Genomic DNA, 398439 nt, shown 5'->3' with positions numbered 1-398439 from the left:
TTCCGGGTGGACTAGGTGGCTCCCGTGCTCAGGAAACCAAGTGAAGTAACCCCATTGGCTCATAGCGGCCTAACACCAAAATTAAGCCGACCCGCGAAGCGGGTTCGGCTTGAATGAATTGTTAGACCGCATTTGCGACCTTGGGAAGGTAGAAGTACGCCACCAACAATGTGGTCGTGAAGAACAGGGAAAGGAAGTAGTTGAGTGAGCCAATGAGTAGCCCGACCTGAAGCTTGCGGGGAGTAGCTTGACGGCCACGCCAAACTAGTACGCCAGCCACGGCGCTGGCGACGGAAGCGGCGCAAGTAACCATCTGCACGGCCGGAAGCCAGGCCGCATGTGTTTGGGAGATTGCTGGCACCACGGAGCCGAAAGAGGTGAGGTGTACAGTGGGATAAAGCTCAAGGATTGCAGAGACAAGGGCGCCGGTTACCAGCAGCGCGACGATGCTGCTCAAGAAGACCAAGATTGCGATGGCTTTGAACGTGCGGTCTAACACCGGAATTAAGCCGACCCGCGAAGCGGGTTCGGCTTGAATGAATTGTTAGGTGATGACACGAATGCCGTGCGAGATAGAAGAACAAGAAATAATCCAAGCACTATCATGAAGGCTCCTGAGGCGAACAAAACCCAGAATGTATTGCCTAGAACGTCGATTAAGGCGAGTCCAGCGCTATGGGAATCCTTGGCGATATAAGCCTTGTCTCCGGTGAGCGTACTCACAACCTGCGCCGAGTGGCGACGGATAGGCGACCCCATGTGTTGTGCAGTATCCCAAGCGTAGAAGATCCAGACCCAGCTGAACAATCCAGCCGCGATCGAAGCTATACCGAGGACCAGACTTGCGGAACTAGCGAGGGCTGATTTCATCACCTAACACCTGAATTATGCCGACCCGTCATGGGGTGGCACCGAAGCCGATAGTACCCAGAACGACCCGAAGTTAGCGAACCTGATGCGGGTTCGGCTTGAATGAATTGTTAGACGCGCTTACAGGACGACTCAACAACCGCCTCTTTGTACATTGAGTTGACCGGAATAGAACGGGAGGTTTGCCCATCAAAGTGGATGATCCGTGATTGATACACAGACTTCTTTTTTAGCTGGGCATCCTGAATATCCTGGCCAAACTTATTACTGATGGTTGCATCTGTGGAGGAGAGGAACTCGACCCTCGTGACAGTTGAAGTGATTACGTCGCCGTCTAGCTGCCACGTACCGTGAGCTAAGTCTTTGTTTGTCACCGCCAGCCCTCCCTGAGGGGTGACAACGGACGTGGTGAGACTTGAGTAAGTGCGGTCAGCGTTGTTCGTCGTGCGAGTCGTAACCAATAGATCAAAGTTGGGTCCATGCATAGTGGTAGGCCCACACTCCCACGTGCCGATGAGCGATGCATCCGAGATGGCTGGCCGTCCGCTGGCGCATCCAGTGAGTAGCAATGCAGCAAGTAATGCAGGTCGCATGAAGGCTCCGAGCGCGTCTAACGCCAGAATTAAGCCGACCCGCGAAGCGGGTTCGGCTTGAATGAATTGTTAGGCCTCATGGTTAGTAGCCTCCGAGAGCCTCGCCTGAAAATTGGTTGCCAGCATCCGATCTACTGCGCTAAGAGCCTCGGCGGCCTGTCGCGGATCAAACGTGCCACCGTGCAGAACAGCGTCAGCGTGATTGTGAAGCGCGTATGCAAGATGAGCTGCAGCGCGAACGGCCGGATCAGGAGTGTCATCGCTACCTAAGTGGTGTGCGAGCAACAGCCGAATCTCGTAGACGGCGAACGCCAGCACTTGGTCTTGTGTGACGGTCATTCGGATGTTGCTCCTTGAGGCCTAACACCGGAATTAAGCCGACCCGCGAAGCGGGTTCGGCTTGAATGAATTGTTAGGCCCCAGCACTTGCAACCGGAGCCTCTTTGCCGTGATAAGCAGAGTATGCCAATAGTACGTCTGCGGGATCGAGTGGGGCACCGCTAGCCAAACGGCTGAGAATTGGCTCAAGCCATGTCTTAACCAAGCCATAGTGTTCGGGCCAATCGCCTAGAAGCTCAGCAGCAGAGATGCGCGCAGCGTGTGTGTGGTAACCAACACCGGACCACACCCAGAATGGCCGTGTCGGTTCGTCAGGAGCAAAGTCCACTCCGATGAACTCGGAACCCGATGCGTTGCGCTCTTTTGCAATCTCGCGGCTGAGTTTGGTCATGGGGCCTAACACCAGAATTAAGCTGCGCCGCGAAGCGGCGTCGGCTTGAATGAATTGTTAGGCGCTACGGAAGTACTCATCGTGAGAAGTTGAGAGCGCCGAGCAGGACAGTGGCAACTGGGCCCGTGGAGGATACAAGAGTCCAATTGCGAAGTGAGCGAATAGTAGCCACATTTCTCTTGGTCCAAAACATGATGTTGCCAAGAGCCACCGAGGCAGGATACGCAAGAATGGCAGCCACGAATGCCAGAAGGAACGGGTCTCTCTCTGAGCCGGGGGCGTCGAAGAGAAAAATGGCAAAAAACAAAGCCAGAGGCCAAGCGAGAAGGCTCACTGCCAAGAGGACATTGATCGCCGCAAGAAGTCGATGCATGGATAGCGCCTAACACCTTGAGTTAAGCCGACCCGCGAAGCGGGTTCGGCTTGAACGAATAGTTATGCGCGCCAAGGTAAACCCGAAGCTGACGGCCCGCAACGGCTGCGCTGCACCAGGGAGCACGGACAAAGCATCCGCAGGCCCGGAACAGGTCGAGGCCAGCAAAGACCGAAGCTGATAGTGCCGCAAGTCCGAAGGCCATGAAGCCATCCCTTGCCGAGCGGCACGAACGCGATGTGTCCGAAGCCGAGTGAAGCGAAGTGCGGAAATTCCAGTGGTCCGGATGAGTCAGCGAACGACCAGCGCCGAAGCTGGAAACGCAGCCGGAGTCAGCGCATCACCGAAGCCGGCAACATCAATACGCCAACCCACGCATAACACCGGAATTAAGCCGACCCGCGAAGCGGGTTCGGCTTGAATGAATTGTTAGGCCTCAAGCTACACCCGAGACTTGCGGGCGACAAGCCAAATACCCAAAGCCGACAGAGCCAGGCCGACGGCAATGTGTACCAGGAGTTGGGCGGTCGACGGCGGGACACCGAACGGATCGAAGTCATTGGCAAGTTGCGCGCCTTGTGGGTCAGCGACCACCATCAAGCCGAAGATCACGATGCCTATACCGAGCACTGAAATCAGGTAGCCGATAGCTTTACCGACAAGTCTCATAGTGCGTGCTCTTGAGGCCTAACACCGGAATTAAGCCGACCCGCGAAGCGGGTTCGGCTTGAATGAATTGTTAGAGACCGCCCGTGGTACAAGCTCACGCATGATCGCTTGCGCCTCCTCCTGAGATGCCTCAGTGATCAGCTTGGAGGACAGGGCGACCCGCAGATGTTTCTTGGCACTCTGGACGGAGCGGCGGACACCTTTACCGGAAAGGCACAGTTTGGCGAGCTCCAGCGACGAGTCTCCGTCCCCAAGAGCAGCAGAGCGAGCGTACCAGCCAAAGGCCAGCCGACTCTTGCCCTGCTCCTTGTAGAGGACGGCAATGTTGGAGGCGGCAGCTGCGTCGCCCGTGCGGTAGGCGCGCTTGTACCAGTGCATAGCCATGACCTTATCGGACCGCGTGCCAATACCGACGTCGTAAAAATAGCCAAGGTTAAGCATGCATCCAACGAGGCCGGCATCCGCGCATCTTTGGAACAACTGCAGTGCCTGCCTGAGACGGCCGTTGTCCCAGGCGGAATGGGCTTCTAGCTCTATGTCTGCGAGAGATTCCATCTGCGGGCTCTAACGCCTGAATTAAGCCGACCCGCGAAGCGGGTTCGGCTTGAATGAATTGTTAGAGGGCGTACCGGTGATGCTGGGCGGGCGCTCAGATAGGACCGATACACAGTCGTTTGCACCGACGATCAGGTACTCGTGTAGCTGATACAAGCGACCTGACGTGAAGTGAGGGCGACCTAGCTCCAAGTCCAACCATCCCCCGGCCTGAACCTTGAACAGCCAGCCGTCCTTGAGCGTCACCTTGGACCAGAACTCTGTGAGGTCCAACTCGGTCAGGACACGGAAGCCCCAAAAGGAGTCGAAGACAGCCTGAGCACGCCATAGCTCGGATTTGATCGTGATGCAGAGACCGTCAGCGTTGGATTGAATGGACTCCACCCAGACAGTCAGATCCGGGGCGTGCCCGGTATCGATCCGAATCGCCCTTGGCTCGACTAGCGAAAACTCCGTCATCAGCCCTCTAACACCTGAATTAAGCCGACCCGCGAAGCGGGTTCGGCTTGAATGAATTGTTAGGCCATACTCCAGACGGTTGGTAACGGCATGGGAAAAGGAAGTCTCGCGGATGGGGCGGCGAGTAAGTTACGCCGCTACGCTGATTGTTCTGCATGAAAGTACCTAAGGATCTCAAGCGTAAGCATTTCATAGATATCATTGTTCGGAAGATCCCGCGGAATGTAGAAAATCTTCGCGATGAAGTAGGTAGAACCTAGCTCATCATTTGCACGAGCCAGACCGACAGCAACCTGCCGCATGATCTCTTCCGCGCGGGTGCGGACCCTCTCTTCATTGACTAACGTGGACGACGGCACTATCAACTCGGGATCGCACGGAGCGCAAGCAATGGAAAGGCCGAGGAAGTTGTCTTGGCTTCCAGTTATGCGGACAGCCTTGTAGATACCGTCGCTCTTAGAAACTTGCATTTCGCGTCCGTCGCAGAGGTTGAACTTGGGGCCTAACGCCTGAATTAAGCCGAGCCGCGAAGCGGCTTCGGCTTGAATGAATTGTTAGGGCTCAATCCGAGAGAACTCTGGAGCGGACGAAGACAGGACGCTGACACAATCTGTCTGACCAACCACCAAGAACTCCCTGATACCCCGCGTGTTGCCACTGATAAAGCCTGGTCTCTGAGCCTCAGATGCCATCCAGCCGCCAGACCGAACCTCCCAGAGCCAGCCGTTAGGGCGCGCAGTGCTCCAGTACTCCAATAAGTCGCCCTCGCGGAGAACCCTGAAGCCAGAAAGGTCTTTGAAGGTCAGATAAGCTGGTGGCGACTCTTCAAAGTGAAGCGTGATCCGTAAGGTCCAGATGTCGTAATCAAGCCCGCCGACCTCCGGCACTGTGGGTGCGTAAGGGAATCCAGGAACTAAGCTTGCGGTGAACTCTGACATTGAGCCCTAACACCTTGAGTTAAGCCGACCCGCGAAGCGGGTTCGGCTTGAACGAATAGTTATACGCCAAGGTAAGCCCGAAGCCTGCGGCCTGCAACGGGGCCGGAACATCCGGGAGCAGGAAATCACTCGCCGCCAGCCCGTAGCAGGGCGGGGCCCGTAAAGGCCGAAGCCGACAGCGACGCCGGTCCGCAAGTCGGGAAGTCATCCGGAGGCCGCGCGGCGCGAGAGCGATGTGTCCGAAGCCGAGTGAAGCGAAGTCAGAAGGACGCGATTGGTTGGCTTGCATCAACAATCGATCAGCACCGAAGCCGCGGGCGCCGCATGATCAACCCGCAATCGAAGCCGACACGACCAAAGCCCCACCCACGTATAACGCCAGAATTAAGCCGACCCGCGAAGCGGGTTCGGCTTGAATGAATTGTTAGGGCCCTCTACGTGATAGCTGGCATGAGACTCGATCCACACGCCGCGAGTTGAGGGATCTTGTAATGACGCGGGAGGCGAGGTGAACAGCTCAAGGTGCACGGTCTCTCGGTCGGCCCAGCGAGCGCCAACGTAACGGAGGCGTAGAACCAAGTGCGATCCTGTGACTCCGTTAGAGGTGACCGGCTCATCTAGCCGGATGAGCGCAGCAGATTGACCGTTCTCGCCTTGGATGAAACCGACGCACTCCCCGAAGTGGGCGATCCGGCCATTGAGCCATTTCGGCTCCATGTCGTAGCCGCCATCTAACCGAACTCGGTTACCGGCACGAAGCCGGTGGCCTAACAGGTTGGCTAAGAAGGAAAGTGCCATGAGGGCCCTAACACCGGAATTAAGCCGACCCGCGAAGCGGGTTCGGCTTGAATGAATTGTTAGGCCCCAGGCAGCGCGCCTTGGACAGCCTCGCATAGCTCAGCAAACTTTACATAGTACGAATCGCACTCGGTACCGGAAGAAGACAAGCCAGCCATGTAGGACGCCAGATCCAATTGGCCGATGGTGCGCAGGAACTCGGCCAAGTCGATGGCTGCCGTTGGCCGAAGATCCTCCAACGCCTCCAAGTCGCCAGCGTTGCGAACTGCATAATCCACTGCCCATAGATCATAGACAGCTTTCTCTACTGGGCTAAGGCTTGATACCCCCATCTCATGCTCTTTGTGGATGATGTCGTCTCCGAACTCGATGATCCACGTTTCGTAGTCGCCAGTATCTTTCATATGGGGCCTAACGCCTGAATTAAGCCGAGCCGCGAAGCGGCTTCGGCTTGAATGAATTGTTAGGCGCCACACGGGTTGGCGCCGAAGAAAAGCGCTTGCACAGTGTCGCCGACTGCAAGGTAAGCAAGCAGTGACAGCGAAATCACTGCCAACAGAGCCGCAGATGCCCCCTGAAGAAATGCCCATAAACCACGCTGCACCTTGGCGCGAAAGAACACAGGCGTGCCCGGGGGTGGAAACTGACGGTAGAGGTAAATCCTCCATGCGGCTCGCCCGAAGAGGACCGCCGGGACAAGCAGCCCAAGTCCGACTAATGCCAAAGCCAGTCGTGCCCACGGAACCTGATCGCAAATAGGCAATGGCGCGACGTGCTCAGAGTAGGCATTGGTGCCGATGCTAATTGCAGCAATGACAGCAACGATGCTGGTCAACTTAACCGCAACGCGGAAGCGCGAGCCTTTTGTTGGATAGATGTACTCAGTGTCCATGGCGCCTAACACCTGAGTTAAGCCGACCCGCGAAGCGGGTTCGGCTTGAATGAATTGTTAGCCCCCACCACGAGACCAACTGCCATCTGCGAGCCTCTCATACGAGAAGCCTTGGGTCTTTGATTCTTGAATGATGAATCCGGTAGGGCGGCTGTGGGCCACGATAGCAGCCTCAGTCATCCCGGCCTTCTCAACGTCATTCTTGAAGAAAACCCATATTTCATCGGCTTCCTTCCCCAAGGCTGATTTGTCCGACATGGGCAAGTCAGTTTGATAGTTAAGAACTAGCCACTTGTTTTTGCCGTTGGTAGAGAACATCTTGGTGATTCCGATGAGTTTGATCACCTGTCCGTTGGGTAGCGTATGGGCTTGGTGCTGCGATCCAGCAGAGCAGGCTGTCAGAAGCGCAACTACCAAGCCAAGAAGAATCCTGCGCATAGAGCCTCCCAAGGGGCTAACGCCTGAATTAAGCCGACCCGCGAAGCGGGTTCGGCTTGAATGAATTGTTAGGCCCCGTACTTGAAGAACGATAGGCCGACGATGACAACGATGCAGCCCAATACCAGCCGGTTGATCCACTTGATCTCAGTGGCGCCAGGCTTTGAAACCAGAGCTGAAAGTGCGGCTATGGCTAGAAGTATGAATGACGCGATGGTGTGAAATCGGCTGTACTGAAAGATGGCGGCGCTGACCTCGGTTAGCTTGCCATGCCACGAGAGGTAGTAGTGCTCATCAGCTACATGGCCATTCAATGCATCGCCGCCCAAGAAGACCATGCCAAGTACGAGTGCTGTGAAATTGAGAACAGCCAGATAGCGAACGGCGACTGCAAGACGCGTCATAGAAGTCTCTTTAGGGGCCTAACGCCTGAATTAAGCCGACCCGCGAAGCGGGTTCGGCTTGAATGAATTGTTAGGGCCCATCACGGACGCCCCCACTCTAGCTCGCGTACGCGCGGCACCCCCAATGCATCAGCAGCCACAACCGTAACCGCCTCAACAAAGCCGTCGCCTGCAATTGAAACATAGGCCCAGCCAATGTCGCCTGGCTCTCGCCTGGGCCACGTATCCATCGTCACCGTAAGCTCGGCTCGACTCGCTGGGCCGTTTCCGTAGTCCGTCATGGTTAAGAACTCGCTCTCTAATGATGAAGCGGGCCACTCTTCTTGAAGGCAGGGAGAGAGAAGTGCATGCGCGTCGTTGTACCGCCCAAGGATGAGGTGCTCTGCAAACGAAACAGCAAGCTTTCCGTGAATTGAGTCGTGATCAGCGTCCATCGACATAGCTGCTTGGAATGGGCCCTAACGCCTGAATTAAGCCGACCCGCGAAGCGGGTTCGGCTTGAATGAATTGTTAGGCCGTGAAGTGCGAACCACGGCCGTCCCAGTCTTTGCGACCCCAGCCAGGTGTTGGAACAAAGCACTCATAGCCGAGGCGCGAAAGCACTATGGCTGATTGAACAGCGTACGTTTCGGCGGACGCCAAGTTTGCCGAGATAGGTAACCAGAATCTGTACTCGGAAAGAAGCGCGTCATCTGCGTAGCAGATCTCCAGCTCAGGATCCTGGCCAAACGAGCAGAAGTACCGTCCGTCAACATAATTGCTGCTCTCGCGCTCCTCGTACTTAAGAACCCCCAGCACATGAAACGCTCTTGCGGAGAACTCACTCAAGTCGGTGGTATTAGATGCCTTGATGAAGATATCGCTATGTGTGGTCACGGCCTAACACCAGAATTAAGCCGACCCGCGAAGCGGGTTCGGCTTGAATGAATTGTTAGGCGCGCTACGGCTGACCGAAATGCGCGGCATAGAAGTCACCAGCGTCCTCCCAAGTATCCTCGAATGCATCCAATACATGCCCAAGTCGCTGGATGAGACTCCAGTTGTTCGAGGCTACAGCCTCTCGGGACATTGCCTCAAGGTCGGCTTTCAGGTCTGGCCAGCGCAGGGCATGGACGCAGAACTGGATGAAGCATGCGTCCCAATCGTCAGGCGAGGCGATGCCGTTGATAAAGGCCCTAGCAAAGGCTTGCCGCTCATCAGGATGTGCGTATATCAGGCGAAGTGCTGACTGGCCGTAAGGAATCACGTCGGGAGCATTGAAGGTAACCGCAAGATGCGCAGCCGCTGCCCTAGATATTTCTTTGAGTTGCTCAACGTGCGAAGACATTGGGTGCGCGCCTAACACCGGAATTAAGCCGACCCGCGAAGCGGGTTCGGCTTGAATGAATTGTTAGGTGCCAACCGATGCATCAAGGCTGACACCGCAGAGCGGACATTTTGCCATTGGCCTAATAAATAGGAATGGCTTAGATCCGAAGTGGCTGTGGGCCCACCCAATGTTGCCACGGCACCGCGGGCAGCGGACAAGCAGCCGATAGCCAAGTACGCCTAAGGCGCTAATACCGAGAAGTGCCAAGCCAACATAGGACAGCCAGGCCCTGCCACTCAGCACCCAGACTTGCAACGAAATGACACCAAGAATGAGCGAAACAATTGCCGAGACGAAATACCATCGCTTCTTCTTGATCAGGAGTTCGCGAATCGTCATTGGCACCTAACGCCTGAATTAAGCCGACCCGCGAAGCGGGTTCGGCTTGAATGAATTGTTAGGCCCCGGCCTGCGACTGCCAGAACCCGAGCCACTCCTGCGGCTCAGGATACTTTGCCCGAACAGACAAGCGAATCGGGCGCGGCTGGCGGGACCACCATCTATCGAAGCTCTCCCTGTATGTCTCGCCCATGCCCATGCGCCAACCAGAAGACCTACGAGGAAGATTGGGGAATTTGATCCACGGTGGACACATGACGCCATCAGCGTCGAAGTCCGGGACTGGCGGATCTGGCCAAGGGCCTACTTTGATGCTCTCGTCATGGCTCATACGGGGCCTAACACCGGAATTAAGCCGACCCGCGAAGCGGGTTCGGCTTGAATGAATTGTTAGGCCCCGGCCCACCAACCTTGACCTGCCCCTCCAGCACAAGCCCGCGAAGTGTTGCGGTTTGGTGCGGGCGGGAGAACAGAATGCGAGCGTCTCGATACTCTCCGTCATCGAGGAGCTTGGCGGTGCCTAGCGCGACAGCATCCTTCTGCCCAGGGTTACGGTAGATCAGCTCACGATGAGTGTACTGAACCGGAAAGATTACACCGCCGCCGGAAGGGACGTGCTCAAGCAGAAGAAGCGGAATTTCTTGGCCAGCGCGGAGCTCAGCAACGATGTCTGAAGTGAGCGGCGGTAGTTGATGAAAGTACTCGCTGTCTGAAGTCGCCATGAGCCTCTCCCGGGGCCTAACACCTGAACTAAGCCGACCCGCGAAGCGGGTTCGGCTTGAATGAATTGTTAGGCCTCTGCCCGCGAGACGTACTTACTACGGGTGAGGCCGTCTACGTACTCTCTCAGATCTGCATCAGTCGCGAAATGGAGGAGATCTTGAGAAAGGAGGTAGCGCTCCTTTGCACTAGACCAAACCTCATCGTCATCTAGCCATAGCAGTGCCTCAAACCGTCTAAAAACATTGTTATCGACAACGTGTACCGGTTCAGCCGGATCACCGACAAGAACCCATTCCCCGCCATACGACGCCAATGCGAGCGCAACCTCTGCGTCGGATATGGCGGCTGCAAGTTTGACGATCTGCTTGCGACTCATGATTGCTGAGGCCTAACGCCTGAATTAAGCCGACCCGCGAGGCGGGTTCGGCTTGAATGAATTGTTAGGTGGCTCACGCATGGAATGCAAGCGCGAGGACAGGAGCCTGGCCGGCCTCAATGCGCCGCCAGTTGACGAAGGCAGCGCACTCGACGAGGGCGGAGAACAGGTTAGGGCAACGGGCTTTGAAGTCTTGAGCATGCTCAATGACGACCGACAGTGTCTGGCCATAATCAACGTGCACAGTGGTCATGCCTGAACCGGGATCATCCAGGTAGGAAAGACAGTCGATCCAAGCGTCCATGTTGCGGCCGTAGAAAGGCGGGAACCCAAAGGCCGCAGCAAATACAGAGTGGAAGGACTCACAGTCTACGATGCTGTTTGCGTCAATTCGCATCATTGTCTCTGAGCCACCTAACACCTGAATTAAGCCGACCCGCGAAGCGGGTTCGGCTTGAATGAATTGTTAGGCCGCGTCACGGGAACTGCTCCACAAACCTGCCCGCTGAGTCGATCAGATCTTTCTCGTTTGGGGGCGATTGCAGGATTGACTCGAGGGCGGCCGCCATAAGGTCGAACTCTTGGAATGCCTCCATCTCTGTGGAGAAGAAGCGCGTGTGGGCCATACAGCCGTAGATCCCGCAGGTTATCGAGTACGGCGCAATGCTACCGGCCCGTTCCAAGGTAATCCTGGCGCCAAGGGGGTGCTCAGAATCTCGAATGATGACGCCGGACTCGCTGCCCATTTGGCCGATGGACGCGCCGTCATCAAAGCTAATCCATTGCATTTTGCTCCTCTAGCGGCCTAACACCTAGTAGACCCCATTCCAGGGTAATAACGCGGAGTATTCAGGCTTGCCTTGTGGGCGTCAATCGGGGTTTTCCTATGCTGGATCAATCGCTTGGCTGATGGCCTTGGCGCAGCTCGGATGCGACGTTGCCTGCGTTAGTCGCATGGAATGCAGGGGCTATGGAATATCAGTCGGGAGACGGGGCGGTATCGGGTTCGGGGGCGGTGGGGCGTGTGGGGTTGATGGAGGAAGTCACGCGCAGGTTGCGCGTGGGTCATTACAGCTTGCGCACCGAGCGGGCTTATCTGGGATGGATCCGCCGGTTCATTCTGGCCAATGGCAAACGTCATCCGCGCGAGCTCGGGGCGGTGCAGGTCGAGGCATTCCTGACGAACCTCGCAGTCGAGGGCAAGGTGGCGGCGAGTACGCAGAACCAGGCGCTGTCCGCGGTGCTGTTCCTGTATCGCGAGGTCCTGGGCCTGAAGCTCGCATGGATGGACGATGTGGTGCGCGCCAAACGACCGCTTCGGGTTCCCACGGTGCTGTCGCATTCGGAGGTAAGGGCCTTGCTGGCCCACATGGACGGACGCATGGCGCTGCTCGCCCGGCTGCTGTATGGCAGCGGCATGCGATTGATGGAAGGCGTGCGTGTGCGTGTGAAGGACGTCGATTTCGCCCGCAACGAGATTACTGTGCGGGAGGGTAAGGGTGGAAAGGATCGCCGGACGGTGTTGCCGGCGTCCCTGGTGCCGGCGTTGCAGGCGGAGGTGGAGCGCGTGCACGTCCTGCACCAGCAGGACCTGGCGCAGGGTGCGGGAGAGGTCTGGCTGCCGCATGCGCTTTCGCGCAAGTATCCGAGCGCCGGGCGCGAACTGGGGTGGCAGTACGTGTTCCCTGCGCGGAACCTCAGTCTGGATCCACGCGATGACCGGTGGCGACGCCACCATTTGGACGAGGCGATGCTGGCGCGAGCGCTCAAGCGGGCGCGGGTATCGGCGGGCATCACCAAGCCGGTGACCGCGCACACGCTGCGCCACTCCTTCGCCACCCATCTGATCGAAAGCGGCTACGACATCCGCACCGTGCAGGAACTGCTCGGCCACAAGGACGTCGCGACTACCCAGATATACACACACGTCCTCAATCGGGGCGCTGGTGCGGTGCTCAGTCCCCTGGACCGCTGACATGGAACCGACGGGCATGCGGAAGCTGCCGTTGCCGCCGTTCGGGATGGCGTGCACGGCTGCCTTGCTGCTCGGCATGGTCGTCATGCTCTGGCGTCCTGCGCTGCCCGCGATGGCGATCCTGTGGTGCGCGCTCGCGCTCGGGCTCGTCGGGTGGTTGTCTCCCTCCCGGTGGCGTTGGCTGGGCGCCGCGTTGGCGGGTATCGGTTGGGCAGGACTGCATGCGACGTGGAGCCTGGGTTCACAGCTGCCTGTGGCATGGGAAGGGCGTGACGCGGTGGTCAGCGGGCAGGTGGTCGGCCTGCCTGACCCACAGGCGCGGCGAACCCGCTTCCTGCTGCACGTTGATGACGGGGAACGTCAACCCGCGCCATTGCGCGGCAAGCAGATCCGGTTGGCGTGGTACGACGACTTCGGTGCGACGAAGCCTGGACCACGCATGCAACTGGGTGCGGGCGAGCGTTGGCAGTTCGAGGTTCGCGTGCGAGCGCCGCGCGGGCTGGCCAATCCCGGCGGCGTGGATGCGGAACGCCATGCGGCGGCCCAGCGCATCAGCGCCATGGGCTATGTGCGTGATGCCACGCGTGCGCGTCGGCTGTCGCCCGGAGGGGGTATTGACGCGTGGCGCAGCGACATGGCCGACAGGATCGGATGTGCGACGCCCGGTCCGTCGACGCGCTTCGTGCAGGCGCTGGCACTGGGAGACACGCGGGCGCTGGAGGATGCCGACTGGCAGGTGCTGCGTGCCACGGGCCTGACCCACCTGATCGCCATCTCCGGATTCCACGTGGGGCTGGTGGCGGGATTCTGTGCCTTGGGTGGGGCGGGGGTGTGGAGCTTGTTTCCCGCGCTGTCGAGGAGGATTCCACGTCCGCAGGTGGCAGGCGCATTGGCGTTGTCCGGCGCGCTGGCATACGCCGCCGTCGCCGGCTTCGCGCTGCCGACGGTACGCACCGTGCTGATGATCGCGGTGGTGGTGATCGCGCGGCTGGCACGGCGCCATGTGCGGCTGGTCGACGCATTGGCGCTGGCGATGCTGGCCGTACTGGTGTTCGACCCCTTGTCGCTGCTGGCGGCAGGTTTCTGGCTGAGCTTCGGCGGTGTGGCGTGGCTGGCATGGTGCCTGCCGGCCTCACAGCATTGGGCGAAGGCGTTCCTGCCGGCCCAGGGTGTGGCCACGGTGGGCCTGCTGCCCTTCACCGCTGTGTTGTTCGGCCAGGCTTCGCTCGCAGGCCCGGTGGTCAACCTGGTTGCTATTCCATGGTGGAGTCTGGTGGTGGTGCCGCTGTCATTGCTCGGGACAGGGCTGGAAACGGTGCACGTGGGTGCGGGCGCATGGGCATGGCGTGCCGCTGCGGCGTGCTTCGAGTGGAGCTGGGTGCTCTTCGACGGCATGGCGAAACAGCCCTATGCGTTATGGTGGCTGCCCGAAAGTCGTGCCTGGGCGCTTTGGTTGGCCCTGGGGGGCGGGTTCTGGCTGCTGCTGCCGCGTGGCGTACCGGGGAAAACGCTTGCGTTGCTCTTGTGGCTGCCACTGCTGTGGCCGGATCGCGAGTTGCCGCGCGAGGGTGAAGTCGAACTGGTGGTGATCGATGTGGGGCAGGGGCTGGCGGTGCTGGTACGCACGGCACACCACGCCTTGCTGTTCGACGCGGGGCCTGCCGTCGAGGAAGGTTTCGATGCGGGCGAGCGGGCCGTGGTACCGGCTCTGCGTGCGCTGGGGGTGTCGCGCCTGCACGCGATGGTGATCAGCCATGCCGACAACGATCATGCCGGCGGCGTCGATGCCGTCCGCGATGCCTTTCCGGTGCAGGCGGTGTTGGCGCCGCCAGGCAGCCCGCTGGATGCGCGGGCGCCTTGCGTGGCGGGCGCGTCGTGGATGTGGGATGGCGTGCGCTTCAGCTTCCTGCATCCGGGCCTCCACTTTCCGTACCTGGGCAACGAGGCGAGCTGCGTACTGAAGATGGACACGCAGCATGGGGGCGTCCTGCTGCCGGGCGACATCGGCACCATCGTCGAGCGCGGACTGGTCCATCGCGATGCGGGCTCGCTGAGGTCGGAGGTCGTCGTGCTGCCGCATCACGGCAGCGCCGGCTCCTCCGATCCGGCATTCGTGGCCGCCACATCGCCCCGGTTTGCCGTGAATTCCAGCGGGGCAGGCAACCGCTTCGGGCATCCGCGAGCCCTGGTGGTGGCTCGCTGGCAGTCGCGGGGCGGTGAATTGCTTGACACGCAGTCCGGTGGCGCGTTGCGCGTATGGCTGGGTGGCGATGGACTGCGCGTACGTGAACGGCGTCACGACCGGCCACGCTGGTGGGATGCCGTGCGGCGCCAGCGGGCCGGTGGGCTATCCTATCGGCTGGAAGAAGGACGGCCCGATGTGCCGGAGGACTGAACGTGCTGGAACTGGTGAAGGCCGGCGGTTGGCCGATGATCCCGCTGCTGCTGCTCGGCATACTGGCCCTGGCCATCGTGGTGGAACGCTTCTGGTCGCTGCGCCGCAAGGAAATCCTGCCGCCCGGCCTGGGTGAGGAAGTGCGCGCGTGGGCCGGCCGCGGGCAACTGGAGGCGGCGCACATCGATTCGCTGCGCCGCAACTCGCCCCTGGGTGAAGTGCTGGCGGCGGCGCTGGATGTGCGCAACAAGCCGCGCGAGCAGATCCGCGAGCGCATCGAGGACACCGGCCGGCATGTCGTCCACCGGATGGAGAAATTCCTCAACGCCCTCGGCAGCATCGCCTCCGCCGGTCCGCTGCTGGGCCTGCTGGGCACCGTGGTGGGCATGATCCAGATGTTCCTGGGCATCCAGGACAGCGGCGTGGGCGATGTCAACGCGCTGGCGGGGGGCATCGGCAAGGCACTCGTGTGCGCCGCCGCGGGCATGATCGTGGCCATCCCCGCGCTGCTGTTCCATCGCTATTTCCGCGGCAAGGTCACCGGTTACGTGATGGAGATGGAGAAGGAAGCCACGGCGCTGGTCGACGCGCTGGAAGCCCGCCATCCCCGCCCGGTGGCGCGCCCGTCCGGCGTGGTCGCGCCGGCACCCGCCAGCGCCTGAGGCCAACCGCATGCGCATCCGCGACGACCGCGCGCAGGAAGAACCCGAGATCAACCTCGTGCCGTTGATCGACGTGATCCTGGTGCTGATCATCTTCTTCGTCATCACCACCACGTTCGACGCTCGCTCGATGCTGCAGCTCCAACTGCCCAGCGCCCATGGCGAGCCGGTGGCGGCGCAGGTCAAGGCGCTGAGCGTGCTGGTCAATGCGGACGGGCGCTACTTCGTGGACGAGCATGAAGTCCTCCGCCCCGACATCGACGCCCTGAAGCAGACGCTGCAGCAGGTGGCGGGCAGTGACCGCAGCCGCCCCGTGCTGTTGCGCGCCGATGCGCGCACGCCGCACCAGGCGGTGGTGACGGCGCTGGATGCGCTGGGCCAGCTGGGTTTCCGGAAAATCAACATCGCCACCGCGCCGGAGGCGAAGAAGTGAGCCGCGACGGCTCTGCGTGGCAGGTCTACAAGCGGCTGATGGGCTTTGCCAGGCCGTACCGCGGGCTGCTGGCGCTGGCCGCTGTCGGCATGCTGATCGAGGCAGCGGCAGGCGGCGCGTTCAGCAAGCTGATGGAACCGGTGGTCAACGAGACCTTCATCGATCGCGACAAGGCCAAGAGCCTGTTGCTGCCGTTGGCCATCGTGGGTCTGTTCGTCATCCGCGGCATCGCCGGCTACATCACCGACATGGGCATGGGCAAGGCAGCGCGCAGCATCGCCCGCGACGTGCGCGTGAACGTGCTGGGCAAGTACCTGCGGTTGCCGGGCCTGCGTTTCGATACCGAACCCGTGCCTGCCATGCTGGTGCGCCTGGGGTCCGATGCCGACCAGATGGCGCAGGCCGCCGTCGATGCGATGAAGGTCATGCTGCAGCAGGTGCTGCAGATCATCGCGGCTCTGGTGGTGATGTTCATCACCAGCTGGCAGGTCACGCTGGCCATCCTGGTCATGGCGCCGCCGCTGGCCTGGATCATGGACAAGGTGGCCAAGCGCTACCGGCGCATCAGCCATCGCATCCAGGAAAGCGGCGCCGAGATGATGCAGGCCGCCGACCAGACCCTGTCCAACCAGCAGGAGGTCAAGGTCTACGGCGCGCAGCAGAGCGAGTTGACGCGATATGCCGGCCTGGCCAACGCGAACCTGAGGCTGGCGATGAAGGTGGAAGCCACCCGCAGCATATCGTCGGCGATGGTGCAGTTGATGGGCTCGGTCGGACTGGCCCTGCTGCTGTTCTTCGCCGGGCGCGAGGCGATGGCCGGGCGCTTGACCGCAGGTGGGTTCGTCACGCTGATGATTTCCATGATGGCCATCATCCCGGCCCTCAAGCAGCTGACCAACGTGCAGAACATGCTGCAGCGGGGCGTCGCCTCGGCACAGCGCCTGTTCTCCGTGCTCGATGCCGAGGACGAGCGGGATGTGGGCAGCCGCGCGCTCGAGCGCTCGAAGGGACTGCTCGAATTCCGCGACATCACCACGCGCTATCCCGGCCAGAGCCGGCCGGCGCTGGAGGGCATCAGTTTCACCGCGCGCCCGGGTACCGTCACCGCCATCGTCGGGCGTTCCGGCAGCGGCAAGTCGACGCTGATCAAGCTGATCCCGCGCTTCTACGAGGCCGAATCCGGCCAGATCCTGCTCGACGGCCATCCGCTGCAGGACTACCGCCTCGCGGACCTGCGCCGGCAGATCGCGCTGGTGGGGCAGCAGGTGATGCTGTTCGACGGTACCGTCGCCGCGAACGTGGCGTATGGCGAACTGCAGGGAGCCGAGGCCACGGCCATGGAAGAGGCCGTGCGTGGCGCCAACGCGATGGAATTCGTGCAGGAGATGCCCGAGCGCATGCAGGCGCCGATCGGCAACAAGGGGGGTCGCCTGTCCGGTGGCCAGCGCCAACGCCTGGCGATCGCCCGCGCGATGTTGAAGGATGCGCCGATCCTGATCCTCGACGAGGCCACGGCCGCGCTCGACAACGAATCCGAGCGGCTGGTGCAGAACGCCCTGCAGAAGTTGATGCCGGACCGCACGACGCTCGTCATCGCACATCGCCTGTCGACCATCGAGCACGCCGACAAGGTGCTCGTGCTGGACCAGGGCCGCCTGGTCGAGCAGGGCACGCACGCGGAACTGCTGGCACGAGGCGGGCTCTACGCACATCTGCACCAGATGCAGTTCCGCGAGGGTGAGGCGGGGTGAGCCAGCGCGCGATGCCGCAACCGCCGGATTACTGGTTTGGCAACGGGCGGGTGCCCCTGTGGGCCCGTGCGCTCGCGGGCGTATACGGGATGCTGGTTGCCCTGCGCAGCTGGCTGTACCGGGTCGGTCTACTGCGTCAGCAACGGGTGGGCGCGCCGGTCATCGTGGTGGGCAACATCACGGCCGGTGGCACCGGCAAGACGCCGCTGACCATCGCGCTGATGGAGCGATTGCGCGCGGCGGGTTTCAGGCCGGGCGTGGCGAGCCGCGGTTACGGCCGTCGCGACGAGGCGCAGGCGCGCTGGGTGGATGCGGCGACCCCGCCGGAAGAGGGAGGGGACGAGCCCGTCCTCATTGCGCGGCATACCGGCACGCGGGTGCGCGTGGACCGTGATCGTGTCGCAGCCGCCAAGGCCCTGGTGGCCGCCGGTTGCGACGTGGTGATCTGCGACGACGGACTGCAGCACTACCGCCTGCAGCGCGACGTGGAGATCGAAGTGATCGATGGCGCGCGCCGCTACGGCAATGGACGGCTCATGCCCGCCGGCCCGCTGCGCGAGCCTGTGGCGCGCGCGGCGACGTGCGGGTTCCGGGTGGTGAACCTGCCGTCGTCCGAAGACACGGCCGCCTTCGGTGAATGGCCGATGCAGTTGCAGGCCGATGACGCGCTGCCGTTGCGTGGCGGCCGGCCGAAGCCGCTGGCGGGTTTCGCCGGCCAGCGCGTGCATGCGGTGGCGGGCATCGGCAATCCGGCCCGCTTCTTCGCCATGTTGCGGAGGCAGGGCCTGGGCGTGGTGCCGCATGCGTTCGCGGACCATCATGCGTACCGCGCGGAAGATTTCGCGTTCGGCAGCGAACTGCCGGTCCTCATGACCGAGAAGGATGCGGTGAAGTGCGCCGCATTCGCCAACAACTGGTTCTACAGCGTGCCGGTGACGGCGAAGCTGCCGGAGGCGTTCTGGGTCGCATTGCTGGACCGGTTGGGTCGCGCGCGTCCGCCAGCAGCCGATCCGAAGTAGATCGTTCCCTTCATCCCTGACCCGAGCCGGATCCCGATGACCGATTTCATCGTCGCCATTCCCGCCCGCTATGCCGCGTCGCGGCTGCCCGGCAAACCGCTGCGCCTCCTTGGCGGCACGCCGCTGGTCGTCCATGTGGCGCGCCGTGCGCTGGCCGCCGGTGCGCGCGAAGTCTGGGTCGCCACGGATGACGCCCGCATCCGTGACGCATTGGTGGCCACCGAGGTGCGTGTGGCGATGACATCCGAACGACATGCCTCAGGCAGCGACCGCCTGGCCGAGTGTGCCGACATCGCCGGATGGGCCGACGACGCGCTGGTGGTGAATCTCCAGGGCGACGAACCGTTCGCACCGCCGGCCGGCATCCGGGCGGTTGCCGACACGCTGGCGTCCAGTGGCGCGGAGATGGCGACGCTGGCGGTACCCGTGGACGACGCGGCCACCTTGTTCGACCCGAACGCGGTCAAGCTGGTGCGTGCCGCCAATGGCGATGCGCTGTACTTCAGTCGCGCGCCGATTCCCTGGCACCGCGATGCCTTCGCGCAGTCGCGCGATGCCCTCCCGCCCGGCCAGTGGTTGCGCCACATCGGCATCTACGCCTATCGCGCCGGCTTCCTGCGCCGGTTCTCGCAGATGCCGCCCGGCCGGCTGGAGCAGGTCGAGTCGCTGGAGCAGTTGCGGGCACTCGAAGCCGGCCACCGCATCGCCGTGGCGCTGACGCCCGAGCCGTTTCCGCCGGGCGTGGACACCCCCGAAGACCTTGCCCGCGCGGAGTCCATCCTGCGGGGCGCGGACCAGTGAAGCTGCTGGTCGTCTGCCTGGGCAACATCTGCCGCTCTCCGATGGCCGAAGGCGCGTTGCGCGCCCGGCTGGAGGCATCGTCCCTGGCCGGTCAGGTGGAGGTGGATTCGGCCGGCACCGGTGGCTGGCATGCTGGTGAATCGCCGGATCGCCGCGCCATCGCCTGCGCCCGCAGCCATGGTGTCGATATCGGCATGCAGCGCGCACGCCAGCTGTCCGCACGTGATTTCGATGCCTTCGACTGGCTGCTCTGCGCCGACCGCGCGAACCTGCGGGACGTGTTGCGGATCGCGCCTGCAACCCGACGCGACCGGGTTGCGCTGCTGCTGGAATGGGCCGGCGTGCAGGCCGGAGGCGAAGTGCCGGACCCCTATACGGGCGGGCCGGAGGACTTCCAGCGGGTCTGGCGACTGGTCGATTCCGCCGCACAGGCGGTCGTGGCCCGGCTCTCCCCGGAATGAGACTTGGGCATAATCAGGGAAGATGACGGACATGATCTTGGCCCCCGAACTGCCGCGTGCCCTGCAGTGGCTGAATGCACCAGCGACCACGCTGCACGAGCAGCGGGGTCGCATCGTGGCGTTGGCCTTCGTCAACAGTGCCTCGGCCTGGTGCGCGCAGCGGCTCAATGACCTGGCCGTACTGCAGGCCCGCCACCTGGGCCGGCTGCAGGCATTGGCCATCCACGTGCCGCGCTTCGACAGCGAGCGCGACCCGCAAAGCGCCCTCAAACGCCTGCGCCGGCACGGCAACGTGCTGCCGCTCGCGCACGACGCGGACTGGGTGGCGTGGCAGCGCTTCGGGGTGGAATCGTGGCCGACGGTCCTGCTCATCGATGGCGAAGGCCAGGTCCAGCACCGGATCGTGGGTGCGGATGGACTGGCCGAACTGGAGCGGCACATCGCGCGCCTGTGCGACGGATTGCATGTGCCACCGGACGACGACCTGCGGGCGTTCCGCGAGGCTCACCCGGAACCCCGGATGCCGCTGTGCTTCCCTGCCGGACTGGTGGCCACGCCTGATCGCCTGTTCGTCGCCGACAGCGGCCACCACCGCGTGCTGGAGTGCAATCACCTGGGGCGGGTGATCCGGCAGTTCGGCATGGGGACACCCGACCTGGCCGATGGCGAGCTCAACCACGCCGCGTTCCGCCGGCCGCAGGGTCTGGCCCTGGTGCGCGAGTCGCTGTACGTGGCGGACACCGGAAACCATGCCCTGCGGCGCATCAATCTGCCCACCAGCACCGTGGATACGCTCTGCGGCAACGGCCGTGCAGGCGAACCGACCGAGGGCGTGGTCGCCGCGCCCCGCAACGTGGCGCTCAACCAGCCGCAGGCGCTGGTGGTGAACAACAACCAGATATTCCTCGCGATGGCGGGCGACAACCGCGTGTGGAGCTACGACCTGGGCACGCGCGAGATCCGCCCGCGGGCCGGCTCCGGGCAACTCGATGTCCGCGATGGCAGCGGGCCGATGGCGGCCTTCGCGCAGCCGGCCGGGCTGGCTGCGGTGCTGCAGACGCTCTACGTCTGCGATGCGGTCGGTTCGGCGGTGCGTTCGATGCAATTGCGTGGCGATACCGTGCAGACGCTGATCGGGCAGGGCGCGTGGACGTTCGGTGCCGAGGATGGCCCACGTGACCGCGCGCGCCTCCAGCATCCGCAGGCCATCGCACTGAGTCCCGATGCACCGGTCATGTGGATTGCCGACAGCGGCAACGGCAGCCTGCGCACCCTGCGCCTGGGTGGCGGCGAACTGACCACGGTGGCGCTGCCCCGGGCCCTGCATGGTCCGGCGGGTCTTTCCGTCGCCGCAGGCGCGGTATGGATCGCGGAGACGGATGCACACGCAGTGCTGCGCTACGATATCGCCACCGGCGAATTGAGCCACGTTCCGATCGACGAATGAGCGGCAGTCCCCAGGCGGAATTCGACGGCAAGGCGTTCGCTGCCGGCTTGAGCACGGCGCCCGGCGTGTACCGCATGTACGCCGCGGACGACGCCCTGCTGTACGTCGGCAAGGCCGGTGCGCTGCGCAAGCGCGTCGCCAGCTACTTCAACAGTTCGCCCAAGTCGCCGCGCATCCTGTCGATGCTGTCGCAGGTCGTGCGCATGGACGTGACCGTCACCCGCACGGAAGCCGAAGCGCTGCTGCTGGAGAACCAGCTGATCAAGTCGCTGACGCCGCGCTACAACGTGCTGCTGCGCGACGACAAGAGTTATCCCTACGTGCTGCTCACGCGCGAGGAATGGCCCCGTATCGCATTCCATCGTGGCGCCCGTGCGGTGCCGGGGCGCTATTTCGGCCCGTACCCCAGCGTGATCGCGGTTCGCGAAACGCTGAACCTGATGCAGAAGCTGTTCCGCATCCGCAACTGCGAGGACAGCGTGTTCCGCAACCGCTCGCGCCCGTGCCTGCAGTACCAGATCGGGCGCTGCAGCGGGCCGTGCGTGGGGCTGGTGGAAGAGGCGGACTACGCGGAATCGGTACGCCGCGCGGCATTGTTCCTGGACGGGCGCAGCGACGAACTCACGCGCGAGCTCGGCACGGCGATGGAGCAGGCGAGCGCGGAACTCGAATTCGAGAAGGCGGCCCGCCTGCGCGACCTGGTGGCGTCGATCCGCACATTGCAGGCGCGCCAGTACGTGGACGGGCATGCCGCCGACCTGGACGTGCTCGCCTGCGCCATGCAGGGCAGCCACGCCTGTGTGCTGCTGCTGGCCTTCCGCGACGGCCGCAACCTGGGCACGCGCACGTTCTTCCCGAAAACCAATGGCGAGGACAGCGCGGAGGAGGTGCTGGGCGCGTTCGTGTCGCAGTACTACGCCGAGCAGCCCGCGCCGCAGGAGATCGTCCTCGATCGCGAGATTCCGGAAGCGGAACTGATCGAGCATGCGCTGGCCTCGGCGGCGGGTCGCAAGGTCCAGTTGAAGTGGAACGTCCGCAGCGAACGCGCCGGTTATCTGGATCTCGCGAAGCGCAACGCCGAAATCGCCCTGGTGACCGAGCTGGGCAGCCGCAACGCCCAGACCGCGCGCAGCGAAGCGCTGAAGGAGCTGCTCGCGTTGCCCGACGTCGCCAAGCGCATCGAGTGCTTCGACATCAGCCACACGATGGGCGAAGCCACGGTCGCTTCATGTGTGGTCTTCGATGCCAACGGTGCGGTGCGTTCCCAGTACCGGCGCTACAACATCACCGGCATCACGCCGGGGGATGATTTCGCGGCCATGCACCAGGCCATCGAGCGCCGTTTCCGGCGTGCGGTGGAGGAGGGCGGGGTACTGCCCGATGTCCTGCTCATTGACGGCGGAGCGGGCCAGCTGGCCCAGGCCCAGGCCGCGCTCGCCGACCTGGGCGTGGACGGGGTGGTGCTGGTCGGTGTCGCCAAGGGCGTCGAGCGTCGGGCCGGCCACGAGACACTCGTGCTGCCTGACGGCCGGGAAATACGGCCAGGCGCCGCGTCGCCGGCGTTGCAGCTGATCCAGCAAGTGCGCGACGAGGCGCACCGTTTCGCGATCACCGGTCATCGCGGCAAGCGACAGAAGGCGCGCATGACCAGCAAGCTGGAAGACATTCCCGGCATCGGTCCTCGACGGCGCGCCAGCCTGCTCAAGCATTTCGGAGGATTGGCGGGCCTCAAGGCTGCCGGTGCCGACGAGATCGCGCGCGTGGAGGGCGTGAATGCCGCACTGGCCGAGCGAATCTACGCTAACCTGCACGGGCTGCCGATGCCCGAGGCCGGAACCGAGTAAGCCTGCGATGAAGTTGACCGTCCCCACCTGGCTCACGTTGCTGCGGATCGTGCTGATCCCGGTGCTGGTGCTGGTGTTCTACCTGCCGTATTCGTGGACCAACTTCGCGGCTGCGTTCATCTTCGTCCTGGCGGCGGTCACCGACTGGCTGGATGGCTGGATCGCGCGCCGCTACCACCTGTACTCGGCCTTCGGCGCGTTCCTCGATCCGGTGGCCGACAAGCTGATGGTGGCGGTGTCGCTGTTCCTGATCGTGCAGGACAATCCGACCATGTGGATGGCCATCTGGGCTGCCGTCATCGTCGGTCGCGAGATCGCGGTGTCCGCGTTGCGTGAATGGATGGCCGAACTCGGCCAGCGCGCCACGGTGAAGGTGGCTGCCCTCGGCAAGATCAAGACCATCGTGCAGATGGTGGCGCTGTCCTGCCTGCTGTATGCGTCCACCCCCGGCAAGCAGGTGCTGGGCGACATCTGGATGGGCCGCTGGGTGTTCCTGCTGGGCGACTGGTTGCTCGCCATCGCGGCCCTGCTGACACTGTGGTCGGGCATCCAGTACCTGCTCGCGGCGTGGCCCATCCTGCGCGACGGCGAGGAAAAGAGTGTTGACATGCCGAAACAAGACGCTACAATTTCGACCTTCTCGACGCGGGAATAGCTCAGTTGGTAGAGCACGACCTTGCCAAGGTCGGGGTCGAGGGTTCGAGTCCCTTTTCCCGCTCCAGATTTCGTCCTGAGAAGGATGGTTCCCAAAGCCCCGTTCGCGGGGCTTTGTGTTGCAGGACGCTTGAAAAGGCGTCGTGATTGCGCCAGTCTGGCGCGGTCGCCACCGGCCTGGTGGCAGAGTGGTTATGCAGCGGACTGCAAATCCGCGTACGCCGGTTCAATTCCGACCCAGGCCTCCAAATCCGGAGATCGCCACGATCTCCCAACGCGGGAATAGCTCAGTTGGTAGAGCACGACCTTGCCAAGGTCGGGGTCGAGGGTTCGAGTCCCTTTTCCCGCTCCATATACGCTCCCTGGTGAGCACGGAAGAAGCCCCGCATGCGGGGCTTCTTCTTTTCCGGTCTGTCCATCGGCACATTCAGGCGCTTTCCAATGCGGCGTGACTGAGGCAGGCTATCCGCATGCCCGGATGGCGAAACTGGTAGACGCATCGGACTTAAAATCCGCCGGCCGCGAGGCCATGCCGGTTCGATTCCGGCTCCGGGCACCATCGCGCCGCTGTAGCCTCAGCGCTGCCGCTTCTTCTCTTCCTCGCGCACCTTGCGGCGCACGAACAGCGCCACGAAGACGCTGATGCCCACCATGATGATGCTGCCGCCGATGGCCAGCCAGCCCACCGGCTCCATCAGGATCTCGCGCAGGATCGGATGCATGTCGTGTTCTCCCCGGTTGTGGTGGCGCCAACGTCGCACCGTGCGTTTCGGCCGGCATTGATCCGGATCAACCCTGCGCGGTGGCTGCGGCATGCGGTCGCAGGGCATGGCATAGAATCGTGGCTGGCCCACGGGAGACTGCCGGATGCAGCGTTACCTCGCCTTTGCTGTCTGCGTGTTGCTGGCTGCCGCTTCACTGGCGTTCGCGTCGATGTGGCCGGGAGCGTGGTGGGGTGTCGCGGTGTTCGGTGCGCTGGCACTGCTGGGCACGTGGGACGTCCTGCAGACGCGCAGCACGCTGCGGCGCAACTATCCGGTGCTGGCGCACTTCCGTTACGGGCTGGAATCGGTCGGTCCCGAGATCCGCCAGTACTTCATCGAGGGCGACACGGCGGAAGTGCCGTTCTCGCGCCAGCAGCGCGCACTGGTCTACCAGCGCGCGAAAGGTGTCAGTGACGTGGTGCCGTTCGGCAGCCAGCAGGACGTCTACGGCGTCGACTATGAATGGATCAATCATTCGATGGCGCCGGCGCACGTGGATTCCCACGACTTCCGCGTGGTGATCGGCGCCGGCACCGCGCAGCCGTATTCGGCCAGCGTGTTCAATATTTCGGCGATGAGTTTCGGTTCGTTGTCGGCCAATGCCGTGCGCGCGCTGAACGAAGGCGCGCGACGCGGCAATTTCTACCACGACACTGGCGAAGGTTCGATCTCGCCCTACCACCGCGAGAAGGGCGGGGACCTGGTGTGGGAAATCGGCTCGGGCTACTTCGGTTGCCGCGACGAGCAGGGGCGCTTCAGCGAGGCGCGCTTCATCGAGAACGCGCATTCGCCGCAGGTGAAGATGATCGAGCTGAAGCTGTCCCAGGGCGCCAAGCCGGGTCACGGTGGCGTATTGCCGGCGGCCAAGGTCAGCGCGGAGATCTCTGCGACACGCGGGGTGCCGATGGGGCGCGACTGCGTCTCGCCGGCGAAGCACTCCGCGTTCTCCACACCGGTCGAGCTGCTGCAGTTCGTCGCCCGCCTGCGCGAACTGTCGGGCGGCAAGCCGACGGGTTTCAAGCTGGCGATCGGCCACCCGTGGGAATGGTTCGGCATCGCCAAGGCCATGCACGAGACCGGGCTGCTCCCGGATTTCATCGTCGTGGACGGTGCGGAAGGCGGTACCGGCGCGGCCCCTGCGGAGTTCATCGACCACGTTGGCGTGCCGATGCACGAGGCGCTGCTGCTGGTGCACAACACGCTGGTCGGGCTGAACCTGCGTGACCGCATCCGGATCGGCGCGGCAGGCAAGATCATCAGTGCCTTCGACATCGCCCGCACCATGGCGATGGGCGCGGACTGGTGCAACGCCGCGCGCGGCTTCATGTTCGCGCTGGGCTGCATCCAGTCGCAGAGCTGCCACAACGATCGCTGTCCGACCGGCGTGGCCACCCAGGATCCCGCGCGCTGGAAGCACCTGGACGTGGGCGACAAGTCGGTGCGCGTGCAGCAGTTCCACGACAATACCTTGAAGGCGTTGCGCGACATGCTGTGCGCGGCGGGGCTGGAGCATCCCCAGCAGCTGGGGCCGGAGCACATCCTGCGGCGGGTGTCGCCGATCGAAGTGCGGTCGCTGGCGGCGCTGTACCGCTTCCTGGAGCCGGGCGAACTGCTGGACCGCGTGCCGTCCCACGCGGTGTTCCGCGATTTCTGGCCGGAGGCGCGCAGCGACGCCTTCGCGCCGCCCAGGCGGGTCAGTGCGCTGTGCGATACCAAGGATCGCTGAAGGCGGGCGCGTTGACCGGGCGCCCGGTCCGCGCTTATCATTCGCGCCCCGATGATTTCGGGCGGTTAGCTCAGCGGTAGAGCACTGCTTTCACACGGCAGGGGTCACAAGTTCGAAACTTGTACCGCCCACCAGTTCCATCGGAAAAGCCCGGCCTTGGCCGGGCTTTTCCGTTTCCGGTCCGCCACGGTCCGGGCAGTCGTCGCCCCGGTGCTCCCGCGCGCCGGCAGGTGCAGCCATAAGTGCTTGTTTCTCTGGGTGAAACGGTCCGCTGGATGGGGTGTCTGTGATACACTCCGCAGGCTGCAGAACCTGCCGGAATCCCCGCCCGATCCTGCCCCGCCGGACTTGTCCCGGCCGGGAAGGTGTGGGCCCGGATTCGGGCCCGAGACAACCAAAGAAACACGGAACCCGAATGGCCGATACCGCCAAGGAAATCATCCCCGTCAACCTCGAAGACGAGATGCGACGCAGCTATCTCGATTACGCGATGAGCGTGATCGTGGGGCGCGCGCTTCCGGATGTCCGCGACGGTCTCAAGCCTGTCCACCGGCGCGTCCTGTTCGCGATGAACGAACTGGGCAACCACGCCAACAAGCCGCACGTGAAGTCCGCCCGTATCGTCGGCGACGTGATCGGCAAGTACCACCCGCACGGCGACCAGTCGGTCTACGACACGCTGGTGCGCATGGCGCAACCGTTCTCGCTGCGCTACATGCTGGTCGATGGCCAGGGCAACTTCGGTTCGGTCGACGGCGACTCCGCGGCCGCCATGCGTTACACCGAAGCCCGCATGGCCAAGCTCACCCATGAGCTGCTGGCCGACATCGACAAGGAAACCGTCGATTTCCAGCCCAACTACGACGAGAAGGAACAGGAGCCGACGGTCCTGCCGACGCGCTTCCCGAACCTGCTGGTCAATGGCTCGGCCGGTATCGCGGTGGGCATGGCGACCAACATCCCGCCGCACAACCTGTCGGAAGTGGTCAACGGCCTGATCGCGCTGATCGACAATCCGGAATTGGATGTCGACGGCCTGATGCAGTACATCCCCGGCCCGGATTTCCCCACCGGCGGCATCATCAATGGCACCGCCGGCATCATCGCCGGCTACCGCACCGGCCGTGGCCGCGTGCGCATGCGCGCCAAGGCCGATATCGAGGTCAACGACGACAACGGCCGCGAGTCGATCATCGTCACCGAGATCCCGTACCAGGTGAACAAGGCACGGCTGATCGAGAAGATCGCCGAGCTGGTGAAGGAAAAGAAGCTCGAAGGCATCAGCGAGCTGCGCGACGAGTCCGACAAGGACGGCATGCGCATCTACATCGAGGTCAAGCGCGGCGAATCCGCCGAGGTCGTCCTCAACAACCTGTACCTGCAGACGCCGATGGAATCGGTGTTCGGCATCAACATGGTCGCGCTGGTCGATGGCCGCCCGCAGCTGCTCAATCTGAAGCAGATGCTGGAAGCGTTCGTGCGCCACCGTCGCGAAGTGGTGACCCGTCGGACCATCTTCGAACTGCGCAAGGCGCGCAACCGCGCCCACATCCTGGAAGGCCTGACGGTCGCGCTCGCCAACATCGACGAGATGATCGAGCTGATCAAGACGTCGGCCAATCCACAGGAAGCGCGCGAGCGCATGCTGGCCAAGACCTGGGAGCCGGGCCTGGTCGGTGCGCTGCTGGCGGCCACCGGCGCCGAAGCCTCGCGTCCGGAAGACCTGCCGGCCGCGATCGGTTTCGTCGACGGCCGCTACCAGCTCAGCGAGGCGCAGGCCACGCAGATCCTGGAAATGCGCCTGCACCGCCTGACCGGCCTGGAGCAGGAAAAGCTGACCGAGGAATACCGCCAGTTGCTGGAGGTCATCGCCGGCCTGATCCGCATCCTGGAAAACCCGGACGTGCTGCTGCAGGTGATCCGCGACGAACTGCTGAACGTCAAGGCCGAGTTCGGCGACGAGCGCCGCAGCGAGATCCGCCACAGCGAAGAAGACCTGGACATCCTCGACCTGATCGCGCCGGAAGACATGGTGGTCACGCTGTCGCATGCGGGTTACGCCAAGCGCCAGCCGGCCAGTGCCTATCGCGCGCAGAAGCGTGGCGGCCGTGGCCGCAGCGCGGCGGCGACCAAGGAAGAGGATTTCATCGACCAGCTGTGGCTGGTCAATACGCACGACACGTTGCTGACCTTCACCAGCAGCGGCAAGGTGTTCTGGCTGCCGGTGTACCAGTTGCCGGAAGCCGGCTCCAACGCGCGTGGCCGTCCGATCATCAACTGGATCCCGCTGGAAGCAGGCGAGAAGGTGCAGGCGGTGGTGCCGGTGCGTGCCTACGAAGAAGGCCGCTACGTCTTCTTCGCCACCAGGAACGGCACGGTCAAGAAGACCCCGTTGACGGAATTCGCCTTCAAGCTGGCGCGCGGCAAGATCGCGATCAACCTCGACGAAGGGGACGCGCTGGTCGGCGTGGCCCTGACCGATGGCGAGCGCGACGTGATGCTGTTCGCGTCCAACGGCCGTGCCGTGCGCTTCTCCGAGTCGCTGGTCCGCGCGATGGGCCGCACTGCGACCGGCGTGCGTGGCATGCGCCTTGCTGCGGGCGTCGATGCCGAAATCGAGGGTGAGCAGGACGAGGGAGAGGCGGGCGATGCCGATGGCGTGCCTGCGTTGCCCGAGGCCGGCTCCGAGGTCGTCAGCCTGGTCGTGGTCGATGGCGAAGGCGATATCCTGACCGCCAGCGAGCGCGGCTATGGCAAGCGCACCCCGGTGGCCGACTATCCGCGCAAGGGGCGTGGTACCCGCGGCGTGATTGCGCTGAAGACCACCGAGCGCAACGGCCGCCTGGTCGGTGCCATCCAGCTGTCCGACCACCACGAAGTCCTGCTGATCTCCGATGGCGGCACGCTGGTGCGTACCCGTGCGGCGGAAATCTCGCAGGTCGGACGCAATACCCAGGGCGTTACCCTGATCCGCCTGTCCGATGGCGAGACGTTGCAGGCGGTGGAACGCCTGGATGCCTCGCTCGACGAGGATGAGGTCATCGAAGGCGTCGGCATCACACCTGCCGCGCCGGACGCCACCGAGGCGCCGCCGGAAGCATGATCCGGCGGTGAGTCATGGAGACGCGCGGCATTGACCCCGCCGTCTCCATTCCCGCGTTCTATACTGCCTGTACGACCAAGGCAGGGAATGGCACATGGGATCGCTCTATCGGAACTGGACGAACGCGCGCGGCCACTGGGTGCGCGCGTTTTTTGTTGTCTTGCTGGCGGCAGCGGCGTTGGCCGGCTGCAAGCGCAACGAGACCGGGCAACTTCCCGACATCAGTGGCGAACCCATCAAGGCGAAGGCCGAGAAGGTGGAAGGCTTCGCGCTGGTGGGCGCGTATCCCGACCAGCATGACGGTGACCTGGCCATCGCGCTGGAGTTCAGCCGGCCGCTGGTGAGCTCGCAGGATTTCGACACGCTGCTGGTGGTGAAGGACGCCAACGGCGCGGCCGTCAAGGGCAGCTGGGTGCTGGACGACAAGGGCCTCGTCCTGCGCTTCCCCTCGGTGGAAGCCGCGAAGGACTACGAGGTCACGCTGAAAGCGGGTCTTTCCGCCGCGGACGGTACGCGCCTTGGCAAGGACGACACGCGCAAGGTGCATACCGGTGAACTCGACCCGGCGGTGGGCTTCGCCTCGCAGGGCAGCGTGTTGCCGGCGCGCGAGAGTCGCGGCTTGCCGGTGGTGTCGATCAACGTCCCGGAAGTGGACGTGGAGTTCCTCCGGGTCAGCGAGAAGCAGCTTCCCAAGTTCTTCGCCGAGTACCAGCGCGGCGGTCGCCGTGGCAGCTGGGACCTGGACAGCGACTACGGCGACAGCACGCCGCTGGGCCAGCTGGCCGAGCCGGTCTATCTCAACCGCTTCGTGCTGGGCGGCAAGCCCAACGAGCGCGTGCTGACCTACCTGCCGATCCAGGACATCCGCGAACTGCAGGATCCGGGCCTCTACTTCGCGGTGATGAAGCGTACCGGCAAGTTCGCGGGCGAGTTCGAGACCGCCTTCTTCACCGTCAGCGACATCGGCCTGCATACGCGCGCCTACAAGGACAAGCTGTTCGTCCACACCGCGTCGCTGCAGGACGGCACCGCCACCGGCAGCGTCGAATTGAAGGTGCTGGATGCGCGCGGCGAAAGCATCCTGGCCGGCGAGACCGACGGCAATGGCAATGCGCTGCTGAACTACACGCTGGACGCTGGGCATGTGCTGGTCGCCACGCGCGGCAAGGACGTGTCGATGCTGCCGTTCAACCAGCCGGCGCTCGACCTGTCGGAGTTCGCCGTCGCCGGTCGCGAACAGGCGTGGTTCGACGTGTTCGCGTGGTCCGGGCGCGACCTGTACCGCCCCGGTGAAACGGTGCGGATCTCCGCACTGCTGCGCGACAACGACGGCAAGCCCGTGCCTGTACCGAAGCAGGGCGGCGGACAATCCGTGTTCCTGCGCCTGAAGCAGCCGGACGGCAAGGTGTTCCGCGAGACGCGCCTGCAGCCAGGCGCGCAGGGCTACTTCAACTTCGAACAGGTGATCCCGGTGGAAGCGCCGACCGGGCGCTGGCAGGTGGAGTTCCGTACCGACCCGGCCAGCAAGGAAGCCGTGCAGGGCATGACGCTGCGCATCGAGGAGTTCCTGCCCGAGCGCATGAAGCTGGACCTGGACACCGCGCAGTCCGTGCTGAAGCCGGGAGAGCCGTTCAAGCTGAAGGCGACGGCCGCCTACCTGTACGGGGCGCCAGCCAGCGGCAACCGTTTCACCGCCAAGCTGGCGGTGGCGGTGGAACAGCACCCGCTGGAGCAATTGCCCGGTTACTTCTTTGGCGACCCGACGCTGGAACTGCCGAAGGAGGCCAAGGACGTCATCGATACCACGCTGCCCGAGAGCGGCGTGGTGCAGGAAGACATCGCATTGCCGGCCGAGGCCAAGCCGCGCAGCACCATCGCCGCCATCGTATCGGGCAGCGTGTACGAGACCGGTGGTCGCACGGTGAACCGCACGCTCAAGCGCGTGCTGTGGCCGGCCAACGCACTGGTCGGCATCCGCCCACTGTTCGACGACAAGGACGGTGCCGATGCCAACGCCAACGCCGGATTCGAACTGGTGCGCGTGGATGCCGCCGGCAAACCGCAGCCCGGCAAGGGCCTGAAGGCGACGTTGGTTCGCGAGCTGCGCGACTACCACTGGAACTACGACGAGGATGGCGGCTGGGACTACGACTTCACCCGTCGGTTCGAGAACAAGGACACGCGCACGCTGGACGTGGGCGCGGGCGCGTCGAAGATCGATTTCCCGGTGGAATGGGGCGAGTACCGGCTGGATGTGTTCGATCCGGCCACCGGCCTGACCACGCGCTATCCGTTCCGTGCCGGCTGGAGCTGGGACGACCAGAACCGCGGCCTGGATGCGCGCCCCGACAAGGTCAAGCTGGCGCTGGACAAGACCGGTTACAAAGTCGGCGATACGCTGCAGGTCACCATCACCCCGCCGCACGCGGGCAAGGGCCTGCTGATGGTGGAGAGCGACCGCATGCTGTACGTGCAGGCGATCGACGCCAAGCCGGGCAGCACGTTCTCCATCCCGGTGACCAAGGACTGGGAGCGGCATGACGTCTACATCACCGCGCTTGTCTTCCGCGGAGGGTCGGCACCCAGCAAGATCACCCCGGCGCGCGCCGTGGGCGTAGCCCACGTGCCGATGGACCGCCGCGAGCGTCGCGTCGCCGTCGGGTTGTCGGTGCCGAAACAGATGCGCCCCGAGCAGAACCTGCCGGTAACGGTCAGTGTTCCCGAGCTCGCGGGACAGGCCGCGCACGTCACCGTGTCGGCGGTGGATGTCGGCATCCTCAACATCACCCGCTTCCCCGTGCCCGACGCGAACGCGCAGTTCTTCGCCCAGCGCCGCTTCGGCGTGGACGCCTATGACATCTACGGCCGCGTGATCGAGAGCTTCGAAGGCGGCAGTGCGAAGATGCGCTTCGGTGGCGACATGGCGCTGGCGGCCTTGCCGCAGGCCAAGCGGCCGACCTCGCGCGTGCAGACCGTGGACCTGTTCTCCGGTCCGGTGAAGCTGGACGGCAAGGGCAATGCACGCATCGCGCTGAAGGTGCCGGACTTCAACGGCACGCTGCGCGTGTCGGCGCTGGTCTACTCGGACACGCGCTACGGCAACCGCGATCGCGAGACCGTGGTGCGCGCGCCCATCGTGGCCGAAGCCAGCCTGCCGCGCGTGCTGGCGCCGGGCGACAGGAGTACCGTGACCCTCGACGTGCAGAACTTCACCGGCAAGACGGGCGCCTTCAAGGTGCTGGTGAGCGGTGAAGGGCCGCTCGCCATCGGCGAGGGCAGCAGGACGGCCGATCTTCCGGTTGATGCCAAGCGCACCCTGACGTTCCCGATCACCGCGGGTGAGGGCTACACCACGGCGCAGGTGCGCGTGCGCGTGGAAGGCAATGGCTTCAAGGTCGACCGCCGTTACGACGTGCCGGTGCGCGCAGGCTGGCCCGCGGTGCTGCGCTCGCGCACGCAGGTGCTGGACAGCCTGGTGCCGGTGGAGATGGGTGCGGGCTTCGCGGATGGACTGATGCCCGGCTCGGTGACGGCGCGCATGACGGTCAGTGCGCTGCCACCGATCCCGTTCGCCAGCGCGTTGAAGGGCGCGCTGGAGTATCCCTACGGCTGTGCCGAGCAGACCACCAGCAAGGGCTACGCCGCGCTGGAACTGGATGATGCGACGGCCAGGCTGTTGGGCATCGATGGGCTGGAGGCGAAGAAGCGACGCGAGCGCATGGAGGGCGCCTTCGGGCGGTTGGCGTCGATGCAGGTGGCGAACGGCCACTTCTCGATGTGGGGCGACGACGACTACGTCAACCCGGGCCTGACGCCCTACATCGCCGAGTTCCTGCTGGATGCGCGCGAAGGCGGCTTCGCGGTCCCGGATGCGGTGCTGCAGAAGGCGCTGGCGCGCCTCAACGAAGACCTGCTGGCCGGCGGCGCGCAGTTCTACGGGTACGACCGGCGCGATCACCTCAAGTTCGCCAACCAGGCCTATGCAGGTTACGTACTGGCACGCGTGAACCGGGCGCCGCTGGGTACGCTGCGTGCGTTGTACGACAACGAGCGCGGCAAGAGCCTGACCGGCCTGCCGCTGGTGCACCTGGGTATCGCGTTGTCGCTGCAGGGCGACAAGAACCGTGGCGCCAAGGCGATCACCGAAGGGTTCGCCAAGACGGGCGACCGCCCGGAATACCTGGGCGACTACGGGACGAAACTGCGCGACGACGCCTTGATGATCGCGTTGGTACACGAGCGCAAGCTGGCCAAGCCGGAGTTCGACCGTCGCGCCATCTCGCTGGGACGCGAACTGGACGCGCGCCGCAACAGTGGCTGGCTGTGGTTGAGTACCCAGGAGCAGGTGGCGCTGGCAAGGCTGGGCAAGGCGCTGATGGTCGACCAGAAGAAACTGGTCTCGGGCCAATGGAGCATCGGCGGCGATGCGCAGGCGGTGGCGCCCGTGCGCCTGTTCGGGCGCAGCGTGGACCATGCCGCGCTGGCGCGCGGCGTGCGTTTCGTACCCGAGGGTTCGCCGCCGCTGTACGCATCGCTCGACGTGGCCGGCATCCCGCGCAGTGCGCCAGCGCCGGACAACCGCCAGATCGGCATCGAGCGTCGCTACTACACGACCGATGGAAAGGAATGGAAGGGCGGCACGCTGAAGGAGGGCGAAGCCTTGATCGTGCGCGTCGGCATCACCGCCAATGTCGCCATGCCGGATGCATTGTTCACCGACCTGTTGCCGGCGGGGCTGGAGATCGAGAACTTCAACCTCGGCGATGCCAAGCAATGGGCCGAAGTGGTGGTGGATGGCATCTCGATCAGCGACCGTGGTGGCGCGGCCGACGTGAAGCACGAGGAGTTCCGCGACGACCGCTACGTGGCCGCACTGAAACTGGATCGCGGCGATACCGCCAAGGTGTTCTACCTGGTGCGCGCGGTGACGCCGGGCACGTACACCGTGCCGCCCTCGCTGGTGGAGGACATGTACCGTCCGGACATCCGCGGTGTCGGCAAGGCGTCGCCGGCGACGATCACGGTGGTGCAGCCGTAGCAAGGTCGGTCTTCTTTCGTCATCCCGGCGCGAGCCGGGATTCCTCATGGTCTTCAGCCGTTTCCGGTCAATGACGCTGCGGACCGGTACCAAAAAGGATTCCAGCATGCGCTGGAATGACGGTGTGGATCGAGCGGGAGTTCGTCCGGCCGGTCATCCCGGCGAACGCCGGGATCCATCTTGATCTTCAGCCATCTACGGCCAATGACACAGCGGATCAGAGGCAGAATGGATTCCAGCGTGTGCTGGAATGACGGGGTTGGAGTTGGCGAAAAGTTTCCCGGACGTCATCCCGGCGAACGCCGGGATCCATCTTGATCTTCCAGCCATCTACGGCCAATGACACAGCGGATCAGAAGCGAAATGGATTCCAGCATGCGCTGGAATGACGAAGGTCGGAAACGACGCTGGTTGTCCTGCCTGCGATGGTCGACGGTGGTCCTGCTCGTCGCGCTGCTGCTGGCGGATCTTGCATTCCCACCGCCGCTGCCCAAGACCCGTGACAGCAGCACGCTGGTCGTCGCACGCGACGGCACGCCGCTGCGCGCCTTCGCGGACCGCGACGGCGTCTGGCGCTATCCCGCATCACCCGACACGGTATCGCCGCTCTACCTGCAGGCGCTGCTGAACTACGAAGACCGTTGGTTCTGGAGGCATCCCGGCATCAATCCGTGGGCCTTGGTGCGCGCGGCAGGCCAGTTCGTGAGGCATGGACGCGTGGTCTCCGGCGGCTCCACGCTGACCATGCAGGTCGCGCGCATGCTGGATCGGCATTCGCGCACGCCATGGGGCAAAGCCAAGCAGATGCTGCGCGCGCTGCAACTGGAAGCGCACCTGTCCAAGCGCGAGATCCTGACGCTCTACCTCGAGCGCGCGCCGTTCGGCGGCACCATCGAAGGCGTGGATGCGGCGAGCTGGGCCTACCTCGGCAAGCCTGCAGCACGGCTTTCGCATGCGGAGGCGGCGCTGCTCGCGGTGCTGCCGCAGTCGCCCAGCCGGCTGCGCCCGGATCGCCATCCTGAGGCGGCACGGGTGGCACGCGACAAGGTGCTGCAGCGCATGGCCGATCTCGGCGTCTGGTCGAAGGGCGAGGTCGATGATGCGCGTGTCGAGCCCGTCGTCGCCCGTAGCCTGCAGGCGCCGTTGAGCGCCGCACTGCTGGCCGAACGTCTGCGCCGCCAGCAACCGCGAGCATCGCGTATCACGTCCACCTTGGATGCCGGCCTGCAGCGCACACTGGAAGAGCGCGTAGAGAGCTACTTCTCCACGCTGCCTGCACGGACATCCGCAGCGCTGCTGGTGATCGACAACGCCACGATGGAAGCGCGCGCCTATGTGGGCTCGGTGGCGTTCGGTGACCGCGAACGGCTGGGACATGTCGACATGGTGCAGGCATGGCGTTCGCCAGGTTCGACACTCAAGCCGTTCTTGTACGGCCTGGCGTTGGACGACGGACTGATCCATTCCGAGAGCCTGCTGATCGATGCGCCGCAGTCCTTCGGTGGCTACCGGCCCGGCAACTTCGACGCGGCCTTCAATGGACCCGTCAGTGCCGCTGATGCGCTGCGCCTGTCGCTCAACGTGCCCGCAGTGGACCTGCTGGACCGCGTCGGACCGGCGCGTTTCTCAGCGCGTCTGGCGAACAATGGCCTCGTGCTGCGTTATCCGCGTGGTGCGCAGCCCAATCTGTCGCTGATCCTCGGCGGCACGGGTGCGCGCCTGGAGGATCTGGTGGGCGCATACGCAGGATTGAACCGTGGCGGACTGTCGGGCCGCGTGCGTTACACCGCAGAGGACCCAGCCTCCGATCGTCGCCTGCTGTCGCCCGGCGCGGCATGGATCATTCGCGAAGTACTGGAGGCGCATCCGCGTCCCGGTTACGGCAGTGGCGTGCTCGACACCGCGAACCGCCCGCGGGTGGCGTGGAAAACCGGCACCAGCTATGGCTTCCGCGACGCCTGGGCGCTCGGCGGCACCCGTCGCCATACCGTCGGGGTGTGGGTGGGCAGGCCCGACGGCACGCCGCTGCCTGGCCAGTACGGCGCGGTCACCGCGCTCCCGTTGATGTTCGAAGTGATCGACAGCCTGCCGCGTGCGCAGGGCGATGCGGGTCCGATGCCGCCACCTGCCGACGTGGCGGAACAGGCGGTCTGCTGGCCGCTGGGTACGCAGGCGGAAGCGGAGTCACCGCAACTGTGCCAGCGCAAGCGCGATGCATGGACGCTCGGCGGAAACGTGCCGCCGACATTCGCCGAACGCGATGCTCGCCTGTGGAATGCAGGCCGCGAACGTTTCGAGGTGGACGCGCGCACCGGTCTCCGGCTGTCAAGTGAATGTGCCCGTGCACATGAAGCACGAAGCACGGAGATCGCACGCTGGCCCGCGTTGGCTTCGCCCTGGCTGCCTGCACGCGAGCGGATCGCTTCACGGCTGCCGCCGCTGTCGCCCGATTGCCAGCCCGACGGCCGTGATGCCGCCGAGGAACTACGCATCGACGGCCTCAATGACCTCGCCACGCTGGCCCGCGCTCCCGGCAGTCAACATGGCGTCCGGTTGCAGTTGCGCGCACTGGGCACGGATACCCGCGTGCAGTGGCTGCTCGACGGTCGCTGGATCGCGGAAACGCACGGTACACAGGCGTTCCAGCAGGATTTCACCGAGACGGGGGAGCACCAGCTCACCGCACTGGCCGACAGCGGTGCCTGGGCGAGGGTTCGGTTCAACGTACTGAGGTGACTGCGATGCCTGCAGGAGGGGCTGAAGCCCCTCCTGCACTGGTGTCAGGGCATCCGTCAGCCGATGTGTTCCAGCACATGCTCCGCGCCGGAGACCTTGTATTCGCCGGGCGCTTCCACGAACACGTTCTTCACCACGCCGTCTTCCACATACAGTGCGAAGCGCTTGGCGCGGATGCCCATGCCGTAGGCGCTGGCGTCCATCTCCAGGCCCAGTGCCTTGGCCAGGTCGGCATTGCCGTCGGCGAGCATCTGCAGGCCATCCGGCACGTGCTGGGTCTTGCCCCAGGCCTGCATGACGAAGGGATCGTTGACGGACACGCAGAAGACCTCGATGCCGCGGCTGCGGAAGTCGTCGAAGTGCTGCACGTAGCTGGGCAGGTGCTTCTCCGAGCAGGTCGGGGTGAAGGCGCCGGGGACAGCGAACAGCACGGCCTTGCGGCCATCGAACAGGGTGACGGTGTCGACCGTCTCCACGCCCTCGCGGATCCGCTTGAGGGTCACTTCGGGAACGCGCTCGCCAACCTGGATGCTCATGGAAATGCCTTGTGTGGAGGGAAACTGAATGCAGTTTAGCGTGTCGGTGTGGTGTGGCCGTGACGGTCTTGAAATGACCTGGCAAGCGCCTATTTCCGGGGCATCGGCGCCCGGCAGGACCGGCGCCACTTCCAGAGGAGCTACCGACATGAGCATCGTGCAGTACAACCCTTGGGGCAATGCCCGCGGCCTGCAGGACGAGATCAAGCAGGTCTTCGACCGTTTCCTGGGCGAGGCCGACGCCGACCAGTCCAACGTGGTGACCAGCCAGTGGGCGCCGCGCGTGGACATCCGCGAGGACAACGACCGTTTCGTGATCCTGGCCGACATTCCGGGCGTGGACCCCAAGGACATCGAGATCCACATGGACAAGGGCATCCTGACCCTGCGGGGCGAACGGGTGTCGGAGAAGGAAGAGGGGGCGCGCTATTCCCGCATGGAACGCGTCCACGGCACCTTCTACCGCCGCTTCTCGCTGCCGGACAGCGCCAACGCCGACGGCATCACCGCCACCGGCAGGCATGGCGTCCTGCAGATCGACATCCCCAAGAAGCCTGAAACCACGCCACGCCGCATCCAGGTGCAGTAAGCCGTGCCGGGGCCCCGCCGGTCGACACGGCGGGGCAGCGGGCGGAGCGATAGAATCGGCCCGTGGCGCCCGCGTCGCGGGCCTTTTCTTTTTTCCGGATGCCTCTCCGCCATGGTGGATGGCATTCCGCGTGATCGTGCGGAGATTCCATGCAGTTCAAGGACTATTACGCGGTACTGGGCGTCGAGCCCACGGCCGGCGACGCCGAGATCAAGACGGCGTACCGTCGTCTGGCCCGCAAGTACCACCCGGACGTCAGCAAGGAGTCCGGCGCCGAGGATCAGTTCAAGGCCGTCAACGAGGCTTACGAGGCGCTGCGCGACCCGCAGAAGCGGGCAGCCTACGACCAGCTGCGCGCGCGCGGCTATCGGCCCGGAGAGGAGTTTCGCCCCCCGCCTGATTTCGGGCGCGGCGGGCCGGGATCGCAGGACTTCGATTACGAGGAGATCTTCGGTGGTGCGGGCGGTGGCACTGGCGGGTTCAGTGATTTCTTCGAGGGGTTGTTCGGCAGGCGCGCCCGCGCGGAGCAGGCGCAGTCGCGCGGACCGCAGCCGATGCGGGATTCGCGCGCGAAGCTGTCGGTGCCGTTGCAGGCGGTGCATGACGGCGGCAGCGTGCGGGTGAACGTCAACGGACGGCAGCTCGATGTCCGCGTGCCGACGGGGGTGAAGCCGGGGCAGGTGATCCGGCTGGCCGGGCAGGGTACGCAAGGTGGAAACCTGCTGCTGGAAGTGGAGTACGCGCCGCATCCTCAGTTCGAGGTGGACGGCCGCAACATCATCCATGTGCTGTCGTTGACGCCCTGGCAAGCGGCGCTCGGCGCAACCGTCAGCGTCCCCACGCTGGGTGGCGCAGTGGACCTGAAGATCCCGGCGGACTCGGATTCCGGCCGCAAGCTGCGCCTGCGCGGGCGCGGCCTGCCCGGCACGCCACCCGGTGATCAGATCGTGGAACTGGAGATCACGGCGCCGCGTGCGGAGACCGATGAGCAGCGTCAGGCCTACGCGGCACTGGGCAAGGCCTTCGACGCCTGATCCCATCCGCGAAACGTAGGGTGCGCCCTGGCGTGCCACGCTCTCGATCAACCTCAAGGCATCGAGGGCGCCGTGATGGTGCGCCAGGGCACATCCGATGTTCGGCAGTGCGGAGTGGCGAAATTTTCGCCACCCGTCTTGACATGTCCGCCGCACAAGGCGGCTAGAGGGTTATCCACAGTTTCGTGCGGGTTCCATCCACACGAATTGTGGAAAACCCTGCGCGTCACCCGTGGATTCCAGCCCCCTGAAAGCACCACGCCACCCGAAGGTGGCGTGGGAAACATCATGCAACCTGGCAGGTCCGCTTACTTGACCTGCTTGGCCGCCGGCGCAGCGCTGGCGGGTGCCGTCAGGCCGCGCTTTTCCAGCAAGGGCTCGATCCTGGGATCGTGGCCGGCGAAGTCGCGGAACAGCTTCATCGCATCCTGGCTGCCGCCCTGCGACAGCAACGTCTTGCGGAAGTGGTCGCCGTTCTCGCGCTTCAGACCACCATTGTTCTTGAACCATTCCACGCTGTTGGCGTCCAGCACTTCCGACCAGATGTAGGCGTAGTAGCCGGCGGAGTAGCCGCCCATGATGTGGCTGAAGTACGGGGTCTTGTAGCGCGGCGGCACCGGCTTGTAGTTGATTCCGTCGGCGGTCAGCGCGGCGGCTTCGAACTTCATCACGCCCGCGGCATCCGGCACCTGGTCGGCGGTGATCTGGTGCCAGCGCTGGTCCAGCATGGCGGCGCCCAGGTACTCGGTCGTGGCGAAGCCCTGGTTGAACTTGGACGCAGCAATCACCTTGTCCAGCAGTGCCTGCGGCATCGCCTCGCCGGTCTTGTGGTGCTTGGCGTAGTTGGCCAGGATCGACGGCCAGTCGGCCCACATCTCGTTGACCTGCGACGGGTATTCCACGAAATCGCGCGGCACGCTGGTACCGCTGAAGTACGGATACTTCACGTCGGAGAACATGCCGTGCAGCGCATGCCCGAACTCGTGGAACGTGGTGGTGACTTCATCCCACGTCATCAGCGTTGGCTCGCCAGCCGGCGGCTTCGGTACGTTCAGGTGGTTGGCGACCACCGGCTTGTCGCCGGTCAGGCCGGACTGCGACACGTACGAGTTCATCCACGCGCCGCCGCGCTTGGAGTCGCGCGCATACGGGTCGAAGATGAAGATCGCCAGCTGCGAACCGTCGGCGTTGAACACGTCGTAGGTCCAGGTGTCGGCGTGGTACTTCGGCAGGTCGGTGCGTTCCTTGAACGTCAGGCCGTACAGCTGCGTCGCGGCGTAGAACACGCCGTTTTCCAGCACGTTCTTCATCTCGAAGTACGGCTTGAGCTGCGACTCGTCGAAGTTGTACTTCGCCGCGCGTACCTTCTCGGTGTAGAACGCCCAGTCCCACGGCTCAAGCGCGAAGGTCGGCTCGCCCTTGGCCTTCTGCTCCTGGTCGATCATCGCCTGCAGGTCGGCGGCCTCGCGCTTGGCGTTGGCCACGGCGGCCGGCGCCAGCTTGCCGAGCATCGCGTTGACGGCTTCCGGCGTGCGCGCGGTCTGGTCTTCCAGGCCGTACGCGGCGTGGTTGGGGTAGCCCAGCAGTTTCGCGCGGTCGGCGCGCAGCTTCATGATGCGCGAGACCAGCGCGGTGGTATCGAACTCGCCACCACGGCTGCCGCGCACGACCGACGCCTCGTGCAGGCGCTGGCGCAGGGCGCGGTTGGTCAGCTGCGACTCCGGCGGCTGGCCCGTGGTGTTGAGCAGGGTCAGGACGTACTTGCCCTCAAGGCCACGCTTCTTGGCGGCTTCGGCAGCGGTGGCGATCTGGCCATCGGTCAGGCCGTCGAGTTGCTTCACGTCGTCAACAATGACGGCCGAGGCGTTGACTTCCTTCAGCACGTTGTCGCTGAAGGTGGTGCCCAGCGACGCCAGTTCACCGTTCATTTTCTTCAGCGTCGCCTTGTCGGCTTCGTTGAGGTTGGCGCCGGAGCGCACGAAGCTGGTGTGGTAGCGCTCGATCAGGCGCACGCCCTGCGCGTCCAGGCCCAGGTCGTTGCGCTTGTCGAACAGCGCCTTGATGCGGGCGAACAGCTTCGGATTCAGGCTGATGGCGTCGCCATGCGCGGCGAACTTCGCCGAGTAATCGGCGCGCAGCTTGTTGCGCGCATCGTTGGTGTCGGTGCCTACCAGGTTGAAGAACACGGTGGTGGCGCGGTCCAGCACCTGGCCGGATTTCTCCATCGCGATGATGGTGTTCTCGAAGGTGGGCGCGGCAGGGTCGTTGGCGATGGCGTCCATCTCCTTCAGCTGCTCGGTCATGCCGGCGTCGAAGGCGGGGGCGAAGTCGCTGTCCTTGATCTTGTCGAACTGCGGGTAATGCAGCGGCAGCGTGCTTTCGGCGAAGAAGGGATTGGCGACCTGGGCGGTCTGGGTGGCCGGGGTGGCGGCCTGGCTGTAGGCGGGCATGGCGAGTCCGAGGGTCGCGGCGAGCGCGATGGCGAGGCGGGTGGTCATGTAGCGCAACGTCCTGACAGAGTGGATTCCCAAGGGTAACCCAGGGGGGCGGACCGGACCCATGACGAAAGGCATGGGCGACGGACCCGGCGGGGCCTCAATCTGCGGGAGAATCGCATCGTGCGTCCCTTGCCGGAGAGTCCCGTGAAGCCTGTCCTTGCGTTCTGCTGTGCGCTGCTGCTGGCCCCGTCGGCGCTGGCCGCCGAGACCCTGAAGTACATCGCGCTGGTCGATGGCGGCAAGAAGGCCGGGGAACAGACCGTGACGGTCGGGAATGACGGCGTCACCCGGGTGGACTTCATCTTCAAGGACAACGGGCGCGGGCCGGAGCTGAAGGAAGAGTACCGGCTCGCGGCCGACGGTACATTCGAGCGTTACCAGGTGAAAGGCGTATCCACGTTCGGTGCGCCGGTGGACGAGACGTTCACCCGTGACGGCGACCGTGGCCAATGGAAGAGCACCTCCGACGCAGGCACGCATACCTTCACCGGCACGGCGCTGTACACGCCGCTCGGTGGCACGCCGGCCACGACATCGGTGGCGCTGGCGGCGCTGGCCAGGCAGGCGGATGGCAAGCTGCCGCTGGTTCCCAGCGGCACGCTGACGCAACGCAAGCTCGCGTCGATGGACATCCGCACTGGCACGCAGTCGCGCACGGTCGACCTGCTGGCGCTGACCGGCATAGGCTTCACGCCGAGCTTCGTATGGGTAACGCGTGATGCCGAGCCGCGCTTGTTCGCTTACATCTACCCGGGCTTCCTGCAGCTCATCGAAGACGGCTGGCAGGGCACGGCCGACACGCTGGAAGCCCGCCAGAAGATCGCCGAGCGCGAGGCACTGGTGGCACTGCAGCAGCGCCTGGCGCATCCGTTGCCGGGTACCACACTCATCCGGAATGCGCGCGTCTTCGACAGCGAAAAGGCCGTGCTCGGGGCTTCCTCCGACGTGGTCGTGCGCGATGGCAGGATCGTGTCGGTGTCGCCGGCCGGACAGGTGACGGTGGAGGCACAACAGGTCGTCGACGCCGGCAACCGCGTGCTGCTGCCGGGGCTTTACGACATGCATGTGCACGCCGGCAGCTGGGAAGGCGGCCTGCACCTGGCGGCGGGCGTCACCAGCGCACGCGACATGGGCAACGACAACGCGACGCTGCAACAGCTGATGGCCGAGGAGAAGGCCGGCACGCTGATGCATCCGCGCGTGATTCCCGCCGGCTACATCGAAGGCCAGAGCCCGCATTCCTCGCAGGGCGGCTTCGTGGTGAAGGACCTGCCCGGCGCGAAGCAGGCGATCGACTGGTACGCCGACCATGGTTACCCGCAGATCAAGATCTACAATTCCTTCCCGAAAGAGATCCTGCGCGACACCGCCGCCTACGCCCACCAGCGCGGCATCCGCGTCAGCGGCCACGTGCCTGCCTTCATGCGGGCGCAGGACGTGGTGGAACAGGGCTATGACGAGATCCAGCACATCAACCAGGTGATGCTGAACTTCTTCGTCACCCCGGAAACCGATACGCGCACGCTGGCGCGTTTCTACCTGGTCGCCGACAAGACCGACGGGCTGGATTTCGACAGCAAGCCGGTACAGGACTTCATCGCCGAACTGGCGGAGAAGCAGGTCGTCGTCGATCCGACGCTGGCGACGTTCGAGTTCCTGCATCAGCGCGAGGGCCAGTTGTCGCCGATCGTCGCCGATGTGGCCGATCACCTCCCGCCGGACGTGCAACGCGGTCGCCGCGCTGCGGAACTGAACATTCCTGACGACGTCACCGGCGCCCGCTACAAGCGCAGCTTCGACAAGCTGGTCGACTTCACCGGGCGCATGTATCGCGCAGGTGTCCCGCTGGTCGCGGGCACGGACGAACTGCCCGGCTTCACCCTGCAGCGCGAGCTGGAACTGTACGTGCAGGCGGGGCTGACGCCCTCGCAGGTGCTGCAGGTGGCGACCTGGAACGGTGCGAAGTACAGCCGCACGCTGGACGACGCCGGCTCCATCGCGCCCGGCAAGCGCGCCGACCTCGTGCTGGTGGATGGCGACCCGACGGAGAACATCAGCGACATCCGCAAGCTCGCGCTGGTGATCAAGGACGGGCGCGCGTACTACCCGGCCGAGATCCACGAGGCACTGGGGATCAGGCCGTTTGCGCCTGCACTGAACGTGCAATCTGTTCGCTGACCCAGCTGTTGTAGGAGCGACGTCAGTCGCGACCGCAGACTGGGAATCCTCAAGGTATACGGTCGCGACTGACGTCGCTCCTACAGAAGGACTGGGCTACGTCAGGATCTCGTAGCGCCGCCAGATCCACGACAACTCGTACAGCAGTGCCATCACCGCGAACGTGCCGTGGAAGCGCGGGTTGCGCGTGGCGATGGCCACCAGGCTGCCGGCGACATACACCGTGTTGCGCACCCAGTACTCCGGTCCCAACTGCTGGGCATAGGCCGCGCCCTTGATCAGGGTGTCGCCGATATCGACGACGAACATCAACGCCAGCAGACCGAAGAACCAGTGCCGTCGCCCGTAGTAGTACTCGCGGTAGCCACCGCCGTCCGGCAGCGATTCCGGGAAGACCAGCGCGCACAGCAGGTACAGCAGCAGCGCGTACAGCGTGACGTACAGGTAGAGGTTGAAGTTCCAGTGTGCCTGGTGGGAAAGGCTGAATTCCCACCACCAGAAGTGCAGGAGGTAGACGAACATGAAGGCGGCCCAGACAAGGTGGACGCCATGGATGCGGTGTGCGTTCGGTCGCTCCACCAGACGCGCGACGTGGCGCAGCAGGTGGGTCAGGCCCAGGCCGACGATCATGCCCAGCAGGATGCGGACATGGATATAGAGGCTGGCGTGGCTGGCGGGATCGGCAGCTTCTTGCATGGGCAGCATCCTGGACCGGGTGCGCGGCCACGTTAGCCGATCATCGGAGGCTTGGACAGCCGCCGGGCGCATGCCTTGCCCTGCGCGCGCGCGCGGTGTCTGATAGCGTCTTTCCCGGAGCGCGCGCATGACCACCGCCTACGACTTTTCCGCCCAGGACCTCGATGGCCAGGAGCGTTCCCTGTCCGAGTACCAGGGCAAGGCCCTGCTGATCGTCAATGTGGCCTCCAAGTGCGGCTTCACGCCGCAATACACCGGCCTGGAGGCGCTGTGGCGCGAGTTCGGACCGCAGGGGCTGGTGATACTGGGATTCCCGTGCGACCAGTTCGGCCACCAGGAACCGGGCGATGAAGCCGAGATCCGCAGCTTCTGTTCGTTGAACTACGACGTGACGTTCCCCATGTTCGCCAAGATCGACGTCAACGGCGAGGGTGCGCATCCGCTGTGGAAGTGGCTGAAGCAGGAGAAGAGCGGGCTGCTCGGCATCAGCGCGATCAAGTGGAATTTCAGCAAGTTCCTCGTGGGCCGCGACGGCAAGGTGATCAAGCGTTATGCGCCGACCGATGCGCCGGCGTCGCTGGCGGGCGACGTCCGCGCTGCATTGGCCTGAAACAGTGGGCGAGGGCGTGGACAGCCGGCTGTTCCATATCGAGTTCGCCACCACCGACTACGGATTGCGCGCGTGGGTGACCGGCGTCAATGGCACGCTCGAGACCACGCTGGCCTACTGGCAGGTCATCGCGGGAGAGATCCGCCGGTTGACGCCACGTGCACTGCTGGTGGTGGATGACATGGAAGGCGAGCCACCGCCGCCGGGGCAACTGCTGGAGTTCGTGCAGGCGATGCAGGGACAGGGCATGGAGGCCGTGCGTATCGCCTACGTTGAACGGCATGCGGACCAGCTGCCGCAGGTGGAATTCGCGGGCCTGCTGGCCAACGAACACGGGTTCAACGCGCAGGTGTTCGCGGATGAGGCGGCGGCCGTGATCTGGCTGCGCTACGGGGGAGGCTGAGAGGGGACGCGCCGTTGCAGCGCCTCTTCGGGCAGCAGCGCGAGCAACTCCCGGGAGAAGGATTCCAGCACGGCCTCCGAGTAACCTCGATGGGTGCGCACGATGAGGCCATCCTGGCCGATGACGAACATGTTCGGCAGCGCAGTCACGCCGTAACGGTCCGTCACCACGCCGCGGACGTCGTGGACGAAGGTCAGGTCCAGATCCTTGTTGGCACGAAGGACGCCGAGGTAGTCGCTGCGCGGTTCCTTCATGTTGATGGCGATGACTTCCAGGTGCTCCCGGCCGACGATCTTCTGCATGTGGCCGAGCATCGGCAGCTCGCGCCGGCAGGGGCCGCACCACGATGCCCAGAACGTCACCACGACCACTTTGCCCTTGAGGGCATCCAGATCGACGGGATTGCCCTCGCGATCCTTCAGTGTGATGGGGGGCGGCACGTCGCCCACGCCAGGCTGCCGGACGGCATCGGCGGCGTGCACATGCGGGACAGCGGCCAACAGCATGGCCAGCAGCAGATTCCGGATCACGGCTCGTCCTCCCCAGGACCTCGTGTCGGCAGCGTAGCAGCTGACGGCGCGATCGTCCCGCGTGGCCTGTTCCCGATGCGCGCCGGGCGTGGCCCCGGCGCGCGCCTCGCGCCTATTTCTCGACGAAGGCGCGCTCGAACACATACTGCCCGGCGGTGCCGATGCGTGGTGCGGCGGTGAAGCCGCGACTGTCCAGCAGGGTGCGGAAATCGGCCAGCATCTGCGGGCTGCCGCAGATCATCGCGCGGTCGTGCTCCGCATCCAGTGCGTCGATGCCGAGGCGCTCCATCATCCTGCCGCTGGCCATCAGGTCGGTCAGGCGGCCCTGGTGGGGGAAGTCCTCGCGGGTGACGGCAGGGTAGTACAGCAGCTTCTCGCGGATGGTCTCGCCGAGGAATTCGTGCTGCGGCAATTCCTTCTCGAAATAGTCGCGATAGGCCAGGTCTTCCGCATGGCGCACGCCATGGGTCAGGATGACCTTGTCGAAGCGCTCGTAGGTCGCCGGGTCCTTGATGATCGACAGCCACGGCGCCAGTCCGGTCCCCGTGCCCAGCAGATAGAGATTGCGGCCGGGGTGCAGGTCGCTGATCAGCAGTGTGCCGGTGGGCTTGCGCCCGATCAGCACGCTGTCGCCCGGCTTGATGTGCTGCAGTCGCGAGGTCAGCGGACCGTTCTGCACCTTGATGCTGAAGAACTCGAGCTGTTCTTCCCAGTTCGCACTGGCGATCGAGTAGGCGCGCAACAGCGGCTTGCCTTCGACTTCCAGCCCGATCATGACGAACTGGCCGTTCTCGAAGCGGAAACCGTCGTCGCGGGTGGTGGTGAAGCTGAAGTAGGCGTCCGTCCAGTGACGGACGTCGAGCACCGTCTCGGTGCCGAACGCAGAGGACATGGGGGAGTCTGGGCTATCGAATCAACGGCGCATTGTAGCCGACCGCCGCGATGCGGCCTTGATCGTGCTCAATCCGCGCGCTCCGGGTCGGGCATCGGACCGCCACGCCGATGGAAGCAGAGTTGCTCCACCATGCGACGCATGGGGCGCGCGGTCAGCAGCAGGTTCACCGGGGCATCGAACTGCGCGTGGTCGAAGGCCCATCGCAGCATGCGCTTGAAGGCGAAGGCGGGTACGGCAGGCGTGGCGGGGGACATGGGCATGGCATCGTCCTGCAGTCGATGGGCGAGCATGCGCCCGATCGTCGCACCGTGCCGCAGGCCCGCGTGTATGCCACCGGCCGAAAGCGGGGACACCATGCCGGCCGCGTCGCCCGCCAGCAGCACGCCATCGCGCTGCCAGGGCTGCACGGGGCCGCCGCAGGGGATCAATCCAGCGCGAATGCTGTCCGGTCGACGTCCGCCCGGCAGTCCCGTCATCGGAGCGACATGCCGCAGGAAGCCTTCGATGTCGGGCGGTGAGCGCGTGCCGGCATGGTGCCGCACGGCGAGTCCGGCCTGTACGCCGGTGGGCGTCTGCGCCACCCAACCCAGGTAGCCAGGCGCGAACCGTTTGCTGAGGAAGCAGTGCAGGGCATCGGGTTCACGCAGGGCGACACCATCGAATTCGTGCTCGACGCCGTAAAGGAACTGGCGTGCGCGACCCAGCCCCATGCGTTCTGCGACCCGTGAACGCGCGCCATCCGCGCCGACAAGAAAGCGCGCGTGTCCGATACCCGGCACGTGCCACCCGTTGGCGGTCCGCACGGCATCGCGGAAGGCCCATCCCAGCCGCAGGTCGATGCCGGCAGCCCGCGCTTGTTCGCCCATCCAGCGCATCAGGGCGGGCGTGTCGGTGGTGTAGAACCGGTAGTCTTTCGCGCCAAGCCGCACGCTGCGCAAGTTCGGTGCGTACAGCCGGATGTGCGGTACGGCGCGCACCAGCGCCGCTGGCAGGCCGTCGAGCAGGGGGGATTCGCAGGCCTCCTTCACCAGGATGCCTGTCGTATGCAGGCGTTCGCCGAGATCGTGCTTGCGATCGATCACGCACACACGGAAGCCGCCGGAGGCCAGCTCGCGCGCGCACGCAAGGCCGGCGAATCCCGCACCCACCACGATCACGTCATAGCGGTTGTCCTGCATGGTGGGGCAAGCGCTCCTTCATCGGTCTGGAGGCGCAGCGTGCAGACCGAGCAGGGAGTGACGATGAAGTCGCGATGAAGTCGTCTGGTCGCGAACCGGCAACCGGAAAAGAAGAAGGCGCCGAGGGCGCCTTCTCCGTATTGCTTCAACCGTGGCCGCCGCCGCGAGGGCCGCGCTGCCCGCCGCCGCCGCCGGGTCGGCCACCGGGCCCACGCCCGCCGGCCGGGCGACCACCGGGGCGCGGACCCGCTTGCTGCGGACGGTTGCCACCGCCACCGGGACGTCCCTGCGGACGCGGACCGCGCGGCTGCTGGCCGTAGGGACTGAACCCTGGATTGGCGTGATCGGAGGGGAAGCTAGGTGCGCTGGCGGGGTGGCCGTACGGGCGCGCTGCGCGCTGCGGCTTGCCCGCACCTTGCGCACCGCGCGGACCACGTTCGGCACCCGGGCCGGCGCGGTCACTGCCGAAGCGGTCGCCACCGAAGCCACCGGGACCACCGCCCGGGCCGCGCTTGCCCATGCCGCCACCCGGCTTGCCACCGGCACCCGGACGACCGCCCGGCTTGCCGCCGTAAGGCTTCTTCGGGCCACCGGGGCCGGCGTTGCGGTGTCCGGCCGGGCCGGTATCCACACCGTCCGGCACGTACCAGCTGCGGAACGCCGCCGGATTGCCGTCCGGCAACGGCTTGGGGCCCTTCTGCGTACGCTGCTTGAACGGCCGTTGCGACTGCTTCGCGGCTTGCTCGCCACTGACGGTCAGCCCGCCATGCGGCTTCTTGCCGCGACCACCGCGGCCACGGTCTTCACGGACATGATCGAAGCGGCGCAGTTCGCGGCCTTCGTCGGCGCTGTTGTGGCCGTTGACGTAGGCGCTGCCGCTGCGTCCCCCGCCCACGTGCACGGTGGACTTGGATGCCTTGCGCTGGCCGATGACCGGCTGCAGCGTCAGCGCGGCGGGCGTGCCGTCTTCAAGGCCCAGTTCCTTGCGCAACGCCAGCACCTGGGCGTCGGGCAGCTCCTGCGACTGGCCGCGCAGCAACGGCTGCGGCAGGCTGACCTTGCCGTAGCGCACGCGCTTCAGGCGACTGACCTGGCAGCCCTGCGATTCCCACAGGCGGCGCACTTCGCGGTTGCGGCCTTCCTTGACCACCACGCTGAACCAGTCGTGCGAGTCGGTGCCACCGATCCGCTCGATGCTGTCGAACTTGGCCGGGCCGTCTTCCAGCGCCACGCCGCGGCGCAGGCGGTCGACGACGTTGTCCGGCACGCTCTCCTGGCCTTCCGGCGCACGCACGCGTACCACGTATTCGCGTTCGACTTCGTAGGACGGATGCATCATCGCGTTGGCGAGTTCGCCATCGGTGGTCAGCAGCAGCAGGCCGGTGGTGTTGATGTCCAGGCGACCGATGGCGATCCAGCGCGCGCCCTTCAGGGCCGGCAGCGCTTCGAAGATCGTCGGGCGGCCTTCGGGGTCTTCGCGGGTGGTCACTTCGCCTTCCGGCTTGTTGTAGATCAGCACGCGGGAAGGCTCGGTCAGCGCGCTGGCAACGAAAGTCTTGCCGTCGAGCTCGATGCGGTCGCCGCCCTTGACCGACATGCCGGTCTGCGCGACTTCGCCGTTGACCTTGACCAGGCCGTCGGCGATGCGCTGTTCCAGCGCACGGCGCGAACCCAGGCCGGCCTGCGCCAGTACCTTGTGCAGTCGCTCTTCAAGGCGTTGGGTATCGGGGGTTTCGGCGCCTTCGCCGCGCTTCAGCGACAGCTTGCCGAGGGAGGGTTTTTTCGGGGTGTTGCTCATTGTTTCTGCTCCGACGGTGCCTGGTGTTCCTCGTCGGAAACTGCGGCGTCGTCATCTTGGGGTTGAGGTTCATCGTTGGAAGCGTGTGCGGCGTCATGGCCGGCTTCCGTCGGGGTGTCGTCATTGGCGGCATCGTCCTGCGACGCGTCCGCGTGGTCCTGCGTATCGGTATCCGTTCCGTCGTCCCTGTCGCCTGCATCGTCGTCCGACGGCGTGGCCTGCTGGTGTTCGTCCTGTGCCTCATCCACGGCATCGCCGCTTGCGATGCTGACCGGCAGCGGCGCGCCGTCCAGCGGCAGTTGCGGCTCCAGTTCGCCGATGTCCTTGAGTTCGGACAGGGGCGGCAGTTCGTCCAGGCGCTTCAGGCCGAAATAATCGAGGAAGCCCTTGGTGGTGCCGAACAGCGCCGGTTTGCCCGGCACGTCGCGGTGGCCCACCACGCGGATCCATTCGCGCTCTTCCAGGGCCTGGATGATGTTGCTGCTCACCGCGACACCACGGACCTGCTCGATCTCGCCACGCGTGATCGGCTGGCGGTAGGCGATCAACGCCAGGGTTTCCAGCGTGGCGCGGGTGTACTTGGTCTTGCGTTCCGTCCACAGCCGGGCGACCCAGGCATGCACGTCGGCCTTGACCTGGTAGCGGTAGCCGGAGGCGACTTCGACCAGTTCCACGCCGCGGTCGGCGCAGGCGTCGGCAAGCTGTTGCAGTGCCTGCTCGACACTGCCTTCCGGTGCCGGCTCGTCCTCGGGGAACAGGCCGTGCAGCTGCGCGAGTGTCAGCGGCTGGGTCGCCGCCAGCAGGGCGGCTTCCACGATGCGGTTGATGAGCGATTGATCCATGCGGTCCTGTCGTTCGGGCATGCGGCGCGGGCGGGTCGGCCCGGCTGCGTCAGGGGGTGTCGTTGGCAGCGTCGCTGTCGTCGAACTCGCTGTTGAACTGCAGCGGTTCGTTGGTGTTGTTCAGCGCCAGCGACTTGATGTAGATCGGTGCCAGCGGGGCTTCCTGCACGATGTCCAGCAACTGTTCCTTGGCCAGTTCCAGCATGGCCAGGAACGTCACCAGCACGCCCAGCTTGCCTTCCTCCGGCGTGAACATGCTTTCGAAGCGGTGGAACTTGCCGTCCTCCAGCCGCGTCAGCACATCGCCCATGCGCTGGCGCACGCTGAGCGCCTCGCGCTTGATCGCGTGGCCGCTGAACAGCTCGGCGCGCTTGAGCACATCGTGCAGCGCCAGCAGCATTTCCTTCAGTTCCACCGGCGGCGGCAGCCTGACCGCCGCCCGGTCCGGAACGTCCGCGCTGACCGGCGTGGTGTCGCGGTCCTGGCGTGGCAGGGCGTCCAGGTCCTCGGCCGCCTGCTTGAAGCGTTCGTACTCCTGCAGGCGACGCACCAGCTCGGCGCGCGGATCGCCTTCCTCGCCATCCTCGCTCACCGGCCGGGGCAACAGCATGCGGGACTTGATCTCGGCCAGGATGGCCGCCATCAGCAGGTACTCGGCGGCCAGTTCGAACCGCAGCTCCTGCATCACATTGATGTAGTCCACGTACTGCCGGGTGATCTCGGCGACGGGGATGTCCAGGATGTCCAGGTTCTGCCGGCGGATCAGGTACAGCAGCAGGTCCAGCGGCCCCTCGAACGCGTCCAGGATGACTTCCAGCGCATCCGGCGGGATGTACAGGTCCTGCGGGATCTGCAGTACCGGCTGGCCATGCACCATCGCCAGCGGCATTTCCTGCTGCTGCGGATGCGTGGACGGGGATTGTGGGTTCGCGTCGGACGCGAGTTCTGGGCTCATCAAGAAACAGTCATCGTGCTAACCACCGATCCATCCTGCACGCGGCAGGGCCGGCTTGGTGCCGTCATTCCGCAAACCAACATCATGCGTCGCAGGGCGAACGCTTCCCTTGAAGCAACCAGCAAAGCACACCGCAGGACGCGGCGGTGGACAGCGAGAGGTCGTCGGGCGCGGGCGGGTATGGGCAGCGAATCGAACGTCCCGGTGGTCCCCGTGCCGGGGATCGGGGAGGGCGGCGTGGCCGGGTCTTCCCCTGGACGGGCCGCTGCTTCCGGCCGTGCAATGAATGACAGGGTAAGGCTTGGCCGGGAGCGTGTCCAGCACCCGCCCAGAGGAGGGCACGTACAATTCAGGCTCAGCCCCAGGAGTGAACAGCATGTGGTATGCCATTGAAGGGCATGACGCCCCCGACGCCCTTCCCAAGCGCCTGGCTTCGCGGCCTGCGCACCTGGCCCGCCTGACCGCGCTGCGCGACGAGGGTCGCCTGCTGCTGGCGGGCCCGTGTCCGGCCATTGATGCGGAGGATCCGGGTCCGGCCGGCTTCAGCGGCAGTATCGTGATCGCCGAGTTCGACTCGCTGGAAGACGCCCGCGCCTGGGCCGATGCCGATCCCTACGCAACCGCCGGCGTGTATGCGCGCACGGACGTCCGGCCCTTCCGCAAGGTCCTGCCGTGAACCGGATCGAGCGCATCCGGGCAGCCCTCGAGTCCGCCCTGCAGCCGGTGTCGCTGGATGTTCTGGACGACAGCCACAAGCACGCGGGCCATGAGGGGGCCCGTGATGGGCGAGGGCACTTCACGGTTCGCATCACCAGCGCCGCCTTCGCCGGCAAGCCCCCGCTGGCCCGCCATCGTGCCGTCTACGCCGCCCTGGGCGAGATGATGCAGACCGATATCCACGCCCTGGCCATCGACGCGCGGACACCCGACGAGGCCCGCTGAGCACCGCCGGCCTTTCCGGCGCTGCCGCATGCAGTCGCCGCTGAAAACGTTTACATTCGCGCCCTTCGCTATGCCGGGAGGGCGCCATGAAGCATCACAATCCCCGAATCCCCCACGCACTGCTGGCCGGACTGGTGGCTACCCTGCTGGCCGGGACCGCCGCCGCCAGGCCGCCGGTCTACGCGACGCCGGCCGAAAAAACGTTCGTTGACGCCCTGCTGGCGAAGATGACGGTGGAGGAGAAGCTCGGCCAGCTGAACCAGCCGCCCGGCGTGGGCAACAACACGGGGCCGGCCGCGATGGCGGGCAGCGAGGACCAGATCCGTCGTGGCGAGATCGGCTCCTACCTCGGCACCCAGGGCGCGGTGCTGACCTGCCGCCTGCAGCGCATCGCCGTGGAGCAGTCGCGGCTCGGCATTCCCCTGCTGTTCGGGTACGACGTCATCCACGGACATCGCACGGTATTCCCGGTGCCGCTGGGCGAATCGGCGAGTTTCGACCCGGCCGAAGTGCAGCACGCTGCCCGCGTCGCGGCGATCGAGGCGTCGGCGCACGGCATCCACTGGACCTACGCTCCGATGGTCGACATTTCGCGCGATCCACGCTGGGGCCGCGTCGTGGAAGGCGCAGGCGAAGACCCGTACCTGGGCTCCGTGCTGGCTGCGGCACGGGTGCGGGGCTTTCAGGGCGAAGACCTGCGCGCACCGGATGCGGTGCTTGCCACCGCCAAGCATTTCGTCGCCTACGGTGCAGCGGAGGCGGGACGCGACTACAACGTCGCCGACATCTCCGAACGCACATTGCACGAACTCTACCTGCCGCCGTTCAAGGCTGCCGTCGATGCGGGCGCGCAATCGATCATGGCCGCATTCAACGAGATCGCCGGCGTGCCGATGCACGCGCACCAGCCGCTGATCGAGGATCTGCTGCGCAAGCAGTGGGGCTGGGACGGCCTGCTGGTCAGCGATTACACCGGCGTGATGGAACTCATGCCGCACGGCGTGGCCGCCGACCGCGAACAGGCCGGCATCCTCGGCCTGCGCGCGGGCGTGGATGTCGACATGGTCAGCCAGATCTACGTGAAGGATCTTCCGGCGGCGGTGAAAGCGGGGCGCATCCCGATGGCGCAGCTGGATGCATCGGTGCGTCGCGTGCTCAACGCGAAGTATCGCCTGGGCCTGTTCGATGATCCCTATCGCTCCTGCACCGACGACGGCGCCCGTGAGCGCGCGCTGACCCTGACGCCGCAGCACCGTGCCGACGCACGCCGGATGGCGCAGAAGTCGCTGGTGCTGCTGGAGAACGACAACCAGGTGCTGCCGCTCTCCAAGTCGGTGCGAACGCTGGCGGTGATCGGGCCGCTGGCCGACCATCGCCGCGCCATGCTGGGCAACTGGGCGGTGGCGGGGCGCGAGGAAGATGCGGTCACCCCGCTCGAAGGCTTGAAGGCCGCGCTTGGCGACAGGATGCGCCTTGTCGTGGCGAAGGGTACCGACATCGACAGCCAGGACACCCGCGGTATCGCCGATGCGGTCGTCGCCGCGAAACAGGCCGACGCGGTGGTGATGTTCCTCGGCGAACACCCGGACATGAGCGCGGAGGCGAACAACCGCACGTCGCTGGACCTGCCGGGCGTGCAGGAGCAGCTCGCGCTTGCGGTCGCGGCCACCGGCAAGCCCGTGGTCGTCGTGCTGTTGAATGGCCGGCCGCTGTCGATCGGCGGGCTGAAAGGCAAGGTGCCGGCGATCCTCGAGGCGTGGTTCCCGGGCATCGAGGGCGGGCACGCGATCGCCGACGTGCTGTTCGGCGATGTGAATCCCTCCGCGAAGTTACCGATCACCTTCCCGCACAACGTGGGCCAGGTGCCGATCTACTACGCACACAAGAACACCGGCCGCCCGCCGCGCACGGAAGAGAAGTACACCAGCAAGTACCTCGACGTCCCGTGGACGCCTTTGTACGCCTTCGGCCACGGCCTGAGCTACACCACGTTCCGGTATGACGTACCGGTCGTGTCATCGGCGACGCTGAAGCCGGACGCCCTGGAGCAGCAGGTCAGCGTGCGCGTCACCAATGCCGGCAAGCGCGCAGGCGACGAAGTGGTGCAGCTCTACGTGCGCGACGACGTGGCCAGCATCACCCGGCCGGTGAAGCAGTTGCGCGGATTCCAGCGCGTGTCGCTGCAGCCGGGTGAATCGAAGACCGTGACGTTCACGCTCGGCTTCGATGACCTGGCCATGTACGACGCGCGCATGCAACAGGTCGTGGAGCCGGGCACGTTCACGGTCTTCGTGGGCGGCAGTTCGGACCGTACGCAGCAGGCCGCGTTCACGGTCGGGGCGCGCTGAGGCGAGCCGGCCGTACCCCGTCGTCGATGCTGCGCCGCAATATGTTTCGCAGGCAGCGCGAGGCGTGCAAGTCGTTGAAAGAGAAATATTTTTGCCACCAACTAACGCGCGCTTTACACGTTTCCGTGAAAACGGTTACAGTCCGCGCCACTTGCAGCAGTCATCACCGCGGAGGGGCGGGGAATGGCGCGAACCTCGGTCACCATCAAGGACGTCGCACGTGAGGCCCGGGTATCCGTGGCCACCGTGTCGCGTGCCTTGAACGGGCACGAGAACGTGGCCGAATCCGTGCGCCAGCAGGTCCTAGCCACGGCAGACCGCTTGCGCTACCAACCGCACGCCGCCGCGCGCAGCCTCAGCAGCCGCCGCACCCAGACCATCGGCGTGGTGCTGCCCGACCTGTATGGCGAGTTCTTCTCCGAACTGATCCGCGGCGTCGACCAGATCGCCCGCGCGCGCCGCCAGCACCTGCTGGTGTCCAGCTATCACGGCCACCCGGAAGAGCAGGGCGAAGCCCTGCGTGCGATGCGCGGCCGCGTGGACGGACTGCTGGTGCTGTCTCCCTACACCGACCAGCCGGGTTTCCTGGTGGACAACCTGCCGTCGTCGTTGCCTGTCGTGCTCATCAACAGCGACGTGCAGGACGCGACATATCCCACGCTGACCATCGACAACTACAGCGCCGCCGTGGCGATGGTGGAACATCTGGCACAGGCTGGTCACGCCAGGATCGCGTTCATCGGCGGCCCGGAAGGCAACTTCGATGCGCGCGAACGCCTGCGGGGGTATCGCGATGCATTGGCGCGTTTCGTGCCGGATGCGTCGCCCTTGGAGTTCCGCGGTGATTTCAGTGAATCCACCGGCTATGAGGCCGGCAAGCGCATCGCGCAGATGGCCGAGAAGCCGCAAGCCGTGTTCGCGGCCAACGACATGATGGCGCTGGGTTGCCTGTATGCCTTCAACGAAGCCGGCGTGCGTGTACCGCAGGACGTCGCGCTGGCGGGCTTCGACGACATCCCGCTGGCACGATTCGTTCACCCGACCTTGACCACGATGCGCGTCAGTATTGCCGAGTTGGGTGGTCAGGCCATGAGCCGCCTGCTGGATGCCATCGACTCGGATGGCGCGCGCGTGGCGCCATCGGCGATGTTGACCCCCGAATTGATCGTCAGGGCTTCGAGTGTGGGAGAGGGCCGCCACGCGAAAAGATAGGCAATGTTCGACCGCTTTTTTTTGAGCGGAGATGTAATCGATTACAAGCGGCACCAATGCCGATATGCAGTACATCAATCTTTGGAGGGAGAGCCAATGAAACATCGCAACCGCACCACGTTCCAACCCAATCGCAAGTTGTTGTCCTGCGCCCTGGCCAGCTGCCTGGCCATGGCGGCACCGCACGTGATGGCGCAGTCTACGTCGGCCACGCTGCGTGGTGCTGTGACGGCGGACTCGACCATCACCGTCACCAACGTGGATACCGGCCTGACCCGTACTGCGAAGGCGGCGAACGGCAGCTACAACATCGGCGGCCTGCCGCCGGGCACGTACCGGATCGAGGTCAACGCCGGTGGACAGACCAGCAGCCGTGCGGTGACCCTGGCCGTTGGCCAGACCGCCACGCTGAACCTGCAGGACGCACCGCCGGTCTCCGCACCGACGGGTGACGCGACCACGCTGGATACCGTGCGCGTGACCGCGCCGATGCTGGTGGAAACCAAGACGTCGGAAGTGGCGACGTACGTGTCGAACAAGCAGATCGAACTGCTGCCGCAGAACTCGCGCAACTTCCTGGCGTTCGCCGATATCGTGCCGGGCATGGCGCTGCAGACGCCGGTCAATGGTCAGGAGACCCAGATCCGCAGCGGTGCGCAGGGCGCGAATGCCATCAACGTGTACATCGACGGCGTTGGCCAAAAGAACTATGTCACGCCCGGCGGCGTTACGAGCCAGGACGACAGCGAAGGCAATCCGTTCCCGCAGTCCGCGATCGGCGAATACAAGGTCATCACCTCGAACTACAAGGCAGAGTACGACCAGATCAGCAGTGCAGCCATCACGGCCGTCACCAAGTCCGGTACCAATGAATTCGAGGGCAGCTTCTTCGTCGATCGCACGTCGGAGGCCTGGACACAGTCCACGCCGCAGGAGCTGCGGGATGGCGAGAACGAGGAGAAAGTGGAGCAGTACGGCATCACGTTTGGCGGCCCGATCCTGCGCGACAAGCTGCACTTCTTCGTGTCGTACGAAGCGAAGGACATCGTACGCCCGGCTCCGATCCTGCCGCCGACGGAGGTACTGAACAACAACGTGGTCCTGCCGTCCGAGATCACCCAGTACTACGGACCTGCGAGCCGGCCGTTCAACCAGGACGTCTATTTCGGCAAGCTGAGCCTGCAGGCCAGTGATGCGCACCTGATCGAGCTGATCGGACGGGTCCGCAAGGAAACCGGTGTGTTGGGCATTGGCGGCGTCAACGTTCCGAGTGCCGGCACGGCGCTCAACAACGATGAAACCCGCGTTGACCTGCGTTGGCAGTACTCCTCGCAGGATTGGCTGGCCGACAGCCACCTGACGTTCGAGGAGGCGGCCTACAATCCGAGTCCGGTCAACCCGATCAACTCGGCCCGCTACACCATCGTCAATCCGCAGAACCCGAACCAGCGCGATTTGCAGGTCCTGAATCTCGGCGGCGGCCCGAACTTCCAGGACAAGGGTCAGAAGGGCGTCGGTATCCAGAGCGATGTGACGTTCTATGGTTGGGAAAATCACACCATCAAGATGGGCGTGAAGTACAAGCAGGTGGATCTGAAGGCCTTCCAGCAATTCCCGCCATTCCCGCGCTACTGGTATGACGTCAACGAGAGCCTGACCCAGCCGTGGCGCATCGAATTCACCGCGCCGCGCACCGGCCGCGACCCCTTCGTAAGCTCGGAGAACAAGCAGTTCGGCATCTACATCCAGGACGACTGGCAGGTCAACGAGAAGCTGACGCTGAACCTCGGCATCCGCTGGGATTACGAACAGAATCCGGCCTACACCGACAATCGCCTCGACCCGGCTATCGAGGCCGCGCTGCGTGGTTGGACGAACATCCAGAACACCGACTACAACATCGACAACTACATCCCCGGTCCGGGCAAGCGCGACAACTTCAAGGACGCCATCCAGCCGCGCCTTGGCTTCTCGTACGACCTCACCGGTGACCAGCGTCATGTGATTTTCGGCGGTGCCGGGCGCGCCTATGACCGCACGCTGTTCGACTACCTGGCGCGTGAGTACTACGCGGGTGCCTTCACCACCTACACGATCAACTTCCCCACCGCGTTCCATCCCTGCTCGGGCACCAACTGCATACCGTTCAATCCGGCGCTGATGACCGACGCTGGACTCGATGCCTATCGTGCGGCGAACCCTGTGGCGGGCGGCGAGATCCAACTGGTCAACAACGACTTCAAGACGCCGTACTCCGACCAGTTCAGCCTGGGCATGCGCAACGCGGTGACGCTGTGGGGGCACGACTGGAACACGGCGGTGACCCTGCAGCACATCCGCGCGCGTGATGGTTTCTATGGCCGCCTCGGAAGCCGTCGCCCGGATGGCAGCTTCCATCAGTTCCAGTCGCAGGGACAGACGTTTGGCGGTTCGCCGTTCATCGCAGTGCCTGGCTACGGCAACCTGATCCTGTTGGACAATGGGTTCTCTTTCAACCAGAACTCGCTGCTGCTGTCGGCGGACAAGCCGTTCACGCAGGCATCGCCGTGGGGCGTCAACATCGCCTACACGTACATGGATGCGGAGGAGAATCGTCCGGAAGCCTCGCTCGGCGAGACGTTCCTGTTCGATTATCCGTACGTCACGGATGATTACTACGTGTCCGTCGGCGTGCCGAAGCATCGCCTGGTCCTTTCCGGCATTTATTCGCCGGGCTGGGATCTGACCTTCAGTGGCAAGTTGATTTTGGAGACGCCGAAGCCGAAATCCGCCGTGAATCGACTCAATTCACCGGCTGACGGCACGTGCCAGCCCATCACCGGAGCTGCGAACTGCGGTGACCTGCGTGCGTTCTATGCGCCCGTCACGCCGGAGGGCACGATTGGGTACAAGCGCTTCGATCTGGCGGTGCAGAAGCGCTGGAATCCCAGCGAAGACCTGTCAGTCTGGGTGCGTGGCGACATGATCAATGTCTTCAACTGGGAGAACTGGAACCAGTTCAACACCAACTGGGGCTCGCCGGGTGGTCCGCAGAACCCGAACCTCGGCACGCGTAGCGGCATCGAAGTGTACGAACCCATGCGAACCTTCAAGCTGTCCATGGGCTTCGACTGGTAATACTCACCCGCCCTCAGGCGGCGCCTCGTGCGCCGTCTGACCGGCGGGTTTGTTTCATGTGGTCCTGTAAACGATTACAACGGAACGACGTTTTGAAAAAGATCACCCAAGCCTCGCGTTCGTCCTGGTTCACCGGCGTAGCGCTGACTCTGTTGATCGCGGGCTGCCAGAAGGCACCCGAGCAGGTCGCGGCGCCTGTCGCCAAGCCTGCCGCGCCTGCGGTCGCCGCCAAGCCCGAGCCACCCGCGAAGCCGGAACTGCCCCCGCTGTTCCGCGACATCGAACGCCGCACGTTCCAGTTCTTCTGGGACACCACCAACGAAGTGAACGGTCTCACGCCGGACCGCTATCCATCGCGTCCGTTCGCCAGCATCGCGTCGATGGGTTACGCGCTGACCGCGTATCCGATCGGCATCGAGAATGGCTGGGTGAGCCGTACCCAGGCAGTGGACCGCACGCTGACCACCCTGAAGTTCCTGCGCGACGTGCCGCAAGGTCCGCAGAAGGAAGGCAAGGGTGGCCACAAGGGCTTCTACTACCACTTCCTCGACATGCAGAATGGCCACCGCTTCGACAGCTGGGTCGAGCTGTCCAGCGTGGATACGTCGCTGCTGTTGATGGGCGTGCTGTTCGCGCAGTCGTACTACGACCGGGACGACGCGCGCGAGAAGGAGATCCGCGACATCGCCGACACGCTGTACCGGCGCGTGGACTGGACGTTCCTGCAGAAGAACAAGCCGCTCATCTCGATGGGCTGGTTCCCCGAAAGCGGCATCATCCCGCATGACTGGAAGGGCTACAACGAAGCCATGCTGGTGTACGTACTGGCGATGGCGTCGCCCACGCACCCGGTGGGACCCGAGGCGTGGGAAGTGTGGACGCGCAGCTATGGGGAGCTGTGGGGCGTGTTCCAGGGCCAGGAGTACCTGACGTTCGCACCGCATTTCGGCCACCAGTACAGCCACGTCTGGATCGACTTCCGCGGTATCCAGGATGCCTACATGCGCGAGCGCGGCATGGATTACTTCGAGAACAGCCGCCGCGCCACGTACGCACAGCGCGCGTATGCGATCGAAAACCCCATGAAGTGGAAGGACTACGGCGAGAACGTGTGGGGCCTGACCGCGTCCGACGGTCCGCAGCAGACCACGCAGGAGTATCGCGGCGAACAGCGCCAGTTCCGCCACTACTCCGCACGCGGGGCCGGCTTCCGTGAAAACTTCGACGACGGCACCATCGCACCGACCGCTGCCGTGGCCTCGCTGCCGTTCGCACCGGAGATCGTCATTCCGGCCACCGAGGAAATGCACCGTCGCTACGGCGACTACCTGTATTCGAGCTACGGCTTCCTGGATTCGTTCAATCCGAGCTTCGACTACGACATCCCGCTGAAGACCGGACGCATCGTGCCGGGCAAGGGCTGGGTCTCCAGCGACTACATCGGCATCGACCAGGGTCCGATCCTAGCGATGATCGCGAACTACCGCAGCGACTTCGTCTGGAGCGTGATGAAGAAGAACCCCTACATCCGCGAGGGCTTGCGGAAGGCGGGGTTCCAGGGCGGCTGGCTGGAGGCGAAGACCGACAAGGCGATTGCCGCCGCCACCACAGAACCGGCAGCGCCGGCGGATCCCGACGCTGCGGCCGCACGTGCGCTGGGCTCGGCGGAGTCGCGTGCCAACCAGGCCGCACAGCCTGAGGCGGCGCGTCCGCAGCAGCCAGAGTAAGCTGCGCACATGGATGAGCGTGCGCCAGCATGGGTCTCTCCAGCACGCATCAGGGTCTTCTCCGGTGGAAGGAGGGCCCTGGTGCGCTGCTGTTCTCTGGCGTTCCTGCTGTTCGCGATGACCGTTGCCGGCTGCGCGGACACGCGGGACGAGCGCACGGTGGTGCGCTTCTGGGTGATGGGGTACGAGGGCGAGGTGGTGGCGAAGCTGCTGCCGGAGTTCGAACGCCAGCACCCCGATGTCCATGTCGACCTGCAGATCGTGCCCTGGCTGTCCGCTCATGAAAAGCTGCTGACGGCTTTCGCGGGCGAATCGCTGCCGGATGTCAGCCCGATCGGCAATACCTGGATACCCGAATTCGCCGCACTCGGTGCACTGGAGCCGCTGGACGACGAGATCGCCGCGACACCGGGTTTCGATCAGGGCGATTTCTTCCCCGGTGTCTGGGATACCGGCGTGATCGAAGGCCGCGCGTACGCAGTGCCGTGGTATGTGGAGACGCGCCTGCCGTTCTATCGGCGCGACATGCTGGCCAAGGCCGGGGTGGAGACCTTGCCAGCGAGCTGGGATGAGTGGCGCGTGGCGCTGCGGCAGGTGAAGCAGGTCGCAGGGCAGGGCAACTACTCGATCCTGCTGCCGCTCAACGAATTCGAGCCGCTGCTCAGCCTCGCCATCCAGCAGCCCGAACCGCTGCTGCGCGATGGCGGCCGTTACGGCAACTTCCGCAGCGAGGGCTTCCGCCAGGCGCTCGGTTTCTACAAAGAGATGTTCGAACAGGGATGGGCGCCGATCGTCACCAACAACCAGATCTCCAATGTCTGGGACGAGTTCGGCAAGGGGTTCTATTCGTTCTACATCTCGGGCCCCTGGAACATCGCCAAGTTCAAGGAGCGCCTGCCTGCCGCGCAGCAGGACGACTGGATGACGATGCCGCTGCCGGGTCCCGAAGGTCCCGGTGCCTCGCTGGCCAATGGCACCAGCTTCGTCGTGTTCAAGGATTCGCCGAACAAGGCGGCGGCGTGGAAGCTGATCGCATGGTTGTCGTCGCCGTCGGTGCAGGCGGAATTCCATGCGCTGACCGGAGATCTGCCGCCGCGTCGCTCGCCGTGGCAGACACCGGCGCTTGCGGGTGATCCGTATGCCCGTGCATTCCGCGAGCAGCTGGAACGTGCCGTCTCCACTCCCAAGGTGCCGGAGTGGGAGCGCATCGCCACCGAGATGCGGCTGGTCGGCGAGCAGGTGGCGAACGGCCGCATGACCGTGGACCAGGCGGCCGAGGAACTGGACCGCCGCGCCGACCGCATCCTCGAGAAGCGCCGCTGGATGCTGGATCAGGCCGCGAAGTCCGGAGCGGCGCCATGAGGTCGTCGCATTCGCTTGCGGGCTGGTTGTTCGCCGCTCCCGCCATCATCGTGATCGTGGTGTTCTTCGGTCTGCCGGTGCTGGCCGCGCTCGCGCTCAGCCTGACCGATTTCGACATCTATGCATTGGCCGATCTCGACAACCTGCGCTTCGTCGGCGTGGACAACTATGTCGGCCTGCTGCAGAACCCGCTGTTCTGGAAGTCGCTCGGCAATACGGTGTACTTCGTCGCCGCAGGCGTGCCGTTGTCGGTGGCGCTGTCGCTCGGTGCCGCGCTGCTGCTGCATTCGAAGCTTGGCCGCTTCAAGGGCTTCTTCCGTACCGCCTTCTTTGCGCCGGTGGTCACGACCGTGGTCGCCGTTGCGGTGATCTGGCGCTACCTGTTCCACACCCGATACGGGCTGGTGAACTGGGCCCTGTCCTGGGTGGGCATCGATCCGGTCGACTGGCTGGGCGATCCCGCCTGGGCCATGCCGACGATCATCCTGTTCGCGGTCTGGAAGAACTTCGGCTACAACATGATCATCTTCCTCGCCGGCCTGCAGAGCATCCCGGAAGACCTGTACGAAGCCGCACGCATCGACGGCGCTTCGCGCTGGGCGCAGTTCCGCCACATCACCCTGCCGCAGCTGGGCCCGGTGCTGCTGCTGGTCGGCATCCTGACCATGGCCGGCTACTTCCAGCTGTTCGCCGAACCCTACGTGATGACGCAGGGTGGCCCGCTGGAGAGCACCAAGAGCGTGCTGTACCTGATGTATGACGAAGGCTTCAAGTGGTGGAACCTGGGCAACGCGTCCGCCGTGGCATTCCTGCTGTTCGTGCTGATGACTGCGGTCACCAGCGGGCTGCTGTGGTTCGCACGCAGGCGGGGTGTCGAATGAACACGCGCGTTGACACCGTGGCCGTCAATGCGCTGCTGGTCGCGCTGGCCATCGTCAGCCTCGGCCCGCTGCTGTGGATGCTGTCGGTGTCGTTCATGCAGACCGGCGAAGCGGGGCATTTCCCGCCGCCGTTGCTGCCGGCGGCCCCCACGCTCGACAACTATCGCGAATTGTTCGTGCGCGCGGGCATGGGGCGTTACCTGGTCAACAGCTTCATCGTCTCCACCTGCGTGATGCTGCTGTCGCTGCTGTTCAACACCATGGCCGGCTACGCCTTCGCCAAGTTGCGCTTCAAGGGGCGCGACCGCACGTTCCGCGCGCTGCTCGCGGCGCTGGTCATCCCGGCGCAGGTGGCGATGATGCCGCTGTTCCTGCTGTTGAAGCAGATGGGGCTGGTGAACACCTATGCCGGCGCCATCGTGCCGGGCATGGCGGCGATCTTCGGCATTTTCCTGGTGCGGCAGTACGCGCGCTCAATCCCGGACGAACTGCTCGAGGCCGCACGCATCGATGGCGCCGGCGAGGCGCGCATCTTCTTCCAGATCGTGCTGCCGGGCCTCAAGCCGATCCTCGTGACGCTGGCCATCTTCAGTTTCCTGGGCGCCTGGAACGATTTCATGTGGCCGCTGATCGTGCTGAGCGATGACGCACTGCAGACCCTGCCGGTGGCACTGGCAGGACTTTCGCGCGAGCACGTGATGGATTACGAACTGATGATGGCGGGCTCGGTCGTCACCATCCTGCCCGTGCTGCTGCTGTTCCTCGCATTGCAGCGCTACTACATCCAGGGCTTGTTGCTGGGCAGCGTGAAAGGCTGAGCCTGTCGCCCTGCAGCCCCTTGTCGGAGACGAAAACATGGTGTCGACCCATTTCCGCGCTGCGGCCGGTTTCCTGCTGCTTCCCTTGGTCGCGTTCAGTGCCGCAGCCGCCGAACCGGTGCGCGTGCTGGACGGGTTCGACGACGTCGCGACCTGGCGGGTGGTCACATCGAACCAGGTGAGTGCCGCCGTTCGGCTCGTCGATGGCGTGGAAGGCAAGGCGCTATGCCTGGACTACGATTTCAATGGCGTGTCCGGGCATGCGGGCATCCAGCGCGACCTGCCGCTGGAATACCCGGCGAACTACCGGTTCGGCTTCCAGTTGCGCGGCGATTCCCCACGCAACGACCTGCAGTTCAAGGTCATCGACGCGAGTGGCGACAACGTCTGGTGGGTCAACCGGCCGAAGTACGACTACCCGACGACCTGGACACCGGTGCGCTACAAGCAGCGCCACATCGACAAGGCCTGGGGACCGGACCCCGACCGCGTGCTGCGTCGGAGCGCGAAGCTTGAGTTCACGGTCTACAACAATGCAGGCGGCAAGGGCGCGATCTGCTTCGACCAGCTGACATTCCAACCCTTGCCGGTGGATGACGGAGCCCCGCTGACAGGCAAGGCAAGCGCCACCGTGGCGTTTCCTGCAGGGACGCCGACGATGGCCGTGGACGGCAGGCGGGAGACGGCGTGGTCGGCCGATCTGCATGGCGACACGGATCCCCAGCTGACGCTGGACCTGGGCAAGGTACGCGAGTTCGGGGGCCTGGTACTGCGCTGGAAATCCGGGCAGCACGCATCGGACTATCTGGTGCAACTGTCCGACGATGGCATGCGCTGGCGTGACGTCCGCACGGTGGTGGGCGGCAATGGTGGCAACGACTATCTGGCGCTGCCGGAATCGGAGGCGCGCTATGTGCGCGTCAATATCGGCGATGGTCCCGGACGTTCGTTCTCGCTGGCCGAGCTGGAGGTGAAGTCGCTGGCGTTCGCCGCGCACCCCAACGACCTGATCAAGGCGATGGCGGCCGAATCGCCGAAGGGCTGGTTCCCGCGCGGTTTCAGCGGCGAGCAGCCGTACTGGACCATCGTGGGCCTGGATGGCGGGCGCGAGCAGGGATTGATCGGTGAGGACGGGGCGATCGAGATCGCGAAGGGCGGCATCAGCATCGAGCCGTTCGTGCAGGTCGATGGACGCTGGATCGGCTGGGCGGATGTGCAGGCGACCCAGTCGCTGCAGGATGGCTATCTGCCGATTCCGACCGTCGCCTGGAAGCATGCCGCCTTCGCGCTTTCCACCACGGCTTTTGCCGCAGGCAAACCCGGCGACTCGCGCGTCGTCGCCCGCCATCGCCTGACCAATACGGGTGTCGCCCCGCGCGACTACGTGCTGGCATTGGCCGTACAGCCCTGGCAGGTGAATCCCCCCAGCCAGTTCCTCAATACGACGGGCGGCTTCAGCCCCGTCAACGCGCTGGTGCTGCGTGACGGCGTGGCCACCGTCAACGGGCGCGACAGCGTGCGGTTCGCGCAGCCGGACGCGGTGCTGGCATCCCGGTTCGATGAAGGGCTGGTCCGCGAGCGGCTTGACGTCGTCGATGCCGGGGGCGAACAGGGCAGCGCGCACGTGATGGGCGATGCGACCGGCCTCGCGTCGGGCGCGATGCTGTACCGGTTCACCCTGGCGCCGGGCGAGAGCCGCGACATCGACTGGGTCGCACCGCTGGAAGGCGATCTGCCGACGCGTATCGATGCCACGCGCGACCGCGATGCGACGGCCGCCATGTGGCGCGGCAAGCTCGGTGAAATGAAGCTGCAGGTGCCTGCGGAAGGACAGCCCGTCGCTGACACCCTGCGCACCGCACTGGCCCACATGCTGATCTCGCGCATCGGGCCGCGCCTCCAGCCGGGCACACGCTCCTACTCGCGCAGCTGGATCCGCGACGGCGCGATGATCTCGGAAGGGCTGTTGCGCCTCGGTCGTCCGGAAGTGGTGAAGGAGTACGTCGAGTACTACGCGCCGTACCAGTTCGAGAACGGCAAGGTGCCGTGTTGCGTCGACGACCGGGGCAGCGACCCCGTGCCGGAGAACGACAGCCATGGCGAGCTGATCTTCAACATCGCCGAGTACTACCGCTATACCGGTGACAAGGCTTTTCTGAGGAAGATGTGGCCGCACGTGCAGGGCGCTTTCGCCTACATGGAGGAACTGCGCCTGAGCGAGCGCACCGAGGCCAACCGCGCGGTCAATGCGGCCTTCTACGGCATGATGCCTGCCTCGATCAGCCACGAAGGCTACTCGGCCAAGCCGATGCATTCGTACTGGGACAACTTCTGGGCATTGCGGGGTTACAAGGATGCCGTCGAGGTCGCCGACGCGCTGGGCGAAACCGCAGCGTCCAAGCGCATGGCGGCGTCGCGCGACCAGTTCCGCGATGACCTGTACGCGTCCCTGCGCGCGGCGACGCGCCTGCACGGCATCACGTACCTGCCGGGTGCGGCGGAAATCGGCGATTTCGACCCCACCTCGACCACCATCGCGCTGGCGCCGGGCGGGGAACAGGGCAAGCTGCCGGCCGACCTGCTGCACGGGACGTTCGAGCGCTACTGGACCGAGTTCGTGCAGCGCCGCGATGGCAAGCGCGAGTGGAAGGATTACACGCCCTACGAATGGCGCAACGTGGCGGCCTTCGTCAGACTGGGCTGGCGCGACCGTGCCTGGGACGTGCTGGACTACTTCTTCAAGGATCGCGCACCGCAATCCTGGAGCCAGTGGGCGGAAGTGGTGTCGCGCACACCGCGCAAACCGTTCTTCGTCGGTGACCTGCCGCATGCATGGGTGGCGTCGGATTTCGTGCGCTCGGCGCTGGACATGTTCGCCTACACGCGCGAACTGGATGACAGCATCGTGCTGGCGTCAGGCGTTCCCTCCCGTTGGCTGGATGGCGAGGGCATCGCCATCGACGGCCTGCGGACACCGAATGGCGTGCTGGGCTACTCGCTGCGTCGCGCTGGGAACGAGGTCGTGCTGGAAGCGAAGGCCGGGCTGAGATTGCCGGCGGGCGGACTGGTGCTGCCGTGGCCCTACGGAACGACGCCGGGCGAGACCCGCATCAACGGCAAGCCGGCGCAGTGGAAGGATAGTGAACTGCGCATCACCTCGCTGCCCGCCCGCGTGGTGGTGAAGATGCCCTGACCGGAGCAGCGCAGCTTGCTCCGCTGCTCTGCCGTGGAGCGGAGATCCGCACGGCGGCCTGCACGGGCCGGGCAAACTCCGGTGCTCTGCGCCGCATCGTGGGTCGGAGTACATTGCCCATGTGACGTATCGTCCCGTCGCCGCCATGCCCGCCGACACCACCCGCATCCCGCTCTGGCCGCTCCCGTTGCTGATCACGTTGCTGTTCGTGGTCGCCGCACACGCCGCTTACCTGTTGTCGATCCAGGGCGGCCATGTGCCTGCCTGCATGCCCTACACGGAAGGTTGCGTCTCGATCAGTCGTGCGGCTCGGCACGGACTGGGCAATCACCTGTTCCGCCTGATGGTGATCCCCTGCGCGGTGCTGCATGCGCTGGTGTGGTGGCTGTCGGTGTGCTGGTTGCACGGCGGGCGTGCGATGCTGCTGCTGGGTGTCCTGTCCGCGTTCGCACTGGCGGTCTACGCCACCTTCCTTGGCACCGAAGGCGAGACCTACCGTTTCCTGAGGCGCTACGGCGTGGTCGTCTACTTCGGATTCGGCTATCTGGCGCAGTTGGCGCTGATGCGGCGTGCCGTGCTCTCGCATGCACTGCCGGCAAGCACGATCGCAGGAATGTCGTGGATCGCGCTGGCGATGCTGTTGCTTGGCGTCGCGAATGTCGCCGCCGGTTTGCTCGTCGCCGATCCGGCAGTGAAGGACCGGTGGGAGAACGTCTTCGAGTGGTGGCTCGGACTGCTGATGGTCGGCTGGTACGCCGTGCTCGCCTGGGGATGGAGACGGCAGGGCGTGTCAGTGGACCTCAAGCCTCATGCTCCCATGTAGGAGCGACGTAAGTCGCGACCGCACGGCACAGCCACCTGTAGCACCTCGGCAAGCACGACACCTTCCTGGCCCTGGCGAGCGGGCTGCGTTCCGATATCAGGACGCCTTATTCTTACGGTCGCGACTTACGTCGCTCCTACACACGCCGGAGATGTCAGCCGCGCACGCGCTGCACGATGCCGGCGGCCTTGGCCGAACTCTCGGTGACCTTGTCCCACTCGCCGTTGTCCAGCCAGCCTTTCGGGACCATCCACGAGCCGCCGATGCAGACCACGTTGGGCTGCGACAGATAGTCGGCGGCGGTGTCTTCGGTGATGCCGCCGGTGGGACAGATCTTCAGTTCCGACATGGGGCCGGCGAGCCCTTTCAGCATCGCCAGACCGCCCACGGCGGTGGCGGGGAACAGCTTGCACACGCGGAAGCCGCGCGCCATCAGCGACAGCAGTTCGGTTGGCGTGGCGGCGCCGGGCACCACCGGGATGTCCGCGGCGGCCAGCGCTTCCGCCATGTGCGGCGGCGTGCCGGGCGTCACCAGGAAATCCGCGCCCGCCGCGATGGACTGCTCCATCTGTTCGACGGTCAGCACCGTGCCCGCGCCGATCACGATGTCCGGCAGCTCCTGCTTCAGCATCGCCAGCGCTTCCATCGCCACCGGCGTGCGCAGTGTCAGCTCGATCGCGGGCAGGCCGCCTTTCAGCAATGCTTCGGACACCTTGCGCGCTTCATCCAGCGTGTGGACGGTGACGACCGGCAGGATGCCGGCGGCGCGGAGGAGGGATTCGGCTTTCTGCTGGCGGGCTTCGATGGTCATTTATGTCGGCTTGTTGGATTGAGTCCCTCTCCCATCGGGAGAGGGGTTGGGGAGAGGGCGACGCAGGTCAGGGTAGTTCACCATCACCATGACACCCACCCTCATCCGCCCTTCGGGCACCTTCTCCCGAGGGGAGAAGGGGAAAGCTCATGCATCCTTGGCTTCATGCGGCGCTTCGGCGGCATGCGCGGCGTCGCCCAGTTCGTACTCGGCATCGTATTCCCAGGTGCCGTCGTGGTACGGCAGGCCGCAGGAAATCGACATCGCGCCGCGATCCGCAGGGGTGACCACGTCGCGACTGACCGCGAACAGGTTGCGGCCCATGTCCAGCGCGGCGGGCGAGGTGTTCGGCGCGATCTCGCGCGCCGCCCACTCCGCCGCATCGACCAGGGCTTCCAGCGTGCCGGCTTCCGCATCGAGACGCACGATGTCGCCTTCGCGCAGCTTGGCCAGCGGACCACCGCGGGCGGCTTCCGGGGTCAGGTGGATGGCGGCGGGAATCTTGCCCGAGGCGCCGGACAGGCGGCCGTCGGTCACCAGTGCCACGCGCCGGCCCTGGTTCTGCAGCAGGCCCAGCAGCGGTGCCAGCGAATGCAGTTCCGGCATGCCATTGGCGCGAGGGCCCTGGTAGCGGACCACGGCCACGAAGTCCTGCGGCAACACGCCGGCAGCGTGCAGCTTGTTCAATGCGCGCGGATCATCGACGACCACCGCAGGCGCTTCGATGTAGCGGTACTCCGCCTTCACCGCCGATGTCTTGATCAGCGAACGGCCCAGGTTGCCGCGCAGCAGGCGAAGCCCACCCTGCGGCTCGAACGCACGCGAGACGGGACGCGCGACCTCCTCGTCGGCACTCTCGGCTACGCCGGGTGCGTAGGCCAGCTTGCCGTCCTGCAGGCGCGGTTCATCGCAGAACGCGCGCAGCCCGCCCGGCACGATGGTGGTGATGTCGTGCATCAGGCCGGCATCCAGCAGTTCGCGGAACACGAACTGCGTGCCACCTGCTGCCGCGAAGCGGTTCACATCGGCTTCGCCATTGGGATAGACACGGGCCAGCAACGGTACGGTCTGCGCGATCAGGTCCATGTCGTCCCAGGTCAGCACGATCCCGGCCGAACGCGCCACCGCGATCCAGTGGATCGTGTGGTTGGTGGAGCCGCCGGTCGCCATCAAGGCCGCCATCGCGTTGACGATGGCGCGCTCGTCGATCAGGCGGCCGATCGGACGGTAGTCGTCGCCCAGCGCGGTGATGGCCAGCGCGCGTTCGGCGGCGGCGCGCGTCAGCACGTCGCGCAGGGGCTGGTCGGGATTGACGAACGAGGTGCCCGGCAACTGCAGACCCATCGCTTCCAGCAATACCTGGTTGGAGTTGGCGGTGCCGTAGAACGTGCAGGTGCCCGCGGCGTGATAGCTGGCGGCCTCGGCTTCCAGCAGTTCCTCGCGCGAGGCTTCGCCGGCGGCGTAGCGCTCGCGTACCGCCGCTTTTTCCTTGTTGGGGATGCCCGGCGACATCGGGCCAGCCGGCACGAACACCGCCGGCAGATGGCCGAACGCCAGTGCGCCCATCAGCAGGCCGGGCACGATCTTGTCGCACACGCCCAGGTAGAGCGCGGCGTCGAACATGTCGTGGCTGAGCGAAATCGCCGTGGCCTGCGCGATCACGTCGCGCGAGAACAGCGACAGTTCCATGCCGGGGCGACCCTGGGTCACGCCATCGCACATGGCGGGCACGCCGCCGGCGACCTGCGCGGTGGCACCGAGATCGCGCGCCACCTTGCGGATGATCTCCGGGTAATGCTCGAACGGCTGGTGCGCCGACAGCATGTCGTTGTAGGCGTTGATGATGCCGAGGTTCGGCGTCACGTCGGCGCGCAGCCGGCCCTTGTCGGTGGGCCCGCAGGCGGCAAAGGCATGCGCCAGGTTGCCGCAGCTCAGGCGCGAGCGTTGCGGCCCGTCGCGGTGCGCGGCATCGATGCCGTCGAGATAGGCACGGCGCAGGGGGGCGCTGCGCTGGCGGATGCGTTCGGTGACTTCCTGGATGCGGGGGTGCAGGCTCATGGGCGTAGGGCTAGGCTGCAGAGGGATGCATTCTGCATGGCGTGGCGAGATGAGGCCGTGAGGCGCAGCCTTCCGGCATCTCCAGCGCGTGGAGGGGAAGGGCGGGGAACGACGGCGACGGCATGATGCTTTCTACCGCCTTTGACGCAGGTGCGAAAGCGACCAAAGGCAGACCAGTCCCTGCATCGAAGCATTGCGCGTGTTGCATTGCAGCGCGCATCTGCGCAAAACCTCAGGTGCGCGCGGGTGTCTTGGGGCCGAACAGTTCGACCGCGTACGCCGCCGCACCCAGCAGGCCCGGACGCGGATGCACGTTCGCGAGCGTCGGCACGCGTCCCATCGCGGGCGAGAAGCGTCCCTTGTGCTCGAAGCGCTGGCGGAAGCCGGAATGCTGCAGCGACGCCAGGAGTTTCGGCACCAGTCCGCCGGTGAGGAACACGCCATCCCACGCGCCCGTGGTCAGCACGAGATCGCCGGCGATGGCGCCGAACACCGCACAGAACACATCCAGCGTACGCACGCAGCGCGGATCGCCTGCCGCGGCGCGCGCAGTGACATCCTTCGGTTCCAGCGGGCCGCCCGGATCCTCGCCCGCGATCTCGCTGAGCGCGCGATACAGGTTCACCAAGCCGGGGCCGCAGATCAGGCGCTCGTTCGATACCCGGCCGAACTGCGCGGACAGGATCTCCAGGATGCGGATTTCTTCCGGCGTGCCGGGCGGGAAGCTGACGTGCCCGCCTTCTGTTTCCAGCGGATACGCACGGCCGTCGCGGATCACCAGCGCCGCCACGCCCAGGCCCGTGCCGGGCCCGATGACGGCGTAGGTGCGCGGCACCGACAACGGCGCAGGCTGCCACTGCGCGGCGCCGATGGCGACCACGTCGCGTGGCGTCAGCAGTGACACCGCCATCGCCTGCGCGGCGAAGTCGTTGACCAGTTTCAGGCCCTGGAATCCCAGTGCCTGGCGCGTGCGGTTCACCGAGATCACCCACGGATGATTGGTGATGCGGGCTTCATCGCCATCGACGCGCCCGGCAACGGCGAAGACACCGTTCTGCGCCGTGGCGCCGGTTTCATCGAGGTAATGCTGCGCGGCCTCGGCGAGCGAGGGGAAGTCGGCGACCACGAACTCGCGCACGCTGTCGTCCAGCAGCGGAACGGCAGCGGCCGCATCGGCAAGCGCGAAGCGCGCATTGGTGCCGCCGATATCGGCGAGAAGGACGCGCTCGGCGTTGCTCATGCGGCAAACATCCTGTTCGATGCGGGGTGGCTTCCAAAACGGGTCCGCTGCATTCGCCTGGTCGATCCTGTGCTGCCGGAGAAGGGCCACATCGCGTGGGCGGCGCATGATAGCGCGCACCTGCACCGACGGGATGCCGGCATGCGCGTCCATGCGGCATCCGTATACGTATGCGCCATTCCGGAATAGGAGGACGTGCGGTCGGAGGCGCAGGGAGGCGTGACGGACATGGCGTGCGTGGGCAGTGCGACCCGCCCGCGCACACCAGCATGCAGGGGACGGCTTGCGTTGTGAAAACGGTTACATGGCAGAATAGCCGAACTTCCCCGCCTGCGGAAAGGGAAGCCGAACGCATCGCCCGCGAGGGCATGCCTGCCATCGGGAGGGCCCGGTTGCAGCGAATACAACCCATGGGCGTCGCCCGACCGGAGCAATGATGGCCAGTGTCCAACTCGACCGCGTGCGCAAGGTGTACGACAACGGCCAGGTGGCCGTGCACGGGGCCAGTTTCGAGATCGCCGATGGCGAGCTCATGGTGCTGGTCGGCCCGTCCGGCTGCGGCAAGTCCACGCTGCTGCGGATGATCGCCGGCCTGGAGGAGATCTCCGACGGCAACCTGCTGATCGGCGAACGGCGCGTCAACGACGTGGCGCCGAAAGACCGCGATATCGCGATGGTGTTCCAGAGCTACGCGCTGTACCCGCACATGACGGTGGCCGAGAACCTGGCCTTCGGCTTGAAGCTGCGCGGGGCGCCGCGTGCCGAGATCGACCGGCGCGTCAACGCCGCTGCCGAGACCCTGGGCATGACGCACATGCTGGGCAAGCTGCCGCGCGAAATGTCCGGCGGCCAGCGCCAGCGCGTGGCGCTCGGGCGTGCGCTGGTGCGCGAGCCTTCGGTGTTCCTGCTCGATGAGCCGCTGTCGAACCTGGACGCCAAGCTGCGCCACTCGGTGCGTACCGAGATCGGCCGCCTGCATCGCCAGCTGGGCGCGACCATGATCTACGTGACGCACGACCAGGTGGAGGCGATGACCCTGGGCCAGCGCATCGTGGTGCTCAAGGATGGCGAGATCCAGCAGATCGACACACCGATGGCCTTGTACGAACGGCCAGCCAATCTGTTCGTCGCCGGTTTCCTGGGCAGCCCGGCGATGAACGTGCTGCATGGCACGCTCGACCAGGCCGACGGCCTGCATCTGTCACTCGACGACGGGACACGGCTGCCGCTCGGCAACGCACCGGTCGCCGATGCATGGAAAGGACGCCGCGTGGCGATGGGCGTGCGGCCGGAACACCTGCAGCCGGCAAGCATCGGCAAACCGGCCATCGAGGCGCAGGTGGAATTGATCGAGCCGGTGGGCAACGAGGTTTTCGTCAACCTTGCGTACGCGGGCCAGGCGCTGGTCGCGCGCGTGCCGCCGCAGCGCCTGCCGGAACCGGGCCAGGCGTTGCGCGTGACCGTCGAAGGGGCTGCGCTGCATTTCTTCGACCCCGACAGCGGGCTGCGCCTGTAAACACTGCGCCCGGGGGCGCTCATGCAAAGATGCTTTGAGAAAGGGAGGCCGCAGCCTCCCTTTTTCTGCATGCGGCTGGAAGCGCGGACTCAGCCGCGGCTGACCGTGCGGACCGCCTCCGCCACGTAGCCGAGGTTCTGCTGGTTCAGCGCGGCCACGCAGATGCGGCCGGTGCCCACGGCATAGATGCCGAACTCGTCGCGCAACCGGTCCACCTGCGCCTTGCTCAGGCCCGAGTACGAGAACATGCCGGCCTGCTGCTGGATGAAGGCGAACTCGGGCGCGCCGAGGGCGGCCAGCTTGTCCACCAGTCCGGCGCGCAGGGCATGGATGCGCTCGCGCATGCCGCCCAGCTCGCTTTCCCAGACCGCACGCAGTTCGCTGCTCGCCAGCACGCCGGCCACCAGCGCGGCACCGTGCGTGGATGGACTGGAGTAGATCGTGCGGATGATGCGCTTGACCTGCGACTGCACCGCCTTGGTGGCGTTGGCGTCCGGCCCGACCACCGACAGCGCGCCGACGCGCTCGCCGTACAGTGAGAACGACTTGGAGTACGAATTGGCGACGATGAAGCTGTCGATGCCGGCCTCGGCGACGATGCGTACCGCGGCGCCATCTTCAATGATGCCCTTGTCGAAGCCCTGGTAGGCCATGTCGATGAAGGGGAACAGGCCACGATCCTTCATCAATGCAGCGACCTGCTTCCACTGCTCGACCGTCAGATCGGCGCCGGTGGGGTTGTGGCAGCAGGCGTGCAGCAGGACGACGGTGCCCGGCTTCAGCTGGCCCAGGTCGGCCAGCAGGCCGGTGAAGTCCAGGCCGTGCGTGGCGGCATCGAAGTAGGTGTAGTCGACGATGTCGAAGCCCGCCGCGCCGAACACCGCGCGGTGGTTTTCCCAGCTCGGGTTGCTGATCGCGATGGTGGCGTGCGGCAGCAGCTTCTTCAGCAGGTCCGCGCCCACGCGCAACGCGCCGCTGCCGCCGACGGTCTGGGTGGTGGCGACGCGGCCGGCGGCTACCAGAGCCGAATCCTTGCCGAACACCAGCTCGCGGGTGGCCGCGTCATAGGCGGCCAGGCCGTCGATCGGCAGATAACCGCGCGGTTTGGCGGCGTCGGCCAGCGCCTGTTCCACCTGGCGGACGCAGTCGAGCAGGGGGATGCGGCCCTGTTCGTCGTAATAGATGCCGACGCCCAGGTTGACCTTCTGGGTGCGGGGATCGGCGTTGTAAGCCTCGGTCAGCCCCAGGATGGGGTCGCCGGGCACCAGTTCGACGGATGCAAAAAGAGACACGGAGTGGGGACCGTTGATGAGTGAGGGAGGAGGGGTGAAGCGGCCTGCGATGCTAACAGGCGCCGGCCTCTCCGTACGCCCGCAGTGGCCGGGAGTACGGCGCCGGAAGGCCCGGGCATCCCATGGCAGGGGCGGCTATACTCATTCGTTGGCACGCCTTCGGGCGGGTCGGATTGTCATACGAATCAACAGGTTGGCAGTCCTAGCTGATCCCACTTCACACTTGCGGCAGCGCGCCGGCCCGGTCCGGTCGCGGTGCCCGGAAGACACCGCCGCATGCGCCTTTCCACCATCAAGCTGTCCGGTTTCAAGTCCTTCGTCGACCCCACGGTGCTGCACCTGCCGACCAACATGACCGGCGTGGTCGGTCCGAACGGCTGCGGCAAGTCGAACATCATCGATGCGGTGCGCTGGGTCATGGGCGAGAGTTCGGCCAGCCGCCTGCGCGGCGATTCGCTGACCGACGTGATCTTCTCCGGCTCGGCGGCGCGCAAGCCCGTCTCGCAGGCCTCGGTCGAACTGATCTTCGACAACAGCGACCACACCATCAGCGGCGAGTTCGCCGCCTTCAACGAAATCTCGGTCCGGCGCCTGGTCAGCCGCGACGGCCAGAGCAACTACTACCTCAACGGCACCAAGTGCCGCCGTCGCGACATCACCGACCTGTTCCTCGGCACCGGCCTGGGCCCGCGCAGCTACTCGATCATCGAGCAGGGCATGATCAGCCAGATCATCGAGGCGCGGCCGGAAGACCTGCGCGTGTACCTGGAAGAGGCGGCCGGCATCTCCAAGTACAAGGAGCGCCGCAAGGAAACCGAGACCCGCATCCGCCATACCCGCGAGAACCTCGACCGACTCAACGACCTGCGCGAGGAAATCGGCAAGCAGCTCGAGCACCTCAAGCGCCAGGCCAAGCAGGCCGAGCAGTACAAGGCGCTGCAGGAAGAGCGCCGGGTGAAGGACGCCGAGTGGAAGGCGCTGGAGTACCGCGGCCTGGACGGCAAGCTGCAGGGCTTGCGCGAGGCGCTGTCGCAGGAAGAAACCAGGCTGCAGCAGCTGATCGCCGAACAGCGCGAAGCCGAGCGCCTGCTCGAGACCGACCGCGTGCGCCGCGAGGAAGCCGCCGATGCCCTCAACAAGGCGCAGGGCGAGGTCTACCAGGTCGGCAGCACGCTGGCCCGCATCGAACAGCAGATCCAGCACCAGCGCGAGCTCGGCGACCGCCTGAAGAAGGCCCGCGACGAAGCCCACAACGCGCTGCAGGAACTCGGCCAGCACATCAGCGGCGACGAGACCCGCCTGAACGTGCTGCGCGAGTCGGTCGCCGATGCCGAACCGCAACTGGAGCAGTTGCGCGAGGAGGATGTGTTCCGCCAGGACGCGCTGCGCGAAGCCGAGACACGGTTGTCCGACTGGCAGCAGCGCTGGGAAACCCACAGCCGCGAATCGGCGGAAGCCTCGCGTGCCGGCGATGTCGAGCGCACGCGCGTGGACTACCTCGACCGCCAGTCGCTGGAAGCCGAACGCCGTCGCGAGGCGTTGGCCAACGAACGCCTAGGGCTGGATCTGGACGCACTCGCGTCCGCCTTCGAACAACTGCAGCTGCAGCACGACACCCAGAAGGAATCGCTGGACACGCTGGCCGAGCAGGTCGAGGCGCGCAAGCAGGGCGCCGCCGACATGCAGGAACAGCAGCGTGGCACCCAGACCGAACTGTCCGACGTGCGCAAGCGCACGCAGGAAGCGCGTGGCCGCCTGTCCTCACTGGAAACCCTGCAGCACGCCGCGCTGGGCCAGGAACAGGGTGCCGCGATGAGCTGGTTGAAGGCGCGCGGTCTGGACAGCGCTTCGCGCGTCGGCGAGAAGCTGACCGTCGAGCCGGGCTGGGAGAACGCCGTCGAAGGCGCGCTCGGCCAGCTGATCGAAGGCGTGCTGGTCGATGCGCCCGAAGCCCTGGTCGATGCGCTCGGCGAACTGGGCGACGGCCGCATCGCCCTGGTGTCGGACGACCGCAGCGATGTCGCGTTCGCACCGACCTCGCTGGCCGCCAAGGTGCAGGGCCCGGCGGCGATCCGTCGCCTGCTGGCCCGTCTGCACGTGGCCGAGGACCTGGGCGAAGCCCGCCGCCTGCAATCGCAGCTGGGCGAGGGCGATTCCGTCATCACCCGCAATGGCGAACGCCTCGGCGCAGGCTGGGTGCGCGTGCTGCGCTCCGGCGCGGCCAAGCAGGGCGCGTTGCTGCGCGAGCGCGAGATCCAGTCGCTGCGCGGCGAGATCGAAACCCTGCAGGCGCGCGAAGCCGAACTCGAAGAGCGCCTGGCCCACCTGCGCGACCAGCTGCTCGCCGCCGAGCAGCAGCGCGAGGATGCGCAGCGCACGCTCTACATGGCGCATCGCGGTGTCTCCGAACTGGCCGGCCAGCTGCAGAGCCAGCAGGGCAAGGTGGAGGCCACCCGCACCCGCCTGGAACGCATCGACGGCGAGATCGCGCAACTGGTCGAAACGCTGGATGCCAGCCGCGAACAGGCGCGCGAAGCCCGTTCCAAGCTCGAGGATGCGGTTACCCGCATGGGCGACCTGGAGTCCGCACGGCAGGCCCTGGAAGGCGAACGCCGCCAGCTGGTCGAGGCCCGCGACCAGGCCCGCGAAGCGGCCCGCAGTTCGCGCGACACCGTGCACGCGCTGGCACTGACCCTGGAATCGCAGCGCGCCCAGATCGTGTCGCTCAGCCAGGCGCTGGACCGCATGGGTGGGCAGCGCGGGCAGCTCGATTCGCGACTGGAGGAGCTCACCCTGCAGTTGAACGAAGGCGATTCGCCGGTCCAGGAGCTGGAAACCCAGCGCCAGGTCGCGCTGGAACACCGCGTCACCGCCGACCGCCAACTGGCGGAAGCGCGTTCGCTGCTGGAAGGCATCGACAACGAGCTGCGCCAGTACGAGCAGACGCGCCAGCAGCGCGACGAACAGGCACTGGCCCAGCGCGAGCGCATCTCGCAGCGCAAGCTCGACCAGCAGGCACTCGCACTGAAGGCCGAGCAGCTGTCCGAGGCCGTGGTCGCGGGTGGTTTCGTGCTGGACGACGTCATCAACACGCTGCCCGAGGTCGCCGACCTGCGCGAGTGGGAGCAGACCGTCACCCAGATCGACGGTCGCATGCGCCGGCTGGAGCCGGTCAACCTTGCCGCCATCCACGAGTACGGCGAAGCCAGCCAGCGTTCGGAGTATCTGGATGCGCAGAACGTCGACCTGACCACCGCGCTGGAAACGCTGGAAGAAGCCATCCGCAAGATCGATCGCGAGACCCGTGGCCGCTTCAAGGACACCTTCGACCGCGTCAATGCCGGCGTGCAGCAGCTGTACCCGCGCCTGTTCGGCGGCGGCCACGCCTATCTGGAACTCACCGGCGAAGACCTGCTCGATACCGGCGTGGCCATCATGGCGCGTCCACCCGGCAAGCGCGTGTCCAACATCTCGCTGCTGTCCGGCGGCGAGAAGGCGATGACCGCGGTGGCGCTGGTGTTCGCCATCTTCCAGCTCAATCCCGCGCCGTTCTGCCTGCTGGACGAAGTCGATGCGCCGCTCGACGAGGCCAACGTGGGCCGCTTCACCAACATGGTGAAGGAGATGAGCGAGAAGGTGCAGTTCCTGTTCGTGTCGCACAACAAGGCCACGATGGAAGCCGCACACCAGCTCAGTGGCGTTACCATGCGGGAACCCGGTGTCAGCCGGCTGGTGTCGGTGGACCTCGAAGAGGCCGCCCGCCTGGCCGGCGCCGCCTGACCCTGATCGATCCCACCCTGCCGGAGAAACCCCTGTGTCCGACATGGCCATGCTTCGTATCGGAATCGTTGTTGCCGGCGTCCTGCTGGTGGCGGCGATCTTCCTGTTCGGTCGTCCCAAGAAACCCAGCCAGGGTCGCCGGCTGGAACCCGCCGAGCGCGACACCGCGCGCGTCGAGCCCAGTATTGCCGGCGACGACACCAGCGAGCAGGTGCAGGACTACAGCGACGATCGCGTCAGCCAGCCCGAGTTGGGCCTGCCCGGCGGTACCCCGGTGGCGGGCGTCGAAAGCGACCTGGGCAAGCGGCCCAGCCAGGATTTCGACAAGATCGTCTCGTTGTATGTCGCGGCGAAGGCCGGCCACGTGCTGCGCGGCGAGGACATCGTGGTCGCGGCCGAGAAGACCGGCCTGACCTTCGGCCACATGAACGTGTTCCACCGTCTCGTGGAAGGGCACCCCGAGCGCGGCCCGGTCTTCAGCATGGCCAACATCATGCAGCCGGGCAGTTTCGACATGGCCAACATCCGCACGCTGGAAACCCCGGCCATCGCGTTCTTCCTGACCCTGCCGGCACCGATGACCGCACTGGAAGCGTGGGAGAAGCTGCTGCCCAATGTGGAACGCATGGCCGAACTGCTCGGCGGCGTGGTCCTCGACGACAGCCGCAACACCCTCGGCCGCCAGCGCATCCAGCACATCCGCGAGGAACTGCGCGCGTATGACCGCCAGCATGAAGCGCCGCCGCTGACGAAGGCGCCGCGGTGGTAGTTTTTGAACTAAGTTAAGCAACAAGGACGCTCGATGGCGCACGGAAAGTCGATAAGAATCTATCTTCCCGAATCGAGTGTCACCGGCATTCGTTATGCCGAAATAGTGAATCGCACCGGTCAAGCGATAGCCTGTCCTAGGACGAGAGTTGGTGGGCTTGATGACTGGCCGGAAACCCGGAAGCCTGGCGTCTACTTTCTGTTTGAAGCGCGTCTAGGTGACGCTAAACCTGCTGTCTATATAGGGGAATCGGAGAACGTTTCCGATCGGGTGCTTACCCATGACAGGAATAAAGACTTCTGGAGCGAAGTCGTCATCTTTACAAGCAAGGACGAAAACCTTACCAAGTCGCACGTTAAGTACTTGGAGTCCAACCTCGAGCGATTGGCGCGCTTTGCTGATCGTTACGAGCTCGAGAATGGCAATACGCCGACTCAATCCAGCTTGCCGCGTTCTGAGCGTGATGCAATGGACGAGATGACCGACGACATCCGTTTGGTTCTCGGTACACTGGGTTATCCAGTCCTTGAGCCGTTGGTGCAACGATCTGGCGCGGTTCGAGATGGCGGAGCAAGCGCGGATACTGGACTAAGTCGAAACTCGTCCATCGTCGACTTGGTGTTCAAGGTTCATAGCCTCGTGGCGTATGGTGTTCCGACCGATGAAGGCTTCGTCCTGAAAAAAGGCTCGATGGTTGCCAAAGTCGACAGTGATAGCGCTGCTCGAAAGATTGTGAAGCTGAAAGAGCAATTGGTTAATGATCAGCGGCTGGTCGATAAGGGTGATCACTACATGCTTACTGAAGACCTCCTCATGAGCTCTCCGAGCTATGCCGCAGTGCTTGTTGCAGGAACAGCCAGGAGCGGTCCGCAAAGCTGGTTTGACGCGGCGGGGAAGTCGCTTAAGGCGATTGAAGACGAGGCGGCGGGCCGTGCTTGCTCGGTGAGCTGAGCGCATAGGCTGGGGTGAGCGAAGCGGCCCCAACCCACGGTGTCCATGCCGGCGCCAACGCCGTTGAGGGGAGTCCATGCCGCATCGCATTTTCTCCACTTCCTTCGCCAGTGTGTATCCGCTCAACGTGCAGAAGGCCGAGCGCAAGGGGCGCACGCAGCACGTAGGATGGGTTGAGCGAAGCGATACCCATCGCTTGCCGCTGAAAGATCGTGATGGGTATCGCCTCCGGCTCAACCCATCCTACGATTGCTTCAGATGACGTTGTCCCGGTCTACTGGAGTGCTCACGATGTTCGCTCACCGCATTTCACCACCTCCTTCGCCAGCGCTTACCCGCTGTACGTGCAGAAAGCCGAGCGCAAAGGACGGACGCAGGCGGAAGTCGACGAGATCATCCGCTGGCTGACCGGCTACGACGCGGCCGGGCTGCAGCGGCAGATCCGCGACAAGGTCGATTTCGACACGTTCTTCGCTCAGGCGCCGGCGCTCCATCCCAACGCCTCGTTGATCACCGGTGTGGTCTGCAGCGTGCGCGTGGAAGACGTCGAAGACCCGCTGATGCAGAAGATCCGCTACCTCGACAAGCTGGTCGACGAACTGGCGAAAGGGAAAGCCATGGAGAAGATCCTGCGGTGAGCGGATCCGGAGTCCATGCGTAGGCTTCGCGCGCGCCGGACACGGCGATGATCCGGGGGGCAGGCCATGATCCTTGCCTTACCATCTCCTCCCATGGACAGAGACCTCCACACGCCCGCTGCCGCAGGCATCATCCGCCGAGGTGACATTTTCTGGGTGGCGGCCGACGAATCCCGTGGCTCGGTCCCCGGCGTGCCGCATCCGCATGTCGTCGTGCAGGACGACGTGTTCAACCAATCCCGGATCGGCACGGTCGTGGTCTGCGCGCTCAGCTCCAACCTCAATCGCATTTCGGAACCCGGCGTGGTGCTGCTGGATGCCGGCGAAGGCGGGCTCGCCAAGCAGAGCGTGGTGATCGCGTCGCAGATATCCTCCCTCTACAGGCACCGCCTGCAGGACCACATCGGCCGGCTGAGCGACGCGCGTGTCGACCAGGTAATCGCCGCGCTCCGGTTCCTGCAGGCGTCCTATCACCGCTGACCACCATGCCTCGCCACGTCCTCTTCATCTGCACCCAGAACCGCCTGCGCAGCCCCACGGCGGAGCAGGTGTTCGCCGACTGGCCGGGAATCGAGACGGCCTCGGCGGGACTGGGTCATGAAGCCGAGGTGCCGGTGTCGCCCGAGCTGCTGGCATGGGCGGACCTGGTCTTCGTGATGGAGAAGGTGCACCGTGCGCGCCTGACGGCGAAGTTCGCCCGCCACCTCGGCGGCAAGCGCGTGGTCTGCCTGGACATTCCAGACAACTACGACTTCATGGATCCGGCACTCATCCAACGGTTGAAGGAGAAGGTGGTGCGGTTCCTGCCCACCGGAGCGGCGCACCCGGGTTGAGCTTCCCCGTGTTGCGCCTGTGCAGTACCTTGCGCTGGGTCGCCCCTTGCAGGATCCACCATGCCATTGCCCGTCAAGATCGGCTTGTTCCTCGCCTTGTGTGGCGCATTGTGGCTTTTCATCCGGTGGCGTTCGCCGCGTCCCGAGTTTCCGCCGTTGCAGACGGACCCGGACGATCCCCTGCTGCTGGCTGCGATGGAGCGCGCCACCGCCACCCTGGAGGCATTCCGCTCGCACCTGGCCGGGCCGCGCGAGAGCGCCCTGGTCAAGCTGCGCTTCGTCAGCAGTTCCGGGCAGGTGGAGCACCTGTGGGCCGAGGTCGTCGAAGTGCTCGGGCCAGGCGAACTGGGCGTGCGCCTGGTCACGCCGCCCGTGACCCACACCGGCACACTGGATCGCCTGCATCGCTGCGCCTTCGAGGACATCGAGGACTGGCAGGTGCGGGACAGCGCCGGAAAGATCCATGGCGGCTTCACCCAGCGTGCGATGTTCGCGATTGCGCGACGCGACGGCATCGCATTGCCCGAGCAGCTCAGGGCGCACGAAGCCGAGTACGCCGACACCTGATCACGCGGCCCGGCGTACACGCAGCACAAACGAATCCTCTGCTTGAGACACCAGGATATGCCCACGCTCGACCTCTGCGTCACCGATGTCCGCCCCTTCATCGGTGCGAAGGACTTCGACATCTCCCGTGCCTTCTACGAAGCCCTCGGCTGGACGACGGACTACCTCGACGACCAGCTTGCCCTGATGACGAACGGCGCGCACCGCTTCTACCTGCAGCGCTACTACCAGAAGGACTGGCTGGAGAACACGATGCTGCACCTCACCGTGGCCGATGCCGCGGCCTGCCACGCGCAGATCGCCGCGGTGCTGGCGAGTGGGGCGTACGGCGATGCCCGCGTGGCGCCCCCGAAGCATGAGGACTACGGCGCCCGGGTGACCTATGTCTGGGACCCGGCGGGCGTGCTGCTGCATCTTGCGGAATGGAGGGGTTGACGATGAGCCGCTACGCACTCGCACTCGGGGTCGCGCTGTTGGCATGGTCTGGCATTGCGGCGGGGCAGCAGGTGTCGGGATCGGTCGACACGGAGGCCTACGTTCGTGCACGGTTGATCCTGGTCGAGCGACAGCCGCCTTGCGGCTTCATCTATGCAGGCTCACGCGCGCTTTATATGGTCCAGGAAGGGCCGGATGAGCTACAGGGTGAACCGTTGGAGGTCATTGTCGGCTGCATCGAGATGCCAATGACCGAGTGGGACGGCATGGGAGATTTGGAAACGTTCGTTCCCGGTGATACCCATTACCTGCGCATCAGCCGTGACAACCTCCGCGGGGTAGGGTTGTTTGACGACAAGGGCGGACGCGCATGGCATATGCTTGCCGCATCGCTCACGCCTCTGGTGGCCATGGAGGTCTCTCCAAAGCCCTGAGCGGATTTGGTCGTCTAGCTTGAGCCCCGTCAGGACAGCACACTCCATGTCGTCACGCCCCCTGCAGACCCACACCGGCCGCTGCCACTGCGGCGCCGTGCGCTTCGAGATCGACACCGACTTCCCCGAACTGACGCAGTGCGATTGTTCGATCTGCCGCAAGAAGAACGCGCTGATGGTGAAGGTGCACGAGAGCGCCTTTCGCCTGCTGGCCGGGACGGAGGCGCTGGCCGAATACCAGTTCCACACCCACACCGCGCGCCACCACTTCTGCAAGGTGTGCGGCATCTATCCGTTCCACCGCAAGCGCGTCACCCCGGATTGCTACGGCGTCAACGTGTTCTGCCTGGAAGGCTTCGATCCGGCGGGCATCCCGGTGCGGATGACGGTCGGGGCGGGCATGCCGTGACCAACGGAGTGGTGCTCAGCTGTCACATTTGAGGCCGGGGATCGGGCTCGGAGCCCCATCGATGGCCCTCCGAGCGTTGCGTGCAAGGCTCGGATTCCCAACGGTGGGGCACGGAAGGCCATCGATGGCTTTCGGAGAGCCATCGATCGCACTCAAAGACCCATCGATCGCTTTCTGAAACCCATCGACGGAGCACCCGAGCCCCAGCGATCACATTCCGGGAGTCATCGATGGCTTTCCGGATCCCATCGATGGCTCCCGGACACCCATCGATGGCTTTCAACGGGCGATCGATGGGGCTCTGAATGCCATCGATGGGGCAGGTGAGCCTTGCGCTTGGGATTCGGAGCCTTGCGGATGGGGCGTCGAGGGCGATGGGCTGCTGGCGGCCGCCACGACGCGACGAGATGGAGGGCAGGGGGCGGCCCTCAAGGCGCCGCCACTGCACCTCCCGTCACGGCGCCCGGCCTTAGAATTCACGTATGACGACCCCTGCCGCCCGCATCGCCGACCTCCGCCGCCAGCTGGAGGACGCCAACCACCGCTACCACGTCCTCGACGAGCCCAACATCCCGGACGCCGAGTACGACCGCCTGCTGCGCGAACTGGATGAACTGGAAACGGCCCACCCCGAGCTGGTCACCGCCGATTCGCCCACCCAGCGCGTGGGCAACGCCCCGGCCGGCAAGTTCGCGGAAGTGCGCCATGCCATCCCCATGCTGTCGCTGGGCAATGCCTTCAGCGACGAAGAGGTGGAGGACTTCGTCCGCCGCATCGCCGACAAGCTGAAGCGGCCCACGCTGCTGTTCTCCGCCGAGCCCAAGCTGGACGGGCTGGCCATCAGCCTGCGCTACGAAGGCGGTGCGTTCGTGCAGGGCGCCACGCGGGGCGATGGCGCCACCGGCGAGGACGTCACCCTCAACCTGCGCACGGTCAAGGCCATTCCCCTCAAGCTGCGGGGGAAGGGTTGGCCGGACGTGCTGGAAGTGCGCGGCGAGGTGTACATGCCGCGCGCGGATTTCGAGAAGTACAACGAATACGCCCGCCTGCACGGCGGCAAGGTGCTGGCCAATCCCCGCAACGGCGCCGCCGGTTCGCTGCGCCAGCTGGACCCGCGCATCACCGCGCAGCGGCCGCTGGCGTTCTTCGCCTACGGCACCGGCCTGGTGGAAGGCGGCGAACTGCCGGATTCGCATTCGGCCACGCTGAAGCAGCTGCGCGCGTGGGGCTTCCCGGTCAGCAGCCTCAGCGAGACCGTGGAAGGCGTGGACGGGCTGCTGGACTACTACCGCCGCATCGGTGAACGCCGCGACGCCTTGCCGTTCGACATCGACGGCGTGGTCTACAAGCTGGACGACGGCGAAGGGCAGCGCACGATGGGGTTCGTCTCGCGTGCGCCGCGCTGGGCGATCGCGCACAAGTTCCCGGCGCAGGAGCAGATGACCGTGCTGGATTCCATCGAGGTCAACGTGGGCCGCACCGGCGCGGTGACGCCATGGGCGCTGATGCAGCCGGTGCACGTGGGCGGCGTGACGGTGACGCGCGCCACGCTGCACAACGCCGACCAGGTGGCGCGCCTGGACGTGCGCAACGGCGACACCGTGATCATCCGCCGCGCCGGCGATGTCATCCCCGAAGTGGTGGGCGTGGTGCTGGAACGCCGTCCCGCCGGCACGCAACCGTGGCAGATGCCGACGGCGTGCCCGGTCTGCGGCTCGGAGATCGTGCGCGAGGAGGGTGCGGCGGTGTGGCGCTGCAGCGGCGAGCTGACCTGCCCGGCGCAGCGCAAGGAGACGATCATCCACTTCGCCTCGCGCCGCGCGATGGACATCGAAGGCCTGGGCGAGCGGTTCGTCGAAGACCTGAGCGATCTCGGCATCGTGCAGCGCATCGCCGACCTGTACACGCTGACCGTGGACGACCTGCTGGAGATGAAGCGGCGCGTGGACGAGCGCGATGGCACCACGCCTGAGACCGTCAAGTCCGGCAAGGTGGCGACGAAGTGGGCCGAAAACCTGATCGAGGCCATCGACCGCAGCCGGCACACCACGCTGGAACGCTTCCTGTTCGGACTGGGCATCCAGCACGTGGGCGAGAGCACGGCCAAGGCGTTGGCGCAGTGGTTCGGCGACCTGCAGCTGATCCGCCGCCTGCCATGGCCGCTGTTCAAGCAGGTGCCGGACATCGGCGGTGAGGTGGCGCGTTCGCTGGGCCATTTCCTCGACCAGCCGGGCAACCAGCAGGCCATCGACGACCTGCTGGCGCGCGGCGTGGTCATCGGCGACACCCATCCGCCCTCGGGCAAGCTGCGCGCCGGCCTGGACCTGGCCACGCTGCTGGTGGACCTGGAGATTCCCAAGGTCACCCGCGTGCGCGCCGAGCAGCTGGCCTCGGCGTTCCCGTCGGCGCAGGCGCTGCTGGATGCGCCGGTGCACAACTTCGTCACCGCCGGCCTGCCCAGCGATTCGGCCAATGCCTTCGCCGCGTGGCTGGAAGACGAGGCCAACGCACAGCTGCTGACGCGCAGTGGTGCGGCGCTGGAGGAACTGCTGCGGGTCACGCCGGAAGACGTCGCCCTCTCTGCCGGTCCGCTGGATGGCAAGACCGTGGTGCTCACCGGCGGACTGGCGGCGATGAGCCGCGATGAAGCCGGCGAAAAACTCGAAGCCCTCGGCGCCAAGATCGCCGGCAGCGTGTCGAAGAAGACGCATCTGGTGGTGGCCGGCGAAGCCGCCGGTTCCAAGCTGGCCAAGGCGCAGGAACTGGGCATCGAGATCTGGGACGAAGCCCAGCTGCTGGCGTTCCTGGAGCAGCACGCATGAGGAGCCGCCCGCTTCCCTGTAGGAGCGACGTAAGTCGCGACCGCACGCCGACAGTGCCATGGACCTTCAACAGAAGCGCGGTGAGGACGCTGCACGGGAGGCGAGGTCTTCCGGTCGCGACTTACGTCGCTCCTACAAGGTGCATGCGATGAGCTGGCAGCCTTCCGCGCTGATGGACGCGCTGCGCCTGCGTGCGTCGCTCAATCGCCTCATCCGCGAGTTCTTCCATGCGCGCCATGTGCTGGAGGTCGAGACGCCGATGATGTCGCGGGCGGGCAACACCGACCCGAACATCGCTTCGTTCGCGCTGGAATTCTCCGGGCGGATCGAGGGTGGGTCGCGTACGCGCTGGCTGCGGACCTCGCCCGAGTTTCCATTGAAGCGGTTGCTGGCGGCCGGCGTGGGCGATTGCTACGAACTGGGCCGGGTGTTCCGGGACGGCGAAGCGGGCGGGCGGCACAACCCGGAATTCACCATGCTGGAGTGGTATCGCGTGGGCTGGACGCTGGCGCCGTTGATCGACGAAACCATGGCACTCGTGCAGTCGGCGCTGGCGCTGGTCGGCCGCACGGCCACGGCGTCGCACATCAGTTTCCGCGACCTGTACCTGCAACGGCTGGGATTCGACCCGATGACCGCTGACCTGGACACGGTGCGTAATGCGGCCAGCGGCATCGCCATCGACGGCGAGGGCCTGACCCGCGACGACTGGCTGGACCTGCTGATGACGCACCGGATCCAGCCGGACTTCCCGCGCGACCAGTTGCTGGCGGTGTACGACTACCCGGCCTCGCAGTGCGCGCTGGCGCGCATCCGCCACGACGCGGTGCCCGTGGCCGAGCGTTTCGAGCTTTACCTGGGCCCGCTTGAACTGGCCAACGGCTACCACGAGCTGGCCGACGGCGCCGAACAGGCACAGCGCTTCCAGCGCGACGTGGCCGCGCGTTCCGCGCGCGGCGTGCCGTCGCCGGCGATCGACGCGCACCTGTTGGCGGCGTTGTCGCATGGCTTTCCCGATTGCTCGGGCGTGGCGCTGGGCGTGGACCGGTTGTTGATGGCCCTGCAGGACACCCCACGCATCGCCGATGTGCTGGCGTTCGATTTCGCGCGCGCCTGAAAGCCAGCCAAACACGTCATGAGCGGATCGATTCCTGCAAACGGTTTCGTGGGTTCACGTTCATGATGGCTGCGTAGATTTCAATGCAACACACACGAGGATGCATGCCATGGAACGTCGACTTCTTGCTTCGCTGACGCTGGGCGCCGCCGCGCTGCTCGGCACCGCCGCTGCCCACGCCGCGCCGCAGTACGGCAGTGATGGCTACGGCCGCGACGGTCAGGTGATCCGCTGCGAATCCAACGATGGCCGTTACCGGGAATGCCGCATGGACACGCGTGGTCGCGTGCAGGTGGTGAGGCAGTTGTCGAAGACGCGCTGCGATGAAGGCAGCACCTGGGGCCAGACCCGCGATGGCGTGTGGGTGAATCGCGGTTGCCGTGCGGAGTTCGCCAGCGGTCGTGGCGGATGGAATGGCGGCAACAGCGCACAGCGCATCCGCTGTGAATCCGACAGTGGCCGCACGCGTACCTGCGCGGTTTCCACGCGTGGCGATGTGCGCCTGGTGCGCCAGCTTTCCAGCGCGCGCTGCGTTGAAGGACAGAGCTGGGGCCAGGACCGCAACGGGATCTGGGTGTCGCAGGGCTGCCGTGCGGAGTTCGAGGTCCAGGGTCGCGGCAATGGGTGGGGCGGTGGCGGCTGGAACAACGGAGGGGGCTATGGCCAGGTGTTCCGTTGCGAGTCCGACCGCGACCGCACCCGTGTATGCGACGTGGACGGCCGGGGCGGTGTGCAGCTGGTACGCCAGCTGTCCAGCGCACCTTGCATCGAAGGCCGCACCTGGGGCCGCGATGGCCGTGGCGTGTGGGTCACGGCGGGCTGCCGGGCGGAGTTCCGCAGCCGCTGATATCGCGGCCGGGAGGGGCTTTCACGGCGGGCCGTTACAATGGCGGCATGACCAACGCCATCGACTACGCCCGTTACGACCACGTCCGCCCGATCCGCTGGACCGGCAGCGCCCTGGAGCTGCTGGACCAGCGCAAGTTGCCTTTCGTGGTGGAGTACCTGAGCTGCACCACCAGCGACGAAGTGGCCACTGCCATCCACGCACTGGCGGTGCGGGGTGCACCGGCCATCGGCATTGCCGCGGCGTGGGGCGTGGTGCTGGCGTCGCGTGACGTCATGGCGGCTACGCCCGCCGACGCACTCGGGAAGCTCGAGCCCGCGTTGCAGCGCCTGAACGATGCGCGTCCCACCGCCGTCAACCTCGCGTGGGCACTGGCCCGCATGCGCGCGGCGCTGAAGACGGCGGGCACCGACTGGCGCGGCGTACTGGAACTGGAAGCCCTGGCCATCGCCGAGGAAGACCTGGCTGCCAACCGGCACATGGGCGAACTGGGGGCTGCACTGATTCCCGCGGGCAGTGGCGTGTTGACCCATTGCAACACCGGCTCGCTGGCCACGGCCGGCTTCGGCACCGCGTTGGGTGTGATCCGTGCCGGCGTGGCGCAGGGCCGCATCGGCAAGGTGTATGCCGGCGAGACGCGGCCCTGGCAGCAGGGCGCGCGGCTGACCGCATGGGAACTGCTGCAGGACGGCATCCCGGCCACGCTGATCGCCGACTCCGCCGCCGCCCACCTGATGAAAACCGGTGCCGTGCAATGGGTGGTCGTGGGAGCGGATCGCATCTGCGCCAATGGCGACACCGCCAACAAGATCGGCACCTACCAGCTGGCCATCGCGGCACGCCACCACGGCGTGGGCTTCATGGTGGTAGCACCCTCGTCCACCGTGGACATGGCCACGCCGAACGGTGATGCCATCCACATCGAGGAACGCGACCCGGCCGAACTGCTGGGGATCGGCGGTACGCGGACGGTGGCCGAGGGCGTGCCGGCGTGGAACCCCGTCTTCGACGTGACCCCGGCGACGCTGATCGATGCCATCGTCACCGAGAAAGGCGTGATCGAACAGCCGGATGAAGCACGCATGCGGGCCGCGTTCGGCGGATGAAGCGGGTCACGCGCATGTGCTGGCCGGCGGAAAGCGCCCCCGTGCGTCAGTCCGGCAGGCCTGCGGGCAGGGGCGGGGCACGCGCTGCGTGAGACGTTGCAGGCGGCGGCCCCGCGCTGAACAGGCGGTGGCACGGGAGTTGCATCGTGATGGTCATTCCGTCCAGGAACCGAGCATGCGCGCCCGACTCCTCAACGCTCCGATCGCCGCCCCGGGCTTGCTGCACAGCCTGCGCGGACTGCTGTCGCGCCATTCCACCCGCGCGCTCAGCACCGAGGAACGGGAAGACCTGACGCTGGCGCAACTGCGGGCCACCCGGCCCATCGTCAGTGGCGTGCTGCTGTGCGGTGCCGTGCTGTTGGCGATTACCGCGCTGTTCGACATGGCGGGCGTCACGCCGTCGATCGGGTATCCGGTGTGGTCGCAGTTGCTGGCATCCACCGTTGTCGCGGGCTGCGCGGCAGGCGTATCGCGGATGGTGAGCTGGCAGCACCGTCTGCTACTGATGCTGCTGTCCACGCTGATCACCGGCATCTTCATGAGCATGCCACTACCCGGATCGACCGGCCAGTTGGCGCTGCGTACGGGTCTTTTCCAGCTGTTGCCGCTGGCCTTGATGGCGCTGATGGTGCGCCCGGTATCGCTGTTCGCGCTTGCCCTGCTGATCGTGGTGATGGCGCTGCTGCGCATCGTGCTGTACGGGGCCCCGGGCACCGGCAGCGCACTGTACTGGCTGTACACGCTGACCACGATCGGCTTCGGCCTGGTGCTGGCGGGTTATCGCACGGACTTCGCGGTGTCCGCGTGGCAGATGCGTCGCCGGCTGGTGCGGCAGGCGCATACCGATGAGTTGACCGGCCTGCTCAATCGCAACGGATGGAACGAGCACGCCGTGTCGGCGCACGCGCGTGCGGTCGCGGCGGGCGTCCCGGTGGCGGTTGCGGTTCTGGACATCGATTACTTCAAACGCATCAACGACCGCCACGGCCACGACGGCGGCGATGCCGTGCTGCAGCGGCTGGGCGACATCATGCGTGCGCGCGTCGGTGCCAACGGATGCGCGGCGCGCATTGGTGGCGAAGAGTTCGCGGTACTGCTGGAGGGCGAGGATGCGCTGTCGGCGCGCGCATTCGCCGAGCGCGTGCGCGGCGAATTCGGCAAGGAGCAGGGGGGTGTTGTCGCCACGCTGTCCGCCGGCATCGCCGAGCACCGGCCCGGCGAAACCCTGCGCGACCAGATGCGTCGTGCCGACGGAGCGCTGTACGACGCCAAGCGTGAAGGGCGTGATCGCGTGAACGTTGCGGACGTTTCCTGAACGCCTGAATTTCATTCCAAATGTGACATGGCTGCGATAGCATCTTCGGATGCCGACGTGGCAGGGCGCGCGATGCGCGGCTCCGCCCGTCACCCATGGATGCCAGGGGATCATGAACGACGACGACAGTGCCCGTACTAGCTGGGGTGGATGGCGACTGCCGCTGTTGGGTTTGGCCATCCTGCTGATCGTGGTCGGGCCCGTGGTGCTGCTGCAGCGCCTGTCGCGGGCCAACCTGGAAGCCGCCGATGCCGTGGCGCATACGCACCAGGTGGAAGCGGCCGTGATGGCGATGGCCGTCGAGGTCCGCGAGATCGAATCCTCCGGCATGATGATCGCGCTGGGCGCGGACCATCCCCTGGCCCGCGAGCGACTGGTCTCCGGGCGGAAGGCGCTGCCAGGCCGGTTCGAGACGCTGGCCGAATTCACGGCCGACAACCCGGAGCAGCTCGTGCTGATCGGCCGCCTGCGTGAACTGGTCGAGGCGCGCATGGAGGTCATCGATCAACTCATGCAGGCCCCCGAAGCGTACCGGGGTTCCGTGGTGGCGCCTTTGGCGACGCGCTTCCCCATCCGTGGCCTGTTGACGCAGATACTGGACAACGAACGGCAGCTGCTAGCCCAGCGCAACTACGATGCGCAGCGCCAGCGCCAGCGCGCGGAATGGTTGGCCCTCGTGGCCATGGGCGCGCAGTTGCTGCTGCTCGCCCTGGTATTGCTGTCGCTGGGTCGCCAGGTCGCGCGCCGGCTGAATGCGGAGAAGCGGATCGCACAGGCCAGCGAGCGTGCACTGGTGATGCTGGACACCGTGCGTGAGCCCATCGTGCTGCTGGACGGCGACCAGCACATCAAGATGCACAACATCGCCTTCGGCGAGCTCTACGGCATGGGCAAGGGCGCAAAGGCGGGCAGCCTGGACGAACTGGGCAGCGCCTGGCAGGACAAGGTGATGCGGCAGCGCCTGGACGATGTGCTCGCGCGCGGGCGCGAACTCTGGGACTACGAACTGCAGCAGGACACCGTCGATGGCGTGCGACGTACCGTGCTGCTCAATGCGCGCCGCATGCCGCTGCCGGGTGAGGACGAGCATGCCGTGCTGATGACGGTCAGCGACATCTCGCTGCAGAAAACTGCGCAGCAGGAAATCGCGGCGCTGAACCGCCAGCTGGAAGGCAAGGTGGAGCAGGTGTCGGAAGTGAATCGCGAGCTGGAAGCCTTCAGCTACTCGGTATCGCACGATCTGCGTGCGCCGCTGCGGCACGTGGCCGGCTTCTCGGACAAGCTGGGCCGCCATCTTGGCGAAGACATCGACGACAAGAGCCGTCATTACCTCGACGTGATCGGCAATTCCGCGCGCCGCATGTCGCAGTTGATCGACGACCTGCTGGTGTACTCGCGCCTGGGCCGGAACGCGCTGCGCCTTCAGGCTGTGGACATGCAGTCGCTGGTAGCCGAAGCGCGCGCCATGCTGGATGCCAACGAGGCGAACGAAGGCCGCGCCGACCGGGTGGAATGGCGCATCGCGCCGCAGCCCATCGTGCTGGCCGACGAGAACATGATGCGGCAGGTATGGAGCAATCTGCTGGGCAACGCGCTGAAGTACAGCAGCCAGCGCGAGCGCTCCATCGTCGAGGTGGGCCATCAGCTGCAGAGCGACGGCAGCCACCTGTTCAGCGTACGTGACAACGGCGCAGGATTCGATATGGCGTACGCCGGCAAGCTGTTCGGCGTGTTCCAGCGCCTGCACAAGGCCAGCGATTTTCCCGGCACGGGCATTGGCCTGGCCAGTGTCCGGCGTGTGCTCGGCCGGCATGGTGGCCGCATCTGGGCCGAGTCGGTGCCCGACCAGGGCGCCACGTTCTATTTCACCCTTCCCGCGGCGCTCGACGCTCCGCTTTCCAGAGAGAGAGACGCATGAGCGCCATCCGCACCATCCTGTTGGCCGAAGACAGCCTGGCCGATGCCGAAATGGCGATCGACGCGCTGCGCGAGGCCAACCTGGCCAATCCCATCGTGCACGTCGAGGACGGCGTGGAAGCACTGGACTACCTGCTGCGCCGCGGCGCGCACGCCCAGCGTGAAGACGGCCTTCCGTCGGTGCTGCTGCTGGACATCAAGATGCCGCGCATGGACGGGCTCGAGGTGCTGAAGACCATCCGCGGCGACGAGAAGCTCAAGCACCTGCCGGTGGTGATCCTGTCGTCCTCGCGCGAGGAAAGCGACCTGGCGCGCAGCTGGGACCTGGGCGCGAACGCCTACGTGGTCAAGCCGGTGGACATCGACCAGTTCTTCCAGGCGGTCAAGACGCTGGGCACGTTCTGGGCGGTCATCAACGAAACCCTGCCGCGAGACTGATCCGTGCCGCAATCGGGAACACCGCTGGGACCTGTCCGCATCCTGCTGGTCGAGGATTCCGAACTCGATGCCGAACTGCTGATGGAGCAGTTGCACGAGGCCGGACTGGATGCCGAATTCGTGCGCGTGGATGCAGCCGAGGACCTGCGCACGGCGCTGGCGGGTGCGCCATTCGACCTGGTCCTCTCGGACATGGAGCTGCCCGGCTTCTCCGGTTACCAGGCCCTGGAAATCCTGCGCGCGCATGATCCGCGGCTGCCGTTCGTGTTCTTCTCCGGCACCATCGGCGAGGAAGCTGCGGTCAAGGCGTTGCAGGAAGGCGCCAGCGACTACGTGCTGAAGCACACGCCCGCACGGCTGCCGTCGGCGGTGGCGCGCGCCATCCGCGAGGCGCGCAGCGAGCGCGAACGCGAACATGCCGAGCGCGAACTGATGCGCTCGCAGCGGCTGGACTGCCTGGCCATGCTGGCGGCGGGCCTGAGCCACGATCTTCGCAACATCCTGCAGCCGCTGCTGATCGTGCCCGACCTGCTGTCGACCTACAGCGACGATCCGAAGATCCTGCGCCTGGGCGCGGTGATCTCCGAAAGCGGCAAGCGCGGGCACGAGATGGCCGATTCGATGCTGTCGTTCGTGCGCGGTTCGCGCAAGGCCAGTGAGACCATCAGCGTGGCGGCGCTGTTCAGCGCGGTGCAACTGCTGCTGCAGGGCAGCCTGTCGCGGCAGGTCCGGCTGACGGTGGAACTGCCGCCGGAAGACCTGTTGATCGAAGGCAACTACACCGAATTCCAGCAATGCCTGATCAACCTCTGCTTGAACGGCATCCAGGCCATGGCCGAACGCGGCGGGCAATTGACCCTGTCGGCGACGCAGACGGTGGGCGCCGACGGGCAGGACTACGTGGTGCTGCGTGTCTCCGATGAAGGCAGTGGCATGGACGAGGCCACCCGCCAGCAGCTGTTCACGCCGTTCTTCACCACCAAGGCCAGCGGCACGGGCCTGGGCCTGATGTCGTGCAAGCGCATCGTCGAATCGGTGCGCGGGCGCATCGAGGTGAACAGCACGCATGGGCAGGGCACCGCGTTCGAGCTGCACCTGCCGGCTCCGGCTGTCGACGACTGGTCGGGAACGGAAGACGCGGCGTTCCGGGATGGCGAGGGTCGCCGCATCCTGTTGGTCGACGGCGATGCCACGCGCCTCTCACTGCTGGGCAACGCACTGGCCAGCCAGGGCTACGATCCGATCATGGCGCCTGACGGTGCGAATGCATTGCAGCAGATTGCGCGTGACGGGTTGCCGCAGCTGGCGATCATCGACGACGACATCCTGCTGCTGTCCGCCGCGGACGTGCTGGCGGTATTGCAGGAAGCCGGCTTCGACGGTCCGGTGATCCGCCTGCGCGAGCCGGGCACGCCGGACGGCGGCCACGACTGCGCGGCGACACTGACAAAGCCGGTGCAGATCCAGGCCTTGTTCAACGCGATCGAGCACGCGCTGGGCCTGGGCAGCTAGGCGCCCCTGCCCATGGGCAGGGGCGTGTCGAGGATCAGGCGTGGCCCATCGCGACGGCAGGCTTCAGCCGTTGCCATACCGCGCGCATGATCGGCTGCGCACGGTACCAGCCGATCGGCGTATCCGGGCAGTAGCGCTGCAGGCGGTCGCGCAGCGAGGGCGCGATGTCGTCGAAGTCCTGGCGATGGTGCAGCAGATAGGCGTCATAGCCGACCTTCAGGCACTGCTCCAGGTCACCCACCGTGGCTCCGACCACCTGGAATGTATCTTCGTTGAGACGCGTCTTCCAGTAGGCGAGTTCGGCGTCGATGTCGACGATCTGAGCGGTGGCGTGGGCGTTGCGATGATGCAGGCTGGCCATTGGTGATCCCCGGTCGGCGTGGTGGTGGCGACGAGGATTTTTTGTTCCGCGCGGTGATGCTTAAGTGAAATAAAGAGCGTTTTAACCCGTGTTTAACCGCACAACGTCTTTTACGTTCACCTTTGCATTCGCTGCGTGATGGTACGGGTGCCCGCTTTGTTCATCGCCTCTGCCAACAAGGCGCGCTCGTCCACGACGGTTGTCGGTGGCGGGGCGAACAACGGCGCATCTTCTTCCAGCGGCGCATTGAGCCGCTCCCATACGCGTGCGATGACCGCATGCGCCAACGGCCAGTCCAGCCGGACGCCACGCACGATGCCCGCCTCATAGCGGGAGGGCAGCGAAGGCAGCAGTTCTTCAAGCGATCGTCTGTGCGACAGCAGGTAGATGTCGTAGGCGAATTTCAGCGTGGGCACGTAATGGCGGAACGGGGTCCCCGGGCGGTGGAAGCTCTGGCGCGCGTAGGTTTCTTCCCAGAAGCGCAGTTCCGAGTGGATGTCGATGACGGCACAGGGCATCGCATCCTCTATCCACGCGGGCGCGGACGGATCAGGCAGGCAAGACATGAGGTCCCCTCCATGGCGCAAGACCATGGCCGAGCGTGGACCTTGTGGATGAAACGCGGCTTACCTGTACATGACAGCCGTCTGCGCGACCCCGTCGCGACAGTCCCTGACTGCGCACGGCCCCTGTGGCAACGTGTCACCCCATTCCCCGAAGGAGATGCGTGGTCCACGACCCTGCCGGATCTTGTCGTTATTGTGCCCCTGCGTTGTTGAAGACGGCGGGTCGTGCCATGGCCGGCCTACCGTTCGTCGTCTCCTGCAGTGCGGGGGATGATTCAATGCATGCGGGTCGCACCCGCGCCGTGTTCATCGAGCCAGCGCCACGTCTCGCGCAACAGCGTACGCGCGACCGGCCAGTCGGGACCGGCATCGCCACGCAGGCGTTCCCAGTGGTCCTCGAGTTCGAGTTCCGTGTCCAGGTCGAGCTGCCCGGCATGGTCCGCATGCGAGGCCGCCGCGAACGCGTAGGCACGGCAGGCATCTTCCCACGCGACATCCGGATGCAGGCGGCGGCGACGGCCGTAGTCGTAGGCCGTGAATGCGGTGAATGCATCGTCGGCCATGGTGCTGGCACGACGGGGGGCCTGCCGAAGCGTGTCGAGCTGTTCGCGATAGAGGTGGCGGTTCATGGGCGTCTCCGGTTCACGGTGACGTGGTATCGCGGGAGACGTTACCCACGGGTGAGAAATGCCTTCAAACTCCGATCACAAAGCTGAGGCAGGGGCCACCTGTCAGCAGGCAGTCAGTCTCAGGGATTGAGACGCGGCGCGGTTCTGATGGCGCACACGCCGCCGAGAGACCGCCATGCCCGCCCAGACATCCCTGATCCGCCAGCACGCCACCGATGCAGCGCTGCTGCCGGTGAACGCAGCCGATGGCCGTGCCCTGGCAGAGCGGCTCGCGGGCAAGTACCACGATCGCGTGACCGGGCAGTTCGTCATTCCGGGGCGTGAAGGGCGTTACGAGCCGCTGCCGCCGGATCTGCCCGTGGAACTGGCCGAGGCGCTGCGCGCGCGCGGCATCGGGCGTCTGTATTCGCACCAGGCCGAGGCATGGCGGCATGTGCAGGCGGGTGAACATCTGGCGGTCGTGACGCCGACGGCATCGGGAAAATCGCTGTGCTACACGCTGCCGGTGGTGGCCTCGGCGCTGGAGCGCAGGGGCAAGGCGCTGTACCTGTTCCCGACCAAGGCGCTGGCGCAGGACCAGGTGGCGGAACTGCTGGACCTGAGCAGGGCCGGCGACCTTGGCCTGAAAGCCTTTACCTTCGACGGCGACACGCCGGGCGATGCGCGCCAAGCGATCCGCCTGCATGGCGACATCGTGGTCAGCAATCCGGACATGCTGCACCAGGCCATCCTGCCGCACCACACCAAGTGGGCGCAGTTCTTCGAGAACCTGCGCTACGTCGTGATCGACGAAGTGCACACGTACCGCGGTGTGTTCGGCAGCCACGTGGCCAACGTGCTTCGGCGCTTGAAGCGGGTATGCGCGTTCTACGGCGCCACGCCGCAGTTCATCGTCTGCTCGGCCACCATCGGCAATCCGCAGGCGCACGCGGAAGCGTTACTGGAGCTGCCGGTGCATGCGATCACCGAATCCGGCGCGCCGACCGGCGAGAAGCACGTACTGTTGTGGAATCCGCCCGTGGTGAATCCAGATCTCGGCCTGCGGGCATCCGCGCGCTCGCAGAGCAACCGCATCGCGCGGCTGGCGATCAAGGCGGGCCTGAAGACGCTGGTGTTCGCGCAATCGCGCACGATGGTGGAAGTGCTGACCAAGTACCTGAAGGACGTGTTCGACCACGACCCGCGCAAACCGGCGCGTATCCGCGCGTATCGCGGCGGCTACCTGCCCACCGAGCGCCGCGACGCCGAGCGCGCGATGCGTGATGGCCGCGTGGATGGCATCGTCTCCACCTCCGCGCTGGAACTGGGCGTGGACATCGGCAGCCTGGATGCGGTGGTGCTGAACGGCTATCCCGGCTCCATCGCCGCGACGTGGCAGCGCTTCGGCCGGGCCGGGCGCCGTCAGCAGGCAGCGCTGGGCATCCTGGTGGCCAGCTCGCAGCCGCTGGACCAGTACGTGGTGCGGCATCCGGAGTTCTTCGCCGACAGCCCGCCGGAACACGCCCGCATCGCGCCCGACCAGCCGATGATCCTGCTGGACCACGTGCGGTGCGCCGCGTTCGAGTTGCCGTTCCTGGCCGGCGAGCCATTCGGGCCGGTCGATCCGTCGCCGTTCCTGCAACTGCTGGACGAGGACAGCGTGGTGCATCGCGAAGGCGACCGCTACGAGTGGATCGCCGACAGCTATCCGGCCAACGCAGTCAGCCTGCGCTCGGTGGCGGACGGCAACTTCGTCGTCGTCGACCGCACCGACGGCCGTCAGGTGATCATCGCCGAAGTCGATTTCAGCGCCGCCCCGCTGACGCTGTACGAGGGCGCGATCCACATGATCCAGTCCACGCCGTACCAGGTGGAGCGGCTGGACTGGGAAGGGCGCAAGGCCTACGTCACCCGCACCCATGTGGACTACTACACCGACGCGATCGACTACACCAAGCTGAAGGTGCTGGAGCGCTTCGACGGCGGCATCGCCGGGCAGGGCACGTGCCACCACGGCGAGGTGCACGTGGTGCGGCGCGTGGCCGGCTACAAGAAGATCCGCTACTACACGCACGAGAACATCGGCTACGGCCCGGTGAACCTGCCGGACCAGGAGATGCACACCACCAGCCTGTGGTGGCAGCTGCCGCCGGCACTGCTGGAGTCGGCGTTCGAATCGAGGCAGGAAGCGCTGGATGGCTTCCTCGGCGCCGCCTACGCCCTGCACATCGCCGCCACCGTCGCCGTGATGGCCGAAGGCCGCGACCTGCAGAAGGCGGTAGGCGACGGCGACGGTGCCTGGTTCGCCCTGCCGGACACGAAGGGCCGCGGACAGCTGCGCGGAACGGAAAGCCAGGTGCTGTCGCCGGTATCGGGCGAACGTTTCGTTCCTACCGTGTACCTGTACGACAACTATCCCGGCGGCATCGGCCTGAGCGAACCGCTGTGGCGGCGACAGCGCGAGCTGGTACACCGTGCCTCGCAGCTGGTGGCGGCGTGCGACTGCAAGGCGGGGTGTCCCGCGTGCGTGGGGCCGGTGCTGGCGGTGGACGAGGACGCCGCCACCACACCGCGCGCATTGGCCGCGCGCGTGCTGCAGCTGCTGGATGCCGCATGAGCATCAGCCTGGAAAAGCTGCAGCGGCTGCGCCACCAGGCGGGGCAGGGTGCCACGCCGCACCGGGTCGGCATCGACGCGGCACGGGATCCGGTCGCCACGGCGGATGCGCCACCGCCGCATGATCCGCTGCCGGCACTGCGCCGCATGCTGGGCCTGCGCGAAAAAGCGGTGCCTCGCGCGCCAATGCGCGCCGCTGACCGGGCGCTGCCTGGCCAGGAGATCGCGCCGGGCGTGCTGCTGCTGGAACAGGTGCTGCCCTTCGATGACGTGCCGGTGCACGTGGACGGCGCGTTCGCGCGCTGCGACCCGATGCCCACGGCCGGCATGCTGCTGTTCGACACGGAGACCACGGGCCTCTCCGGTGGCACCGGCACGCGCGCCTTCATGATCGGTGCGTCGGATTTCGTGCCGGGCGGATTGCGTGTCCGCCAGCTGCTGATCACCCATCTTTCCGCCGAGCCGGCGATGCTGCGCGCGTTCGCCGGCTGGCTGGGCGAAGAGACACGCCTTGTCAGCTACAACGGCCGCTGCTACGACGCCCCGCTGCTGGCCACGCGTTATCGGCTGGCGCGGATGGGCACGCCGCTCGCCGGCATCGATCACCTCGACCTGCTGTTCCCCACGCGTCGTCGTTATCGCGGCGTGTGGGAGAACTGCCGGCTGGCCACCATCGAGCGCCATGCACTGGGCATCGTGCGGGAGGACGACCTGCCGGGCTCGGAAGCACCGGGCGCCTGGCTGCAGTATCTGCGCGGTGGCGACGCCGGCCTGCTCAGGCGCGTGCTGCTGCACAACTTCCAGGACGTGGTGACACTGGCACACCTGCTGCTGCATCTCGCGCAGCCGGATGCCGGGACACCGGCCGTGGGGCCGCCGTTCGCCTGCGATCCTCCGTGATCGCCCCCTCGCCGGACGGATGCTGGCAGGGTCGGCGTGTCGGCGATGAGGCCATGCCTGTCCGCTTTGCCGCAGGAGCCGCCCCATGCGCCACCCCCTTTTTTCCTCTGCTTGCTGGTCTGCGCAGGATCGGCTTTCTGCGGTGGATCGCTTTTCCAGGGACGAATGGCCGCATGCTGCGCGTCGAGTACGCGCGGTCGCTGTCGGGACACGGGCGACGCGCTGGCGTACACAGGGAAGGACAGTGGCAACGTCACCGGCGGCGCGCTGGAAGCGCAGGTGGAAGTGGAGTACTTCCCCTGGGGGTATTTCGACTTCTTGTAGCGCTACAACGACAACGACGTGGACTCGATTTCGAGCGCACGCGTTTCGATGGCAACCTCAATCTCGACAATCGCGGGCCGCAGCGCTGGGCACGTTCCGCTTCCGAGTCGCAGCGCTGTCGGGAATCCACCGACAGCGGAATGTGAAGGACTGCGCATTCTCCGCATCGCGATTCAAGAACTCCCGGCCGCGGCCGACATCCTTGCTAGATTTCATCCGGTCCGCGCCTCCGCAAGCAGGGGGTGCGCGTTGAAGCTTGCAAGAACGATCCAAGGGGAAGTGCTTTGCGCATTCTGTATGTTGGCGACACCGCCTGCCTGCCTGACGACCTGGCCGATTACATCGGCGACATGGGGGACGAATGGACCGTGGAGGTCGTCGCCGACGCCAAGTCGGCGATGTATACCGTCGCCAATGGCCCGGTGGACGTGGTGATGGCGGGCCCGGCGCTCGCCGACCTGCCACCGGCCACGCTGCTCGGCCAGATCCGCACGCTGCGTCCGGAGACCATCCGCATCGCGCTGCTGGAAGGCGCTGCGGAGAGCCTGGCGGCGCCGATCAAGCTGATCGGCGTGGCACACCGCTTCCTGCCGCTGCCGCTGTCGTCGGAAACCGTGCTTGAGGCGATCCACAGCCTGGAAGAACTGCGCGACCTGCTGGACAGCCCGCGCCTGCGCCGCGCCATCGGCCGCGTCGAACATCTGCCATCGCCGCCGCACCTGTATTTCGCGCTGACGCGTGCGCTGGAAGAGGACGAAGGGACCGCCAACGACATCGCCACGCTGGTGGCCGGCGATCCCGCCATCGCGGCCAAGGTGCTGCAGTTGTGCAACTCGGCCTATTTTTCCAACGGCCGTTCCATCACCGACCTGCGCGCTGCGGTCACCCGGCTGGGCCTGGGCACACTGCGTGACCTGGTGCTGGCCAGCGAGGTGTTCTCGATGAAGACCGCCTCCAACGTCGATCGCAGTGTCCTTCAGCAACGCGCTTTGCTGGCTTCGCGGCTGGCGGCGAAGATCCTGCCGCGCACCAGTTCCGAGCTCGGCGCAACGGCGGCCTTGCTCGCCGACATCGGCCTGTTGCTGCCGGGCGTGCGCGACGAACGCGATACGCCGGCCGCCGAAGACGACGACCGCCCCGGCCACACCGAGGCCGGTGCCTACCTGTTGGGCCTGTGGGGCCTGCCGATGCCGATCGTGGAAGCGGTGGCCTTCCATCGCCAGCCGCAGCGCTCCAGCCTGCGCAGCTTCTGGGTGCCGGGCGCCGTGCATGTGGCCGGTGCCCTGGCCAGCAACGAGCCGGTGGACGAGGGTTACCTGAAGTCGCTGGGCGTGCTCGACCAGCTGCCCAGTTGGCGGCAGATGGCCGAGACCATGGTCGAGCGTGCCGAAGAACAGGCTGCCTGACGTTTCATCCGATGCCACGTGCGCTCCTGCGCACGACATGACCGCCTGCGACTCCATGCGTCCGTCACGTGGAACGCGGCCGTTTGGAGGTCTTGGCCGTCCTTTCAGCGCAAGCTGGAATCCATTGCCCCTCAGTGATGTCCGTCCTTCCCGCATGTCAGGGAAGGCAACGGCAAGATGGGTCCCAGCTTTCGCTGGGACGACGGCGAGTGTGCGTCGCCGTCAGGGGCTGTAGGCGGGAGAGGGCTCCTGCACTTTGCCTGGGGATCTGGCGATGATCCGCGGACGCAGCCACGCGGCGAATTCGTCCTCGCCGAGGCTGCCTTCGGACAAGCCGAGGTACTGCGGATACAGCTCGTGGTCTTCGGCCGATAGGGTGGCGCCATTGAGCACGATGAAGACTTCGCAGGCCACGGCCGCCATGCGTTTGTTGCCATCCAGGAAGGGATGGCTGCGCGCCAGGCCGAAGGCAGTGGCGGCCCCCAGATCGGCCAGGTCCGGCACAGGCTGCCCGTAGGCGTGCAACTGCTTGGGGCGTGCGAGCGCCGATTCCAGCAATCCCTCGTCGCGTATGCCGGTGGCGCCGCCATGCTCGGCCAACTGGCGGTCATGGATGGCCAGGGCCAAGGCCCGGCTGATCCAGACGATCATGAGCGCCGCGTCACTGGGCCAGCTTGTTGAGCAGGGTGCGGCGACGGCGCATCACCTGCTCGGCCACGTCCATCTGCTCGGCCAGGGTGGGGTCGTAGACGGTCAGGCGGATGCCGTCAGGCGTCTCGAGCGCGTGGAGTTCATCGCCTTTGTCCAAGCGGAGGCGCGACAGGAGCTCCTTGGGCAGGATGACACCGGCAGAGTTGCCGACCGTGGTGATCTTGAGCTTCATGGCTGCCTCCTTGACGTTATAACTGGAGTTATATTGAGGCGTATGAGGCTTGCAGGCAAGCCGCACCTCTTTCTCGCCATGTGAGACCTTAAGGTGTACAAATGTACACCCATGAATGCCGTCGACCTGCCTCCCCAACGTGCCGCCGTGCTGGCTTTCCTGCGCCGGGAGCTGGCGGCCGGACGCGCGCCCAGCCTGGCGGACATCGCCGACGCGTTCGGCTTCGCCTCGCGCAATGCCGCGCAGAAGCACGTGCAGGCGCTGGTGGCCTATGGCCTGCTGGAACAGGCCCCGGGCCAGAAACGCGGCCTGCGCCTGCCGGGCGGCACGGCCGATCTGCTGCCGCTGCCCGTGCTGGGTCGGGTGGCCGCTGGCCAACCGATCGGGGCCGACATCGGCCTGGATGAGCAGCTCTGGCTGGACCGCCGGCTGTTCTCCCTGCAACCGGATTACCTCCTGAAGGTGCAGGGCGATTCGATGATCGACGACGGCATCGTCGATGGTGATCTTGTCGGCGTGCACCGCACGCCTGAGGCACGCGATGGGCAGACCGTCGTGGCCCGCATCGATGGCGAACTGACCATCAAGCGCCTGCAGCGCGAGCGCCGGCGCATCCGCCTGCTGCCGCGCAATCCCGCGCACGCACCCATCGACGTGCAGCCGGGGCAGGACTTCGCCATCGAAGGCGTGTACTGCGGTCTGGTAAGGCGCGGCTGACATGGGCGCGGTCGTCGCCCTCGACACGCTGCTGGCCGCGCGCACGCTGTGGCACGCCGGCCGCAACGCGGCCATCGCCGCCGATGGCGAACCCACCGGCCACGCAGCGCTCGATGCCTTGCTGCCGCAGGGCGGCTGGCCACGCCGCGCGTTGACCGAACTGCTGCTGCCCGCCGACGGGGTGGGCGAACTGGCATTGCTGCTGCCCACACTGGCGCGAATGACGCAGGCGGGCAGCACCGTGGCGGTGATCGCGCCGCCGTATATCCCGTATGCGCCCGCATGGCAGGCCGCGGGCGTGGATCTGGCCTTGCTGGAGATCGTCGAGGCAGCGCCGCGCGATGCGCTGTGGGCGTTCGAACAATGCCTGCGCAGCGGCGCCTGCGCGGCCGTGCTGGGCTGGCCGGTGCAGGCGGATGGACCGGCGTTGCGCCGCCTGCAGGTGGCCGCCGACAGCGGCGAATGCCTGGGCTTCGCGCTGCGAGACCGCCGCCATGCGGCCAATCCGTCGGCGGCCGCGTTGCGCGTGGAGGCCATCCGCGACGCGCAGGGCGGCACGCACTGGCAGGTGCGCAAATGCCGCGGCGGCCCGGCGCCCGCGCAGTCGTTCGCGCTGGTCGCGCATTGAGGCGCGCGCATGCTCTGGGCCTGTGTACTGCTGCCGCAGCTGGCGCTGGACGCCGTCCTCCGGCGTCTGCCTGATCCCGGTGCGCCGCTGGCGCTGGTCGGTGGCGCCGCGCAACTGCGCACCCTGCATGCCGTGAATGCGTCGGCCGCGCAGGCGGGCCTGCGGGCCGGCATGCGCCTGACCGCCGCGCACGCGCTGCTGCCGGACTTCGCGATGGTCGAACACGACCCGCCGGCCGAAGCGCGCTGGCAGCGTTTCCTCGCCGCCTGGGCATACCGCCACAGTTCGCTGGTCAGTGCGCAGTGGCCGGGTTGCCTGGTGCTGGAGGTGCGCGCCAGCTTTCGCCTGCTGGGGCCGTGGCCACGCATCGAGGCGCGGTTGCGCGAGGAACTGGGCCTGCTGGGCTTCCAGCATCGCCTCGCGTTGGCACCCACGCCGCGCGCGGCGCATGTGCTCGCCGGCCTGCGTGATGGCCTGGCGGTGATGCAGCCCGCGGCGATGGCCGAGATGCTGGACCGCGTGCCGGTGCGGCGCGCGCGCCTGCCGGACGAGGCCGGCGAGCGCCTGCACCGCATGGGCATCCGCGACCTGCGCACGCTGCGCGGCTTGCCGCGCGACAGCCTGCGCCGCCGCTTCGGCCTGCCGGTGCTGGAACACCTGGACCGCCTGTATGGCCAGACCGACGATCCGCTGGCGTACTACGCACCGCCGGACCACTTCGATGCGCGCATCGAACTCGGCTACGAGGTCGAGAGCCACATGGCGCTGCTGTTCCCGCTGCGCCGGCTGATCGGGGACCTGTGCACCTATCTGTCCATCCGCGATGGTGGCGTGCAGCGTTTCGTCCTGCGGCTGGAGCATGAGGAAGGCCACACCGATGTCGAGGTGGGCCTGCTGGCCGCCGAACGCGAACCGGCGATGCTGTTCGAGCTGACCCGCAATCGGCTGGAGCGCGTGCAGATCGCGCACCCGGTGGTGGGCGTGCGCCTGCTCGCGCGCGAGCTGCCGCCGTTCGTGCCGGCGGCGCGCGATCTGTTCGATACGCGACCGCAGCAGCAGTTGCCATGGCCGCAACTGCGCGAACGCCTGCGCGCGCGCCTGGGCGACGAGGCGGTGCATCGCGTGGCGCCTGCCGGCGACCCGCGCCCGGAGCGTGCATGGCGACGCATGCAGGGCGATGCCGGCCGCATCGAACAGGCGCCGGTACGTCCGCCACGGCCGACGTGGTTGCTGCCGCAGCCGGTGCCGCTGCGCGACCCGCATCCGCGCATCGTGTCCGGTCCGGAGCGGCTGGAAAGCGGCTGGTGGGACGGCGAGGACGCGCGCCGCGACTACTACGTGCTGGAAACCTCGCAGGGCCAGCGTGCCTGGGCCTTCGCACCACCGGGCGAGCAGGGCGGGTGGATGCTGCACGGGTGGTTCGCGTGAGCCGCGACGAAGAGCGCGGCGATTACCCGGGCGCGCATGTGCCGCGCGCCTGGGAGACCGCGCATCGGCTGCGGGCGCATGCGGCCGCCAATGACGACGCGCGGGTCGACGACGGCCTGCCGGCTTACGCCGAACTGCACTGCCTGTCGGATTTCTCCTTCCTGCGCGGCGCATCCAGCGCGGAAGACCTGTTCGTCCGCGCGAAGCACTGTGGCTACGAGGCCCTGGCGATCACCGACGAGTGCTCGCTGGCCGGCATCGTGCGCGGACTGGAGGCATCGCGCGCCACCGGGCTGAAGCTGATCGTCGGCAGCGAATTCACCCTGGCGTGTGGACTGAAGTGCGCGCTGCTGGTGGAAACCCTGCACGGATACACGCGCCTGTGCGAACTGATCACCACCGCACGCCGTGCCGCACCCAAGGGCACGTACCGGCTGACGCGTCAGGATGTGGAACGGGTATTGGGGAACGAGGAACCGGAGGTCGGCGGCCTGTTCGCGCTGTGGTTGCCGTGCCGCACGCCGGACGATGCGCAAGGGCGCTGGCTGCAGCAGGTGCTGGGTACGCGCGTGCACCTGGCGGTGGAACTGCACCGTGAGCAGGACGACGCGGCGCGCCTGCAGCAGTTGCTGGATCTGGCCGGACGGATGTCGATGACGACCATCGCCAGCGGCGACGTGCACATGGATGTGCGTCGACAACGGGTGCTGCAGGACACGATGACGGCGATCCGCCATACCTTGCCGCTGGCGGAGTGCGGAGAACATCTGTTCCGCAACGGCGAGCGCCATCTGCGCACGCGACGGGCACTGGGCAACATCTATCCCGCGGCATTGCTGGAAAACGCCGTCGCCCTGGCGCAGCGCTGCACGTTCTCGATGGAGGAGGTGAAGTACCGCTATCCGGCCGAACTGGTGCCGGCCGGTCATACGCCGGCCAGCTGGCTGCGCGCGCTGACCGAGCAGGGCATGCGGGAGCGCTGGAAGGACGGCGTCCCGCCGGCCATCGTTGTGCAGATCGACGAGGAACTCGCCCTCATCGCCAAGCTCAACTACGAGGCATTCTTCCTGACGGTCGAAGACATCGTCCGCTTCGCCAAGTCGCGGGACATCCTCTGCCAGGGGCGAGGCTCCTCGGCCAACTCGGCCGTCTGCTTCGCGCTGGGTATCACCGTGGTGGATCCCGCCGAAAGCCGGCTGCTGATGGCGCGCTTCCTGTCCGAGGAGCGCGGTGAGCCGCCGGACATCGACGTCGACTTCGAGCACGCGCGGCGCGAGGAAGTGCTGCAGTACGTCTACGGCAAATACGGCCGCCGCCGCGCGGCGTTGGCCGCGACCGTCATCCGCTACCGCGGCAAGAGCGCCGTGCGCGATGTCGCCAAGGCGTTCGGCCTGCCACCGGACCAGATCGCATTGCTGGCCGAGTGCTTCGGCTGGGGCAATGGCGAGACGCCGATGGAACAGCGCCTGCGCGAAGCCGGCTTCGATCCGGAGAATCCGCTGATCCACCGCGTGCTGGCGGTGACGGCGCAATTGCGCGGCCATCCGCGCCACCTCTCTCAGCATGTCGGTGGCTTCGTCATCAACGATGGGCCGCTGTCCGAGGTGGTGCCGGTGGAAAACGCCGCGATGGATGACCGCACCATCATCCAGTGGGACAAGGATGACCTGGAGACGATGAAGCTGCTGAAGGTCGACTGCCTGGCACTGGGCATGCTGACCTGCATCAAGAAGGCCGTGGACCTGGTGACGAAGCACCGCGGCTACACGATCGACCTGGCCGGACTGCCGCCGGGAGACAAGCGGACCTACGCGATGATCCAGGCCGCCGACACCATCGGCGTGTTCCAGATCGAATCGCGCGCACAGATGAGCATGCTGCCGCGGCTGAAACCGAAGAATTTCTATGACCTGGTGATCGAAGTGGCCATCGTCCGTCCCGGCCCCATCCAGGGCGGCATGGTGCATCCATACCTACGGCGCCGGCAGAAGAAAGAAGCGGTGACCTATCCGTCCGAGGGTATCGAAGCCATCCTGGGCAATACGCTGGGTATCCCGTTGTTCCAGGAACAAGTGATGGAACTGGTGATCCATGCCGGCTATACGCCTTCGGAAGCCGATGGCCTGCGCCGTTCGATGGCGGCGTGGGGCAGGGGCGGCGACATGACGCCACATCGCGACAAGATCCGCCGCCTGATGGAGAAGAAGGACTATTCGGCTGAGTTCATCGACCAGATCTTCGAGCAGATCAAGGGTTTCGGTTCCTACGGTTTCCCGCAGAGCCACGCCGCCTCATTCGCCAAGCTGGTGTACATCAGCTGCTGGCTGAAGCGGCATGAGCCGGCGGCATTCGTGTGCGCGCTGCTCAATGCGCAGCCGATGGGTTTCTATTCGCCCAGCCAGATCGTGCAGGACGCGCGGCGGGGCCATTCGGCGGGGCGGCCGCGTATTGAAGTCCGTGCCGTGGATGTGGCCTGCAGTGACTGGGACAACACATTGGAAGGCGGCCGGATGCGAAGCGATGCCGTGCGGGGAGGGCAAGCCGCGGTGCGTCTCGGTTTTCGCCAGGTCAGCGGGTTATCGGAAACGGTGGGCAAGGCGATCATGTCCGCTCGCGCACAGCGACCTTTTACCGACGTACGCGACCTGTGCCTGCGCGCCAGTCTCGACGAGAAGGCACGCAGTGCGCTGGCAGAAGCGGGCGCACTGCAGTCGCTTGCCGGCCATCGCCACGCTGCACGTTGGGCGGCGGCCGGCATCGAGCGCCAGCGCCCGCTGTTGCCGGGAAGTCCCGACGAGGACGACATCGTGCTCCCCGCGCCGAGCCAGGTGGAAGACGTGCTGTCGGATTACCGCGTCACCGGACTGACGCTGGGCGTGCATCCGCTGGCGTTGCTGCGGGAGCGCCTGCGCCAGCAGCGCGTGGTCGATTCGCGCCAGCTGCAGGACCTGCCGCACGGGCGTGGTGTGCATGTGGCCGGCATCGTCACCCAGCGCCAGCGGCCCGGTACGGCCAGCGGCGTCATCTTCGTCACCCTGGAAGACGAGCATGGCGTGGTCAATGTCGTGGTCTGGGCACGCATCGCCGAACGCCGGCGCAAGGCCCTGCTGGGTGCGCGCCTGCTGGGTGTGCGTGGTCGCTGGGAACATGTCGATGGCGTGCGCCATCTGATCGCCCACGACCTTCATGACTTCAGTCATCTGCTGGGCGAATTGCAGACCTCTTCGCGCGATTTCCACTGAGGCCGCCATGCACGCTCTGTCCACGTTGACCAACGATCTGTTCGCACCCAGCGTAGTGCCGCTGGTGGACGACGCCGAGGGCGGCATCCGCTACTGGCCCGGGGTGATCGATCCCGTCACGGCAGGACGCTGGTTCGACATCCTCCTCGCCCAGGCTGCGTGGACGCACCTCCAGCGCCCGATGTACGACCGCATCGTCGACGTGCCGCGGCTGCTGGCGAACTATCCCGTGGACGCGCTGCCGGACGACCTGCCACTGGCGGCGCTGCTGGCCTGCGTACAGGCGAAGGCGCCGGCACCGTACTCGCGCATCGGCATGAACCTCTACCGCAACGGCGACGACAGCGTCGCCATGCATGGCGACAAACTGCACACCGTGGCGGCCGGTCATCCGATCACCCTGGTCTCGCTGGGCGCGCCGCGACGCATGCTGATCCGTGCCCGTGCGGGCAGGCGCGAGACGCTGGCGGTCGACCTCGCGCCTGGCAGCGTGCTGTCGATGAGCCATGCCTCGCAGAGCACGCACGAACACGGCATTCCAAAGACGCGACGTGCGCAGGGGCCGCGGATCAGCGTGGTGTTCCGGGTGCGACCGACGAGTTCCCCTCTCCCTGCGCAGCGGGGAGAGGGTGCCGAAGGCGGGTGAGGGGCAAACGGAAAAGTGAAGGTGGAGCGCCCGATGGCTTACAGCGCTCGACCCCTCATCCGCCCTCCGGGCACCTTCTCCCCGCAGGCGGGGAGAAGGGGATATACAAAAAAATCGCCGCGAGGGCGTCGCGGCGGGAGGCCGACGAGTTCCCCTCTCCCTGCGCAGCGGGGAGAGGGTGCCGAAGGCGGGTGAGGGGCGAACGGAGAAGTGAAGGTGGAGCGCCCGATGGCTTACAGCGCTCGACCCCTCATCCTCCCTCCGGGCACCTTCTCCCCGCAGGCGGGGAGAAGGGGATATACAAAAAAATCGCCGCGAGGGATCGCGGCGGGAGGGTCAAGGACTGCTTGAAAAGGGTTCGTGCGCCGCCGTCAGCCCATCAGCTTGAACAACGACAGCGATTGCATCTGCATGAAGACCGTCTGCGCGGCCTGCAGGGCGGTGTTTTCCATCTGGTAGCGGCCGATGGCTTCGGCCCAGTCCAGGTCGCGCAGGGTGGACAGCGTGCCCTGCAAGGTGACGTTGTTCGCCTCGCGCAGCGCAGCGGCGTCGTCGATGGCCGACAGCTGCGCACCGCCGCTGGCGCGCGCGTCGATCATCCTGCTCTGCGCAGTGGCGATATCGCGCATGGCTGCCTGCAGGCTGTTCTGCATGACGGCACGCTGGGTGTCGGTGGTGGGGCTGGTCTCCAGCGTGTCGATCAGGCCCTGCACGGTGGCGAAGATGTCGCGCGAGCCGGCCGGCCCCAGCGTGAAACTGTCGCCATTGGCGGGCTGGCCGTCGATCTTCATCTGCACACCGGCAAAGGCGATGCTCTCGCCCTTGGCGTACGCACCCGTGGCGACCACGGCGCCGCCGCCATCGACCACCTGGTAGGTATTGCCCGCGCCGAAGCTGAGCGTGTAGGTGTCACCGTCCCAGGCCGTGGAATCGGTCACGCTGAAGCCCATCAGCAAGCCGGTGCCGGTGTTGCCGGCGGCCGGCTGACCGTCGATGCGGCCGTCGCCGGTGCGCAGGCGCAGGAACACCTCGCTGCCGGGCAGGGTGTCGGCGACGAACATGTCCGGCGCCACTTCCACCTGCCGCTGGGTCTGGTCGCCGCTGTAGATCACGTTGCCGCCGGCGATGGCGAACGGCGCGCTGCCGTCGCTGGTGCCGCCGAACAGGTAGCGGCCGGCGCCGTCGGTGCTGTTGGCCAGATCCAGCAGACCGGCGTAGATCGATTTCAGCTCAGTGCTGATCGCCTGGCGACTGTCGTCGCCCATGGCCGCATTGTTGGCCTGGATGACGAGCTCGTTGACGCGCGCCATCGCATCGCCAACCTGGGTCAGCGCGTTCTCCTGCAGGCCCAGGCGGTTCTGCACGGCGCTGGCGTTCATGCCGAAGCGTTCGAGTTCGGCCACCGCACGGTCCAGCCCCACGGCGGTGCCGGCGGCGACCGGATCGTCCTTGGCGGTGACCAGGCGCTGTCCGCTGGAGAGCTGTTGCTGTGTATGCGCCAGCTTCGCCTGCTTGGCCAGCATCGTGTTGATCGACTGCTGGTACATCATCCCGGTGGAGATACGGTAGTTCATCGGCGTGTGGCTCCCAGCAGCGCCTGGAACAGGGTGTCGGCGGTGGCGATGATCTGCGACGCGGCCTGGTACGCCTGCTGCAGGCGCATCAGGTCGGCGGCTTCTTCGTCCAGGTTGACGCCGGAAACCGCATCGCGTGCGGCCTGCGCCTGGTCATGGATGACCTGCTGCGCCTGCGCGGAATAGTCCGCCTGGCGCGCCGCCGAGCCGACCTGCGTGGTCAGCCCGCCAATGGCGCCATTGAGCGTCAGCGTGCCGCCGTTGAGCGCGCGTGCATCGTCCAGGTTCGACAGCAGCTTGGCGTTGCCGTTGTCGCTGGAGTTGGCGCCGGTGGGGCCGACACTGAAGGTGTCACCTGCCGCAGGCGCGCCATCCAGCACCAGGCTCCAGCCGTTCGATGCGATCGTCTGCCCCGGCGTGTAGGGGAACGGGCCAGTGCCATTGATGGTGTATTGCGTGGCGTCGATGAACTCGATGTCCACCGGCGCCAGCAGGCCTGCGTTGGCCGCGTCGGTCACCTTCAGTCCGCTCAGCTTGCCGCTGCCGGTGTTGGCCATGTCGGTCGTGGCCTTGACCGGCGTGGCGGCGGCGATGCGGCCGGGATCGGTGATCGCGACCCCCAGGTTGCCGGCGGCGCCGGCCGTGGGCTGCAGCAGGAAACGGTCGTTGGTGGCCGGCGCGCCGGAGGCCAGCACCACTTCGATGCCGTTCACCACCAGCGGATCGGCGGCGGTGCCGGTGCCGGTGGTGGCGATGGCCGCGCCGGTTTCCGGATGCGTCGCCACCCACGCGCCGCCATCGAAGCGCAACAACACGTTCTGCGCATTCAGCGCCGATACGCTGCCGACCGATGTCTGCAGCACCGCGTTGCCGGCATTGCCCGCATGCGACGAAATGCGGGGTGCGGGCAGGCTGAAGAAATCGCCTCCGATCTGCCCGTACTGGTCCATGCCCGCGCGATGTCCTTCATTGAAGGTCTGCGCCAACGAGGTGGCCACGCGCCCCAGTTCGGCCACGGCCGGGTCAAGCACGGTGGTACGGAATTCGATCAGGCCGCCGATCTGGCCACCGAGGGCGCGCTTGTCCAGGGTGATGCGCTGGCCGTTGGTTTCCAGCGCCACCTGCAGGCGCTCGGGACGATACGCATCGGGCACGGTGACCAGCGTGCTGGCGCTCGCACCGACCACCAGCGGTTGACCACCGGCGCTGAACACGTTGACCAGTCCACCGTCCTGCGTCACCGCATTGCCGCCGGTGAAGGCGACCAGTTCGCTGATGAGCTGGTCGCGACGGTCGAGCAGGTCGCCGGAGGGATTCGTATTGCCGCCGATCTGGCCGTTGAGCTGGGCGATCTCCTTCGCCAGGCGGTTCACTTCGCCCGTGGCGGCGGTCAGGCCCGCATTGACTTCGGTATCCAGGCCGTCGAGATGCTGGTCGATCTGGCGGAAGCGGGTGACCAGCGCATTCGCCTGCGCCAGCACGCTTTCGCGGTCGGCGGAGCCGGCGGCGTTGGAGGACAGCGCGCTGACAGAATCGAAGAAGCTGGACCACGGCGCACTGATGCCGGTCGCTTTCTCGGAGAATAGCTGGTCGAGCCGGGTGGAGAGGACCGACAACTGCTGCAGGCGCGAGAGTTCGCCGCCACTGTCGAGCAGGCGCGAGGTGGCCAGCGAGTCGGCCATGCGGCGCACGTCGACGATCTGCACGCCGTTGCCCTGGTAGCCCTGGCCGAAGAAGGTGCCGTCGCGCGCTTCGAATTCGGCACGCTGGCGCGAGTAGCCCGGCGTGTTGATGTTGGCGACGTTGTGGCTGACCGTGGACAGGGCGCGCTGGAAAGCGAGGAGGGCGCTGCTGCCGGTGGCGAGAAGGTTGGACATGCGTGCTCCCTGGATCAGCGCCGCAGCGCGTTGCCGATGGCGTTGCCGACGAACCCGCCGACCTTGCCGCCGACGGTGTCGCCGATGCTCGACAACACCTTGCCGAGCGTCGGGCCGTTGGCGATCGAGGCAATCTTGTTGGCGTAAGTCGGATCGGTCGCGTAGCCGGCGCGCTGCAGGCCGCGGGCGAAGCCGGCGATGTCCTTGCCGGCGGCGAGTGCCTGCTGGTAGCGCGGGTTGTTCTTCAGCAGGCGAACGTAGTCGGCGAAGCTTTCGGCAGGTGAGGCGTAGGCGCGGAAGTCGGCGGTCTCGCTGTGCTTCACGCCGTTGCTGTACTCATGTGTGGCGGTTCGCGCGCGCTCGCCCTTCCAGCCGGTGGCCTTGATGCCGAACAGGTTGTGCGCGCTGTCGCCGTCGCCCGTGCGGATCTGGCGCTTGCCCCAACCCGTTTCCAGCGCGGCCTGTGCCACGAGTGCGCGCGGGTCGACGCCCAGTTCCTTCGCCGCCTGCTTGGCGTGGTCCCAGATCTCGGCGACAAAGCGCTCCGGTGTATTGCGCGCGTACTTCGATGGATCCGCCGACGCGACCTGTTCCACCTCGTCGCAGGCGGCGTCCGGACGTACGGTGATGGTGTCCAGCGTGATCGTGGCCGGCATGCCGGCATCGTGGCGCGCGGCGGTGCTGCCGATGCCGCGGCCGGCGATGGCGTCGAGCATGGAATCGGCTTCGTTGCCAGGCAGCAGGCGCTTGTACGCGGACAGCGCCGTGGTGGCGGGAACGGCCGGCGTGCTGCTGTCGGTTGCCCCCAACTGGCGCGCAATCATCGGCGCCAGGCCCAGGCCTCGACCTTCGCTCATCGCCTTGGCGATCTGCTGGTCGTACATGTCGCGGAAGACCTGGTTCTCGCCGGGGAACAGCGAATCGCCGAAACCCGCTTCGCGCATGCACTTGATCATCATCTGTGCGAACTGGCCCTCCAGCTTGCGCGCGACCTCGTGGATGCGGGCGTTGTCAGGCTTGCCGCCGGCATCGGCCAACGACAGTGAGGGGTTCAGCGTTCCGATGGGCATGCTGGCCATATCAGATCACCTCGAGCTCCGCGCGCAATGCGCCTGCCTGCTTCAGGGCTTCCAGGATCGCGATCAGGTCGCCGGGTGCGGCGCCCACTTCGTTGACCGCGCGGACGATCTCGTCCAGCGAGGTGCCGCCCTCGAACTTGAACATGCGGTTGCCTTCCTGGCTGACCGAGACGCTGGACTGCGGCGTCACCACGGTCTGGCCGCCACGCGAGAATTCGTTCGGCTGGCTGACGTTCGCCGATTCGGTGATCGTCACCGTCAGCGAGCCATGGGTGACCGCCGCCGGCATCACCTGCACCTGCGCGCCGATCACGACGGTGCCGGTGCGCGCGTTGACGATGACCTTCGCCGGCGCACTGCCTGGCGTGAGTTCCAGGTTCTCCACCTGGGCCAGGAAGTTCACCCGGCGCGAGATGTCGGCCGGTGCGCGTACGGCGACGGTGACCGCATCCAGCGCGTACGCGTTGCCGGCGCCGAAGTTCTGCTCCAGCGCCGCGACCATGCGCGAGACGGTGGTGAAGTCGGCGCGATGCAGGTTCAGCGTGATGGTGCCGTCGCCGCTGTCCAGCGCATTGGGAATCGCACGTTCGACGGTGGCGCCGTTCGGAATGCGGCCCACGCTGGGGACGTTGACCGACACGCGCGACCCGTCCTTGCCCTGCGCGCCGAAGCCGCCCACCACCAGGTTGCCCTGGGCGATGGCGTAGACCTCGCCGTCGGCGCCGCGCAGCGGGGCCATCAACAGGCTGCCGCCGCGCAGCGAGGTGGCGTTGCCGATTGACGACACGGTGATGTCGATCGGTTGGCCGGGCTTGGCGAAAGCGGGCAGGTCGGCATGGATCGCCACTGCAGCCACGTTCTTCAACTGCGGATTGACGTTGGCCGGGATGTTGACGCCCAGCTCGCCCAACATGTTCTTCAAGCTCTGCACGGTGAAGGGCGCCTGGCTGGTGCGGTCGCCGCTGCCGTCCAGGCCGACCACCAGGCCATAGCCGACCAACGGGTTGCTGCGCACGCCACCGACCTGCGCCAGGTCCTTGATGCGCTCGGCACGCGCGGCCGGCGCCAGGCAGATCAGCACCAGGCCGATCCAGGCCAGCAGGCCCAGCAGCGTGTAGGTGTCGATGCGGCGCGGTTTCTTCGTGCTCGTCGGTGCAGCGTGCTTGGTTTCGTTGGCGTCCATCACGGTGCTCAGTTCGGGAAGATCGGGGAGTTGAAGAACCGGCCCAGCCAGCCCATCGAATTCGACTGCGCGATGGCGCCGCGGCCGCCGAAGGCGATGCGGGCATCGGCGACCTTGCTGGAGGCGATGGTGTTGTCGGTGCCGATGTCGGCCGGGCGCACGATGCCCTGGATCTGCACCAGTTCGTCGCCCTGGTTCAGGCGCATGTTCTTCTGGCCCTGCACGACCAGGTTGCCGTTGGGCAGGCGCTGGATCACGGTGACGGTCACGCTGCCCTGCAGGCGGTTGCTCTGCGCGCTGTTGCCGGCGCCGCTGAAACCGCGCTCGCCGTTGACCGAGGCGCTGAGGATGTCGCGTCCGTTCCAGGTGACCGGGGCACCGGCGATGTTGGGCGCGGCCATGCTGATCTCGCTGCTCTTGTCGACCGAGGTGGTGGCCGAGGTCTGCGCGGCGGTGTTCTCCACCAGGTTGATCGTCAGCAGGTCGCCCACGTCGCGTGCGCGGCGGTCGGCGTAGAGGTTCAGGCCGGGGCCGGCGCGATAGATGGAGCCCGCGGTGGCCGGTGCCTGCGCGGCGACGACGGGCTGGATGGGCTGCATCGGCGCGTACGGGCGCACGTCGCCGTAGTAGCGTGCACAGCCTGGCAGCAGCATCAACGCGCAGGCGAGGGTGGTGGCGGACGTGGAGCGCTTCATGGCGATTCCCGGTATGCGTGGATCAGACGTTGTTGTTGAGGTAGCCCAACATCGAGTCGGTGGTGGAGATGGCCTTGGCGTTCATTTCGTAGGCGCGCTGGGTTTCGATCATGCTGACCAGCTCTTCCACCACGTTGACGTTGGAGCCTTCCAGTGAGCCCTGCACCAGGCTGCCCAGGCCGTTGAGGCCGGGGGTGCCGTTCTGCGCAGGACCGGACGCGGTGGTCTCGACGTAAAGGTTCTCGCCCTTGGCCTGCAGGCCGGACGGATTGACGAAATCGGTGAGCGTCAGCGAGCCGATTTCCAGTGCCTGCGCCTGGCCAGCCATGGTCACGCTGACCGTGCCGTCATTGCCGATGGTCATCGACTGCGCACCCTCGGGCACCTGGATGCCGGGTTGCACGGGATAGCCGCTGTTGGTGACCAGTTCGCCCTGTGCGTTGATCTGGAACGAGCCGTCGCGCGTGTAGGCCGGCGAGCCGTCGGGCAGCAGGACTTCGAAGAAGCCGCGGCCGTTGACCATCACGTCCAGCGAGCGGCCGGTCTGCTGCGGGTTGCCCTGTTGGAAGTCCTTGGAGGTCGACACGACGCGCACGCCGGTGCCCAGTTGCAGGCCGGACGGCAGCTGAGTCTGCGAAGAGGTGGAGCCGCCAGGCTGGCGCACCTGCTGGTACAGCAGGTCTTCGAAGCTGGCGCGGTCGCGCTTGAAGCCGGTGGTGTTGGTGTTGGCCAGGTTGTTGGAGACCACGGACATGCGCGTCTGTTGCGCATCCAGTCCGGTCTTGGCGACCCAGAGGGCCTGGTTCATGGCGTGGTTCCTCGCTGGTGGAAGGGGTGGAGCCGCGTGGTGCGGTTCCTCGCCTCCTCTCAAGCAAGTCCTGTGCCGGAATGGGTGTCGTGGTTCTGGCGCTTGGATTCGGGTCGAACTGGGACCGGGGTCATGGCCTTGGACCAGGCACCGGCATTTTTCTGGCGGCAGGGCTTGTTCAAGCCCCTCTCCCTGCGGGAGAGGGGTTGGGGAGAGGGCTAACGAAGTCCATCGCCTGTGTGGGCCTTGGGCGTGTCCAAAGGGCGCGCCTTTGTTTCAGGTTTCTGGGCCTGGCGGGATGGTTTTTTGGCGTGCAGGCATGGTGCTGCTCGCCGCAGAGGCCTTCATTCTTTGCTTGTGCAAAGAAAGAAGCAAAGAAACACACCCCAGGCGGCACGCCCTCCGCGCTGCGCGCTCCGGGTTCGCGAGTGGGCCGGGAATTTTCGTAAGGCACATCCCTGTGCCATACGAAAACGCCGCCCTCCATGGCGGCGCCCTGCGGGTTTTACCCGACCCACTCGCCGTGCCTCATGGGGGCCCGAAGGCAACAGCCACAGCAAAGCACTTTCTACGGATATGTCCGGCCCAGCTTCGGGGCCCCTTAGGTCCGGCAGTCACGGCGAGTCAAACCCCGTAGGGGCGGCGCACAGGGATGTGCGTCGTTTCCGGATGACACAGGATGTGTCTTCCGGAAATTCCCGCCGGGACTGCGAACCCGCCGCGAAGCGGCGGGCGGGCCGCCGGGGTGTGCTTTCTTTGCCTACTTTCTTTGCACAAGCAAAGAAAGTAGGGCCCCCGCGGCGAGCGGCACCATGCGTGACCTCAAGCAGACTCGCACCGAAAGATGCATGCAAAAGATTCGTCGCGCGTGAGTGCTTTCGGTGAATCGTAGATGTTGTCGGGCCGCCGGTTTATCGGGGCTGGGTGACTTCGTTGGCCCTCACCCCAGCCCCTCTCTCCCACAGGGACTTCCTTCGGTCGCCGTGGGGAGAGGGGGCTTCCAGCGCAGAGAGAGGGACGGAACGAAGCGTCAACCACCCAATCGCAGCAGCTGGTTCGACGACTGCGCCATCTCGTCGCCGCTGCGGATCACCTTCACCTGCATCTCGAACTGCCGCTGCAACTGGATCATCTGCACCAGCGCACCGGCTGCATCCACGTTGCTGCCCTCCAGTACGCCCGTGGTGAGACTGTTGCCATTGGCGACCGGCAATGCCGGTGCCTGCGGATCGGCGGGCCGCATCAGGCCATCGCCACCCCGCGCCAACTGCTGCGGCGTCGCCTGGACCACGCGCATGCGCCCGACAACAGCCATCGTCTGCGGGCCTTCGCCCTGCGGAACGATGGATACCGTGCCATCGGCGCCGATGTCGATGGATTGCGCGGGTGGTACCGCAATCGGATTGCCGTTGTCGTCCAGCACCGCCCGACCGCCGGCCGTGACCAACTGGCCGTTCGGGGTGACGCTGAGCTCGCCATTGCGCGTATAGGCCGTGCCGCCGTCCGCCGCTTGCACGGCGAGCCAGCGGTTCGGCTGCAGCGACACGTCGAGGGAGCGACCGGTGACCATCTGCGAACCGGTCCGCGAATCGAAGCCGGGATCGATCAGCATCGCGTCCACGCGTGAAGGAAAGCCCTGTCCCTGGATCTTGAACGCCTCGGTGCCGGCCAGCGCCGCCTTGAAGCCCTTGGTGTCCACGTTGGCCAGGTTGTGCGACACCGTGCCCTGCGCCTGCAGCGAAGCGCGGGCACCGGTCATTGCGACATAGAGTGCCTTGTCCATGCGTCAGCCTCCGTCGGCCGTGCCGTCATCAACGGATGTTGATGACCGTCTGGGTGATCTGGTCCTGCGTGGACAGCATCTGCGAGTTCGCCTGGAAGTTGCGCTGCGCCACGATCATGTTCACCAGCTGCTCCGTCAGGTCCACGGTCGAGGCTTCCAGCGCGCCGGAGGCCACCTGGCCGAAGTCCGACGTGCCCGGCGCACCGATGCGCGGCTCACCGGAGGCGAAGCTGTGCGTCCAGGTGTTGTTGCCCTGCGATACCAGCCCCTGCGGGTTGGTGAAGTTGGCCAGCCCCACCTGCCCGATGGCGCGGTCCACGCCGTTGGAGTAGCGCGCATACACCACGCCCTCCGGCGAGACGCTGAACTCGTTGAGCTTGCCGGTGGCATAACCGTCCTGGTTCTGGATGCGCTTGGCGAACTGTTCGCCGTACTGGGTGGTGCCGTTGATGTTCAGCGTCATGTTCAGCACGCCCGCGCCGGTGCTGGGCGTGAACGGCGACAGCGTCACCAGGCCATTGGCCGGCGCGGTCAGCGTGCCGTTGTTGTCGAACTGCACGTTGGTCGGCGCACCCATCGAGGTGCCGTCCACGTACACGTGCATCTGCCACTGGTTCGGGGTCGGCGTCTTCACGTAGTAGACGGCCTGCTGGTGCGCCACGCCGAGCGAGTCGTAGACGGTGACCGAGGTGGTCTCGTTGTAGCTGGCGCTGTCGGTGGGCGAGAACGGGGCGATCGTCGGCTGCGCGGCATTGCCGGGCAGGGTGACGCCGAGGTCGACGTTGGTGGTGGGCGCGGGTGCGCTGTCGGTGGTCAGCAACTGCAGGTCGACCAGGTTGCCGGTGTCGAAGCCGACGCCATCGGCGCGCGGCGGGAACACCTGCAGGCGGTAGCCGTCCGGCGTGGTGACGTAGCCGTTCGGATCGCGCTGGAAGTTGCCGGCGCGGGTATACACGTTCGTCCCGTTGTTGCTGACGGTGAAGAAGCCTTCGCGGTCCACGGCCAGGTCTAGGTAGCGTCCGGTCTGGTTGATGTCGCCCTGCGAGAACTGCTGGGCGACGTTGGTCACGCGCACGCCCGCGCCGATGCCGTTCTGCAGCAGGCCGTAGCCGGTGGTGGAGAACACTTCGGCGAACTCCGCGCGGGACTCCTTGAAGCCGGTGGTGTTGACGTTGGCGATGTTGTGCGAGGTGACGTTGAGGTCGGCGTTGGCCGCCCTCATGCCGGACAGCGAGCTGTTGAAAGCCATGGATGACTCCTTGCTGGATGCGGTGGGAGTGAGGGGGTCAGGACGCCGACTTGCCGATGCGCAGCACGTAGTCGAGCGGGGCGGTGCCCAGGCCGGGCAGGTTGAGGTACAGGCCGTCGGAGCCGATGGTCACGCTGTCCACGGTGGCGTCGACGTAGGTGTTGAGTGCCGTGCCGGTGCCATCGGTGGCGGTGTGCGTGGCCTTGATGGAGTACGCACCGGCGGCGGCGCGCTCGCCGTTGGCCTTGATGCCGTCCCAGGTGAAGGCGGTTTCGCCCTTGCCGGTGGACTCGACGTCGAGGGTGTCGACCACGACGCCACTGGCGTCGGTGATTTCGAACGTGACCTTGCCTGCGCCGGGCGACATCACCAGGCCGCTGGCATTGCCGGTGGCCGGCAACGCGACCGAGTCGGAGGGCACCACGACGGCGTGCCCCACCAATGCGGCGCCCTTCAGCACCTGGTCGCCGGTCAGCGCCGAGGTGAAGCCGCCGACGGTGGTGTTCAGTTCGCTGATGCCCTGCACGGTGGAGAACTGCGCCAGCTGGGCGACGAACTCGCTGTTGGACAGCGGCTTGAGCGGATCCTGGTGGCTCAACTGCTCGGTCATCAGGCGCATGAAGTCGGCCTGGCCCAGCGTGTCGGCCTTCTTGGTCGTGGCAGCGCCCGACGTGGCGTTGTTGATGGCGGCGAACGGATCGCCATTGATGGTGGTCATGTGCGTGGTCGCTCGGTGGCAGGGCGTCAGCGGCCCATGGTCAGGGTGGCCAGGGCGAGTTCCTTGGCGGTGTTCAGTACTTCCACGCCGGCCTGGTAGCCGCGTGATGCCGAGATCAGGTTGACCATCTGCGCGACCGGATCGACATCGGGCGCATAGACGTAACCATCGCCATCGGCCATCGGGTGGCCGGGCTCGTAGCGCTTGATCGGCGGTGCTTCGCTCCGGGTGATCTCCTTCACCTGCACCGATGTCAGCGAGCCGTCCGCATTCAGCGGGCGCGCCTGGAAGATCGGCTCGATGGGCTTGTAGACCGCCTCGGGCGAGGATGCGATGGAATCCGCGTTGGAGAGATTGCTGGCGATGGTGTTCAGGCGCACCGATTGCGCCTGCAGCGCGGAACCGGCGACGTCGAAGATGGGCAGGTTGCTCATGGCGCGTCCCCTTACTGGCCGGTGATCGCGGTGAGCATGGTGCGCACCTTGGATTCGATGAAGCTGAGCGAGGCGCGGTATTCCAGCGCCGCGCGGCCGTAGGCGGCGCGTTCGGTATCGGCGTCGACGGTGTTGCCGTCCAGGCTGGGCTGCACGCCGGCGCGTTCGAAGATGCGCGGGGTGGCATCGAGCAGGGTCAGGTGCTGCTCGCTGGTGGTCAGCAAAGGGGAGGCCTTGGCCGCCGCGCTCTCCAGCGCAGCCTGGAAGTTCAGGTCCTTCGCCTTGTAGTTCGGCGTGTCCGCGTTGGACAGGTTGCTGGCGATCAACTGCATGCGCTGCTCGCGCAGGGGCAGGGCCGCTCCGTGGACACCCAGGTAGTTGGAGATGGGATTGGACATGGCACCGCTCCGGCAGACCGTTGCCGGGGATGCTGCAAGGCGTGTGCCAGAACGGGGCAGGTCGGCATCCGGGCAGGCAGTGATTCCCGGTGCCGTCATCCCAGCGAACGCCGGGATCCATCTTGATCCCGCCCTTTGCCTCTTACCTCTTCCGTGGGAAAAGCAAATGGGTCCCAGCGTTCGCTGGGACGACGATCAGGCCGCCATCTGCGCCGCAACCACCTGGTTCAGGCGGAACAGCACGTGCTCGGCCAGTTCGTGCGGGCTGTACTTCGCCACGAAGGCATTCGCGCCCACGCGTTCCACCATGGCGTTGTTGAACACGCCCGACAGCGAGGTGTGCAGCAGCACGTACAGACCGGCCAGGCCCGGGTGGCGACGGATTTCCGTCGTCAGGGTGTAGCCGTCCATGGCCGGCATCTCGATGTCCGAGATGACCATGGCGTAGCGCTCGGCCGGATTCTCGCCGGCGGCGTGCACCTGCAAGAGGTGGTCCAGCGCCTGGCGGCCGTCGGACAGCAGGGTGGTGGTCACGCCCAGTTGCTCCAGCACGCTGCGGATCTGCGAGCGCGCCACGCGCGAGTCGTCCACCACCAGCACCTGCAGCGGCGGTGCGTCCGCGGGCAGGGCCATCTCGGGCGCCAGCGTGGCGTCCATGCGCGACTGGCAGATGTCGGCCAGCACGCTTTCCACGTCGATCACCTGGATGAGTTCGCCCTGGAAGCGCGTCACGGCGGTCAGGTAGCTGTTCTCGGCGCCGAGTTCCGGAGGCGGGTGGATGTCTTCCACCGCGATGTTGACGATGCGTTCGACGCCGCTGACCAGGAATCCCTGCACGGAGCGGTTGAATTCGGTGACCACCAGGTAATTGGGGGTGTTCTCCGGATTCGGGTCGCGTTCGGGGTGGCGGATGCTCAGGCCCAGGTCCAGCACCGGCACCGAGCGGCCGCGCACGTCGGCCACGCCGACGAATTCGTTGGGCAATCCGGGCAACTGGAACAGATCGGGCCGGCGCAGGACTTCCTGCACCTTGAAGACGTTGACGCCAAAAAGCTGACGCCCGCCCAGGCGGAACAGCAGCAGGGCGAGGCGGTTGTGGCCGGCCAGGCGGGTGCGCTGGTCGATGCGGTTGAGCAGATCCTGGGTCATGCACAGCATATCGGCCTCTTTGAGGGGCGCTTGAGCGTCGTTGCTTGTTCCTTCTTCCCGCTTGCGCAGGGAGAGGGGAGTGTCGCCAGAGAGTCCGGCTCTGGCACGCCCCTTGCAGCCTCCCGGCCGATGAACCTCCGGATCCCGCCCATGCTGCGCCTGACCCTCGCCCTGATCGGCGGCCTGACCGCATGCACCGTGCTGGCGGCCGACTTCCACAGCGTGGACAGCATCAAGGCCGCCGCCCTGGGCGCCCTGCCTGCCGGCAGCGAGGCCGAGGCCACACTGGACTCCGCCTTGCGCCTGCCACGCTGCGACGCATCGCTGGTGGCACGCGTCCAGGGTAGCCACAGCGTGGAAGTCAGCTGCCCGGATGGCTGGCGCCTGTTCGTGCCGGTGCGGGTACGACGCAGCCAGACCGTGCTGGTGCTGAGCCGCGGCATCGCACCGGGCGAAACGATCACCGCCGACGCGTTCATTCCCGAAACCCGCGACGCGTCGCGCATCGTCGGCGCCGCCGTCGCTGATCCATCCCAGGCCCTGGGCCGCGTGGCACGGCGCATGCTGTCGGCAGGCACGGTACTGTCGGCCACCGATCTGGTCGCCCAGCGCCTGGTCCGCCGCGGCGACAACGTGGCGCTGGTGTCCCGTCGCGGCGGGGTGGAAGTGCGCGTGGCCGGCAAGGCGCTGGCGGATGCCGGCGAGAATGAGCGGGTCACCGTGGAGAACCTGTCCTCGCGCCGGGTGGTGCAGGGCGTCGTGGGCCCGGGCGGCGACGTCTGGGTCAACCGATGAAGAAATGTGGAACATGGCCCTCAAGTTGTTCCGGGGGCGGCCGATACCGAACGCGGGTGGAAGGAAACCGGGCAGCATCGGGTCCTTCCTCGGAAATGCGGCATCCGTCACTAAAGTCGGATCAGTCGCGGCCGATAACTCCCTTGAACCCTGTTACAGGTGAACCGACATGAGCCAGAAAATCGAAGGCACTCCCCCCGCCGCCGTACGCACCACCGGTCCCGTCAGCGGGCGTGTTGCCAACGCGGGTGCCGACCGTTCCAGGCCGGTGGAAGCCAGCGCCGGTGGTGACAGCCTGCGCCTGACCGGCGAGGCCGCCAGCCTCCAGGCCATGCAGCGCGAGCTGTCCACTGCGCCTGCCATCGACAATGCCCGTGTGCAGGCCGTGCGCGAAGCGCTGCAGGCCGGCACGTACAAGGTCAATCCCGAGGCCATTGCCGACGGGATGCTGCGACTGGACGACCAGCTGGGCGGTTGATCGCGATGACACCGGCCCCCCTCCAGCGACTGTCCGCGGCCCTGGGAGAGGAGCGTCGCGCCATCCTCGAGCATGATGTCGAGGCACTGGTGCGCGCCACGCAGGAGAAGCTGGAGGCATTGCGCGCGCTGGAGGCGGCCGCTGCCGGCTTCGGCTTTCCCGATGAACTGCAGGGGCGGCTCGCCGAACTTGCCGAGATGAACCACGCGAACGGCATCCTGCTGGCCCGGCGCCGCCGCGAAGTGAACTGGGCACTGCGCCACCTGGGCCGCACCGAGAGCAGCGGCGCGTACGACGCGCAGGGCCAGACCGCGACCCTTTCCGCCACCCGTCCGCTTGCGGTTGCCTGAGCCCGGTGCCGGATCCGCAAACTGCGACGCCGCAACTTGCCGCTCCGGCGGCCGCGCCGGATACTGGCGCCCCATCGCCGCCGCCCGATGCGTCCTTGGCCACCGCCCCTCCCTCGAACCCACCGTCCAGAGCCTGCACTGCGGATGACGTCCCGACCTTCGCCGATCTGAAGGCGCTGGCCGAACTGATGGACGACGGTTACCTGTTGTGCCGTGGCGACGCCCGTCCGTTGCACGCCAACGCAGCGGCGCGCGCACTGGTGCAGGATGCCCCCGATGTGCTCGGCGCCCTGTCGCGGCTGCTGCCGCCCGACGCCATTCCCACCGCGCGCCAGTCCGGCCGCTGGAACGGCGACCTGGCCCTCGACGACGGCCTGGTGCTGCAGGTACGCGCGTACTTCCATGACAACCCGGGCGGCGGCCATTGCCTGATCGTCTTCCACGACGTCAGCGAAGCGCACGCGCGCCAGCAGGAACTCCAGCGCCGGCACGCGCAGCTGCGGCAGACGCTGGTGCGCCTGGCCGGCACGCAGGAACAGCTGGTGCAGTCGGAGAAGATGGCCTCCATCGGCCAGCTTGCCGCCGGCGTTGCGCACGAGATCAACAACCCGATCGGCTACGTGCACTCCAACCTCGGCTCGCTGCAGGAGTACCTGCACAGCCTGTTCTCGCTGATCGAAGTCTACGAGCGCGCGCTGCGCCTGCCGGACCCGAAGGCGATGCTGCCCGAGATCGAGGACCTGCGCGCGCGCTACGACATCGACTTCATCACCGGCGACCTGCCGCAGCTGATGTCCGAGTCGCGCGAGGGCATCGAACGGGTCACCGCGATCGTGCGCAACCTGAAGGATTTCTCCTACTCGGGCCGCGACGACAGCTGGAAGTCCGCCGACCTGCATGCCGGCCTCGATTCCACCATCAACATCATCTGGAACGAGCTGAAGTACAAGGTCACCCTGGAAAAGCACTACGGCAAGCTGCCCCTGGTGCAGTGCCGGCCGTCGGAATTGAACCAGGTGTTCATGAACATCCTGCTCAACGCCAGCCACGCCATCGACGAACGCGGCACGATCACCGTCGCCACGGGCGTGGAGGGCGACGAAGTCTGGATCGAGATCCAGGACAGCGGCCATGGGATTCCCGACGACATCCTGCAGCGCATCTTCGACCCGTTCTTCACCACCAAGCCGGTGGGCAGCGGCACGGGCCTGGGCTTGTCGATCTCCTACGGCATCGTGAAGAAGCACAACGGCCGCATCGAAGTGCGCAACGAGCCCGGCTCCGGCGCCTGCTTCCGCATCATGCTGCCGATCCGGCAGCCGGCCGTCGACGCGGCGTGATGTCACTCCCTTCTCCCCGCCAGGCGGGGAGAAGGTGCCCGGAGGGCGGATGAGGGGCGAGCGCAGGAGTACGCCTCGCGGCATACACTGCGATTGTTGCGATGGCGCCAAGTGTCCCGGCTCTGGGTCTTCGTTCGCCCCTCACCCGCCTTCGGCACCCTCTCCCCGCTTCGCAGGGAGAGGGGAGTCGTTTCAGGACTCGAAGAACGCCAGCTTCTTCGCGCGCGGCATCCGCTTGAGCTGTGCTTCCGCGCGCGACGCTGCGCTGCGATCCGGATAGTCGCGGCTCGCCAGCACGCGCACCGGCGGATTCGCGCGCGTGTACTTGGCGCCCGTACCCGCCACATGCGCGGCGTAGCGGGCGTCCAGCCGGTTGGTGATGCCGGCGTAGTACGCGCCGTTGCGGCACTCCAGCAGGTACACGCACCAGCCGTCCTGCGTTCCGGTAGGGGTCTCAGGCATGCGCGCGATGGTGCGGCTGGTGCTCGTAGGTGGTGAACGCCTGGCGGATGTGTTCGCGCAGGTCGTCGTCGTTCCACGGTTTGGTCAGGAAGCGGTAGATCTCGCCGCGGTTGATCGCTTCGGTCACCGTGGCCAGGTCGGTGTACCCCGACAGCACCAGGCGTATCGTGTCCGGATACAGCATGCGCACGCGGCCCAGGAACTCGGTGCCGCTCATGTCCGACATGCGCTGGTCGGACAGGATCACCTGCACGTCGTTGGTCGCCAGCAGTTCGAATGCGTCGGTGACGTTGCTGGCAGCCAGGATGCGGTAGCCGTCGCGGCGGAACAGGCGCACCAATGAACGCAGGATGTTCTCTTCGTCGTCCAGCAGCAGCAGGGTGCGATCGGGCTTGGTGGCGGCGAAGGCATCGGCGCGCAGGTAGCGGCGGCGCAACACCGCGCCGGCATCTTCGGCCGACATCGGCTCGCCGAACAGGTGCCCCTGGAACATGTCGCACTGGTTCCTGCGCAGGAATCCCAGCTGCACGTCGGTCTCCACGCCGTGCGCGATCACCTTCATGCCCAGCTGGTGGCCCATCGCGATGATGGCGCAGGTGATGGCCACCTCGCGGTTGCCGGACGGCACGCCCTTCACGAAGTTGCGGTCGATCTTGATCTTGTCCACCGAGAAGCGGACCAGCGAGTCCAGGTTGGAATCGCCCATGCCGAAATCGTCCAGCGTCAGCCGCACGCCTTCGTGGTGCAGTTGCGCCAGCGTGCGGTGGACCAGGTTCATGTCCTTGGCCAGCGCGTTCTGGCGGACTTCCAGCACCACCATCTGCGGCGGGATGCCGGCCTCCTGCATGGCCTCCAGCACTTCGGACACGAAGCTGGGGCGCAGCAGCTGCAGCGTCGACACGTTCACCGCGATCTCGAAATCGTCGAAGCCCCAGTCGCGCCAGACGCGCGCCTGCTTGAAGGCATTGCGCAACACCCAGTCGCCGATCTGCACGATGACGCCCAGCTTCTCGGCCACGTGCATGAAACGTTCCGGCACCAGCAGGCCAAGCGCGGGCGAGTACCAGCGCAGCAGCGTTTCCATGCCCACCACGCGGCCGTCGTGGGCGTTGATCTGCGGCTGGTAGAACAGGCGCAGCTCGTTGTGCTGGATGGCGTTGACGATCTGGCGGGCGATGATGCTGTCGCTGCGCGCGGTGATCGCGGCGCCGCGCCGGTACAGGCGCACCAGGTTCATGCCCTCGTGCTTGGCCTGTTCCATCGCGCTTTCGGCGCACTGCAGCAGGCCGGACGCAGTGTCCGCATGCTCCGGGCACAGCGCGATGCCCAGCGTGCCGGTCAGGAACAGCGTGTACGGCAGCACCGTCATCGGCAGTTCGATCTGCTCGCGCAAGGCATCGCCGAAGCGTTCCGGCGGCAGCGTGCCCGGCAGGCGCGGCACCGCCACGATGAATTCGTCGCTGCCATGGCGCCAGGCGCGTGCTTCCGGGCCGAGTGACCGCTGCAGCCGGTCGCTGAGGATCGCCAGCGCTTCATCGCCGACTTCCACGCCCATGTTCTCGTTGATCGAGCGGAAGTGGTCGATGTCCAGGTACAGCAGCATCAACGGCGTGCCGTCCGCATTCGCGGTGTCGACCATCCGCTGCAGGTCGGGTTCGCCGGCGCCGAGGCGGGGCAGGCGGGGCAGGTGGGCGTGCTCGGTGTTCAAGCGGTGTCGGTGGGCGTCACGGGTGCAGGCGCATAGGGTAGGCGAAGTTGCCATCGGCTGCCGCGCCCGCCGCTGCTGGATTCCAGCCCGCCGCCAAGCGTCGCGGCCAGGGCCTGCAGCAGCGGCAGTTCGGTGCATGCCGCGTCGACATCGGCATCCAGGGTGACGGCGAGTCCGCCCTCGGCATCGGCGTCGCCGGTCAGCTTCAGCGCCAGCCGGCCTCCCGCACCCGCCACCGCACGCATGGCGACCTGCGCGATCCGGAACGCCACCAGCGCCGTGTCGGCCGCAGGCATGTTCGGCAACGGAGCGAATGTCACCGCGGTGCCGGGAAACACGCGTTCGTGCTCGGCGCGCAATGCGGCGTCCAGCCCGATCGCTTCCAGCTGGGGCGGGTGCAGCGTGGCATGCAGGTCGCGCAGGATCGCGACGGTCTCGTCGCAGGTGCGGATGATGTCCTGCAGGTCTTCCTGCTGCTGTGCCGGATCATCCTCGGACTGCACCAGGTGCGCGCCCATCTTGATCGCCGACAGTGCCTGCCCGATCTGGTTGTGCAGGGCGCGCCCCACCTGGAGGCGTTCGGCTTCCTGCAGCCGGAACAACTGCAGCAAGAACGGGGAGGGAAGCGGCGGGTTCGACATCGTCAGCAGCGGTGCGATCAGCCTGCAGTATGCCAGTGGCGATCCGCAGCCGGGCGGGCCGCCGTCCGGAACGCGACGGGGCGACCAGATCCTGGTCGCCCCGTCGGGATTCAGTGGTGTGCGGACGCTGTCGCGGTCAGAACAGTTCCACCGTGCCGGCGCCCATGTTCTGCTGTGCGACCGGCTTGTGCGGCGGGCGTTCCCACTCGGTGCGCTGGTCGCGCAGGCGGTTGCCGATCAGACGCAGTGCGCTGAGCAGTTCGTTGTCGGTCGCGCCGCCGGAGCGATGCAGAAGTTCCTGCAGGGCGAGGGCTTCCTTGTTGATCGCGGTCAGGCGGTCAAGGTGGGTGTTCGCACTGCCCAGCGACTGGGTGGCGATGTCCTCGAACTGCAGCGAGCGGACGGCATCGGCCACGCTGGCGTCGATGGCATGGCCGCACATCGAGACTTCGCGCATGCCATCGCCCAGCGAGGCGTTGATCGCGGCCACCTGGTTCAGCATGCCGGCGGCTTCCGAACGTGCCTCACGGGAGCGGTCCAGGTCGCGCGAGGCCATGTTGGAGACCGTGTCGCGCACCTTGGCGATGGATTCCTTGGAGCTGTGCGCCAGCTTGCGGATCTGTTCGTTGAACGCGGTGGAGCGCTCGGACAGGTTGCGCACTTCGTCGGCCACCACCGCGAAACCGCGACCGGCTTCACCGGCACGGGCGGCTTCGATGGCGGCGTTCAGTGCCAGCAGGTTGGTCTGGTCGGCGATGGACTTCACGTCTTCCAGCAGCGAGAAGATGCCGTCCAGGTGCTGCGCCATGTCGTCGATGTGGTGCACGGTGGTGCCGCTCTGGCCGGCGACCTGCTCCAGCGCCTCCACCAGCTGTTCCATGCGCTGGCTGGCGTTCTGAGCGAAGCGCGCCACGTCCACGCCGGCACGGTCTCCCTCGCCATTGCGGTCGATGATGCGGGAGATCGCGGCACTCTGTTCGCGCGACTTGCGGTTCATCGCATCGAAGCTGCCGCCGAGGTTGCTGACGGCCTCGCGGATCAGTTCGCGGGCGCGGTCGATCTCGCTGCGCGAGCCTTCGATCTCGTTGTTGACGAAGCGGCGCAGCTCGGTGAGCAGCGCATCCTGTTCGCGGATGACGGTGGCGTGCTCGGGCGACACCACGTGGCTGTTGACGGCCGTCAGCCAGGCGAAGATCAGCCAGGCCAGCGTCAGCGAAGTCAGCAGGGCCCACTGCAGCGCGTTCGGCCAGTCGAAGGCGACCGACAGCGGGAACAGCAGGGTGAGGATGAGGGGTGCCGCAAGACGAACCAGGATGCGCGAGTACATGGGTGCTCTCTGATGAAGCTCACTGTTGAGTATCGGCCGTAGGCATCGGCTCTTTAGGCGGGAAATCGGGTGGTTTTTCGATCCCCCGCGATCTGTGACGGGCGTTGCGACCTTCTGCAGGAGCGACGTGAGTCGCGACCGCTGCAGGGAGGGGCCATTGGCATTGACGGAGTGGGATGCTCGCCCGCCACAGCCCCTTGCCTGTATCGCGAGCCAGGGCAGCGTCGGCCGTGCGGTTGCGACTTACGTCGCTTCTACAACGGCGCCAGCGCCTCAGGCGATCGCTGCCGCCAGGTCCAGCAGGCGCTGCGCGATGCGTTCCAGCGGCAGGGCTTCCTTGGCGGCGCCCAGGCGCATGGCGGCGCCGGGCATGCCCCAGACCACGCTGGTGGCTTCGTCCTGCACCAGGGTCGGCGCGCCGGCCTGGCTCATTTCCAGTAGGCCGCGGGCACCGTCGTCGCCCATGCCGGTGAGGATGGCGCCCACCGCGTTGCCGCCCGCGCTCTGCGCGACCGAGCGGAACAGCACGTCGACCGCCGGCTTGTGCCGGTTCACCGGCGGGCCGTCGTCGATCCGGCAGCGCCAGCGCGCACCGTCGCGGATGACCCGCATGTGCTGGCCGCCAGGCGGCAGGTAGGCGTGACCGGGCAGGATGGCTTCGCCATCGCTGGCTTCGCGTACGGCCATGGCCGAATGACGGTCCAGTCGTTCCGCGAAGGCGCGGCTGAAACCGGCCGGGATGTGCTGGGTCAGCACGATGGCCGGCGCGTCGGCGGGCATCTGTTCCAGCACCACGCGCAGGGCTTCGGTGCCACCGGCGGAGGCGCCGATGGCGATCAGGCGGTCGGTGGTGCGGAAGCGCAGGGCCGGAGGGGATGGCAGCGCGGTGTCCAGGCCCACGCGGGGCGCGCCGGTGCGAGCCAGCGGGCGGACACGCGCCTTCGCGGCGGCCTTCACCTTGGCGATGATCTCGTCGGCATACGCCTGCAATCCACTGGCGACATCGAGTTTGGGCTTGGACACGAAATCCACCGCACCCAGCGCCAGCGCCTGCAGCGTGGTGTCGGCGCCACGCTCGGTCAGCGAGGAGATCATCACCACCGGCATCGGCCGCAGGCGCATGACGTTTTCCAGGAACGCCAACCCGTCCATGCGCGGCATTTCCACGTCCAGCGTCATCACGTCGGGATTCAGGCGCTTGATCTTGTCGCGGGCCAGCAGCGGATCGGCGGCGGAACCGACGACTTCGATGCCCGGATCGCGCGAGAGGATCTCGGTCAGCATCTGCCGCACGACCGCCGAGTCATCGACGATCAGCACCTTGCAGGAGGAAGGACTACTCATCAGAACAGCTCCACGCCTCCGGTGACCGGCGCCCTCGACAGGCGGGCGCGGGCGGCGGATTCGGCGGCCAGGACCTCGGCATCATGGGCATGCGGCAGGCGCTGCACGACCACGCGGCCGGTGTTGGGGAAATACCAGACCTTGCGCGGATGGATGCCGCGCAGGTCTTCGGCGACCACGGGAATGCGTTCGGCATCCAGGTACTTGCGGACGAACTCGGCATTGCGCGTGCCGACCGGGTTGCTGGTGAAGCCTTTCAGCACGTTGGCACCGCCGAAGACCTTGGCCTCCAGCCGGTTACGCGCGGCACCCCGCTTGAGCAGGTCGTTGATCAGCAGTTCCATCGCGAAGCTGCCGTAGCGCGCGGGCGCACCGTCGCCCACGTTGCCGTCCGGCAGCAGGAAGTGGTTCATGCCGCCCAGCTTCAGCAGCGGGTCGCGGATGCAGGCGGCCACGCACGAGCCCAGCACGGTGACCAGCGCGGTGTCGTTGTCCACCACCAGGTACTGCGTGGGCAGCAGCTTGGCCGCTTCGGTCTTGAAGCGGGCGTCGTGGTAGCGCATCACGCTGCCGTCGGCGAACGAGGCGGCGGCTGAACTCATGCGCCGGTCCCGGCGCGGCGGTACAGCGTGCGACCGCAGGGCTGGATGATGTCGGCAGCGTGCAGGTAGTTTTCCGAGTGCCCGGTGTACAGCATGCCGTCTTCGGCCAGGTGCGGCACCAGGCGCGCCAGGATGCCGCGCTGGGTGGGCTTGTCGAAATAGATCATCACGTTGCGGCAGAACACCGCGGTGAACGGGCCGGCCACGTCGTAGCGCGCGGTCAGCAGGTTGAGCGGGCGGAACGCGATCAGCTGGCGCAGGGCCGGATGCACGCGGCACTTGCCTTCGTTGGGGCCGCTGCCGCGCTGGAAATAGCGCCGCTTCAGGGTGTCGTCCAGGCCGGCGATGCGCTCGACCGGATAGACGCCGCGTTCGCCGGTGGCCAGCACCTGCGTGTCCACGTCCGTGGCCAGGATGCTTACCGGCGGGGTCAGCGTGCCGTAGGCCTCGCAGGCGGTGATGGCGATGGAGTAGGGCTCTTCGCCGGTGGACGCGGCACATGACCAGATCTTCAGCGGGCCGTCGTTCCGGCGCTTCGCCAGTTCTTCCTGCAGCCGCTCGAAGTGGTGCGGCTCGCGGAAGAACGAGGTGAGGTTCGTGGTCAGTGCGTTGGTGAACGCCTGCCACTCATCGCCACCGTCCCGTTCCAGCTGGTCGAGGTAATCCTTGAAGCTGCGCAGGCCCAGCGCGCGCAGTCTGCGCGACAGGCGGCCATAGACCATGTCGCGCTTGCCGTCGGCCAGGGCGATGCCGGCGCGCTGGCGGATCAGGTCGACCACGCGACGGAAGTCGCGGTCGTCGAACTCGAAATCGCGTGCTGCCGATCCTGCCGCGCCGTCGTCGGCGGGAAGCGGCGCAGGGGTCCGTCGTGTCGTGGCAGCCGGGGCAGGGGAGCGGGTACTGACGGACATCGGATTCTCGACGGGACGGATGAGGCTAGGGGCGTGGCGGGACCCTTTCCCTGCCGCAGGGACAGGGAAAGGGAGCTGTTGCCGGGATGCGATGCAAACCGCGTGCCTCAGAATTCCTGCCAGTCGTCGCCATCGGCCAGGGCGGGCTCCAGCATCGACGGCGTGGCGGCGCGCGGCGCAGGCCTGGACGGAACCGGGGCTGCTGCCTTGGCCGGCTTGGCGACCGCGGCGGTCGGGGCGGCGTGGGCATGCAGCTTGAACACCGACACCGACTCGCTCAGCGCCTGTGCCTGCTCTTCCATCGAACGGGCGGCGGCAGAGGCTTCTTCCACCAGCGCGGCGTTCTGCTGGGTGGTTTCGTCCATCTGGGTGATGGTCTGGTTGACCTGTTCGATGCCGGCGCTCTGTTCCTGCGAGGCGGCGGAGATCTCGGCCATGATGTCGGTCACGCGCTGCACGCTGGCGACGATCTCGCCCATCGTCGCGCCCGCCTGGTTCACCAGCTTGGAGCCATCGGCCACCTTGTCCACCGAGGTCTCGATCAGGCCCTTGATCTCCTTGGCGGCATTGGCGCTGCGCTGGGCCAGCGTCCGGACTTCCGAAGCGACCACCGCGAAGCCACGACCCTGCTCACCGGCACGGGCGGCTTCCACGGCCGCGTTCAAGGCCAGGATGTTGGTCTGGAAGGCGATGCCATCGATGACCGAGATGATGTCGGCGATCTTCTTCGACGACTGTTCGATGTCGCGCATCGTGGTGACGACCTTGCCGACCACTTCACCGCCCTGCGAGGCGACACCTGCGGCGCCGATGGCCAACTGGTTGGCCTGGCGGGCGGACTCGGCATTCTGGCGCACGGTGGAGGTCAGTTCCTCCATCGAGGCGGCGGTCTCTTCCAGGTTGGCGGCCTGCTGCTCGGTACGGCGCGAGAGGTCGCTGTTGCCGGACGCGATTTCGCCGGCAGCGGTGTTGATGCTGGTGGACGCGCCCTGGATGCGGCCGACGATGTCGGTCAACTGGGCGACGGTGGCGTCCGCGTCATCGCGCATGGTGGCGAAGACGCCGTGGAAGTCGCCTTCCATCCGTGCGGTCAGGTCGCCGCGTGCGATGGCCTGCAGCAGTTCGGAGACCTCGGCCAGGTTGCCGTCGGTGGTTTCCATCAGCTGGTTCAGGCCGTCGATCATGTCGCGGAAGTCGTACTGGTACTTGTCCACGTCGCCGCGCTGGCTGAAATCGCCGGAGGAAGCGGACATCGCCAGGCGCTTGATCTCGCCGTTGATCGCCGACAGGTTGGCCTTGGTGGCGTCCATCGTCTCGGTGAGGTTGGCCTTCTCGCCCGGCAGCTTGGGCATGTCCAGGCTCAGGTCGCCGATCGAGTAGCGCTGCATGATCTTCAGTGCGTCGCCGATGGCCTGCAGGTGCGAGGCGACCAGAGCGTTGGTGTCGCGCACCATGCGGCCGTACTCGCCCGGGAACGCACTGTCGTCCATGCGATAGCTGATCTGGCCCTCGTCGTGGCGCGCGGCCATTTCGCTCTGGGCGGAAATCACCGACTGCACCTGCGTCTGCATGCGCTGCATGGCGGACAGCAGCTGGCCCACTTCGTCCTGGCGGCTGGTATCGATCTTGCCGTCCAGCTTGCCGGCGGACACGTCATTGGCCACGCGGACGGCTTCGCCGACGGCGCCGGCGATGGCGCGGGCGAAGAACCAGGCCAGGGCCAGGCCGCCCACGATGCCCACCAGCAACATGATGACCATCAGCGTGCTGGAGGCAGTGAAGGTGCTGTCGGCGCTGACGCTGGCCGTCTTGGCCTGCTGGTCGACCACGTTGACCAACGTGTTCAGTGCCGCGACCGCCTTCCGGTGCTGGTCGCGCGTGGTGCCGATGAAAGTATCCACGGCATCGTCCGGCAGGCCGAGGTCCAGCATCTCCTGCACTTCGGCATACGACTGCTTGGCTGCCTTCCACTCCTTGACGAAGGTGTCGTAGGCCTTCTTTTCGTCCGGGCTGATGATCAGCTTGGCGTAGTCCTTGATGGACTGCTCGATCTTCTTGTCGGTCTGGGCGGCCAGCGTCTTGGCTTCCGCCTTGACGGCGTCGCTGGCGCGCACATGCTGCCGGTAGGAGGTCGTGCGGTATTCGCCGATCAGGTTCTGCAGGTCGCCCGCGGCCTTCACGCTGGGCAGGACGTTGCCGGTCACCTCGGTGGTGGCGCCGTTCAACGAGTTCAGGCCGACGAAAGCGGCGATGCCCTGTACCAGCATCAGCGCCAGCACGGCGCCGAAGGCGAGCATCATCTTCGTCGTCAGTTTGAGGTTCTTGATCCGCTGCATGGGATTCTTTTTCCTTTACCGGTGGCGTGCCGCGCCGCTCTCAGGTGCGACCAGGGCGGGCAGGGCGTGGCGCCCTGCCGTTGGAACGGATCAGCGGATCGTCGCGAGCTTCAGGTTGGCCGGCGAACTGACCACGATTTCGGCGCGCGAGTTGTCGCGCTCGATGGCGCCGATCACGCAGACGTCCTTGCCTTCCAGTTCTTCCGGGGCGGGTTTGAACTTGGCGCGGGCATCGCCCGGGATGCGTGCGGTGAAGGTATGGCGCGGGAAGTTGCCGCCCATGTACAGGAAGGTCGGCGTGCCTTCGGAATTCTCGGCGAAGCGGGCCTTGCCCACCTTGCCGCACACCGTGCCGTTCTTGCCCGCGAAGCGTGCGGCCATGTCGGCGGGGATCGCGTTGTCGACCTGCGACTGGCTGCTGGCCGGCGTCGCGGGCATCAGCAGGGCGGCGCCGACGACGGCGATGGACAGGGTCAGGGCGGATGCGATTTTCATTCCAGTAACTCCGGATGGACAGAGGAGGGGTAACGACTCACTGCCTGAGATCGGCCCGCCTTGGCCAAACTTGAGGCGAAGGCGTGGTGCGGGATCGTCCGTGCGCGCGACTGGGCGCTGGGTCACACTTTCCGGGTGATTGGGGCGAACACCGGTCGCGCGGCACTGCACTTAGCCGGGTGCGCCGGCTTCGGTTTCGACTTCGCGGGCTGCGGTGTAACCCTGTGTTTCCAGCCACTGTTCCAGCGGGCCGGGCGGCAGCGGTGGCGAGAACAGATACCCCTGCAGCACGGGAAAGCGCTGCTCGGTCAGGAAGCGGTGCTGCGATTCGGTCTCCACGCCCTCGGCGACCACCTTCATGCCCAGGCTTTCGCCGATGCGCAGCACCGAGGAGGTCAGCGTGCGCGCAATCGCGCTGGTGTCGATGTCGCGCACGAAGCTCTGGTCCAGCTTGAGTTCGCTGATGGGCAGGCGGTGCAGGTGGCTGAGGCTGGAGTAGCCGGTGCCGAAGTCGTCCAGCGACAGCCGCACGCCCAGCACGTAGATGGCCTCGATGTTCTCGAGCACGTCCGGGTCCGGGTCCAGCATGACGCTCTCGGTTATTTCCAGCGTCAGGTCGCCCGGCTCCAGGCCATGCTCGTCCAGCAGGTCCGAGATCTGCAGGGACAGCTCCGGATCGCGGAAATTGATCGCGGAGACGTTCACCGACACGCGCGGGATGTCGATGCCGCGCTGCCGCCAGTCGGCCATCTGCGCACACGCCTGGCGCAGCACCCACAGGCTGAGATCGGCGATCAGTCCGCATTCTTCGGCCACCGGCACGAAGCGCGCGGGCGGAATCACGCCGAGCTCCGCGTGGTGCCAGCGCAACAGCGCTTCCACGCCATACAGCTGCCTGCCGTCGCAGCCGCCGACCTGGGGCTGGTACTGCAGCTTCAGCTGGTCCAGCCGCAGCGCCTCGCGCAGCGCGGTCTCCAGCGAAACACGCTCCTGCGCCAGCCGGTTCATGTCGACGCTGAAGAAGCGGAAGCTGCCGCCGCCATCGGTTTTCGCGCGGTACATCGCCATGTCGGCATGACGCACCAGCAGGTCGATGTCGCGGCCGTCGTCCGGGAACATCGCCACGCCGATGCTGGCACTGGGGTGCAGGGTCATCAGGCCGGCGGCGGTCGGCGCCGCGATGGCCCCCAGCAGGCGCTCGGCCACGCTGCCGGCATGCTCGGTGCTGCACATCGGCAGCACCGCGACGAATTCGTCGCCGGCCTGGCGTCCGACGATGTTGATGCCGCCGAGTTCCTCGCTCAGGCGCGCGGCGACATCGCGCAGCAGGCCGTCGCCGGCCGCGTGCCCCTGCGCGTCGTTCACGCGCTTGAAGCGGTCCAGGTCGATGAAGAGCACCGCGGCGGTGCCGTTCACCTGGGCGACGTTGGCCAGCGCCTGTTCGGCCTTGGCGCTGAACATGATGCGGTTGGGCAGGCCGGTCAGGGTGTCGTAGAACGCCAGCTGGTGCACGCGTTCGTTGGTCTGCTCGCGCTCCAGGGTCAGCGAGCACAGGTGCAGGCAGGTATCGGCCAGGCGTTCGTGCAGCTCGTCGGGGCCCCGGTTCTCGCGGTAGTAGAACGACAGCGTGCCCAGCACGCGGCCGCTGCTCGACTTGATCGGATGGGTCCAGCAGGCGCGCAGCCCGAGCGGCGAGGTGAGGTGGCGGGTGTTGGCGCACAGCGGATCGCTGGCGATGTCCTTCACCAGCACCGCGCGGCCCCGCCAGGCGGCGGCACCGCATACGCCGGCACGCGGGCCGATCGCCATGCCGTCGATCTTGCGTGCCCAGGCTTCGGGCAGGCTGGGCGAGGCGAGGGCGTGCATCAGCCCCTCGTTGTCCACGGTGATGATGGAGACCGTCAGTTCCGGCGCGATGTGCTCCACCTCGCGACAGATCAGCGTCATCACGTCGGCCACGCTCCATTCGTGCACCAGCGCATCCAGCACCTTGTTGTGCAGCACCTGGTGCATCTTGGTCTGGGTGATGTCGCTCAGCACGCTGACCAGGCCCAGCAGTGTCCCGTCCTCGTCGTGCACGGGGTTGATCGCGGCCGACAGCCACAGCGGGCGGCCCGACTTGGTGTACAGCAGTACTTCCGTCTGCAGGCCTTCGCCGGCCTTCATCGCCTGGCTGATGCGATCGTCCAGGGTGGCGTCGGTATGCGCGCCGGACAGCAGCTGCGAGGGCTTGATCCCGCGCAGCTCTTCAAGCCGATAACCCAGCATGCGGGTGAAGCCGCTGTTGACGTAGACCACTTCGCGGTCCGGCGCGCTCACGAAGATCGCGTTGTCGCTCTTGTCCACCACGATCGACAACTGGCGCAGGCGCTCGAGCTGGCGCTTCTGGTCGCTGGTGTCGCGCACGAAGGCGGTGTGGAAGACCTGCGTGCCCAGTTGCACCTTCGACATGGAGACCGAACAGGCGACCTCGCTGCCGTCGGGCCGATGCAGCACGGCATCCCGATGGCTGCCGAGCAGTTGCGCCAGCGCGGCGTCGGCGGTGTTGTCCGCCTGGGGGCTGGACAGCAACCGGGTGAACGGCATGCCATGCACATCTTCGCGCAGGCAGCCCCAGAGGGCTTCCGCCGCCGGATTGAACAGCACCACCCGGTGGCGCCCGTCGATGACGAACGCGGCGTCGACGGACTGTTCCAGCACGTGCCAGAGGCTCTCCGTCGGGAGATCCGTGGACGCCTGTGTGTCGCGCACCGATGTCAGCGAAGTCAGCGTGCGGCGAAGCATGCGGTGTCCTCGCGGCGCACTTGCGTGCAGCGGCTGGCGTCGTCGGTGGCGGAGGGTGCGACGGTCATCGGGTGCCAGGGAAGAGGGCCTTCTGGTGACATATCGGCCGGAGTCCGGGTTACTTGAAGGCGGTCACGGAACAGGGCGCGCGCCGGGCGTGCCCGGCGGCTCAGAACTCCTGCCAGTCCCCGTCGGCGAGTGCCGGCTCGGGCTTGCGGGCGACCGGCTTGCGGGCCACGGCCTTGGGCGTCGCCACCGGCCGCGATGCCGCGGCAGCCATAGGGGCCTGGCGCGCCGGGGCACGGGAGGCGGCCTGCAGCTTGAACACCGACACGCTCCGGGTCAGCGCACCGGCCTGTTCTTCCATGGAGCGCGCAGCGGCTGTGGCTTCCTCCACCAGTGCGGCGTTCTGCTGGGTGGTTTCGTCCATCTGGGTGATGGTCTGGTTGACCTGTTCGATGCCGGCCGACTGTTCCTGCGAGGCGGCCGAGATCTCGGCCATGATGTCGGTCACGCGCTGCACGCTGGCGACGATCTCGCCCATGGTCGCGCCGGCCTGGTGCACCAGCGCCGAACCATCGGCGACCTTGTCCACCGACGTTTCGATGAGGCCCTTGATCTCCTTGGCGGCATTGGCGCTGCGCTGGGCCAGCGTCCGGACTTCCGAAGCGACCACCGCGAAGCCGCGACCCTGCTCACCGGCACGGGCGGCTTCCACCGCCGCGTTCAAGGCCAGGATGTTGGTCTGGAAGGCGATGCCGTCGATGACGGAGATGATCTCGGCGATCCTCTTCGACGACTGTTCGATGTCGGTCATGGTGCTGACGACCTTGCTGACCACCTCACCGCCCTGGGAGGCGACACCGGCCGCACCGATCGCCAACTGGTTGGCCTGGCGGGCGGACTCGGCGTTCTGGCGCACGGTGGAGGTCAGTTCCTCCATCGAGGCGGCGGTCTCTTCCAGGTTGGCGGCCTGCTGCTCGGTACGGCGCGACAGGTCGCTGTTGCCGGACGCGATTTCGCCGGCAGCGGTGTTGATGCTGGTGGAAGCGTCCTGGATGCGGCCGACGATGTCGGTCAGCTGGGCGACGGTGGCATTGGCATCGTCGCGCATGGTGGCGAAGACACCGTGGAAGTCGCCTTCCATCCGTGCGGTCAGGTCGCCATCGGCGATCGCACGCAGCAGCGCGGACAACTGGGCCAGGTTGCGGTCGCTGATCGCCATCATCGCGTTCAGACCCTGCACCATCTGGCGGAAGTCGTGCTGGAAGCGCGCCTCGTCGCCGCGGGCGCTGAAATCGCCCGCCGCAGCGGCCTGCGCCAGGCGCTTGATCTCGGCATTGATGGCCAGCAGGCTCTGCTTGGCGGCGTCCATCGCTTCATGCAGGAACGCACGCGTGCCTGGCAGGCGGCGCGCATCCTGGCTCAGGTCGCCGTTGGCGTAGCGCTCGAGGATGCCGATGGCATCGCGGAAGGCGTCCAGGTGCTCGAACATCATGGTGTTGATGCCACCTGCCAGCTCGCCGTACACGCCGGGGAAATCCTCGGGCATGCGATGGCTGATGTCGTCGGCTTCGTGCAGGCGGATCATCACGTGCGTTTCCTGCGAGAAGCGTTCCAGCATGTGCACCATTTCGTCGGTGGCCTTGAGCATCTGGCCGACTTCGTCGCGGCCGTGGTGGCCGGTGCGCACACTCAGGTCGCCGCGCGAGACGCCGCGGATCGCGGACAGGGCGCGCGCCACCGGTTCCAGCACCGACTGCCCGATCACCCAGCCGATCGCCATGCTCAGCAGCACCAGCAGGCCGCCGGCGATGGTCATGATGAAGGTGAACTGCAGCGCCTGCGCCTGGGTATCGTCGATGTAGACGCCGGTGCCGATCACCCAGCCCCACGGCTGGTACAGCGCGGCGTAGGAGGTCTTCGGCACGGGGTCTTCCTCGCCCGCCTTGGCCCAGCTGTAGTCGACATGGCCACCGCCTGCGCGCGCCACGCGGACGAACTCGGGGAAGATGCGCTTGCCATCCGGGCTCAGCACGTCGTCCAGCGGCTTGCCGATCAGATCGGGACGGGTGGGGTGCATCAGCATGATGGGCGCTTCGTCGGTGACGAAGAAGTAGTCCACGCCCTTGTTCGCCTGCATCGAGGCGAGCGTGGCCAGCGCGCTTTCCTTCGCCTGGGCTTCATCCAGGGTGCCGGCCTGCACCTGCTTCGCATATCCCTCGATCACGCCCAGCGCCATCTCGGTCTGCGCCTTCAGGCCGGCCTGCCGCGTTCCGGTGAGATCCAGGTACTGCATGCGCGCCGCCACCACGGCCAGTGCGATGGTGCCGATGGCGACCAGCGCGGTCTGGATGAGGAACTTGCGCTTCAGCGGCAGGTTGGAGAGCAGGGCGGCGATCTTGGCATTGAACGTCATGGCGGGGTCTCTGGCGACAGGCCGGGTGGCCTGGGCATGCGGATTGCGGGGGCGGATTGCCCTCACCGTTGATAGCGGCCCGGGTCGGCGGAATTTCAGTGGTTTTTCGCGCCCCTACGACGAAAGGCGGGGATTCCGGATGCCGGCGGCCGCGCAAACGCAAGGGACCGCACGCCTTGCGGCCTGCGGTCCCCGGGGATGCACGCGTTGCGTACCGCGAGTGCGATGCGTCAGGCGGCGGCCTGTTCCGGCAGCGGCTGGCCCAGGTCGGCGCTGTCGATGAGCGTCTCGATGTCCAGCAGGATCAACATGCGTTCATCGACGGTGCCGATGCCGGAGATGAAGCGGGTATCGACGCTGGCGCCGAATTCAGGCGTGGGGCGGATCTGCTCGGCGCTGAGCGCGATCACGTCCGACACGCTGTCCACCACGATGCCGACCACGCGGTCCTCCACGTTCAGCACGATCATCACGGTGAAGGCGTCGTAGCGTGCATCCTTCAGGCGCAGCTTCAGGCGCAGGTCGATCACCGGCACGATGGTGCCGCGCAGGTTGATGACGCCCTTGATGTAGTCCGGGGCATCGGGCAGGCGGGTCACGGAATCGTAGCCGCGGATTTCCTGGACCTTCAGGATGTCCACGCCGTAGTGCTCGTCCCCCAGGGTGAAGCTGAGGAACTCGTCCGCGCTCGCCGCGGCCTGGGTCTTCTTGTCGCTCATTCGTCGGGCTCCTGTTGCAGCCGGTGAAGGTGTCGGGGGTCCCGGGACGGAACCGGTCATGGCCTAGATCGGCCCCGGGACGGGTTTCTTTAGGGGTTCAGTACGGATGCGGTTCGGCAACGCCCCGCGGCGCGGTGCCGGCCGCGATGCGGGTCACGCGTTCGTGCACCAGCCGCGCGACACGGCCATGGCCGTCCAGGCGGAAGGTGGACACGGCCTCGGCCAGTGCCTGCGCCTGTTCTTCCATGCTGCGGGCAGCGGCGGTGGCTTCCTCCACCAGTGCGGCGTTCTGCTGGGTGGTTTCGTCCATCTGGGTGATGGTCTGGTTGACCTGTTCGATGCCTGCCGACTGTTCCTGCGAGGCGGCCGAGATCTCGGCCATGATGTCGGTCACGCGCTGCACCGAGGCCACGATCTCGCCCATCGTCGCGCCTGCCTGGTGCACCAGCGCCGAACCCTCGGCGACCTTGTCCACCGACGTTTCGATCAGACCCTTGATCTCCTTGGCCGCATTGGCGCTGCGCTGGGCAAGGGTGCGCACTTCGGAAGCGACCACCGCGAAGCCACGACCCTGCTCACCGGCACGAGCGGCTTCCACCGCCGCGTTCAAGGCCAGGATGTTGGTCTGGAAGGCGATGCCGTCGATGACGGAGATGATCTCGGCGATCTTCTTCGACGACTGTTCGATGTCGGTCATCGTGGTGACCACGCGACCGACCACCTCACCGCCCTGCGAGGCGACCCCGGCGGCACCGATGGCCAACTGGTTGGCCTGGCGGGCCGACTCGGCATTCTGGCGCACGGTGGAGGTCAGTTCCTCCATCGAGGCGGCGGTCTCTTCCAGGTTGGCGGCCTGCTGCTCGGTACGGCGCGAGAGGTCGCTGTTGCCGGACGCGATTTCGCCGGCAGCGGTGTTGATGCTGGTGGACGCGTCCTGGATGCGGCCGACGATGTCGGTCAGCTGGGCGACGGTGGCATTGGCATCGTCGCGCATGCTGGCGAACACGCCGTGGAAGTCGCCTTCCATCCGCGCGGTCAGGTCGCCCTTGGACAGCGACTGCAGCACGCCGGAGACCGAGTCCACGCTGCCCGCGATGGCGACCAGCAGGCCGTTCAACTGTTGCGACAGCGCCAGCAGGAAGCCCTGCTTGCCCGACTCGGAGATGCGCCCGCTCAGGTCGCCCTGTGCCGCCGCCTGCACGATGCGCGTCACTTCCTGTTCCACCATCACTTCGGCAGTACGGTCGGCCCACTCGACCACGTAGCCGATGCGCTGGCCTTCGCCGTCGGTCACGGGGTTGATGATCAGCTGCATGATGCGGCCGCCCACGCTGATCTGCGCGCGATGCGTGCCCTGCAGCTGGGCCAGCATGCGCGACTGGTGCTCGGGCTTCTTGTGGAAGATGTCGATGCTGCTGCCGATGACCGTACGCACATCGAAGGCGGGCAGGTCGCGGCGAAGATCCTGTTCCACGTCGCCCAGCATCTTCATCAATGGCCGGTTGGCATAGACGATGGTGCGGTCGGCGTCGGCGATCATGACGTTGGTGGTCACATCCTCCAGTGCGGTACGGATGCGCAGGCTCTCCTTCGCCACCACGGCGTCGCGCTCGATGCGCTCGCGCAGGTTGCCCTGCATGCTGCGCATGGCCTTCATCAGGGTGCCGATCTCGTCGTCGCGACCGACATCGATCTGGCTGTCCAGCTTGCCGCTTGCGATATCGTCGGCCACGCGCACGGCGCCGGCCAGCGGCACACCGACCTGGCGACGCAGCAGCCAGAACACGGCGCCGCACAGCAATACAGCACCCAGCGCGCCCACTGCGACCACCGTCCACAGCACGGCACGCGCTTCGCGCATCAGCACCGCACGCGGCACCACCACGCCCAGTGCGAAGCGCTCTTGCGCGGCGCCGATCTGCAGCGGCACGTAGGCTTCCATCACCGTTTCACCCGCGGCATCGGTCGCCTCGCGGAACACCGGCTTGCCGGCGGCCACCTGCTTGATGACGTCGGCAGCGTGGGCACCTGCATATGGCTTGCCGACCGAGGCGGCATCCTTGTCCGCGATGACCACGCCGGCCGGCGTGAGCAGGCGCACGAAGCCGGCATCCATCGGCGTGAGCTTCGCGATGCGCTCCTGCAGCGATTGCAGCGCGAAGTCCACGGTCATCACGCCGAGGTAGTCGCCATCCTGGAGGATCGGCGTGGACAGCGTGGTCATCAGCACGTCCTTGCCGGCGATCTTGTAGACGTACGGCTCGGCGACCACCGGACGCTTGAGTTCGCGCGGACGACGGTACCAGTCGCCGGCACCGGGGACTTCGTAGTCGCGCAGGGCTTCCAGCAGCGGGGCGCCGTTGCTCCATGCCCAGTAGCTCATGAAGCGGCCGGTGTCGTCGTGGCCTTCGGCGCCGATGTGGTCCGCATCCTTACCGTCGAAGGCATCGGGTTCCCACAGCGTGCCGACGCCGACCCATTCCGGGTGCGCTTCCAGCTGGCGCTTGAAGATGGCGCTGGCGGCACTGCGGCTGATGCCGTCGTCCCCGCGCTGGGCAAGCAATGCATGCGCGAGCGCATCGTTGCCGTCGAAGGCGCGGGTGAGTTCGCCCGAGATGCGCTGTGCCTCCTGGTTCGCCAGCCCTTCCATCGTGGTCCGCGCACTGGCCAGCAGGGACTGGCTGCTGCGCAAGTAGCTGGCCGCGGCGGCAACGCCGAAGGCGAGCAGGGCCACCAAGGCGGTGCCGTACATCACGCGTGTGGCGATGCTGCGGGAGGAGGATCGGGAAGGAGTGGATGACATGCTGGCCTCTTGCGGACTGGACGGTACGGCTTGGCGATGCCTGCGAGTGCAAGCACGACCTTGGATGGCCGTGACGCCGGTATGCAGGACCGTTACAGGGAGGTATCGGCGCGTGCGCGGGGAGGTTGAGCGGGTGTCGGCCAGAACCGACGAAAGGCGTCCGGAAGGCGGACGCAGATCACGCAGCGCCGCGTTCGCGGGCGCTGCGCTGGCGTTCGAGGCGGAAGATGTAGCGCTGGATCAGCGCATCGCCCCCGCGCGGCAGATCGGTGAACTGGCAGCCGGCACGCCAGCTTTCGGAGCCGTTCTGGTTGAGCTGGCGATGCAGGCTCTTGACCATCAGGCGGATGCACAGCGGGCCGCTGTCGGGCAGGTGCAGGAGGCTGCCGGGGAATTCCTTGTAGGGGCGGAGCGTCGGCTCTTCGGCCTGCACGGCCAGCGCGATGCCGCCGCCGCTGATGTCCAGCACGCGATAGTTGCGGTAGGTGGTCTCGCCGTCCGGGTGACGCTCGGCGACGGCGCACTCCATGGGCTGCGTCACCGGCACCTGCAGGCGGTAGAACTCGCGACGCTGCAGGCGCAGGATGCTGTCCGGCAGCGGCGCGAGGAAGGCGACCTGGCCCTCCTTCTGCACGCGCTGCAGGTCATGGAGCTTGAACTGCACGTGGATACGGTCGAGCCGGGAGACGCAGGTGACGTGGCTTGCTTCCTCGATGCTGCGATTGATGGTCTCCGATGCGCTGCCATCGATCAGGACGCCGTCTTCGTCCTCCAGTACTTCGATGATGGAGGTGGGAAAGGTGTGGTTGCGCGGCATTGCGCAGCCACTGACGAGCGCGCGCCTGGCGATCAGCGACTGCAGGATCTGCCGGATCTCGTATTCGCCATGCACCAGGTACTTTTCTTCTTCGTCGTACCTGACGGGATCGGCCAGAGGGGCGTCGCTGGGCTCGGTCATGCGGGCGTCGGAAAGCATCTGGGCAGGGAGGGCGTCACAGGCTGTATCGGCGGGCGTTGCAGCATCTTTAGGGTGCCGCAGGCTGTGTGGAGAGTGCCGGACCGGGACCTCGGGTGGGTGAGGCTATGGATCAAGACGGATGCTGATTGTGAGAGGGCCGGCGGGACGTAAATGTACTTACCCGACTTGCCGTCTTCCCGGTTATGCGGGGACCGTGTAGCGTTCTGGCTTGTTCACGAGGCGGCCATCCGCCGCACCTTTTGCAAGGCAGCTGAAGAGGGGATAGGGATGTTCAGAGGGTTTTCGATCATCGCGGCGATCGCGATGCTGGCCGTAGTGGCTGACGTTCGTGCACAGGCGGTTGTGATTGACGACCCCACGGGAGGGATTGCGCCGGAGGCAGTCTACTGCCCGAGTGCTGGCGGCGCATGCAGGGCATCCTGGGCGGAAGCCGAAGCAGCGCTCCGTGCGGCCACGCCCGATGTTGGACATCTGCTCACTCTCTCAAATGAGGATCAGGTCTCTTCGACAAATATGTACAAGTTCTTTCGAGTCCCGGATCAGCCTGTGGAGTCCATTGGCGTTCCTCTTTTCGGGACTGTCGAATCCGTAGTAGGGGAGAACGGTCATTGTCCAGGTTCGATAGCCACGGACAATCGAAAAAATGCTTGGGGAGGCTACTACTGTTACTCCGAGCAGGAGATGATCGCTGGATTCATTGCGGAATGGACCGCAAGAACAAGCTGCGGCTGGAACCGTTGCACATATCATTCATTTGAAGTGGTGGGCGACTATGCAGTCCCTTACGATTCGGTTGGTGGTGGGGCATCCCGAACAGGCTGGATGTATTGGAATACTGTCGGTAACAAGCAGATAAATTTCAAGCAGACCAACTTGAGCTATCCCGGTACGACGGATAGAAGTACTAGCATTTACAGGCTGCAACCCTTTACTTGTCCTCCAGGAACTAACTCGTTTAGTACGGAAGATCGATCCGTTTACCCGCGACTCTGCAGAAGCACGATAAGACCTCACATAGAGATCAGAAAGGTTAGGCAATTTCAGTCGTGTCCAGTAAATGGAAACCCTTGTCATCCATCATCGGGAGACAAGTCGCGGGCCGAAGTCGACTTCATCTTTGCAGGGCGCCCTTTCACGCGTCACTATCATTCGCTACGCGAATTCCGGCCTGACTCCTCGCGACTCGGCATAGGGTGGTCGCATTCTTTCTCCATGAAGCTGGTTGCCCCTGGGGCGAACAGCACAGGGCTCTATTTGGGTAGCGGCTACCGGGCGCCACTGCAATATGTCACCAGTACTCGGTTCATTGCGCCAACGCTGGGCGACGCGCTCTTGGAGAAGCTCGCGGACAATTCATGGCGGATGACCGAAGCCAATGGCGATGAAAGCAGTTTCACGGCTGCGGGCGTCCGGACCCGTATCCGCAATAGCCGAGATCCATCGCGCGACCTGACATTTGTAGCCAACACCAGCAATCGGGTCGAACGCCTCATCGACAGTTCCGGTCGAGAGCTAATTCTTAACCACAACCAGTCTGGCTTTCTGACCAGCGTCACGCTGCCGGACGGCAAGGTCATTGCTTACGGTTATGACGACAAACAGAACTTGACTTCTGTCGATTACGGTGACGGTCAGATCAAGCGGTATCACTACGGCGAGACGAGTCTGGCCACCAATGGCGATCAGGGCTTGTTGACGGGAATTACCAGTGAAGATGGCAGGCGTTACGGAAGCTTTGGCTACGACATATATGGCCGCGTGGTGCTCAGCACCCTGTTCTCGGCAGACGGTCAGCCAGTCGAGACAACGCGCATCCACTACACCGCAGCGAATCAGGCGCAAGTGACCACGGATGGCGGTGAGGTTCGAACGTACACCTACACCGCCGGCAACCATCGCAGCCCATTGTCGATAGCTGACACCAGCGGAACGCAATCAGGAACCTACGACAGTTATGGCCGCGCGCTCACACAGATAGACCGGCGCGGGACGCAGTCTCGCTACGCCTACACCAATGGCCGGCTGACCTCGACGATCTCCGCCTTTGGGGCGCCGGAAAAGCAGACGAGAGAAGTCGGCTGGCACGCGACGCTCAATGTTCCAACGCAGCAGCGAACGCTGAATGCCGCTGGTCAGGTGGTGGCCCAGAGGGACCTGACTTATAGCGCCAGCGGACAACTGCTAACCACGACCTCCGCCGACCCGTCTACGCTGGCCGCGCGCACCACCACGCGTGCCTACTGCGAGCAGGCTGACGTGGATGTTGGGGTGTGCCCGTGTGTCGGCCTGCTGAAGTCGATCGATGGTCCACGCACGGACGTGTCCGACACGAACGCATACGCCTACTACGGCACCGCAGGTGGGGCCTGTGGCGGCACGCTGTCCGGTTGCGGCTATCGCCCGGGTGATCTATGGAAGGTCACCGATGCCCTCGGCCGAGTCACCGAAGTGCTGGCATACGACGCAGCCGGGCGTCCGCTAGCGGTCAAGGACACGAACGGCGTGGTGACCGAGACGCTCTACTACCCGCGCGGCTGGGTGGCCACGATGACGGTCAAGGGCGCGACGAGTGCGGATGACCGCATCACCTCGTACGAGTACTGGCCCACCGGGCTGGTGAAGAAGATCACCGATCCTGATGGCGTCTACACGACGTACGAATACGACGATGCCAAGCGCCTGACGGCGGTCGCCGACAGTGCAGGTAATCGCATCGAGTACACGCTGGATGGCGCGGGCAATCGAATCGGTGAGAGCACCAAGGGCGCGGGCGGTGTGCTCAAGCGAACACTGTCGCGGGTCTACAACACGCTGGGGCAGCTGGCCACGCAGGCCGACGCGCAGTCGAGCCCGACTGACTTCACCTACGATGCAGGCGGAAACGCCAAGACCGTGACCGACGCGCTGGGGCATGTGACCAGCAACGACTACGATCCCCTGAACCGGCTCAAGCGCACGTTGCAGGATGTGGGCGGGATCGAAGCCGAAACCAAGTTCGAGTACGACGCCAACGACAACCTGACCAAAGTCACCGACCCAAAGGGGTTGGACACCACCTACAGCTACAACGGCTTTGGCGATCTGGTGCAGTTGAGCAGCCCGGACACGGGCATCACCACCTACACCTACGACAGTGCCGGAAACCGCGCCAGCCAGACCGAAGCCCGCGGCATCACGACGACCTACCAGTACGACGCGCTGAACCGGCTGACGCAGGTCGGCTATCCCACCGCCAGCCTCAATGTCGCCTACACCTACGATGTCACCCAGCCGGCCTGCCAGGCAGGCGAGACGTTCTCGGTGGGGCGGCTGACGCTGATGGTGGACGGCAGTGGCTCAACCCAGTATTGCCACGACCGCTTCGGCCAACTGGTCCGCAAGGTGCAGACCACGGATGGCGTGGCGCTGACGCTGCAGTACGCCTACACCAAGAGTGGACAACTGCAGGCGATGACCTATCCGGACGGCACGGTGGCGGACTATGTCCGCAACGCGCAAGGCCAGATCACCAGTGTAGGCGTCACCCGGCCGGGACTGGCGCGGGAAATCCTGCTGCACCAGGCTACGTACCACCCCTTCGGCCCCATCGCAGGCTGGGTGTACGGCAACGGTCGTGTCATGCAGCGCGACGTTGACCTAGACTACCGTCCAACATCGATCCAGGGAGGAACGGGCGGTCTGGATCTGACCTATGGCTATGACGTGGTCGGCAATCTGGTCGACATCGATAGCGGCAGCTCACCACCGATGGAGTACCGCTATGACGCGTTGGGTCGCCTGACGGAGGCGCTCGATGGCCCGGCCCAGGCAGTCCTGGACAAGTACGAGTACGACAAGACGGGTAACCGGATCAGCTACACGGACGCGTTCGGTACGAAGGCCTATGCGTATCCGGCCAACAGTCATCGGTTGGATTCGGTGGCAGGCGAGAATCGCGCCTACGACGCCGTCGGCAACACGCTGTCCATCGGTGCGGCACGCGAGTTCGAGTACAACGATGCGGGCCGGATGAGTCGGGTGCGCAACGGTGGCGTGGTGGCCATGGAGTATGCGTACAACGGGCGAGGGGAGCAGGTCCGAAAGCACCTTGGAGCAGTAAGCGCCTACACGCTCTACGATGACTCAGGGCGGTGGCTTGGTGACTATGGAACTTCTGGCGCGGTGTCGCAGCAGACTGTCTGGATGGACGACATGCCGGTAGGCGTCCTGGATGATGGGCAGCTGTACTACATCCAGCCCGATCATCTGGGGACGCCGCGCACGGTCGTTGATCCGGCGCGTAACGTCGCTGTCTGGACGTGGGACTCGAAGAGCGAAGTCTTTGGCAATACACCGCCGGAACAGGACGGCGATGGAGATGGGGTTCCGTTGGTGTTGAACATGCGGTTTCCGGGGCAGCGGTTCGATGCGGCCTCAGGTCTCAACTACAATTATCGCCGCGACTATGACGCTAGTATGGGGCGTTACTCGCAAAGTGATCCGATAGGGCTCAGTGGCGGTGTATCAACTTTCAACTATGTCTACGGGGCTCCACTATCCTTCTATGATCCCTATGGGCTGGCTGCTTGTCGCATTGTTTCGAAGCAAGAATGGTTGGGTTCAGCGTACGAGCGTAGTCGAATGGTGGGTGACTCCAAGAGGATATTCCCTATATGCACGACGACGCCGGGCTATCCATGGAGCCCCGGACCAATAGATTACGTTCCAGATCCAATTGAAATGTCTAGGCGCAAGTTTCCTTTTGGTCTTCCAATGCCAACTAACATTTACTGCGGCTGGATATGGCGTGATCGTATGCGTCTTGAGCGTGTTCAGCGTTGGCGGCAACATCGTTTCGAAGTGTGCATTGATGACTGTGGAGTGAAAACATCGCGCCATCTCTCAGGAAGCTCGGTGGACGGTGAGGATGTTGAACTTATTAAGTATTTCAACAGCTATTGGCGGGATGATCAGATGTCTAAGGTGGGATCTTACTGATGGAAAAGTGTGCAGAGAAATTTGTTTTGTTGGTTGTTTCCGCCCTTATGCTCGGTTGCAGTCCTGAGTCAAATAGAAGTCTGGATCCTGTTGTCATCGCGGATGAGTTTGCCAAGTCTCCCACAAGCGCTTCGGTCGACTATCGTAAGAAGTGGGACGGCAATCAATTGACGGAGCTGGATCGGACAACGTTGGCTGGCGAACTACTTAGGGCAGATTCTCCGCGGGGCGCAGAGTATCTAGCTCAGATTCGAGCTTCGGCCCGTTCGGATGATCCGGAAATTGCTGCCGCAGCGGCGAACTCGCTGCGGAACGCTAACGACGATGAGAGTCTTGACATGCTAGAGGAGTTGTCAGCATCGCATAAGCCGCAAGTAGCACGAGCGGCGGCGCACTCATTTGGCTATAAGCGTCAGGAGATCGTGGGTGGCGAATTAACTGGCCCTGACGCTACACGCGTTGAGCTTCGCCTCGGCCGCATTTGCTCCCGATCGCCATTGGTGGGTTATGTAAGGGAGCTGGTGTGCGATTAGCGCGTAGGATGGGTTGAGCGAAGCGATACCCATCATCGTGATGAAGGCGCCACATGCTCGATGGGTATCGCCTACGGCTCAACCCATCCTACAGAGTGAATCTTCACGGGTTTCCTTGCTTCGCATGAAAGTACAGGGCCCGGAATTTCTTGGCTATGTGCTTGTTGCGGGCGGTTTCATACGAGCCACTCAGAACTCCTGCCAACCCTCGCCATCTCCCTCGACAAGCACGGGTTCCGGTTTGCGTGCGGGCTGCCTGCGGACTGCGACCTTCGGTGTCGCCACCGGCCGCGATGCCGCGGCGGCCACAGGGGCCTGGCGCACCGGGGCACGGGAGGTGGCCTGCAGCTTGAACACCGACACGCTCTGGGTCAGCGCACCGGCCTGTTCTTCCATCGAACGCGCGGCAGCGGTGGCTTCCTCCACTAGTGCGGCGTTCTGCTGGGTGGTCTCGTCCATCTGGGTGATGGTCTGGTTGACCTGCTCGATGCCTGCCGACTGTTCCTGCGAGGCCGCGGAGATCTCGGCCATGATGTCGGTCACGCGCTGCACCGAGGCCACGATCTCACCCATCGTCGTGCCGGCCTGGTGCACCAGCGCCGAGCCCTCGGCGACCTTGTCCACCGACGTTTCGATCAAGCCCTTGATCTCCTTGGCCGCATTGGCGCTGCGCTGGGCCAAGGTCCGCACTTCCGAAGCGACCACCGCGAAGCCGCGGCCCTGCTCACCGGCACGGGCGGCTTCCACGGCCGCGTTCAAGGCCAGGATGTTGGTCTGGAAGGCGATGCCGTCGATGACCGAGATGATCTCGGCGATCTTCTTCGACGACTGTTCGATGTCGGTCATCGTGGTGACCACGCGACCGACCACCTCGCCACCCTGCGAAGCGACAGACGCCGCACCAATCGCCAACTGGTTGGCCTGGCGGGCCGATTCGGCGTTCTGGCGCACGGTGGAGGTCAGTTCCTCCATGGAGGCGGCGGTTTCTTCCAGGTTGGCGGCCTGCTGTTCGGTGCGGCGCGACAGGTCGTTGTTGCCGGAGGCGATCTCACCGGCCGCGGTGTCGATGCTGGTGGCCGCCATCTGGATGCCGCCGACGATCTCGGTCAGCTGGCCAACGGTGGCGTTGGCATCGTCGCGCATGGTGGCGAACACGCCATGGAAGTCGCCTTCCATCCGTGCGGTCAGGTCGCCGCGTGCGATGGCCTGCAGCAGTTCGGAGACCTCGGCGAGGTTGCCGTCGGTGGTCTCCATCAACTGGTTGAGTCCCCCGATCATCTCGCGGAAATCGTGCTGGTACTTGCCCACATCGCCGCGCTGGCTGAAGTCGCCCGAGGCGGCGGCCAGCGCCAGTCGCTTGATCTCGCCATTGATGGCCGACAGGCTGGCCTTGGTGGCATCCATCGTCTGCGTCAGCACCGCCTTTTCACCGGGCAAACGGTCCATGTCCATCGACAGGTCACCGATGGCGTAGCGCTGCATCACCTCGACGAGCCGCATCTTCACCGCGATGTGCGAGGCCACCAGCGCATTGGTGTCGCGCACCATGCGGCCGTACTCACCCGGGAACGCGCTGTCGTCGATGCGGTGGCTGATCTGGCCGTCGTCGTGGCGGCGCGTCATCTCGGTCTGTGCCTCGATCACCGACACGACCTGGGTCTGCACATGGCGCATGGCCGACAGCAGTTGGCCGACCTCGTCGTGGCGTGAGGTGTCGATGCGAGTGTCCAGCTTGCCCGCGGCCACCTCCTCGGCGATGGCGACGGCGCCACGCAGCGGACGCGAGACCACGCGGCGCACGCCGAGCCAGGTCAGCGTCGCGATGACCGCCAGCGCCAGCAGCGACAGCAGCAGGATGATGACCGTCAATGCATGGCTGGAGGCCAGCACGGTGGAGCGGGGCTCCACGGCCACCAGCGCCCACTTCCAGGGGGTGAACTGTTTCACCGCGACCAGCGCGGGTACGGCCTTTTCGCCTGTCTTGGGTGCGATGCCGAGCACGGTGTGACCATGGTCCTGCGCCAGCAGCGCCTTCATCTCCGGCACGGAGTCGGCGTCCACCACCGAGGAATACAGCGCGTCCTGGCTGGCGGGATGCGCGGCCAGCGTGCCGTGGTGCTCGCCTTCGGCGATATCCACCACGAAGAAATAGCCCGCTTCGCCCAGTGCCGTGTTGCGCAGCTTGTCCTTCAGCGCCGCGAGGCCATCGCCGTAGTTCTGGCCGACGAACAGGATGCCGATGGTGTTGCCTTCCGCATCCTGCAGCGGCTCGTAATGGGTCATGTAGTCGCGGCCGAAGAGGCGCGCGCGGCCGGTGTAGGGCTTGTCCTGGAGGATCAGCGCGTATGCCGGGTGCTTGTGGTCCAGCGCGGTGCCGATGACGCGCTCGTCCTCGGTGTTGCGCAGCGACGTGGTGGCACGGATGAAATCGTCGCCCTGGCGCACGAAGAGGGTCGCGACCACGTCGGTGGCTTCGGTGAAGCGGTCGACGGTGGTGAAGTCCAGGTTGATCGCCTGCGTACCGAAACGCAGCTCGGGAACCTCGAAGTCGCCGATCAGCGTGGTGCGCCCGGCATCGATCGACACATCACCGGAAGGCAGAGCTGCGCGGAAACTCCTGGCCATCCGCTGCGTGGCGTCGGTCAGGGTGCTGTCGTAGAGGGCGATGGACTCCAGCATCACCTGCGCGGCGACGTCGAGATCGGCCAGGGCACGCGCCTCGATGGCGCGGCTGGATTGCCGCTGCACGACGGCGGCGAGGAGGGTGAGGACGACGGCCACGGCGACGGTGACCTGGAGGGCGAGCTTGCTGCCGAGAGAAAGGCGCTTCAGTCGATTCATGGGGGCAGGGCGGGTTGTGGTGGTAGCTGATCCGATATCGGCGTCACAGTTCGGTCATTGAGCCCCTGTGGGGATTTCCCCGACGAACGGTAAATGCGGATACCTGTGCGAACGGGGCAGCCCAGACAGGCACGGCCCGGAAAGTCCGGGCCGTGCGGGGTGCTTCAGTCGCGTGTTCCGATCCGCGATCAGAACTCCTGCCAGTCCCCGTCGGCGAGTGCCGGCTCGGGCTTGCGGGCGACCGGCTTGCGGGCCACGGCCTTCGGTGGCGCTGCCGGCCGCGGTGCTGCGGCCGCCGCGATGGCCTGGCGGACCGGGGCACTGACGGTGGCATGCAGCTTGAACACCGACACGCTCTGGGTCAGCGCACCGGCCTGTTCTTCCATGGAACGCGCGGCAGCGGTGGCTTCTTCGACCAGTGCAGCGTTCTGCTGGGTGGTCTCGTCCATCTGGGTGATGGTCTGGTTGACCTGCTCGATGCCGGCCGACTGTTCCTGCGAGGCCGCGGAGATCTCGGCCATGATGTCGGTCACGCGCTGCACGCTGGCGACGATCTCGCCCATCGTCGTGCCGGCCTGGTTCACCAGCGCCGAGCCGTCGGCCACGCGATCCACCGAGTTCTCGATCAGACCCTTGATCTCCTTGGCGGCATTGGCCGAACGTTGGGCGAGGGTGCGCACTTCGGAAGCGACCACCGCGAAGCCGCGACCCTGTTCGCCCGCGCGTGCCGCTTCAACGGCGGCATTGAGCGCAAGGATGTTGGTCTGGAAGGCGATGCCGTCGATGACCGAAATGATCTCGGCGATCTTCTTGGAGGACTGCTCGATGTCGCGCATCGTGGTGACCACCTGGCCGACGACATCGCCACCGAGTGAAGCCACGCCGGCTGCACCGATGGCCAACTGGTTGGCCTGGCGGGCGGACTCGGCGTTCTGGCGCACGGTGGAGGTCAGTTCCTCCATCGAAGCGGCGGTCTCTTCCAGGTTGGCGGCCTGCTGTTCGGTGCGGCGCGACAGGTCATTGTTGCCGGAGGCGATCTCACCGGCAGCGGTGTTGATGCTGGTGGCCGCCATCTGGATGCCGCCGACGATCTCGGTCAGCTGGGCGACGGTGGCGTTGGCATCATCGCGCATGGTGGCGAAGACGCCGTGGAAGTCGCCTTCCATGCGGGCGGTCAGGTCGCCGCGTGCGATGGCCTGCAACAGCTCGGATACGTCCGCCAGATTGCCGTCCGTGGTCTCCATCAGGCGGTTCAGGCCTTCCACCATGTCGCGGAAGTCGTACTGGTACTTCTCGGCGTCGCCGCGGTGGGTGAAATCGCCGGCCGCGGCGGCACTGGCCAGACGCTTGATCTCGCCGTTGATCGCGGACAGATTGGCCTTGCACATGTCCATCGCTTCGGTGATGACCACCTTCTCGCCCGGCAGGCGGTCCATGTCCACCGACAGGTCGCCCACGGCGTAGCGGCGCATCACGTCCACGGCGCGCATCTTCACGCCGATATGCTGTGCCACCAGCGCATTGGTGTCGCGCACCATGCGGCCGTATTCGCCGGGGAAATCGCCGTCGTCGATGCGGTAGCTGATCTGGCCTTCGTCGTGGCGGCGCGCCATCTCGCCCTGCGCGCCGATCACAGATACCACCTGCATCTGCATGCGCTGCATGGCGGACAGCAACTGGCCGACCTCATCCTTGCGCGACGTGTCGATGCGGCCGTCGAGCTTGCCGGCGGACACGTCGTTGGCGACGCGCACGGCTTCGTCGACCGGTTTGACGATGGCACGCGCGATGACCCAGCCCAGGCCGATCGCCAGCAGCGTCAGGCCGATCATGCCGGCGACGATGGCGCGCGCACTGGCGCGGTAGCCGGCGTCGGCATTGGCGATCTCTTCGTTCAGTACGTCGACGCTGTGCTCGTTGAGCGTCTTCAGCGCAGCGAACAGGTCGCGGCGGCGCGGACGCGACTTTTCGTCCGAGACGGACTGCGCAAGCACGTAGTCACCTGCTTCAAGCGCGGCATCGATTTCCTTGCGCGCGTCGAAATAGGCGGTCAGCTTCGTGGTGACGTCCGTGTACAGCTGCTTCTCTTTGTCATCGGTCGGCAGCGCCTCGAACAGCGCCTGCTGCTCTTCGACGATCTTCTTGCTGGCGGCCATGCGCTTGTTGTAGTCGATGATCGCGTCGGGTTCGTCCAGGCGGGTCAGCTGGGCGATCTCGAAGGTCCGGAATTCGCCCAGCTGCGAACGTACTTCGCCCATGTACTGGACGGACGGCATGTCGACGCCGCTGACGGCCTGCAGCTTGTCGTTCAACGCGCCGAGGCGCAGCAGCGAGAACACGCCCAGGATGACGGTCATCAGGGCGGTGAGGGCGAAAGCGACGGCCAGCTTCCGGCCGATGGACAGGTTCTGGAACCATTTCATGTGATGCATCTCCGGTTGAGCATGGAAGGCGTGCAGCCAGCCAGCGCCCACGGGTATGTGGACGTCGCGGTATCGATGAGGGGTTCCCCGTCCCGATCCGGCCTTGCCGGCGTTGCATCGTCTGCAGAGGAGGTAACGGCGGCCCTGGTGGCTTCTTTATGACCGTTCGGCGGGAAAGTAATCGTGTTTACCTGATTGCCGGCCTGCGTCGCGCGCGAACTGTGACGCGCGCGACGCGTCCGGCGTAGTGCGCGATCAGAAATGCATCTGTGCGCGCAGTTCGAACACGTCGGGGCTGGCGGAGAACGCGCCGCGCTCGGCATCCACCTTCACGTAGTTGGCCTGGAACTTGAAGTTCTGCGCGAGGTACCACGTGGCACCGAGCGTCCAGTTGTCTTCGCGGCCGCCGGCAATGCCGTCGCTGTCCAGGTCGATGCGGCTGTAGCGTGCAAGCAGTTCAAGCGCACCGTACTTGCCCTTCGGCTTCGGATTGCCGACGTTGCCGGCGCTGTAGGCGCGCGACTCGCCGGTCACCATCCAGCTGCCGAACACGTAGGCGCCATCCGCCGAATACGAAGGCAGGCCGAGCTCGCGCGTGGTCTTCTGGCGCAGGTATTCGCCCTGCAGCGACCACGCGCCATGGATCCACAGGGCTTCCAGGCCGTTGCGGTCGATGCGGTCCACGCGCGTCAGCGTGCCCGAGTCCACCAGTCGTACCGCCGTCAGTGCGGCTTCCGGCTTGGCGCGCCAGCGCGCGCTCGGGTAGACGGTCACGCCCAGTCCGTTGACTTCGCTGTCCGGCCGCTCCTGCGCGGCCGAGACGCCCAGGTGCAGCACTTTGCCGGCCTGCTTAAGGGGGGTCCATGCCACGCGCGCGGCGGCGGTGTCGCCCTTGTTGTTGCCCTGCAGGTCGGATTCGAAGAAGTAGCCGGCGTTGACGATGTAGGCCTCACGTTCGAACGCCCAGTCGATGCCGGTGCGGCGCCCCTGGTAGAACGCCTGCGTGGGCAGCGAGGCTTCCACGAAGGCTGCGCTGCGCGTGGCGGTATTGCCTTCGAATCCCAGCGGCAGCTTCATCTGGCCGACGCGCAGCTTGCCTGCATCGTGCCCGAACAGCGCCTTGGTTTCGACGCGCAGGGCGACGTCGTTCCAGGTCTTGGCTTCGAAATCGAAGGTCGCGCCGAAGTCGTACACGCCCTTGCGCTTGAGCGTCACGCCGATCTCCTGCCGGCGCCAGGCGTCGTCATCTTCCAGCGCCGCGCCGTTGTAGCCGGTGCCCGAGAAGTGGTTGGCGTCGTACTGCAGGTTGCCGCCCAGGCTCAGCTCGGTGCCGTTGGCGAAGGTGATCTTCGGCGGCCAGGCGGTGGCGTGGGTGCCGGCGTCTTCGGCACGGGCGCTGGCATGGATGGCCATCAGGGCCAGGGCGAGGGTCGACACGTACTTCATGGATTTACCTGCTGGGTGTGGGCAAGCGCCCGCCTGCCGCGACCAGTCTACGGTCGCGTCCGGTGACGGCGCATTCGTGAAAAGGTGGAGCGGCGGCGTCAGGCCGCCTGCAGCGTCTTGCGTGCGCGTACCAGTCCGCCGACATCGACGATCAGGGCCACGCGGCCGTCACCGAGGATGGTGGCGCCGGAAATGCCGTCGATGCGGCGGTAGTTGTTTTCGATGTTCTTGACCACGACCTGCTGCTGGCCGATCAGCTCGTCCACTTCCAGCGCCAGCTTCTGGCCGTCGGCTTCCACCACGACCACCAGCGGATCTTCCGCCTCGCTCTGGCCGTAGCGGTAGTAGTCGTTCAACGACACGATGGGCAGGTATTCGCCGCGCACGCGCAGCACGCGGCCGTCGCCGGCCACCGTACGCACGTCCTCGGCCTGCGGCTGCAGGGCCTCGAGCACGTAGCCGAGCGGCAGGATCAGGGTTTCCTCGCCGACCGACACGCCCATGCCGTCCAGGATGGCCAGGGTCAGCGGCAGCCGGATGACCACGCGCGTGCCGCTGCCGGACGCGCTTTCCAGTTGCACTTCGCCACCCAGTGCCTGGATGTTGCGGCGGACCACGTCCATGCCCACGCCACGACCGGAGAGATCGGTCACGGCTTCGGCGGTGGAGAAGCCCGGCTGGAAGATCAGGTCCCAGACCTGCGAATCGCTGGGATTCTCCGGCACGGCCAGGCCGCGCTCGGCGGCCTTGGCCAGGATGCGCTCGCGATTCAGGCCGCGGCCGTCGTCGCTGACTTCGATGACGATATGGCCGCCCTGGTGCGACGCCGCCAGCGTGATCGTGCCGGTTTCGTCCTTGCCCGCCTCGCGGCGCGCATCGGGCAGTTCGAGGCCATGGTCGATGGAATTGCGGACCAGGTGCACCAGCGGGTCGGCGATGCGTTCGATCAGGCCCTTGTCCAGCTCGGTGCCTTCGCCGATGGTGCGCAGGCGCACCTGCTTGCCGAGGCGTGCGGACAGGTCGCGAACCAGGCGCGGGAAGCGGCGGAACACGGCATCCACCGGCAGCATGCGCACGCCGATGACGGCTTCCTGCAGGTCGCGCGTATTGCGCTCCAGCAGGTCCAGACCGGCGAACAGGCGCTCGCACTGGGCCTGGTCGAGCAGGCCGGAGACCTGCTTCAGCATGGCCTGGGTGATGACGAGTTCGCCGACGAGATTGATCAGACCGTCGATCTTGTCGACGCTGACGCGGATGGAGGTTTCTGCGGTGTCGTTGGCGGCGGGCGCGGCGCCTGCCGGTGCCTGCGCACCGCTGGCGGTAACCGGGGCGACCGGCTGCGCTGCCACGGCCACGGCATCCACCGGCACCGCATCGCGCTGCATCGGCTGGATGTCGAGTTCGCAGTCATCCACGACCCAGGCGAACACGTCGTCGACGGCGCTGCGCGGCACCTTGCCGATCAGGCCCAGGTCCCACGCGAGATAGGCTTCCAGCGGATCGATCTGCTCGAAGCCCGGCAGGCGTTCCATCCGGCACGCGATCTCGAGCGGACCGAGGTGTTCCAGTTCGCGCAGGATGCGCAGCGGATCATTGCCGCTCATGAACAGCGACGGCGCGGGGGTGAAGCCGATCTTCCAGCCTTCCGGCGTTTCGTCGGCCTTGGCGGCGGCGGCGGGCGTGGCGGCAGGCGCATCCTGGCCGGACAGGACGGCGTTGAGCCGGTCCTTCATGGCCTGCACGGCGGCGGGGTCGGCCGGAGTGCCGTGTTCGGCCTCGGCCAGCAGGGCACGCAGCACGTCCACCGAGGCCAGCATCGCGTCGACCGCCGGGGGGCTGACGGCGCGCTGGCCGGCGCGCAGTTCGTCCAGCAGGGTTTCCAGTACATGGGTCATGCCGGCGATGGCGTCGAAGCCGAACGTCGCCGAACCGCCCTTGATGGAATGCGCCGCACGGAAGATGGAATTGATCAGGTCGCCGTCGCGGCTGCCCTGTTCCAGCGATAGCAGGCCGGCTTCCATGGCTTCCAGCCCTTCGCGGCTTTCCTCGAAGAACGTGGCGTGGAAGCGCTGCATGTCCATGTTCATTGCGGTGGAGCCCTGTGGCGGTATGCGAAGTGGGGAGGAAGTGCGGGGCTCAGCCCAGGACTTTCTGGACGGTGGCGACCAGCTGTTCCGGATTGAACGGCTTGACCAGCCAGCCGGTGGCACCGGCGGCCTTGCCTTCGGCCTTCTTGTCGGCGGCCGATTCGGTGGTCAGCATCAGCATGGGCGTGAACTTGTAGTCGGGGATGCCGCGCAGGGCGCGGATCAGCGAGATGCCGTCCATGTTGGGCATGTTGACGTCGGTGACCACCGCGTTGAACTTCTGCCCCTGCGCACGTCCCAGCGCGACCTGGCCATCTTCGGCTTCATCCACCGAATAACCCGCCGAAGTCAGGGCGAAAGCGACCATCTGTCGCATCGAGGCCGAATCGTCCACTACCAGAATGCGTGCGCTCATGCGGCGTTCTCCACTTGTTGCATGTTGTTTTCGTTGTTGGTGGTCGCCAGGCCAAGCTGCGGCGCGAGGCCGAGCAGGCGTGCCGCGTCGCGGAAGTTCTGGCTGACCGCGCTGAAGTCGGTGGCCAGCCCGGCCTGCTCGCGCTGGCGCACGAAGCTGCACAGCACCTGCAGGCTGGCGGTGTGCACGCGCTGCACCGTGCCGGCGTCCAGCACCAGCGGGCCAGGCTGTGCGACATGCATGGCCAGGTGTTGCTTGAGGTCGGTGGCGGCCTCGATGCCGAGGTCATCACCCAGGGGCACTGCGCTCATCGTGTCTCCGGAAGGGCGGCTCTAGTGGGGTATCGGCGCACGCGGGCCACTCTTGAGCGTCCGGTGTGAATATGTGATGCGCGTCGACCTGCCATCGCCATGGCCTAGGTGAGCAGCTGCGAGGCGTCCAGCAGGATCACCGCACGTTCGTTGAGGCGCGCCACGCCGCGGAACAGCGGGTTGGCGATGCGGCCGACGCGGGCGTTGTCCGGGGATTCGATCTGGTTGTCGGTCAGGTTGGCGACGTCCTCCACCGCGCTGACGCGCAGGCCGAGGGTCTCGCCATGTTCCTCGAGCACCACGATGCGCGTGGCGGCATCGGTGTCGATCGCATTGCGGCCCAGGTACAGGCCCATGTCGATGACCGGCACCACCTGCCCGCGCAGGTTCATCACGCCCAGCATGTGCGGCGCGGCACCACGCAGGGGCAGCAGGGTGGCGGGGCGCACGACCTCCTGCACCTTCAGCAGTTCCAGCGCGTAATGCTGCTGGTCGCAGCGCAGCCGCAGCCAGCGGGTCTTGCGTTCGGTCGCGCGGCGGCGCTCGCCGGTATCGGGCAATGCCTCCTGCAGGTAGGGCTTGCTCGGCAGCGGCGGCAGCGCGCGCGGCGCCTGCACGGGGCGTGCAGCGGGTTCAGCGACCGGCGCGGCGACCGGCGCGGGTTCGGAAACCCGCGCGGTGGGCGCCGCGCTTCCGTGCAGGTCGTCCAGCAGGGCCTCGAACTCGTCGTCGCTGATCATGTCGCTGGCGCTGCCTGCGCGCGCAGGTGCGACGGCGAGCGCAGGCGCGGGCGGGGCGGTGACGACGGGTTCGCTGGGGGGACTGGTTACGGCGGTGGGCGCGCCGCTGCCGTGCAACTGGTCCAGCAGCGCTTCGAATTCGTCGTCGCCGATAATGTCGGCGTCGCTGCCTGCACGTACCGGTGCGATCGCCAGCGCAGGGGGAGCTTTGAGGTTCGCGGCGGGCGGTGCCGGTGTGTCGGCCGCATCGGGCGATGTCCCGGTGGCGGCTGTTTCCGCGGCGACCGCGGTCAGGGACGGGGCGGCAGCGGTCGCCGTGCCCACGTCGCCCAGCAGGTCGTGCAGGTAGTCGTCGAGGACGGCGGGCGTGGTCATGCGGCTTGCTCGGTGGCGCGTGCTTCCGTCAGCAACAGCCAGTCCAGGGCGCGGCGGTACGCCGACAGGCCGCGGCCGGGATACTGCGCGGCGGGGCTGGAACGGGTCAGTGCATCGACGCTGCAGATGCGCGTGTCATTGGGGATGGCGTCGTTCCAGACGCGTCCGCCGTACTCGTCCTGCATCGCCTTCAACGTCTCGGCACCGGTGCGGGTGCGCTTGTCGTAAAGCGTGGGCAGGATCGAGACCGGCAGTTCGCGATGGCGCGAGCGCTGGATCATGTCGGCGGTGCGGCACATGCCTTTCAGGCCGTGCAGCGCCAGCGGTTCGGTCTGGGTCGGAATGATGACGTGGTCGGCGGCAGCCAGCGCATTGACCATCAGCAGGCCCAGCGTGGGCGGGCAGTCGAACAGCACGTGGTCCCAGGCCTGGCCGCCGCGCGCGAGCGCATTGGACAGGGCCAGGCCCAGGCCGGGCTGGGTGGCGCTGCGGCGCTCCAGCGTGGCCAGCGGTGTCTGTGCCGGAACGAAGGCGAGGTTCTCGATCTCGGTGGCGCGCGCCACGCTGGCGAGCAGCGGCGGCTGCTCGTCGAACAGGTCCAGCACGCCGGCAGGCTGCGGCTCGGCGGGCACGCCGAACGCGCGCGTCAGCGACGCATGCGGATCCAGGTCGACCAGCAGCACGCGACGGCCACGCATGGCCAGGGCGCGCCCGAGGGCGAGGGTGGTGGTGGTCTTGCCGACGCCGCCTTTCTGGTTGGCGATTGCCCACACGCGCATCACTGGACTCCTTCATGGACCTTGGGCGCCGGCGGCGCTCCGGGCATGGGCGACGCGGCGTGGGTCGGCAGCGACGGCAGTGCGATCACTGACGGCGCTTCGACGGCCTGTTCCTGGGCATGCAAGTTCGGTGCCGGGCCGGCCGGGCTGGCCAGGATGATCAGCAGCACGCGGCGGTTGGCGTTGCGGCCTTCGAGGGTGGCGTTGTCGCCGATCGGCCGGAACTCGCCGTAGCCGATCATCGCCAGCCGCTCCGGCGGAATTCCGTCGCGGACGAACAGGTGCACCACGCTCGCCGCACGGGCCGAAGACAGTTCCCAGTTGGACGGGAACTGCGCGGTGCGGATCGGGCGGTCGTCGGTATAGCCTTCCACGCGCACCGAGTTGGGTACGTTGCCCAGCACTTCCGCCAGCTTGCCGACGGTCTGCTGCGCCTGCGGATCCAGCGCCGCCGAGCCGGTGGCGAACAGGATGTCGCTATTGATCTGCACTTCCAGCCACAACTCGGAGCGCTTGATGACCACCAGCTTCTCGTCGATCAGCGGCGCCAGCGCGCGCTCCAGGTCATCGGCGATGCGCTTGAGCTCGCCCTGTGCGCTCTGCAGGCCCTTGGCGTCCAGCGAGAGGTTCATCTGCGAGGCCATCGCCGCCAGCAGGGTGACGTTGGGCGAAGGCGAGGGCGCGGAGGGGCCCTGTTTGGCACCGGACTTGATCGGCGAGGGCCGGTCGAAGTCGGCACCCTGCAACTGATGGTTGCCCACCTGCACCGGGTTGATGGTGCGCGGGGCACCGCCGAAGGCCGCCGTGAGCGCATCGGCCATCACGCGGTACTTGCCCTCGTTGATGGTGGAGATGGCGTACATCACCACGAAGAAAGCGAGCAGCAGCGTCATCAGGTCGGCGTAGGGGATCGCCCAGGCCTCGTGGTTCGCGTGCTCCTCGTGTTTCTTCCTGCGCGCCATCGCCGTCGTTCCGCAGGGGTCAGTGCAGGAAGCCGGCCAACTTGGCCTCGATGTTGCGCGGGTTCTCGCCCTGCGCGATCGCGATCAGTCCTTCGATGATCATTTCCTGTTCGCGGCTGCGCCCGCCGATCACGCTCTTGAGCTTGCTGGCGATGGGCAGGAAGAACAGGTTGGCCGAGGCGATGCCGTAGATCGTCGCGGTGAACGCGGCGGCGATGCCATGGCCCAGCTTGCTGGGGTCGGCAAGGTTCTTCATCACCGCGATCAGGCCGAACACGGCGCCGATGATGCCCAGGGTGGGGGCGTAGATGCCCATGGCCTCGAAGACCTTGGCGGCCGCGAGATCCTGGTGTTCCTGGCCGTTGAGGTCGATCTCCATCATGTGGCGGATCGATTCGGGCTCCACGCCGTCCACCAGCATCTGCAGGCCCTTCTTCAGGAACGGGTCGTCCTGCTGGTTGACCAGCGGCTCCAGCCCCAGCAGGCCCTGCTTGCGGGCGATGTTGCTCCAGTCGACGATCTCGGCGATCAGCGCATCGCCATCGGTGCCCGGTGGCCGGATCACCCAGCGCACGATGGACAGCGCGCGCTTGAATACCGGCGGCGGCGTATGCACCAGGATCGCGGCGATGGTGCCCAGGATCACGATGACGAAGGCCGCCGACGACCACAGCGAGGACAGGCCCGCGCCCTTGAGGATGCTGCCGCCTACCAGGGCGACCAGCGCCAGGATGAGTCCGATGAGGCTGAAGATGTCCATGTGCAGATCTATCGGCCCGGTTCAGGTGGACTTGAGTCGTGAGTCCTGTAGGAGCGACGTAAGTCGCGACCGTGATCACACAGACACCGGGTTGTCATGCCGCGCGTGATCTGGAATCGCGAGCTGTCGCCTTGCGGTTGCAGCAGCGACGTTATTTGCGACCGGGTCACACCGCCATCCAGGCGTCATGTTGTGCAGGGCGTGCGGTCGCGACTTGCGTCGCTCCTACAGGGAGCACGATGCGTCACGCCGTCGCGCGCAGGCCGTCCACGTCGAGGATCAGGGCCATGCGGCCGTCGCCGATCAGGGTGGCGCCTGCGTAGCCGGGCAGGCCGCGCACGGCGCGTGGCAGGGGCTTGATGACGACTTCTTCGCGGCCGCGCACCTGGTCGACGATCAGGCCGAAGCGTTGTTCGCCCATCTGCAGCACCACGATGGTGAGCAGGGGCGTCATCACCGGGTCCACCTGCAGCCAGTGGCGCAGGTCGACCAGGGGCAGGGTATGGCTCTGGCGGTCCAGCACGGCCTGGCCATCGAACCAGCGCAGGCTTTCGGACGGTGCGTGCAGCACTTCCATCACGCGCGCGAGCGGCAGCGCATAGACGGGGTCGCCGGCCTGCACCAGCAGGGTGGGCAGGATCGCCAGGGTCAGCGGTACGCGGATGACGAAACGGCTGCCGCGCCCGATGTCGGAATGGATGGTGATCTGCCCGCTGAGTTCGCGGATGCGCGATTGCACCACGTCCATGCCCACGCCGCGGCCTGAGATGTCGGTGACCTCGGCCTTGGTGGAGAAGCCGGGCAGGAAGACCAGCTGCAGGCATTCGTCGTGGGTCAGGCGCGCGGCGGCTTCGGGATCGATCAAGCCTTTTTCCAGCGCCTTGGCGCGCAGGCGTTCGGGATCGATGCCGGCGCCGTCGTCGCGGATTTCGATGGTGACGAAGTCGCCTTCCTGCTGCGCCGACAGGCGTACGTGGCCGGCACGCGGCTTGCTGCAGGCTTCGCGCAGGCTGGGCACTTCGACACCGTGGTCGATGGCGTTGCGGACCAGGTGCACCAGCGGATCGGCCAGCGCTTCCACCAGGTTGCGGTCCAGCTCCGTCTCGGCGCCGACCAGTTCCAGGTCCACTTCCTTCTGCAACTGGCGGGCAACGTCGCGCGCGACCTTGGGAAAGCGCGAGAACACCTTGCCCACCGGCTGCATGCGCGTACGCATCACCGCCGTCTGCAGGCGCGCGGTGGCGATGTCGAGGCTGCTGACGGCGCGGTCCAGTTCTTCGTCGCGGATGCGCGCGCGCAATGTCTTCAGGCGGTTGCGCGACAGCACCAGTTCGCCCACCAGGTTGACGATGGCGTCCAGCCGCTTGGTGTCCACGCGGATGGTCTGTTCGGTTTCGCCACCGGTTTTCGCGGCCGGCTTCGGCGCGGCCGGTTTCGCGGGCGAAGGTGCCGGTCGCGCGACGGGTGCGGGCGCAGCGGCGCGGGTGGGTGCGCCATCACCGTGCAACTGGTCCAGCAAGGCCTCGAACTCGTCGTCGCTGATCAGGTCCGCGCCGGCCGCAGCGGGCGCGGCGCTTGTCGCGGCGGTGGGTTTCGGCGCGGCGGGTGCGGCATCCCCCCGGGTATCGAACTGGTCGATCAGCATCTGCGGGGCGTGTGGCGGGTCTTCGCCGGCACCGATCGCGTCCAGCATCTGTTGCAGCCAGTCCAGCGATTGCTGGGCGGCATCGAAGTGTTGCGGTTCCAGCGTCGCCTGGCCGGCGCGCACCAGGCCCAGCGTCTCTTCGGCCGCATGGCACAGGTTGACCATCGGCTGGATGCCGAGGAAGCCGGCGCCGCCCTTCAGGGTGTGGAAGCCGCGGAATACCGCGTTCAGCTGCTCGCTGTCGGAGGGGTCCTGTTCCAGCGTGACCAGTTGCTCGCCCAGCCGGTCGAGGATTTCCTGCGCTTCGATCAGGAAGTCGGCGGCGATTTCAGGGGTGACGGCGGACATGGGCGGGGCAGGTACCGGGACGGGTGATCAGCGGGAGGAGTCGAGCAGGTGCAGGGCGTGCGCATGGCGACGCCGCAGGAAGCGGCCGACCAGGACATCGCAGACCAGCAGCGATCCCACGAACAGCAGGACGAGGGGATGGCAGGAACGGCGGGCGGAAGCGTCGGGCATGGCAGGTCTCCGGTTCCGCTGCGCGTTCGCGGGTGCCTACAGCCCCAGTCCGGAGAGCAGGTCGTCTGCGTCGTTCTGTGAAAACGCGTTGCGGTCCAGACCAGCAACGGCCGGACCGGCCAGATCTGAAGGGTTCTTCTTCTCCGGCGGCGGCAGGCCCAGCGCGCCGAAGCCCTCGTGCACGCGACGGACGATGCCCGCGACGCGACGGATGATCTGGCCGGTGAGGTCCTGGTAGCTCTGCGCCAGGGCCATCTCCGACAGCCCCTTGCCGATGCTGTCCACCAGCGCCGCCTGCTCGGGCGACAGCGCGGTGCCCTTCAGTTGGGTGGCGTAGCCACGGCACTGTTCGGCCAGGTCCAGCGTGGTGTGGCTGGCCTGTTCGGTCATTTCCACCACATGGTCCAGGCGCGCGCAGGCGTCGTCCAGCTCGCCCGGTCCGGTGGGTGGCAGTTCGCCCAGCGTCTGCGCCAGCTCGCGCGCCAGGCGGCCCAGGCCCTGCATCATCGGCTGCGTGCGCCAGGCGGCGATGGCATCCAGTTCGCGACGCCAGCCGGCTTCGTCGCCCTGTTCCAGGGCATCCAGCGCGTGCTGCAGTTTTTCCACCAGCGCGGCGCGTGCGCCGGCGATATCGGCCACGGCGCTCATCAGGCGGCGGCTCCCAGGCGTTCGAAGATCTTGCCCAGCTTCTCTTCCAGCGTCTGCGCGGTGAACGGCTTGATGATGTAGCCGTTCACGCCGTTCTGCGCCGCCTCGATGATCTGCTCGCGCTTGGCCTCGGCGGTAACCATCAGCACCGGCAGGGTCTTGTAGCGGTCGTCGGCGCGGATGGCCTTCAGCAGCTCGATGCCGGTCATGCCGGGCATGTTCCAGTCGGTGACCACGAACTCGAAGCTGCCCTGGGACAGTGCGGTCAACGCGCTGTTGCCGTCTTCGGCCTCGGCGGTATTGGTATAGCCCAGGTCATTGAGCAGATTCTTGATGATGCGGCGCATTGTGGAAAAGTCGTCCACGATGAGGATGCGCATGTTCTTGTTGGCGGTCACATCGAACTCCAGTAAAGCGTGCCCGGTCAGGGGCAACGGCAAGGCAGGGGCTGCACGCGGCGGCCTACCGGAGCCTTATCGGCAGGCCGTGGGGATTCTTCAGTCGTTGTCTTCCAGGCCGGCGTCGGCCTTCTCGAACACCTGCAGGCGTCCGCGCAGCCGCACCATGGCCTGGCCGTGGATCTGGCAGACGCGCGACTCGCTGACGCCGAGGACGGCGCCGATCTCCTTCAGGTTGAGCTCCTGCTCGTAGTACATGGACAGCACCAGCTGCTCCCGTTCGGGCAGGTGGCCGATGGCCTTGACCAGTTGCTGGCGGAACTCGCTGCGCTCCAGGTGCTGCTGCGGCGAGGGGCCGCCGGTACGCGCGGTGTTGGGTTCGCCATGGTCGTCGATGTGCGATTCCAGGCTCAGCACCTGGCCACGCGCGGCATCTTCCATCAGGCGCAGGTACTCGGGCAGCGGCATTTCCATCGCACTCGCCACTTCGGTGGCGATGGCGGCACGGCCGGTGCGCTGTTCGATCTCGCGCACGGTGGCGGCCGCCTGGCGGGCGCGACGGTGGACCGAGCGCGGTACCCAGTCGCCGCGGCGGATCTCGTCGATCATCGATCCGCGGATGCGGATGGAGGCGTAGGTCTCGAACGAGGCGCCCTGCTCGGCATCGTAGCTGCGCGAGGCTTCCAGCAGGCCGATCATGCCGGCCTGCACCAGGTCGTCGATCTCCACGCTGGCCGGCAGGCGCGCGGCCAGGTGATGGGCGATGCGACGGACCAGGTCGGCATGCTGGGTGACGAAATCGTTCGCACTGCTGCGCTGTACGGCGCGGTATTGGGCGGCGGCGGTGTTCATGCGGCGACTCCCCGCTGGATCAGGCGTTCGACGAAGAACTCGACGTTGCCGCGCGCTCCCAGCGGCGGCTGCCAGCGTGCCGTCATGCGCGCGATCTCGGCGATGGCGCGGGCCGACGGGCTGCCCGGATAGGCTTTCACGACGGGCTGCTGGCGCTGCACCGCACGGCGCAGCCAGTCGTCCTGCGGCACCGCGCCGAGGTAGTGCAGGGCGACATCGCCGAGGAAACGCTCGCAGACGCGGGCGAGTTTTTCATACAGCTTCCGGCCCTCGTTGGGGTCGCGGACCATGTTGGCGATGACGTGCACGCGGTCCAGGCCGCGCTCGCGCGCGAGCACCTTGATCAGCGCGTAGGCGTCGGTGATCGAGGCCGGCTCGTCGCAGACCACCACCACGGTGTCCTGCGCGGCCTGGCAGAAGGTCAGCACGCTGTCGGTGATGCCGGCGGCGGTGTCGACCACCATGAAATCCAGCGCCCGCTGCAGTTCGGAGAACACGTTGACCAGGCCCACGTGCTCGGCCGGCGCCAGTTCGGCCATGTGGCGGAAACCCGACGAGGCGGGAACCACCAGCACGCCCTCGGGGCCTTCCAGCAGTACGTCTTCCAGTCCGCAACGTCCTGCGACCAGGTCGGCGAGGGTGAACTTCGGCGACAACCCGAGCAGCACGTCCACGTTGGCCAGGCCCAGGTCGGCGTCCATCAGCAGCGTGCGCTTGCCCATTTCGGCCAGCGACACGGCCAGGTTGACCGACACGTTGGTCTTGCCCACGCCGCCCTTGCCACCGGTGATGGCGATGACGCGCACGGGATGGAATGCGCCGGCGGCCGGCGGCGTGCTGCGGGGATTGGTCTGCAGCAGGTGGTCAGGCGACATGGGTGGCCTCGGTCGAGCAGGGTTCGTCGGCTTCGCGGCGCAGCTGGTCCAGCCGCAGCACGAGGTGGGCGCTGTTGGCGCGGTGGAGATCGTGGGGAACGCGCTGGCCGTCGGTTACCCAGGTCATCGGCAGCTGGTGGTCCACGACCACCGACAGGGCGCTGCCCAGGCGACCTGTCTCGTCCAGCTTGGTCAGCACCACGCCTTGCGGCTGCACGCTGCTGAAGCGGCGGACGACCTCGTCCAGGTCGGAGAAGTGCGAGTTGGCCGGCAGGCACAGCAGGGTCTTCACCTGGCCCGATGCGCGCAGCCAGTTGAGCTGGCCCACCAGGTTGCGGTCGCGCTGGCCCAGGCCGGCGGTATCGATCAGTACCAGCTTGTAGTCGCGCAGGCGCTCCAGCAGCAGCGCGAGGGCCTGCGCGCTGTCGGCCTCGTGCACGGCGATGCCGAGCTGGCGGCCGTAGCCGTGCAGTTGCTCGCGACCGCCGACCCGCACGGTGTCGGTGGTGATCAACGCCACGTCGCGTGCGTTGTAGCGCTGCGCGAAGCAGGCGGCGAGCTTGGCGATGGTGGTGGTCTTGCCCGCGCCGGTGGGGCCCACCAGCGCGATGACGCCGCCGGTTTCCAGCAGGTCGGTGTCGACCACCGGCAGCTTCTTCGACAGCAGGCCCAGCATCAGGCCACGGCCGCGGTGCAATTCGGTGTCGGCGGGAATCTGCAGGGCGATGTCGCGGGTGATGCCGGCGTCGAAGCCGTAGTCTTCCATCAGTTCCATCGCCTGCATCCGCACCGGCGAACCGCGCAGGCGTTCGTCGGTGAGGCGGTGCATCTCGCGCTCGATCATCTCGCGCATGGCGGACAGTTCGCCGCGCATCTGCACCAGCTGCTCGTCGCTCTCGCGGGCGTGCGTGGCGTTGTCGGTGACGACGGTCAGCGTCGGTACGGTGACGGCAGCGGGCGCCGGTACCGGTGCGATCACCGGTGCACGCGTGGCGTGCAGCGCGACGACCGGCGCAGGCTCGGGTTCCGGCAGCGACACCGGCGGCGCGATCGAGGGCAGCAGCGCATCCAGGTCGAGCGTGTCATCGGCGTCGGCGCGCGGCGCGGGCTGACGGCGCGGCGGTGCAGCGGGTTCGCTCGCGGCGACCGGCTCGTTGGCGGGAGCGGCCGGCAGGCAGGCGGCCAGCTTGGCGGCGAAGGATTCGGGTTCGATCAGCAGCGGCGCGATGTCGCGGACGACCGGCGCCGGCATCTCGCCGGTGATCGGCGCGGGCGTGGCGGCCACCGGCGCGCGTGGCGCTGCGACGGGTGCTGCCGGCGGTGCGATCGACGCAGGTGCGGCGACGGCCGGCTTGGCGGTCCCGGCACGCGGTGCAGCGGGGACGGCCGGCTGGCGGCGGGCGAAGTAGCTGGCGGCGGCTTCGGCCGGTGACAGGGCCGGAGCGTTCGCGGTCGGTGCCTGCGGCGCCGGGTCGAGCAGCGGATGCAGCGGCGCAGGGGGCGTGGCCGGGCGCATCGCTTCCAGCGTGCGCTGCACCAGCGCTTCGTCGTAGTTGCTGGCAGCAACGATCTCGATGCCATCCTCGGTCACCCGGTTGGACAGGATCACCGCGTCCGGGCCGTGTTCCTGCCGGACCATCGCGAAGGCGGTGCGCATGTCGGGGGCGACGAAGCGTTTGATTTTCATGGCGTGCTATCCGGTTCGATGTCGCGTCGGGTTCTGCTGCTTCCGGTCTCAGCTGATCGTGCCGACCAGCTTCAACCGCTTGTCCTCGGGAACCTCGCTGTAGGCCAGCACCGACAGCGAAGGGACGCTGTGGCGGACCAGGCGGGCGAGGGCGGCGCGGACCGAACCCGGTACCAGCACCACCGCAGGCTCGCTGCGGGCTTCCTGCTTGTTCACCACGTCGGCGAGGCTCTGGTGCAGGCGTTCCGCCAGTCCCGGTTCCAGCGCCGCGCCGGTTCCCTGGGTACTGTCCTGCAAGACGCGTTCCAGATTCGGCGCCAAGGTATAGACGGGCAGTTCCGGCGCCATGCCGGAGATTTCCTGCACGATGAACCGGCCCAGCGAGGTGCGTACCGCAGCGGTCAGTGCGGCCGGATCGGCGTTCTGCGGGGCGAACTCGACCAGCGCCTCGACGATGCGGCGCAGTTGGCGGATCGGCACGCGCTCGATCAGCAGGTTCTGCAGCACGCGCACCACCGTGGCCAGCGGCAGCGCCTTCGGGGTGAGGTCCTCGACCAGCTTCGGCGCGCTGCGGCCCAGCTGGGACAGCAGCTGCTGCACTTCCTCGTGGCCCAGCAGCTCCGGCGCGTGTTCGCGTACCAGATGCGAGAGGTGGGTGGCCATCACGGTGGCCGGATCGACCACCGTATAGCCCAGCGATTCGGCGGTGGCTTTCTGGTGCGACTGGATCCACACCGCGTCCAGCCCGAACGCCGGGTCCTTGCCGGGGATGCCGTCGATGGCGCCGAACGCGCCGCCCGGATCGAGGGCCAGCTCGCGGTCGGGATGAATCTCGGCCGACGCCACCGGCACGCCATGCACCAGCAGGCGGTAGCCGTTGGACGGCAGTTCGAGGTTATCGCGGATGTGTACCGGCGGCACCAGGAAGCCGAGGTCCTGCGTCAGCTTGCGGCGCACGGCCTTGATCCGCGACATCAGTTCGCCGCCCTGGTTCTTGTCCACCAGCGGGATCAGCCGGTAGCCGACTTCCAGGCCAAGTGGGTCGACCGGGCGCAGCTCGTCCCAGGTCAGTTCGGCGTTGCGGTCGGGGGCACCGGGTGCGGGCAGGGCCGCCAGGTCGCCGGCAGCGGCCTCGGGGCTTTCCTGGGTCCGCTTCCACATTTTCCAGGCCAGGTAGCCCAGGCCGGCCGCGAGCGTCAAAAAGGCGACGTTGGGCATGCCGGGCACCAGCCCGACCAGGCCCAGTACGCCCGCCGACACCGCCAGCGCCTTGTGCTGGCCGAAGGCCTGGCCCATCACCGCCTGGCCCATGTCCTGCGAGCGCGAGGCGCGCGTCACCAGCATGGCGACCGAAGACGACACCAGCAACGCAGGCAGCTGCGCGACCAGGCCGTCGCCGATCGACAGCAGGGTGTAGGTGGAGGCCGCGTCCGCCGCCGCCATGCCGTGCTGGAACATGCCCACAGCAAAGCCGCCGACCAGGTTGATGAACAGGATCAGGATGCCGGCGATGGCGTCGCCGCGGATGAACTTGTTGGCACCGTCCATCGCGCCGTAGAAATCGGCTTCCTCGCGCACTTCCTCGCGGCGCGCCTTGGCTTCCTCGCGGGTCAGGATGCCGGCATTGAGGTCGGCGTCGATGGCCATCTGCTTGCCGGGCATCGCGTCCAGGATGAAGCGCGCCGACACTTCCGAGATGCGCCCCGCGCCCTTGGTGATCACCACGAAGTTGATGATGGTCAGGATGGCGAACACCACGATGCCGACCGCGTAGTTGCCGCCCACCACGAATTCGCCGAACGCGGCGATGACCTTGCCGGCGGCGTCATGGCCGTTCTGGCCATTGAGCAGGATCACGCGGGTGGACGCCACGTTGAGCGCCAGCCGCAGCATCGTGGTCATCAGCAGGATGATTGGGAAGATGGTGAAGTCGAGTGGCCGCTTCACGTACACCACGGCCAGCAGCACCACCAGCGAGATGGCGATGTTGAAGCTGAAGAGCGCATCCAGCACCGGTGGTGCCAGCGGCACCACGATCATGGCCAGCAGCGCCAGCACGACCAGGGGTGCGCCGAGGCCGTTCTTCAGCATCTCCATCCAGCGCATGCCGCCGACGGGTTGCGCACTCATGCCTTGCCCCCGTGCTCATCCACGTCCACCGCGGGCAGGTCGGGCAGCGGGGCCTCGCCCACGCGCCAGGCACGCAGCTGGTACACGTAGGACAGGATCTGGGCGACGGCGGCGTAGAGTCTCACGGGGATTTCCCGGCCAAGTTGACCTTCGCGATACAAGGCGCGTGCCAAAGGGGGCGCCGAGACGATGGCGATGCGGTGGGCATCGGCCACTTCGCGGATCCGCATGGCCAGTTCGTCCACGCCCTTGGCGACCACCGTGGGTGCGCCCATCTGACCGGCCTGGTATTTCAGCGCCACCGCGTAATGGGTCGGATTGACCACGATCACGTCGGCGGTGGGCACGTCTTCCATCATCCGGCGCTGCGACAGCTGGTGCTGCATCTGGCGGATGCGGCCCTTGACCTCGGGGCTGCCCTCGCTTTCCTTCATCTCTTCGCGGAGTTGCTGGCGCGTCATCTTCAGTTTCCGCAGCCAGTTCCATTTCTGGTACGGCGCGTCGATGGCGGCCAGCAGGATCAGGCCGCCGGTGGTCGCCAGCAGCAGGGTACTGGTGAAACTCAGGCCGCTGCGCACGGCCTGTTCCAGCGGCATGGTCAGCAGTTCCCGCAGCGGGTTCAGGCCCAGCTTCACGCAGATCGCCGCCGCGCCGCCGATCAGGGCCACGCGCAGCAGCGACTTCAGCAGCTCGGCCACGCTCTCGGCGCCATACAGCCGCTTGAGGCCGGCGGCGGGGCTGAGCCGCTTGAAATCCGGCATCAGCGCCTTCTGCGAGAACTGGAAGCCGCTCATCGCGATCGGTGCGGCCAGGCCGGCCAGCACGCAGATGCCGGCCACCGGCGCGACCACCGCCAGCAGCTTCAGCAGCAGCAGGCCGACATGCCCGAACAGCTGGTCCGGCTGGCGCATCAGCGCGGGGTCGGGCGTCAGCGCGATCTTCATCCAGCCGAGCGTGTCGCGTGCCAGGCCCGGGCCCATCGCGATGATCGCCAGCACGCCGGCCCCGAAGACGGCCGCCGTCGCCAGCTCGCGCGAACGCGGGATGTTGCCCTGTTCACGGGCTTCGCGGCGTCGTTTTTCGGTAGGGAGTTCTGTGCGTTCGCCGCTTTCGTCCTGCTCAGACATGGCGCGTTTCCGACGGGGTCGGAGGGGGCACTGCAAGACCTGTTCCAGTTCGCGACCGCGGTGCGACGTGGAATTGTCTAACGTCGATGGCAGCCGCTACGATGCGGGCCGATGCTCCGTCTTCTCCGCCGCCATTGCTTCCGGCTGCTGCGCCTGCCCGCGCTGGCGGTGCTGTTGCTGGCCGTGCTGGCGAACCCGGTACTGGCCTCGCTGGGCGACCTGCACGAGTTGGGCAGCGGCGGCGACCACCTGCATGCGGTCAGCGAACATGCGGGTGAATCCGCAGGCAACGACCATGGTCACGCGGATGGGGAGGCGGGCGAGGGGGATCTTCTGCACGCCCTGATGCACGCCAGCCACTGCTGCGGCCACCTGACCGCCATCGTGCCCGCGGCGATGCGCGTGCCAGCCATGAAGCTGCTTTCCGCCGCGCCCGTCGCGGCCACGATGGCGGTGCCACGCGCGCCGGCCACCTCCCTGCTGCGTCCTCCGATCAGCGCGTGATGTCCATGCCGGGCTGACGTCCTGTCGCCCGCGCTCCATCACCGACTTTCCGGAGAATTCCCATGTGGTTGCGACTGGCGGCATTGGCCGCCTTCGCGATCGCGCCGTGCGTGCATGCACAGGCGCCATCGCCCGCTGTTGAATCCCTGACGCTGGACGACGCCATCGCGCGCGTTGCCCGTGTCCATCCCGACCTGCGCCTGTTCGGCGCCCGCACCGACGCACTGCTCGCCGAGCGCGATGCCGCGATCCTGCGCCCGCCGTTGAGCGCCGGCATGCAGGTGGAGAACATGCTGGGCACGGGCGACGCCCGTGGTTTTTCCGGGGCCGAACTCACGCTGACATTGGCCGGCGTGCTGGAACGGGGCGGCAAGCTGGATGCCCGCCGCACGCTGGCACAGGCACGCATCGATGCCCTGGCCGTGCAGCGCGAGGCGCAACGCCTTGACCTGCTGGCGGATGTGGCGCGCCGCTATCTAGCCGTCACCGCCGCGCACGCGCAACACGAGATCGCCGAACAGGACATGGCGCAGCGCCGCCGCACCGTGGCGGCCGCGCGACAGCGGCTGCAGGCGGGCGCGTCTCCGGAGTCGGTGCTCCTCACCGCGCAGGCCGCACTGGCGCGTGCAGAGATGGCGGCGGCACGCGCGAAGCAGCAGCAGGACGCCGCGCGCCAGCACCTGGCCGCGTTGTGGGGCGAGCGCGATCCCGGGTTCGCAGTGGCGCCAGGCGATCCTCTGGCGCTGCCCGCCATCGAAGACACGCAGGCCCTGGCCGCGCTGCTGCAAGGCACGCCGGAACTTGCCCAGTTCGCCGACGAGCGCCGCCTGCGCGAGGCACGCCTGCGCCTGGCGCGCAGCAGCGGGACGGCAGACCTCGATTGGCAGGTCGGCGTGCGCCGGCTGCAGGAAAGCGGCGACACGGCACTGGTCGGCAGCGTGTCGCTGCCCTTGGGAAGCGCGCGCCGTGCCGGCCCCGAGGCGAGGGCTGCGGAAGCCGACCTGGCGGCGCTGGACATCGAGCGCGAATCGCGTGACATCGCGCTGTACTCGACGCTCACCGACGCCTATGGCCGCTATCGCGTTTCGCAGCTCGAAGTGCAGCGCATGCGCGACGACGTGCTACCGCGTCTGGTGCGCGCCGAACAGGCGGCCGAGCGTGCCTACCGGGCCGGCGCCATCAGCTACCTGGAGTGGGCGCAGTTGCAGTCCGACACCACGTCGACCCGCCGCCAGCAACTCGAGGCAGCGCTCGAAGCACACCGCGCGCTGATCGAACTCCAACGCCTCACCGGCCAGGCCCTCGTGGCCGGGACCGCAACTGCCGAACAAGGAAGCACGCCATGACCCTGCACCCCCTCCTGCGCGCGCTCGCGCTCTCCCTGATGCTGGCAGGCTGCGGCGGCGCGGCCGACAGCGCGTCCAAGGATGACCACGGCCACGAAGAAGGCGGCGAACACGCCGCCGCCGATGCCGCACGGGGGGGGCACGGTGGCCGACTGCTGAGCCAGGACGGTTTCACCGTCGAGCTGGCGATCGCTGAAACCGGCACGCCACCCAGGTACCAGGCCTGGCTCTACCGTGACGGCACGCCCTTGCCCGCAAGCGCGGGCAGCGTGGAAGTCCGCCTCGTCCGCCTGGGCGGCGTGCGCGAAACGCATGCGCTGACACCGCAACGGGACGGCAGCCTGCTGGCAAAGACCGTGGTGGGCGAACCGCATTCCTTCGACGTCGAGGTGGTTGCGAAGATCGAAGGACGCACGTTGCGCTGGACCTACGACAGCTACGAAGGCCGCACCACCATCGCCGCGAAGATCGCCGATGAATCCGGCATCCGCGTGGCACCGGCACAGGCGGGCACCATCGCCGACGAGCATGAAGTGCAAGGACTGCTGACGCCGGTCGAAGGACGCGTGGCCAACATCGCCGCACGCTTCCCCGGCCCCATCCGCCGACTGGCCGCCAACGTGGGCGACCGCGTGCAGGCCGGCCAGACGATGGCCAGCGTGGAAAGCAATCTCAGCCTGACCACGTATGCCGTCACCTCACCGATCACGGGCGTCGTGCTGGCGCGGCATGCGACCGTGGGCAGCGTGGCGGGCGAGGGCGCCACGTTGTTCGAAGTGGCGGACCTGTCCACCTTGTGGGTGGACCTGCACATCTTCGGCGCGGATGCGCAGCACATCGTGCCCGGCGTACCGGTGACGGTGACCCGGCTGAGCGACGGCGCCACCGTACACACCACGCTCGAACGCGTGCTGCCCGGAACCGCCACGGCCAGCCAGAGTACGGTTGCCCGGGCCACGCTTGAGAATGCGGATGGACTGTGGCGTCCCGGCTCTGCGGTCAAGGCACGCATCACGGTGGAGCAGCAGCCTGCCGCGCTGGTGGTGCCGGTAGCCGCGCTGCAGACATTCCGCGACTGGGAGGTGGTGTTCGTGCGCGTGGGCGACACGTATGAAGTGCGGCCCGTCGAACTCGGCAAGCGCGATGCACGACAGGTGGAAGTGCTGTCCGGCCTGAACGCCGGCGACCAGGTGGTAGTGGAGCAGAGTTACCTGGTGAAGGCCGACATCGAGAAGTCGGGGGCATCGCATGACCACTGACCGATCCCTTCCGGCATCGCACGGCTTGCTGGAACGCATCCTGCGCTTCGCCATCGCGCACCGCTGGCTGATGATGGCGCTGACGTTGGCGCTGGTCGTGGTCGGCGCCTGGAGTTTCAGCAGGCTGCCGATCGATGTCACGCCCGACATCACCAACGTGCAGGTGCAGATCAACACGCAGGTGGACGGCTACTCGCCGCTGGAAGCGGAACAGCGCGTGACCTATCCCATCGAGACCGCGCTCGCCGGCCTGCCGGGGCTGGACCATACGCGCTCGATTTCCCGCTATGGCCTGTCGCAGGTGACCGTGGTCTTCAAGGACGGCACCGACCTCTACTTCGCCCGCCAGCAGGTGGGCGAGCGCATCCAGCAGGCCAAGTCGCAGCTCCCCGCCGGGCTGGAACCCGGCATGGGACCCATCGCCACCGGCATGGGCGAGATCTTCATGTACACGGTGGAAGCAAAACCCGATGCGCTGAAGGCCGACGGCACGCCGTACACCGCCACCGACCTGCGCACGCTGCAGGACTGGGTGGTGCGGCCGCAACTGCGCAACGTGCCGGGCGTGACCGAAGTGAACACGATCGGCGGCTTCGCGCGGCAGATCCACATCACGCCGGATCCGGCACGACTGGTCGCGCTGGGGTTCACCCTGCACGACGTGGTGGAGGCCGTCGCGAGCAACAACCAGAACGTCGGCGCGGGCTACATCGAGCGCAACGGCCAGCAGTTCCTGGTGCGTGCGCCGGGCCAGGTGGCCGACCTGGACGGCATCCGCGACATCGTGCTGGACCGCCGTGAAGGCGTGCCCATCCGTGTGCGCGACGTGGCGCAGGTGGGCGAGGGACCGGAGCTGCGCACCGGCGCGGCCACGATGGACGGCAAGGAAGTCGTGCTGGGAACGACCTTCATGCTGATCGGCGCCAACAGCCGCGACGTGGCGCGCGCCGTGGCCGCACGACTGGCCGAGGCCAACCGCAGCCTGCCCGCGGGCGTGCACGCCGAACCCATGTACGACCGCACCTCGCTGGTGGACCGCACCATCCGCACCGTGGCGAAGAACCTGGTGGAAGGCGCGGTGCTGGTGATCGTGGTGCTGTTCCTGCTGCTGGGCAACGTGCGCGCGGCGCTGATCACCGCCGCGGTGATTCCGCTGGCCATGCTGTTCACGCTGACGGGCATGGTGCGCGGCGGCGTGTCGGGCAACCTGATGAGCCTGGGCGCGCTGGACTTCGGCCTGATCGTGGATGGCGCCGTGATCATCATCGAGAACTGCCTGCGCCGCTTCGGCGACCTGCAGCACGCGCTGGGTCGCCTGCTGACGGAGGAGGAGCGCCTCGATGCCACCGCTTCGGCAACGGCGGAGGTCATCCGCCCCAGCCTGTTCGGCCTGGGCATCATCACCGCCGTGTATCTGCCGATCTTCGCCCTCACCGGCGTGGAGGGAAAGATGTTCCATCCCATGGCGATCACGGTGGTGCTGGCGCTGACCGGTGCGATGGTGCTGTCGCTGACCTTCGTGCCCGCGGCCGTCGCGTTGTTCATGCGCGGTCGCGTGCAGGAGAAGGAGACCCGCCTGATGCGATGGGCGCGGCGTGCGTATGCGCCGGCGCTCGCATGGACGCTGCGCCGACGCATGCTGGTCGGCGCGGGTGCGGCGTCTCTGGTCGTGGTGTGCGGCGTACTCGCCACGCGCCTGGGCACCGAGTTCGTGCCCAGCCTGGACGAAGGCGACATCGCCATGCACGCCATGCGTATTCCCGGCACCAGCCTGGACCAGGCGGTGCGCATGCAGGCGACGCTGGAGGCACGCATCAAGCAGTTTCCGGAAGTGCACCGCGTGTTCGGCAAGCTCGGCACGGCGGAAGTGGCGACCGATCCGATGCCGCCCTCGGTCGCCGATACGTTCATCATGCTCAGGCCGCGTGCCGAATGGCCCGACCCGCGCAAGCCCAAGGCCACGCTGGTGGCGGAGATCGAACGCGCCGTCCAGCAGATTCCCGGCAACAACTACGAGTTCACCCAGCCCATCCAGATGCGCATGAACGAGCTGATCTCGGGCGTGCGCGCGGACGTCGCCATCAAGGTCTATGGCGATGACCTGGATGCACTAGTGGAGTTGGGTGAGCAGATCGAACGCGTGGCGAAAACCGTCGACGGTGCGGCCGACGTGCGGCTGGAACAGGCGACGGGACTGCCACTGCTGACGATCACGCCGGACCGCCAGGCGCTGATCCGCTACGGGCTGAACCCCGGCGACGTGCAGCACACGGTGGCCACCGCGGTAGGCGGTGAAGTGGCAGGGCAGTTGTTCGAAGGCGATCGCCGCTTCGATATCGTCGTGCGCCTGCCGGAGGCGCTGCGCCAGGATCCGTCCGCGCTGCACGACCTGCCCATCCCGCTGGGGCGCAGCGACAACGAGGACGAATCCACGCGCTCCGCTGCGTGGGATTCCGGCACGCCGCGTACCGTGCCACTGCGCGAGGTCGCGAAGATCGAGACCACGCTGGGACCGAACCAGATCAACCGCGAGAACGGCAAGCGCCGCGTGGTGGTGACCGCGAACGTGCGCGGCCGTGACCTGGGCGGCTTCGTGGCGGAGCTGCGGGAGAAGATCGGCGCCGGGGTGGAAGTGCCGGCCGGCTACTGGGTGGAGTACGGCGGCACGTTCGAGCAATTGATCTCGGCCAGCCAGCGGCTGGGCCTCGTGGTGCCGATGACGCTGGTGGTCATCTTCGCGCTGCTGTTCTGGGCGTTCGGCTCGGCCAAGGACGCCGCCATCGTGTTCACCGGTGTGCCGCTGGCGCTGACCGGGGGCGTCGTGGCGCTGGCGTTGCGCGGCTTGCCGCTCTCCATTTCGGCCGGCGTCGGCTTCATCGCGCTGTCGGGCGTGGCGGTGTTGAACGGGCTGGTGATGATCGCCTTCATCCGCAAGCTGCGCGAGCAGGGCGCCCCGCTTGATACCGCCGTCGTCGAAGGGGCGCTGGGTCGCCTGCGTCCGGTGCTGATGACCGCACTGGTGGCATCGCTGGGCTTCCTGCCGATGGCGCTCAATGTCGGGGCGGGATCGGAGGTGCAGCGTCCGCTGGCCACGGTGGTGATCGGCGGCATCGTCTCGTCCACGCTGTTGACGTTGCTGGTGCTGCCGCTGCTTTACCGGTGGTGGTGGAGCAGGCAATGAGTGGATCGATCTCGGCGGGCTGATCCCGATCCCGTCATTCCTGCGAAGGCTGGAATCCATTGCCTGTGAGTGGCGGGGCTTTCGGGGCAAGAGCAGATGGGTCCCAGCTTTCGCTGGGACGACGGCAAAAGAACCGGGGCGGTGATGAGTGCGATGCAGCCCATTGGCCACGCGACTCACGCGTGCCTAGAACAGGTCGTCGGCGATCACGTAGCTGTCGCGTCCGGCCGACTTCGCGCGGTAGAGCGCGGCGTCGGCGCGCGAAAACCAGTCGTGCCAGGTCTTTTCCTGCTCGCGCAGCAGCGCTGCGCCGAGCGAGATGGTGATGCGCCCGCCGGGGCCGCGCAGGGCGCTGCGCACGGCCTTGCGCAGGCGCTCCGTGGCGGCTTCCAGGTCCTGGCTGTTGTCGAGGTCCAGCAGGGCGACGAACTCTTCGCCGCCGAAGCGGAACACGTGGTCGTTGCGGCGCATCTCGAAGCGCAGGATCGAGGCGAGGTCGGCGATGGCGGCATCCCCGGCGGCATGTCCGTACTGGTCGTTGACGTCCTTGAAACGGTCCAGGTCGAGCACGACCAGCCCGTAGTTGTGTCCGGTCCGCTGGAACGTGTCCACCGCATCCGCAAGCGCGCGCTCCATGCTGCGCCGGTTGGGGACGCCGGTCAGGGCATCGATCGCGGCCAGCTTCTCCAGCCGCGCCCGGTCTCCCTGCGTGCGCTTGGCGAAGATGTACGAGAAACCGGTGATCAGCAGCACGCTGACCGCCACGGACGTGGCGTGGAACCCGTCGTGGAAGAAGTCGGGCAGCAATTGCACGCCGACCAGGATGACGAGGTTGGCGGAGGCCGCCAGCCAGCGGTTCGCGATGAAGAAGTTGGTCAGCAGCACCAGGTAGATCCATGTCAGTGCGGTGTGTCCCGCCAGCAGGCACGCCGCCAGGGTGCCTGCCGAGTTCAACACGCACAGCGCTGCGCCGGCCCGGGTGCTGTCGCCGGTTCGCCACGCATACAGCACGGGCAGCATGACGCAGGCGACAATCGCGAAGTCGAGCCAGGCGAGGGCATGCTGTCCGCTGAGCCAGCGATAGATGCCGAAGACGGTGATGGTGACGCCCGTGATCGAACCCAGCAGGACGATGATGTCGAGGCGGAAGTCGCGGCGGGTCGGCTTCATGGCAAGGGCCGGATGCGCCCGGGGGCGGGATGCTTCTTCGTCGTTCAAACGTTCACGCGATCGCAGGCAAGTCGGCGGAGATGGACCACCGCGCAGTGTATGCGGTTGCCCGTGGGCGGGCGTGATGAGAGTCACGCTTGGGCGTTGGCATCGGCGTGCGCGAGCGCTCGGCAGCGTGTGCCGGATTCCGCATGGCACGGTGTTCGGTACGTCATTGCGCATTCAGTGCGGAGCATCAACACTCCGGCCTCCCGAAACAGGAGAAGTGGCATGAGAGCATTCGCACGCTGGGCCGTGATCTTTGCGGTATGCGCTTCCGCCTGGGCGGGCGCCGAACCTGTCCATGCGCAGACCGTGGGCTACAACATCCGCACCGGCGATGTATGGGTCGACACCCGCCTGGGAGAGATCAACGACTACGGGCGCCGGTACCGGGACCCGTTCGTTTCCGAGATGACCGGGCACTACGGCGCGCCGCGCTCGCTGGTCCTGGATCTGCTCGACCGTCGCGGGTGGGCCCCCGCCGATGTGTACTTCGCCTGCGCCATCGCGCGTGCGCTCGGCATTCCCTGCCTGGATGTCGTGCAACGTTACGAACGCAATCCGGGCCAGGGTTGGGGCAACCTCGCCAAGCAGATGGGCATCAAGCCCGGTTCGCCGGCCTTCCATGCCTTGAAGAACGGGGCGGTGGGCACCTATGACCGCTGGGGTTATCCCATCCGCATCGACCAGCGCACCAGCGTGGACTGGTCCAAGCATGGTCCCGGCCAGGGCAAGGGTGCAGGCGGCCGGAAGCCGGCGCAGGCGAGCCAGGGCGGCAAGCCCGCTCACGCCGACCATCCAGGCAAGGGCAACAGCGGGAAGGCTCAAGGCAACAAGGGCAACGGCCGCGACAAGTAATCGCACCGGCGTTGCCCCATCCCACCCACGACAACGGCCGCCGACGCGGCCGTTGTCGCGTCTGTCCCTGCGCGTGCGGGCATCACCCGGCTTTCCAGCGCACCACCCACACCACGCCCAGCGCCAGATTCAGCAGCATGCCGGCGATGGTCAACGCGTAGGCCACCGTGGGGCTGCCCGCGATGGGCAGCAGGGTCAACAGTGACCATGGCAAGGCCAGCAACCAGGCGAATGCGTGTGCGAGGGGATCGGGCTGCAGCCCCAGCAGTTGATGCTCGGAGACATGGATCAGTCCCAGCGCGCCAACGCAGCACAGCAGGTAGAAAGCGAGCAGGGCGCAGGAGGTGGCGCGCATGGCGGTTCCTTGCGCAGGAGCGGGCGCGAGCAGCATGACACCTGGAACCACCCCGGGATGGCCCGTGGCCGGACATGTCGGGCGGGCTTCCGATATACGGCGCCTAGGCGCGCCGCGGCTCAGGCCGTCAGCGCTTCCAGCGTCTTGAATACCTGTGGCACGGCCATGGCCGGGGTGCCGCCATTGACCGAGACGGCACGCAGGCCGTGCTGGTAGCTCTGCCAGATCATCTCGTCCGCGTGCTGGATGTCCACGCCGCGGAATTCGCCTGCGGCCATGCCGCGGCTGAGTTCCTGGCGCACCGGCTCGCGCATGCGGCGCAGTGCGGTGTTCATTTCCGCCTCGACGCTCGGCGACCAGCGCGCCGACACGCTCCAAAGCGCGGGGAACGCGATGAAGTTGGCGGCGTCCTCGCGCGCCGTCCAGAAATAGAAATCGAGGATGCGCTGGGCATGCGTCGAACCCTGCGGGCGTTCCACCATCGGCGCCTTGCGCGCGGTGTAGTCGCGGATCAGCAGGGTGGCGATGATGTCCGCCTTCGTCTCGAAGTGCAGGATCACGCCGCGGGCACTGAGTCCGGTTTCTTCACCCAGGTCCATCAGGGTGGTCTGGTCGAACCCCTTGGTGAAAAACAGCCTGCGCGCAGCGATGAGCACGGCTTCCCGGGTCTCCTGGCTGGTACGGCGCTTGTGGGTAGGGCTTGGACTCACAGGCATTCTCCGGTTCGCGGGGGAAGCTCTCCTGCGTCGGCCTGGACCTGGGTCCATTCCGTGCGCTGGCGTATGTGGCGCCTCCCTCTGGCCCATTCTGCACAAATTCATGCAGTTAGTGGAACAGGAGGCGCATACATCATGTGAAACCCGCACGCAGGGGCCTGAATGGCAGGCGCCGCGTGGCCCGTCAGAGGATAACCGCAGTTTCGTTAAGCGCTGATTTGCCGCGCTGCATCAAATGTGAGATCGAAGATGCGCTGTACCGGCGGCCCCAGCTCGCCTGCCAGCAGCGCCAGCAGGAACAATCCCAGCAACAGCGCCGTCGGCAGGCCCAACTGGATGGGATTGAGGGCCGGCGCGGCGCGGCCCAGCACGCCGAACGCCAGGTTCACCGCAAGCATCGCCACCATCACCGGCAGCGCCAGCCCGACCGCCGCACGCAGGATGTGGCTGAACAGCATCGGCGCGACTTCGAGCATCTGCTGCACATCCGGCAACGCGGTGCCGATCGGCAGCGAGCGATAACTGTCCACGAGCAGCGACACCAGCGCCAGATGGCCGTTGGCGGTGAAGAACAGCAGGCCGAACGCCAGATAGAACCATTGCCCGACGACACCGGAGTTCACCCCGCGCAACGGATCGGACATCTGGGCGAAGGCCAGGCCCGTGCCCTGCGAAATCAGTTCGCCCGCCATCGCCCCGGCCTCGAACGCCAGTCGCAGCATGAAGCCCATGCTCGCGCCGACGGCCAACTCGCGCGCCACGTTCAGCACGGTGCTGGCGTCGAAGGCGATCCGGTCCGGCGTGCCCGGAAGCAGTGGTGCCAGCGCCATCGCCAGTGCGCCGGCGATGATGACCCGCACCCGCACCGACACGGCGCGCGTGCCGATCAACGGTGCCGCCATCAGCAGTGCGCCAGTGCGCAGCATCGTCCACAGGATGGCGTTGACCATGCCGAAGGCCTGCTGGCCGTCGATGACCATCTGGGTCGCGGGATCCATCGCGTCGCGTCCGCGTCGTCAGCCGATCAGGTGGGGCAACCGCTGGAACAGGTTGGTCGTGTATTCGACCAGCACGCCGAGCAGATAGCTGCCGGTGGCGAACAGCGCCGCAGTCAGCGCGATCGCCTTGGCGACGAAGGCGATGGTGGGCTCATTGAGTTGTGTCGCCGCCTGGATCACGCCGACCACCACGCCGACGATCAGCACCACGAGCAACAGCGGGCCACCGACCCACAGGGCGATCTCCAGGCCGTCACGCAGTTCGGTAAGGGCAAGTTCGGGACTCATCGCGTGTTCCTCAGACGCCGTTGAAGCTGGCGGCCAGCGAGCCGACGATCAGTACCCAGCCGTCCACCAGCACGAACAGCAGGATCTTGAACGGCGCGGACACCAGCATCGGCGACAGCATCATCATGCCCATCGACATCAGCACGCTGGCGACCACCAGGTCGATGATCACGAAGGGAATGAAGATCAGGAAGCCGATCTCGAACGCGGTCTTCAGTTCGCTGGTGATGAACGAGGCCACCACGATCGGGAACGGCACGTCCGCCGGGCTGGCATAGCTGCCGTGGCCCGCAAGACCGGCGAACGTCATCAGGTCGGTTTCGCGCACCTGCGCCAGCATGAAGTCGCGCAGCGGACCGGTGGTCAGCGTCCACGCGCTGGAGAAATCGATCTGGCCGTTGAGGTACGGCGCCATGCCCTGTGCCCAGGCCTTTTCGCCTACCGGCATCATCACCAGCATGGTCAGGAACAGTGCCAGGCCCACCAGCACCTGGTTGGACGGCGTCTGTCCGGTCCCCAGTGCCTGCCGCAGCAGGCCGAGCACGATGATGATGCGGGTGAACGCGGTCATCGCCAGCAGCGCGGACGGAATCAGCGTGATCGCCGTCATCAGCAGCAGCGTCTGCAACGGCAGGCTGACGGTGTTGTCGCCGATCTGGCCCACGTTGACCTTGGGCAGGGCAGGCAGGGTCGGTGCGGTCGGCGCGGCGGGCGTCGCCGCAGGTGCGGGGTTCTGCGCCGGAGCGGCGGCGGCGGCCGCCTGCGCCAGCGCCAGGAGAGGCGCGCACAGCCACAGCAGGCAGATCAGGGAAAGAACGAAACGGCGCATCTCAGCTCTCTCTGCGCAGGCGCTTGGCCAGCAGCTCGGCGAAATTCGGCATCGTCGGCGCGGGCGCGACGACCAGGGGTTCGGGCAGCGTGTGCAATGCCGTGATGCCGCCGGCGGTCACGCCGATCAGCAGCTGCTGCTTGCCCACCTCGATCACCATCACGCGCTCCTTGGTACCCACGGACAGCATCGAGACCACGCGGAGCTGGTCGCCGGGCCGGATGCCCAGACCGGCGCCCGGCATGCGCTTGAGCAGCCAGGCCATGCCCAGGATCAGGCCAAGCACCAGGATCAGGCCGACCAGCGCGCCGCCGATGCCGGGCGTGGACGGCGCGTGCTGGCCGATCTTCTGTGCGGGTGCCGCGGCGGTGGCGAGCAGGGCGAAGGCGTGCATGGACATCGACTCAGCGCAGGCGGCGGATGCGTTCGCTGGGGCTGACCACGTCGGTCAGGCGCACGCCGAAACGGTCGTTCACCACCACGACTTCGCCGTGCGCGATCAGCGTGCCGTTGACGAATACGTCCAGCGGTTCACCGGCGCCGCGTTCCAGTTCCACCACCGAGCCCTGATTGAGCTGCAGCAGGTTGCGGATCGGCATGCGCGTGCGGCCCACTTCCAGCGACAGCGTGACCGGCACGTCCAGGATCACGTCCAGGCTCATGTCGCTGTCGTTGTCGTTGTCCTGCACGGAGGCATCCGGGCGGGTGTCGCCGAAGGCGGCGAGGGTGTCTTCGTTCTCGGGAATCATGGAGTGGCGTCCTGGAAGGCGACGGGTGTCAGGGCATGGCGGGGCGGCGCCGTGTGCTTGTGGTGGCTGCCGGGAGGATGCTTGGCGGTGATCTTCACCGCGTTGTTGCCGTTGGAGATGCCGAACTCGCCGGTGAACACCGGCACCTGTTCGACGCACACCGGCACCGACTTGGGCAGGTCGATGGGCAGGATGTCGCCCACCTTCAGCCGGGTCAGCTGGCGCAGGTTGATGCGTTTCTCCGCCAGTACGCTGGAGACGGTGACTTCGGCGCCACGCAACTGTTCGTGCAGGGTGACGCGGAAGCTGTCGTCGTCGTGCACGCGGTCGGACTGGATGCCCGCATCGAGCAGCTCGCGGATCGGTTCCAGCATCGAATACGGCAGCGTCACGTGCAGGTCGCCGCCGCCGCCGTCGAGCTCCACGTGGAAGCGGCTGACCACCACGTATTCGCGCGGGCTGACGATGTTGGCGAAGTGCGGATTGACCTCGCTGGTGATGTACTCGAAGTCCACCGGCATCACCGGCGCCCAGGCGTCGATCAGGTCGGTGAAGGTCTGCTTCAGCAGCAGCTGGATCACCCGCATCTCGGTGGCGGTGAACTCGCGCCCCTCGATCTTGGCCGGGTAGCGGCCGTCGCCGCCGAAGAAGTTGTCCACCATGGTGAACACCAGCTTGGGTTCGAACACGATCAGGCCCACACCGCGCAGCGGTTTGAACTTGACCAGGTTGAGGTTGGTGGGCACGTACAGCGAGTGCAGGTAATCGCCGAACTTGATCGTCTCGATGCCACGCACCGACAGTTCGGCCGAGCGCCGCAGCAGGTTGAACAGGCCGATGCGCCAGGTGCGCACGAAGCGCTCGTTGATCATCTCCAGCGTCGGCAGCCGGCCGCGCACGATGCGGTCCTGGCTGGCGAAGTCGTAGGTGCGCGCGATGGTGGGATCGACCGGCGGTTCCTCGGTCTCGATCGCGCCGGTATCCACGCCATTGAGCAGGGCGTCGATCTCGTCTTGCGACAGCAGGTCACTGGTCATCATGGCGTCGCAGTTCCGTCACTGCATCACGAAGCTGGTGAACAACAGGGCGTCGGCGGAGGGCTTGCCGGTTTCGGCGACCAGCAGCGCTTTCACTTCATTGAGTGCGGTGTTCTGCAGGCGTTCCTTGCCTTCGCGGCTCATCAGGCTGGCGGCGTCCTGCTGCGCGAACAGCATCAGCAGGCGCGCGCGGATGGCGGGGGCATGCAGTTCGATGGCCTTGAGCGCTTCGGGATCGCGTGTCATCAGCTGCACTTCGACCTGCAGGTAGCGTGCGCCGCCCGTTTCGCCGACGAGATTGACGACGAACGGCGGCTCCAGCGCGAAGTACTGGGCCGGCGCGGGCACTTCGCCCGGGCTCTTGGCCTTGGGTGCGTCGGCCTTCACTTCCTTGCCGGCATGGCGGGCGAAGTACCACGCGCCACCGCCGGCGGCACCGGCCGCGACCAGCGCCACCAGCCCGATCGTCAGCAGCGACTTGCCGCCCTTGGGCTTGTCGGCCTTGTCGGCCTTGGATTTGCTTGCGGTCTTGTCGGCAGCTGCCACGGCGGTGGATCTCCTGAGGGGTCTGCCCAGGTGATGCAAGCGGCGTGCCGTGGTGGGCAGGAGAGCCCGACGGGGTTTTGACGGGGGTACCTTGTGTAGGCGCGACGTGAGTCGCGACCGCACGTCACGGCGGTCCGGAAACGATGTGCGCGCAAGGATGGCCGCGTGGGCCGGCGCCCATGGCGCCGGACTTCCGCGGTCGCGACTCACGTCGCTCTACAGGAACAGCGATCCGTCAGGCGTACGCGTCCACCAGTCCCCGCGCCGTCATGCGGACGGTACGCGGTGTCTCGGCTGCGGCGTCGCTGGTGTCTGCGGCGCTTTCACCGTGCTGCGCCGTGCCGCCGTGCGACGGCGGGGCATGCTGCTGGCCGACATCGGCGTGGGCGAGCTGGAAGCCATGCTGGCCCAGCATGTCGCGCAGCTTGGGCAGGCTGTTTTCCAGCGCCTGCCTGACGTCCGCCTGGGCGCTGGTGAAGTCGGCATGCACGCGGTCGCCGTCCAGTCGCAGGCGGATCTCCACGGTGCCGAGGTCGTTCGGGGTCACCTTGATGTGCGCGTGGCCGATCTTCTGGTCGGCCATCCAGCGCACTGCATCGGCGACATCCTCGTCGAAGTGGCCGCCATGCAGGTCGGCGCTCGGTGCTTCCATCGCATTGACGGTCTCCGTGCGCGAGAGGCCGAGCGGGGCGTTCGACGCGCCGACGCCGGCGAGGAGCGTGCCGGTGGGCGACGTGGGGGTCTCCGCGTCGTCGCTGCGCAGGGCATCGATGATGTCGCGGCCGAGGTTGATCACGTCCGGTATCGCGGCGGCGGCCTGGCCGGTGGCCAGGTGGGCGGTGAAGGAGAGCAGGTTCTGCAGCGGCGCCCGGGCTACATTGCCCGTCGCGGCGGTGGCCGTCGGCGACGCCGTCGCGGGTGCGTCGGTTGCGTTGGGGGAGGCAGCGTTCTGGAGGTCGGGCGGAACCGCGTTGCCGGTGCCTGCGGCGACCGGGGCAGCCAAGGCGCCCGCCGGAGAAGCCGGCGTCGTGGCGCGACCGCCGGCCAACACGGCGTCGGGGGAGGGGACGGCTTCTGCAGGCATCACGTCGCCGAGCAGTGGATTGCCCAACAGCGGATTGCCCAGGGGATCGGTCGGCACGGTGATGCCGGGATCAGCCAGCGGAAGGGCAGCCGCCGGTAGCGGAACCTCCGGCAGCACCAGCGTCGCAACGCCAGCCTCCTTGATGTCCTGATCGTCCGTCGTGCGCGCCGCGTCGTCGGGGTGGCGGTTGGTGGCGTGCGGTTGTTGCAGGGCGGTGGTCTCCTGCCCCTCGTCGCGCCGGGGCGCGGACTTTCGGGCCGGGGCTTCGTCACGCGTCGCCGGGTGACGCACCATCTCGTCGAAGCTGGGCTTCGACGGGTCCGGTGTGCTTTCCCGTGCCTGTGCGACACCGCCTGCAGTGGCGGGGAACACGGTCTTGCCCGCGGGAGGCAGCGACGCCATCGGGGATGGCATCAGGCTTCCTCGCTTTCCTGTGCGGTGGCGGCCAGTCGCGCACGGCGCGCGCCGAGGTCATCCATCTCGCGCTGGTCGCGCCGTTCCACCACCTGTCGCTCCTGGGCGCGGTAACTGGCAGCGAGCTGTTCGAGCACCTGCTTGTCGCGGCTGGCCAGCAGCAGGCGGTCGCGCTCGATGTCCACGCTGCTGCGGCTGCGGTCGACGTTCTGCAGCTGCTGCACCAGCGCCTGGTCGATGCGTTCCAGGAAGGCACGGCGATTGGCCAGCTGCGCCGGACTGGTGGCGGCCATCTGGCTGTTGGCGTAGTCCTCGGCGTACTGCCGCAGTTCCTCCAGGCGCGACTCGTGCTGCGCCAGCGTGTTCTGGCGTTCGGCCAGGTCGCGGGCAACGGAATCCTCGTGTTCCTGCGCGCGGCGCAGCAGGGGATCGATTCGGCGGGACTGCATCATGGCGGGGATTCCTTGGCGTTACTGCGGGCTGCGGGGTGCGGGGGCACCGGCAGCGAAGTTGCGTTGGACCAGCGATTCGAGGGCGGCACGGCTGCTGGGCAGGTCGGCGGCGTGCGCCACGTCCTGGCCCAGGAATTCGACGATCTCGGGCCAGCGTTCCAGCGCTTCATCCACGGTGGGATCGTTGCCGCGCTGGTAGGCGCCGATGGCGATCAAATCGCGGTTGCTGGTGTAGGCCGACAGCAGGCGCTTGAGCTTGCGGATGCGGTCGCGCCAGGTTTCGTCGGCGATCTCGGTGACCACGCGGCTGACCGAGGATTCCACATCGATGGCCGGATACAGGCCGCTGTCGGCCACGCGGCGCGAGAGCAGGATGTGGCCGTCGAGGATGGCGCGCGCGGCATCGGCGATCGGATCCTGCGGATCATCGCCTTCGGTCAGCACGGTATAGAACGCGGTGATGGAACCACGTCCCTTCGCACCATTGCCGGCACGTTCCACCAGTGCCGGCAGCCGTGCGAACACCGACGGCGGATAACCGCGCGTGGTGGGGGGCTCGCCGACCGACAGGCCGATCTCGCGCTGGGCCTGCGCGAAGCGGGTCAGCGAGTCCATCAGCAGCAATACGTTGAGGCCCTGGTCGCGGAACCATTCGGCGATGGCGGTGGCGCGATACGCACCCTGCAGGCGGGCCAGCGGCGGCCGGTCGGCGGGACTGGCCACCACCACCGCACGTGCCAGGCCCACCGGGCCGAGCGTGCTTTCGACGAAGTCGCGCACTTCGCGGCCACGTTCGCCGATCAGGCCGACGACGATCACGTCGGCGGCGGTATAGCGGGTCATCATCCCCAACAGTGTGGATTTGCCCACGCCGGAACCGGCGAACAGGCCCACGCGCTGGCCACGGCCGATGGGCAGCAGCGCGTTGATCGCGCGCACGCCGACATCGAGGGGTTGGGTGATCGGTTCGCGCGACAGCGGGTTGATCGCCATGCCTGCGAGGCTGACGCTGCCTTCGGCACGGATCGGGCCACGGCCGTCCAGCGGAACGCCATCGCTGTCGATCACGCGCCCCAGCAGCCCTTCGCCCACCTCGACGCCGCCGCGCCGCCGCGAGGGCACCACGCGTGCGTTCGGCAGCAGGCCGTGCAGTTCGGCGCTGGGCATCAGGTAGGTGCGTTCGCCCGAGAAGCCGACGACTTCGGCATCCACCCAGCCGCCGTCGACCACTTCGACCTTGCAGGTGGCGCCCATCGGCGCTTCGCAGCCGATGGCTTCCAGGGTGAGGCCGACGGCACGGCGCAGGATGCCTTCGCGGATCAGGCCGCGGCCACCGAGCTCGGGATTGATCTGCGACAGGCGCGCGGACAGGCGCAGGTCGCGGGCGGTCAGCCATTCCAGCGGTTGGGCGCTCATGCGCGCGTGCTCCGGTTGAGCACGGTTTCCAGCGCGCCGCGCAGGCGGGCCTCCAGCGTCCCGTCGATGCGTACGCTTTCGGCATGCACGCGCAGGTCGCCGCGGCTGAGCGAGGTGTCCGCCGTCAGTCGCGTACCCGGGGCCATCGCCAGCACCGGGGTCAGGGCCGCGATGTCGTCGGGATGCAGCCGCAGTTCCACTTCGCGCTGCGCGCCGCCGACGGCATCCAGTGCGCTGGTGGCCAACTCCTGCAGCAGGACCGGGTCGGTCTGGTAGGCGCGGCCCACCAGGGCGCCGGCAATGCGGACGGAGAGTTCGGACAACGCAGCGACGACTTCGTTCTCGAGCCGGTCCAGCGGGCGCGAGAAGTTGTCGAGGATGCCTTCCATCTGTGCGGCCAGCCGGCGGACTTCGGTCTGGCCGGTCGCGAAGCCTTCGGCATGGCCTTCTGCCAGCCCGCGTTCGAGCCCTTCGCGGTACGCGGCATCCTGGATGGCCTGGATCTCTTCGATCGTCGGCGGTACCAGCGGCGGGGCTTCCTGCTCGGGGGCGGGTGCCGCGACGACGACATCGAGCGGCGCGGGCATCCAGCGCAGCGGCGACGGCGTGCTCATACCATTTCCTCGGCACCGGCCATCAGCGAGATCACGCCCTGGTCAGCCAGGCGGCGCACGATGGCGAGGATTTCCTTCTGCGCGCCTTCCACATCGGACAGGCGCACCGGGCCGCGGGCTTCCATGTCTTCGACCAGGATCTGCGCGGCGCGCTGGGACATGTTGCGGGTGATCTTTTCCTTCACCTTGGCGTCGGCGCCGCGCAGCGCCAGGCCCAGGCGGTCGTTCGGGACTTCGCGCAGCAGCGCCTGCAGTTCGCGATCGCCCAGCTCGGCCAGGTTGTCGAACACGAACATCAGGTCCTGGATGCGCGCGCCCAGATCGGCGTCGACCTGGGTGATGTTGCCGAGGATGGCCTGGTCCTGGCCGGAGTCCATGAAGTTGAGGATGTTCGCCGCGACCTTCACGCCACCGATGCTGGAGGCCTTGAGGTTCTGGTTGCCAGCGAACTGGCGCTCCATGATCTCGTTGAGCTCGTTCAGTGCGTTCGGCGGGATGCCGTCCAGCGTGGCGATGCGCAGCAGCACGTCGGTGCGGGTACGCTCGGGCAGCAGCTTGAGGGTGTCGGCGGCCTGGTCGCTGTCCAGGTGGGCCAGCACGATGGCGATGATCTGCGGGTGTTCGTTGCGCACCAGGTCGGAGATCGCGCGCGGGTCCATCCACTTCAGCGTGTCCAGGCCGGTGGTGTTGCGGCCCAGCAGGATGCGGTCGATCAGGCTGCCGGCCTTGTCTTCGCCGAGTGCCTGCACCAGCACCTTGCGCACGTAGTCGTCGGCGCCCATGCCCAGCGAGGTCTGCTTGTCCAGCGATTCGCCGAACGTGGCCATGACCTGCATCACCTGCTCGCGGCTGACGCCGGAGATGGTGGCCATGGCGATGCCGAGCTTCTGCACCTCCTTGGCGTTCATGTGCTTGAGCACTTCGGCGGCATCTTCCTCGCCGAGGGAGAGCAGCAGCACGGCCGCGCGCTGCACGCCGTTGAGTGCCGGTTCCTGTACGTTATTCATCGCTGGCCACCCAGTCCTTCACTACCTGCGCCACCTGCTTGGAATCGGTCTTCACCGCCTCGCGCGCCTGGCGCAGGCGGTCTTCGTAGGCGTCGGAGGGCAGGGCGCGCATCGGGGGCAGCGCGTCGTGCGACAGCGTGGCCACGGCGCCGGCCTGCATGTCGTCATCGTCCATCACGGTTACGTCGATGCCGTCGTCCTCGTCCTCCACCTTCCGCCGGGCGGCGGGGTGGATGATCTGGCGCATGGCCGGACGCAGCACGCCGAACAGCAGCGCGATCACCACCAGCGCGCCCAGGCCGTAGCGGGCGATGTCGCGCAGCATGGGGTTGTGCAGCCACGGGCTTTCCCAGAACGGCACGTCCTGCGGTGCCTCGGTTTCGCGCACGAACGGTGCGTTCATCACCGACACCGAATCGCCGCGCGCCGCGTCGAAGCCCACGGCTTCCTTCACCAGCGCTTCGATGCGGGCCAGCGTGGCGGCGTCCAGTGCGGTCATCACCACCTTGCCGTTCTCGCCGGTACGCGGCACGTGGTCGACCAGCACGGCGGCGGTGACGCGGCGCACCCGGCCGGCCGGCTGGCGCGTGTGCTGCAGCGTGCGGTCCATTTCGAAGTTGCGGGTGGCGCTGCTGCTGGTCTCGACCGGCGCGGCAGGATTGGGTGCGGCGGCCGCGTTGGGGCCGGGCGGTGTGTTGCTGGTGGCGCCGGGCACGCCCTCCGGGCCGGTGCCGGCGACGGAGTTCTGGCTGACCTGCTCGCTGCGGATCTTGGCCGGATCATTGGCGAAGGTCTCGCGCGCCTCCTCGGTGACCGAGAAGTCCATGTCCACCGCGACTTCGGCGTTGACGCGGCCGGCGCCGGTGAGTGGCTCCAGCAGTTCGCGGATGCGGTCGTTGAACGAGGTCTCCAGCTTGCGCACGCGTTCGAACTGGGCGGCGTTGAGCGCGGCCTCGCTGTTCGGGTCGCTGATGGTGAGCATGCGGCCGCTCTGGTCGACCACGGTGACGCGTTCGGGGGCGAGGTCGGGGATGGACGACGACACCAGGTGCACGATGGCATCCACCTGGTTGCGTTCCAGCAGGGCGCCCGAGCGCAGGTCCAGCACCACCGACGCGCTGGCCACTTCGCGCTGGCGGGTGAAGGCGCTGGGCTTGGGGATGGCGAGATGCACGCGAGCGTCGCGGACCGGGCGCAGGGTGGTGATGGTGCGGACGAGTTCGGTTTCCAGCGCGTGCTGGTAGCGTGCGTTCTCGACGAACTGGCTGACGCCGAAGCCCGGATCGCGCTCCATCATCTCGAAGCCGAGGCGACCGCTTTCGGCCAGGCCGGCGCCGGCCAGCTTCAGGCGGGCGTCGTGCAGGTTTTCTTCCGGCACGGAGATGGCACCGGTGCCCTGATCCAGCTGGAACGGGATCTGCGCCGCGCGCAGCATGTCGGTGGCTTCGGCCGTGGCCTTCGCGTCCAGGCCGGTATACAGCGGTGTGTAGGCGGGTTTCTGCGACCAGAAGAACACCATCATGCCCACGGCGACCGCACCGGCGATCAGCAGCAGCGTACCCATCTGCTTGAACACGCGCGCGTCCTGGATCCTGGTCAGCGCCGCGCCTGCCTTGTCGGCGGTCAGCGATTCCTTCAGGGCTTCCTTGGAAAGGGTCAGGGCCATGGTGGTGCGGTTCCTGCGCGGTCGGCTCGGTGGAGTGGGGCGGTCAGCGGTCGGGCATTGCGGCGGCGGGCTTTACAACGTCGGGACCTACAAAGGCATGTTCATGACGTCCTGGTACGCCTGCACCAGGCGGTTGCGGACTTCCACCGTGGCGCGGAAGGCCACCTGCGACTGCTGCGCGGCCACCATCACCCGTGCCAGGTCCGCGCGCGGGTCGCCCAGTTCGAAGGCCTGCGCGAGTGCGCCGGACGTCTTCTGCGCTTCGTTCACGCCTTGCAGCGCGTTCTGCAGCGTGTCGCCGAAACTCGGCGCCTTGACGCCCGGCTGCTCGAGCCCCACCCGGTTCGGGGTGAACGCACCCGGGTTCGGCATCGGCTCGAGGGCACGCGTACCGACCTGGTGCTGGTAACTGCGGATCTGCGAGAGGATGGAGGAGACGTCGGACATGGGCGGGTGCTTCGGTCGTCGGGGTGTCTTGTCAGATCAGTTGCAAGACCCGTGCCGAAAACGCCGTCCGTCGCCAGTCAGTTTTCCGTCGCCAGGGCGACCTCTTCGCGCTCGATGCCGTACTTGCGCAGCTTCTCCACCAGCGTGGTGCGGCGCAGGCCCAGCAGTTGCGCGGCGTGCGCGACCACGCCACCGGCGCGGTCCAGTGCATCGCGGATCAGGTTCAGCTCGATCTGCGCGATGTGTTCGCGCAGGTCGATGCCGGATTCGGGCAGGCGGTCGGCCGGCGACACGGCAGCGGCCACGACGGCGGTCGGCAGCGGGGCCGGTGCAGCGGCCACCGGTGCAGGTGCCGGCGCCTGGGCGGCCAGCGCCTCCACGCCTTCCGGCTGGTAGCGCTTGGGCAGGTCGGCCACGCGCACCAGTCCGCCCGGATGCAGCACCGCCAGCCGTTCGACCAGGTTGGTCAGCTCGCGTACGTTGCCCGGCCACGCATACAGGCGCAGCGCCTGCAGCGTCTCGTTGGCGAAGCGCACTTCCCCGCGGCCGGTGCGTGCCAGCTGCGCGGCGATGGTGGTGACCAGGTCGGGCAGGTCGTCGGCGCGCTCGCGCAGCGCCGGCATCTCGATGGGGAACACATTGAGGCGGTAGAACAGGTCTTCGCGGAAGTGGCCGTCGGCGATGCGCGCTTCCAGGTTGCGATGGGTCGCGGCGATCACGCGCACATTGCAGCGGATGGTCTGGTTGCCGCCCACGCGTTCGAAGCTGCGCTCCTGCAGCACGCGCAGCAGCTTGACCTGCATCGGCAGGCTCATGTCGCCGATCTCGTCCAGCAGCAGCGTGCCGCCCTCGGCCATCTCGAAACGGCCCTTGCGGGCGCTGAGCGCGCCGGTGAAGGCGCCCTTCTCGTGGCCGAACAGTTCGCTTTCCAGCAGGTCCGGCGGAATGGCGCCGCAGTTGATGGCGACGAACGGCCCGTCGCGGCGCGGCGACTGGTCGTGGATGGCACGGGCCACCACTTCCTTGCCGGTGCCGGATTCGCCCAGCACCAGCACGGTGGTGTCGAAGCTGGCGACCTGTTCGATCATGCGGCGCAGGCGCGTGACGGCCGGGCTGTTGCCGGTCGGCCCGCTGGTGCTGACCTGCTGCGCCTGATGTTCGGTATCCAGCCGCTTCAGGCTGGCGCGGCGCAGGCAGGCTTCCAGCTGCGCGTGGCGGATGGGGCTTTCCAGCGTCCATACACCGGCGTGGTGCAGGCCGTGCGCGGCGGCGAAGGCGGCGGTGTCGCCTTCCATCAGCAGCACCGGCGGCGGCAGTTGCGCCTTGCCCAGCCAGGCGAAGAACGCGTCGGCGGCCTTGCCATCGTCGAGGGCGCCGACGACGATCGCCAGCCAGTCGTGCGGGCGTTGGCGGCGCACATCCACGTCACCGGCGCTGGCGACCCAGCGGGGTGTCAGGTCCATGAATTCGAGCAGGCCGGCCAGGCGTTCGGCACGCGTGGCGTCGGCGTCGATGACGAGGATGCGGGATTCACTCATGGCGGCTGTCTTTGAACCTTTCGAGGATGGGCAAGACTTCCTGGATGTAGGAAAGCTTGCTGACGAATTCGTCGGCACCGGCGCGCATCGCATGTTCGCGGTGCTCGGCGTCGTCGAAATGGCTGGCGATCACGATGAAGGGCGGTGCGTCCTGCGTCTTGATGAGGCGGGTAGCCTGCAGGCCCCCCATCTCCGGCATGGCCAGGTCCATCAGCACCACGTCCGGACGCAGGGTCTCCGAGCGTTCGATGGCTTCCAGGCCGTTGCTGGCGCGGCCCACGATGTCCAGCCACTCCACCTTGCGCAGGTGGCGCAGGGCGGCGTTGATGAAACCTTCGTGATCGTCCACCAGCAATACGGTGATCTTGCTCATTGCGGTCGTGCTCCGTTCTTATCCGGCCTTGGCCAAGACCGGTACGGTAGCGCGTCGGCGTTCCCGGGCGGGAGCGATATCGAGCTGTTCCCGGTACTTCGCCACAGTTCTGCGGGCAATGTGGATGCCCTGGCGGGCCAGCAGGCCGGCGATGGCTTCGTCGGCCAGCGGCTTGCCGGCCGGTTCGGAATCGATCAGGCGGCGCACCATGGCGCGCACGGCCGGGCCGGACACGTTGGCGCCTTCCAGGCGCACCGCGAAGAAGTGCTTGAGCTCGAACGTGCCGCGCGGCGTCTGCATGTACTTGCCGGTGGTGATGCGCGAGACGGTGGATTCGTGCATGCCGATGGCGTCGGCGATTTCCTTCAGCGTCAGCGGGGCCATCGCTTCATCGCCCTGGGCCAGGAAACCGGCCTGGCGCTCGACGATGGCGCGTGCCGTCCGCAGCAGGGTGTCGTAACGGATCGACAGGCCACGGGTCAGCCAACGCGCTTCCTGCAGCAGCTCGCGCAGCTTGCCGGCGCCCTCGGAGGCTTCGGCCTGGTCCAATGCACGCTCCTGCATCGGATTGACCCGCACGCGCGGCGTGGTCGCCGGGTTCAGGGCCACGCGCCAGGCGCAGTCGGCGTGCCAGGCGACCACGTCCGGGACGATGTAGCCGGTCGGTGCCGGCGCCAGCGACGCGCCGGGGCGGGCATCCAGCGACAGCACCAGGCGTACGCCTTCCATCACCTGATCGAGTTCTAGGTCCAGCAGGCGGGCGAGGGCGTCGTATTCGTGTGCGGCCAGCAGCGCCAGGCCTTCGGCGACGATGCGGCGGGCGACGTGGCGGCCGGGCACGCGGCCCTGCAGGCAGTCCAGCTGCACCTGCAGGCATTCGCGCACGTCGGCGGCGGCCAGGCCGGGAAATTCCCCGCGCAGCAGGCGCTCGCGCAGCAGCAGCGCGGCGTCGGTGGTCAGGTCGAAGCGGGCCGAGGCCAGCAGCGCCAGGGTGTCGGGCGCCTGCTCCAGGTAGCCGGCGTCGTTGGTGTGCTCAAGCCAGAAGGCGACCACGTCCAGTGCGCGGCCATCCAGTTCCAACGCCAGGCGGTCGAGCACGCGCACGTGCGGGTCGCTGGATTCGCCGGCTTCGACACGCTGCATGCGGTCGTCGTCGCCGTCCTGCCAGTTGGCGCCGGCCACGTCCCACAGGCTGGATTCGGGCAGTTCGTCGAACGCGGCGGCATCGAGGGCGGCGGCGTCCTGCGCCGGCAGCACGTCGATCTCGGCGACCGTCTCGGCATCCCGGGCTTCTTCGACTTCCAGCAGCGGATTGAGGTCCAGTGCGCGGCGCACTTCCATCTCCAGCTGCAGGCCGTCCAGTTGCAGCAGCCGGATCGACTGCAGCAGTTGCGGCGTCAGGTGGAGTTGCTGGCCGAGCTGGGTGGAAAGTCCCGTCTTCATTCCCGTTGTCCCCGATTCGATGGCGTGCCGAGGTCGGCTTCACATCGTGTGAACACTTTGGGCGCCCGGTGACGGAAAAAAAATCAGGGCGTTTCTGGTTGTGCTGCGGGCACGCCCCACTGGCCGTCAGGGTTTCCCCTACAGCGTCGGGTTATCGTCGATGGGAAGTGCCCGTCAGGGCGGTGCGGCAACGGGAATCCGTCGCCGGCGGGGGGCATCCACGCCGTACCTGCAAGGCTCAGGCCAGTTCGTTCTGGTGGCGTGCGGCCAGCAACAGCAGATCGTTGGCGCGACGGCAGCCCAGCGATTCCATCATCCGCGCACGGTGGGTTTCCACCGTCTTCACGCTGATGCCGAGTTGGGCCGCGATTTCCTTGCTGCTCATGCCGCTGCCCAACTGGCGCAGGATCTCGCGCTGCCGTGGCGACAGCGCGGCGATGCCGGTGGGACGCTGCGGGTTGAGCATCGGCGCCAGCATCTTCGAGGACACCTGCGGACTCAGGAACACCTGGCCGCTGGCGGCGGCGCGCAGGGCGAGTTCCAGTTCCATCGGCGCGGCTTCCTTCACCACGAAACCGGCGCAGCCGCGGTCCAGCGCCACGCGCACCTGGGTGGGATCGTTGTGCATGGACATGATCACCACGCGGGTCTGCGGCAGCGATTCGCGCAGCAGCGGAAGCAGGTCGAGCCCGCTGCGGTCGGGCAGGGAGAGGTCGAGCAGGATCAGGTCCGGGCGGTGGATCGCCGCCATGTCCAGCGCCTGTTGCGCGTTGCAGGCTTCGGCCACGACATCCACGTCGGGCAATGACTGCAGCAGCCGGCCGATGCCGGCGCGGACCAGGGTGTGGTCGTCGACGATGAGTACACGCACAGGGAAGAACCAGTCGATATCGCGTTGCTTAGTGATGTCACGATAGCCGCGCTGTCCCCGTGCGCCAATTCAGAATCGCGATGGGAAAGTGAAACCACGACATCAGTCACACTTGCGATGACCGTGTTCGCGTGAAAAGGGCGAATACCGCAATCGCGGCGTGTGATGCGTGCACATCGCGGATGCCGCAGTGGGCGTGGATGCGCGAAAAGCGGGCTACGGACGAGCCGCGTGCTGGGACTGGCGGGCTTCGGCGATCTGGCGGCGATGCAGGCGGAACAGGTGGCGGTCCATGGCCTCGGCAAGGCCGGCGCCCAGGGTGTCGAACTGCAGCCAGAGATGCTGCATGCCTTGCGAGCCTTCGGCCTGGGCCAGCAGCGTGGCGGGCAGTTCGATGTGGTCGCTCAACCAGGTGGCGGGCTGCACGGTCACCACGCCGGCGACGCCGACGGCCAGTTCCTTCGGCGACACGACATCCAGGCGCAGGCCACGGTGCGACCAGCGCAACGGGGTGGCGGGCAGGGTTTCGTGCTGGCTGCGCGCCAGCCGGCCGAGCAGCGACAGCACCAGGTCCAGCTTGGCTTCGATGCGCTGCTGCGTGGGGGTGGCTTCCTTGCGGTCGTCCGGGTCTTCGCCGCGCACGTCCTCGGCGACCGCCAATCCTTTCAGCAAGGCCTCCGACGGGGCCTGCATCAGGACCCGTGCACCCGCGTCAAAGCGCGCAGGCAGCACCACGTCGCAGGTGAGCGCGCCATCGAACAGCGCGTGCTCGGCAGGGTGCTCCACGAGGATGATCGAAGCGGTCATGGCTCACCCCTCGACAACGGAAAGATAGGCGCGCGCGGCGCGGTCGGCGCTCTGGTTGACATGCATGCGGATACGCACCTGTTCGCGCGCATCCTGCATCGACTTCTGGAGTTCCAGTTGCGCACGCAGCAACACGGCCAGCGCGTCGTAACCGGCCGAGCGGCCACCGTCGGCATGCAGGAAGGCCCGCACGTCGTGGTCGTGACGGTTGAGCAGGCGCTCGACGTCCTCCAGTTCGCCCGCGTGCAAGGCATGGCGCATGCCGTCGAGCTGGGCGAAGAGGTCGTCGAGGGCCGGTGTGGCGTTCATCGCGCGGCGGCCATGGCCGGGGGCTGGCGCTGCTCGGAGGGAATGGCGTTCCAGGCGGACTCGATCTCGCCCAGCAGGTCGAGCGATTCGCGCAGTGCGGCGGCATCGTTGTGCAGGTTGGCATCGATCAGGCGCGTCTGCACGTAGTCGTACAGCGCGGAGAGACTGCCTGCGATTTCGCCGCCCGCCTCATGGTCCAGCGAGCCATTGAGGTGCCCGATGATCGCGCACGCTTCGCCGATCGCCTTGCCCTTGCGTGCCAGGTCGCCACGTTCCATGCATGCGTCCGCCAGTCGCAGGCGTTCGCAGGCGCCCGAGAGCAGCAGGGCCACCAGGCGGTGCGGATCGGCGTCCATGACGGCGCTGCTGAGGCCGGTGTTGCGGTACTGGGCGGCGTACGAATGCGATGACATTCCATTTTCTCCTGCGATCCCCGCGCGTCACCCGACGGCGGTTCGGATCGGCGGTTATCCGGTCTGGTTGGCGAGCGAGGCGAGTTGCTGGGCCAAATAGCTGCTGGTGCTGCTCATCTGGGCGACCATCGAATCCATCGCCACGAACTGGGCCTTGTAGCGGTTGCCGACGGCTTCCATGCGCGCATCCAGGGCCAGGCGCTGCGTGGCGACGTCCTTGATCTGGGCATTCAGGCCGCTGGTGCGCTGGGTGAAAGCCCCATTGGTGCCGATATAGCTGCCCACGGCCGCCTGCAGCTTGCCCGCGAAGCCGCTGTCGCCGGTGAAGGCGCTGCGGATCTTCTCCGGGTTGCTGACCAGGACGGCGGTGAACTTGCTGCTGTCGAACACCAGGGTGCCATCGGAAGACGGATAGCCCCGGGTCTGCAGGCCCAGCGTCTTGGCGTCCAGGCCCTGCGAGGCGAGGTCGCCCAGCACGCCGCTCAGCACGTTCCTCAATTGGCCCGAGGCACTGCGCATCTGCGCATCGCCGGTCAGGGCCGAAGGTTCGTCGCTTTCGGCGTTGTACTTGGTGGACGTGTTGATGGCGCCGATGGCCGCGTTGTACGCGGTCACGAAATCCTGGATCAGCTTGCTGGCGGCAGCGGTGTCGGTGGACACGGTGACGGTGCTGGTGCCCTTCGTCTTCACGTCCAGGGTCAGGCCGGGCACGGCGTCGGTGATCTTGTTGCCGCTGGCGGTGACGGTCAGGCCGTCGATCTTCACTTCGGCATCGGCGGCGGGGACGCGTTCCTGCAGGCTGGCGGCCAGGGCCTGCAAGTCGCTGCCGCCGGAGGTGAACGCGAGCGAGATGCCGTTGGCCGCGCCGGTCTTGTCGGACGACACGGACAGGTAGAGCCCGTCGTTGGACGTCAACACGCTGGCCTGCACGCCCTTGCTGCGGGCAGCGTCGTTGATCGCGCTGCGGACATCCTGCAGCGTGCTGTCCGCGGCGATGTCGATGGCCAGCGCCTCGCCGCCCACCGTCAGCGTCAATTGGCCGGCGCCGAAGGTCGTGCCGGCGGTCACCGGCTGGTTGGTGATCCATTTGTTGGCGGTGGCCAGTTCGACCACTTCGACCGCATACGTGCCGTTGGGCGTGCCGCTGCCCACCGTGGCGCCCACCACCGTGTCGGTGGCGGACTTGACGGTGCGGGTGTCGAAGGCGGTGGCGGCCTTCAGCGCGGTCAGGGCCTTGTCCAGGTTGCTGAAGGCGGAACTGACCGTGCCCAGCGCAGACAGTTTGAACTTGGCCTGGCTTTCGATGCGGGTCAGGCGGTTCTCCGCGGGCGCGCGATCGGCCGCCACCAGCTGGGACACCATGCCGTTGATGTCCATCCCGGTGCCGATGCCGCCATAACCCAGCGAATAGTCTGCCATTGCCGTCTCCTGTCAGTGCCCTTCCGAAAAAGGGTGGCCGGGCGGGCCTGGCATCCGGTACCGGATGGGGCCCGCCCGTGCAGTTTCAGTAGCGGCCTGCCGCGGCCGTTCTTTAGCCCGCATCTCTCCGTCTCCCACCGCCGCCGTGGGTCCGGCGACTGGTGAGAAATGCGGGCTCAGGAGCTGATGCAGGGTTTGTGCCACAAAGCGGTGATGCGTGATGGGTGATGGGTGATGCGGCAGCTCAGAAGCCGGCGTTCTCCATCACCCATCACCCCAAAAAAATACCCCCTCCGTCGCCGGAGGGGGTTGGGGTACTGCCAAACGGAGGGAGACGAATCCGTCCGTGACGACAGGTAACTAGGAGGAACTGCGGATAAAGCGTGCTGCGTATCAGCGCAGCAGGGACAGCACGTTCTGCGGCACCTGGTTGGCCTGGGCCAGCATGGCCGTACCGGCCTGCTGCAGGATCTGGGTGCGGGTCAGTTCGGCGGTTTCCTTGGCAAAGTCGGTGTCGCGGATGCGGCTGCGCGAAGCGGCCAGGTTTTCCGAGCTGGTCTGCAGATTGGCGACCACCGAGGTGAAGCGGTTCTGGATCGCGCCGAGATCGGCGCGCGAGCCGTTCACGGCCGTCAGTGCCTTGTCGACGATTTCCAGGGCCTGCTGGGCGCCGGCGAAATCCGAGATGTCCAGGTCGGACACGAACTTCGGCACTTCGCTGGTGGCGACGGCCGTCGCGGTGTACGTACCGCCCGTGATGGCGACGCCGAAGGCCGCGAAGTCGCCGTTGGCGTCCACGCTGGTCTTGACCGAGGTCAGCTCCAGGCCGGTGCCGGCAGCATCGACGTTGGCGTAGATGCCGGTTTCGCCGAGCTTGCCGTTGATATGGGCGGCCAGTGCCTTGGCGGCGGCTTCGTTGGTGGCGGCGACCGAACCGGCGCTCTTGACGGTCAGGTCGTCGAAGGCGACGGCATTGCCGGCGCTGTCGGTGAGGGTCAGGCCGGTGATGGTGATGTCCGCAGTGGCGGAAGCCGCGGCCGTGATGGCCAGCGTGCCGCTGTCGAACTGCGAACCGCCCAGGGTCAGGGCGCGGGCATCGACCACCTTGTCGATGGCGATCGCCTGGCCGGCGTTGGCGCCGACCTGGAACAGCTGGCTGGTGAACGAGCCGTCCAGCAGCTTGGTGCCGTTGAAGTCGGCCTGCTTGGCGACGCGGTCGATTTCGGAGGTCAGCTGCTTCACTTCGGCATTCAGTGCCGCGCGGTCGGAGCTGGAGTTGCTGGCGTTGGCCGACTGCACGGCCAGTTCGCGGATGCGTTGCAGGTTGTTGCCGATTTCGGTCAGCGAACCCTCGGCGACCTGGGCCAGCGAGATGCCGTCGTTGGCATTGCGCACGGCGACGTCGAGGCCGCGGATCTGGGTGCTGAAGCGTTCGGAGATGGCCAGACCGGCGGCGTCGTCCTTCGCACTGTTGATGCGCAGGCCCGACGACAGGCGCTGGATGGTGGTGGCCAGAGAAGCGCCGCTGGTGCTCAGGTTGCGCTGAGCGTTGAGCGACATCGTGTTCGTGTTGATTACCTGTGCCATGTTCGTCTCCTCTTATTTGGATTCACGGCGTTGAAGGGAAAAGACGCTGCCGGTTTGTTTTGTGGTGGCTAGTCGTCTTCGTGTTGCGAAATGAATAACGGCGCTGCCGAAAAAACCTTTAGGGCAGGCGCGAAAAAATGTGTTAGGCCACGTAATCGCGCGGGAAAACCGGCGGTTTCCGGGGGGCGCGAAGTGGCCTAAAGAACGGGTGCGCGATGCCGCTAAGCGGCGGCACGGCAGGGGGCGGTGTGATCGGGGTGCGCCGCTGCGCGGCGCGGCGGCGCCGGCCTCAGGGCTGCGGCGTGCGCCAGGCGTCGGCGGGATCGGCCAGCAGCAATACGCCGGGCATGCGGTATTCGCAGCCGATCAATGTGCGTTGCCTGAGGCCAGGGTGTTCGCCGGGATAGATCACCAGGGCATGGAAATCATCGAGGGCGCCGGACAGGGGCGCATCGCGGCTGTCTTCCAGCGCGCGTTCCAGCTGCGCCGCCGCCTGCTCGATGGAGTCATCCACCAGCAGCAGGACGCGGTTGTCGGTGATGACGACGGCATCGCTGTGATGCCCCCACGCCTGCACGGGTTCGGCCAGGCGGTAAAGATCCATCATCGGCGCGCTGAATTGACGCTCGGTCTGGGTGAATTCCGTCGGACGCTCGCGACGGAGCCGTTGCAACAGGGTGGCGAGATCGCCATTGGCCGTGCGGCAGGTGAGGGCATCGAGCAAGGTATCGGACGGTGCGCCGGCCGCAACGGGCGCGGGTGGCACATCGGTAACCGACTGTGCTGACACGACAGGCACGCCAGCCAGCCACAGCGCGGCCAGCACGAAGAAAACCGTCTTACTCGATCTGCGCATTCGCGTGGGCAGCATCCAGCGCTTCCATGGCGTCGCGCGGCTTGAGCTTGCCGGCTTTCTCGAACGAGGCCGCCGCGGCGTCTTCCTTCTTGTCGCCGTGAAGCAGCAGCAACACGTTCGCGTATTCCACGTGCGCGATGGGCGAATCCGGTGTCAGCTTGAGCGCGGTCCTGATATGCGACTCGGCTTCACTCGCCTTGGCACCGTAGGTCAGGCCGCCGATCATCGCGCCGATCTTGTCGATGATCTCGGCGTGGTACAGCGCCAGCGCGGTATGCGCTTCGGCATGCTTGGGATCCAGTTCCAGCGTGGCGTCCAGTGCGGTGCGGACCTTGCCCGCGATGCCCTGCTTGAGCGCCTTGGCGATGCTCAGGCCCTGGCTGTAGCGGCCGAGCGCGAAGGCGTGCCGGTAATGACTGTTGGCTTCCCCGGGCAGTGCCTTGATGGCGGCTTCGGCCAGTTTCGCGGCCTGTTCGAAGCGCTTGAGCTGCTCGGATTCGTCTTCCACCAGATAGGTGGCATGGATGCCCAGCGCCTTGACCGCGACCGAAGCGCCCAGCGGACCCAGGGCTTCGCCGGCCTCATACGCGGCCTGGAAGTCACCGCGATGGAACGCGCGCCACGCATCCTGCAGGCGCTGCGCGAGGTCGGCGGGTTCGATGCCTTTGGCTGCCTTGCCTGCGGCGGCGATCAACGCCTTGGCGCGCTTTTCGTCGGGGTAGGGCTCCTGGTCGCCGGCATGCAGCGCCGGCCACGCCTTCTTCAATGCATCGCCCGTATAGGCGTAGCCCTTGGCGTCATGCGGAAACGCAGCCCACTTCGAAGACTTTCCTGCCATTGGTCGTCCCTCCCAGGATGCGGGAGCATCGCCGCGAACGCGGTCGTCAGGCAACCCCTACGCATTCCGTCGCGCGAGCGGCCAATAGTGTGATTGCTCGACGCCGGCAGGACAGCATCGCGTCATGGAAGCCGGCCATCGTGGTCGGCATGTGGACTGCCCCCATGGCCGCCAGGAAGACCACCCGCAAGACCCCCGAACCCACCCTCCGCCACGTCTGGCTTGCCGGACTGGGCCTGATCGCCGTCGCGCGCCGTGAAGCCGTCGCGGCCGCCACCGATGCCGCTGGCCGGTTGCAGGCGGCGCGCGAACACGCCGGGAGCTTCGCCGGCCAGGCGCAGCGCGACGTACTTGACCGCCTGGCCGAAGTGCGTGAACAAGGCGAAGCCCGCGTGGGCCGGTTCAGTGCCGAGGTGGAAACTCGCCTGGAACCGGTGCTGACCAAGCTGGGCCTGAAGCAGCCCGCCCGGAAGGCCGCGCCCCGCGCCCGCAAGAAGCCGGCTGCCAAGCGCGCCCGCGCCACACCCGTCCGCAAGCCGGTGGCCAAGCGGCCGGTGCGTCGCAGCCGGGCCTGACGGCCCACGGACGTAACGCGTCCCGAACGCCCCGGTTCCCGTGGCGTCCTGTCATGCGGTCCCGATCAGAGATGCGCGGTGACGGCGGGTTCGGAGAACCAGTCGTTGTCGCGGCCGTTGGCGTAGCGGATCGGGACCTGCGCCAGCGCGGCCGGCTCCACGTCGTCCAGGCAGGCCAGGTTCACCGAGTAGTAGCGGCCGCCGAGGACTTCCAGCTCGCCCCGGCCGAACGACTTCACGCCGCAGTGCCGACAGAACAGGTGCTCGGCCGCGCCGCTGCCGAAGGGGTAGCGGGTCAGCGCCTCTTCGCCCTGCCGCAGGCGGAAAGCATCCGGTCGGACCACCGTGCCCCAGTAGCGCGTCTTGGTACAGATCGAGCAGTTGCAACGGCCACTGCCGGCGGCCAGGTCGAGGTCGACTTCGTAACGCACGGCGCCGCAATGGCAGCTGCCCTGATAGGTCTGCGCGGTCATGGGGTTTCCTTCCGGCGGGAGAGAGCTTCCAGTCTGGCGGACATCGAGGACAGAATCAGTCCCCAATGGGCGGCATACTCCTTCCATGCTCAGCACATCCAACCGCTTGCTCCGCCTGCTGTCGTTGCTTCAGTCGCGCCGTCACTGGACGGGCGCGGAACTGAGCCAGCGGCTGGAAATCGACCGCCGCACGCTGCGCCGCGATGTGGAGCGCCTGCGTGAGCTCGGGTATCCCATCGATGCGTCGCCAGGCCTGGGCGGCGGCTACCGGCTGGGTTCCGGCGCGACCATGCCGCCCGTGCTGCTGGAGGATGACGAGGCCGTAGCCGTGGCGGTGGCACTGCGCACGGCGGCGGCCAGCGTGGGCCGGATGGAGGACACCGCGCTGCGGCTGCTGTCCAAGCTGGACCAGTGGTTGCCGGCGCGGTTGCGCAAGCGCGCCAGTGCCCTGTATTCGGTCACGCTGTCGCTCGCCGGCGGTGCGCCCACGTCCGATGTGGACGCGCTGCTGCGCATCGCCGGTGCCTGCCGCGACGGCTTCCGCCTGCGGATGCAGTACCGCGATCGCACGCAGCGAGCCAGCGAGCGCCTGATCGAACCGCTGCGTCTGGTGCATACCGGCAGCCGCTGGTACCTGGTGGCTTGGGACCTGAAACGCGAGGACTGGCGGACGTTCCGCGTGGACCGCGTGCAGGCGCTGCACGATACCGGCACCCAGTTCCCGCCGCGCGAGTTTCCCGGCGACGTGGCGGACTACGTCGCGAAGTCGATCACCCAGCCGTTCACCCGCTTCCAGGTAAGGCTGCGGCTGCCGGGGTCGGTGGAAGAACAGGCGACACGGGTGCCCACGTGGTGCGGGATCCTGGAAGCCGGCGATGCACATCACTGCGTGCTGGAGCTGGGCGCCGAATCCGTCGAGGCGCTGCTCGCGCTGCTGGCGCTGGTGGGGCCGGAGTTCGAGATGCTGGATGATCGCGGCCTGCTGCCGGAACTGCGTGCGGCGTCGGCGCGGCTGGGCGATGCGCTGGCGGCGGCCTGATTCCCGGCTTCGCCGACGCAATGGTAGGAGGGGCTTCAGCCCCGACGCCTTTCCTACGGTCCTCGTTAATCTGACTGCACAGCGTCGGGGCTGAAGCCCCTCCTGCAGGCAAGCACGCTAGTTGGTATAGGCCTGCGTCAGCGTGTTCAGGTGCACACGTTCCGCGTCGCGCAGGAACGGTGCCACCAGCATCATCACCTGCACGATGCCCTGGCGGATGGCGGCCTGTTCGTCCTTCTCGCCACGCGTCGACGCGTAGTTCAGCCAGAAAGTGGAGATGACCAGCACGTTGGTGGCGGTGGCGGCCAGTTCCGCCGCCGACGCCCGCATCACGCCGGCCTGGCCCATGCCGCGCATCACCGCGTGCGCGCTGTCGTCGGCGCGCTTGAGGATGCGGGCGAAGCGCATGCGCAGCCGCCGGTTGCGGCTCAGGATCTCCACCAGGTCCCGATACAGGAAGCGGTAGTCCCAGATGCACTCGAACACGAGGTGCAACTGCAGCCAGATGTCCTCCAGCCCCGGCAGCCGGTCGGTGGGAGGCGTCAGCGCAGCGTCCATCCGCTCTTCGTACCGCGCGAAGAGCTGCTCGATGATGTCGTCCTTGTTGCGGAAGTGGTAGTACAGATTGCCCGGGCTGATCTCCAGCTCGTCGGCGATGTGGTTGGTGGTGACATGCGGCTCGCCCTGCGTGTTGAACATCGCGAGGGCGGCGTCGAGGATGCGCTGGCGGGTATCGCGCGCCACGTCGGGCTTCAGGCCAGCAGCTTCTTCACCAGGTCCACGTACTTCTTCTGTGCGTCTTCCTGCGCCGTGCCCTTGAGCTTGGCCCAGGCCTCGTACTTGGCGGTACCGACGAAGTCGAAGAAACCCGGCTTGTCACCCTTCACATCACCTTCCGCGCCTTGTTTGTAAAGGCCGTAAAGCCGCAGCAACGTGTCGTTGTCCGGGCGCTCGGACAGCGTCTGGATGTCCTTGGATGCCTGGTCGAACGCGCTCTTGAGGTCTGCCATGGATGATCCCTCCCAGTGATCCAGGCCATCACACCACGGGTGGTGGAAGCGGTCAATGCGTGACGGGATTGTCGAATCTGGGCGGCTCTGGCAAGTTAGGCCGCAGGGCAGTCGGAGGGGCTCGCCCATACAACTTGAGGATAGGGGTCGTCATGAGCTATTTCGTCACGGGCGCCACAGGATTCATTGGCCGTTACCTGGTCGGCAATCTCCTCAAGCGCAGCGGGACGGTCCACGTGCTGGTCCGCAAGGACTCGCAGAAGAAGTTCGACGCCATCGCGAAGAAGGCCGGCTGGGACATGAAGCGCGTGTCCGTGGTGCACGGCGACATGACCAAGCCCAAGTGTGGCCTGACGCCCGCGCAGTTGCGTGCACTGACCGGCAAGGTGAAGCATTTCTTCCACCTGGCGGCGATCTATGACCTGACCGCGACCCGCGAAGCGCAACAGGCCGCCAACATCGACGGCACCCAGCATGCGCTCGACCTGGCCGCCGCCTTGAAGGCCGGCTGCTTCCACCACACCAGTTCCATCGCAGCCGCCGGGCTTTATCCGGGCATCTTCCGCGAGGACATGTTCGAGGAAGCCGAAGGACTGGATGATCCCTACCTGCGCACCAAGCACGAATCCGAGGGGCTGGTGCGCAACGAGAAGCGCATCAAGTGGCGCATCTACCGTCCGGGCATGGTGGTGGGCCATTCGAAGACCGGCGAGATCGACAAGATCGACGGCCCGTACTACTTCTTCACCCTGATCAAGAAGCTGCGCGAGCTGCTCCCGCAGTGGGTGCCGGTGCTGGGCATCGAAGGCGGGCGCATCAACATCGTGCCGGTGGACTTCGTGGCCGACGCGATGGACCACATCGCGCACAAGCCCAAGCTGGATGGCCATACCTTCCACCTGACCGATCCCGAGCCGATGCGCGTGGGCGAAGTGCTCAACACGTTCTGCCGGGCCGGCCACGCGCCGGAAATGACCATGCGGATCGACGCGCGCATGTTCGCCTTCGTGCCGGGCAGCATCCGCATGGCGGTGGGCAACCTGCCGCCGGTGCGGCGCTTCATCGGCATGCTGCTGCGCGACTTCAAGATCCCGAAGGAAGTGTTGAAGTTCATCACCTATCCGACGCGCTTCGACAGCCGCGAGACCGAGCGGGCACTGAAGGGCAGCGGCATCGCCGTGCCGCGCCTGGACGACTACGCGTGGCGCCTGTGGGATTACTGGGAGCGCCACCTCGATCCGGACCTGTTCATCGACCGCTCGCTGAAGGGCAAGGTGCGCAACAAGGTGGTGGTCATCACCGGCGGTTCGTCCGGCATCGGCCTGTCCACCGCGCAGCGCGTGGCGGAAGCCGGCGCGACCACGATCATCGTGGCGCGCGGCGAGGAGGAACTGTTCAAGGCCCGCGACGACATGAAGAAGGCGGGCGGCAAGGTGTTCGCCTATACCGCCGACCTGGCCGACATGGCCGACTGCGACCGGCTGGTGAAGACCGTGCTGGACGAGCACGGGCATGTCGACATCCTGATCAACAATGCCGGCCGCTCGATCCGCCGCTCCATCGAGGCCAGCTACGACCGCTTCCACGATTTCGAGCGCACGATGCAGCTGAACTACTTTGGCAGCATCCGCCTGATCATGGGCTTCCTGCCGAAGATGACCGAGCGCCGCAAGGGCCACATCATCAACATCAGCTCGATCGGCGTGCTGGCCAATTCACCGCGTTTTTCGGCCTACGTCGCATCGAAGGCGGCGCTGGACGCATTCAGCCGCTGCGCGCAGGGCGAGTTGTCGGGCAAGGGCATCAGCTTCACCACCATCAACATGCCGCTGGTGAAGACGCCGATGATCGCGCCGACCAAGATGTACGACAGCGTGCCCACGCTGTCGCCGGAGGAGGCGGCCGACCTGCTGGTGAAGGCCATCATCGAGAAGCCCAGCCGCATCGCCACGCGCCTGGGCATCTTCGCTGCGCTAGTCAATGCCGTGGCGCCGAAGGCCTACGAGGTGGTGATGAACACCGCGTTCGAGCTGTTCCCGGATTCGGCCGCAGCCAAGGGTGACCGCAAGGCATTGAAGGAATCGGCGCCCAGCCAGGAGCAGATCGCGTTTGCGTCGTTGATGCGTGGCGTGCACTGGTAGCGCTTTGCGTAGAGCCGAGCTCGCTCGGCTCTACGCCGCCACGTCACTGACGCAAGAGCTGCGGAACAAGCCCCGCTCTACGCGTCCTGGGAGTCCGCCCAACGCAACGGCACCGCCTGCATGTTCCGCATGTGCAGCGCCAGCGGTTCGATCCGGGACCACAGGAAGTCGCGCAGTTCGGCGTCTTCGACCGTCTCGACCATCGCGCCATGGAAACAGGCCAGCCAGCCGCTGGCTTCCTCCATGCCGATCCGGAAGGGCAGGTGGCGGGCGCGCAGCATCGGGGCGCCGTGCTTCTGCGTGAACAGCGGTGGGCCACCCAGCCAGCCGCTGAGGAATTCGAACAGCTTCTGCTCGCTGCCGTCGAGCGTGGCCGGATGCTGCGCGCGGACGGCGGCGGCTTCCGGCAACGTGTCCATCAACGCGTACATGCGTTGGGTCACCCGGCGCAGGCCGGCTTCACCGCCGATGCGGTCATAAGGCGTGGGAGCGGCAGGATCGTTCATCGAAACGGGAAGCGGGTCGACGGCAGCGCGATCATCCTGCAGCGCTGCCCGGGCGCACAGCGACGAAGTGTCGCGGCGGAATCACATCGTCTTGCACTGGCGCCAGCGCACCGGCTCGCTGCTGCCCGGTGGCGGGTTGAGTTGCACGCGGGTGGCGCGCAGGGCCGGGTAACGCTCCAGTTCCAGGCAGATCCACGGCCATATTTCCTTCTCGCTGCCCATGCGATCGATGCTCAGCGTCAGCTTGGTCTGCCAGACGCCGCGGGTGATGCCGGGGGTTTTCGACAGTGCCTGGAGCACGCTGCGCATCTGTGCTTCCAGTTCTTCCTGCGTCGGTTCGCGGAAGGCTTCCTGCGGCGCAGGCGTGGCGGGTGCAGGTGCGCTGACCGTGCGTGCCGGCACGGTTGCTGCCGGCCGTGCATCGACGCTCGTGTCGGCCGCCTGCCTGCCGGCCCATCCCGCCATGGCGAGGGCACCGAGCGTCACCGCCCCGAGCCAGCTGATGCCGACATGCCGTTTGGCGCGCGCCGATGCGTACGTCACGATCTGTTCGCGCAGGCTCGGCTCGATGAGGTGTCGGACTTCCGGCCACAGCCGCGGCCCGTCGAGCAACTCGATGTTGTTGCCCTGGGCCGCCTCCCGACCTTCCTTTTCCACTTTGCCCTCGGTGGCGAGGATGCCGCCACTGGCCGCACCCAGGCGGATGCTGGCGGCAAGTTCCTGTACCGGGGCAGCGGCGATCCGGTAGGCCGAACCGTGCTTGCACGAGAGCAGCCACTTTTCCTGGCCGCGCGCGAGCAGGAAGGTCGTCTGGGGTTCGCGGGACTCCTGGGGATCGGGGCCGGTTTCGACCAGGCCACGGCCTGCCATCGCGGCAAGGACGAGTTTCGAGAATTCTCTCCAGCGCAATCCGGACAAGGCATGCAGCCCGTAGGACATTTCGTCGCTGGGGCGTCGCACAAGCCAGAGATAGGCGGTGGCTGCCGCACCGGTCACAAGGGTGACCGCCAAACCGAGGAGCCAAATGGACATGCGTCGCGGGTGCGTTGTTGTTATTAGGCCCGCGATTCTACCGGGCCGCACCCACGGCTGTCTGTGCTGGCGGGTGCCCGCGCCGGGCGGCGGGCAAAGAAAAGCCCGCCAGTCCGAAGCCGTAAGGGGAGGGGAGCAAACGAACTTCGATGGACTGGCGGGCTGGAATGATTGTTACGCCATTCGATGTTGCCGCGCAACAAAATTTTATTCAGAAATACGCATGAAAATGCGCATGCAGCCTTATGGTGCAGCCTTCTTGCGCGCTGCACGTTTCGCGGGCGTTTTCTTCGCGGCAGGTGCCGGTTTTTTGACGGCCGGCTTGGTGCTGCGCTTGGCACGGGACGGCTTGGTGGCCGGCGCACCGCCCATCGTGCGCAGTTGGGCATTCAGTGCGTCAACACGATCGATGAGCGCGGACAGATCCTCGCGGCTGGGCACCTCGAGACGGCGCAGCGCGCGATGCACGCGCTCTTCGAACACCTTCTCCAGACGGTCCCAGGTATCCGACGCGCGTTCGCGCGCCTGGCCGACGGTGGTCTCCATCGCATCGCGCATGGCCTGGGCCTTGCCGCCCGCCACCTTGCGCGTGGTCTGCTCCAGCGACAGGCCTTCCTTCACCAGCGTTTCGAACAGCTTGGTGCCTTCGGCCTGCGCGCGCCCGAAAGCGCCCACGCCTGCCAGCCATACCTGCTGTGCGGATTCGCCCAGGCGCTTGGACATCTGCTCGGCCTGGGCCTGCAGGTTGTCGTTCTTGGAAGCGGATGCAGAAGCGGTCTTCTTGCGTGCGGATTTCTTCAGCGTGGCCATGGCGTTCCGTCAGTGGGTGGTGTCGGGGATTGCGCGCCAGAATCGGCGTGCTGTCTAGAGTTTTCACACCAGCCGGTGACGCGGCCGTGAGCGCATCAGCCGCGACGGGCCGCGCGGTGCCGCGACACGAGCTGGTCCACGTCGTCCAGGGCACGCCGCAGGCGCGCCGTGGTTTCCGTCATCCGCGGCATCACGTCCAGCCCGTCGAGGATGGAACGGTGGCGGTCGTTGACGATGTCCTCGTTGTAGCGGATGCCGTGCGCGGCCAGCATGGGCTTGAGCACCGACGCGCGCTTGCGCAGGTCGGCCAGCGTGTTGCGGTAGGCCAGCTGGCAGACGCGGTGGCGCGAAGAGAAGCTGAAGAGGTTGGTGAAGAACAGTTCGCTGTCGTCCGAATTGGGCTCGAACACCAGCTGGTCGATATCCGGGTAGCGATGCGGATATTTCTCCATGCCGATCTGCATGCGCGACTGCAGCAGTGTGCGCAGGGTCTGCGACAGCACGGCCGGGAGGCCGCCGCTTGCCAGGCCCACCTGTTCCGCTTCGTCGGCCTGCGGCGTGGCCTGGTTCGCATCGAACGGCACCAGCGGGTTGATGCCGATCATCAGGTCGATGCCGCGGTCCAGGACCGTGCTCGCATGCATGGTCCGGCGCAGGGCGCCGTCGAGGAAATGGCGCCCACCGATTTCCACCGGCGGATACAGGCCGGGCAGGGCGGAACTGGCCTGCACGGCGCGCGAGATCGGGATGTCGTCCCAGCCTTCCTCGCCGAAGCGCACGGCCTCGCCGCTGTCGAGATCGACCGCGACGACGAACAGGTCCGCGTCGAGCGTGCGGAAGTCATTGCTGCGGCCACGGCGGCTGAAGATGTCGCGCAGGAAACGCTCCACTTCCTCGTTGGCGAAGATGCCGGTGGGTACCAGGCCGCCAAAACGCAGGAACATGTCGGACCAGCGCGTCGCGCGGCGCGGATTGCGCACCAGCCGGTTCAGCCAGTCGGCGTACAGGCCGGGGAGACTGGCCGCGCGGCGCAGGTACTCGCCGACATTCGGGCGCAGGAAGGTTTCGGGCCGGAATTCCGCATCGTCGCTGGTGCCGGTGATGAAGATGCGGCACATCTCGGCCGTGCCCATCCGGTTGGCCAGCCCGGCGGCGAGGAATGCACCGGAACTGACGCCGACATAGCAGTCCATCCGGGTCAGGTCCAGGCCGTCGAGGGCTTCGTCCAGGGCACGCAGCGCGCCCAGCTCGTACATGCCCCCGATGGGGCCGCCGCCGGCGATGGCCAGCCCGATCTTGCCGTTGTGGCCCCGCCGCCGCGCACTGTGGATCGAAAGCATGTACTACCCGTGGTGACCTTGCCGCCCGAGTGTAGCCGACCCGCCGCCGGGTTGCGGCGCCCGCAGCGGGCCCGGATCATGCCCGGCATGGCCTCAGGAAACCCCTTGATCGAACGCGTTGGCAGGCGCCTGGCCTGGCACCAGGCCCTGCATGATCCGGTGCAGGAGCCCCGCAACCGGCTGCGCTGGCTGCCAGAGCTGCGGCGCTGGCAGGCGGCACGGCTGGAGACCAGCTTCGAGCATTTCCTGAACGACCCGACGCGGCGCGCGGCGGCGATGTTCTTCCTGACCGACGTCTATGGCGACCACGATTTCAGCAAGCGCGACGCCAATGTCGCCAAGGTGATGCCGATGATGCAGCGCCTGCTGCCCGGCGCGGTGCTGGAGACCGTGGCGCACGGGATCGAACTGGGCGTGCTGACGCACGCGCTGGACATGCGGATGGCCGAGGCGCTGCATCGGCTGGCGCCGAATCGCCGCAAGCTGGACGCGGACCTGTACGGGCGTGCCTATCGTGAGGTGGGCCTGCCGCGCCTGCGCGGGCACCAGATCGACCTGATCGCCGAGGTGGGAGTGGGCCTGGCGCGGGCGGTGAAGACGCCCGGCGTCGCTACCCTGCTCAAGCTGTCGCGCGGCCCGGCAAAGGCGACCGGGCTGGGTGAGCTCCAGGGATTCCTGGAACGGGGATTCGCGGCCTTCGCCGCACTCGGCGACGGCAAGGCTTTCGTGCGCGACATCGAGCGGGCAGAGCGCGCCGTGTCGCAGCGATTGTTCGAGGACGAGCCCGACCCGTTCCGCGACTGACGTTCAGTCGAACTTGTCGCTCAGGACCCGACGGATCTCGGCCTCGATGGGACCTTTCATCGCCGACAGCAGGAAGCCCAGGTTGGCGGTGACGCGCAGCGTGTCGGCGAGCAGGGCGATCTTTCCGTCCACACCCGAACGGCTGAAGTTCAGCGTGTCGCCGTCCCAGCCGTACTCCATGTCGAAGCGCTCGGACAGTTTCTTTGCCACGTCTTCGACCGCCTTGCGCGCCTGCTTCGGCGACTTGGAATGCGGGTGCAGGATATCGATGCTGGCCATGCGGGGCTCCCTTTGTCCGGCGCTATTCTGCGCAGCGCGATGGGCATATGCCAAGCCGGGGCTGCCGGATGCGCCTCAACCTGATAGGCTCCCGGGGCGTGCAGAACCTCAGACTTCACTTCGCAAATCGCCCTTCGCCCGACCGGCCGCTCACCACCGGCGTGCACCGCATCGTGCGTGAAGCGGCGGGCACGGTCGGTGTCGGCGATGCGCTGCAGGGTGCGCTGCTCGCGCAGATCTGCGTGGACCGGCGCGGCCTGTGGTTGCAGGTGGCCAACGGCATGCGGGGCGTGCACATCAACGGCCGTCCGGTGAAACGGATGGCGGTGCTGCGTCCGGGCGATGCGGTCTACGTGGAAGGCGTGGAACTGCTGCTGCAGTCGGGCTACCAGTCGGCCGCCGACCTCCGTGAAAGCGACGCCGGCCAGGGCGATGTCCGTGTGGTGCTGCGGGGCCTGGGCGGCAAGTACCACGGCAAGAGTGTGTCCCTCGAGCAGCCGCGCGTGGTCGGACGTGCGCGCGATGCCCATATCCGCGTGGACGACCCGGCGTTCGCCGAGCGCCATGCCCGGCTCGAACTGCGCGGTGAACGCGTCCTGCTGCGCGATCTGGGATCCGCCGATGGCACGCGGGTAAACGGTGTGGCGGTGCGCGATGCGCTGCTCGTGGCCGGCGACCAGATCGTCTTCGATGCCCAGCATCGTTTCGTGCTGGAGGTGCCGTGGGCGCCCAGCGCCAAGTCGGACGAGCCTGCGCAGCAGGACGAAACGGGGCCGACACCCGGCGCCGGCGACACCGCTCCGGCGTCATCGTCGTCGGTGTTGCGTTGGCCCTGGCTGCTGCTGGCTGCCTTGTTGATGGCCGGCGCGCTCAGCGCGCTGTTGCTGTTCGGCGCAGGCTGATCTTCTTCCAGACGCGCCACCCCAGCAGCGCCGTCAGGATGCCCGCATACAGCAGCGGCTCGCGGATGTCCGACTTCACCAGCCACCAGAAGTGCAGCACGGCGAGCACTCCGATCGCATAAACGAGCTTGTGCAGCTGGCCCCAGCGCCGGCCGAGCCGACGCATCCAGCCCTGGGTGGATGTGACCGCCAGCGGCACCAGCAGCAGCCACGCGGTGAAGCCGACGGTGATGTAGGGACGCTTGACGATCTCTTCGAAGATCTGCGTCCAGTAGCCGCGCAGGTCCAGCGCCAGGTAGGCCGACAGGTGCAGCGTGGCGTAGAAGAACGCGTACAGGCCCAGCATGCGCCGGAAGCGCAGCAGCACGGCCTTGCCCGTCAACTGGCGCAGCGGCGTGATGGCCAGGGCCACCATCAGCAGCCGCAGCGCCCACAGGCCGGTACGGTGCTCGATCTCCGCCACGGGGTCCGCGCCCAGCGCGTCGCTTTCTGTCTGCCATACGTCGAAGAACTGCCAGGCCAGGATCGCCAGTGGAGTGAGTGCCAGGGCATGGACCAGGGTCTTGGCGGCAATGATGCGCGGGGTTGTCTTGGCCATGCGTGGGTCAGGTCGATGTCAGGAGGAGGGCGAGGCGGTGATCGGGTGCGGGAGGGCAGGAATCGGAACGCGGGATGCCATGGGTTGCGAGCCTGCCGGACTGCCCTTTATCGCAGTGCCCCTCAAGGACCTGCGTGCGGGCACGATCGGGCCATCAATACCACTTCTTCAGGTCCAGGCCTGCATAAAGTGATGCCACCTGGTCGGCATAGCCATTGAACATGCGTGTCGGGATGCGCTCGGCGAACAGCTTGCTCTGCTTGCCGGCGATGCGGCGCTCGGTCTTCTGGCTCCAGCGTGGATGGTCGACACTGGGATTCACGTTGGAGAAGAACCCGTACTCCGATGGCTGCAGGTCATGCCACGCGGTTTCGGGCATCTTTTCGACGAACTTGATCTCGACGATCGACTTGATGCTCTTGAAGCCATACTTCCACGGCACCACCAGGCGCAGCGGCGCGCCGTTCTGCTGTGGCAGCGGCTTGCCGTACAGGCCGGTGGCCAGCAGGGTGAGGGGATGCATCGCCTCATCGATGCGCAGGCCCTCGCGGTAGGGCCAGTTGATCGAGCGGTAGCGCACACCGGGCATCTGCACCGGATCGGCCAGCGTGGTGAAGGCGACGTACTTGGCCTTGGCGGTCGGCTGGAACTTCTTCAGCACCTCGCCCAGTGGCACGCCCAGCCACGGGATCACCATCGACCAGCCTTCGACGCAGCGCAGGCGGTAGATGCGCTCCTGGGGTGTCAGCCCCTTCAGGAGGTCTTCGAGCGCGATCCGGCCCGGCTTCGCGCATTCGCCGCCCACCACCACCGACCATGGCGAAGTCTTCAATGTCTTGCGTGCGGTGGACGGGTCGGCCTTGCCGGTGCCGAACTCGTAGAAGTTGTTGTAGCTCGCCACGTCTTCGTAACGGGTCAGTTCCTCCGTCGTGCGGAATCCGGACCGGGCCTGCTCGGGCGTCACCGTCAACCTCGGGGGCGGGGGCGGCTCGGCCTCCGCGCAACCGGACAGGGCCAGCGCCGGCGCCATCGCGAAGGCACGCAGCAGGGCGCGCCGCTCCCGGTAGACGGACTCGTCGGTGATCTCGGAGGAGGGGATTCGCAAGGCGTCGCGCAGGGACATGGGGAAACTCCGGAACGTTGCAGGTGTTCTTGGACGCCTGTGCGGCGGGAAAATTCCCGGCCTATGGACGATCTGCTGCAAGCCTGTACGTCCATGGCCCGGTGCGGGATGCAGTCCGCCCGCATTTCATGCCCCAACTTGCGCATGGTTGCCCATGCAACGGATGCCCTGCGGCATACTAGCCGTTCATTCTTCCAGGTGCCCCATGACGCGCGCGTTCAACTTCAGTGCCGGTCCCGCCACGTTGCCCGAGTCGGTGTTGCGGCAGGCCCAGGCCGAGATGCTCGACTGGAACGGCATCGGCGCGTCCATCGTGGAAATCAGCCACCGCAGCCAGGATTTCATCGCCGTGGCCGCACAGGCCGAGGCCGACCTGCGCGCCCTGGTCGGCATCCCGGACGACTACGCCGTGCTGTTCCTGTCCGGTGGTGCCACCACCCACCAGGCCCTGCTGGCACTGAACTTCGCCGCCCCCGGCCAGGTGGTCGACTACGTGGTGACCGGCCACTGGGGCAAGACCGCGATCAAGCAGGCCAGGCCGTACTGCACCGTCAACATCGCCGCCGATGGCGAAGCCGGCGGCTTCCGCGACATCCCGGCCCGTAGTACCTGGCAGCTCACACCGGATGCGGCCTATGTGCACATCACCGCCAACGAGACCATCCACGGCGTCGAGTTCCGCGACACCCCGGACGTCGGCGCGGTGCCGCTGTTCGCCGACTTCAGTTCGTCGATCGCCTCCGAGCCCATCGACATATCGAAGTACGGCGTGATCTATGCCGGTGCGCAGAAGAACCTCGGCCCGGTCGGCGTGGCGGTGGTCATCATCCGCAAGGACCTGTTCGAGCGCAGCGGGCAGCCGCGCGCCGACATCTTCGACTACCGCTCGCATGCCGAACGCGACTCCATGCTCAACACGCCGCCCACCTGGAACTGGTACCTGGCCGGGCTGGTGTTCAAGTGGATGCTTGCCGAAGGCGGCGTGGCCGAGTTCGCGCGCCGCAACGCGATGAAGTCATCGCTGGTCTACGGTGCCATCGATGCGTCGGGCGGCTTCTACCGCAATGAAGTGGCCCCGGCCGTGCGATCGCGGATGAATATCCCGTTCTTCCTGCCCGACGAGACGCTGACCTCGCGCTTCGTGGCCGAATCCAAGGCCGCCGGCCTGCTGGCGCTGAAGGGGCACAAGGCGGTCGGTGGCATCCGTGCTTCGCTGTACAACGCGCTGCCGGTGGAAGGCGCGCAGGCGCTGGTCGATTTCATGCGCGATTTCCAGCAACGCAACGGATGAGTAGCGCTGTTGTAGGAGCGACGTAAGTCGCGACCGGACAGTTGACGGTCGCGACTTGCGTCGCTCCTACAGAGAACATTTTCAGAGAACACGAAACATGGCCTCCAAACCCAGCAAGCCCAAGAAAACCGCGCCGGCGAAAGGCAAGACAGCCGACGTCACGACCGCACCCGCTCCCGCCCTCTCCGACGTGCGCGCCAAGATCGACGGCATCGATCGCCAGATCCAGTCGCTGATCGCCGAGCGCGCGCGCTTCGCCCACCAGGTCGGCAAGGCCAAGGGCAAGCTCGCCGCTGCCGTCGATTACTACCGTCCCGAGCGCGAGGCCCAGGTGTTGCGCATGGTGGTGGACCGCAACGAAGGCCCGCTCAGCGACGAAGTGCTGGTGCATGTGTTCCGCGAGATCATGTCCGCCTGCCTGGCGCAGCAGGAGCCGCTGAAGATCGGCTACCTCGGCCCGGAAGGCACCTTCAGCCAGCAGGCCGTGCTCAAGCACTTCGGCCGCTCGGCGCACGGGCTGCCGCTGGCGAGCATCGAAGAGGTGTTCCAGGAAGTGGCCAGCGGCAACGCCGATTTCGGCGTGGTGCCGGTGGAGAACTCGGGGCAGGGCACGATCCAGATCACCCTGGACATGTTCCTGACCTCGGACCTGAAGATCTGCGGCGAAGTCGAACTGCGCGTACACCAGTTCCTGATGTCGCGCACGGGCCGCATCGACGACATCGAGCGCATCTACGCGCACCCGCAGTCCTTCGCGCAGACGGCGGGCTGGCTGCGCGCCAACCTGCCGAAGGTGGAGAAGGTGCCGGTGTCGAGCAATGCCGAAGGCGCGCGCCGCGCGCGCGGCAACGACGACGCAGCCGCCATCGGCGGCGAAAGCGCCGCCCACGTGTACGGCCTGAAGAAGGTCGTCATGAGCCCGATCCAGGACGACAAGGACAACACCACGCGCTTCCTGGTGATCGGCCGCAGCATCTTCCCGCCGTCGGGCCACGACCGCACCTCCGTGCTGGTCTTCATCCACGACAAGCCTGGCGCGCTGTTCGACGTGCTCAGCCCGTTCGCGCGCCACGGCATCAGCATGAACCGCATCGAGTCGCGGCCCTCGCACCATGCCAAGTGGGAGTACGGCTTCTTCATCGACCTGGCCGGCCACATCGACGATGAGGCGATGAAGCAGGCGCTGGCCGAACTGAAACAGCATTCGGCGCAGATCAAGGTGCTGGGGTCGTACCCGGTCGCGGTGCCTTGAGCCGGTCATGAGCCTCATCCAGCGCCGGTCTCACCTCGCTCGTCATCCCGGCGAATGCCGGGATCCACTTTGACGTTGCCTTCCGTCCAGGCTGCAAGAGCAAGATGGATCCCGGCTTTATCAATCGCTCGACTGTTGAGGGCCGGCGGGATTACGGCAAGACCTCAGTCATTCCGGTTCCCCCGTTTCCCTGACCTCCAGACCCGCAACGAATTCCGATCAAAATGGCAAGCCACCGCCGTCATTCCGGCGAACGCCGGAATCCATCTTGCTCTTGCTGTGGTCGCGGAAGGCAAAGGCAGAATGGATCCCGGCTTTCGCCGGGATGACGGGAAGTCCTCAGTCATTCTGAATCCCGTACTCCCTTCCCTCACTTCCCAAGCCCGCAACGAACTCCGATGAAACAAGACTGGATCGCCTCCACCGGCAAACCCCTGAGCGGCACCCTCGACATTCCCGGTGACAAGTCGGTGTCCCATCGCGCGGTGATGTTCGCCGCGCTGGCGGACGGTATGTCGACGATCGACGGTTTCCTGGAAGGCGAGGACACCCGCGCCACCGCCGCGATCTTCTCGCGGCTCGGCGTACGCGTGGAGACCCCGTCGCCATCGCGGCGCATCGTGCACGGCGTGGGCGTGGATGGCCTGAAGCCTGCGGAGGGCGCGCTGGACTGCGGCAACGCCGGCACCGGCATGCGCCTGCTTGCGGGCCTGCTGGCCGCGCAGCCGTTCGACAGCGTGCTGGTCGGCGACGAATCCTTGTCCAAGCGCCCCATGCGCCGCGTCACCGGGCCGCTGTCCTCGATGGGCGCGCGCATCGACACCGAAGCTGGCGGCCTGCCACCGCTGCGCATCCAGGGCGGCCAGCCGTTGGCGGGCATCGACTACACGCTGGAAGTCGCCAGTGCCCAGGTGAAGTCCGCCGTACTGCTGGCGGGCCTGTATGCCGATGGCGAAACCGTTGTGCGCGAGCCGCATCCCACCCGCGACTACACCGAGCGCATGCTGAAGGCGTTCGGCGTGGACATCGACTTCTCGCCCGGCTTCGCGCGCCTGCGCGGCGGGCAGCGCCTGAAGGCGACCGACATCGCCGTGCCCGCGGATTTTTCGTCGGCCGCGTTCTTCCTGGTCGCCGCCAGCATCATTCCCGGGTCCGAGCTGCGCCTGCGCGCCGTCGGCCTGAATCCGCGCCGCACCGGCCTGCTGCAGGCGCTGCGCCTGATGGGCGCGGACATCAGCGAAGAGAATGCGAGCGAGCACGGCGGCGAGCCGGTGGCCGATCTGGTGGTGCGTCACGCGCCGCTGCACGGCATCGAAGTGCCGGAAGCGCTGGTGCCGGACATGATCGACGAGTTCCCGGCGCTGTTCGTCGCGGCCGCAGCGGCGGACGGCCCCACGGTTGTGCGCGGCGCTGCGGAACTGCGGGTGAAGGAATCCGACCGCCTGGCCAGCATGGCCAACGGCCTGCGTGCGCTCGGCCTGCGCGTGGACGAGACGCCCGACGGCGCGACGATCTTTCCGGGCCCGCTGCACGGCGGCACCGTGGATTCCCACGGCGACCACCGCATCGCGATGGCGTTCTCCATCGCCGGGCAGGTCGCAACCGGCGAGGTACGCATCGGCGATGTCGCCAACGTGGCGACCTCGTTCCCGAACTACGACGACCTGGCGACCGGCGCGGGGTTTGCGTTGCGGAAGGCGTGAGGCTTTCGCTTTCTGTAGGAGCGACGTAAGTCGCGACCGCAGACCCCGGATTCCTGTGTGGCTCTCCCGTTCCGCACCTGTCCCGCGGTCGCTTGCCGTGATCTATTGCACAAGGATCACGGTCGCGACTTACGTCGCTCCTGCGAGAGGCCAAGCATGAGAAAGGGGACGCGCGCGCGCGTCCCCCTTTTTCTTTCCTCGTCAGCTCCCTGTGCGGAGCGGTGCAGCGCTTAGATGGGCTTGAAGTCCACCGGCACCTTCACGCTGGTGGCGATCGCCTTGCCATTGCGCATGGCCGGCTCGAAGCGCCACTGCCGCACGGCGGTCAGCGCGGCACGATCCAGGTCGCGTTCGCCACTGCGCTCGACCACGCGCACGTCGATCGGGTGGCCCTGCGCATCGACCTCGGCCAACACCACGACGGTACCGCCGACACCGGCGCGCAGCATCGAGGCCGGATACTTCGGCTCGGTGTTGCTGGCCAGCGGACGGGCATCGCGGCTGATCGACGCCGGACGGGTGGCTGCCGTGCGCTCGGCGCGCTTGCGGTCGGCCGTGGCGGCCGTACGCTCATTGGCTGGCGCATTGGCGGCATCATCCGCCACCGGGGACGGCAGCGCGGCCACCGGCGTTTCGGTGCCGGCATGGCGCGACTGCGTCCACCACACCAGACCTGCAGCCGTGACCGCGAGGGCCAGCAGCATCAGCAGCACCGGCGACGTCGTGCGGCGCGGTTCCACCGTGGTGTCTTCCACGGTATCCGGGGCGCGGTATTCGTTATTTGTGGGCATCGACATGTGAACCTCCGTTTCGCGTTGTGGGTTCCGCGTTGGAACGGGGCCGAGTCTTTGCGTGGGGATGTTTGCGAGACGTGAGTGGGCGGTGAAACGAGCAGGTTGAAGTTCAGCTAGCGAAACGCTGGTTCAGGCTTGTGCGCCCGATGTCTAGTCCCACAGCACCTCGGTTATCAACGCGATGAAATACAGAAAGGCCAACACGCGCAGAACCGTCCTCGCATTCAAGAGGTACCAGTTGAACCAACGTGTGGTTTCTTCAGGTGCGAGTTGCCCGCGATAGGCGCGCAGTTGAGCGGTTGGCCAGTTGCGGAAGATCGGGTCCCACTCGTGTTCATCCGTGACGACAACACCATCGTCTACCAGTCGCGTGCAGACCACTACGCCATACAGCAGCCAGAAGCCGCCGAGAGCAACCCCGCATATCGCGAACCCCACCATCAACACGGTCATGTCGCTGACAGACCTCCGTGATGCATGCTGTGTCTACGGGCGCTGGATGCTCAGCGCATCTTGAAATCGATCGGCACCGTCACCGCGCCGCTTACCGCCTGGCCATCGCGCTGGGCGGGCTGGAAGCGCCAGCGGCGCACGGCGTCCACCGCAGCGCGATCCAGATCACGGGAGCCACTGCGCTGGGCCACATCGACAGCGGTCGGCACGCCGTCCGCGCCCACTTCCACCCGCACCATCACCGTGCCTTCCGCGCTATTGCGCATGGCAGACGGCGGGTACTCGGGCGCGGGTGTCTGGCCGGGGATCGGTACGGGCACATCGCCGGGGGCGAGCGGAACACCCGCCGCCGACGGCGTGGCATCGGCCGGTGCCACAGGCATCGGTGTTTCCGACACGGGTGCGGGCATCGGCTTTTCTTCCACCAGCTGCGGGCGCTCCTCGGCGGCCGGTCGTGGTGCGGGTTCTTCCATGCCGCTGGCGCCATCGCCGGTGGAAAGGGGTTCGGGAAGTGCCTCGACTGGCAGCGATTTGCCCGGCACCGTGGCTTCCGGCGTGTAGAAACCGTCGTCGCGGCCCGCCCACCAGACGATCACGAACAGCAGCAGGCCGATGCCGAAGGCGATGGCGGCGTTGCGCAGGGCGGTGCGGGGCAGGCGGAAGGTGAAGTGCGGTTCGTGCGGTTGCTGGGCCGACATGGGGATCACCGGTGAAGTCGCGCCGATTCTTGCACAGCCGCCGTTAACCGCGCGGGCAACCGGTCGCAGATGGGCGATAATGCCGGCCTCCCACGCCAGACTGCTGTTTCCATGCTCGATCCCGTCCTGCTCCGCACCCAACCCGCCGAACTCGCCCAGCGCCTCAAGGAGGCCCGCGGTTTCGATCTGGACGTGTCCCGCATCGCCGACCTGGAAGCCGCCCGCAAGCAGATCCAGAAGCGCACCGAGGAACTGCAGAACCTGCGCAACACCCGCTCCAAGGCCATCGGCCAGGCCAAGGCCAAGGGCGAGGACGTGTCCGCGCTGATGGCGGAAGTGGCCGGCTTCGGCGACGAGCTCAAGGCCTCGGAAGTGAAGCTGGACGAGATCCGCGCCGAGATCGAAGGCATCGCCCTGGGCATCCCCAACCTGCCGCACGCCAGCGTGCCGTTGGGCAGCGACGAGGCCGGCAACGTCGAACAGCACCGCTGGGGCACGCCGCGCGCGTTCGACTTCCCGGTGAAGGACCACGTGGAACTCGGCGCCCGCCACGGCTGGCTGGACGCTGACACTGCCGCCAAGCTGTCCGGCGCACGCTTCACCGTGCTGCGCGGCCAGCTGGCCCGCCTGCATCGCGCACTCGCGCAGTTCATGCTCGACCTGCACACCAACGAACACGGTTATGAAGAAACCAGCGTGCCGGTGATCGTCAACGCCGATTCGATGCGCGGCACCGGCCAGCTGCCGAAGTTCGAGGAAGACCTGTTCGCCACCCACCTGGGCGAACACAAGCGCTACCTGATCCCGACCTCGGAAGTGCCGCTGACGAATATCGTGCGCGACGAGATCCTCGACGACGCCCGCCTGCCGCTGCGCATGACCGCGCATTCGATGTGCTTCCGTTCCGAAGCCGGCAGCGGTGGTCGCGACGTGCGCGGCATGATCCGCCAGCACCAGTTCGAGAAGGTGGAACTGGTCTCCATCGCGCGCCCGTCGGAGAGTTACGACGAGCAGGAGCGCATGACCCGCGCCGCCGAGACCGTGCTGGAGAAGCTGGGCCTGCCGTACCGCCGCATGCTGCTGTGCACCGGCGACATGGGCTTCGGCGCCACCAGGACCTTCGACCTGGAAGTCTGGCTGCCGTCGCAGGACATGTACCGCGAGATCTCCTCCTGCTCGAACTGCGAAGACTTCCAGGCCCGCCGCATGCAGGCGCGCTGGCGCAACCCGGCCACCGGCAAGCCCGAGCCGGTGCACACGCTCAACGGCTCCGGCACCGCCGTCGGCCGTGCGCTGATCGCGGTGATGGAGAACTACCAGAACGCCGACGGCTCGATCACCGTGCCTGAGGTGCTGCGGCCGTACATGGGTGGGGCCGAGCAGATCGCTTGAGTTCCGATGCCTTCTCCCCGTTGACGGGGAGAAGGTGCCCGAAGGGCGGATGAGGGGCGCTGTTGGCGCAGGACTTTACGTCCTGTTGGCTGTTGCTGATCGAATGCTGGAGCCGAGTGAAAGCGTCCGGCTTCCCGTCTCCGCTCGCCCCTCACCCGCCTTCGGCACCCTCTCCCCGCGCGCGGGGAGAGGGGAGCATCAAGCCTTCTTCGCGCGTCCCTTCGTCGCCTTCGCCACCTTGGCGCGCACCGCCGCGCGGCCCAGGTCGCGCAACGCATCCTTGCCGACCCAGCGTCGCGCCGGATCGTCGGTCGCCGCCAGCGCGGTGGCCCGGTCGATCGCTTCGGCATGCAGCGCCGCATTGCGGTGGCCGATGGCACGCAGTGCCCAGCTCACGCCCTTGCTGACGAAGTTGCGCGCATCGCCCGCCGCCGCGTCCACGTGGGCAAGCCCGGCGAGGAACGGCGCATCCGGCGTGTGGCGGTCGTGCACCGCCAGCCCGGCCAGCAGCGCGAACGCCGCGCGTTTTTCGAACTCGCCACGCTTGCGCGCCCATGCATCGATCCGTCCCCACGCATGCGGACTGCGGTCGAACAGGTGCAGGCACAGCGTGTCGCAGACCGCCCAGTTGTCGAACTGGCGGCACCAGCGGTCCATCTGCGTGGGGGTGAGGTGCGTGGGATCGGCGATGAAGGCCACCAGCAGGCGGGCTTCGTAGATGCCGCTGTCCCAGAGAGGTTGGGCCATGGCGTGACGACGGCCGATGCGCTTGCCCAGCGCCTGGATCTCGCGCATCGGCACGCCCAGCGCATGCGTGTCGGGAATGCCGTAGCGCGCCAGCCCGGCGCGGTGGTCCGGGCGGGCGGCGGCTTTCAGCAGGGCCAGCGCCTCTGGGGCATCGATCGCGTCGGGCGTGGTGTTCCGGGCGGGCATCGGCGGGTGGCGGAAACGGGTGCCGGCAGCATACCGGCCCCGTCCCGCGACCCGAAGGCTCAGGCCGCCTTGCGCAGCGGTGCGGGGATGCTCGCCAGCGCGGTTTCGATGGCTTCGGCCTTGTGCTGCGGTGAATACGCCACGCGCTCGGCGCGGATGAACTCCACATCGGTGATGCCGAGGAAGCCGAACACCTGCTTCAGGTACGGCGCCACGAAGTCGATCGCCGTACCGGCGTATTCGCCACCGCTGGCCTCGGCCACGATCACCTGCTTGCCGCCGGCCAGGCCGACGGGGCCGTTCTCGGTGTACTTGAAGGTACGGCCGGCCACCGCCACGCGGTCGATCCAGGCTTTCAGCGTGGACGGTACGCCGAAGTTGTAGCGCGGCACGCCGACCACGATGACATCGGCGGCCAGGAACTCCTGCATCGCCTGCTCGGCGGCTTGTGCGGCGGCGGCATCGCCCCCACCCAGTACGGCGTTGGTCAGGTGCGGCAGCGGGTTGGCGTCGAGGTCGCGGTAGGTGACCTCCAGCCCGGGCACGCTGTCCTGCCAACGGGCTACGATGGCGGCGGTGAGCTGTCGGCTGACCGAGTTGTCGGCCAGGGCGCTGCTGTCGATATGCAATAGTTTCATGGTGGTTCTCCGGTCGGGATGCGGCCTCAACCGCGTTGGAGAACACTGTAGGTCGTTGCATTGGTGGGATAAACGTGGTTAAACGTCACTGATCGTTCTAAAGGCGAGACTAATTCATGCAGCACGACCTCAACGACCTCTATTACTTCGCGATGGTGGTGGACCACGGCGGCTTCGCCGCGGCGGAACGGGCGCTGGGCATCCCCAAGTCCCGCCTGAGCCGGCGCATCAGCCAGTTGGAGACCGACCTGGGCGTACGCCTGCTGCAGCGCTCCACCCGCCGCTTCGCGGTGACGGACGTGGGCATGAGCGTGCACCGCCATGCGCAGACGATGCTGGCCGAAGCCCAGGCCGCGCGCGAGGTGGTCGATCGCCTGAGCGCCGAGCCGCGCGGCGTGGTGCGCGTCAGCGTGCCGGTGGCGGTGGCGCAGATGCAGTTGCCGAAGATCCTGCCGGCCTTCCTCGACAAGTACCCGAAGGTGCGGTTGCAGCTGCACGTCAACAACCGTCGCGTGGACATCATCAACGAGGGCTACGACGTGGCCCTGCGCGTGCGCGCCAAGCTGGACGACGACGGCAGCCTGGTGATGCGCAGCTTCGGCCAGATCCAGGAGTTGCTGGTGGCCAGCCCGAAGTACCTCAACCGCGCCGGCCGCCCGAAGGTGCCGGAAGACCTGGCCGAGCACGTCACCTTGAGCATCAGCGAGGACGAGGCGCGCCAGCGCTGGGAGCTGCATGGGCCCAATGGCGAGGTGCGCCGCATCGAGTTGAATCCGCGCCTGGCGGGTTTCGATTTCCCGCTGCTGCAGTCGATGGCGAAGGACGGCTACGGCATCACGCTGCTGCCCGAGACGGTGTGCGCGGACGCGGTGCGCAAGGGCGAGCTGGAGGTGGTGCTGCCGGAATGGAGCCTGCCGCAGGGCATCTGCCATGCGGTGTTCGCCTCGCGCCGGGGCATGTTGCCGGCGGTGCGGGTGTTCATCGATTTCCTGGCCGAGCACCTGCCGCAGCAGATCGAATCCTCGCGGCTGGATTGCGGCGGCAAGTGTTCGGAGGAGAAGGAGAAGGCCATCGCGATGGCCATCGACAACACCAAGGCCGGCAAGGTGAAGAAGGCGTCGTAAGCCACGGGCAGGGTGTTCGTGCGAAAATGCCGTCCGGCCTGCAAGGGGCCGGGCGCGCCGCCGGGGCAGGGTGGCGATGCACCGCGACGGGGTCGCGGGCAGTTCCAGACAACGGAGAGATGGCCGAGCGGTTTAAGGCAGCAGTCTTGAAAACTGCCGTAGGTGCAAGCCTACCGTGGGTTCGAATCCCACTCTCTCCGCCACTTCAGCCACCATGAAATGTAGGATGGGTTGAGCGTAGCGATACCCATCGCTTCGGTGTGTCTGATCGTCCTCGACGATGGGTATCGCTACGCTCAACCCATCCTACGTGTTGGAGGAACCGGTCATGCGTCGTCTCCTTGTGCTGGCATTGCTCCTTCTGCACGGTGCCGCATGGGCGGCCGGGCCGCCGGCCCGCGTCATCGTCGTCGGTACCTACCACTTCAGCAATCCGGGTCAGGATCAGGCCAACGTGGAGTCGGTGGACGTCACGGTGCCCCGGCGCCAAGCAGAACTGCAGGCGGTGACCGATGCCCTGGCCGGGTTCCAGCCGACATTCGTCGGCGTCGAGTGGCCTGTTGAAGCGGCGCGCGACAACTACGCGCGCTATCTCGACGGCACGCTGCCGGCCTCCCGCAATGAGGTCGTGCAGTTGGGATTCCGCTTGGCCAAGCAGGTGGGGCTCGAACGCGTTCACGGGCTGGATGTCCCGGGTGACTTCCCATTCGAACCGTTGAGCGCGTGGGCGCAGGCCAATGGCAAGTCAGGCGATCTGCAAGCACTGATGGCGCAGGCCGAGGGCATCACGGCGCGCATTACCGCACTGCAGACCACCCACAGCATCGGCGGCGTGCTGCGCGAAATGAACACGCCGCAGGCCCTCGATGAAGCCGCGAGCTTCTACGCGGAGTTCCTGCGCTACGGAAGCGGCGAGCAACAGCCCGGTGTCGAACTCAATGCCGCCTGGGCGAAGCGCAATTTCGCGATCTGTGCGCGACTGCTGCAAGCACTCAAGCCCGGCGACCGCGCGGTGGTGTTCTACGGGCAGGGACACGTACCTCAGCTAGCAGCCTGTTTGCGGTCTGCGCCGGGCGTCGAGCTCGTCGAGGCGGGGGCGTTTCTTCCGGCCTCTTGACCGCAAGAAAGGTAGGATGGGTTGAGCGCAGCGATACCCATCGGTTCGTTGTGTCGGATGGTCCGCGATGATGGGTATCGCTGCGCTCAACCCATCCTACGTGCTTCTTCGTTTCACCCATGTTTTTACCCATGACCTAGGCTTGGCTCTGGAATGGGCTTTCAACCCGTTTCATGATCGCTATTCCTGTCAGGCCTTCGATGCCGCCTGGGGGCTCGGGCAACCTCATCAGATCAATGAGTAGGCGGGCGCACGCCTTGTACATGTACTGAAAAATCTCGTGCATCTTTTCGAAGGTAATTAGGATTGGTGCATCTGCTTCGAACATCCCCTGAAGCACTCTTAGCTTCCGATACTTATCAGATCGGAGCACCGCCTTTGTGTGCAAAATGCTATGCCTGATCTGCATCAGGTCTCCGAATATGTCGCTTTTGATGTTATTCAGCGGAACGCCTTGCGCAGCAGCTAGCCGTACCCGCGTCTCATGCTCCCAATACGCCAACACAAACGCGATGAGTGCATAAGCCTGATGCTGAGCATTGAAGCCAAGTTCGGAGTTGTCCGAGACGTAGTCTGAGGTCCTTACGATTCGGCTGTGGATCACGTTGGGTCTAGAGGGATCTTCATAACTCGCCATCATCACGACGGAATTACCATCCGCGTCAGGTTTCCGGCCCGCAGGGCGCACCACTCTCGCAACTTGCTGTTCAATACGAACTTCGTGTCCGGCAAAGCCTGCCATAGAGTCGATGTAAACGCCGCGTTGGCGATCCATGAACGCGAGAAAATCCTGGAGGATGTCGTCTGCAGATTCCGTCATCATGATTTCTCGTAAGGCGCCGTGACGACAGGGTAAAACAAGAATGCCCGAAATCAATCGAGCTCTGTGATCAGGCGTCAAAATTTCTTGCGACTGGAAGTTCGTGCCCCACTTAGCGCCAAGCGGCCATTCCTGCTAATTCTCCAGTCAAGCGCGTAGCGCGTAGGATGGGTTGAGCGTAGCGATACCCATCACCGAGGCTCTCCGAAGTCCGCGTCATCTACTGCGCAGCCCCAATCCTCCGCCAGCACCCCATCGCGCACGAACCGATGGAAGGTCGAGTAGGGCCAATCCTCAACTCGTGCTACGTGCCCATGCTTCACCGGATTCCAGTGGATGTAATCCACATGCCGGGCGAAGTCGATCTCGTCGCGTATCAGATGCTCCCAATACCGTCGTTGCCAGATGCCGCGTTCGCCCTTGTCGACGCGGCTGGCGCGTCGATGTTCGCCAAGCGGCAGATTGCGAGAGAACCAGGTCTTGATGAGGCGCCAGCGCAAAGGGAAGTCGGCATCGTCCCATGGTAGGGTCCAGATGGCGTGCAGGTGATCGGGCAGTACGACCATCGCATCGATGAGAAAGGGATGCCGTTGGCGTGTGTACCGGATCGCGTCGCGCAACAGGTCGATGTGATCTATCAGAAGCGTCTTGCGACGGTTGGCGAGATTGACCGTGAAGAAGTAGGCGGCGCCGGGGACGAAAGCGCGTCGGTAGTCGGTCATTCCTTGACCTCGGGGATGGCGTTGATGGGTATCGCTTCGCTCAACCCATCCTACGACTATCCGCTAGCTTCTCGCAGAGTTGCACGTTGCGCCCAGCCGTTAGACTTGGCCATGGGCTCTATCGGACACCACCCCGCATGAAACTCACCCCAACCCCCATCACCGCCGCCATCGCCGGCCTGTTCGCCGGCATCCTGATGCCGTTGATCTGGCCGCGATTGGGGGACGAGACGTTGAACTGGGTATTCGCTTTCCTGCTGGTGGTCGCGTTGCCGGTGCACGTGCTGGTCGTGGGTTTCACTCCGTCGCGCGAGTCGCGGGCGGCCGGGGCGCTGGATGCCGCGTTGCTCAAGCGCGTGACGATCTGGCTGGTGGCAGCGGTGGCGACGGTTGCGTTGATGAACATCCTGCTGGCCTAGCAAGGGGACCGGCGCATCGGGTGCGGCGTCCCATGACGCCCGACCATCCGGCACCGTCATGCATGCGGCATCGCTGACCAGAATCGTCGAGGCTTTTTCCGTGGCGCGCCAGGCCATGTGTGAGCAGAGCCAGGCTTTTTGCCTCTCGCGTCAGGCTTGGTGTGAGAAGAGCCAGGCTTTTTGCTCCTCGCGTCAGGCTTGGTGTGAGAAGAGCCAGGCTTTTTACTTCTCGCGTCAGGCTTGGTGTGAGAAGAGCCAGGCTTTTTCCCTCTCGCGCCAGGCTATGTGTGAGTAGAGCCTGGCTTTTTTCCTCTCGTGCCAGGCTATGTGTGAGTAGAGCCAGGCTTTTCGCCTCTCGCGCCAGGGTTTGTGTGAGTAGAGGAAGGTGGTCCGCCCTGTACGCCTGTCCGGTCGGCAAGCGCACAAGGCGGGCACGCTGGCGCCGCTGTCAGTCCAACCGTTCCAGCAACACCTTCGCCACATCTTGGGCCGAGGCCGGGTTCTGGCCGGTGATCAGTTCCCGATCGACCACCACGTTCGACTGCCACGGCTGGGCATTGCTGCGGTACTGCACGCCGGCCTGCTGCAGCGCGGTCTGCGGGTAGAACTTCATGCGGCCGCCGTTGAGCGCGGCCTTGGCCTGTTCTTCCTCATCGTTGCTGATCACCGTGACCTGGTAGCCGGCGTAGATCCAGGCGGCCGGCGCCGGGGCGCGGTTGTCGCGTTCCATCCGCTGCACGAAGGCAGCGTTGCCCGGCAGCGTGGACAGCAGGGCGATGGGGCCGTGGCAGACCAGGGCGGTGGGCTTGCCCTGCTGGTGGAAGTCGGTCAGCAGGCGGCCCAGCGCCGGGCTGGCCAGCAGGTCCTGCATGGGCGCATGGCCGCCGGGGATGTAGACGGCGTCGAATTCGCCGTAGCCGATCTGTTCCACCCGGGCCAGGCTGAGCACCGGCGACTGGGTGGCGGACGTCAGCTTCAACTGCGTCAGCAGGTCGGCGTGCGATTGCAGGCTGGCGGCGTCGTTGCCGAAGTAGGCCTTGTCCACCGAAGTGCGGTCCACCGTCGGTGCGCGGCCTTCCGGTGTGGCGAAGGTGACCTGGTGGCCGGCGTCGCGCAGCGCCTTGACCGGCTGCATCAGTTCGTTGAGGTAGAAGCCGGTGGGGTAGACCTGGCCGTCGCGCAGGTCGAGGTGGTCGGCATCGGACAGCACCACCAGTACGTGGGCGGCCTGGGCGTTGGCCGAGGCGATGGCGAGCAGGACAGCGGCGGCGAGGGGGGCGAGCAGCTTCATGGGGGTCTCCGGTGCGGGCGGGAAGCCCGGGATGGCGCGCACTGTATTCCCGGCGCGTGAGGCGATAAATTGGCCTGAGAGGGATTCATCTGTTCTCCGGAGGCAAGAATGGCGCGACGGTTCGATCACCTGGCCGATGTCGAGGCGCTGGTGGCGGTGGTGGATCACGGCTCGCTGACGGCCGCGGCGGTGGCGCTGTCCACCACGCCGTCGGTGATCAGCCGCGCGGTCGCCCGGCTGGAGACGCGGCTGGGCAACCAGTTGCTGCGGCGGACCACGCGCCGGACCAGCCTGACCGAGGCCGGCCGCCTGTACGTGGAGCAGGCGCGTGCCGCGTTCCACCTGATCGACGACGCCGAGCGCGCGGTGCAGGGCGAGGCCGGCACCCTCAGCGGGCAGGTGCGGCTCAGCGTGCCGACCACCTACGGCCACTACCGGCTGCCGTGGCTGCTGCGGGACTTCGTGCGGCAGCACCCGCAGGTGCGGCTGGAGGTGAACATCGCCAACCGCAACGTGGATCTGGTGGCCGAGGGCTACGACCTGGCCATCCGGCTCGGCGCGCTGCCCGACAGCGGGCTGGTGGGCAGGACGCTGGAGGACGCGACGCTCAGCGTGGTGGCCTCGCCGGACTACCTGGCTGCGCACGGCACGCCGCAGACGCTGGACGATCTGGCGGCGCATGCCTGCCTGCCGTTCGTGCTGCCCAGCAGCGGACGCGTGGCGCCGTGGCTGTTCCGCGTGGACGGCGGTGACGTGGACTGGGTGCCGTGCTCGCGCATCGAGGTGTCCGATGACGTGCTGGGCGTGGTGTCGCTGGCGCAGGCCGGCGTGGGCATCTGCCAGACGTACGACTTCATCATCGATGCCTGCACGCGTCGCGGTGCGGACCTGGTGCGTGTGTTGCCGGAGCTGTCGGGACGCACGCGTCCGTTCTCGCTGATCTACGCGCCGCATCGTCGCCTCTCCGCGGCATCGCGCGCGCTGATCGATGCGCTGGTGTCGGCGACAGCGATGCGTGCGTGAGCGTGGTTCGCATGTGATGCATAGGCAGTGATGTTGGAAAAAGTGCGGATTTCCCGGCAAAATTCAACGTTCTTAACATCGCGTTGACCTTTGCGTGAGCGATGCGGACTACAATGCTGCATCGCATCAGTCGATGTTCGCGTCCACATCCGGGGAAGGACGCGCATCTGCAGCGCGCTTGCGCGCAGCGTGTTCCGCACGCGGCAACCCTCTTCCTGCGCCTGCCTTGCAGCGCCTTTCCGATGCGATCGATCCCCGCCTGCGTCCGTTGACGCGTCGCGTCGTGCCTCCGTGCGCGGCACACCACCCACTGGGAGTGCACCTGCATGAGCCTGTTGAAGAAAACCCCCGATCCATTGCTGCTGGCCACCGACCTGGACGGCACGTTCCTGGCCGGCGATCCGGTCGCGCGCAAGCAGCTGTACCACCTGGTCGACGCGCATCCCGGCGTGAAGCTGGCGTGGGTCACCGGGCGCGGGCGCGAGGCGATCCTGCCGCTGCTGGCCGATCCCGGCCTGCCTACGCCGGACTACCTGATCTGCGACGTGGGCGCCACCGTGCTGCGCACCGCAGACATGCAGCCGATCCAGCCGCTGCAGTCGGCGATCGAGGCGCGTTGGCCGGGTGAGCACGTGGTCGCCGATGCGATGCGCCGCTTCCCGATGCTGGTGCGGCAGGAAGTGCCGCAGGAACGCCGCTGCTCGTACTACTGCCATCCGGAGCAGCTGTCGACCATCCAGGCCGAGGTGGACGCCGTGGCGGCATCGCTGGGGTGCGAGGTGCTGTATTCGGCCGACCGTTACCTGGACATCCTGCCGCGCGACACCCGCAAGGGCAGCACGCTGACAGCGCTGGTGGACGAACTCGATCTGGAACACGGCCGCGTGCTGGTGGCCGGCGACACGCTCAACGACCTGTCGATGTACGGCGAAGGTTTCCCCGGCGTGTGCGTGGGCGATTCCGAGCCCGCGCTGCTCGCCGCCACCGCCGGCATGGACCAGGTGCTGCATGCGGAGGCGCCGGGCTGCGGCGGCATCCTGCAGGCGATGGCGCACTTCAAGCTGCTGCAGGCGGACGAGTACGCGCGCCCGTCGCATGCCACCGGCAAGGCCGAACTGGTGATGGTCTATCACCGCCTGCCGTACGAGGAACACATCGTCGATGGCAAGCGCGTGCGTCGCCCGCACAGTTCGCCCAACGGCATCATTCCCAGCCTGCTGAGCTTTTTCGGCGAGGGCCAGCCCGGCTCGTGGGTGGCCTGGACGGTGGACGATCCGAAGGGACCGCCGGTGGAGGTGCACACGCCCGTGGATGCGGCGTGCTACCCCGGCCTCACTGCGACCCACGTGCCGTTGAGCAAGCACGAGGTGGACGTGTTCTACAAACGCTTCTCGAAAGAAGCGTTCTGGCCGGTCATCAACAGTTTCTGGGAGCGCGCGCGCTTCAACGAGGACGACTGGGCGCTGTTCAAGCGCGTCAACCGCCGCTTCGCCGAAGCCGCCGCCGCCGAAGCCGCCCCGGGCGCGACGGTGTGGCTGCACGACTACAACCTGTGGATGGTGCCGTCGGTGCTGCGCGAGCTGCGTCCGGACGTGAAGATCGCCTTCTTCCACCACACCCAGTTCCCGTCGGCCGACATCTTCGCGATCCTGCCGTGGCGGCGCGAGATCCTCGGCAGCCTGATGGCGTGCGACTACGTGGGCTTCCACATCCCGCGCCATGCGGAGAACTTCACCGACGCGGTGCGCAGCACGTTCCCGGTGGAAGTCACCGCGCGAGCCCAGTGCGCGCCGCGCTTCCTGACCTTCGGCTGCGCGGTGGGCGTGGAGGACATGGCGACCGAACTGCGCATCGACGGCCGCACCGTGCGCATCGGCGCGCATCCCATCGGCACCGACGTGGGCCGCATCCGGGCGTGCCTGGAAACGGAGCAGGTGGCCGAGGACATCGTGCGCATCCGCGACGAGATCGGCCGGCGCAAGCTGGTGCTGTCGATCGAGCGGCTGGACTACACCAAGGGCATCCTGCAGAAGCTGCATGCGTTCGAGCGCCTGCTGGACGAGTCTCCGGAACTGCAGGGCGAAGTGACACTGGTACTGGTGTGCGTGCCGGCCGCGAAGGAGATGACGGTATACCGCCCGCTGCAGCAACAGATCGAACAGGCGGTGGGCCGGATCAACGGGCGGCTGTCGCAGCTGGACTGGACGCCGGTGCGCTTCTTCGCACGCGTGCTGCCGTTCGCCGACGTGGTGGCGCACTACGCCGCCGCCGATGTCATGTGGATCACGCCGCTGCGCGATGGCCTGAACCTGGTGGCGAAGGAGTTCGTCGCCGTGCAGGGCCTGGAGGGTGGCGATGGCGTGCTGGTGCTGTCGGAATTCGCCGGCGCGGCGGCGGAACTGAAGGGCGCGGTGCTGACCAATCCGCACGATCCTGCGGATCTCGCGCGCGCATTGCGGCACGCGCTGGCGATGACACCGGGTGAGCGCGAAGACCGCCAGCGCAGGCTGTACGACATCGTCCGCCACCACGATCTGTCGCGCTGGGGCAGGGAGTTCCTCGCCGCGGCGCGGGGCGTGGAGGGTGAGGTAAATGCGGAAACGCGGACGGCCATCGCGGCTTAATGCATTTACCTTTGACTCGTCGCGCGCCTGCATCGATAGTCGTATCACACACGGGACAGGGAAACCCTTACATGCGCAACCTGCTGGTGCGGAGCATGGCCTGGATGCTGATCGCCGCGACGGCGCTGGTGCTGTTCGGCCTGCTGCAGATGCCCGAGCTCTGGCTGGGCGGCGGCAACGGCTGATCCTGCTGCCGCCAAAAGAAAACCCGACCAAAGAGGGTCGGGTCTGAAGGGGGAGTCCCCGGCTCCGGCAGTGCTGCTTGCTCAAGGCAGCGCCCGTTTCCATTGCAGAGCGGCCTTTCGTGGCCTGCGCAGGGCGTGCTGCCGGGGACGCGAGCATCGTCGTCGAAAGCCGTCACATTCGCCGTCGGTCGTCGCCCCGACGTGCTGTAGGAAAAATCCTACCCGCTCTCGCGTGTGCGTTGTCAGGCGAACAGTCCGTTGATCGCGCCATAGCCCATGGCCCGGGGATCGGGCAGGGCGGTGCGGTCATCGCGCAGGAATTCCTCGACCTGCGCCCCCAGGCGTCCGTACATCGACTCGGCCAGCGCCGAGCCGGTGCTGACGCGGCGCACACCGAGACGTTCCAGCGTGGCGAGATCCTGCAGCTGCGGGCGCAGCATCACGTTGAGCGGCATGCCGCAGCGTGCGGCCAGAGTGGCGATGGCATCGGTGTCGACCAGTCCCGGCACGAACAGGCCGTCGGCCCCGGCTTCGCGGTAGGCCCCGGCGCGTGCGAGGGTTTCGTCGATGCGCGCGGTTTCCGCGACCAGTCCGCGCAGGTAGACATCGGTGCGCGCATTGATGAAGACGTCCAGCCCCTGCGCGGCGCAGGCGGTCCGGATCGCGCGGATCTTGGCGGCGAGGAGTGCGGGCTCGCCTGCGCCGTCTTCCAGGTTGATGCCGGCGGCGCCGGCCTGCACCACGCGCATCACCGTATCGGCAGCGGTGGCGGGATCGTCGGAGTAGCCGCCTTCCACATCGACGGTCAACGGCACATGGAGGACCCGCACGATGCCGCGCACGGCGTGCAGCAGTGCATCGGGCTGGAGGCGGTCGCCATCCGGATACCCCAGCGCCCATGCCAGGCCGGCGCTGGTGGTCGCCACGGCGGGAGCACCAAGGTGTTCGATCAGGCGCGCGGTGCCGGCATCCCACGCGTTGGCGAGGCGCAGCAGGCCCTGCTGATGGAGCTGGCGGAAACGGGTGACGGCGTCGGAGGGGGCGGTCATGGGCGGCGGCCGGCATTGGAATGGGCGTACAGGGTGCCATGCCGCCGCGCCGGCTACTCGCCGGATGCGGACGTCAATGCCGTCATCGGGCCCGCGACGTCAGGCGCAGAGCCGCCAGCCATTGAACAGGCGCCAGCGGCCGTCGCCACCCTCGATGTTGATGGCGTAATCGAGCCCTTGCTGGTGGCGCTGGTTGGCCAGCTTGATGGCGTAGCCCAGTGCCGCGCCGCGGCTGGCGAAGTGCAGGGGTGCGGACTCGTTGATGGAAAGCTCGTAACTGCCGTCATCGGCGGCGTCGTGGAACAGGTCGAAAGTCATCATGGCGGCTGTGGGGAAGTGCGCGTGCCTGACACGAAACTACGCAGCGATCCGTGAGGTGGATGCGAATCCGTGCCCGGGGCCGTTCGCCCGGGTTCATCGATGTCGAGCCGGCGTCATGAAACCGTGCGCTGCAGCTGAATGCCCTACACGCCGTCTTCGCAAATGCCAACGTAAAACGGCGGCAGTGGTCGGGCAGGCGGAACCACCCCCTCCGTCCCCCGCGCAACCCTGCTTCCGAGCCGCAAGGCTGGCACCCAGGGCGCCACGAGAGAACCGAACGCAGCGCACCGGACACCCCCTGTTCCTTGCTGCGCCTGGCGGTGGACCGCGAGTCCGACACCGTCGCCGCCCGAAGAGCCAGGCGTGTTCTCGTCCATATGCAAACGGGCCCCGCAGGGCCCGTTTGCATGTGTGTTGAGGCAGTCGCGTTCAGGGCGCCGGAGCGGCATCCCAGGCGCGCAGCCCCGCTTCCACCACGCGCAAGGCATCGTCGACGCGGGCACGGTCCAGCTCGGCCGTGGTATCGCGAGGGCTGTGGATCACCTGCATCACCTTGGGCATCCGGTCCGGCTTGGCGCCGCCGAAGACCGCGAGGATCGGGTCGATCTCGTCGCCGCCGACCAGCGAGAACGACACCGCCGGCCAGCCCGCCTTGAGGAAGGCCAGGTGGTCGGTGGGCGGGTATTTGTCGCCGGGCTGGAAACCGAGCTTCTCGTGCTGGCTGGCAGCACGCAGGGCGGCCACCAGCGGCGTGCCGGCGTCCGGCGCCATCATCCACAAGGTGTCGCCCCAGCCGAACACATCGAAGTTGACGTACAGCGCGGGCTTTTCGCGGCCGGGCGTGGCGACCCATGCGCGCGAGCCCAGCAGGCCCTTCTCTTCGAGATCCCAGAACGCGACCTGCACGCGATGGCCGGCGAGGGGTTTGGCCTTCAGGGCCTGCGCCAGTTCCAGCACGGCCGCCACGCCCGAGGCGTTGTCGGTCGCGCCGTGGCCCACGTCAACCTGGTCGTAATGCGCGCCGATCAGCAGCAGCGGCGCGCCGTCGGGGCCACCGAGGTCGGCGACCAGGTTGTGGCCGGACTGGCCGTCCTGCTCGAACGCTTCGCGCTTCCACGCGATGCCCAATGCGTCGAGCCGTCGGCTGATCGCATCGCCTCGTGCCGTGGTGTCGGCGTGCGCGCTGACATCGCCGACCTGCGTGTGCCAGCGATTGGAGACACCGTCATCGGCCCAGGCGGGCATGATGGCGGCAAGGGAGAGCAGCAGGGCGGCGCGGAGATGCGGACGGATGCCGGGCATGTCGGATTCCTTTGGGAAAGCCGGAGTATGCCGCAGCGGATGCGTGTGCCGGATGTGGCTTCCTGCATGCAGGGACCCGACAACCGATAGAATGTTAATTGCGCGGCGATGGACGGCCACCTACGCTCGATCCGTACTTCAAGGCAACCGTTTCCCATGACGATCCGCGTTTTCCTCATCGACGACCATGCGCTCGTACGCACCGGCATGCGCCTCATCCTCGGTACGGAAACCGACATCGAGGTGGTGGGCGAAGCGGACACCGGCGAGGCCGCGTTGCCGATGGTGCGCCAGCTGAAACCGGACGTGGTGCTGTGCGACCTGCATCTGCCGGGCTACAGCGGGCTTGAAGTGACCGAACGCATCGTGCGCGCCGACATCGGCGTGCGTGTGATCATCGTGTCGGTGCTGGAGGATGGCCCGCTGCCCAAGCGGTTGCTGGAAGCCGGTGCGTCGGGTTACCTCGGCAAGGCGGGCGATGCGGCCGAACTGATCCGTGCCGTGCGCGACGTGTCGCGCGGCAAGCGCTACCTGGGCAGCAACGTGGCGCAGAACCTCGCCCTGCATACGGTGGGCGGCGATGCGTCGCCGTTCGACGCGCTGTCGCCGCGCGAACTCGAGGTCGCCATGCTGCTGACGCAGGGCCTGCGCCAGGAAGAGATCGCCAAGCGCCTGAGCCTGAGTGCCAAGACGGTGAACACGCACAAGACGCGGCTGTTCGAGAAGACCGGCGTGCAGGACAACATCGCCCTGGCGCGCCTGGCGGCGCAGTGGGGACTGATGGATCCGTCGCGCGCGCTCTGACCGACCCGCCGGGAACGCCCAACCCGACGAACCGGACCGCAGACGGAACTCCTCGCTGTCTCTCCCCGTCATTCCAGCGAACGCTGGAATCCATTGCCCGTGCGCGCCGAGGTATCCACAGCAACGTCAAGATGGGTCCCAGCGTTCGCCGGGACGACGACCGATAGGCTTGGCGCGCCCAGCGCGGCAAGCCAGCCGGACCGTAGATGGAGCGTAGACAAACCTGCGCAGTCTCCACCCCCGTCATTCCAGCGAACGCTGGAATCCACTGCCCTTGCGCGCCGCGGCATCCACAGCAACGTCAGGATGGGTCCCAGCGTGCGCTGGGACGACGACCGATAGGCTTGGCACGCCCAGCACGGCAAGCCAGCCGGAGCGTAGATGGAGCGTAGACAGACCTGCGCAGTCCCCACCTCCGTCATTCCAGCGAACGCTGGAATCCATTGCCCGTGCACGCCGCGGCATCCACAGCAACGTCAGGATGGGTCCCAGCGTGCGCCGGGACGACGGTGGGTGGTCGCCGAAGACGGCATCAGGTGGGTCGGTCCGCGCCGGATCGGGTGGTTTATTCGAGGCCAGGCTGCGATGACGCGACGTAGCGGAGCCTGAAACGACACTGGCCGCTTGCGCGGCCAGTGTGCTTTCACCTCATCGGGAGCGTGCAGCGCGTCAGACGCTGCGTTCTTCCGAGGTTTCGTCGTCCTGCTTGTCGTCGCGGGCGATGTCATCCGCTGCAGGCTTGACCGGTGTCACCACCGGCTCGAACAGGCTGCGCGTCACCGACGGCGGTGTGTCGGCGTCGGCGACGAAGAACAGCGAACCCGTTGCCGGCACGCTGGCCGGTTTCGGTGCCTGCTGCGGCGCGGGGGCGGCCACGGCCACCTCTGCCGGCGCGGCAGGTTCGCTGGCGGCTTCGTTCACGGCGTCGACCAGATCGATCTGCACGGGCTCGCTGCGCACATCGGTCACCGAGACCTCGGCTGCGGCGGGGGGCGCTGCGACGGCTTCCGCCACCACGACCGGCGCTTCGAGCGCCGGCACGGGTTCGGCGGCGATCTCGGACTTCACCGTCTCGACGATGGCGACGGCTGCCGGGGCTTCTTCCTGCACCGTGGCCGTCACCTCGGGCTGGACAAGCACGGCCTGGGCCTTCACGTCCTCGATGACATCGGCCGCCTGTGCGGCCTCGACCACGACGGGGGCGGGCACGTGGACGGGCGTCGCCGCCTGGGGCGCCTCGGCCGCCGGGACGTCTGCCATGACAGCCACGGCCGCGACCGGCGCGATGGCAGCCGGCGCGGTGCGCTCACGTACCGGTGCATCGATGGCCTGGGGCTTCGGCTGACGGGGAGCGGCGACGGCCGGCTCTTCGTCATCGAAATCGAACTCGGGCTGCGAACGGTCGGCCACCGGGGCTTCGTCATCGCTGCCGAGGTCATCGACCGACAGGCCTTCTTCGCCGGCGGCGGCGCCTTCGCCATTGCCACGACGGCGGCGGCGACCGCCACGACGGCCGCGACGGCGGCGGCTGCCACCTTCGCCACCATCACCGGCATCCGCAGCGGCGTCCGGGTTGGCCGGGGTTGCCAGGCTATCCGTCACGTCGGTGTCCAGGGCCGGTGCGTCGATCGGCGAGACCAGGGCGGGCTCGACGACAGCTGCCACGCGGGCGGTTTCAACCACGGCTGCCACGGCCGCCGTTGCGATCACGGCATCGTCAGCAACCGGGGCAGCCGATTTGGCCGTCTCCTGCTGGGGCGTGCGTGGCGCGTTGGGCTGGCGCGGTCCTTCCTGCTTGCCGGGCTGCGCCTGCCTGGGTGCCTTCTGCTGCGGAGCATTGCCCTGCGCGTTCTGCTGGCTGCCCTGAGCTTTCTGCTGCTTCGGGGCCTGCTGTTCGTTGCGCGGCTTCTGCTGGGCATTGCCGTTCTGCGCGTTCTGGCTCTTGTTGCCGCGCTCGTCGCGGCGGCCACCGTCCTGCTTGCCGCCGCGGCCCTGGTTCTGCTGGCCGCGGGTGTCGCGGTTTTCACGGCGACCGTTGTTGCGATCAGTGCGCTGGCGGCTGTCCTGCTGCGGTCGCGCCTGCGGTGCGGGCGTGGTGGCTTCACTGCCGCCGAGCAGTCGCTTGAACCAGCCGATCACACCGCTGCTGGCGGGTGCGGCCACCGCGACGGGCGTGGCGACCGGAGCCGGTGCGGGGGCCGCCACGGGGGCTTCGCGCTCTTCGCGTACCGGCGCCGGTTGCGCGTGCTTCACGTGCGTGACGGCGGGCGCGGCGGGGATGTTGAGCTGGGCCTTGGTCAGCGCATGCACCGGCAGCTTGCGCTGGGTGCCGCGGTGGTAGCTGGGCTTGCTGCTTTCTTCGCCGAGCTCGTTCTCGCGGATGCGGGTGACTTCGTAATGCGGCGTGTGCAGCGCTTCGTCGGCCACGATGATGACGGGCGCGTCGTGGCGCTGTTCGATCTCGCGCAGCGCGCTGCGCTTCTCGTTGAGCAGGAAGTTCGCGATCTCCAGCGGGGCCTGGATCAGCACCTGCCCGGTGTTGTCCTTCATCGCGTGCTCCTCGGCCACGCGGATGATCGACAGCGACAGCGACTCGACGCTGCGCATGCGGCCATGGCCTTCGCAGCGCGGGCAGACGATCTGGCTGGATTCGCCCAGCGACGGGCGCAGGCGCTGGCGGCTCATCTCGAGCAGGCCGAAGCGCGAGATGCGGCCGATCTGCACGCGGGCGCGGTCGTACTTCAGCGCGTTCTGCAGCTTGTTCTCGACTTCGCGCTGGTGCTTGTTGCTCGACATGTCGATGAAGTCGATCACCACCAGGCCGCCCAGATCGCGCAGGCGCAGCTGGCGGGCCACTTCCTCGGCCGCTTCCATGTTGGTGTGGAACGCGGTCTCTTCGATGTCGCCGCCCTTGGTGGCGCGCGCCGAGTTGACGTCGATGGCGGTCAGCGCCTCGGTCTGGTCGACCACGATGGAGCCGCCGGAGGGCAGGCGCACGTTGCGCTCATACGCGCCTTCGATCTGCGATTCGATCTGGAAGCGGTTGAACAGCGGGATGTCGTCCTTGTACGCCTTCAGCTTGCGCAGGTTGTGCGGCATGACCTGCTGCATGAACTCGCGGGCGGTTTCGTACAGTTCGTCGGTGTCGACCAGGATCTCGCCCACGTCGCTGCGCAGGTAGTCGCGCAGAGCGCGCACGATCAGGCGGCTTTCCTGGTAGATCAGGAACGGGGCCGGCTTGGTCAGCGCCGCTTCGGCGATGGCCTTCCACACGCTCAACAGGTAATCCAGGTCCCACTGCAGCTCTTCGGCATCACGGCCGACGCCGGCGGTGCGGATGATCACGCCCATGTCGTCGGGAATGGCCAGCGCATCCATCGCCTTCTTCAGCTCGGCCCGGTCGTCGCCTTCGATGCGGCGCGACACGCCACCGGCGGTGGGCGAGTTGGGCATCAGCACCATGTAGCGGCCGGCCAGCGAGATGAACGTGGTCAGGGCGGCGCCCTTGTTGCCACGCTCGTCCTTGTCCACCTGGACGACGACTTCCTGGCCTTCCTTCAGTAGCTCGCGGATGCCGGCCTTGTTGTGGTCGACGCCGGCCTGGAAGTAATCGCGGGAGATTTCCTTCAGCGGCAGGAAGCCATGGCGATCGGCGCCGTAATCGACGAAGGCGGCTTCCAGGGAGGGCTCGAGCCGGGTGATGCGGCCCTTGTAGATGTTGGACTTCTTCTGTTCCTTCGACGGCTGTTCGATATCGATGTCGTACAGGGTCTGACCGTCGACGATGGCCACGCGCAGTTCTTCAGCCTGCGTGGCGTTGATCAACATGCGTTTCATTGTGCGTTCCTCGCGCGCTGCTACCGCGCGGAACGCCATGGAGTTTCGCCTCTGGAACATTGCACCGCCCCTTGCGCAGGCGCAGCGGGGCAGATCGGGTTTCCAGCGCTACGACACCACGGCAGGCCGCGGGAGCGCTTCTTCTAATAGGTGTTGCGGGACCGGCGGCAGCTTCCCTGGTGAGGTGGCGCCGCGCGGGACATGTTCAGCTACAGGTACCGTCACGTACCCGGCGGTATCCGGGCCTGCCGATCAGCCGCTAACATGGCCGCCCCTGGGGCGGTGGCCGCGCACTTGCCGGAATCGCGGGGAGACGGGCTTCTGGCCCAACTGCAACTCCCTGCGAAATCAAACCCTTATCTCGCCCGCCGAGTGTAACAGAATGAATGCTTCCAACCCCACCCCCCCATCCGACAAGCCGGCAGCGGGTGCCAAGAGCGCCGTGCGGACGGTCACGGTGCCGGAGGACCGGGGCGGGCAGCGGCTGGACAACTTCCTGCTCGGCCAGCTGAAGGGCGCTCCACGCAGCCTGGTCTACAAGCTGGTGCGGAGCGGCCAGGTGCGGGTGAACGGAGGCCGGGCGAAGGCCGAGCGGAAGCTGGAGGGTGGAGACGAGGTACGGATCCCGCCGGTCAGTCTCGTGGATGCAGGAGACAAATCCGCGCCCCCCGTGGGCTTCCTGAAGCGGATGGAGGCGGCCATCGTGTTCGAGGATGAGCGGCTGCTGGTCATCAACAAGCCCACCGGCGTGGCCAGCCACGGAGGTAGCGGCATCAGCCACGGCGCCATCGAAACCATGCGCGCGCTGCGGCCTCACCAGTCCCTGGAGCTGGTGCACCGGCTGGACCGGGATACCTCCGGCCTGCTGGTGATCGCGAAGAAGCGCTCGGCCCTGTCGGAATTGCAGGCGCTGCTGCGCGAGGACAGCGAGGACGGCACCCGTGCCATCGAGAAGCGCTACCTGACGTTGCTGGTCGGCCGCATGCCAGACGGTGTGATGAGCGTGGACGCGCCGCTGCACATCGGCCTGCGCCAGGGCGGTGAGCGGCACGTGCAGGTGCATCGCGACGGCAAGGCGTCGTTGAGCCACTTCCGCGTGCTGGAAAGGCGGGGTGGGCATTCGTTCTGCGAGGTACGCATCGAGACCGGCCGCACCCACCAGATCCGCGTGCACGCGCAGCACATCGGTCATCCGGTGGCGGGCGACGACAAGTACGGCGACCCGGCCGTCAACAAGCGCCTGCGCGAGCAGGCAGGCCTGAAGCGCCTGTTCCTGCATGCCGCGTCGTTGCAGTTCGCGCTGGACGGCGGCAGGACGCCGTACGTGCTCAGCGCCCCGTTGTCCGACGATCTGGCCGAAGCACTGGAACGGCTTGGCTGACCGACCGCGTCAGTGCCAGAGGCCGAGGACGAGGCCGAACAGGGTGAACTGCAGCGTGTGGTAGCCGGCGTCGATCAACCAGAGCCGCGCACCACGCTGCGCGAACAGATAGTTGATGCCGAAACTGGCCGCCACGAAGCAGAAACCGACCAGCGCGCCGCGGCAGAGTGCGGTTGTCAGCGCTGGCTGCGGTCCGATCCAGGATGCAAACACGCCGGCTGCGAGCAGGGAGAACAGGAACGCGCCGCCAAAGATCTTCGCCGGATGCCCCTGCTTCTGCGGGTCCATGCCCGCGGCCTTGTTCCACGCCTTGCCGAACAGCGGTCCGTACCAGATGCCGCCCAACAGGAAACTGCAGGCCGCTGCCACCAGCACCGCCCAGGCATTGATCCCTTCCATCGTCATGACCCCGGCCTGCGTCAGCCCGGGCTGCCCTGGGCGAAGCAACGGGTCGGCTTTTCCAGCACGGGCGGGAACGTCACCGGCACGGTGATGGTGTGGCTCACTGGCTTTCCGTTGCGCGTGGCGGCGCGGAACTTCCAGGTCTGCACGGCTTCGAGCGCCGCCTTGTCGAGGGCGGCGTTGCCGCTGCCCTGTGCCTGCGAAACGCGCGATGGCACGCCATCCTTCTCGATGGTCACGCGCAGCACGGTGGTGCCGCCCTCGCTGCTGCATTCGGCTTCGGGCGGATACACGGGGGGCGGGGTGTCGGTCGCCGCCAGTTCGGTGGGCGGGATAACAGGTACAGGCGCTTCTTCCTGTTTCGTGCATGCCGTCAGCACGAGCGCGGTGAGCGGAACCAGGAAGCAGAGGCGGGCGTTGCGCAGGTTCATCAGGATTCTCCCAACAGGGCGCTGGCCTTGGCCGCGCAGATGAAGTCGTTCTCGCTCAGGCCGCCGACGTCATGCGTGGAGTAGCGCACGACGGCGCGGTTGTAATGCACGCCCAGGTCGGGATGATGGTCCTCGGCATGAGCGATGAAGGCGAGCGCATTCACGAACGCCATGGTTTCGTAGTAGTTGTCGAACGGAAACGTCCGCAGCAGTGCGTGGCCTTCTTCCACCAGTTCCCAGCCCGGCACCTGGGGCAGCAGTTCGGCGACGCGGGCAGGCGGCAGGCGGTGCTCGCTGCCACGCAACGGCACGCAGTGCGCGCGGGCGAGAGGGACAAGGTCGGACATGGGGACTCTCCTGCGTTGCGGCCAGTCTGAACAAAGACCGACGACGGGCCGGTGAACGTGAATGCCTGTCGGGCAGGGGGCTAGAATACCCGCATGATCCAGATTTCCGACAGCGCGCAGGCGCACTTCCGCAAGCTGATCGAACGCGAGGCGCTGCCCGGCCTTGGCGTGCGCCTGAGTGCGGTCCATCCCGGCACGGCACAGGCCGACGCACGGCTGGAGTTCTCCGAGCCGCGCGACCTGGCCGGCGACGAATGGGCCATCGACTGCGATGGCTTCACGCTCTATGTCGATGCGGGCAGCGTGCACTGGCTGGACGGCGCCGAGATCGACTACGTGATGAAGGGCGCAAGCACGCAGCTGACCATCAAGGCGCCGCGCATCAAGGGCGAGGCGCCCGGCGATTCCGCTTCGATGGTCGAGCGCGTGCGCTGGGTGGTGGACAACGAGATCAACCCGCAGCTGGCGTCCCACAAGGGGCGTGTGGCGGTGGAGGAAGTAGGCGGCGATGGCGTGGTCTGGCTGCGCTTCGGCGGTGGCTGCCACGGTTGCGGCATGGCCGATGTCACCCTCAAGCAGGGCATCGAGAAGACGCTGATGGCCCGTGTGCCTGGCGTGACCGCGGTGCGCGACGCGACCGATCACGGGACCGGCGAAGCGCCGTATATCCCCCGCGGCAACGCCGCCTGACGGAGCCGAGCGCCGGTGACGAACGCCACCGACGTCATCGCGCAGCTGCTGTCGCGCAAGGCAGCCCCCATCGTTGAACGCCACACCGGCCTGCCGTTCGGCTGGGGCCTGTGGTTGCGGGCGCTTCCCGAGAAGCTGGGCCGCATCACGCGCGAGAAGGCCGACGCGGTCGTCACGCTGCTGCTGGCCCGCACACCGCGTCCTCCCGATGCCGTGCCCGCCGCATTGGGCCGGTGGCGTGCGTTCCGCTCACTGTTCTACCAGGGCTGGGGACCTCCGCCACGCGAAGAGCGCTGGATGCGCTGGTTCGCAGGCTTCACCAGCAGTGCCGTGCATCTGCTGTTCTTCCTGTTCCTGATGTGGGTGGCGCTGGTCCAGATTCCGCCGCCGCCACAGGAAGCCGGCGACACCAGTCGCGTGCGGCTGGAGATCATCGGCGACGGCAGTCCGGAGGAAGCGGGAGGCGAGGCGCAGGCGGCCGAACCGGGTTCGCAGCAGGCGGCGCAGGCCGACCCCGCGGCGCAGGCGACGGCCACGGCGGCCCAGGCACAGCCCGCGCCGTCCGAGGCTTCGCCGCCACCGTCCGAAGCGGCGCTGCCCGACGTTGCGGTGGAGATGCCGCGGATCCAGTCTCGCGATGTTCCACAGCCCGAACTTGCGCACCAGCCCTTGCAGGTCACCGAGGTGCCGGAACCCACCCGCGCGTTCGTGCTGCCACCACCGACACCGCGGCAGCCCGATGTCACCCTGCCGGCCCTGCGCGAGGCGGGCGTACCGGTGCGCGAGATCCCCACACCGGTCGCGGCGCCGGTCGTGCGCCGGGACACGCCTGTGCGCAGCGTGGACGTGCCTGTCGTGGCAGCGCGTGACGTGCAGGTACGCGAGCGCGAGGTGATGGCACCCGCACCCCAGGTCCGCAGCGTGCCGGTGCCTGCACGCGACGTGGCGCCTGTCCCCATCGCCACGCGGGAACGCAGCGTGCGGCAAGCCGAGATCCGCGAGCCGGCACCGAGACCTGCCCCTGCCACCGCCGCACCGGTTCCTGTCACGACGGGCTCCGCGACGACCGCATCGACAACGGCGAGGACAACGGCGCCGAACCCGTCTGCTTCGCCTGCTACGTCTCGCGGCACGCCCTCCCGCGCATCCACAACGCCCGGCCCGGCGGCCGCGACGAAATCCGGCGGATGGAACACGCCTGCACGCACCGACGACTGGGGAAACTCGACCCGCAATGCAGCAGGCGACAGTGCGGCGGACGGTCGCGATGCGCCAGGCCTCTACAACGCCGATGGCAGCCTGCGGGTGCCGGGCGGCGCGGGCGATGCCACCGCTCAGCGCGGTGCCCCCGGTGGCGAGAACGATCAGTGGACACGCGAGCAGCTGGCGGAGGCGGGCACATGGCTGCAGCGTCCCCCTTACGACTACGAACCGACCACCTTCGACAAGTACTGGGTGCCGAACGAATCCCTTCTGGCCGAATGGGTGCGCCGCAACGTGCGCGAAATGGAAATCTCGATCCCAGGCACGAACATGAAGCTCAAGTGCACGGTGTCGGTGCTGCAGTTGGGCGGTGGTTGCGGCCTGGGCAGCCTGTTCCCCGAACCACCGAAGGCGCGACCGCCGCCGGAGATTCCGGTCAAGCGCACGCCGATCCCCACCGACAGTTGAGAGTGCGGATGAGTCGGGGGGTGTCGGAGCGACGCAAGTCGCGAAGAGGCGTTGCGACCTGCCACCGCGACTTGCGTCGCTCCCGCACCTGATCTTTTTCTTATGTCGCAAAAGAAAACGGAGCCTTGCGGCTCCGTTTCTGCATTCCCGACGAGGGAGCGAAGACTTACTCGTGCACGCCGTGCAGGTCACGCAGCTGCGAGGGGCGCGAACCGAAGTAGGCGGCGAGGTCGGAGATGTCCTGGTCGCTCAGGCCGGCAGCCTGTGGGGTCATCAGCGCATGCTGGCGGTCGCCGCTGCGGTACGCCTGCAGCGCGTGCGCCAGGTAATCCGCGTACTGGCCACCCAGCTTGGGATAGGTGTCGTCGATCGGCGCGTTGCCTTCGGCGCCGTGGCAGTCCACGCAGCTCTGGCCGGTGGCCTGGCCCTTGGCCTTGGACAGTTCTTCGCCCTTGGCGATGTGGCCCTTGGGCAGGCCGGCAGAGGAGCTGGAGCCATGCTCGCCACTGGCGTGGCCGGGATTCTCGGCGGCGGTTTCCGTCGTTTCCACCTTCGAACATGCCACCAGGGCGAGGGCAGCGAACAGGGCGATGGCTAGACGCTGGGCGTGCTTGGCGTTGGGCATGTGGGCTTACTTGACGGTGGAAAGGAAAGCGGCGATGTCGGCGATGTCCTGGTCGGAAAAACTCTGCGACTGGGCCTGCATCGTGGGGTGCTTGCGGTTGCCGTTGCGGTATTCGGTCAGCGCATTGGCAAGATAGTCGGCCGACTGGCCGCCGATGCGGGGCACATGGAAGTTCGGGTAGGCGTTCTTGTAACCCACGATGCCGTGGCAACCCTGGCAGGTGTAGGTAAGCGTGCGGCCGGTGTCGGCATTGCCGACCAGCGGTGCGGGCGCGGCAGCGGGAGCGGCGGCAGGCGCCGCGGCTTCGACCGGGGCCGGCGTGGCCGGAGTGTCCTGTTGGGCGGTCAGGGCGGCCAGCGGGAGGGCGGCCAAGGCAAGGCAAGCGGCGAGCGGCAGCAGTCGCATCATTCTCGGGAAACTCTCAGGTTGCGCGCGCCACGTACCACCGCAGCGCTTGGCTGAATGCAAGTATAGCCTGCGACCGAATGTCGCGCACAGGCACGGTGCTTCCGCGCGGGTGGCGTGAAGTCGCGTGCCGCCGAATGGTTGCCGCCGATGCCTACGTTCCCGCGTTCGCCAGAGAGGGCGCGCGCGGCCAGCAACCTCGACGGAGGGGGATGCGCACTTCCGCACGCCGCTTCGTCCAGAGGCAAGTGTCATTTCCCGTGCACAGGCCCGGACGCAAGTCACCATGACCTTCGGCGCATGGAAGTCGTTCAGGGGTGATATACCTTGATACAACACCACCACAACACCACCACCACGGTACCGCCCCATGTCCCGACCCCGCCCCAATTCCGGTCATTCCTACCTGCGCCTGGCGCTGGTACCTGTCCTCTGCAGCCTGCTGGTCCTGTCCGCCTGCAAGGGGGGCGGCCCCACGCCCGAGGCGCAGGCCAAGAACGGCGAGGCACCGAAGGAGCCCGATGCCGTCCCCGTGGAGATCGCCAAGGTCAGCCACCGGCCGGTGGCCGCCAGCTACAGCGGCACGGCGGCGCTGGAAGCGCTGGGCGAGTCGCAGGTGGTCGCCAAGACTTCCGGTGTCGCGCTGGCGGTGATGGTGGAGGAGGGCCAGGTGGTCCGCGCCGGCCAGGCGCTGGTCCGGCTGGACCCGGACCGCCTGCGCCTGCAGGTGGCCCAGGCCGAAGCGCAGATGCGCAAGCTGGAGAACAACTACCGTCGTGCGCAGCAGCTGGTGGGCCAGCAGATGATCAGCGCCAACGACGTCGACCAGATCAAGTACGACCTGGACAACGCCCGCGCCATGTACCGCATGGCCGCGCTGGAGCTGTCCTACACCACGGTGACCGCGCCGATTTCCGGCGTGGTGGCCTCGCGCTCCATCAAGACCGGCAACTTCGTGCAGATCAACACGCCGATCATCCGCATCGTCGACGAATCGCGTCTGGAAGCCACCTTGAACGTCTCCGAACGCGAGCTCTCCAAATTGAAGGCAGGCCTGCCGGTGGCGCTGGCCGTCGATGCGATGCCGGGCAAGGTGTTCCAGGGCACGGTGGACCGCATTTCGCCGGTCGTCGACTCCGGTAGCGGTACGTTCCGCGTGGTCTGCTCGTTCGGCAGTGACGGCGTGCTGCAGCCCGGCATGTTCGGCCGTATCAAGATCGACTACGACCAGCGTGCCGATGCGCTGGTGGTGCCGCGCGTCGCCCTGCTCGACGACGGCGACCCGGCCGTGTTCGCAGTGCGCGATGGCAAGGCGGTACGCGTGCCGGTCAAGGTCGGCTACGTGGACGGTGAGTGGATCGAGGTGCGCGAAGGCTTGAAGCCCGGCGACCAGGTGGTGACCGCCGGCAAGGTGGCGTTGCGTGAAGGCAGCGCGGTGCAGGTGATCGGCGCCGAGTCCGCCAAGGTGGCGGCCAAGACCGAGGACGCCAAGACTGCCGGAACCAAGCAATGAGCGCGCCCGGCCACGTTCCTGGGGAGCACGAACCCCACGCGGCGGGCGGCGATGGCAGCATGGGTGGCGGACTGGTCGAGTTCTCCACCCGCCGCCGCGTCACCGTGGCGATGTTCTGGATCACGATGTTCCTGTTCGGCGTGATCGCGTTGTTCTCGCTGAAGGTCAACCTGCTGCCCGACCTGAGCTATCCCACCCTGACCGTGCGCACCGAGTACACCGGTGCCGCACCTTCCGAAATCGAAACCCTCATCAGCGAGCCGGTGGAAGAAGCCGTCGGCGTGGTGAAGAACCTGCGCAAGCTGAAGTCGGTCTCGCGTACCGGCCAGAGCGACGTGGTGCTGGAGTTCGCCTGGGGCACGGACATGGACCAGGCCAGCCTGGAAGTCCGCGACAAGATGGAAGTGCTGCAGCTGCCGCTGGAAGCGAAGGCACCGGTGCTGCTGCGCTTCAATCCGTCGACCGAGCCGATACTGCGCCTGGCCCTGGCCAACAAGCAGGATCCGAAGAACGACGCGGACGCCGTGCGCCTGCTCACCGAGCTGCGCCGCTACGCGGACGACGACCTGAAGAAGAAGCTCGAGCCCGTCGACGGCGTGGCGGCGGTCAAGGTCGGCGGCGGTCTCGAGGACGAGATCCAGGTCGACATCGACCAGCAGAAACTCGCCCAGCTGAACCTGCCGATCGATACCGTCATCCAGCGCCTGCAGCAGGAGAACATCAACATCTCCGGCGGCCGGCTGGAAGAAGGTTCGCAGCGCTACCTGGTGCGCACCGTCAACCAGTTCGCCACGGTCAACGAAATCCGCGAAATGCTGGTCACCACCCAGAGTGGTGGCGACAACGCCGCGGCGTCGGCGGCGGCACAGATGGCCGCCATCGCGGCCTCGACCGGCTCGGCCGAAGCGATGGCCGCGGCCGCCTCCGTGCAGAGTGCATCGTCAGGCGGCAGTTCGACGGTGGCCGGCGGCATGCCGGTCCGCCTGAAGGACGTCGCCGACGTGCGCCAGGGCTTCAAGGAGCGCGAAGCGATCATCCGTCTGGGCGGCCGCGAAGCCGTCGAGCTGGCGATCTACAAGGAAGGCGACGCCAATACCGTGGCGACGGCGCAGGCGCTGAAAGCCAAGCTGGAGCAGATCAAGAACCAGACCCCGCCGGATGTCGAGCTGACCGTCATCGACGACCAGTCGCTGTTCATCGAACACGCGATCTGGGACGTGCAGAAGGACGCCATGATCGGCGGCGTGCTGGCGATCCTGATCATCTTCCTGTTCCTGCGCGATGGCTGGAGCACGTTCGTGATCAGCCTGTCGCTGCCGGTCTCCATCATCACCACGTTCTTCTTCATGGGCGAGCTGGACCTCAGCCTCAACGTGATGTCGCTCGGCGGCCTGGCGTTGGCGACAGGCCTGGTGGTCGACGACTCGATCGTGGTGCTGGAGAGCATCGCCAAGGCGCGCGAGCGTGGCCTGGGCATCCTCGAGGCCGCGATGGTCGGCACCCGCGAAGTCAGCATGGCGGTGGTGGCGTCCACGCTGACCACGATCGCCGTGTTCCTGCCGCTGGTGTTCGTGCAGGGCATCGCCGGCCAGCTGTTCCGCGACCAGGCGTTGACGGTGGCGATCGCCATCGGCATTTCGCTGGTGGTGTCGATGACACTGATCCCGATGCTGAGTTCGTTGAAGGGTCGCCCCCCGCTGGCGTTCCCCGACGAAGCGGCGCATCCGCAGTGGCGCCCCGATTCGCGCTGGCAGAAGCCGCTGGCAGCCACCGGCCGTGGCGTGGGCGCTGCGATCCGCGGCGGCTTCTTCGGCATTGCCTGGCTGGTCGTCCGCGCCTGGCGTGGCCTGGCCGCTGTGGTCGGCCCGGTCATGCGCAAGTTCAGCGACCTGGCGATGGCGCCCTACAACCGTGCCGAAGCCGGCTACATGCGCCTGTTGCCCGCGTCGCTGCATCGTCCCTGGCTGGTGCTGGGCTTCGCCGCCGCCGCGTTCGTCGGCGCGATGCTGCTGGTGCCGCTGCTGGGTGCGGACCTGATCCCGCAGCTGGCGCAGGACCGCTTCGAGATGACGGTCAAGCTGCCGCCGGGCACGCCGCTGGCGCGCACCGATGCACTGGTCCGCGAACTTCAGCTCAAGCACGGCAAGGACGAAGGCATCCATGCCCTGTACGGCGTGAGTGGCAGCGGTACCCGTCTTGATGCCAATCCCACCGAGAGCGGCGAGAACATCGGCAAGCTGACCGTGGTCATGGCCGGTGGCGGCAGCGAGGACGTCGAAAGCCGGGAAACCGAGGCCCTGCGTGCGTCCATGAAGGACCATCCCGGTGCCCAGGTCGATTTCAGCCGTCCGGAGCTGCTCAGCTTCTCGGCGCCGCTGGAAGTCGAACTGCGCGGCCAGGACCTGGCCGGCATCGAACAGGCAGGCCAGAAGCTCGCCGCGTTGCTGCGTGCGAATCCGCACTACGCCGACGTCAAGTCGACGGTGGAGCAGGGCTTCCCGGAAATCCAGATCCGCTTCGACCAGGAACGCGCGGGTGCGCTGGGCCTGACCACGCGCCAGATCGCCGACGTGGTGGTCAAGAAGGTGCGCGGCGAAGTGGCCACGCGCTACAGCTTCCGTGACCGCAAGATCGACGTGCTGGTGCGCGCCCGCGAGACCGATCGCGCTTCGCTGGAAAGCATCCGCCAACTGATCGTCAATCCGGGCAGCGCACGGCCGGTGACGCTGTCGGCCGTGGCCGATGTCGTCGCCACCACGGGTCCCAGCGAGATCCACCGCGCCGACCAGGTGCGCGTGGCGATCGTGTCGGCCAACCTGCGCGACATCGACCTGGGCGGCGCGGTGCAGGAAGTGCAGAAGATGGTGTCCGAGAATCCGCTGGGCGCTGGCGTCGGCATGCACATCGGCGGCCAGGGCGAAGAACTGGCCGAATCGGTCAACTCGCTGATGTTCGCCTTCGGCCTGGCGATCTTCCTGGTCTACCTGGTGATGGCGTCGCAGTTCGAATCACTGCTGCATCCTTTCGTCATCCTGTTCACCATTCCGCTGGCGCTGGTCGGTGCCGTGGGCGCCCTGTTCCTGACCGGCTCGGCGGTCTCGGTGGTGGTGTTCATCGGCCTGATCCTGCTGGTGGGCCTGGTGACCAAGAACGCCATCATCCTGATCGACAAGGTCAACCAGTTGCGCGAGGCCGGCGTGGCCAAGCGCGAGGCGCTGGTCGAGGGTGCCCGTTCGCGACTGCGGCCGATCATCATGACGACCTTGTGCACGCTGTTCGGCTTCCTGCCGCTGGCGATCGCGATGGGCGAGGGTGCCGAAGTGCGCTCGCCGATGGCGATCACCGTGATCGGCGGCCTGCTGATCTCGACCCTGCTGACCCTGCTGGTGATCCCGGTCGTCTACGACCTGCTGGACCGCCGCGCCGATGACTACTACCTCGAGCGCGGACGCCGCGCTCGCAAGGGCGCGGCACTGCCACCGGTCGGGGAGGGCGAACCCGCATGAGCGTCGCGGAGTTCAGCATCAAGCGGCCCGTGACGGCGGTGATGTTCTTCATCTCGCTGTTCGTGATCGGCCTGATCGCGGCCATCCGGCTGCCGCTGGAAGCCTTTCCCGAGGTCTCGCCGCCCTTCATCTTCGTGTCGCTGCCGTACACCGGCTCGACACCGGAGGAAGTGGAGCGCACGGTGCTGCGACCGGCCGAGGAAGCGCTGTCGACGATGGCCGGCATCAAGCGGATGGAGTCCAACGCGAAGGCCGACGGCGCACAGATCTTCATCCAGTTCTCGGACTGGGACCGCGACGTCGCCATCGCCGCGTCCGAAGCGCGCGAGCGCCTGGACGCGATCCGCGACGACCTGCCGGACGATCTGCAGCGCTACTTCGTCTTCAAGTTCTCGACCACCGATCAGCCGGTGCTGCGGGTGCGCCTGGCCAGCAAGACCGACCTGACCGGCGCGTACGACATGATCGAGCGCGAGTTCAAGCGTCGCATCGAGCGCATCCCTGGCGTAGCCCGTGTGGAAGTGTCGGGCGCGCCGCCGAACGAGGTGGAGATCGCGATCAACCAGGATCGCCTGACCGCGCACAACCTGAGCCTCAATGATCTGACGACACGGCTGCAGGCGGTCAATTTCTCCATCTCTGCGGGTGTCATCAGCGACGGCCCGCAGCGCTTGCGCGTGCAGCCCGTCGGCGAGCTGACCGACCTGCAGCAGCTGCGCGACCTGATCGTCGGTGCGGGCAACGTGCGCCTGGGCGACATCGCCGATGTGCGCCTGAAGCCGGCCCGGATGGACTACGGTCGCCGGCTGGACGGCCAGCCCGCCGTCGGCCTGGACATCTTCAAGGAACGCAACGCCAACCTGGTCGAGGTGTCCAGCAACGCGCTGGCCGAGGTCGAATCGATCCGTGCCCAGCCGGAGATGAGCGACATCCAGGTCAAGATCATCGAGAACCAGGGCGACAACGTCACCTCCTCGTTGCTGGAACTGGCGGAAGCCGGCGCGATCGGCCTGGTCCTCTCGATCGTGGTGCTGTGGTTCTTCCTGCGCCACTGGCCTTCGGTGTCGATGGTGACGCTGGCGATTCCGATCTGCTTCGTGATGACGCTGGGCTTCATGTACTTCGCCGGCGTGACGCTGAACATCCTGTCGATGATGGGCCTGCTGCTCGCCATCGGCATGCTGGTGGACAACGCCGTCGTCGTGGTCGAGAGCATCTACCAGGAACGCGAGAAATACCCCGACAACCCCACCTGGGCGTCGATTATCGGCACCCGCCACGTGGCGATCGCGCTGTCGGCGGGCACGCTGTGCCACTGCATCGTGTTCGTGCCCAACCTGTTCGGCGAGCGCAACTTCCTGAGCATCTACCTGGGCCAGATCGCGATCACCATCTCGGTGTCGCTGCTGGCTTCGTGGCTGGTCGCGGTCAGCCTGATCCCGATGATCTCGGCCCGGTTGAAGACGCCCCCCCAGGTGCGCAGCGAGACCGGCATCATCCCGCGCATGCAGAAGCGCTACGCAGGGTTCCTGCGCTGGACGCTGGAACACCGTGGCTGGAGCGTGCTGGGCATCCTGCTCATCATCGTGGTCAGTTTCGTGCCCATGAAGATGACCAAGTTCGACATGTTCGGCAACGACGGCGGCGGCGAGGCGGAGCTCTACTACCAGTGGAAGGGTGCCTACACCAAGGAGCAGATGTCGGCCGAGATCCTCAAGGTCGAACAGTTCCTTGACGCCAACCGCAAGAAGTACCGCATCAGCCAGATCTATTCGTACTTCAGCGAGCAGGGTTGGGGTGGAACCCAGGTCAAGTTCGACACCGAAAAGGCCAGCGAGACCAAGCCGATCGTCGAGCAGTTGCGCAAGGACCTGCCGAAGTCGGCCCGCGCCAACATCGGCATCGGTGGCGACGGTGGCAATCAGGGCGGCGGCGGCCAACCCGGCCAGAGCGTGTCGTTCCAGCTGGTCGGCGATTCGACCCAGACCCTGGCGGAGATCGCGGACGACCTGATTCCGATCCTGGCCAAGCGCAAGGAACTGCGCGACGTACGCGTCGATGTCGGCGACCAGAACAGCGAGTTGAACGTGCGCGTCGATCGCGAGCGGGCCGCAGCCTTCGGCTTCACGTCCCAGCAAGTGGCGAGTTTCGTGGGCCTGGCCCTGCGTGGCGCGCCGTTGCGCGAGTTCCGCCGCGGCGAGACCGAAGTGCCGGTGTGGGTGCGCTTTGCAGGTGCCGAAGACTACGGCACCGAAGACCTGGCCGGTTTCATGGTGCGTTCGCCGGATGGCCGCACGGTGCCGCTGCTGAGCCTGGTCGACGTGGGCATCACGCCTTCCGCCACGCAGATCCAGCGCACCAACCGCCAGACCACGCTGACCGTGCAGGCCAACCTGGCCGAGAAGGTCACCGTGCCGGATGCGCGCAAGGCCATGGAAGAGGCGCTGGAGGGCATGTCGTTCCCCGCGGGCTACAGCTATTCGTTCGATGGCAGTGCCTTCCAGGAGGACGATGAAGCGATGGGGCAGATGATGTTCAACCTGCTGATCGCGCTGGTGATGATCTACATCGTCATGGCGGCGGTGTTCGAATCGCTGCTGTTCCCGGCGGCCATCATGAGCGGCGTGCTGTTCTCCGTGTTCGGCGTGTTCTGGCTGTTCGCGCTGACGGGCACCACGTTCGGCATCATGTCCTTCATCGGCATCCTGGTGCTGATGGGCGTGGTGGTGAACAACGGCATCGTGATGGTCGAGCACATCAACAACCTGCGACGACGCGGCATGTCGCGCACGGATGCGCTGGTGGAAGGCAGTCGCGAGCGGTTGCGACCCATCCTGATGACGATGGGCACGGCGATCCTGGCGATGGTCCCCATCGCGATGGCGAACACCCAGATGGCGGGCGACGGCCCGGCTTACGCCCCGATGGCAAGGGCCATCGCCGGTGGCCTGGCGTTCTCGACGGTGGTCAGCCTGCTGTTCCTGCCCACGATCTACGCGATCCTGGACGACATGCGCAGTGGCACCTCGCGTGCGATCGGCCGGGCCAAGCAGCGTCGTGGCGATGCGCCTGCGGCGGCAAGCGTGGCAGCCCTGCACGTGGAGTGACGAGAGCGGAAAGCGAAGAGCCGGGCATTGCCCGGCTCTTTTTTCGTCTCAAGTCCAGCTCAGCCGACCAGTTTGCCGAGCATCCTCAATCCCCCGGTCCACACGCCGATGGCAGTGCCCAGGCTGGTGAGGAAGAAGTTCAGCAGGACGCGCGCCACGCGGTTCTTCCACCAGCCACGCATCGTCTGGACATCGTCGCGCAACGCCATGAAGTCGGCATAGGTGGGCTTGCGCAAGGTTGCTTCCACGAAGGCGCTGACGGTACCCGATGCAAGCGCGGGATGCAGCGGCGTGAGCGGCGATGATATGAAGGCCGCGAGAATGCTGAGCGGATGCCCGCCTGCAATCGCACAGCCGATGGCGCCGAGCACGCCGGTGGCCAGCACCCACTGCAGCAGCAGATCCGAACCGACGTCCACGCCCCCCTGCCAGAAACCCCAGGCGAAGCCCCCCACGAGGAACACGCCGATCACCAGTTCCATCCACGGCACGCGCGACTTGGGTTTGACGACTTCGAGCGAACGGCGCAGCTCGGCCGGGTCGGCGGTGTCGTCCTTCAGGTGGCGGGCCAGGCCGGGCAGGTGGCCGGCACCGACCACGGCAAGGACGCGGTAGGGCACCGCCGCGCCGGCGGGCTTGCCTGCGGCCACCTGGCGCAATGCGGAGGCCATGTACTGGTCGCGCTCCGCGATGATGGCCTGGTACAGCTGAGGGCTTTCGGCGGCGAACTCGCCGAAGCTCGACTCCAGCATGTCGCCCTGCTTGAGCTTCTCGATTTCGTCGTCCCCGACTTCTTCGTCACCGAACATGCTGGCGAGGATGCCGGCGCCCACCTTGGTGCGCTGCCACCAGCCCAGCGATTGCAGCGCGCGCTTGAAGGTCAGGCCCACTTCGCGATCGATCAGGTGGACGGGCAGCCCGCGCGCCTGTGCGTCGAGTGCGCCGGCCTTCAGCTCTTCGCCCGGCTCGACACCCAGCTGTTCGGCCAGGCGCCGCTGGTAGGCGGCCAGTGCGAGATTCGCGGCGAACAGGTGCGTCTTGCCCTCGCGGACCACCTTCACCAGGTCCAGCCGCGCCAGTGTGTCGGGATCGGTCAACGACTGCAGGCGGCCGGCGTCCAGTTCCACCGCCACGCTGTCGTAGTCACCGCTGGCCACCGCTGCGCGCACCGCATCGACGCTGGCGCGCGAGACGTGCGCTGTGCCGAGCAGGGTGAAGCGCACGCCGTCGCGTTCGATGATGTCGTGGGGTTGCCCGTGCAGCGGGTCGGCGAGGGCGGTCGTGGTGTCGGTCATGGTGTCATTCGTCTTGCGGGGGCGCGGTGGTACCGGCGCCGAGGGTGCGCTGCATCTGCACGGTATCCAGCCAGCGGTCCTGCTTCCAGGCGATGCCGCGGAAGACGCCGATCAGGGTGAAACCGAATTTCTCGTGCAGGCGGATGGAGGCGGTGTTGGTGGGTTCGCCGATCACGGCGATCATCTGCCGGTAGCCGCGTGTCTCGCAGGCGTCGATCAGTGCCTGCATCAACGCAGCGCCGATACCCTGGCCTTGCCGGCCGGGCAGGACGTAGACGGAGTTCTCGACGGTCTTGCGATAGCCCGCGCGCGCGCGGTAGCTGCTGGCGTAGGCATAGCCGACGAATTCGCCGTCGAGTTCCGCCACCAGGTAGGGATAGCCGGCGTCGAGCACGCCCTGCATGCGGCGCGCCATCTCGGCGTCGTCGGGTGCGTCGTATTCGTAGGTGTTGACGTGGTCGCGGACTTCCGCGGCGTACAGGGCGGTGATCGCCGGCACGTCGGCCGGCGTGGCGTCACGGACGGTCAGCGGCACGCGTGGGCCTCAGTCGATGTAGCGCTTGAGCAGGTCGCCGTATGCGTCGATGCGGCGGTCGCGCAGGAACGGCCAGATGCGGCGCACGTGTTCGCTGCGCGCCATGTCGACCTCGGCCATCAGGATGGTCGCTTCGGTGCCGGCTTCGGCGATGAACTCGCCTTGCGGACCCAACACGTGGCTGTTGCCCCAGAACTCGATGCCGGAGGCGCCCAGCGGTGACGCTTCATGGCCGACGCGATTGCAGCTCAGTACGGGCAGGCCGTTGGCGACGGCATGACCGCGATGACTCCACACCCACGCATCGCGCTGGCGGTTCTTCTCGGCCTGCCCGTCATCCGGATCCCACCCGATCGCGGTCGGGTACAGCAGCACGTCCGCGCCAGCCAGCGCCATCAGGCGCGCGGCTTCGGGGTACCACTGGTCCCAGCAGACCAGTACGCCGAGGCGACCGACTGAGGTGTCGATAGGGGTGAAGCCGATGTCGCCGGGCGTGAAGTAGAATTTCTCGTAGAACCCCGGATCGTCCGGGATGTGCATCTTGCGGTACTTGCCCGCGATGCTGCCGTCCTTTTCGTAGACGACGGCGGTGTTGTGGTACAGCCCGGCGGCGCGGCGCTCGAAGAGTGAAGACACCAGCACCACGCCGTGCTGCTTCGCCAGCGCACCCAGGCGCTCCGTACTCGGGCCGGGGATCGGCTCGGCCAGGTCGAATTCGTGCACCGACTCGTGCTGGCAGAAATAGGCGCCGTTGTGCAGTTCCTGCAGCAGCACCAGTCTCGCACCACGCTTGGCGGCCTCGGCCACGCGCGCCTCGATCACCGACAGGTTGGCGTCGGCGTCGCCGTGGTTCTTTTCCTGGATCAGGGCAACGGGCAGGGTGGTGCGGATCATCGTGCGTCGAGGAGCATGGACGGAGAGGGGCGCATGGTACCGCGTCCACCGTGACGGCAGGCAGCCCGCCGGTGAACGCGAGGCTCAGGTGGCGTCGCGCGACGCTTCCAGCTCCGTTTGCCGCCGTCCGAGCGCCGCGCCGGTCACCGCCCATGCAACAGCCACGCCCGCACCGATGAACATCGCTGCGGCCGGGTGTTCGGCCAGGACATCCAGCGCACGCTTGACCCAGCCGCTGAGTGCATCGCCGCCGCGGTAGACCACGGTGTCGATGAAGTTCTTCGCCTTGTACTTCTGTTCCGCGGGCACCACGGTATAGAGCATCTCGCGACCCGGACGCACGAAGGCGTACTCGCCGGCGCGCCGCACCACCATCACCACCACGAAAACCGCGAACACCGGCGCCAAGGCCAGCCAGAGGAAGCCTGCGGCGACGATCATCGGCACCGCCACCAGCAACACGCCCACGCCCAGCCGCTGTGCGATCCGGCCGGTGATGAACAACTGGCTGAGGATCGCCAGTGTCTGCACGACCGTATCGATCAGGCCGAACACCCGCGTCTGCTCTTCCTTGTCCGCGAAGCGCTCGGCCACCAGCTTGGCCTGCTCGAAATAGAGGAACGTGGTCACTGTCGCCAGCAGCAGCACGAAGAACGCGATGCCCAGCAGGTAGGGCGAGCGGAACACCGCCGTCGCGCCGGCGAAAGGATTTCCTCCCAGTGGTCGCCGTCGCTGGTCCGAAGACATGGCGCCGGCTGGCAGCGGATGGCGATCACGCCAGCGGTGCAGCCAGGTGGCGGTGGCGGCGCTGGCGCCGATCAGTACGGCCGACAGCACCATCAGGCCGCCATGCCCCAGTGGCTTGACCAGCAGTGTGGTCAGCAGGGGGCCCACCAGGCCGCCCAGGCTGGCGCCACCGGCGATCAGCGCGAACAGGCGCTTGGCTTCGTGGCTGTCCATCACGTCGGCCAGCACGCTCCATGCCAGCGAGATCATCAGCAGGTTGATGACCGATACCCAGATGTAGAACGTGCGCGCCAGCCACACATCGTCGGGCCGCGCGAGCATGGCGCCCCCGTAGCCGAGCAGGCTGGCCACGACCACGCCGAACACCCAGGGCACGATGCGCCGCCGTGACACTTTCGAGGCGATCCAGCCATAGGCCGGGAGCACCGCCAGCGTGGCGACGAACGTACCGGTGAACAGCCATTGCAGGTTGTCCACGCCTCCTGCGACGCCCATCGTTTCGCGGATCGGCCGCAGCATGAAGTAGCCTGCGAACAACAGGAAGAACATCACCAGTCCGGCCATCACGACCGGCGTTTCGTGCGGGCGCACGTTGAACAGGGCGGCGAACCGTGACGCGGCGCCCGGCGCAGGCGGGGAGGATGGCGTCATCGATTCAGGCCAGTGCGGCGATCAGGACGTCACGCTGCGCAGGCGTCAGGTCCGGACCTGTACCGGCCTTGAGATTGTCGCTCTGGCGGTCGGGCTTGCCGGTGGCGGGGATCACCGCCGTGACCGCCGGATGACTCAATGCGAACTTGAGGAACGCCTGCGCCCACGAGGTCACACCGACGTCTGCCAGCGCCTCGGGCACGGGCTTGTCCTTCACCTGCGCGAACAGCTTGCCGTCTTCGAACGCGCGGTTGATCAGCACCGCCACGCCGAGATCCTGCGCGAGCGGCAATACGCGCTTCTCCGCACCCCGGCTGGCGACCGAATAGTTGATCTGCAGGAAGTCGGGCTTCTCGGCCTGCACGACATCCGCAAGTTCCTCCTGCGCACGCTCCACGTAGTGCGTGACGCCGACGTACTTCACCTTGCCCTGCGCCTTCAGTTCGCGTGCCACGGCCATCTGGGTCTTCAGGTCGCCCAGGTTGTGGACCTGCAGCAGCGCCACCTTGTTGGTCTTCAGCCGGCGCAGTGTGTCTTCGAACTGGGCCATGCCGGCTTCGCGTCCGGTCACGCCGGACAGTTTGGTGGCCAGCCAGGCCTTGCTGGTGAGTCCCTGTTCGGCCAGCAGCGCACCCATGACGTCTTCGGCGACGCTGTAGGTGGGGGCGGTGTCGATGAGCGTGGCGCCTGCGGCAAAGAACCGCTTCAGCACTTCACGCAGTGGATCGAGTTCGGCAGCGCTCTGGCCGACTTCGAAACTGCCGGACGTGCCCATGCCGATGACGGGAACCCGCTCGCCGGTCGACGGGACGAGGCGGGTGTTCAACGCGCCGGAAACGGCTTCGGACGAGGGAGCAGCGGGCGCCGCGCCGACCCCGCCCGCCTGCGCCGCGTCCCGGCAGGCGGCCAGGCCAAGGCCGGCCGTGGCCAGCGCAGTGGTCGTCAGGAACTTGCGTCGTGAATACACGGCCGTCTCCTCGATCAATGGGAAACGGTGGTTATCCGGCATCGTGTTGGGCGAGATGTAAACGAAGCGTTCAATCTGCGCCCAACTGACGTCACGGTGCCATGAACCGTGACGCCATGGCGGGACTCAGCCGAGCAGCCCTGCCGGCAGTTGCATGGTGATGCAATGCAGACTGCCGTTCTGCCAGATCAGCGCCCGGCAGGGCACCTGCACGATCTCGCGGTCCGGGTAGGCCTGTGCCAGCACGGCGGCGGCCTGGTTGTCGGCGGCATCGCCATAGGCCGGCATCAACACGGCGCCGTTGATGATCAGGTAGTTCGCGTAAGACGCTGCCAAGCGACGGCCGTTGTCCATCACAGGCTGCGCCCAGGGCAGCGGAAAGGGGCGGTAAGGCTGGCCAGCGGCGGTGCGCAGGGCGGCGATATCGGCGGCCATCGCCTGCAGTTCGGCATGGTGGCTGTCCGTTGCATCGTCGCAGGCCTGGTAAACGATGGCGTTGCCGGGCGCGAAGCGGGCAAGGGTGTCGATGTGGGCGTCGGTGTCGTCGCCCTCCAGGTAGCCGTGGTCCAGCCACAGCACGCGGTCCTGCTTCAGCCAGCGCGCGAGCTTTTCGGTCAGTTCCGCGCGCGAGGCGTCGGGGTGACGCTCATGCAGGCATTGCCATGTGGTGAGCAACGTGCCCGCGCCATCAGTTTCAATGGCGCCACCTTCCAAAGCAAAATCAATGCTTTGGACGAAATAGTTGTGAAACAGCTGCATGCCGGAGAGCTCGCCGACCAGACGGTCGTCGCGCGTGGCTTCGTACTTGCCGCCCCACCCTGTGAAGCGGAAGTCCAGCAATTTGAACCGGTGGCCATCACGCAGGGTGATAGGCCCGGAGTCGCGCAGCCAGGTGTCGTCGTACTCGGCGGGAACGAAGCGTACGCGCTCCATGTCCACCCGCGCCGAGCGCAGTCGCGCTTCGGCATAGGTCTGCAGGTCGTCGTCGGCGACGCAGATGACCACCGGCTGGAAGCGGGTGATGGCGGCCACCAGGGCGACGTAGGTTTCCTCGACATCGGCAAGGCGGTCGGCCCAGTCCGTCTCGGCGTGCGGCCAAGCGATCAGGATCGCGGACTGGGGCTCCCACTCCGCGGGAAAGCGATAGGCATCGGTCATGGGATTGCGGGGCGCGAAAGTCGCCGGTCAGCGGATGGGGGGCTTGGGGCCGATTTCTTCGGCGGTAGCCTTGTTCAGCACCACGTCGATGACGCGGCTCTTCTCGAAGTAGACCGTGAAACCGGGATAGACCCAACGATGGATCACCGGCCATTGCCGCTTCTGGCCACCGCGTGGCTCGAGCTTCTGTTGCGGAGCGCCGAAGCGGGCTTCGACGTCGGCTGCCGTCTGTCCACGCACCGGGGCCGCCGCCGCGGGCGTTTCCTGGGCGCGCTCTATCAGCAGGGTATCTGCGAAGGCCGGGCCGGCAAGGCCGAGCAGGGCGATCAACGGAAGTGCGAGGGCGCGACGGCTCATGGTGGGATTCCCCTGGGTGATCTGCCTTTTATAACAAAAGCAGGACAACAAAAAACCGCCCGGAGGCGGCTTTTGACGCATTGCCGGCCGTGGCCGGCAGTGCCGTTCCTCAGCGCTGGCGCGCCTTGAAACGCGGGTTGGATTTGCAGATCACGAAGACCTTGCCGCGGCGGCGGACCACCTTGCAGTCGCGGTGACGGGCCTTCGCCGACTTCAGGGAGGACAGGACCTTCATGAGATGAACCTCGGCGTAAAAGAGTATGGGGTGGGACGAAGCCGGCTATTCTAACGGCAATTCCGTTGGCATATCAAGCGGTTGCACTGAGCCTTCCGTCAACACGGCGCCGAAGGTGTCCCGCGCGCGATGGTCGACATCATAATGCCGCCCAAAACCCCTCAGGAGACCCCATGTCCGATACCTCACCTGTCCTGACCATCGATGGCCCCTCCGGGGCGGGCAAGGGTACGGTGAGCCGGCTGGTGGCTGGCCGACTCGGCTGGCATTACCTCGACTCCGGGGCGCTGTACCGTGCGGTTGGCGTGGCGGCAAGCTGGGCCGATCTGGATATCTCCGATCCTGCCGCCTTGGTCCGGTGTGCCTTCGATACCAGCGTCAGCTTCCGCGAAACGGAGCAGGGCCTCCGGGTCATCGTGGATGACCTAGACGCCACGGACGAACTGCGCCTGGAAACCACGGGTGCCCTCGCGTCCGCCATTGCGGCCATTCCCGAGGTGCGGTCCGCTCTGAAGGAGCGCCAGCGGGCTTTTCGCCGCCCGCCCGGCCTGGTGGCCGATGGGCGGGACATGGGGACCGTCATCTTCCCGGATGCTCCTTACAAGGTGTTCCTGACCGCCAGTGCCGACGAACGGGCGGAAAGGCGCTATAAGCAGTTGAAAGACAAAGGGGTTTCCGTCACAATCGACGGTCTGCTGCGCGAGATCCTCGCCCGTGACGCCCGTGACGCCCAGCGTGCGGTGGCGCCCCTGCGGCCGGCCGAAGACGCCGTCCTCATCGACACCACCGGCCTAGGCATCGATGCCGTCGTCGAACGCGTGCTGGCTTTGGTGCCGGCGCGCGCGGACTAGGCTCCCGCCCAGCAGAAGGTCCGCCCGGAATCCTCCGTGCGGTTCAACAACCACAACACTCACGGCCACACGCAATCCCGCGCCGGCCGACAACGGGTGGATCGCGGTGCATCTTCAGGTGCGCCCGGTCTGTGTCATCAACCGAGTATTTTTCAATGACCGAATCATTTGCCGAACTGTTTGAACAGAGCCAGACCCATCTGGCCAAGCTGAAGCCGGGCGCGATCGTCACCGGCGTCGTCGTGGAAGTCCGCAACGACGTGGTGGTGATCAACGCGGGCCTGAAGTCCGAAGGCATCGTGCCGATCGAACAGTTCCGGAACGACGCCGGTGAAATCGACGTGGGCGTGGGCGACGAAGTCAAGGTCGCACTCGACTCCCTCGAGAACGGCTTCGGTGAAACCGTCCTCTCGCGCGAGAAAGCCAAGCGCGCCATGGTGTGGGACGAGCTGGAAGAAGCCCTGGAGAAGAACGAAACCATCACCGGTCGCATCAGCGGCAAGGTCAAGGGTGGTTTCACCGTCGACATCAAGGACGTCCGCGCATTCCTGCCGGGTTCGCTGGTCGATGTGCGCCCCGTGCGCGATCCCGGCTACCTGGAAGGCAAGGAGCTGGAGTTCAAGCTCATCAAGCTGGACCGCAAGCGCAACAATGTCGTCGTCTCCCGCCGCGCGGTGGTCGAGAGCGAGCACTCGGAAGAGCGCGAGCAGCTGATGGACAAGCTGCAGGAAGGCGTGGTGCTGAAGGGTGTGGTCAAGAACCTCACCGACTACGGCGCGTTCGTCGACCTGGGCGGCATCGACGGCCTGCTGCACATCACCGACATGGCCTGGAAGCGCGTGCGCCATCCGTCCGAAGTCGTGGAAGTCGGCCAGGAGCTGGATGTCCGCGTGCTGAAGTACGACCGTGAGCGCAACCGCGTCTCGCTGGGCCTGAAGCAGCTGGGCGAAGATCCGTGGGACAACATCGCCCGCCGTTACCCGGCCAACAGCCGCGTGTTCGGCAAGGTCTCCAACGTCACCGATTACGGCGCGTTCGTCGAGATCGAGCCGGGCGTCGAAGGCCTGGTGCACGTCTCCGAAATGGACTGGACCAACAAGAACGTCAATCCGTCCAAGGTCGTGCAGGTCGGTGACGAAGTCGAAGTGATGGTGCTGGACGTGGATGAAGAGCGTCGCCGCATCTCGCTGGGCATGAAGCAGGTTGCCGCCAATCCGTGGGAAACCTTCGCGGCCACCCACAAGAAGAACGACAAGGTGTCCGGCCAGATCAAGTCGATCACCGACTTCGGCATCTTCATCGGCCTGGACGGCGGCATCGACGGCCTGATCCACCTGTCCGACATCAGCTGGAACACCACCGGCGAAGACATCGTGCGCAACTTCAAGAAGGGCGACACGCTGGAAGCCGTGGTGCTGGCGGTCGATCCGGAGCGCGAGCGCATCAGCCTGGGCGTGAAGCAGCTGGAGCAGGATCCGTTCGGCCAGTACATGGCGACCCATCCGAAGGGCTCGAAGGTCGAAGGTACGGTGAAGGAAGTGGACGCCAAGGGCGCCACGATAGAACTGGCCGATGGCATCGAAGGCTACGTGATGGCGCGGGACATCAGCTACGACCGCGTGGACGACGCCAGCCAGCACCTGAAGGTCGGCGACAAGGTCGAAGCCAAGTTCATCGGCATGGACCGCAAGGGCCGCACGCTGCAGCTGTCGATCAAGGCCAAGGACGAAGCCGAAACCGCCGAGGCGCTGGCCGAGTACAACAAGTCCGCTGCCGAAGCTTCCACCGGTACCACCAGCCTGGGCGCGCTGCTGCGTGCACAGCTGGATGGTGGCAAGTCCGAGTAAGCGGCTCGCGCCGTTGCAGTACCACTAGCAGTACCGTTCCCCGCCGGCCCGGAGTACCCGGGCCGGCGCGGGTTCATCCGTCCGAATTCCGCATGCGATGACCAAATCCGAACTCATCGAGATCCTCAGCCGCCGCCAGCCGCACCTCAAGGCCGAGGACGTGGACCTGGCCGTCAAGGCGTTGCTGGAGATGATGGGCGGGGCCCTCGCCCAGGGCGACCGTATCGAGATCCGCGGGTTCGGCAGTTTCTCGCTGCATTACCGTCCGCCCAGGATGGGACGCAATCCGAAGACCGGCGAGTCGGTCGCGTTGCCGGCCAAGCATGTCCCTCATTTCAAGCCGGGCAAGGAACTGCGCGAACGCGTCAGTGACGTCACCCCCATCGAGGAAAGCGGGGAATAGCCCGCCATCGACGCGTGTGTGTCGTTCCGCGTCTACTCCGTTAAGCTAGGCGCATCCCGCAAGGAGTCGCCTGATGAACATGTTCCGCCTGGTCGTCGCACTGTTGTTCCTGGCCTACGGACTCATCATCGGTGTGCTCAACACGCAGCCGATCACGCTGAAACTCCTTTTCACCGAATTCCAGACGTCTTCCGGCGTCGGCATCATGCTGTCCCTGCTGCTGGGGGTGGTGATCGGCGGCCTGATCGTGCTGGCCACCCTGGTATGGCCTTTGTACGCCAAGCTCAGGAAGGCGACCCGGGCCGCCCAGCCCGCGGCCCACGGGGCGGGGACCTCATCGGCCATCGATGGCGGTGCCTGAACCCATGGCTTTCCTGACCGAATGGTTCTGGTTCTTCCTGTTCCTTCCGCTTGCTGCGCTCAGCGGGTGGATCATCGGCCGTCGCGGCGGACAACGTCACGGCGACACACAGGTCAGTCGACTGTCGAGTACCTATTTCCGGGGCCTGAACTATCTGCTCAACGAGCAGCCGGACAAGGCGATCGAGCTGTTCCTGCATATCGCGGAGCTGGACAAGGAAACCTTCGAGACGCAGGTTGCCCTGGGTCACCTGTTCCGTCGTCGTGGCGAAGTGGATCGCGCCATCCGCCTGCACCAGGGCCTCGTGCAACGGGCTGACCTGAGTGATGCGCAGCGCGTACAAGCCTTGCTCGCATTGGGCGAGGACTACATGCGTTCCGGCCTTCTGGATCGCGCGGAAACCGTGTTCACCGATCTGGCGCGCATCGACCAGCGTGCTCCGCAGGCGCTCAAGCACCTCATCGGCATCTACCAGGCCGAGCGCGACTGGGAGAAGGCGATCGACAACGCGCGACGCTACGAAGAGGTCACGACCGAACCGATGGGCAAGCTGATCGCCCAGTTCGAATGCGAGCTGGCCGAGCGGCAACGGACAGCGAACAGCGTCGAAGCCGCCCGGGCAGCGGTGGCACGCGCCTACCAGGCCGATGCAGGCAGCGTACGTGCCGGCATCCTCGAAGGTCGCATTGAAACCGATGCGGGCAATTCGGAAGCGGCGATTCGCGCGTTCGAACGCGCTGCGCGACATGACCCGGACTACCTTCCCGAGGTGTTGCCGAGCCTGCTGGCCGGCTACGAGCAAGTGGGTGATCTGTCCGGAGCGCGGGCATTCCTGTCGGAGATGTGCGAGCACTACCGGGGAATCGCCCCGGTGTTGGCGTTGACGCGCCTGGTCGAACGGCAGGACGGCGTTGCCGCCGCACGGGCCTACCTTGCACGTCAGCTCAAGGACCGGCCGTCCGTGCGCGGCGAAGCGGCACTGATCGACCTCACGCTGGCGGAAGGTGCGGACGCGTCGGCCACGCTGCATGATCTCAAGCACATCACCGATCAACTGCTGGTGCGGAATCCGAGCTACCGGTGCACCCAGTGCGGCTTCGGCGCCAGGACGCATCATTGGCAATGCCCGAGTTGCAAGGAGTGGGGCACGATCAAGCCACTGTTGAACTACGCGGTCGTCTGATGCCGAGCCTGCTCGTCTGGCTTCTGCTGCTGGCGGCAGCTGCCGCCGTGGGAACCTGGCTGGCGCGCCGATACGCCCTGCGCGGCAACCTCATGGACCAGCCGGGTGAGCGCCGGAGTCACAGCGTCGCAACGCCCCGCGGCGGCGGCATCGCGATTGTGGCCGTACTCGTGGCTGCCGGCCTGTACCTTGCGCTGATTCCAGAGGCTATGGATGTGCTGTGGCTGGGCTTCCTGCCCGGCCTGTTGATTGTCGCCGGGATAGGGTGGTGGGACGACCATCGGCCCTTGTCGCCCTGGCTGCGACTGGCGGTCCAGGCGGTGGCGGCGCTCAGCCTGGCAGCGGCGGCGGGATGGCAAAGCGGGCAGTGGTTGCCGGCTGTGGCGGCTTTTGGCATGGCCATGGTGCTGGTCAATGTCTGGAACTTCATGGACGGCATCAATGGCCTGGCAGCCAGCCAGGCTGCATTGGCGGCACTGGCCTATGCCGGCTTGCTGGTGGGGGGATGGCACTGGCTTGCCTTGGCGCTGCTCGGGGCCTGCGTCGGCTTCCTGCCCTTCAACTTCCCCAGGGCGTGGATCTTCCTGGGGGACGTGGGCAGTGGGGCACTGGGTTATGCGTTGGCCGGGCTTGCCACCGCCGCGTTCCTTGCGCTGCCATCGGCCAGCGCCCCCCTGTTGCTGCTGCCCCTGTGTGCTTTTCTCGTCGACGCAGGCTTCACGTTACTGGGGCGCATGCTCCGGGGCGAACAATGGTGGACACCTCATGTGGGCCATCTCTACCAGTTCGGCGCGCGTCGATTCGGGCACGCTGCCGTAACCGTGATTTACATGGTGTTCGGCGGCGTTACCTTATTGTTAATCTATGGCATGCCCCGGACAACGGTGGCAGCTACCCTGGGCGCGGTGATCGCCGTCTACGGGTTCGGTGGGGCGCTATGGGTTTTATTGCGCCGAGGATGGCGTAGCTGATAGCACACGGAGACGGAGCTGATGGAGTCCTGGCGGGATCGATTGAGTGGCTTCATGCCGCGCCTTCTGGTAGCGGCCCATGATCTGACGATGGTGTGGCTGTGCTGGCAGGTATTGCATCGTCTTCGGTACGCAATGCTCGCCCAAGCACCGGCGTTTCCCCTTTGGTCGAACGAGATTGCCATCGTTCTGCTGGCGCAGGGCGCCGTGTTCTGGTGGATGGGGCTGTATCGCGGTCTCTGGCGCTTTGCCAGTCTTCCAGACCTCTGGAATATCGTGAAGGCGTGTGCGCTGGGCTTCCTGGGCGTTGTCCTTGGGCTGTTCTTCTACAACCGGTTCGGTTCCACGCCGCGTGCAGTGCTGGGCTTCTACCCGTTTGCCCTGGTGGGCTTCCTTGGCCTGCCCAGGCTCGCTTACCGCGCATGGAAGGACAGTCAGGTCAACCGCAGCAACGAAAGTGCGTCCCGAGTGCTGATCTTGGGCGCCGGCCGGGCAGGCGAAGCTCTTGTACGCGAGCTCCGGCGCACGGGAATCTATCAACCGGTCGCCTTCCTTGACGACGCGTCACGGCTGCACGGATCAAAACTGCAGGGCATTCCCGTGCTGGGAGGGTTGGAGAACGCGGCGGCGGTTGCGCGCGAAACCGCTGCCCGCATGCTGGTCATCGCCATGCCGTCCCTCGATGCGCCGGCGATGCAACGCGTGGTGGCGATCTGCGAAAGCACCGGGTTGCCTTTCCGCATGGTGCCCCGACTGGTCAACGTGCTGGAAGGACAGTCCATGCCGGGCGACCTCAAGGAGGTCGCGATCGAGGACTTGCTTGGCCGAAAATCCGTCACGCCCGACTGGAAGCTCATCCGGGGCTGGCTGGGCGGACGGACCGTGATGGTGACCGGTGCGGGCGGGTCCATCGGCTCGGAGCTCTGCCGGCAATGTGCTCGCCATGGTGCCCAGCGGATCGCACTGGTTGAAATCGACGAACTGGCGCTCATCACGATCCAGGGCGATCTTCGTCGAGCTTTCCCGGATCTTGAGGTTCTTCCGATACTCGGCAACTGCGGAGATGCGGCCGTCATTGAGCACGCGCTGAAGATGGCAGAGCCTGATGCCGTATTCCATGCCGCAGCTTACAAACAGGTGCCGTTACTTGAGGGGCATCTGCGAGAAGCGGTTGGCAACAATGTTCTGGCAACCGAAACGGTGGCACGTGCGTGTCGTGAAGCGGGTGTCGCGACCTTCGTGCTGATTTCCACGGACAAGGCCGTGGATCCCGTGAACGTGCTTGGTGCGACCAAACGCCTTGCGGAGATGGCATGCCAGGCGCTCGATGATGCGCGCTCGGGAACGCGATACGTCACGGTGCGTTTCGGCAACGTCCTGGATTCCGCGGGTAGCGTAGTCCCCTTGTTCCGGGAACAGATCCGCAAGGGCGGGCCGGTTACCGTCACCGATCCGGACGTGACGCGCTATTTCATGACCATTCCCGAGGCGTGCCAGCTGATCCTGCAGGCCGCTTCAGGCGCAGCGCATGCATCCATCTACACGTTGGACATGGGCGATCCGGTGCCGATCCGCCTGCTGGCGGAACAGATGATCCGATTGGCAGGCAGGCAACCCGGGCGCGATATCGCCATCGTCTACACCGGTCTTCGCCCCGGGGAGAAGCTGCACGAAACGCTTTTCCACGCAGATGAGCGCTACCAGCCCACCTCTCACTCGAAGATCATGAAGGCGCTTGCGCGCGAAGTGGCGCCCGAGTTCATCGAACTGGCTCTGCAGCGCATGCGGGCAGCACACGCTCGGTACGATACGAACGAGTTGGGAGAGGTGCTGCGGATCGCGGTTCCCGAGTTCGCACCGTTGTCAAACGACCAGGATGATTCTTCGGCTAACATCGTGGTATTCCCAGGTCGCGATGCCCGCAGGACCCGATGACCACTGCCAGAATCCGCAAAGCCGTTTTTCCCGTCGCCGGTCTCGGCACCCGCTTTCTGCCCGCGACCAAGACCGTGCCGAAGGAGATGCTGCCGATCATCGATCGGCCGTTGATCCAGTACGCCGTCGACGAGGCGGTGGAGGCCGGCTGCGACACCTTGATCTTCGTCACCAACCGCTACAAGCATGCGGTTGCCGACTACTTCGACAAGGCCTATGAGCTCGAGCAGAAGCTGGAGCGGGCCGGAAAGCTGGAGCAGCTCGAACTGGTGCGGAATGTGCTGCCCAGCCACGTACGCGCTGTTTTCGTGACGCAGGCCGAGGCGCTGGGTCTGGGGCATGCCGTGCTGTGCGCCAAGCCGATCGTGGGCGATGAACCCTTCGCGGTCCTGCTGCCCGACGATTTGATATGGAACCGTGGGCCCGGTGCGTTGAAGCAGATGGCCGACGCCGCCGAAACGACGGGCGCCAGCGTCATCGCGGTGCAGGATGTGCCGCATGACCAGACAGGTAGTTACGGCATCGTGGCCACCGACGCCTTCACCGGAAGGGAGGGGCGCATCCGTGGCATCGTGGAGAAGCCGAAGCCGGAGGTCGCGCCCAGCAATCTGGCGGTCGTCGGCCGTTATGTGCTCGATTCGCGCATCTTCGCCCTGCTGGAAGGTACGGTGCCGGGCGCCGGTGGCGAGATCCAGCTGACGGATGCCATCGCGGCGCTGCTGCTGGAAAAACCGGTACATGCCTATCGCTTCAAGGGCACCCGCTTCGACTGCGGTACGCATATCGGCCTCATCGAAGCGACCATCCGCTACGCACTCGACCACGAGAAACTCAGTGATGCGGCACGCGTCATGATGCAGGATGCCCTGGCCGAACTGGGCGTGCGGGAACTCGAGTAGGGTTCCGCGTTGCCGAACGTCTGATCGAAACCCTTCGCCTCGAGTCACTCGATGGATGCCATGTCTGCGGTCGACACCTCCGGGGCCGGCTACTATCTCGATACGGCTGGCGCGGTCCCGGTATCGCCAGTTCTGCACGGGAGCGTGGATGCATCGGTCTGCATCGTCGGCGGCGGGTTTGCCGGGCTCAATACCGCGCTGGGCCTGTCGGAGAGGGGCGTCCGTGATGTCGTGCTGCTCGAGGCCGAAGCGGCCGGGTATGGTGCCTCGGGTCGCAACGGGGGCTTCGTGTTCGGCGGATTCTCGCGGGGTGAGGACGCGCTCCTGCACGACCTGGGTGCCCAGCGCGCAAGGGCTCTTTATGACGGCACAACGGATGCTGTCGACCTGATCCGGCAACGCATCACGCGCCATGCCATTGCCTGCGACGACACGCACGCCGGGATCATCTGGGCCAACTGGTTCAAGGATCCGGAGGTGTTGCGGAGCCGGCAGCGCCTGCTGGCGGATCAATATGGTCAGGACTGGCGATGGATGCCGCAGGAAACGCTGCGAAGCCACATCCGGACGCACCGTTATCACGACGGCCTGTTCGAGCCCGACGCATTCCATTTTCATCCGCTGAAGTACGCGCGCGGCATTGCACGCGTGGCAAAGGAACAAGGGGTTGCTCTGTTCGCGCGCTCGCCTGCGACCGCGCTGGTGCGGGATGGCGTGGGATGGCGCGTGGCCACGCCGCAGGGGCAGGTCAGGGCACGTCATGTGGTGCTGGCCTGCGGGGGCTATCTTGCCGGCCTGCATCGTCGCGTGGATGCGGGCGTATTGCCCATCGCCACCTATGTGATGGTGACCGAACCGCTGCATGCACGGATGCGGGACGCGCTCACGACGCAGGCCGCGGTCTACGACACCCGGTTCGCATTCGACTACTACCGACCGCTACCGGACACGCGGCTGTTGTGGGGAGGACGCATCTCCGTGCTGGACCGGTCGGCCGCGGAGGTACGGAGATTGCTGTATCGCGACATGCTGAAGGTGTTCCCCCAGCTTGAAGGCGTCCGCATCGACTACGCATGGTCGGGCCTGATGAGCTATGCCCGCCACCAGATGCCTCAGGTGGGGCGCGTGGAGGACGGCTTGTGGGTTGCGCAGGCGTTCGGCGGGCATGGCGTGGCACCCACCACGTTCGCCGGGGAGATCATCGCCAGCGCCATCGTCCAGGAAGATCCGCGCTGGCGTGAGTTTTCGGACTATGGGCTGGTATCCGCATTGAAACCGGCGGGCTTCATGGGCGCGCAGCTCGGCTACTGGTGGGCGGAATTCAAGGATGCGTGGAAAGACAGGATGGAGCACAGGTGACCGACATGACGGAAACGAACGATCTCATCGAATGGGCAGATTTCGAACGTGTCGCGTTGTGCGTAGGTACCGTGCTGAAAGTCGAGGCATTCCCGCAGGCGCGCAAACCGGCGTGGAAGCTCTGGGTGGACTTCGGGCCACATGGGGTCAGAAAGACCAGCGCGCAGATCGTCGCGCTCTATGCCGCGGAGGACCTGGTCGGGCGGCAGATCGTGGGTGTCATCAACTTCCCTCCGAAGCAGATCGGCGGCTTCCTGTCCGAGTTCCTGCTGACCGGCTTCCACACCGATGCCGGCGTGGTGATCACCACGGTGGAGCGGCCGGTGCCCAACGGTGCGCGGATGGCGTGAGCGAAGGCGCCGCACCGGTGAAAAAGGCGCCTTTCGGCGCCTTTTTCGTTCAACACAGAAGTGCGGGTAACGTCAGAGCGATTCGAAGATGCCCGCCGCGCCCATGCCGGTGCCGATGCACATGGTGACCATGCCGTACTTCTGCTGGCGCCGACGCATGCCGTGGACGATGGTGGCAGTGCGGATCGCACCAGTCGCACCCAGCGGATGGCCGAGGGCGATGGCGCCACCCAGCGGATTGATCTTCGAAGGGTCAAGTTCGCTGTCGCGAATCACCGCCAGCGCCTGCGCGGCGAAAGCTTCGTTGAGCTCGATCCAGTCCAGCTGGTCCTTGGTCAGACCCGCCTGCTTAAGGGCCTTCGGGATGGCGGCAATCGGGCCGATGCCCATCACTTCCGGGCGCACGCCGGCGACAGAGAAGCTGACGAAACGGGCCAGCGGGGTCAGGCCGTAATCCTTGATCGCCTGCTCCGAGGCCAGCAGCACGCCGGCGGCGCCATCGCTCATCTGCGACGAGGTGCCTGCAGTGACGGTGCCGCCGAACTGCGGATTGCGGAACACGGTCCGCAGCTTGGCCAGGCCTTCCAGCGACGTGTCCGCACGCGGGCCTTCATCCTGTTCGACCAGCAGTTTCTTCAGGCGAACGGTGTTACCGGCCAGGTCGGGCTGGCGCGAGATCACTTCGTAGGGACTGATCTCGTCCCTGAACTCGCCCGCGGCCTGCGCGGCAAGGGCCTTCTGGTGCGAAGCAACGGCGAACGCGTCCTGGTCCTCGCGCGAGATCTTCCATTCCTCGGCCACCTTCTCGGCGGTGATGCCCATGCCGTAGGCAATGGCCACGTGGTCGTTGTCGAACACGCTGGGCGCCATCGCGATCTTGTTGCCCATCATCGGCACCATGCTCATGCTCTCGGTGCCGCCGGCCAGCATCAGGTCGGCATTGCCCAGGCGGATCTGGTCGGCCGCCATCGCTACGGCCTGCAGGCCGGACGAGCAGAAGCGGTTGATGGTCTGCGCGGCGATCGTGTTCGGCAGGCCCGCCAGCAGCAGGCCGATGCGCGCCACGTTCATGCCTTGCTCGCCCTCGGGCATGGCGCAACCGATGATGGCGTCATCGATGCGGCTCAGGTCGATGCCCGGCGCCTGCGCGACCACGGACTTCAGCACGTGCGCCAGCATGTCGTCCGGACGGGTGTTGCGGAATACGCCCTTCGGCGCCTTGCCGACCGGCGTGCGGGTGGCGGCGACGATATAGGCTTCTTGGATCTGCTTGCTCATTTCGATGTGTCCTTGTCCGTCGCTTAGTTACGCAGGGGCTTGCCGGTCTTCAGCATGTGGCCGATGCGCGCCTGGGTCTTTTCCTGCTGCGCCAGTTCAACGAAGTGCTTGCGCTCCAGCTTCAACAGCCACTCTTCGTCCACCAGTGCGCCGCGGTCGACTTCGCCGCCGCACAGCACGGTGGCGATGCGCACGGCAATCTCGTAGTCGTGCGGGCTGATGAAGCGGCCTTCCAGCATGTTGACCAGCATCATCTTGAAGGTGGCGATGCCGACGTCACCGGCCACCTGGATGCGGCGGGCGGGCAGGGGCGGGCGGTAGCCGGTCTCGGCCAGCGCCAGGGCTTCCTGCTTGGCGATGTACAGCAGTTCGTAGGCATTGAAGGCGATCTTGTCGCCCGCGCGCATCAGGCCCAGCTCCTTGGCCTCGACGGCGGAAGCGGACACCTTGGCCATCGCCACGGTCTCGAAGGTCTTCTTCAGCTCGGCGAACACGTCGCCACCTGGGCCGGCGGCCTGCGACGCACGCACGGCGATTTCCTTCAGGCCGCCACCGGCGGGCAGCAGGCCCACGCCGGCCTCTACCAGGCCGACGTAGCTTTCCAGCGACGCAACCGTGCGTGCGCTGTGCATCTGGAACTCGCAGCCGCCGCCCAGCGCGAGGCCGCGCACGGCGGCAACCACGGGTACCAGCGAGTACTTGATCCGCTGGCTGGTGGCCTGGAAATTGGCCACCATCGCTTCGAAATCGGCGATCTTGCCCGCCTGCAGCGCACCGAGGGCGCCTGCGAGGTCGGCACCGGCCGAGAAGGGTTCCTTCGGCTGCCAGATCACCAGGCCCTTGAACTTCTGCTCGGCGATGGCGATGGCTTCCTGCAGACCGTCCAGCACGGCGTCGGAGACGGTGTGCATCTTGGTCTTGAAGCTGACCACGCCGATACCGTCGCCGTCGGTCCACAGGCGCACACCGTCGTTCTCGTAGACGGTCTCGCCCTGGGCAAAGGCTTCGCCCAGCAGAGGATCCGGGAAGCGCTGGCGCTGGTAGACCGGCAGGGCCGAGCGAGGCAGCTTGGCGTTGCGGCCCGGGCTGTAGCTGCCTTCGGCACCATGCACGCCCTCGCGGCCGTCGAACACCCAGTTCGGCAGCGGTGCGCTGCTCATGGCCTTGCCGGCCACGATGTCATCGGCGATCCACTGCGCCACCTGCTTCCAGCCGGCGGCTTGCCAGGTCTCGAACGGACCGAGCGACCAGCCGTAACCCCAGCGGATAGCCAGGTCGACATCGCGCGCGGTTTCGGCGATGTCGGCGAGGTGATAGGCGCTGTAATGGAACAGGTCGCGGAACACGGCCCACAGGAACTGCGCCTGCGGGTGCTGGCTCTCGCGCAGCTTGGCGAACTTCTCCGCGGGATTCCTGATCTTCAGGATCTCGGCCACCTCGGACGCGGCCGTGCGGTCGGCGGCGCGGTAGTCCTGCTTCTCCAGGTCCAGGACCACGATGTCCTTGCCGACCTTGCGGAAGATGCCGGCACCGGTCTTCTGGCCAAGCGCGCCCTTGGCGATCAGCGCGTCCAGCCACTTCGGCGACTTGAAGTAGGCGTGCCACGGGTCATCGGGCAGGGTATCGGCCATGGTCTTGATGACATGGGCCATCGTGTCCAGACCGACCACGTCCGAGGTGCGGTAGGTCGCCGACTTCGGGCGGCCGATCAGCGGGCCAGTGACGGCGTCCACTTCGTCGAACCCCAGCTTGAATTCGCCGGTGTGGTGGGCGGTGGCCAGGATCGAGAACACGCCGATCCGGTTGCCGATGAAGTTGGGGGTGTCCTTCGCATAGACCACGCCCTTGCCCAGGGTGGTGGTCAGGAAGGTCTCCAGACCTTCGAGGACGGTGGCATCGGTGGATTTGGCCGGAATCAGTTCGGCCAGGTGCATGTAGCGTGGTGGGTTGAAGAAGTGCACGCCACAGAAGCGATGGCGAAGTTGTTCTGGAAGAACTTCCGCCAACTTGTTGATTCCCAAGCCTGATGTATTGCTTGCCAGTACCGCATGATCGGCCACGAACGGGGCGATCTTCTTGTAGAGGTCCTGCTTCCAGTCCATCCGCTCGGCGATGGCCTCGATGATCAGGTCGCAGCCCTTCAGGTGCTCGAGTCCTGTCTCGTAGTTGGCGGGCGTGATGGCTTCGGCAAGCGACTTGCTGGCAAGAGGGGCAGGGCTCAACTTGGCCAGGTTGGCGATGGCCTTCTGCACGATGCCGTCGGGATGGCCCTCCTTGGCAGGCAGGTCGAACAGCACGGTGTCGACGCCGGCATTGGTCAGGTGCGCGGCGATCTGCGCGCCCATGACACCAGCGCCCAGAACGGCCGCCTTGCGTACAAGCAATGGATTGGACATGGAATTTCCTTGGATTGCAGGGGTTTCAGACATGGTCGGCGCGCAGGCCGGCCTCGGCGAAGCGGATGAGTTCGCGGGCGGCGCGCTCACGGTGCGCCGCTTCCGTGACGCCCGTGGGGCGCTTGATCAGGCCGAAGTCGGCCATGGCGTAGGTCAGGGCGCCGGAAAAGAAGTCCAGCCGCCAGTAGAGCTCTTCCTTGCTGAGGCCCGGCACGCAGGCGGCGATCGCCTTGCCGAACTCGCGCAGCACATGGCCGTAGTGGTCGGAGAGGAACTTGCGCAGGCCATCGTTCTTTTCGGCGTAGGCGCGGGCGATGACCCGGACAAAGGCGCCGCCCCCGTGGCGATCCTGGGCCAGCGCCAGCGCCGGCTCGACGAAGGCGGCGAGGATGGGTTCCAGCTCGCCCGGGCGCCCGGCCAGTGCCTTTTCAAGCAGGGTGAGGCGGGCGGCGGTCATGTCGTCCATGCGGCGACGGAACACCTCGTTGACCAGGTTTTCCTTGCTGCCGAAGTGGTAGTTGACGGCCGCGATGTTGACGTCTGCGCGACTCGTCACCTGCCGCAGGGAGGTGCCTGCAAAGCCGTACTGGGCGAAGAGCTCTTCCGCGGCCCCCAGTATCCGTTCCTTGGTGGAGAAGTGCGTGGTATTGCCCATGGAGCCTCCGGCTTAATCAAACGCTTGTTTGATTGATTCTCCGCTGACCGTGGGGCCGTGTCATGTTGCAAGGCAGCAATCGGCCTGTGACGCAGGCTGCATCCTGCGCTGGGATACGTTAGAATCTCGCTACGCTTTCTGGTCTAAGCCCGCGTTTCGACGCGGGTTTTTCATGTTAACCTTGGGCCTTCAGTGGCCCGCCCAACGGAGAAAATCCCCATGGCGCTGGAGCGCACCCTGTCGATCGTCAAGCCCGATGCCGTCGCCAAGAACGTCATCGGCGAAATCTATGCCCGTTTCGAAAAGAACGGCCTGAAGATCGTCGCCTCGAAGATGAAGCACCTGTCGCGCCGTGAGGCCGAAGGTTTCTACGCCGTGCATCGCGAACGTCCGTTCTTCAATGCACTGGTCGAGTTCATGATCTCCGGTCCGGTCGCCATCCAGGTGCTGGAAGGCGAGAACGCCGTGCTGAAGCATCGCGACATCCTCGGTGCCACCAATCCGAAGGACGCCGCGCCGGGCACGATCCGCGCCGACTTCGCCGATTCCATCGATGCCAACGCCGCACACGGCTCGGATTCGGTCGAGAACGCGAACATCGAGATCGCGTACTTCTTCGCCGCCACCGAAGTGTTCTCGCGCTGAGCGAAGAGTGATGAGCAGCCACGAACTGCCACCGATCGAACTGAAAATGGCCACGGACGCACCGTCCGTGGCCATCGGTGCGTCCGTGCCGGCGAAACAGAACCTGCTGGACCTAGATCGCGAGGGCCTTGAGCAGTTCTTCATCGGAAAGCTCGGTGAGCAGAAGTTCCGCGCCCACCAGGTGATGAAGTGGATCCACCACCGCTACGTCACCGACTTCGACCAGATGACGGACCTAGGCAAGAACCTGCGCGCCAAGCTGCAGGAGCATGCCGAGGTTGTCGTGCCGCAGGTGGTGTTCGACAAGCCCTCCACCGACGGCACCCACAAGTGGCTGCTCGGCATGGGGGTTGATGGCAAGAATGCCGTCGAAACCGTGTACATCCCCGACAAGAGCCGCGGCACGCTGTGCGTGTCGTCGCAGGTGGGCTGCGGGCTGAACTGCACGTTCTGCTCCACGGCTACCCAAGGCTTCAATCGCAACCTAACCACCGCCGAGATCATCGGTCAGGTGTGGGTGACAGCGCGCCACCTGGGCAACGTGCCTGCGCAGAACCGTCGCCTCACCAACGTGGTGATGATGGGCATGGGCGAGCCGCTGCTCAACTTCGACAATGTCGTGCGTGCGATGAACATCATGCGCGACGACCTGGGCTACGGCCTGGCCAGCAAGCGCGTCACGCTGTCGACCTCCGGCCTGGTGCCGATGATCGACCGGCTGTCCACCGAGACCGACGTGTCGCTGGCGGTCTCGCTGCACGCGCCCAACGACGCACTGCGCGAGCAGCTCGTGCCGCTCAACAAGAAGTACCCGATCGCCGAGCTGATGGCGTCTTGCGTGCGCTACCTGCGTGCGAACAAGAAGCGCGATTCGGTGACGTTCGAGTACACCTTGATGAAGGGCGTCAACGACCAGCCCGAACACGCACGCCAGCTGGCCCAGCTGATGCGCAAGTTCAGCAACGCCGCGCAGTTGAAGGATGCCGGCAAGGTCAACCTGATTCCGTTCAATCCGTTCCCGGGCACGCGCTACGAGCGCTCTCCGGAAGATGAAATCCGCGCGTTCCAGAAACTGCTGCTCGACGCTCAGGTGCTGACGATGGTCCGCCGCACGCGCGGTGACGACATCGATGCCGCCTGCGGCCAGTTGAAGGGCCAGGTGATGGACCGTACGCGCCGCCAGGCCGAGTTCCGCCGGCAATTGCAGGAACAGGGCATCGACGATGCGGCATAAGGCGATCTGCCTGCTGCTGATCCCTCTCCTGCTGGCCACCGCCTGCAGTCGCCTCACCTTCGTTCGCCCCAAGGGCAAGATGGAGTCCCTCTCCGGACAGCAGGTCGCGCCCGAGTACTCGGTCAAGGACAGTCCGGAGGTCAAGCGCCGCCAGTCGGTGCAGACGATGCTCGCGCGCGCCACCCAGCGCCTGCATGCCGGCGAGCTCGATCCCGCGGAGAAGGATGTGCGCTCCGCACTCAAGCTGGATCCCGGCTCGGTGGATGCCACCACCCTCCTGGCGGTGATTGAAGACCGGCGCGGGCGGGCCCAGGAGGCCGGCCAGCTGTACCGCCGTGCGGCGGAGCTGGCGCCCGGGCAGGGCGCGGCCCAGAACAACTACGGGGCCTGGTTGTGCGCCAATGGTGCGGCGGCCGAATCATTGGTCTGGTTCGACCGCGCGGTCCAGGCGCCCGGCTATGCGACGCCCGTGCTAGCGATGGCGAATGCCGGCAGTTGCGCCCTGACCAGCGGACAGACCGAAAGGGCCGAGCGCGACCTGCGTCTGGCCCTGTCGCGCGACCCGTCCAACACGACCGCTCTTGGCGCGATGGCGGAGCTGGAATTCGACCGGCAGCACTATCTGCCGGCACGTGCCTTCATCGAGCGCAGGCTGGCTTCGGGGCCAGCGACTGCCGCGGTGTTGAAACTCGCATCACAAATCGAGGATAGACTCGGCGACAAGGCCGCTGCCAGTCGATATGTTCAGCGGATTCGGGCGGAGTTCCCCGACGCGCAGGACGTCAACTCTGGGGGAAATGCAGGGCCATGATGGACACGGTAGGTGGGGGAGTGGCGCCGCCGCAGGGGTGCGGTGAGGCGCTGAGATTGGCGCGTGAGCAGGCCGGCCTGTCGTTGCAGGAGGTCAGCCAGCGCCTGAAGATGCCATTGAAGGTGCTGCACGCCCTCGAAGGCGGGCAGTGGGACCAGTCAGGTGGGGCGGTGTTCGTGCGCGGGCAGCTGCGCAGTTACGGTCGCCTCCTCAAGGTGGATGTCGAACCCTTCCTGCAGCAGGCGGAAGCGGTGGTATCGAAGCCGGTAGAACTGGTCAGCCACAGCCATACGCCGCACTTCCAGTATTTCTTCGAGAGCTTCAAGCGGCGTGCGGTGTACGTCGTGTTGACGCTCGTGATCGCAACGCCGGTGTGGATGGCCTTGCGTCCGACCTCCGGACCGGCACCGGATGCGGCGACCGCGTCGCTGGACGTCGTGCCGAGCGCGTCGGGTTCGCCAGGCGAGAGGGAAGGGAACACCCCGGTCGCCAGGCCTCAGGCGACGCCATATGTGGCGTCACTGGCGCCACTGCCGCGCGCGGCGGCCTCGTGGCTGACGCTGACGTTCAAGGGTGACAGCTGGGTCGAAGTCAATGATCCCGCTGGCCGCAAGGTCGAGCATGCGCTGATCCGGGCGGGCGAAGAACGCACGTACGCGAGGGGTGAAGTCGGCCGCATCAAGTTGGGCGATGCCACGGCGGTCGAGGTTCAGCATGCCGGTAGTACGGTGAATCTGGCACCGTACCAGCGAGCGAATGTTGCGCGCTTTACGGTATCCTCTGAGGGTTCCCTAGCGCCGGTCGGTGACTGACCCGCGCGCGGGTTTGTCCAACTAAAGACCAAGACCCCGCCTCGACGGGGCAAGAGAGCGCATGGCGATTGATGATCTGCTCGACGAGCACGAACAAAGCGAACGCGTCCGTAGCTGGCTCCGTAACAATGGTGCCGGCCTGCTGGGGGGCGTGATCCTGGGGTTGGGTGTCATCTTCGGCTGGCAGTGGTGGCAGAAGAGCCAGGCGGGCAAGAAGGAACAGGCCTACCAGGCATACCAGGCGGCTGTCGAGGATCTGTCGAAGGGCGACCTGAAGCAGGCCAAGGGCGCCGTCGATTCGCTCATGAAGGAAGACGAGCTGTACGCCGATGTGGCCGGTCTCCAGCTGGCCAAGGCACAGATCCAGGCGGGCGAGCGTGATGCCGCCATCGCCACGTTGCGCGGCCTGACGCCGGTCGATTCGCTGCGGCCGCTTGTGAACCTGCGCCTGGCGCGCCTGCTGATCGATACCGGCAAGCACGACGATGCATTGAAGCTGCTGGAGAAGGCCGATGATGCATCGAGCCTGGAAGTCCGTGGCGACGCGCTGCTGGCTGCAGGCAAGTTGAAGGAAGCGCAGGATGCGTACACGCGTGCGTTGACGACGCTCGATGTGGTATCCCCCCAGCGTCGGCTCGTGGAGCTGAAACTCATCCACGCCGGCGGCACGCCGCCCAAGAGCGGAGACGCTGCATGAAGCTTACCCATGGTTTTCCCGTCCGTCTCCTGACGGCAGCACTCCTGATCGGCGCCCTGGGGGGCTGCAGTACGGTAAAGGGCTGGTTCGACGGCGACGACAAGCCCGACGAGAAGCCGACCGATCCAGCGGAACTGGTCGACATCACGCAATCGGTGTCGGTGTCCAAGCTCTGGAGCGCGAATGCCGGCAAAGGCGAGGATCGACTGGGCATCCAGCAGGCGCCTGTGGTGGACGGTGGTCGGGTATATGCCGCTGCGGTCGAAGGCGGCGTACGTGCCTTCGATCTCCAGACGGGCAAGCAGGTATGGCAGTACAAATCCGACTTGCGACTGTCGGGTGGTCCAGGTGCAGGCCAAGGCCTGGTGGTCGTGGGAACACTGGACGGCCAGGTCATCGCGCTGGACGCCGCCACTGGTGCCGAGAAATGGCAGGTGAAGGTGCCGAACGAAGTCATTGCGGCGCCAGCGATCGGGACGGACCTGGTTTACGTGCGCAGCAATGATGGCCGCGTCACGGCATTGAATGCGGCAAACGGCGAGCGCCGCTGGTTCTGGACCAACGAGCTTCCCAGCCTGACCGTTCGAGGCAACGCGCCGGTCGTGGTCGGTCCGGGCGTCGTGTTCGCAGGCAGCGACGACGGCACGGTCACCGCACTGTCGGCGGGCGATGGTCGTCCCATGTGGACGCAGGCGGTAGGTACGCCGGAAGGCCGCAGCGAACTCGAGCGCATGGCCGATGTGGATGGCGCCCCGGTGCTTGAAGGCACCACGTTGTATGCCACCAGCTACAAGATGGAGACGGTTGCGCTGGAAGGTCCTTCGGGTCGCCCCTTGTGGACGCGCGATAATGGCGGCGCGGGTGGCCTGGCGGTCACCAGCAGCGCGGTCATGGTGGCCGATCCGACGGGTACCGTCTGGGCGCTGGACAAGTACAGCGGCAGCGCCTTGTGGTCCAACACCACCCTCGCGCGACGCTCGCTGACGGCACCCACCATCCATGGCGATTACGCCGTGGTCGGTGACTACGACGGCTATCTGCATTGGCTGAAGACGGACAATGGCGAGGTCGCGGCGCGCGCCCGCGTGGGGGGCAAAGCCCTGCGTGGCAAGCCTGTCGTCGCCGACGGCATCCTGCTGGTACAGGATGTGGAAGGCGGCCTGACTGCCTTCGGGTTCAAGTAACCCCGTCCGAAGGAGTGGGCCGGCCCACTCCTGTCTTGCCGGAAAGGGCCGCATTGCGGCCCTTTTTCGCGGAAGGGGGCGTATTCCGATACCATGGCGGCCCGTTGCCAGACCGGAGCGGCCGTGCCCTGCGCGCGGCGACACGCCTCCGGCAACATTTTCCTTTCCGGTTGCCTCTGCATGTTGCCCCTCGTCGCCCTGGTGGGTCGTCCCAACGTCGGCAAATCCACCCTGTTCAACGCGCTGACCCGCAGTCGTGACGCCCTGGTGCATGACCAGCCCGGCGTGACGCGCGATCGCAACTACGGCGTCTGCCGACTCGACGAGGACGACCCTTTCCTGGTCGTCGATACCGGCGGCATCGCCGGTGAGGAAGAGGGCCTGGCCGGTGCCACGGCACGCCAGGCACGTGCGGCGGCCGAAGAGGCCGACCTGGTGTTGTTCATCGTCGATGGCCGTGAAGGCGCATCCGCGCTCGACGACGAGATCCTGGCCTGGCTGCGCAAGGCCGCGCGCCCCACGCTGCTGGTCATCAACAAGATCGATGGCATCAACGAGACCACAGCGCTGGCGGATTTCGCCCGCTACGGCTTCTCCGACGTCATCACGATCTCGGCTTCGCACCGGCAGGGCATCGACGACCTGCTGGAGGAAGTCCACCAGCGGTTGCCCGAAGAAGGTGCCACTGCCGGACTGGACGACGATCCCGACCGCATGCGGGTCGCCTTCGTGGGCCGCCCCAACGTGGGCAAGTCCACGCTGGTGAATCGCCTGCTGGGCGAAGAACGCATGATCGCCTCCGAGGTGCCGGGCACCACGCGCGACTCGATTGCCGTGGACATGGAGCGCGACGGTCGCCAGTACCGCCTGATCGACACCGCCGGCCTGCGACGCAAGGGCAAGGTGGAGGAGGCCGTCGAGAAGTTCAGCGTGGTCAAGACGCTGCAGGCCATCGAGCAGTGCCAGGTGGCCGTGCTGCTGCTGGATGCGACCGAAGGCGTCACCGACCAGGATGCCAGCGTGCTGGGCGCCGTGCTCGATGCGGGCCGCGCGCTGGTCGTGGGGATCAACAAATGGGACGGGCTGACGACCTACCAGCGCGAACAGGCGGAAGCGCTGTTGGCACGCAAGCTGGGGTTCGTCGAGTGGGCCGAAGTGGTCCGCATTTCCGCGCTGCACGGCTCCGGCCTGCGTGAACTGTTCAAGGCCATCCACCGCGCGCATGCGTCGGCGACCAAGGAGTTCGGCACCAGCGAAGTCAACAAGGCGCTGGAAGTCGCGTACGAGACCAACCCGCCGCCGAGCATCCGTGGCCACGTTTCCAAGCTGCGCTACGTGCATCCGGGCGGCGCCAATCCGCCGACCTTCATCGTCCATGGCACGCGCCTGAAGGTGTTGCCGGAGTCGTACAAGCGGTACCTGGAGAACTTCTTCCGCAAGCGCTTCAAGCTGGTCGGTACGCCGGTGCGCTTCATCTTCCGCGAGGGCGCCAACCCCTACGAAGGCAAGAAGAACGTGCTGACGGAAAAACAGATCGCGAAGAAGCGCCGCCTGATCCGGCACGTCAAGCGCGGCAAGTGACCGGATACCCGTCTCGCATCGGCTTCGCCGAAGCCGGACAGATCATCCGGCAGGTCGCTGGCAACCGGATGCTGGGCCCGGAGCGCATCGCCGTCACCCGCGCCAGCGGCCGGGTGCTGGTCGAGGACATTACCGCCCCCCTCCCGTTGCCGCCGTTCGATAACAGCCGTATGGATGGCTTCGCCTTCGCCCACGCCAGCCTGCTGCCGGGGGAAGACACCCTGTTGCGATTGGCCGGTGAACAGTTCGCCGGCCGACTGCAGGCCATGCAGGTCGGCGCCGGGGAATGCGTCCGCATCACCACGGGCGCGCCGCTGCCTGCGGGTACGGACACCGTCGCCATCAAGGAAGACTGCACCCTGCACGACGGCATGGTGCGTGTGCCGGCCGGCCTGCGGCCCGGCGCGGATGTGCGGCGCGCGGGCGAAGACGTGCAGGCGGGCACACGCGTGCTCGCCGGTGGTCAGGTATTGACGCCGGCCCGGGTGTCGTTGGCCGCCGGGCTGGGGATAGCCTCGCTGGCAGTCGCACAACGCCCGACCGTGGCCGTGTTCACGACCGGCGACGAACTGGTGGAACCCGGGCTGCCGCTGGCGCCCGGCCAGATCTACAACAGCAATCGCGAACTGCTGATGGGCCTGCTGCGCGCGGAAGGGCTGGAGCCGACCGCCTGGCCGACGCTTCCCGACGAACCGGAGCGCATGAGTACCGCGCTGGCCGACGCCGCTGCCGCGTTCGATGTCGTCATCACCTGCGGCGGCGTGTCCGCCGGCGAGAAGGATCATCTGCCCGCACTGTTGGCAGCGCGGGGTCGCATCCATTTCTGGAGGGTACGCATGAAGCCCGGGATGCCGGTGCTGTTCGGCGAGATGGACCGGGCTCTGTTCCTGTGCCTGCCGGGCAATCCGGTGTCCTCGCTGGCCACGTTCCTGACGCTCGGGCGGGCCCTGCTGGATGGCCTGCAGCGTCGTCGTGAGCCTCGTCCGCAATGGAAGGCGGTGTTGCGGGCGCCCTGGCGCAAGACGCACGAGCGCCTGGAATTCCTGCGAGGATGGATGGAAAGCGGGGACGATGGACGATTGCAGGTCATGCCCAACGCCGCGGATGCTTCCCACCAGTTGCGCGCGGTCGCCGACAGCAATGCACTGATCGTCCTGCCCGAAGGCGCGCGCGACTATTCGGCGGGCGACGTCGTGGACGTGATCGGTTGCTGAAGCGGCCCGCGTGGCGAGTTGCGCAATAATCACGCCATGGCCATCCGCGAAATCCTTCCCGAACACGTCGCCCCGCTGCTTGCGCAAGGCAGCGTCTTCATCGATGTACGCGAAGACCACGAGCGTGCCAGCGGCCAGGCCGAGGGTGCGCGTGGCATTCCCAAGGCGCAGCTGGAAGCCGATCCTTTCGCCCACCTGCCGGATCGTGACGCCAGCATCGTGCTGGTCTGCCAGAAGGGCGGGCGATCGATGGAGGCTGCGCGCGTGCTGGAAGCCGCCGGCTATACGGCAGTGTTCTCCGTCGCAGGCGGAACGTCGCGCTGGATCGAAGAAGGGCGCCCGGTCGTCATGCCCGTCCTGTCCGATGACGCCCGCGACTTCAACGAGCGCTATTCCCGACACCTGCTGTTGCCCGAAGTGGGCGCGGCGGGCCAGCTGCGCCTGCAGCAGTCGCGCGTGCTGATGATCGGGGCGGGCGGCCTCGGATCCCCTGCGGCGTTCTATCTTGCCGCCGCCGGGGTAGGGCAGCTGCGCATCGCGGACGATGACGTGGTCGACCGCAGCAACCTGCAGCGCCAGATCCTGCATACCGAAGCGCGGGTGGGCCAGACCAAGGTCGCCTCCGCGCAGGCAACGCTCACTGCACTCAATCCGCGCACCCGGGTCGAAGCCGTGGCCGAGCGCGTCACGGTGGACAATGTCGAACGCCTGCTGGAGGGCGTGGACGTGGTGCTGGATGGGGCCGACAACTTCCCGGTGCGCTACCTGCTCAACGATGCCTGCGTGAAGCTGGGCAAGCCGCTGGTGTATGGCGCGGTGCAACGCTTCGAGGGGCAAGTGAGTGTGTTCGATGCCGGCCGCCATCGTGGCCATGCGCCCTGTTACCGCTGCCTGTTCCCGGAACCGCCGCCACCGGAGTTCGCCCCCAACTGCGCCGAAGCCGGCGTGCTGGGCGTGCTGCCCGGCGTGATCGGACTGCTGCAGGCCACCGAAGTCATCAAATTGCTGCTGGGTATCGGCGACCCGCTGACGGGCCGGTTGCTTCACTTCGACGCGCTGTCCATGCGCTTCCGCGAAACCCGGTTACGGCACGACCCGGACTGCGCGGTGTGCGCGCTCGATCTGCCGTTCCCCGGCTACATCGACTACCCCGCGTTCTGCCGCGCGCCGGCCTGATCACTCCATCGCGCGCATGCGCAGCCCGTCGCGGAACTGACGCGGGGTGATGCCCGTATCGCGCTTGAATGCCGCGCTGAGGTGGCTGTGGCTGGCGAAACCGCAGTCGATGGCGATGTTCGCGATGTCGGCGTTGCTGTTGAGCAGATGCCAACGGGCCCGGCGAAGACGCTGAGCCAAGATGTACTGCGCGGGCGTGGTGCCGAAGTCGCGCCGGAATGCGATCAGCAACTGGTGCACGCTCATGTCCACCAGCATCGCCAGTTCGGCCAGCGTGATGCGCTGGTCCAGGCAGGCCTCGATGTGATCGCACAGCTGGCGCGCGGCGCGCGGCGCGAGCCGGGCCGATGCGGGCGCGCGCATCACGGGCAAGCGGTAGCCGTCGTACAGGTGTTGCCGCAGGACCAGTTGCAGGCGTTCGGCCATCATCACCGACAGGTCGTCGTCCTGCTGGCTCAGGCGCCCGAGTCGGGCCACGCTGTAGTGGAGAAATTCGTCGCGATGGCCCAGGCGCGGCATCAGGTCTTCAATGAGGGCGCGCTGTCCGTTGCCCACGTCCACCTCGGCGAGCGGGGACAGCCGCAACTCGGCGTAGGTGATGACCTGTCCCTTCGCCTGACTGGCATAGCGTCTTTTCGCGGGGATCAGCCAGATGTCGCCCGGCGACGGAGGCGCATGGGTGGCGCCGGCGCCATCGATCTCGGTATCCAGCTCGCGCATGGTGCCGCCCAGGTGGACGATGACCGTGTGGCGCGGTTGGTCGATCGCCCACAGCGTGCGCTGGCGGATGTCCTCGCGGCAGACCAGCAGTTCCACGCCGGGCCAACGCGCCTGCGCAAGCACCCGGTATTGCGGCGTCCCTTCAGACGCGTGGTTGGCCGCGTCATACGACGATTGCCAGCCATCGTGCGGGCCATCGGGCACCGGAGAATTTGACAGTGGACGGGACATCGTGAAAGCCAGGCGAGCCGCTTCGCACGCATCTTAGTGGCGTCGAGCGGGACTGCCTACCGCTGGCGCTCCCTGCAGTCGACCGCCCCTATCGCCCCCTGAAGGAAATTCCCATGACCGACCATTCCATCCGCGGCAAAGTCGTCCTGATCGCCGGCGGTGCCAAGAATCTGGGCGGCCTGATCGCCCGCGACCTCGCCGCGCAGGGTGCCCGTGCCATTGCCATTCACTACAACAGCGCGGCCAGCACGGCCCAGGCAGAGGCCACTGTCGCTGCCATCGAGCGGACTGGCGCAAAGGCCGTCGCGCTGCAGGGTGATCTGACCACCGCCGGGGCCATGGAGCGGCTGTTCACCGATGCGGTCGCGGCAGTCGGGCGCCCCGACATCGCCATCAACACGATCGGCAAGGTGCTGAAGAAACCGATGGCCGACATTTCCGAAGCCGAGTACGACGACATGGCGGCGGTCAATGCCAAGACCGCGTTCTTCTTCCTGAAGGAGGCCGGCAGGCACCTCAATGACAACGGCAAGGTGTGCACCCTGGTCACATCGCTTCTTGGCGCGTTCACCCCGTTCTATGCGGCATACGCAGGCACCAAGGCGCCGGTGGAACACTTCACCCGCGCTGCGGCCAAGGAATTCGGCGCACGCGGCATCTCGGTGACGGCCGTCGGCCCCGGCCCCATGGATACACCGTTCTTCTATCCAGCCGAAGGCGCCGACGCCGTCGCCTACCACAAGAGTGCGGCCGCGCTTTCGCCCAGCAGCAAGACCGGCCTGACGGACATCGAAGACGTGGTGCCCTTCATCCGCCACCTGGTGAGCGACGGCTGGTGGATCACCGGGCAGACCATCCTCATCAACGGCGGCTACACCACCAAGTGAGCGTGTCTGGGGTCGGGTTGCGTGGCCCGTTCCCGGACCGGAAGCGTGGTACTGGAGTGCGGTAATGTGGGCGCGCGGGCTGCCCCGCGCGAGCCAGTTCCCGGGGAGGACCACACCGTGCGGACCTTGATCTTCATCGTTATCGGCCTGCTGGTTGTGGGCTTTGCGATGTGGCTGGCCAAGCCAGCCAGACGTCGCGCTGCAGCGGTATTTTTCAGCCTGGGCTGGTTGCTCGCCGTGCTCTGGAACCTGCGTACGGGCATGTCGCACGGTTACTCGCTGCAGGAAGAGTTGCCCATCCAGTTGCTGATCTTCGCGGTACCGGTGGCAGCGGGCGCATGGCTGGCCATGAAGGCACCGGGCCGGTAGAGCGGGCGCATCCATCCGGTAGACTGCCCGCATGAGTGCAGAATCCGGTGCCAGCCAACTGGTAAGTGTCGTCGCCCTGCTGGGTGCCGCCGTCGTGACCGTGCCGATCTTCCGGCGCCTGGGCCTGGGATCGGTGCTGGGATATCTCGCCGCCGGCCTCGTGATAGGTCCGTTCGGTCTGAAGTGGTTCTCCGATCCGCAGTCCATCCTGCACGTTGCCGAACTCGGCGTGGTGATGTTCCTGTTCGTGATCGGCCTGGAAATGCGGCCCAGCCATCTGTGGAGCCTGCGCAAGCAGATCTTCGGGCTGGGAACGCTGCAGATCGTGGTCTGTACGGTATTGCTGACCGGCGTGGGCCTGGTGTTCGGCTACCCGCTGGCGGTGTCGTTCATCGGTGGCATGGGCTTCGTGCTGACCTCCACGGCGGTGGTCATGCAACTGCTGGCGGAACGGGGCGACGTCGCGTTGCCGCATGGCCAGAAGGTGGTATCGATCCTGCTGTTCGAAGACTTGCTGATCGTACCGTTGCTGGTGCTGGTCGCCTTCATGTCGCCCCAGGTGGTGGAGCCGCAGGAGGGCTCGCGCTGGATCGCGATCGGCATCGGTGTCGCGTCGCTGGCCGGGCTGATCGCCGCCGGCATCTGGCTGCTGAACCCTTTCTTCCGCATCCTCGCTGCGGCCAAGGCGCGCGAAGTGATGACCGCCGCCGCGTTGCTGGTGGTGCTGGGTGCCGCGTTGCTGATGCAGTTGGGTGGCCTGTCGATGGCGATGGGCGCTTTCCTGGCCGGCGTGCTGTTGTCCGAGTCGACCTTCCGTCACCAGATCGAAGCCGACATCGAACCCTTCCGCGGCATCCTGCTGGGACTGTTCTTCCTGGGCGTGGGCATGGCGCTGGACCTGGGCGTGGTGGCGGCCAACTGGCCGCTCATCGTCAGCGCGGTGCTTGCGATGATGGCCGTCAAGGCCGCCTGCATCTACATGGTCGCGCGCGTCACCCGCAGTTCGCATGCCGAAGCGCTCGACCGCGCGGTGCTGATGGCGCAAGGCGGCGAGTTCGCCTTCGTGCTGTTCGCCGCCGCCGCTGCGGCCGGCATCATCGACGCAACCGTCAACGCCAACCTCACCGCCATCGTGGTGCTGTCGATGGCGCTGACGCCGCTGTTCGTGCTGCTGTTGCGCCGGTTCACCCATCCGGAGCAGCCCTCGATGGAAGGCATCGAGGAGGCGAAAGGCCTCAGCGGCAGCGTGCTGATCATCGGCTTCGGCCGCTTCGGCCAGGTGATGAGCCAGTCGCTGCTGGCGCGCGACGTGGACGTCACCATCATCGATACCGACATCGAGATGATCCGCAGCGCCGAGGAATTCGGCTTCAAGATCTACTACGGCGATGGCACGCGACTGGACGTGCTGCGTGCATGCGGCGCGCAGACGGCCCAATCCATCGCCATCTGCATCGACGACAAGGAAGCGGCCAACCGCATCGTGGAACTGGTCAAGCACGAGTTCCCGCAGGCGCAGGTGCTGGTGCGCTCGTTCGACCGTGAGCACTCGCTGGCGCTGATCGCCGCAGGCGTGGATTTCCAGATCCGGGAGACGTTCGAATCCGCGGTGGAGTTCGGCAAGGCGGCGCTGGCGAGCGTGGGCATATCGCCCGAGGACGCCGAGACGATCGCACTGGAAATCCGTCGGCGGGATGCGGAACGCCTGGAACTGGAGATTGCGGGCGGTGACCTCAGGTCCGGCATCCCGGCGCTCTACGGCAACGCCAGGCCCGCCAAGCCCACGCCGACGCCCTTCACCAAGCCCAAGCGCGAGGCGAGGGCGCTCAACGAGGAAGCCGCCGAGATCATCGGCGAGGAAGAAGAGGAGTAGCCGGCGCGCTCAGTCCGCGCCGGTTTCGAGGAAGTCGCTGAAGGCAGGCCAGTAGTGGGGGTCCAGTGACAGATCGTCATGGCCCGCGTGCGGGAAGTCCACGATCAGCGCACGGCCCTTGAAGGCTTTGAGCAGCCGGTCGGTGTTTGCGGGCGGCACCACCACATCCCGTCCCGCCCGCAGCACCAGCAGCTCACCCCGATGGCGCGGCAGGCGCTGCGACGAGTCGTAGTGGTCGCGTAGCAGCCATCGTGCCGGAAAGACGGGGTAGTGCGATTGCGCCACGGCGGCCAGGCTGTCGAAGGGCGTGACCAGCACCAGCCGTGGCACCGTCCGTTCCGCGGCGACATGCGTGGCGACTCCGCTGCCGAGGCTGCGCCCGACCACGGAGACCTGCCCACCCGGGTGCCGTCGAGCCACGTCGTCGAACTGCGCGAGCGCGTCCGCCAGCAATGCCGCCTCGCTGGGCAAGCCGTCACTGGCGCCGTAGCCGCGGTACGCGAAAAGATACGCCGTATGGCCGGGAAGCCAACGGGCAAGGTCGTCCCGGTTGGCCTGCACCGATTCGGCGTTTCCTCCGAAGTACAGGACGGCATCCCGGCGCCCCGGATTGACCACCCAGCCACGCAACGTGGCGCCGGGGCGGGCGAGGGCGATATCGGTTTGCGCGGGTTCCACCCGGGTGAGCTGCGGGTAGTAGATCAACCGGCGTTGCTGCGAATAGAGCAACGCGCAGGCGGCGAGATAGCAGGCTGCGGCGATCGCCGTCGACCAGAGCAGCATGCGACGGCCGCGCTTACCCATGCCGCTCCTGCGCCGCTTTGAAGGCGGCCAGCTGTTCGGGCGTGGCGTCGCGCTGGTGCTGCGCCTTCCATTCGGCGAACGGCATGCCGTAGATCACGTCGCGCGCCTGCTCCTTGTCCATCGCGATGCCCGCCTCCACGGCGGCCTCGCGGTACCAGTCGGCCAGGCAGTTGCGGCAGAAGCCGGCCAGGATCATCAGGTCGATGTTCTGCACGTCGGTGCGGTCGGTATTGAGGTGCTTGAGCAGGCGGCGGAACGCGGCCGCCTCGAGGGCTGTGGTATCGGTCATGGTCTTGATCCGTGGGAGCGTCCCATGGGCACGATGCCTCGAGACGAAGGGGAACAGCATCGCGCCCACGAGGCGCTCCTACAACATGGGGAAGGAATCGGGGACAATATGCATCGACTCTACACCCCACGCTCCCATGACTGCCCGAATCCTGGACGGCCGCCGCATTGCCGAAAACCTGCTGGACCAACTGAAGGTCCGGGTGGACGCGCGGGTGGCTGCGGGCCAGGCGCGGCCGGGCCTGGCGGTGGTGCTGGTCGGCGGTGACCCGGCTTCCACGGTCTATGTTCGCAACAAGCGGCGTGCGGCCGAAAAGGTGGGCATCGCCGCCTACGATTACGACATGCCGGAAGGCACCACCGAGGCACAACTGCTGGACCTGATCGATCAGCTGAATGCCGATCCGAAGATCCACGGCATCCTGGTCCAGCTGCCGCTGCCCGGCATTCCGGATGCGACCCGCCTGATCGAGCGCATCGATCCGCGCAAGGACGTGGACGGGTTCCATCCCGCCAACGTCGGCCATCTGGCGCTGCGGCAGTTCGGCCTGCGTCCCTGCACGCCGCGCGGCATCACCACGCTGCTCGCGTATACGGACCGCCCGGTAAGGGGCCAGAACGCCACGATCGTCGGCGTCAGCAACCACGTCGGCCGGCCGATGGCGCTGGAACTGCTGATCGCCGGTTGCACCGTCACCAGCTGCCACAAGTTCACCCCGCGCGACGTGCTGCAGGCCCGGGTCGGCGACGCCGACATCCTCGTGGTGGCGGCGGGCAAGCCCGGCCTGGTCCCCGGCGAATGGGTCAAGCCGGGCGCCGTGGTGATCGATGTGGGTATCAACCGGCTCGAGGATGGCCGGCTGGTGGGCGACGTGGGCTTCGATGCGGCCGCGGAGCGGGCCAGTTGGATCACCCCCGTCCCGGGCGGCGTGGGGCCGATGACCGTCGCCACGCTGATGCAGAACACGCTGGAAGCCGCCGAAGCGGGCCCCTGAGCGGCGTTCTGTCTGGATGTGGGAGCGACGCAAGTCGCGATGAAGCCATCCGATTCCCTCATCGCGACTTACGTCGCTCCCACAGACACAGGGCGGCACCGGGAAAGCATCGTTCCAGTTGCGGCAGCAGGCGGAAGCCCCTTCGATCAGGGTATAATGCCGCGCTTCCCCAACTATCCGGGCCCGCCGATGCTGCGCATCCAGGCTGAAGCACTGACGTACGACGACGTCTCCCTCGTCCCCGCCCATTCCACCGTCCTGCCCAAGGACGTCAACCTGGAAACGCGGCTGACGCGCGACCTGCGGTTGAAGCTGCCGATCGTCTCGGCGGCGATGGATACCGTCACCGAGGCGCGGTTGGCCATCGCCATGGCCCAGCTGGGCGGCATCGGCATCCTGCACAAGAACCTGACCGTCGAACAGCAGGCCGCCGAAGTGGCCAAGGTCAAGAAGTTCGAAGCCGGCGTGATCAAGGAGCCTTTCACCGTCGGGCCCGAAACCACGATCGCCGAAGTGCTCAAGCTCACCCGCGCGCGCAACATCTCCGGCGTGCCGGTGGTCGATGGCGGCCAGCTGGTCGGCATCGTCACCAGCCGCGACATGCGCTTCGAAACGAAGCTGGACGATCCGGTCCGCCACATCATGACCAAGAAGGATCGCCTCATCACGGTGAAGGAAGGCGCCAGCGATGGCGAAGTGCTGCAACTGCTGCACAAGCACCGCATCGAGAAGGTCCTGGTGGTCAATGATGCCTTCGACCTGCGCGGCCTGATCACCGTCAAGGACATCCAGAAGAAGACCGACAACCCCAATGCCGCCAAGGACAGTTCCAGCCGCCTGATGGTGGGTGCTGCCGTCGGCGTGGGCGGCGACACCGACCAGCGCGTCGAAGCGCTGGTGGCTGCGGGCGTGGACGTGATCATCGTGGATACCGCGCACGGCCATTCGCAGGGCGTCCTGGACCGCGTGAGCTGGGTCAAGAAGCGCTTCCCGTCGCTGCAGGTCATCGGCGGCAACATCGTTACCGGCGATGCCGCGCTCGCGCTGATGGATGCCGGTGCCGACGCGGTGAAAGTCGGCGTGGGCCCGGGCTCCATCTGCACCACCCGCATGGTGGCCGGCGTGGGCGTGCCGCAGATCACCGCCATCGACATGGTGGCCGAAGCCCTGCAGGACCGCATCCCGCTGATCGCCGACGGCGGCATCCGCTACTCGGGCGATATCGGCAAGGCGATCGCCGCGGGCGCATCCACGGTGATGATCGGCGGCCTGTTCGCCGGCACCGAGGAAGCGCCGGGCGAAGTCGAACTCTTCCAGGGCCGCAGCTACAAGAGCTACCGCGGCATGGGCAGCCTGGGTGCGATGGAAAAGGGGTCCAAGGACCGCTATTTCCAGGACGCCAGCGACGCCGACAAGCTGGTGCCGGAAGGCATCGAGGGACGCGTGCCCTATCGTGGTTCGGTCGGCGGCATCATCCACCAACTGGTCGGAGGCCTCCGTGCCACGATGGGTTACGTGGGCTGCGCGACCATCGAGGAGATGCGCAGCAAGCCGAAGTTCGTGGTCATCACCGGCGCCGGCCAGCGCGAGAGCCACGTGCACGACGTGCAGATCACCAAAGAGCCACCGAACTACCGGATGGGCTGATCGTTGCCGGAGAAGGGAGACGCCAGCGTTTCCCTTCTTCGTTTTTGTAGCCGCAGGACACCATGACCAACATCCATACCGACAAGATCCTCATCCTCGACTTCGGCGCCCAGTACACGCAGCTGATCGCCCGCCGCATCCGCGAGATCGGCGTCTACTGCGAGATCTGGGCATGGGACCACGATCCCGAGGAGATCGCGAAGTTCGGCGCCAAGGGCATCATCCTGTCCGGTGGCCCGGAATCGACCACGCAGAACGGCGCGCCCGCAGCACCGCAGCAGGTGTTCGATAGCGGGCTGCCGATCCTGGGCATCTGCTATGGCATGCAGACGCTGGCCGCGCAGCTGGGCGGCGCAACGGAAGCCGCCGATGCACGCGAATTCGGTCATGCCGAGGTGCAGCTGGTCGCGCATGACGCACTGCTGGGCGGCCTGAGCGATCACCAGGGCGCGCCGCGTATCGACGTGTGGATGAGCCACGGCGACCACGTCGCGAAAGCGCCGCCGGGCTGGACGATCACCGCCACCACCGACCGCATCCCGGTTGCGGCGATGGCGCTGGAAGAGAAACACTGGTACGGCGTACAGTTCCATCCGGAAGTGACGCACACCAAGCAGGGCCAGACGCTGCTGCGCCGGTTCGTCGCGGAGATCTGCGGCTGCAAGACGTTGTGGACGGCCGCCAACATCATCGACGACCAGATCGCCCGCGTGCGCGATCAGGTCGGTTCCGATGAAGTGATCCTGGGCCTGTCGGGCGGCGTGGATTCGTCGGTTGTCGCGGCGCTGCTGCACAAGGCCATCGGTGAACAGCTGACCTGCGTGTTCGTCGACACCGGCCTGCTGCGCTGGCAGGAAGGCGACCAGGTGATGGCGATGTTTGCCGAGCACATGGGCGTGAAGGTCGTGCGCGTCAATGCCGCCGACCGTTACTTCACCGCGCTGAAGGGTGTTGACGATCCCGAAGCCAAGCGCAAGATCATCGGCAACCTGTTCGTCGAGATATTCGAGGAAGAATCGAACAAGCTGAAGAACGCCAAGTGGCTGGCGCAGGGCACGATCTACCCGGACGTGATCGAGTCGGCCGGCAGCAAGACCGGCAAGGCGCACGTCATCAAGAGCCACCACAACGTCGGTGGCCTGCCCGAGCACATGAAGCTGGGCCTGGTGGAGCCGTTACGCGAACTGTTCAAGGATGAAGTGCGCCGCCTGGGTGTGGAACTCGGCCTGCCGCGCACGATGGTCTACCGCCATCCGTTCCCCGGCCCCGGCCTGGGTGTACGCATCCTGGGCGAGGTGAAGCCGGAGTACGCCGAACTGCTGGCCAAGGCGGATGCGATCTTCATCGACGAACTGCGCAAGGCCGACCTGTACGACAAGACCTCGCAGGCGTTCGCGGTATTCCTGCCGGTCAAGTCGGTGGGTGTGGTGGGCGACGCACGTGCCTACGAGTGGGTCATCGCGCTGCGCGCAGTCGAAACCATCGACTTCATGACCGCGCACTGGGCGCACCTGCCGTACGACTTCCTGGGTACGGTCTCCAATCGCATCATCAACGAACTGCGTGGCGTCTCGCGCGTGGTCTACGACATCTCGGGCAAGCCGCCAGCGACGATCGAGTGGGAATGATGGATGGCGGCGGCACATGGCCGCCGCCGCGAGGAAATCCGCCGGAATCCCTTCCGGCGGTCTGACGCGTCACTGGATGGTGGTGTTGTCTGCGTGCACCAGGCAGGACTCGAAGCCCGACACGGTGATGCCTACCGAGGTGTTTCCCTTGCAAAGTGCGGGTTGGCCCGAGAGTCCCGACACCCCGGGCTCGCGCATCATCAATGCGTTGTTGATCAACTGGCCGCCCGTGGTGGACGCGCCCTGCGCCCAGCCGGTGAACCAGATTCCGATGGCATTCGTGTCCGTGCGGCGACGCAGATCAAGGACATGATTGTTGACCAGGCGCGGATTGGTCGAGCCGGAAATCATCAGGCCCACTAGCATGTAATCGGCCGTCAGGCCCGCGATGGTGTTGTTGATAGCTTCCTGGCCGGTGGCTGAAACCTCAGGCGAAAAGGGAAACAGGCTGATCCCGACAACCTGGTAGGCGGTGTCGGGGAGGATATTGGACACGCGGTTGTTTACCACGCGGGCGTCGTGACCCCAGACCGCAATGCCGTTGGACAGCACGTTCTCGACGCGATTGTTGAGGACTTGGGTATTGCGACCCTCGTAACCCGCTGTGATCCCCCGGTCGAAGTTCCTTACCACGCAATTCTGCACGGTCACGTTCTCCAATCCGGGCATGCCAGCGATACCGTCCGAGCCGGCTGACAACGTCTCTGCCTGGATGCTACGGCCCCGGCAGTTGAGTACCACGTCACTGGAGGCGATGTGGACGCCGTAGTGGCTCTGGATGACAGCATCATTGCGCAGACAGTAGTAGCCGGGCGTGGTGATCGTGTATGGCAGGGATGTGATGATGGTGGAGCATGTGGTCGTACCCGCCTCCTGCGCGAGAGCGGGGGCGCCGAGGGTGGCCAGGGCGAGCACTGCAATGAACTTGTTGAACATTTGCGCATCCTTGTGATCGATTGATGGAATGGGGCACGCGCAAATTCTCCACTTGCACAGGCGAGTCGGTGGTATCGGCGGAGTCCCCACGACGATTCTATTCAATGTCGTCTCACTGGCTGTGACGAGCGACCTGTTCCCGCGCACTTTACCGTTGTGCATCGAGGGAGCTGCAGGCGACAATCCCTGAACTGGCATGGGGCGGGCGATAAGGACGCGACGACGTGGATGACGAATACTGGATGCGCCACGCCTTCGCGCTGGCCGACCGCGCCGAGCGCGAATTCGACGAGATCCCTGTGGGTGCCGTGCTGGTCGATGCCGACGGCCATGTGCTTGGCGAAGGCTGGAACCGCAACATCCTCGACCATGACCCCAGTGCACATGCCGAGATCGTGGCGATGCGCGAGGCGGGCAGGGTATCGGGCAATCACCGCCTGGTCGGCACCACGCTGTATGTCACACTGGAGCCGTGCGCCATGTGCGCGATGGCGCTGGTGCATGCACGCGTGGCGCGGCTGGTCTACGGTGCCGGTGATCCCAAGACGGGTGCCTGCGGCAGCGTGTTCGACGTGATCGCGGACCCACGCCACAACCATCGCGTGGAGGTGCTGGGTGGGGTACTGGGTGACGAAGCGGGGCGCCGGTTGACCAACTACTTCCGCGCCAAGCGCGGCCGTCCCCTGGTCTAGCCGGCGGATGGGGGCGCCTTGCGCTTCACCTTGCGGTGGTCCATCTCTTCATTGATCGCCGTGACAGCCAGTGTCGATTCACGGGCAAGCAGCAGGCTGGCCGCGAGCATGGCCACAACCCCCAGGGCCGCAAGCCAAGTGGGCAGGGAGCCCAGCCTGTGTCCGGTGAACGTATCCACCGCCACCGCCAGGCTGGTGCCGACGAAGCAACTGATGGCACCGTAGAGAAGCTGGCCAGCGCGCAGGATGATCAGGCTGCGCTGGCGCTGCAGCGCGATGCGCTTTTCCAGCAGGGCGCGCTCCGCGTCATCTTCCATGTCGGCCAGCTCGCGCAGCAGCGTGCGCGCCCGGTCGATGATGCGTGCAAGACGGTTGTTGGCCGACAGCAACAACGATGCGGTCGCGGTCAGGAAGAACGCCGGCGCCAGCATCGCGGTGAGCACGGCGTGGTCGGTGGTCGGATTCATGGGCCGGTCACGGGAATGGTCTGCGTTATGATGACATGATGCGGCACGCCCGCATCCCCGGTGTGGATACCCGGGCCTTCTTTCCGTCACGGACTGCTGCATGGCATCGCAAAACACGCACAACGACCGCCTGATCTGGATCGACCTGGAGATGACCGGCCTGGACACCGACCGCGATTCGATCCTGGAGATCGCCACGGTAGTCACCGATTCCCGCCTGAATGTGCTTGCCGAAGGTCCGGAGTTCGCGATCGCGCACCCGGTCGCGGTGCTGGAGGCGATGGACGACTGGAACCGCAACCAGCATGGCAAATCGGGCTTGTGGAAGCGGGTGGTGGAGAGCCAGGTGACCCTGGGCCAGGCCGAAGCGCAGACTGTTGCGTTCCTCAACGAGTGGCTGCCCGCTGGCGCCTCCCCGATGTGCGGCAACTCGATCTGCCAGGACCGTCGCTTCCTGCATCGCCTGATGCCGCGGCTGGAGAAGTACTTCCACTATCGCAACCTGGATGTCAGTACGCTCAAGGAACTGGCGCGCCGCTGGGCGCCGCAGGTGCTGGAAGGAGTTCGCAAGCAATCCAGCCACACCGCACTGAGTGACGTGCGCGACTCCATCGAGGAGTTGCGCCACTACCGCAGGCACATGGCGGCGCTCGCTGGCGAGGCCCTGTAGGAGGGGCTTCAGCCCCGATGCTTCTCCCTCGGGCCGTGGTCGGGGCTGAAGCCGCTCCTACACGGTTGGCTTGGCCACGTCTCCATCGTCGGCAACACCCTTGGTGATGATGTCGGTCAGGGGCGTGCCGTCGCTGTTGTGGTGGTACACATGCAGGTCGCGCTGCGGGTACGGGATATTGAGCCCGTTGCCGATGATCTCGGTACGCACGGCTTCGGTCAGGTCGCTCTTCGTCTCGCCGAAATCCTTGGTCTTCGCCCACGCCAGCAGGATCAGGTCGACGCTGCTTTCGCTCAGTTTGGACACGATGACGCTCGGTGCCGGGTCCGGCAGCACGAGAGGATGGTCCTGCGCGATCTTCAGCAGGATCTGCTTCGCCTGCTTGAGGTCGTCGTCGTAGCCGACGCCGACCGGGATGTCGATGCGCCGGTGCGGCTTGGCGGTGAAATTGATGATCGGCGCCGTGGTGATCAGGCTGTTCGGAAGCACGATCAGGCGATTGTCGAGCGTACGCATCCGGGTCTGGAAGATGCGGACTTCTTCGACGATGCCTTCCAGCCCGCCGGCCTGCACGAAGTCGCCGTCGCGGAACGGACGCAGCACGATCAGCATGACGCCGGACGCGATGTTGGACAGCGAATCCTTCAGCGCCAGGCCGACGGCGAGACCGGCGGCACCCAGTACGGCGAGCATGGACGTGGGATTCACCCCCAGCGAGGTGAGCGCGGTGATGATGACCAGCACCATCATGGCGGCGTAGCTCGCGCGGCGCAGGAAGCCGCCCAGCGTGGCGTCCGCGTGCGTGCGGCCGAGGACGCGTTCCAACCCCGCGCTCAGCCGCTTGGCCAGCCACATCCCCACCAGGAAGATGACGGCCGCAGCGAGCAGCTTGAGGCCCCAGGTTTCCAGCAGTTGAAGCCAGTCGATACCGCGCAGCTCGTTGAGCAGTACCGTCGGTTCGGTGGGGATGTCGGGGAGGGCAGGGGGCGTGGTGGGGGACGCGGACATGCAGGACTCCTGAAATGCAGCACGCCCCATCAGGGGCGTGCCGGGTTTACAGGAGGATGGTAACCGCGTTTGCGTGAAGATGATCGCAGCGGATCAACCCGCCTTCGTCTTCGCCAGCCGCAACCAGGTATCGACCACGGTATCCGGATTCAGCGACACCGATTCGATGCCCTCGGCCATCAGCCATTCGGCCAGGTCGGGGTGATCGCTGGGGCCCTGGCCACAGATGCCGACATACTTGCCCTTGGCACGCGCTGCCTTGATCGCCATCGAAAGGAGCTTCTTGACGGCGGGATTCCGTTCGTCGAACAGGTTGGCGACGATGCTGGAATCGCGGTCCAGGCCCAGCGTCAGCTGGGTGAGGTCGTTGGAGCCGATCGAGAAGCCGTCGAAGATGTCGAGGAATTCTTCGGCAAGCAGCGCGTTCGACGGCACTTCGCACATCATGATGATCTTCAGATCGTTCTCGCCCTGGCGAAGGCCATGCTTGGCCAGCACCTCGATGACCTTGCGGCCTTCTTCCAGCGTCCGGACGAACGGGATCATCACCCACAGGTTGTCCAGGCCCATCTCGTCGCGAACGCGGCGCACGGCCTGGCATTCGAGCGCGAACGCCGGCTCGAACGACGGATCGACATAGCGGCTGGCGCCGCGGAAGCCGATCATCGGGTTCTCTTCATGCGGTTCGTAACGTGTGCCGCCGATCAGGTTGGCGTACTCGTTCGACTTGAAGTCGGACAGGCGCACGATCACCGGGTGCGGCGCGACCGAGGCGGTGATCGTGGCGATGCCCTCGGCCAAGCGGTCGACATAGAAGCTGACCGGGTCGGCATAGCCTGCGGTCTTGGCATCGATCTTCCTGCGGACATCCAGGTCCTGGCGGTCGTATTCCAGCAGTGCCAGCGGGTGCACGCCGATGTGGCTGGCGATGATCATCTCCAGGCGCGCCAGGCCGATGCCGGCGTTGGGCAGCTGGCCGAAATCGAACGCGCGTTCCGGGTTGGCGACGTTCATCATGATCTTGAGCGGTGCTTCGGGCATCGCCGCGAGGTCGGTCGTCGTGCGTTCGAACGGTAGGCTGCCGGCGTAGATGAAACCGGTATCGCCCTCGGCGCAGCTGACGGTGACCTCGACGCCGTCCTCGATCCGGTCCAGCGCGTTGCCGGTGCCGACGACGGCCGGCACGCCGAGCTCGCGCGCGATGATCGCGGCATGGCAGGTACGGCCGCCGCGATTGGTGACGATGGCGCTGGCGCGCTTCATCACCGGCTCCCAGTCGGGATCGGTCATGTCGGCCACCAGCACATCGCCGGGCTGCACGCGGGCCATGTCGTCCAGCGAACGGACCACGCGGGCCACGCCGCTGCCGATCTTCTGGCCGATGGCGCGACCTTCCGCGATCACGTCACCGCGTTGCTGCAGCGCGTAGCGTTCGATCTGCGTGGCCTTGGCGCGCGACTTCACCGTTTCAGGACGTGCCTGCACGATGAACAGCTTGCCGGTCACGCCGTCCTTCGCCCATTCGATGTCCATCGGGCGGCCGTAGTGTTCTTCGATCACCAGCGCCTGCTTCGACAGCTCCTGCACGTCGGCGTCACTGATGGAGAAGGTGTTGCGGAGCGCCACCGGCGTGTCTTCGGTCCTGACGCGCTCGCCCGGCACGTCCGAATACACCATGCGCAGCGCCTTGCCGCCCAGCGAGCGACGCAGGATGGCCGGCTTGCCTTGCCTGAGCGTGGGCTTGTAGACGTAGAACTCGTCCGGATTCACCGCGCCCTGCACGACCATCTCGCCCAGGCCGAAGCTGGAGGTGACGAAGACGACGTCGCGGAAACCGGATTCGGTGTCCAGCGTGAACAGCACGCCGGAGGCGCCCACGCCCGAGCGCACCATCAGCTGCACGCCGGCGGACAGGAACACGTCTTCGTGCTTGAACCCGTGGTGCACGCGGTAGGCGATCGCACGGTCGTTGTAGAGGCTGGCGAAGACTTCCTTCACCTTGTGCACGACATCGTCGGCGCCGGTGACGTTGAGGAAAGTCTCCTGCTGGCCGGCAAAACTGGCATCGGGCAGATCTTCGGCCGTGGCCGACGAGCGCACGGCCACCGCCACCTCGCCGCCGCCGTTCCCGGCGCACAGCGTGGCGTAGGCGGTGCGGATGTCCGCATCCAGGTCAGGCTGCAGCGGCGCGTCGATCACCCAGCCGCGGATCTCCTTGCCGGCGGCCGTCAGCGCCGCCACGTCCTCGACATCCAGCGTGGCCAGCTTGTCGAAGATGCGCTTGGACAGATCGTTGTGGGCGATGAAGGCCTTGAAGGCCTCGGCCGTGGTCGCATAGCCGCCCGGGACCGACACGCCCAGGTTGGCCAGGTGGCCGATCATTTCGCCCAGGGACGAATTCTTGCCACCCACGCGGGCCAGGTCGGCCAGGCGCAGCTCGTGCAACCACAGGATGTTCTCGTTCAAGCGCAATGCTCCGAAGCAGGCCGCGCCATGCCGATGACCATCGGCGTGGGGTGCCGTGTCCATGGGGAAAGAAGCGATATGATGCAGTGCATACCAATTGCAGACAAGCTTGATCTGAAGGGGATTTCCATGGTGAAGCAGGGAACGGGTGGCCATGTCTGAGCTGCGTGCGGTGTTCTACGTCTCGGATGGCACCGGTATCACCGCCGAGACCATCGGCCACAGCCTGCTGACGCAATTCGCGGGCATGCGCTTCCAGACGGATCGCCTGTCCTTCGTCGATGACGAAGAGAAAGCGCGGGATGCCGCCGACCGCATCCGGCGCACGGGCGAAAAGCTGGGCAGCCGTCCCATCGTCATCAACTCCTGCGTGGATCCGGCGCTGAGTGCATGCATCGCGGAGAGCGGGGCGCTGATGCTGGACGTGTTCGCCCCCTTCATCGAGCCGCTGGAGCGCGAGCTCGGCCAGCAACGCCAATCACGGGTGGGCCAGGCGCACGGCCTGGTGGACTTCGAGACCTACCACCGCCGCATCAACGCCATGAACTTCGCGCTGACCCATGACGATGGCATGGCGGTGAACTACGACGAGGCCGACGTGATCCTGGTGGCGGTATCGCGCGCCGGCAAGACGCCGACCTGCGTGTACCTGGCGCTGCATTACGGCATCCGCGCGGCCAACTACCCGCTGACCGATGGCGACCTTGAAACCGATCGCCTGCCTGCGCGCCTGCGACCCTATCGCCGGAAACTGTTCGCGCTGACCATCGACCCCGACCGCCTGCACCAGATCCGCCAGGAACGCCGGCCGAATTCGGGCTACGCGAAGATGGAAACCTGCAAGCGCGAAGTGGCCGCCGCCGAGGCGATGTTCCAGGTCGAGCGCCTGCCCACGCTGAGCACGACCAACAAGTCGATCGAGGAGATCTCGAGCAAGGTCCTGTCCACGCTGGGCCTGCAGCGCGACATGTACTGAGGGGAGGGCGCTTGCGTGGGCCCGGAAAGCAACGCCGGGGAACCCTTAACTTAGGCCGCACGCCACGGGTCGTCAATGCTGCCGCGCGTGCGGTTCGGCGTGTAGGATCGACCCATGTCCCAGGCCCTCGCACGCACCGCACGCATCCCCCGGCTCAGCCGCTTCGGCTGGCTGATGGCGCTCTACGCGGAGAACCATGCGCGGCTCACGCGGCTGTTCGCGCCGGAGCACCTGCAGCCGGGAACGTACCTGTCCAGCATCGGTGACGGGCTGGACGTGCGCTTGGAGGTCATCGAGACGCACCGCTACACGGTGGAACTGCGACTGACCTATGACCTCTGCGATCCGCTCACGGGCGAACCCGATCCTTCCGCCTTCGTGCGCCTGTACCGGGACGCGCATCAAGCGGAGGCCACGCACTGTTATGTCGGCAGGCGCTGGCAGGATGTCATCGGCCTGTACCCCCCGCCGGCGGAGGTGATCAGCCATCGGATGCGCATGAATACGTTCCTGGGCAAATGGCTTGAATACCTGGCGGAACAGGGCCACGGCGTGGCGACCCTGCGCCCGGCCACCATCACGCGCGACGTCGCCTGACGCGCAACCCCGACCGCAGCAGCGTCAGGCCACCCGCATGAAGCGGATGGCATTGAGGCGGCGCAGTCCGTTGTTCGCGTCACGCGACAGGTTCATCACGTCGACGGCGCCCAGCGTTTCGAGTTCGAGCAGGCGCTGGGCGACCGCGTCGAAGGCGGCTTCATCCAGGCCCAGCGAACCCGCGGTCCACCGCGTATCGCGGTTGATCGGGAGCTGGGCGACCAGTTCGTCGGCAAGGGAATCGTGTGTCATGACGGCAGGCTCCGGCAAAGGGGCACCAGCTTCGACTGCACCTACTGGGTACACGCGCCTGCCGATCCATTGCGAGGGAAGGAAGCGTGGAGTCGCTTCTACGCCGTTTGCGGTGAGTTTCTTGTAAATGCCTGCGAAAGCCGCGTTACGATCCTTCAACCGGGAGAAACGCAAAAAAAAGAGGCCCGGTTTCCCGGGCCTGCAAGATAGTTGGCGTCCCCACGGGGATTCGAACCCCGGTCGCTACCGTGAAAGGGTAATGTCCTAGGCCTCTAGACGATGGGGACACACGTAAAATGTTGCCAGGTTTTTCATTCCGGACGGCCTATTGTCCGGATGTTGGTGGAGCCAGGCGGGATCGAACCGCCGACCTCCTGCATGCCATGCAGGCGCTCTCCCAGCTGAGCTATGGCCCCAACGTGCTGGCAGGAGCGAAATGATAGCCAGCCTCTTTGCGATGCGCAAGCATCCCTTACGAAAAAATTCACAACTGGCGAATCTCCGGGCATGCGGGTGAAATAGGGCGATTCGGAATCGGCGGGGCTTTGCGCGGCGGATGATCGGTTTCTCAGTGAAGGAATGGAGCGCATGGGCACCGGGACTGGTGGACCACGACGCATGGCGCGCGTGGGCCAGGGCGCCCTGGCTGCCGATGGGGGACGACACGCCTGCGCTCACCGAGGTTCCGGCCATGCAGCGCCGTCGCATCGAGCGACTCGGCCGGATGGCGATCCAGACGGCATGCTGGTGCCAGCGCGCTGAAGAACATGGCGTGCCGATGGTGTTCGCGTCCCGGCATGGCGACGTGGCGCGTTCGATGGAACTGCTCGAAGCACTCGCGGCTGAGCAGCCGCCATCGCCGACGACGTTCGGCCTGTCGGTCCACAACGCGATCGCCGCCCTGTATTCCATCCTCCGGCGCGAGCGCGGCAATTACATTGCGCTGGCGGGCGGCATGGCGACCGTCGAAACCGCGTGCGTGGAGGCCGCCGCGTTGCTCGCAGACGGCGCGCCGGAAGTGATGCTGGTCGTCTACGACGCTCCGTTGCCGGCGATCTATGCGGGGTTCCCGGACGAACCGGATGCCGGCTTTGCCTGGTGCTGGCGACTGGCGCCTGCCGATGGCGCTGCGCCCACGTTGCGACTCGGGTGGGGAAGCGAAGGCGTTGCCGGCGAGACGGATGCAGAAGCCAGCCGCTTGCCGCATGGCCTGGATGTCTTGCGTTTCCTGCTGTCCGGCGACCCCTCCCTGCGCTGGATCAGCGACGGGATGGCGTGGCAGTGGCGGCGAGATGCGTGACCGGCTGGATCATGCGTGGCGTGTCGTCGGGACCGGGCTGAGCTTCCTGGCGTTTGGAGTCGGCGGACTGTTGCTGGGCGCCTGCGTCCTGCCGCCCCTCCTGTGGCTGGTGCGCGACCCGGAGCGCCGCCGCCGCTGGTCCCGCCGCCTCGTCCAGCGCAGCTTTGCCGCGCATGTCGAACTGATGCGGCGGTTGGGCGTGATGACCTACGAGATCCGTGGGCGCGAGCGCCTGGCGCGCGACAGTCTGCTGGTGCTGGCCAATCATCCCTCTTTGATCGACGTGGTCCTGCTGGTGTCGCTATTGCCGAACGCCGACTGCGTGGTGAAGTCCGCGGTCGCGCGCAACCCGTTCATGCGCGGGCCGGTACGGGCCGCAGGTTACGTATCCAACGACGACGGTGCGGGATTGGTCGAGGACTGCATCGCCGCAGTGCGGGCGGGCGGCGCGCTGGTCATTTTCCCCGAGGGCACGCGGACCACGCCGGGGCAGCCGTTGAAGCTGCAGCGCGGCGCCGCCAACATCGCGGTGCGCGGCAGACTGGACATCACGCCGGTACGGATCACGTGCTCGCCACCGACGTTGGGGAAAGGGGATAAGTGGTATCGTGTGCCGCCGGTGCGGTTCCATATGGTGATCGATGTTCAGGAAGACCTGCCGATCGCCCCGTTCCTGAATGGAACGGAGGGGGCGGACCCATCGGCGGGGGGAGAGGCGCTGGCAGCCCGGCGACTCACGGAATATCTGGCCATCTACTTTGCGGGAGATCCATCGCGTGCAGGCACTTGAGCACGAGATCAAGGAATTGATCATTTCTTCGTTGTCGCTGGAGGACATCTCCCCGGACGACATCGACACCAGCGCGCCGCTGTTCGTGGAAGGCCTTGGCCTGGATTCGATCGACGCGCTCGAACTGGGCCTGGCGCTGCAGAAGCGTTATGGCGTGGCGCTCTCGGCCGACTCGCAGGAAACCCGTCGGCATTTCGCCAGCGTGCGCGCATTGGCCGATTTCGTCGCCTCGCAAGGCAAGGCCTGAGCAGGGACGGGTAGGACTGGCAACATGACCAAGAACGAACTTTTCGACCGGATCGTCACGATCCTGCATGACAGCTTCGAGATCGAGCCCGCGCGCATCACGCCCGAGGCCCGTCTCTACGACGATCTCGACATCGACAGCATCGATGCCGTGGACCTGATCGTGCAGCTCAAGCCGCTGCTGGGGCGCAGCCTGCAGCCGGATGCCTTCAAGTCGGTGCGCACGGTGCAGGACATCGTGGACGTGCTGTACGGCCTGATCCGCGACCAAGCCGCCTGAGCGCAGGCCGCCTCCGCGTGTCCCGCATCGGCGCGATCATCTTCGTGGCGTTGTCCGTGGCGTACCCGCTGGTGGTGTACTGGGCCATGGGCCGCTTCGAGCCACGATGGCTGGCCGTCCTGCTGCTGGTGCTGGCCTTGCTTCGCGCCGCCGCCGCCCGTCAGGCAGTGTGGCTGGCCGCTGCGGCGGGGGCCGCGGTCCTCGCGGGGCTGGCCACGGTCTTCAACCAGGCGCTGCCGTTGAAACTCTATCCGGCGCTGATCAATGCAGTGATGCTGCTCGTGTTCGGTGCCAGCCTCGTATTCCCGCCATCGGCGGTGGAGCGCATCGCCCGGCTGACGGAGCCGGAGCTGCCGCCTGCAGGGGTGGCGTACACGCGCCGGGTGACGCAGATATGGTGCGGCTTCTTCGTGTTCAACGGCACGGCGGCGCTGGTCACCGCGTTGTGGATGTCCGACCGCGCATGGGCGCTGTACAACGGACTCATCGCCTACGGTCTGATCGGGCTGTTGTTCGGCGGCGAGTGGCTGGTGCGCCAGCGCGTGAAGGCGAACCATCGGCATGGCTGAGTGGCGCAGCCTGACGGACGTCGCCGTGCAGCCGGTGCCTGCCCGTGCCTTCATGGTGGCGGGCCGGGAGGCCCGTGATCACGTACATTTCCATCGCGACGTGCTGCGCTGGCATGCGAGCTTCCAGGCCCGGGCCGGCACGACCTGGGCGCTTCATTTCGACGATGCCGCACGCTTCGCCGGCGCCTTGTACGGTGCATGGCACGCCGGCAAGACGGTGGTGCTGCCGGGCGATGCACTGGCCGGCACGCAGGCACGATTGCGGAGCCGCGTGGACGGGTTCGCAGGCGACTGGCCGGATGCATCCCTGACATGCGCCGATGATGACGAGGGCGAGACCCTGCTTTCTCCCCTGGACGCCAGGACCACGCGCCTGACCGTATACACCTCGGGCAGCACCGGCGAACCCGTTGCGATCGAGAAGTGCCTTGCCCAGTTCTGTGCCGAAGTCGAGGCGCTGGAAACCGCGCTGGGCGCGGGTCTGGAGGGTGTGGCGGTGCATGGCACCGTGTCGCACCAGCACATCTACGGGTTGCTGTTCCGCGTGCTGTGGCCGCTGGCCGCCGGTCGCGCCATCGTGCCGCGCGCGTTTTTCCCGGAGGACCTGCTGGCGGCGATGGAAGACCACGACGCCGTACTGGTCGCCAGTCCGGCCCACCTGAAGCGCCTGCCGGCCCAGCTGTCGTGGTCGTCGCTGCATGGACGGCTGCGTGCGGTGTTCTCCTCGGGCGGCGCGCTGCCCGCCGAAGCCGCGCATGCTGCGGCTCAACTGCTTGGCGTGCCTCCCACGGAAATCCTCGGCAGCAGCGAGACCGGTGGCATTGCATGGCGCCAGTGGCGGGAAGAACAGCCGGCGTGGCGGCCGCTCCCGGGAGTCGATTGGCGGATACGGGACGGCGCGCTGGAGGTGCGTTCGCCCCACTTGAATGAAGACACCTGGTGGCACAGCCAGGATCGCGCAGAGCCGGATGGCGCCGGCGGCTTCCGCTTGCTGGGTCGCGCTGACCGCATCGTCAAGGTGGAGGAGCGGAGGGTGTCGCTGGACGCGCTGGAGCGGCAGATCCTGTCGCATCCTGCGGTGAAGGAGGCTCGCGTGCTGTTGCTGGGAGGCGCACGCAGCACGCTGGCGGCGGTCGTGGTAATGAACGACGACGCGCAGGTGCCGGACGACGCATCGATGCGGCGCGCGCTTTCGCAGACCCTGTCGCGCCACCTTGCCGGCCATCAGGACGCCGTGACGCGCCCGCGCCGCTGGCGCTTCGTTGCGGCGCTGCCGGTGAATGCACAAGGCAAGGTGACCGAAGCAGGATTGACGGCGCTGTTCCGTCCCGAACGGCCGGCAGCGCGCTGGATCCTGCGGGACGCCACGCATGCGAAGGTCGAGTTGCCGCTCGATGCCTCGCTTGCGGTGTTCGACGGACATTTCCCGCAGGCCGCCATCCTGCCGGGCGTCGCACAGCTGGACTGGGCGGTGCAGCTGGCGCGCGATGTGTTCGCAGTGCCACGACATTTCCTGCGCATGGAGGCGCTGAAATTCCAGCGTGTCGCCCGGCCGGGGGATGTGGTCCGGCTTGATCTCGAATGGCTCCCGGAGCGCGTCACGCTGGTGTTCCGATACACCTCCGTGCACGGGCCGCATGCGAGTGGTCGCGTAGTGTTCGCCGATGCCGAGTGATCCCGCGCCCATGTCGTCCACCTTCCGTCCCCTGGTGGTGATCCCGGTGTTCGATCACGAGCATGCCATCGCGACGATGGTGGAGGGCGTGCTGGCGTCGGATGTGCCGTGCCTGCTGGTGGACGACGGCTCCAGCGCTGCCTGCGCAGCCGAACTGGATCGCCTGTCGGCATTGCATGCGCCACGCGTGCGCCTGCTGCGGTTGTCCGAGAACCAGGGCAAGGGCGGCGCGGTATTGGCCGGTTTCCGTTGGGCCGGCGCCCATGCCCACACCCATGTCCTGCAGATCGACGCGGACGGCCAGCACGATCCCGCCGATATCCCCGCCTTCCTTACGATGGCGCGGGCGCATCCAGACGATGTGGTCTGTGGCGTGCCGCTGTACGACGACAGCGTACCCAAGGGGCGGCTGTATGGCCGCTACCTCACCCATGTATGGGTCTGGATAAACACGCTGTCCTTTGCCATCCGCGACTCGATGTGCGGGTTCCGCGTATATCCGCTGCCGCCGGTGCTGCAGCTGATCGATGAGGAAACCATCGGGCGTCGCATGGACTTCGATGTGGAAGTGCTGGTCCGGTTGTTCTGGCGGAGCGTCGGGGTGCGCAACCTGCCCACCCGGGTGACCTATCCGCTCGATGGCGTGTCCCATTTCGATGTGTGGCGCGACAACGTGCGCATCAGCCGCATGCATGCACGGCTATTCTTCGGCATGGTGCGCCGCCTGCCGCGCCTTCTGGCGCGCCGCGCCGTGGACAGGGCCGCATGAGCGAGCGCGGTCAGCACTGGGCCGAGATCGGCGAATCCACGTCCGTGCGCGGCATCCTGCTGCTGTGTGCGGTACATCGCTGGCTGGGGCGCTGGCCGTTCCGTCTCTGCGTGTATCCGGTGGTGTTCATCCACTGGCTCGCCAACGGCACGGCGCGCCGCGCGTCGCTGCAATACCTGCAGCGGGCGCATGCGTACCAGGCCATGCCGCCCCGGCGGCCGGGCATGTGGCAGAGCCTGCATCACTTCGCGATGTTCGCCGAAACCCTGCTCGACAAGATCCTGGCGCTGGGCCAACGCTACCCGGTGGAACGGGTGCGGATGGAGCGGAAGGATGTGCTGGCCCGCGTGAAGGCGGGCGAGGGTGGCTTGATCGTCACCGCGCACCTGGGCTGCCTGGAGCTGTGCCAGATCATGGCCGACCAGGTGCCCGGGTTTCGCCTGACCGCGCTGGTGCACACCGCGCATGCCGAGCGCTTCAACCGGCTGATCCGTCGCCTGGATGCCGGCAGTCGGGTCGAACTGCTGCAGGTCACCGACCTGGGACCTGCCGATGCGGTGAAGCTGGCCGAGCGCGTGGCGCGCGGCGAGTTCGTTGCCATCGCGGGCGACCGGGTGCCGCTGCGCGGCGGCCGCAGCGTGACGGCATCGTTCCTCGGGCATGCAGCACCGTTTCCCATCGGGGCCTACGTGCTGGGCGCTGCGCTGAAGTGTCCCGTGTTCACGATGGCCTGCACGCATGATGGTGATGGCTACCGCGTGCGTCTGGAAGCCTTTGCTGAACGCATCGAACTGCCACGTGGCTCGCGCGATGCCGCCCTGGCCGGCTACGCTGCGCAGTTCGCGGCGTGGATGGAACGGCAGGTCCGCCTTTCTCCCTATGACTGGTTCAACTTCTACCCCTTCTGGGATCAGGTAACGCATGACGCCCGCAATGAATGAATCCGTGTCCCCGGTCTTCGGTGATGCCCCTCTTCGCATCGAGGATGTCGTGGCGCTCGCACGGCGGCAAGTACCGGCCGCGCTGTCGGACGACGCGGAATTCCGCGCGCGGATCACGCGCGGCGCGGATTTCCTGGATCGGCTGCTGGACGAGGACGGCGTCATCTATGGCGTCACCACCGGGTATGGCGATTCCTGCACGGTGAACATTCCGCCGGCGCTGGTCGCGGAACTGCCGCACCATCTGTACACCTACCACGGGTGCGGTCTCGGCCGTTTCCTCGATGAAACCGAAACGCGCGCAGTGCTCGCGGCGCGCCTGGCGTCGCTGGTGCGCGGGATGTCCGGGGTCAGCCTGCCGTTGCTGCAAGGTCTGGAAGCGTTGTTGCGCCACGACGTACTGCCGCTGATTCCCGCGGAAGGATCGGTGGGCGCGAGTGGAGACCTGACGCCCCTGTCGTACGTGGCGGCGGTGCTCTGCGGCGAGCGCGAGGTGATGCATGCCGGCCGGCGCAGACCGGCCGTCGAGGTATTGGCCGAGATCGGCCTCAGGCCGCTCACGCTGCGCCCGAAGGAGGGCCTGGCGATCATGAACGGCACCGCGGTGATGACGGCGCTGGCGTGTCTCGCGTTCCATCGCGCCGAGTACCTGTCGCGGCTCGCCACCCGGCTGACTGCGTTCAACGTTCTGGCAAGCAACGGCAACGCGCACCATTTCGATGCGGTGCTGTTCGCGGCCAAACCGCACCCGGGCCAGTCGCGGGTGGCCCAGCGCCTGCGCGAGGACCTGCACAGCGACCGTCCTCCGCGCAACGAACAGCGGCTGCAGGACCGGTATTCGCTGCGCTGCGCGCCGCACGTGATCGGCGTGCTGGAGGACGCGCTCCCGTTCTTCCGCCAGCTGATCGAGACCGAACTCAACAGTGCGAACGACAATCCGCTGATCGACCCGGACCGCGAGCAGATCCTGCACGGCGGCCACTTCTACGGCGGCCACATCGCCTTCGCGATGGATTCGTTGAAGAACGCCGTGGCCAACGTGGCCGACCTGCTGGATCGCCAACTGGCGCTGATCGTCGACGCCCGCTACAACCATGGGTTGCCCGCCAACCTGTCCGGTGCGACGGGGCCGCGCGCCGCCATCAATCATGGCCTGAAGGCGTTGCAGATCAGCGTTTCGGCGTGGACGGCCGAAGCGCTGAAGCTGACCATGCCGGCCTCGGTCTTCTCGCGCTCGACCGAATGCCACAACCAGGACAAGGTCAGCATGGGCACGATCGCCGCGCGGGACTGCCTGCGCGTGATCGAGCTGACCGAGCAGGTGATGGCGGGGATGCTGGTGTCGGCACGCCAGGCTCTCGAACTGCGCGAACGCGTGGGCCTGCAGTCGACGCTGCGCGATGGTCCTGCCGCGATGTACGCCGACCTGCGCGCGCGCATTCCGCTGGTGGAAGAGGACCGGGCACTGGATGGCGAGCTTCGCCAGTTGCTGGCCGACATCCGCGAAGAGCGGTGGAACGTCTATGCCGGTTGAGCAGCGCGATCATCTGGCCATCGAAGTCGCGCTGAGCCCGGCCTTCCATGACTGCGATGCCATGCAGGTGGTCTGGCACGGGCACTACTTCAAGTATCTGGAGATCGCCCGGTGCGCGTTGCTGCAGCGGCTGGACTACGACTACCCGCAGATGCAGGTGTCGGGCTATCTCTGGCCCATCGTCGACACGCGCGTGAAGTACATCCGGCCACTGCGGTACGCGCAGCCGCTGGTGGTGGCCGCGCGCATCAGCGAGTGGGAGAACCGGTTGAAGCTGGACTACGAGATCCGCGATGCCGCCAGCGGCGAGGTGATGACGCGCGCACACACCATCCAGGTCGCGGTCGACGCGGCTTCAGGCGAGATGCTGTATCTGTGCCCGCCTGTCCTGTGGCAGCGGTTGGGAGTGGAGGCGCCATGAAGACGATCCGCGGATTCCTGTCCGCGTTCCTGCTGGCCGTCGCGGCGGGTGGGAGCATCCTGCCGGCAGCAGCAGCCGATCCGCTGGCGCAGGTGCAAGGGCAGGTCGCGCAGGTGCCGCTGCTGCGCGGCGAGTTCGCGCAGGAGAAGCAGGTCGCTGGCTTCAGGAATCCGTTGCGTTCCAGCGGTCGTTTCCTGCTTGCGCGTGGCAAGGGCGTGGTCTGGACCACGGTCGCGCCGTTTCCCTCCGAAATCGTGATCACGCAGGACCGCATCCTCAGCCGGCAGCGCGACGGCGGCCGGCGGGTGGAAGTGGACGCACGCCAGCAGCCGGGACTTCGCAGCGTCAATGCGATGATGTTCGCGCTGATGAGTGGCGACATGAAGGCATTGACGTCGACCTTTGACGTGAAAACCGAGCCTGCAGCCGGCAAGGGGTGGCGGATGACGCTGGCGCCGCGTTCACGGCAGCTGGCGCAGGCGTTCACGTCCGTGCGCCTGTCCGGCGACCGTTACGTGCGCGAGGTCGAATTGCATGAAGCCAATGGCGACGTCACCCACCTGCGCTTCAGCGCGATGAGCGAAACACCGGCCACCCTGTCGCGCGACGAGGTGGCCCGGTTTGAGTGAGCCGTCCCTTCATCCGCTGCGGGGCTGGCGTTGGCTGGCGCTTGCATGGTTGCTGGTGCTGGCGGCCGTGGCCTGGCACCAGTGGCGGTTCTGGCAGGCACCGGGGATCGACAGCGATGTGCTGGCGTTGTTGCCCCAGGACGCCGGAGACCCGGCGATCGCCGATGCCACGCGGCGCATCGCCGGGAACAGTTCGCGCGACGTGGTGGTGATGCTGGGTGCGGATACGCCGGAAGGGGCGTTGAGGGCGCGCGCAGCTTTTCATGCATTCGTGCAGTCGTCTCCCGGCACAACGGCATCTGGGTTGCTGGTCAAGGACGCCTCGCCGGAAGACTGGTTCGCGCAGGCGCGGACTTTCTTCGCGCCGCATCGCGACCGCCTGCTGACACAGGCGCAACGGCAGGCGCTCGCGCAGACGCCCGCTGATGCCCTGGCCGAGTCCGCGCTCGCCGCCCTGTATGGGCCGATGGGGGCGCCCCGCCTGACCGAGTGGCGCAGTGATCCACTGGGCTTGTGGCCGCACTGGTGGCAGGCGCAGGCCGCTTCCACGGGCCTGGCACTGGATGGCGATGGCCTGCTGCAGGCGGAAGGACGTCACTGGGCCGTGCTGCAGTTCACCCTGCGCGAATCCGCGTTCAAGCTCGACGGGGAACGCCGGTTGCAGGATCTGCTGGATGGCGCGGCGTCCGCGGCGACCACCGCCGCGCCCGGGATACAGGTGCTGAAGGCGGGCGTGCCGCTGCACGCGGAATCCGCGGCCGTGCAGGCCAGCCGCGAGGTCAACACCATCGGCTGGGGGTCACTGGCGGCGGTATTGCTGCTGGTCTGGCTGGCATTCCGTTCGCTGCGTCCGCTGCTGCTGGTGGCGCTGTCGTTGCTGGTCGGTTGCGCGGTGGCGTTGACCGTCACCGTCCTGGTGTTCGGGAAGATCCATCTGCTGACGTTGATCTTCGGCGCCAGTCTGGTGGGCGTCGCGGAGGACTACGGCATCCACTGGTTCGCCTCGCGCCAGGGCGTGGCCGCCGAGCGTCGCTGGTCATTGCTGCGGCACCTGCTGCCGGGCTTGTGGCTGGCCTTGCTGACCAGTGCCATGGCCTACCTGGCGCTGGGGCTCGCGCCGTTCCCCGGGCTGCGGCAGATGGCGCTGTTCTCGGTGGTCGGGCTGACGGCCGCATTCCTGACGGTGATCCTCGGGTTTCCCTGGCTGGATGGGGGGCGCATGGGCACCACCGCATTCTCGCGCTGGCTGGGCGGCACGCTCGCGCGATGGCCGAGATTGGCCAGCCGTCGTGCCTTTGGCGTGCTGGCGGCCGCAGTGCTGCTGGTCGCGGTACCCGGCCTGATCAAGCTGCGAGCCAACGATGACCTGCGCGGCCTGCAATCATCGCCGCCGGCACTGATCGCGCAGCAGCGCGAAGTAGGGCGATTGCTGGGAATGCCAAGCCCGGCGCAGTTCTTCCTGGTCCAGGGGCGCGATGCCGAGCAGGTGCTGCAGCGCGAAGAACACCTCACCGCCCGGCTGCGCCAGGTGGAGCAGCAAGGCCTGGTCGGTGGCCACCGTGCATTGAGCGATTGGCTGCCGTCGCAGCGTCGGCAGGACGAGGATGCCGCGTTGACGGCACGCGTGGAGCGCGACGTGCTGGCGCGGCTGTCGGACGTAACCGGCGAGACCGTGGCGCGTGGGGAGTTCGCTGCCGCCTCCATCGACATGGACGCTTTCCTCGCGTCGCCCGCTTCCCTGCCGGTGCGGCATCTGTGGCTCGGGCAGGTGGGGCAGGGCGTGGCATCGGTGGTGATGGTGAACGATCTGTCCCGCCAGGATGCGCTGGACACCTTTGCCGCGCAGGTGGCGGGGCTGGACGGCGTGCGTTGGGTCAATCGCACCGCCGACATCTCGCGCCTGCTCACGCACTACCGGCGGATGATGACCGGCCTGCTGCTGGCGGGCGTGGGCGTGGTGTTCGCCGTGCTGGCGATCCGCTACCGCGGGCAGGCGTGGCGCGTGATCACGCCGACCTTGCTGGCCGGCCTGCTGACGGTCGCGCTGCTGGGCTGGCTGGGCCAGCCGCTGCAGTTGTTCAACGTGCTGGCGCTGATGTTGCTGCTGGGCATGGGGATCGACTACGGCATCTTCCTGGTCGAGCACCGCGGCGACGCGAGTGCATGGCTCGCGGTCTGCGTGGGCGCGGCCAGTACGTGGCTCTCGTTCGGCCTGCTGGGCCTGTCGGCAACCCCGGCGCTGCGCGCGTTCGGTCTCACGCTGTTGTTCGGCATCGGCCTGGTATGGCTGCTTTCCCCCCTGTTCCGGCCTCCGCCGGAATCTCCCCCCTCGAACGGAAACACCTCTGCATGAAGACGGAACGCACGGAAATCCTCATCATCGGCGCGGGCCCCGCGGGCTCCGTCGCCGCGGCGATGCTGCGCCAGCAGGGGCGCAAGGTCCTGATCGTCGAGCGCGAGCAGTTCCCGCGCTTCTCGATCGGCGAAAGCCTGCTGCCGCAGAGCATGGAGTACATCGAGGCGGCCGGTCTGCTGCAGGACGTGGTGGAAGCCGGCTTCCAGTACAAGAATGGTGCGGCGTTCGTGCGTGGCGAGCGCACCACGGAGTTCGATTTCCGCGACAAGTTCTCGCCGGGATGGGGCACCACCTACCAGGTGCAACGCGCCGATTTCGACCACGTGCTGGCCAAGGGCGCCGAGCGTATGGGGGCGGAAGTGCGTTACCGCCATGAAGTGCTTTCCGCCGAGCCGGGCGAGACGCCGCGCGTGACCGTGCGTTCGCCGGAAGGCGAGGAGTACGTCATCGAAGCGGATTTCATGCTGGATGCCAGTGGCTTCGGGCGCCTGCTGCCGCGTCTGCTGAAGCTGGAGTCGCCTTCCAACTTCCCGGTGCGCGGGGCGATCTTCACCCATGTGCGCGACCATATCGCGCATGACGCCGGGTTCGACCGCAACAAGATCCTGATCACCACGCATCCCGAACACGTGGACGTCTGGTACTGGACGATCCCGTTCTCCAATGGTTGCTGCTCGCTGGGCGTGGTGGCGGAGATGGACTTCCTCAACCGCTACCAGGGCACCGAGCTCGAACGCCTGCAGGCCATCGTCGGCGAGGATCCGAACCTGACCCGCCTGCTGAAGAATGCCGAGTGGGCGGTGCTGCCGGTGCGCCAGATCACCGGTTACTCGGCGAACGTATCGTCGCTGTGGGGCCCGGGCTATGCGCTGTTGGGCAATGCGGGCGAGTTCCTCGATCCGGTGTTCTCGTCGGGCGTCACCATCGCGTTCAAGTCGGCGCAGCTGGCCAGCGAGTGCCTGGCCCGCCATTACGCGGGCGAAACCGTGGACTGGGAAGCGGATTTTTCCGTGCCGCTGCGGGGCGGCGTGCAGACCTTCCGGCGTTTCGTGGAGTCCTGGTACGCCGGTGGTTTCCAACGCATCATCTTCCACCCCGATGCACAGCCTGACATCCGCCGGATGATCTGTTCGATCCTCGCGGGCTACGCGTGGGACAGGAAGAACCCCTATGTGGCCGACACGCAGCGTCGCCTGCACGTCCTGGAGCAGCTGTGCACCGGCTGATCGCTTGCTTGCTGACGGGACTGTTGCTGGCCGCGTGCGCCACGCGTCCGGCATCGCCTGCGGTCGAGCTGCCTTCGCTGCGCCTGGCACCGGCAGCGCTGGGCCAGCAGGTCGCGTTGCAGCAACGCCTCGTGTTCCGTTTCGGCGAACACGTGCGGGAGCTCGACGCATTGCTGGAAGTCGACGCCGACGCCGTGCGTTTGGCCGTGCAGGCCATGGGCCGTACCGGCGTCCGCCTGCAATGGGACGGCACGACCTTGTCCGAAGAACGTGCGGCGTGGCTGCCTGCGGCGGTGCGGGGTGAACGCGTGCTCGACGACGTGCAGTTCAGCCTGTGGCCCGCGGACGCCGTGCGCGCCGCCTTGCCCGTGGGCTGGGAACTGGTCGAGTCCGGCGACAAGCGCGAACTGCGCAAGGATGGCCACGCATGGCTGGTGCGGGAGCGCGTGGATGCGACCACGTTGCGGGTCCACAACAAGGCGGACGGCTATCATCTGACGATTGAATCGACGGCCGGCGGAGCCCCGATCCCGTGAGCGGCGACGCGATCTTTCTGAACGATCTCGGGCTGGTATGCGCACTCGGCGCAGACAAGGCGTCGGTGCGCGATGCCTTGTTTCGCGACGATGCTCCCTCGGGCGTGGCACAGAACGACACCCTGGTGCCTGGCCATCGCCTCGCGATGGGTACGGTGACCACCGCGCTGCCCGCGCTCGACCACCATCCGGTGCAGCTCCGCGGGCGGAACAACGCACTGCTGCGCGCCGCCTACCTGCAGATCCACGACCAGGTGCAGCAGGCGATCGAACGCCATGGGCCTGCACGCGTGGCCATCGTGGTCGGCACCAGCACCTCGGGCATAGGCGAGGCGGAGCAGGCGATGGTGCATTGGCATCGCCATCAGCAGTGGCCCGAGGGGTTCCACTACGTGCAACAGGAGATCGGTGCGCCTTCGCGTTTTCTCGCAGCCGAATCGGGTGCGCGCGGACCGGCCTGGACGATCTCCACCGCGTGTTCGTCCAGCGCCAAGGCAATGGCGTCCGCGGCACGGCTGCTGCGTGCCGGGCTGGTGGACGCCGTCATCACGGGTGGCGCGGATTCACTGTGCCAGTTCACGGTGCGCGGCTTCATGGCGCTGGAATCGGTGTCGCCCGAGCGATGCAATCCGTTCTCGGCGCACCGCCACGGCATCAACATCGGCGAGGGTGCCGCCCTTTTCCTGATGACACGCTCGCCCGGGCCGGTGCGGCTGGCGGGGTGGGGTGAAACCTCAGACGCCCACCACATCTCCGCGCCCGAGCCGCAGGGCATCGGCGCCATCGACGCCATTGGCCAGGCGCTCGCGCGGGCCAAACTGTCGCCGGGGCAGATCGACTACGTGAACCTGCACGGCACGGCCACGCCGCAGAACGATGCGATGGAAAGCCGCGCGGTGGCGTCTGCACTGGGGTCCGAGGTGCCGGTGAGCTCCACCAAGCCCCTGACGGGCCACACGCTCGGCGCCGCGGGTGCCGTCGAAGCCGGCCTGTGCTGGCTTGCAATGGTCGACAACCCGCAGCGCCGGTTGCCACCGCACTGGTGGGATGGCGTGCCGGATCCGGCCTTGCCGCCCTTGTCCTTCGCGCGGCCCGGAAGCACTGCCGACGGCCCGCTGCGCCATGTGCTGAGCCAGTCGTTCGCATTCGGTGGCAGCAATGCGGTGCTGGTATTCGGAGCTGAGTGAATGGGTGAGTTGTACGACATCGAACGTGTGGTGCCGCACCGGGGAACGATGCGGCTGGTCGATCGCCTCGTTGCCTGGGGCGAAGACAGCGTGGCTGCGGAGGTGCGCGTGCCCGATGAAGGACCGTTCTGCCATGCGGAAGGCGTCCCCGCCTGGGTGGGGGTCGAATACATGGCGCAGGCCATCGCCGCTTGGGCGGGCTGCCACGCCCGCGCCTCCGGCCGCGAGCCGTCGATCGGCTTCCTGTTGGGCACGCGCCGCTACGAAAGCCGGGTTTCGTGGTTCCGCACGGGCGCATTGCTTCGGGTAGAGGCAACGCGCGAGCTGCTAGGCGACAATGGGCTTGGAATGTTCAGCTGCCGCATCCTGGGGGACGGCGAAGAACTGGCAACTGCCAACGTGTCCGTGTTCGAACCGCCGGACGCGATGGCCTATCTGGAGACGACGCAGCAATGAGGGGAGACACCACCACCGGCGACAGCACGCCCGGGGAGCGCACCGTTCTGGTCACCGGCGGGAGCCGGGGCATCGGCCGGGCCGTCGCGTTGCGTCTTGCACAGGATGGTTTCGACATCGTCGTGCATTGCCGCAGCCGGGTGGAAGAAGCCGAGGCTGTCGCTGGCCAGATCCGCGACCTGGGCCGCGGAGCCCGCGTGCTGGCGTTCGACGTGGCCGACCGCAGCGCCGCCGCGGAGGCACTGGAAGCCGACATCGGAGGGCACGGCGCCTACCATGGCGTCGTCTGCAACGCCGGCATCGCGCGCGACACCGCGTTCCCGGCGATGAGCGGCGACGACTGGGATGCCGTGTTGCGCACCAACCTCGATGGTTTCTACAACGTGCTCAACCCGCTGGTCATGCCGATGGTGCGCCGACGCAAGCCGGGGCGCATCGTGACGCTCTCGTCGGTGTCCGGCCTGGTCGGCAATCGTGGCCAGGTCAACTACAGCGCGGCCAAGGCCGGCATCATCGGCGCCACCAAGGCGCTGGCACTGGAGCTGGCCAGCCGCGAGATCACCGTCAACTGCGTGGCGCCGGGCCTGATCGACACCGAGATGGTGAGTGGCGAGGTGGTGGATGAAGCGTTGAAAATGATCCCCATGAAGCGCGTCGGGCGGCCGGAGGAAGTCGCCGCCGTGGTGGCGTTCCTGATGTCGCCACAGGCGTCGTACGTCACCCGGCAGGTGATCTCGGTCAATGGAGGGCTGGTCGGATGAGTCGCAGCGATCGACGCGTTGTAGTTACCGGCGCTGGCACGATCAGCCCGCTCGGCCACGATTGGGCCAGCGTGCACCTGCGCCTGCGCGAATGCCGCAACGCCGTGCGCCACATGCAGGACTGGGACAAGTACGAAGGCCTCAACACGCGACTGGCCGCGCCCGCCGAACCGTTCGAGTTGCCTGCCCACTACAACCGCAAGACCACGCGCAGCATGGGCCGGGTGGCCGTGATGGCCGTGCGCGCCACCGAGATGGCGCTGGAGCAGGCGGGTCTGCTCGGCCACCCCGTCCTGAAAAGCGGGAAGGTGGGCGTCTCGTACGGCTCCTCCGCGGGAAGCCACGAAGCCATCGGCGACTTCGGCCGCATGCTCAATGCGTACACCACCGAAGGCATCAACGCGACGACCTACCTGAAGATGATGAGCCACACCGCGCCGGTGAACATCGGGGTGTTCTTCGGATTGACCGGCCGCGTCTACACCACGTCCAGCGCCTGCACGTCCGGCAGCCAGGGCGTGGGCTGTGCATACGAAGCCGTGCGCAGCGGCAAACAGGTCGCGATGATCGGCGGTGGCGCGGAGCAACTGGATGCCACGGCGGCAGCGGTGTTCGATACGTTGTTCGCCACCAGCGTACGCAACCATGAGCCCGAGCGGACGCCGCGTCCGTTCGATGCCAACCGCGATGGCCTGGTGCTGGGCGAGGGCGCCTGCACGCTGGTGCTGGAGGACCTGGAGCACGCGCAGGCGCGCGGCGCGACCATCCTGGCCGAAGTCGTCGGCTATGGCACCAACAGCGACGGCCAGCATGTCACCCAGCCCAGCGCGGACACGATGGCGCAAGCCATGCGCCTGGCGCTGGAAGATGCAGGGCTCGAGCCGGACGCGATCGGTTACGTCAACGCGCACGGTACGGCCACCGACCATGGCGACATCGCCGAGACCACGGCCACGGCGGCAGTGTTCGGCAGCCGCATGCCGATCAGTTCGCTGAAGAGCTACGTCGGCCACACGCTCGGGGCATGCGGCGCCTACGAGGCCTGGATCACGCTGGAGATGATGCGCGAGGGCTGGTTCGCCCCCACGCTCAACCTGGAGGAGCGCGATCCCCGCTGCGCGGATCTGGACTACATCATCGGCGAAGGCCGCGAACTGCAGACCGACTACGTGATGAACAACAACTTCGCTTTCGGCGGCATCAACACGTCGCTGATCTTCAAGCGTTGGAAAGACTGACGTCAGACATCCACAGGGGGATAGATGAAGAAGCGTTCCGTTTCGTTGCTGTTGGCGCTCGTGCTGTCAGCAGTCAGCCTGCCGGCGATGGCCGGCAAGCAGGATCCGATGGTCGTGCCGGCGTACGAGCGGGTGGAGTCCACCAACGGCATTCCGCCGAGTGCGGCACGCATCAAGGCGGCCATCATCCACGCGGGCAAGACACGTGGCTGGGCCGTCGTGGACAGCGAACCCGGCCGGGTGACGTTGCGCTACGCGCCACGCACGCATGAGGTCGTGGTGGCGGTGCGCTACGACGCCAACGGCTTCAAGATCGAGTACGTCTCCAGCAGGGAGATGAACTACGAGATCAAGCGCGGTGCGCCGCGGATCCATGGAAACTACAACCGCTGGATCGGCAACCTTGCGCTCGACATCCAGAACTCCCCGGTATTCCACCAGCAGGACGCGGTGGACGCTGCCGCGGACGCCGCGCCGGTGGCCACGCCGTGATCCGCAGTCCATGGCGCCTGCTCTTCGCACTGTGCCTGGCCATGCCCGCACTATCCGCGATGGCCGACGACGTGATCCGCACCAGTCCCAGGATCGCACTGCGCGATGGCTATGCCGGGTATCCGGAGTTCATGAAGCAATGCGACTGGACGGCCGAGCTTCCCGCGCATCTGGTCGATTACTCGCATGGCCTGGTGGAACTGACAGACCAGGATATCGAGGCGCTACCGGGCCGCACCCTGCGCATCCGCATCATGAACATGCGCAGTGCCGACGGTGGCGGATTCTCCGGTCCCAAGTGGGCGATGATCCGAGCGGAACTGTTCCAGGACGGCAAGCTGATAGGGCAGTACCAGCCCTACCGGCAGACGATGACGCTGTTCCGGGGTGGCTGCTCGTCGTTGAGCAAGATCAGCGATGCGCTGGCGGCCGACACGGCGGCATGGCTGCGCCGCGGCGATTTCCGGATCCTGTTCGCAGACGAGCAGGCCGGGATCGAGATCGGACCCGAGGAAGACGTGCCACCGATCCAGTGACGAGATGCGCCACGACTGGCGGTGCTGCGTTCGGCAGGCCTGCACGGCCTCCCCACGCCCGCCTCGGCATGCTTGACCATCACGGTGGCCCCGCCACCCTTTCCCCCGAAGGAGCCTGACCATGAAACGACTTCTGACTGCATCCCTGCTGACCCTGCTGGCCGTGCCGCAGGCATTCGCTGCCGACACGCGCCTCGAGCTTCCGTTGCGCGAACTGATCGACTCGCCACAGGCGAAGGCGGCGGGCATCGACGGCAGCGTGCGCTTCTTCCTGGCCGGCGAGAAGACACCGGCGGTGGTGACGCGGATGGGCGAGGACGTCACCAACAAGAAGACCAACGGCGTGGGAAAATCGGACGTGGAATCCTGCAACTGGGTGGCGCTGTCCGCACTCAAGGCGCTGCAGGAAGGCGCCAAGGATCGCGGGGCGAATGCCGTGATCAACATCACCAGCTATTTCAAGAAGAACGAGTTCCGCAGCGCTACCAACTACGAATGCTACGCGGGCAACATCATGAGCGGCGTTGCCTTGAAGGGCACCTACGTCACCGTCAAGTAAACGCGCGGTACCGGTGACGGCACGGCCACCGGCGGGTGGCCGTGTGCGTTTCAGTCGGCGGGAAGCCGGACACGGCGCAGCCGCAGTGCATTGCCGACCACCGACGCCGAGCTCAGGCTCATCGCCAGTGCCGCCAGCATCGGCGAGAGCAGCGGGCCACCGAACAGGCCCAGCAGGCCGGCGGCGACCGGTACGCCCAATGCGTTGTAGGCGAAGGCGAAGGCCAGGTTCTGCCGCATGTTGCGTACCGTCGCTTCCGACAGCGCCTTGGCGCGTGCGATGCCGCGCAGGTCGCCCTTCACCAGCGTCACCTGCGCGCTGGACATCGCCACGTCCGTGCCCGTGCCCATCGCGATGCCGACATCCGCTGCCGCGAGGGCAGGCGCATCGTTGATGCCATCCCCGGCCATCGCCACGTGGCGGCCCTCCTGCTTCAGACGCGCCACCAGGGCGGCCTTGTCGGCAGGACGCACGTCACCGTGGACTTCGTCGATACCGAGGCGCGCGGCGACCGCCCGCGCGGTGCGCTCGCCATCGCCGGTGGCCATGACGATGCGGAGCCCGCCGTCACGCAAGGCGCGCAGGGCGTCTGGCGTACTGGCCTTGATGGGATCGGCCACCGCGATGCTGCCGGCGGGCGTGCCATCGACCACAAGGAACATCACGCTGCCGCCTTCCTCGCGGAGGCGATCGGCATGTTCCCGCAGGGCATCGAGGGATACACCTTCTTCCTGCATCAGCACGGCATTGCCGAAAGCGACGCGATGGCCGTCGACCATGCCGCGGACACCGATGCCGCTGCTGGATTCGAAATCCTGCGCGGACGCGAGCACCAGCCCACGCCGGCGCGCTTCCTGCACCACGGCCTGCGCCAACGGATGCTCGCTGCCGGCATCCAGGCTGGCGGCCAGCCGCAGCGCCGCGTTCTCGTCGAACGGGGCCAGCGCATGCACTGCCTGGAAGGCGGGACGGCCTTCCGTCAGGGTGCCGGTCTTGTCCACGATCAGGGTGTCGACCTTGCGCAGGGTTTCGATGGCCTCCGCGTCGCGGAACAGCACGCCGGCCTGTGCCGCACGCCCGCTCGCCACCATCACCGACATCGGCGTGGCCAGCCCCAATGCACAGGGGCAGGCGATGATCAGCACCGATACGGCGTTGAGGACACCGTACGTCCATGACGGATCCGGGCCGAACAGACCCCAGCCCAGCAACGTCGCCAGTGCGGCAGCGAGCACGGCGAGCACGAACCAGAACGACACCCGGTCTGCCAGCCGCTGCATCGGTGCGCGGGTGCGCTGCGCCTGCGCGACCAGCTGCACGATCTGGGCAAGCACGCTGTCGCTGCCGACCTTCTCGGCACGTATCACCAGGCTGCCCGCACCGTTGAGGGTGGCGCCGATCACGCGGTCGCCCGGCACACGCTCCACCGGCATCGGTTCGCCGGTCAGCATGGATTCGTCGATATGCGTGCGGCCTTCCAGCACCACGCCATCCACCGGTACCTTCTCGCCCGGCCGCACGCGCAGCCGGTCGCCGACGTGCACGTGCGAGAGGTCGATGTCTTCCTCATCGCCATCGTCGCGCAGGCGGCGTGCGGTCTTCGGCGCGAGGCCCAGCAAGGCGCGTATCGCGGCGGAGGTCTGCGAGCGCGCCTTCAGTTCCAGCAACTGGCCAAGCAGGGTGAGCGACACGATCACCGCCGCCGCTTCGAAGTAGACACCGACGTGGCCATGGCCGCGGAACGAGGGCGGGAACAGCTGCGGCGCCAGCACGGCGACCACGCTGTAACCGTAGGCTGCGGCCACGCCGGTACCGATCAGCGTCCACATGTTGGGGCTGCGATGCCGGATCGATTGCGCCCAGCGCTGGAAGAACGGCCAGGCGGCCCACAGCACGACCGGCGTGCTGAGCGCGAATTCCAGCCAGGTGCGCACGGTGGGCGGGATGACGTCCAGGTACATGCCGCCCATGGCCAGCAGCAGCGTGGCCGTGCTGAAGGGCAGCGTCCACCAGAAGCGCCGCCGGAAATCGGTCAACTCCGGATTCTCTTCCTCGTCCAGCGAGGGCAGCATGGGTTCCAGCGCCATGCCACAGAGCGGACACGTGCCCGGGCCGTCCTGCACGATCTCCGGATGCATGGGGCAGGTGTACTGCGTGCCCGCAGGTACCGCCGCGGCAGCAGCGGCCGGATGCAGATAGCGTTCGGGATCGGCGACGAACTTCGTGCGGCAACCCGCGGAGCAGAAATGGTAGGCCTGGCCTGCATGCTCCGCATGGTGCGAGGTGGTGAGCGGATCGACCTTCATGCCGCAGACCGGATCGGTGGCGTGCGTGTCGTCGTCGGCGCGCGCCGTGGTATGGCCGCTGCAGCACGCGGGTTTCGCCGCGTGTTCCGCCGGAGGGTGGCCATGCGTGTGCGGTGCGGGGCTCATGCCTCGCCTCCCAGCGCCGTGAGGATCGGGCACTGGTCCAGCGCGCCATGCCCCGGACATGCATCGACCAACTGGCGCAACCCGTCACGCACGCGCGTCAGCTCGGCCAGACGTTGTTCCACGTCGACCAGCTTGTCGGTGGCGGCGGAACGGATGGCCGCCATGTCGCCGTCGTGGGCGCTGCTGAGGGCCAGCAGTTCGCGGATCTCCTCGAGCGTGAAGCCGAGCGCCTTCGCGCGGCGGATGAAATTCAGCCGCAGCACATCGTCCGCTTCGTAATGCCGGTAGCCGCTGGCACTGCGCGTGGGAGGGGGCAGCAAGCACTGCTTTTCGTAGTAGCGCACGGTGTCGATGGGGACGCCGGTGCGGCGGGACAATTGGCCGATGTTCATGCGGGAACTCCTCGAAGTACCTGCAGTCTGCACCCTGGAGTACGCTCCAGAGTCAAGGGGTGGGACGGCGTCCGTGCCGTCCCCCTCGGTTCATGGCGAATGCGTGGCGTAGGGCGTGGTGCTGCCGTCGCGGTGCAGTGCCAGCACGGTGTAGGCCGGTGCGTCGACGCCTTCCACCTCCATCCCCGGCGAGCCCATCGGCATGCCGGGCAGCACGAGGCCACGGATGGCCGGCTTCTCGCGCAGCAGGCGCCGGACGTCCGATGCCGGCACATGGCCCTCGACCACATAGCCCTCGATTTCGGCGGTGTGGCAGGACGCATGCTCTGGCACGATGCCCAGTCGTTCCTTCACCGGACTCATGGCGTCCTCCACACGGTCGTCCACGTCGAAGCGTTCCTTGCGCAGGTGTTCGACCCACAGATGGCAGCAGCCGCAGTAGGCATCGCGATGGACGATGATCTTCGGCATCGCGGCCACTGCGGTCTTCTGCTGCGTTGCTGGTGCAGCCGTCGCCGCGAGGGCGCTGTCCACCGGCGCCGGCACCGCCTGCGTGCAGGCGGCGAGGGTGGTGGCGAGCAGCAGGATGGAGGCGAGGCGGGGCAGGGGCGTGCGGTAATTCATGAAGTCCTCCATCAGAACCAGACCCGGACGCCCGCGACGACGCGGGTATCGCGCGTGGCTTCGCCCTCGGCGCGGCGCAGATCGGCGGTGTCGCCCACGGCGCGTTCGTGCACCACGCCGATGTAGGGCGCGAAACGGCGCGTCACTTCGTAGCGCAGGCGCAGACCCGCTTCGATGCCGGAGATGCCGCGTCCGATGCCGTAATCGGGATCATCCTTCGCTGCGATGTCCACTTCCACCAGCGGCTGCAGGATCAGGCGGTTGGTGATGCGCAGCGTGTATTCGGCCTCGACGTTGGCGGCGAGCTGGCCGCCCTCGCCGACATAGGCCGTGGCCGACACCTCGAAGCGGTACGGTGCCATGCCCTGCACGCCGAACGCTGCCCAGCTGCGCGCATCGCCGGGCTTGAAGTCGTGCTTCACGCCGGCCACCACGTCCCACCACGGCGAGACGCTGCGGCCGTACAGCACTTCCAGATCGGCACTCTCGGTGTGGCCTCCCATGCGCTCGCCCTCGCTGCGCAGCCACAGGCGGTCGGTATCGGTGCCGAACCACGCGCTGCCTTCCCAGGCCTGGCCGGTGCCTTCGTCCGCATCCCAGGCTTCCAGCCGGTTGAAGGTCACCTTGTGGTTGAACGCCGGCGCATGCTGCATGGCGTGGTGGTCGATGGCGGGAAACGCAGCGGCCATGTCGTCCGCAGTGATCGCGGGAACCGGTTCGCGCGGCGCAGCGGTGATCGCCGCCGATGCTGCCTGGGACATGGCGCCGTGATCGTGATGCGCGTGATCGTCCTGCTTCGGTGTCTCCTGCGTCGCAGGCTGTGAATGGTCGTGATGCTGCGCCATGGCAGGCGCCGCCACGCCCAGCATGACGGCAACGACGGAGGCGAGGCGGAGCGGGGCAGGGATGAGGAAGGTCTTCATGCCTCGATCCTCACTTCGCGCATCATCCCGGCTTCCATGTGGTACAGCAGGTGGCAGTGGAAGGCCCACCGTCCCAGCGCATCGGCGCGGACGCGATAGCTGCGCCGCGTGCCGGGCGGCATGTCGATGGTGTGCTTGCGCAGCTGGAATGCGCCGTCCGCATCCTCCAGGTCGCTCCAGACGCCGTGCAGGTGGATGGGGTGCTGCATCATCGTGTCGTTGACCAGCACGATGCGCATGCGCTCGCCGTACTTGAGTCGCAGCGGGTCGGCACTGGCGAACGGGATGCCATCGAACGACCAGGCGAACTTCTCCATGTGGCCGGTGAGATGCAGCTCCACGGTGCGGCCCGGGTCACGGCCATCCGGATCGTCGAAGAGGCTGCGCATCGCGCCGTAGGTCAGCACCTGGCGTCCGTTGTCGCGCAGGCCGATGCCGGGATCGTCGAGTTTCGGTTCGCTTGCGGAGGACTGCATGTCGACCAGCGGGTTGCCCGCTTCGCTGGCGGGATGATTCGGCGCGTTCGACGTTGCGCCGTGTGCGCTGTGGTCCATCGCGCCCATGTTCGCGCCGCAGCCGCCTTCCATGCCTTTCTGCGTGCCATGGCCGCCCATGTCGTGGCCCATGTCGGCCATCGTCAGCAGCGGACGTGGATCGCGCGACGGAATCGGCGCCTCCAGCCCGTCGCGGACGGCCAGCGTGCCGCGTGCATGGCCGGTGCGGCCCATGTCCTGCGCGAAGATGGTGAAGGCGTCCTGGCCCTTCGGTTCGACGATCACGTCGAACGTTTCCGCCACCGCGATGCGGAACTCGTCCACGCTCACCGGATGGATGTACTGGCCGTCGGCAGCGACGACGGTCATCTTCAGGCCCGGGATGCGGACATCGAAGTAGGTCATCGCGCTGCCGTTGATGAAGCGCAGCAGTACCTTCTCGCCCGGCTTGAACAGGCCGGTCCAGTTGCCGGCAGGCGCCGCACCATTCACCAGATAGGTATAGGTGTGCGCGTTGATGTCGGAGATGTCGGTGGGCGTCATCCGCATGCGCCCCCACATACCGCGATCCTCTACCGTCTCCGCCAGTCCGTCGCGCTTAGCGTCGCGCACAAAATCCACCAGCGTGCGCTGGTAGTAGTTGTCGTGCTCCGGCATCTTCTTCATGCGCCGGTACAGGGCAGCCGGATCCAGGTCCGTCCAGTCCGAGAGCAGCACGACGTGTTCGCGGTCGTGGTGGTAGGGCGGCGGATCGCGCGGGTCGATGATCAACGCGCCGTAAAGGCCGGCCTGTTCCTGGAACAGCGAATGGCTGTGGTACCAGTAGGTGCCGGACTGCTTCAGCTGGAAGCGGTACTGGAACGTTTCGCCCGGCGCGATGCCGTTGAAGCTCAGGCCCGGCACGCCGTCCATGTTCGACGGCAGCAGGATGCCGTGCCAGTGGATCGAGGTCATGTCGCGCAGGCGGTTGCTGACGCGCACGGTAACGGTATCGCCTTCGCGCCAGCGCAGCGTGGGGGCGGGCAGGCTGTTGTTGACGGTGATCGCGGGCCGCATGCGGCCGGTGATGTCGACCGGCATCGCGCCGATGCTCAGCGCGAAGTCGGTACCGGTGACGAGCGCCGCACCGCCGCGACGTGCGGGCGTGCCGGCCGAGGCGGGCATGCGCGCCAGGCCGAGGCCCAGCGCGACGCTGCCGGTCGCCAGGCCGGTGACGAACTGGCGGCGTGTGGGTCGGAACGCGCCCAGGCGTCCCGGTGTGGATTCATCGTGATTCATTGCAAGCATCCTGTGCATCGTCGGCGCGACCGACCGCTGTGGCGGTGGCGTCCGTCGTGGTCGTGGATCCGGCGCGCGACACGCGCCACCGGCCCTGCGGAAAGCCGCGGGAATGCGGCGTCAGGCCGCCAGGATGGGAGGTCGGTGACGGTGCGACAGGCGTACGGATGCGTGGGCATCGGCACGGTAGGCGGGAGCTTCTGCCTGCGGATACGGCAATGCCCCGAGCGGGGTCAGCCAGGTCAGTGCAGGCGCGTGCTGGGCACAGAAGCCGTCGCAGCTCCCTGCCTTGCAGCAATCGGGCAGGCCGGCGTCGGCGTCGTGGTGACCGGAAGAAGCGTCGCCGTCCACCGGCATCGCCATGTCCATGCCCTCGTGGCACGGTGGCGTGTCCTCGGCAGCCTGGACGGCGGCCGCCACGTCGCCCATCGCCATGCGCGTGGCGGCATGCGCGTACGCCGTGCCGTTGAGCAGCAACGCCAGGCAGAGCAGGGCACGGAGCAGGGGGGCGAACCGGGACATGCCCGCATGATACGCCATGACCCGTGGACGTACCTTTCCGTAGGGTGAGCTGCGCGCCGTCTGCGGTCGGCCCGCGCCACGATCGGGCAACGACACGTTATCCTTGTCGCGCAATTCAGGCATTGGGCAGCGTGGCATCCGCATGGCAGGCACGGTAACGATGGACAAGGTGCCGACAGGCGTTCCCGCAGCACACCCGCAGGATGTTTCGCGTGCACGCATCATCGTCGCCGACGTGGGCGGCACGTATGCCCGCCTCGGCTGGATCGACGCCGACGGCAGCAACGACATCCACGATTACCGTCGCTACGCCTGCGCTGAGCATCCGGATCTCGCCTCCATCCTCCACGACTATGCGGCCGGCACGCCGTGCCATGGCGCGGTCGTGGCCATCGCCGGTGTGCTGGAGGGCGACCGTCTGATCAATTCGAACCTGCCGTGGGCGGTGTCGGTGGAACAGACGCGCGTGGGTGCCGGCCTGGCCTGGGTACAACTGATCAACGATTTCGAAGCCGTGGCCAATGCGGTGCCGACGCTCGCGCCGGACACGCTGTCGCCGCTGACACCGCTGATGGCATCTGGAACGTCGTCGCCGGCGCTGGTGATCGGCCCGGGCACCGGGCTGGGGGCTGCGGTCTGGATCGAAGGCCAGCCGCCACGGGTGTTGCCGACGGAAGTCGGCCAGGCGTCGCTGGCGGCCGGCAATGCGCTGGAGCTGGATATCGTCCGCCGGTTGCTGAAGGACCGGCCGTACTTGCACAACGAGCACGTACTGTCTGGGCCTGGCCTGATGAATCTGTACCGGTGCCTGTGCGAACTCCGCGACGCGACGCCGGTGCATGCGGATGCCGGCGCGCTGGTCGCGGCCGCGGAATCGGATGCGTTGGCAAGGGAAACGCTGGAGACGTTCTGTGGGTGGCTGGGCAGCGTGGTCGGCGATCTGGCGATCATCTTCGGCGCCCGGGTCGTGTATCTGGCGGGCGGCGTGACCGCGCACATTCCGCAGTTCCTGCACGACGGGCGCTTCCTGCAGCGGTACCTCAACAAGGGCGTGATGACCGAGCAGCTGGAACGGGTGCCGGTATGGCGGGTGGAGCATGGGCAGCTGGGGCTGCTGGGGGCTGTGGCTTGGTATAGGCAGAATGTCGGTTTTCCTGATTGATGGAAGCTGGAATACCCCTTAAGAATCCGCCACATAGCGCGGAGGCTCCACGTTGGCGAGCCGTGGGTGTCGCATTTGGACACGATCTAGGGAAATTCAGCGGGCCCGGCGGCCTATGCCGTTGGGGGAATGTGGAAGAATTCCGGTACGACCCTTGTAGCGGTTAAATCAAGGCCGCGTATTGTGGAAAGATTCCGGCTTATATTGCTTGGGACCGCAGAACCGGGCTATCACGCATGCGTTGCGGATGATTTGCCGAATGCTTCTTTTTGAATGTCAACGAAACGCTCTGCTGACAGCACTGAGGAGTATCGCCGCAAGCACAGCGCAGCGAATGGTCCGAACACCACCAGGCAGAAGATGGTGAGGCTTCCCGCAATCTGCCACGAGTAGGCTAGCAACTGACCGAAGAACACCAGCGGTGCAAACGCAATCATCGCTAAGACAAAGTAAAAGATAAAATAAGTAGCCTTCAGCAGGCTGCGATAACCCCCGTTTTTGTAGCTCTCACCGTAGCCAACACTGGCACTGCTATCAGGCACGCCGTCGACAAAATCTAGGTACTCACGACCCCTCTGATAGAGCTGGAACGCACGACTGGGTCGAGGAAACGAAAGGACGTACAGAATCTCGGGGGCGCCCAGATTTGAGTGGGGATAGATTGCGCGATATCCCATTTCTACGAGTAGCGGATGAGGATTGGACTTAGTTTGTGCGATGTATTCCTGCACGAACGCGTAGTTGGAGCGATGACTCACAACGCGGGAACCCCCGATCTGACGTACAAGCTGAAAGACGCCGATGAGTGCGCTCAGCAGAGCGATGGCTTTAAGCCCAATGTCTAGATTTTCCATTCTGTTGACTTCCTTGCCTGGGTGAACACGCACGCCTTCTCACTTGTTGTCTTGTCAGATTACTTCAGACCTTTACTGTCCCCGAAGTCCCTGCAGAACTTCCTCTACTCGCTCGGGCTTGGCTGCGTACTTGCGCACGACGGCTTCCATCGCGCCCGCGTCATGTGAATCCAGTTCGTGTCGCTCGAGATAGAGCGCCATGGACTTAGCTCGTAGAGCGGCTATGCGTGCGTCATCTGGAACATCGCGAACACGCTCCACCGCAAGCATTTCGCTAATGGTCGACATCTGCGCCTGGAAAGTGGAAAGCGCCAGTTCATAAAGAAGTAGCCGCCGGTCGTCGTCCATGCTTGTCCTCTGTATCACTTCGCTGCTCGCACCCATCTGCAGGCTAGGAAGTCCACTGCTCACCAATAAATGGTTTTAAGAAACCAATATATGTTTTATTGGTAAGTCATTGACTGGAAGTGGATTTTTCGACTGAAAAAGCGTATCAAGGGGCGTCTTAAATCGACGGAGAACCCTCTATGACCTAGCGGTGCAGGATCGTCTCCTGAGGCTAGAAAAGCGAAGGCCCGAGCGGGCGTGCTCGAGCCTTCAGTCATCACCGGTTGATCCGCCGATTGACCTAGCCTGCGCCCACTTTTTCCCGTCGTCAAGAGGGGCAGGGGGTTTGTGCGCCGCGGGGTCGGGATACCGACCATGCCAAACCGCTCACGTCTGAATTCACCGATCGCTGCACTCCGTCTGGCTCCAGGCGTCATGGCTGTCTGGCAGGGGCGCGCTGTCCGCATTACCGCCGTACGAAGCCTCTCCGAGATTCAGTTTTGCGTCCTCGGCACAGCTGAGCATGTATGGAGCAGCGCCGAGGAGCTCTCCGCTCCTGTTGCCGAGCTCAAGCCCAAGGCGCTGGTCCATCCGCAGGATGCCGACCCGTTGCTGGAGCGCGAGGCCATGGCATGGCATGACGCACTGGGCACGTTGCCCCTGCGCGCAAGCACGTCACAAATTGGGGTGGTCGCTGCCCGGATGGGCGTCGACCGACGAACCGTTCTACGCCGACGCGCCCTTTACTTGGCCGATCCCTCGCCAAACTCGCAATTGCGAGCCTTGCCCGGGCCGGCACCGGGTTCGCGGCGGCTGCCCCCGGCCGTCGAAGCGGTGATTAATCAAGCCATTCATGACATCTATCTCACACGGCAACGGTGTCCGGTCTCCGTCGTATTGCTCCATGTACGAATGCTGTGTGAGCAGAGCGGGCTCGAGCCCGTCAGTCGCAAGGCAGTTGAAGCTCGCATTCGCGCATTGGACCCCATGTTCGCCGCCAGGAAGCGCCTAGGTCCGGAGCTCGCGTTGGCGGTCCAGGCTCCTTCCGTAAAAGGGGTTACTACCCATCGGGCCCTACAGTTGGTGCAGATCGATCATGCGATCATCGATCTCGTTGTCGTTAGCCCCGATACGCGACTACCCATCGGACGGCCATGGATCACGTTGGCGATCGATGTGCACACCCGCTGCGTGGTGGGCTACTACTTGAGCATGGACGAGCCGACACAAACCTCCGTGGCGTTGTGTCTGGCCCATGCCTGCCTGCCCAAAGACGCCTGGCTGCGTCGCTGGGATCTGAAAGGGGACTACCCCATCTTTGGCAAATTCGAGGCCGTCAGCTGGGACAACGCGCGAACGTTTCGCACTCAAGGTATCGAGGCCCAGTGCCAACGGTACGGTATCGAGGTCGTTCTCAGGCCTGTGAGAAAGCCGCACTACGGAGCCTACATTGAGCGTTTGATCGGCACCCTGATGGGCAAGATCCACCTGCTACCGGGTACGACATTCTCCAATCCTCAGCAACGCAAGGACTACGACTCCGAACGTCATGCGGTCATGACGTTGACGGATCTAGCCAAATGGATCGGGCATGAAATCGTCGACGTCTATCACCACACGCCGCATCGGGGTTTAGGCGGGCTCACGCCGCGGGCCAAGTGGGATGCGGCATGGACACAAGCTGACGGCACGGTCACGTTACCGCCGCTGATCGCCGACCCGCGCCACTTCATGGTTGGTCTGCTTCCTCGCAAAGAGCGCTCAGTGACGCGAGAAGGAATTTCCCTTCATGGTTTGCGCTATTGGGATCCGGCCATTGCACAACTTATCAACAACAAGCAGCGCTACTACGTCCACTTCAATCATGGGGATCTGACCAAGATCTACCTGCACTATCAGGGCGACTACATCGACGTCCCGCTGATTGATCGTACGCGTTCGCCGTTTACTTGGGATGAGCTCAAGGAAGCCAAGCGGGCACTGGCCAAGACCGGCGCCCCGCGTGCAAAGGAAGCGGTGGTTTTCGCGGCCATTACCGAGCAACGCCAGATCCAAGACAAGGCCGCCGCGACGTCAAAACGGGCGCGGCTGAAGAAGGCACGTCGACCCGAGACGCCCAGTGTGACACCTAAGTCCGCACCGGTGGACTACACGTTGCCATTGAAACCGCTCAATCTGGACGAGGCCAACGATCTATGACTGCGCCAGCGCATCTGCTTCCTGAGACGGCGGCGCTGCTGTCGTTGAGCCCGCGCCAACGGTGTCTCAGCATGCGTCAGCAAAAGTTCGTGCCCTACCCAGCGGGTATGGCCGCCTTGCGCTGGCTCCGCTACCACTACGATTTTGAAGCCGGGCGAGACCGTCCGCAAAGCCTGCATCTTATGGGTGCGCCCGGGATTGGGAAATCACGGGTTCTGACCCACTACGCCGCGCTGCATGCCGTCAGCGAAGCGGACAGGGACAGCGATGGTCACCTCCAGCGTCCAGTGGTTCTTCTTGAAATGCCGTCGTCCGGCGATTTTCGGGCTTTTTGCAACGAATTGATGGCCACCTGTATTCCTGGCTTTCGAGCCCAGACCGCGGCCACGTACTTACAACGCGTGGGCCCGGCGCTTAGGCAATGCGGGGTCAAGCAGTTGTTGATCGATGAAGCCGGCAATCTTCTCAATGGCGGTAAACATGCGCAGCAGCATTGCCTATCGTTGCTGAAGTCGGTCACCAACCAGGGCATCACAGTATGCATTGCCACCACCGAGAATATGCGCGCTGTCCTCGCCGCAGACGACCAGCTGTTATCGCGCTTCACCCGCGTCGTGTTGCCTGAGTGGACCGAATCCCAGGATCTGCGCCAGTTTCTGCTGGGGATCGAAGCGCAGTTACCGCTGCCCGAACCCTCGAACCTCGCTCGGATGGAGATCGTACGGTGGTTGATGGCCCGCGGTCTGACCGTGACCTCGCCGTTGCTCAAGCTGCTACGCGAAGCCGCCACGTTGGCGATAGTGGCAGGCGAGCCGTGCATTACCTTGGCACGACTGGAGCAGGCGGTAGCCGGTGAGCTGCCCCCGGACCTCGGGCTCGCGTAATGGACTTCTCCCTCCTGCCGTATTGGCCCGTTGCGATGCCCGGGGAAAGCAAGCAGTCCTGGATGGAGGCTGTGCTGGAAGGCCTGCCGATTATCGAGCGCGATGGCTGGGAGATGATCGCCGCTAAGCGGTTAGAGCCCGAACGCCCCGACCGAGGAGAAGCTTGGCGCGGTCTACCACCACAGCTGGGAGACATTGCTGCAATTCCCCCTGCGTGGCGTGTGGCTCCTCATCGACGACACATCTATTGTCCCCAGTGCTACCTCGACCAAGCAGGGCACAGACGCTGGCCGGTCTGTAGCGCCTGGCTAGATGTGCGTCAGCTTCGCTGCCTGACGCACGGAGGTTTGCTGGTGTACCAGAACCCACGGCTGGGGGTAGATGAGGGTTTGCGGCGTTGTGCGGACGTGCCAGAGATGGCTGCGTTATGTGACTGGGCGGCGCAGTGGATTAGGCTCGATCGCGTGGGGATCCGAAAAGCGCGCTATGAGTGTCACTGGCGGCGGGACTTAGTCCACTTGATCTGCCGCAACTGGACGCCAGCACGCTGCCATTCGGCGGCAGGCTTGGGCGCTTGGGAGTTGACCCAGTGGGGCTGGCCGCGCGAGCACCCCGGTGGCCGTTTGGACGCAGGCTACCCAGGCCGGCTAGGAGACCTTCCTCCGAAGGAGCGGATAGGGGGCCTATTGCTGGCCTTCCGATGTTGGCAGATGTTCCGCAAGCAACCCGTTCCCATCCCGCCTTTGCCGCGTGCGGCTTGGATATGGCTAGCCAAGCGATGGATTAGGCGTTTGGAGGGTAGCGCGCGGAAAGAATTTACGGCGCAGAGTATGAATTTGATCAAGCATTCGCAGTAGGTGGCCAAACACCAGAGACCAGCTGACCTGCGGGGCAGGTTGGATTGCAATGGTGAGGAAGGTCGACATAAGCGGCGCAGGGGAGGGGTACTGATTAGGGATCGTTATCGGGGGTAGGGTGGACGACGGCAGCCTACCCATTCAGTTAATACTTGGTGCTGTGTCGCGAGCACTAGCGACTGTCAACGGATGGACAGCATCAGCTGTCCTGTTGACCATGCGGGCAGGCCACGGCATCCACCTTGTTCATCGTCTACTCCATGTTTCCGGACAACTAGGTTTTCAGCTGCCTTTTGCTGACCGCGCCGGTGGAGCAGTGATTGAAGAAGAGATCACGCCCGAACTGATGCAGCACGTCTTCGCAACACCTTCACGCCAATCTAAACGCTGTACATATTGCACATTGCGTTCACGGGCCTGAGCGTTCTCTAGTAGCCAAGCCAACATACGGACAGGTTCCCATCCTGAAGGATTTTCCGGTTCGGCCCTCACCCCACAAGCCGGAGTTGCATCATGAAAGCTCGCCACCTGTTCGTCCTCGCCGCCGTGTCCATCGGCGTGGTGTCCTTGTCCGCCTGTCGCGACAACCATAACGATGCTGACGTCATGGCCGAGACTTCAGACGCAGTCCCCGTCTTGAACACCGACCCCACCGATGAAACAGCCGAAGCCATGGCTGCCACCGGTCGACCCGACATCCAGCCATCCCTGGACGAGCGTAATGCTCTTGGCGTCTTGAACGCGATCAATGACCATGAAATTGCCGCCAGTAAACAGGCCCTCGCCAAAGGCGTAAAAGGACCTGTCGCAACCTATGCGCAGATGATGATTGATCAGCATACCGAGAACCGAAAAAAGACATCCGCACTCAATCCGGAGAACGCGGCACCCGATGCAGATGGGCAACGCAAGAAGAGCGAGCGAGCGCTGGCCATGCTGAACGAGAAGAGCGGCGATGTGTACTCCAAGGCTTATGTTGCTGCCATGGTGAAGGATCATACGGAAGCACTCGCGACGCTGGATGGAAAGCTGATACCCGCCGCCGGCCGTGCAGAGGTCAGGACACACTTGGCTGTGACGCGTGAGCATGTGGCCAATCACTTGGCGCAGGCCAAGCAACTGAATGGCGCGGCGAACTAGGCCAAAACTATTCAGGTCGTTCGCGTTGGCATCGTGAGTGCACGGTACCAACCGTCCACATGAGACAGGATCAATCGGGCGTCTGCTGAAGGGATCCGACCACCAACGTCACTCCCCTGTGACGTTCCCTATGACACCCCGGTGCAAGGAACCCAGCTCAATGCAGGCAATCAAGGTCGGCTGTGCAGGCTGGTCCATTCCCCGCCAGAGCTTGGCACTGTTCGGCGAAGGCGAATCGATGCTCGCGCGCTACGCCACCCGTTTCGCAGTCGTGGAAGTTAACTCATCATTCTACCAACCCCACAAGCCGGCCACCTACGCGAGATGGGCCTCCTCGGTTCCGGGGGATTTCCGTTTCTCCGTCAAGATCCCCAAGTTGATTTCCCACGAACTCGCCCTTCGTCATTCCGCTCCGGCGTTGGACCGCTTTCTGGGCGAGACAGAAGCGCTTGGCAGCAAGCTGGGGGGCTTCCTTCTCCAGCTGCCGCCCAGCCATCTGCTCGACGCCCGTGTCGCGTCGACGTTCTTTCGGATGTTCCGCCATCGCTCGCAGGCACCGCTCGTCTGCGAACCTCGGCATGTCAGCTGGTTTTCCAGCAGCGCGAAGGCATTGCTGCAGCGGTACGGCGTCGGCCGCGTCGCCGCAGACCCGGCCCTAGTCGATGATGCCCGCCGCCCCGAAGCGGTGTCGCCTTGGCCATATTGGCGTTGGCACGGTTCGCCGCGGATGTACTACAGCGCATACACGGAGGACAGTCTGCAGCAGCTTGCCATTGCGGTCGTTTCCGCCAGATGGCCCGCCTGCCCGTGGATCATTTTCGACAATACCGCACACGGCCATGCGACTGGCAATGCGGCGCTCCTACAGGATCTACTACGGACACTTTCATCGCCGCGGACGCCCGAAAATTCGCATGCCTGAAGGCCCATCCATCGTCATCCTGAAGGAGGCGACCGCCCACTTCAGCGGCAAGACCGTCCGCAGGGCGTCGGGCAACAGCAAGCTCGACCTGAGCCGAATGGAAGGCGAGCGCGTTGTCGCGCTGCGCAGCTGGGGCAAGCATTTCCTCATCGAGTTCCGTGATTTCAGCCTGCGTGTTCACATGCTGATGTTTGGTTCCTACCTGATCGATGAAGAAAAGCCGGCCAATCCTCGCATGTCCCTGTTGTTCGACAATGGCGTGCTGAACTTCTACGCATCTTCGCTCAAATACATCGAAGGGCTTCTGGACGATACCTATGACTGGCGCATCGACGTGATGAGCCCGGAATGGAAGCCACAGCTCGCCAGGACCAAACTTGAACTACAGCCTTCGGTACTGGTCTGCGATGCCTTGCTGGATCAAGACATCTTTGCAGGCGTTGGAAACATCATCAAGAACGAGGTGCTTTTCCGCGTCGGCGTCCATCCTGCCAGCGAGGTGGGGGCGCTCCCGCCGCGGAAGCTCGGCCAAGTGATAGTGAAGGCTCGCCAGTACAGCTTCGAGTTCCTTGAATGGAAGAAGCAGTTCGTCCTTCGCAAGCACTGGCTGGTGCATACCAAGTCCACATGCCCCCAATGCGGCCAGCGCATCGCAAAAGAATACCTGGGCGTGCGCAAACGGCGATCATTTTTCTGCACGCGTTGCCAGACACTCTATTGATTGGCGCAGCTTTCGGCCTGCCAAAAAGGGCCATTTGGATGCTGCCGATAGCCAATTGCTGAAGTGTCAGCCGTAGCTTCTAATGCAGCACTAGGCTCATCCTTTCCAGGAGATTCAAGAGCAAACTCTTTGCGTTAGCGCAGGACCGGGTCTAGACGACGATGGATGGCGGTAGCCGCGATGGCAGCATGGCCGAAGGCCACGGATATCTGGTTCAGATCCGTAGCCACATCGCCAATGGCGTAGAGACCCGGCCGCGACGTCTGCAGATGGGCATCCGTTAGGATCGCGCCGTCCTTTGCCATCGTCGCGCCGGCCATGGCTGCCAGATTGCTGCGCGCGGGTGCCCCCATAGCGGCATAAAGGGTATCAAACCGATGCGTGCCGCTCGCCACGTCGCTCGCTTCACAGGTGTCGTCCCTGCAGGAGAGATGGTGCAGTTCGGGGAGGACCTGGATGCGAAGTTCGGCCGCACGGCGCAACGCCTCTTCTCGAACCTCCGCCAGGACAGGCACGGAATCTGACAAGGGAACCACGCTGACGCGAGACGAGAAAGTGCGCAGAAAGCAGGCGTGCTGGATGCTTTGCACCAAGGGTCCCACAACCCCGATGTTCTGGTCCGTCGCCTCATATCCGTCGCAGATTGCGCACAAGCGGATCAGTCCGCGCGCTATCGCATCATCAATGGATCCGTCTTCCAGGTCAGGAACCCGATCCCGAACACCGGTGGCCAGTACGACACTTCCCGCATGCCAGGTCTGGTTTTCATCACGGACTTGCCAGCCATTGGGGCTAGCTGAGATTCCAACAACGCGTCGTTGCACGGGAGCAACGCCATAGGTAAGCGCCTGCTCTCGCAGTTTGTGGAGGAGTTTCTCACCAGAGACGCCCTGAGGGAAACCGGGACAATTGTGAGTCTCCGGGATCCAGCGGGCCCTGCTGAAACCATCATCGAAGAGCCGCACACTTCTATGGAATCGGCGCAGGTATGTGGCAGCCGTAAGTCCTGCAGGGCCGCCACCTACGATGATGCAATCAAGTCGGGCATGGCCGCCATGGTCCCCTCCCTCGGGGTCGTAGGTGGAGGCCGTCGCTTCTGCGCGTTTGAGTCTCATCCTGGCTGCCCTATATGTTGACGCGTCAAAGCGCTGTGGCCGAACCAGAGAGCGTGCTCCAAAGAGAACTGCATGGAAACGCGTCCCGTTCCAAGCTAGCCGCGCAGTGCATTGGCTAGATGGTGCGATGTGGGGCCTTTCGAGCGCGAAACTTTCTCCGGGGTGCCTTCCGCCACGATCCGCCCCCCTTGTTCGCCCGCCCCGGGCCCGACATCGATCACCCAGTCGCTGTCGGCGACCACGCGCATGTCGTGCTCCACCAGGATGACGGTGTTGCCGGCATCGACCAGGCTGTGCAACTGCGTCATCAACTTGTCCGTGTCGGCGGGGTGCAGGCCCGTGGTGGGCTCGTCCAGCACGTACAGCGTGTGGCCGCGTTGGGCCCGCTGGAGTTCGCTGGCGAGCTTGATGCGTTGGGCCTCGCCGCCGGAGAGCTCGGTTGCCGGCTGGCCGAGCCGCAGATAGCCAAGCCCGATATCCTGCAGCAGGTGCAGCGGTCGCCAGACCGACGCTTCCTCCCGGAACAGCTCCGATGCTTCGTCGACGGTCATCGCCAGTACCTGCGCGATGTCCTTCCCACGCCAACGGACCTGGAGCGTCTTCTCGTTGAAGCGATTGCCATGGCAGGTAGGACATGGCGCGTACACGCTGGGCATGAAGAGCAGCTCGACATGCACGGAACCCTCGCCCTCGCACGTCGGGCATCGTCCCTGCGCAACATTGAAAGAGAAGCGGCCGGCACCGAACTTCTTGGCCCTGGCCGCGGGAGTGGCCGCAAACAACCGGCGGACGTGATCGAACAGGCCCGTGTACGTGGCCAGGTTGGAACGTGGTGTACGGCCGATGGGTTTCTGGTCCACGTTCACCAGGCGATCGATCGCGGCCGCGCCCTCCACCAGCCTGCCGGACGCGCGGGCGGATTCCGGGGGCTGCCGCAGTTCGATGTCATGGTCTTCGGCAACGGGTTCATGGCCCAGATGGTCACTCACCAGTTCGACCAACGCCTGGCTCACCAGGCTCGACTTGCCGGAACCCGAGATCCCCGTCACTGCGGTCAACGCGCCCAGCGGAAAACGGACGTGGATGCTATGCAGGTTGTTGCGATGGACCTCCGCTAGCCCCAACCATCCCGAAGCTTCGCGGCGGGTGCGCGGCGTCACCGCACCGGTGGGGAACAGGTAGCGTCGGGTATGGGACTCGGCCACCTGCTGCAAGCCGGCCGGCGGGCCGCTGTAGAGCACGCGTCCCCCTTGTTGTCCCGCGCCCGGCCCGACGTCTACCAGCCAGTCCGCGCGACGCAGCATGTCCAGGTCGTGTTCGACCACGAACAGGGTATTTCCGGCCGCCTTCAACTGGTCGAGGGATTCATGGAGTGCATCGGCATCCGCCGGATGCAGGCCGGCGGTGGGTTCGTCCAGCACGTACACCACGCCGAAGAGCTGGGAGCGGATCTGGGTCGCCAGCCGCAGTCTCTGCAGTTCGCCGGCGGACAAGGTGGGCGTGGTGCGATCCAGCGACAGGTAGCCGAGGCCCAGGGCCTGCAATGCGGCGATCCGCCTGGTCAGGTCCTGTGCAATGCGTGCCGCCGCGATGCGCTTCTCTTCGGACAAGTCCGGCGTGCGGCGTACATCCGTGCTGCCGGCGTGGGCCAGGCCGCCTTTGGCCACGCGCTGGGCGGTATCGTGTCGGCTGGCTGCCTTGCTCCGCGTACCCGTGCGGGCGGGTCGGGAAAACTTCCCCAGCGCCGCGGGCGCCAGCGTCTGGGCGATGCGGTCCAGTGACAAGTGGGAGAGCGTTCCGATGTCCATGCCAGCGAAGGTCACCGACAAGGCTTCGCGCTTGATCCGCCGCCCCTTGCACACGGGACAGGGGGCACCGGTCATGAAGCGTGCCACGCGCTTTTTCATCTGCGCGCTCTGCGTGGTGGCAAAGGTATGCAGCACGTACTTCCGTGCGCCGATGAAGGTGCCCATGTAGCTGGGCTCGGTCTTGCGACGCAGTGCGGTGCGCGTCTCCGCTGGCGTGAAGCCGGGATAGACCGGCACGGTCGGCTGTTCGTCGGTGAACAGGATCCAGTTGCGATCCTTGCGAGGAAGCGTCCGCCAGGGCGCGTCGACGTCGTAGCCCAGGGTGACCAGGATGTCGCGCAGGTTCTGGCCATGCCAGGCGGGGGGCCACGCTGCGATCGCACGCTCGCGGATGCTCAACGAGGGGTCGGGCACCATCAGTTTCTCGGTGACATCGTAGACGTGGCCCAGGCCATGGCAATGCGGGCAGCCACCCTGCGGCGTATTGGGAGAGAAGTCCTCCGCATACAGCATCGGCTGGTTGGCGGGATAGGTGCCCGCGCGGGAGTACAGCATCCTCAGCGAACTGGAAATCGTGGTGACACTGCCCACCGTGGAACGCACGTTGGGGGTGCCGCGCTGCTGCTGCAGCGCTACCGCGGGCGGAAGTCCCTCGATGCTGTCCACGTCCGGCACGCCGGCCTGGTCGATCAGGCGGCGCGCATACGGCGACACCGATTCCAGATAGCGACGCTGCGCTTCCGCGTAGAGGGTGCCGAAGGCAAGCGATGATTTGCCGGACCCCGAAATGCCGGAGAACACGACCAGCGCATCGCGCGGCACATCGACATTGATGTCCTTGAGGTTGTGTTCGCGCGCGCCCCTGACACGGACGAAGCTGTCAGGCGGGCGACGGCCTGCTAGCTTGCGCGCAGTCATTCCGCGGCCCCTGCCAGCGTGCGGCGTGGCTTGCCGCTCCGTGCCGCTTTCGATGGCGACGGACCGAATGCTTCCAGCAGACGCGGCACCTGCGCTGGCAGTTCGCGCGCCAGGAAACCAAGGCTGCCCTGTGCTCTGGCAAGCGCCTCCCCGGCACGGCCATGCAGGTACACCCCCCAGACGGCGGCCTGTTCCGCGCTCGCGCCCCGGGCGGCCAGCCCGGTGATGATGCCGGCGAGGACGTCACCCGAACCCGATGTTCCCAGTCCGGGTCCGCCCCCGGTGTGCCGCCACAGGCGTCCATCCGGAGCGGCGATCAGCGTCTCCGGCGCCTTCAGCACGACGATCACCCGCGCATGCGCCGCGAATTCCCGTGCCAGTTCCGCAGGCCGCGCGTGCACGTCTTCGATCGGCGTGTCCAGCAAGGACGCCATCTCGCCGGCGTGCGGCGTGATGACCGGGGCAGACCGGAATCCATGCACGTGCTGAAATGCGGCGATGGCACCTGCATCGGCGACCACCACGCCCGCGGCATGCCGGGACAACCGGGCGACAAGGTTGCGCAGGGTCGGCGTGTCGTCCATGCCGGCGCCGATCAGGAGCGCGTCGGCGCCGGCGCATGCCTGCTCGAGCGCCGGCGACGAACGGCAACCGCCGCTGCGCGTCGTGGACAGCGGCGTTACCTTGGCCTCCGGAACGGCAAGTGCAAGGCCCGCTGCCACGCTGGCCGGTGTGCCGATCTGCAGCTTGCCCGCGCCGGCACGCAATGCCGCTTCGCCGGCCAGCAGCGCGGCACCCGGTACGTCCGGCGAGCCGGCAACCACCAGCACGCGGCCACGATCTTCCTTGCTGCGGATGGCGTCAGGCGCGGGAAGTGGCCAGGCACGCAGCAGCCTGGCATTGACGGGCACCGGTGCGTGGACACGCTTCATTTCGGGCCTGCGGGTGCATCTGCCGCGACCGTGACGGTGGCGTGGTCTTCCAGTTCCGGAGGCACGTAGTTTGCCCGCCGCAGGGCGAAGCGCTCGCCTTCGTGTCCCTGCACGAAGCCGTATTCGGTGATCGAGCAGTTGGGAACATCCGCCAGCCTGTCGATCTCCAGGATGGCCTTCTCGTCCATGCATTCGAGCAGGTAGCGGAAGCAGTTGACGATGACCTGGTGCGCCACGATCACGACACGGTCGCCGACGTGGTCGCGCCTGAGCACTTCCACCACGCTGCGCAGGCGCAGGATCACGTCGCACCAGCTCTCACCACCAGGGGGGCGGAAATAGAACTTGCCTACCAGTGCGCGTTGCTCGGCCAGCTCGGGAAAGGTCGCCCGGATACCCTGGCTGGTATAGCGGTCCAGGATGCCGAACTCCTTCTCGCGCAGACGCTCATCCAGCGAGATCTCATCGGCATCGATGCGCAGGCGCGTCGCGATCGCCGCACACGTCTGGTACGACCGCACGAAGGGCGAACTCATCAGGTGGGTGGGGCGCTCGTCAGCCGGCAGCGCGTCGAACCATGCGGCCAGCGCCTGCGACTGCTGTTCACCCAGTTCGGAAAGCGGTGTGTCGGCATCGCGGTGGGCGAGATCGATCAACGTGGCGCCGGCGAGTTCGGCCGCATCGCGCGCGACGTTGCCGGCACTCTGCCCGTGGCGGATCACCCAGAGGCGGGCGGGCCAATCCGTGTGCTGGAGCTTCGGCACTGCGCTTCCCTGATGCTGGATGGGAGGCTCAGCGTACCGGGAGCGGCGTGAAATCTTTGGCGACGCCTGTGCATACATCCCACAGATCCATCGTAACGATGATCCATGAGCCCTATGAGGTGACTTTCAGAGTACGCCTTGGCGATCAACAACCATCGCCCGCGTCCAGAATCGCGCTTCAACGACCATGTTATGCAGCCTCATGGACCTGCATGTGCCTGAGCCGTCCGGCGGCGGGGTTGCCCACCGGTGGCGCCGTGCTCCGACTCGGGATCATTGCGCTCTTCATTCGTCCGCTTGCCCGGGTTCTCTCCTTGCACGGTAGGCGCGGTGGGCCGTCGCGGTTTCTCGAATACATTGGGCTGGTGTTGTGTGGGTCTAGAGTTCTTCATAACCATGTCTGGACTTCCGAAAGACAATCCCACGTTGCTCCCGTCGCCGTGTGCAGACCGTGAGGAAGATGACTCCGGAAACGAAAGCCGGAAACGAGTCAATGCACGATGGTGAGCGCGAGCTTGATCTTTGGGAATCCGTGGTAAACGTTGCGCGCTCGTGAGCAGAAAATTGGCTTATTTTCACGTGCACGCATAGCAGTTGCGTTCACTGTCACTCCACTGATGCCAAAGGCTTCAGTTTCCCCAATCGGTTCATTACGCTGGAGTGACATGCAATGAGCGACATCAAGAAAGACCACAACATTGGTGCGGGTACCGGCGCCGTCGGCGGTGCGATCGCGGGCGCCGTGGCGGGCACCGCCGTCGGAGGCCCCGTCGGTACGGTCGTTGGCGCAGTGGCGGGCGGTGTGCTGGGAGCGAAGGCAGGCGATTCGCTCGCAGAGTTGGTGAATCCGACCGAGTACATCGCCAACTTCGAAGGCCAGTATCGCCAGACGCCGTACTATACGGAGGGTCGAGAGTGGGATGACTACCGTCCAGCCTACAAGTACGGTTACGACACGTATGGCGAATACAGCGGCCAGAAGTTCGAAGATGTCGAAGGCGAGCTCGAACGTAAATGGGCAGCCACCCGCGATAGCTCGCGCCTGGACTGGCCACAGGCGAAAGGTGCCGTCAAGGACGGTTGGCACTATATCGAGCGCAAGCTTCCGGGCGATTTCGATCGGGACGGCCGCTGAGCTCCCTCGGTGAAAATCCGACGCGACGATGGATCAGTCGCGGACACAGGCACTTCATGCTATGGAGTGCACTCCACTGAAAGTGGCAGCCGCCACGGATGATTTCCCATGACTACTCCACGCGAACAACAGGGCAATCGCCAACTGCAACCCGGGCAGAATCCGAACGAACCGCATAAGGCACCCAGTCGCAAGGACAGGGAACCGGGCGAATAAGATGAGTGATCGAAGCCCCCGTACAACGGGGGCTTTCTCTTACACGGATTCTTCCCGTGCAAAGGAAGTCGGACAATCTCGCCGCAGGATGCCGTCTGTTCCTATTGCGGTCACCCACCCGACGAGGCAAGCAGTGGATAGGGATTGATGGCGGTTCCTTCCCACCAGCGACGCTCTGCCCCCAGCACGAAGATGGCGAAGTGCAGGTGCGGAGCGTCCGGGCTCGCATTGCCGGTGCTACCAACATATCCGATCATCTGTCCACGCTTGAGCGGCTGTTTTTCTGCAAGACCGGCCACGTACCCCTGCAAATGGGCGTAGTAGTAGGCGTACTTTCTCTGGGGATCAAACTGATAGATCGTCAAGCCGCCGCGTTCGCTGTAGAACAGCTTTTCCACATGCCCGTCCGAGACGGCGAGTACGGGGGTGCCCGCGCTCGCCATGATGTCGATGGCATCGTGCAAACGGCCCTCGCTGCGCGCATCGGTGAAAGTGTCGGCCAGGTCGGAAGCAACTTTGCCTTGCACGGGGATGAGCAATCCAGGTGACGTCTTCTCGCGCAGGGAGAACGGCGCGTTGGAAATCGGCAAGGCAGGGGGAGGCAGCATCTCGGGGACGGCGGGATGCGTGGCTTCCAACGGCGTCGCGTTGACCGCCGACGAGGCATTGGCAGGCGGTACCGTGAGAGCTTGCGATGCTGCCGTCATTTCTCTATCGGGGGTGCGCGAGATGTCAATGCCGCGGTAGAGCGCCACACCCAGGATCACCGCCGCGATCAGCGCCAGCAGGTATCTCATGCCTCACTCCTGCATGACGACAACGACGTCGGGCCCGATCGCCGCCGCGACGCGTTCGACATCCCAGTTGGTGAGACGAACGCAGCCATGTGACTGGGTCTTGCCGATGCTGGCAGGCTCCGCTGTGCCATGCAGGCCGTAGTGTGGCTTGGATAGGTCGATCCAGCGCGTGCCGACCGGATTGTTCGGTCCGGCAGCCAATGTGGCTCTGGCATGTGTGGGGTCCGCATCCCAGAACAGGGCGGGATTATAGTGGAAGGTTGGATTGACCGCGGTGGCCACGATCTTCCACTCGCCTAGGGGCAGCGGATCGTGCTGGCTGCCCGAAGACACGGGGTACTGCGCGAAGGGGTTTCCTGCGGCATCAACCAGGGTAAGGGTCGAGTCGGACTTGTCCACCACCACCTTGGTTGCCTTCGCCGGAGCTGCGACCCCCACGACGTTGGGCACTTGAAGCTGCGTGCCGGCCTTGCTGAAGTCTGCCGTGGGATTGAGCTTGCGGAGTAGGGCCGGGCTGGCGTGGAAACGTTCACCCAGTGCTTCTTCGATGGATTCGAAGCCAAGAGATTTCAGCTTGCCTTGCTCCATCATGTCTTGGGGCAGCGAGGCGTAGTTCTGGCCCACGTCTTCGACCGTAAGGGCGTACGCCACCAGCACGGGGGCCATGTCCGCATTGAGTGCGGCCCAAGTGCCAGCGTCCAAGTCGCCGGTCACTGGAAGCGCCTTGGCCTGTTGGTAGCCACGAACGGCGCGCCGCTGGTTGGAGCCGGCAAACCCATCGATTTCGCCTGGCGAAAAGTGAGCGCGATCCAGCAGCACCTGGGCACGCAGCTGACCTGCGGCACCTACGGTGGTGTCGAGTTCATTGGCTGCCACGGCGAGTGGACTTTCCGCAGCGTAGGCGGTCATCGTGCTCAATAGAGCAATGACCAGCGGAAGCGACAGACAGCGGGGAATGCGCGTCATGAATGATCCAGAGGAAACAAGAGGTGCTTTAAAGAATGCGCGAGAGGCATGTTTGCTCCGTGAAGGCGGGTAGGGTGCGTGGCACGAAGCCCGCCGAAACCTGAGGCCGCACTCAGCGCGGTACTGCGTCGTGTGCCCCCGGGTAGTCTTGTTCCGGATCGGGTTTTGGGCTGTCCCGATCCTGGAGTTGATCGTGGTCCTTCCAGCGTGCTTTCTCGTTCCTGTGCTTGTCGGGCGTGTCCGCCTTGGCGCTGTCGCTGTGAGCGTTATCGCGATGCGTGCGGGTCCGATTCATATGGGTGCCTGCATTCATTAGAGCCCGGAATGGGCGTATACGCATTGAGCATGCCCCAGCGGTTATCGCAACGTGATCATGCCGCGTGTTCGTTCACGACAAGCTCACTACCTCGGTCATAACAATCCGGAACAGCAACATTGAGGTTCGGCATGAGCAGTGAGACAGAATCGACTCCGCAGACCGGCCGGCTGGCAAGGCGCGCCACCATTCTGCAGTTCCTGTTCCGCTACCGGAAATCCGGGGTCTTCAACGGACTGGCACTGGACGCGGACCTCGAACAGGAGGACGTAGCCGAGGAAGGCAGCCCGGAACGTTTCGCCGACGAGCTGGAGGCGATGGGTCCGACCTTCGTGAAGCTTGGCCAGATGCTCTCCACGCGCCCCGACTTCGTGCCACCTGCGTACGCCGCCGCCCTGGAGAGGATGCAGGAAAACGTCGCGCCGATTCCTTACGATCTGGTGCGTGAACAAGTCGAGGATGCGCTGGGTGTGCGGATCAGCAAGGCTTTCGAAGCCTTCGATGAAACACCGTTGGGATGCGCGTCGCTAGCGCAGGTGCACCGCGCGACCTTGCGCGATGGACGCGAGGTCGCGGTCAAGGTCCAGCGGCCGGGCGTGGCGCAGCAACTGCTTAGTGACCTGGAACTGCTGCGGGGCGTCACCGACGCCGCGGATCGCATGACCGAGCTGGGCAGGCACGTGCGCTTCTCCGAGTGGTTGGCGGAATTCTCACGTTCGCTGATGGCGGAACTGGACTACATTGCCGAGGCGGAGAACCTCGAGCGGTTCCGCCAGCACCTGCTGCCATTCAAACGGCTGTGGGTACCCGCGCCGATCTGGGACTACACGAGCAAGCGTGTGTTGACCATGGAGCTGGCCCAGGGCACGCGGGTCGACCAGATCACCGGTTTGCGCCGCACTGAGGAGTCGATGACACCCTTGGCAGAGGAGCTGCTGCGCGGCTATCTGGACCAGATCTTCGTGCATGGCGAGATCCATGCCGATCCCCATCCCGGCAACCTGCGCGTCACCGATGACGGACGCTTGGCGATCTTCGACCTGGGCATGGTGGCCAATGTCCCTCCGCGTCAGCGCGACCGCTTGTTGAAGCTGCTATTCGCCGCCGTGGACGGCAGGGGCGAGCAGGTCGCCGAAGAGAGTATCTCGCTGGGAGTCCGCCTTGATGACTACGACGAACCGCGCTACCTGCGCGAGGTAGGGCAGTTGATCTCGCGGTACAGCGCGCACCAGGCCTCGATGTCGGAGGGCCGTGTCGTCCTGGAACTGGTCCGCATCGCGACGCAGTGCGGTCTGCGTACGGCGCCGGAACTGAGCTTGCTGGGCAAGACGCTCTTGAATCTGGATACCGTGTGCCATGCATTGGCCCCCGGGCTGGACACACAGCGGCTGGTGGAAGACCAGTTGCAGCACGTGATGCGTGCGCGCCTGCGCAAGTCGCTGTCCTCGCCCAATCTGGCCAGCGAGATGATGGAGGTGCAGGCGCTGATGCGCGACGGACCGCGCAAAGTATCCGATATTCTGTCGCTCGTCGCTGAGAACCGCTTGCAGATGCGCGTCACCGGATTGGAAGAGTCGCGGTTGATGGAGAACCTGCAGAAGATCGCGAACCGCATTTCGATCGGGGTAATTACCGCAGCACTCATCATGGCCTCGTCGCTGATGATGCGTGTTTCGACCCCGCACACGGTGTGGGGATATCCCGTAGTGGCGTTGGCATTGTTCCTGGTCGGCGTAATGCTGGGCTGCGGGATCGTTATCAGCTCACTGCTGAGCGATCACCGTGCGCGCAAGCGGGAAGAGGCCGGGCCACGGTAGCGCCGTCGCCATTACGATGGGCGAGGCAAGCATTTCATTCACTTCGCGGGTCAGGTAGGGGGTTCTGCGCAGGCCGGACAAAGGTCGGGGGAAAACCTGGGTGGCGTCGCGTGTCTGCGAATGGCTGCACGACCCGACCAGTGAGTCTTTCGGGATGGTGGGCTGCGGCGTCAGCGCCCTGCTGGCGTTTTCGTCGTACACAGACCCCCGGAAGATGGGGGAACTGAGGCTGCCGAGCATCTGGCCGGAGCGCGCGGACAGCCGCACCGTCCCGCTTCACATGGTCTTGCCTACGCACGCATGAAGATCAGGGCCTCAGCCGTAGCGCCCAAGGTGTTGCCATGCCACGTCCCATCTGGACCGGAACCCTGTCTTTTGGCCTGCTGAACATTCCGGTGTCGCTGATGTCGGGCGAACGGAAGGTGGACATCAGCTTCCGCATGCTGGACTCGCGCGACAGGAAGCCCATCCGGTTCGAGCGGGTGAACGCGGAGACCGGCGAGGAGGTGCCCTGGAAGGACATCGTCAAGGCCTTCGAATACGACAAGGGCAGTTACGTGGTTGTCGAGAAGGAAGACATCCAGTCTGCGGCCCCGGAGACGCACGAGTCCGTGGACGTGGAAGCCTTCGTCGATGCCGACAGCATTGGCATCCGCTTCTACGAAAAGCCCTACATCCTCGTTCCCGGCAAGAAGGCAGAGAAGGGTTACGTGCTGTTGCGGGAAACCCTGAAGAGCACGAAGAAGATCGGCGTGGCCCGCGTGGTCATCCGCACGCGCGAATACCTGTGTGCGGTCATCCCCGAAGGCGACGCGCTGGTGCTCATGATGCTCCGCTACCCGCAGGAGCTGGTGGATCCGGATGAGTACAAGCTGCCCTCGGGCAAGGCCGCCGACTACCGCATTGCGGCCAAAGAAGTGGAAATGGCGAAGAGTCTCATCCAGTCTATGGAGGCGACCTGGGCGCCGGATTCCTACCATGACGAGTTCCGTAAGCGTCTTGAGGCGATCATAAAGAAGCGCATCAAGGCGAAGGGCGCGACCACGAAATTCATCGATGCTCCCGTCGAGCATGACGACGCGGCAACCAATGTCGTGGACTTCATGGCACTGTTGCAGAAGAGCCTGGACAGCAAGAGCAGGACGCCCGCGAAGAAGACCGCCGCACGCAAGACGCCGACAAGCAAGGCTACAAAGAAGAAGGCTCCCGCCAAGCGGACGACGAAGCGCGCGGCGGCGAAGTAGGCAGTAGTGATGCCCACAGGTGCGGAATCCGTGCGCTTTGCCCCGGCAACGATGGCCGGGAACGCCAGGTCATCGACTAGCCGTTGCCGGTTCTCGTCTCCATCACCGCTGGCGTTGCGTGGATTGTCCCGACGAATGGACGGATGCGAAAAGATCATGGCCAAGGAAACGAAGGACGGTTCGCATGAAGGTGCGTGATGTCATGAACCCGGATGCCTGCGTGGTATCTCTGGATGACACCGCGCAGCAGGCCGCCACCCTGATGGCCGAAAATGACATCGCCAGTCTGCCCGTAGTCGACGAAGGTCAGCTGGCCGGTGTGGTAAGTGATCGAGACATCGCCCTGAATGTCGTCGCTGAGGGTCGGAGTGCATCCACCTGCGTCCGTGACGTCATGACATCCAGGGCGATCTACTGCATCGACGACGAAGACGTTGATGACGTTCTCTCGCGAATGGCGATGCTGGCATCGAACCGGCTTCCCGTGGTGGACCACGGCGGAAAGCTGGTCGGCATCCTCATCCGCCGCTGACGTCGCATCATGGCTGGACGGACGATCGTCCCATTGGATGGCGTGGGCACGGGGGCGTCGGGTGGCGCGTTCCTCTACGTGTTCCCGTGCGCCTACGAGGACTACGCCAAGCTCGGCATCTCGAAGGAGCCGTTCGCTCGGCTGTCCGCCTTCGCACCCCGCTACTTTGAGTTCTTCGACCTGGAGCGTGGCTGGCTGGTGCGGGCGGACGCCGTACGCGAGGCGCGACAATGGGAAACCCGATTGCACCGGCACCTGCATGCGCACGCCGCACCCCCGCCGCTGCTCGTGCCACGTCGAGCCGCAGGCCATACCGAATGGCTGCGCGGGGCGCAGGCCGCGCTGGAAGCGGCGCGAGACGACTTCATCCGCCGAGGGTTCACCGTGCATGCGAGCCTGCGGACTTGGGCCCGGGAGCGTCTGTTCGCCGAGCGGTGGCGACTGGCGACGATGGAGCAGGCGGCGGTGGCAACATGGGGCGCGATCGAATTCTGGCCCTGGCAGGTGGAGCACACGCCATTGGCGGCCGTCCGCGACAGCCTTGATGCTTGTCGTGCGCTGGAGGTCGAGTTCTCCGGTGTCGTTTCCGCTGCGTTGCGCGATTGGCACCGGCGCAGCAGCCTGCTGCCTCCCTGAGCAGGAAGACGGCACAGGCACGCGCATGCACATCGCGTTGACGACCCGCGTCGCATAAAGGGGGCGTTGAAGGAGGCGGTGATGAGCCTGGTGGAGTATCGGCGCAAGCGCCGTTTTGACAGCACGCCCGAGCCTGCGCCGGGCAGCCGCTTGCCGCGCGGGCGCCGCCCCATCTTCGTCGTGCAGCTGCATCACGCCAGCCATCGTCATTACGATTTCCGGCTGCAGGTTGGGGACACGCTGAAGAGCTGGGCGGTCCCCAAGGGCCCCAGTCTGGATCCGGCGGTCAAGCGCCTGGCGGCGGAAGTGGAAGACCACCCCGTCGACTATGCCGATTTCCAAGGCGAAATACCGAAGGGCGAGTATGGCGGCGGTCATGTGGCGACATTCGACAAGGGTCTCTGGACCACCGAGGGAAATGCGGAGGAACAGCTTGCCAAGGGCCATCTGCGTTTCGAGATGTTCGGCGACAAGCTGAAAGGCGGTTGGCATCTCGTGCGGACGCAGAAGCCTGCACGCACGCCGCAATGGCTCCTCTTCAAGGAGCGTGACCGCTACGCCAGCAAACAGGAGGCCGACGACCTGCTGGAGGATGTCGCCCGCGCGCCGGCGAAGCCGGCGCGGCCCAAGACGGGAAAAGCGGCAAAGGTGGCAAAGACAGCAAAGGCGTCTTCGTCTTCGCGTGGGTCGCCGAAACGCTCCGACCCCTGGGGCGCACGCGCCGCCAAGCTGCAGGGTGCCAGGGCGACGAACGACCCGCCGTCATTCCGTTCGCCGCAGCTCGCCAAGCTGAGCGCCACGGTGCCCGCAGGCGACGAGTGGCTGCATGAGGCGAAATGGGATGGCTATCGCCTCATCGCGCAGATCAACCGCGGCAAGGTGCGCCTGTGGTCGCGCAACGAACTGGAGTGGACGAAGAAGGTACCGGAGATTGTCGGCGCGCTCGAGGCGCTTGGGCTGCAGGACGCCGTGCTCGATGGCGAACTGGTGGCGGGGGCAGGGCGCCAGGAAGACTTCGGCCTGCTGCAGGCCGTGCTGTCCGGCGAGCGCAATGCCGTGCTGTCCTATCTGCTGTTCGACGTACTGCAGGTCGACGGCGTGGATCTCTCGCGCAGTCCCCAGTACCAGCGCAAGGCGCTGCTGGCGGAAATCCTGAAGAAGCCGCCGCCGCACCTGATCTACAGCTCGCACATCATCGGCCGTGGCGAGCAGGCCTTGGCCATGGCCATCGAACGCGGCCTGGAAGGCATCATCTCCAAGCGCGCGGATGCGTCCTACCACGGCGGGCGTGGTGATGCCTGGCGCAAGATCAAGCAGCGCAACGCGGAGGAGTTCGCCATCGTCGGCTTCACCCCACCCAAGGGAAGCCGCGCGGGCCTGGGCGCCCTGTTGCTTGCCATACCGGATTCCGACCATGGATGGCGCTACGTGGGTCGCGTGGGTACCGGCTTCAATGCGCAGCTGCTGGCCGACCTGCCGACCAGACTCGGCCGGGATGCGCGCGCCAAGCCCATGGTGCACGTCGCGGTGGATGATCCCGAGCTGCGCCACGCCCGATGGGTGCGACCGCACCACGTGGCGGAAGTGTTCTTCCATGGCTGGGGCAGCCAGGGGCTGTTGCGGCAGTCGTCGCTCAAAGCGATCCGCGCGGACAAGACGGCAGACGATCTGCGGGAGGCTGGAATGCGCAACCCGACGGAAAAGCCGCAGCCCTCACCAACGGAAAAAAAGAAAAAGCGCTCGGCTTCCGTGGTGACCTTGAGCAGTCCTGGTCGGGTGGTGTTCGCGGAAGGTGGCATCACCAAGGCGCAGGTGTTCGATTACTACCAGGCGATGCTGCCCTGGCTGCTGCCCGAGCTGGCGGGGCGGCCACTGTCGGTGGTGCGTTGCCCCCAGGGCGCGGACCGGCCGTGCTTCTTCCAGAAGCACCACACGGCCGGCATGGAGCACGTGGGCGCCGTCAGCATCGAGGAAGACAGCGGCGAGCGCGCGGACTACCTGGTGGTGGAAGAGGGAACCGGATTGCTCGAGATGGTCCAGTTCAATGCGCTGGAATTCCATCCGTGGGGTGCCACCGCGGCCTCGCCCGACAAGGCGGACTACATGGTCTTCGACCTGGACCCCGGCCCGGGTGTCGCATGGCCGCAGGTGGTGGAAGCCGCGCGCCAGGTGCGCGGGCGGCTGGAAGCGATGGGACTGGATTCGTTCGTGCGGACATCAGGCGGTAAGGGCCTGCATGTGGTGGTGCCGCTGAAACCGGCGTGCCCATGGACGCAGGTGAAGCCGTTCGCGCATGCCTTCGCCGAATCGATGGCGGCATCGGAACCGCTGGCATACGTTGCGACGGCCAGCAAGAAATTCCGCAAGGGTCGCATCTTCATCGACTACCTGCGCAACGGCCGCGGTGCCACCAGCGTCGCCTCGTTCTCGTTGCGTGCCCGGCCGGGAGCGCCGGTGGCCATGCCGTTGCGCTGGAACGAGCTGAGGCGGGTGAAGGCAGGCGATGCCTATGACCTGGTGTCGGCGCGTCGCCGCATGGAACGCATGAAGGCCCATCCGTGGGGTGCATGGACCAGGGTCAAGCAGGACCTGGACGGCGCAATGCGCCTGATCGACACGATAGTCCCCAAGGCGCAAGGGAAGCAGCGCAAGAATTGATGACGCGAACATCCGGACGGGGAGGGGATGATCCTTACGTCAAACTGACTTTTGCAGATCGCTGGCGGTTCACGCATGTGGCCACTATCGGTCAATGACAGGTACCAGTTGGGGCCATGCCCCGATCAATGACGAGGATCCACGTATCCCGAACAGTGCCTTGCTCTACTGTTGCCTTGCATGCCTTCTCCGAAGCACCGTGGAGCAAGTGCCGCCTGCAGTGCGCTGGCAGCATCCATGAACAGGACGGCACTCGCAGCCGTGCACGCGGTGCTTACATTATCCATTCCACTATCCGCGTGGCATGAGGCTGACAGGATGCGATGTGTCCATGCAGGAGCGGAGGAGCGCGCCGGCTGATCTCGCGCTGGTTGCCGTGTTGGTCGCGGCAGGCGCTTGGTTGTCCAACACCTGGGGCGGACGCCCAGGGGACCTGTCTGCTGTCTGGATTTCAGGAGGCATCCTCTGTGCATGGCTGTTGCTCCGGCCCAGCGCCTCATGGGTAGCGTATTGCGTGGTGGGCGGCATCGCCGATATCGCAGGCCAGTGGGCGGCCGGCACGGCACTTTCCGTGGCTATCGCCCTGTCGCTCTGCCAGGGAATCGAAGTGGTTGGCGTGGCATATTTCATCCGCCGTGAGATTCCCAACATCCGCGACCCCCGCCACTGGATACACTTGGGTGGTGTAGCGACGGTCAGTACACTGCTCGCCTGCGCGGTCTCGGGCCTCCTCGTTGCCGCACTGGCGCACCACGTCATGAAGGCAGACTTCGGCGTCGCGTTCGCCACCTGGTACGGCGCGCACGTGTTGGGCATGGTCATCGTGGGTACCGCCACCCTCGTGCTGCACGTCGAAGGCGTGCGCGCATTGGCTCCACGCGGCCGGCGCACCCGCTTTGCAGTCAGTATGGGATTGATTGCAAGCGTTGGACTGGCAGTGTTCACCCATCCGTATCCAGTGCTCTTTCTGACGTATCCGCCTTTGCTGCTGGGTGCGTTTCGTCACCGGTTTTCTGGTGTCGCCATCGGCGTGACGCTGCTTGCGGTAATCGGCATAGCGCTCACCACCACCGGCCATGGTCCCCTCGCCGGCATTTCCACCTCGCACCCCGCGGTGGGCATCGTACTGTTGCAGCTCTATCTGGCGGGTGGCTGCCTCCTGACCATCCCCGTGGTGCTGGCGATGGCGGAGCGCGATCGGTTGACCGCACGCGTGCGGGACAGCGAGCAGCGCTACCGACTGCTGGCGGATTTCTCAGGCGACCTCGTGGTGAGACTGAACCAATCGGGCGAGCGCACCTATGTGTCGCCTTCCGCAAGAGAAATGCTGGGTTGGTCCCCTGAAGAAATGCTGGGGTCCCGCTGGCACCTCATGCATCCTGATGATCGCGAAGGACAGCGGCGGGCGATGAAGGAAGTGGTCGCGTCCGGCCTTCCGCAGACGCATCGCTTCCGGATCCGGCACCGCGACGGCCAATATGTATGGGTGGAAGTGGTCATGCGATCCGTTCCCGGCGGTGATCCCTCGGTGCCGGTAGACCTCATCCTCTCTGGGAGGGATATCAGCAAGCGAGTAGCCGCTGAGCGGGCCTTGGAAAAGAGCCGACTCGAACTGGAGCGCCTGAGCCTGGTGGATGCCCTGACCGGAGTGGCCAATCGACGCCAGCTGGAACGCCGGCTTGCACTGGCCATTGCACGCCTAGACAGGGGCAGTGGCGCCATCGCGCTGTTCTTCCTCGACCTGGATCACTTCAAGGAGGTGAACGATACGCACGGTCATGCGGCAGGAGACGGCGTGATCCGCTGCTTCGCGGATCGCCTGCAAGCGGTGGCGAACGAGGAGAAGGGCCTGGCGGTCCGTTTGGGTGGGGACGAGTTCGTGATCCTGCTCGATGGCAACATCACCGCAGCGGCCGTCGAGGAGGTCGCAAGACGCATATTGGCATCGGTCGATGCACCCATGTACTTCGGAGGAATTTCGCTGATGCTCACCACGAGTATCGGGATCGCGTTCGCGCAATCGCCTGTAGAGGAAGATGACCTGCTGGCTACGGCGGACGAGGCGCTGTACAAAGCAAAGCAGCAGGGGCGCAATCGGTTCCATCTGACCATGGTGCGCGCATCGCGTCCGCAGCAGTCCGCCCCCAATGTGTCTGCGTAGGCACCCAACTGCCATTCCGCAGGCACCTGTGTGGCCGACCCATGGACGTGTCCGCTGGAACCGCTGTCGCGGCGCGTGCATGATCGGCGCGTCGAAGGGATGTCCAGTATGGCAGGGGTGACGACGCCATGAGAGCGGCGCTGACTCGGGTAACCGCGGCCTCCCCATCCACCGTGCGCTGGATCGGCACCTGCCTGGGCCTATTCATCAGCATTGGGCTGGTTCTGACGGTCGTGCAGGATCGGCTTGCACGCGTAGAAGCAGCGCGGCGCCAGAGCACGGCCGTGGCCATTGGTGTGGATCGCCTGCTCCATTACGAGCTCCGCAACCTCGAGCGTGCGTTGCGAGGCATGGCGGTCGAAGCGGATGGCTACGCGGAAGACTATCCCGAGCGCAGCCGGTGGGACCTGCCGGCAGCAATCCGCGGGGTAGTCTCGCGACATGTCGAACTTCAGGACATCGATCTGTACGACGCCGAGTGGCGCGCGATCCATCATGGCGTCGGTGCGCATGAACGCCCGGCTCACCCTGCATACACTCCCGGGCATGGCGGGGGGCTGGGCGTGGGGGGGCTGCAGCAGGAGGGCCATGGCGAGCCGATCATCCCCCTGGCGCTGCGCACGCCCGAAGGCAACTGGCTGGTGGCACGGCTGCGCACGTCGGAGCTGCAGCGCATGCTGGAGGGTCTGGATATAGGTAGGCGGGGCAGCGCAGGAATCCTGGACTGGAATGGCGTGGTGCTAGCGCGCCAAGGCATTAGTGGCGCCTACGTGGGCAGGCAGGTGCCGTTGCCTGCAAACCTCACGCCGGGCGCCACGGTGCAACTGGATATGGTGAGTCGACTGGATGGCATCGAGCGCTTCGCCAGTTTCACCTCGACCAGTGACTATCCTTTCGTTGTGGCAGTCGGTCTTTCGAAACAGGACGCGATGGCGCCTTGGTGGCGCTATGCGGTCATCGCAGGCTGCCTGTTGGTGCTCTATTGGCTGGGGATGTCTTACCTGATGCGGAGGATGTCGGTGTCCGAGGCTGCTCGCCGTAGAGTTCACGATGAACTACGGCGGCATGCCGACTGGCTCACGAAGGCCCAAGAAGCTTCGCACGCAGGTGTATGGGCGATGGAACTTGGCGATGACCACGTCCGCGCTTCCGCGCATGCCGCCAGCCTGTTCGGTTTCGCCCCTGTCGCGGGCATGTTGCCGCTGGCGGAGTTCTTCCAGCGCATGCACGTACTGGACAGGCAGAGGGTCGAACGCGAATTCGAACAGGCGCGGGCAAACGGGCAGCCGTTCCGCTCCGAGTACCGCATTGTCATGCCGGATGGACAGTGCCGTTGGATCAGTGCGCAGGGCGCGTTGATCGAGGGTGAAGACCACAAGCCACGCATGACGGGCACGATCGTCGACATCACCGAGCGCATGGCGCGGCAGGAAGAGCTGAAGCGCGCGGAGATCCAGTTCCGCGAGTTGTTCGACCTGAATCCACTGCCATTCTGGGTATTCGATATCGAGTCTCTCCGGTTCCTGGCGGTCAATGCTGCCGCCATTTCCCGTTACGGATACTCGCGCGAAGAGTTCCTGGGGATGACTATCCTGCAGATCCGCCCGGCCGGAGAGGTCGAGGCGGTACTCGCGTCGGTCAATGACGGTGCCGAACCACGCGACGCCTCGCCTGTATGGATTCATGTCCGCCGCGACGGAACGCCCATGCATGTCCGCGTGCACAGCAGCAGCATCATGTTCAATGGGCGTGCAGCGCGGTTGGTACTCGCCGAGGACGTGAGCGACCGGGTGGCCCACGAGAAGGATCTCGCATGGCGGGCTGCGCATGACGAGGGCACGGGCCTGCTCAATCTACGTACGTTCGTCGAACAGCTGGATGACCCGCCGGAACCGGCCGGAAACAGCGGGATCTACGCTGTCGCCTACGTGCAATTGCGCGATCTCGCATTCGTTTCGCCCACCTTCGGGCACCGTACGCGCGACGAGATGATCCGTGGCATCGCGCAGCGTCTCGCCGCCGTCGCGGGTCGGCACGGGCCGCTGGCCTACGTGCCTGCCGATGCCTTCGTCGCCATGACGCGCCATGCGGCCGACTGGAACGAACTGGTCGACGAGCTGTTGGCTGCATTCTCCGAGCCCGTCGAGTCGGGAAGTGGAAGCCAGCGCATGGAAGCATGGATAGGAATCGCCTTCCGGCAAGCCCCCGACCAGGGGGCGGAAGAAGTCGTGGCACATGCGTCGCTTGCCGCACTGCAGGCCCGCGCCGAGAACAGCAGGACGATGCACTACACCGACAGCATGGCGGACGACGCCAGTCAACGACTCGCTATGATCGATCGCCTGCGACGGGCGCTGCCGGGTGATGAGTTCGAGCTCTTCTTCCAGCCCATCCAGCGCCTGAAAGACGGTGCGGTCTTTGCAGTCGAAGCGCTGTTGCGGTGGCGTACCCCGAGTGGCTACGTTGCACCGGACAGGTTCATCCCCTTGAGCGAGGAATCGGGCCTCATCGTGCCCATCGGCGATTGGGTGATCGACAAGGCGGCACAGGCATATCAGGCGGTGGCGGCGGCGGGGTTCCCGGGAATGGCCATCGCGGTCAATGTTTCCGCTGTGCAATTCATGTCCGGGACCGTTCCCCGTCTCCTCCGGAGTGTCCACGAGCGCTACGGCCTTCCGCCCGGCAGCCTGCATGTCGAGTTGACGGAGAGTGTCATGCTTCGCCGCCCCGATATGGCACGGGCGGCGATGGAGGAATTGCAACGCGATGGCGTGTTCATCTCCATCGATGACTTCGGCACCGGCTTTTCAAGCATGACGTACCTGCGCGACCTGCCGGTGGATTGTCTGAAGATCGACCGCAGCTTCATCCGCCACGTGCACCGCGATCCGAGGAATGCATCGATATGCCAGGCATTGATAGCGCTTGGGCGCGGCCTCGGCCTCGGCATCGTGGCAGAGGGCGTAGAAGCCGAGGAGGAGCTGGCCTGGCTGAAGCGGCATGGCGTCGACAGTGTCCAGGGTTTCCTGATCGCACGACCCGCTCCGCTGGAAGAGTTGCTCGCCTGGCTCGCGGCGCCTAAATGAGTGCTGGCATCACTAATTCACATATGTTCGGCATGCATTCATTAATGTCTGAAAGCCGGAATCTCAGTCTGATGGTGTAGTAGCGGCAGTATCGACATATCTTCTCGGGTTTTATGGCCACCTTGCTGTGGCCTAAGATCCGAGTACTTTCAGCACGGCCCGTTTTAAAAGACGCGCTGCTCCCAAGCGGGGTAGCTGGGCAGCATGGTTTCGGCTGCGTGTTCATCCATGAGCCACGCGCCGTTGGTACGCATGTGGTCTTCGATGAAGTGGTGTCTTGCGATGTCGCGCGATACAACGGTGTAGTCGCACGGATAGGATCTCTATGGTGCGAGCCGAATGGGGCCGTGAGTTGCAGCTGCGAACGGGACGTTAGCATGGCGAGATCTAGCCTGTCTTAACCATTTAGCTCATGCTCCATCCGTTCCTGCGGGCTAGTGCGATAGCAGCGCTTTCGGCCCTATCGCGGCTAGCGTGGCGCTCAGTGGTGACCACGTCGACGCGTGCACGCCCCTCTGCAATGCGGAACATTGCGCGGCCCTGCCAATAGACCATTCCCAGCGGATCAATCTTCTCGATCGTCTGTACAGTCAGTTGGTGTCCGTTGTCCGTGATCGTCCTTACGGTCATAGCTTGCCCCTCGCCATGTGGAAATCTACTTCAAGGACCTCCGACACGGCAAAGGATGCACCGGACTGCGAATCTTTGCACCCGTCCTGGGACATCGGCTGCCGCCGACGGCACGCGAGATCGTCAAACAGTTGGGTCCGCACGCGCCGGTGGTCAATGGCTGCGAGTTCGATCCGGCGTTGGGCATTCCCAGCGTCCATATCGACAACGCGGCCGCCGCTCGCGCCGCGATGGAACACCTGTACGCATTAGGGCACGAGCGCATCGCGGTGGTCGGTGGCCCACCCGACGATCCCCTGCATCAACAACGACTGGAAGGGGCGAGAACCGCAGCCAGGGCGCGCGGCCGCCTGCGCCAGCTGATGCTCGCGCCGGGCGATTTCTCCGTGCAGTCCGGCTACGCGGCGGCCAGACAACTGCTGGGGCAGGGTTCCAGCACACCGACCGCAGCCTTCTGCTTCAGCGACCAGATGGCGTTGGGGGTACTGGCCGCCTGCAGGCGTTGAGCGCCTAGCCGTCTATCGCAACAAGGTGAGCTATCACTACGACGATCTCACGCTCGAGCACTTATATGAATTCGAGCAAGAGAATGCGGATGACTTCTTCAAAGTTGTAGAGGATTTCGTGCGATTCTCAACCTGCTGGGCTCAGCTGACGAAGGAAGTATTGACTCATGCGCGGTCCGTGGCCAAGGCCTAACAATCATTCAAGCCGAACCCGCTTCGCGGTTCGGCTCAATTTTGGCGTTGTAGAGGTCCGCTTCTGGCCGGGAGCGGACATGAGCGTCCTAGGCTTGGCGCAAGAGTGCTCACGCGTCTAGCATGACAATCCCTTCTGGAGATTGATCATGCTTCACCACTTGTCCCTCGGCGTGCGTGATCTTGAGCTTTCGGCAAAGTTCTACGATGCCGCCTTGGGCGCGCTTGGATATCGACGCGTTTTTGAGGACGAAACCGCCATCGGATACGGGTTGGTGGACGATGAGGATCTGCTCTGTCTGAAGCTCCGCGACGATGCGAGACCTCCCGGTGCGGGATTTCATCTGGCGTTTTCAGCACCGTCCAAGGCTGCCGTCCACGACTTTCACACAGCAGGACTGCAATCGGGTGGGCAAGACAATGGTGGGGCCGGACTTCGACCTGACTACGGAGAGCACTACTATGCTGCGTTCCTGGTCGATCCGGACGGCCACCGTATCGAAGCCACTATCAACGTCCCCTAGCCATAGCGGCGAGCGACCGCTCCCGACCCAAAGCGGACATCCTACGAATGTCCGCCTCTTGTGCTCAGAGCACGTGCAGTCGGTCGAGCGGGCTAACCGTCTTGCGGATGGCTTGCTCTACGTGTGTATAGATCATGGTGGTTTTGAGATTTCGGTGACCCAGCAACAGTTGGATGGTCCGAATGTCCGTGCCGGCTGCGAGCAAGTGAGTGGCGAACGAGTGGCGTAGCGTGTGAACCGAGGCGTGCTTGGCGATGCCTGCTTCGTGCACAGCTTCCTTGAAGGCCGTCTGGACGCCCGATTCAGACGCATGCCAGCGAAGACGTCGGCCAGTCTGAGGGCAGGTCCGAACGACTCGAGAGGGGAACAGGAACTGCCAAGCCAAGCTCTGGCTGGCGCTTGGATACTTTCGCTCCAGCGCATCGGGGAGAGGAGCAAATCCGCCACCACGCACAAGGTCCTGCTTGTGCAGTCTGGCCACTGCTAGCAGCTGGCGGCGCAGCGGGGACTTCAGGCGATCAGGCAATAGGGTGGTGCGGTCCTTGCCGCCTTTCCCGGCCCTGACGTGGATCAGCCCGGCCTGCAGGTCTACGTCCTTGACCCTGAGGGTCATGCACTCGGTTACGCGTAGTCCTGAGCCATAGAGCAGGTGGGCCATCAGGGCAGCAACACCACCCATGTGTGCCAGAGTCGCGATCACCTCGTCCGTGCTCAAGACAACCGGTAAACGGTCCCTACGCTGGACCCGCCGCAGGCCACTGAGGTGGTTGACTTCAGATTCCAGTACATCGCGATAGAGGAACAGCAAGGCATTGAGCGCTTGCGACTGGGTGGAGGCGGCGACACCTCCTACTGCCGCGAGATGATTGATGAAGGCAACGATGCCGGCCGGGCCAACGGCACGTGGGTGCTGGCGGCCATGGAAATGGATGTACCTACGAATCCAGAACCGATAAGCCTGCTCGGTGCGGCGGCTCAGGTGTCGTCGTCGGCAAACCACGGACACTTGGTCCATGAACCGGAGAGGGGGTGGGGTGGTGGCGCTCGGCTCACCCCATGAGGGTCGCTCCAGTGATGGTGAAACGACGGCAGCGTACCCCCGTTCGCGTCATCCGTGGGTCCGGTTATACGTCGGCTTGTTAGCCGGACCGAGCCGCCCTAAGATCGAGCTGTATCAAGGGGATAGCCCACCATACGGTGCGCTGTGGATAAGTCGTATAACCGGACCCAGTGGTCCGGCTATTAGGTAGTTAGGTGCCATGGAAAAAACGTCATCGCCGAGCACGCTAAAGACAGACCTAGCTGTTTTCGCGCTATTGGCGGCCTTGGCAGTCGCTGCGTTCTTGTTTAGAGATGCCCTTGGCCTTCTGGTGTTCGTCGGGCTAATTGTTGCGTTACTGGTGCAGCTCTTTCGGTTCGCGTTCTTTCGCGGGCGGAGCGAGACACTCAAAAAGCTCTGGGATGGCGTCAAGGACGCATTCTGGGGCATTGGCTAAGCAACATACCTTTCAGAGATTAGCGACCATGGCACCTAACAAATCATTCAAGCCGAACCCGCTTCGCGGGTCGGCTTAATTCCGGTGTTAGGTGCCACATGGAGCTGCAACGCTACTTTAAGGAGGACGACGGCTCGCTCCCTGAGATTGAGCTGCACTTCCCTTCGCCTATCCAAGTTGCACGTGCCTTTGCTCATCTATTCGCCCTTGGTGCCGTCGACGCGACGGTGGGTGGATGTCGCGTTTGGGTGCCGGCCACGGACAGTGACCGCCCCTTCAGCAGCCCGGCGGACGCGGAGCTAGCCGTTAATGGCGATTTAGAGCCATTTCATATCGTCCTGGCCGGTGTGACCTTGGGCGAGACGGTCATTCCGGAAGTCGGAGTGTGGGTGGATGCGGACGGGATTACACTCGACTATCGGATGGGTCCTGAGTGGGGTTCGGCTCAAATTGATGGGCTGATCCGCTTGTTAAGGGATCTTCGCAAACTAGGTGCATCTATTGCTGTTCCTTGGTGGGGTGCTGATGGAGAGCGCGCCTTCAATGATCGGGTGGGTGGCACCTAACAATTCATTCAAGCCGAACCCGCTTCGCGGGTCGGCTTAATTCAGGTGTTTTGGGCGATGTCCGCTTCTGGCCGGGAGCGGACATGAGCGTCCTAGGCTTGGCGCAGGAGTGCTTACGCGTCTAACATGTCAATCCCTTCTGGAGATTGATCATGCTTCACCACTTGTCCCTCGGCGTGCGTGATCTTGAGCTTTCGGCAAAGTTCTACGATGCCGCCTTGGGCGCGCTTGGATATCGACGCGTTTTTGAGGACGAAACCGCCATCGGATACGGGTTGGTGGACGATGAGGATCTGCTCTGTCTGAAGCTCCGCGACGATGCGAGACCTCCCGGTGCGGGATTTCATCTGGCGTTTTCAGCACCGTCCAAGGCTGCCGTCCACGACTTTCACACAGCAGGACTGCAATCGGGTGGGCAAGACAATGGTGGGGCCGGACTTCGACCTGACTACGGAGAGCACTACTATGCTGCGTTCCTGGTCGATCCGGACGGCCACCGTATCGAAGCCACTATCAACGTCCCCTAGCCATAGCGTCGAGCGACCGCTTCCGACCCAAAGCGGACATCAATCGGGTACCAGTGAGTTCGGATATCCGGCGCTCCGTTCAGCATCAGCAAGTGGCGGCGCACGTCATCGCTCAAGCTGAAGACCAACTTCTGACGGGTATGAGGTGCCTGCGTCGCGAGCAGGCACCTCAACTTTGGCTCTCAAGTATCTGCTTATCGCCGTAGGTATTCGGCTGCCTAGAGCGCTGCGTTGGCGGGACTGCATTTGTTGTCGGTGGGGCAGAACCAGTCGCGCAGCATGGCGGCCACGCCGGGCTTTCCGGGACCCACGTACTGCGCGCGCCGCACCTTGTAGGCGCTGAGGATCGCGCCCGCCCGCTCCTTGAGCCGGAGATCAGCCTCCGTAACGTCCGTCCCCTTTGGCACCGCGTACGTGAACTGTCCGGTCTCGCGCTGGAAGGTAGGGACCGCACGGAAGTCACGCGCCACGAAATCGCCCGTCATGTCCTGATGGATGGAGGAGTCCACGAAGAAGCGGACGGCCTCGTCGGGGTAGCCGAACAGATACCCGTAGCCGGCGAATCGCGACGCATCGCGCGCGTACTCGACAGCCATAAGCGCCTCGATGGGATTGGAGTGCGGCGTGATCGACCAGCGGGAGAAGAACTTCTCCTTTCGCTGGATCATGTCGGCCAGGACGGGGCGAGAGAAGAGAACGCCCTCCACATGCCGGTTGCCCGCATGGGGCGTGGCGAAGTGCACGATGTCCGCATGGATCTCATCGCCGCATGTCCAAGTGGAGACGATCCGACGTAGATCATCGACCTCCCGAAGGGCGGTGAAGCGGTCTGCTGCAGACTTGGCTTCCGCGAGCCGGGCCTTTTGCTCATCCGTCATCTTCGACGCGCGGCGCGATCCGAGCTCGGCCATCACTGACGTCGCTTCTTCCTCGCTCATGCGCGGGATGGAGGTGGACACCCTTCGGTCATAGAAGCCGGAACTCATGGGCTTGAGGCCACCCACCAGCGTGAAGAGTGCTTCGGTGTCCAGCGCTTCGAGGAGATACTTCTCCGACTTCTGTTGGAGCTCCGCAGGGAGTCCTTCGTGGTTGAAGCATTGGTGCTTCGCGTTCGTCTGGGCCAGCGACGTCGTGCTCGCGGTGATGCCGGCGATCGCCAGAAAAACAAGAGGAACGATCCTCAGGCGTGTCTTCGCGTAGTTCATGATCTTCCTGTCTCATGGTGGAAAGGGTGGGACGACGGTGGCCGCGGCCGGAATCCGGACAACGATCAACGTCTTCGGACGTAGAAGTCCACGGGCACCATCACATCGACGGGGTAAGGCGCCAGCTCGGTCGGTGGCGGCGGAACAGGGCTGGCCCGCTGCACGGTGTCGAGCGTTGCTTCGTCCAGCAGCGCGCTGCCACTGCTTCGCTCGATCCTGGCGTTGGCGACATGACCTTGTTGGTCCACTGAGAAGCGCACATGCGCCGTGCCCTCCTGGCGCATGCGTTCGGCCTGGCGGGGATAACGGCGGTGCTGCTCAAGGTGTCCCAGCAGGATGCCCTGCCATGTCGCGGCCATCTCTGTCCGAGTGCCTGCCACCGTCTGTCGCGCGGCAAGCCGCGTGCTGGGTACGGCATCGGCGCTGGGCGGTGCCTGTGCCTGCATCGGCTTCTCAGAAGCAGGCCCTTCGGGCTCTTCGGGTGCCTGGTCGGGATCCTGCACGTCAGGGCTGTCGAACGTCGGCAATTCGACGCGGGGTTGCAGGCGCGGTTGCTCCGCCCGCAACGGGCGCTCGTCCGGCGGTTGCACGGGGCCTGGCGGCATGTCCGTGGGTGGCGCCGGCGGCGCCTCGGGCGTCGTGGCCAGTTCAAGCATGATGGCGTCCGCGGCGAGATCCGCTGTCGCAGGGGGCGCAGTTCGCCACCACAGCACTGCCGCGATGGCTGCCAGATGCACGAGGACCGCCACGGCGAAACTGGAACTCCACACGACCGCGTGCCTGGACGCCGTCATTCCCCGGCCCGCTCCAATCCCACCAACGCGACCTTCAGATAGCCGGCATCGCGCAGTGCATTCATTGCGTCCATCAGATCGGCGTACGACACGGATTGATCGGCGCGAAGGAAGACGCGCGTGTCGCGATCGCCCTGCGTGGTGGCATCGAGCGTGGTGCGCAGGTTGCTTGATGTAACGTGCCGCTCGTTGACGCTCCAGCTCAGGTCAGCCTGCACCGAGAGGAAGACAGGATCGGCCTCGCGAGGCTTGGGTGCCGCGGCGTTGGCCGGAAGCTCCACGGGAATGTCCACCGTCGCCAGCGGCGCAGCAATCATGAAGATGATCAGCAGCACCAGCATGACGTCGATGAAGGGGGTGACATTGATCTCGTGGTTCTCCGCGAGATCCTCGTCATCGTGCCCGCCTGCACCCGATTTCATGGCGCTTCCCTCTGCGTCCTTCGATCCAGGTCCCGGGAAACCAACTGCTGGATGCCCGCGGAGAGATCGCCCAGGACGCCCTTGAGGCCCGCAAGGGTTCGCGCGAAGTGGTTGTAGATCACGACGGCAGGGATGGCGGCTACCAGACCGAGCGCGGTGGCCAACAAGGCTTCGGCAATGCCGGGGGCAACCACCGCCAGATTGGTGGTGTTGGATTCGGCGATGCCAACGAAGCTGTTCATGATGCCCCAGACCGTCCCGAACAGCCCCACGAACGGCGCCGTCGCGCCGATGGTGGCCAGGACACTGGCGCCTTTGCGCAGCTCGCGCAGGTGACTCGCTTCCAGTCGGTCAAGCCGGGAGGCGACACGCTCGCTGACGCCCGCCTTGTCTTCCATATCGTGCGATAGCCGAAGTTCCAGCACCGTCGCATCGAGCAGCGACCGGGGGATGTCGTGCTGCAGGGCATCCGCGTCTTCGATGTCGCTCAGTCGAACGGCTGCGAGCATATGATCGCGCGCTTCGCCCAATCGGCGGCGCACGCGGGAAAACTCCCAAGACTTGGCGAGCAGCACGGTCCAGGTGACGAGTGAGGCCAGCGCCAGCCCCACCATGACTGCCTGCACGATGATGTCCGCATGGACGAACATCCCCCACGCGGTCAGTGTGTCGGGAGCGAGGGCAACCCCGGCAGTGGCGGAAAACGGCAACATGGAGAGCGTCCTGATCAATGGTTTGGACGAAGCAGGCGAAAGGTGCCGCCTGCTCGATTCGTCGCTTAGAAGCGGTAGCCGAGTTCCAGCTGGAAGTGGCGACCCAGCTCGTATTCCTCGTAGCCCCCGGCAAAATCGTCGATATGGCTGGCCACGTTGCGCCGGTTGAGCACATTGGTCACGTCGAGATTGGCGAATACCGTCTCCTGCTTCACGCCCAGACGCTTTGCCCAAGCGAGACGCAGATCCCATGTCATCGCCGTGCCGAAGTCGCGCGGCTCGTAGACATCGATCTGGTCACTTTCATACTCTGCGCTTTCGCCCGTGTACCACGCAGCCTTGTAAGGGCCGCGCCAGCTCAGGAAACTTCCGACCGTCAGGTCCAGCGCCGGTATCTCGGTCTGCGTCAGGATGCGCACCGTCCACGGGCGGGCGAAGTTCTCCACTGGGCGCTCGTTGTAGCGGAAGACCTGACCCCGATACTGGATGAAGTAGTTGTAGCCGTATCGAGCGCCGTCCGGATCGTTATGAGAACGCTCGATGTCGGTCCAGTTGGCGATCAGTTGCACATGGGTGCTCGTTCCACCCCACTCGAACTGGCGCTGGGGCTGCACGGTGAGCGAGACGCTGTCCGTATCGCTGTGGCCGATGTTCTCGTAGGCGTAGTGGAAGGTCTGCCGAACCGTGGGGTCAGGTACGGGCCCATCGACCCGGACCGTGATGATCTGGTCGCGCCCTTTGCGCTTGACGTACTTGAGGTCGAAGGCGGTATTCCATGCGATCTGCTGGAATCCCAGCGTCCACTCATCGTCGTACGGTACGTCCAGATCGCCCAGCAAGGTGGTGTTGAGCGCTGTGGGCACCGGCGTCGACCACACAAGATTTGATCCGCGTGACATGGTGAACTCCAGCGACTCGCGCCCCACGCGAAGGGCCCGGTCGAAGATGTTGCGCCCGTAGTAGCGGTTGATGCCCGCGATCAGGCGGCTGCTGCCATCTGCGGCAAAGTCGTATTCGACCGCCAAACGGGGAGCGACGGTGGTCTTGTCGGTATAGTCGTCGCTGTCGATGCGCACGCCCGGTCGGAAACGAGCATTGCCGGCGCGCATGTCGTCCTCTGCCCACACCGTCCAGGCATTCTGCTCGACCTCGAATCGGCCCGCCTTGTAGAGGAAGACTTGGTTGGCGTATTGACCATCACCGGGTCGGAAGCCGGAAGATGCCGGCATTCCCTCCGGGAACGTCAGCGGCGAGGTCGAGCAGTGACGATCATCGAGCACGCCGTTGGCATCGACGCAGGTCCGCGTCGGGCGTAGCGCCCCCACACCATGGTCGGTGTACTGCTGTTTGCGCTCGTACACCGCCTCGGTGCGGGACAGGCCAACGCCGGCCGCGAAGCGATGTTCACCGCCGAACAGTTCGACCGGCGACCATTCGAACTTGCCCTGGTAGCCCACGCTCTCCTGTTCCTGGTGCAGATCGCCGAAGGTGCCGTACAAGGCCAGGCCGGTAGGGCGGCGCTCGCCCCAGTTGATCTCGGGCGAGTGCCGCCAGCGGGCGAACCACCCCGGGCCGCCTGTGCGCGAATGCTCCAGCAAGGAGCCATTGAGCTTGTGGGTCTGCACGACACGATCGCCTTCGTAGGTCAGCGTCATGCCCACATTCGTGCCGCCACCATCGATGATGAAATCGCCGTTCATCGCGTTGCGGTTGAAGTGCTCACTTTGGTGCGGTTCGTAGTTGACCCCCGTCTCCAGCATCAGGCGTTCAGTCGGGGTCCATACCCCTTTCAGGAAGTAGTTGTCGATCTGCCGGAAGACGTTGGTGAAGGTGGGCAGGCTTGCCCCGCCCTGCTCCATCGACTCGTTGAGCATGCGCTGGTTGTAGATTTCCGAACGCTTGCGGGTGAAGCTGCCGAGCAGCCCGAAGGTGTCGGTAAAATGACCTTCCAGGTTCAGGCGCCACGTCGTAGTAGCGAACTCGGGCTGGTTGCGCACGTAGCCATCTGCAATGGCGGGCGTGTCATAGAACTCGTCCTTCTTCCAATCATCCAGGTGATACTTCGCCCACGAACTGCGCGTGTGGGTGGCCGACACGCTGCCGTGATAGTCCTTGCTCGGCATGCGCGTGACCGCATCGATCACGCCACCGTTGAAGCCACCATACTCGGCGGGAACGTTGCTGTCGTAGACGACGACGCGGTCGACCAGGCCGATATCCAGCGCGATGCCCTGGCTGGTGTTCCCGTGCAGTTCGGTCGCCGACGCATTTACGTAGGCATACTCGCGATTGGATGGATTGATGTCGTTGTTCACCGACATGCCGTCGACCATGAACAGGTTCTGCCAGAACGCCGCACCGTGGATGCTGATGTCCGCCGGCTCGAGATCGCCGGGCCGGTTGCTGCTGTTCGCACCGCCGTCGAGTTGTACGGCTGGATTCATCCGCAGCAGGCTGGTGATCTGTCCGTGGCTGGCCGGGATCGCGTTGAGTGATCGCTCGTCATACTCACTCTTTCCTTGATAGGTGCCGTCTGCGTCCCCACTTCCCTGTACCGAAAGCGGCGCGGTGACCAGAGTCCCGGGCGTATCGCTATCGCGGGAAGGCACCAGCGCATACTCTCCTCCAGGGCGGACCACCACTTGCCATGGCGTGCCAGTCAGTAGCTGCCGCAGGGCAGCTTCCGGGGTCAATGCGCCCTGCACGGCCGAGCCACGACCCGTCAGGCCGGGCGGCAACTGCACCCTGGTGCCCGACTGGGTCTGAAACTGCACCAGCGCCGTCTCCAGCGCCTGCGCCGGAATGTCGAACTGCCTGACGTTGTAAGCGCTGCCGTCGGCCGCCCTGGCGTCGGTCGCAACGGAAGACAGGGCGATTGAAACCGCACAGGCCAGCGCCAACTTAGAAAGCAGCGGGCGACAGGTACGAGAAGGGCGCGACATGGATGACACTCCTTGAGAGGGGGTTGCTCGCCAAGCTTGGCGAGAGGTGAAGTTCTTCCGGGGGACACTTGCAGCGAGAAAGGCGTCAGAGCTTCAGCGTGACGCCGACGAACAACGCACGGCCTGTGGAAGGCGAGAACATCGGCTGCGCCTGTTCCCAGAAGAAGCTGTCGTACCAGGCGTAGACGTACTCGCGCCCGGTCGCGTTCTTGACCTGCATGTCCAAGCTCAGTCGTGGATTGATCTGGTACTTCGCGCTCAGGTCGAGCACGGCGAAGCCGCCGAACTTGCCGGCCACGTTCTGCTCCTCAAGGTAGTAGTCGCCTTGCGCTCGACCTTGCAGTCCGAAGGTCAATGCATCGGTAGTACGGAAGTCGATACCCAGATTGCTGATGTAGCGGGGCGTGGCGGCCACCTCGCGCCCTTCGAGGGGAAGGCTGGCCGAGCGACCGACCCGTTCGATCTTCGCTTCTTGGTAGGCGTGCGAGGCCCAGACTGTCCAGCGCTCCCCTAGACGTGCATCGACCTGCATGTCGACGCCTCGGCGACGGGTCTTGCCCAGCACCAGTGTGGTGCCGGTTGCGGGCATGTTGGAGACCTCGTTCTCCGCATCCTGCTGCCACGCCGCGACGCGCGCTTGGACACCATCGAACGGGCTGAACTTGATGCCCGCTTCGACGCCCGTGTTGGTCGACGGCCGCATCGCGGCTTGGCCCGGCGTCAGATAGGCCGGCGCGGTTGCCCCGGTGAGCACCTGGAACGTGCGGCCCCAGTTGGCGTACACGTTTGTGCGGGGCGTCAGCGCATACACCACGCTGAGCTTCGGTTGTCCGATCGTGCCGTAGTCCTGCAGCGGAGCACGAACACCACCCAACAAGTGGGTCGTGCCATCGAACCTGTCCACGCGATAGGCGGGCACGATCTTCAGCGCATCGAGGGGTTGATAGATGGCCTGGATGTAGGCGCCCCAGTTGTCGAACGTGTGGGTATCGTCGTTCTGGACCCGCGCCGGTACGCCATCGAAGTTGGTTGGCTCGGCGTAGTTGAAGCGCTCGCGCCGATAGTGGTTGTCCTGCTGCTCGTAGTTGACGCCGCCCTCCAGCGTAAGCATGTCACTGGCGGTCCAGGTCAGCGTGGCGAGCAGGCCCGCCTGCTTCTCGTCCCAGAGACGACGCTGCCGGGGCGCATTGCCGGTGGGCAGGTCACTGAAGGTGACGCGGCGATCGTCTTCATATCGGTTGTAGTAGAGCTTGCTGCCCAGCATCAGGCCGTCGGCCAGGCCGAGATCCAGGTGAAGGGCGGCCTGCCGCATGTCGCGGTCATCGCCGTCGTTGCGGTTGCGAAGATCGGAACCCTTGCGGTCGGCGCGCAGTTCCTCGGCCGTCATGAAGCCGGGTTCATCCGCCTCATGATGGTAGGCACGTGCGGTGAGTCCGATCCGCATTCCATCTTCCAGGCTGCCGTAGAACCACTTTCCGCCGATCGAGTACTTCTCCGAGGCATCGTGGTCGCGGTAGCCGTCCGACGCGAGTACGCCGACGACGTAATTCTGCGAAACGTGCCCGTGCTCGCGCCCCACCGCGACTTGGGCGCCGCGCGTATCAAAGCTGCCATAGGTCAGCCGGGCATCGGTGTACTCGCCGCCCTGGCGCGTGCCGAAATTGATGTTGCCGCCGATGTTGTGCAGTCCATAGCGGGGATCGTTGGTTCCGCGCACGACTTCGATGTAGTCAATCTCCAGCGGGAACAGCATGTCGATGAAACGCTGGTTGCCGCTGTTGACGTTGCTGGGCACGCCGTCGATCAGCGTCTTGATGGCATTGAGATAGCCCTCGCCATTGAACGCACGGAAGCTGACCTTGCCGGACTCCGCACCCTGGCGCGTCTCGGTCAGTTGCATGCCGGGCATCAGGCCCAGCAGTTCCCAGCTCTGGGAGACGTTCTTGTCCTCGATGTCTTCGGCGCCCAGGACGTCGACCGAGGTCAGCACCTCGTTCGCGGTGAGCTGGTCGCGGCTGGAGCGGACTTCCACCGTTCCCATGGAGGTAGTGGCGCCTGTGGATTGCGCGTGGGCCGAGTTGGCTGCCAATGCAGACAGGAGGGAAATACTCAGGATGTGGAGTTTCATGGAGGCAGAGGCTTGGCAGGTCCCGCAGGGCGGCACCGGGGGTGGGAAGAGGGTGGGAAGCAGCGATGGGGCTTAGTGGGGCTCGAACGCGGGCGCTCGCGGGTAGTCCGCTTGCCGGAACGGCTCATCGCGGAAGAGGAAGCGGTAGTAATAGGCACGCAGGTCGGCGTGATAGGCGCGGATCCGGTCCTGGTAGGCGAGATGCGCCTGCATGTCGGTGTCCGCCAGGCGCGTCAGTGCGGCTTGCATGCCCACTGGCGGCAACAGCCAGCCCAGGTTGGAAGCTGCGGCCGAGCGGTGCTCGATACCCGCACGATAGTCGGCGGCCATCTGCGCGACATCGTCGTCGCCGTTTTGGTGGAACGCGAGGTACCACTTGTAGTGGAACGCGGTCCCCAAGGGGGCTGAGTCGCTCCATTCCGGATAGCGCGCATAGAAGCGCTGCATGGTGTCTTCGCGCGGGATGTCCCATGCCCGGTTGACTGCCTCGCGCTGGGCGCGCGCAATCTCGGCGCCCTGTTCCACCGGAATCGCACGCTCGATCCCCACGTGCACCAAGGCGGGCAGTACGAGCGCGATCGCGACCCAGGACGCCGCAAGGGTCGCGGCATTGGTCGCCGAACTCCATCCGCGCCGGGCGACCACCAAGGAGACCCCGGCCCAGAACACCAGGTAAGCCGTGGCCAGTCCCAACACGCCGGCGATCTTCGACAGCGTTACGCCCTGTTGGAGCGCAACCACCATGAAAGGTACGCCTACGCATGCCAGCAACGCCAACGCGCGGACCATGGCCTTGCGCAGGTACAGGCGGCCAAGGCCCATGGGCAGGCTGCGCAGCATCCGCTCGCGGCCGGACTCCGTTTCGTTGGAGCGCAGGTCGTGGAAGAGCACGATCACGAAGATGGGAAGAAGGAACGTCAGCAGGAACGCGAAGTCGAAGCGACCTGCCAAGGCGAGTTCCGGATTGAAGGCATCTCCGTCGTGGATCTGTGCTTCCAGGCCCAATGCCCGCACGCGCAGCATGAAGGGCGCCACGTCGCGCATGCCGACCGCCGCGAAGGACAGTGCCGACGGTGGATTCCAGGTGGGATGGAAGGAGTAGTAGGCCGCCTGGCCCGCGTCGGTCGACTCACCGTGGGCTGCCGCCACCGCGGCGCTATCGGTGGCCTGCAGGGATGCGATACGGGCGATCGCCTCGCGCTGGCTGTCGATACGCTGCACGCCCGACACGAGACTGGCGACGGTGAGCGCCGTCAGTACGAGCAGGCCGATGACCGGGATGCGGGAGCGCAACAGTAGGCGCCATTCGTAACGCCAGAGGTTCATCGTGTCACCTCCAGCCGGCGTGCGCGCCAGTCCAGCGCAAACAACGCCACCACCAGCCAGGCCAGCAGCATCAACATGCCCGGCAGCATCGCTCTAAGAAGCGTATTGGGCGGTTGAGGCGTGAACGCAAAGCGCGGAATCTCCTGCCAGTGGCCATGGTCGACACGCTTGCGCTGGTCGGCCCCGGCGTCGCGGGCGGTGTCGTCCGCGTAAGAGACACCATCGGCCTGCAACTGGTTGAGCTGCTGCACCATGCGATAGCGGTGGGCCTCGGCCTGTTCCAGGAACCGTAGATGCGCCGACAGATCCGTGGCTGCAGCGGCCATTGAGACCTGGCGCAGGGCGATGGACGGACTCAGGATGGAAAACCAGGAGACCAATCGGTTCTGGTCATGCTGGATGCCAGCGCTGCGCGCCGCATACTCGTCGAAGAGGCGGGACGTCAGGCGTTCGCCTTCGACCGCCAACAGTCCCTTGTAGTTGACCGGCAGATCCTCGACGCGCGTGACCCCGTAGCGATCGAGGACGCTCTGTCGGAACTTGTTGAAGTAAGGATCGTTGGGGTCATGACTGTCGCCCATGGCCCGCAGGTCCCGCGCGATACCTACCTCGGTCTGCAGTCGGTCCGGCAGCGGCTGCGCTGCATAAGCGACGTCGGGCGCGATGCGCGGGATCAGCAACGTGGAGAGCGCCCACAGCGCTACCAGCGCAAGCAAGGCGTCGCGCCGCCGCTTCATGACGGCCGATACGAACGCAATGAGGACCGACCATAGACCCAGGTACAGCACGTACGCCGCCATGACGACAGACGCGACCGCCGTGGATGCGGCGGGCGCGGCGGCCATGGTCGCGAGGCCCACGAACGCAGGCAGCATGAACACGCCGGCCACCACGAGCAGTGCCAGAAGCTTGCCACCGACGATGCTTCGGGAAGACGCGCCCTGCAGCATCAGTTGCCGCAAGGTCCCGCGCTCGCGCTCCTGCGACAGCACGCCGTGACCGAGAAACACCAGCACCAGCGGTGCGAGTACCTGCAGCACGAATGCCGGCGTGAGTTGGCCGAAGCGCGTCAGGATGGAGCCCTGCATGACATCGCCGAAGTTGGCCGTGTTCTGGCGATGCCCTTCCAGGAACATGCTGCTGCCGGTGAACGGATCAACGCCCGCATCGAAGGCAGCCAATGCGGAGGGCAGCCGGTAGACGAAGTGGCCGTAGTGGACCACGCGATGGGGATGGCGGTCCGGCTGAGCCTCGAAGGCGGCTTGCGCTGCGGCCTGTTGGCGGCTGCGGTATTCAGCCGCACTGTTCATGTGGTGCAGGGAGACCACGGTCGCAACAACGGCGAGCATCGCCAGCAGCGCAATCCCTGCCAGCGCCGTGCGGTTGCGGAGCATCGCGCGCAGTTCGTTGCGCATGACAGGAACGCGCGCACTCATGCGGCGTGCGCTCGTCCGGCGAAGTGGGCATGCAGCGCCTTCAGATCGAAGTCCGCGCGATCGGCTTCGTGCACGATCCGGCCATGCTCAAGCACACCGATCCGGTCGGCGACGTCGGCCGCGCCCATCAGGTCGTGGGTGACCATCAGGACCGAGGCGCCTCGCGCCCTTACCGATTCCAAAAGGCCATGGAAGTCCGCGCTCGCGCCCGGATCGAGACCGGAGGTGGGCTCATCGAGCAACAGCAGCGGCACTTCGCGCATCAGCGCCGTGGCGATTGCCACCTTCTGGCGCATGCCCTTGGAGAACCCACCAAGGCGCTGCCGCCACGCCGACTCTTGCAGTCCCGCAGCGCGCAGGGCATCCCCGATGGCCGATGCATCGTGGCGGCGACCGGCAAGCGAGAGCAGATAGTCGACGTTCTCGATGGCGGTGAGGTGTTCGTAGAGCGCGACGTTCTCTGGCAGGTAGGCCAGCTGCGCGCGCGCCTGGTCCGGCGCCTGCCATGGCGTGAAGCCACCCACACGGACCTCGCCGGAGGTCGGCTTCAGGAAGCCAAGCAGCACGGACAGCGTCGTTGACTTGCCAGTGCCGTTACCACCGAGAAGCGCGTAGATGCTGCCTCTTTCCACCTGAAGGTTGAGGCCGGAGAGGACCGTCTTGCCTGGAAAGGACACGGATACAGATTGGATGTCGACGACACGATTGGGCGCGTTCAAGACTTGTAGGGTTCACTGCGGGGAGCGATTTACCATAATGTAATAACATTACATTCACAAGAACAAGACAAACGCCGCGGCTCTCCTCCTCGCCTCGCGGGCACGAGTTGACTGACTCCACTTCATGTAACAGTATTAGTTACATGAAAAGAGACAGTCGCCTTTCTGCCGTCCTCCACGCCTTGCTGCACATGGCTGAGCGCACAGAACCGATGACCTCAGAGGAACTGGCGCTGTGCCTGAGCACCAACCCGGTCGTCGTCCGTCGAACGATGGGGTTGCTCCGCGAGGCGGGGCTGGTCGCTTCAGCGAGAGGGCACTCAGGCGGTTGGCATATCAAGGCGGACCTCTCCAAGGTCAGCTTGCGCCAACTGCATGAGGCGCTGGGTGAGCCGGCGTTGTTCGCCATGGGGAATCGACACGAGAACCCTGAATGTCTTGTTGAGCAGGCCGTCAATGCCGCCCTGAGTGAGGCCTTCGACGCAGCCGAGGCGCTTCTCCTCGAGCGCTTCGCTTCGGTGTCGCTGGCGGACCTGGCGGAAGACTTTGCACGCCGGCACAAGGCACATCTCGAGAAGGAAACCCAATGAAGAACTACGATGTCATCGTGGTAGGTGGCAGCTATGCGGGCATGGCGGCTGCACTGCAGCTCGTGCGTGCGCGACGCACCGTTCTGGTCATTGATGCTGGCAAGCGGCGAAACAGAGCCGCCTCGCACTCGCACGGATTTCTCTCCCAGGACGGCGCAGATCCGGCCGTCATTGCCAACACGGCGCGGACGCAGTTGAAGGCCTACCCAACGCTGTCATGGGTGGACGATCTTGTAGTGAAGGCGTCCGGATCGCGCGATGCTTTCACCGTCGAGACGGCTACAGGCGAGGTATTCGGTGCTCGTCGACTGCTTCTGGCAACGGGTGTCTCTGACACGCTGCCGGACGTGGAAGGTTTGGCTGAGCGGTGGGGAACCAGTGTCTTTCACTGCCCCTACTGTCATGGGTACGAACTTGATCAAGGACAGATCGGCGTGATCGCGGCCAGTCCCATGTCCATCCACCAAGCGCAGCTTTTGCCGGAGTGGGGATCGGTGACTTTCCTCACCAATGGCGTGGTGGAATTGGTTGAGTCCACGCTGCAGGATCTCTCAGCGCGTGGCGTGATCGTGGAGACAACCCCTATCGATAGGATCGAGGGACATGCCGATGTGATGCTGACAGACGGCAAGCGTCTCGCCTTCGCGGGGTTGTTTACTGCGCCAAAGAACGCTCCGTCGACCTCAATAGCGGAGGACGTGGGTTGCGCTCTCGCTGAAACTCCGATGGGTACACAGATCCAGACCAGCGAGACCAAAGAAACCAATATCGCTGGCGTTTTCGCATGTGGTGACGCTGCTCGCGTTCCTCACTCGGTTTCTCTGGCTGTTGCGGATGGCGCATGGGCGGGTGCCCAGATCCATCGTTCTCTCGTGTGGCCGGAAGGCTAGGCTAGCCCATTTCTTCCAAGTAGCAGCAGATCCCCTATGTCCGCTTCTGGCCGGAAGCGGACATGGGCGTGGTAGGGGATTAGAAAGATTTATCGGGGGTAGGGCAGGTCTGGTCTTGGCCAAGAGCGGACGCTAGGCCGTTAATTCCTAACCACTCTGAAGCCTGATGTTGGACTGTATCCGCGTGCCGTCAGGGAGGTAGGTATGGACGGTGGCAATCAGCCCTCCCTCTAATTCGAGCTTGGCGATCAGCAACACTGCGAAGTTCGCGCCGACTTCCTCGTCCTGGACGATCTGAAGCATTGACAGGTCATCTGTTCTACTTGGGTAAGGTGCAAATGATGGGTGCGAATGCCATTCGCCAAGATAATTGAACCGGGTGTAGTCATGTTCGGTCTGTTGGAAGAATGCGCGAAGCCGTCCCATGGCGTCCTCGATTCTTCGCACGAATGAGGCGAATGCACCGCGACGATGCACGGTCATCTCCCGGACGATGAAGAGATTTGGTCCGACATGCTCGCCCATCAGGATTCCACCGACCTCGCGCCGGCCGGCTTTCCGGAGCGCCGCCAGCAGCAACTCGTGCTGCTCAGGCGGCAGGATCAGCGTCAGCACGCTTTTGTCCTTCGTACATCCTCAACAACGCTTCCACGACGGCATGCCTGTCTTCGCCAGTCCCGGCGTCCTCGCCGCGCTCCCAGCCATGGCCCTGCACGGCGACCGGGCGCGTGTCGAACGGTGCCTCGAAGATCCACTCGCGGCGCATGCCCAACAGGTACACCGAATAGGGAAACTCGCTTGAATCCTGGGACAACGCGGTATCGATGGCCAGCCGGGTCAGCGCGGTCGCCACGAAGCCGACGTCGCTGTCGTATGCGACCAACGGTTGTTCTTCGGTTCCGTCGTAGCCTGCCGTGTTCTTGAAAGGCGCGTCGGGAAGGGTCGCCAGGTAGGCGTGGTAGGCGTCGCGAACCGCCAACGGGTTCGGATCGCGTCCCGGGCGCGCCCGCGCGATCATCCCGCCGTAACCGCCGGCGAATATCTCGCCCCAACATAGCGGCGTTTCCTGCCGCGTCGCTAACGCTGCCAGCAGCAGGAAGACTTCCGGATTGGCGGTGGCATCGATCAGCAGGTCGCAGTTGGACAGATCCTTGAGCGCGGCTGCCGCTGTCACCGCTGACTCCTGACCGGCGAGACGAGTGGTTCGCGTATCCACCTGCACTCCAGCGGCAATCAGTGACAGTGCGTCACGCGCCGCTCGTGCCTTGTGCGTTCCCACGTAGGCCCAAGACAGCTCGTGGCGCACCATGTTGCCGGGCGCGAGGTAGTCGTCGTCCACCAACAGGAAGCGGCGGACACCGGATCGCGCCAATGAAACCGCGATCTTGCTGCCCATTGATCCGAGCCCGACGATGCCGACGCGGACATTGGACAGTCGTTGCGATTCCTCCGACAACCTGAAATCGGAAGGCGACGGCCACACGATCCTGTGCTCCAGCAACTCCGGCTGCTCGCCCGAGTCGATCAGGAACACCTGCAGCGACGACAACGCCGTGCCCAGCAGCACGATGGTTCTGGCCTTGTACTTGCCGGCCTCCTGCACCAGGACGTCGTCGGTGGCAAATCCCGCCTCTACTAGCACTCGCACCAACGCCTCGGCGGATTCGACGGATTGGCGCTGGTCAAAGACTTCGCTATGAAAGATCCATCCATCGCCGGACAGAGAGAACAGCGGGAGCGATGTTGCGATACCTTCCGGAACGTCGGCCACGTCTTGCAGCACGTCCTGCGCGTCGGCGACTTTCGCCGCGAACATGACGACTGCACCCAGGTTGTACACGATCGCCGATTTCAGCCGAGTTCGGGACGGTAGCGGGAGCGCCGTCCACGTGGCCAGTAGCCCGGTGGTGGCCACGAAGCGCCGGCCCGCGCCGCGCATGTCCTGTCCCTCCGTCAGGCGGTGCGCCGAGGGCGCCGTGTTCGGCAACTCGGGATGCTGTTCAGTGCTCAGCAGTTCGTGTGCGCTACGCACCATGTCTGCACCCGTCACGTCGGGATGCCAGTTGTCTGCCCGCCACTGCAGGCACAGCGGGCCGCCGGCCCCGTACTGGTGGCCGGACCATCGCTCGGATTTGTCTCGCGGACAGATGTAGGACGGCGAGTCCGGAAACATGGCCGGATAGGTCATCCGCCCCGCAAAGACGCGGCCATGGATGGTCATGTCGAGATCGACCGCAATCGAGCCGTCATCGGACATGCGCCAGGCCGTGCTCAGCCAGCCGGCCTCGGCTTCGAGACGATCGAGTTCCGCACGCTCGCGCAGGAAGCGCGCGGGATCGTCCATGGCCCATTTCATCAGGCGAAGCCCGAGGACTTGTTCGGCACCACCGGGCGGCTGGGGAAAGTGAGGCCAGCGGCAGCGGCGGCGGCAGGCTGGAGCAGGGACTTGGCCGCAGCGGCGTCCTTGGCGATCTGGGCGCTGAAATAGTCCGTGTTGAACACTTTGTCCCAGGCGTCGCCCGCCTTCTTGCGCGTGCAGTCGTATTCGTCGAGAACTTTTAGTGTCTCCAGTGCCTCGCCCAGGCAATTGCGGAAGAAGATCACGCCCTCGTCGCCTTCCTCCGCGAGATTCTTGTCCGCATACACTGGATGGCCGATGCGCTGACTGAAAACCAGTTGCGCCTTGATCGCCTTCCAAGTGTCGCGCAGGGCGTCATCGTCCCGGCCGAGACGCGCCACGAAGTGGTCTACGACCAGTTTCGAGATGCAGATGCCGCTGGTGATCTTTTTCTTCCAGGCAACGCGGCTGCGGGCCATCTTCTTGGTCAGCTTGGTGATCCGCCGCAGTTGGCTGGTATCGGACTGTCCCGCCTTCAGTTCCGAGCCGACCGCATCGTTGTACCAGCGCGTCACCTTGCGGGCATCCGACTTGACCCAGTCATCGCCGCTGGCCAGTTCGTACTCGACGACCTCGTTGCCCCAGAAATCCTTTGTGCGGATCGTGCGGTAGACGGGGATGTCGATGTGGTAGCCGTACGGATACTGCTGGCGCACGCAATTGGTCTTGACCATCGCGTCGTAGGCCAACCGGTCGTCCTTCAGCGCGTTGCGGGCCCGGGTGCGGGCCTCGCGTGCGCCGAGGTAGTTGCCATTGGCGTCCTTCAGGTCTTCCTTGTCGAAATACACGCCATCGTCGATGTCGTAGTCGCAGGCATCATCCTGGACCATGGTGCGCATCGCATAGGAGCCCTGCGAGCTGAACTCCTTGGGCAAGGGATGGCCGGCCTTGGCCAACCCGTTCTTGAGGCGCGTGCGGCCGCTGTCGCGGCGGTTGCGCATCTCCGTCTGGTCGTCGTTCGAGAGGTTCACCTCGTCCGCGTGATACCCCTTCATCTCTTTGTTGCAGTCAATGGTGGTCATGGGCTTGTGCCTCGGGCTGCTGGCGACTGGGATCGGACGCGCCCGCCAGTGCATTGCGGAACGCGCTCATCCGATCGTCTGATTCAGTCGTCGCCCAGGCGAAATCGACGTCGGAGATGGCTTGCCGGGCGAGCGCGTTGAGTACCTTGGGACGCGCGTCGTCCATGTTTTCCAGATACCTGTGGAGCTCGCCGGACGGGCATTGCGCCGGCAGCCGGTAGGCGAAGCTGCCGTGCCCCCGCAACTCCGCGATCTTCTGCGCGAGGTAGCCGTATGCGACCGCCTGTGCGTTTATGCTCGCGGCGATGGCCTTGAGGCCGCTGTCCCAACCCAGCGCCCCGCGGTGCAGTTTCTTGGCGCTCTTGAGTTCTTCGCCGCCCTGTACGGGAAGCGTGCCGAGCATGTACAGGTGGATCGGGCGATCGGCCTCGCCGCGCCGCTGAAGGATCTCGTGCGCTTCGATCATGCCCACCGCCCCCGGGTTGTTCGCCCACAAGCCACCGTCCACGTAGTCGACGGTGGCCTCGCCGCCACCGGGTTCGGTCAGGCGTGCGATCGATCGCAAGATGGGGGCAGCGCTGGTCGCCATGCAGGCGTCCACCAATAGCCGCTCGTTGTCGCGCCCGTTGAGACGGTCCATGTGCGGGGTCTTGAAAACCACAGAGGCATGGCGGTTCAAATCCACCGTGGTGATGGCCAAGCCGATGCCGCGGCGCGCGTAGACCTGCCCCATGGTCTCGGTGCCGAAGGCATCGGTAAGCACGGCATGCAAGGCCCGGTCGCCGGCGGCAAGGCCGGAGAACAGGCCTCGGACGTATTTGCCCAGCTTCGGCACTGCCCGCAGCCGCTGCCGCGGGAAAATCTCCCTGCCATGAACCTGGTACAGCGCCAGCACCTTGCCGAGCGGGATGCCCGCTGCCAGGGCGCAGGCGACAATCCCGCCGGTACTGGTGCCCACCAGCAAGTCAAATGCCCGGCCCGGATCGATCTCTCCAGTGCCTGAGACGCGGAGCTGCTGCGCGAATGTGTCGAGATACGTCGCCTGGTAAACGCCGCGCATCCCGCCGCCGTCTAGGCACAGGACTCGAAATGGCTCGGCAATCCCCATATATGCACCCACGCTGGCTCTTTGACCACCACATATGGGCCACGGCGCACGTTTTCAAGAGGTTCAGGATGGCGGACTTGCTGAAGGCCGCCAGCTAGATCCTGCACCGACTATGGCTGTATGGGGCTGCTTCGGGTCGTAGTGGCCGGAGCGGAGGTCACTTCAGCAGGCGTGCTGCTGGATTGTCCTCTGCAGCGCCCGCCTGAAAGTACCCAATAACGCTCGCCACGGAACGATGCTCCGTCATGGCCATCACTGCCGGCAGCGGCACCCCTTGCTTCCCAGCCTCGGTGACAAACCCGGATCGCAGGCTGTGCGCCCCAAAGTCCCCATCCAACTCGGCCAAACGGGCACGACGCTTCACGATCGCAGCTACCGAGCCCGGGAGCAGGGCAGGGCCGACGCGCCCCTTCCAGATACGCCGGAAGAGCGCTCCTTCCTGGATTCCTGCCGCCTCGAGCCAATCGGAGAGTGCCTCCGCACTGCGCCCCAGGATCGGCTTGTCCGGCGTCGAATCCGTCTTCACCCCCGCCTGCTGCGTCTTCGAGTACTCCAGTCGATAGATGTAGCCATCCTCGCCGACCTTGCGTAGGTCGCGCATGTCCGCTGCGGCGATCTCGCTGCGCCGACGCCCGCCACTGGCGAAACCGAAGCAGAGCAGGGCACGATCGCGCAGACCTTCCAAGCTGTCATCGCAGGTCGCCAGCATGGCCTCCAGTTCGGCGCGGGTGATGGCGCTCTTCTTGGCTGGGCGCTCGCCGCGTTTGACCGCAGCGCGCCGGGCCCGACTTAGGAGCGTACGGACACTGGGCAGCTCGCACGGGTTGGCCAGGCGCTTGAGCTTGTGCGCCGTGGACAGCACCGCGACGCGCTGGACCACCGTCGACAGCTTCAGCGGCCCGACCTTGGCCTTGAGTCCGGCCGCCACCAACGCTTGGTCGATTGCCGGCGGCAGCTCGCTGACCAGGCCGGTCTTGCTCTTGCGCTGGATGTGGTCGACGAGGAACTGGATCACAACGGCTTCGCTCGCCGGCAGGGCCAGTTCGACGCCGTAACGTGCTTGGTGCCAGCCGGCCCAGTAACGCAGGGCGGTCGCGTAGCTGCGGGTGGTGTTTGCGGCCGCGGCTTCGGCGAGCAGCTCACGCACCGCGTCGGCGGCCTGCTTGGCTAGCTGTTCTGGCAGCACCAGCTGGGTGGTCGTCGCTGTCACGCCCGGCAATGTGCTATTTCGTTTCATACTATGTAAGGTACGCTATGAAATAGAGTGTTTAGTAACGATAATCATCACTTATCGTGAGTACGTATTCAACGGGGCAGGGCGGCGACAGAGGAGGCATTGCCATGGCACGTGGTATCACCGAAATCGATGTTCATACTGCCGCCGACGAGCTGGTTACCAAAGGCGAACGCCCCACGGTCGAGCGCATCCGGGCACACCTGGGCACGGGCTCTCCCAATACGGTGACCCGCTGGTTGGAAACATGGTGGCAGGACTTGGGGCCGCGGTTGCATAGCCATGGGGTGCGCGTGGCGATTCCGGATGCCCCTGAAGCATTGCTTGATCTAGCAGGGCAATGGTGGTCCCTTGCACTGGCCAGCGCCCGTAGCATTGCTGATCAGGCCTTGGCGGATGATCGAGCGCAGCTGGAGGCCGAACGGGCAGATCTCCAGCAGGCTTCAGCCGCCCTGGAGAGCCATAGCCGCGGCATCGAGGGGCAGCTCGCGGCCGCGCGCCATGCCGAACAACTCGCCCTAACCCAGACGGCAGAACTGCAGCGTTTGATTAGCCAACTACAGGGACAACTCGCCGAAACGAGCAAGCAGCGAGATGCGGCTTTAGCGCAGTCCGACCATGCGCGAGAAGTAGTAAGTCAGCTCCAGCGGCAGCTGGACCAACAATTGGTGACTTTTCAGGCCGAGCGCGCGCGTCTAGGCGAACATGCTCGGGCAATCGAAGATCGGGCTTATCAAGAGGTAGACCGAAGCCGGCAAGAGGTCAAAGAGTTAAAAACCCAACTGAGTGCGGCCAACAAGGAGCGTGCTCGGCACGAAAAGGATGCCGCGACGAACGCACAGCGCGCTGCCCGCGAGCTCAGCCGCCTGATTCAGGACGCCGCCGCCCAGAGGGCCCGCGCAGACGCGTTAGAGACACAACTGAGCAGCCTCAAGGATCTATCTACAGCCGTGCGAACAGCTCTACTGCCACCGAAGGCCAAGGCGGCCGGGGCTAGTACACCGGGCCGTGGGAGACCGTCATTAGGGCAAAAGACACGAATTAGGAAAAGTTCGCGGAAAGCAAAGGTTAGGAAAATCAACGACAAGCGCGAATTAGGCGAAAAGGACAGCAATTAGGAACACCGACAAAGTGATTCCTTCGGCGGATATTTAATTTCGCATAATGCCTATTATGTCAAATAGGATTCCGGGGGACTGGGCATGGTGGGCACGGCTCCTACGCTGGTGGCTGGCATGGAAGCTGCGTGGCTCCAAGCTCATCACAGGGAGCTTGACCGCATGCCGCGCACCGTGAACACCTCCGCACCCCGCATCGTGGCCATCACCACAGACGTACCCGAGCCTTGGAGCGGCTGGCACTTCTCAGCCAGCGGACGCCACCTGATAAGCCCGGAACGCGACAGGATCACGCCTGAGCGCCTCGCCGGGCTTCTCTGGCGGGACTCCATGGAGCTACGACGCGCCGGCCTGCGATCACGCCGGGAAGCCGAAAAGCCGGTTCGGCGAGGACCGGTCAAAGTGGTCATCGTTGACCTGGCTGACTGGCACGCCCGGAACGTGGGAACCCGTGCGGGATGAAGCGTCACCGTAGGGGCGCTGCCCCTACACCCAGACCATGGTGACGGCACAGATAGCGGCCGGAGGAACGCACCTGACTGACATCTCGCATCATGTCGATGCCGTTGAGGGAGAGCCAGACTTTGCACGACAACCCGAAATGCATGATTTCGAACTCGACCAGGTCGCGAGCGTGCAGGTTGCGAACGGTCTGGATGGCCTTGCCGGCGACCGAAAGAGCCGTGTCGATCGTGACGGCCCTTTCCCCTGCAGGCGGAACAGCCGTGTAGAGCCGGTCAAGCAACTGACGCTGTGCCTTAGAGAGATCACCGAACTTATCCATGGGCAACGGCCGCAAGGATGACCAGGTGAGCAACATAGTAGCCGACGAAGAGCCAGCGATGCCTGGGCACATGCACATGCAGCTTGGACACGAGCCAGAGAACCGGCAGCGCCAACAGCGCCCATAAGCTTCCGTTGACGAGCGTAAGCGTATTGACGGCAATGACGCCAACCACCATCGACACCATGCTAGGCCGATAAACAAACCAGCAGGCGGATGCCACGACGGCGACACCGAACCACAGGTAGTCGACAACAGCGCCGGCAATGACGAACAGCACGGCAGCCCAAAAATAGCCGCCTTTAAGGCACGCCTCAGCGACGAGGACGCCAGCGGCCAGCGTGAACATGATGTTGCCCGGTATCCAATAGCCGAAGGCAGCAGCATGAAACGGCTGAGCAACAAAGCCGGCAATCAACATCGTGCGAAAAGACCGATTGAACTTGTCAGCGCTATACCGTGCGAACAGGTTGTAGGCCAGCACGAATGCGAAGATCGGAAAGACGATACGAGACGCGTCAGCCATCCACTCGAACACCCCACCCCACAGCACTTTGTTCGCATGATCCAGCGTCATCAGGACCAACGCCAACCACTTGGCTATCTCACGACCGCCACTAGCGAACTCATTGGCAGGTGTCGCAGGTGTAACCGGGGGACTCGGGGAACGTCTTGGAGAGGTTGCGGCCGGTGGCGACGCTAACAGCGGATGATTCACGGGTGGGCTCCTGATGCGCGTACGCATCGACCTGGGCGGAAGAGGAAGGCATCTGGCGATAGGGGTTGTAATCCTGCCCTCGCCTTGCAACGGTCCTACAGGCAGCGGGCTCCATCTCATACGCCGTGCCCTGCTCTGTCAGACAGGTACAGGTGTAGTCCTGCCAATCACCGTTGTTGTCAGAGCCCTGCCCTGACGACATGCAATAAAGCTGGGGGTCGGCAGTAACGGATCGATCATCGAACACCGGAGCAGACCATGGAGCCTGACCACGACGCGGCTGATGCGCGAGGTCGTACTCCTGCTGCGTATGCCACTTAGGCTGACCGGACTTACGCTCATTGGGCGGAGGAATATCGGAACCTAGCGCGACACTTTTCCGAGGCTGTTCCGCTGATGAATCACCACCGCCCATGATCTTGACGGCAAGGAAAATAATCGTGCCTACAAACAGGACGCCAGCAATCACCGCCGTAGTGAGAGTCCGCATGTACTTGGCCGAAATCGTGCGCTTGACGGTATGGATTTCAGCGGACTTGTAAAGATCGTAGCAGTCCTTAGGAAACGCCCAACGCTCGTTATCCTCTGCCTTAAGCGCCTTCTCACTGCGGACGTTGTCAATGCAAGAACTGCGGCGATAGATCGTCGCTTCCTGCCGCCCGTTTTCGCGAACAAGGTGTTCATGCAAACCAACAAGCTGACGAATGTTGAGATGCAGCAGCACGGGATGCTGTGTAAGCAGAACGAGACGCACACCCTGATGACGTAGGGTTTCCATTGCTTGAATGCAAAGCGGTACGCCCTTTGACGGCTTGCCGGTAGTCGCGTCCTGGACAACCTCAGTGACACCAGCACGCCAGAACTTCTGAGCCTCATCGACAACAAGCACTGACCCCGGAGGAAGCTCTTGCCACTTCCAAGGATCGTCAAACGGCTGTACACCGGGAACATTTATCCCGTTGATGTTGCACACGAACACCAACTCACCGGCAGCTATCGCTTGGCGGATATACCACACAGCGCGGAGGGTCTTGCCGCTACCCGGTGGCGCGGTAATAAGCGTGATTGACGCGGTATCGCCAACAAAAGACATGACTACTCCGACTTGGCGAGGAAGATCTTTTTCGCTGCGATAAGCGAAAGACCACTGACGTAAATACCAGCAGCCTTAGTGACACCGAACAACGCCAACCAGCACTGCCAAGCACCGGGTATACCGTTCCACATCTGGATGGCGTGATCTATGAGCGGTTGAACAATGACTTCGTTAGTAGCGAGGACGAGTCCCACGCGCCCCAAAAAACCCGCAACCATAAGCACAGCCTTGGCGGCAAAAAAACGCATGATCCACGGACCAAGCGCGGCGAATACAGACCCCAACACAGCGACGACGGGAGCGGGCATTAGGAAGCGAGCCTCACAGCAATGTGGACGTAGGCAGCAGCGACCACCAACCACCCAATAGCGGCGGCGAGATTCCACCAGCCGGCAGGAAGTTCGATAGCGTTACCCATGAGCTCTAACGACGTGGAGAAGCTACACATGCCGGGAGAGCCACCGCCGAACATGTTGGGATTGAAGCTGCTGTTGTCGAACGTACCGAAGATGCTGGATTCGGAAACACCTTCATGACCATCACCACCGGCAGCAATGGCATCAGCCTGAGCCTTGTTCGCTGCATCACGATCTGACATGTAGTCGTCCAGCTCGCTTTCACCGGTACCATCCTGCTCAGCGATCTTTTTCAGCGCGCACTTTGACTCCCACTCCTGCATAAGCTGGGAATACTCCATAGCGTTACAGGATTCCCCAGTGCAGAGCGGCACTGCATTGCAGCTACCGCCACTAATGTTGACATTACGACGCGTGTTGCAATCGATACGCCACTGAATCTTTATTTGCATGCACCCTATGGCAGGGCCATTGCAGCTGGGCGGTGCGGCACAGGTGTCACCACCAAACGCCTGTTCCTTGTCGGAATCATTCTCAGGATCTTCATCGTCGTCATCGGCAACGCCATCGTTGTTGGCGTCACGGCCACACGTCCCATTAGGGCGACGAGCCTCACCGGCTGCACATTGACCCTCACCGGGTAAACATTGCCCAGAAGGCGCCCTTACGTTACCTGGCGGACACTCGCTTACCTCCGGCTTGCAATAGAGCGCGCCCTGTTGAATCGCGCCGGGCGTACTTCCCTGAACGCTAACCATGCCTTCAGGGCACGAATTCTCGGGCTTGCACTGCGACCCCTCACGAATCTGTCCGGCAGGGCAATCGGGCTCTACGGGCTGACACACGCCCATACGACCGTTCCAAAAAAAGCCAGCACCACACTCTTCCTTGAACTGATCATTCCCACACATTTCACCGCTATAACTTCGGGTTGACGTTTCGTCGTCACCATTCTGCAGATAGGAGACAACGCAACCGTTGTAACACTGCTTTGAACCACTCAGAGGAAGGAAAGATTGAATAGTGGAAGGACGGCCGGTACACGGAGACTGACATTGATTAGCGTAGGCATTGAAGACCTGACCAACAGGGCATTCGCTAGCCCACATCCAACCAGTACTACCGGTACGAGTAGAGGTGTCGGCGTATACCTCTTTAACGCAAGTGGAACTGTTAAAACGCTGGCCTGTACCTTGAAGCACCCAACGATGATTATCGAGAGTGCCGTTGCGCTCACACCGAAGAATATTAGAAATAACGTTGCCGGCTGAAGTGTTGACAACTTGCTCGCCGACAGCAGCATCACAGGAAGCGAACGCAGAGGGTCGTGTAGCGTACACGGTGGATGACCCAGCACTAACAGCACGCTCCGGCATGGTGGGCATACCACACACGACAGCGTAAGCGTCATTTACACCTAGCAACGCCAGTAACGCGACACCGATCAGAACGGAAAGGCGACGTACAAAGACGCCACTGAACGTCACGGCGACAAAGCGTGGCGTGGTCATCAATCCCAACTCCGCGACACGATCACACCGGCACACATCCACCAGATAAGCATGATCAGTCCATAGCACTGTTCAAACATAAGAATCAGGGGAGGTTGCCCTCCCCTGCCCTGGCACTGGCTGGACCGTTACGGCCGCAGCAGGTTGGCACCACGCTTCGTCCACAGCACCGTGGCGAATGCGATGGCGAGAACGACCACGGCGGCACCGTAGGCGACCATCTCGGCGGTGATGGAACTGGTATCGACGCCACCACCGCCACCAGCCAGCGCCGTACCGGCGGACACCATCAGCAGGGTGCCAACGGCGACGGCACGGGTCTTGACACTCTGGAACAGGTTCTTGCGCATTGCTGCTACTCCTTTGGGTTGAACGCCTTCGCAACGAAAGCGATGAGAAAGAGGCTTGAAAGGAACACACCACCGACCGCGTTAGCCTCCAAAACGGTCGGGAAGTAGTCCACGATGCTCGCCTGATCGACCCACTGCTCCGCTAGGCATGTCTGAGTCGTTGAGTCGTAGTCGATACAGGTAAGCACCTTGGACATACATCACCTTGGCTTGCCGGCTCGGGCGGCAGCGAAAACGAGAAGGCCGCAGATCACTACGCCAGCCGCGAACCCGAGCAGAAACGCGACTTGTGAAACCTCAGGGGCGCAGAAATCGGCCATGGTTAAGCGGCCTTGGCAGCAAGCTTTTCTTCAAGCCGCAACAACTTGAACTCATAACGACCGAGCTCGAGTTCGCCGTACTCACTCACCTTGAAAGAAGAAGGGCAAATCACGTATTTGCCCACGGGATAGGCAACCGGCTTGTCATCGACCATGGGCGGCGTCAGCACGAAGCGCTCGGGGAACCGGTGACCGTTGTGGATATAGCCCTCTTGCTGATGCAGCGTGTAGGGCTGACCGGTGGCCTTTGATTTACCAGTCTTCGTGGAAATGGCAATGTCGAAAATTTCGATAACGATCTGAGACATGATCAAACTCCTACGTGATTGAAAAAGGAATCGCCTTCAGGCGTGAGGACTTCGACTACCCCACTCGACCGCAGCAAAACACCACTGCCGGTGAAGCCTTCGAACTCGTATGGGGAGAACAACCAGTAACCACGCGACTCCCCACGCGTGAGAAACCAACCACTCTTGCGGATGACCTTTTCTTGCCAGTCTTCCCAGACACCAATGACGCGACGGAGAACGCGTTCGGTACGCTCATAAACTCGCTTGACCGGGTGCGAGTCGTGATGCGCGAACTTCTTAACCCACCGAGGCGCGAGCGCATACGCGACGGGACCACGCTCGACCATCTTCAAACCACCGTATCCCCAGAGACGCGCACCTTTGGGCATGTGACGACCTGATTTGCTCTCCTGCTTACTTGCGTACTTCGCGAGATAGCCAACAGGTGAGTGCGCAAAGATCGCTTGCGTACTCCCATGGGGCCACCAACCTTGCTTATCGGGCATAGGCGGTTTTATGCCCTTAGGCATCCACATGACGATGTGGTAATGCGGCCGACCAATGGCTGTCATCTCCATCACCCAAACGTAGTGGCACTCGGGAATCGCGCAGTGCTTCGCGTTACGCTTAAACCACTTCCGGTAGTGATCAAGCAGCGTGGGAAGCTGATCAGCAGCCCACATCCCGTCCTGACGGTACGTAAGCGTGATCATGGCGACGCGATACGGACTTGCGCGGTGATAACGAGGCCTTTGACCAACGCGCTTTGTTTTCTCAAAAAGCGGCTCACCGTAGACATCACGAAACTTGTCATCGATTGCTTTGGCAGCAGCAGACACGCCCTTGACGAGCTGATGAAGCCGCTTCTGAGCCATCTGACCGGAAGTGATTTCCATCACTTCTGACTTGTTGAGAAAAGAGACAAGCCCAGCTGTTTCGGACCTTGCGCCTCGCTTCGCTCGCCGCTGCGGACCTCAACAGCAGCCCCATCAGAAACACAGGCAGCGACGTAGGAACGCTCACCACGGTCGTAGACCTCAGCGCCAGAGATGGACTCATAACCGCATTGGCGGCAGCGGTAGAAGGTGCTGGAGTAGCGAGGACAGGGAGTACCGCACTCATGACAGGGCGTGCTTTGCATGGCTACCACCCTCCCCGCTCATCGAGCAGCGTGCAGCGCGCTGATTGGGGTCGCCATTCGCAATCGATGCTGCTGTACATCTGAGCCGCAACAAAGACGAGCAGCAACAACGCGCCGCCGACCATGAACGTCACGAACGCTAGCCAGAACGCTATCGCGAAGTGTTGTTCGCCAATGCGGCGACGAAAGAAGCGAGGGCGACTCATGCGCGATCCCCTGCCCTACGGGCTTCGTCGCGGAGCCGAATGGCATCGGCGTAGTGCTCGACGAAGCGGAGCCAGTTAGAGTCCGACCGCGCGCGCCATTGAAGAATGACCAGGTGCGCAGTGCCGACGCCGACAGCAACGAACGCTATCGCGGCACCGATGAAGAAAGTGACCATGCGTTATCCCCTGCCGTAGCGCCGTAGAGCCCGGACACCCCCGCTACGGCGCGGGGGGCCGGGTGGTCCGGGGGGCCGAACCTATGTCCGATGAACGTCGGACACGGCGCATGTAAAGTGATTATCAGACAGATGTCAAGAGGATATCGGACATGGCCGTAGTGGCAGCATTGATGGACAAAGCCCGCGCACGCCGCGGCATCACCTCAGACAACGCCCTAGGCATAGCCTTGGGGCGTTCTAGGCAGGTCGTGAGTCAGTGGCGAGCAGGCGACGCCTACCCCGACGAGGAGCTGATTGTGGCGCTCGCAGAAATGGCAGGAGACGACGCCGCCGAGTGGCTAGTCGCAGTCAAGGCCGTGCGGGGGGAAGGTAAAGCCGGGAAGGTATGGGCAGCCCTCGCGAAGCGATTGGCCACCACGGCTGCGATGTTGTTATGCGCAATCGGTTTTTCGAGCGCAGTACCCGGAAACGCTTACGCTGTAAGCGCTTCGCCCTCTGAAACACCTGGTGTTTTCCAGTCAATGCCTATTATGTAAAACCGAACTGGGCGTGGTGGGCACGGCTGCTCCGTTGGTGGCTGGCATGGAAGCTGCGTGGCTCCAAGCTCATCACAGGGAGCTTGACCGCATGCCGCGCACCGTAAGAGATCGAGCGTATTCTCGTGCTGGCGTGCCAATGGACCGCGCGACCCCAGGTTGCGCACATTGTTCGGGCGGAACGGGTTCCAGCGGGCAGGCAGAGCCATGTCGAGTCTCCTTCAGAGTGGCGGCCCCATCTCTGGCCGCCCCGAAAGAATGCCTCTCCTGGAATCGTCGGTTTTGATCTGGGTCAACAAAACCTATCGACTGAGCCCGACACACGACAGGTTCCGAACGAACGGGGAAGGTTCCGCGCTTAAGGCATGTAACCTCGAGAAAGAGCCCTGATCCCCTACTCCGCCTAGGTCTGCTTCCGCCCATGGTGGACATCGGACGCGCGGCGACTCCCTCTCGAAGTATCAGCTAGCTCCATCTGACTCCTACTACCTTCGAGCATTTGTCGCTGGACGACATCAGCCGATCCCACTTGGGTAATCCGGTCGCGTCTTTTTACATCGATCAGCCCGCTGATGCTGAAAGGAAGACATCGATCAGCGCAGGAGTGAGCATGTCCAGACGGAAGAACCCTTCGCGCTGGCTGTCCAGTTCGTCGGCGCGTTCTCGATGAGACTGCGGATCAGAGCGTGTCGGGTCCCGGGTTTCATGGCATACCGCATCACGCCGGGAACGCATCTCCATCGCTCAAAGCCTACTGTCTTAACCAAAAGTGGCGCTGCTTCTTGGGATCACAGGAGCATCTTGCACGCTCCCAGCGCTTTCCAGCCAGCTGTGGTCAGCCGGCTCCTGCAAGCACCCTGCGTTCTGGGGCAGCGAAGGACAGCTGGACTCTACCAGACACGGAAACACGAGCCCAAACAGGGCGGCGCGCATATTCACTTGATCTCCCCTGCCCGAAGCAAGGCTAGAACGCTGTCTAGCCGCCCAACGGATCGCCGCCCAGTCTCGTATTCCGATGCTCGCGCACGGGGCGGCTCGGCCCGCCCCCACGCTTCCCGTGAGCGCGTCTTGTAATTGAGAGTCACCATGCCTCCGAATCGACCCGCCTGCTCACTCAGGAAGCACGATGTCACCGCGACCGGTTGCCAGCCATTCGATCGAGACGTCTGTTGTGTTCGCAACCTCAATCAAGTTGCTTACGTTGGGTTTGGGACGCTCACTGACCTCCCAGTTAGCAACCGCACCGCGCGTCACACCGACCCGGTCCGCCAACTGGCTTTGTGTCATCCCCGCACGCTGACGCGCCACGCGTACACGCGCTGCCATGTCCATTTTTCCGCTAGCTCCGCCAACTTCTCTTACGGATTCAACGCAAACCCACCCCTACCTCCCTACCTCCACTCGCGACCGGCATGGATGAATGGTTCATGGAACGGCTATGGGCTTCGGTGCAAGCAGAAGCCGATGAAGACGAATCAAGGGCTAGGAATACGAGGCCGATAACATCCATGCGGCGTCTCCGCCTTTCGTTGATCGCCAAGAGCGATGATTCATCACGGACAAGGGGGGTGTGACGGAGATTTTTCGGCTCAGCGAGTGGCCGAGCGACGCGTCACCTTGGAAGATCCGTCGCGCACCACACCGATGTGTGGAGGCGAAGACAGTCTCCCAACTATCGCAAGATCATGTGGGGCCTTCGCGAATCCGGCAGGCGTCGCAGCCGCGACCAAGTGCGATGGCTGATGAAGATACGTGTTTTCCAGCGCAGATCGGCTACGTTCGCAAGTCACCGTCATCGCGGTGACAGTGGAATTTTTCTGGCGTCCCGTCCAATGCTTGCGATCAATGAACTTTCACGCCTTCAATCAAGCAGAAGATGTTTCCATGACCAGCAGCTATCCGCTCAAACGAAACACCCGTTTCGATCACGATTGAAATCAGATTGATGGTATTCGGTTTTTTTGCGCATGCTGATTTCCCAGTTCGCAACGACGCTGCGTGTCACCTCGATCCGGTCCGCCAGTTGGCTTTGCGGCATGGCTACCCGCTGACGCGCCACGCGTGCACGCATCGCCATGTCGTCCATATCCCGCCTCACATCGCTTCAGGGCATCCGGCCTCGCTCCACGTCACCTGGCTCTGTTATGGCCGTCGCTCTTTTCATATTTCCGGCTATGCGAGCAAGCAAGTGCCAACGAGGGCTGGGTTCATAACATCGCACGTTGGCGACGAGCAGCACCCTCATCGTTCAATGCATCATCGCAGCGCGCCTACGGCACGCTGCAGGTGACAGTGAAGGTGACGTTGCTGTTGGCAGGGAACGTGGGAATGGCCACGCCGGTGTTCTGCAAGGTGTCCACATCCAGCACAGACGGGCACACAGCGCCGCCCGTCGTGCCGCCGCAGCTCACCGCCGTACAGGTCAGCCCGGTGGTCGTGTCCCGCACCAGAGCGCCATCGGCCGCATCCGGACCGGCGTTGCTCACCACCACCGTATAGCTCGTCGTGGTCCCGCTGGTCACCGTGTCGTCGGCCAGATCGCTCGGGCCCGAGGACACCGTGTTGGTCTTGGTGATCGACAGGTTGGCCTTCGACATCCGCGTATTGACGAATTCGCAGGTCAGGTCATCGCCGGCCGCCGGTGTCACGCTGAAGCCGGTCCCGCTGCCGCTGGGCGTCTGGCCGCCCGGCGCGGCATTGACACAGCTGTACGTGGTGACGTAATTCGTCAGCTCCGCGCCGGCTGCCACCACTTCCGACAGGGTGTAGGTCCCGCCGAGGGTCGCCTCACCCACCGTCACCATTCCTGTCGCCGTACTGCCGCTGCCACTGGTGGTGACGGACGCGGGGGCACCGGGGCCGACAATGCTCAAGGTGAACTGGTCCGCGGCATTGAAGCGACCGCCAGGCAGCGACTTCTGCAGACGCACGGTAGCCTGCTTGCTGTTGGTATAGGTGCACGTAATAGTCTCGCCCGCGTCCAGGTCGAGCGTGGCTGCGCCAGTGCCCACGTTCACCGTGCTGCCGCTGTCCGGGTCGACGCAGACCAGGTTGGTCAGGGTCCAGCCGGCTACGGTCGTCTCGGTCACGGTGTAACTGCCCGTGGCCAGGTCGGTGAACGTGTGTATGTTCGGCAACGTCGCGTCGGCATCATCGTCCAAACTGAAGTCGCTCAGGCCGGTGCCCGTGGTGGTGAAGACAAAGTCCTGCGCATCGTTGGGCAATGCATCCTTGATGATGACAATGCTGCCGCTCTGCACATCAGTGTCAGTGGCCGTGTTGTCGGCCGGTGCCGACTCGGACACGCCTGTCGGCACGGCAATGCTGGCCGTATTGGTCAGGCTGCCGCTGGTGGCCGTGGCAGTGGCGGTCAACGTGAAGGTGACGCTGCCGCCCGGGGTCAATAACGGCACCACGAGGCCCGCGCCCTGCATCAGGGCCACGGTGGTATTGGCGGCCGCCGGGCATTCCGAGCTGAGGGTAGCGCTGCCACAGGTTACGTCGGTCACCGACAGACCGGCCACCGCCGGGTCGGTGAAGACCGCATCGCTGACCGAGGCAGTGCCGTTGTTGGTCACCACGAGCGTATAGACCAGGGCCTGCCCGGTGGTGTACGTGGTCTGCCCGTCGGTCTTGGTGAGGGACAGATTGGTGGTGGACGGGCCGCTGAACTCGGAGGTCGCGCCCGCATCGCAGGTTGCGGTGAGGCAGCGGGTCGCGGTCATGCGCAGGGTGGACGCGTCCATGCCCGCAACGTTGCAGCTGCTTGGCAGGGTGGCGCTGGGACTGGCTACGACGCACGAGCCCAGCCAGACCTGGCCCTCGCCGTAGCCGGTCGGGTCCACACCGCCCGGGTTGTTGTGGAAGTCGATTCGGTACCCGTTGGGGTTTGCCGTCGTGTCGAGGACGAACTTGACGGTGTTGCCCGCAGTGCTGGTGACCACCGGGAAGTTCTGCACGCCGTTGGGGCCGGTGTCGGCATCGCCCGGATCGTTCGGGGTCACGCCATTTGTGGCCAGGTCGATACCCAGTCCAAGGTTTCCGGAGATATTGGTGTTGGCGTACACGATGTTGTCGGCAGCATTTATGCCGGTAATGTTTACGCCGTCACCCTGATTGCCTGTGATGATATTTCCGGTGATGACGTTGCCGTTGGTCTGAATCAGGTTTGTGCTGGGAAGCCGTACCCCGGCCCCGGAGTTGTTGGTGATCGTGTTTCCCTGGATAAGATTGTTGTTGAACACGCCTATCTGTCCCCCGCCGCCGTAACCGGTGACGGATACGCCCGAGTTGCTCCCACCGGTCACCGTGTTGTTGGTGATGATGTTGTTGCTGGCTCCGTAGGGACCGTCGAACTGCATACCCAACCGGATGCCGATGCCCGTGCTGTTGGTGATGGTGTTGCCGTCAACCAATATGTTGTCAGCCGTGAAAAGTGCGATGCCGGAAGATCCGCCCGTGACCGTGTTGTTGGTGATGGTGCCGTTGTAAGCCGGATTCCCCAGGTAAGGCGAGCCATCGGTGTTGTAGTAATTGATGCTGTAGACGCCGCCGGTCACTTGATTGTCGTTCGTGGTGACGTTGTCGCTATCGCTCACCAGGATGGCACTGCCCGTCGTCACGCCCATCGTGAACGTGTTCCCTTGAATCAGCATGTTCGATGCGCCGTTGACGCGCATCGTAGTGGCTGGATTGACGGTCCCGGTAAATCCCAGGTTCAGAAGCTGGCTGTCGTCGGCTTCCTGGCCCTCAAAAATCAGGGATTCGAATGCGCCGCCCGCGACACTGACGGCATTGGCTCCGTTGATGATCACGGTGTCGGTGACTATGGGAAGCGTCGAAGAAAGCGTGATGGTTCCAGACACGCTGAACACGATGGTGTCATCCACCGCCATGGTGGCATTGGCCTCGTCAATGGCCGCGCGCAGGGTGGTGCAACTGAAGCTTGGACTGGCGCCTGTGCATAGACCCACCGAATCGCCCAGCGTGGTCACCGTGTACGTGTCCGCATAAGCGCGAAACGAGAATAACGCCAAGGCGATTAGTAGAACCTTCGAGATCTTAATAGGCATCATGAGTACATGTTCAGATTGTCTGTTTTTCCATGAGAAGCCACTCCCGCTACTTCTGAGGCAACGCCGTCGTCGTGGAAATGGTCGTTGGATCGGGCCTGGTAAGTTTGCTCCATGAAGCGCCATTCGCCACATCAGTACCTGCCTGCCAGGTTGAGGAACCAACCCTTGTGGTCGTAATCGAAATCGGTCAGGTCGTCGCTGAAGTCGGTGAAGTTGTAGCCCACACCGACGCGGAAATTCTTGTTGAGGTCGCGGTCGACGCCCACCAGGAAGCCCTGTTTCGTGCCGCCGTTGTCGACGTCCAGCCAGCGATACTCGGCCAGCGCGTGCCACTG

The 398439-nt window shown here is 65.8% G+C and carries 353 protein-coding genes, 8 tRNA genes and 7 pseudogenes; 167 read left to right on the top strand and 201 right to left on the bottom strand.

Translation table 11 applies throughout. From position 1 onward, the window contains the following. Positions 1 to 121 precede the first annotated feature (121 nt). The 17 genes from WBN46_RS14870 to WBN46_RS14790 form a co-directional block, all read right to left on the bottom strand. The gene (locus WBN46_RS14870) at positions 122 to 457 is read right to left on the bottom strand and encodes a hypothetical protein (protein ID WP_337732220.1); all 336 of its coding nucleotides are present in this window, start codon (positions 455 to 457) and stop codon (positions 122 to 124) included. Between the two features lie 1075 nt (positions 458 to 1532). Then, the gene (locus WBN46_RS14865) at positions 1533 to 1802 is read right to left on the bottom strand and encodes a hypothetical protein (RefSeq protein WP_337732219.1); all 270 of its coding nucleotides are present in this window, start codon (positions 1800 to 1802) and stop codon (positions 1533 to 1535) included. A gap of 73 nt (positions 1803 to 1875) precedes the next feature. After that, on the bottom strand, positions 1876 to 2193 hold the full coding sequence (locus WBN46_RS14860) for a hypothetical protein (RefSeq protein ID WP_337732218.1): 318 nt from the start codon (positions 2191 to 2193) through the stop codon (positions 1876 to 1878). A gap of 814 nt (positions 2194 to 3007) precedes the next feature. Beyond that, positions 3008 to 3235, bottom strand: coding sequence for a hypothetical protein (locus tag WBN46_RS14855; RefSeq protein ID WP_337732217.1), 228 nt, complete (start codon positions 3233 to 3235; stop codon positions 3008 to 3010). 30 nt (positions 3236 to 3265) lie between these two features. Next, positions 3266 to 3790, bottom strand: coding sequence for a tetratricopeptide repeat protein (locus WBN46_RS14850; RefSeq protein ID WP_337732216.1), 525 nt, complete (start codon positions 3788 to 3790; stop codon positions 3266 to 3268). A 21-nt stretch (positions 3791 to 3811) separates the two neighbouring features. Next, a complete protein-coding gene (locus tag WBN46_RS14845; RefSeq protein ID WP_337732215.1) occupies positions 3812 to 4249 on the bottom strand; it encodes a hypothetical protein in 438 nt (145 codons plus the stop codon). 137 nt (positions 4250 to 4386) lie between these two features. Beyond that, on the bottom strand, positions 4387 to 4719 hold the full coding sequence (locus WBN46_RS14840) for a hypothetical protein (RefSeq protein WP_337732214.1): 333 nt from the start codon (positions 4717 to 4719) through the stop codon (positions 4387 to 4389). A gap of 1325 nt (positions 4720 to 6044) precedes the next feature. After that, positions 6045 to 6389 carry a hypothetical protein gene (locus WBN46_RS14835; RefSeq protein ID WP_337732213.1) on the bottom strand — a complete coding sequence of 115 codons (345 nt, stop codon included), beginning with the start codon at positions 6387 to 6389 and terminating at the stop codon, positions 6045 to 6047. A 59-nt stretch (positions 6390 to 6448) separates the two neighbouring features. Next, on the bottom strand, positions 6449 to 6877 hold the full coding sequence (locus WBN46_RS14830) for a hypothetical protein (protein WP_337732212.1): 429 nt from the start codon (positions 6875 to 6877) through the stop codon (positions 6449 to 6451). Positions 6878 to 6934: 57 nt separating this feature from the next. Further along, a complete protein-coding gene (locus WBN46_RS14825) occupies positions 6935 to 7315 on the bottom strand; it encodes a hypothetical protein (protein WP_337732211.1) in 381 nt (126 codons plus the stop codon). 68 nt (positions 7316 to 7383) lie between these two features. After that, positions 7384 to 7719: a hypothetical protein gene (locus WBN46_RS14820; RefSeq protein WP_337732210.1), complete on the bottom strand. Its 336-nt coding sequence runs from the start codon at positions 7717 to 7719 to the stop codon at positions 7384 to 7386. Between the two features lie 510 nt (positions 7720 to 8229). Next, the gene (locus tag WBN46_RS14815) at positions 8230 to 8595 is read right to left on the bottom strand and encodes a hypothetical protein (protein WP_337732209.1); all 366 of its coding nucleotides are present in this window, start codon (positions 8593 to 8595) and stop codon (positions 8230 to 8232) included. 64 nt (positions 8596 to 8659) lie between these two features. Continuing rightward, positions 8660 to 9046, bottom strand: a complete 387-nt coding sequence (locus WBN46_RS14810) for a hypothetical protein (protein ID WP_337732208.1) — start codon at positions 9044 to 9046, stop codon at positions 8660 to 8662. A gap of 731 nt (positions 9047 to 9777) precedes the next feature. Further along, positions 9778 to 10149: a hypothetical protein gene (locus WBN46_RS14805; protein WP_337732207.1), complete on the bottom strand. Its 372-nt coding sequence runs from the start codon at positions 10147 to 10149 to the stop codon at positions 9778 to 9780. 68 nt (positions 10150 to 10217) lie between these two features. Next, complete coding sequence (locus tag WBN46_RS14800; RefSeq protein WP_337732205.1) at positions 10218 to 10526, bottom strand: hypothetical protein; 309 nt, start codon at positions 10524 to 10526, stop codon at positions 10218 to 10220. A 73-nt stretch (positions 10527 to 10599) separates the two neighbouring features. Further along, positions 10600 to 10923 carry a barstar family protein gene (locus WBN46_RS14795; RefSeq protein ID WP_337732228.1) on the bottom strand — a complete coding sequence of 108 codons (324 nt, stop codon included), beginning with the start codon at positions 10921 to 10923 and terminating at the stop codon, positions 10600 to 10602. Positions 10924 to 11002: 79 nt separating this feature from the next. Continuing rightward, entirely contained in the window at positions 11003 to 11314 is a 312-nt protein-coding gene (locus WBN46_RS14790; RefSeq protein ID WP_337732204.1) for a hypothetical protein, read from the bottom strand. A 245-nt stretch (positions 11315 to 11559) separates the two neighbouring features. On the opposite strand from WBN46_RS14790, the gene WBN46_RS14785 reads away from it, so the two are divergent. From WBN46_RS14785 to WBN46_RS14715, 15 genes are all read left to right on the top strand, one after another. Beyond that, the gene (locus WBN46_RS14785) at positions 11560 to 12501 is read left to right on the top strand and encodes an integron integrase (protein ID WP_337732203.1); all 942 of its coding nucleotides are present in this window, start codon (positions 11560 to 11562) and stop codon (positions 12499 to 12501) included. Positions 12502 to 12517: 16 nt separating this feature from the next. Next, a complete protein-coding gene (locus tag WBN46_RS14780) occupies positions 12518 to 14896 on the top strand; it encodes a DNA internalization-related competence protein ComEC/Rec2 (RefSeq protein WP_337732202.1) in 2379 nt (792 codons plus the stop codon). Between the two features lie 2 nt (positions 14897 to 14898). Further along, complete coding sequence (locus WBN46_RS14775) at positions 14899 to 15558, top strand: MotA/TolQ/ExbB proton channel family protein (protein ID WP_192202767.1); 660 nt, start codon at positions 14899 to 14901, stop codon at positions 15556 to 15558. Positions 15559 to 15568: 10 nt separating this feature from the next. Further along, on the top strand, positions 15569 to 15991 hold the full coding sequence (locus WBN46_RS14770; protein WP_337732201.1) for a biopolymer transporter ExbD: 423 nt from the start codon (positions 15569 to 15571) through the stop codon (positions 15989 to 15991). A 38-nt stretch (positions 15992 to 16029) separates the two neighbouring features. Next, positions 16030 to 17742 carry a lipid A export permease/ATP-binding protein MsbA gene (gene msbA, locus WBN46_RS14765; RefSeq protein ID WP_337732227.1) on the top strand — a complete coding sequence of 571 codons (1713 nt, stop codon included), beginning with the start codon at positions 16030 to 16032 and terminating at the stop codon, positions 17740 to 17742. Beyond that, positions 17739 to 18761, top strand: a complete 1023-nt coding sequence (gene lpxK / locus WBN46_RS14760; protein WP_337732200.1) for a tetraacyldisaccharide 4'-kinase — start codon at positions 17739 to 17741, stop codon at positions 18759 to 18761. Before msbA ends, lpxK begins: the two co-directional genes overlap by 4 nt. 36 nt (positions 18762 to 18797) lie before the next feature. Next, positions 18798 to 19562: a 3-deoxy-manno-octulosonate cytidylyltransferase gene (gene kdsB, locus WBN46_RS14755; protein WP_337732199.1), complete on the top strand. Its 765-nt coding sequence runs from the start codon at positions 18798 to 18800 to the stop codon at positions 19560 to 19562. Further along, positions 19559 to 20023 carry a low molecular weight protein-tyrosine-phosphatase gene (locus WBN46_RS14750; RefSeq protein WP_337732198.1) on the top strand — a complete coding sequence of 155 codons (465 nt, stop codon included), beginning with the start codon at positions 19559 to 19561 and terminating at the stop codon, positions 20021 to 20023. Before kdsB ends, WBN46_RS14750 begins: the two co-directional genes overlap by 4 nt. 22 nt (positions 20024 to 20045) lie before the next feature. Continuing rightward, positions 20046 to 21470, top strand: a complete 1425-nt coding sequence (locus tag WBN46_RS14745; RefSeq protein WP_337732197.1) for a hypothetical protein — start codon at positions 20046 to 20048, stop codon at positions 21468 to 21470. After that, positions 21467 to 23314 carry an excinuclease ABC subunit UvrC gene (gene uvrC, locus WBN46_RS14740; RefSeq protein WP_337732196.1) on the top strand — a complete coding sequence of 616 codons (1848 nt, stop codon included), beginning with the start codon at positions 21467 to 21469 and terminating at the stop codon, positions 23312 to 23314. Before WBN46_RS14745 ends, uvrC begins: the two co-directional genes overlap by 4 nt. Before the next feature lie 7 nt (positions 23315 to 23321). Next, entirely contained in the window at positions 23322 to 23969 is a 648-nt protein-coding gene (gene pgsA, locus WBN46_RS14735) for a CDP-diacylglycerol--glycerol-3-phosphate 3-phosphatidyltransferase (RefSeq protein WP_192202760.1), read from the top strand. Beyond that, positions 23960 to 24035: transfer RNA gene (locus tag WBN46_RS14730), tRNA-Gly, on the top strand. The genes pgsA and WBN46_RS14730 overlap by 10 nt, the downstream gene beginning before the upstream one ends. 107 nt (positions 24036 to 24142) lie before the next feature. Continuing rightward, positions 24143 to 24216: transfer RNA gene (locus tag WBN46_RS14725), tRNA-Cys, on the top strand. Between the two features lie 28 nt (positions 24217 to 24244). Beyond that, positions 24245 to 24320: transfer RNA gene (locus WBN46_RS14720), tRNA-Gly, on the top strand. A gap of 120 nt (positions 24321 to 24440) precedes the next feature. Further along, positions 24441 to 24527, top strand: a tRNA-Leu gene (locus WBN46_RS14715). A gap of 16 nt (positions 24528 to 24543) precedes the next feature. Here WBN46_RS14715 and WBN46_RS14710 read toward each other — a convergent pair. Further along, positions 24544 to 24690: a hypothetical protein gene (locus WBN46_RS14710; RefSeq protein WP_192202759.1), complete on the bottom strand. Its 147-nt coding sequence runs from the start codon at positions 24688 to 24690 to the stop codon at positions 24544 to 24546. Positions 24691 to 24835: 145 nt separating this feature from the next. On the opposite strand from WBN46_RS14710, the gene WBN46_RS14705 reads away from it, so the two are divergent. From WBN46_RS14705 to pbpC, 5 genes are all read left to right on the top strand, one after another. Next, positions 24836 to 26458 (top strand): FMN-binding glutamate synthase family protein, encoded by a 1623-nt coding sequence (locus WBN46_RS14705; protein ID WP_337732195.1) that lies wholly within the window; start codon positions 24836 to 24838, stop codon positions 26456 to 26458. A gap of 59 nt (positions 26459 to 26517) precedes the next feature. Beyond that, positions 26518 to 26592 (top strand) — tRNA-Val (locus WBN46_RS14700). Positions 26593 to 26873: 281 nt separating this feature from the next. Continuing rightward, complete coding sequence (gene gyrA / locus WBN46_RS14695) at positions 26874 to 29561, top strand: DNA gyrase subunit A (RefSeq protein ID WP_337732194.1); 2688 nt, start codon at positions 26874 to 26876, stop codon at positions 29559 to 29561. 94 nt (positions 29562 to 29655) lie between these two features. After that, positions 29656 to 34599 carry an alpha-2-macroglobulin gene (locus WBN46_RS14690; protein ID WP_337732193.1) on the top strand — a complete coding sequence of 1648 codons (4944 nt, stop codon included), beginning with the start codon at positions 29656 to 29658 and terminating at the stop codon, positions 34597 to 34599. A 375-nt stretch (positions 34600 to 34974) separates the two neighbouring features. Next, on the top strand, positions 34975 to 37335 hold the full coding sequence (pbpC, locus tag WBN46_RS14685) for a penicillin-binding protein 1C (RefSeq protein ID WP_337732192.1): 2361 nt from the start codon (positions 34975 to 34977) through the stop codon (positions 37333 to 37335). A gap of 56 nt (positions 37336 to 37391) precedes the next feature. On the opposite strand, the gene WBN46_RS14680 is transcribed toward pbpC, so the two are convergent. Beyond that, a complete protein-coding gene (locus WBN46_RS14680; RefSeq protein WP_337732191.1) occupies positions 37392 to 37871 on the bottom strand; it encodes a peroxiredoxin in 480 nt (159 codons plus the stop codon). Positions 37872 to 38019: 148 nt separating this feature from the next. Between WBN46_RS14680 and WBN46_RS14675 the strand changes: the two genes are divergently transcribed. Together WBN46_RS14675 and WBN46_RS14670 are read left to right on the top strand one after the other, a co-directional pair. Beyond that, positions 38020 to 38460 (top strand): Hsp20/alpha crystallin family protein, encoded by a 441-nt coding sequence (locus WBN46_RS14675; protein WP_142125015.1) that lies wholly within the window; start codon positions 38020 to 38022, stop codon positions 38458 to 38460. 149 nt (positions 38461 to 38609) lie between these two features. Then, positions 38610 to 39494 carry a DnaJ C-terminal domain-containing protein gene (locus WBN46_RS14670; protein WP_337732190.1) on the top strand — a complete coding sequence of 295 codons (885 nt, stop codon included), beginning with the start codon at positions 38610 to 38612 and terminating at the stop codon, positions 39492 to 39494. Positions 39495 to 39802: 308 nt separating this feature from the next. On the opposite strand, the gene WBN46_RS14665 is transcribed toward WBN46_RS14670, so the two are convergent. Continuing rightward, positions 39803 to 41992, bottom strand: a complete 2190-nt coding sequence (locus WBN46_RS14665; protein ID WP_337732189.1) for a M3 family metallopeptidase — start codon at positions 41990 to 41992, stop codon at positions 39803 to 39805. Positions 41993 to 42136: 144 nt separating this feature from the next. Here WBN46_RS14665 and WBN46_RS14660 point away from each other — a divergent pair, with 144 nt between their 5' ends. Further along, positions 42137 to 44170, top strand: coding sequence for an amidohydrolase family protein (locus WBN46_RS14660; RefSeq protein WP_337732188.1), 2034 nt, complete (start codon positions 42137 to 42139; stop codon positions 44168 to 44170). A gap of 96 nt (positions 44171 to 44266) precedes the next feature. Here WBN46_RS14660 and WBN46_RS14655 read toward each other — a convergent pair whose 3' ends face one another. Next, entirely contained in the window at positions 44267 to 44866 is a 600-nt protein-coding gene (locus WBN46_RS14655) for a hypothetical protein (protein ID WP_337732187.1), read from the bottom strand. Between the two features lie 127 nt (positions 44867 to 44993). On the opposite strand from WBN46_RS14655, the gene WBN46_RS14650 reads away from it, so the two are divergent. Beyond that, complete coding sequence (locus WBN46_RS14650) at positions 44994 to 45476, top strand: glutathione peroxidase (protein ID WP_337732186.1); 483 nt, start codon at positions 44994 to 44996, stop codon at positions 45474 to 45476. A gap of 16 nt (positions 45477 to 45492) precedes the next feature. After that, complete coding sequence (locus WBN46_RS14645) at positions 45493 to 45879, top strand: hypothetical protein (protein ID WP_337732185.1); 387 nt, start codon at positions 45493 to 45495, stop codon at positions 45877 to 45879. Here the strand turns inward: WBN46_RS14645 and WBN46_RS14640 are convergent. The 6 genes and pseudogenes from WBN46_RS14640 to WBN46_RS14615 form a co-directional block, all read right to left on the bottom strand. Continuing rightward, on the bottom strand, positions 45864 to 46409 hold the full coding sequence (locus tag WBN46_RS14640) for a TlpA disulfide reductase family protein (RefSeq protein WP_337732184.1): 546 nt from the start codon (positions 46407 to 46409) through the stop codon (positions 45864 to 45866). The genes WBN46_RS14645 and WBN46_RS14640 overlap by 16 nt on opposite strands. A gap of 112 nt (positions 46410 to 46521) precedes the next feature. Then, positions 46522 to 47301 carry a ferredoxin--NADP reductase gene (locus WBN46_RS14635; RefSeq protein ID WP_337732183.1) on the bottom strand — a complete coding sequence of 260 codons (780 nt, stop codon included), beginning with the start codon at positions 47299 to 47301 and terminating at the stop codon, positions 46522 to 46524. Between the two features lie 68 nt (positions 47302 to 47369). Beyond that, a complete protein-coding gene (locus WBN46_RS14630; protein WP_337732182.1) occupies positions 47370 to 48482 on the bottom strand; it encodes an NAD(P)/FAD-dependent oxidoreductase in 1113 nt (370 codons plus the stop codon). 145 nt (positions 48483 to 48627) lie between these two features. Further along, the gene (locus WBN46_RS14625; protein WP_337732181.1) at positions 48628 to 50280 is read right to left on the bottom strand and encodes a pseudouridine synthase; all 1653 of its coding nucleotides are present in this window, start codon (positions 50278 to 50280) and stop codon (positions 48628 to 48630) included. A gap of 269 nt (positions 50281 to 50549) precedes the next feature. After that, positions 50550 to 51122 (bottom strand): annotated as a pseudogene (gene scpB / locus WBN46_RS14620) (SMC-Scp complex subunit ScpB); the annotation flags it as partial. Positions 51123 to 51171: 49 nt separating this feature from the next. Beyond that, positions 51172 to 52077 carry a ScpA family protein gene (locus WBN46_RS14615; RefSeq protein WP_337732180.1) on the bottom strand — a complete coding sequence of 302 codons (906 nt, stop codon included), beginning with the start codon at positions 52075 to 52077 and terminating at the stop codon, positions 51172 to 51174. A 376-nt stretch (positions 52078 to 52453) separates the two neighbouring features. On the opposite strand from WBN46_RS14615, the gene WBN46_RS14610 reads away from it, so the two are divergent. From WBN46_RS14610 to WBN46_RS14560, 11 genes are all read left to right on the top strand, one after another. Continuing rightward, positions 52454 to 52753: a YciI family protein gene (locus WBN46_RS14610; protein WP_142125003.1), complete on the top strand. Its 300-nt coding sequence runs from the start codon at positions 52454 to 52456 to the stop codon at positions 52751 to 52753. Then, positions 52750 to 53019 carry a BolA family protein gene (locus tag WBN46_RS14605; RefSeq protein ID WP_192202742.1) on the top strand — a complete coding sequence of 90 codons (270 nt, stop codon included), beginning with the start codon at positions 52750 to 52752 and terminating at the stop codon, positions 53017 to 53019. The genes WBN46_RS14610 and WBN46_RS14605 overlap by 4 nt, the downstream gene beginning before the upstream one ends. 86 nt (positions 53020 to 53105) lie before the next feature. Continuing rightward, complete coding sequence (locus WBN46_RS14600; protein WP_337732179.1) at positions 53106 to 55367, top strand: glycoside hydrolase family 3 N-terminal domain-containing protein; 2262 nt, start codon at positions 53106 to 53108, stop codon at positions 55365 to 55367. A 183-nt stretch (positions 55368 to 55550) separates the two neighbouring features. After that, complete coding sequence (locus WBN46_RS14595; protein ID WP_337732178.1) at positions 55551 to 56579, top strand: LacI family DNA-binding transcriptional regulator; 1029 nt, start codon at positions 55551 to 55553, stop codon at positions 56577 to 56579. 96 nt (positions 56580 to 56675) lie between these two features. After that, the gene (locus tag WBN46_RS14590) at positions 56676 to 59696 is read left to right on the top strand and encodes a TonB-dependent receptor (RefSeq protein ID WP_337732177.1); all 3021 of its coding nucleotides are present in this window, start codon (positions 56676 to 56678) and stop codon (positions 59694 to 59696) included. 92 nt (positions 59697 to 59788) lie between these two features. Continuing rightward, on the top strand, positions 59789 to 61423 hold the full coding sequence (locus WBN46_RS14585; protein ID WP_337732176.1) for a glucoamylase family protein: 1635 nt from the start codon (positions 59789 to 59791) through the stop codon (positions 61421 to 61423). A gap of 81 nt (positions 61424 to 61504) precedes the next feature. Beyond that, positions 61505 to 62785, top strand: a complete 1281-nt coding sequence (locus WBN46_RS14580) for a sugar ABC transporter substrate-binding protein (RefSeq protein ID WP_337732175.1) — start codon at positions 61505 to 61507, stop codon at positions 62783 to 62785. Further along, on the top strand, positions 62782 to 63666 hold the full coding sequence (locus WBN46_RS14575; RefSeq protein WP_337732174.1) for a sugar ABC transporter permease: 885 nt from the start codon (positions 62782 to 62784) through the stop codon (positions 63664 to 63666). The genes WBN46_RS14580 and WBN46_RS14575 overlap by 4 nt, the downstream gene beginning before the upstream one ends. Then, positions 63663 to 64484: a carbohydrate ABC transporter permease gene (locus WBN46_RS14570; RefSeq protein ID WP_337732173.1), complete on the top strand. Its 822-nt coding sequence runs from the start codon at positions 63663 to 63665 to the stop codon at positions 64482 to 64484. The genes WBN46_RS14575 and WBN46_RS14570 overlap by 4 nt, the downstream gene beginning before the upstream one ends. A 37-nt stretch (positions 64485 to 64521) precedes the next feature. After that, positions 64522 to 67677 carry a discoidin domain-containing protein gene (locus WBN46_RS14565; protein ID WP_337732172.1) on the top strand — a complete coding sequence of 1052 codons (3156 nt, stop codon included), beginning with the start codon at positions 64522 to 64524 and terminating at the stop codon, positions 67675 to 67677. Between the two features lie 121 nt (positions 67678 to 67798). Further along, a complete protein-coding gene (locus WBN46_RS14560; protein WP_337732171.1) occupies positions 67799 to 68500 on the top strand; it encodes a hypothetical protein in 702 nt (233 codons plus the stop codon). 154 nt (positions 68501 to 68654) lie between these two features. Here the strand turns inward: WBN46_RS14560 and WBN46_RS14555 are convergent, their stop codons facing one another. The 3 genes from WBN46_RS14555 to glk form a co-directional block, all read right to left on the bottom strand. After that, positions 68655 to 69311 (bottom strand): bifunctional 4-hydroxy-2-oxoglutarate aldolase/2-dehydro-3-deoxy-phosphogluconate aldolase, encoded by a 657-nt coding sequence (locus WBN46_RS14555; RefSeq protein WP_337732170.1) that lies wholly within the window; start codon positions 69309 to 69311, stop codon positions 68655 to 68657. Positions 69312 to 69458: 147 nt separating this feature from the next. After that, positions 69459 to 71369, bottom strand: coding sequence for a phosphogluconate dehydratase (gene edd / locus WBN46_RS14550; protein WP_337732169.1), 1911 nt, complete (start codon positions 71367 to 71369; stop codon positions 69459 to 69461). 232 nt (positions 71370 to 71601) lie between these two features. Then, on the bottom strand, positions 71602 to 72609 hold the full coding sequence (glk, locus tag WBN46_RS14545; RefSeq protein WP_192202731.1) for a glucokinase: 1008 nt from the start codon (positions 72607 to 72609) through the stop codon (positions 71602 to 71604). Between the two features lie 436 nt (positions 72610 to 73045). Here glk and ugpC point away from each other — a divergent pair, with 436 nt between their 5' ends. Continuing rightward, positions 73046 to 74125: a sn-glycerol-3-phosphate ABC transporter ATP-binding protein UgpC gene (ugpC, locus tag WBN46_RS14540; RefSeq protein WP_337732168.1), complete on the top strand. Its 1080-nt coding sequence runs from the start codon at positions 73046 to 73048 to the stop codon at positions 74123 to 74125. A gap of 89 nt (positions 74126 to 74214) precedes the next feature. Here the strand turns inward: ugpC and WBN46_RS14535 are convergent, their stop codons facing one another. Next, the gene (locus WBN46_RS14535) at positions 74215 to 75417 is read right to left on the bottom strand and encodes an amino acid aminotransferase (RefSeq protein ID WP_337732167.1); all 1203 of its coding nucleotides are present in this window, start codon (positions 75415 to 75417) and stop codon (positions 74215 to 74217) included. Between the two features lie 276 nt (positions 75418 to 75693). Between WBN46_RS14535 and smc the strand changes: the two genes are divergently transcribed. The 18 genes from smc (at position 75694) to WBN46_RS14445 (ending at position 95307) form a co-directional block, all read left to right on the top strand. Continuing rightward, entirely contained in the window at positions 75694 to 79197 is a 3504-nt protein-coding gene (gene smc / locus WBN46_RS14530) for a chromosome segregation protein SMC (RefSeq protein ID WP_337732166.1), read from the top strand. Positions 79198 to 79231: 34 nt separating this feature from the next. After that, the gene (gene zipA, locus WBN46_RS14525) at positions 79232 to 79966 is read left to right on the top strand and encodes a cell division protein ZipA (RefSeq protein ID WP_337732165.1); all 735 of its coding nucleotides are present in this window, start codon (positions 79232 to 79234) and stop codon (positions 79964 to 79966) included. A gap of 33 nt (positions 79967 to 79999) precedes the next feature. Continuing rightward, on the top strand, positions 80000 to 80917 hold the full coding sequence (locus WBN46_RS14520) for a GIY-YIG nuclease family protein (RefSeq protein WP_337732164.1): 918 nt from the start codon (positions 80000 to 80002) through the stop codon (positions 80915 to 80917). Positions 80918 to 81132: 215 nt separating this feature from the next. Next, entirely contained in the window at positions 81133 to 81555 is a 423-nt protein-coding gene (locus WBN46_RS14515; protein WP_337732163.1) for a DUF2200 domain-containing protein, read from the top strand. A 93-nt stretch (positions 81556 to 81648) separates the two neighbouring features. Next, positions 81649 to 82035: a type II toxin-antitoxin system PemK/MazF family toxin gene (locus WBN46_RS14510; RefSeq protein WP_337732162.1), complete on the top strand. Its 387-nt coding sequence runs from the start codon at positions 81649 to 81651 to the stop codon at positions 82033 to 82035. 5 nt (positions 82036 to 82040) lie between these two features. Next, positions 82041 to 82388 (top strand): low molecular weight protein tyrosine phosphatase family protein, encoded by a 348-nt coding sequence (locus WBN46_RS14505; protein WP_337732161.1) that lies wholly within the window; start codon positions 82041 to 82043, stop codon positions 82386 to 82388. A gap of 60 nt (positions 82389 to 82448) precedes the next feature. Continuing rightward, complete coding sequence (locus tag WBN46_RS14500) at positions 82449 to 82955, top strand: DUF2314 domain-containing protein (RefSeq protein WP_337732160.1); 507 nt, start codon at positions 82449 to 82451, stop codon at positions 82953 to 82955. A gap of 57 nt (positions 82956 to 83012) precedes the next feature. Continuing rightward, positions 83013 to 83390, top strand: a complete 378-nt coding sequence (locus WBN46_RS14495) for a glyoxalase (RefSeq protein WP_337732159.1) — start codon at positions 83013 to 83015, stop codon at positions 83388 to 83390. Positions 83391 to 83392: 2 nt separating this feature from the next. Next, a complete protein-coding gene (locus tag WBN46_RS14490) occupies positions 83393 to 83824 on the top strand; it encodes a hypothetical protein (protein WP_337732158.1) in 432 nt (143 codons plus the stop codon). A 46-nt stretch (positions 83825 to 83870) separates the two neighbouring features. Continuing rightward, positions 83871 to 84233 carry a GFA family protein gene (locus WBN46_RS14485; RefSeq protein ID WP_337732157.1) on the top strand — a complete coding sequence of 121 codons (363 nt, stop codon included), beginning with the start codon at positions 83871 to 83873 and terminating at the stop codon, positions 84231 to 84233. Between the two features lie 482 nt (positions 84234 to 84715). Further along, entirely contained in the window at positions 84716 to 87055 is a 2340-nt protein-coding gene (gene ligA, locus WBN46_RS14480; protein ID WP_337732156.1) for an NAD-dependent DNA ligase LigA, read from the top strand. 148 nt (positions 87056 to 87203) lie between these two features. Beyond that, positions 87204 to 88172: an EF-P lysine aminoacylase EpmA gene (gene epmA, locus WBN46_RS14475; RefSeq protein WP_337732155.1), complete on the top strand. Its 969-nt coding sequence runs from the start codon at positions 87204 to 87206 to the stop codon at positions 88170 to 88172. Between the two features lie 109 nt (positions 88173 to 88281). Continuing rightward, positions 88282 to 89019 carry a DUF3011 domain-containing protein gene (locus WBN46_RS14470; RefSeq protein WP_337732154.1) on the top strand — a complete coding sequence of 246 codons (738 nt, stop codon included), beginning with the start codon at positions 88282 to 88284 and terminating at the stop codon, positions 89017 to 89019. A 47-nt stretch (positions 89020 to 89066) separates the two neighbouring features. Beyond that, entirely contained in the window at positions 89067 to 90125 is a 1059-nt protein-coding gene (mtnA, locus tag WBN46_RS14465; protein ID WP_337732153.1) for an S-methyl-5-thioribose-1-phosphate isomerase, read from the top strand. A 175-nt stretch (positions 90126 to 90300) separates the two neighbouring features. Beyond that, complete coding sequence (locus tag WBN46_RS14460) at positions 90301 to 91440, top strand: GGDEF domain-containing protein (protein ID WP_337732152.1); 1140 nt, start codon at positions 90301 to 90303, stop codon at positions 91438 to 91440. 112 nt (positions 91441 to 91552) lie between these two features. Beyond that, positions 91553 to 93358 carry an ATP-binding protein gene (locus WBN46_RS14455; RefSeq protein WP_337732151.1) on the top strand — a complete coding sequence of 602 codons (1806 nt, stop codon included), beginning with the start codon at positions 91553 to 91555 and terminating at the stop codon, positions 93356 to 93358. After that, positions 93355 to 93795, top strand: a complete 441-nt coding sequence (locus WBN46_RS14450; protein ID WP_192202713.1) for a response regulator — start codon at positions 93355 to 93357, stop codon at positions 93793 to 93795. The genes WBN46_RS14455 and WBN46_RS14450 overlap by 4 nt, the downstream gene beginning before the upstream one ends. A 3-nt stretch (positions 93796 to 93798) precedes the next feature. Further along, positions 93799 to 95307, top strand: a complete 1509-nt coding sequence (locus WBN46_RS14445; protein ID WP_337732150.1) for an ATP-binding protein — start codon at positions 93799 to 93801, stop codon at positions 95305 to 95307. A 34-nt stretch (positions 95308 to 95341) separates the two neighbouring features. Here the strand turns inward: WBN46_RS14445 and WBN46_RS14440 are convergent, their stop codons facing one another. The 3 genes from WBN46_RS14440 to WBN46_RS14430 form a co-directional block, all read right to left on the bottom strand. Further along, positions 95342 to 95668 carry a hypothetical protein gene (locus WBN46_RS14440; RefSeq protein ID WP_192202711.1) on the bottom strand — a complete coding sequence of 109 codons (327 nt, stop codon included), beginning with the start codon at positions 95666 to 95668 and terminating at the stop codon, positions 95342 to 95344. Positions 95669 to 95784: 116 nt separating this feature from the next. Beyond that, positions 95785 to 96234 carry a hypothetical protein gene (locus tag WBN46_RS14435; protein WP_337732149.1) on the bottom strand — a complete coding sequence of 150 codons (450 nt, stop codon included), beginning with the start codon at positions 96232 to 96234 and terminating at the stop codon, positions 95785 to 95787. A gap of 275 nt (positions 96235 to 96509) precedes the next feature. Beyond that, a complete protein-coding gene (locus tag WBN46_RS14430) occupies positions 96510 to 96863 on the bottom strand; it encodes a hypothetical protein (protein WP_337732148.1) in 354 nt (117 codons plus the stop codon). Positions 96864 to 97038: 175 nt separating this feature from the next. On the opposite strand from WBN46_RS14430, the gene WBN46_RS14425 reads away from it, so the two are divergent. The 3 genes and pseudogenes from WBN46_RS14425 (at position 97039) to WBN46_RS14415 (ending at position 102088) form a co-directional block, all read left to right on the top strand. Further along, the gene (locus WBN46_RS14425; protein WP_337732147.1) at positions 97039 to 99459 is read left to right on the top strand and encodes a DEAD/DEAH box helicase; all 2421 of its coding nucleotides are present in this window, start codon (positions 97039 to 97041) and stop codon (positions 99457 to 99459) included. Between the two features lie 137 nt (positions 99460 to 99596). Further along, positions 99597 to 100358, top strand: a pseudogene (locus WBN46_RS14420) (ribonuclease H-like domain-containing protein); the annotation flags it as partial. Positions 100359 to 100966: 608 nt separating this feature from the next. After that, a complete protein-coding gene (locus WBN46_RS14415) occupies positions 100967 to 102088 on the top strand; it encodes an HDOD domain-containing protein (RefSeq protein WP_225591127.1) in 1122 nt (373 codons plus the stop codon). A 222-nt stretch (positions 102089 to 102310) separates the two neighbouring features. Here the strand turns inward: WBN46_RS14415 and WBN46_RS14410 are convergent, their stop codons facing one another. After that, entirely contained in the window at positions 102311 to 102739 is a 429-nt protein-coding gene (locus tag WBN46_RS14410; RefSeq protein WP_337732146.1) for a type II toxin-antitoxin system death-on-curing family toxin, read from the bottom strand. 10 nt (positions 102740 to 102749) lie between these two features. Further along, a complete protein-coding gene (locus WBN46_RS14405; RefSeq protein ID WP_192202705.1) occupies positions 102750 to 102971 on the bottom strand; it encodes an AbrB/MazE/SpoVT family DNA-binding domain-containing protein in 222 nt (73 codons plus the stop codon). Positions 102972 to 103082: 111 nt separating this feature from the next. On the opposite strand from WBN46_RS14405, the gene lexA reads away from it, so the two are divergent. Genes lexA through WBN46_RS14380 form a run of 5 tightly spaced genes read left to right on the top strand, consistent with a single transcriptional unit; the run spans position 103083 to position 109632 of the window. Then, positions 103083 to 103688: a transcriptional repressor LexA gene (lexA, locus tag WBN46_RS14400; RefSeq protein WP_337732145.1), complete on the top strand. Its 606-nt coding sequence runs from the start codon at positions 103083 to 103085 to the stop codon at positions 103686 to 103688. 1 nt (position 103689) lies between these two features. Further along, positions 103690 to 104316, top strand: a complete 627-nt coding sequence (gene imuA, locus WBN46_RS14395) for a translesion DNA synthesis-associated protein ImuA (protein WP_337732144.1) — start codon at positions 103690 to 103692, stop codon at positions 104314 to 104316. A 9-nt stretch (positions 104317 to 104325) separates the two neighbouring features. Beyond that, positions 104326 to 105744 (top strand): DNA polymerase Y family protein, encoded by a 1419-nt coding sequence (locus WBN46_RS14390; RefSeq protein WP_337732143.1) that lies wholly within the window; start codon positions 104326 to 104328, stop codon positions 105742 to 105744. Further along, entirely contained in the window at positions 105741 to 108986 is a 3246-nt protein-coding gene (locus WBN46_RS14385) for an error-prone DNA polymerase (RefSeq protein WP_337732142.1), read from the top strand. Before WBN46_RS14390 ends, WBN46_RS14385 begins: the two co-directional genes overlap by 4 nt. Before the next feature lie 7 nt (positions 108987 to 108993). Then, the gene (locus WBN46_RS14380; protein ID WP_337732141.1) at positions 108994 to 109632 is read left to right on the top strand and encodes an alpha-ketoglutarate-dependent dioxygenase AlkB; all 639 of its coding nucleotides are present in this window, start codon (positions 108994 to 108996) and stop codon (positions 109630 to 109632) included. 371 nt (positions 109633 to 110003) lie between these two features. Here WBN46_RS14380 and flgL read toward each other — a convergent pair whose 3' ends face one another. The 12 genes from flgL to WBN46_RS14320 all read right to left on the bottom strand — a co-directional run bounded on the left by flgL (position 110004) and on the right by WBN46_RS14320 (position 122579). Beyond that, positions 110004 to 111206: a flagellar hook-associated protein FlgL gene (flgL, locus tag WBN46_RS14375; RefSeq protein WP_192202700.1), complete on the bottom strand. Its 1203-nt coding sequence runs from the start codon at positions 111204 to 111206 to the stop codon at positions 110004 to 110006. Continuing rightward, entirely contained in the window at positions 111203 to 113083 is a 1881-nt protein-coding gene (flgK, locus tag WBN46_RS14370) for a flagellar hook-associated protein FlgK (protein ID WP_337732140.1), read from the bottom strand. The genes flgL and flgK overlap by 4 nt, the downstream gene beginning before the upstream one ends. Before the next feature lie 14 nt (positions 113084 to 113097). Then, entirely contained in the window at positions 113098 to 114162 is a 1065-nt protein-coding gene (gene flgJ / locus WBN46_RS14365) for a flagellar assembly peptidoglycan hydrolase FlgJ (protein ID WP_337732139.1), read from the bottom strand. Between the two features lies 1 nt (position 114163). Further along, positions 114164 to 115345, bottom strand: a complete 1182-nt coding sequence (locus WBN46_RS14360) for a flagellar basal body P-ring protein FlgI (RefSeq protein ID WP_337732138.1) — start codon at positions 115343 to 115345, stop codon at positions 114164 to 114166. Between the two features lie 8 nt (positions 115346 to 115353). Continuing rightward, the gene (gene flgH, locus WBN46_RS14355) at positions 115354 to 116040 is read right to left on the bottom strand and encodes a flagellar basal body L-ring protein FlgH (protein ID WP_337732137.1); all 687 of its coding nucleotides are present in this window, start codon (positions 116038 to 116040) and stop codon (positions 115354 to 115356) included. 22 nt (positions 116041 to 116062) lie between these two features. Further along, entirely contained in the window at positions 116063 to 116848 is a 786-nt protein-coding gene (flgG, locus tag WBN46_RS14350) for a flagellar basal-body rod protein FlgG (RefSeq protein WP_185896369.1), read from the bottom strand. A gap of 1030 nt (positions 116849 to 117878) precedes the next feature. Further along, the gene (locus WBN46_RS14345) at positions 117879 to 118631 is read right to left on the bottom strand and encodes a flagellar basal body rod protein FlgF (RefSeq protein ID WP_337732136.1); all 753 of its coding nucleotides are present in this window, start codon (positions 118629 to 118631) and stop codon (positions 117879 to 117881) included. Between the two features lie 28 nt (positions 118632 to 118659). Continuing rightward, complete coding sequence (flgE, locus tag WBN46_RS14340; protein ID WP_337732135.1) at positions 118660 to 119880, bottom strand: flagellar hook protein FlgE; 1221 nt, start codon at positions 119878 to 119880, stop codon at positions 118660 to 118662. Positions 119881 to 119917: 37 nt separating this feature from the next. After that, entirely contained in the window at positions 119918 to 120598 is a 681-nt protein-coding gene (locus WBN46_RS14335; RefSeq protein ID WP_192202694.1) for a flagellar hook capping FlgD N-terminal domain-containing protein, read from the bottom strand. Between the two features lie 26 nt (positions 120599 to 120624). Next, positions 120625 to 121032, bottom strand: coding sequence for a flagellar basal body rod protein FlgC (gene flgC, locus WBN46_RS14330; protein WP_337732134.1), 408 nt, complete (start codon positions 121030 to 121032; stop codon positions 120625 to 120627). 11 nt (positions 121033 to 121043) lie between these two features. After that, entirely contained in the window at positions 121044 to 121430 is a 387-nt protein-coding gene (flgB, locus tag WBN46_RS14325; protein ID WP_142124951.1) for a flagellar basal body rod protein FlgB, read from the bottom strand. 195 nt (positions 121431 to 121625) lie between these two features. Beyond that, positions 121626 to 122579, bottom strand: a complete 954-nt coding sequence (locus tag WBN46_RS14320; protein ID WP_337732133.1) for a chemotaxis protein — start codon at positions 122577 to 122579, stop codon at positions 121626 to 121628. A 150-nt stretch (positions 122580 to 122729) separates the two neighbouring features. Between WBN46_RS14320 and flgA the strand changes: the two genes are divergently transcribed. From flgA to WBN46_RS14300, 4 genes are all read left to right on the top strand, one after another. Next, the gene (gene flgA / locus WBN46_RS14315) at positions 122730 to 123374 is read left to right on the top strand and encodes a flagellar basal body P-ring formation chaperone FlgA (RefSeq protein ID WP_337732132.1); all 645 of its coding nucleotides are present in this window, start codon (positions 122730 to 122732) and stop codon (positions 123372 to 123374) included. Positions 123375 to 123543: 169 nt separating this feature from the next. Continuing rightward, the gene (gene flgM, locus WBN46_RS14310) at positions 123544 to 123852 is read left to right on the top strand and encodes a flagellar biosynthesis anti-sigma factor FlgM (protein WP_192202690.1); all 309 of its coding nucleotides are present in this window, start codon (positions 123544 to 123546) and stop codon (positions 123850 to 123852) included. A gap of 5 nt (positions 123853 to 123857) precedes the next feature. Continuing rightward, entirely contained in the window at positions 123858 to 124202 is a 345-nt protein-coding gene (locus WBN46_RS14305; protein WP_192202689.1) for a flagellar protein FlgN, read from the top strand. Positions 124203 to 124390: 188 nt separating this feature from the next. Then, positions 124391 to 125542, top strand: coding sequence for an ATP-binding protein (locus WBN46_RS14300; protein WP_337732226.1), 1152 nt, complete (start codon positions 124391 to 124393; stop codon positions 125540 to 125542). 192 nt (positions 125543 to 125734) lie between these two features. Here the strand turns inward: WBN46_RS14300 and WBN46_RS14295 are convergent, their stop codons facing one another. From WBN46_RS14295 to WBN46_RS14230, 14 genes are all read right to left on the bottom strand, one after another. After that, positions 125735 to 126004 carry a GIY-YIG nuclease family protein gene (locus WBN46_RS14295; protein ID WP_337732131.1) on the bottom strand — a complete coding sequence of 90 codons (270 nt, stop codon included), beginning with the start codon at positions 126002 to 126004 and terminating at the stop codon, positions 125735 to 125737. Further along, positions 125997 to 127643, bottom strand: coding sequence for an EAL domain-containing protein (locus tag WBN46_RS14290; RefSeq protein WP_225591151.1), 1647 nt, complete (start codon positions 127641 to 127643; stop codon positions 125997 to 125999). The genes WBN46_RS14295 and WBN46_RS14290 overlap by 8 nt, the downstream gene beginning before the upstream one ends. A gap of 65 nt (positions 127644 to 127708) precedes the next feature. Next, complete coding sequence (locus tag WBN46_RS14285; RefSeq protein ID WP_337732130.1) at positions 127709 to 128353, bottom strand: histidine kinase; 645 nt, start codon at positions 128351 to 128353, stop codon at positions 127709 to 127711. A 136-nt stretch (positions 128354 to 128489) separates the two neighbouring features. Next, entirely contained in the window at positions 128490 to 129680 is a 1191-nt protein-coding gene (locus WBN46_RS14280; RefSeq protein WP_192202685.1) for a methyl-accepting chemotaxis protein, read from the bottom strand. A gap of 273 nt (positions 129681 to 129953) precedes the next feature. Beyond that, complete coding sequence (locus WBN46_RS14275; RefSeq protein WP_337732129.1) at positions 129954 to 131024, bottom strand: chemotaxis response regulator protein-glutamate methylesterase; 1071 nt, start codon at positions 131022 to 131024, stop codon at positions 129954 to 129956. Continuing rightward, on the bottom strand, positions 131024 to 131626 hold the full coding sequence (gene cheD, locus WBN46_RS14270) for a chemoreceptor glutamine deamidase CheD (protein WP_192202683.1): 603 nt from the start codon (positions 131624 to 131626) through the stop codon (positions 131024 to 131026). The genes WBN46_RS14275 and cheD overlap by 1 nt, the downstream gene beginning before the upstream one ends. Next, positions 131623 to 132537 (bottom strand): CheR family methyltransferase, encoded by a 915-nt coding sequence (locus WBN46_RS14265; protein WP_337732128.1) that lies wholly within the window; start codon positions 132535 to 132537, stop codon positions 131623 to 131625. The genes cheD and WBN46_RS14265 overlap by 4 nt, the downstream gene beginning before the upstream one ends. A gap of 107 nt (positions 132538 to 132644) precedes the next feature. Then, positions 132645 to 134873 carry a methyl-accepting chemotaxis protein gene (locus WBN46_RS14260; RefSeq protein ID WP_337732127.1) on the bottom strand — a complete coding sequence of 743 codons (2229 nt, stop codon included), beginning with the start codon at positions 134871 to 134873 and terminating at the stop codon, positions 132645 to 132647. A gap of 90 nt (positions 134874 to 134963) precedes the next feature. Next, a complete protein-coding gene (locus tag WBN46_RS14255; protein ID WP_337732126.1) occupies positions 134964 to 135368 on the bottom strand; it encodes a hypothetical protein in 405 nt (134 codons plus the stop codon). A gap of 171 nt (positions 135369 to 135539) precedes the next feature. Then, the gene (locus WBN46_RS14250; protein WP_337732125.1) at positions 135540 to 138152 is read right to left on the bottom strand and encodes an EAL domain-containing protein; all 2613 of its coding nucleotides are present in this window, start codon (positions 138150 to 138152) and stop codon (positions 135540 to 135542) included. A gap of 169 nt (positions 138153 to 138321) precedes the next feature. Further along, positions 138322 to 140571 (bottom strand): methyl-accepting chemotaxis protein, encoded by a 2250-nt coding sequence (locus WBN46_RS14245; protein ID WP_337732124.1) that lies wholly within the window; start codon positions 140569 to 140571, stop codon positions 138322 to 138324. Between the two features lie 230 nt (positions 140572 to 140801). Continuing rightward, on the bottom strand, positions 140802 to 141290 hold the full coding sequence (locus WBN46_RS14240; protein ID WP_192202677.1) for a chemotaxis protein CheW: 489 nt from the start codon (positions 141288 to 141290) through the stop codon (positions 140802 to 140804). A gap of 97 nt (positions 141291 to 141387) precedes the next feature. After that, the gene (locus WBN46_RS14235) at positions 141388 to 144093 is read right to left on the bottom strand and encodes a methyl-accepting chemotaxis protein (RefSeq protein WP_337732123.1); all 2706 of its coding nucleotides are present in this window, start codon (positions 144091 to 144093) and stop codon (positions 141388 to 141390) included. Positions 144094 to 144271: 178 nt separating this feature from the next. Then, positions 144272 to 145051 carry a flagellar brake protein gene (locus WBN46_RS14230; protein WP_337732122.1) on the bottom strand — a complete coding sequence of 260 codons (780 nt, stop codon included), beginning with the start codon at positions 145049 to 145051 and terminating at the stop codon, positions 144272 to 144274. 171 nt (positions 145052 to 145222) lie between these two features. Here WBN46_RS14230 and WBN46_RS14225 point away from each other — a divergent pair, with 171 nt between their 5' ends. Continuing rightward, complete coding sequence (locus WBN46_RS14225) at positions 145223 to 150049, top strand: RHS repeat-associated core domain-containing protein (protein ID WP_337732121.1); 4827 nt, start codon at positions 145223 to 145225, stop codon at positions 150047 to 150049. Continuing rightward, positions 150049 to 150582, top strand: a complete 534-nt coding sequence (locus WBN46_RS14220) for a hypothetical protein (RefSeq protein ID WP_337732120.1) — start codon at positions 150049 to 150051, stop codon at positions 150580 to 150582. Before WBN46_RS14225 ends, WBN46_RS14220 begins: the two co-directional genes overlap by 1 nt. Before the next feature lie 189 nt (positions 150583 to 150771). On the opposite strand, the gene WBN46_RS14215 is transcribed toward WBN46_RS14220, so the two are convergent. The 19 genes and pseudogenes from WBN46_RS14215 to flhB form a co-directional block, all read right to left on the bottom strand. Further along, on the bottom strand, positions 150772 to 153423 hold the full coding sequence (locus WBN46_RS14215; protein ID WP_337732119.1) for a Cache 3/Cache 2 fusion domain-containing protein: 2652 nt from the start codon (positions 153421 to 153423) through the stop codon (positions 150772 to 150774). Between the two features lie 188 nt (positions 153424 to 153611). Next, positions 153612 to 155846 (bottom strand): methyl-accepting chemotaxis protein, encoded by a 2235-nt coding sequence (locus WBN46_RS14210; protein ID WP_337732118.1) that lies wholly within the window; start codon positions 155844 to 155846, stop codon positions 153612 to 153614. A gap of 255 nt (positions 155847 to 156101) precedes the next feature. Continuing rightward, entirely contained in the window at positions 156102 to 157292 is a 1191-nt protein-coding gene (locus tag WBN46_RS14205) for a porin (RefSeq protein WP_337732117.1), read from the bottom strand. A 98-nt stretch (positions 157293 to 157390) separates the two neighbouring features. Then, complete coding sequence (locus tag WBN46_RS14200; RefSeq protein ID WP_337732116.1) at positions 157391 to 159379, bottom strand: chemotaxis protein CheA; 1989 nt, start codon at positions 159377 to 159379, stop codon at positions 157391 to 157393. Between the two features lie 49 nt (positions 159380 to 159428). Beyond that, complete coding sequence (locus WBN46_RS14195; RefSeq protein ID WP_192202671.1) at positions 159429 to 159794, bottom strand: response regulator; 366 nt, start codon at positions 159792 to 159794, stop codon at positions 159429 to 159431. After that, positions 159791 to 160105, bottom strand: a complete 315-nt coding sequence (locus tag WBN46_RS14190) for an STAS domain-containing protein (protein ID WP_142124928.1) — start codon at positions 160103 to 160105, stop codon at positions 159791 to 159793. Before WBN46_RS14190 ends, WBN46_RS14195 begins: the two co-directional genes overlap by 4 nt. 104 nt (positions 160106 to 160209) lie before the next feature. Next, entirely contained in the window at positions 160210 to 161220 is a 1011-nt protein-coding gene (locus WBN46_RS14185; protein WP_337732115.1) for a chemotaxis protein CheW, read from the bottom strand. Then, positions 161217 to 161999 (bottom strand): ParA family protein, encoded by a 783-nt coding sequence (locus WBN46_RS14180; RefSeq protein WP_142124926.1) that lies wholly within the window; start codon positions 161997 to 161999, stop codon positions 161217 to 161219. Before WBN46_RS14180 ends, WBN46_RS14185 begins: the two co-directional genes overlap by 4 nt. Positions 162000 to 162112: 113 nt before the next feature. Next, positions 162113 to 162961: pseudogene (motD, locus tag WBN46_RS14175) on the bottom strand (flagellar motor protein MotD); the annotation flags it as partial. Positions 162962 to 162980: 19 nt separating this feature from the next. Next, complete coding sequence (locus tag WBN46_RS14170) at positions 162981 to 163721, bottom strand: flagellar motor protein (protein WP_192202667.1); 741 nt, start codon at positions 163719 to 163721, stop codon at positions 162981 to 162983. Between the two features lie 244 nt (positions 163722 to 163965). After that, entirely contained in the window at positions 163966 to 165714 is a 1749-nt protein-coding gene (locus WBN46_RS14165) for a chemotaxis protein CheA (protein WP_192202666.1), read from the bottom strand. A 27-nt stretch (positions 165715 to 165741) separates the two neighbouring features. Then, the gene (locus WBN46_RS14160; protein ID WP_337732114.1) at positions 165742 to 165885 is read right to left on the bottom strand and encodes a hypothetical protein; all 144 of its coding nucleotides are present in this window, start codon (positions 165883 to 165885) and stop codon (positions 165742 to 165744) included. A 36-nt stretch (positions 165886 to 165921) separates the two neighbouring features. Beyond that, positions 165922 to 166533, bottom strand: a complete 612-nt coding sequence (locus WBN46_RS14155; protein WP_337732113.1) for a protein phosphatase CheZ — start codon at positions 166531 to 166533, stop codon at positions 165922 to 165924. Next, the gene (locus WBN46_RS14150; RefSeq protein WP_192202794.1) at positions 166533 to 166913 is read right to left on the bottom strand and encodes a chemotaxis response regulator CheY; all 381 of its coding nucleotides are present in this window, start codon (positions 166911 to 166913) and stop codon (positions 166533 to 166535) included. The genes WBN46_RS14155 and WBN46_RS14150 overlap by 1 nt, the downstream gene beginning before the upstream one ends. Before the next feature lie 117 nt (positions 166914 to 167030). Next, on the bottom strand, positions 167031 to 167783 hold the full coding sequence (locus tag WBN46_RS14145) for an RNA polymerase sigma factor FliA (RefSeq protein WP_192202664.1): 753 nt from the start codon (positions 167781 to 167783) through the stop codon (positions 167031 to 167033). After that, positions 167780 to 168592: pseudogene (locus WBN46_RS14140) on the bottom strand (MinD/ParA family protein); the annotation flags it as partial. The pseudogene WBN46_RS14140 and the gene WBN46_RS14145, both read right to left, overlap by 4 nt. A 55-nt stretch (positions 168593 to 168647) precedes the next feature. Then, complete coding sequence (flhF, locus tag WBN46_RS14135; RefSeq protein WP_337732112.1) at positions 168648 to 170345, bottom strand: flagellar biosynthesis protein FlhF; 1698 nt, start codon at positions 170343 to 170345, stop codon at positions 168648 to 168650. Between the two features lie 48 nt (positions 170346 to 170393). Further along, positions 170394 to 172475, bottom strand: coding sequence for a flagellar biosynthesis protein FlhA (gene flhA / locus WBN46_RS14130; RefSeq protein WP_337732111.1), 2082 nt, complete (start codon positions 172473 to 172475; stop codon positions 170394 to 170396). After that, positions 172472 to 173602, bottom strand: a complete 1131-nt coding sequence (gene flhB, locus WBN46_RS14125; RefSeq protein WP_337732110.1) for a flagellar biosynthesis protein FlhB — start codon at positions 173600 to 173602, stop codon at positions 172472 to 172474. Before flhB ends, flhA begins: the two co-directional genes overlap by 4 nt. A 111-nt stretch (positions 173603 to 173713) precedes the next feature. Here flhB and WBN46_RS14120 point away from each other — a divergent pair, with 111 nt between their 5' ends. From WBN46_RS14120 to WBN46_RS14105, 4 genes are all read left to right on the top strand, one after another. Further along, entirely contained in the window at positions 173714 to 174106 is a 393-nt protein-coding gene (locus WBN46_RS14120) for a hypothetical protein (protein WP_337732109.1), read from the top strand. 62 nt (positions 174107 to 174168) lie between these two features. Beyond that, entirely contained in the window at positions 174169 to 175452 is a 1284-nt protein-coding gene (locus WBN46_RS14115; RefSeq protein ID WP_337732107.1) for a TolC family protein, read from the top strand. Then, the gene (locus tag WBN46_RS14110; protein ID WP_337732106.1) at positions 175449 to 176711 is read left to right on the top strand and encodes an efflux RND transporter periplasmic adaptor subunit; all 1263 of its coding nucleotides are present in this window, start codon (positions 175449 to 175451) and stop codon (positions 176709 to 176711) included. Before WBN46_RS14115 ends, WBN46_RS14110 begins: the two co-directional genes overlap by 4 nt. Before the next feature lie 25 nt (positions 176712 to 176736). Then, on the top strand, positions 176737 to 179892 hold the full coding sequence (locus WBN46_RS14105) for a CusA/CzcA family heavy metal efflux RND transporter (protein WP_337732225.1): 3156 nt from the start codon (positions 176737 to 176739) through the stop codon (positions 179890 to 179892). 186 nt (positions 179893 to 180078) lie between these two features. On the opposite strand, the gene WBN46_RS14100 is transcribed toward WBN46_RS14105, so the two are convergent. Next, positions 180079 to 181062, bottom strand: coding sequence for a GGDEF domain-containing protein (locus WBN46_RS14100; RefSeq protein ID WP_337732105.1), 984 nt, complete (start codon positions 181060 to 181062; stop codon positions 180079 to 180081). 270 nt (positions 181063 to 181332) lie between these two features. Here WBN46_RS14100 and WBN46_RS14095 point away from each other — a divergent pair, with 270 nt between their 5' ends. Next, positions 181333 to 181962, top strand: coding sequence for a hypothetical protein (locus tag WBN46_RS14095; protein WP_337732104.1), 630 nt, complete (start codon positions 181333 to 181335; stop codon positions 181960 to 181962). Positions 181963 to 182044: 82 nt separating this feature from the next. Here WBN46_RS14095 and WBN46_RS14090 read toward each other — a convergent pair whose 3' ends face one another. The 27 genes and pseudogenes from WBN46_RS14090 to WBN46_RS13960 all read right to left on the bottom strand — a co-directional run bounded on the left by WBN46_RS14090 (position 182045) and on the right by WBN46_RS13960 (position 205034). Continuing rightward, positions 182045 to 182317, bottom strand: coding sequence for a hypothetical protein (locus tag WBN46_RS14090; RefSeq protein ID WP_192202654.1), 273 nt, complete (start codon positions 182315 to 182317; stop codon positions 182045 to 182047). Between the two features lie 119 nt (positions 182318 to 182436). Beyond that, entirely contained in the window at positions 182437 to 183027 is a 591-nt protein-coding gene (locus tag WBN46_RS14085) for a TetR/AcrR family transcriptional regulator (RefSeq protein WP_192202653.1), read from the bottom strand. Positions 183028 to 183239: 212 nt separating this feature from the next. Then, a complete protein-coding gene (gene fliR, locus WBN46_RS14080) occupies positions 183240 to 184031 on the bottom strand; it encodes a flagellar biosynthetic protein FliR (protein WP_192202652.1) in 792 nt (263 codons plus the stop codon). 18 nt (positions 184032 to 184049) lie between these two features. After that, entirely contained in the window at positions 184050 to 184319 is a 270-nt protein-coding gene (locus WBN46_RS14075; protein WP_192202651.1) for a flagellar biosynthetic protein FliQ, read from the bottom strand. A gap of 10 nt (positions 184320 to 184329) precedes the next feature. Then, entirely contained in the window at positions 184330 to 185148 is an 819-nt protein-coding gene (gene fliP / locus WBN46_RS14070; protein WP_337732103.1) for a flagellar type III secretion system pore protein FliP, read from the bottom strand. Position 185149: 1 nt separating this feature from the next. Further along, the gene (gene fliO, locus WBN46_RS14065; RefSeq protein ID WP_337732102.1) at positions 185150 to 185542 is read right to left on the bottom strand and encodes a flagellar biosynthetic protein FliO; all 393 of its coding nucleotides are present in this window, start codon (positions 185540 to 185542) and stop codon (positions 185150 to 185152) included. Positions 185543 to 185552: 10 nt separating this feature from the next. Further along, positions 185553 to 185897 carry a flagellar motor switch protein FliN gene (fliN, locus tag WBN46_RS14060; RefSeq protein ID WP_192202648.1) on the bottom strand — a complete coding sequence of 115 codons (345 nt, stop codon included), beginning with the start codon at positions 185895 to 185897 and terminating at the stop codon, positions 185553 to 185555. After that, positions 185894 to 186937 (bottom strand): flagellar motor switch protein FliM, encoded by a 1044-nt coding sequence (gene fliM / locus WBN46_RS14055; RefSeq protein WP_192202647.1) that lies wholly within the window; start codon positions 186935 to 186937, stop codon positions 185894 to 185896. Before fliM ends, fliN begins: the two co-directional genes overlap by 4 nt. A gap of 15 nt (positions 186938 to 186952) precedes the next feature. Continuing rightward, on the bottom strand, positions 186953 to 187510 hold the full coding sequence (locus WBN46_RS14050) for a flagellar basal body-associated FliL family protein (protein WP_337732224.1): 558 nt from the start codon (positions 187508 to 187510) through the stop codon (positions 186953 to 186955). Positions 187511 to 187715: 205 nt separating this feature from the next. Further along, complete coding sequence (locus WBN46_RS14045) at positions 187716 to 188978, bottom strand: flagellar hook-length control protein FliK (protein ID WP_337732101.1); 1263 nt, start codon at positions 188976 to 188978, stop codon at positions 187716 to 187718. Continuing rightward, positions 188978 to 189430 (bottom strand): flagellar export protein FliJ, encoded by a 453-nt coding sequence (gene fliJ / locus WBN46_RS14040; protein WP_337732100.1) that lies wholly within the window; start codon positions 189428 to 189430, stop codon positions 188978 to 188980. The genes WBN46_RS14045 and fliJ overlap by 1 nt, the downstream gene beginning before the upstream one ends. An 18-nt stretch (positions 189431 to 189448) precedes the next feature. Then, the gene (gene fliI, locus WBN46_RS14035) at positions 189449 to 190846 is read right to left on the bottom strand and encodes a flagellar protein export ATPase FliI (RefSeq protein ID WP_337732099.1); all 1398 of its coding nucleotides are present in this window, start codon (positions 190844 to 190846) and stop codon (positions 189449 to 189451) included. Next, positions 190843 to 191367: pseudogene (locus tag WBN46_RS14030) on the bottom strand (FliH/SctL family protein); the annotation flags it as partial. The pseudogene WBN46_RS14030 and the gene fliI, both read right to left, overlap by 4 nt. An 89-nt stretch (positions 191368 to 191456) precedes the next feature. After that, positions 191457 to 192467, bottom strand: a complete 1011-nt coding sequence (gene fliG, locus WBN46_RS14025) for a flagellar motor switch protein FliG (RefSeq protein WP_337732098.1) — start codon at positions 192465 to 192467, stop codon at positions 191457 to 191459. Continuing rightward, entirely contained in the window at positions 192460 to 194133 is a 1674-nt protein-coding gene (fliF, locus tag WBN46_RS14020; RefSeq protein ID WP_337732097.1) for a flagellar basal-body MS-ring/collar protein FliF, read from the bottom strand. The genes fliG and fliF overlap by 8 nt, the downstream gene beginning before the upstream one ends. An 87-nt stretch (positions 194134 to 194220) precedes the next feature. Then, the gene (gene fliE, locus WBN46_RS14015; protein ID WP_142124897.1) at positions 194221 to 194580 is read right to left on the bottom strand and encodes a flagellar hook-basal body complex protein FliE; all 360 of its coding nucleotides are present in this window, start codon (positions 194578 to 194580) and stop codon (positions 194221 to 194223) included. A gap of 77 nt (positions 194581 to 194657) precedes the next feature. Next, entirely contained in the window at positions 194658 to 196118 is a 1461-nt protein-coding gene (locus tag WBN46_RS14010; protein ID WP_337732096.1) for a sigma-54 dependent transcriptional regulator, read from the bottom strand. Beyond that, entirely contained in the window at positions 196111 to 196491 is a 381-nt protein-coding gene (locus WBN46_RS14005) for a response regulator transcription factor (protein ID WP_142124895.1), read from the bottom strand. Before WBN46_RS14005 ends, WBN46_RS14010 begins: the two co-directional genes overlap by 8 nt. An 18-nt stretch (positions 196492 to 196509) precedes the next feature. Then, a complete protein-coding gene (rpoN, locus tag WBN46_RS14000; protein WP_337732095.1) occupies positions 196510 to 197934 on the bottom strand; it encodes an RNA polymerase factor sigma-54 in 1425 nt (474 codons plus the stop codon). Positions 197935 to 198172: 238 nt separating this feature from the next. Next, positions 198173 to 198805 (bottom strand): response regulator transcription factor, encoded by a 633-nt coding sequence (locus WBN46_RS13995; RefSeq protein ID WP_142124893.1) that lies wholly within the window; start codon positions 198803 to 198805, stop codon positions 198173 to 198175. A gap of 216 nt (positions 198806 to 199021) precedes the next feature. Beyond that, positions 199022 to 199612: a PilZ domain-containing protein gene (locus WBN46_RS13990; protein ID WP_337732094.1), complete on the bottom strand. Its 591-nt coding sequence runs from the start codon at positions 199610 to 199612 to the stop codon at positions 199022 to 199024. A 3-nt stretch (positions 199613 to 199615) separates the two neighbouring features. Continuing rightward, on the bottom strand, positions 199616 to 199921 hold the full coding sequence (locus tag WBN46_RS13985) for a hypothetical protein (protein WP_142124891.1): 306 nt from the start codon (positions 199919 to 199921) through the stop codon (positions 199616 to 199618). Next, positions 199918 to 200334, bottom strand: a complete 417-nt coding sequence (gene fliS, locus WBN46_RS13980; protein WP_142124890.1) for a flagellar export chaperone FliS — start codon at positions 200332 to 200334, stop codon at positions 199918 to 199920. Before fliS ends, WBN46_RS13985 begins: the two co-directional genes overlap by 4 nt. A 54-nt stretch (positions 200335 to 200388) precedes the next feature. Then, positions 200389 to 201753, bottom strand: a complete 1365-nt coding sequence (fliD, locus tag WBN46_RS13975) for a flagellar filament capping protein FliD (protein ID WP_337732093.1) — start codon at positions 201751 to 201753, stop codon at positions 200389 to 200391. Between the two features lie 393 nt (positions 201754 to 202146). Continuing rightward, positions 202147 to 203340, bottom strand: a complete 1194-nt coding sequence (locus WBN46_RS13970; protein WP_337732092.1) for a flagellin — start codon at positions 203338 to 203340, stop codon at positions 202147 to 202149. 289 nt (positions 203341 to 203629) lie between these two features. Then, a complete protein-coding gene (locus tag WBN46_RS13965) occupies positions 203630 to 204196 on the bottom strand; it encodes a hypothetical protein (protein ID WP_337732091.1) in 567 nt (188 codons plus the stop codon). Continuing rightward, entirely contained in the window at positions 204180 to 205034 is an 855-nt protein-coding gene (locus tag WBN46_RS13960) for a hypothetical protein (RefSeq protein WP_337732090.1), read from the bottom strand. The genes WBN46_RS13965 and WBN46_RS13960 overlap by 17 nt, the downstream gene beginning before the upstream one ends. Positions 205035 to 205183: 149 nt before the next feature. Here WBN46_RS13960 and WBN46_RS13955 point away from each other — a divergent pair, with 149 nt between their 5' ends. Continuing rightward, positions 205184 to 205609: a hypothetical protein gene (locus tag WBN46_RS13955; protein WP_337732089.1), complete on the top strand. Its 426-nt coding sequence runs from the start codon at positions 205184 to 205186 to the stop codon at positions 205607 to 205609. A 65-nt stretch (positions 205610 to 205674) separates the two neighbouring features. Here the strand turns inward: WBN46_RS13955 and WBN46_RS13950 are convergent, their stop codons facing one another. Continuing rightward, a complete protein-coding gene (locus tag WBN46_RS13950) occupies positions 205675 to 206082 on the bottom strand; it encodes a GFA family protein (protein ID WP_337732088.1) in 408 nt (135 codons plus the stop codon). Between the two features lie 85 nt (positions 206083 to 206167). Between WBN46_RS13950 and WBN46_RS13945 the strand changes: the two genes are divergently transcribed. Beyond that, positions 206168 to 207121: a YafY family protein gene (locus WBN46_RS13945; protein WP_277726336.1), complete on the top strand. Its 954-nt coding sequence runs from the start codon at positions 206168 to 206170 to the stop codon at positions 207119 to 207121. A 117-nt stretch (positions 207122 to 207238) separates the two neighbouring features. Here the strand turns inward: WBN46_RS13945 and WBN46_RS13940 are convergent, their stop codons facing one another. Both WBN46_RS13940 and WBN46_RS13935 read right to left on the bottom strand, forming a co-directional pair. After that, positions 207239 to 207865, bottom strand: coding sequence for a TetR/AcrR family transcriptional regulator (locus WBN46_RS13940; RefSeq protein WP_192202629.1), 627 nt, complete (start codon positions 207863 to 207865; stop codon positions 207239 to 207241). Positions 207866 to 207873: 8 nt separating this feature from the next. Beyond that, positions 207874 to 208131 carry an acyl-CoA-binding protein gene (locus WBN46_RS13935; RefSeq protein WP_192202628.1) on the bottom strand — a complete coding sequence of 86 codons (258 nt, stop codon included), beginning with the start codon at positions 208129 to 208131 and terminating at the stop codon, positions 207874 to 207876. Positions 208132 to 208283: 152 nt separating this feature from the next. Between WBN46_RS13935 and WBN46_RS13930 the strand changes: the two genes are divergently transcribed. Next, complete coding sequence (locus WBN46_RS13930; protein WP_337732087.1) at positions 208284 to 210272, top strand: SDR family oxidoreductase; 1989 nt, start codon at positions 208284 to 208286, stop codon at positions 210270 to 210272. A gap of 77 nt (positions 210273 to 210349) precedes the next feature. Here the strand turns inward: WBN46_RS13930 and WBN46_RS13925 are convergent, their stop codons facing one another. The 4 genes from WBN46_RS13925 to WBN46_RS13910 all read right to left on the bottom strand — a co-directional run bounded on the left by WBN46_RS13925 (position 210350) and on the right by WBN46_RS13910 (position 213960). Beyond that, entirely contained in the window at positions 210350 to 210778 is a 429-nt protein-coding gene (locus tag WBN46_RS13925) for a group II truncated hemoglobin (protein ID WP_337732086.1), read from the bottom strand. Between the two features lie 81 nt (positions 210779 to 210859). After that, positions 210860 to 211810: a restriction endonuclease gene (locus WBN46_RS13920; RefSeq protein ID WP_192202625.1), complete on the bottom strand. Its 951-nt coding sequence runs from the start codon at positions 211808 to 211810 to the stop codon at positions 210860 to 210862. Positions 211811 to 212053: 243 nt separating this feature from the next. Next, complete coding sequence (locus WBN46_RS13915) at positions 212054 to 212620, bottom strand: phasin family protein (protein WP_192202624.1); 567 nt, start codon at positions 212618 to 212620, stop codon at positions 212054 to 212056. A 95-nt stretch (positions 212621 to 212715) separates the two neighbouring features. Continuing rightward, positions 212716 to 213960, bottom strand: a complete 1245-nt coding sequence (locus WBN46_RS13910) for a patatin-like phospholipase family protein (RefSeq protein WP_337732085.1) — start codon at positions 213958 to 213960, stop codon at positions 212716 to 212718. 105 nt (positions 213961 to 214065) lie between these two features. On the opposite strand from WBN46_RS13910, the gene WBN46_RS13905 reads away from it, so the two are divergent. Next, a complete protein-coding gene (locus WBN46_RS13905) occupies positions 214066 to 214764 on the top strand; it encodes a hypothetical protein (RefSeq protein WP_337732084.1) in 699 nt (232 codons plus the stop codon). Between the two features lie 3 nt (positions 214765 to 214767). Here the strand turns inward: WBN46_RS13905 and WBN46_RS13900 are convergent, their stop codons facing one another. After that, positions 214768 to 215043, bottom strand: a complete 276-nt coding sequence (locus WBN46_RS13900; RefSeq protein ID WP_192202621.1) for a polyhydroxyalkanoic acid system family protein — start codon at positions 215041 to 215043, stop codon at positions 214768 to 214770. 98 nt (positions 215044 to 215141) lie between these two features. Here WBN46_RS13900 and WBN46_RS13895 point away from each other — a divergent pair, with 98 nt between their 5' ends. After that, positions 215142 to 215945 (top strand): FHA domain-containing protein, encoded by an 804-nt coding sequence (locus WBN46_RS13895; RefSeq protein WP_337732083.1) that lies wholly within the window; start codon positions 215142 to 215144, stop codon positions 215943 to 215945. On the opposite strand, the gene msrQ is transcribed toward WBN46_RS13895, so the two are convergent. Both msrQ and msrP read right to left on the bottom strand, forming a co-directional pair. Then, on the bottom strand, positions 215914 to 216543 hold the full coding sequence (gene msrQ / locus WBN46_RS13890; RefSeq protein WP_337732082.1) for a protein-methionine-sulfoxide reductase heme-binding subunit MsrQ: 630 nt from the start codon (positions 216541 to 216543) through the stop codon (positions 215914 to 215916). The genes WBN46_RS13895 and msrQ overlap by 32 nt on opposite strands. Before the next feature lie 154 nt (positions 216544 to 216697). Continuing rightward, positions 216698 to 217666 (bottom strand): protein-methionine-sulfoxide reductase catalytic subunit MsrP, encoded by a 969-nt coding sequence (msrP, locus tag WBN46_RS13885; RefSeq protein WP_337732081.1) that lies wholly within the window; start codon positions 217664 to 217666, stop codon positions 216698 to 216700. 205 nt (positions 217667 to 217871) lie between these two features. Here msrP and serC point away from each other — a divergent pair, with 205 nt between their 5' ends. The 3 genes from serC to aroA all read left to right on the top strand — a co-directional run bounded on the left by serC (position 217872) and on the right by aroA (position 221912). Beyond that, complete coding sequence (serC, locus tag WBN46_RS13880; protein ID WP_337732080.1) at positions 217872 to 218957, top strand: phosphoserine transaminase; 1086 nt, start codon at positions 217872 to 217874, stop codon at positions 218955 to 218957. 97 nt (positions 218958 to 219054) lie between these two features. Then, positions 219055 to 220209 (top strand): prephenate dehydratase, encoded by a 1155-nt coding sequence (pheA, locus tag WBN46_RS13875; protein ID WP_337732079.1) that lies wholly within the window; start codon positions 219055 to 219057, stop codon positions 220207 to 220209. A 398-nt stretch (positions 220210 to 220607) separates the two neighbouring features. Further along, the gene (gene aroA, locus WBN46_RS13870) at positions 220608 to 221912 is read left to right on the top strand and encodes a 3-phosphoshikimate 1-carboxyvinyltransferase (protein WP_337732078.1); all 1305 of its coding nucleotides are present in this window, start codon (positions 220608 to 220610) and stop codon (positions 221910 to 221912) included. Between the two features lie 230 nt (positions 221913 to 222142). Here aroA and WBN46_RS13865 read toward each other — a convergent pair whose 3' ends face one another. From WBN46_RS13865 to WBN46_RS13855, 3 genes are all read right to left on the bottom strand, one after another. Then, the gene (locus WBN46_RS13865) at positions 222143 to 222709 is read right to left on the bottom strand and encodes an energy transducer TonB (protein ID WP_337732077.1); all 567 of its coding nucleotides are present in this window, start codon (positions 222707 to 222709) and stop codon (positions 222143 to 222145) included. Between the two features lie 147 nt (positions 222710 to 222856). Next, a complete protein-coding gene (locus tag WBN46_RS13860; protein WP_337732076.1) occupies positions 222857 to 223159 on the bottom strand; it encodes a hypothetical protein in 303 nt (100 codons plus the stop codon). 50 nt (positions 223160 to 223209) lie between these two features. Beyond that, entirely contained in the window at positions 223210 to 223857 is a 648-nt protein-coding gene (locus WBN46_RS13855) for a TonB family protein (RefSeq protein ID WP_337732075.1), read from the bottom strand. 111 nt (positions 223858 to 223968) lie between these two features. On the opposite strand from WBN46_RS13855, the gene serS reads away from it, so the two are divergent. Next, positions 223969 to 225249, top strand: coding sequence for a serine--tRNA ligase (gene serS / locus WBN46_RS13850; protein WP_337732074.1), 1281 nt, complete (start codon positions 223969 to 223971; stop codon positions 225247 to 225249). A 198-nt stretch (positions 225250 to 225447) separates the two neighbouring features. On the opposite strand, the gene WBN46_RS13845 is transcribed toward serS, so the two are convergent. Together WBN46_RS13845 and WBN46_RS13840 are read right to left on the bottom strand one after the other, a co-directional pair. Beyond that, entirely contained in the window at positions 225448 to 226182 is a 735-nt protein-coding gene (locus tag WBN46_RS13845) for a DNA alkylation repair protein (protein ID WP_337732073.1), read from the bottom strand. A 59-nt stretch (positions 226183 to 226241) separates the two neighbouring features. Continuing rightward, positions 226242 to 226820: an NAD(P)H-dependent oxidoreductase gene (locus tag WBN46_RS13840; RefSeq protein ID WP_337732072.1), complete on the bottom strand. Its 579-nt coding sequence runs from the start codon at positions 226818 to 226820 to the stop codon at positions 226242 to 226244. Positions 226821 to 226936: 116 nt separating this feature from the next. On the opposite strand from WBN46_RS13840, the gene WBN46_RS13835 reads away from it, so the two are divergent. The 3 genes from WBN46_RS13835 to WBN46_RS13825 all read left to right on the top strand — a co-directional run bounded on the left by WBN46_RS13835 (position 226937) and on the right by WBN46_RS13825 (position 229061). Beyond that, on the top strand, positions 226937 to 227944 hold the full coding sequence (locus WBN46_RS13835; protein ID WP_225591123.1) for a LysR family transcriptional regulator: 1008 nt from the start codon (positions 226937 to 226939) through the stop codon (positions 227942 to 227944). 113 nt (positions 227945 to 228057) lie between these two features. Beyond that, a tRNA-Ser gene (locus WBN46_RS13830) sits at positions 228058 to 228147 on the top strand. A 77-nt stretch (positions 228148 to 228224) separates the two neighbouring features. Further along, positions 228225 to 229061, top strand: coding sequence for a DUF5694 domain-containing protein (locus WBN46_RS13825; RefSeq protein WP_337732071.1), 837 nt, complete (start codon positions 228225 to 228227; stop codon positions 229059 to 229061). 136 nt (positions 229062 to 229197) lie between these two features. Here WBN46_RS13825 and WBN46_RS13820 read toward each other — a convergent pair whose 3' ends face one another. Together WBN46_RS13820 and WBN46_RS13815 are read right to left on the bottom strand one after the other, a co-directional pair. Beyond that, positions 229198 to 229884 carry a hypothetical protein gene (locus WBN46_RS13820; protein ID WP_337732070.1) on the bottom strand — a complete coding sequence of 229 codons (687 nt, stop codon included), beginning with the start codon at positions 229882 to 229884 and terminating at the stop codon, positions 229198 to 229200. Between the two features lie 188 nt (positions 229885 to 230072). After that, a complete protein-coding gene (locus tag WBN46_RS13815) occupies positions 230073 to 230603 on the bottom strand; it encodes a transposase (protein ID WP_337732069.1) in 531 nt (176 codons plus the stop codon). Between the two features lie 137 nt (positions 230604 to 230740). Here WBN46_RS13815 and WBN46_RS13810 point away from each other — a divergent pair, with 137 nt between their 5' ends. Further along, on the top strand, positions 230741 to 231022 hold the full coding sequence (locus tag WBN46_RS13810; RefSeq protein WP_337732068.1) for a hypothetical protein: 282 nt from the start codon (positions 230741 to 230743) through the stop codon (positions 231020 to 231022). A 448-nt stretch (positions 231023 to 231470) separates the two neighbouring features. Here the strand turns inward: WBN46_RS13810 and WBN46_RS13805 are convergent, their stop codons facing one another. Beyond that, a complete protein-coding gene (locus tag WBN46_RS13805; RefSeq protein ID WP_337732067.1) occupies positions 231471 to 232313 on the bottom strand; it encodes a type 1 glutamine amidotransferase domain-containing protein in 843 nt (280 codons plus the stop codon). Between the two features lie 108 nt (positions 232314 to 232421). Between WBN46_RS13805 and WBN46_RS13800 the strand changes: the two genes are divergently transcribed. Further along, entirely contained in the window at positions 232422 to 233336 is a 915-nt protein-coding gene (locus tag WBN46_RS13800; protein WP_337732066.1) for a LysR family transcriptional regulator, read from the top strand. 326 nt (positions 233337 to 233662) lie between these two features. Next, positions 233663 to 235960, top strand: coding sequence for a glucosylglycerol-phosphate synthase (gene ggpS / locus WBN46_RS13795; RefSeq protein ID WP_337732065.1), 2298 nt, complete (start codon positions 233663 to 233665; stop codon positions 235958 to 235960). 427 nt (positions 235961 to 236387) lie between these two features. On the opposite strand, the gene WBN46_RS13790 is transcribed toward ggpS, so the two are convergent. The 3 genes from WBN46_RS13790 to WBN46_RS13780 all read right to left on the bottom strand — a co-directional run bounded on the left by WBN46_RS13790 (position 236388) and on the right by WBN46_RS13780 (position 238817). Continuing rightward, positions 236388 to 237194, bottom strand: coding sequence for an isocitrate lyase/phosphoenolpyruvate mutase family protein (locus WBN46_RS13790; protein ID WP_337732064.1), 807 nt, complete (start codon positions 237192 to 237194; stop codon positions 236388 to 236390). 99 nt (positions 237195 to 237293) lie between these two features. Next, the gene (locus tag WBN46_RS13785) at positions 237294 to 237515 is read right to left on the bottom strand and encodes a hypothetical protein (RefSeq protein ID WP_337732063.1); all 222 of its coding nucleotides are present in this window, start codon (positions 237513 to 237515) and stop codon (positions 237294 to 237296) included. Between the two features lie 429 nt (positions 237516 to 237944). Further along, positions 237945 to 238817 carry a M28 family metallopeptidase gene (locus WBN46_RS13780; protein WP_337732062.1) on the bottom strand — a complete coding sequence of 291 codons (873 nt, stop codon included), beginning with the start codon at positions 238815 to 238817 and terminating at the stop codon, positions 237945 to 237947. Positions 238818 to 238973: 156 nt separating this feature from the next. Between WBN46_RS13780 and WBN46_RS13775 the strand changes: the two genes are divergently transcribed. After that, entirely contained in the window at positions 238974 to 239621 is a 648-nt protein-coding gene (locus WBN46_RS13775; protein WP_337732061.1) for a response regulator, read from the top strand. Positions 239622 to 240290: 669 nt separating this feature from the next. Here WBN46_RS13775 and WBN46_RS13770 read toward each other — a convergent pair. Continuing rightward, positions 240291 to 243458 carry an Rne/Rng family ribonuclease gene (locus tag WBN46_RS13770; RefSeq protein WP_337732060.1) on the bottom strand — a complete coding sequence of 1056 codons (3168 nt, stop codon included), beginning with the start codon at positions 243456 to 243458 and terminating at the stop codon, positions 240291 to 240293. A 382-nt stretch (positions 243459 to 243840) separates the two neighbouring features. Here WBN46_RS13770 and WBN46_RS13765 point away from each other — a divergent pair, with 382 nt between their 5' ends. Then, on the top strand, positions 243841 to 244839 hold the full coding sequence (locus WBN46_RS13765; protein WP_337732059.1) for an RluA family pseudouridine synthase: 999 nt from the start codon (positions 243841 to 243843) through the stop codon (positions 244837 to 244839). 9 nt (positions 244840 to 244848) lie between these two features. On the opposite strand, the gene WBN46_RS13760 is transcribed toward WBN46_RS13765, so the two are convergent. The 3 genes from WBN46_RS13760 to WBN46_RS13750 are packed head-to-tail and all read right to left on the bottom strand — an operon-like array spanning position 244849 to position 246019. Then, on the bottom strand, positions 244849 to 245244 hold the full coding sequence (locus tag WBN46_RS13760) for a DUF1761 domain-containing protein (RefSeq protein WP_337732058.1): 396 nt from the start codon (positions 245242 to 245244) through the stop codon (positions 244849 to 244851). 14 nt (positions 245245 to 245258) lie between these two features. After that, a complete protein-coding gene (locus WBN46_RS13755; RefSeq protein WP_337732057.1) occupies positions 245259 to 245672 on the bottom strand; it encodes an energy transducer TonB in 414 nt (137 codons plus the stop codon). Then, the gene (locus tag WBN46_RS13750; protein ID WP_337732056.1) at positions 245672 to 246019 is read right to left on the bottom strand and encodes a 4a-hydroxytetrahydrobiopterin dehydratase; all 348 of its coding nucleotides are present in this window, start codon (positions 246017 to 246019) and stop codon (positions 245672 to 245674) included. Before WBN46_RS13750 ends, WBN46_RS13755 begins: the two co-directional genes overlap by 1 nt. Before the next feature lie 93 nt (positions 246020 to 246112). Between WBN46_RS13750 and WBN46_RS13745 the strand changes: the two genes are divergently transcribed. Further along, a complete protein-coding gene (locus WBN46_RS13745) occupies positions 246113 to 246709 on the top strand; it encodes an NfuA family Fe-S biogenesis protein (protein WP_192202594.1) in 597 nt (198 codons plus the stop codon). Between the two features lie 15 nt (positions 246710 to 246724). Further along, positions 246725 to 248380: a hypothetical protein gene (locus WBN46_RS13740; RefSeq protein WP_337732055.1), complete on the top strand. Its 1656-nt coding sequence runs from the start codon at positions 246725 to 246727 to the stop codon at positions 248378 to 248380. 166 nt (positions 248381 to 248546) lie between these two features. On the opposite strand, the gene WBN46_RS13735 is transcribed toward WBN46_RS13740, so the two are convergent. Together WBN46_RS13735 and WBN46_RS13730 are read right to left on the bottom strand one after the other, a co-directional pair. Further along, the gene (locus WBN46_RS13735) at positions 248547 to 249005 is read right to left on the bottom strand and encodes a cytochrome c (RefSeq protein WP_192202592.1); all 459 of its coding nucleotides are present in this window, start codon (positions 249003 to 249005) and stop codon (positions 248547 to 248549) included. A gap of 6 nt (positions 249006 to 249011) precedes the next feature. After that, the gene (locus WBN46_RS13730) at positions 249012 to 249410 is read right to left on the bottom strand and encodes a c-type cytochrome (RefSeq protein WP_277729986.1); all 399 of its coding nucleotides are present in this window, start codon (positions 249408 to 249410) and stop codon (positions 249012 to 249014) included. Positions 249411 to 249780: 370 nt separating this feature from the next. On the opposite strand from WBN46_RS13730, the gene WBN46_RS13725 reads away from it, so the two are divergent. From WBN46_RS13725 to WBN46_RS13715, 3 genes are read left to right on the top strand one after another with little or no spacing between them, the layout of a single operon-like run. Then, positions 249781 to 250923, top strand: coding sequence for an efflux RND transporter periplasmic adaptor subunit (locus WBN46_RS13725; protein ID WP_337732054.1), 1143 nt, complete (start codon positions 249781 to 249783; stop codon positions 250921 to 250923). Continuing rightward, entirely contained in the window at positions 250920 to 254429 is a 3510-nt protein-coding gene (locus WBN46_RS13720; protein ID WP_337732053.1) for an efflux RND transporter permease subunit, read from the top strand. The genes WBN46_RS13725 and WBN46_RS13720 overlap by 4 nt, the downstream gene beginning before the upstream one ends. After that, positions 254426 to 257536: an efflux RND transporter permease subunit gene (locus WBN46_RS13715; RefSeq protein WP_337732052.1), complete on the top strand. Its 3111-nt coding sequence runs from the start codon at positions 254426 to 254428 to the stop codon at positions 257534 to 257536. The genes WBN46_RS13720 and WBN46_RS13715 overlap by 4 nt, the downstream gene beginning before the upstream one ends. Positions 257537 to 257595: 59 nt before the next feature. Here WBN46_RS13715 and WBN46_RS13710 read toward each other — a convergent pair whose 3' ends face one another. The 8 genes from WBN46_RS13710 to ykgO all read right to left on the bottom strand — a co-directional run bounded on the left by WBN46_RS13710 (position 257596) and on the right by ykgO (position 264375). Continuing rightward, positions 257596 to 258831, bottom strand: coding sequence for a TraB/GumN family protein (locus WBN46_RS13710; RefSeq protein WP_337732051.1), 1236 nt, complete (start codon positions 258829 to 258831; stop codon positions 257596 to 257598). Positions 258832 to 258835: 4 nt separating this feature from the next. Continuing rightward, positions 258836 to 259366, bottom strand: coding sequence for an N-acetyltransferase family protein (locus WBN46_RS13705; protein ID WP_337732050.1), 531 nt, complete (start codon positions 259364 to 259366; stop codon positions 258836 to 258838). A 9-nt stretch (positions 259367 to 259375) separates the two neighbouring features. Further along, positions 259376 to 260260: a carbon-nitrogen hydrolase gene (locus WBN46_RS13700; RefSeq protein ID WP_337732049.1), complete on the bottom strand. Its 885-nt coding sequence runs from the start codon at positions 260258 to 260260 to the stop codon at positions 259376 to 259378. Between the two features lie 84 nt (positions 260261 to 260344). Beyond that, complete coding sequence (locus WBN46_RS13695) at positions 260345 to 261658, bottom strand: MFS transporter (protein WP_337732048.1); 1314 nt, start codon at positions 261656 to 261658, stop codon at positions 260345 to 260347. Between the two features lie 4 nt (positions 261659 to 261662). Next, on the bottom strand, positions 261663 to 262625 hold the full coding sequence (locus WBN46_RS13690; RefSeq protein WP_337732047.1) for an aldo/keto reductase: 963 nt from the start codon (positions 262623 to 262625) through the stop codon (positions 261663 to 261665). 126 nt (positions 262626 to 262751) lie between these two features. Beyond that, entirely contained in the window at positions 262752 to 263783 is a 1032-nt protein-coding gene (locus WBN46_RS13685) for an agmatine deiminase family protein (protein WP_337732046.1), read from the bottom strand. 27 nt (positions 263784 to 263810) lie between these two features. Continuing rightward, positions 263811 to 264140: a hypothetical protein gene (locus WBN46_RS13680; protein WP_192202582.1), complete on the bottom strand. Its 330-nt coding sequence runs from the start codon at positions 264138 to 264140 to the stop codon at positions 263811 to 263813. Positions 264141 to 264249: 109 nt separating this feature from the next. Further along, complete coding sequence (ykgO, locus tag WBN46_RS13675; protein ID WP_010342887.1) at positions 264250 to 264375, bottom strand: type B 50S ribosomal protein L36; 126 nt, start codon at positions 264373 to 264375, stop codon at positions 264250 to 264252. 173 nt (positions 264376 to 264548) lie between these two features. Here ykgO and cmk point away from each other — a divergent pair, with 173 nt between their 5' ends. The 10 genes from cmk to WBN46_RS13625 all read left to right on the top strand — a co-directional run bounded on the left by cmk (position 264549) and on the right by WBN46_RS13625 (position 274534). Further along, positions 264549 to 265226, top strand: coding sequence for a (d)CMP kinase (gene cmk, locus WBN46_RS13670; protein ID WP_337732045.1), 678 nt, complete (start codon positions 264549 to 264551; stop codon positions 265224 to 265226). Positions 265227 to 265381: 155 nt separating this feature from the next. Then, positions 265382 to 267073, top strand: a complete 1692-nt coding sequence (gene rpsA / locus WBN46_RS13665) for a 30S ribosomal protein S1 (protein ID WP_337732044.1) — start codon at positions 265382 to 265384, stop codon at positions 267071 to 267073. 97 nt (positions 267074 to 267170) lie between these two features. Beyond that, positions 267171 to 267476, top strand: coding sequence for an integration host factor subunit beta (locus WBN46_RS13660; RefSeq protein ID WP_192202580.1), 306 nt, complete (start codon positions 267171 to 267173; stop codon positions 267474 to 267476). Positions 267477 to 267549: 73 nt separating this feature from the next. Next, positions 267550 to 267837 (top strand): LapA family protein, encoded by a 288-nt coding sequence (locus WBN46_RS13655; protein ID WP_337732043.1) that lies wholly within the window; start codon positions 267550 to 267552, stop codon positions 267835 to 267837. A 4-nt stretch (positions 267838 to 267841) separates the two neighbouring features. Then, positions 267842 to 269020 carry a lipopolysaccharide assembly protein LapB gene (gene lapB, locus WBN46_RS13650; protein ID WP_192202578.1) on the top strand — a complete coding sequence of 393 codons (1179 nt, stop codon included), beginning with the start codon at positions 267842 to 267844 and terminating at the stop codon, positions 269018 to 269020. Further along, positions 269020 to 269991: a lipopolysaccharide biosynthesis protein gene (locus tag WBN46_RS13645; RefSeq protein ID WP_337732042.1), complete on the top strand. Its 972-nt coding sequence runs from the start codon at positions 269020 to 269022 to the stop codon at positions 269989 to 269991. The genes lapB and WBN46_RS13645 overlap by 1 nt, the downstream gene beginning before the upstream one ends. Before the next feature lie 21 nt (positions 269992 to 270012). After that, the gene (locus tag WBN46_RS13640; RefSeq protein WP_337732041.1) at positions 270013 to 271926 is read left to right on the top strand and encodes a nucleoside-diphosphate sugar epimerase/dehydratase; all 1914 of its coding nucleotides are present in this window, start codon (positions 270013 to 270015) and stop codon (positions 271924 to 271926) included. Further along, the gene (gene galU / locus WBN46_RS13635; RefSeq protein ID WP_337732040.1) at positions 271923 to 272825 is read left to right on the top strand and encodes a UTP--glucose-1-phosphate uridylyltransferase GalU; all 903 of its coding nucleotides are present in this window, start codon (positions 271923 to 271925) and stop codon (positions 272823 to 272825) included. The genes WBN46_RS13640 and galU overlap by 4 nt, the downstream gene beginning before the upstream one ends. Positions 272826 to 272876: 51 nt before the next feature. Next, entirely contained in the window at positions 272877 to 274184 is a 1308-nt protein-coding gene (locus WBN46_RS13630; RefSeq protein ID WP_337732039.1) for an FAD-binding oxidoreductase, read from the top strand. A 5-nt stretch (positions 274185 to 274189) separates the two neighbouring features. Beyond that, positions 274190 to 274534: a tRNA-binding protein gene (locus tag WBN46_RS13625; protein WP_337732038.1), complete on the top strand. Its 345-nt coding sequence runs from the start codon at positions 274190 to 274192 to the stop codon at positions 274532 to 274534. Positions 274535 to 274606: 72 nt separating this feature from the next. Here WBN46_RS13625 and WBN46_RS13620 read toward each other — a convergent pair whose 3' ends face one another. Genes WBN46_RS13620 through WBN46_RS13610 form a run of 3 tightly spaced genes read right to left on the bottom strand, consistent with a single transcriptional unit; the run spans position 274607 to position 278863 of the window. Then, positions 274607 to 275812: an acetyl-CoA C-acyltransferase gene (locus tag WBN46_RS13620; RefSeq protein WP_337732037.1), complete on the bottom strand. Its 1206-nt coding sequence runs from the start codon at positions 275810 to 275812 to the stop codon at positions 274607 to 274609. Between the two features lie 23 nt (positions 275813 to 275835). Further along, entirely contained in the window at positions 275836 to 278208 is a 2373-nt protein-coding gene (locus WBN46_RS13615) for a 3-hydroxyacyl-CoA dehydrogenase/enoyl-CoA hydratase family protein (RefSeq protein ID WP_337732036.1), read from the bottom strand. Positions 278209 to 278233: 25 nt separating this feature from the next. Beyond that, positions 278234 to 278863 (bottom strand): TetR family transcriptional regulator, encoded by a 630-nt coding sequence (locus WBN46_RS13610; RefSeq protein WP_192202570.1) that lies wholly within the window; start codon positions 278861 to 278863, stop codon positions 278234 to 278236. Between the two features lie 219 nt (positions 278864 to 279082). Between WBN46_RS13610 and ndk the strand changes: the two genes are divergently transcribed. The 9 genes from ndk (at position 279083) to moeB (ending at position 288217) form a co-directional block, all read left to right on the top strand. Then, positions 279083 to 279508, top strand: coding sequence for a nucleoside-diphosphate kinase (ndk, locus tag WBN46_RS13605; protein WP_162337947.1), 426 nt, complete (start codon positions 279083 to 279085; stop codon positions 279506 to 279508). A 46-nt stretch (positions 279509 to 279554) separates the two neighbouring features. Then, a complete protein-coding gene (gene rlmN, locus WBN46_RS13600; protein ID WP_192202788.1) occupies positions 279555 to 280742 on the top strand; it encodes a 23S rRNA (adenine(2503)-C(2))-methyltransferase RlmN in 1188 nt (395 codons plus the stop codon). Positions 280743 to 280821: 79 nt separating this feature from the next. After that, the gene (gene pilW / locus WBN46_RS13595; RefSeq protein ID WP_337732223.1) at positions 280822 to 281553 is read left to right on the top strand and encodes a type IV pilus biogenesis/stability protein PilW; all 732 of its coding nucleotides are present in this window, start codon (positions 280822 to 280824) and stop codon (positions 281551 to 281553) included. Further along, positions 281550 to 282365: a RodZ domain-containing protein gene (locus WBN46_RS13590; RefSeq protein ID WP_337732035.1), complete on the top strand. Its 816-nt coding sequence runs from the start codon at positions 281550 to 281552 to the stop codon at positions 282363 to 282365. Before pilW ends, WBN46_RS13590 begins: the two co-directional genes overlap by 4 nt. Positions 282366 to 282426: 61 nt before the next feature. After that, positions 282427 to 283062 (top strand): tetratricopeptide repeat protein, encoded by a 636-nt coding sequence (locus WBN46_RS13585; protein ID WP_337732034.1) that lies wholly within the window; start codon positions 282427 to 282429, stop codon positions 283060 to 283062. Then, positions 283059 to 284246, top strand: coding sequence for an outer membrane protein assembly factor BamB (gene bamB, locus WBN46_RS13580; RefSeq protein ID WP_337732033.1), 1188 nt, complete (start codon positions 283059 to 283061; stop codon positions 284244 to 284246). The genes WBN46_RS13585 and bamB overlap by 4 nt, the downstream gene beginning before the upstream one ends. Before the next feature lie 180 nt (positions 284247 to 284426). After that, complete coding sequence (gene der, locus WBN46_RS13575; RefSeq protein WP_337732032.1) at positions 284427 to 285827, top strand: ribosome biogenesis GTPase Der; 1401 nt, start codon at positions 284427 to 284429, stop codon at positions 285825 to 285827. After that, entirely contained in the window at positions 285824 to 287041 is a 1218-nt protein-coding gene (glp, locus tag WBN46_RS13570; protein ID WP_337732031.1) for a gephyrin-like molybdotransferase Glp, read from the top strand. Before der ends, glp begins: the two co-directional genes overlap by 4 nt. A gap of 36 nt (positions 287042 to 287077) precedes the next feature. Next, positions 287078 to 288217 carry a molybdopterin-synthase adenylyltransferase MoeB gene (gene moeB, locus WBN46_RS13565; RefSeq protein ID WP_337732030.1) on the top strand — a complete coding sequence of 380 codons (1140 nt, stop codon included), beginning with the start codon at positions 287078 to 287080 and terminating at the stop codon, positions 288215 to 288217. Here the strand turns inward: moeB and WBN46_RS13560 are convergent, their stop codons facing one another. Continuing rightward, positions 288218 to 289168: an AraC family transcriptional regulator gene (locus WBN46_RS13560; protein ID WP_337732029.1), complete on the bottom strand. Its 951-nt coding sequence runs from the start codon at positions 289166 to 289168 to the stop codon at positions 288218 to 288220. It lies immediately after the preceding gene. A 113-nt stretch (positions 289169 to 289281) separates the two neighbouring features. On the opposite strand from WBN46_RS13560, the gene WBN46_RS13555 reads away from it, so the two are divergent. From WBN46_RS13555 to WBN46_RS13545, 3 genes are all read left to right on the top strand, one after another. Next, the gene (locus WBN46_RS13555; RefSeq protein WP_337732028.1) at positions 289282 to 290055 is read left to right on the top strand and encodes an SDR family oxidoreductase; all 774 of its coding nucleotides are present in this window, start codon (positions 289282 to 289284) and stop codon (positions 290053 to 290055) included. Positions 290056 to 290181: 126 nt separating this feature from the next. After that, the gene (locus WBN46_RS13550) at positions 290182 to 290424 is read left to right on the top strand and encodes a hypothetical protein (protein WP_337732027.1); all 243 of its coding nucleotides are present in this window, start codon (positions 290182 to 290184) and stop codon (positions 290422 to 290424) included. 31 nt (positions 290425 to 290455) lie between these two features. Then, entirely contained in the window at positions 290456 to 292297 is a 1842-nt protein-coding gene (locus WBN46_RS13545) for a monovalent cation:proton antiporter-2 (CPA2) family protein (RefSeq protein ID WP_337732026.1), read from the top strand. A 9-nt stretch (positions 292298 to 292306) separates the two neighbouring features. Here the strand turns inward: WBN46_RS13545 and WBN46_RS13540 are convergent, their stop codons facing one another. Further along, on the bottom strand, positions 292307 to 293101 hold the full coding sequence (locus WBN46_RS13540) for an alpha/beta fold hydrolase (protein WP_337732025.1): 795 nt from the start codon (positions 293099 to 293101) through the stop codon (positions 292307 to 292309). Beyond that, positions 293094 to 293390 carry a DUF1244 domain-containing protein gene (locus WBN46_RS13535; RefSeq protein ID WP_337732024.1) on the bottom strand — a complete coding sequence of 99 codons (297 nt, stop codon included), beginning with the start codon at positions 293388 to 293390 and terminating at the stop codon, positions 293094 to 293096. Before WBN46_RS13535 ends, WBN46_RS13540 begins: the two co-directional genes overlap by 8 nt. 136 nt (positions 293391 to 293526) lie before the next feature. On the opposite strand from WBN46_RS13535, the gene folD reads away from it, so the two are divergent. From folD to guaA, 3 genes are all read left to right on the top strand, one after another. Next, complete coding sequence (gene folD, locus WBN46_RS13530; protein WP_337732023.1) at positions 293527 to 294384, top strand: bifunctional methylenetetrahydrofolate dehydrogenase/methenyltetrahydrofolate cyclohydrolase FolD; 858 nt, start codon at positions 293527 to 293529, stop codon at positions 294382 to 294384. Positions 294385 to 294573: 189 nt separating this feature from the next. After that, a complete protein-coding gene (guaB, locus tag WBN46_RS13525) occupies positions 294574 to 296031 on the top strand; it encodes an IMP dehydrogenase (RefSeq protein ID WP_192202786.1) in 1458 nt (485 codons plus the stop codon). A 62-nt stretch (positions 296032 to 296093) separates the two neighbouring features. Next, positions 296094 to 297659 (top strand): glutamine-hydrolyzing GMP synthase, encoded by a 1566-nt coding sequence (gene guaA, locus WBN46_RS13520; protein ID WP_337732022.1) that lies wholly within the window; start codon positions 296094 to 296096, stop codon positions 297657 to 297659. Between the two features lie 69 nt (positions 297660 to 297728). Here guaA and WBN46_RS13515 read toward each other — a convergent pair whose 3' ends face one another. Further along, complete coding sequence (locus tag WBN46_RS13515; protein ID WP_337732021.1) at positions 297729 to 298595, bottom strand: right-handed parallel beta-helix repeat-containing protein; 867 nt, start codon at positions 298593 to 298595, stop codon at positions 297729 to 297731. 224 nt (positions 298596 to 298819) lie between these two features. On the opposite strand from WBN46_RS13515, the gene tadA reads away from it, so the two are divergent. After that, a complete protein-coding gene (gene tadA, locus WBN46_RS13510; RefSeq protein ID WP_337732020.1) occupies positions 298820 to 299287 on the top strand; it encodes a tRNA adenosine(34) deaminase TadA in 468 nt (155 codons plus the stop codon). Here the strand turns inward: tadA and WBN46_RS13505 are convergent. Beyond that, a complete protein-coding gene (locus tag WBN46_RS13505; RefSeq protein WP_337732019.1) occupies positions 299284 to 299754 on the bottom strand; it encodes a DUF2721 domain-containing protein in 471 nt (156 codons plus the stop codon). The genes tadA and WBN46_RS13505 overlap by 4 nt on opposite strands. A gap of 100 nt (positions 299755 to 299854) precedes the next feature. Here WBN46_RS13505 and orn point away from each other — a divergent pair, with 100 nt between their 5' ends. Beyond that, on the top strand, positions 299855 to 300424 hold the full coding sequence (gene orn, locus WBN46_RS13500; RefSeq protein WP_337732018.1) for an oligoribonuclease: 570 nt from the start codon (positions 299855 to 299857) through the stop codon (positions 300422 to 300424). A 57-nt stretch (positions 300425 to 300481) separates the two neighbouring features. Here orn and WBN46_RS13495 read toward each other — a convergent pair whose 3' ends face one another. Then, positions 300482 to 301432, bottom strand: a complete 951-nt coding sequence (locus WBN46_RS13495; RefSeq protein ID WP_337732017.1) for a mechanosensitive ion channel domain-containing protein — start codon at positions 301430 to 301432, stop codon at positions 300482 to 300484. Positions 301433 to 301525: 93 nt separating this feature from the next. Beyond that, positions 301526 to 303898, bottom strand: coding sequence for a phosphoenolpyruvate synthase (gene ppsA / locus WBN46_RS13490; RefSeq protein WP_337732016.1), 2373 nt, complete (start codon positions 303896 to 303898; stop codon positions 301526 to 301528). Between the two features lie 154 nt (positions 303899 to 304052). On the opposite strand from ppsA, the gene WBN46_RS13485 reads away from it, so the two are divergent. Next, a complete protein-coding gene (locus tag WBN46_RS13485) occupies positions 304053 to 304874 on the top strand; it encodes a pyruvate, water dikinase regulatory protein (protein WP_192202550.1) in 822 nt (273 codons plus the stop codon). Between the two features lie 114 nt (positions 304875 to 304988). Beyond that, on the top strand, positions 304989 to 305471 hold the full coding sequence (locus WBN46_RS13480; protein WP_337732015.1) for a DUF1249 domain-containing protein: 483 nt from the start codon (positions 304989 to 304991) through the stop codon (positions 305469 to 305471). A gap of 24 nt (positions 305472 to 305495) precedes the next feature. Here WBN46_RS13480 and WBN46_RS13475 read toward each other — a convergent pair whose 3' ends face one another. From WBN46_RS13475 to WBN46_RS13465, 3 genes are all read right to left on the bottom strand, one after another. Further along, positions 305496 to 305723, bottom strand: coding sequence for a hypothetical protein (locus WBN46_RS13475; RefSeq protein WP_142124729.1), 228 nt, complete (start codon positions 305721 to 305723; stop codon positions 305496 to 305498). Between the two features lie 211 nt (positions 305724 to 305934). Next, positions 305935 to 306010: transfer RNA gene (locus tag WBN46_RS13470), tRNA-Glu, on the bottom strand. 53 nt (positions 306011 to 306063) lie between these two features. Further along, a tRNA-Ala gene (locus WBN46_RS13465) sits at positions 306064 to 306139 on the bottom strand. 140 nt (positions 306140 to 306279) lie between these two features. Between WBN46_RS13465 and WBN46_RS13460 the strand changes: the two genes are divergently transcribed. From WBN46_RS13460 to WBN46_RS13360, 21 genes are all read left to right on the top strand, one after another. Further along, on the top strand, positions 306280 to 307023 hold the full coding sequence (locus WBN46_RS13460; protein WP_337732014.1) for a beta-ketoacyl synthase chain length factor: 744 nt from the start codon (positions 306280 to 306282) through the stop codon (positions 307021 to 307023). After that, entirely contained in the window at positions 307016 to 307813 is a 798-nt protein-coding gene (locus WBN46_RS13455; protein ID WP_337732013.1) for a lysophospholipid acyltransferase family protein, read from the top strand. Before WBN46_RS13460 ends, WBN46_RS13455 begins: the two co-directional genes overlap by 8 nt. Continuing rightward, complete coding sequence (locus WBN46_RS13450; RefSeq protein WP_142124726.1) at positions 307800 to 308060, top strand: phosphopantetheine-binding protein; 261 nt, start codon at positions 307800 to 307802, stop codon at positions 308058 to 308060. The genes WBN46_RS13455 and WBN46_RS13450 overlap by 14 nt, the downstream gene beginning before the upstream one ends. A gap of 24 nt (positions 308061 to 308084) precedes the next feature. Next, the gene (locus tag WBN46_RS13445; protein ID WP_142124725.1) at positions 308085 to 308339 is read left to right on the top strand and encodes an acyl carrier protein; all 255 of its coding nucleotides are present in this window, start codon (positions 308085 to 308087) and stop codon (positions 308337 to 308339) included. A gap of 17 nt (positions 308340 to 308356) precedes the next feature. Continuing rightward, positions 308357 to 308908 carry a hypothetical protein gene (locus WBN46_RS13440; protein ID WP_337732011.1) on the top strand — a complete coding sequence of 184 codons (552 nt, stop codon included), beginning with the start codon at positions 308357 to 308359 and terminating at the stop codon, positions 308906 to 308908. Continuing rightward, entirely contained in the window at positions 308901 to 310583 is a 1683-nt protein-coding gene (locus WBN46_RS13435) for an AMP-binding protein (RefSeq protein ID WP_337732010.1), read from the top strand. Before WBN46_RS13440 ends, WBN46_RS13435 begins: the two co-directional genes overlap by 8 nt. Then, entirely contained in the window at positions 310573 to 311352 is a 780-nt protein-coding gene (locus WBN46_RS13430) for a glycosyltransferase family 2 protein (RefSeq protein WP_337732009.1), read from the top strand. The genes WBN46_RS13435 and WBN46_RS13430 overlap by 11 nt, the downstream gene beginning before the upstream one ends. Further along, positions 311349 to 312293, top strand: coding sequence for an acyltransferase (locus tag WBN46_RS13425; protein WP_337732008.1), 945 nt, complete (start codon positions 311349 to 311351; stop codon positions 312291 to 312293). The genes WBN46_RS13430 and WBN46_RS13425 overlap by 4 nt, the downstream gene beginning before the upstream one ends. Continuing rightward, positions 312286 to 313827, top strand: a complete 1542-nt coding sequence (locus WBN46_RS13420) for an aromatic amino acid ammonia-lyase (RefSeq protein ID WP_337732007.1) — start codon at positions 312286 to 312288, stop codon at positions 313825 to 313827. The genes WBN46_RS13425 and WBN46_RS13420 overlap by 8 nt, the downstream gene beginning before the upstream one ends. Next, positions 313817 to 314248: an acyl-CoA thioesterase gene (locus WBN46_RS13415; protein ID WP_142124719.1), complete on the top strand. Its 432-nt coding sequence runs from the start codon at positions 313817 to 313819 to the stop codon at positions 314246 to 314248. The genes WBN46_RS13420 and WBN46_RS13415 overlap by 11 nt, the downstream gene beginning before the upstream one ends. Next, a complete protein-coding gene (locus tag WBN46_RS13410; protein ID WP_337732006.1) occupies positions 314245 to 314877 on the top strand; it encodes an outer membrane lipoprotein carrier protein LolA in 633 nt (210 codons plus the stop codon). Before WBN46_RS13415 ends, WBN46_RS13410 begins: the two co-directional genes overlap by 4 nt. Continuing rightward, positions 314870 to 317230 (top strand): hypothetical protein, encoded by a 2361-nt coding sequence (locus tag WBN46_RS13405; RefSeq protein ID WP_337732005.1) that lies wholly within the window; start codon positions 314870 to 314872, stop codon positions 317228 to 317230. The genes WBN46_RS13410 and WBN46_RS13405 overlap by 8 nt, the downstream gene beginning before the upstream one ends. After that, on the top strand, positions 317227 to 318459 hold the full coding sequence (locus WBN46_RS13400; protein ID WP_337732004.1) for an NAD(P)/FAD-dependent oxidoreductase: 1233 nt from the start codon (positions 317227 to 317229) through the stop codon (positions 318457 to 318459). Before WBN46_RS13405 ends, WBN46_RS13400 begins: the two co-directional genes overlap by 4 nt. A gap of 8 nt (positions 318460 to 318467) precedes the next feature. Next, positions 318468 to 318995, top strand: a complete 528-nt coding sequence (locus WBN46_RS13395; protein WP_337732003.1) for a DUF3261 domain-containing protein — start codon at positions 318468 to 318470, stop codon at positions 318993 to 318995. Then, the gene (locus WBN46_RS13390; protein ID WP_337732002.1) at positions 318992 to 320182 is read left to right on the top strand and encodes a beta-ketoacyl-ACP synthase; all 1191 of its coding nucleotides are present in this window, start codon (positions 318992 to 318994) and stop codon (positions 320180 to 320182) included. Before WBN46_RS13395 ends, WBN46_RS13390 begins: the two co-directional genes overlap by 4 nt. After that, positions 320183 to 320638, top strand: coding sequence for a hotdog family protein (locus WBN46_RS13385; protein WP_337732001.1), 456 nt, complete (start codon positions 320183 to 320185; stop codon positions 320636 to 320638). After that, positions 320635 to 321399, top strand: coding sequence for a 3-oxoacyl-ACP reductase FabG (gene fabG / locus WBN46_RS13380; protein WP_337732000.1), 765 nt, complete (start codon positions 320635 to 320637; stop codon positions 321397 to 321399). Before WBN46_RS13385 ends, fabG begins: the two co-directional genes overlap by 4 nt. After that, a complete protein-coding gene (locus WBN46_RS13375) occupies positions 321396 to 322637 on the top strand; it encodes a beta-ketoacyl-ACP synthase (RefSeq protein ID WP_337731999.1) in 1242 nt (413 codons plus the stop codon). The genes fabG and WBN46_RS13375 overlap by 4 nt, the downstream gene beginning before the upstream one ends. 24 nt (positions 322638 to 322661) lie before the next feature. After that, the gene (locus WBN46_RS13370; RefSeq protein WP_337731998.1) at positions 322662 to 323129 is read left to right on the top strand and encodes a hypothetical protein; all 468 of its coding nucleotides are present in this window, start codon (positions 322662 to 322664) and stop codon (positions 323127 to 323129) included. A gap of 41 nt (positions 323130 to 323170) precedes the next feature. Beyond that, complete coding sequence (locus tag WBN46_RS13365; RefSeq protein ID WP_337731997.1) at positions 323171 to 323665, top strand: hypothetical protein; 495 nt, start codon at positions 323171 to 323173, stop codon at positions 323663 to 323665. Between the two features lie 121 nt (positions 323666 to 323786). Further along, the gene (locus tag WBN46_RS13360) at positions 323787 to 324224 is read left to right on the top strand and encodes an excinuclease ATPase subunit (RefSeq protein WP_337731996.1); all 438 of its coding nucleotides are present in this window, start codon (positions 323787 to 323789) and stop codon (positions 324222 to 324224) included. A 50-nt stretch (positions 324225 to 324274) separates the two neighbouring features. Here WBN46_RS13360 and WBN46_RS13355 read toward each other — a convergent pair whose 3' ends face one another. The 6 genes from WBN46_RS13355 to WBN46_RS13330 form a co-directional block, all read right to left on the bottom strand. After that, positions 324275 to 326656, bottom strand: coding sequence for a heavy metal translocating P-type ATPase (locus WBN46_RS13355; RefSeq protein ID WP_337731995.1), 2382 nt, complete (start codon positions 326654 to 326656; stop codon positions 324275 to 324277). Beyond that, positions 326653 to 327048: a helix-turn-helix domain-containing protein gene (locus WBN46_RS13350; protein WP_337731994.1), complete on the bottom strand. Its 396-nt coding sequence runs from the start codon at positions 327046 to 327048 to the stop codon at positions 326653 to 326655. The genes WBN46_RS13355 and WBN46_RS13350 overlap by 4 nt, the downstream gene beginning before the upstream one ends. A 90-nt stretch (positions 327049 to 327138) precedes the next feature. Continuing rightward, complete coding sequence (locus tag WBN46_RS13345; RefSeq protein ID WP_337731993.1) at positions 327139 to 327672, bottom strand: DUF411 domain-containing protein; 534 nt, start codon at positions 327670 to 327672, stop codon at positions 327139 to 327141. An 11-nt stretch (positions 327673 to 327683) separates the two neighbouring features. Further along, positions 327684 to 328595 carry a copper resistance protein B gene (locus WBN46_RS13340; protein ID WP_337731992.1) on the bottom strand — a complete coding sequence of 304 codons (912 nt, stop codon included), beginning with the start codon at positions 328593 to 328595 and terminating at the stop codon, positions 327684 to 327686. Beyond that, the gene (locus WBN46_RS13335; protein ID WP_337731991.1) at positions 328592 to 330367 is read right to left on the bottom strand and encodes a copper resistance system multicopper oxidase; all 1776 of its coding nucleotides are present in this window, start codon (positions 330365 to 330367) and stop codon (positions 328592 to 328594) included. The genes WBN46_RS13340 and WBN46_RS13335 overlap by 4 nt, the downstream gene beginning before the upstream one ends. 120 nt (positions 330368 to 330487) lie before the next feature. Further along, complete coding sequence (locus tag WBN46_RS13330) at positions 330488 to 330889, bottom strand: CopL family metal-binding regulatory protein (protein WP_337731990.1); 402 nt, start codon at positions 330887 to 330889, stop codon at positions 330488 to 330490. Between the two features lie 160 nt (positions 330890 to 331049). Between WBN46_RS13330 and WBN46_RS13325 the strand changes: the two genes are divergently transcribed. Then, positions 331050 to 332051 (top strand): glucokinase, encoded by a 1002-nt coding sequence (locus tag WBN46_RS13325; protein ID WP_337732222.1) that lies wholly within the window; start codon positions 331050 to 331052, stop codon positions 332049 to 332051. Between the two features lie 230 nt (positions 332052 to 332281). Here the strand turns inward: WBN46_RS13325 and WBN46_RS13320 are convergent, their stop codons facing one another. Together WBN46_RS13320 and WBN46_RS13315 are read right to left on the bottom strand one after the other, a co-directional pair. Next, positions 332282 to 332905 (bottom strand): hypothetical protein, encoded by a 624-nt coding sequence (locus WBN46_RS13320; protein WP_337731989.1) that lies wholly within the window; start codon positions 332903 to 332905, stop codon positions 332282 to 332284. Between the two features lie 72 nt (positions 332906 to 332977). Further along, positions 332978 to 333253 carry a hypothetical protein gene (locus tag WBN46_RS13315; RefSeq protein WP_337731988.1) on the bottom strand — a complete coding sequence of 92 codons (276 nt, stop codon included), beginning with the start codon at positions 333251 to 333253 and terminating at the stop codon, positions 332978 to 332980. A gap of 414 nt (positions 333254 to 333667) precedes the next feature. Here WBN46_RS13315 and WBN46_RS13310 point away from each other — a divergent pair, with 414 nt between their 5' ends. The 5 genes from WBN46_RS13310 (at position 333668) to WBN46_RS13290 (ending at position 339955) form a co-directional block, all read left to right on the top strand. After that, positions 333668 to 335431 carry a Mu transposase C-terminal domain-containing protein gene (locus WBN46_RS13310; protein ID WP_337731987.1) on the top strand — a complete coding sequence of 588 codons (1764 nt, stop codon included), beginning with the start codon at positions 333668 to 333670 and terminating at the stop codon, positions 335429 to 335431. 71 nt (positions 335432 to 335502) lie between these two features. Continuing rightward, positions 335503 to 336315 carry a TniB family NTP-binding protein gene (locus WBN46_RS13305; RefSeq protein WP_337731986.1) on the top strand — a complete coding sequence of 271 codons (813 nt, stop codon included), beginning with the start codon at positions 335503 to 335505 and terminating at the stop codon, positions 336313 to 336315. A 1370-nt stretch (positions 336316 to 337685) separates the two neighbouring features. Further along, the gene (locus WBN46_RS13300; protein ID WP_337731985.1) at positions 337686 to 338312 is read left to right on the top strand and encodes a DUF4142 domain-containing protein; all 627 of its coding nucleotides are present in this window, start codon (positions 337686 to 337688) and stop codon (positions 338310 to 338312) included. A 160-nt stretch (positions 338313 to 338472) separates the two neighbouring features. Continuing rightward, positions 338473 to 339234: a DUF72 domain-containing protein gene (locus WBN46_RS13295; RefSeq protein WP_337731984.1), complete on the top strand. Its 762-nt coding sequence runs from the start codon at positions 338473 to 338475 to the stop codon at positions 339232 to 339234. Further along, positions 339227 to 339955, top strand: coding sequence for a DNA-formamidopyrimidine glycosylase family protein (locus WBN46_RS13290; RefSeq protein ID WP_337731983.1), 729 nt, complete (start codon positions 339227 to 339229; stop codon positions 339953 to 339955). The genes WBN46_RS13295 and WBN46_RS13290 overlap by 8 nt, the downstream gene beginning before the upstream one ends. Positions 339956 to 340089: 134 nt before the next feature. On the opposite strand, the gene WBN46_RS13285 is transcribed toward WBN46_RS13290, so the two are convergent. The 4 genes and pseudogenes from WBN46_RS13285 to WBN46_RS13270 all read right to left on the bottom strand — a co-directional run bounded on the left by WBN46_RS13285 (position 340090) and on the right by WBN46_RS13270 (position 345492). Continuing rightward, complete coding sequence (locus WBN46_RS13285) at positions 340090 to 341070, bottom strand: NAD(P)/FAD-dependent oxidoreductase (protein WP_337731982.1); 981 nt, start codon at positions 341068 to 341070, stop codon at positions 340090 to 340092. Between the two features lie 95 nt (positions 341071 to 341165). Next, on the bottom strand, positions 341166 to 343796 hold the full coding sequence (locus WBN46_RS13280; RefSeq protein ID WP_337731981.1) for an excinuclease ABC subunit UvrA: 2631 nt from the start codon (positions 343794 to 343796) through the stop codon (positions 341166 to 341168). Between the two features lie 71 nt (positions 343797 to 343867). Continuing rightward, positions 343868 to 344728, bottom strand: a pseudogene (locus tag WBN46_RS13275) (NAD(P)H-hydrate dehydratase); the annotation flags it as partial. Next, positions 344725 to 345492 (bottom strand): histidine phosphatase family protein, encoded by a 768-nt coding sequence (locus WBN46_RS13270; protein ID WP_337731980.1) that lies wholly within the window; start codon positions 345490 to 345492, stop codon positions 344725 to 344727. The pseudogene WBN46_RS13275 and the gene WBN46_RS13270, both read right to left, overlap by 4 nt. 670 nt (positions 345493 to 346162) lie before the next feature. Between WBN46_RS13270 and WBN46_RS13265 the strand changes: the two genes are divergently transcribed. Then, positions 346163 to 346627, top strand: coding sequence for a hypothetical protein (locus tag WBN46_RS13265; RefSeq protein ID WP_337731979.1), 465 nt, complete (start codon positions 346163 to 346165; stop codon positions 346625 to 346627). 326 nt (positions 346628 to 346953) lie between these two features. On the opposite strand, the gene WBN46_RS13260 is transcribed toward WBN46_RS13265, so the two are convergent. Together WBN46_RS13260 and WBN46_RS13255 are read right to left on the bottom strand one after the other, a co-directional pair. Further along, positions 346954 to 347640: a M23 family metallopeptidase gene (locus tag WBN46_RS13260; RefSeq protein WP_337731978.1), complete on the bottom strand. Its 687-nt coding sequence runs from the start codon at positions 347638 to 347640 to the stop codon at positions 346954 to 346956. Between the two features lie 3 nt (positions 347641 to 347643). After that, positions 347644 to 348606 (bottom strand): L,D-transpeptidase family protein, encoded by a 963-nt coding sequence (locus tag WBN46_RS13255; protein WP_337731977.1) that lies wholly within the window; start codon positions 348604 to 348606, stop codon positions 347644 to 347646. Positions 348607 to 349053: 447 nt separating this feature from the next. On the opposite strand from WBN46_RS13255, the gene WBN46_RS13250 reads away from it, so the two are divergent. The 9 genes and pseudogenes from WBN46_RS13250 to WBN46_RS13210 all read left to right on the top strand — a co-directional run bounded on the left by WBN46_RS13250 (position 349054) and on the right by WBN46_RS13210 (position 362908). Then, the gene (locus tag WBN46_RS13250) at positions 349054 to 350739 is read left to right on the top strand and encodes an AarF/UbiB family protein (RefSeq protein ID WP_337732221.1); all 1686 of its coding nucleotides are present in this window, start codon (positions 349054 to 349056) and stop codon (positions 350737 to 350739) included. 341 nt (positions 350740 to 351080) lie between these two features. Beyond that, positions 351081 to 351983 (top strand): Ku protein, encoded by a 903-nt coding sequence (locus WBN46_RS13245; protein WP_337731976.1) that lies wholly within the window; start codon positions 351081 to 351083, stop codon positions 351981 to 351983. A 184-nt stretch (positions 351984 to 352167) separates the two neighbouring features. Further along, positions 352168 to 352515, top strand: coding sequence for a CBS domain-containing protein (locus WBN46_RS13240; RefSeq protein WP_337731975.1), 348 nt, complete (start codon positions 352168 to 352170; stop codon positions 352513 to 352515). 9 nt (positions 352516 to 352524) lie between these two features. After that, positions 352525 to 353151: a GIY-YIG nuclease family protein gene (locus WBN46_RS13235; protein WP_337731974.1), complete on the top strand. Its 627-nt coding sequence runs from the start codon at positions 352525 to 352527 to the stop codon at positions 353149 to 353151. 81 nt (positions 353152 to 353232) lie between these two features. Then, complete coding sequence (gene ligD / locus WBN46_RS13230; RefSeq protein WP_337731973.1) at positions 353233 to 355809, top strand: DNA ligase D; 2577 nt, start codon at positions 353233 to 353235, stop codon at positions 355807 to 355809. A gap of 304 nt (positions 355810 to 356113) precedes the next feature. After that, positions 356114 to 357970, top strand: a complete 1857-nt coding sequence (locus WBN46_RS13225) for a diguanylate cyclase (protein WP_337731972.1) — start codon at positions 356114 to 356116, stop codon at positions 357968 to 357970. A 173-nt stretch (positions 357971 to 358143) separates the two neighbouring features. Beyond that, positions 358144 to 361056: an EAL domain-containing protein gene (locus WBN46_RS13220; protein ID WP_337731971.1), complete on the top strand. Its 2913-nt coding sequence runs from the start codon at positions 358144 to 358146 to the stop codon at positions 361054 to 361056. Positions 361057 to 361769: 713 nt separating this feature from the next. After that, positions 361770 to 362186 (top strand): annotated as a pseudogene (locus WBN46_RS13215) (substrate-binding domain-containing protein); the annotation flags it as partial. A gap of 347 nt (positions 362187 to 362533) precedes the next feature. Next, positions 362534 to 362908, top strand: a complete 375-nt coding sequence (locus WBN46_RS13210) for a VOC family protein (protein ID WP_337731968.1) — start codon at positions 362534 to 362536, stop codon at positions 362906 to 362908. Between the two features lie 64 nt (positions 362909 to 362972). Here WBN46_RS13210 and WBN46_RS13205 read toward each other — a convergent pair whose 3' ends face one another. Continuing rightward, the gene (locus WBN46_RS13205) at positions 362973 to 363923 is read right to left on the bottom strand and encodes an integron integrase (RefSeq protein ID WP_337731970.1); all 951 of its coding nucleotides are present in this window, start codon (positions 363921 to 363923) and stop codon (positions 362973 to 362975) included. A 579-nt stretch (positions 363924 to 364502) separates the two neighbouring features. On the opposite strand from WBN46_RS13205, the gene WBN46_RS13200 reads away from it, so the two are divergent. Further along, positions 364503 to 364970: a hypothetical protein gene (locus tag WBN46_RS13200; protein WP_337731969.1), complete on the top strand. Its 468-nt coding sequence runs from the start codon at positions 364503 to 364505 to the stop codon at positions 364968 to 364970. A 152-nt stretch (positions 364971 to 365122) separates the two neighbouring features. Then, positions 365123 to 365497 carry a VOC family protein gene (locus WBN46_RS13195; protein WP_337731968.1) on the top strand — a complete coding sequence of 125 codons (375 nt, stop codon included), beginning with the start codon at positions 365123 to 365125 and terminating at the stop codon, positions 365495 to 365497. A gap of 218 nt (positions 365498 to 365715) precedes the next feature. Here the strand turns inward: WBN46_RS13195 and WBN46_RS13190 are convergent, their stop codons facing one another. The 9 genes from WBN46_RS13190 to WBN46_RS13150 all read right to left on the bottom strand — a co-directional run bounded on the left by WBN46_RS13190 (position 365716) and on the right by WBN46_RS13150 (position 377182). Next, the gene (locus WBN46_RS13190) at positions 365716 to 366702 is read right to left on the bottom strand and encodes a hypothetical protein (RefSeq protein WP_337731967.1); all 987 of its coding nucleotides are present in this window, start codon (positions 366700 to 366702) and stop codon (positions 365716 to 365718) included. A 65-nt stretch (positions 366703 to 366767) separates the two neighbouring features. Next, positions 366768 to 367496: an energy transducer TonB gene (locus WBN46_RS13185; RefSeq protein WP_337731966.1), complete on the bottom strand. Its 729-nt coding sequence runs from the start codon at positions 367494 to 367496 to the stop codon at positions 366768 to 366770. Next, complete coding sequence (gene exbD, locus WBN46_RS13180; RefSeq protein WP_337731965.1) at positions 367493 to 367918, bottom strand: TonB system transport protein ExbD; 426 nt, start codon at positions 367916 to 367918, stop codon at positions 367493 to 367495. Before exbD ends, WBN46_RS13185 begins: the two co-directional genes overlap by 4 nt. Then, positions 367915 to 368631, bottom strand: coding sequence for a tonB-system energizer ExbB (gene exbB / locus WBN46_RS13175; RefSeq protein ID WP_337731964.1), 717 nt, complete (start codon positions 368629 to 368631; stop codon positions 367915 to 367917). Before exbB ends, exbD begins: the two co-directional genes overlap by 4 nt. A gap of 65 nt (positions 368632 to 368696) precedes the next feature. Next, positions 368697 to 371573: a TonB-dependent receptor gene (locus tag WBN46_RS13170; protein ID WP_337731963.1), complete on the bottom strand. Its 2877-nt coding sequence runs from the start codon at positions 371571 to 371573 to the stop codon at positions 368697 to 368699. A gap of 85 nt (positions 371574 to 371658) precedes the next feature. Further along, positions 371659 to 373701 carry a TonB-dependent receptor gene (locus WBN46_RS13165; RefSeq protein WP_337731962.1) on the bottom strand — a complete coding sequence of 681 codons (2043 nt, stop codon included), beginning with the start codon at positions 373699 to 373701 and terminating at the stop codon, positions 371659 to 371661. 72 nt (positions 373702 to 373773) lie between these two features. Continuing rightward, positions 373774 to 375027 (bottom strand): DUF3526 domain-containing protein, encoded by a 1254-nt coding sequence (locus WBN46_RS13160; protein ID WP_337731961.1) that lies wholly within the window; start codon positions 375025 to 375027, stop codon positions 373774 to 373776. Further along, complete coding sequence (locus WBN46_RS13155; RefSeq protein WP_337731960.1) at positions 375024 to 376463, bottom strand: DUF3526 domain-containing protein; 1440 nt, start codon at positions 376461 to 376463, stop codon at positions 375024 to 375026. The genes WBN46_RS13160 and WBN46_RS13155 overlap by 4 nt, the downstream gene beginning before the upstream one ends. Further along, a complete protein-coding gene (locus WBN46_RS13150) occupies positions 376460 to 377182 on the bottom strand; it encodes an ATP-binding cassette domain-containing protein (RefSeq protein ID WP_337731959.1) in 723 nt (240 codons plus the stop codon). The genes WBN46_RS13155 and WBN46_RS13150 overlap by 4 nt, the downstream gene beginning before the upstream one ends. 143 nt (positions 377183 to 377325) lie before the next feature. On the opposite strand from WBN46_RS13150, the gene WBN46_RS13145 reads away from it, so the two are divergent. Continuing rightward, positions 377326 to 377772 carry an Rrf2 family transcriptional regulator gene (locus WBN46_RS13145; protein ID WP_192310777.1) on the top strand — a complete coding sequence of 149 codons (447 nt, stop codon included), beginning with the start codon at positions 377326 to 377328 and terminating at the stop codon, positions 377770 to 377772. Next, positions 377769 to 378662: an NAD(P)/FAD-dependent oxidoreductase gene (locus tag WBN46_RS13140; protein WP_337731958.1), complete on the top strand. Its 894-nt coding sequence runs from the start codon at positions 377769 to 377771 to the stop codon at positions 378660 to 378662. Before WBN46_RS13145 ends, WBN46_RS13140 begins: the two co-directional genes overlap by 4 nt. A gap of 147 nt (positions 378663 to 378809) precedes the next feature. Here WBN46_RS13140 and WBN46_RS13135 read toward each other — a convergent pair whose 3' ends face one another. The 5 genes from WBN46_RS13135 to WBN46_RS13115 all read right to left on the bottom strand — a co-directional run bounded on the left by WBN46_RS13135 (position 378810) and on the right by WBN46_RS13115 (position 384427). Then, positions 378810 to 379277, bottom strand: a complete 468-nt coding sequence (locus WBN46_RS13135) for a Mov34/MPN/PAD-1 family protein (protein WP_337731957.1) — start codon at positions 379275 to 379277, stop codon at positions 378810 to 378812. After that, complete coding sequence (locus WBN46_RS13130; protein ID WP_337731956.1) at positions 379252 to 381006, bottom strand: ThiF family adenylyltransferase; 1755 nt, start codon at positions 381004 to 381006, stop codon at positions 379252 to 379254. The genes WBN46_RS13135 and WBN46_RS13130 overlap by 26 nt, the downstream gene beginning before the upstream one ends. A gap of 11 nt (positions 381007 to 381017) precedes the next feature. Continuing rightward, positions 381018 to 382082: a cyclic GMP-AMP synthase DncV-like nucleotidyltransferase gene (locus WBN46_RS13125; protein ID WP_337731955.1), complete on the bottom strand. Its 1065-nt coding sequence runs from the start codon at positions 382080 to 382082 to the stop codon at positions 381018 to 381020. Continuing rightward, positions 382069 to 383190, bottom strand: coding sequence for a patatin-like phospholipase family protein (locus tag WBN46_RS13120; RefSeq protein WP_337731954.1), 1122 nt, complete (start codon positions 383188 to 383190; stop codon positions 382069 to 382071). The genes WBN46_RS13125 and WBN46_RS13120 overlap by 14 nt, the downstream gene beginning before the upstream one ends. 157 nt (positions 383191 to 383347) lie before the next feature. Beyond that, entirely contained in the window at positions 383348 to 384427 is a 1080-nt protein-coding gene (locus WBN46_RS13115) for a site-specific integrase (RefSeq protein WP_337731953.1), read from the bottom strand. A 104-nt stretch (positions 384428 to 384531) separates the two neighbouring features. Here WBN46_RS13115 and WBN46_RS13110 point away from each other — a divergent pair, with 104 nt between their 5' ends. Continuing rightward, positions 384532 to 385542, top strand: coding sequence for a DNA-binding protein (locus WBN46_RS13110; RefSeq protein ID WP_337731952.1), 1011 nt, complete (start codon positions 384532 to 384534; stop codon positions 385540 to 385542). 466 nt (positions 385543 to 386008) lie between these two features. Here WBN46_RS13110 and WBN46_RS13105 read toward each other — a convergent pair whose 3' ends face one another. From WBN46_RS13105 to WBN46_RS13035, 15 genes are all read right to left on the bottom strand, one after another. Beyond that, a complete protein-coding gene (locus tag WBN46_RS13105) occupies positions 386009 to 386326 on the bottom strand; it encodes a hypothetical protein (protein ID WP_337731951.1) in 318 nt (105 codons plus the stop codon). After that, entirely contained in the window at positions 386319 to 387071 is a 753-nt protein-coding gene (locus WBN46_RS13100) for a TraX family protein (RefSeq protein ID WP_337731950.1), read from the bottom strand. Before WBN46_RS13100 ends, WBN46_RS13105 begins: the two co-directional genes overlap by 8 nt. Continuing rightward, entirely contained in the window at positions 386953 to 388137 is a 1185-nt protein-coding gene (locus tag WBN46_RS13095; protein ID WP_337731949.1) for a zonular occludens toxin domain-containing protein, read from the bottom strand. The genes WBN46_RS13100 and WBN46_RS13095 overlap by 119 nt, the downstream gene beginning before the upstream one ends. A 2-nt stretch (positions 388138 to 388139) precedes the next feature. Further along, positions 388140 to 388448 (bottom strand): hypothetical protein, encoded by a 309-nt coding sequence (locus tag WBN46_RS13090; RefSeq protein ID WP_337731948.1) that lies wholly within the window; start codon positions 388446 to 388448, stop codon positions 388140 to 388142. Continuing rightward, positions 388448 to 390007, bottom strand: a complete 1560-nt coding sequence (locus tag WBN46_RS13085) for a hypothetical protein (protein WP_337731947.1) — start codon at positions 390005 to 390007, stop codon at positions 388448 to 388450. The genes WBN46_RS13090 and WBN46_RS13085 overlap by 1 nt, the downstream gene beginning before the upstream one ends. Positions 390008 to 390135: 128 nt before the next feature. After that, positions 390136 to 390357, bottom strand: a complete 222-nt coding sequence (locus tag WBN46_RS13080) for a hypothetical protein (protein ID WP_337731946.1) — start codon at positions 390355 to 390357, stop codon at positions 390136 to 390138. Between the two features lie 322 nt (positions 390358 to 390679). Then, positions 390680 to 390985 (bottom strand): single-stranded DNA-binding protein, encoded by a 306-nt coding sequence (locus WBN46_RS13075; protein WP_337731945.1) that lies wholly within the window; start codon positions 390983 to 390985, stop codon positions 390680 to 390682. Positions 390986 to 390987: 2 nt separating this feature from the next. Beyond that, positions 390988 to 391863, bottom strand: coding sequence for an adhesin (locus tag WBN46_RS13070; protein WP_337731944.1), 876 nt, complete (start codon positions 391861 to 391863; stop codon positions 390988 to 390990). A 247-nt stretch (positions 391864 to 392110) separates the two neighbouring features. Beyond that, entirely contained in the window at positions 392111 to 392314 is a 204-nt protein-coding gene (locus WBN46_RS13065; RefSeq protein ID WP_337731943.1) for a hypothetical protein, read from the bottom strand. Beyond that, positions 392311 to 392490, bottom strand: a complete 180-nt coding sequence (locus WBN46_RS13060) for a hypothetical protein (protein ID WP_337731942.1) — start codon at positions 392488 to 392490, stop codon at positions 392311 to 392313. The genes WBN46_RS13065 and WBN46_RS13060 overlap by 4 nt, the downstream gene beginning before the upstream one ends. Before the next feature lie 1100 nt (positions 392491 to 393590). Further along, complete coding sequence (locus WBN46_RS13055) at positions 393591 to 393770, bottom strand: hypothetical protein (RefSeq protein WP_337731941.1); 180 nt, start codon at positions 393768 to 393770, stop codon at positions 393591 to 393593. Positions 393771 to 394139: 369 nt separating this feature from the next. Further along, a complete protein-coding gene (locus WBN46_RS13050) occupies positions 394140 to 394355 on the bottom strand; it encodes a helix-turn-helix transcriptional regulator (RefSeq protein ID WP_337731940.1) in 216 nt (71 codons plus the stop codon). 577 nt (positions 394356 to 394932) lie between these two features. Beyond that, positions 394933 to 395106 carry a hypothetical protein gene (locus WBN46_RS13045; protein ID WP_337731939.1) on the bottom strand — a complete coding sequence of 58 codons (174 nt, stop codon included), beginning with the start codon at positions 395104 to 395106 and terminating at the stop codon, positions 394933 to 394935. A 193-nt stretch (positions 395107 to 395299) separates the two neighbouring features. Further along, positions 395300 to 398104: a right-handed parallel beta-helix repeat-containing protein gene (locus WBN46_RS13040; RefSeq protein WP_337731938.1), complete on the bottom strand. Its 2805-nt coding sequence runs from the start codon at positions 398102 to 398104 to the stop codon at positions 395300 to 395302. Positions 398105 to 398235: 131 nt separating this feature from the next. Further along, positions 398236 to 398439, bottom strand: a 204-nt coding sequence (locus WBN46_RS13035; protein ID WP_337731937.1) for a hypothetical protein, incomplete at its 5' end; no start/stop codon positions are given.

The sequence above is a fragment of the Pseudoxanthomonas sp. CCNWLW251 genome (assembly GCF_037402255.1).
GTDB lineage: Bacteria > Pseudomonadota > Gammaproteobacteria > Xanthomonadales > Xanthomonadaceae > Pseudoxanthomonas_A.
Note: the sequence above shows the minus strand (reverse complement) of the source record. Positions and strands in the feature narration are given on the sequence as shown.

Bases quoted from the DNA above. Each gene is read 5' to 3' on its own strand.
- WBN46_RS13375 (WP_337731999.1), top strand. From the start codon at position 321,396: ATGAGTCGCAGCGATCGACGCGTTGTAGTTACCGGCGCTGGCACGATC.
- der (WP_337732032.1), top strand. From the start codon at position 284,427: ATGTTGCCCCTCGTCGCCCTGGTGGGTCGTCCCAACGTCGGCAAATCC.
- WBN46_RS14425 (WP_337732147.1), top strand. From the start codon at position 97,039: ATGCCCGCCCAGACATCCCTGATCCGCCAGCACGCCACCGATGCAGCG.
- WBN46_RS14165 (WP_192202666.1), bottom strand. From the start codon at position 165,714: ATGTCCGCCGTCACCCCTGAAATCGCCGCCGACTTCCTGATCGAAGCG.
- WBN46_RS13750 (WP_337732056.1), bottom strand. From the start codon at position 246,019: ATGTCCGACCTTGTCCCTCTCGCCCGCGCGCACTGCGTGCCGTTGCGT.
- WBN46_RS14865 (WP_337732219.1), bottom strand. From the start codon at position 1,802: ATGACCGTCACACAAGACCAAGTGCTGGCGTTCGCCGTCTACGAGATT.
- WBN46_RS13170 (WP_337731963.1), bottom strand. From the start codon at position 371,573: ATGTCGCGCCCTTCTCGTACCTGTCGCCCGCTGCTTTCTAAGTTGGCG.
- WBN46_RS14450 (WP_192202713.1), top strand. From the start codon at position 93,355: ATGAGCGCCATCCGCACCATCCTGTTGGCCGAAGACAGCCTGGCCGAT.
- flhB (WP_337732110.1), bottom strand. From the start codon at position 173,602: ATGTCTGAGCAGGACGAAAGCGGCGAACGCACAGAACTCCCTACCGAA.
- WBN46_RS14115 (WP_337732107.1), top strand. From the start codon at position 174,169: ATGTGGTTGCGACTGGCGGCATTGGCCGCCTTCGCGATCGCGCCGTGC.
- WBN46_RS14655 (WP_337732187.1), bottom strand. From the start codon at position 44,866: ATGCAAGAAGCTGCCGATCCCGCCAGCCACGCCAGCCTCTATATCCAT.
- msbA (WP_337732227.1), top strand. From the start codon at position 16,030: ATGGGCTTTGCCAGGCCGTACCGCGGGCTGCTGGCGCTGGCCGCTGTC.
- WBN46_RS14205 (WP_337732117.1), bottom strand. From the start codon at position 157,292: ATGAAGTACGTGTCGACCCTCGCCCTGGCCCTGATGGCCATCCATGCC.
- rlmN (WP_192202788.1), top strand. From the start codon at position 279,555: ATGGCCACGGACGCACCGTCCGTGGCCATCGGTGCGTCCGTGCCGGCG.
- lexA (WP_337732145.1), top strand. From the start codon at position 103,083: ATGAATGCCGTCGACCTGCCTCCCCAACGTGCCGCCGTGCTGGCTTTC.
- WBN46_RS13505 (WP_337732019.1), bottom strand. From the start codon at position 299,754: ATGAATCCGACCACCGACCACGCCGTGCTCACCGCGATGCTGGCGCCG.
- WBN46_RS13555 (WP_337732028.1), top strand. From the start codon at position 289,282: ATGACCGACCATTCCATCCGCGGCAAAGTCGTCCTGATCGCCGGCGGT.
- WBN46_RS14650 (WP_337732186.1), top strand. From the start codon at position 44,994: ATGACCACCGCCTACGACTTTTCCGCCCAGGACCTCGATGGCCAGGAG.
- WBN46_RS13930 (WP_337732087.1), top strand. From the start codon at position 208,284: ATGAGCTATTTCGTCACGGGCGCCACAGGATTCATTGGCCGTTACCTG.
- WBN46_RS14090 (WP_192202654.1), bottom strand. From the start codon at position 182,317: ATGCGCGCCACCTCCTGCGCCCTGCTCGCTTTCTACCTGCTGTGCTGC.
- WBN46_RS13080 (WP_337731946.1), bottom strand. From the start codon at position 390,357: ATGCGCAAGAACCTGTTCCAGAGTGTCAAGACCCGTGCCGTCGCCGTT.
- WBN46_RS13760 (WP_337732058.1), bottom strand. From the start codon at position 245,244: ATGACGATGGAAGGGATCAATGCCTGGGCGGTGCTGGTGGCAGCGGCC.
- WBN46_RS14745 (WP_337732197.1), top strand. From the start codon at position 20,046: ATGACGGACATGATCTTGGCCCCCGAACTGCCGCGTGCCCTGCAGTGG.
- WBN46_RS13620 (WP_337732037.1), bottom strand. From the start codon at position 275,812: ATGAGCAAGCAGATCCAAGAAGCCTATATCGTCGCCGCCACCCGCACG.
- WBN46_RS13075 (WP_337731945.1), bottom strand. From the start codon at position 390,985: ATGTCTCAGATCGTTATCGAAATTTTCGACATTGCCATTTCCACGAAG.
- pgsA (WP_192202760.1), top strand. From the start codon at position 23,322: ATGAAGTTGACCGTCCCCACCTGGCTCACGTTGCTGCGGATCGTGCTG.
- WBN46_RS14010 (WP_337732096.1), bottom strand. From the start codon at position 196,118: ATGAGTGAATCCCGCATCCTCGTCATCGACGCCGACGCCACGCGTGCC.
- WBN46_RS13630 (WP_337732039.1), top strand. From the start codon at position 272,877: ATGGATGCCATGTCTGCGGTCGACACCTCCGGGGCCGGCTACTATCTC.
- WBN46_RS13095 (WP_337731949.1), bottom strand. From the start codon at position 388,137: ATGTCTTTTGTTGGCGATACCGCGTCAATCACGCTTATTACCGCGCCA.
- msrQ (WP_337732082.1), bottom strand. From the start codon at position 216,543: ATGGCCAAGACAACCCCGCGCATCATTGCCGCCAAGACCCTGGTCCAT.
- WBN46_RS14455 (WP_337732151.1), top strand. From the start codon at position 91,553: ATGAACGACGACGACAGTGCCCGTACTAGCTGGGGTGGATGGCGACTG.
- fliI (WP_337732099.1), bottom strand. From the start codon at position 190,846: ATGAGCGCCCAACCGCTGGAATGGCTGACCGCCCGCGACCTGCGCCTG.
- WBN46_RS14825 (WP_337732211.1), bottom strand. From the start codon at position 7,315: ATGCGCAGGATTCTTCTTGGCTTGGTAGTTGCGCTTCTGACAGCCTGC.
- WBN46_RS13420 (WP_337732007.1), top strand. From the start codon at position 312,286: ATGAATGAATCCGTGTCCCCGGTCTTCGGTGATGCCCCTCTTCGCATC.
- WBN46_RS14120 (WP_337732109.1), top strand. From the start codon at position 173,714: ATGCTCCGTCTTCTCCGCCGCCATTGCTTCCGGCTGCTGCGCCTGCCC.
- WBN46_RS14190 (WP_142124928.1), bottom strand. From the start codon at position 160,105: ATGAGCGCAGTGCCCCTGGGTGATGACCTCGGCATCGAGGCCGCCACC.
- WBN46_RS13455 (WP_337732013.1), top strand. From the start codon at position 307,016: ATGCGTGACCGGCTGGATCATGCGTGGCGTGTCGTCGGGACCGGGCTG.
- fabG (WP_337732000.1), top strand. From the start codon at position 320,635: ATGAGGGGAGACACCACCACCGGCGACAGCACGCCCGGGGAGCGCACC.
- WBN46_RS13910 (WP_337732085.1), bottom strand. From the start codon at position 213,960: ATGCTTTCGATCCACAGTGCGCGGCGGCGGGGCCACAACGGCAAGATC.
- kdsB (WP_337732199.1), top strand. From the start codon at position 18,798: ATGACCGATTTCATCGTCGCCATTCCCGCCCGCTATGCCGCGTCGCGG.
- WBN46_RS13835 (WP_225591123.1), top strand. From the start codon at position 226,937: ATGCAGCACGACCTCAACGACCTCTATTACTTCGCGATGGTGGTGGAC.
- pbpC (WP_337732192.1), top strand. From the start codon at position 34,975: ATGCGCTGGAATGACGAAGGTCGGAAACGACGCTGGTTGTCCTGCCTG.
- WBN46_RS13060 (WP_337731942.1), bottom strand. From the start codon at position 392,490: ATGGTCACTTTCTTCATCGGTGCCGCGATAGCGTTCGTTGCTGTCGGC.
- WBN46_RS14045 (WP_337732101.1), bottom strand. From the start codon at position 188,978: ATGCCATCCCCGATGGCGTCGCTGCCTCCCGCGGGCAAGACCGTGTTC.
- WBN46_RS14675 (WP_142125015.1), top strand. From the start codon at position 38,020: ATGAGCATCGTGCAGTACAACCCTTGGGGCAATGCCCGCGGCCTGCAG.
- WBN46_RS13540 (WP_337732025.1), bottom strand. From the start codon at position 293,101: ATGGGTAAGCGCGGCCGTCGCATGCTGCTCTGGTCGACGGCGATCGCC.
- WBN46_RS13240 (WP_337731975.1), top strand. From the start codon at position 352,168: ATGAAGGTGCGTGATGTCATGAACCCGGATGCCTGCGTGGTATCTCTG.
- WBN46_RS14185 (WP_337732115.1), bottom strand. From the start codon at position 161,220: ATGACCACGCCCGCCGTCCTCGACGACTACCTGCACGACCTGCTGGGC.
- gyrA (WP_337732194.1), top strand. From the start codon at position 26,874: ATGGCCGATACCGCCAAGGAAATCATCCCCGTCAACCTCGAAGACGAG.
- cmk (WP_337732045.1), top strand. From the start codon at position 264,549: ATGTCCGATACCTCACCTGTCCTGACCATCGATGGCCCCTCCGGGGCG.
- WBN46_RS14110 (WP_337732106.1), top strand. From the start codon at position 175,449: ATGACCCTGCACCCCCTCCTGCGCGCGCTCGCGCTCTCCCTGATGCTG.
- exbD (WP_337731965.1), bottom strand. From the start codon at position 367,918: ATGAAATCGGGTGCAGGCGGGCACGATGACGAGGATCTCGCGGAGAAC.
- WBN46_RS14805 (WP_337732207.1), bottom strand. From the start codon at position 10,149: ATGGCGACTTCAGACAGCGAGTACTTTCATCAACTACCGCCGCTCACT.
- guaB (WP_192202786.1), top strand. From the start codon at position 294,574: ATGCTGCGCATCCAGGCTGAAGCACTGACGTACGACGACGTCTCCCTC.
- ykgO (WP_010342887.1), bottom strand. From the start codon at position 264,375: ATGAAGGTCCTGTCCTCCCTGAAGTCGGCGAAGGCCCGTCACCGCGAC.
- WBN46_RS13585 (WP_337732034.1), top strand. From the start codon at position 282,427: ATGGCGATTGATGATCTGCTCGACGAGCACGAACAAAGCGAACGCGTC.
- WBN46_RS13810 (WP_337732068.1), top strand. From the start codon at position 230,741: ATGAAACTCACCCCAACCCCCATCACCGCCGCCATCGCCGGCCTGTTC.
- WBN46_RS14845 (WP_337732215.1), bottom strand. From the start codon at position 4,249: ATGACGGAGTTTTCGCTAGTCGAGCCAAGGGCGATTCGGATCGATACC.
- WBN46_RS14665 (WP_337732189.1), bottom strand. From the start codon at position 41,992: ATGACCACCCGCCTCGCCATCGCGCTCGCCGCGACCCTCGGACTCGCC.
- WBN46_RS13545 (WP_337732026.1), top strand. From the start codon at position 290,456: ATGAGTGCAGAATCCGGTGCCAGCCAACTGGTAAGTGTCGTCGCCCTG.
- WBN46_RS13495 (WP_337732017.1), bottom strand. From the start codon at position 301,432: ATGTCCGCGTCCCCCACCACGCCCCCTGCCCTCCCCGACATCCCCACC.
- WBN46_RS13340 (WP_337731992.1), bottom strand. From the start codon at position 328,595: ATGAAGACCTTCCTCATCCCTGCCCCGCTCCGCCTCGCCTCCGTCGTT.
- guaA (WP_337732022.1), top strand. From the start codon at position 296,094: ATGACCAACATCCATACCGACAAGATCCTCATCCTCGACTTCGGCGCC.
- WBN46_RS13305 (WP_337731986.1), top strand. From the start codon at position 335,503: ATGCGTCAGCAAAAGTTCGTGCCCTACCCAGCGGGTATGGCCGCCTTG.
- WBN46_RS14290 (WP_225591151.1), bottom strand. From the start codon at position 127,643: ATGGTCGACACCGCGAATGCGGACGGCACGCCGTTGATGCTGCTGTAC.
- WBN46_RS14635 (WP_337732183.1), bottom strand. From the start codon at position 47,301: ATGTCCTCTGCGTTCGGCACCGAGACGGTGCTCGACGTCCGTCACTGG.
- WBN46_RS14405 (WP_192202705.1), bottom strand. From the start codon at position 102,971: ATGAAGCTCAAGATCACCACGGTCGGCAACTCTGCCGGTGTCATCCTG.
- WBN46_RS13950 (WP_337732088.1), bottom strand. From the start codon at position 206,082: ATGACCGCGCAGACCTATCAGGGCAGCTGCCATTGCGGCGCCGTGCGT.
- WBN46_RS13310 (WP_337731987.1), top strand. From the start codon at position 333,668: ATGGCTGTCTGGCAGGGGCGCGCTGTCCGCATTACCGCCGTACGAAGC.
- flgM (WP_192202690.1), top strand. From the start codon at position 123,544: ATGAGCCAGAAAATCGAAGGCACTCCCCCCGCCGCCGTACGCACCACC.
- WBN46_RS14225 (WP_337732121.1), top strand. From the start codon at position 145,223: ATGTACTTACCCGACTTGCCGTCTTCCCGGTTATGCGGGGACCGTGTA.
- WBN46_RS13610 (WP_192202570.1), bottom strand. From the start codon at position 278,863: ATGGGCAATACCACGCACTTCTCCACCAAGGAACGGATACTGGGGGCC.
- WBN46_RS13315 (WP_337731988.1), bottom strand. From the start codon at position 333,253: ATGGACGACGACCGGCGGCTACTTCTTTATGAACTGGCGCTTTCCACT.
- WBN46_RS13755 (WP_337732057.1), bottom strand. From the start codon at position 245,672: ATGAACCTGCGCAACGCCCGCCTCTGCTTCCTGGTTCCGCTCACCGCG.
- WBN46_RS14300 (WP_337732226.1), top strand. From the start codon at position 124,391: ATGGACGACGGTTACCTGTTGTGCCGTGGCGACGCCCGTCCGTTGCAC.
- WBN46_RS14075 (WP_192202651.1), bottom strand. From the start codon at position 184,319: ATGAGTCCCGAACTTGCCCTTACCGAACTGCGTGACGGCCTGGAGATC.
- WBN46_RS13370 (WP_337731998.1), top strand. From the start codon at position 322,662: ATGAAGAAGCGTTCCGTTTCGTTGCTGTTGGCGCTCGTGCTGTCAGCA.
- fliF (WP_337732097.1), bottom strand. From the start codon at position 194,133: ATGGCCCTGACCCTTTCCAAGGAAGCCCTGAAGGAATCGCTGACCGCC.
- WBN46_RS14555 (WP_337732170.1), bottom strand. From the start codon at position 69,311: ATGACCATCGAAGCCCGCCAGCAGAAAGCCGAATCCCTCCTCCGCGCC.
- fliO (WP_337732102.1), bottom strand. From the start codon at position 185,542: ATGCACGCCTTCGCCCTGCTCGCCACCGCCGCGGCACCCGCACAGAAG.
- WBN46_RS13825 (WP_337732071.1), top strand. From the start codon at position 228,225: ATGGGTATCGCTACGCTCAACCCATCCTACGTGTTGGAGGAACCGGTC.
- WBN46_RS13245 (WP_337731976.1), top strand. From the start codon at position 351,081: ATGCCACGTCCCATCTGGACCGGAACCCTGTCTTTTGGCCTGCTGAAC.
- WBN46_RS13430 (WP_337732009.1), top strand. From the start codon at position 310,573: ATGCCGAGTGATCCCGCGCCCATGTCGTCCACCTTCCGTCCCCTGGTG.
- fliM (WP_192202647.1), bottom strand. From the start codon at position 186,937: ATGATGACCAGTGACCTGCTGTCGCAAGACGAGATCGACGCCCTGCTC.
- WBN46_RS13970 (WP_337732092.1), bottom strand. From the start codon at position 203,340: ATGGCACAGGTAATCAACACGAACACGATGTCGCTCAACGCTCAGCGC.
- WBN46_RS13770 (WP_337732060.1), bottom strand. From the start codon at position 243,458: ATGAAACGCATGTTGATCAACGCCACGCAGGCTGAAGAACTGCGCGTG.
- WBN46_RS13100 (WP_337731950.1), bottom strand. From the start codon at position 387,071: ATGCGTACGCGCATCAGGAGCCCACCCGTGAATCATCCGCTGTTAGCG.
- WBN46_RS13330 (WP_337731990.1), bottom strand. From the start codon at position 330,889: ATGTCCCGGTTCGCCCCCCTGCTCCGTGCCCTGCTCTGCCTGGCGTTG.
- WBN46_RS13445 (WP_142124725.1), top strand. From the start codon at position 308,085: ATGACCAAGAACGAACTTTTCGACCGGATCGTCACGATCCTGCATGAC.
- WBN46_RS13790 (WP_337732064.1), bottom strand. From the start codon at position 237,194: ATGACCGCCCCCTCCGACGCCGTCACCCGTTTCCGCCAGCTCCATCAG.
- WBN46_RS14155 (WP_337732113.1), bottom strand. From the start codon at position 166,533: ATGAGCGCCGTGGCCGATATCGCCGGCGCACGCGCCGCGCTGGTGGAA.
- WBN46_RS13130 (WP_337731956.1), bottom strand. From the start codon at position 381,006: ATGGACGATCCCGCGCGCTTCCTGCGCGAGCGTGCGGAACTCGATCGT.
- WBN46_RS13655 (WP_337732043.1), top strand. From the start codon at position 267,550: ATGAACATGTTCCGCCTGGTCGTCGCACTGTTGTTCCTGGCCTACGGA.
- fliJ (WP_337732100.1), bottom strand. From the start codon at position 189,430: ATGATGCAGTCCCGCCGAATCGATCCCCTGCTGCGCCGCGCGCAGGAA.
- WBN46_RS14200 (WP_337732116.1), bottom strand. From the start codon at position 159,379: ATGAACATGGACATGCAGCGCTTCCACGCCACGTTCTTCGAGGAAAGC.
- WBN46_RS14230 (WP_337732122.1), bottom strand. From the start codon at position 145,051: ATGACCGAGCCCAGCGACGCCCCTCTGGCCGATCCCGTCAGGTACGAC.
- WBN46_RS14285 (WP_337732130.1), bottom strand. From the start codon at position 128,353: ATGTCGAACCCGCCGCTTCCCTCCCCGTTCTTGCTGCAGTTGTTCCGG.
- WBN46_RS14295 (WP_337732131.1), bottom strand. From the start codon at position 126,004: ATGCCTGAGACCCCTACCGGAACGCAGGACGGCTGGTGCGTGTACCTG.
- WBN46_RS13485 (WP_192202550.1), top strand. From the start codon at position 304,053: ATGTCTGAGCTGCGTGCGGTGTTCTACGTCTCGGATGGCACCGGTATC.
- WBN46_RS13160 (WP_337731961.1), bottom strand. From the start codon at position 375,027: ATGAACCTCTGGCGTTACGAATGGCGCCTACTGTTGCGCTCCCGCATC.
- WBN46_RS14220 (WP_337732120.1), top strand. From the start codon at position 150,049: ATGGAAAAGTGTGCAGAGAAATTTGTTTTGTTGGTTGTTTCCGCCCTT.
- WBN46_RS13815 (WP_337732069.1), bottom strand. From the start codon at position 230,603: ATGACCGACTACCGACGCGCTTTCGTCCCCGGCGCCGCCTACTTCTTC.
- flgB (WP_142124951.1), bottom strand. From the start codon at position 121,430: ATGTCCAATCCCATCTCCAACTACCTGGGTGTCCACGGAGCGGCCCTG.
- WBN46_RS13290 (WP_337731983.1), top strand. From the start codon at position 339,227: ATGCCTGAAGGCCCATCCATCGTCATCCTGAAGGAGGCGACCGCCCAC.
- WBN46_RS13195 (WP_337731968.1), top strand. From the start codon at position 365,123: ATGCTTCACCACTTGTCCCTCGGCGTGCGTGATCTTGAGCTTTCGGCA.
- WBN46_RS13800 (WP_337732066.1), top strand. From the start codon at position 232,422: ATGGCGCGACGGTTCGATCACCTGGCCGATGTCGAGGCGCTGGTGGCG.
- ndk (WP_162337947.1), top strand. From the start codon at position 279,083: ATGGCGCTGGAGCGCACCCTGTCGATCGTCAAGCCCGATGCCGTCGCC.
- WBN46_RS13320 (WP_337731989.1), bottom strand. From the start codon at position 332,905: ATGGAAAATCTAGACATTGGGCTTAAAGCCATCGCTCTGCTGAGCGCA.
- WBN46_RS13285 (WP_337731982.1), bottom strand. From the start codon at position 341,070: ATGAGACTCAAACGCGCAGAAGCGACGGCCTCCACCTACGACCCCGAG.
- WBN46_RS14260 (WP_337732127.1), bottom strand. From the start codon at position 134,873: ATGCAGCGGATCAAGAACCTCAAACTGACGACGAAGATGATGCTCGCC.
- WBN46_RS14515 (WP_337732163.1), top strand. From the start codon at position 81,133: ATGGGTATCGCCTCCGGCTCAACCCATCCTACGATTGCTTCAGATGAC.
- WBN46_RS13345 (WP_337731993.1), bottom strand. From the start codon at position 327,672: ATGAATTACCGCACGCCCCTGCCCCGCCTCGCCTCCATCCTGCTGCTC.
- WBN46_RS13845 (WP_337732073.1), bottom strand. From the start codon at position 226,182: ATGCCCGCCCGGAACACCACGCCCGACGCGATCGATGCCCCAGAGGCG.
- WBN46_RS13960 (WP_337732090.1), bottom strand. From the start codon at position 205,034: ATGGCAGGAAAGTCTTCGAAGTGGGCTGCGTTTCCGCATGACGCCAAG.
- WBN46_RS13820 (WP_337732070.1), bottom strand. From the start codon at position 229,884: ATGATGACGGAATCTGCAGACGACATCCTCCAGGATTTTCTCGCGTTC.
- WBN46_RS14240 (WP_192202677.1), bottom strand. From the start codon at position 141,290: ATGAGCGACAAGAAGACCCAGGCCGCGGCGAGCGCGGACGAGTTCCTC.
- WBN46_RS13145 (WP_192310777.1), top strand. From the start codon at position 377,326: ATGAAAAGAGACAGTCGCCTTTCTGCCGTCCTCCACGCCTTGCTGCAC.
- msrP (WP_337732081.1), bottom strand. From the start codon at position 217,666: ATGTCCCTGCGCGACGCCTTGCGAATCCCCTCCTCCGAGATCACCGAC.
- WBN46_RS13120 (WP_337731954.1), bottom strand. From the start codon at position 383,190: ATGGGGATTGCCGAGCCATTTCGAGTCCTGTGCCTAGACGGCGGCGGG.
- WBN46_RS13560 (WP_337732029.1), bottom strand. From the start codon at position 289,168: ATGTCCCGTCCACTGTCAAATTCTCCGGTGCCCGATGGCCCGCACGAT.
- fliG (WP_337732098.1), bottom strand. From the start codon at position 192,467: ATGAATAACGTACAGGAACCGGCACTCAACGGCGTGCAGCGCGCGGCC.
- WBN46_RS13140 (WP_337731958.1), top strand. From the start codon at position 377,769: ATGAAGAACTACGATGTCATCGTGGTAGGTGGCAGCTATGCGGGCATG.
- WBN46_RS13535 (WP_337732024.1), bottom strand. From the start codon at position 293,390: ATGACCGATACCACAGCCCTCGAGGCGGCCGCGTTCCGCCGCCTGCTC.
- WBN46_RS13050 (WP_337731940.1), bottom strand. From the start codon at position 394,355: ATGGCAGCGCGTGTACGCGTGGCGCGTCAGCGTGCGGGGATGACACAA.
- WBN46_RS14345 (WP_337732136.1), bottom strand. From the start codon at position 118,631: ATGGACAAGGCACTCTATGTCGCAATGACCGGTGCCCGCGCTTCGCTG.
- WBN46_RS13955 (WP_337732089.1), top strand. From the start codon at position 205,184: ATGTGGACTGCCCCCATGGCCGCCAGGAAGACCACCCGCAAGACCCCC.
- WBN46_RS13125 (WP_337731955.1), bottom strand. From the start codon at position 382,082: ATGACCACCATTGACTGCAACAAAGAGATGAAGGGGTATCACGCGGAC.
- WBN46_RS13460 (WP_337732014.1), top strand. From the start codon at position 306,280: ATGATCGGTTTCTCAGTGAAGGAATGGAGCGCATGGGCACCGGGACTG.
- WBN46_RS13945 (WP_277726336.1), top strand. From the start codon at position 206,168: ATGCTCAGCACATCCAACCGCTTGCTCCGCCTGCTGTCGTTGCTTCAG.
- flgA (WP_337732132.1), top strand. From the start codon at position 122,730: ATGCTGCGCCTGACCCTCGCCCTGATCGGCGGCCTGACCGCATGCACC.
- WBN46_RS13685 (WP_337732046.1), bottom strand. From the start codon at position 263,783: ATGACCGATGCCTATCGCTTTCCCGCGGAGTGGGAGCCCCAGTCCGCG.
- WBN46_RS14670 (WP_337732190.1), top strand. From the start codon at position 38,610: ATGCAGTTCAAGGACTATTACGCGGTACTGGGCGTCGAGCCCACGGCC.
- WBN46_RS13700 (WP_337732049.1), bottom strand. From the start codon at position 260,260: ATGATCCGCACCACCCTGCCCGTTGCCCTGATCCAGGAAAAGAACCAC.
- WBN46_RS14245 (WP_337732124.1), bottom strand. From the start codon at position 140,571: ATGACGTTCAATGCCAAGATCGCCGCCCTGCTCTCCAACCTGCCGCTG.
- WBN46_RS14705 (WP_337732195.1), top strand. From the start codon at position 24,836: ATGCAGCGTTACCTCGCCTTTGCTGTCTGCGTGTTGCTGGCTGCCGCT.
- WBN46_RS13105 (WP_337731951.1), bottom strand. From the start codon at position 386,326: ATGGATAAGTTCGGTGATCTCTCTAAGGCACAGCGTCAGTTGCTTGAC.
- flhA (WP_337732111.1), bottom strand. From the start codon at position 172,475: ATGAGTGCGCAACCCGTCGGCGGCATGCGCTGGATGGAGATGCTGAAG.
- WBN46_RS13730 (WP_277729986.1), bottom strand. From the start codon at position 249,410: ATGCGACTGCTGCCGCTCGCCGCTTGCCTTGCCTTGGCCGCCCTCCCG.
- lapB (WP_192202578.1), top strand. From the start codon at position 267,842: ATGGCTTTCCTGACCGAATGGTTCTGGTTCTTCCTGTTCCTTCCGCTT.
- WBN46_RS13365 (WP_337731997.1), top strand. From the start codon at position 323,171: ATGCCCGCACTATCCGCGATGGCCGACGACGTGATCCGCACCAGTCCC.
- WBN46_RS14830 (WP_337732212.1), bottom strand. From the start codon at position 6,877: ATGGACACTGAGTACATCTATCCAACAAAAGGCTCGCGCTTCCGCGTT.
- WBN46_RS14860 (WP_337732218.1), bottom strand. From the start codon at position 2,193: ATGACCAAACTCAGCCGCGAGATTGCAAAAGAGCGCAACGCATCGGGT.
- WBN46_RS13735 (WP_192202592.1), bottom strand. From the start codon at position 249,005: ATGCCCAACGCCAAGCACGCCCAGCGTCTAGCCATCGCCCTGTTCGCT.
- WBN46_RS14690 (WP_337732193.1), top strand. From the start codon at position 29,656: ATGGGATCGCTCTATCGGAACTGGACGAACGCGCGCGGCCACTGGGTG.
- WBN46_RS14170 (WP_192202667.1), bottom strand. From the start codon at position 163,721: ATGGACATCTTCAGCCTCATCGGACTCATCCTGGCGCTGGTCGCCCTG.
- WBN46_RS14505 (WP_337732161.1), top strand. From the start codon at position 82,041: ATGCCTCGCCACGTCCTCTTCATCTGCACCCAGAACCGCCTGCGCAGC.
- WBN46_RS14440 (WP_192202711.1), bottom strand. From the start codon at position 95,668: ATGGCCAGCCTGCATCATCGCAACGCCCACGCCACCGCTCAGATCGTC.
- serS (WP_337732074.1), top strand. From the start codon at position 223,969: ATGCTCGATCCCGTCCTGCTCCGCACCCAACCCGCCGAACTCGCCCAG.
- WBN46_RS13590 (WP_337732035.1), top strand. From the start codon at position 281,550: ATGATGGACACGGTAGGTGGGGGAGTGGCGCCGCCGCAGGGGTGCGGT.
- WBN46_RS14565 (WP_337732172.1), top strand. From the start codon at position 64,522: ATGGTGTCGACCCATTTCCGCGCTGCGGCCGGTTTCCTGCTGCTTCCC.
- WBN46_RS13425 (WP_337732008.1), top strand. From the start codon at position 311,349: ATGAGCGAGCGCGGTCAGCACTGGGCCGAGATCGGCGAATCCACGTCC.
- WBN46_RS14255 (WP_337732126.1), bottom strand. From the start codon at position 135,368: ATGAAAATCGCATCCGCCCTGACCCTGTCCATCGCCGTCGTCGGCGCC.
- pilW (WP_337732223.1), top strand. From the start codon at position 280,822: ATGGAGTCCCTCTCCGGACAGCAGGTCGCGCCCGAGTACTCGGTCAAG.
- WBN46_RS13855 (WP_337732075.1), bottom strand. From the start codon at position 223,857: ATGTCGGCCCAGCAACCGCACGAACCGCACTTCACCTTCCGCCTGCCC.
- WBN46_RS14145 (WP_192202664.1), bottom strand. From the start codon at position 167,783: ATGAACACCGCCGCCGCCCAATACCGCGCCGTACAGCGCAGCAGTGCG.
- WBN46_RS13110 (WP_337731952.1), top strand. From the start codon at position 384,532: ATGGCACGTGGTATCACCGAAATCGATGTTCATACTGCCGCCGACGAG.
- WBN46_RS14800 (WP_337732205.1), bottom strand. From the start codon at position 10,526: ATGAGTCGCAAGCAGATCGTCAAACTTGCAGCCGCCATATCCGACGCA.
- WBN46_RS14780 (WP_337732202.1), top strand. From the start codon at position 12,518: ATGCGGAAGCTGCCGTTGCCGCCGTTCGGGATGGCGTGCACGGCTGCC.
- smc (WP_337732166.1), top strand. From the start codon at position 75,694: ATGCGCCTTTCCACCATCAAGCTGTCCGGTTTCAAGTCCTTCGTCGAC.
- WBN46_RS14095 (WP_337732104.1), top strand. From the start codon at position 181,333: ATGAGAGCATTCGCACGCTGGGCCGTGATCTTTGCGGTATGCGCTTCC.
- WBN46_RS13935 (WP_192202628.1), bottom strand. From the start codon at position 208,131: ATGGCAGACCTCAAGAGCGCGTTCGACCAGGCATCCAAGGACATCCAG.
- WBN46_RS13475 (WP_142124729.1), bottom strand. From the start codon at position 305,723: ATGACACACGATTCCCTTGCCGACGAACTGGTCGCCCAGCTCCCGATC.
- WBN46_RS13090 (WP_337731948.1), bottom strand. From the start codon at position 388,448: ATGCCCGCTCCCGTCGTCGCTGTGTTGGGGTCTGTATTCGCCGCGCTT.
- WBN46_RS13725 (WP_337732054.1), top strand. From the start codon at position 249,781: ATGTCCCGACCCCGCCCCAATTCCGGTCATTCCTACCTGCGCCTGGCG.
- WBN46_RS14680 (WP_337732191.1), bottom strand. From the start codon at position 37,871: ATGAGCATCCAGGTTGGCGAGCGCGTTCCCGAAGTGACCCTCAAGCGG.
- WBN46_RS13190 (WP_337731967.1), bottom strand. From the start codon at position 366,702: ATGAACTACGCGAAGACACGCCTGAGGATCGTTCCTCTTGTTTTTCTG.
- WBN46_RS13715 (WP_337732052.1), top strand. From the start codon at position 254,426: ATGAGCGTCGCGGAGTTCAGCATCAAGCGGCCCGTGACGGCGGTGATG.
- exbB (WP_337731964.1), bottom strand. From the start codon at position 368,631: ATGTTGCCGTTTTCCGCCACTGCCGGGGTTGCCCTCGCTCCCGACACA.
- WBN46_RS13385 (WP_337732001.1), top strand. From the start codon at position 320,183: ATGGGTGAGTTGTACGACATCGAACGTGTGGTGCCGCACCGGGGAACG.
- flgE (WP_337732135.1), bottom strand. From the start codon at position 119,880: ATGGCTTTCAACAGCTCGCTGTCCGGCATGAGGGCGGCCAACGCCGAC.
- WBN46_RS14630 (WP_337732182.1), bottom strand. From the start codon at position 48,482: ATGCAGGACAACCGCTATGACGTGATCGTGGTGGGTGCGGGATTCGCC.
- WBN46_RS13480 (WP_337732015.1), top strand. From the start codon at position 304,989: ATGTCCCAGGCCCTCGCACGCACCGCACGCATCCCCCGGCTCAGCCGC.
- WBN46_RS13400 (WP_337732004.1), top strand. From the start codon at position 317,227: ATGAAGACGGAACGCACGGAAATCCTCATCATCGGCGCGGGCCCCGCG.
- WBN46_RS13615 (WP_337732036.1), bottom strand. From the start codon at position 278,208: ATGTCCAATCCATTGCTTGTACGCAAGGCGGCCGTTCTGGGCGCTGGT.
- WBN46_RS13225 (WP_337731972.1), top strand. From the start codon at position 356,114: ATGAGGCTGACAGGATGCGATGTGTCCATGCAGGAGCGGAGGAGCGCG.
- WBN46_RS13765 (WP_337732059.1), top strand. From the start codon at position 243,841: ATGAATGCTTCCAACCCCACCCCCCCATCCGACAAGCCGGCAGCGGGT.
- galU (WP_337732040.1), top strand. From the start codon at position 271,923: ATGACCACTGCCAGAATCCGCAAAGCCGTTTTTCCCGTCGCCGGTCTC.
- WBN46_RS14210 (WP_337732118.1), bottom strand. From the start codon at position 155,846: ATGAAATGGTTCCAGAACCTGTCCATCGGCCGGAAGCTGGCCGTCGCT.
- WBN46_RS13155 (WP_337731960.1), bottom strand. From the start codon at position 376,463: ATGAGTGCGCGCGTTCCTGTCATGCGCAACGAACTGCGCGCGATGCTC.
- WBN46_RS13300 (WP_337731985.1), top strand. From the start codon at position 337,686: ATGAAAGCTCGCCACCTGTTCGTCCTCGCCGCCGTGTCCATCGGCGTG.
- WBN46_RS13840 (WP_337732072.1), bottom strand. From the start codon at position 226,820: ATGAAACTATTGCATATCGACAGCAGCGCCCTGGCCGACAACTCGGTC.
- WBN46_RS14795 (WP_337732228.1), bottom strand. From the start codon at position 10,923: ATGCGAATTGACGCAAACAGCATCGTAGACTGTGAGTCCTTCCACTCT.
- WBN46_RS14625 (WP_337732181.1), bottom strand. From the start codon at position 50,280: ATGAGCAACACCCCGAAAAAACCCTCCCTCGGCAAGCTGTCGCTGAAG.
- WBN46_RS13720 (WP_337732053.1), top strand. From the start codon at position 250,920: ATGAGCGCGCCCGGCCACGTTCCTGGGGAGCACGAACCCCACGCGGCG.
- moeB (WP_337732030.1), top strand. From the start codon at position 287,078: ATGGCCATCCGCGAAATCCTTCCCGAACACGTCGCCCCGCTGCTTGCG.
- WBN46_RS14235 (WP_337732123.1), bottom strand. From the start codon at position 144,093: ATGTCATCCACTCCTTCCCGATCCTCCTCCCGCAGCATCGCCACACGC.
- WBN46_RS14790 (WP_337732204.1), bottom strand. From the start codon at position 11,314: ATGCAATGGATTAGCTTTGATGACGGCGCGTCCATCGGCCAAATGGGC.
- WBN46_RS13350 (WP_337731994.1), bottom strand. From the start codon at position 327,048: ATGAACATCGGCCAATTGTCCCGCCGCACCGGCGTCCCCATCGACACC.
- WBN46_RS14575 (WP_337732174.1), top strand. From the start codon at position 62,782: ATGAGGTCGTCGCATTCGCTTGCGGGCTGGTTGTTCGCCGCTCCCGCC.
- WBN46_RS13235 (WP_337731974.1), top strand. From the start codon at position 352,525: ATGGCTGGACGGACGATCGTCCCATTGGATGGCGTGGGCACGGGGGCG.
- orn (WP_337732018.1), top strand. From the start codon at position 299,855: ATGGCATCGCAAAACACGCACAACGACCGCCTGATCTGGATCGACCTG.
- WBN46_RS13745 (WP_192202594.1), top strand. From the start codon at position 246,113: ATGATCCAGATTTCCGACAGCGCGCAGGCGCACTTCCGCAAGCTGATC.
- WBN46_RS13205 (WP_337731970.1), bottom strand. From the start codon at position 363,923: ATGGACCAAGTGTCCGTGGTTTGCCGACGACGACACCTGAGCCGCCGC.
- fliP (WP_337732103.1), bottom strand. From the start codon at position 185,148: ATGCGCCGTTTCGTTCTTTCCCTGATCTGCCTGCTGTGGCTGTGCGCG.
- WBN46_RS13860 (WP_337732076.1), bottom strand. From the start codon at position 223,159: ATGACCGTGTTGATGGTGGGGTTCGCGATATGCGGGGTTGCTCTCGGC.
- WBN46_RS13185 (WP_337731966.1), bottom strand. From the start codon at position 367,496: ATGACGGCGTCCAGGCACGCGGTCGTGTGGAGTTCCAGTTTCGCCGTG.
- ggpS (WP_337732065.1), top strand. From the start codon at position 233,663: ATGAGCCTGTTGAAGAAAACCCCCGATCCATTGCTGCTGGCCACCGAC.
- WBN46_RS14100 (WP_337732105.1), bottom strand. From the start codon at position 181,062: ATGAAGCCGACCCGCCGCGACTTCCGCCTCGACATCATCGTCCTGCTG.
- WBN46_RS13360 (WP_337731996.1), top strand. From the start codon at position 323,787: ATGAAACGACTTCTGACTGCATCCCTGCTGACCCTGCTGGCCGTGCCG.
- WBN46_RS13325 (WP_337732222.1), top strand. From the start codon at position 331,050: ATGGACAAGGTGCCGACAGGCGTTCCCGCAGCACACCCGCAGGATGTT.
- WBN46_RS13280 (WP_337731981.1), bottom strand. From the start codon at position 343,796: ATGACTGCGCGCAAGCTAGCAGGCCGTCGCCCGCCTGACAGCTTCGTC.
- WBN46_RS13710 (WP_337732051.1), bottom strand. From the start codon at position 258,831: ATGACCGACACCACGACCGCCCTCGCCGACCCGCTGCACGGGCAACCC.
- flgK (WP_337732140.1), bottom strand. From the start codon at position 113,083: ATGTCCAACCTTCTCGCCACCGGCAGCAGCGCCCTCCTCGCTTTCCAG.
- flgJ (WP_337732139.1), bottom strand. From the start codon at position 114,162: ATGGCCAGCATGCCCATCGGAACGCTGAACCCCTCACTGTCGTTGGCC.
- mtnA (WP_337732153.1), top strand. From the start codon at position 89,067: ATGACCAACGCCATCGACTACGCCCGTTACGACCACGTCCGCCCGATC.
- WBN46_RS14160 (WP_337732114.1), bottom strand. From the start codon at position 165,885: ATGCCCGACGCTTCCGCCCGCCGTTCCTGCCATCCCCTCGTCCTGCTG.
- WBN46_RS14490 (WP_337732158.1), top strand. From the start codon at position 83,393: ATGAGCCGCTACGCACTCGCACTCGGGGTCGCGCTGTTGGCATGGTCT.
- WBN46_RS14570 (WP_337732173.1), top strand. From the start codon at position 63,663: ATGAACACGCGCGTTGACACCGTGGCCGTCAATGCGCTGCTGGTCGCG.
- WBN46_RS14320 (WP_337732133.1), bottom strand. From the start codon at position 122,579: ATGACCCAGGATCTGCTCAACCGCATCGACCAGCGCACCCGCCTGGCC.
- WBN46_RS13410 (WP_337732006.1), top strand. From the start codon at position 314,245: ATGAAGACGATCCGCGGATTCCTGTCCGCGTTCCTGCTGGCCGTCGCG.
- WBN46_RS14510 (WP_337732162.1), top strand. From the start codon at position 81,649: ATGGACAGAGACCTCCACACGCCCGCTGCCGCAGGCATCATCCGCCGA.
- WBN46_RS13985 (WP_142124891.1), bottom strand. From the start codon at position 199,921: ATGAACGCCACACCGGCCCTCGACGACCTCTTCGCCCAGCTCGACGGC.
- WBN46_RS14520 (WP_337732164.1), top strand. From the start codon at position 80,000: ATGGCGCACGGAAAGTCGATAAGAATCTATCTTCCCGAATCGAGTGTC.
- WBN46_RS14485 (WP_337732157.1), top strand. From the start codon at position 83,871: ATGTCGTCACGCCCCCTGCAGACCCACACCGGCCGCTGCCACTGCGGC.
- bamB (WP_337732033.1), top strand. From the start codon at position 283,059: ATGAAGCTTACCCATGGTTTTCCCGTCCGTCTCCTGACGGCAGCACTC.
- WBN46_RS13070 (WP_337731944.1), bottom strand. From the start codon at position 391,863: ATGGAAATCACTTCCGGTCAGATGGCTCAGAAGCGGCTTCATCAGCTC.
- folD (WP_337732023.1), top strand. From the start codon at position 293,527: ATGACTGCCCGAATCCTGGACGGCCGCCGCATTGCCGAAAACCTGCTG.
- WBN46_RS14360 (WP_337732138.1), bottom strand. From the start codon at position 115,345: ATGGACGCCAACGAAACCAAGCACGCTGCACCGACGAGCACGAAGAAA.
- WBN46_RS13640 (WP_337732041.1), top strand. From the start codon at position 270,013: ATGGAGTCCTGGCGGGATCGATTGAGTGGCTTCATGCCGCGCCTTCTG.
- WBN46_RS14215 (WP_337732119.1), bottom strand. From the start codon at position 153,423: ATGAATCGACTGAAGCGCCTTTCTCTCGGCAGCAAGCTCGCCCTCCAG.
- WBN46_RS13805 (WP_337732067.1), bottom strand. From the start codon at position 232,313: ATGAAGCTGCTCGCCCCCCTCGCCGCCGCTGTCCTGCTCGCCATCGCC.
- WBN46_RS14615 (WP_337732180.1), bottom strand. From the start codon at position 52,077: ATGAGCCCAGAACTCGCGTCCGACGCGAACCCACAATCCCCGTCCACG.
- WBN46_RS13515 (WP_337732021.1), bottom strand. From the start codon at position 298,595: ATGTTCAACAAGTTCATTGCAGTGCTCGCCCTGGCCACCCTCGGCGCC.
- aroA (WP_337732078.1), top strand. From the start codon at position 220,608: ATGAAACAAGACTGGATCGCCTCCACCGGCAAACCCCTGAGCGGCACC.
- WBN46_RS14275 (WP_337732129.1), bottom strand. From the start codon at position 131,024: ATGAGTAGTCCTTCCTCCTGCAAGGTGCTGATCGTCGATGACTCGGCG.
- WBN46_RS14590 (WP_337732177.1), top strand. From the start codon at position 56,676: ATGAAACATCGCAACCGCACCACGTTCCAACCCAATCGCAAGTTGTTG.
- flhF (WP_337732112.1), bottom strand. From the start codon at position 170,345: ATGAAAATCAAACGCTTCGTCGCCCCCGACATGCGCACCGCCTTCGCG.
- WBN46_RS14380 (WP_337732141.1), top strand. From the start codon at position 108,994: ATGCACGCTCTGTCCACGTTGACCAACGATCTGTTCGCACCCAGCGTA.
- ugpC (WP_337732168.1), top strand. From the start codon at position 73,046: ATGGCCAGTGTCCAACTCGACCGCGTGCGCAAGGTGTACGACAACGGC.
- WBN46_RS14280 (WP_192202685.1), bottom strand. From the start codon at position 129,680: ATGTACTCGCGCATCCTGGTTCGTCTTGCGGCACCCCTCATCCTCACC.
- flgL (WP_192202700.1), bottom strand. From the start codon at position 111,206: ATGAACTACCGTATCTCCACCGGGATGATGTACCAGCAGTCGATCAAC.
- ligD (WP_337731973.1), top strand. From the start codon at position 353,233: ATGAGCCTGGTGGAGTATCGGCGCAAGCGCCGTTTTGACAGCACGCCC.
- WBN46_RS14410 (WP_337732146.1), bottom strand. From the start codon at position 102,739: ATGATCGTCTGGATCAGCCGGGCCTTGGCCCTGGCCATCCATGACCGC.
- fliR (WP_192202652.1), bottom strand. From the start codon at position 184,031: ATGGATCCCGCGACCCAGATGGTCATCGACGGCCAGCAGGCCTTCGGC.
- WBN46_RS14150 (WP_192202794.1), bottom strand. From the start codon at position 166,913: ATGCGCATCCTCATCGTGGACGACTTTTCCACAATGCGCCGCATCATC.
- WBN46_RS13165 (WP_337731962.1), bottom strand. From the start codon at position 373,701: ATGAAACTCCACATCCTGAGTATTTCCCTCCTGTCTGCATTGGCAGCC.
- WBN46_RS13965 (WP_337732091.1), bottom strand. From the start codon at position 204,196: ATGCGCAGATCGAGTAAGACGGTTTTCTTCGTGCTGGCCGCGCTGTGG.
- fliN (WP_192202648.1), bottom strand. From the start codon at position 185,897: ATGATTCCCGAGAACGAAGACACCCTCGCCGCCTTCGGCGACACCCGC.
- imuA (WP_337732144.1), top strand. From the start codon at position 103,690: ATGGGCGCGGTCGTCGCCCTCGACACGCTGCTGGCCGCGCGCACGCTG.
- WBN46_RS13295 (WP_337731984.1), top strand. From the start codon at position 338,473: ATGCAGGCAATCAAGGTCGGCTGTGCAGGCTGGTCCATTCCCCGCCAG.
- WBN46_RS13335 (WP_337731991.1), bottom strand. From the start codon at position 330,367: ATGAATCACGATGAATCCACACCGGGACGCCTGGGCGCGTTCCGACCC.
- WBN46_RS14770 (WP_337732201.1), top strand. From the start codon at position 15,569: ATGCGCATCCGCGACGACCGCGCGCAGGAAGAACCCGAGATCAACCTC.
- flgG (WP_185896369.1), bottom strand. From the start codon at position 116,848: ATGAACCAGGCCCTCTGGGTCGCCAAGACCGGACTGGATGCGCAACAG.
- WBN46_RS13680 (WP_192202582.1), bottom strand. From the start codon at position 264,140: ATGAGCCGTCGCGCCCTCGCACTTCCGTTGATCGCCCTGCTCGGCCTT.
- fliS (WP_142124890.1), bottom strand. From the start codon at position 200,334: ATGTCATCGCATTCGTACGCCGCCCAGTACCGCAACACCGGCCTCAGC.
- WBN46_RS14195 (WP_192202671.1), bottom strand. From the start codon at position 159,794: ATGAGCGCACGCATTCTGGTAGTGGACGATTCGGCCTCGATGCGACAG.
- fliE (WP_142124897.1), bottom strand. From the start codon at position 194,580: ATGTCCGACGTCTCCTCCATCCTCTCGCAGATCCGCAGTTACCAGCAC.
- WBN46_RS13775 (WP_337732061.1), top strand. From the start codon at position 238,974: ATGACGATCCGCGTTTTCCTCATCGACGACCATGCGCTCGTACGCACC.
- WBN46_RS13785 (WP_337732063.1), bottom strand. From the start codon at position 237,515: ATGATGACTTTCGACCTGTTCCACGACGCCGCCGATGACGGCAGTTAC.
- WBN46_RS13920 (WP_192202625.1), bottom strand. From the start codon at position 211,810: ATGTCCATTTGGCTCCTCGGTTTGGCGGTCACCCTTGTGACCGGTGCG.
- WBN46_RS13065 (WP_337731943.1), bottom strand. From the start codon at position 392,314: ATGAGTCGCCCTCGCTTCTTTCGTCGCCGCATTGGCGAACAACACTTC.
- WBN46_RS13055 (WP_337731941.1), bottom strand. From the start codon at position 393,770: ATGGAGATGCGTTCCCGGCGTGATGCGGTATGCCATGAAACCCGGGAC.
- flgH (WP_337732137.1), bottom strand. From the start codon at position 116,040: ATGAAGCGCTCCACGTCCGCCACCACCCTCGCCTGCGCGTTGATGCTG.
- fliD (WP_337732093.1), bottom strand. From the start codon at position 201,753: ATGGCAGACTATTCGCTGGGTTATGGCGGCATCGGCACCGGGATGGAC.
- pheA (WP_337732079.1), top strand. From the start codon at position 219,055: ATGGCCTCCAAACCCAGCAAGCCCAAGAAAACCGCGCCGGCGAAAGGC.
- WBN46_RS14855 (WP_337732217.1), bottom strand. From the start codon at position 3,235: ATGAGACTTGTCGGTAAAGCTATCGGCTACCTGATTTCAGTGCTCGGT.
- epmA (WP_337732155.1), top strand. From the start codon at position 87,204: ATGAGCTGGCAGCCTTCCGCGCTGATGGACGCGCTGCGCCTGCGTGCG.
- WBN46_RS13695 (WP_337732048.1), bottom strand. From the start codon at position 261,658: ATGACGCCATCCTCCCCGCCTGCGCCGGGCGCCGCGTCACGGTTCGCC.
- WBN46_RS13355 (WP_337731995.1), bottom strand. From the start codon at position 326,656: ATGAGCCCCGCACCGCACACGCATGGCCACCCTCCGGCGGAACACGCG.
- WBN46_RS14810 (WP_337732208.1), bottom strand. From the start codon at position 9,046: ATGTCTTCGCACGTTGAGCAACTCAAAGAAATATCTAGGGCAGCGGCT.
- WBN46_RS14460 (WP_337732152.1), top strand. From the start codon at position 90,301: ATGCGCGCCCGACTCCTCAACGCTCCGATCGCCGCCCCGGGCTTGCTG.
- WBN46_RS14600 (WP_337732179.1), top strand. From the start codon at position 53,106: ATGAAGCATCACAATCCCCGAATCCCCCACGCACTGCTGGCCGGACTG.
- WBN46_RS13260 (WP_337731978.1), bottom strand. From the start codon at position 347,640: ATGAGATACCTGCTGGCGCTGATCGCGGCGGTGATCCTGGGTGTGGCG.
- WBN46_RS14710 (WP_192202759.1), bottom strand. From the start codon at position 24,690: ATGCATCCGATCCTGCGCGAGATCCTGATGGAGCCGGTGGGCTGGCTG.
- edd (WP_337732169.1), bottom strand. From the start codon at position 71,369: ATGAGCCTGCACCCCCGCATCCAGGAAGTCACCGAACGCATCCGCCAG.
- WBN46_RS14265 (WP_337732128.1), bottom strand. From the start codon at position 132,537: ATGTCCGTCAGTACCCGCTCCCCTGCCCCGGCTGCCACGACACGACGG.
- WBN46_RS13085 (WP_337731947.1), bottom strand. From the start codon at position 390,007: ATGACCACGCCACGCTTTGTCGCCGTGACGTTCAGTGGCGTCTTTGTA.
- WBN46_RS14335 (WP_192202694.1), bottom strand. From the start codon at position 120,598: ATGACCACCATCAATGGCGATCCGTTCGCCGCCATCAACAACGCCACG.
- WBN46_RS14470 (WP_337732154.1), top strand. From the start codon at position 88,282: ATGGAACGTCGACTTCTTGCTTCGCTGACGCTGGGCGCCGCCGCGCTG.
- WBN46_RS14610 (WP_142125003.1), top strand. From the start codon at position 52,454: ATGTGGTATGCCATTGAAGGGCATGACGCCCCCGACGCCCTTCCCAAG.
- cheD (WP_192202683.1), bottom strand. From the start codon at position 131,626: ATGAGTTCAGCCGCCGCCTCGTTCGCCGACGGCAGCGTGATGCGCTAC.
- WBN46_RS14850 (WP_337732216.1), bottom strand. From the start codon at position 3,790: ATGGAATCTCTCGCAGACATAGAGCTAGAAGCCCATTCCGCCTGGGAC.
- WBN46_RS13645 (WP_337732042.1), top strand. From the start codon at position 269,020: ATGCCGAGCCTGCTCGTCTGGCTTCTGCTGCTGGCGGCAGCTGCCGCC.
- WBN46_RS14495 (WP_337732159.1), top strand. From the start codon at position 83,013: ATGCCCACGCTCGACCTCTGCGTCACCGATGTCCGCCCCTTCATCGGT.
- WBN46_RS14435 (WP_337732149.1), bottom strand. From the start codon at position 96,234: ATGTCTTGCCTGCCTGATCCGTCCGCGCCCGCGTGGATAGAGGATGCG.
- WBN46_RS14305 (WP_192202689.1), top strand. From the start codon at position 123,858: ATGACACCGGCCCCCCTCCAGCGACTGTCCGCGGCCCTGGGAGAGGAG.
- WBN46_RS13265 (WP_337731979.1), top strand. From the start codon at position 346,163: ATGAGCGACATCAAGAAAGACCACAACATTGGTGCGGGTACCGGCGCC.
- rpsA (WP_337732044.1), top strand. From the start codon at position 265,382: ATGACCGAATCATTTGCCGAACTGTTTGAACAGAGCCAGACCCATCTG.
- WBN46_RS14180 (WP_142124926.1), bottom strand. From the start codon at position 161,999: ATGCGCGTGTGGGCAATCGCCAACCAGAAAGGCGGCGTCGGCAAGACC.
- WBN46_RS14390 (WP_337732143.1), top strand. From the start codon at position 104,326: ATGCTCTGGGCCTGTGTACTGCTGCCGCAGCTGGCGCTGGACGCCGTC.
- WBN46_RS14500 (WP_337732160.1), top strand. From the start codon at position 82,449: ATGCCATTGCCCGTCAAGATCGGCTTGTTCCTCGCCTTGTGTGGCGCA.
- ligA (WP_337732156.1), top strand. From the start codon at position 84,716: ATGACGACCCCTGCCGCCCGCATCGCCGACCTCCGCCGCCAGCTGGAG.
- WBN46_RS13780 (WP_337732062.1), bottom strand. From the start codon at position 238,817: ATGCCCGGCATCCGTCCGCATCTCCGCGCCGCCCTGCTGCTCTCCCTT.
- WBN46_RS13415 (WP_142124719.1), top strand. From the start codon at position 313,817: ATGCCGGTTGAGCAGCGCGATCATCTGGCCATCGAAGTCGCGCTGAGC.
- WBN46_RS14005 (WP_142124895.1), bottom strand. From the start codon at position 196,491: ATGAGCAAGATCACCGTATTGCTGGTGGACGATCACGAAGGTTTCATC.
- uvrC (WP_337732196.1), top strand. From the start codon at position 21,467: ATGAGCGGCAGTCCCCAGGCGGAATTCGACGGCAAGGCGTTCGCTGCC.
- WBN46_RS13045 (WP_337731939.1), bottom strand. From the start codon at position 395,106: ATGGCGATGCGTGCACGCGTGGCGCGTCAGCGGGTAGCCATGCCGCAA.
- WBN46_RS13255 (WP_337731977.1), bottom strand. From the start codon at position 348,606: ATGACGCGCATTCCCCGCTGTCTGTCGCTTCCGCTGGTCATTGCTCTA.
- WBN46_RS13210 (WP_337731968.1), top strand. From the start codon at position 362,534: ATGCTTCACCACTTGTCCCTCGGCGTGCGTGATCTTGAGCTTTCGGCA.
- WBN46_RS13040 (WP_337731938.1), bottom strand. From the start codon at position 398,104: ATGATGCCTATTAAGATCTCGAAGGTTCTACTAATCGCCTTGGCGTTA.
- rpoN (WP_337732095.1), bottom strand. From the start codon at position 197,934: ATGAAGACGGGACTTTCCACCCAGCTCGGCCAGCAACTCCACCTGACG.
- WBN46_RS13915 (WP_192202624.1), bottom strand. From the start codon at position 212,620: ATGGCCACGCTGAAGAAATCCGCACGCAAGAAGACCGCTTCTGCATCC.
- serC (WP_337732080.1), top strand. From the start codon at position 217,872: ATGACGCGCGCGTTCAACTTCAGTGCCGGTCCCGCCACGTTGCCCGAG.
- flgC (WP_337732134.1), bottom strand. From the start codon at position 121,032: ATGAGCAACCTGCCCATCTTCGACGTCGCCGGTTCCGCGCTGCAGGCG.
- glk (WP_192202731.1), bottom strand. From the start codon at position 72,609: ATGAGCAACGCCGAGCGCGTCCTTCTCGCCGATATCGGCGGCACCAAT.
- WBN46_RS13925 (WP_337732086.1), bottom strand. From the start codon at position 210,778: ATGAACGATCCTGCCGCTCCCACGCCTTATGACCGCATCGGCGGTGAA.
- WBN46_RS13625 (WP_337732038.1), top strand. From the start codon at position 274,190: ATGACGGAAACGAACGATCTCATCGAATGGGCAGATTTCGAACGTGTC.
- WBN46_RS14820 (WP_337732210.1), bottom strand. From the start codon at position 7,719: ATGACGCGTCTTGCAGTCGCCGTTCGCTATCTGGCTGTTCTCAATTTC.
- WBN46_RS13865 (WP_337732077.1), bottom strand. From the start codon at position 222,709: ATGTCGATGCCCACAAATAACGAATACCGCGCCCCGGATACCGTGGAA.
- WBN46_RS13435 (WP_337732010.1), top strand. From the start codon at position 308,901: ATGGCTGAGTGGCGCAGCCTGACGGACGTCGCCGTGCAGCCGGTGCCT.
- WBN46_RS14840 (WP_337732214.1), bottom strand. From the start codon at position 4,719: ATGCAAGTTTCTAAGAGCGACGGTATCTACAAGGCTGTCCGCATAACT.
- WBN46_RS14595 (WP_337732178.1), top strand. From the start codon at position 55,551: ATGGCGCGAACCTCGGTCACCATCAAGGACGTCGCACGTGAGGCCCGG.
- WBN46_RS13115 (WP_337731953.1), bottom strand. From the start codon at position 384,427: ATGAAACGAAATAGCACATTGCCGGGCGTGACAGCGACGACCACCCAG.
- WBN46_RS13900 (WP_192202621.1), bottom strand. From the start codon at position 215,043: ATGGCCAGCATCGATATCCTGCACCCGCATTCCAAGTCGCCGAAGCAG.
- WBN46_RS14430 (WP_337732148.1), bottom strand. From the start codon at position 96,863: ATGAACCGCCACCTCTATCGCGAACAGCTCGACACGCTTCGGCAGGCC.
- WBN46_RS13660 (WP_192202580.1), top strand. From the start codon at position 267,171: ATGACCAAATCCGAACTCATCGAGATCCTCAGCCGCCGCCAGCCGCAC.
- WBN46_RS13250 (WP_337732221.1), top strand. From the start codon at position 349,054: ATGAGCAGTGAGACAGAATCGACTCCGCAGACCGGCCGGCTGGCAAGG.
- WBN46_RS13990 (WP_337732094.1), bottom strand. From the start codon at position 199,612: ATGACCGCTTCGATCATCCTCGTGGAGCACCCTGCCGAGCACGCGCTG.
- WBN46_RS14785 (WP_337732203.1), top strand. From the start codon at position 11,560: ATGGAGGAAGTCACGCGCAGGTTGCGCGTGGGTCATTACAGCTTGCGC.
- WBN46_RS13200 (WP_337731969.1), top strand. From the start codon at position 364,503: ATGGAGCTGCAACGCTACTTTAAGGAGGACGACGGCTCGCTCCCTGAG.
- WBN46_RS14835 (WP_337732213.1), bottom strand. From the start codon at position 6,389: ATGAAAGATACTGGCGACTACGAAACGTGGATCATCGAGTTCGGAGAC.
- WBN46_RS14250 (WP_337732125.1), bottom strand. From the start codon at position 138,152: ATGCTTCGCCGCACGCTGACTTCGCTGACATCGGTGCGCGACACACAG.